This window comes from Embleya sp. NPDC050154, from assembly GCF_044460165.1.
GTDB lineage: Bacteria > Actinomycetota > Actinomycetes > Streptomycetales > Streptomycetaceae > Embleya.
In genome coordinates this window covers 1-461,373 of record NZ_JBITJP010000005.1, presented here as the reverse complement: position 1 = coordinate 461,373, position 461,373 = coordinate 1, and the positions used below count along the sequence as shown (strand labels likewise).

The 461,373-nt window shown below is 71.4% G+C and carries 413 protein-coding genes, 2 tRNA genes, 2 pseudogenes and 2 riboswitches (1 of these 419 only partly in view); of the genes and pseudogenes, 166 read left to right on the top strand and 251 right to left on the bottom strand.

Annotated elements, in window-relative coordinates:
- The 4 genes from rapZ to uvrA all read right to left on the bottom strand — a co-directional run.
- Positions 1-697, bottom strand: partial view of an RNase adapter RapZ gene (gene rapZ, locus ACIBSV_RS14040; protein ID WP_395862574.1) — the 5' portion only. The gene continues 197 nt to the left of window position 1, outside the view; 697 of the gene's 894 nt are visible here — the first part of the coding sequence; its start codon is at positions 695-697; its stop codon lies off the left edge, out of view.
- Between the two features lie 24 nt (positions 698-721).
- Positions 722-2,818: an excinuclease ABC subunit UvrC gene (uvrC, locus tag ACIBSV_RS14035; protein ID WP_395862572.1), complete on the bottom strand. Its 2,097-nt coding sequence runs from the start codon at positions 2,816-2,818 to the stop codon at positions 722-724.
- Between the two features lie 39 nt (positions 2,819-2,857).
- Complete coding sequence (locus ACIBSV_RS14030) at positions 2,858-3,334, bottom strand: Rieske (2Fe-2S) protein (RefSeq protein WP_395862571.1); 477 nt, start codon at positions 3,332-3,334, stop codon at positions 2,858-2,860.
- A gap of 102 nt (positions 3,335-3,436) precedes the next feature.
- Entirely contained in the window at positions 3,437-6,283 is a 2,847-nt protein-coding gene (gene uvrA, locus ACIBSV_RS14025; RefSeq protein ID WP_395862570.1) for an excinuclease ABC subunit UvrA, read from the bottom strand.
- Between the two features lie 362 nt (positions 6,284-6,645).
- On the opposite strand from uvrA, the gene ACIBSV_RS14020 reads away from it, so the two are divergent.
- The gene (locus ACIBSV_RS14020; RefSeq protein WP_395862569.1) at positions 6,646-7,380 is read left to right on the top strand and encodes a maleylpyruvate isomerase family mycothiol-dependent enzyme; all 735 of its coding nucleotides are present in this window, start codon (positions 6,646-6,648) and stop codon (positions 7,378-7,380) included.
- 70 nt (positions 7,381-7,450) lie between these two features.
- Positions 7,451-8,107 carry an MBL fold metallo-hydrolase gene (locus ACIBSV_RS14015; RefSeq protein WP_395862568.1) on the top strand — a complete coding sequence of 219 codons (657 nt, stop codon included), beginning with the start codon at positions 7,451-7,453 and terminating at the stop codon, positions 8,105-8,107.
- A gap of 31 nt (positions 8,108-8,138) precedes the next feature.
- Here the strand turns inward: ACIBSV_RS14015 and ACIBSV_RS14010 are convergent, their stop codons facing one another.
- Positions 8,139-8,696 carry a CGNR zinc finger domain-containing protein gene (locus tag ACIBSV_RS14010; RefSeq protein ID WP_395862567.1) on the bottom strand — a complete coding sequence of 186 codons (558 nt, stop codon included), beginning with the start codon at positions 8,694-8,696 and terminating at the stop codon, positions 8,139-8,141.
- A 124-nt stretch (positions 8,697-8,820) separates the two neighbouring features.
- Between ACIBSV_RS14010 and ACIBSV_RS14005 the strand changes: the two genes are divergently transcribed.
- The gene (locus ACIBSV_RS14005) at positions 8,821-8,982 is read left to right on the top strand and encodes a hypothetical protein (protein WP_395862565.1); all 162 of its coding nucleotides are present in this window, start codon (positions 8,821-8,823) and stop codon (positions 8,980-8,982) included.
- Positions 8,983-8,995: 13 nt separating this feature from the next.
- Here ACIBSV_RS14005 and ACIBSV_RS14000 read toward each other — a convergent pair whose 3' ends face one another.
- The 13 genes from ACIBSV_RS14000 to rpsA form a co-directional block, all read right to left on the bottom strand.
- Positions 8,996-9,985, bottom strand: a complete 990-nt coding sequence (locus ACIBSV_RS14000) for a TerC family protein (protein ID WP_395862563.1) — start codon at positions 9,983-9,985, stop codon at positions 8,996-8,998.
- Positions 9,986-10,160: 175 nt separating this feature from the next.
- Positions 10,161-10,817: an exonuclease domain-containing protein gene (locus ACIBSV_RS13995; RefSeq protein WP_395862561.1), complete on the bottom strand. Its 657-nt coding sequence runs from the start codon at positions 10,815-10,817 to the stop codon at positions 10,161-10,163.
- A 339-nt stretch (positions 10,818-11,156) separates the two neighbouring features.
- Positions 11,157-12,905 carry a TerD family protein gene (locus ACIBSV_RS13990; protein WP_395862559.1) on the bottom strand — a complete coding sequence of 583 codons (1,749 nt, stop codon included), beginning with the start codon at positions 12,903-12,905 and terminating at the stop codon, positions 11,157-11,159.
- A 104-nt stretch (positions 12,906-13,009) separates the two neighbouring features.
- Positions 13,010-13,582 (bottom strand): TerD family protein, encoded by a 573-nt coding sequence (locus ACIBSV_RS13985; RefSeq protein ID WP_395862557.1) that lies wholly within the window; start codon positions 13,580-13,582, stop codon positions 13,010-13,012.
- 212 nt (positions 13,583-13,794) lie between these two features.
- Positions 13,795-15,873: an excinuclease ABC subunit UvrB gene (gene uvrB, locus ACIBSV_RS13980; RefSeq protein ID WP_395862555.1), complete on the bottom strand. Its 2,079-nt coding sequence runs from the start codon at positions 15,871-15,873 to the stop codon at positions 13,795-13,797.
- Between the two features lie 148 nt (positions 15,874-16,021).
- Complete coding sequence (gene coaE / locus ACIBSV_RS13975; protein WP_395862554.1) at positions 16,022-16,621, bottom strand: dephospho-CoA kinase; 600 nt, start codon at positions 16,619-16,621, stop codon at positions 16,022-16,024.
- A gap of 149 nt (positions 16,622-16,770) precedes the next feature.
- On the bottom strand, positions 16,771-17,526 hold the full coding sequence (locus ACIBSV_RS13970; RefSeq protein WP_395862552.1) for a decaprenylphospho-beta-D-erythro-pentofuranosid-2-ulose 2-reductase: 756 nt from the start codon (positions 17,524-17,526) through the stop codon (positions 16,771-16,773).
- Between the two features lie 51 nt (positions 17,527-17,577).
- Positions 17,578-18,963 carry an FAD-binding protein gene (locus ACIBSV_RS13965; RefSeq protein ID WP_395862550.1) on the bottom strand — a complete coding sequence of 462 codons (1,386 nt, stop codon included), beginning with the start codon at positions 18,961-18,963 and terminating at the stop codon, positions 17,578-17,580.
- Positions 18,956-19,933 (bottom strand): decaprenyl-phosphate phosphoribosyltransferase, encoded by a 978-nt coding sequence (locus ACIBSV_RS13960; protein WP_395862548.1) that lies wholly within the window; start codon positions 19,931-19,933, stop codon positions 18,956-18,958. Before ACIBSV_RS13960 ends, ACIBSV_RS13965 begins: the two co-directional genes overlap by 8 nt.
- 4 nt (positions 19,934-19,937) lie before the next feature.
- On the bottom strand, positions 19,938-20,501 hold the full coding sequence (locus ACIBSV_RS13955; RefSeq protein ID WP_395862547.1) for a phosphatase PAP2 family protein: 564 nt from the start codon (positions 20,499-20,501) through the stop codon (positions 19,938-19,940).
- Positions 20,502-20,833: 332 nt separating this feature from the next.
- Positions 20,834-21,883 carry a hypothetical protein gene (locus ACIBSV_RS13950; protein ID WP_395862545.1) on the bottom strand — a complete coding sequence of 350 codons (1,050 nt, stop codon included), beginning with the start codon at positions 21,881-21,883 and terminating at the stop codon, positions 20,834-20,836.
- Entirely contained in the window at positions 21,873-23,174 is a 1,302-nt protein-coding gene (locus ACIBSV_RS13945) for an MFS transporter (RefSeq protein WP_395862543.1), read from the bottom strand. Before ACIBSV_RS13945 ends, ACIBSV_RS13950 begins: the two co-directional genes overlap by 11 nt.
- Positions 23,175-23,378: 204 nt before the next feature.
- Positions 23,379-24,866, bottom strand: coding sequence for a 30S ribosomal protein S1 (gene rpsA, locus ACIBSV_RS13940; RefSeq protein WP_078977653.1), 1,488 nt, complete (start codon positions 24,864-24,866; stop codon positions 23,379-23,381).
- A gap of 312 nt (positions 24,867-25,178) precedes the next feature.
- Here rpsA and ACIBSV_RS13935 point away from each other — a divergent pair, with 312 nt between their 5' ends.
- The gene (locus tag ACIBSV_RS13935; RefSeq protein ID WP_395862798.1) at positions 25,179-26,012 is read left to right on the top strand and encodes a class I SAM-dependent methyltransferase; all 834 of its coding nucleotides are present in this window, start codon (positions 25,179-25,181) and stop codon (positions 26,010-26,012) included.
- Between the two features lie 389 nt (positions 26,013-26,401).
- Here ACIBSV_RS13935 and ACIBSV_RS13930 read toward each other — a convergent pair whose 3' ends face one another.
- The 4 genes from ACIBSV_RS13930 to polA form a co-directional block, all read right to left on the bottom strand.
- The gene (locus ACIBSV_RS13930; protein WP_395862541.1) at positions 26,402-27,430 is read right to left on the bottom strand and encodes a DUF3068 domain-containing protein; all 1,029 of its coding nucleotides are present in this window, start codon (positions 27,428-27,430) and stop codon (positions 26,402-26,404) included.
- Between the two features lie 66 nt (positions 27,431-27,496).
- Positions 27,497-27,634, bottom strand: coding sequence for a hypothetical protein (locus ACIBSV_RS13925; RefSeq protein ID WP_395862540.1), 138 nt, complete (start codon positions 27,632-27,634; stop codon positions 27,497-27,499).
- Between the two features lie 113 nt (positions 27,635-27,747).
- Positions 27,748-28,950, bottom strand: coding sequence for a lytic transglycosylase domain-containing protein (locus ACIBSV_RS13920; protein ID WP_395862538.1), 1,203 nt, complete (start codon positions 28,948-28,950; stop codon positions 27,748-27,750).
- 121 nt (positions 28,951-29,071) lie between these two features.
- Positions 29,072-31,810: a DNA polymerase I gene (gene polA / locus ACIBSV_RS13915; protein ID WP_395862536.1), complete on the bottom strand. Its 2,739-nt coding sequence runs from the start codon at positions 31,808-31,810 to the stop codon at positions 29,072-29,074.
- A 55-nt stretch (positions 31,811-31,865) separates the two neighbouring features.
- Between polA and ACIBSV_RS13910 the strand changes: the two genes are divergently transcribed.
- On the top strand, positions 31,866-32,294 hold the full coding sequence (locus ACIBSV_RS13910) for a hotdog fold thioesterase (RefSeq protein ID WP_395862535.1): 429 nt from the start codon (positions 31,866-31,868) through the stop codon (positions 32,292-32,294).
- A gap of 85 nt (positions 32,295-32,379) precedes the next feature.
- Here ACIBSV_RS13910 and ACIBSV_RS13905 read toward each other — a convergent pair whose 3' ends face one another.
- From ACIBSV_RS13905 to ACIBSV_RS13880, 6 genes are all read right to left on the bottom strand, one after another.
- Entirely contained in the window at positions 32,380-33,084 is a 705-nt protein-coding gene (locus tag ACIBSV_RS13905; protein ID WP_395862796.1) for an ABC transporter ATP-binding protein, read from the bottom strand.
- Between the two features lie 80 nt (positions 33,085-33,164).
- Positions 33,165-34,085, bottom strand: coding sequence for an ABC transporter ATP-binding protein (locus ACIBSV_RS13900; protein ID WP_395862533.1), 921 nt, complete (start codon positions 34,083-34,085; stop codon positions 33,165-33,167).
- A complete protein-coding gene (locus ACIBSV_RS13895) occupies positions 34,082-35,503 on the bottom strand; it encodes a branched-chain amino acid ABC transporter permease (protein ID WP_395862531.1) in 1,422 nt (473 codons plus the stop codon). Before ACIBSV_RS13895 ends, ACIBSV_RS13900 begins: the two co-directional genes overlap by 4 nt.
- The gene (locus ACIBSV_RS13890; RefSeq protein ID WP_391582582.1) at positions 35,500-36,423 is read right to left on the bottom strand and encodes a branched-chain amino acid ABC transporter permease; all 924 of its coding nucleotides are present in this window, start codon (positions 36,421-36,423) and stop codon (positions 35,500-35,502) included. The genes ACIBSV_RS13895 and ACIBSV_RS13890 overlap by 4 nt, the downstream gene beginning before the upstream one ends.
- Positions 36,424-36,524: 101 nt before the next feature.
- Complete coding sequence (locus tag ACIBSV_RS13885) at positions 36,525-37,730, bottom strand: branched-chain amino acid ABC transporter substrate-binding protein (RefSeq protein ID WP_395862529.1); 1,206 nt, start codon at positions 37,728-37,730, stop codon at positions 36,525-36,527.
- 285 nt (positions 37,731-38,015) lie between these two features.
- Positions 38,016-38,636, bottom strand: coding sequence for an ANTAR domain-containing response regulator (locus ACIBSV_RS13880; RefSeq protein WP_395862527.1), 621 nt, complete (start codon positions 38,634-38,636; stop codon positions 38,016-38,018).
- 109 nt (positions 38,637-38,745) lie between these two features.
- On the opposite strand from ACIBSV_RS13880, the gene ACIBSV_RS13875 reads away from it, so the two are divergent.
- Positions 38,746-38,823: transfer RNA gene (locus tag ACIBSV_RS13875), tRNA-Leu, on the top strand.
- Between the two features lie 69 nt (positions 38,824-38,892).
- On the top strand, positions 38,893-39,657 hold the full coding sequence (locus ACIBSV_RS13870; protein ID WP_395862525.1) for a helix-turn-helix domain-containing protein: 765 nt from the start codon (positions 38,893-38,895) through the stop codon (positions 39,655-39,657).
- A 48-nt stretch (positions 39,658-39,705) separates the two neighbouring features.
- Here the strand turns inward: ACIBSV_RS13870 and pyk are convergent, their stop codons facing one another.
- From pyk to ACIBSV_RS13770, 20 genes are all read right to left on the bottom strand, one after another.
- The gene (pyk, locus tag ACIBSV_RS13865; RefSeq protein WP_395862523.1) at positions 39,706-41,130 is read right to left on the bottom strand and encodes a pyruvate kinase; all 1,425 of its coding nucleotides are present in this window, start codon (positions 41,128-41,130) and stop codon (positions 39,706-39,708) included.
- 208 nt (positions 41,131-41,338) lie between these two features.
- Complete coding sequence (locus tag ACIBSV_RS13860) at positions 41,339-42,799, bottom strand: glutamate synthase subunit beta (RefSeq protein WP_395862522.1); 1,461 nt, start codon at positions 42,797-42,799, stop codon at positions 41,339-41,341.
- A complete protein-coding gene (gltB, locus tag ACIBSV_RS13855) occupies positions 42,792-47,342 on the bottom strand; it encodes a glutamate synthase large subunit (protein WP_395862521.1) in 4,551 nt (1,516 codons plus the stop codon). The genes ACIBSV_RS13860 and gltB overlap by 8 nt, the downstream gene beginning before the upstream one ends.
- A 313-nt stretch (positions 47,343-47,655) precedes the next feature.
- Positions 47,656-48,402, bottom strand: a complete 747-nt coding sequence (locus tag ACIBSV_RS13850) for a VIT1/CCC1 transporter family protein (protein WP_395862519.1) — start codon at positions 48,400-48,402, stop codon at positions 47,656-47,658.
- A gap of 147 nt (positions 48,403-48,549) precedes the next feature.
- Positions 48,550-49,644 carry a prolipoprotein diacylglyceryl transferase gene (gene lgt / locus ACIBSV_RS13845; RefSeq protein ID WP_395862518.1) on the bottom strand — a complete coding sequence of 365 codons (1,095 nt, stop codon included), beginning with the start codon at positions 49,642-49,644 and terminating at the stop codon, positions 48,550-48,552.
- A 114-nt stretch (positions 49,645-49,758) separates the two neighbouring features.
- Positions 49,759-50,571 carry a DsbA family protein gene (locus ACIBSV_RS13840; protein WP_395862516.1) on the bottom strand — a complete coding sequence of 271 codons (813 nt, stop codon included), beginning with the start codon at positions 50,569-50,571 and terminating at the stop codon, positions 49,759-49,761.
- Positions 50,568-51,227, bottom strand: coding sequence for a MauE/DoxX family redox-associated membrane protein (locus ACIBSV_RS13835; protein ID WP_395862514.1), 660 nt, complete (start codon positions 51,225-51,227; stop codon positions 50,568-50,570). The genes ACIBSV_RS13840 and ACIBSV_RS13835 overlap by 4 nt, the downstream gene beginning before the upstream one ends.
- 114 nt (positions 51,228-51,341) lie before the next feature.
- Positions 51,342-52,151 (bottom strand): DsbA family protein, encoded by an 810-nt coding sequence (locus tag ACIBSV_RS13830; protein WP_395862512.1) that lies wholly within the window; start codon positions 52,149-52,151, stop codon positions 51,342-51,344.
- Between the two features lie 128 nt (positions 52,152-52,279).
- A complete protein-coding gene (gene trpA / locus ACIBSV_RS13825) occupies positions 52,280-53,092 on the bottom strand; it encodes a tryptophan synthase subunit alpha (protein WP_395862510.1) in 813 nt (270 codons plus the stop codon).
- Positions 53,089-54,309 carry a tryptophan synthase subunit beta gene (gene trpB, locus ACIBSV_RS13820; RefSeq protein ID WP_395862509.1) on the bottom strand — a complete coding sequence of 407 codons (1,221 nt, stop codon included), beginning with the start codon at positions 54,307-54,309 and terminating at the stop codon, positions 53,089-53,091. The genes trpA and trpB overlap by 4 nt, the downstream gene beginning before the upstream one ends.
- A 55-nt stretch (positions 54,310-54,364) precedes the next feature.
- On the bottom strand, positions 54,365-54,514 hold the full coding sequence (trpM, locus tag ACIBSV_RS13815; protein ID WP_380030666.1) for a tryptophan biosynthesis modulator TrpM: 150 nt from the start codon (positions 54,512-54,514) through the stop codon (positions 54,365-54,367).
- Positions 54,515-54,528: 14 nt separating this feature from the next.
- On the bottom strand, positions 54,529-55,338 hold the full coding sequence (gene trpC / locus ACIBSV_RS13810; RefSeq protein WP_395862507.1) for an indole-3-glycerol phosphate synthase TrpC: 810 nt from the start codon (positions 55,336-55,338) through the stop codon (positions 54,529-54,531).
- 177 nt (positions 55,339-55,515) lie between these two features.
- Positions 55,516-55,947, bottom strand: coding sequence for a DUF2752 domain-containing protein (locus ACIBSV_RS13805; protein WP_395862505.1), 432 nt, complete (start codon positions 55,945-55,947; stop codon positions 55,516-55,518).
- Between the two features lie 28 nt (positions 55,948-55,975).
- On the bottom strand, positions 55,976-56,281 hold the full coding sequence (locus ACIBSV_RS13800) for a CD225/dispanin family protein (protein ID WP_395862503.1): 306 nt from the start codon (positions 56,279-56,281) through the stop codon (positions 55,976-55,978).
- A gap of 309 nt (positions 56,282-56,590) precedes the next feature.
- Entirely contained in the window at positions 56,591-56,800 is a 210-nt protein-coding gene (locus tag ACIBSV_RS13795; RefSeq protein WP_395862501.1) for an HGxxPAAW family protein, read from the bottom strand.
- A 114-nt stretch (positions 56,801-56,914) separates the two neighbouring features.
- On the bottom strand, positions 56,915-57,619 hold the full coding sequence (locus ACIBSV_RS13790; RefSeq protein ID WP_395862499.1) for a TIGR02234 family membrane protein: 705 nt from the start codon (positions 57,617-57,619) through the stop codon (positions 56,915-56,917).
- 148 nt (positions 57,620-57,767) lie between these two features.
- A complete protein-coding gene (locus ACIBSV_RS13785; RefSeq protein ID WP_395862497.1) occupies positions 57,768-59,312 on the bottom strand; it encodes an anthranilate synthase component I in 1,545 nt (514 codons plus the stop codon).
- Positions 59,313-59,382: 70 nt separating this feature from the next.
- Positions 59,383-59,760 (bottom strand): phosphoribosyl-AMP cyclohydrolase, encoded by a 378-nt coding sequence (gene hisI, locus ACIBSV_RS13780; RefSeq protein ID WP_355537328.1) that lies wholly within the window; start codon positions 59,758-59,760, stop codon positions 59,383-59,385.
- 43 nt (positions 59,761-59,803) lie between these two features.
- The gene (locus ACIBSV_RS13775) at positions 59,804-60,454 is read right to left on the bottom strand and encodes a TIGR03085 family metal-binding protein (RefSeq protein WP_395862496.1); all 651 of its coding nucleotides are present in this window, start codon (positions 60,452-60,454) and stop codon (positions 59,804-59,806) included.
- A gap of 112 nt (positions 60,455-60,566) precedes the next feature.
- Positions 60,567-61,751 (bottom strand): alpha/beta hydrolase, encoded by a 1,185-nt coding sequence (locus tag ACIBSV_RS13770; protein ID WP_395862494.1) that lies wholly within the window; start codon positions 61,749-61,751, stop codon positions 60,567-60,569.
- A 266-nt stretch (positions 61,752-62,017) separates the two neighbouring features.
- Here ACIBSV_RS13770 and ACIBSV_RS13765 point away from each other — a divergent pair, with 266 nt between their 5' ends.
- Entirely contained in the window at positions 62,018-63,835 is a 1,818-nt protein-coding gene (locus ACIBSV_RS13765; RefSeq protein WP_395862492.1) for an ABC transporter ATP-binding protein, read from the top strand.
- A complete protein-coding gene (locus ACIBSV_RS13760; protein WP_395862490.1) occupies positions 63,832-65,682 on the top strand; it encodes an ABC transporter ATP-binding protein in 1,851 nt (616 codons plus the stop codon). The genes ACIBSV_RS13765 and ACIBSV_RS13760 overlap by 4 nt, the downstream gene beginning before the upstream one ends.
- A 93-nt stretch (positions 65,683-65,775) precedes the next feature.
- Here the strand turns inward: ACIBSV_RS13760 and ACIBSV_RS13755 are convergent, their stop codons facing one another.
- From ACIBSV_RS13755 to hisD, 12 genes are all read right to left on the bottom strand, one after another.
- Positions 65,776-66,630, bottom strand: a complete 855-nt coding sequence (locus ACIBSV_RS13755; RefSeq protein WP_395862488.1) for a septum formation family protein — start codon at positions 66,628-66,630, stop codon at positions 65,776-65,778.
- Between the two features lie 36 nt (positions 66,631-66,666).
- The gene (locus ACIBSV_RS13750) at positions 66,667-67,521 is read right to left on the bottom strand and encodes a septum formation family protein (protein ID WP_395862486.1); all 855 of its coding nucleotides are present in this window, start codon (positions 67,519-67,521) and stop codon (positions 66,667-66,669) included.
- 142 nt (positions 67,522-67,663) lie between these two features.
- The gene (locus ACIBSV_RS13745) at positions 67,664-68,890 is read right to left on the bottom strand and encodes an MFS transporter (RefSeq protein WP_395862484.1); all 1,227 of its coding nucleotides are present in this window, start codon (positions 68,888-68,890) and stop codon (positions 67,664-67,666) included.
- Between the two features lie 98 nt (positions 68,891-68,988).
- Complete coding sequence (locus ACIBSV_RS13740; RefSeq protein ID WP_395862483.1) at positions 68,989-69,555, bottom strand: helix-turn-helix domain-containing protein; 567 nt, start codon at positions 69,553-69,555, stop codon at positions 68,989-68,991.
- A 119-nt stretch (positions 69,556-69,674) separates the two neighbouring features.
- A complete protein-coding gene (gene hisF, locus ACIBSV_RS13735; protein ID WP_395862481.1) occupies positions 69,675-70,436 on the bottom strand; it encodes an imidazole glycerol phosphate synthase subunit HisF in 762 nt (253 codons plus the stop codon).
- A complete protein-coding gene (locus ACIBSV_RS13730) occupies positions 70,433-70,861 on the bottom strand; it encodes a RidA family protein (protein WP_395862479.1) in 429 nt (142 codons plus the stop codon). Before ACIBSV_RS13730 ends, hisF begins: the two co-directional genes overlap by 4 nt.
- Positions 70,858-71,592 carry a bifunctional 1-(5-phosphoribosyl)-5-((5-phosphoribosylamino)methylideneamino)imidazole-4-carboxamide isomerase/phosphoribosylanthranilate isomerase PriA gene (gene priA, locus ACIBSV_RS13725; RefSeq protein ID WP_395862477.1) on the bottom strand — a complete coding sequence of 245 codons (735 nt, stop codon included), beginning with the start codon at positions 71,590-71,592 and terminating at the stop codon, positions 70,858-70,860. The genes ACIBSV_RS13730 and priA overlap by 4 nt, the downstream gene beginning before the upstream one ends.
- A gap of 90 nt (positions 71,593-71,682) precedes the next feature.
- Positions 71,683-72,321 carry an imidazole glycerol phosphate synthase subunit HisH gene (hisH, locus tag ACIBSV_RS13720; RefSeq protein WP_395862475.1) on the bottom strand — a complete coding sequence of 213 codons (639 nt, stop codon included), beginning with the start codon at positions 72,319-72,321 and terminating at the stop codon, positions 71,683-71,685.
- A gap of 4 nt (positions 72,322-72,325) precedes the next feature.
- Complete coding sequence (locus tag ACIBSV_RS13715) at positions 72,326-72,481, bottom strand: hypothetical protein (RefSeq protein WP_395862810.1); 156 nt, start codon at positions 72,479-72,481, stop codon at positions 72,326-72,328.
- Positions 72,478-73,074, bottom strand: coding sequence for an imidazoleglycerol-phosphate dehydratase HisB (gene hisB / locus ACIBSV_RS13710; RefSeq protein WP_395862473.1), 597 nt, complete (start codon positions 73,072-73,074; stop codon positions 72,478-72,480). The genes ACIBSV_RS13715 and hisB overlap by 4 nt, the downstream gene beginning before the upstream one ends.
- 21 nt (positions 73,075-73,095) lie before the next feature.
- Positions 73,096-74,193, bottom strand: a complete 1,098-nt coding sequence (locus ACIBSV_RS13705) for a histidinol-phosphate transaminase (RefSeq protein WP_395862471.1) — start codon at positions 74,191-74,193, stop codon at positions 73,096-73,098.
- A complete protein-coding gene (gene hisD / locus ACIBSV_RS13700; protein ID WP_395862469.1) occupies positions 74,190-75,545 on the bottom strand; it encodes a histidinol dehydrogenase in 1,356 nt (451 codons plus the stop codon). The genes ACIBSV_RS13705 and hisD overlap by 4 nt, the downstream gene beginning before the upstream one ends.
- A gap of 107 nt (positions 75,546-75,652) precedes the next feature.
- Here hisD and ACIBSV_RS13695 point away from each other — a divergent pair, with 107 nt between their 5' ends.
- Genes ACIBSV_RS13695 through ybaK form a run of 3 tightly spaced genes read left to right on the top strand, consistent with a single transcriptional unit; the run spans position 75,653 to position 78,387 of the window.
- Positions 75,653-77,143 carry an oxidoreductase gene (locus ACIBSV_RS13695; RefSeq protein WP_395862467.1) on the top strand — a complete coding sequence of 497 codons (1,491 nt, stop codon included), beginning with the start codon at positions 75,653-75,655 and terminating at the stop codon, positions 77,141-77,143.
- 39 nt (positions 77,144-77,182) lie between these two features.
- Complete coding sequence (locus ACIBSV_RS13690) at positions 77,183-77,869, top strand: LON peptidase substrate-binding domain-containing protein (RefSeq protein ID WP_395862465.1); 687 nt, start codon at positions 77,183-77,185, stop codon at positions 77,867-77,869.
- A 20-nt stretch (positions 77,870-77,889) separates the two neighbouring features.
- Complete coding sequence (gene ybaK / locus ACIBSV_RS13685) at positions 77,890-78,387, top strand: Cys-tRNA(Pro) deacylase (protein WP_395862463.1); 498 nt, start codon at positions 77,890-77,892, stop codon at positions 78,385-78,387.
- 351 nt (positions 78,388-78,738) lie between these two features.
- Here ybaK and ACIBSV_RS13680 read toward each other — a convergent pair whose 3' ends face one another.
- The 4 genes from ACIBSV_RS13680 to ACIBSV_RS13665 form a co-directional block, all read right to left on the bottom strand.
- Positions 78,739-79,452, bottom strand: a complete 714-nt coding sequence (locus tag ACIBSV_RS13680) for a hypothetical protein (protein WP_395862461.1) — start codon at positions 79,450-79,452, stop codon at positions 78,739-78,741.
- An 88-nt stretch (positions 79,453-79,540) separates the two neighbouring features.
- Positions 79,541-80,362 carry an ABC transporter permease gene (locus tag ACIBSV_RS13675; RefSeq protein WP_395862459.1) on the bottom strand — a complete coding sequence of 274 codons (822 nt, stop codon included), beginning with the start codon at positions 80,360-80,362 and terminating at the stop codon, positions 79,541-79,543.
- Positions 80,359-81,387 (bottom strand): ABC transporter ATP-binding protein, encoded by a 1,029-nt coding sequence (locus tag ACIBSV_RS13670; RefSeq protein ID WP_395862458.1) that lies wholly within the window; start codon positions 81,385-81,387, stop codon positions 80,359-80,361. The genes ACIBSV_RS13675 and ACIBSV_RS13670 overlap by 4 nt, the downstream gene beginning before the upstream one ends.
- A gap of 87 nt (positions 81,388-81,474) precedes the next feature.
- Positions 81,475-82,113: a hypothetical protein gene (locus tag ACIBSV_RS13665; RefSeq protein ID WP_395862456.1), complete on the bottom strand. Its 639-nt coding sequence runs from the start codon at positions 82,111-82,113 to the stop codon at positions 81,475-81,477.
- 159 nt (positions 82,114-82,272) lie between these two features.
- Here ACIBSV_RS13665 and ACIBSV_RS13660 point away from each other — a divergent pair, with 159 nt between their 5' ends.
- A complete protein-coding gene (locus ACIBSV_RS13660; RefSeq protein ID WP_395862794.1) occupies positions 82,273-83,517 on the top strand; it encodes a mechanosensitive ion channel family protein in 1,245 nt (414 codons plus the stop codon).
- Here the strand turns inward: ACIBSV_RS13660 and ACIBSV_RS13655 are convergent.
- From ACIBSV_RS13655 to ACIBSV_RS13635, 5 genes and pseudogenes are all read right to left on the bottom strand, one after another.
- Positions 83,421-84,020, bottom strand: a complete 600-nt coding sequence (locus ACIBSV_RS13655) for a dienelactone hydrolase family protein (RefSeq protein WP_395862454.1) — start codon at positions 84,018-84,020, stop codon at positions 83,421-83,423. The two genes, ACIBSV_RS13660 and ACIBSV_RS13655, sit on opposite strands and share 97 nt — an antisense overlap.
- 76 nt (positions 84,021-84,096) lie before the next feature.
- Positions 84,097-85,686, bottom strand: coding sequence for a Na+/H+ antiporter (locus ACIBSV_RS13650; RefSeq protein ID WP_395862452.1), 1,590 nt, complete (start codon positions 85,684-85,686; stop codon positions 84,097-84,099).
- A 116-nt stretch (positions 85,687-85,802) separates the two neighbouring features.
- Positions 85,803-86,747, bottom strand: a complete 945-nt coding sequence (locus ACIBSV_RS13645) for an RluA family pseudouridine synthase (protein WP_395862450.1) — start codon at positions 86,745-86,747, stop codon at positions 85,803-85,805.
- A 278-nt stretch (positions 86,748-87,025) separates the two neighbouring features.
- Positions 87,026-87,643: pseudogene (lspA, locus tag ACIBSV_RS13640) on the bottom strand (signal peptidase II); the annotation flags it as partial.
- A gap of 30 nt (positions 87,644-87,673) precedes the next feature.
- Positions 87,674-88,123: a TraR/DksA family transcriptional regulator gene (locus ACIBSV_RS13635; protein WP_395862449.1), complete on the bottom strand. Its 450-nt coding sequence runs from the start codon at positions 88,121-88,123 to the stop codon at positions 87,674-87,676.
- 628 nt (positions 88,124-88,751) lie between these two features.
- On the opposite strand from ACIBSV_RS13635, the gene ileS reads away from it, so the two are divergent.
- Complete coding sequence (gene ileS / locus ACIBSV_RS13630; RefSeq protein WP_395862447.1) at positions 88,752-91,901, top strand: isoleucine--tRNA ligase; 3,150 nt, start codon at positions 88,752-88,754, stop codon at positions 91,899-91,901.
- A 139-nt stretch (positions 91,902-92,040) separates the two neighbouring features.
- Here ileS and ACIBSV_RS13625 read toward each other — a convergent pair whose 3' ends face one another.
- From ACIBSV_RS13625 to mraZ, 17 genes are all read right to left on the bottom strand, one after another.
- Positions 92,041-93,306 carry a DivIVA domain-containing protein gene (locus ACIBSV_RS13625; RefSeq protein WP_395862445.1) on the bottom strand — a complete coding sequence of 422 codons (1,266 nt, stop codon included), beginning with the start codon at positions 93,304-93,306 and terminating at the stop codon, positions 92,041-92,043.
- 45 nt (positions 93,307-93,351) lie between these two features.
- Positions 93,352-93,636 (bottom strand): YggT family protein, encoded by a 285-nt coding sequence (locus ACIBSV_RS13620; protein WP_020552920.1) that lies wholly within the window; start codon positions 93,634-93,636, stop codon positions 93,352-93,354.
- A 65-nt stretch (positions 93,637-93,701) separates the two neighbouring features.
- Positions 93,702-94,346, bottom strand: coding sequence for a cell division protein SepF (locus tag ACIBSV_RS13615; protein ID WP_026218733.1), 645 nt, complete (start codon positions 94,344-94,346; stop codon positions 93,702-93,704).
- A 73-nt stretch (positions 94,347-94,419) separates the two neighbouring features.
- On the bottom strand, positions 94,420-95,145 hold the full coding sequence (locus ACIBSV_RS13610) for a YggS family pyridoxal phosphate-dependent enzyme (RefSeq protein ID WP_395862443.1): 726 nt from the start codon (positions 95,143-95,145) through the stop codon (positions 94,420-94,422).
- Positions 95,146-95,188: 43 nt separating this feature from the next.
- Entirely contained in the window at positions 95,189-95,920 is a 732-nt protein-coding gene (gene pgeF, locus ACIBSV_RS13605) for a peptidoglycan editing factor PgeF (RefSeq protein WP_395862442.1), read from the bottom strand.
- Between the two features lie 58 nt (positions 95,921-95,978).
- The gene (gene ftsZ, locus ACIBSV_RS13600; protein ID WP_395862440.1) at positions 95,979-97,151 is read right to left on the bottom strand and encodes a cell division protein FtsZ; all 1,173 of its coding nucleotides are present in this window, start codon (positions 97,149-97,151) and stop codon (positions 95,979-95,981) included.
- 290 nt (positions 97,152-97,441) lie between these two features.
- On the bottom strand, positions 97,442-98,266 hold the full coding sequence (locus ACIBSV_RS13595; RefSeq protein ID WP_395862438.1) for a cell division protein FtsQ/DivIB: 825 nt from the start codon (positions 98,264-98,266) through the stop codon (positions 97,442-97,444).
- A gap of 21 nt (positions 98,267-98,287) precedes the next feature.
- On the bottom strand, positions 98,288-99,382 hold the full coding sequence (gene murG / locus ACIBSV_RS13590; protein WP_395862436.1) for an undecaprenyldiphospho-muramoylpentapeptide beta-N-acetylglucosaminyltransferase: 1,095 nt from the start codon (positions 99,380-99,382) through the stop codon (positions 98,288-98,290).
- A gap of 5 nt (positions 99,383-99,387) precedes the next feature.
- Positions 99,388-100,710 (bottom strand): putative lipid II flippase FtsW, encoded by a 1,323-nt coding sequence (gene ftsW / locus ACIBSV_RS13585; protein WP_395862434.1) that lies wholly within the window; start codon positions 100,708-100,710, stop codon positions 99,388-99,390.
- Between the two features lie 11 nt (positions 100,711-100,721).
- The gene (murD, locus tag ACIBSV_RS13580; protein ID WP_395862432.1) at positions 100,722-102,221 is read right to left on the bottom strand and encodes a UDP-N-acetylmuramoyl-L-alanine--D-glutamate ligase; all 1,500 of its coding nucleotides are present in this window, start codon (positions 102,219-102,221) and stop codon (positions 100,722-100,724) included.
- Positions 102,222-102,226: 5 nt separating this feature from the next.
- Entirely contained in the window at positions 102,227-103,285 is a 1,059-nt protein-coding gene (gene mraY / locus ACIBSV_RS13575; protein WP_395862430.1) for a phospho-N-acetylmuramoyl-pentapeptide-transferase, read from the bottom strand.
- On the bottom strand, positions 103,282-104,703 hold the full coding sequence (murF, locus tag ACIBSV_RS13570) for a UDP-N-acetylmuramoyl-tripeptide--D-alanyl-D-alanine ligase (protein ID WP_395862428.1): 1,422 nt from the start codon (positions 104,701-104,703) through the stop codon (positions 103,282-103,284). The genes mraY and murF overlap by 4 nt, the downstream gene beginning before the upstream one ends.
- Positions 104,700-106,373 (bottom strand): UDP-N-acetylmuramoyl-L-alanyl-D-glutamate--2,6-diaminopimelate ligase, encoded by a 1,674-nt coding sequence (locus ACIBSV_RS13565; protein ID WP_395862427.1) that lies wholly within the window; start codon positions 106,371-106,373, stop codon positions 104,700-104,702. Before ACIBSV_RS13565 ends, murF begins: the two co-directional genes overlap by 4 nt.
- Before the next feature lie 96 nt (positions 106,374-106,469).
- On the bottom strand, positions 106,470-108,233 hold the full coding sequence (locus ACIBSV_RS13560) for a peptidoglycan D,D-transpeptidase FtsI family protein (RefSeq protein ID WP_395862425.1): 1,764 nt from the start codon (positions 108,231-108,233) through the stop codon (positions 106,470-106,472).
- Positions 108,234-109,682: 1,449 nt separating this feature from the next.
- Entirely contained in the window at positions 109,683-110,318 is a 636-nt protein-coding gene (locus ACIBSV_RS13555; protein WP_395862423.1) for a septum formation initiator, read from the bottom strand.
- A gap of 28 nt (positions 110,319-110,346) precedes the next feature.
- Positions 110,347-111,300 (bottom strand): 16S rRNA (cytosine(1402)-N(4))-methyltransferase RsmH, encoded by a 954-nt coding sequence (gene rsmH, locus ACIBSV_RS13550; RefSeq protein WP_395862421.1) that lies wholly within the window; start codon positions 111,298-111,300, stop codon positions 110,347-110,349.
- Positions 111,301-111,548: 248 nt separating this feature from the next.
- A complete protein-coding gene (gene mraZ / locus ACIBSV_RS13545) occupies positions 111,549-111,989 on the bottom strand; it encodes a division/cell wall cluster transcriptional repressor MraZ (protein ID WP_395862419.1) in 441 nt (146 codons plus the stop codon).
- A gap of 348 nt (positions 111,990-112,337) precedes the next feature.
- On the opposite strand from mraZ, the gene ACIBSV_RS13540 reads away from it, so the two are divergent.
- The 4 genes from ACIBSV_RS13540 to ACIBSV_RS13525 all read left to right on the top strand — a co-directional run bounded on the left by ACIBSV_RS13540 (position 112,338) and on the right by ACIBSV_RS13525 (position 118,123).
- Positions 112,338-112,862 carry a beta-class carbonic anhydrase gene (locus ACIBSV_RS13540; protein WP_395862417.1) on the top strand — a complete coding sequence of 175 codons (525 nt, stop codon included), beginning with the start codon at positions 112,338-112,340 and terminating at the stop codon, positions 112,860-112,862.
- A 248-nt stretch (positions 112,863-113,110) separates the two neighbouring features.
- A complete protein-coding gene (locus ACIBSV_RS13535) occupies positions 113,111-114,286 on the top strand; it encodes an AAA family ATPase (protein ID WP_395862415.1) in 1,176 nt (391 codons plus the stop codon).
- A 1-nt stretch (position 114,287) separates the two neighbouring features.
- Positions 114,288-115,691 (top strand): DUF58 domain-containing protein, encoded by a 1,404-nt coding sequence (locus ACIBSV_RS13530; protein WP_395862413.1) that lies wholly within the window; start codon positions 114,288-114,290, stop codon positions 115,689-115,691.
- Positions 115,688-118,123, top strand: coding sequence for a transglutaminaseTgpA domain-containing protein (locus ACIBSV_RS13525; protein WP_395862411.1), 2,436 nt, complete (start codon positions 115,688-115,690; stop codon positions 118,121-118,123). The genes ACIBSV_RS13530 and ACIBSV_RS13525 overlap by 4 nt, the downstream gene beginning before the upstream one ends.
- Before the next feature lie 235 nt (positions 118,124-118,358).
- Here the strand turns inward: ACIBSV_RS13525 and ACIBSV_RS13520 are convergent, their stop codons facing one another.
- The 5 genes from ACIBSV_RS13520 to ACIBSV_RS13500 form a co-directional block, all read right to left on the bottom strand.
- A complete protein-coding gene (locus tag ACIBSV_RS13520) occupies positions 118,359-118,751 on the bottom strand; it encodes a DUF3040 domain-containing protein (protein WP_395862409.1) in 393 nt (130 codons plus the stop codon).
- A 280-nt stretch (positions 118,752-119,031) separates the two neighbouring features.
- A complete protein-coding gene (gene dinB / locus ACIBSV_RS13515) occupies positions 119,032-120,240 on the bottom strand; it encodes a DNA polymerase IV (RefSeq protein ID WP_395862407.1) in 1,209 nt (402 codons plus the stop codon).
- 54 nt (positions 120,241-120,294) lie between these two features.
- Positions 120,295-121,053, bottom strand: a complete 759-nt coding sequence (locus ACIBSV_RS13510; RefSeq protein ID WP_395862405.1) for a methyltransferase domain-containing protein — start codon at positions 121,051-121,053, stop codon at positions 120,295-120,297.
- A 733-nt stretch (positions 121,054-121,786) separates the two neighbouring features.
- Positions 121,787-122,284 (bottom strand): SAV_6107 family HEPN domain-containing protein, encoded by a 498-nt coding sequence (locus ACIBSV_RS13505; RefSeq protein WP_395862403.1) that lies wholly within the window; start codon positions 122,282-122,284, stop codon positions 121,787-121,789.
- Between the two features lie 12 nt (positions 122,285-122,296).
- Entirely contained in the window at positions 122,297-122,584 is a 288-nt protein-coding gene (locus ACIBSV_RS13500) for a DUF6504 family protein (RefSeq protein WP_395862401.1), read from the bottom strand.
- Positions 122,585-122,906: 322 nt separating this feature from the next.
- On the opposite strand from ACIBSV_RS13500, the gene ACIBSV_RS13495 reads away from it, so the two are divergent.
- Positions 122,907-123,773 carry a 1-aminocyclopropane-1-carboxylate deaminase/D-cysteine desulfhydrase gene (locus ACIBSV_RS13495; protein ID WP_395862399.1) on the top strand — a complete coding sequence of 289 codons (867 nt, stop codon included), beginning with the start codon at positions 122,907-122,909 and terminating at the stop codon, positions 123,771-123,773.
- A 560-nt stretch (positions 123,774-124,333) separates the two neighbouring features.
- Complete coding sequence (locus tag ACIBSV_RS13490; protein WP_395862397.1) at positions 124,334-125,821, top strand: phytoene desaturase family protein; 1,488 nt, start codon at positions 124,334-124,336, stop codon at positions 125,819-125,821.
- A gap of 4 nt (positions 125,822-125,825) precedes the next feature.
- Here the strand turns inward: ACIBSV_RS13490 and ACIBSV_RS13485 are convergent, their stop codons facing one another.
- The gene (locus ACIBSV_RS13485; RefSeq protein WP_395862395.1) at positions 125,826-126,119 is read right to left on the bottom strand and encodes a hypothetical protein; all 294 of its coding nucleotides are present in this window, start codon (positions 126,117-126,119) and stop codon (positions 125,826-125,828) included.
- A gap of 70 nt (positions 126,120-126,189) precedes the next feature.
- Positions 126,190-127,107, bottom strand: a complete 918-nt coding sequence (metF, locus tag ACIBSV_RS13480) for a methylenetetrahydrofolate reductase [NAD(P)H] (protein ID WP_395862393.1) — start codon at positions 127,105-127,107, stop codon at positions 126,190-126,192.
- Positions 127,108-127,251: 144 nt separating this feature from the next.
- Here metF and ACIBSV_RS13475 point away from each other — a divergent pair, with 144 nt between their 5' ends.
- Positions 127,252-128,343 (top strand): polyprenyl synthetase family protein, encoded by a 1,092-nt coding sequence (locus ACIBSV_RS13475; RefSeq protein WP_395862391.1) that lies wholly within the window; start codon positions 127,252-127,254, stop codon positions 128,341-128,343.
- Between the two features lie 526 nt (positions 128,344-128,869).
- Here the strand turns inward: ACIBSV_RS13475 and ACIBSV_RS13470 are convergent.
- The 4 genes from ACIBSV_RS13470 to ACIBSV_RS13455 all read right to left on the bottom strand — a co-directional run bounded on the left by ACIBSV_RS13470 (position 128,870) and on the right by ACIBSV_RS13455 (position 131,685).
- Positions 128,870-129,355, bottom strand: a complete 486-nt coding sequence (locus ACIBSV_RS13470) for a ribonuclease domain-containing protein (RefSeq protein WP_395862389.1) — start codon at positions 129,353-129,355, stop codon at positions 128,870-128,872.
- Between the two features lie 36 nt (positions 129,356-129,391).
- On the bottom strand, positions 129,392-130,036 hold the full coding sequence (gene thiE, locus ACIBSV_RS13465) for a thiamine phosphate synthase (RefSeq protein ID WP_395862387.1): 645 nt from the start codon (positions 130,034-130,036) through the stop codon (positions 129,392-129,394).
- Positions 130,037-130,046: 10 nt separating this feature from the next.
- Positions 130,047-130,412: an Rv2175c family DNA-binding protein gene (locus ACIBSV_RS13460; protein ID WP_395862385.1), complete on the bottom strand. Its 366-nt coding sequence runs from the start codon at positions 130,410-130,412 to the stop codon at positions 130,047-130,049.
- An 88-nt stretch (positions 130,413-130,500) separates the two neighbouring features.
- Positions 130,501-131,685, bottom strand: a complete 1,185-nt coding sequence (locus tag ACIBSV_RS13455) for an NAD(P)/FAD-dependent oxidoreductase (protein ID WP_395862383.1) — start codon at positions 131,683-131,685, stop codon at positions 130,501-130,503.
- 114 nt (positions 131,686-131,799) lie between these two features.
- A riboswitch (TPP riboswitch) is annotated at positions 131,800-131,911 on the top strand.
- Between ACIBSV_RS13455 and thiO the strand changes: the two genes are divergently transcribed.
- From thiO to pknB, 4 genes are all read left to right on the top strand, one after another.
- Positions 131,907-133,073, top strand: a complete 1,167-nt coding sequence (thiO, locus tag ACIBSV_RS13450) for a glycine oxidase ThiO (protein WP_395862382.1) — start codon at positions 131,907-131,909, stop codon at positions 133,071-133,073. It overlaps the preceding riboswitch by 5 nt.
- The gene (gene thiS, locus ACIBSV_RS13445; RefSeq protein WP_395862380.1) at positions 133,070-133,279 is read left to right on the top strand and encodes a sulfur carrier protein ThiS; all 210 of its coding nucleotides are present in this window, start codon (positions 133,070-133,072) and stop codon (positions 133,277-133,279) included. The genes thiO and thiS overlap by 4 nt, the downstream gene beginning before the upstream one ends.
- A gap of 5 nt (positions 133,280-133,284) precedes the next feature.
- A complete protein-coding gene (locus ACIBSV_RS13440; RefSeq protein WP_395862378.1) occupies positions 133,285-134,079 on the top strand; it encodes a thiazole synthase in 795 nt (264 codons plus the stop codon).
- Between the two features lie 93 nt (positions 134,080-134,172).
- Complete coding sequence (gene pknB / locus ACIBSV_RS13435; RefSeq protein ID WP_395862377.1) at positions 134,173-136,209, top strand: Stk1 family PASTA domain-containing Ser/Thr kinase; 2,037 nt, start codon at positions 134,173-134,175, stop codon at positions 136,207-136,209.
- Between the two features lie 79 nt (positions 136,210-136,288).
- On the opposite strand, the gene ACIBSV_RS13430 is transcribed toward pknB, so the two are convergent.
- Positions 136,289-136,933, bottom strand: coding sequence for a sulfite oxidase-like oxidoreductase (locus ACIBSV_RS13430; RefSeq protein WP_395862375.1), 645 nt, complete (start codon positions 136,931-136,933; stop codon positions 136,289-136,291).
- Between the two features lie 256 nt (positions 136,934-137,189).
- On the opposite strand from ACIBSV_RS13430, the gene bfr reads away from it, so the two are divergent.
- Entirely contained in the window at positions 137,190-137,672 is a 483-nt protein-coding gene (bfr, locus tag ACIBSV_RS13425) for a bacterioferritin (RefSeq protein ID WP_395862373.1), read from the top strand.
- Positions 137,673-137,816: 144 nt separating this feature from the next.
- Positions 137,817-138,128 carry a bacterioferritin-associated ferredoxin gene (locus tag ACIBSV_RS13420; RefSeq protein WP_395862793.1) on the top strand — a complete coding sequence of 104 codons (312 nt, stop codon included), beginning with the start codon at positions 137,817-137,819 and terminating at the stop codon, positions 138,126-138,128.
- Positions 138,129-138,142: 14 nt separating this feature from the next.
- Here ACIBSV_RS13420 and ACIBSV_RS13415 read toward each other — a convergent pair whose 3' ends face one another.
- Both ACIBSV_RS13415 and ACIBSV_RS13410 read right to left on the bottom strand, forming a co-directional pair.
- Positions 138,143-139,168 carry a threonine aldolase family protein gene (locus ACIBSV_RS13415; RefSeq protein ID WP_395862370.1) on the bottom strand — a complete coding sequence of 342 codons (1,026 nt, stop codon included), beginning with the start codon at positions 139,166-139,168 and terminating at the stop codon, positions 138,143-138,145.
- A 78-nt stretch (positions 139,169-139,246) separates the two neighbouring features.
- Positions 139,247-140,581 (bottom strand): class II 3-deoxy-7-phosphoheptulonate synthase, encoded by a 1,335-nt coding sequence (locus ACIBSV_RS13410; RefSeq protein WP_395862368.1) that lies wholly within the window; start codon positions 140,579-140,581, stop codon positions 139,247-139,249.
- Positions 140,582-140,876: 295 nt separating this feature from the next.
- On the opposite strand from ACIBSV_RS13410, the gene ACIBSV_RS13405 reads away from it, so the two are divergent.
- The 4 genes from ACIBSV_RS13405 to ACIBSV_RS13390 all read left to right on the top strand — a co-directional run bounded on the left by ACIBSV_RS13405 (position 140,877) and on the right by ACIBSV_RS13390 (position 146,049).
- A complete protein-coding gene (locus ACIBSV_RS13405; protein ID WP_395862366.1) occupies positions 140,877-142,739 on the top strand; it encodes an anthranilate synthase family protein in 1,863 nt (620 codons plus the stop codon).
- A gap of 416 nt (positions 142,740-143,155) precedes the next feature.
- Positions 143,156-144,049: a phosphotransferase gene (locus ACIBSV_RS13400; protein ID WP_395862364.1), complete on the top strand. Its 894-nt coding sequence runs from the start codon at positions 143,156-143,158 to the stop codon at positions 144,047-144,049.
- Positions 144,050-144,102: 53 nt separating this feature from the next.
- Positions 144,103-144,552, top strand: a complete 450-nt coding sequence (locus ACIBSV_RS13395; RefSeq protein WP_395862363.1) for a nitroreductase family deazaflavin-dependent oxidoreductase — start codon at positions 144,103-144,105, stop codon at positions 144,550-144,552.
- 228 nt (positions 144,553-144,780) lie between these two features.
- Positions 144,781-146,049 carry a hypothetical protein gene (locus ACIBSV_RS13390; protein WP_395862362.1) on the top strand — a complete coding sequence of 423 codons (1,269 nt, stop codon included), beginning with the start codon at positions 144,781-144,783 and terminating at the stop codon, positions 146,047-146,049.
- Positions 146,050-146,147: 98 nt separating this feature from the next.
- On the opposite strand, the gene ACIBSV_RS13385 is transcribed toward ACIBSV_RS13390, so the two are convergent.
- The 4 genes from ACIBSV_RS13385 to ACIBSV_RS13370 form a co-directional block, all read right to left on the bottom strand.
- Positions 146,148-147,173: a 6-phosphofructokinase gene (locus tag ACIBSV_RS13385; RefSeq protein WP_395862360.1), complete on the bottom strand. Its 1,026-nt coding sequence runs from the start codon at positions 147,171-147,173 to the stop codon at positions 146,148-146,150.
- Positions 147,174-147,310: 137 nt separating this feature from the next.
- Positions 147,311-148,015: a response regulator gene (locus ACIBSV_RS13380; protein WP_395862358.1), complete on the bottom strand. Its 705-nt coding sequence runs from the start codon at positions 148,013-148,015 to the stop codon at positions 147,311-147,313.
- Positions 148,012-149,160 carry a MacS family sensor histidine kinase gene (gene macS / locus ACIBSV_RS13375; RefSeq protein ID WP_395862356.1) on the bottom strand — a complete coding sequence of 383 codons (1,149 nt, stop codon included), beginning with the start codon at positions 149,158-149,160 and terminating at the stop codon, positions 148,012-148,014. The genes ACIBSV_RS13380 and macS overlap by 4 nt, the downstream gene beginning before the upstream one ends.
- A 32-nt stretch (positions 149,161-149,192) precedes the next feature.
- Positions 149,193-149,987 (bottom strand): lysophospholipid acyltransferase family protein, encoded by a 795-nt coding sequence (locus ACIBSV_RS13370; RefSeq protein ID WP_395862354.1) that lies wholly within the window; start codon positions 149,985-149,987, stop codon positions 149,193-149,195.
- A 384-nt stretch (positions 149,988-150,371) separates the two neighbouring features.
- Between ACIBSV_RS13370 and ACIBSV_RS13365 the strand changes: the two genes are divergently transcribed.
- The 3 genes from ACIBSV_RS13365 (at position 150,372) to ACIBSV_RS13355 (ending at position 153,894) form a co-directional block, all read left to right on the top strand.
- Positions 150,372-151,151 (top strand): alpha/beta hydrolase, encoded by a 780-nt coding sequence (locus ACIBSV_RS13365; RefSeq protein WP_395862352.1) that lies wholly within the window; start codon positions 150,372-150,374, stop codon positions 151,149-151,151.
- Between the two features lie 7 nt (positions 151,152-151,158).
- Complete coding sequence (locus ACIBSV_RS13360; protein ID WP_395862350.1) at positions 151,159-151,983, top strand: hypothetical protein; 825 nt, start codon at positions 151,159-151,161, stop codon at positions 151,981-151,983.
- Between the two features lie 84 nt (positions 151,984-152,067).
- Positions 152,068-153,894 (top strand): serine/threonine-protein kinase, encoded by a 1,827-nt coding sequence (locus ACIBSV_RS13355; protein WP_395862348.1) that lies wholly within the window; start codon positions 152,068-152,070, stop codon positions 153,892-153,894.
- Between the two features lie 54 nt (positions 153,895-153,948).
- Here the strand turns inward: ACIBSV_RS13355 and ACIBSV_RS13350 are convergent, their stop codons facing one another.
- The 4 genes from ACIBSV_RS13350 to ACIBSV_RS13335 form a co-directional block, all read right to left on the bottom strand.
- Positions 153,949-154,659 carry an endonuclease/exonuclease/phosphatase family protein gene (locus tag ACIBSV_RS13350; RefSeq protein WP_395862346.1) on the bottom strand — a complete coding sequence of 237 codons (711 nt, stop codon included), beginning with the start codon at positions 154,657-154,659 and terminating at the stop codon, positions 153,949-153,951.
- A gap of 131 nt (positions 154,660-154,790) precedes the next feature.
- Positions 154,791-155,729 (bottom strand): ROK family glucokinase, encoded by a 939-nt coding sequence (locus tag ACIBSV_RS13345; protein WP_395862344.1) that lies wholly within the window; start codon positions 155,727-155,729, stop codon positions 154,791-154,793.
- Between the two features lie 165 nt (positions 155,730-155,894).
- The gene (locus ACIBSV_RS13340; RefSeq protein ID WP_395862342.1) at positions 155,895-156,350 is read right to left on the bottom strand and encodes a DUF5304 family protein; all 456 of its coding nucleotides are present in this window, start codon (positions 156,348-156,350) and stop codon (positions 155,895-155,897) included.
- A gap of 198 nt (positions 156,351-156,548) precedes the next feature.
- On the bottom strand, positions 156,549-157,817 hold the full coding sequence (locus ACIBSV_RS13335; protein ID WP_395862340.1) for a glycosyltransferase 87 family protein: 1,269 nt from the start codon (positions 157,815-157,817) through the stop codon (positions 156,549-156,551).
- A 295-nt stretch (positions 157,818-158,112) separates the two neighbouring features.
- On the opposite strand from ACIBSV_RS13335, the gene ACIBSV_RS13330 reads away from it, so the two are divergent.
- Positions 158,113-159,261: a glycosyltransferase family 4 protein gene (locus ACIBSV_RS13330; RefSeq protein ID WP_395862338.1), complete on the top strand. Its 1,149-nt coding sequence runs from the start codon at positions 158,113-158,115 to the stop codon at positions 159,259-159,261.
- 95 nt (positions 159,262-159,356) lie between these two features.
- Here ACIBSV_RS13330 and ACIBSV_RS13325 read toward each other — a convergent pair whose 3' ends face one another.
- A complete protein-coding gene (locus tag ACIBSV_RS13325; RefSeq protein ID WP_395862336.1) occupies positions 159,357-161,162 on the bottom strand; it encodes an AMP-dependent synthetase/ligase in 1,806 nt (601 codons plus the stop codon).
- A gap of 449 nt (positions 161,163-161,611) precedes the next feature.
- Between ACIBSV_RS13325 and ACIBSV_RS13320 the strand changes: the two genes are divergently transcribed.
- From ACIBSV_RS13320 to ACIBSV_RS13310, 3 genes are all read left to right on the top strand, one after another.
- Entirely contained in the window at positions 161,612-162,379 is a 768-nt protein-coding gene (locus tag ACIBSV_RS13320; protein WP_395862334.1) for a metallophosphoesterase, read from the top strand.
- 126 nt (positions 162,380-162,505) lie between these two features.
- Positions 162,506-162,940, top strand: a complete 435-nt coding sequence (locus ACIBSV_RS13315) for an SRPBCC family protein (protein WP_395862333.1) — start codon at positions 162,506-162,508, stop codon at positions 162,938-162,940.
- Between the two features lie 7 nt (positions 162,941-162,947).
- Positions 162,948-164,132, top strand: a complete 1,185-nt coding sequence (locus ACIBSV_RS13310; protein ID WP_395862331.1) for an ArsA family ATPase — start codon at positions 162,948-162,950, stop codon at positions 164,130-164,132.
- 59 nt (positions 164,133-164,191) lie between these two features.
- On the opposite strand, the gene ACIBSV_RS13305 is transcribed toward ACIBSV_RS13310, so the two are convergent.
- The 6 genes from ACIBSV_RS13305 to ACIBSV_RS13280 all read right to left on the bottom strand — a co-directional run bounded on the left by ACIBSV_RS13305 (position 164,192) and on the right by ACIBSV_RS13280 (position 170,687).
- A complete protein-coding gene (locus ACIBSV_RS13305) occupies positions 164,192-165,460 on the bottom strand; it encodes a M48 family metallopeptidase (protein WP_395862791.1) in 1,269 nt (422 codons plus the stop codon).
- Positions 165,461-165,476: 16 nt separating this feature from the next.
- Complete coding sequence (locus tag ACIBSV_RS13300) at positions 165,477-166,865, bottom strand: hypothetical protein (RefSeq protein WP_395862329.1); 1,389 nt, start codon at positions 166,863-166,865, stop codon at positions 165,477-165,479.
- A 90-nt stretch (positions 166,866-166,955) separates the two neighbouring features.
- On the bottom strand, positions 166,956-168,035 hold the full coding sequence (locus tag ACIBSV_RS13295; RefSeq protein ID WP_395862328.1) for an NlpC/P60 family protein: 1,080 nt from the start codon (positions 168,033-168,035) through the stop codon (positions 166,956-166,958).
- Positions 168,036-168,201: 166 nt separating this feature from the next.
- The gene (locus ACIBSV_RS13290) at positions 168,202-168,525 is read right to left on the bottom strand and encodes a hypothetical protein (protein ID WP_395862326.1); all 324 of its coding nucleotides are present in this window, start codon (positions 168,523-168,525) and stop codon (positions 168,202-168,204) included.
- 87 nt (positions 168,526-168,612) lie between these two features.
- Complete coding sequence (locus tag ACIBSV_RS13285; RefSeq protein ID WP_395862325.1) at positions 168,613-170,286, bottom strand: NYN domain-containing protein; 1,674 nt, start codon at positions 170,284-170,286, stop codon at positions 168,613-168,615.
- A gap of 164 nt (positions 170,287-170,450) precedes the next feature.
- A complete protein-coding gene (locus ACIBSV_RS13280) occupies positions 170,451-170,687 on the bottom strand; it encodes a hypothetical protein (protein WP_020552989.1) in 237 nt (78 codons plus the stop codon).
- A gap of 255 nt (positions 170,688-170,942) precedes the next feature.
- On the opposite strand from ACIBSV_RS13280, the gene ACIBSV_RS13275 reads away from it, so the two are divergent.
- Both ACIBSV_RS13275 and ACIBSV_RS13270 read left to right on the top strand, forming a co-directional pair.
- Positions 170,943-171,581, top strand: a complete 639-nt coding sequence (locus ACIBSV_RS13275; protein WP_395862323.1) for an exonuclease domain-containing protein — start codon at positions 170,943-170,945, stop codon at positions 171,579-171,581.
- An 86-nt stretch (positions 171,582-171,667) separates the two neighbouring features.
- Positions 171,668-171,946 carry an Lrp/AsnC ligand binding domain-containing protein gene (locus ACIBSV_RS13270; protein WP_020552991.1) on the top strand — a complete coding sequence of 93 codons (279 nt, stop codon included), beginning with the start codon at positions 171,668-171,670 and terminating at the stop codon, positions 171,944-171,946.
- A gap of 413 nt (positions 171,947-172,359) precedes the next feature.
- Here the strand turns inward: ACIBSV_RS13270 and ACIBSV_RS13265 are convergent, their stop codons facing one another.
- From ACIBSV_RS13265 to ACIBSV_RS13245, 5 genes are all read right to left on the bottom strand, one after another.
- Positions 172,360-173,760 carry an aminotransferase class V-fold PLP-dependent enzyme gene (locus ACIBSV_RS13265; protein WP_395862321.1) on the bottom strand — a complete coding sequence of 467 codons (1,401 nt, stop codon included), beginning with the start codon at positions 173,758-173,760 and terminating at the stop codon, positions 172,360-172,362.
- Positions 173,761-173,994: 234 nt separating this feature from the next.
- Positions 173,995-174,111, bottom strand: a riboswitch (SAM riboswitch).
- A 129-nt stretch (positions 174,112-174,240) separates the two neighbouring features.
- Entirely contained in the window at positions 174,241-175,344 is a 1,104-nt protein-coding gene (trpD, locus tag ACIBSV_RS13260) for an anthranilate phosphoribosyltransferase (RefSeq protein ID WP_395862319.1), read from the bottom strand.
- 64 nt (positions 175,345-175,408) lie between these two features.
- Entirely contained in the window at positions 175,409-175,822 is a 414-nt protein-coding gene (locus tag ACIBSV_RS13255) for a response regulator transcription factor (protein ID WP_020552994.1), read from the bottom strand.
- Positions 175,823-176,026: 204 nt separating this feature from the next.
- The gene (locus ACIBSV_RS13250) at positions 176,027-176,437 is read right to left on the bottom strand and encodes a hypothetical protein (RefSeq protein ID WP_395862317.1); all 411 of its coding nucleotides are present in this window, start codon (positions 176,435-176,437) and stop codon (positions 176,027-176,029) included.
- A gap of 9 nt (positions 176,438-176,446) precedes the next feature.
- Positions 176,447-177,562, bottom strand: coding sequence for a cytochrome c oxidase assembly protein (locus ACIBSV_RS13245; RefSeq protein ID WP_395862315.1), 1,116 nt, complete (start codon positions 177,560-177,562; stop codon positions 176,447-176,449).
- 75 nt (positions 177,563-177,637) lie between these two features.
- Here ACIBSV_RS13245 and ACIBSV_RS13240 point away from each other — a divergent pair, with 75 nt between their 5' ends.
- The 4 genes from ACIBSV_RS13240 to ACIBSV_RS13225 are packed head-to-tail and all read left to right on the top strand — an operon-like array spanning position 177,638 to position 181,839.
- Entirely contained in the window at positions 177,638-178,267 is a 630-nt protein-coding gene (locus tag ACIBSV_RS13240; RefSeq protein WP_360304941.1) for a heme-copper oxidase subunit III, read from the top strand.
- A gap of 46 nt (positions 178,268-178,313) precedes the next feature.
- Entirely contained in the window at positions 178,314-179,114 is an 801-nt protein-coding gene (locus ACIBSV_RS13235) for a c-type cytochrome (RefSeq protein WP_395862313.1), read from the top strand.
- Positions 179,111-180,196, top strand: a complete 1,086-nt coding sequence (locus ACIBSV_RS13230; protein WP_395862311.1) for a Rieske 2Fe-2S domain-containing protein — start codon at positions 179,111-179,113, stop codon at positions 180,194-180,196. Before ACIBSV_RS13235 ends, ACIBSV_RS13230 begins: the two co-directional genes overlap by 4 nt.
- The gene (locus ACIBSV_RS13225) at positions 180,196-181,839 is read left to right on the top strand and encodes a cytochrome bc complex cytochrome b subunit (RefSeq protein WP_395862310.1); all 1,644 of its coding nucleotides are present in this window, start codon (positions 180,196-180,198) and stop codon (positions 181,837-181,839) included. Before ACIBSV_RS13230 ends, ACIBSV_RS13225 begins: the two co-directional genes overlap by 1 nt.
- Before the next feature lie 177 nt (positions 181,840-182,016).
- On the opposite strand, the gene ACIBSV_RS13220 is transcribed toward ACIBSV_RS13225, so the two are convergent.
- The 5 genes from ACIBSV_RS13220 to coxB form a co-directional block, all read right to left on the bottom strand.
- The gene (locus ACIBSV_RS13220; RefSeq protein ID WP_395862308.1) at positions 182,017-183,243 is read right to left on the bottom strand and encodes an Ig-like domain-containing protein; all 1,227 of its coding nucleotides are present in this window, start codon (positions 183,241-183,243) and stop codon (positions 182,017-182,019) included.
- 196 nt (positions 183,244-183,439) lie between these two features.
- On the bottom strand, positions 183,440-184,723 hold the full coding sequence (locus ACIBSV_RS13215) for an Ig-like domain-containing protein (protein WP_395862306.1): 1,284 nt from the start codon (positions 184,721-184,723) through the stop codon (positions 183,440-183,442).
- A 208-nt stretch (positions 184,724-184,931) separates the two neighbouring features.
- On the bottom strand, positions 184,932-185,330 hold the full coding sequence (locus ACIBSV_RS13210; protein WP_395862304.1) for a cytochrome c oxidase subunit 4: 399 nt from the start codon (positions 185,328-185,330) through the stop codon (positions 184,932-184,934).
- A complete protein-coding gene (gene ctaD / locus ACIBSV_RS13205; RefSeq protein WP_395862302.1) occupies positions 185,327-187,045 on the bottom strand; it encodes a cytochrome c oxidase subunit I in 1,719 nt (572 codons plus the stop codon). Before ctaD ends, ACIBSV_RS13210 begins: the two co-directional genes overlap by 4 nt.
- Before the next feature lie 3 nt (positions 187,046-187,048).
- Entirely contained in the window at positions 187,049-187,912 is an 864-nt protein-coding gene (gene coxB, locus ACIBSV_RS13200; RefSeq protein WP_395862300.1) for a cytochrome c oxidase subunit II, read from the bottom strand.
- A gap of 235 nt (positions 187,913-188,147) precedes the next feature.
- Here coxB and ACIBSV_RS13195 point away from each other — a divergent pair, with 235 nt between their 5' ends.
- Complete coding sequence (locus ACIBSV_RS13195; protein ID WP_395862298.1) at positions 188,148-189,548, top strand: cysteine desulfurase/sulfurtransferase TusA family protein; 1,401 nt, start codon at positions 188,148-188,150, stop codon at positions 189,546-189,548.
- A 410-nt stretch (positions 189,549-189,958) separates the two neighbouring features.
- On the opposite strand, the gene ACIBSV_RS13190 is transcribed toward ACIBSV_RS13195, so the two are convergent.
- Entirely contained in the window at positions 189,959-190,936 is a 978-nt protein-coding gene (locus ACIBSV_RS13190) for a carbohydrate kinase family protein (protein WP_395862296.1), read from the bottom strand.
- Positions 190,937-191,116: 180 nt separating this feature from the next.
- Here ACIBSV_RS13190 and ACIBSV_RS13185 point away from each other — a divergent pair, with 180 nt between their 5' ends.
- Complete coding sequence (locus ACIBSV_RS13185; RefSeq protein ID WP_395862294.1) at positions 191,117-191,329, top strand: hypothetical protein; 213 nt, start codon at positions 191,117-191,119, stop codon at positions 191,327-191,329.
- 48 nt (positions 191,330-191,377) lie between these two features.
- On the top strand, positions 191,378-192,046 hold the full coding sequence (locus ACIBSV_RS13180; RefSeq protein WP_395862292.1) for a hypothetical protein: 669 nt from the start codon (positions 191,378-191,380) through the stop codon (positions 192,044-192,046).
- Between the two features lie 109 nt (positions 192,047-192,155).
- On the opposite strand, the gene ACIBSV_RS13175 is transcribed toward ACIBSV_RS13180, so the two are convergent.
- On the bottom strand, positions 192,156-192,509 hold the full coding sequence (locus ACIBSV_RS13175) for a HesB/IscA family protein (protein WP_395862290.1): 354 nt from the start codon (positions 192,507-192,509) through the stop codon (positions 192,156-192,158).
- Between the two features lie 144 nt (positions 192,510-192,653).
- Here ACIBSV_RS13175 and nadA point away from each other — a divergent pair, with 144 nt between their 5' ends.
- Positions 192,654-193,889, top strand: coding sequence for a quinolinate synthase NadA (nadA, locus tag ACIBSV_RS13170; RefSeq protein WP_395862288.1), 1,236 nt, complete (start codon positions 192,654-192,656; stop codon positions 193,887-193,889).
- Positions 193,890-193,965: 76 nt separating this feature from the next.
- Here the strand turns inward: nadA and ACIBSV_RS13165 are convergent, their stop codons facing one another.
- On the bottom strand, positions 193,966-194,244 hold the full coding sequence (locus tag ACIBSV_RS13165) for a hypothetical protein (RefSeq protein WP_395862286.1): 279 nt from the start codon (positions 194,242-194,244) through the stop codon (positions 193,966-193,968).
- A complete protein-coding gene (locus ACIBSV_RS13160) occupies positions 194,241-195,014 on the bottom strand; it encodes a PspA/IM30 family protein (RefSeq protein WP_079026675.1) in 774 nt (257 codons plus the stop codon). The genes ACIBSV_RS13165 and ACIBSV_RS13160 overlap by 4 nt, the downstream gene beginning before the upstream one ends.
- A 187-nt stretch (positions 195,015-195,201) precedes the next feature.
- Here ACIBSV_RS13160 and ACIBSV_RS13155 point away from each other — a divergent pair, with 187 nt between their 5' ends.
- The 3 genes from ACIBSV_RS13155 to ACIBSV_RS13145 all read left to right on the top strand — a co-directional run bounded on the left by ACIBSV_RS13155 (position 195,202) and on the right by ACIBSV_RS13145 (position 197,653).
- Positions 195,202-195,807 carry a DUF3043 domain-containing protein gene (locus ACIBSV_RS13155; RefSeq protein ID WP_395862284.1) on the top strand — a complete coding sequence of 202 codons (606 nt, stop codon included), beginning with the start codon at positions 195,202-195,204 and terminating at the stop codon, positions 195,805-195,807.
- Complete coding sequence (locus tag ACIBSV_RS13150; RefSeq protein WP_395862282.1) at positions 195,804-196,574, top strand: class I SAM-dependent methyltransferase; 771 nt, start codon at positions 195,804-195,806, stop codon at positions 196,572-196,574. Before ACIBSV_RS13155 ends, ACIBSV_RS13150 begins: the two co-directional genes overlap by 4 nt.
- 80 nt (positions 196,575-196,654) lie before the next feature.
- Complete coding sequence (locus ACIBSV_RS13145; RefSeq protein ID WP_395862280.1) at positions 196,655-197,653, top strand: aldo/keto reductase family protein; 999 nt, start codon at positions 196,655-196,657, stop codon at positions 197,651-197,653.
- A gap of 65 nt (positions 197,654-197,718) precedes the next feature.
- Here the strand turns inward: ACIBSV_RS13145 and ACIBSV_RS13140 are convergent, their stop codons facing one another.
- Complete coding sequence (locus ACIBSV_RS13140) at positions 197,719-197,925, bottom strand: hypothetical protein (RefSeq protein ID WP_395862278.1); 207 nt, start codon at positions 197,923-197,925, stop codon at positions 197,719-197,721.
- A 93-nt stretch (positions 197,926-198,018) separates the two neighbouring features.
- Between ACIBSV_RS13140 and ACIBSV_RS13135 the strand changes: the two genes are divergently transcribed.
- The 4 genes from ACIBSV_RS13135 (at position 198,019) to ACIBSV_RS13120 (ending at position 202,877) form a co-directional block, all read left to right on the top strand.
- Entirely contained in the window at positions 198,019-199,332 is a 1,314-nt protein-coding gene (locus ACIBSV_RS13135) for a bifunctional adenosylcobinamide kinase/adenosylcobinamide-phosphate guanylyltransferase (protein ID WP_395862276.1), read from the top strand.
- 62 nt (positions 199,333-199,394) lie between these two features.
- Complete coding sequence (locus ACIBSV_RS13130; RefSeq protein WP_395862274.1) at positions 199,395-200,435, top strand: nicotinate-nucleotide--dimethylbenzimidazole phosphoribosyltransferase; 1,041 nt, start codon at positions 199,395-199,397, stop codon at positions 200,433-200,435.
- Positions 200,432-201,214 (top strand): adenosylcobinamide-GDP ribazoletransferase, encoded by a 783-nt coding sequence (locus ACIBSV_RS13125; RefSeq protein WP_395862273.1) that lies wholly within the window; start codon positions 200,432-200,434, stop codon positions 201,212-201,214. Before ACIBSV_RS13130 ends, ACIBSV_RS13125 begins: the two co-directional genes overlap by 4 nt.
- A gap of 157 nt (positions 201,215-201,371) precedes the next feature.
- Complete coding sequence (locus tag ACIBSV_RS13120; protein ID WP_395862271.1) at positions 201,372-202,877, top strand: leucyl aminopeptidase; 1,506 nt, start codon at positions 201,372-201,374, stop codon at positions 202,875-202,877.
- Between the two features lie 147 nt (positions 202,878-203,024).
- On the opposite strand, the gene ACIBSV_RS13115 is transcribed toward ACIBSV_RS13120, so the two are convergent.
- Positions 203,025-203,348 carry a hypothetical protein gene (locus ACIBSV_RS13115; RefSeq protein ID WP_395862269.1) on the bottom strand — a complete coding sequence of 108 codons (324 nt, stop codon included), beginning with the start codon at positions 203,346-203,348 and terminating at the stop codon, positions 203,025-203,027.
- Positions 203,349-203,623: 275 nt separating this feature from the next.
- On the opposite strand from ACIBSV_RS13115, the gene lpdA reads away from it, so the two are divergent.
- The 4 genes from lpdA (at position 203,624) to ACIBSV_RS13095 (ending at position 209,565) form a co-directional block, all read left to right on the top strand.
- Positions 203,624-205,012, top strand: a complete 1,389-nt coding sequence (gene lpdA, locus ACIBSV_RS13110) for a dihydrolipoyl dehydrogenase (RefSeq protein ID WP_395862267.1) — start codon at positions 203,624-203,626, stop codon at positions 205,010-205,012.
- A gap of 71 nt (positions 205,013-205,083) precedes the next feature.
- Positions 205,084-206,895: a 2-oxoglutarate dehydrogenase, E2 component, dihydrolipoamide succinyltransferase gene (sucB, locus tag ACIBSV_RS13105; RefSeq protein ID WP_395862265.1), complete on the top strand. Its 1,812-nt coding sequence runs from the start codon at positions 205,084-205,086 to the stop codon at positions 206,893-206,895.
- Positions 206,896-207,176: 281 nt separating this feature from the next.
- Positions 207,177-208,070 carry a TIGR01777 family oxidoreductase gene (locus tag ACIBSV_RS13100; RefSeq protein ID WP_395862263.1) on the top strand — a complete coding sequence of 298 codons (894 nt, stop codon included), beginning with the start codon at positions 207,177-207,179 and terminating at the stop codon, positions 208,068-208,070.
- Between the two features lie 250 nt (positions 208,071-208,320).
- Positions 208,321-209,565, top strand: a complete 1,245-nt coding sequence (locus ACIBSV_RS13095; RefSeq protein WP_395862261.1) for an NAD(P)/FAD-dependent oxidoreductase — start codon at positions 208,321-208,323, stop codon at positions 209,563-209,565.
- A gap of 91 nt (positions 209,566-209,656) precedes the next feature.
- On the opposite strand, the gene ACIBSV_RS13090 is transcribed toward ACIBSV_RS13095, so the two are convergent.
- The gene (locus ACIBSV_RS13090; RefSeq protein WP_395862260.1) at positions 209,657-211,027 is read right to left on the bottom strand and encodes a regulator; all 1,371 of its coding nucleotides are present in this window, start codon (positions 211,025-211,027) and stop codon (positions 209,657-209,659) included.
- 427 nt (positions 211,028-211,454) lie between these two features.
- Between ACIBSV_RS13090 and ACIBSV_RS13085 the strand changes: the two genes are divergently transcribed.
- The 5 genes from ACIBSV_RS13085 (at position 211,455) to ACIBSV_RS13065 (ending at position 215,492) form a co-directional block, all read left to right on the top strand.
- On the top strand, positions 211,455-212,168 hold the full coding sequence (locus ACIBSV_RS13085; protein ID WP_395862259.1) for a hypothetical protein: 714 nt from the start codon (positions 211,455-211,457) through the stop codon (positions 212,166-212,168).
- Between the two features lie 28 nt (positions 212,169-212,196).
- The gene (gene lipB, locus ACIBSV_RS13080) at positions 212,197-212,991 is read left to right on the top strand and encodes a lipoyl(octanoyl) transferase LipB (RefSeq protein WP_395862257.1); all 795 of its coding nucleotides are present in this window, start codon (positions 212,197-212,199) and stop codon (positions 212,989-212,991) included.
- Positions 212,992-213,280: 289 nt separating this feature from the next.
- A complete protein-coding gene (gene lipA / locus ACIBSV_RS13075) occupies positions 213,281-214,252 on the top strand; it encodes a lipoyl synthase (RefSeq protein WP_395862254.1) in 972 nt (323 codons plus the stop codon).
- A gap of 91 nt (positions 214,253-214,343) precedes the next feature.
- Positions 214,344-214,607, top strand: coding sequence for a hypothetical protein (locus ACIBSV_RS13070; RefSeq protein WP_395862252.1), 264 nt, complete (start codon positions 214,344-214,346; stop codon positions 214,605-214,607).
- A gap of 198 nt (positions 214,608-214,805) precedes the next feature.
- The gene (locus tag ACIBSV_RS13065; RefSeq protein ID WP_395862249.1) at positions 214,806-215,492 is read left to right on the top strand and encodes a DUF4191 domain-containing protein; all 687 of its coding nucleotides are present in this window, start codon (positions 214,806-214,808) and stop codon (positions 215,490-215,492) included.
- A 219-nt stretch (positions 215,493-215,711) separates the two neighbouring features.
- Here ACIBSV_RS13065 and ACIBSV_RS13060 read toward each other — a convergent pair whose 3' ends face one another.
- A complete protein-coding gene (locus tag ACIBSV_RS13060) occupies positions 215,712-216,170 on the bottom strand; it encodes an RDD family protein (protein WP_395862247.1) in 459 nt (152 codons plus the stop codon).
- 246 nt (positions 216,171-216,416) lie between these two features.
- Between ACIBSV_RS13060 and glnA (ACIBSV_RS13055) the strand changes: the two genes are divergently transcribed.
- The 3 genes from glnA (ACIBSV_RS13055) (at position 216,417) to ACIBSV_RS13045 (ending at position 221,009) form a co-directional block, all read left to right on the top strand.
- A complete protein-coding gene (gene glnA / locus ACIBSV_RS13055) occupies positions 216,417-217,826 on the top strand; it encodes a type I glutamate--ammonia ligase (RefSeq protein ID WP_395862245.1) in 1,410 nt (469 codons plus the stop codon).
- Between the two features lie 358 nt (positions 217,827-218,184).
- Entirely contained in the window at positions 218,185-219,633 is a 1,449-nt protein-coding gene (locus ACIBSV_RS13050; RefSeq protein ID WP_395862243.1) for an MFS transporter, read from the top strand.
- A gap of 494 nt (positions 219,634-220,127) precedes the next feature.
- Positions 220,128-221,009 (top strand): phosphatase PAP2 family protein, encoded by an 882-nt coding sequence (locus ACIBSV_RS13045; protein WP_395862241.1) that lies wholly within the window; start codon positions 220,128-220,130, stop codon positions 221,007-221,009.
- On the opposite strand, the gene ACIBSV_RS13040 is transcribed toward ACIBSV_RS13045, so the two are convergent.
- Positions 220,973-223,990, bottom strand: coding sequence for a bifunctional [glutamine synthetase] adenylyltransferase/[glutamine synthetase]-adenylyl-L-tyrosine phosphorylase (locus ACIBSV_RS13040; protein ID WP_395862240.1), 3,018 nt, complete (start codon positions 223,988-223,990; stop codon positions 220,973-220,975). The genes ACIBSV_RS13045 and ACIBSV_RS13040 overlap by 37 nt on opposite strands.
- A gap of 242 nt (positions 223,991-224,232) precedes the next feature.
- Here ACIBSV_RS13040 and ACIBSV_RS13035 point away from each other — a divergent pair, with 242 nt between their 5' ends.
- Positions 224,233-224,859 carry a TetR/AcrR family transcriptional regulator gene (locus ACIBSV_RS13035; RefSeq protein ID WP_395862238.1) on the top strand — a complete coding sequence of 209 codons (627 nt, stop codon included), beginning with the start codon at positions 224,233-224,235 and terminating at the stop codon, positions 224,857-224,859.
- A 110-nt stretch (positions 224,860-224,969) separates the two neighbouring features.
- Here ACIBSV_RS13035 and glnA (ACIBSV_RS13030) read toward each other — a convergent pair whose 3' ends face one another.
- A complete protein-coding gene (glnA, locus tag ACIBSV_RS13030) occupies positions 224,970-226,331 on the bottom strand; it encodes a type I glutamate--ammonia ligase (RefSeq protein ID WP_395862236.1) in 1,362 nt (453 codons plus the stop codon).
- A gap of 470 nt (positions 226,332-226,801) precedes the next feature.
- Between glnA (ACIBSV_RS13030) and ACIBSV_RS13025 the strand changes: the two genes are divergently transcribed.
- The gene (locus tag ACIBSV_RS13025) at positions 226,802-228,568 is read left to right on the top strand and encodes an NAD+ synthase (protein ID WP_395862234.1); all 1,767 of its coding nucleotides are present in this window, start codon (positions 226,802-226,804) and stop codon (positions 228,566-228,568) included.
- 131 nt (positions 228,569-228,699) lie between these two features.
- Here ACIBSV_RS13025 and ACIBSV_RS13020 read toward each other — a convergent pair whose 3' ends face one another.
- The 3 genes from ACIBSV_RS13020 to ACIBSV_RS13010 form a co-directional block, all read right to left on the bottom strand.
- The gene (locus ACIBSV_RS13020) at positions 228,700-229,755 is read right to left on the bottom strand and encodes an endonuclease/exonuclease/phosphatase family protein (protein ID WP_395862232.1); all 1,056 of its coding nucleotides are present in this window, start codon (positions 229,753-229,755) and stop codon (positions 228,700-228,702) included.
- A gap of 115 nt (positions 229,756-229,870) precedes the next feature.
- Positions 229,871-230,527, bottom strand: coding sequence for a TetR/AcrR family transcriptional regulator (locus ACIBSV_RS13015; RefSeq protein WP_395862230.1), 657 nt, complete (start codon positions 230,525-230,527; stop codon positions 229,871-229,873).
- A gap of 1 nt (position 230,528) precedes the next feature.
- The gene (locus ACIBSV_RS13010; protein ID WP_395862228.1) at positions 230,529-232,136 is read right to left on the bottom strand and encodes an MFS transporter; all 1,608 of its coding nucleotides are present in this window, start codon (positions 232,134-232,136) and stop codon (positions 230,529-230,531) included.
- 245 nt (positions 232,137-232,381) lie between these two features.
- Here ACIBSV_RS13010 and panB point away from each other — a divergent pair, with 245 nt between their 5' ends.
- Positions 232,382-233,263: a 3-methyl-2-oxobutanoate hydroxymethyltransferase gene (gene panB / locus ACIBSV_RS13005; RefSeq protein ID WP_395862226.1), complete on the top strand. Its 882-nt coding sequence runs from the start codon at positions 232,382-232,384 to the stop codon at positions 233,261-233,263.
- 67 nt (positions 233,264-233,330) lie between these two features.
- Positions 233,331-234,137 (top strand): site-2 protease family protein, encoded by an 807-nt coding sequence (locus ACIBSV_RS13000; RefSeq protein ID WP_395862224.1) that lies wholly within the window; start codon positions 233,331-233,333, stop codon positions 234,135-234,137.
- Here ACIBSV_RS13000 and ACIBSV_RS12995 read toward each other — a convergent pair.
- Both ACIBSV_RS12995 and ACIBSV_RS12990 read right to left on the bottom strand, forming a co-directional pair.
- Positions 234,110-235,315 carry an AI-2E family transporter gene (locus ACIBSV_RS12995; RefSeq protein ID WP_395862222.1) on the bottom strand — a complete coding sequence of 402 codons (1,206 nt, stop codon included), beginning with the start codon at positions 235,313-235,315 and terminating at the stop codon, positions 234,110-234,112. The two genes, ACIBSV_RS13000 and ACIBSV_RS12995, sit on opposite strands and share 28 nt — an antisense overlap.
- A gap of 114 nt (positions 235,316-235,429) precedes the next feature.
- On the bottom strand, positions 235,430-235,627 hold the full coding sequence (locus tag ACIBSV_RS12990) for a DUF3046 domain-containing protein (RefSeq protein WP_360304842.1): 198 nt from the start codon (positions 235,625-235,627) through the stop codon (positions 235,430-235,432).
- Between the two features lie 89 nt (positions 235,628-235,716).
- Between ACIBSV_RS12990 and ACIBSV_RS12985 the strand changes: the two genes are divergently transcribed.
- The 4 genes from ACIBSV_RS12985 to ACIBSV_RS12970 all read left to right on the top strand — a co-directional run bounded on the left by ACIBSV_RS12985 (position 235,717) and on the right by ACIBSV_RS12970 (position 242,871).
- Complete coding sequence (locus tag ACIBSV_RS12985) at positions 235,717-240,336, top strand: ATP-dependent helicase (RefSeq protein ID WP_395862220.1); 4,620 nt, start codon at positions 235,717-235,719, stop codon at positions 240,334-240,336.
- 334 nt (positions 240,337-240,670) lie between these two features.
- Positions 240,671-241,504 (top strand): Fpg/Nei family DNA glycosylase, encoded by an 834-nt coding sequence (locus tag ACIBSV_RS12980; RefSeq protein ID WP_395862218.1) that lies wholly within the window; start codon positions 240,671-240,673, stop codon positions 241,502-241,504.
- The gene (locus ACIBSV_RS12975; protein ID WP_395862216.1) at positions 241,501-241,980 is read left to right on the top strand and encodes a hypothetical protein; all 480 of its coding nucleotides are present in this window, start codon (positions 241,501-241,503) and stop codon (positions 241,978-241,980) included. Before ACIBSV_RS12980 ends, ACIBSV_RS12975 begins: the two co-directional genes overlap by 4 nt.
- Before the next feature lie 93 nt (positions 241,981-242,073).
- Complete coding sequence (locus ACIBSV_RS12970; protein WP_395862214.1) at positions 242,074-242,871, top strand: SDR family NAD(P)-dependent oxidoreductase; 798 nt, start codon at positions 242,074-242,076, stop codon at positions 242,869-242,871.
- A 114-nt stretch (positions 242,872-242,985) separates the two neighbouring features.
- Here the strand turns inward: ACIBSV_RS12970 and ACIBSV_RS12965 are convergent, their stop codons facing one another.
- From ACIBSV_RS12965 to ACIBSV_RS12925, 9 genes are all read right to left on the bottom strand, one after another.
- Positions 242,986-243,459, bottom strand: coding sequence for a Dps family protein (locus ACIBSV_RS12965; RefSeq protein WP_395862212.1), 474 nt, complete (start codon positions 243,457-243,459; stop codon positions 242,986-242,988).
- Positions 243,460-243,592: 133 nt separating this feature from the next.
- Positions 243,593-243,985, bottom strand: coding sequence for a helix-turn-helix domain-containing protein (locus ACIBSV_RS12960; RefSeq protein ID WP_395862211.1), 393 nt, complete (start codon positions 243,983-243,985; stop codon positions 243,593-243,595).
- A gap of 244 nt (positions 243,986-244,229) precedes the next feature.
- Entirely contained in the window at positions 244,230-245,507 is a 1,278-nt protein-coding gene (locus tag ACIBSV_RS12955; protein WP_395862209.1) for a CinA family nicotinamide mononucleotide deamidase-related protein, read from the bottom strand.
- A 37-nt stretch (positions 245,508-245,544) separates the two neighbouring features.
- On the bottom strand, positions 245,545-246,219 hold the full coding sequence (gene pgsA, locus ACIBSV_RS12950) for a CDP-diacylglycerol--glycerol-3-phosphate 3-phosphatidyltransferase (RefSeq protein ID WP_395862207.1): 675 nt from the start codon (positions 246,217-246,219) through the stop codon (positions 245,545-245,547).
- Positions 246,216-247,715, bottom strand: coding sequence for a 30S ribosomal protein S12 methylthiotransferase RimO (gene rimO, locus ACIBSV_RS12945; RefSeq protein ID WP_395862204.1), 1,500 nt, complete (start codon positions 247,713-247,715; stop codon positions 246,216-246,218). The genes pgsA and rimO overlap by 4 nt, the downstream gene beginning before the upstream one ends.
- 81 nt (positions 247,716-247,796) lie before the next feature.
- Entirely contained in the window at positions 247,797-248,687 is an 891-nt protein-coding gene (locus ACIBSV_RS12940) for a helix-turn-helix domain-containing protein (RefSeq protein ID WP_395862202.1), read from the bottom strand.
- Between the two features lie 57 nt (positions 248,688-248,744).
- Positions 248,745-251,252, bottom strand: coding sequence for a DNA translocase FtsK (locus ACIBSV_RS12935; RefSeq protein WP_395862200.1), 2,508 nt, complete (start codon positions 251,250-251,252; stop codon positions 248,745-248,747).
- A gap of 149 nt (positions 251,253-251,401) precedes the next feature.
- The gene (locus tag ACIBSV_RS12930) at positions 251,402-252,094 is read right to left on the bottom strand and encodes a two-component system response regulator (protein WP_395862198.1); all 693 of its coding nucleotides are present in this window, start codon (positions 252,092-252,094) and stop codon (positions 251,402-251,404) included.
- Between the two features lie 374 nt (positions 252,095-252,468).
- Positions 252,469-258,159, bottom strand: a complete 5,691-nt coding sequence (locus ACIBSV_RS12925; RefSeq protein ID WP_395862196.1) for a HAMP domain-containing protein — start codon at positions 258,157-258,159, stop codon at positions 252,469-252,471.
- A 319-nt stretch (positions 258,160-258,478) separates the two neighbouring features.
- On the opposite strand from ACIBSV_RS12925, the gene ACIBSV_RS12920 reads away from it, so the two are divergent.
- Positions 258,479-261,001, top strand: a complete 2,523-nt coding sequence (locus ACIBSV_RS12920) for a SpoIIE family protein phosphatase (protein ID WP_395862194.1) — start codon at positions 258,479-258,481, stop codon at positions 260,999-261,001.
- Between the two features lie 330 nt (positions 261,002-261,331).
- Here the strand turns inward: ACIBSV_RS12920 and ACIBSV_RS12915 are convergent, their stop codons facing one another.
- From ACIBSV_RS12915 to ACIBSV_RS12885, 7 genes are all read right to left on the bottom strand, one after another.
- On the bottom strand, positions 261,332-261,853 hold the full coding sequence (locus tag ACIBSV_RS12915; RefSeq protein WP_395862192.1) for a GNAT family N-acetyltransferase: 522 nt from the start codon (positions 261,851-261,853) through the stop codon (positions 261,332-261,334).
- 19 nt (positions 261,854-261,872) lie between these two features.
- Positions 261,873-262,793, bottom strand: a complete 921-nt coding sequence (locus ACIBSV_RS12910) for a hypothetical protein (RefSeq protein WP_395862190.1) — start codon at positions 262,791-262,793, stop codon at positions 261,873-261,875.
- Positions 262,794-262,971: 178 nt separating this feature from the next.
- On the bottom strand, positions 262,972-263,466 hold the full coding sequence (locus tag ACIBSV_RS12905) for a peptidoglycan-binding protein (RefSeq protein ID WP_395862188.1): 495 nt from the start codon (positions 263,464-263,466) through the stop codon (positions 262,972-262,974).
- Between the two features lie 408 nt (positions 263,467-263,874).
- On the bottom strand, positions 263,875-265,563 hold the full coding sequence (locus tag ACIBSV_RS12900) for a ribonuclease J (RefSeq protein ID WP_395862186.1): 1,689 nt from the start codon (positions 265,561-265,563) through the stop codon (positions 263,875-263,877).
- 125 nt (positions 265,564-265,688) lie between these two features.
- Entirely contained in the window at positions 265,689-266,588 is a 900-nt protein-coding gene (dapA, locus tag ACIBSV_RS12895) for a 4-hydroxy-tetrahydrodipicolinate synthase (RefSeq protein WP_395862184.1), read from the bottom strand.
- A 276-nt stretch (positions 266,589-266,864) separates the two neighbouring features.
- Positions 266,865-267,608, bottom strand: a complete 744-nt coding sequence (thyX, locus tag ACIBSV_RS12890) for an FAD-dependent thymidylate synthase (protein ID WP_395862182.1) — start codon at positions 267,606-267,608, stop codon at positions 266,865-266,867.
- A gap of 49 nt (positions 267,609-267,657) precedes the next feature.
- Entirely contained in the window at positions 267,658-268,392 is a 735-nt protein-coding gene (locus ACIBSV_RS12885; RefSeq protein WP_395862181.1) for a hypothetical protein, read from the bottom strand.
- Between the two features lie 174 nt (positions 268,393-268,566).
- On the opposite strand from ACIBSV_RS12885, the gene ACIBSV_RS12880 reads away from it, so the two are divergent.
- Complete coding sequence (locus ACIBSV_RS12880) at positions 268,567-269,112, top strand: GNAT family N-acetyltransferase (RefSeq protein ID WP_395862179.1); 546 nt, start codon at positions 268,567-268,569, stop codon at positions 269,110-269,112.
- 95 nt (positions 269,113-269,207) lie between these two features.
- Positions 269,208-269,882, top strand: coding sequence for a TetR/AcrR family transcriptional regulator (locus ACIBSV_RS12875; protein WP_395862177.1), 675 nt, complete (start codon positions 269,208-269,210; stop codon positions 269,880-269,882).
- 40 nt (positions 269,883-269,922) lie between these two features.
- On the opposite strand, the gene ACIBSV_RS12870 is transcribed toward ACIBSV_RS12875, so the two are convergent.
- From ACIBSV_RS12870 to eccD, 6 genes are all read right to left on the bottom strand, one after another.
- A complete protein-coding gene (locus ACIBSV_RS12870; protein ID WP_395862175.1) occupies positions 269,923-270,381 on the bottom strand; it encodes a hypothetical protein in 459 nt (152 codons plus the stop codon).
- A 5-nt stretch (positions 270,382-270,386) separates the two neighbouring features.
- Complete coding sequence (gene dapB / locus ACIBSV_RS12865; protein ID WP_395862173.1) at positions 270,387-271,139, bottom strand: 4-hydroxy-tetrahydrodipicolinate reductase; 753 nt, start codon at positions 271,137-271,139, stop codon at positions 270,387-270,389.
- A gap of 93 nt (positions 271,140-271,232) precedes the next feature.
- Positions 271,233-272,594 carry a M16 family metallopeptidase gene (locus ACIBSV_RS12860; protein WP_395862172.1) on the bottom strand — a complete coding sequence of 454 codons (1,362 nt, stop codon included), beginning with the start codon at positions 272,592-272,594 and terminating at the stop codon, positions 271,233-271,235.
- A complete protein-coding gene (locus ACIBSV_RS12855) occupies positions 272,591-274,813 on the bottom strand; it encodes a polyribonucleotide nucleotidyltransferase (RefSeq protein ID WP_395862170.1) in 2,223 nt (740 codons plus the stop codon). The genes ACIBSV_RS12860 and ACIBSV_RS12855 overlap by 4 nt, the downstream gene beginning before the upstream one ends.
- Before the next feature lie 271 nt (positions 274,814-275,084).
- A complete protein-coding gene (gene rpsO, locus ACIBSV_RS12850) occupies positions 275,085-275,372 on the bottom strand; it encodes a 30S ribosomal protein S15 (protein ID WP_020553079.1) in 288 nt (95 codons plus the stop codon).
- Positions 275,373-275,516: 144 nt separating this feature from the next.
- A complete protein-coding gene (eccD, locus tag ACIBSV_RS12845) occupies positions 275,517-276,917 on the bottom strand; it encodes a type VII secretion integral membrane protein EccD (RefSeq protein WP_395862169.1) in 1,401 nt (466 codons plus the stop codon).
- Between the two features lie 352 nt (positions 276,918-277,269).
- Between eccD and eccCa the strand changes: the two genes are divergently transcribed.
- Entirely contained in the window at positions 277,270-281,244 is a 3,975-nt protein-coding gene (gene eccCa / locus ACIBSV_RS12840) for a type VII secretion protein EccCa (RefSeq protein ID WP_395862167.1), read from the top strand.
- Between the two features lie 66 nt (positions 281,245-281,310).
- On the opposite strand, the gene mycP is transcribed toward eccCa, so the two are convergent.
- From mycP to eccB, 4 genes are all read right to left on the bottom strand, one after another.
- Complete coding sequence (gene mycP, locus ACIBSV_RS12835) at positions 281,311-282,402, bottom strand: type VII secretion-associated serine protease mycosin (protein ID WP_395862164.1); 1,092 nt, start codon at positions 282,400-282,402, stop codon at positions 281,311-281,313.
- Positions 282,403-282,637: 235 nt separating this feature from the next.
- Positions 282,638-282,925 (bottom strand): WXG100 family type VII secretion target, encoded by a 288-nt coding sequence (locus ACIBSV_RS12830; RefSeq protein WP_395862162.1) that lies wholly within the window; start codon positions 282,923-282,925, stop codon positions 282,638-282,640.
- 82 nt (positions 282,926-283,007) lie between these two features.
- A complete protein-coding gene (locus tag ACIBSV_RS12825) occupies positions 283,008-283,313 on the bottom strand; it encodes a WXG100 family type VII secretion target (protein WP_395862160.1) in 306 nt (101 codons plus the stop codon).
- Between the two features lie 273 nt (positions 283,314-283,586).
- Positions 283,587-285,065 (bottom strand): type VII secretion protein EccB, encoded by a 1,479-nt coding sequence (gene eccB / locus ACIBSV_RS12820; protein WP_395862158.1) that lies wholly within the window; start codon positions 285,063-285,065, stop codon positions 283,587-283,589.
- 246 nt (positions 285,066-285,311) lie between these two features.
- Here eccB and eccE point away from each other — a divergent pair, with 246 nt between their 5' ends.
- From eccE to ACIBSV_RS12805, 3 genes are all read left to right on the top strand, one after another.
- Entirely contained in the window at positions 285,312-286,496 is a 1,185-nt protein-coding gene (gene eccE, locus ACIBSV_RS12815) for a type VII secretion protein EccE (RefSeq protein ID WP_395862156.1), read from the top strand.
- 217 nt (positions 286,497-286,713) lie between these two features.
- The gene (locus ACIBSV_RS12810) at positions 286,714-287,373 is read left to right on the top strand and encodes a hypothetical protein (protein WP_395862154.1); all 660 of its coding nucleotides are present in this window, start codon (positions 286,714-286,716) and stop codon (positions 287,371-287,373) included.
- Positions 287,374-287,559: 186 nt separating this feature from the next.
- The gene (locus ACIBSV_RS12805) at positions 287,560-291,528 is read left to right on the top strand and encodes an AAA family ATPase (RefSeq protein WP_395862152.1); all 3,969 of its coding nucleotides are present in this window, start codon (positions 287,560-287,562) and stop codon (positions 291,526-291,528) included.
- Between the two features lie 70 nt (positions 291,529-291,598).
- Here ACIBSV_RS12805 and ACIBSV_RS12800 read toward each other — a convergent pair whose 3' ends face one another.
- The 9 genes from ACIBSV_RS12800 to rimP all read right to left on the bottom strand — a co-directional run bounded on the left by ACIBSV_RS12800 (position 291,599) and on the right by rimP (position 301,057).
- Entirely contained in the window at positions 291,599-292,549 is a 951-nt protein-coding gene (locus ACIBSV_RS12800) for a bifunctional riboflavin kinase/FAD synthetase (RefSeq protein WP_395862150.1), read from the bottom strand.
- 119 nt (positions 292,550-292,668) lie between these two features.
- Positions 292,669-293,562: a tRNA pseudouridine(55) synthase TruB gene (gene truB / locus ACIBSV_RS12795; RefSeq protein WP_395862148.1), complete on the bottom strand. Its 894-nt coding sequence runs from the start codon at positions 293,560-293,562 to the stop codon at positions 292,669-292,671.
- Positions 293,559-294,686, bottom strand: coding sequence for a bifunctional oligoribonuclease/PAP phosphatase NrnA (locus ACIBSV_RS12790; RefSeq protein ID WP_395862146.1), 1,128 nt, complete (start codon positions 294,684-294,686; stop codon positions 293,559-293,561). The genes truB and ACIBSV_RS12790 overlap by 4 nt, the downstream gene beginning before the upstream one ends.
- The gene (gene rbfA / locus ACIBSV_RS12785; protein ID WP_391582779.1) at positions 294,683-295,177 is read right to left on the bottom strand and encodes a 30S ribosome-binding factor RbfA; all 495 of its coding nucleotides are present in this window, start codon (positions 295,175-295,177) and stop codon (positions 294,683-294,685) included. The genes ACIBSV_RS12790 and rbfA overlap by 4 nt, the downstream gene beginning before the upstream one ends.
- Before the next feature lie 133 nt (positions 295,178-295,310).
- Positions 295,311-295,604, bottom strand: coding sequence for a DUF503 domain-containing protein (locus ACIBSV_RS12780; protein WP_395862144.1), 294 nt, complete (start codon positions 295,602-295,604; stop codon positions 295,311-295,313).
- 202 nt (positions 295,605-295,806) lie between these two features.
- The gene (gene infB / locus ACIBSV_RS12775; protein ID WP_395862142.1) at positions 295,807-298,989 is read right to left on the bottom strand and encodes a translation initiation factor IF-2; all 3,183 of its coding nucleotides are present in this window, start codon (positions 298,987-298,989) and stop codon (positions 295,807-295,809) included.
- 98 nt (positions 298,990-299,087) lie between these two features.
- The gene (locus ACIBSV_RS12770) at positions 299,088-299,456 is read right to left on the bottom strand and encodes a YlxR family protein (protein WP_395862788.1); all 369 of its coding nucleotides are present in this window, start codon (positions 299,454-299,456) and stop codon (positions 299,088-299,090) included.
- 8 nt (positions 299,457-299,464) lie between these two features.
- Positions 299,465-300,487, bottom strand: a complete 1,023-nt coding sequence (gene nusA / locus ACIBSV_RS12765) for a transcription termination factor NusA (protein WP_395862140.1) — start codon at positions 300,485-300,487, stop codon at positions 299,465-299,467.
- A gap of 3 nt (positions 300,488-300,490) precedes the next feature.
- A complete protein-coding gene (rimP, locus tag ACIBSV_RS12760; protein WP_395862138.1) occupies positions 300,491-301,057 on the bottom strand; it encodes a ribosome maturation factor RimP in 567 nt (188 codons plus the stop codon).
- Between the two features lie 235 nt (positions 301,058-301,292).
- Between rimP and ACIBSV_RS12755 the strand changes: the two genes are divergently transcribed.
- From ACIBSV_RS12755 to ACIBSV_RS12745, 3 genes are read left to right on the top strand one after another with little or no spacing between them, the layout of a single operon-like run.
- Positions 301,293-301,766: a hypothetical protein gene (locus tag ACIBSV_RS12755; protein WP_395862136.1), complete on the top strand. Its 474-nt coding sequence runs from the start codon at positions 301,293-301,295 to the stop codon at positions 301,764-301,766.
- Entirely contained in the window at positions 301,763-302,248 is a 486-nt protein-coding gene (locus tag ACIBSV_RS12750) for a ferritin-like domain-containing protein (RefSeq protein ID WP_395862134.1), read from the top strand. Before ACIBSV_RS12755 ends, ACIBSV_RS12750 begins: the two co-directional genes overlap by 4 nt.
- Positions 302,245-303,162, top strand: a complete 918-nt coding sequence (locus ACIBSV_RS12745) for an aminoglycoside phosphotransferase family protein (RefSeq protein ID WP_395862132.1) — start codon at positions 302,245-302,247, stop codon at positions 303,160-303,162. Before ACIBSV_RS12750 ends, ACIBSV_RS12745 begins: the two co-directional genes overlap by 4 nt.
- A gap of 54 nt (positions 303,163-303,216) precedes the next feature.
- On the opposite strand, the gene ACIBSV_RS12740 is transcribed toward ACIBSV_RS12745, so the two are convergent.
- The 11 genes from ACIBSV_RS12740 to ACIBSV_RS12690 form a co-directional block, all read right to left on the bottom strand.
- Positions 303,217-303,744: a GNAT family N-acetyltransferase gene (locus ACIBSV_RS12740; RefSeq protein ID WP_395862130.1), complete on the bottom strand. Its 528-nt coding sequence runs from the start codon at positions 303,742-303,744 to the stop codon at positions 303,217-303,219.
- Between the two features lie 124 nt (positions 303,745-303,868).
- A complete protein-coding gene (locus ACIBSV_RS12735) occupies positions 303,869-304,726 on the bottom strand; it encodes a GNAT family N-acetyltransferase (RefSeq protein WP_395862128.1) in 858 nt (285 codons plus the stop codon).
- Between the two features lie 124 nt (positions 304,727-304,850).
- Entirely contained in the window at positions 304,851-306,344 is a 1,494-nt protein-coding gene (locus ACIBSV_RS12730) for an alpha/beta hydrolase (RefSeq protein WP_395862126.1), read from the bottom strand.
- Entirely contained in the window at positions 306,341-307,792 is a 1,452-nt protein-coding gene (locus ACIBSV_RS12725; protein WP_395862125.1) for an alpha/beta hydrolase, read from the bottom strand. Before ACIBSV_RS12725 ends, ACIBSV_RS12730 begins: the two co-directional genes overlap by 4 nt.
- Positions 307,793-308,042: 250 nt before the next feature.
- On the bottom strand, positions 308,043-309,200 hold the full coding sequence (gene ispG, locus ACIBSV_RS12720) for a flavodoxin-dependent (E)-4-hydroxy-3-methylbut-2-enyl-diphosphate synthase (protein ID WP_395862123.1): 1,158 nt from the start codon (positions 309,198-309,200) through the stop codon (positions 308,043-308,045).
- Between the two features lie 183 nt (positions 309,201-309,383).
- Positions 309,384-310,685: a M50 family metallopeptidase gene (locus tag ACIBSV_RS12715; protein ID WP_395862122.1), complete on the bottom strand. Its 1,302-nt coding sequence runs from the start codon at positions 310,683-310,685 to the stop codon at positions 309,384-309,386.
- Entirely contained in the window at positions 310,682-311,944 is a 1,263-nt protein-coding gene (gene dxr, locus ACIBSV_RS12710) for a 1-deoxy-D-xylulose-5-phosphate reductoisomerase (RefSeq protein WP_395862120.1), read from the bottom strand. Before dxr ends, ACIBSV_RS12715 begins: the two co-directional genes overlap by 4 nt.
- Before the next feature lie 126 nt (positions 311,945-312,070).
- A complete protein-coding gene (locus ACIBSV_RS12705; RefSeq protein WP_395862118.1) occupies positions 312,071-313,996 on the bottom strand; it encodes an acyl-CoA dehydrogenase family protein in 1,926 nt (641 codons plus the stop codon).
- A gap of 287 nt (positions 313,997-314,283) precedes the next feature.
- Entirely contained in the window at positions 314,284-315,726 is a 1,443-nt protein-coding gene (locus ACIBSV_RS12700) for an aldehyde dehydrogenase family protein (RefSeq protein WP_395862116.1), read from the bottom strand.
- Positions 315,727-315,833: 107 nt separating this feature from the next.
- The gene (locus tag ACIBSV_RS12695; protein ID WP_395862114.1) at positions 315,834-317,354 is read right to left on the bottom strand and encodes a PucR family transcriptional regulator; all 1,521 of its coding nucleotides are present in this window, start codon (positions 317,352-317,354) and stop codon (positions 315,834-315,836) included.
- Between the two features lie 44 nt (positions 317,355-317,398).
- A complete protein-coding gene (locus ACIBSV_RS12690; protein ID WP_395862112.1) occupies positions 317,399-319,792 on the bottom strand; it encodes a hypothetical protein in 2,394 nt (797 codons plus the stop codon).
- Positions 319,793-320,048: 256 nt separating this feature from the next.
- Between ACIBSV_RS12690 and gabT the strand changes: the two genes are divergently transcribed.
- Positions 320,049-321,404, top strand: a complete 1,356-nt coding sequence (gabT, locus tag ACIBSV_RS12685; RefSeq protein WP_395862110.1) for a 4-aminobutyrate--2-oxoglutarate transaminase — start codon at positions 320,049-320,051, stop codon at positions 321,402-321,404.
- 203 nt (positions 321,405-321,607) lie between these two features.
- On the opposite strand, the gene ACIBSV_RS12680 is transcribed toward gabT, so the two are convergent.
- On the bottom strand, positions 321,608-321,934 hold the full coding sequence (locus tag ACIBSV_RS12680; RefSeq protein WP_395862108.1) for an STAS domain-containing protein: 327 nt from the start codon (positions 321,932-321,934) through the stop codon (positions 321,608-321,610).
- A 652-nt stretch (positions 321,935-322,586) separates the two neighbouring features.
- Here ACIBSV_RS12680 and ACIBSV_RS12675 point away from each other — a divergent pair.
- A complete protein-coding gene (locus tag ACIBSV_RS12675; RefSeq protein WP_395862106.1) occupies positions 322,587-323,231 on the top strand; it encodes a phosphatase PAP2 family protein in 645 nt (214 codons plus the stop codon).
- On the opposite strand, the gene ACIBSV_RS12670 is transcribed toward ACIBSV_RS12675, so the two are convergent.
- Positions 323,161-324,090, bottom strand: coding sequence for an NAD(P)H-dependent flavin oxidoreductase (locus ACIBSV_RS12670; protein WP_395862103.1), 930 nt, complete (start codon positions 324,088-324,090; stop codon positions 323,161-323,163). The two genes, ACIBSV_RS12675 and ACIBSV_RS12670, sit on opposite strands and share 71 nt — an antisense overlap.
- Before the next feature lie 262 nt (positions 324,091-324,352).
- Between ACIBSV_RS12670 and ACIBSV_RS12665 the strand changes: the two genes are divergently transcribed.
- Complete coding sequence (locus ACIBSV_RS12665) at positions 324,353-325,768, top strand: APC family permease (RefSeq protein ID WP_395862101.1); 1,416 nt, start codon at positions 324,353-324,355, stop codon at positions 325,766-325,768.
- A gap of 112 nt (positions 325,769-325,880) precedes the next feature.
- On the opposite strand, the gene ACIBSV_RS12660 is transcribed toward ACIBSV_RS12665, so the two are convergent.
- The 8 genes from ACIBSV_RS12660 to ACIBSV_RS12625 form a co-directional block, all read right to left on the bottom strand.
- The gene (locus ACIBSV_RS12660; RefSeq protein ID WP_395862100.1) at positions 325,881-326,675 is read right to left on the bottom strand and encodes a tyrosine-protein phosphatase; all 795 of its coding nucleotides are present in this window, start codon (positions 326,673-326,675) and stop codon (positions 325,881-325,883) included.
- A gap of 74 nt (positions 326,676-326,749) precedes the next feature.
- Positions 326,750-327,709: a metallophosphoesterase gene (locus tag ACIBSV_RS12655; protein ID WP_395862098.1), complete on the bottom strand. Its 960-nt coding sequence runs from the start codon at positions 327,707-327,709 to the stop codon at positions 326,750-326,752.
- A 187-nt stretch (positions 327,710-327,896) separates the two neighbouring features.
- Complete coding sequence (locus ACIBSV_RS12650; protein ID WP_395862096.1) at positions 327,897-329,399, bottom strand: CoA-acylating methylmalonate-semialdehyde dehydrogenase; 1,503 nt, start codon at positions 329,397-329,399, stop codon at positions 327,897-327,899.
- Positions 329,400-329,803: 404 nt separating this feature from the next.
- Positions 329,804-331,234 carry an NAD(P)/FAD-dependent oxidoreductase gene (locus ACIBSV_RS12645; protein ID WP_395862094.1) on the bottom strand — a complete coding sequence of 477 codons (1,431 nt, stop codon included), beginning with the start codon at positions 331,232-331,234 and terminating at the stop codon, positions 329,804-329,806.
- A gap of 105 nt (positions 331,235-331,339) precedes the next feature.
- The gene (locus tag ACIBSV_RS12640) at positions 331,340-332,140 is read right to left on the bottom strand and encodes an ABC transporter permease (RefSeq protein WP_395862093.1); all 801 of its coding nucleotides are present in this window, start codon (positions 332,138-332,140) and stop codon (positions 331,340-331,342) included.
- The gene (locus tag ACIBSV_RS12635; RefSeq protein ID WP_395862786.1) at positions 332,140-333,060 is read right to left on the bottom strand and encodes an ABC transporter permease; all 921 of its coding nucleotides are present in this window, start codon (positions 333,058-333,060) and stop codon (positions 332,140-332,142) included. Before ACIBSV_RS12635 ends, ACIBSV_RS12640 begins: the two co-directional genes overlap by 1 nt.
- Positions 333,061-333,074: 14 nt before the next feature.
- Positions 333,075-334,226 carry an ABC transporter ATP-binding protein gene (locus ACIBSV_RS12630; protein WP_395862091.1) on the bottom strand — a complete coding sequence of 384 codons (1,152 nt, stop codon included), beginning with the start codon at positions 334,224-334,226 and terminating at the stop codon, positions 333,075-333,077.
- A gap of 93 nt (positions 334,227-334,319) precedes the next feature.
- On the bottom strand, positions 334,320-335,822 hold the full coding sequence (locus ACIBSV_RS12625; protein WP_395862089.1) for a gamma-aminobutyraldehyde dehydrogenase: 1,503 nt from the start codon (positions 335,820-335,822) through the stop codon (positions 334,320-334,322).
- 319 nt (positions 335,823-336,141) lie between these two features.
- Here ACIBSV_RS12625 and ACIBSV_RS12620 point away from each other — a divergent pair, with 319 nt between their 5' ends.
- Entirely contained in the window at positions 336,142-337,755 is a 1,614-nt protein-coding gene (locus tag ACIBSV_RS12620) for a PucR family transcriptional regulator (RefSeq protein WP_395862087.1), read from the top strand.
- Between the two features lie 24 nt (positions 337,756-337,779).
- On the opposite strand, the gene ACIBSV_RS12615 is transcribed toward ACIBSV_RS12620, so the two are convergent.
- Positions 337,780-339,585, bottom strand: coding sequence for a protein kinase (locus tag ACIBSV_RS12615; RefSeq protein ID WP_395862085.1), 1,806 nt, complete (start codon positions 339,583-339,585; stop codon positions 337,780-337,782).
- On the bottom strand, positions 339,558-340,208 hold the full coding sequence (locus tag ACIBSV_RS12610) for a hypothetical protein (RefSeq protein ID WP_395862083.1): 651 nt from the start codon (positions 340,206-340,208) through the stop codon (positions 339,558-339,560). Before ACIBSV_RS12610 ends, ACIBSV_RS12615 begins: the two co-directional genes overlap by 28 nt.
- Here ACIBSV_RS12610 and ACIBSV_RS12605 point away from each other — a divergent pair.
- A complete protein-coding gene (locus ACIBSV_RS12605; RefSeq protein ID WP_395862081.1) occupies positions 340,195-340,977 on the top strand; it encodes a hypothetical protein in 783 nt (260 codons plus the stop codon). The genes ACIBSV_RS12610 and ACIBSV_RS12605 overlap by 14 nt on opposite strands.
- A gap of 133 nt (positions 340,978-341,110) precedes the next feature.
- On the opposite strand, the gene ACIBSV_RS12600 is transcribed toward ACIBSV_RS12605, so the two are convergent.
- Entirely contained in the window at positions 341,111-342,343 is a 1,233-nt protein-coding gene (locus tag ACIBSV_RS12600) for a geranylgeranyl reductase family protein (protein WP_395862079.1), read from the bottom strand.
- 105 nt (positions 342,344-342,448) lie between these two features.
- Here ACIBSV_RS12600 and ACIBSV_RS12595 point away from each other — a divergent pair, with 105 nt between their 5' ends.
- Positions 342,449-343,648, top strand: coding sequence for a cation:proton antiporter (locus ACIBSV_RS12595; RefSeq protein WP_395862077.1), 1,200 nt, complete (start codon positions 342,449-342,451; stop codon positions 343,646-343,648).
- 61 nt (positions 343,649-343,709) lie between these two features.
- Here ACIBSV_RS12595 and ACIBSV_RS12590 read toward each other — a convergent pair whose 3' ends face one another.
- Both ACIBSV_RS12590 and ACIBSV_RS12585 read right to left on the bottom strand, forming a co-directional pair.
- The gene (locus ACIBSV_RS12590) at positions 343,710-344,927 is read right to left on the bottom strand and encodes a spermidine/putrescine ABC transporter substrate-binding protein (protein ID WP_395862075.1); all 1,218 of its coding nucleotides are present in this window, start codon (positions 344,925-344,927) and stop codon (positions 343,710-343,712) included.
- 195 nt (positions 344,928-345,122) lie between these two features.
- On the bottom strand, positions 345,123-346,553 hold the full coding sequence (locus ACIBSV_RS12585) for a gamma-aminobutyraldehyde dehydrogenase (RefSeq protein WP_395862073.1): 1,431 nt from the start codon (positions 346,551-346,553) through the stop codon (positions 345,123-345,125).
- A gap of 185 nt (positions 346,554-346,738) precedes the next feature.
- Here ACIBSV_RS12585 and ACIBSV_RS12580 point away from each other — a divergent pair, with 185 nt between their 5' ends.
- The 4 genes from ACIBSV_RS12580 to ACIBSV_RS12565 all read left to right on the top strand — a co-directional run bounded on the left by ACIBSV_RS12580 (position 346,739) and on the right by ACIBSV_RS12565 (position 350,849).
- The gene (locus ACIBSV_RS12580) at positions 346,739-347,230 is read left to right on the top strand and encodes an Lrp/AsnC family transcriptional regulator (protein WP_395862071.1); all 492 of its coding nucleotides are present in this window, start codon (positions 346,739-346,741) and stop codon (positions 347,228-347,230) included.
- Positions 347,227-348,612: an aspartate aminotransferase family protein gene (locus ACIBSV_RS12575; RefSeq protein ID WP_395862069.1), complete on the top strand. Its 1,386-nt coding sequence runs from the start codon at positions 347,227-347,229 to the stop codon at positions 348,610-348,612. The genes ACIBSV_RS12580 and ACIBSV_RS12575 overlap by 4 nt, the downstream gene beginning before the upstream one ends.
- Before the next feature lie 192 nt (positions 348,613-348,804).
- On the top strand, positions 348,805-349,473 hold the full coding sequence (locus ACIBSV_RS12570; RefSeq protein ID WP_395862067.1) for a pyridoxamine 5'-phosphate oxidase family protein: 669 nt from the start codon (positions 348,805-348,807) through the stop codon (positions 349,471-349,473).
- Positions 349,470-350,849 carry an NAD(P)/FAD-dependent oxidoreductase gene (locus ACIBSV_RS12565; protein WP_395862065.1) on the top strand — a complete coding sequence of 460 codons (1,380 nt, stop codon included), beginning with the start codon at positions 349,470-349,472 and terminating at the stop codon, positions 350,847-350,849. Before ACIBSV_RS12570 ends, ACIBSV_RS12565 begins: the two co-directional genes overlap by 4 nt.
- Before the next feature lie 28 nt (positions 350,850-350,877).
- On the opposite strand, the gene ACIBSV_RS12560 is transcribed toward ACIBSV_RS12565, so the two are convergent.
- Complete coding sequence (locus tag ACIBSV_RS12560) at positions 350,878-351,678, bottom strand: tyrosine-protein phosphatase (protein ID WP_395862063.1); 801 nt, start codon at positions 351,676-351,678, stop codon at positions 350,878-350,880.
- A 178-nt stretch (positions 351,679-351,856) separates the two neighbouring features.
- Between ACIBSV_RS12560 and ACIBSV_RS12555 the strand changes: the two genes are divergently transcribed.
- Both ACIBSV_RS12555 and ACIBSV_RS12550 read left to right on the top strand, forming a co-directional pair.
- Entirely contained in the window at positions 351,857-352,606 is a 750-nt protein-coding gene (locus ACIBSV_RS12555; RefSeq protein ID WP_395862061.1) for an ABC transporter ATP-binding protein, read from the top strand.
- A gap of 4 nt (positions 352,607-352,610) precedes the next feature.
- On the top strand, positions 352,611-353,876 hold the full coding sequence (locus ACIBSV_RS12550) for a hypothetical protein (protein WP_395862059.1): 1,266 nt from the start codon (positions 352,611-352,613) through the stop codon (positions 353,874-353,876).
- Positions 353,877-354,461: 585 nt separating this feature from the next.
- Here the strand turns inward: ACIBSV_RS12550 and rlmN are convergent.
- The 6 genes from rlmN to rpsB form a co-directional block, all read right to left on the bottom strand.
- The gene (gene rlmN, locus ACIBSV_RS12545) at positions 354,462-355,568 is read right to left on the bottom strand and encodes a 23S rRNA (adenine(2503)-C(2))-methyltransferase RlmN (RefSeq protein ID WP_395862057.1); all 1,107 of its coding nucleotides are present in this window, start codon (positions 355,566-355,568) and stop codon (positions 354,462-354,464) included.
- A gap of 96 nt (positions 355,569-355,664) precedes the next feature.
- Positions 355,665-356,930 carry a phosphatidate cytidylyltransferase gene (locus ACIBSV_RS12540; RefSeq protein WP_395862055.1) on the bottom strand — a complete coding sequence of 422 codons (1,266 nt, stop codon included), beginning with the start codon at positions 356,928-356,930 and terminating at the stop codon, positions 355,665-355,667.
- Complete coding sequence (gene frr, locus ACIBSV_RS12535; RefSeq protein ID WP_360304662.1) at positions 356,930-357,487, bottom strand: ribosome recycling factor; 558 nt, start codon at positions 357,485-357,487, stop codon at positions 356,930-356,932. The genes ACIBSV_RS12540 and frr overlap by 1 nt, the downstream gene beginning before the upstream one ends.
- Before the next feature lie 32 nt (positions 357,488-357,519).
- A complete protein-coding gene (gene pyrH / locus ACIBSV_RS12530; protein ID WP_395862053.1) occupies positions 357,520-358,329 on the bottom strand; it encodes a UMP kinase in 810 nt (269 codons plus the stop codon).
- Between the two features lie 65 nt (positions 358,330-358,394).
- Positions 358,395-359,228: a translation elongation factor Ts gene (gene tsf, locus ACIBSV_RS12525; RefSeq protein ID WP_395862051.1), complete on the bottom strand. Its 834-nt coding sequence runs from the start codon at positions 359,226-359,228 to the stop codon at positions 358,395-358,397.
- A 207-nt stretch (positions 359,229-359,435) separates the two neighbouring features.
- Positions 359,436-360,365: a 30S ribosomal protein S2 gene (rpsB, locus tag ACIBSV_RS12520; RefSeq protein WP_395862049.1), complete on the bottom strand. Its 930-nt coding sequence runs from the start codon at positions 360,363-360,365 to the stop codon at positions 359,436-359,438.
- A 456-nt stretch (positions 360,366-360,821) separates the two neighbouring features.
- Between rpsB and ACIBSV_RS12515 the strand changes: the two are divergent.
- Positions 360,822-361,259 (top strand): annotated as a pseudogene (locus ACIBSV_RS12515) (M23 family metallopeptidase); the annotation flags it as partial.
- Positions 361,260-361,417: 158 nt separating this feature from the next.
- Here ACIBSV_RS12515 and ACIBSV_RS12510 read toward each other — a convergent pair.
- Both ACIBSV_RS12510 and dusB read right to left on the bottom strand, forming a co-directional pair.
- Positions 361,418-362,023: a TetR/AcrR family transcriptional regulator gene (locus ACIBSV_RS12510; protein WP_395862047.1), complete on the bottom strand. Its 606-nt coding sequence runs from the start codon at positions 362,021-362,023 to the stop codon at positions 361,418-361,420.
- Between the two features lie 113 nt (positions 362,024-362,136).
- Positions 362,137-363,333, bottom strand: a complete 1,197-nt coding sequence (gene dusB / locus ACIBSV_RS12505; RefSeq protein ID WP_395862045.1) for a tRNA dihydrouridine synthase DusB — start codon at positions 363,331-363,333, stop codon at positions 362,137-362,139.
- A gap of 100 nt (positions 363,334-363,433) precedes the next feature.
- Between dusB and ACIBSV_RS12500 the strand changes: the two genes are divergently transcribed.
- The gene (locus ACIBSV_RS12500; RefSeq protein WP_395862044.1) at positions 363,434-364,099 is read left to right on the top strand and encodes an NADAR family protein; all 666 of its coding nucleotides are present in this window, start codon (positions 363,434-363,436) and stop codon (positions 364,097-364,099) included.
- A 15-nt stretch (positions 364,100-364,114) separates the two neighbouring features.
- Complete coding sequence (locus ACIBSV_RS12495; RefSeq protein WP_395862042.1) at positions 364,115-365,101, top strand: hypothetical protein; 987 nt, start codon at positions 364,115-364,117, stop codon at positions 365,099-365,101.
- A gap of 144 nt (positions 365,102-365,245) precedes the next feature.
- Here ACIBSV_RS12495 and ACIBSV_RS12490 read toward each other — a convergent pair whose 3' ends face one another.
- Positions 365,246-366,628, bottom strand: a complete 1,383-nt coding sequence (locus tag ACIBSV_RS12490; RefSeq protein WP_395862040.1) for a glycine--tRNA ligase — start codon at positions 366,626-366,628, stop codon at positions 365,246-365,248.
- Positions 366,629-366,791: 163 nt separating this feature from the next.
- Here ACIBSV_RS12490 and ACIBSV_RS12485 point away from each other — a divergent pair, with 163 nt between their 5' ends.
- From ACIBSV_RS12485 to ACIBSV_RS12470, 4 genes are all read left to right on the top strand, one after another.
- The gene (locus ACIBSV_RS12485) at positions 366,792-367,754 is read left to right on the top strand and encodes a metal ABC transporter substrate-binding protein (RefSeq protein WP_395862038.1); all 963 of its coding nucleotides are present in this window, start codon (positions 366,792-366,794) and stop codon (positions 367,752-367,754) included.
- The gene (locus ACIBSV_RS12480) at positions 367,751-368,527 is read left to right on the top strand and encodes a metal ABC transporter ATP-binding protein (RefSeq protein WP_395862036.1); all 777 of its coding nucleotides are present in this window, start codon (positions 367,751-367,753) and stop codon (positions 368,525-368,527) included. Before ACIBSV_RS12485 ends, ACIBSV_RS12480 begins: the two co-directional genes overlap by 4 nt.
- Positions 368,524-369,441 (top strand): metal ABC transporter permease, encoded by a 918-nt coding sequence (locus ACIBSV_RS12475; RefSeq protein WP_395862034.1) that lies wholly within the window; start codon positions 368,524-368,526, stop codon positions 369,439-369,441. The genes ACIBSV_RS12480 and ACIBSV_RS12475 overlap by 4 nt, the downstream gene beginning before the upstream one ends.
- Before the next feature lie 61 nt (positions 369,442-369,502).
- Positions 369,503-369,922: a Fur family transcriptional regulator gene (locus ACIBSV_RS12470; RefSeq protein WP_395862032.1), complete on the top strand. Its 420-nt coding sequence runs from the start codon at positions 369,503-369,505 to the stop codon at positions 369,920-369,922.
- A 15-nt stretch (positions 369,923-369,937) separates the two neighbouring features.
- Here ACIBSV_RS12470 and ACIBSV_RS12465 read toward each other — a convergent pair whose 3' ends face one another.
- The 7 genes from ACIBSV_RS12465 to leuA form a co-directional block, all read right to left on the bottom strand.
- On the bottom strand, positions 369,938-370,474 hold the full coding sequence (locus ACIBSV_RS12465; RefSeq protein WP_395862030.1) for a hypothetical protein: 537 nt from the start codon (positions 370,472-370,474) through the stop codon (positions 369,938-369,940).
- A 158-nt stretch (positions 370,475-370,632) separates the two neighbouring features.
- The gene (locus ACIBSV_RS12460) at positions 370,633-371,415 is read right to left on the bottom strand and encodes a TIGR03943 family putative permease subunit (RefSeq protein WP_395862029.1); all 783 of its coding nucleotides are present in this window, start codon (positions 371,413-371,415) and stop codon (positions 370,633-370,635) included.
- On the bottom strand, positions 371,412-372,500 hold the full coding sequence (locus tag ACIBSV_RS12455; protein ID WP_395862027.1) for a permease: 1,089 nt from the start codon (positions 372,498-372,500) through the stop codon (positions 371,412-371,414). The genes ACIBSV_RS12460 and ACIBSV_RS12455 overlap by 4 nt, the downstream gene beginning before the upstream one ends.
- Before the next feature lie 167 nt (positions 372,501-372,667).
- On the bottom strand, positions 372,668-373,573 hold the full coding sequence (locus ACIBSV_RS12450; RefSeq protein WP_395862025.1) for an isoprenyl transferase: 906 nt from the start codon (positions 373,571-373,573) through the stop codon (positions 372,668-372,670).
- On the bottom strand, positions 373,570-374,322 hold the full coding sequence (gene recO, locus ACIBSV_RS12445) for a DNA repair protein RecO (protein ID WP_395862023.1): 753 nt from the start codon (positions 374,320-374,322) through the stop codon (positions 373,570-373,572). Before recO ends, ACIBSV_RS12450 begins: the two co-directional genes overlap by 4 nt.
- 49 nt (positions 374,323-374,371) lie before the next feature.
- Positions 374,372-374,980 carry a TerB family tellurite resistance protein gene (locus ACIBSV_RS12440; protein ID WP_395862021.1) on the bottom strand — a complete coding sequence of 203 codons (609 nt, stop codon included), beginning with the start codon at positions 374,978-374,980 and terminating at the stop codon, positions 374,372-374,374.
- 254 nt (positions 374,981-375,234) lie between these two features.
- Complete coding sequence (leuA, locus tag ACIBSV_RS12435; RefSeq protein ID WP_395862019.1) at positions 375,235-376,992, bottom strand: 2-isopropylmalate synthase; 1,758 nt, start codon at positions 376,990-376,992, stop codon at positions 375,235-375,237.
- 309 nt (positions 376,993-377,301) lie between these two features.
- Here leuA and ACIBSV_RS12430 point away from each other — a divergent pair, with 309 nt between their 5' ends.
- Positions 377,302-378,042 carry a hypothetical protein gene (locus ACIBSV_RS12430; protein WP_395862017.1) on the top strand — a complete coding sequence of 247 codons (741 nt, stop codon included), beginning with the start codon at positions 377,302-377,304 and terminating at the stop codon, positions 378,040-378,042.
- A gap of 15 nt (positions 378,043-378,057) precedes the next feature.
- On the opposite strand, the gene era is transcribed toward ACIBSV_RS12430, so the two are convergent.
- From era to hrcA, 11 genes are all read right to left on the bottom strand, one after another.
- A complete protein-coding gene (era, locus tag ACIBSV_RS12425) occupies positions 378,058-379,008 on the bottom strand; it encodes a GTPase Era (protein ID WP_395862015.1) in 951 nt (316 codons plus the stop codon).
- Positions 379,009-379,112: 104 nt separating this feature from the next.
- A complete protein-coding gene (locus ACIBSV_RS12420; protein WP_395862014.1) occupies positions 379,113-379,472 on the bottom strand; it encodes a cytidine deaminase in 360 nt (119 codons plus the stop codon).
- Between the two features lie 39 nt (positions 379,473-379,511).
- On the bottom strand, positions 379,512-380,777 hold the full coding sequence (locus tag ACIBSV_RS12415; protein ID WP_395862784.1) for a hemolysin family protein: 1,266 nt from the start codon (positions 380,775-380,777) through the stop codon (positions 379,512-379,514).
- A 69-nt stretch (positions 380,778-380,846) separates the two neighbouring features.
- On the bottom strand, positions 380,847-381,320 hold the full coding sequence (ybeY, locus tag ACIBSV_RS12410) for an rRNA maturation RNase YbeY (RefSeq protein ID WP_360304623.1): 474 nt from the start codon (positions 381,318-381,320) through the stop codon (positions 380,847-380,849).
- 5 nt (positions 381,321-381,325) lie between these two features.
- Entirely contained in the window at positions 381,326-382,366 is a 1,041-nt protein-coding gene (locus tag ACIBSV_RS12405; protein WP_395862782.1) for a PhoH family protein, read from the bottom strand.
- Positions 382,367-382,580: 214 nt separating this feature from the next.
- A complete protein-coding gene (locus ACIBSV_RS12400; protein WP_395862012.1) occupies positions 382,581-383,492 on the bottom strand; it encodes a ribonuclease Z in 912 nt (303 codons plus the stop codon).
- A gap of 6 nt (positions 383,493-383,498) precedes the next feature.
- The gene (locus ACIBSV_RS12395; RefSeq protein ID WP_395862010.1) at positions 383,499-383,861 is read right to left on the bottom strand and encodes a histidine triad nucleotide-binding protein; all 363 of its coding nucleotides are present in this window, start codon (positions 383,859-383,861) and stop codon (positions 383,499-383,501) included.
- A 73-nt stretch (positions 383,862-383,934) separates the two neighbouring features.
- Complete coding sequence (locus tag ACIBSV_RS12390) at positions 383,935-384,675, bottom strand: 16S rRNA (uracil(1498)-N(3))-methyltransferase (protein WP_395862008.1); 741 nt, start codon at positions 384,673-384,675, stop codon at positions 383,935-383,937.
- Complete coding sequence (locus ACIBSV_RS12385; protein ID WP_395862006.1) at positions 384,672-385,739, bottom strand: NAD(P)H-dependent flavin oxidoreductase; 1,068 nt, start codon at positions 385,737-385,739, stop codon at positions 384,672-384,674. The genes ACIBSV_RS12390 and ACIBSV_RS12385 overlap by 4 nt, the downstream gene beginning before the upstream one ends.
- A 196-nt stretch (positions 385,740-385,935) precedes the next feature.
- Positions 385,936-387,066: a molecular chaperone DnaJ gene (dnaJ, locus tag ACIBSV_RS12380; RefSeq protein WP_395862004.1), complete on the bottom strand. Its 1,131-nt coding sequence runs from the start codon at positions 387,064-387,066 to the stop codon at positions 385,936-385,938.
- Between the two features lie 2 nt (positions 387,067-387,068).
- On the bottom strand, positions 387,069-388,085 hold the full coding sequence (hrcA, locus tag ACIBSV_RS12375; RefSeq protein WP_026218791.1) for a heat-inducible transcriptional repressor HrcA: 1,017 nt from the start codon (positions 388,083-388,085) through the stop codon (positions 387,069-387,071).
- Positions 388,086-388,233: 148 nt separating this feature from the next.
- Here hrcA and ACIBSV_RS12370 point away from each other — a divergent pair, with 148 nt between their 5' ends.
- The 3 genes from ACIBSV_RS12370 (at position 388,234) to ACIBSV_RS12360 (ending at position 391,005) form a co-directional block, all read left to right on the top strand.
- A complete protein-coding gene (locus ACIBSV_RS12370) occupies positions 388,234-388,989 on the top strand; it encodes an MBL fold metallo-hydrolase (RefSeq protein ID WP_395862002.1) in 756 nt (251 codons plus the stop codon).
- A 29-nt stretch (positions 388,990-389,018) separates the two neighbouring features.
- Positions 389,019-389,849 (top strand): DUF3097 domain-containing protein, encoded by an 831-nt coding sequence (locus tag ACIBSV_RS12365; protein WP_395862001.1) that lies wholly within the window; start codon positions 389,019-389,021, stop codon positions 389,847-389,849.
- A 139-nt stretch (positions 389,850-389,988) separates the two neighbouring features.
- Complete coding sequence (locus tag ACIBSV_RS12360) at positions 389,989-391,005, top strand: WD40 repeat domain-containing protein (RefSeq protein ID WP_395861999.1); 1,017 nt, start codon at positions 389,989-389,991, stop codon at positions 391,003-391,005.
- Positions 391,006-391,034: 29 nt separating this feature from the next.
- Here ACIBSV_RS12360 and ACIBSV_RS12355 read toward each other — a convergent pair whose 3' ends face one another.
- Both ACIBSV_RS12355 and ACIBSV_RS12350 read right to left on the bottom strand, forming a co-directional pair.
- Positions 391,035-391,604, bottom strand: coding sequence for a Uma2 family endonuclease (locus ACIBSV_RS12355; RefSeq protein ID WP_395861997.1), 570 nt, complete (start codon positions 391,602-391,604; stop codon positions 391,035-391,037).
- Between the two features lie 117 nt (positions 391,605-391,721).
- Complete coding sequence (locus tag ACIBSV_RS12350; protein ID WP_395861995.1) at positions 391,722-392,615, bottom strand: phenylalanine 4-monooxygenase; 894 nt, start codon at positions 392,613-392,615, stop codon at positions 391,722-391,724.
- A 312-nt stretch (positions 392,616-392,927) separates the two neighbouring features.
- Between ACIBSV_RS12350 and ACIBSV_RS12345 the strand changes: the two genes are divergently transcribed.
- The 4 genes from ACIBSV_RS12345 to ACIBSV_RS12330 are packed head-to-tail and all read left to right on the top strand — an operon-like array spanning position 392,928 to position 400,878.
- Positions 392,928-394,955: a dynamin family protein gene (locus ACIBSV_RS12345; protein ID WP_395861993.1), complete on the top strand. Its 2,028-nt coding sequence runs from the start codon at positions 392,928-392,930 to the stop codon at positions 394,953-394,955.
- Positions 394,952-396,079, top strand: coding sequence for a hypothetical protein (locus tag ACIBSV_RS12340; RefSeq protein ID WP_395861991.1), 1,128 nt, complete (start codon positions 394,952-394,954; stop codon positions 396,077-396,079). Before ACIBSV_RS12345 ends, ACIBSV_RS12340 begins: the two co-directional genes overlap by 4 nt.
- Before the next feature lie 43 nt (positions 396,080-396,122).
- The gene (locus ACIBSV_RS12335; RefSeq protein WP_395861989.1) at positions 396,123-398,876 is read left to right on the top strand and encodes a dynamin family protein; all 2,754 of its coding nucleotides are present in this window, start codon (positions 396,123-396,125) and stop codon (positions 398,874-398,876) included.
- Between the two features lie 28 nt (positions 398,877-398,904).
- The gene (locus ACIBSV_RS12330; protein ID WP_395861987.1) at positions 398,905-400,878 is read left to right on the top strand and encodes a dynamin family protein; all 1,974 of its coding nucleotides are present in this window, start codon (positions 398,905-398,907) and stop codon (positions 400,876-400,878) included.
- Between the two features lie 243 nt (positions 400,879-401,121).
- On the opposite strand, the gene hemW is transcribed toward ACIBSV_RS12330, so the two are convergent.
- From hemW to lepA, 3 genes are all read right to left on the bottom strand, one after another.
- Positions 401,122-402,342, bottom strand: a complete 1,221-nt coding sequence (gene hemW, locus ACIBSV_RS12325) for a radical SAM family heme chaperone HemW (protein WP_395861985.1) — start codon at positions 402,340-402,342, stop codon at positions 401,122-401,124.
- Positions 402,343-402,538: 196 nt separating this feature from the next.
- Positions 402,539-404,395 carry an AMP-dependent synthetase/ligase gene (locus ACIBSV_RS12320; protein WP_395861983.1) on the bottom strand — a complete coding sequence of 619 codons (1,857 nt, stop codon included), beginning with the start codon at positions 404,393-404,395 and terminating at the stop codon, positions 402,539-402,541.
- A 327-nt stretch (positions 404,396-404,722) separates the two neighbouring features.
- Positions 404,723-406,576, bottom strand: a complete 1,854-nt coding sequence (gene lepA / locus ACIBSV_RS12315; protein WP_395861982.1) for a translation elongation factor 4 — start codon at positions 406,574-406,576, stop codon at positions 404,723-404,725.
- Between the two features lie 363 nt (positions 406,577-406,939).
- On the opposite strand from lepA, the gene rpsT reads away from it, so the two are divergent.
- Positions 406,940-407,206 carry a 30S ribosomal protein S20 gene (rpsT, locus tag ACIBSV_RS12310; protein WP_020553196.1) on the top strand — a complete coding sequence of 89 codons (267 nt, stop codon included), beginning with the start codon at positions 406,940-406,942 and terminating at the stop codon, positions 407,204-407,206.
- Positions 407,207-407,430: 224 nt separating this feature from the next.
- Here rpsT and holA read toward each other — a convergent pair whose 3' ends face one another.
- Both holA and ACIBSV_RS12300 read right to left on the bottom strand, forming a co-directional pair.
- Positions 407,431-408,420, bottom strand: a complete 990-nt coding sequence (gene holA / locus ACIBSV_RS12305; RefSeq protein ID WP_395862780.1) for a DNA polymerase III subunit delta — start codon at positions 408,418-408,420, stop codon at positions 407,431-407,433.
- On the bottom strand, positions 408,386-410,317 hold the full coding sequence (locus ACIBSV_RS12300) for a ComEC/Rec2 family competence protein (RefSeq protein WP_395861980.1): 1,932 nt from the start codon (positions 410,315-410,317) through the stop codon (positions 408,386-408,388). Before ACIBSV_RS12300 ends, holA begins: the two co-directional genes overlap by 35 nt.
- Before the next feature lie 35 nt (positions 410,318-410,352).
- Between ACIBSV_RS12300 and ACIBSV_RS12295 the strand changes: the two genes are divergently transcribed.
- Positions 410,353-411,783 (top strand): recombinase family protein, encoded by a 1,431-nt coding sequence (locus tag ACIBSV_RS12295; RefSeq protein ID WP_395861978.1) that lies wholly within the window; start codon positions 410,353-410,355, stop codon positions 411,781-411,783.
- A 319-nt stretch (positions 411,784-412,102) separates the two neighbouring features.
- On the opposite strand, the gene ACIBSV_RS12290 is transcribed toward ACIBSV_RS12295, so the two are convergent.
- Positions 412,103-412,597, bottom strand: a complete 495-nt coding sequence (locus tag ACIBSV_RS12290) for a hypothetical protein (protein ID WP_395861976.1) — start codon at positions 412,595-412,597, stop codon at positions 412,103-412,105.
- 189 nt (positions 412,598-412,786) lie between these two features.
- Here ACIBSV_RS12290 and ACIBSV_RS12285 point away from each other — a divergent pair, with 189 nt between their 5' ends.
- From ACIBSV_RS12285 to ACIBSV_RS12160, 26 genes are all read left to right on the top strand, one after another.
- Positions 412,787-413,077: a helix-turn-helix domain-containing protein gene (locus tag ACIBSV_RS12285; protein WP_395861974.1), complete on the top strand. Its 291-nt coding sequence runs from the start codon at positions 412,787-412,789 to the stop codon at positions 413,075-413,077.
- On the top strand, positions 413,074-413,286 hold the full coding sequence (locus ACIBSV_RS12280) for a hypothetical protein (protein ID WP_395861972.1): 213 nt from the start codon (positions 413,074-413,076) through the stop codon (positions 413,284-413,286). Before ACIBSV_RS12285 ends, ACIBSV_RS12280 begins: the two co-directional genes overlap by 4 nt.
- Positions 413,287-413,383: 97 nt before the next feature.
- Positions 413,384-413,941, top strand: a complete 558-nt coding sequence (locus ACIBSV_RS12275) for a hypothetical protein (RefSeq protein ID WP_395861970.1) — start codon at positions 413,384-413,386, stop codon at positions 413,939-413,941.
- Positions 413,938-414,495: a hypothetical protein gene (locus ACIBSV_RS12270; RefSeq protein ID WP_395861968.1), complete on the top strand. Its 558-nt coding sequence runs from the start codon at positions 413,938-413,940 to the stop codon at positions 414,493-414,495. The genes ACIBSV_RS12275 and ACIBSV_RS12270 overlap by 4 nt, the downstream gene beginning before the upstream one ends.
- Positions 414,492-415,013: a hypothetical protein gene (locus tag ACIBSV_RS12265; RefSeq protein WP_395861967.1), complete on the top strand. Its 522-nt coding sequence runs from the start codon at positions 414,492-414,494 to the stop codon at positions 415,011-415,013. Before ACIBSV_RS12270 ends, ACIBSV_RS12265 begins: the two co-directional genes overlap by 4 nt.
- Complete coding sequence (locus ACIBSV_RS12260; RefSeq protein WP_395861965.1) at positions 415,010-415,216, top strand: hypothetical protein; 207 nt, start codon at positions 415,010-415,012, stop codon at positions 415,214-415,216. Before ACIBSV_RS12265 ends, ACIBSV_RS12260 begins: the two co-directional genes overlap by 4 nt.
- 44 nt (positions 415,217-415,260) lie before the next feature.
- Entirely contained in the window at positions 415,261-415,629 is a 369-nt protein-coding gene (locus ACIBSV_RS12255) for a hypothetical protein (RefSeq protein WP_395861963.1), read from the top strand.
- A complete protein-coding gene (locus tag ACIBSV_RS12250) occupies positions 415,626-416,651 on the top strand; it encodes a YqaJ viral recombinase family protein (protein WP_395861961.1) in 1,026 nt (341 codons plus the stop codon). The genes ACIBSV_RS12255 and ACIBSV_RS12250 overlap by 4 nt, the downstream gene beginning before the upstream one ends.
- Positions 416,651-417,409 carry an ERF family protein gene (locus tag ACIBSV_RS12245; RefSeq protein ID WP_395861960.1) on the top strand — a complete coding sequence of 253 codons (759 nt, stop codon included), beginning with the start codon at positions 416,651-416,653 and terminating at the stop codon, positions 417,407-417,409. Before ACIBSV_RS12250 ends, ACIBSV_RS12245 begins: the two co-directional genes overlap by 1 nt.
- Positions 417,406-417,615: a hypothetical protein gene (locus ACIBSV_RS12240; RefSeq protein WP_395861958.1), complete on the top strand. Its 210-nt coding sequence runs from the start codon at positions 417,406-417,408 to the stop codon at positions 417,613-417,615. Before ACIBSV_RS12245 ends, ACIBSV_RS12240 begins: the two co-directional genes overlap by 4 nt.
- Positions 417,612-417,851, top strand: a complete 240-nt coding sequence (locus tag ACIBSV_RS12235; RefSeq protein WP_395861957.1) for a hypothetical protein — start codon at positions 417,612-417,614, stop codon at positions 417,849-417,851. The genes ACIBSV_RS12240 and ACIBSV_RS12235 overlap by 4 nt, the downstream gene beginning before the upstream one ends.
- Positions 417,848-418,486, top strand: a complete 639-nt coding sequence (locus ACIBSV_RS12230; protein WP_395861955.1) for a hypothetical protein — start codon at positions 417,848-417,850, stop codon at positions 418,484-418,486. Before ACIBSV_RS12235 ends, ACIBSV_RS12230 begins: the two co-directional genes overlap by 4 nt.
- Entirely contained in the window at positions 418,483-418,998 is a 516-nt protein-coding gene (locus tag ACIBSV_RS12225) for a RusA family crossover junction endodeoxyribonuclease (RefSeq protein ID WP_395861953.1), read from the top strand. The genes ACIBSV_RS12230 and ACIBSV_RS12225 overlap by 4 nt, the downstream gene beginning before the upstream one ends.
- On the top strand, positions 418,995-419,309 hold the full coding sequence (locus tag ACIBSV_RS12220; protein WP_395861951.1) for a hypothetical protein: 315 nt from the start codon (positions 418,995-418,997) through the stop codon (positions 419,307-419,309). The genes ACIBSV_RS12225 and ACIBSV_RS12220 overlap by 4 nt, the downstream gene beginning before the upstream one ends.
- Entirely contained in the window at positions 419,306-419,806 is a 501-nt protein-coding gene (locus tag ACIBSV_RS12215; RefSeq protein ID WP_395861949.1) for a hypothetical protein, read from the top strand. Before ACIBSV_RS12220 ends, ACIBSV_RS12215 begins: the two co-directional genes overlap by 4 nt.
- A 254-nt stretch (positions 419,807-420,060) precedes the next feature.
- Positions 420,061-421,575: a DnaB-like helicase N-terminal domain-containing protein gene (locus ACIBSV_RS12210; RefSeq protein WP_395861947.1), complete on the top strand. Its 1,515-nt coding sequence runs from the start codon at positions 420,061-420,063 to the stop codon at positions 421,573-421,575.
- 364 nt (positions 421,576-421,939) lie between these two features.
- Entirely contained in the window at positions 421,940-422,383 is a 444-nt protein-coding gene (locus ACIBSV_RS12205) for a hypothetical protein (protein ID WP_395861946.1), read from the top strand.
- Between the two features lie 93 nt (positions 422,384-422,476).
- The gene (locus tag ACIBSV_RS12200) at positions 422,477-422,860 is read left to right on the top strand and encodes a helix-turn-helix transcriptional regulator (RefSeq protein WP_395861944.1); all 384 of its coding nucleotides are present in this window, start codon (positions 422,477-422,479) and stop codon (positions 422,858-422,860) included.
- Positions 422,857-423,009 (top strand): hypothetical protein, encoded by a 153-nt coding sequence (locus ACIBSV_RS12195; RefSeq protein ID WP_395861942.1) that lies wholly within the window; start codon positions 422,857-422,859, stop codon positions 423,007-423,009. Before ACIBSV_RS12200 ends, ACIBSV_RS12195 begins: the two co-directional genes overlap by 4 nt.
- Positions 423,006-423,215, top strand: coding sequence for a hypothetical protein (locus tag ACIBSV_RS12190; RefSeq protein ID WP_395861940.1), 210 nt, complete (start codon positions 423,006-423,008; stop codon positions 423,213-423,215). The genes ACIBSV_RS12195 and ACIBSV_RS12190 overlap by 4 nt, the downstream gene beginning before the upstream one ends.
- A 104-nt stretch (positions 423,216-423,319) precedes the next feature.
- A complete protein-coding gene (locus tag ACIBSV_RS12185; RefSeq protein WP_395861938.1) occupies positions 423,320-424,168 on the top strand; it encodes a hypothetical protein in 849 nt (282 codons plus the stop codon).
- On the top strand, positions 424,165-424,557 hold the full coding sequence (locus ACIBSV_RS12180; protein ID WP_395861936.1) for a hypothetical protein: 393 nt from the start codon (positions 424,165-424,167) through the stop codon (positions 424,555-424,557). Before ACIBSV_RS12185 ends, ACIBSV_RS12180 begins: the two co-directional genes overlap by 4 nt.
- A gap of 264 nt (positions 424,558-424,821) precedes the next feature.
- A complete protein-coding gene (locus tag ACIBSV_RS12175; protein WP_395861934.1) occupies positions 424,822-425,316 on the top strand; it encodes a DUF4429 domain-containing protein in 495 nt (164 codons plus the stop codon).
- A gap of 186 nt (positions 425,317-425,502) precedes the next feature.
- Positions 425,503-426,291, top strand: a complete 789-nt coding sequence (locus tag ACIBSV_RS12170) for a DUF2637 domain-containing protein (RefSeq protein WP_395861932.1) — start codon at positions 425,503-425,505, stop codon at positions 426,289-426,291.
- Between the two features lie 70 nt (positions 426,292-426,361).
- Positions 426,362-426,712: a hypothetical protein gene (locus tag ACIBSV_RS12165; protein ID WP_395861930.1), complete on the top strand. Its 351-nt coding sequence runs from the start codon at positions 426,362-426,364 to the stop codon at positions 426,710-426,712.
- Entirely contained in the window at positions 426,709-427,371 is a 663-nt protein-coding gene (locus ACIBSV_RS12160) for a hypothetical protein (protein ID WP_395861928.1), read from the top strand. The genes ACIBSV_RS12165 and ACIBSV_RS12160 overlap by 4 nt, the downstream gene beginning before the upstream one ends.
- 95 nt (positions 427,372-427,466) lie before the next feature.
- Here ACIBSV_RS12160 and ACIBSV_RS12155 read toward each other — a convergent pair whose 3' ends face one another.
- A complete protein-coding gene (locus ACIBSV_RS12155; RefSeq protein ID WP_395861926.1) occupies positions 427,467-427,661 on the bottom strand; it encodes a hypothetical protein in 195 nt (64 codons plus the stop codon).
- 83 nt (positions 427,662-427,744) lie between these two features.
- Here ACIBSV_RS12155 and ACIBSV_RS12150 point away from each other — a divergent pair, with 83 nt between their 5' ends.
- The 23 genes from ACIBSV_RS12150 (at position 427,745) to ACIBSV_RS12040 (ending at position 446,472) form a co-directional block, all read left to right on the top strand.
- Positions 427,745-428,182: a hypothetical protein gene (locus ACIBSV_RS12150; protein ID WP_395861924.1), complete on the top strand. Its 438-nt coding sequence runs from the start codon at positions 427,745-427,747 to the stop codon at positions 428,180-428,182.
- A complete protein-coding gene (locus ACIBSV_RS12145; RefSeq protein WP_395861922.1) occupies positions 428,179-429,525 on the top strand; it encodes a terminase large subunit domain-containing protein in 1,347 nt (448 codons plus the stop codon). Before ACIBSV_RS12150 ends, ACIBSV_RS12145 begins: the two co-directional genes overlap by 4 nt.
- Before the next feature lie 11 nt (positions 429,526-429,536).
- Entirely contained in the window at positions 429,537-431,870 is a 2,334-nt protein-coding gene (locus tag ACIBSV_RS12140; RefSeq protein ID WP_395861920.1) for a phage portal protein, read from the top strand.
- Entirely contained in the window at positions 431,867-432,226 is a 360-nt protein-coding gene (locus ACIBSV_RS12135; RefSeq protein WP_395861918.1) for a hypothetical protein, read from the top strand. The genes ACIBSV_RS12140 and ACIBSV_RS12135 overlap by 4 nt, the downstream gene beginning before the upstream one ends.
- 82 nt (positions 432,227-432,308) lie before the next feature.
- Positions 432,309-432,956 (top strand): HK97 family phage prohead protease, encoded by a 648-nt coding sequence (locus ACIBSV_RS12130; protein ID WP_395861916.1) that lies wholly within the window; start codon positions 432,309-432,311, stop codon positions 432,954-432,956.
- A gap of 193 nt (positions 432,957-433,149) precedes the next feature.
- Entirely contained in the window at positions 433,150-434,364 is a 1,215-nt protein-coding gene (locus tag ACIBSV_RS12125) for a phage major capsid protein (RefSeq protein WP_395862778.1), read from the top strand.
- A 12-nt stretch (positions 434,365-434,376) separates the two neighbouring features.
- Positions 434,377-434,604, top strand: a complete 228-nt coding sequence (locus tag ACIBSV_RS12120) for a hypothetical protein (protein ID WP_395861914.1) — start codon at positions 434,377-434,379, stop codon at positions 434,602-434,604.
- Entirely contained in the window at positions 434,604-434,888 is a 285-nt protein-coding gene (locus tag ACIBSV_RS12115; protein WP_395861912.1) for a hypothetical protein, read from the top strand. The genes ACIBSV_RS12120 and ACIBSV_RS12115 overlap by 1 nt, the downstream gene beginning before the upstream one ends.
- Position 434,889: 1 nt before the next feature.
- A complete protein-coding gene (locus ACIBSV_RS12110; protein ID WP_395861910.1) occupies positions 434,890-435,600 on the top strand; it encodes a hypothetical protein in 711 nt (236 codons plus the stop codon).
- Between the two features lie 10 nt (positions 435,601-435,610).
- On the top strand, positions 435,611-436,039 hold the full coding sequence (locus ACIBSV_RS12105) for an HK97-gp10 family putative phage morphogenesis protein (protein WP_395861908.1): 429 nt from the start codon (positions 435,611-435,613) through the stop codon (positions 436,037-436,039).
- Positions 436,039-436,467 (top strand): hypothetical protein, encoded by a 429-nt coding sequence (locus ACIBSV_RS12100; RefSeq protein ID WP_395861906.1) that lies wholly within the window; start codon positions 436,039-436,041, stop codon positions 436,465-436,467. The genes ACIBSV_RS12105 and ACIBSV_RS12100 overlap by 1 nt, the downstream gene beginning before the upstream one ends.
- A 24-nt stretch (positions 436,468-436,491) precedes the next feature.
- The gene (locus ACIBSV_RS12095; protein WP_395861904.1) at positions 436,492-437,070 is read left to right on the top strand and encodes a phage tail protein; all 579 of its coding nucleotides are present in this window, start codon (positions 436,492-436,494) and stop codon (positions 437,068-437,070) included.
- Positions 437,071-437,153: 83 nt separating this feature from the next.
- Complete coding sequence (locus ACIBSV_RS12090) at positions 437,154-437,735, top strand: hypothetical protein (protein WP_395861902.1); 582 nt, start codon at positions 437,154-437,156, stop codon at positions 437,733-437,735.
- 153 nt (positions 437,736-437,888) lie between these two features.
- On the top strand, positions 437,889-439,955 hold the full coding sequence (locus ACIBSV_RS12085) for a hypothetical protein (RefSeq protein WP_395861900.1): 2,067 nt from the start codon (positions 437,889-437,891) through the stop codon (positions 439,953-439,955).
- A 1-nt stretch (position 439,956) separates the two neighbouring features.
- The gene (locus tag ACIBSV_RS12080; protein ID WP_395861898.1) at positions 439,957-440,838 is read left to right on the top strand and encodes a phage distal tail protein; all 882 of its coding nucleotides are present in this window, start codon (positions 439,957-439,959) and stop codon (positions 440,836-440,838) included.
- A gap of 13 nt (positions 440,839-440,851) precedes the next feature.
- On the top strand, positions 440,852-441,970 hold the full coding sequence (locus ACIBSV_RS12075) for a hypothetical protein (protein WP_395861896.1): 1,119 nt from the start codon (positions 440,852-440,854) through the stop codon (positions 441,968-441,970).
- On the top strand, positions 441,967-443,058 hold the full coding sequence (locus ACIBSV_RS12070) for a hypothetical protein (RefSeq protein WP_395861894.1): 1,092 nt from the start codon (positions 441,967-441,969) through the stop codon (positions 443,056-443,058). Before ACIBSV_RS12075 ends, ACIBSV_RS12070 begins: the two co-directional genes overlap by 4 nt.
- A gap of 104 nt (positions 443,059-443,162) precedes the next feature.
- Complete coding sequence (locus ACIBSV_RS12065) at positions 443,163-443,783, top strand: hypothetical protein (RefSeq protein WP_395861892.1); 621 nt, start codon at positions 443,163-443,165, stop codon at positions 443,781-443,783.
- Between the two features lie 162 nt (positions 443,784-443,945).
- Positions 443,946-444,161, top strand: a complete 216-nt coding sequence (locus tag ACIBSV_RS12060; protein WP_395861890.1) for a hypothetical protein — start codon at positions 443,946-443,948, stop codon at positions 444,159-444,161.
- Entirely contained in the window at positions 444,161-445,330 is a 1,170-nt protein-coding gene (locus ACIBSV_RS12055) for a peptidoglycan-binding protein (RefSeq protein ID WP_395861888.1), read from the top strand. The genes ACIBSV_RS12060 and ACIBSV_RS12055 overlap by 1 nt, the downstream gene beginning before the upstream one ends.
- On the top strand, positions 445,327-445,581 hold the full coding sequence (locus ACIBSV_RS12050; RefSeq protein ID WP_395861886.1) for a holin: 255 nt from the start codon (positions 445,327-445,329) through the stop codon (positions 445,579-445,581). The genes ACIBSV_RS12055 and ACIBSV_RS12050 overlap by 4 nt, the downstream gene beginning before the upstream one ends.
- 60 nt (positions 445,582-445,641) lie before the next feature.
- Entirely contained in the window at positions 445,642-445,950 is a 309-nt protein-coding gene (locus tag ACIBSV_RS12045; protein WP_395861884.1) for a hypothetical protein, read from the top strand.
- 324 nt (positions 445,951-446,274) lie between these two features.
- Positions 446,275-446,472 carry a hypothetical protein gene (locus ACIBSV_RS12040; RefSeq protein ID WP_395861883.1) on the top strand — a complete coding sequence of 66 codons (198 nt, stop codon included), beginning with the start codon at positions 446,275-446,277 and terminating at the stop codon, positions 446,470-446,472.
- Positions 446,473-446,636: 164 nt separating this feature from the next.
- On the opposite strand, the gene ACIBSV_RS12035 is transcribed toward ACIBSV_RS12040, so the two are convergent.
- From ACIBSV_RS12035 to ACIBSV_RS12010, 6 genes are all read right to left on the bottom strand, one after another.
- Entirely contained in the window at positions 446,637-446,885 is a 249-nt protein-coding gene (locus tag ACIBSV_RS12035; protein WP_395861881.1) for a hypothetical protein, read from the bottom strand.
- Positions 446,870-447,067 carry a hypothetical protein gene (locus tag ACIBSV_RS12030; RefSeq protein WP_395861880.1) on the bottom strand — a complete coding sequence of 66 codons (198 nt, stop codon included), beginning with the start codon at positions 447,065-447,067 and terminating at the stop codon, positions 446,870-446,872. The genes ACIBSV_RS12035 and ACIBSV_RS12030 overlap by 16 nt, the downstream gene beginning before the upstream one ends.
- A 111-nt stretch (positions 447,068-447,178) precedes the next feature.
- A complete protein-coding gene (locus ACIBSV_RS12025; RefSeq protein WP_395861879.1) occupies positions 447,179-447,583 on the bottom strand; it encodes an ATP-binding protein in 405 nt (134 codons plus the stop codon).
- A gap of 72 nt (positions 447,584-447,655) precedes the next feature.
- Positions 447,656-448,873, bottom strand: coding sequence for a helix-turn-helix domain-containing protein (locus ACIBSV_RS12020; protein WP_395861877.1), 1,218 nt, complete (start codon positions 448,871-448,873; stop codon positions 447,656-447,658).
- A gap of 136 nt (positions 448,874-449,009) precedes the next feature.
- A complete protein-coding gene (locus ACIBSV_RS12015) occupies positions 449,010-450,467 on the bottom strand; it encodes a ComEC/Rec2 family competence protein (protein WP_395861875.1) in 1,458 nt (485 codons plus the stop codon).
- A gap of 89 nt (positions 450,468-450,556) precedes the next feature.
- On the bottom strand, positions 450,557-451,189 hold the full coding sequence (locus tag ACIBSV_RS12010; protein ID WP_395861873.1) for a helix-hairpin-helix domain-containing protein: 633 nt from the start codon (positions 451,187-451,189) through the stop codon (positions 450,557-450,559).
- Between the two features lie 67 nt (positions 451,190-451,256).
- Between ACIBSV_RS12010 and ACIBSV_RS12005 the strand changes: the two genes are divergently transcribed.
- Positions 451,257-451,463, top strand: a complete 207-nt coding sequence (locus ACIBSV_RS12005; RefSeq protein WP_395861871.1) for a hypothetical protein — start codon at positions 451,257-451,259, stop codon at positions 451,461-451,463.
- Positions 451,464-451,656: 193 nt separating this feature from the next.
- On the opposite strand, the gene ACIBSV_RS12000 is transcribed toward ACIBSV_RS12005, so the two are convergent.
- The 4 genes from ACIBSV_RS12000 to ACIBSV_RS11985 all read right to left on the bottom strand — a co-directional run bounded on the left by ACIBSV_RS12000 (position 451,657) and on the right by ACIBSV_RS11985 (position 457,383).
- Positions 451,657-452,502, bottom strand: coding sequence for a DegV family protein (locus ACIBSV_RS12000; RefSeq protein ID WP_395861870.1), 846 nt, complete (start codon positions 452,500-452,502; stop codon positions 451,657-451,659).
- 198 nt (positions 452,503-452,700) lie between these two features.
- The gene (locus tag ACIBSV_RS11995) at positions 452,701-453,333 is read right to left on the bottom strand and encodes a hypothetical protein (RefSeq protein WP_395861869.1); all 633 of its coding nucleotides are present in this window, start codon (positions 453,331-453,333) and stop codon (positions 452,701-452,703) included.
- A gap of 235 nt (positions 453,334-453,568) precedes the next feature.
- Entirely contained in the window at positions 453,569-456,469 is a 2,901-nt protein-coding gene (leuS, locus tag ACIBSV_RS11990; RefSeq protein WP_395861868.1) for a leucine--tRNA ligase, read from the bottom strand.
- A gap of 269 nt (positions 456,470-456,738) precedes the next feature.
- Complete coding sequence (locus ACIBSV_RS11985) at positions 456,739-457,383, bottom strand: lysoplasmalogenase family protein (RefSeq protein ID WP_395861866.1); 645 nt, start codon at positions 457,381-457,383, stop codon at positions 456,739-456,741.
- Positions 457,384-457,651: 268 nt separating this feature from the next.
- Between ACIBSV_RS11985 and ACIBSV_RS11980 the strand changes: the two genes are divergently transcribed.
- Positions 457,652-457,777, top strand: a complete 126-nt coding sequence (locus tag ACIBSV_RS11980; RefSeq protein WP_395861864.1) for a hypothetical protein — start codon at positions 457,652-457,654, stop codon at positions 457,775-457,777.
- 2 nt (positions 457,778-457,779) lie between these two features.
- On the opposite strand, the gene ACIBSV_RS11975 is transcribed toward ACIBSV_RS11980, so the two are convergent.
- Positions 457,780-458,757 carry a helix-turn-helix transcriptional regulator gene (locus ACIBSV_RS11975; RefSeq protein ID WP_395861863.1) on the bottom strand — a complete coding sequence of 326 codons (978 nt, stop codon included), beginning with the start codon at positions 458,755-458,757 and terminating at the stop codon, positions 457,780-457,782.
- Between the two features lie 62 nt (positions 458,758-458,819).
- Between ACIBSV_RS11975 and ACIBSV_RS11970 the strand changes: the two genes are divergently transcribed.
- Complete coding sequence (locus ACIBSV_RS11970) at positions 458,820-459,995, top strand: epoxide hydrolase family protein (RefSeq protein ID WP_395861861.1); 1,176 nt, start codon at positions 458,820-458,822, stop codon at positions 459,993-459,995.
- A gap of 72 nt (positions 459,996-460,067) precedes the next feature.
- Here ACIBSV_RS11970 and ACIBSV_RS11965 read toward each other — a convergent pair.
- Together ACIBSV_RS11965 and ACIBSV_RS11960 are read right to left on the bottom strand one after the other, a co-directional pair.
- Positions 460,068-460,140: transfer RNA gene (locus ACIBSV_RS11965), tRNA-Ala, on the bottom strand.
- An 11-nt stretch (positions 460,141-460,151) separates the two neighbouring features.
- A complete protein-coding gene (locus ACIBSV_RS11960; protein ID WP_395861860.1) occupies positions 460,152-460,928 on the bottom strand; it encodes a rhomboid-like protein in 777 nt (258 codons plus the stop codon).
- Positions 460,929-461,373 lie beyond the last annotated feature (445 nt).

The following is a 461,373-nucleotide window of genomic DNA, read 5'->3' as shown; positions in this document are numbered from 1 at the left end:
ACTCCTTGGCACCGGTCTGGTCGAACACGTAGCGGCTGACCGCCTCGTCCATGCCGGTGTGCGGACGCAGCTCCGGAATCCAGTGCGGGTTGGGCAGGAAGCGGCAGTCGACCACCAGGTCGGCGTCCACCGGCAGGCCGTACTTGAAGCCGAAGGACATCACGGTGGCCCGCAACTGCGGCTCCCCGGACCCGGCGAACCGGTCGTCCATCCGCGCGCGCAACTGGTGCACGTTGAGGTCGGACGTGTCGATCACCAGGTCGGCCTCGCCGCGCAGCTCGCGCAGCAGTTCGCGCTCGCGGGTGATGCCGTCCGGGATCCGCCCGTCGCCCTGGAGCGGGTGCGGCCGGCGCACGCCCTCGAAACGACGCACCAGGACGTCGTCGGAGGCCTCCAGGAAGACGATCCGCCGCACCACACCGGCCGCCTCCAACTCGCTCAGCGCCGAGCGCAGGTCGTCGAAGAAGGTACGACCGCGCACGTCCACGACGACCGCTATCCGCGCGACCGCACCCTGGGTACGGGCCCCGAGGTCGACCATCGCCGGGATCAGCGACGGCGGCAGGTTGTCCACCACGAACCAGCCGAGGTCCTCCATGCCCTTGGCGGCGGTACTGCGACCGGCACCCGACATGCCGGAGATGATCACCAGCTCCGGAGTGCCCTCGACCTCTGCGTTCGTGATCTCGGTACTCATGCGTCCCCCCGGTGCGTGCCGCACCTACGGCTGGGCGAGTTCAACGCTTCCTCCTGCTGTTTCCTGCCTCGGGGGTACAACCGGGACCGCCTCATCGGCTTCGACAACCTCATCCACCGCAACAACGGCGTCGTCTTCAATGATCTCGCCCGTCGCGGTGTTCACCGCCGGCGCCGCGGGCGCCCGCGCGGCGAGCGACGCCACGATCGCCGCCGCGGTGGCGCGGCCGATCCCGGGCACCTCGGTGATCTGCTCGATGGTCGCCGTGCGCAGCCGCTTGAGCGAGCCGAAGTGCGCGAGCACCGCCTTGCGACGGGTCTCGCCCAGCCCCGGGATGTCGTCGAGCGCGCTCGCCGTCATCGCCTTGGACCGCTTGGAGCGGTGATAGGTGATCGCGAAGCGGTGCGCCTCGTCGCGGATGCGCTGGAGCATCAGCAACGCCTCGCCGCTGCTGCGCGGGAGCACGACCGGGTCGTCCTCGCCGGGCACCCAGACCTCTTCGAGCCGCTTGGCCAGCCCGCACACGGTGACGTCGACCACGCCGGCCTCCTCCAGGGCCCGCACGGCGGCGGCGACCTGGGGCTGACCGCCGTCGACCACGATCAACTGCGGTGGGTAGGCGAACCGCTTGGGCTTGCCGGTCTCCGGATCGATCGGACCGGTGTTCTCCGCGTCGTCCGCGCCGTCCACGCCGCCGTCGGCCGCGTCCGTGGCCGCGTCGCGCGCGAGGTCGGACCGGTACCGCCGGAACCGCCTGGTGAGCACCTCGTGCATCGCCCTCGGGTCGTCCTGCCCCTCGAACGACTTGATCGCGAAGCGCCGGTACTCGCTCTTGCGCGGCAGACCGTCCTCGAAGACCACCATCGAGGCGACCACCTCGGTGCCCTGCAGGTGCGAGATGTCGAAGCACTCGATGCGCAGCGGCGCGGTGTCCATCTCCAGCGCCTCGGCCAATTGTTGGAGCGCGAGCGAACGCGCGGTCAGGTCGCCGGCCCGGCGCAGCTTGTGCAGGTTCAGCGCCTGCGCGGCGTTGCGCTGCACGGTCTCCTGAAGCGACTTCTTGTCGCCGCGCTGCGGCACCCGCAGCTCCACCTTGGCGCCGCGCAACTCGCACAACCACTGGGTCAGCGCCTCGGTGTCCGCGGGCAGCGCGGGCACCAGCACCTCGCGCGGCACCGCCTCGCCGCGTTGTTCGCCGTAGAGCTGCTGGAGGAAGTGTTCGACCAGGTCGGCGGTGTCCACGTCCTCGACCCGCTCGGTGACCCAGCCGCGCTGACCGCGCACCCGGCCGCCGCGCACGTGGAAGATCTGGACGGCGACCTCGAGTTCGTCCTCGGCCAGCGCGATCACATCCGCGTCGGTGCCGTCGCCGAAGACGATCGCGTTCTTCTCCAGCGCCCGGGTCAACGCCGTTATGTCGTCCCGCAGCCGGGCCGCCTTCTCGTACTCCATCGCCTGCGCGGCCCGCTTCATCTCCCGCTCGACGCGCTTGATGTAGGGGCCGGTGCGGCCGGCCATGAACTCGCAGAAGTCCTCGGCGAGCGCGCGGTGGTCCTGCGCGGAGATCTTGCCGGTGCACGGCGCCGCGCACTTGCCGATGTAGCCGAGCAGGCACGGCCGGCCGGTGCGGTGGGCGTTCTTGAACACGCCGGCCGAGCAGGTACGCACCGGGAACACCCGCAGCAGCAGGTCGAGCGTCTCGCGGATGGCCCACGCGTGCCCGTACGGGCCGAAGTAGCGCACGCCCTTGCGATGCGGACCGCGCATCACCTGCGCTCGGGGGAACTCCTCATTGAGGGTCACCGCGAGCGAGGGGTAGCTCTTGTCGTCGCGGTACTTGACGTTGAACCGCGGGTCGAACTCCTTGATCCAGGAGTACTCCAGTTGGAGTGCCTCGACCTCGGTGCCGACCACGGTCCAGTCCACCGCCGCGGCGGTGGTGACCATGCTCTGGGTGCGCGGGTGCAGGTTGGCCAGGTCCTGGAAGTAGGACGAGAGCCGGGCACGCAGGTTCTTCGCCTTGCCGACGTAGACCACGCGCCCGTGCTCGTCGCTGAACCGGTACACACCGGGCGACGTCGGGATCTGGCCGGGAGCGGGCCGGTACGACGACGGGTCCATTTCTCCACCCTATGTGCTGGCTCCAACAGATTTTCGCGGTCAACCCACGACGATCTCACCGTTCGCGACCGCGACCGGCAGCGGCGTCAGGCCGCGCCTGGCGGGCCGGCGAACGACGGAGCCGTCGTTCATCGAGAACTGGCTGCCGTGGCACTGGCACTGGATGACACCCTGGTCGACCTTGGTGACCAGACACCCCTGGTGCGGACAACGGGCGTCGAACGCCTTGTAATCGTCCTTGGCGGGCTGGGTGACCACGATCGAGGTGTCGGTGTACACCTTGCCCTTGCCGACCGCCACGTCCTCGGACCGACCCACCGTGACCGGTCCGTCCAGCAGCTTCTTCTCGTGCGGCGACGCGGCCTGGTTGTCCGCGGTGCACGCGCTCAGGCCGAGCCCGGCGGCGCCGACCGCGCCGACCACCGCGGCCCCCCGCAGCAGCGTGCGCCGGTCCGGTCCGTGATCGCCCCGCGGGTCGGTCGCGGTCTCGGTCCGGGGCTGCTGCTGCGCGGTCATGCGGGATCTCCTTGTGAACGGTGACGCCGGTGGCGTGGCCCGGACGGGCCACGCCACCGTGAGGCCGGTCAATCCTCGCACCCGGCCCGGATGCCACTCACGTCACCGTCGGTCGTACAGCACGTCCTGGAGGAACTTGCCGGTGTGGCTGCCGGCCACCTCGGCGACCTCCTCGGGCGTGCCCTCGGCGACGATCAGGCCGCCGCCGCTGCCCCCCTCGGGCCCCAGGTCGACCACCCAGTCGGCGGTCTTGATCACGTCGAGGTTGTGCTCGATCACGATCACCGTGTTGCCCTTGTCGACCAGGCTGGTCAGCACGCCCAGCAGCCGGCGGATGTCCTCGAAGTGCAGACCCGTGGTCGGCTCGTCGAGCACGTACACCGTCTTGCCGGTGGAGCGGCGCTGCAGTTCGGAGGCGAGCTTGACCCGCTGTGCCTCGCCGCCGGAGAGCGTGGTCGCGGGCTGGCCGAGCCGCACATAGCCCAGGCCGACGTCGTTGAGCGTGCGCAGGTGCCGGGCGATCGCGGGGACCGCCTCGAAGAAGGCCAGGCCCTCCTCGATCGGCATGTCGAGCACCTCGGAGATGTTCTTGCCCTTGAAGTGCACCTCGAGCGTCTCGCGGTTGTAGCGCGCGCCGTGGCAGACCTCGCACGGCACGTAGACGTCCGGCAGGAAGTTCATCTCGATCTTGATGGTGCCGTCGCCCGAGCAGTTCTCGCAGCGACCGCCCTTGACGTTGAACGAGAACCGGCCCGGCAGGTAGCCGCGCACCTTGGCCTCGGTGGTCTCCGCGAACAACTTGCGCACGTGGTCGAACACACCGGTGTAGGTGGCCGGGTTCGAGCGCGGGGTGCGCCCGATCGGGCCCTGGTCCACGTGGACGACCTTGTCCACCAGGTCGGTCCCGGTGATCCGGGTGTGCCGGCCCGGCACCAGTCGCGCGCCGTTGAGCTCGCGGGCCAGGTGGGTGTACAGGATGTCGTTGACCAGGGTCGACTTGCCCGAGCCGGACACGCCGGTGATCGCGGTGAACACACCCAGCGGGAACGCCACGCTGACGTCCTGGAGGTTGTTCTCCCGGGCGCCGTGCACCACCAGTCGGCGCTTGGTGTCGGGCACCCGGCGCTCGGTGGGGGTGGGGATGGACTTGCGGCCGGAGAGGTAGTCGCCGGTGGCCGAGCGCTTGTTCTTGAGCAGTTCCTTGTAGCTGCCCGAGTGCACCACCTCACCACCGTGCTCGCCCGCGCCGGGACCGATGTCCACGACCCAGTCGGCGATCCGGATGGTGTCCTCGTCGTGCTCGACCACGATCAGCGTGTTGCCCATGTCGCGCAGCCGGACCAGGGTCTCGATCAACCGGTGGTTGTCCCGCTGGTGCAGGCCGATGGACGGCTCGTCGAGCACGTACAGCACGCCGACCAGGCCGGAGCCGATCTGGGTGGCGAGTCGGATGCGCTGCGCCTCGCCACCGGACAGGGTGCCCGCGGCCCGACTCAGCGAGAGGTAGTCCAGGCCGACGTCGACCAGGAACCTCAGCCGCTCGTTGACCTCCTTGAGCACCCGCTCGGCGATCTTCTTCTCCCGCGCCACCAGCTTGATCCGGCCGAGGAACTCGGCGCAGTCGCTGATCGACATCGACGCGACGTCGGCGATCGACTTGTCCGCGATGGTCACCGCGAGCACGATCGGCTTGAGCCGGGCGCCGTGACACGTGGCACACGGCACCTCGCGCATGAAGCCCTCGAAGCGCTCGCGACTGGTGTCGGTCTCCGCCTCGGAGTGCCGACGCACGATGTAGGGCAGCGCGCCCTCGAAGGACGTGTAGTACGAGCGCTCGCGGCCGTACCGGTTCTTGTACTTGACGTGGATCTGCGTCTTGTGGCCGTTGAGCAGCGCCTTCTTGGCCCGCTGCGGCAGACCGTCCCAGGCGATGTCGGTCCGGAAGCCCATCTCGGCCGCGAGCGCGGAGACCAGCCGGCCGAAGTACTCCGACGCGTGTCCGCTCGACCACGGTGCGAGCGCGCCCTCGTCCAGCGACTTCTGCCCGTCGGGCACCACCAGCTCGGGGTCGACCTCCATCCGGGTGCCGATGCCGGTGCAGTCGGGGCACGCGCCGAACGGCGAGTTGAAGGAGAACGAGCGCGGTTCCAGCTCCTCGAACGACAGGTCGTCGTACGGGCAGTACAGGTGCTCGGAGAACATCCGCTCGCGGTGCGCGTCGTCCTCGGGCAGGTCGACGAAGTCCAGGATGACCATGCCGGAGCCGAGCGAGAGCGCGGTCTCCACCGAGTCGGTCAGCCGGCGCTTGGCCGAGGACTTGACGGTCAGGCGGTCGATGACCACCTCGATGGTGTGCTTCTCCTGCTTCTTGAGCTTGGGCGGGTCGGTGAGCTGGATCACCGCGCCGTCCACCCTCGCCCGGCTGTAGCCCTTGGACTGGAGCTCGGCGAACAGGTCGACGAACTCGCCCTTGCGCTCGCGCACGATCGGCGAGAGCACCTGGAAGCGGGTGCCCTCCTCGAGCTCCAGCACCCGGTCGACCACCTGCTGCGGGCTCTGCCGGGCGATCGGGCGGGAGCACTGCGGACAGTGCGGATGGCCGATTCGGGCGTAGAGCAGGCGCAGGTAGTCGTAGACCTCGGTGATCGTGCCGACCGTGGAGCGTGGGTTGCGGTTCGTCGACTTCTGGTCGATCGAGACCGCGGGCGACAGGCCCTCGATGAAGTCGACGTCGGGCTTGTCCATCTGCCCGAGGAACTGGCGCGCGTAGGACGACAGCGACTCGACGTAGCGGCGCTGTCCCTCCGCGAAGATCGTGTCGAACGCGAGCGAGGACTTGCCCGAGCCGGACAGCCCGGTGAAGACGATGAGCGCGTCGCGCGGAAGGTCGAGGGAGACGTCCTTGAGGTTGTGCTCGCGCGCGCCACGGACGATGAGACGGTCGGCCACTTGAGAATCGAAACCCTTCGACGACATGCCGCTGCGGCTGGATGGTGTCGGATCGGTACGCGTCGACGCGCGGAACGAGGTCGACAGTGCGGATCGCGGCGGTGTTCGAGCAGTGTCGGACCAGTGCTCGATGATGTACCTCGCGCCATCGTAAGCAGCCCGGGGCAGGTTTTTGTTCCCTTTGGGCCGCCAGGCTATCGCACATTCATTCGAACAAAACTTCTTGCGGCCACTCTTCACTCGATCGTGTGAAACACAGGCCCGGGGGTCCGCGCCACTAAGGTGAGACCCCAAGACCTCGTCGCTCCGGGACCCGTCTCGTCCCGCAGGTCGGCGGCGAGGCCGATCCGGGGGAGGTATGCGTGACCACGGACGGGTTCGATCCCGCCGCACTGCTCGCGGAGATCAACGACGCGACCGCGCAGGTATTGGCGACCGCGGAACGGCTGACGCCCGAGCACCTGGCCGGGCCGTCGTTGCTGCCCGGGTGGACCAGAGGCCACGTGCTGACCCACCTCGCGCGCAACGCGGACGCCCTGACCAACCTGCTGAACTGGGCCCGCACCGGGATCCCGACCCCGATGTACCCGCCCGGTGACGCCCGCGACCGGGCCATCGCGGAGGGCGCCGGGCGGCCCGCCCAGGAGCTGCTCACCGACCTGTACGACGCGTCCGGCCGGTTCACCCAGGCGTTCACCGCGATGACGCCGACCGCGTGGGGCGCCAAGGTCACCGCGCGCAACGCGGGCGAGATCGCCGCCACGACGCTGCCCGCGAAGCGGCTGCGCGAGCTGTACATCCACCATGTCGATCTGGACGCGGGCTGGACGCCGGCGCACTGGCCGACCGAGTACACCGAGCGCGAGCTGAACGAGGTCGCGGCCTCCTTCCGCGGCCGCCCGGACTGCCCGCCGCTGCTGCTGCGCGACGACATCACCCACCGCGAACTGCGCATCGGCCCGGAGGGCGTGGCTCCGGCCGCCGTGGTCTCCGGCCGCCGGCAGTCGCTGCTCGCGTGGCTGATCGGCCGCACCAACGGCGACGGGTTGATCGTCGAGCCGTTCGGTCGACTGCCACCGCTGCCCGCGTGGATGTAGCGGGTGGTTCCGGTCGGCGAGGGCGCCGGTCGGTAGCCGGGAGGGCGCGCGGACGGGGAGGATGGCCTACATGACGTATCACGGATCCGTGAAGGTCGGCGGCGCCCCGGCCGTGCGCGAGCTGGCCAATCTGATGATCACCAAGGTGGCCGTCGGGCCCTACGACAACGACGCCTACCTGCTTCGCTGCCGCGCCACCGATCGGCAGTTGCTGATCGACGCGGCCAACGACGCGAGCACGCTGATCACCCTGGTGGGCGACGGCGGCCTGGCGAAGGTGGTCACCACCCATCGGCACCAGGACCACTGGCAGGCACTCGCCGAGGTGGTCGCGCACACCGGCGCGACCACCGTGGCCGGGCGCGCCGACGCCGAGGCCATCCCGGTGCCCACCGACGTGCTCGTGGACGACGGCGACACGATCGCCTTCGGCGCGATCGAACTGCGGGCCATCCACCTGGTGGGCCACACCGAGGGCAGCGTGGCGCTGTTGTACGACGACCCCAAGGGCCACCCGCACCTGTTCACCGGCGACTGCCTGTTCCCGGGCGGGGTGGGCAACACCTTCGGCGACCCCGCCGCGTTCGACCGGCTGATCGACGACGTCGAGCACAAGCTCTTCGACCGGCTCCCGGACGAGACCTGGGTCTACCCGGGCCACGGCAACGACACCACGCTGGGCGCCGAGCGCCCGAGCCTGACCGAGTGGCGCGAGCGCCGCTGGTGATCCGCGCGCGCCGAGCGCCGGTCCGGCCGGGTCAGGCCGGACCGGCGCTCGGCGCGTTCGCCTTGCGCCGGGCCCGGTGCGCGGCCACGTTCGCGCGGTTGGCGCACGCGTCCGAGCAGTAGCGCTTGCGGCCGTTGCGGGAGGTGTCCGCGAACACCCGGTCACAGTCGGCCGCCGCGCACACGCCCGAGCGGCCCACACCGTAGTCGGCCACCAGGTTGGCCAGCCCCATCGCCGTGTTGATCCGCAAGCGCTGCACGAACGGCACCCCCGAAGGCGCGTGGTGCAGGTGCAGCCCGCGGCCGTGATCCACCAGCCGCGGCCGCACCTCGACCCGCGCCAGCAGGCCGTTGACGTGTTCGACGGCCGCCTCCAGGTCGGTGATCACGAAGAACGCGCGCAGCTCGCCGGCCCACTCCAGCAGGGGTTCGAGCGCGTCCCGGTCCAGGTCCTCGACCAGGAACGAGAACGCCCGCAGCACCTCCCGCGCGGAGAGCAGGTCCGGCGTCGAGCCGTGCGCGCCCGTCCACGCGTTGACCATCGCGACGGCAGCGCCGACGCCGTCACTACGGTAACCGTTGACTTCCATTGAACCCTTACCTAGGCTGCGAGTATGTAAGGAGCTACACCAGAACACTCATTACCCTATGCGATATGGGGGCAAAACGATGTCTTCCCGGTGCGATGCCTGCGGGCGGATCGAGGATCCGCGCATGACCGTACTGTCCCGGCACTCCACATCCCAGGGCGAGATCGTCTACACCCGCTGCCTGTGCGGCAGCGTCGGCGTGCGACTGCGGCCGGGAACGACACAACGGCCCCCGCACGAGGTGGTCCTCGCACAGGGGCCGTCGGCCGTACCGCTTCCGGACTGAAACGCTCCGGGCTCTAGACGCTCGCGTCCTTGTCGGCTCGCTCCGCCGCCTCGGCCGCCGCGTGCTCGTCCTTCTTCGTCTTGCGCAGGCTCAGCACCGTGGTCACCGTCAGGGTCGCCACGATCACGCCGAGCGAGAGCGGAATGCCGATCTCCGGCACGTGCACACCCTGACCGTGCAGCGCCTCGAAGATCAGCTTGACGCCGATGAAGCCGAGGATCACCGACAGGCCGTACGACAGGTAGACGAGCTTCTTGAGCAGCCCGCCGATCAGGAAGTAGAGCTGGCGCAGCCCCATCAGCGCGAACGCGTTCGCGGTGAAGACGATGTACGGCTCCTTGGTGAGGCCGAAGATCGCCGGGATCGAGTCCAGGGCGAACAGCACGTCGGTGGTGCCGACGGCGATCATCACGATCAGCATCGGGGTGACGAGGCGCTTGCCGTTCTCCTTCACCACGAGCTTCATGTCGCGGTAGCCGTCGGTGGTCGGCAGGACCTTCTCGACCTTGCGCAGGAGGGCGTTCTCCTCGAACTCCTCCTCCTCGTCCGACTTGGCCTCCTTGATCAGCTTCCACGCGGTCCAGATCAGGAACGCGCCGAAGATGAAGAAGACCCACGAGAACGCGGCGACGACCGCGGCGCCCGCGCCGATGAAGATGCCGCGCAACACCAGCGCGAGCAGTACGCCGACCAGGAGCACGCGCTGCTGGTACTGCGGCGGCACCGCGAACTTGCCCATGATCAGAACGAACACGAACAGGTTGTCGACGCTCAGCGACTTCTCGGTGATGAAGCCGGCGAAGAACTCACCGGCGGGTGCCGATCCGGAGAAGACCCACAGGCCGATTCCGAATACGACGGCGAGACCGACCCAGAAGATGCCCCACAGGGACGCTTCCTTGAGGGTGACCTCGTGCGGTTTGCGATTGAGGAACAGATCGACCGCCACCAGTGCCAACAGCACGACGATGGTCAGGATCCAGGCAACGGGTGAAACGTCCACTGCGCCTCCGGCAGACGTGGGGGGTCGCGTCATAGCCGGAGGGGGGATGCACCCCTCCGATTGCCTCCAGGATGCCAGAAGGTAAAGAAAACACCAAGCGATCCTTTACCAAATCCTGGTGACAGGTCGTCAGAAGACCTCTTGCGTCGGCCCGCTCGGAGTGTCCACTCACCCGTCAGGCCACCGGCGCGAACCCCCGACGCGGCTTGAGCGCGGGCGCCGGCAACCGCTCCGGGGCCCGGGCGGGCGGGACCGGCAGGCCCAGCCTGCGGGCACCGAGACCGGCCAGCAGCAGCGGCAGCAGGCGGGCCGTCACCCGGGCGTCGGCCAGCGCCGCGTGCGCGTCGGGGAAGGTCAGCCCGAAGTGCGCGCAACAGGTCCCGAGCTTGTGGTCGGCCAGCGGCAGTGCGGACGCCTTCGCGAGCTTCATCGTGCACAGCGCGGGCAGCGTCGGCGGGGTCATCCCCGTCGCGACGAACTCGGCCTCCAGGAACCGCTGCTCGAAGGACGCGTTGTGCGCGACCACCACGGCGCCCGCGAGCAGCCCGGCCAACTCGGTGGCGACCTGCGCGAACCGGGGCGCGCCCACCACGTCGGCGGCGGTGATGCGGTGTACGTGGCTCGCGCCGACCGAGCGCCCGGGATCCAGCAGCGTGGTCCACTCGCGCAACACCTCGCCGGTGCCGCGCATCCGCACCACGCCGATCTCCACGATGCGATCGCCACGGGCGGGCGAGAACCCCGTGGTCTCCAGGTCGACGACCGCGAACTCGGTACGCGCGACCTCGGCGGGCACCCCGAGCACGCGCGCGGGATCGACATAGGCGAACAAGGCGACATCCCTCTCCCCCGGCCGCCTTGACACGACCGACGGGGCGAGAGTCTATGACCCCCGCCCCGCCACATTTACCGCATCAGCACAATCCGCCCCATTCGAGCGACCCCACCATCCGCCGGGCCAAACCCATCTCACCCGACCGACGTTCGAGGCCACCCCGGCCGGAGACCAAACCGCAGCACCACACCCGGCCGGGCAAAACCACCTCAGCCCGGCCGGCGTTCGAGACCGCCCCAAGCCAACCGACGCCGAACCCGAACCGGCGAACCAGTCCAGCCCGGCCGGCGTTCGAGGCCACCCCGGCCGGAGGCCGAAACCCCGCGCGCTCCGCGCTCAACGCGTGCCGGCCACCCAGGACAACAACTGCCGCGTCGCATCCGCACCGCCCGAGGGCAGGTCCGCCGTGTACACCCAGGGCAGCCCGATCCACGGGTCCATGATGTGGTCCTCCGGAATCGCGGTCAGCCGCAACAACGACCGCCACAACGGGTCGAGCAACGGCCCGAACGACTCGGCGTCACCGCGCGAGCCCACCACGACCACATGCACCCCGACCCGGGGCCCCTCCTCGACGATGTGCCGCAGTTGCGCCGCGCTGCGATCGTCGAAGCCGAACGGGAAGTCGTGCACCAGCAACAACTGCCGGGCCAGGTCCAGCTCGCTCGGCAGCGAGTCCACCGCGTCGTTGGCAACCGCCATCCGGACCAGCTCGATCCGGTCCAGCAGCCGCCCGAGCAGCGCGGACACATCGGCGGCGTCGGTGGCCACCGGGCCCACCAGCAGCCCGGAGGCCGCGAGCGGCTGCAACGGCGCGGCCGCCGTGCCCTTGCCCGCCGGGTCCACCACGTGCACCTTGAACTCGCCCACCGGGAACGCCGCGAACATCCGCGCGGTCAGCGACACCGCGAGCTCGTCGGCCCGCTCCGAGCCGTTGCCCCGCTCGCCCTCCAGGCCCGACGCGGCGGTGTCGATCCACAGTCCGCGATCCATCGGCAGCCGCAACACCATCGGCACCCGCAGCTCCGGCCGCTCCGGCAGATGCAGGTCGCCGAGCCGAATCGCCGGCGCCCCGTCCTCGGGAGCCTGCCACCCGGCCCACGACGTGCTGTCCCAACGCGCCATCACCGGCGGCAGGTTCGGCTCCAACTGCTCGATCTCGCCGACCAATTGCGCAGTGTCCCGGTCCAGCACGGCCTTGGCCTGCTCGGCCAGCGCCCGGTGCCGATCACGCGCGGTGTCCTGCGCGGCGAGCCCCGCCGGCGAGAAGCGCGCGGCCGGGTCGTTCAGGACGCCTTCCAGCTCCTTGTCCAGCCGACCGTCGGCGTACTCGATCGCCGACCGGTAGGCGGCGGCCGATCGGGCCGCGTCCTCGAACACGCCCCAGACCTGCTCGTACAGCTTCTCCACCTCGCGCCGCGCGGCCCGCTGCGCGGCCTCGCGCTCGACGTCCGGCGGAGCCGCGGCCCACGCCATGCCGCCGTTCGGGTCCACCCGGGGCACGGTGCCCGGCTCGCGCGGCTCGGTGGGCGCGTTCGCGGCGCTGAACGGCGCGGCGGTGGTACCGCCCAGCGCGGTGCGCGCCCGGTCCACCACGCGGGCCCGGTTCGCCACCCCGACGTCCTTGAGCAGCGCCTCCAGGCCGGCCTCGTAGCCCTGCCCGACGGCCCGCACCTTCCACGCGCCCTGACGGCGGTACAGCTCGACCGTTTGCAGCGCACGCTCGCTGCCCAGGTCGGTGATCCGGAACGTGGCCAGATCCTCGCCGGCCGCGCGCACGGTGACCACCGGCGCCGCGACCACACCGAACCGGTCCACGCCGCCGCCCTCGATCGTGACGCCGACCAGTGCCCGCTCGATCCCGGCGGGCAGCTTGTCCAGCTCGAAGGTCGCACCGGCCTGACGGATGCCCACCCCGGCGGCGTCGACACCGCCGCGCTGGATCACATCGTCGTCGTCGCGGACCCGATCGTCGGCCCCTACCAGGGTCACCACCAGCTCGACCGGGCATTGCGCCGCGATCTCGACCTCCACCCGGGTGTCGGGCAGCGCCAGGTTCTGACCCCGTACCAGTTCGGTGCTCACGTGCGTTCGTCCCCTCCCCGCCCCGCCGGGACGGACCCCGCGCGAGCGGGCCGGGAGGCGTGTTCCGCCCGTCCCGGCCCGCTCACCATGTTTGGTTGTACGTCCTACAGGTGCGCCATCAGAGCCGGGAGCAGGTCGCGCAGCGTCTGCCCGTGTGCGGGCTCGCCGATCGCGGCCATCTTCCAGGCGGTGCCGTGCCGGTACAGCTTGGCCATGATCTGGCCGGTGTAGTTGCCACCGCCGGAGAGCGTGTAGCGCGCCAGCTCGGTGTTCGTGCTCTCGTCCACGATCCGGCAGAACGCGTTCTCGATCTCCTGGAAGGTCTGCCCCTGGAACGAGCTGACCGTGAAGATGATCTGGTCCACGTGCACCGGCACGCGGGACAGGTCCACGAGAATCGACTCGTCGTCGCCGTCACCGTGCCCGGTCAGGTTGTCGCCGGTGTGGCGAACGGACCCGTCCTTGCTGGTGAGCTGGCCGAAGTAGCAGACGTCGACCGGCTGGTTCTCGGCGAACAGGACGCACGACGCGTCCAGGTCGACCTCCTTCTCCCGGCTGCCGAACAGGCCGCGGCGCTTGATGGCGTCCCATCCCAGGCCCATCCGGACCATGGTCAGCTCGCCACCACCCGGCTTGTCGAGTGAAATCCTCTGGCCCTTGGACATGTTGACGGCCACTGGCGACGTCTCCCCTCACAGAATTTGGTCACGCGGCTCGCGGGCCCCGCCCCGACGGGGCGGGCCCACACTGGCCGCAGAGTAGTCCTCGGAGGTCGCCGGTGTCCCGGCGAGCCCCCTCGGTCGCGTTCCGGATCACGAACCTACCGGTCAAGACGTACAGGCATCACAGGCCGTTCCCTCATATCCGGCAATCCGTCCCGGACATCCTGCTACGCGATGCCCGCCGCCTTCATCCCGCGCAGCTCCTTCTTCAGCTCCCCGACCTCGTCGCGCAACCGCGCGGCCAGTTCGAATTGCAGTTCCGAAGCGGCGGCGTGCATCTGCTCGGTCATCACCCGGATCATGTCCGTGAGATCGGCCGCAGGCATATTGTCCGAACCCGCCTTCCTGCCCAGCGACGGCACCGGCGCCTTCGTCCGGCCCTTGTTGCCGGCCAGCAGATCGGCGGTGTCCGCGTCCTCGCGCGAGATCGAGTCCAGGATGTCCACGATCTTCTTGCGCAGCGGCTGCGGATCGATACCACGCTCGGTGTTGTACGCGATCTGCTTCTCGCGCCGCCGGTTGGTCTCGTCGATCGCCTTGGCCATCGACGGCGTGATCTTGTCCGCGTACATGTGCACCTGGCCGGAGACGTTGCGCGCCGCGCGGCCGATGGTCTGGATCAGCGAGGTCCCCGAGCGCAGGAAGCCCTCCTTGTCCGCGTCCAGGATGGACACGAGCGAGACCTCGGGCAGGTCCAGGCCCTCGCGGAGCAGGTTGATGCCGACCAGCACGTCGTACTCGCCCAGCCGCAGCTCGCGCAGCAACTCGACCCGGCGCAGCGTGTCGATGTCGCTGTGCAGGTATCGCACCCGCACACCCTGCTCCAGGAAGTAGTCCGTGAGGTCCTCGGACATCTTCTTGGTGAGCGTGGTGACCAGCACCCGCTCGTCCTTCTCGGCCCGGGTGCGGATCTCGTGCAGCAGGTCGTCGATCTGCCCCTCGGTCGGCTTGACCACGACCTCGGGGTCGATCAGGCCGGTCGGGCGGATGATCTGCTCGACCACCGCGTCCGCCTTGGCCAGCTCGTACTTGCCGGGCGTCGCGGACAGGTACACCGTCTGGCCGACCCGCTCCAGGAACTCCTCCCACTTGAGCGGGCGGTTGTCCATCGCGGACGGCAACCGGAAGCCGTGCTCGACCAGGGTGCGCTTGCGCGACGCGTCGCCCTCGTACATCGCGCCGATCTGCGGCACGGTCACGTGCGACTCGTCCAGCACCAGCAGGAAGTCCTCGGGGAAATAGTCCAGCAGCGTGTTCGGCGCGGTGCCCGCCTCGCGGCCGTCCATGTGCCGCGAGTAGTTCTCGATGCCGGAGCAGGTGCCGATCTGGCGGAGCATCTCGATGTCGTACGTGGTGCGCATGCGCAGGCGCTGGGCTTCCAGCACCTTGCCCTGCTTGTCCATCCGGGCGAGCGTCTCCTCCAGCTCCCGCTCGATCCCGGCGACCGCGCGCTCCATCCGCTCCGGACCGGCCACGTAGTGCGTGGCGGGGAACACGTAGAGCTCCTGATCCTCGCTCACCACCTCGCCGGTGAGTGGGTGCAGCGTCATCAGCGACTCGATCTCGTCACCGAACATCTCGATCCGCACGGCCAGCTCTTCGTAGACCGGGAAGATCTCGATCGTGTCGCCGCGCACCCGGAAGGTGCCGCGCGTGAACGCGACGTCGTTGCGGGTGTACTGGTTGCCGACGAAGCGGCGCAGCAGCGCGTCGCGCTCGATCTCCTCGCCGACGCGCAGGCGGACCATCCGGTCGACGTACTCCTGCGGGGTGCCGAGGCCGTAGATGCAGGACACGGAGGCGACCACGACCACGTCACGACGGGTCAGCAGCGAGTTGGTGGTCGAGTGCCGCAGCCGCTCGACCTCCTCGTTGATCGAGGAGTCCTTCTCGATGTAGGTGTCCGTGGTGGGGACGTACGCCTCGGGCTGGTAGTAGTCGTAGTACGAGACGAAGTACTCGACGGCGTTGTTCGGCAGCAGCTCACGGAATTCGTTGGCGAGCTGCGCCGCGAGGGTCTTGTTGGGCGCCATGACGAGCGTCGGCCGCTGGAGCCGCTCGATCATCCACGCGGTCGTCGCCGACTTGCCGGTGCCGGTCGCGCCGAGCAACACCACGTTCTTGTCGCCCGCGCCGATCCGCTGTTCGAGCAGATCGATCGCCTGCGGCTGATCGCCGGACGGCTGGTAGGGACTGACGACCTCGAAGGGCGCCACTTTGCGTTCGAGATCGGTGATGGGTCGCACTCAACATACGTTACGACCTCGGGCCGACAAACGGCGTCCGCGCCGTTTGTCGGCCCGAGGTCGTAACGTGCCGGCGGCCTCCGCGCCGGACACAACCAGTGGAGCGGGCGGGTACACCGATCAAGCCGACCAGGGCGCGACCGCGGCCTCAGTCGCCCGTCAGCCGCTCCCACAGGGCCAGGATCTGCGGCTCCAGCGCCGACAGCGGACCGTCGTTGTCGATCACCACATCGGCCACGGCCAACCGCTGCGCCCGAGAGGCCTGCGCGGCCATCCGGGCCCGAGCGTCCGCCTCCGGCATACCCCGCAGCCGGACCAGCCGGTCGAGCTGGGTCTCGGGCGCCGCGTCCACGACCACGACCAGGTCGTACAGCTTCGCGAGGTCGTTCTCCGCCAGCAGCGGCACATCGTTGACCAGCACCGCGTCCTCGCCGGCCGCGGCCGTCAACTCCGCCGCCCGGGCGCCGACCAGCGGGTGCACGATCGCGTTCAGCGCGGCCAACCGCTCCGGCGATCCGAACACGACCCGGCCCAGGCCCGGTCGATCCAGCGAGCCGTCCGGCAACAGCACCCCCTCGCCGAACTCCGCCACCACCGCCGCCAGCCCCGGCGTCCCCGGCGCCACCACCTCACGCGCGATCCGGTCCGAGTCGATCACCACGGCACCCAACTCCGCCAGCCGCCGCGCCACCTCACTCTTCCCGGCCCCGATCCCCCCGGTAAGCCCGACATTGCCCCTGCTGCCCATGCCGCGCCCCTCGTACGTTCTTCGGGTGGAACCGGAACCGGGCCACGGTAGGCCAGGCGGTTCCAGGGTAGAAGGGCGCCGCTCCCGAGCACACGGGAGCCCGCCCAGGACACACCGGGACGGGCTCGGCCGCGACGACGCGGGGCGGGTCAGATGTTGAGCTTGCGGAAGATCGGGCGGGGGACGTGGCGCAGGGCGGACATCACGAAGCGGAACTGGCCCGGGACCCAGACCACCGAGGACTTGCGGCGCAGGCCCTTGACGATGGCCTCGGCGACGACCTCGGGGGTGGTCGCCAGCGGCGCGTCCGGCAGGCCCTCGGTCATCCTGGTCCTCACGAAGCCGGGCCGCACGATCATCACGTGCACGCCGGTGCCGTGCAGCTTGTCGCCCAGGCCCTGGGCGAACGCGTCCAGGCCGGCCTTGGTCGAGCCGTAGATGAAGTTGGACTTGCGGGCCCGCTCGCCGGCCACCGACGAGATCACCGCGAGTGCGCCGTGGCCCTGCCGGGACAGCGCGTTCGCCGCCGCCAGCCCGGCCGAGACGCCGCCCACGTAGTTGACCTGCGCGACGCGCGCGGCGGCGGCGGGAGACTTCTCGTCCGCCTCCTGGTCGCCCAGCACCCCGAAGGCGAGCAGGACGACGTCGATGTCGCCCGCCGCGAACACCTCGTCGATGGTCTTCTCGTGGTCGTCGGTCTCGGCCGCGTCGAACCCGACCACCTCGACCGAGGCACCGAGACCGCGCAGTTCCTCGGCGGCGGCGTCCAGCGCGGCGGAGGGGCGGCCGGCGAGCACGACCCGCCGAACCCGCTCGGCGACCATCGCACGGGCCGTGGTCAGCGCGATCTCGGAGGTACCGCCGAGAACGAGCAGGGACTGCGGTGCGCCCAAGGCGTCTTTCACGGTGCGTCCTTCACAAGAGCGTGGTTCACAAGTAGACGGAAGAGGGGTGGATCAGAGCCCGAGCCGGCGGGCCTGGTCGGAGACGAAGATCCCGTCCGGGTCGACCTTGGCGCGCACCTCGCGGAACCGCTCCAGACGCGGGTACATCCGGGCCAGGTCGGCCGGGTCCATCCGCGAGTCCTTGGCGAGGTAGAACCGGCCCTCGTTGCTCAGCACGATCTCGTCGAGCTGCTTGAGCAGCCGCGCCAGCCCCGGGGTGTTGGTGGGGAAGTCGAGCGTGAGCGTCCATCCCGGCTTGGGGAAGGACAGGAAGCCCTCGTTGCCGGGGCCGAAGCGCTTGAGCACGGTGAGCGAGGAGGGTGCGCCGTGCGCGCTGATCGTCTCGACCGCCTTGACCAGTGCGTCCTCGCGCCCGAACGGCACCACGAACTGGTACTGGAGGAAGCCGGTCCGCCCGTACACCCGGTTCCACTCCTGGACCAGGTCGAGCGGGTGGAAGAACGCGGTGATCGACTGGAGCTGGCCGACCTTGTGCTTGGGCGCCTTGCGGTACCACAGCTCGTTGAACAGACCCATGGTGAGCTTGTTCGGCAGCCGGCCCGGCACCACGTCCGGCACGGTCAGCAACGAGCCGGTCCTGAACCGCAGCGGGTCCCGGCGCTTCTTCGCGGGCAGGTCGTCGAGCGCGGCGAACTCGCCGCACGTGAGCACACAGCGGCCGAGGTTGGGGCCCTTGGCCAGGCAGTCCAGCCACGCGACGGTGTACGTGTACTTCTCGTCCGTCTCGGCCATCAGCGCCATGGCCTCGTCGAGGTTCTTCGTCCGGTCGGTGTCCACCGACGCGAGCGAGGTCTCGATGGGCGTCATCCGGATGGTCGCGGACAGGATCAGGCCGGTCAGGCCCATCCCGCCGGCGGTGGCCCAGAACAGCTCCGGGTCGCCCTGCGGGGTGATGGTGCGCTCGGTGCCGTCGGCCATCAGCATGTCGATGGACAACACGTGGTTGCAGAAGCTGCCGTCCGCGTGGTGGTTCTTGCCGTGCACGTCGGCGCCGATCGCGCCGCCCACGGTGACCTGCCGGGTGCCCGGGGTCACGGGCACGAAGAACCCGAACGGCACGAACAGTTCGATCAGCCGATCCAGGCTCACCCCGGCCTCGCAGGTGACCAGGCCGCGCTCGAGGTCCACCGCGAGGATCCGGTCCAGCCCGGTCATGTCCAGGACGGTGCCGCCACCGTTCTGCGCGGGGTCGCCGTACGAGCGGCCGAGGCCGCGGGCGATCACGCCGCGCGAGGTGCGCTGCCCCAACGCGGTCACCACCTGATCGCGGGTGGTGGGGCGCACGACGTCGGCGAAGGTGGGAGCGGTGCGCCCCCAACCGTGCAGGCCGACCCGCCGAGCGGTTGGTCGTACGTCGGCCGACGGGCCGTCAGACATGGAAAACTCCCAGAACAAAGGTGAGAAGCCAGGCGAAGCCAAGGCCGACGAGGACCTTGTCCTTGAGAAGAACGTCCTCAGGGGACCCGGCGGTTCCGGCGTCCACGTACACCGCGTAGCGCAGGAACGCGAAGCCGAACGGGATCAGCGACAACTGGTGCCAGGCGAGCGTGGAATCGCCCTCGGGAATCTGAAATGCCCACAGGGAGTACGTGAGCAGCGTCACCGACACCGCCATCTGCCACACGAAGCGCAGGTAGGTGATCGAGTAATTGGCCAGCGAGGCGCGCGTCTTGGCCGCCTCCTCGCCCATCAGGACCATCTCCGAGTAGCGCTTGCCGGCCACCATGAACAACGAGCCGAAGCCCGCGGTCAGCAGGAACCAGCGCGACAGCGGCAGTTCGGAGGCGGTACCGCCGGCCATCGCCCGGAACAGGAAGCCGGAGGCGACCATGGCCAGGTCGAGCACCACGACGTGCTTGAAGGAGAAGCAGTACGCGACGTTGAGCACCACGTACAGGCCCAGCACCAGCGCGGTCCCGGGGTTGCACAGCAGCACCCCGAGCACGACCGCGGCGATGCCCAGGAGCGGTCCCAGCACCCACGCGAGCTTGACCGGCACCACGCCGGAGGCGATCGGGCGGTTGCGCTTGGTCGGGTGCTCGCGGTCGGCCTCGACGTCGAACGCGTCGTTGATGTAATAGATCGCCGAGGCGGCCAGGCAGAACAGCGCGAACATGATCGCGCTGTGCCCCAGGACGTAGCCCTCGTCCAGCCGCCCGGCCGCCAGTGGCGCGGCGAACACGAGCACGTTCTTGACCCACTGCTTGGGCCGGGCCAACTTCAGCAGGCCGCCCGCGAGTCCCCCGCGCGGTGGGCGCGCGGGGGCCTGGGCGGGGGCGGCGTCGACCGCGGCCGGAACCAGGGCCTCACTCGACTCGATCGGCGATTCGACTTCGGATGTACTCAAGACCTCAGAACCCCTTCGGACGCTCTGCGCGACGAGCCCAGGCGCGGCCCAAGCCGCCTGCCGCGAGCCCCATGGTCGCGCCCGCGGCCACGTCGGACGGATAGTGAACGCCCACGACGAGCCGCGAGAAACACGTCGCAGCGGCGGCCGTACCCGTGACGGCGGTGGGCAACAGGCCGTGGAACGCCACGGCGGCGGCGGCGGAGGACACCGAGTGCGAGGACGGGAAGCTGTGTCGGCCCGCGGTGCGCACCGTCGGCTCCAGGCCCGGTATGGCCGGCCGGGGTCGGCGCACCACGCGCTTGACCACCATGCTGGCCACGTGCGCGCCGGCGACCGTGGCGGTGGCCCGCAGCCACTCGGGCCGACGGCCCCGGTCCACGGCGGCGCCGACCAGACCGGCGGCGAGCCAGACACCGGCGTGCTCGCCGGCGAAGGACAGCGCCTTGCTCGTGCGCTGGACCACCGGGTGCCCGGTGCGCCCGCGCACCCCGCGGTACAGGGCGACGTCGGACGCGCCCACCGTCTTGACTACCTGCCCGGTGGCGAACGCTCCACCAAAGGCCATCGATATCCTCATTCCTACCGCAAGTCGAATGGGCGCCCTGCCCCGAAGTCCGGGGGCCTACGTGCTTCGGCGATCTTCCCGACCGCCCCACGGGCCACATCCGTACGAGCCCGGCGCATGGCACCAATGAGTCAGGGTACGCGAACCCGGCGCCGGCGCTTCGCCGACCCGTTGCGGCGCCCGTCGGCCGGGCCCACGCTTCCTCGCTCCCGCACCGACGCTGCCAAACATGCGGCGGGCGCACCACGAGGTGGGCCTTTCGTGACGGAACTGTGGCAGACCCGCAGCCTGCGCGACGCCGGAGCGATACGCGCAACGCGCCCCCGGAGAAGTCAATTCAGCGGCGCCGGCGAGAAGGCGCCCGCCACGATCCGCGCCGGCGCGCCGCTTCCGTCGGCCGGCACCGACCACACGTCGCCGGCCGCCGCCGACCCGGTCGGCAGTCCGTAGCCGATGGTGCGTTCGTCCAGCCACACGGCCTGGTCGTCCACGCTGCGGATCTCCGCGAGCGGCGTCTCGCGCATCGTCGCCAGGTCGAGCACGTGCAGTCGCCACGGGTTGCGCGTGCTCTGCGAGACCTTCTTCTTGAACACCAGGCGGGTGCCGTCCGGCGACAACGACGGGCATTCGACGTTCTCCCGCAGCACCGTCATGGTGCGCGCCCGCAGGTCGCCGCGGACCAGGTAGGTGCGGCCGGAGGTGTTCGTGGACAGCGTGGCGTAGAACGTGTTGTCGTCGGCGGTGAAGGTGACGCCCCAGAAGTTGCGGTCCGGCGACGTGAGTTCCTTGCCGTCCCGGGTGGTGGTGAAGTCCTCCAGGTTGGCGGCGAGTTCACCCGTGTGAGTGTCCAGGACCGAGGTGCGGGTGGAGAAGGTCATCGACGCGTACGAGTCGCCGTACACGAACACCGTCCACGAGGCCATCCGGCCCGATGCCGACACCCGCGCCCGGTTGGGCGTGCCCGCGAGCTCGACCCGGCGCACCTGGCGCAGGTTCGCGTCCAGCACCAGGGCCACATTGGTCCTGGTGATCCCGCCCTCGACGACCAGGCACACCGCGGTGCCGCCGGCCGCGTAGACCCGGTCGCACGAGCGCTCGCCCACCGTGCGCGGCCCGCCGGGATCGGCCGCCGCGACGGTGGCCAGGTGCCCGTACCCCGGACCCGACTCGGTGCTGCGGAACAGCAACCTCGGCGCGCCGGCCAGGGTCAACGGCGGCCCGCCCGGCGCGGTACCGGAGCCGCCGTGCAACTTTTCGTCCTCGCGCCGGACCGCGTAGAGCGTGTAGACGACCGCGATCCCCGCGAGCAGGACCAGGACCAACCCGAAGATCACCACGCGCGCCTTGGTGACGGCCGGTTTCACCGGTGCGTCAACGGACATCGGACACCTCCCGTGCCCGTCCCGCGCGCCCGGCCCGGCGCACCCGACCACCCGCGAGGGCCAGGGCCGAGCCGAACAGCGCCACCGCGAGCGCGATCGCGAGGACACGGATCGCGGCGGCCGGCCCCCACGCCGTCCACAGCGCGCCGAAGATCATCGACGAGGCGAAGCGGCCCATCGCCTGCCCCGTCTGCACCACGGCCAGCCCGCCCGCGCGACCCGTCGCGGGCAACCGCGCGCCCACCGCCGCCGAGAGCACGCCGTCGGTCGCCGCGTAGAACACCCCGTGCAGGGCGAGCACCGCGATCAGCAGCCCGACCCCGCCGAGCGGGCCGCCGAGCAGCAGGTAGGCCGCCAACAGCACGCCGTGCCCGGCCAGGAACACCCGCCGCCGACCCACCCGGTCGGCGAGCCGGCCCAGCGGCAGCGCGAGCACCAGATAGACCCCGGCGGTGCCCAGCGGGAGCAGCGGGAACCAGTGCGGCTCGATCTCCAACCGGTGCTGGAGCAGCAGATAGACGAACGCGTCGCTGACCGTGACCAGGCCCAGCGCCGCCGCGACCACGCACAGCCGGCGATAGGGCCGATCCCGCAACAGCCGTATCCCGTCCCGCCAACCGGGCTTGTGCTCGATCGGATCGCGATGGTCGCGGACGAACAGCACCAGCATCGCGACGCCGACCAGGCCCACGCAGAAGCTCACCACGAACACCGCGTCGTAGGCCGTGCCCACCGCGGCCAGGATGGCGAACGCCACCAGCGGGCCGGTGAACGCCCCGGCGGTGTCCAGCGCGCGATGCACGCCGAACGCGCGGCCCTGCGCCTGCGGGCTGCTGGAGAGCGAGATGAGCGCGTCCCGGGGCGCGGTGCGCAGCCCCTTGCCCGCGCGATCGGCGGCCAGCACCGCGCCGATGCCCGGCACCGAGGCGCCGGCCAGCGGCAGACCGAGCTTGGCCACCGCCGACATCCCGTAGCCGACCACGGCCACGTGCTTGCGCGCGGCGAAGCGGTCGGCGAGATGGCCGCCGACCAGCCGCAGAAAGACCGTGACGCCGGAGTACAGGCCGTCCAGGAAGCCGAACTGAAGCATCGTCAGGCCCAGCCCGGTGACCAGGTAGACCGGCATCACCGCGGTGACCATCTCCGAGGAGACGTCGGTGACCAGGCTGACCATGCCGAGCGCGATCACATTGCCGGTGACCACCGCGCCGGCCGCGGACCCGACCCGCCCGCTCCGCGGCTCGGTCGCCGCCTCGGTCGCCGCCTCCGGACGTCCGGACGAGACGTACACCCCCGCACCCTCCCCCGGCTGCCGTGTGACCGTCCCCGACCCTAGTCCCGTTCGCGCGCTCCCACCGGAAAAGCCGAAAGGCCCCACCTCCCCGAAGGGAGATGGGGCCTTCGCATCCGGCGGTATCGCTACCGGCGGATCAGTCGAACACTTCGGCTCGAACCCTTCGGTTCGAACACCGCGTCCGGCACGAGCGGACCGAGGTCAGCTCTGGCCGCCCGCCAGCTTCTCGCGAAGCGCGGCGAGGGCCTCGTCGGACGCCAGGGCGCCGCCGGTGGTGTCGGCCTCGACCTCGTCGTCACCGCCCGAGGAGTACGCGCCCGCGGCTTCGCCGGCCACGGCCTCGGCCTCGGCCTCGCGGGCCTTGACGACCTGCTGCTGGTGCGACTCGAAGCGCGCCTGGGCGTCGGCGTACTGCTTCTCCCACTCCTCGCGCTGCTTGTCGAAGCCCTCGAGCCAGTCGTTGGTCTCCGGGTCGAAGCCGTCCGGGTAGATGTAGTTGCCCGCGTCGTCGTAGGTCGCGGCCATGCCGTAGAGGGTCGGGTCGAACTCGGCCGTGGCCGGGTCCGCGCCGAACGCCTCGTTGGCCTGCTTCAGCGAGAGGCTGATGCGGCGACGCTCGAGGTCGATGTCGATGACCTTGACGAAGATCTCGTCGCCGACCTGGACGACCTGCTCCGGGATCTCCACGTGGCGCTCGGCCAGCTCGGAGATGTGGACCAGACCCTCGATCCCCTCGTCCACGCGGACGAACGCACCGAACGGAACGAGCTTGGTGACCTTGCCGGGAACGACCTGGCCGATCTGGTGCGTCCGGGCGAACTGCTGCCACGGGTCTTCCTGGGTCGCCTTCAGCGACAGGGAGACGCGCTCGCGGTCCATGTCCACGTCGAGCACCTCGACGGTGACTTCCTGGCCGACCTCGACAACCTCGGACGGGTGGTCGATGTGCTTCCAGGACAGCTCGGAGACGTGCACGAGACCGTCGACGCCGCCGAGGTCCACGAACGCACCGAAGTTGACGATCGAGGACACGACGCCCGTGCGGACCTGACCCTTCTGCAGGGTCGTGAGGAAGGTCTGGCGCACCTCGGACTGGGTCTGCTCGAGCCAGGCACGGCGGGACAGGACCACGTTGTTGCGGTTCTTGTCCAGCTCGATGATCTTGGCTTCGAGCTCCTTGCCCACGTACGGCTGGAGGTCACGCACACGACGCATCTCGACCAGCGAGGCCGGGAGGAAGCCGCGGAGGCCGATGTCCAGGATGAGACCACCCTTGACGACCTCGATGACGGTACCGGTGACGATGCCGTCTTCTTCCTTGATCTTCTCGATGGTGCCCCAAGCGCGCTCGTACTGAGCCCGCTTCTTCGAGAGGATCAGGCGGCCTTCCTTGTCCTCCTTCTGGAGAACCAAGGCCTCGATGTGGTCACCGACAGTGACGACCTCGTGGGGGTCCACGTCGTGCTTGATGGAAAGCTCGCGGGACGGGATGACGCCTTCGGTCTTGTAACCGATGTCGAGCAGGACCTCGTCCCGGTCGACCTTGACGATCACGCCATCCACGATGTCGCCGTCGTTGAAGTACTTGATCGTCTCATCGATCGCTGCGAGGAAGTCTTCCTCGGAGCCGATGTCGTTGACCGCCACCTGCGGGGTGGTGCTGGGCGTGGCCTCGGTGCTGCTCGTCATGTGGGTAAGGGCTCCGGGTACGGACAGAAGTCGTTTTCAAACACGCTTGTGGACCCGGTTTCGCCCCCGACGCCCGCGACCATGCAAGAGGATGGCGTGGGATCGACAAAGGTGAGCGCGACCTGCTCCGTCTGAGTTCACGCAGGCCCGCGGCGCAACTTGCAGCATACGGGGCCGACCGGGTGCGGTCAACGCGCACGGGATGCATGGGGTCAACCGGGACGTCCCGGAGGGAGTACCCTACGCGCGTCCGTGCCCGCCCGCAGTCCCTGGAGCATCGTGAACCGCCCCCTCTCCCCCGACCCGCACGCGATGGCGGCCCGGTTCGTCGACCCCGACGACCTCGACGACGCCGACGACGACGCGGTGCGGCGCAAGGTCGGCCTGGTGGAGAGCGTGCGCGCGGGCCGGCAGTGGTGGGACGCCAACGCGGACGAGTATCAGGTCGAGCACGGCGACTTCCTCGGCGACGCGCGTTTCACGTGGTGCCCGGAGGGGCTGGACGAGGACCGGGCGGGGCTGTTGGGGCCGGTCGAAGGACGCAGCGTGCTGGAGGTGGGCGCGGGCGCGGCGCAGTGTTCGCGCCGGCTGCTCGCGCGTGGCGCCTTCCCGATCGCGCTGGACCTGTCGCTGCGCCAGCTCCAGCACTCGCGCCGGCTCGACGTCGAGCACGGCACCCGGGTACCGGTGGTACAGGCCGACGCGGCGCGTCTGCCGTTCGCGAACGAGAGCTTCGACCTGGCGTTCTCCGCGTACGGCGCGCTGCCGTTCAGTCCGGACGGCGCGGGGATCATGCGCGAGGTGTTCCGGGTGTTGCGGCCGGGCGGGCGGTGGGTCTTCTCGATCACCCACCCGGTGCGTTGGGCGTTCCCGGACGAGCCGGGGCCCGAGGGGCTGACCGCGGTGACGTCGTATTTCGACACGACGCCGTACGTCGAGCAGGACCACACCGGGCGGGCGACCTACGTCGAGCAACACCGCACGCTCGGTGACCGGGTGCGCGAGGTGGTCGGTGCGGGGTTCCGGCTGACGGACATCGTGGAGCCGGAGTGGCCGGAGGGCCTGGACTCGGTGTGGGGCGGGTGGAGCCCGCTGCGGGGTCGGCTGTTGCCGGGGACGGCGATCTTTGTGTGCGGGAAGGGGTGAGGGGGCCCGGCGCGGGGCCCGGAGCTGCGGGGGGCACGGGGCCGGAGCGGCGCGGGGCCCGGAGCGGCGGGGGGACGAGGCCGGAGCGGCGCGGAACACGGGGCACGGAGCTGCGCGGGGCCCGGAGCGGGTCGGGGCACGGGGCGGGTCGGGGCACGGGGCGGGTCGTGAGCAGGGCCGGACGGGCGGGCGGAGTCGCGGCGGGGGCGTTGCTGCTTGTTGGGCGACTTCGTCGCCGGCTCGCGAGGCGCCGCCTTTTTTCTCTCCCCCGCTTCGCTCCTCCGAGAAAAAGGCGGCGCCTCGCTCGTGACTTCGTGTCCCTCCGCTTCGCTCCGGGGCACGAAGTCAAAGTTCTGCGGCTCCGCCGCTCTCCGCGCTTCGCGCGTCGATCAGTGGGGGTGGGCTGGGTCGGGGGCGCTGACGCGCGTGGGGGTGTCCGGGGTGTCGGCGGTTTTCGGGGTGGTGGGCGGTGGGGTCGGGCGGGATTTGCGGTCGGTGATGAATTGCAGGGCCACCGCGATGAGGAAGAGGACTACGCCGGTCACCAGGAGGGCCAAGGGGACGGTGTCGTGGACGGCGCGGAGCTTTTTGCTCTGGTCCTTGGCGTCGGCGATCAGCTTTTGGGACCACTCGGGGCGGGGCTTGAAGGTGCCTTCGAAGACCTTGGTGACCACGGGCCGGGCGTTGGGGTCGTCGGCGGGCGGGGAGGTGCGCAGCTCCTCGGTACGGGTCTCCTCCAGGTAGACCGGGATGCCGGTGACCGGCTCCACCCACATCCGGCGGGTCGCGGTGTACCAGAGCTGCATGCCCTGCTTCTCGACCGCGATCGGGTCCAGGCCGCCGGGGAGCTGCTTGGGCATCGGGACCTTCATCCACGGCACCTCCTGCTCGAAGCGGTAGGTCTGAAGCCCGTCCCGCTTCGCGGTGCCCTTGTACGCGATCACATTCGCGCTGTGCGCCTGCGAGTCGTAGTAGTTGTAGTCGCGCTTGCCGGTGAAGAACGGCCACTTGTAGGCGAGCCCGGTGTGCGCGGCGGGCGCGCCGTCGATCGACTCGCCGCAGCAGTTCCGGGGGATCTGGCCCGCCGCCTCGAACGCGTAGCGCTCGGGAAGTTGGGTGACGACCTTGCCGGTGCTGTCCAGGACGGCCAGGTTCAGGTCCCACACGACGGTGCCGTCCTTCGAAGCCTTGGCGTCCGGGCGGATCGTCTGGATCGCGGTGATCCTGGCCTTGCCCGGCCCCTCGGGGGCACCCAGGAGCGTGGCGTCGGTCGCGTCCAGGACCACCACCCGGTAGGCGTCCTCGCCGGACAGCGCCCGGGCCACCATCTTCGGGAAGACGAACTCGCGCAGCAGCGGCGCCAGCGCCACGCAGAACACTGCCGCGACCAGCAGGATCAGACTGGACTTACGACGCATCGAGGTGGACCCCTTGCCGATGGAACCGGGTACGGATTCGGGCCGCCGCTAGCCCGGCCCTACGCCTCAGGGGCGTGCGGGCGGGCTGGTGACTTGGAGCGGCTCGTGTACCGGCGCGGGATCGGCGGCGACGCACGCGTTCAGCGCGAACGCGGCCCCCACGGCCAGGAGCGCCCCGACCACGATCGCTGCGAAGGAACGCATCCGGCGGTCCACCCTTCCTGCTGCCTCGGCCGCCGTCCCGGCGGCCGACGATGGGGCACGGTAGCAAGAAACAAGAACAGGTTCCCGTTTTTTGCGGATCGGATTCCGGCCGACTACGGCGTGGCCGCGGCTCCCGAGGCCGACGTCGAGGCCGAGGCGTTCGCCGGGTCGCCGGTGCCGGTGGACGTGCTCGACGGCGACCCCGAACGCGAACCCGAGGCCGTGGCCGGCTTGCTCGTGGCGGGCTTGCCCGTGGCCGGCTTGTCGGTGGTCTGCTTCGGCGGCGGGGTCGACTTGGCGGGGGGCTGCCGGGCGTCCGGAACGGACCGGGCCCCGGTCGCGTAGTACGTCATCCACGACATCACGTTGCGGACGTACTCGTCCGAATGGTTGTAGGACAGGATCGCCGCGTTCAGACCCGCCCCGGTGGACAGGTCCCGGTTGCCCGCGCACAGGTAGCGGCCCGCGGTCAGCGTCGCGTCGAAGATGTTCTGCGGGTTGATCTGGCCGTCCCGGTTGCCGTCCATCCCCCAGCCCTTCCAGGTGGAGGGGATGAACTGCATCGGGCCCACCGCGCGGTCGAACTCGGTGTCGAAGTCGTAGCGGCCGCCGTCGGTGTCGGTGATCCGGGCCCACGGACCGCCGTCCAGGCGCGGGCCCAGGATCGGGGTGACCGCCGTACCGTCCACGGTCACGTTGCCGCCGTACGCGTGCTCCGACTCGACCCGACCGATGCCCGCGAGCAGCGTCCACGGCAGTTTGCACCCCGGATCCATCCGGGCCAGGTTGGACGCGGCCTGTTGATAGGCCAGCAACACCGTCTGCGGGATGCCGCCGGTGCCGGTCGCGGTGGTCCCGCGGGTGCCGGCCGCGGCGGTCGGCGTCCCCGGCGCGGCGGTGGTGGGCGGCGCGGACGTGGTGGGCGCGCCCGGCAGCGCCGCCGGCAGCACCGGCGGCGGCGCTTCGAAGTGGGTCGGGCCGCCGCCGTTGGCCGAAGTGCCGTTCTCCGGCGCCGGATCGGACAACCTCGGCAGATCCGAGGTGGGCACCCGGTGCGCGGTGACCATGGTGAACGGGGACTGCACCGCCGCGCCGCACGCCAGCACCACCAGGATCGCCGCCGCGCTGCCCACCCACGGGTTCAGGATGCGTCTGCGCTTGGCGGGAGCGTCCGGCTCGCCCGATACCGGCGGCGCCACGGGACCCGGCTCCGACGCGGGAGCGGTGGCGGATATGCGCTCCGCCACCACCTCCACCGCGTCCACATCCGGCGTACCCGGCTTCTGCGGATCGGGCCCCGACTCGGCCTCTTCCACGAAGCTCCCCCCTCTGTGCGCAAGTTCGACTTCACACCGGTCGTCCTCGACCACCGGTGACCCGTGCGAACCTATGCCGGCCACGGCCGGCTCTCCACCCCCACGGCGCACTCATTCACGATCAGTGACCCGCGTCCTCCCAGTTCGCCCCGAAACCGACCGACACGTCCAGCGGGGCGCGCAGCGGATACGCGCCGGCCATCTCCCGACGCACCAGCACCTCCAGCCGCTCCCGCTCGCCCGGCGCCACCTCCAGGACCAGTTCGTCGTGAACCTGGAGCAGTATCCGCGAGGCCAGCTTCTCCTCCCGCATCGCCCGATCCACCGCCAACATCGCGACCTTGACGATGTCCGCCGCCGAACCCTGGATCGGCGCGTTCAACGCCATCCGCTCGGCCATCTCCCGACGCTGGCGGTTGTCGCTGGTCAGGTCCGGCAGATAGCGCCGCCGACCGAACACCGTCTCGGTGTACCCGGTCTGCCGGGCCTCCTCGACCACCTTGTGCAGATAGTCGCGCACCCCGCCGAACCGCTCGAAGTACGTCTCCATCAGCCCGCGCGCCTCACCCGGCTCGATGTCCAACTGCTGCGAGAGACCGAACGCGGAGAGCCCGTACGCCAATCCGTACGACATCGCCTTGATCTTGCTGCGCAGCGCGTGATCCACCGCCTCCGGAGCCACCGAGAAGACCTGCGCGGCCATCGTCGAATGCAGGTCCTCCCCCGTCGTGAACGCCTCGATCAACGCCACGTCCTGGGACAGGTGGGCCATGATCCGCAACTCGATCTGGCTGTAGTCCGCCGTCAACAAGCCCTCGAAACCCTCGCCGACCACGAACGAGCGCCGGATCAGCCGCCCCTCCTCGGTCCGGATCGGGATGTTCTGCAGGTTCGGATCCTGCGAGGACAACCGGCCCGTGGCCGCCACCGTCTGATTGAACGTGGTGTGGATGCGCCCGTCGTCGGCGACCGTCTTGATCAGACCCTCGACCGTGGTGCGCAGCCGGGTCTGATCGCGGTGGCGCAACAGGATCACCGGCAACTCGTTGTCGGTCTGCCCCGCCAGCCAGGTCAACGCGTCCGCGTCGGTGGTGAAACCGGTCTTGATCTTCTTGGTCTTGGGCAGGCCCAGCTCGTTGAACAGGATCTCCTGCAACTGCTTGGGCGAACCCAGGTTGAACTCGTGCCCCACCGCCGCGTGCGCCTCGTCCGTGGCCTGCTTCACCGCCGCCGCGAACTGCTCCCGGAGCGACTCCAGATACGGCAGATCCGCCGCGATACCCAACTGCTCCATCCGCGCCAGCACCGGCAGCAGCGGCAACTCCATGTCCTGGAGCAGCTCCAGACCGCCCTTGGCGGCCAACTCCACATCCAGCGCCGCCGCCAGGTCCACCACCGCGCGGGCCGCCAACATCAGCGCCGCACCCGGCTCCGCCTCGTCCTGATCGGACATGTCCAACGCGAGCTGCCCATCGCCCGCGCCGCTCTGGTCCACCTTCAGCTCACGACCCAAAAAGCGCTCGACCAGCGTCTCCAACGCGAACGAGCGCTGCCCGGGCAACACCAGATACGCGCCCAGCGCGGTATCGCTGGTGACCCCCCACAACGCCCAGCCGCGCGCGGCCAACGCCAGGATCGGGCCCTTCGCGTCGTGCACCGCCTTGGTCCGCTGCGGATCCGCCAACCAGGCCGCCAGCGCCGCGTCGTCGTTCTCGTCCATGCCCAACGGGTCCACGAACGCCGCCGCGCCGTCCGCCGCGGCGAACGCCAGCCCCTTGACCTCGCCGGTCCCGCGCCCCCAAGCGCCGTCCACCGCGAGCCCGGTGCGCTCGGTGCCCGCCGCGTGCTCCTCCAGCCACGCGGTCAGCCCGCCCGGCTCCACCACCGTGGTGTCCAGCTCGAAACCCGGCTCGGCCTCGATCACCTCCGGCACCAGCCCCGGATCCACCGCCCACAACCGGTCCCGGAAGTTGGTGTTGCGGAACTCCAGCGTGTCCAGCACCACCTCGATCGCCGCCCGGTCGAACGGCTTGCGCTCCAGATCGGCCGGCGACACCTCCAGCTCGACCTCGCGCACCAGCTCGGTCAACCGCCGGTTGAGCTTGACGTTGTCCAGGTGATCGCGCAGATTCTGCCCCGCCTTGCCCTTGACCTCGTCCGCGCGCTCCATCAGCTCGGCGAACGAACCGAACTCGCGAATCCACTTCGCGGCCGTCTTCTCGCCCACCCCCGGAATGCCCGGCAGGTTGTCGCTCGGGTCGCCGCGCAACGCCGCGAAGTCGGGATACTGCGCCGGCGTCAGCCCGTACTTCTCCTCCACCGCCTCCGGAGTGAACCGGTGCAGCTTGCTCACGCCCATCATCGGATACAGCACCGTGACGTCCGAGGTGACCAACTGCAACGCGTCCCGGTCGCCGGTGAGGATCAACACCTCGAAGCCCTCGGACGCGGCCCGGGTGGCCAGCGTGGCGATCACGTCGTCCGCCTCGTAGCCCGCCACCCGCATGGTCGGCACGCCCATCGCGGTCAGTTCCTCGACGATCAGCTCGACCTGGCCCTTGAACTCCTCCGGAGTCTCCGACCGGTTCGCCTTGTAATCCGGGAACTCCTCGGTGCGAAACGACTGCCGGGACACATCGAACGCCACACCCAGATGGGTCGGCGCCTCGTCCCGCAACACGTTCACCAACATCGACGTGAACCCGTAGACCGCCTGGGTCGGTTGGCCCGTCGCGGTACTCATCGACGCTTCCTTGAGCGCGTAGAACGCCCGATACGCCAACGAGTGCCCGTCGAGGAGCAGAAGTCGCGGCCGGGAACCGGCGGGAACGGAGGTCTGGGGGGTCTGAGTCGCTGCCACGACCGCGATCCTAGGCTGTCAGGCCGACACAACCACGTATCCGGAGGACCGGCCCATGCCCGACGAGACCACCGCGCCCAACCTCGACGAGGTCCTGGCATTCATGAACATCGGCAACCAGGAGACCCTGTCCGACCGGATGGGGATCACCTTCGTGGAGGCCACCGCCCAACGCGTCGTGGCCACCATGCCGGTCAAGGGCAACACCCAGCCGTACGGACTCCTGCACGGCGGCGCCTCCTGCGTCCTCGCCGAAACCCTCGGCTCCGTCGGCTCCGCACTGCACGCCGGCCCCGACGCGATCACCCTGGGCATCGAGATCAACGCCACCCACCACCGCTCCGCCAAAACGGGCCTGGTCACCGGCGTGGCCACCCCGGTACACCTGGGCCGCACCCTGGCCACCTACGAGATCGTCATCACCGACGAGGACGACAAGCGGGTCTGCACCGCGCGCCTGAGCTGCATGATCAAACGCGGCTGACCAAACGCGGCCGACCGAGCCGCGCCGGCGAACGGCGCCGCGCGGTGAAGGGGCCGACCCCCTCCACCACGCGGCCACCGCGGCGCTACGCGCCCTCGCCCAGATACGCCTCGCGTACCTTCGGGTCCGACAACAGCTGCTCGGCCGGACCGGACAACACCACCGAACCGGTCTCCAGGGCATAGCCCCGGTGCGCCAGCCGCAGCGCCTGCGCCGCGTTCTGCTCGACCAGCAACACCGTGGTGCCCTGCTCGTTGATCTCCCGGATGATCTCGAAGATCTGCGCCACGATCAGCGGCGCCAGACCCATCGACGGCTCGTCCAGGAGCAGCAGCTTCGGCTGCCCCATCAACGCCCGCCCGATCGCCAGCATCTGCTGCTCGCCACCGGACAACGTGCCCGCGAGCTGCGATCGCCGCTCGGCCAGCCGCGGGAACAACTCGAACACCCGGTCCAACTCGGCCCTGGGCACCGACTTGAACCGGTACGCGCCCATGTTCAGGTTCTCCGTGACGGTCATCGCCGGGAACACCCGGCGACCCTCCGGAGAATGCCCGATCCCCAACCCCACCACGTGATGCGCCGGCACCCCGTCGATCCGCTCGCCGCGCCAGCGCACCTCGCCCTCACGCGGCGTCAACAGACCCGAGATGGTGCGCAGCGTCGTGGTCTTGCCCGCGCCGTTGGCGCCGAGCAGCGCCACGATCTCGCCCTCGTTCACCTCGATGTGCACGCCCTTGAGCGCCTGGATGGCGCCGTAGAACACGTGCAGGTCATCAAGCTCCAGCATCTTCTTACGGGGTGTCGTCGCGGTGCTCGCGGCCGGTTTGGCCAGCCCGACCGCGTCCGTGCCCTTGGACTCGGCGGTGCTCATCGCTGCTCCTCCCCGTCCCGCTGCGCGGGGACCGTACCGTCCGACTCGCCCGCGGCCTCGGCATCCGAGGCGGCGACCATCTCGGCGGCCATCTCCGATCCCAGATAGGCCGCGACGACCTCGGGATTGCGCTGCACCTCGGCAGGCGAGCCGGAGGCGATCACCTTGCCGAAGTTGAGCACCGTGACCCGGTCCGCCACCGACATCACCAGGCGCATGTCGTGCTCGATCAAAAGCACGCTGATACCCAGCTCGCGGTTGATCCGGCGGATCAACACCTCCAGCTCGAGCTTCTCGGTCGGGTTCGTGCCCGCCGCCGGCTCGTCCAGGAGCAACACCTGCGGATCGGTGGCCAACGCGCGGGCGATCTCCAGGCTGCGCTGCTGCCCGTAGGACAACGACGCGGCCAACTCGTTGAGCAGCCCGTCCAGCCCCACGAAGTGCAACAGCTCCAGCGCCCGCTTGTCGCTCTCGCGATCCTCGCGCCGCGCGTTCGGCAGCCCCAGCATGATCGACACCGGGCCGGCCTTCTGCCGGGTCTCCGCCGCGATCTTCACGTTCTCCAGCGCGGTCAGCGCGCCGAACAGGCGAATGTTCTGGAACGTGCGGGCCACCCCGAGCCGGTTCACCAGGTGCGGCTTGCGCCCCTTGAGCGAATGCTCGGCACCCGCCCGGTCGCGCAGCACGATGCTGCCTTCCTGCGGGACGTACATCCCGGTGAGCGAGTTGAACAACGACGTCTTGCCCGCGCCGTTGGGACCGATCACCGCGAGAATCTCGCCGCGGTGCAGGTCCAACGCCACATCGGACAGACCCACCAGGCCACCGAAGCGCAGCGTCACACCGCGCACCCGCATGACCTGATCGGCGGGATCCACCCGCGGCCCGTCGTCCGCCTTCGTCGTGGTGATGCTCACGTCATCCTCCCGCCGGCCGGCTCCGACATCGCGTCCGCGTCGCCGAGACCCGCCTTGGCCATGCTCAACTCGCGCTTGCGCCGAACCGAGGGAATCAGGCCCTGCGGGCGGTAGATCATCATGATGATCAACAGCGCGCCCAGGTACATGAATCGGTCGTTCGGGTTGACCCAGTCCTTCATGTACTGCGGCAACCAGGCCAGGAACGCCGTCCCGATGATCACGCCCCACAGCGAGCCCATGCCACCGAAGATGACGTAGGCCACCACCAGCACCGAGAACAGCAGCAGGAAGCTCTCCGGACTGATGAACCGAGCCTTGCTCGCGTACGCGACACCGGCGATGCCGGAGGTCGACGCGCCGATCGCGAACGCCATCAACTTGAACTTCACCGTCGGCACACCGGTCGCCGACGCCGCCACCTCGTCCTCGCGGATCGCGGTCCAGGCCCGACCCACCCGGGAGTGCTCCAACCGCAGGAACGCGATGATCAGGATCGTGGCGATGCCGATCAGCAGGTACCAGTAGGGCACCGGGTCCAGTTCCCAGTCGTAGTCGATCGGACCGACGTGCACCCCGAAGTTCGAGATGCCCTGGACCCCGCGCGGACCGTTGGTGAAGTCGTCCGCGTTCTTGGCGATCAGATAGATGATCTCGTGGAAACCCAGCGTCACGATCGCCAGGTAGTCACCGCGCAGCCGCAACGTCGGCGCGCCGAGCAGCAACCCGGCCAGCAGACACGTGGCCACCGCCACCGGGATCACCAGGAACGCGTTCAGCGTGAACGGCGGATCCACCGGCATCGCGCCGGTCCAGTACGCCGTGCTGTACGCCCCGATCGCGAAGAACGCGATGAAGCCCAGGTCGAGCAGACCCGCCCAGCCGATCACCACGTTCAGGCCGATCGCGAGCAGGACGTAGATCGCCACCTCGTTGACCAGAACCTGGTTCCAGAAGGTGGACAACAGATTCGGCAGCAGGATCAGCAGGCCGATCACCACGGCCGAGAAGCCGATCCGGACCCAAACGATCCTGCGCAGGTTCGCCGACGTCGCCCGGGTCTGCGCGATCAAGCCCTTGACCGGGCCGGTCACCGGCGTGTGGAACCGGTCCAGCGGACCGACACTCGCGGCCAGATAGCGGTTGTACAGCGGCTTGGCGAACTCCAGGACCGCCCACAGCGCCACCGCGCCCAGGACCCACCACACCAGACGCATCGACCCGAGGGTCTTGTCCAGCGAGAAGAACACGTCCTCGCGGCTGCCCTGTGGACCACTCATCACGTCCAGCAGCACCGCCGCCGAGACGGTGCCCACCAGGCGACCGACCATCGGCTGCTGATACCAGCGCTTGCGCCGCAACTTGGCCAGCGCCGAACCCGTCGGCGCGAGATCCCTGTCCTCAGTCGTCGTGGTCACGCCGACCTCCCCAACCGCTCGCCCAGGATGCCGGTCGGCCGGAACATCAGCACCAGGACCAGCACCGCGAAGGCACTGACGTACCGCCACGACTCACCGAAGATCGGCGAAGAGAAGCTCTCCACGATGCCGAGCAGCATGCCGCCCATCATCGCGCCGCGAATGTTGCCGACCCCGCCCACGACCGCCGCGGCGAACGCGGTGATACCCGGCAGGAAGCCCATCGTGAACGACAACTGCAGATGCAGGCCGAACAGGAAGCCGGCGATACCGCCCATGAACCCGCCGATGATGAACGTCCGCGAGATCACCTTGTCGATGTCCACACCCATCAGGCCCGCCGTCTCGGCGTCCTGCGCCACCGCCCGGATACCCGAGCCCAGCTTGGTGCGGTTCACCAGGTAGTCCAGACCGACCATCATCAGCACCGCCGCACAAACGATGAGCAGCTGCAGGATGGTGACCTGGGTGCCGAAGACCGAGAAGACCTTCTTGTTCTCGAACACCGTCGGCAGTGCGCGCGAGTCGCGACCGAACAACTTCCCCGCAAGGTTCTGCAGGAAGTAGGAGGCCCCGATCGCGCTGATCAGGAACGCCAACCGAGGCGCGTTCCTGCGTCTGAGCGGTCTATACGCGACTTTTTCCAGCGTAAAGGCCGTGGCCGCGCCGGCGGTACCGGAAACGGCCAGACCGGCCGCGACCAACAACACCGACATGAACGTCGTCGGATTGCTGCTCGGGTCGATCCAGGTCAAGGCGAGAAGCGCCGAATAGGCGCCCACCATGAACACTTCACTGTGTGCGAAGTTGATGAGTTGCAGAACGCCATAGACCAGGGTATAGCCGATGGCGATCACCGCGTACAACGCACCGAGCATGATCCCTGGAATAAGGTAATCCAGGATTTCATCAGGTTGCATAAGGAAAGCTTCCTCAAGAAAACCGGACGGGCCCGGGTCTTCCCGAAAACTCCGGGAAGACCCGGGCCCGATCGTCAGGTAGCGCCGCCCGATCTATCGGGTCAGCCGCCCACGAGCTGGTCGATGTCGCCCATGTAGCCGATCTTGCCGCCCTTCACCTGGTAGATGAAGGTCGTCGCGCCGTCGAATTCACCGTTCGGCAGGAACTTGAAGGTCTTGGTCAGACCCTTGTACGAGGCACCCTTGAGCTTGGTCAGCATCGCCTCGCGGGTGATCTTCTCCGCGCCGAAGGACTTCATCTGCTCGATCACCAGGTTGGCGATGTCGAACGACTCCGCCGAGTAGGTGCTCGGGTTCGTGTTGAAGCGCTTCTTGTAGTCGTCCGTGAACTGCTTCGTGGCCGCCTCGACGTTCGCGTCGGCGCACGGGCAGGTCAGGAACCAGTCGTTCGCGGCGTCCCCGGCGAGCGAGACGAACTGCGAGTCGTTGGTGCCGTCACCGGAGAACTTGGGACCGGTGAACCCGGCCTCCTTGAGCTTCTTGGCGAACGGCGCGCCGTCCTGGTAGTAGCCCGCGTAGATCATGGCGTCCGCGCCGGAGTTCTTGATCTTCGTGGAGATCGGACCGTAGTCCGGGGTCGCCTTCGGCACGCTGTCCGAGACGACCTGGACGCCGGCCTTGGTCAGCTCGTCCTTGGCGACCTTCGACAGACCCACGCCGTACTCGGTCTTGTCGTCGACGACGAAGACCTTTTTGACCTGAAGCTTCTTCGACAGGTACTTCGCCATCCCGCCGCCCTGGGCGTTGTCGTTCGGCGCCCCGCGCAGGAACGCGGTGAAATTGTTCTCCGCGTTCGTCAGGGACGGGTTGGTCGCCGACGGGGACACCGTGGCGAGCTTCGCCTTGGCGTAGTTCGGCGACGCGGCCTTGGTGGGGCCGGAGAAGGCGGGGCCGACGACGGCAACAACGTTGTTGTCGTCGATCAGCTTTTGCGCCGCGGAGACCGACTTCGTCTCCGACGCCTCGTCGTCCGAGGTCTTGAACTTGAGCGTGAAGGGAAGATCGCCCTTCGCGTTGGCCTGCTCGACGGCGAGACGTGCGCCGTTCTCTTCGTTGATGCCAAGCTGGGCATTCTCCCCCGAGAGCCCCGCTTGGAAACCTATGGTCCAGGTCGGCTTGTTACCACCACCGGGGGCGGTGCTGCCGCCTTCCTTCTTCTTGTCGTCATCGTCACTGCCGCACGCGGAAAGCACGAGTGCCGCTGCCGCGATGGGCAGCGCGATTTTGATCACGCGTCGCTTGAGCACAGCAAACCCCAACCCCTTGTAGAAAAAGTTCGGAGCCCGCATCGGGGCGCCTTCACAAACCGCGATGAACATGCGGTGCCCGGAATGTAGTCCGGCGGGAAGGGCAGCGGCAGTCCGCCGACTGAGATGTGATGCGCCCGTAACCAGAAGTAATCCAAAAGAAACAGTGAATGAAATCTATCGATCCAAAGTGATCAAATATGATCATCCGATGCCGGGAAAACGACGAACCCGCCCGATTTGACCGCAATCGGGCGGGTTCGTGGGAGATTGAGGGAGGCTGGGTCAGTCGGCGACGTCGCCTCCGGACACCACGACCTCGGCCACCGTGCGCATCGACATCCGACGGTCCATCGAGGCCTTCTGGATCCAGCGGAACGCCTCGGGCTCGGACATCCCGTACTTCTCCTGCAACACACTCTTGGCACGATCGACCAGCTTGCGCGTCTCCAGCCGCTGGGTGAGGTCGCCGACCTCACGCTCCAGGGCGGCCAGTTCGGTGTAGCGCGAGACGGCCATCTCGATCGCCGGGACGAGGTCGCCCTTGGTGAACGGCTTGACCAGATACGCCATCGCACCGGCGTCCCGGGCCCGCTCCACCAGCTCGCGCTGGGAGAAGGCGGTCAACATCAGCACGGGGGCGAGGCGGGCCTTCGCGATCTGCTCTGCAGCCGAGATGCCATCGAGTATCGGCATCTTCACGTCCAGGATGACCAGGTCGGGCCGGCACTCGTGGACCAGCTCCACGGCCCGCTGGCCGTCTCCGGCCTCACCGACGACGTGGTACCCCTCTTCCTCCAACATCTCTTTCAGATCGAGCCGGATCAGCGCCTCGTCCTCGGCAATGACGACACGGGCGCGGTGGCTGTCCTGCGATGCGGCGGGCGGCTGCGTGGCGGCGGTCACGTCGCTCCTCGATCAGGGAAATGGTGCGGACACGAGGGTACCGAGAGGCGGTATGGTGTTCCTCGTGCAGGGGGCGACCTCGTTTGATACGAGGCGTTCCCAGGTCAGCGCCCCGGTAGCCCAATTGGCAGCAGGCAATGGATTCAAAACCCATACAGTGTCGGTTCGAGTCCGACTCGGGGCACCAACTAGTCCGATCGAGTGAATCGCACTCGAACATCTGAACCAGCGAGTGGCTGCGGCACACCGTGGTTCCATGCATGACCCCGATCTCCGTCGCCAGGCAATCACTCTGCTGCGGGCAGGCGTCTCCAATGCCGACGTGGCTCGCAGGCTGCGTATCCCGCCAGGGACCGTGGGCTCTTGGCTACACACGGAGCGTTTTCGTCACGGCGACCTCCCTGTACGACGCCGGGCCCTTTGCTTCCGTTGTCTGGAACTCGACGTCGATCGCCCGGCATACGCCTACCTGCTCGGCCTCTATCTCGGCGACGGCCACATCGTGGCCGGCCCCCGCGCGTACAGCCTCAGAATCTCCTGCGCCAACGCGTGGCCGGGCCTGATGCGGGAATGCGCCGATGCCATTGCGCGCGTCCTCCCGGGCTCCGCGTCGAACTTCGTACCCCGCCGAGGGTGTACAGACATCAAGCGCTACTCACAACACTGGCCATGCCTGTTCCCCCAGCACGGCCCCGGCCGCAAGCACGAGCGATCGATCGTCCTCGAATCCTGGCAACAGGACATCGTCCGAGCCGAGCCCTGGGCCCTCGTGCGCGGCCTCATCCACTCCGACGGCTGTCGGAACATGAACTGGACCACCCGCATGGTCGCCGGCGAGCGCAAGCGCTACGAGTACCCGCGCTACCTGTTCACCAACGAGTCCACGGACATCATGCGCATCCTCACGACCACGCTGGACCAACTCGGTGTCGAGTGGAGGTTCGCCCGGCGCAACAACCTGTCGGTCGCCCGCCGTGCCTCCGTCGCACTCATGGACGAACACGTCGGCCCCAAGTACTGACGGCCCGTCACCCAGTGGGTGACGGGCCGTCGGTACTACGACAGGGTCCTACTCGTTGGGCAGATCCCCTATGTGGTGCAGGCGGATCAGGTTGGTCGATCCGGGAACGCCGGGCGGGGAGCCGGCCGTGATCACGACCAGGTCGCCCTTCTTGCAGCGGCCGATCGCGAGCAGTGCCGCGTCCACCTGACGAACCATCTCGTCGGTGTGGCTGCACAGCGGCCCGAGGAAGGTCTCCAGGCCCCACGTGAGCGCCAGGCGGCTGCGCACCGCCGGCTCCGGGGTGAAGGCCAGCATCGGGATCATCGAGCGGTACCGGGACAACCGGCGGCCCGTGTCACCGCTCTGGGTGAACGCCACCAGGTACTTGGCGTCCAGTCGTTCGGCGATCTCGATCGCGGCCTTCGCGATCACGCCGCCCTGGGTGCGCGGACCGGCCAGACCGCGGATCTCCTCCTGCATCGCGGAGGAGTCCTCGGCCGCGACCACGATCCGCGCCATGGTCTTGACGGTCTCGATCGGATACTTGCCGACCGAGGTCTCGCCCGACAGCATGACCGCGTCCGTGCCGTCCAGGACGGCGTTGGCGACGTCGGACGCCTCCGCCCGGGTGGGGCGCGAGGCGCTGATCATCGAGTCGAGCATCTGGGTGGCGACGATGACGGGCTTGGCGTTGGCCCGGGCCAGTGTGATCGCGCGCTTCTGCACGATCGGCACGGCCTCCAGCGGCATTTCGACGCCGAGGTCGCCGCGGGCGACCATGATGGCGTCGAAGGCGTGGACGATCTCCTCGAGGTTGTCCACCGCCTGTGGCTTCTCGATCTTCGCGATCACCGGGAGTCGGACGCCGACCTCGTCCATGATCTTGTGGACGTCCTCGATGTCCTTCGCGGCGCGCACGAAGGACAGCGCGATCATGTCCGCACCGAGGTTGAGGCCCCACTTGAGGTCCTCGATGTCCTTCTCGGACAGCGCGGGCACGCTCACGGCCACACCGGGGAGGTTGAGCCCCTTGTGGTCGGAGACCATGCCGCCCTCGATGACGATCGTGTGCACGCGCGGGCCCTCGACGTCGACGACCTCCAGGGTGACCCGGCCGTCGTCGATGAGGATCCGCTCGCCCTTGGTGACGTCGGCGGTCAGCCCCTTGTAGGTGGTGCCGACCTCGTGCTTGTCGCCGGGGACGTCCTCGGTCGTGATCGTGAACTCGTCGCCGCGCTCCAGGAGCACGGGGCCTTCGGCGAAGGTCTCCAGGCGGATCTTGGGGCCTTGGAGGTCGACGAGGATGCCGACGCTGCGACCGGATTCGTCGGATGCCCGACGGACGCGGTGATAGCGCTCCTCGTGCTCGGCGTACGCGCCGTGGCTGAGGTTGAAGCGGGCTACATCCATGCCTGCGTCGACCAGCGTGCGGATCTGTTCATACGAATTGGTGGCAGGGCCCAGGGTGCAGACAATTTTGGCTCGACGCATGGTCAGAGCCTAGTTCCTACCGCCCGGTAAGCCGTACCCGCGTCCGGTATATGGCGCTTTTCCAACATGCGGAAAGGGCGTCGCAACGGCGACGCCCTTTCCTGTTCACGCGACTTTCGTCACATATTCAAACTCGTACCGCGCGATCACACCGCGTCACGCCGGGTCGGTGCGGATCCGCACGGATCCGCACCGGATCCGCGCCCGATCACACCGTGAGCGGCCGATCGGTGGGCCGGATCGGCGTCGGCAGGTTGGTGCCGCCGGTCAGCCACGCGTCCACCGCGGCCGCGCACGAGCGGCCCTCGGCGATCGCCCAGACGATCAGCGACTGTCCGCGCCCGGCGTCGCCGGCCACGAACACGCCGTCCACGTTGGTCGCGAAGCTCTCGTCGCGTGCCACGTTGCCGCGCTCGTCCAGGGCGAGTCCGAGCTGTTCGACCAGCCCGTTGGAGCGGTCGGTCCCGGTGAAGCCCATCGCCAGGAACACGAAGTCCGCCGGGATCTCCCGCTCGCTGCCGGGTACCGGCACGAAGCGGCCGTCCTTGAACTCGACCTCGACCAGCTTGAGCGCCTTGACCCGGCCGTCCTCGCCGGCCACGAACTCCTGGGTGTTGACCGCGTACACACGCTCGCCACCCTCCTCGTGCGCGCTGGCCACCCGGTAGGTCATCGGGTACGTCGGCCACGGCTGCGCGGCGGGCCGCTCCTCCGAGGGCCGGGGCATGATCTCGAGCTGGGTGACCGAGGCCGCGCCCTGGCGGTGCGCGGTGCCCAGGCAGTCGGCACCGGTGTCGCCGCCGCCGATGATCACCACGTGCTTGCCGGCCACGTCGATCGGCGAGGCGACCAGGTCGCCTTCCTGCACCTTGTTGGCGAACGGCAGGTATTCCATCGCCTGGTGCACACCGCCGAGTTCGCGCCCGGGGATGGGCAGGTCACGTGCGGCGGTGGCGCCGGCGGCGATCACCACAGAGTCGTAGCGCCGGCGCAGCTTGGCCGCGTCCAGGTCGGTGCCGATCTGCATGCCGGTGTAGAACTTGGTGCCTTCCGCGCGCATCTGCTCGATGCGCCGGTTGATGTGCCGCTTCTCCATCTTGAACTCGGGGATGCCGTAGCGCAGCAGTCCGCCGATCCGGTCGGCCCGCTCGTACACGGCGACGGTGTGGCCGGCCCGGGTGAGTTGTTGGGCGACGGCGAGGCCGGCGGGGCCGGAGCCGATCACCGCGACGGTCTTGCCGGAGAGCCGGTCGGGCGGTTGCGGGGCGACGTTGTTGTCGTCCCAGGCCCGGTCGATGATCGAGACCTCGACGTTCTTGATGGTGACCGGGGGCTGGTTGATGCCGAGTACGCAGGCGGCCTCGCACGGGGCGGGGCACAGTCGGCCGGTGAACTCGGGGAAGTTGTTGGTCGCGTGCAGTCGTTCGCTCGCGGCCTGCCAGTCGTCGCGCCAGACCAGGTCGTTCCACTCGGGGATGATGTTCCCCAGCGGGCAGCCGTTGTGGCAGAACGGGATGCCGCAGTCCATGCAGCGGCCGGCCTGTTCGGTGATGATCGGGAGCAGTGTGCGCTCCTCGTACACCTCCTTCCAGTCCCGGATGCGCACGTCGACGGGGCGACGCTTGCCGAGCTCTTGGGGCGTGGTCAAAAAGCCCTTCGGGTCAGCCATGAACCGCCTCCATCATCTTCTGGACGATCTCGGTCTCGGTGAGACCGGCTCGCTCGGCGGCGTCCTTGGCGGCGAGCACTGCCTTGTAGTCCCTGGGCAGGATCTTGGTGAAGCGCCGGGAGGCGGCGTCCCAGTCGGAGAGCAGGGTCTCGGCGACGGCCGAGCCGGTCTCCTCGTGGTGCCGGCGCACAACGTCGTGCAGTTCGGCGCTGTCGAGGGCGTCGAGTTCCTCGACGCCGACGAGTTCGGTGTTGATGTTGTTCGGGTCGGCGTCGAGCAGGTAGGCGACGCCTCCGGACATGCCGGCGGCGAAGTTGCGGCCGGTGCGGCCGAGGACGACGGCCCGGCCTCCGGTCATGTATTCGCAGCCGTGGTCGCCGACGCCTTCGACGACGGCGGTGGCGCCGGAGTTGCGTACGCAGAAGCGTTCGCCGACGACGCCGCGCAGGTAGATCTCGCCGCCGGTGGCGCCGTAGCCGATGACGTTGCCGGCGATGATGTTGTCCTCGGCGGCGAAGCCGGCGGAGCGGTGCGGGCGGACGGTGATCCGGCCGCCGGACAGGCCCTTGCCGACGTAGTCGTTGCCGTCGCCTTCGAGGCGCAGGGTGATGCCCTTGGGCAGGAAAGCGCCGAAGGATTGGCCGGCGGAGCCGGTGAGGGTGATGTCGATGGTGTCGTCGGGCAGGCCGGCGCCGCGGTAGCGCTTGGTGACCTCGTGGCCGAGCATCGTGCCGACGGTGCGGTTGGTGTTTTGCACCGGGAGGTTGATGACGACCCGCTCGCCGTTCTGCAGCGCGTCGGCGCTGAGTTGGATGAGTTGGTTGTCCAGGGCCTTGGCCAGTCCGTGGTCCTGCGGGCTGGTGTGGTGCAGGGCCGTGCCCTCGGCGAGCGTGGGCACGTGGAAGAGCGGCGCGAGGTCGAGGCCTTCGGTCTTCCAGTGTCGGATCGCCGCGCTGGTGTCGAGGAGTTCGGCGTGGCCGACGGCCTCTTCCAGGGTGCGGAAGCCGAGTTCGGCGAGCAGTTCGCGGACTTCTTCGGCGATGAACTCGAAGAAGTTGACGACGTGGTCGGCTTGGCCGTTGTACCGCTCGCGCAGCACGGGGTTTTGTGTGGCGACGCCCACGGGGCAGGTGTCGAGGTGGCAGACGCGCATCATCACGCAGCCGGAGACGACGAGGGGCGCGGTGGCGAAGCCGTATTCCTCGGCGCCGAGCAGGGCGGCGACCAGCACGTCGCGGCCGGTCTTGAGCTGGCCGTCGGTCTGCACGACGATGCGGTCGCGCAGGCCGTTGAGCAGCAGTGTCTGCTGGGTTTCGGCGAGGCCGAGTTCCCAGGGGCCGCCGGCGTGCTTGAGCGAGGTGAGCGGGGAGGCGCCGGTGCCGCCGTCGTGGCCGGAGATGAGCACCACGTCGGCGTGTGCCTTGGACACGCCGGCCGCGACCGTGCCGACGCCGACTTCGGCGACCAGCTTCACGTGCACCCGAGCCGCCGGGTTGGCGTTCTTGAGGTCGTGGATGAGCTGGGCGAGGTCTTCGATCGAGTAGATGTCGTGGTGCGGCGGCGGCGAGATGAGGCCGACGCCGGGGGTGGAGTGTCGGGTGCGGGCGACCCACGGGTAGACCTTGTGGCCGGGCAGTTGGCCGCCTTCGCCGGGCTTGGCGCCCTGGGCCATCTTGATCTGGATGTCGTCGGCGTTGACCAGGTATTCGCTGGTGACGCCGAAGCGTCCGGAGGCGACCTGCTTGATCGCCGAGCGCCGCTGGGGGTCGTACAGCCGCTCGGGGTCCTCGCCGCCTTCACCGGTGTTGGACTTGCCGCCGAGCCGGTTCATCGCGATGGCCAGCGTCTGGTGCGCTTCCATCGAGATGGAGCCGTAGGACATGGCGCCGGTGGAGAAGCGCTTGACGATCTCGGAGATCGGCTCGACCTCGTCGATCGGGATCGACTCGCGGGCGCCGGTCTTGAACGCGAACAGGCCGCGCAGCGTCATCAGCCGCTTGGACTGCTCGTCCACGCGCTCGGTGTACTTCTTGAAGATGTCGTAGCGCCGGGTGCGGGTGGAGTGCTGGAGGCGGAAGACCGTTTCGGGGTCGAACAGGTGCGGTTCGCCTTCGCGGCGCCACTGGTACTCGCCCCCGATCTCCAGTCGGCGGTGCGAGGGGGCGATGCCGGTGGGCGGGTAGGCCTTGGCGTGCCGGCGGGCGACCTCCTCGGCGACGACGTCCAGGCCGATGCCGCCGAGCTTGCTGGTGGTGCCGGTGAAGTATTCGGCGACGAAGTCGGCGGCGAGGCCGACGGCTTCGAACACCTGGGCGCCGCGGTAGGAGGCGACGGTGGAGATGCCCATCTTGGACATCACCTTCAGCACGCCCTTGCCGAGTGCCTTGATCAGGTTGCGGATCGCCTGTTCGGGGGCGATGTCGCCGAGGAAGACGCCGTCGCGGACCAGGTCCTCGACGGATTCCATCGCGAGGTAGGGGTTGACGGCGGCGGCGCCGTAGCCGATGAGCAGCGCGATGTGGTGCACCTCGCGCACGTCGCCGGCTTCGACGATCAGGCCGACCTGGGTGCGGGTCTTGGTGCGGATCAGGTGGTGGTGTACGGCGGAGGTGAGCAGCAGCGAGGGGATCGGCGCGTGCTCGGCGTCCGAATGGCGGTCGGAGAGGACCACGATGCGGGCACCGTCGGCGATCGCGCCGGTGGTCTCGGCGCGGATCTCCTCGAGGCGCTTGGCCAGTGCCGCGCCGCCGCCGTCGACGGGGTAGAGCCCGGAGATGGTGACGGCCTTCAGGCCGGGCTGGTCGCCGTCGAGGTTGATGTGGATCAGCTTGGCGAGTTCGTCGTTGTCGAGCACCGGGAAGGGCAGGACGACGTTGCGGCAGTCGGCGGGCTGGGCGTCGAGCAGGTTGCCCTCGGGGCCGACGAAGCTGCCCAGCGAGGTGACCAGTTCCTCGCGGATGGCGTCCAGCGGCGGGTTGGTGACCTGCGCGAAGAGCTGGACGAAGTAGTCGAAGAGCAGTCGCGGCTTGGCGGACAGCGCGGCGATCGGGCTGTCGGTGCCCATCGAGCCGAGCGGTTCGCCGCCGGAGCGGGCCATCGGCGCCAGGATGACGCGCAGTTCTTCCTCGGTGTAGCCGAAGGTCTGCTGGCGGCGCGAGACGGAGGCGTGCGTGTGCACGACGTGTTCGCGCTCGGGCAGGTCCTCGAGGTTGATCAGGCCCGCGTGCAGCCATTCCTGGTAGGGGTGTTCGGCGGCGAGCGCGGTCTTGATCTCGTCGTCCTCGACGATCCGCCGGGCCTGGGTGTCCACGAGGAACATCCGGCCGGGCTGGAGCCGGCCCTTGCGCACGATCCGCGCCGGGTCGATGTCCAGGACGCCGACCTCGGAGGAGAGCACGACCAGGCCGTCGTCGGTGACCCAGTAGCGCGAGGGTCGCAGGCCGTTGCGGTCCAGGACCGCGCCGATCAGGGTGCCGTCGGTGAAGGTGACGCAGGCCGGGCCGTCCCACGGTTCCATCACGGTGGCGTGGAACTTGTAGAAGGCGCGCCGGGCGGCGTCCATCGTGGCGTGGTTCTCCCACGCCTCGGGGATCATCATCAGCACGGCGTGCGGGAGCGGCCGACCGCCCAGGTGGAGCAGTTCCAGCACCTCGTCGAAGGACGCGGAGTCGGACGCCTCGGGGGTGCAGATCGGGTACAGCCGGCTCAGGTCGCCGGGGATCAGGTCGGTGGCGAGCATCGACTCGCGCGCGGCCATCCAGTTGCGGTTGCCCTTGACGGTGTTGATCTCGCCGTTGTGCGCGATGAAGCGGTACGGGTGGGCGAGCGGCCAGGCCGGGAAGGTGTTGGTGGAGAACCGCGAGTGCACGAGGCCGATCGCGGATGCCAGGCGCCGGTCGGACAGGTCCGGGAAGAACGGCTCCAGTTGCCCGGTGGTGAGCATGCCCTTGTAGACGAGGGTGCGCGCGGAGAGCGAGGCGAAGTAGACGTCGACCTCGCGCTCGGCGCGCTTGCGCAGCGCGAACGCGAGCCGGTCCAGGGCGATCCCGGTGACGGTGTCGTCGACGCCGGCCACGAACAGTTGGGCGAAGCGCGGCATGGTCTCGGCGGCCATGGTGCCGACCAGGCCGGGCGTGGTGGGCACCTCGCGCCAGCCGAGCACGCGCAGGTTCTCCTCGGCGGCGATGCGCTCGATGGAGGACTTGGCGCGGCCGGCGTGCACGTCGTCGTCGGGCAGGAAGGCGATGCCGACCGCGTAGCCGCCGGCGGCGGGCAGGTCGAAGCCCGCGCTCTCGCGCAGGAAGGCGTCCGGGACCTGGATGAGGATGCCCGCGCCGTCGCCGGTGTCGGCCTCGGCGCCGGTGGCGCCCCGGTGCTCCATGTTCCGCAGGACGGTCAGGGCCTGGTCGACGATGTCGTGGCTGGGCTCGCCGGTGAGCGTGGCCACGAATCCGACACCACAGGCGTCGTGCTCGTTACGGGGGTCGTACAACCCCTGTGCCGCGGGAATCGCGGAGAAGAGGGGGCCCGGAGTTGCGGGCATGGCAGGAGGCATGGGCGCTCCCGTCGTCGTCGTGGCGTGTGGTGCGCAACAGGGACGACGTTGGCCCTCTGCGATTTCGTGCAGGTTACACGATCAGTACGTGTATCCGGAACCCGGGACAAACCCGTCTCACCATGCGGTCTCCAGGGTGATCCGGCCGGGCTGTCGAGCGCTGCGCCGCGCCGGTCGCCTTGGCATATCAGCTGGCTCATTCCCGACCATCCCGACACCGAAACTGGGTGTCCGACCCGTGGAATCGGTCGTTTCCGGGTGAGGTCGCCGGGCTACGGCCGTGTTACGTATGCCTCACCCGTCACACCTGTCGGCCGATCAGCAGGCCGAGCAGGTAGGTCAGTCCGCCGGCGGCGGCGCCCAGCACCAACTGGCGGGTCCCGCCGAACCACCACGGCCGGGCGGTGACCCGGGAGACCGCGGCGCCCGCGCCGAACAGGCCGAGCGCGGTGAGCAGCAGGGCGGGGGTGAGCGTGGTCGCGCCGAGCAGGTACGGCAGCAGGGGCAGCAGCGCGCCGATCGCGAAGAAGGCGAACGAGGAGCCGGCCGCGAGCCACGGCGAGGGCAGGTCGTGCGGGTCCACGCCGAGTTCCTCGCGGGCGTGGATCTCCAGGGCCAGCTCGGGGTCGCGGGAGAGTTGGCGGGCGACCTCGACGGCCAGGTCCTCGTCCAGGCCCCGGGCGATGTACAGCTCGGCGAGTTCGCGTTGTTCGGCCTCGGGGCTGCGGCACAGTTCGCGGCGTTCCACCTCGACCTCGGCGCGGGCCAGTTCACCCTGGGAGGCGACCGAGGTGTACTCCCCCGCCGCCATCGAGAAGGCGCCGCCGGCCAGGCCGGCCAGGCCGGTGATCACGACGGTCTTGGGCGTGGCGTCGCTGCCGACGACGCCGGCGATCAGCGCGAAGTTGGAGACCAGGCCGTCCATCGCGCCGAACACGGCCGGGCGCAGCCAGCCGCCGCCGATGTCGCGGTGGGTGTGGTCTATACCGTCCTGGTGTCCGAGGGCCGGGGCACCCGGGCTGTCGGCGGCTGTGTCGGTGGTCTTCAAGGTCGTTCGGCCCTCTCGTCACGCTGGGGCGACGACGCTACCGTTTCGGCCGGACCCGCCGCCGGCCAGGAAAGGCTGTCCGAACCCGGAGAGGCTGCCCGAACCCGCAGGTGGAAGCGGGTCGGGGCAGCCTCGGGTCGAGCGGGGTCAGCCCTTGTCGGCGGGCTTGCGCACGACCGATGCGGCGGGCTCGGCATCCGTGTCCGCGCCGGGGTCGGCGTCGGTCGCGGCCTCGGCCGGCCCACCGGGTTCGTGGTCGGCGCTCTCGGCATCCTTCACGAGCTTCACGGGCTTCGTGGCTTTCGCGTCCGCCGCGTCCTCGGTGCCCCCGGTGTCCTCGGTCGCCTTCGCCTTCTCGGCCTTCTCGGCCCCGTCGGCGTCCTCGTCCTCAGCGTCCTCGTCCATCCCGCGGTCGTGCCCGCGCAGCGTGGCCGGGTCCTCGCGGCCGGGGTGCTTGCGCGCCGAGATCCAGATGTAGGCGAGCGCGCCGGCGAACACGACGATCGAGGTCCAGTTGTTCAGGCGCATGCCCAGCACGTGCTCGGCGTCGTCCACGCGCATGTACTCGATCCAGAACCGGCCCACCGTGTAGCCCGCGACGTAGAGCGCGAAGGCGCGGCCGTGGCCCAGTTTGAACCGGCGGTCGGCCCAGATCACCAGCGCCGCGACGCCGACGCACCACAGCGACTCGTACAGGAACGTCGGGTGGAAGGTGCCGGCCTGGCCGGGGTCGATCACGTTGTGGTCGCCGTCGATCTTCACCGCCCACGGCACGTCGGTCTCGCGGCCGTAGAGCTCCTGGTTGAACCAGTTTCCCCAGCGGCCCACGGCCTGGGCGAGGACGATGCCGGGGGCGAGCGCGTCGGCCAGCGCGGGCAGCGGGATGCCCCGGCGGCGGCAGCCGATCCAGGCGCCCACCGCGCCGAGGGCGATCGCGCCCCAGATGCCGAGGCCGCCCTTCCACACGGCGAACGCCTGCATGGGGTCGCCGCCGTCGCCGAAGTACGGCCCCGGCGTGGTGATGACGTGGTAGATGCGGCCGCCGACGAGGCCGAAGGGCACCATCCACACGGCGATGTCGCCGACCGTGCCGGGGCGACCGCCGCGGGCGACCCAGCGTCGCTCGCCGAGCCAGATCGCGAGGACGACACCGAGGATGATGCACAGCGCGTAGCCGCGCAGCGGGATCGGACCGAGGTCGATCTGGCCGCGGGAGGGGCTGGGAATGAATGCGAGGTCCATGGCGGGTACGACGCTACCGGGTGTGGGGGCGAACGTGTGCGGGCGGGCACATGCGAACGGGCGCGACACCGGAAAATGTGGTGTCGCGCCCGTTCGATGTGCGACGGACGGTGACTACTTGATCGCTGCCAGGATCTGGGCGCGCACCTCGTCGGGGGTGGCCAGGCCGCGACCCTTGACGATCAGGTCGATGGTCTTGCCGTTGATGCCCGCGGTCGGGGTGCCGGTGACCGGGGTGTCGCCGATCTTGGCGTTCTGGAACGCGTCCTCGACCTTGTTGACCCAACCCGCGACGCTCAGGTCGTTGACGCAACTGTCGAAGGTCGGCGAGCGCAGGCCCTCGACCTTGCCCGCGAGGTCGAGCAGGTAGGAGCGGCTGCCGAACTTGTCGTCCAACTCGTCGGGCTGGTTCGCGAAGAGCGTGTCGTGGTACTGCGCGAACTTGCCCGCGGTCTGCGCGCAGCCGGCGGCGTTGGCCGCGTACTTGGAGCCGTTGCCGCCGAGTTTGCCGTCCAGGAAGGACGCGATGTGGTAGTCGATCTTGATGGTGCCGGCGTCGGCCATCTGTCGCAGGGTGGGGCCGAGGGCCTTCTCCACCTCGTGGCAGATCGGGCAGCGGAAGTCCTCGTACATGATCAACGAGGGGGCGTTGGGGTTGCTGCCCACCGAGATGCCCAGGCCGTCCGCGGACAGGTTGGCGGGGGCGCTGAACGGCTTGGCGAGCGCGTCCTTCCAGGGCCCCTTCTTCTTGTTGGTCTTGGACATGCCCACGACCACGCCGATGATGGCGACGACCGCGAGGACGGCCACCACGGCGCCGGCGATGACGATGACGCGCTTGCGCTTGTCGATCGCCTGTTGGCGCGCGCGCTCTTGGGCCATGCGCTCGCGCGCGGTGCGCTTGCCTTCGGAATTCTTCGAGCTCACGTGATCTCAGGGCCTTTCGGTTCCCGGGTTCCGGGGTTCGGGTTCGCGTCCCCGCGGTACTCGTCCGCGTCGGTGTTCCGCTCGTCCTCGTCCTGGTCCGGGTCCTCGTCGTCCGCGTGGTGGTCGAGGTAGGACTGCTCCTCGGGGAACAGCCAGGCGTCCGCGGACAGGCGGGTTCGGGGGAAGACGATCAGCCAGATCGCGAGCAGCATGAAGCCGCAGTCCCGCAGGATCTCCTCGAGGTACGCGGTCTTGTCCGGCTCGACCGGGCCGCCGCCGCCGAAGCAGCCGCAGTCGATCGCCAGGCCGCGGGCCCAGGCCTGGGCGATGCCCGCGATGAACACGAGCAGGAGCAGCGCGGACAAGGACGCGACCAGTCGGGTGCCGAGCCCGATCACCAGGAGCAGGGCCAGGCCCAGTTCCAGGTAGGGCAGGGCGTAGCCGACCGGCTCGACGAGGTTGTCGGGCAGTACGTCGTAGCCCCGGACCGCGTAGGCGGCCTGGTCGGGGTCGAGCGCCTTCTCCCAGCCGGCGTATGCCCAGACGAAGGCCAGGCCCAGTCTGGCGGCGAGGCCGATCCAGGGCGCGATCGCGCGCAGTTTCGCGGGCGGGCCGCCTGTGGCGGTGCCGTTCGCGCCGGCCGTCGTGGTCGTCACAGGGCCACCGGCTCGATCGTCTTGCTTCCCAAGGTCTGACCTCCGTCACGACAGGTGAGGTGCGGGGACCCCGGTCCGGTTCTCCCCCGCACCCCGGACCGGCACATGTCCTGTCTAACCGGCGGAAGGTGCTTGAGGTTCCTCTCCGAGCGCCGCCTTACCACTACCGGGGTTCTCCAGGCGTTGGTCGAGCAGTTCACGAAGGTTGTCGGGCGAACGCATGGCCGAGTTCCCGCTGTCGAGAATTTTTCCGTCCACCGCGATGGCGGGCGTGGCGGAGACGCCGGAGCTTTCGAACGCGGTTTCGGCGGCACTGACCCACGCGGCGTTGGCGTCGGTGTTCACGCACGTGTCGAACGCCTCGCCGCGCAGGCCCGGGACCTGGTCGGCGAGTTCGAGCAGTCGCGCGGCGGTGTAGCCGTCCTCGGATTCCTCGGGCTGGTTGGTGAACAGCACCGTGTGGTAGGCGGCGAACTTGCCCGCGTCCACCGAGCAGCGGGCGGCGTTGGCGGCCTTGACGGAGCCGGTGCCGCCGAGTTTGCCGTCCAGGAAGGAGGCGATGTGGTAGTCGACCTTGATCTTCCCGGCCTCGGCGTAGTCGGCGAGCAGTGGGCCGAAGCCGGTCTCGAAGCGCTTGCAGAACGGGCAGCGGAAGTCCTCGAACACGGTGACCGTCACCGGCGCGGAGGCGCTGCCGACCCGGATGACGCCGTCGGGTTGCACGGCGGCGGGCAGCGTGGCCGGGTCGACGACGCGGATCGCCGACTTGGGGCCGGTCGCCGACTTGTTCTCGCCGGCGTCGTCCTTGTCGTCGTCACCGGTGGTGAGCACGACGCCCAGGACCGCGGCCAGGACGGCGGCCACGAGCACGCCGACGACGGCCAGGATGACGGGTGTTCGGTTGGTCCTGGGGTTGGCGCTCAACGCGGGTTCCTCCGATGCGGGTGGGGGCGGGCATGGCAACGGCCGCCGCGGGAGTGCTGCGGCGGCCGTCGTCCAGCCGGTTCACATTTTGGCGTGTTTCTACACGGGATGGATGATTTCCGAGGGTGTCAGCGGCGTACGCCCTCGGCGAGGTCGGCGGCGAGGGCGCGGACGGCGTCCAGGCCGGCCTGTTCGTCGGGCGCGTCCAGCAGGGCGCGCACGAACGCGGAGCCGACGATGACGCCGTCGGCGTAGGCGGCGACCTCGGCCGCCTGGGCGGCGGTGGAGACGCCCAGGCCGACACAGACCGGCAGGTCGGTGGTCTTGCGGGTGCGCGCGACCAGGTCGCCGGCCGCGGAACTCACCGAGGTCCGGGCGCCGGTGACGCCCATGACGGACGCGGCGTAGACGAAGCCGCCGCAGTGGCGGGTGGTGTAGGCGATGCGTTCGTCCGAGGAGGACAGCGCCACCAGGAAGATCCGGTCGAGGTGGTGCCGGTCGGTGGCGGCGATCCAGTCGTGCGCCTCGTCCGGGATCAGGTCGGGGGTGATCACCCCGCTGCCGCCGGCCGCGGCGAGTTCGCTCGCGAACCGCTCGACGCCGTAGCGTTCGATCGGGTTCCAGTACGACATCACCAGCGTCGCGGCGCCGGTCTCGGCGACGGCGCGCACGTTGTCGATCACGTGGTGGGTGTTGGTGCCGTGTGCGAGCGCGTGTTCGACGGCGCGCTGGATGACCGGGCCGTCCATCTGCGGGTCGCTGTAGGGCAGGCCGACCTCGATGATGTCGCACCCGCCCTCGACCATCGCGCGCATCGCGGCGGCGGAGCCCTCGACGGAGGGATAGCCCGCCGGGAGGTAGCCGACGAGTGCGGCGCGGTTCTCGGCGCGGGCGGCGGCCAGCACCTTCGTCAGCCTGGTGGTGGTGTCGGTGCCGGTCACGACTGCTCCGCTTCCGCGTCGAGGAGATCGAAGTACTTGGCGGCGGTGTGCATGTCCTTGTCGCCGCGCCCGGAGAGGTTGACCAGGATGGTGGCGTCCGGGCCGAGTTCGCGCCCGACCTCGATCGCGCCGGCCAGGGCGTGCGCGGACTCGATCGCCGGGATGATGCCCTCGGTGCGGCACAGCAGCCGGAACGCCTCCATCGCGGGGGCGTCGTCGATCGGCCGGTAGGTCGCCCGGCCGGTCTGGTGCAGCCACGCGTGCTCGGGCCCGACCGCCGGGTAGTCCAGGCCGGCCGAGATCGAGTGCGATTCCATGGTCTGCCCGTACTCGTCCTGGAGCAGGTAGGTGCGTGCGCCGTGCAGGACGCCGATCGAGCCGCCGGTGATCGAGGCGGCGTGCCGGCCGGTCTCCACGCCGTCGCCGCCCGCCTCGAAGCCGTACAGGCGCACGCCCTCGTCGGGGATGAACGCGTGGAAGGCGCCGATCGCGTTGGAGCCGCCGCCCACGCACGCGCAGACCGCGTCCGGCAGTTTGCCGGTCAGGTCGAGCACCTGCTGTCGGGCCTCCACCGAGATGACCTTGACGAAGTCGCGGACCATCGCCGGGAAGGGGTGGGCGCCGGCGGCGGTGCCGAGCAGGTAATGGGTGTTGTCGACGTTGGCGACCCAGTCGCGCAGCGCCTCGTTGATCGCGTCCTTGAGGGTGCGCGAGCCGATCGACACCGGGATCACCTCGGCGCCGAGCACGCGCATCCGGGCCACGTTCAGCGCCTGGCGCTGGGTGTCGAGTTCGCCCATGTAGACGACGCAGTCGAGGCCGAGCAGCGCGCACGCGGTCGCGGTGGCCACGCCGTGCTGGCCGGCGCCGGTCTCGGCGATCACCCGGGTCTTGCCCATGCGCTTGGTCAGGATGGCCTGACCGAGCACGTTGTTGATCTTGTGCGAGCCGGTGTGGTTGAGGTCTTCGCGCTTGAGGATGATCCGCGCGCCGCCGGCGTGTTCGGCGAAGCGGGGCGCCTCGGTGATGATGCTCGGGCGCCCGGCGTAGTCGCGCAGCAGGCCGGCGAACTCGGCCTGGAACTCCGGGTCGTCCTTGGCCTTCTCGTAGGCGGCGGTCAGTTCGTCGAGGGCGGCGATCAGTGCCTCGGGCAGGAAACGCCCGCCGAAGACGCCGAAGTGGCCGGAGGGGTCCGGCTGTTGGGCAGTGCTGGACATGCGAGGTCCTTGTCGGTGTGGCATGCCGTGCGGACGGCACGTTGCTGACGGTGGGTCAGGAAACGTGTCGGCGCCATCGGCTGCCCGGCACCTGGCCGGGCTCGCAACCGATCACATAGCGCACCCGGCGGCCGCGGACCCGCCGCGCGGGCGCGCGGCAGCCACGGGGCTTGCAGCCCCTGGCCAGTCGCGGGTCCATGCTCATCGCCGCACGCGCTCTCAGCCGCGCCCGTGCCGGATCGCCGGGTGGGCGCCCGCAGCGACCAGGTCGGCGACCGAGCTGCGCGGGTCGCGACCGGTGACCAGGGACTCGCCCACCAGGACGGCGTCGGCGCCGTTGTTGGCGTACGCGATCAGGTCGTGCGGGCCGCGTACGCCGGACTCGGCGATGCGCACGCACGAGTCCGGGATCAGCGGGGCGATCCGGGCGAAGTTGTTGCGGTCCACCTCGAGGGTCTTGAGGTTGCGCGCGTTGACCCCGATCACGGTGGCGCCGGCGTCGAGCGCGCGGGCGGTCTCCTCCTCGTCGTGGACCTCCACGATCGTGGTGAGACCGATCGAGCGGGACCGCTCGATCAGCGAGATCAGCGCGTTCTGCTCCAGGGCCGCGACGATCAGCAGGGCGACGTCCGCGCCGTGTGCGCGGGCCTCCCAGAGCTGATAGCTGGTGACCATGAAGTCCTTGCGCAGGACCGGGATGTCGACCGCGGCGCGGACCGCGTCGAGGTCTTCGAGCGAGCCGCCGAATCGGCGCTGCTCGGTGAGCACGCTGATCACCGAGGCGCCGCCGGACTCGTAGTCGGCGGCCAGGCCGGCCGGGTCGGCGATCGCGGCGAGTGCGCCCTTGGAGGGGCTGGAGCGCTTGACCTCGGCGATGACGGCGATGCCGTCGCCGCGCAGGATGCTCTCCGCGTCGCGGGGTGCCGGCGCCTGGGCCGCGAGTTCCTTGATCTCGTCAAGGGATACGCGGGCCTGTCGTTCGGCGAGGTCGGCGTTGACACCGTCGATGATCTCGTCGAGAACGCTCACGCCCTACATCCCCTCGTTTGTCCGGAGAACCTGCTCCCCCGGCTCTTCGATGGTATAGGCCGATTCGAACAGACCCGTCCACGCCGCTCCGCCGAAGAGGTGGGGGCAGCATACGGCGTCGCACGGTGGGTCCGTGCGCACGGTCCGGCCGGCGGAACCGCCGGCGATCACTGTGCGTCAGGGCGCGAGCGCCGCACCGAAGGGCAGGTCGCGGACGATCCAAAAGAGCAGCACGACCACCAGCAGAGCCCGCAGCGGGCGGGGGTCGGCGAGCGCCCGACGCGGGCGCGCGCGGGCGGTGCGCACCGCCCAGCGCAGCCACAACACGCCGATCAGCGGGAACAGCGCGACCGCGAGCGCGTTGTAGCCCAGCGCGGCGGGCAGGTCGAGGTGGGTCAGCGCGTGCACACAGCGCAGGCCGCCGCAGCCGGGGCAGGGCAGGCCGGTGAGCAGCAGGTAGGGGCACGGCGGATAGTGGCCGCTCTCGCGCGGATCGACCAGCCCCACATAGGCGGTCGCGGCACCGAGCAGGGCCAGGCTCACGGCCGGCAGTCCGAGGTTGCGCAGCCGGAAGCCGGTGCTCGGCGCGGGCGGGGCGGGGGTGTTCACCGACCCATTGTGCGGTCCGGACGCACCGTCAGAGGTCACCCAGCGTGTCTTTCCAGCCGAGCAGGAACACACCCACCATCCAGGTGGTCCAGAAGATCACGCCGAGCAGCACCGTGCCGATGGTCCAGTTGCGGGCCCGCAAGGAAGCGAGCCGGGCGCCCGCGACGTCGCCGCGCTGCCAACGCTCGTTGACACTGGTGGCCGCGAGCAGCGCGGGCACGCCCGCCAGGAAGCAGCAGAAGACCGTGGCCACGACCGCCCACGCGAGGTAGTTCTCCGGCGGCCCGGGTGGCGGTCCGGCGGGCGGCGGCGTGGTCGGCGGTCCATAGGGCATGGCGTGCCCGAACGGTCGAGCCGGCGCGTTCCACTCCCGCGTCCGATCCGGCCGCTCCTCACCGCCTCCGGAAGCCCCCGGATAGCCGTAGGCCACATTCCCCCCTAGGCACAACGCCGCACCGGCGAGCCCACCCTAGAACAGCCCCGGGCCCGCCACACCAAACCTCCACCACCGCCCGAGCCAACCGACGCCCGAACCGGCCCGGCAGGCGCTTGAGCCCACATCAGCCCGGCCGGCGCCTGAGGCCGACCCGAACCGACCGAACGCCCGAGGTCAGCCGAAAACCAGCCCGGCCGGGGCCGAACGTCAGCGCCGCGCAGGAGCCGTGCCGAGACCACCCATCCGCATGCCCGCACCGGCGACGCACCCCACCAAAACCACAACCGCACCGACCCAGAACAACATCACGTTGGCCGCGATCATCGCGACGCCGGAGATCGTGCAGCCGATCAGCGCCAGTATGGTCACGGTCCAGGCGGCGGGGGTACTGCCGTGGTTTCCGGCTTGCGACGACATCGCTCAACTCCTTCGGCTTCACATTCACACGCTTGTGCGCGGCTGCCGCGACACCGTCCTGGGCGCCGCGATCACAACCGCGCGAGTCTTATTGTCACCCGTCGAGAGCAGTGCTCAGCGCGTGGGGTCCTCGCCGCGGTCGAGCGCGTTCCACAGATCGGCGTTGCGGACCGGGCCGCGCTTGACGGCGGCCGCCTTGCCGCCGGGGGCCTCGTAGCGGTTGGACATCCCGGGCCAGCGCCGGCCCCGAAGCACCACGAACAGACCGGCCAGCAGGATCAGCGCACCGCCCACGGCCGCGAACCACGGCCAGATCGTGTGGCTGACGTCCACCGCGCGAACCCCCTCGACGGCCGCCTTGCCCGCCGCCTCGGAGTTCACCGCCGAGGTGTCGCCGGCACCTTGCACGGCCAATACCGTGACCCCGAGCCCGGCCAGCGTCACCAGCACGCCGATGACGGTTCGCCCGATCGTGCGGGTGGCGAGCACCGCGAGGCCGCCGGCCAGGCCGAGCAGCGCGAGCGCGGAGCCGGCCTTGTTGATCGTGTTGCCGCTCGCGTGCACCGCGATCCGCGAGCCGTGCACCGGCGCGGTGCCCTCGGCCCACGTACGCCCCGCCGCCGAGAGCACCACGGCCGCGCCGACCAGGGCCAACAGCACCGCGACGGTCAACTCCCGGCGGGCCGCCCTGCGCTCCCGCGACGCCGCCGCGTCCGCCGTATCGCCCGCGCCGGCCGCGGTCGCGGGCTCCGCGATCGCTCGGTCGTCCGTCTCGGTGCCACTGCGCGCTGCGCCGGCCTCGGTCCTCGCGTCGGTCATGTCACCAGCATGACCCACGCCGCCGAACGGCTTGACCCGGGGCGGGTCGGCGCGGTCCCCCTGCCATCCCGGACGAGGCCCGAGTCGGGCCCGAGAACCAGCCCCGGCCGGTTCGAGGACGAACTCCTACCGGGTCCCGAGACCCGCCCTATACCTCGTGCGCCGGCGTCAACGTCCCCGCGATGGCGATCGCGCGCAGCACCGCCGCCGCCTTGTTGCGGCACTCGATGTCCTCGGCCTCGGGCGAGGAGTCGGCCACCACGCCCGCACCGGCCTGGACGTACGCCACACCGTCGCGGATGAGCGCGGTGCGGATCGCGATCGCGGTGTCCAGGTCGCCGGCGAAGTCGACGTAGCCCACACAACCGCCGTACAGCCCGCGCCGGGTCGGCTCGAAGTTCTCGATGATCTCCATCGCGCGCGGCTTGGGCGCGCCGGAGAGGGTGCCCGCCGGGAAGCACGCGGCGAACACGTCCAACGCGGTGCGCTCCGGGGCCAACTCGCCCACCACGGTGGACACGATGTGCATCACGTGGCTGTACCGCTCGACCGACATGAAGTCGATCACCTCGACCGTGCCGGGTGCGCAGACCCGGCCCAGGTCGTTGCGGCCCAGGTCGACCAGCATCAGGTGCTCGGCGCGTTCCTTCGGGTCGGCGAGCAACTCCTCGGCCAGGTCGGCGTCCTGCTGGGGGGTGGCGCCGCGCGGGCGGGTGCCCGCGATCGGGTGCAACATCGCGCGCCCGTTCTCGACCTTGACCAGCGCCTCGGGGCTGGAGCCGACCACGTCGAAGCCGCCCTCGGCGCCGCCGTCCGGGCCCGGCAGCCGGAACAGGTACATGTACGGACTGGGGTTGGTCGCGCGCAGGATCCGGTACACGTCCAGCGCGCCGGCCTCGGTGGGCATCTCGAAGCGCTGGGACAGCACAATCTGGAACGCCTCGCCGGCCCGGATCTCCTCCTTGGCCGCCTCCACCGCCTTGCGGTAGGCGGGTGAGCCCCACGGGCCGACCGCCTCCGCCGGCGCGGCGCGCTCGAACGAGGCCGCGGCCAGTCCGGTCGGCCGGGCCAGGTCGGCCGTCATCGCGTCGAGCCGGGCCACCGCCGCGTGGTAGGCCTCGTCGACGCCGGACTCGCGGTTGTCGTGGTTGATCGCGTTGGCGATCAGCAACACGCTGCCGTCCACGTGGTCGAGCACCGCGAGGTCGGTGGCCAGGAACATCATCAGTTCCGGCACCCGCAGGTCGTCCACGGTCGCGTCGGGCAGCCGTTCCAGCCGGCGCACCACGTCGTAGCCGAGGTAGCCGACCATCCCGCCGGTCAGCGGTGGCAGTTCCAGGCCCGGGACGCCGTGCGGGGTGTGCAACGCGGCCACGGTGGCCCGCAGTACCTCCAGCGGATCGCCGTCCACCGGCACGCCCACCGGCGGGGTGCCCAGCCAGCGGGCCCGTCCGGCCGCCTCGGTGAGCACCGCCGCGCTGCGCACGCCCACGAACGAATAGCGGGACCACGAGCGGCCGTTCTCGGCGGACTCCAGCAGGAAGGTGCCGGGCCGCTCGGCGGCGAGTTTGCGGTACAGCCCGACGGGGGTGTCGCCGTCGGCCAGGAAGCTCCGGGTGACGGGGATGACCCGCCGGTCGCGCGCGAGCGCCCGGAAGGTGTCGAGGTCGGGGGTGACGGTTCCGGTGGTCATGACGTGCGCAATCTCCCGGGCAGCGAGGTCGGGCGGAGCCGGGGCCACGCGGGCCCGGGGTCGGCGGCGGTCAGTCGGAGACGGGCAGGACGTCCGCGTCGAAGCACGTGCGGTCGCCGGTGTGGCACGCGGCGCCGGTCTGCTCGACCCGCACCAGCACGGCGTCGCCGTCGCAGTCGAGCGCGACCGAGAGCACCTTCTGCACGTGGCCGGAGGTGTCGCCCTTGACCCAGTACTCCTGCCGGCTGCGGCTCCAGTAGGTGCATCGGCCGGTGGTCAGCGTGCGATGCAGGGCCTCGTCGTCCATCCAGCCGACCATCAGCACCTCGCCCGTGTCGCCGGCCTGCGCGACGGCGGCGATCAGGCCGTCGGGGTCGCGCTTGAGGCGTGCGGCGATGGTCGGGTCGAGGTCGGACGGCCGCGCGGGCGGGTGGGTGGCACCGGTCATGCGCGCATTGTCGCAGACCCGCGCGGGCCGACCGGTTCGGTGTTCACAGGCCGGTACGGGCCGTACGCAGGGTGTCGATCGCCGCCGGGTCGCCGTCCAGGTCGACCCGGGCCCGGTCCTTGCGGCCGAACAGGTACAGGAGCAGTTCGCCCGGGTGTCCGCTCAGGGTCACCACGGGCGTGCCCTTGTGGATGGTCCTGGGCTGTTCGTCGGGTCCGGTGTCGGTGCGGCGCAGCGCCACGCCGACCGGGACGCCGCGCAGCGCGATCCGCGAGGAGCCGACGGCCCGCTTCCACAGGATCTCGGTGAGCGCGGGGTCCAGTTCGCGCGGCTCGGCGCCGCCGGGCTGCGCGCGGCGCACGTCCTCCAGGTGGATGAAGTACTCCATCGTGTTGGCGGCGGCGTCCACACCGGGGATGCCGAACACGGACAGCCGCGGCGGGCCGTCGGCGACCAGGCGCACGGTCTGTTCGTACGGCTTGGCCGCCTGCCGCAGCCGGACCTTCTCGGTGTGGCCGGCGAGCGCCTCGAACATGATGCCCGGCGCGGAGTCGGGGCGCCGCTCGCGGATCACCAGGTGCGCCGCGAGGTCGCGGGTGGTCCAACCCTCGCACAGGGTGGGCGCGTCCGGGCCGAGCACGCGCAGGAGTTCGGCGAGCGCGGCACGTTCGGTGCGGGCGTGGGAAGTCGGCATGTGCCGATCCTTCGGCCCGCACCGGGCGCGGTCAAGGGGGCGCGGTCACGGGTGTGCGGTCACACGTGTGGGGTCGGGGCATGCGGTCGGGGGCGTCCCGTCGGCGGTGCGGTCACGGCGACGCGGCGATCGGCGCGGAGTCCTTGGGTTGGTCGGTGTTCTGTTGCGTGCTCATCCAGCGCAGCGCGTCCGGCAGGACCGCCTGCCAGGTCTTGAAGTTGTGCCCGCCGGTGGGCAGGAGCAGCGTGTCCACCTTCAGCGGAGGTTTGGCCAGTCGCTGGAACTCCTTGGTGTCGGCCAGGTTCGGCTCACCGCTCTCGCTGCTGGTGAGCAGCAGGCTGACGGGTGGCATCGGCATGTTCTTCAGCCGCCACATCAGGTCGTGCTGGTTGCGGTACGCCTTGCTGCCGCCGTACAGGTCGCCGGTGTCGCCGTCCATCGGCGCGCCGTAGTCGGCGGACAGCGCGACGCCCGCGCCGATCCGGTCCGAGTGCAGCATCGCGAGCTTGGCCGCGCAGTAGCCGCCGGTGGAGTCGCCGAGCATGCCCCAGCCGCGCGGCCCGGGGGCGACCCGGTAGGCCTGGCTGATCGCCTCGGGCAGGTCCTGGCTGAAGAACATGCCCACCTGCGGCCCACCGGGCACGTCGGTGCACTCGGTGTCGCGGGCGACGCCGACGCTCGGTTTCATCATCACGTAGATGGTGGGCTGGACCCGGCCGGCGGCGATCTCGGTGGCGGCGAACTTGGGCAGTTCCAGGCGGGTGACCAGGTTGCGCTCGTTGCCGGGGTAGCCGGTGAGCACGACCACGACCGGGAAGCGCCGGTCCTTGTACTGGGCCTGGAAGTACTGCGGCGGCAGGTAGACCAGCGCGGCCGTGCCCAGCCCGCTGCGTCGCCCTGCCACGTCCACCTGCATGATCTGGCCCGCGGCCTGCGGGTTCTTGCCCTGCGGGACGTCTATCGTCTCGGTCCCGTTCTCCTTGACCAGCTTGGGCACGTCACCGGGACCGTTGGTGCCGAAGTTCACCACCGGCTTGCCGGTGTGCCCGAGCAGGTCGTCCCAGGTCGTGTAGAAGACGAAGTAGCGGTTGCCGATCACCGCGACGGTGGCCATCAGCAGCACCTGCGTGCTCAGCAGGATGCCGACCCGTCCCAGGATCGGCAGTACCCCCTGGCGGGACAACTTCGGCCAGAAGTACACGGCGGCCGCGGCCGCCGCGAAGGCGACGACGCCGAGCAGGATTATCAGTTTGAGGCTGGTCAGGCCCACAGCGGCGTCCTCGGTCCTATGGATCATGGTCAGGGCACGCCCGTGGAGACGAGACCGGCCCGGGGTTTGGTTGCGGATGCCGGCGACACTCCGGCACGGCCGGCGGGGAACGCCCGAAACAGGGTGACATGCGGGAAAGGTGCGGTCCAAGCCGAGCCGGGTGCGTCGATCCTGATCGAATCGAGGTCCGCGCCGGGGAATCCGGGCCGTCCGACATGCCTTGTACTTTCATTGGACAACCATCCTTCGAGAGCCCCGTTCGCGGCGGCCGGATTCCCGTGAAAGTGAGCCCCGTGGCGGACAAGGTCGTGCTGCGACAAGGACTGCGCGTCATCGGCGTGGCGATCCGCGAGGAGCCGCGGATCTTCGCCGCCGCGGTGGGCGCGAGCGCGGTGTACGGCGTGATGACGGTCGGCTCGGCCCTGGTGCTGGGCCGGGTCACCGACGAGGTGATCATTCCCGCGTTCCGGGACGGGCGGACCACGGCCGGTGCGCTGATCGGCGCGTTCGCGGCGGTCTTCGGCATCGCGCTGCTCAAGGCGTTCGGCGTGATCGGGCGCCGCCTGTGGGCGGGTGTGATGCAGTACCGCCTCCAGGCCACCTACCGGCGTCGGGTCACCCGGCAGTACCTGCGGCTGCCGCTCGCGTGGCACCACCGCCACCCCACCGGGACGCTGCTGTCCAACGCGAACGCCGACGTCGAGGCGGCCTGGAATCCGGTCGCGCCGCTGCCGATGGCCACCGGCGTGGTGGTGATGTTGTTCGTCGCGGCGATCTCGATGGTGCTCACCGACTGGGCGCTCGCGCTGGTCGGCTTCGTGATCTTCCCGGCGATCGCCCTGCTCAACGTGATCTATCAGCGCAAGCAGGGCCCGCTGGCGATGCGCGCGCAGGAATTGCGTGCCGACGTCGCGGAGATCGCGCACGAGAGCTTCGACGGTGCGCTGGTGGTCAAGACGCTGGGCCGCGAGACCGAGGAGACCACCCGCTTCGCCGCCGCGTCGCGCGAGTTGGCCGACGCGAACATCGCGGTGGGCCGGGTGCGGGCGCTGTTCGACCCGATCCTGGAGGCGCTGCCCAGCTTCGGCGTGCTGCTGGTGCTGGTGGTCGGCACAGTCCGGGTCTCGCACGGGGACCTGGCCCCCGGCGACCTGGTCCAGGTGGCCTACCTGTTCACCCTGTTGGCCTTCCCGGTCCGGGCGATCGGCTGGCTGCTGGGCGACATGCCGCGCTCGGTGGTCGGCTTCGACCGGGTCAAGGGGGTGCTGGAGGCCGAGGGCGAGCACGCCTACGGGGCGATCGAGGGCGGCGACGCCTCTGCCGGTCCGGCCCGCCTGCAGGCCCGCGCGGTGCGCTTCGGCTACACCGACGACACCGACGTGCTGCACGACGTGGCCTTCGACGTCGAGCCCGGGCGCACCATCGCGGTCGTCGGCCCGACCGGGTCCGGCAAGTCCACGCTGGTCTCGCTCCTGGTGCGCCTGGTCGACCCGGTCGACGGCGCGATCCTGCTGGACGGCACCGACCTGCGCGACTATCGGCGTGGCGGGATCGCGGCCACCGCGGCGCTGGTGCCGCAGCAGGCGTTCCTGTTCGACGACAGCGTGCGCGACAACATCACCCTGGGCCTGGACCTGGACGACGCGGCGGTGCACGAGGCGCTGCGGATCGCCCAAGCCGACTTCGTCACCGCGCTGCCCGAGGGCCTGGGCACCCAGGTGGGCGAGCGCGGGACCACCCTCTCCGGCGGCCAGCGCCAGCGCATCGCGCTGGCCCGGGCGCTGGTGCGGCGCCCGCGCCTGTTGGTCCTGGACGACGCCACCTCTGCGGTGGACCCGCGGGTGGAGGCGGCCATCCTGCACGGGCTGCGCGACGCGGGCCCCGCGACGGTGGTCGTGGTGGCCTACCGCAAGGCCACCATCGCGCTCGCCGACGAGGTGATCTACGTCGAGGGCGGCCGGGTGCTCGACCGCGGCCCGCACCACGAGTTGCTGGACCGCTCGGTGGGCTACCGCCGACTGGTCAACGCGTACGAGCGCGCCGCGCGCGAGGGCGCGGACGAGGATCTCGACATCGACGTCAGCGAGGCCGAGGAGGCCACGGCTTCATGAGTATCGCCACCGTCACGGCCAAGGCGCCCGAACCCGAGCCGAAGGCCGCGTCGCGGATCGGCGCCGACCCCGCGTCGACCCGGCCGACCGAGTCCGGATGGAGCGTGCTGCGCCGGGGCCTGCGGTTGACCCCGGAGTTCACCGAGGGCTGGATCGTCACGCTGTTGCTGGCCGTGGTGGGCACGGCCGGCCGGATCGTGGTGCCGCTGGCCGTCCAGCAGACCATCGACCGGGGCCTGCGCGCCGACGCCGGCCCGGACCTGACCGTGGTGCGCACGATGGCCGCGCTCGCGGCGCTGGCGGTGGTGGTCACCGCGGTGTCCGCGTACGCGATGAACGTGCGCCTGTACCGCACCAGCGAGCGCGGGTTGTCCACCCTGCGGGTGGCCGCCTTCCGGCACATCCACGACCTGTCCACGCTGCACCAGCAGTCCGAGAAGCGCGGCTCGCTGGTCTCGCGGGTGACCGGCGACGTGGACACGATCAGCCGCTTCATCCAGTTCGGCGGTCTGCTGCTGATCGTCAGCGTCGGGCAGATCGCGCTGGTGACGGTGCTGATGTTCGTCTACTCGTGGCAGCTCACGCTGCTCGTGTGGGTGTGCTTCGCGCCGCTGTACTTCTTCATGCGCGCAGTGCAAAAGCGCATCGCCGCCGCCTACTCGCACGTGCGGGTGGCCATGGGCCGGATGCTCGGCGCGATCGCGGAGCCGGTGGTGGGCGCCGCGATCGTGCGCGCGCACGGCATCGAGGACCGCACCGCGCGTCGGATCGACGCGTCGGTGGACGCGCACCGGGACGCGCAGACCCGCGCCCAGTTGTTCGTCGCGTTGACCTTCCCGATGGGCGAGTTCGTGGTCGGCCTGGCCAACGGCCTCGTGGTGGTGGTGGGTGTGTGGCTGGGCATCGACGGGCAGCTCAGCGTCGGCGAACTGGTCGCCTTCCTGTTCCTGGTCACCCTGTTCGTGGGCCCGGTGCAGATGGGCGTGGAGATCCTCAACGAGGCGCAGAACGCGCTCGCGGGCTGGCGCCGGGTGCTGGAGGTGCTGGACGCGGAGCCGGACATCGCCGACCCGGGCGACGCGGGCGAGGAACTCCCGCGCGGCCCGGTCGAGGTCGCCTTCGACCACGTCTCGTACGGGTACCCGGGCGGGCCGCGGATCCTGCACGACGTGGACGTCACGCTCGCGCCCAGGACGAGGATCGCGGTGGTCGGCGAGACCGGCTCCGGCAAGACCACGTTCGCCAAGCTGCTCACCCGCCTCGTCGACCCGGACGAGGGTCGGGTGCTGCTGGACGGCGTCGAACTGCCCCGGGTGCGCTTCTCGTCGCTGCGCGCCCGGGTGGTGATGGTGCCGCAGGAGGGCTTCCTGTTCGACGCCACGCTGCGCGAGAACGTGCGCTACGGCCGGCCGGACGCGGACGACGCGGCCATTCGCACCGCGTTCACCGACCTGGGGTTGGCCGATTGGTTGGCCGGGCTGGCCGCGGGCCTGGACACCCCGGTGGGCCAGCGCGGCGAGTCGTTGTCGGCGGGCGAGCGGCAACTGGTCGCGCTCGTGCGGGCCTACATCGCCGATCCCGACCTGCTGGTCCTGGACGAGGCGACGTCGGCCGTGGACCCGGCCACCGAGGTACGGATCGGGCGGGCCCTGGACGGGCTGACCCGGGGCCGCACCGCGGTGTTCATCGCACACCGGATGTCCACCGCCGAATCGGCCGACGAGGTGCTCGTGTTCGACGCGGGCAAGCTGGTCGAACGCGGGCCGCACACCCGCCTGGTCGGGGCCGGCGGGATCTACTCGCGGCTGCACGCCTCGTGGACGGCGCAGCAGAAGACGTCGCGCTGAGCCGAGCCCGGTCTTGGGCCGGTCGCCCCCGAGGGTCGGACGGGCCGTGCGGCCCCGTCCGGCCCTCGGGTCCGTTCGCGGTCCCCTGCGGTCCTATCGCAGGGGCGCCGTCAGCTTCTTGGTCTCGTCCACGTAGGACACCAGGCACTGCACCTCGCGGTCGCCACTGATCCAGCCCGATTCCTTCGGGTAGATGTAGAGCCAGGTCAGCTGCTCCGCCTCGGGTTGGCGGGCGATCACGGGTTCGGCGATCGGCTTGCACACCGCGGACGCCTGGGTGTCCATCGCCGCGTCGCCGGGCCAGGTGCCGTCCGGCAGCGCGACGTTCCGGACGTGCTGCCCGTCGTGCGGCGCCGTGCACGCGACCTTGTCCACGTCCGTGCCGACGGCCGCGAACGAAATGCAGTCGCCCGGGCTGAGCGGGACCTTCTTGACCGCGACGCTGCCGTTGGAGTTGGTCGCCTGGGGCGTGACGGCCCGGGTACTCGGCGGCTCGCTCGACGGCGGCTCGGGGGTGTCCGTGGGCGGCGGAGTGCTCGCCGGCGCGCTCGTGCGCCCGGTCGCGGTGTCCGCCGGGCCGGCCTTGTCGCCCTTGTCGTCGTCCCCGCCCAGGCTCAGCACCAGGGCGATCACGCCGCCGGCGATCACCAGCGCGACGACCACCACGATCGCCACCACGCGCCCGCCGCCCCGCCCGCCGGAGGGGCCGCCGGGACCGCCCGGGCCGTAGGGCGGTCCGCCTCCGTACGGTGGGCCGCCACCACCGTACGGAGGGCCGCCGCCGTAGGGCGGGCCGCCGATCGTCGGACCGTCGTAGGGCGACGGCGGGTTCGTGGGCGGCGGCCCCGCGGGGCCGCCGGGATAGCCGCCCGCACCGCCGCCGTACCCGCCCCCGCCGTAGCCGCCGGAACCGTGGTTGCCGCCCGGGTATCCGCCGGGAGTGCTCATCACGTCGATCCCTCCCCCAAGGGCCGGGCGCTCGGGTCAGCGCAGTGGCTTGGTGAGTGTCTGCCCCGACTTGTACTTCGCGATGCAGGTCACCTTGCGGCGACCGATGTCCCACCCCGGCTGCTTGGGGAAGGTGTAGGTGAAGGTGAACTGCGAGGCGTCGGACCGGCCGCTGAGCGCCGTGCTCATCGCGGGCGTGCACTTCGACTCGGTCTGGTCGGTGATCGCCGCCTCACCCGGGTAGGTGCTGCCGGTGAGCTCGTAGGTCAGGAAGACCTCGCCGGTGTGCGTGCTGTTGCAGGACGTCTTGTCGATGGTGCCCGACGTGGCGTCCAGGGTGACGCAGTCGCCCTTGGACAGGTCCACGTACCGGACCTCCGAGGGCAGGTCCGGGTCGGACGTGCCGGACGTGGTCCGCGGCGGGGTCGGGCGGCTGGTGGTCGGGCGGCCGGTGGGGGTGCTCGGCGCGCTCGTGCTGCTCGTCGGCTTGGAACTGGACGAGGTGGTCGCGCTGTTCGTGGGCCCGGCCTTGTCGTCCTTCTTGTCGTCCCCGCCCAGCACCACGACCAGCGTGGCGATGATGCCACCGACCACGACGATCGCGGCGATCACCACGGCGATCAGCGGGCCCTTGCCGGAGCCGCCCTGGTTGGGGCCGGGCGGCATGCCGCCGCCGTAGCCCCCGCCCCCGTAGTTTCCGGGGTACTGCGGTCCGCCGCCGGCCCCCGGGTACTGCGGCGCGCCGCCGTACGGGTTTTGCGGAGGCGGATACTGCTGCCCACCCTGTGGGTACTGCTGCCCGGGGTACGGCTGGTTGCTCGGATAACCCTGGCCGGGTTGCTGCCCGTAGCCGGGGTAGCCCCCCTGTCCGGGTGATGGCGGCATCGTCATGTGCCTAGCCTGCCCGATCGGGTGAACCCACCGCTCGGCCGGGCCCAACTACTTGACTCCGGGTCAGATGATCGTTGTGGGACCGGAATCCTTCCGTGACCCGATTTCGCGTCTGCCGGCCGGAGTCCGCGCCGGCGGCGCCTCACGGTCGGCGGCGAAACGCTCCGCTCACGAGCGCCAGGAGCACCCCCAGGAGCATCGCGCCGCCACCGGCGGCGAACACGACCGAGGGGCCGTGGGCCGACGCGAGCATGCCGCCGACGGGGTACAGCAGCGGGATCAGACCGACCCCGAACAACATCTGGAGCGCGGTCACCCGACCCAGCGCGCCGGGCGCGCACGTGGTCTGCACCAGGGCGCTCCCGGCACCGCCGACCACGCCGGTGCCCACACCCAGCGCCACCGCGCACGCCACGCCCGCTCCCAGGCCGGGCGCGTAGCCCAGGCCGACCAGACTCGCGGCCATCACGACCATCCCCACCGGCAACACGAGCGCCGGGCGCGGCACCCGGCCCGCGACGGTCAGTGCCAGCGCGCCGATCGCCGCGCCGATCCCCCACGCGCCCAGCACCACGCCCATCCCGCCCGGCCCCCAGCCCGCGACGTCGGCAAGCAGCACGATGCCGATGTTCATCGGGATGGTGAAGCCCAACTCCATCAGCGCGGTGACCGCCAGCAGCGGCCCCAGCACCCGATGCCGGACCACGTACCGCAGGCCCGCACGCAGGCCCAACTCCGGCTCCTCCTGCCCCGGTTCCGCCTCGGGCGCGGGTCCCGGACGAAGCCGCCACAGCAGTGCGAGGGAGAGCGCGAACAGCGCCGCGTTCAGTGTGAAGGCCGCCGTCGCGCCGCCGATCGCCAGCGCCGCGCCGCCGATCGGCGCGGACACCACGGTGGCCACCCGCTGGGACAACGAGCGCATGCCCTGCACCCGGACCAGTTGCGTACGCGTGGTCAACCGCGCCGGCAACGCGCCCACGGCGGGCATGAACAACGCGTCCACCGCGCCGAACAGCAGCGCGATCAGCACCAGCAGCCCGATCCCGGGGCTGCGCGCGAGCACCGCGAGCGCGGCAACCAGCATCACCGCGCAGCGCACCAGGTCGCTGCCGAGGACCACCCGGCGCGGTCCGTACCGATCCGCGATCGCCCCGCCGGGCAACATCAGCAGGGCTCGGGGCAGCGATCCGGCGGCCAGCACCCACCCGGTCTGCGTCGCGTCGCCGCTGCGCACCGCCGTCCAGGACAGCGCCAGGAACCAGATCTGATCGCCGATCAGCGACGCGGTGTAGGCGCCGAGCCAGGCCAGTACGCGCGGGTCGCGATGGGCGAGCCGCGGTGTCGCGCCGGCGGTCCCGGTGATGGCCATGCTCGTCCCCGTTCCCGTGTGTGTGCGGTGCGTGCGGTCTGTGCGGCGCCGACGGCGCGTGGCGGGCGGCGTCCAGGGGCTCCCGCCCCGTCCGCGGATCACAGCCGGTAGGGGAAGCCGCGGTAGTAGATCTCCACGTGTTCCGCGCCGGGTGTCTCGCGGTCGCGGTAGCCGTCCACGAGGTCCTGGATGGCACCCGCGAGTTCGCGCAGTTCGGCGGCGGTCAGCCGGAGCGTGGGGGCGCCGCTGAAGGCCGCGCCGGCCCACTCCGCCCCCCACACCTGCATCTCGTCCAGGAAGCGCCGGTAGCGGTCCTCGGACTGCGAGCCCAGCACCCGCGCGATGCTCGCGGACAGGTCCCGGCCGACCCGGTCCTCGGCGAAGTCGCCGAACGAGAAGGTGAGGTCCTCGACCACCTTCCACCAGCGCTCGCGCCCGTCCTCGGCGTGCTCGGGGTCCTCGACCACGAAGCCGTGGCCGGCCAGCGTGCGCACGTGGTAGCTGACCAGCGCCGGCGTCGCGTCCACCCGCTTGGCCAGCATCGACGCGGTGGCCGGACCGCCGGCGTGCAACATCCGCAGCAGGCTGATCCGCAGCGGGTGGGTGAACACCTTGAGGGTCTGTACGTCCTTGATCATCCGGCGCGCCGGCGGCTGCTCGCTCATGAGCCCACCGTAGATCCGAAGGAATCTTTTCGCAATGAATCTTTCGAAAGAATCCCTTCGCATTCGGTCACGAAAAAGCCGACCGCGGGTGCGGTCGGCTCCTCGTGGCCCGCGCGTGCTCAGCGCACCGAGTGGCCCGTCGCCCGCAGCACGTCCTTGACCTGCGGGATCCGCAACAGGCCGAAGTGGAACACGCTCGCCGCGAGCACCGCGTCCGCGCCCGCGTCCACGGCCGGCGCGAAGTGCTCCAACGCGCCCGCGCCGCCGGAGGCGATCACCGGGATGCCCACTTCGGCCCGGACCAGTCGGGTCAGCTCCAGGTCGTAGCCGTCCTTGGTGCCGTCCGCGTCCATCGAGTTGAGCAGGATCTCGCCCGCGCCGAGCTCGGCCGCCTTCGCGGCCCACCCCACCGCGTCGATGCCGGTGCCGGTGCGCCCGCCGTGCGTGGTCACCTCGAAGCCCGGCGCACCGTCCCGGCGCCGCCGCGCGTCCACCGAGAGCACCAACACCTGCGAACCGAACCGGTCCGCGATCTCGGCGATCAGCTCGGGCCGTTGGATGGCCGCGGTGTTCACGCCCACCTTGTCCGCGCCCGCCCGCAGCAGCTTGTCCACGTCCTCGACCGCGCGCACTCCGCCGCCGACGGTGAGCGGGATGAACACCTGCTCGGCGGTGCGCCGGACCACGTCGTACGTGGTCTCCCGGTTGCCCGAGGACGCGGTGATGTCGAGGAAGACCAGTTCGTCCGCGCCCTCGGCGTCGTACACCCGGGCCATCTCGACCGGGTCGCCCGCGTCCCGCAGGTTTTGGAAATTGACGCCCTTGACCACCCGGCCGGCGTCCACGTCCAGACACGGGATCACCCGTACGGCCAACGTCACGAGGCCCTCCCCCGGTACGCGTCCACCTCGACCTCGACCAGCATCCGCGAGTCGATCAGCCCGGCCACCACGACCATCGTCGCGGCGGGCCGGGTCTCGCCGAACAGCTCGCCGTGCGCGCGGCCCACGTCGTCCGAGTCGCGGGCGTGGGTGATGAACATCCGGGTGCGCACCACGTCCGCGGCGCCGAGCCCGAAGTGCGCCAGCGCGTCCAGCGCGATCGCGAACGCCGCGAGCGTCTGGTGGTGCGGGTCGCCCTCGTGCGCGAGGTTGCCCTCGACGACCGCGGTGCAGCCCGACACGTGCACGTAGTCGCCGACCGCGACGGCGCGCGAGTACCCGAAGGTCTCCTCCCACCGCCCGCCGGACGAATACCGCTCGATATTGCCCGAGTTGTCACTGCCCAAATTGTCACTGCCCGTCACCGGGACACCGCCTCCAACGCCTCTTCGAGGGTGAACGCCTGGGCGTACAGCGCCTTGCCGACGATCGAGCCTTCCACACCCAGCGGCACCAGTTCGGCGATGGCGCGCAGATCCGCCAACGAGGACACCCCGCCCGAGGCCACCACCGGGCGGTCCGTGGCCGCGCACACGTCCTTGAGGAGTTGCAGGTTCGGGCCGGTCAGGGTGCCGTCCTTGTTCACGTCGGTGACCACGTAGCGCGCGCAGCCGTCCGCGTCCAGGCGGGCCAGCGTCTCGAACAGCTCGCCGCCCTCGCGAGTCCAGCCGCGCCCGGCCAGCGTGGTGCCGCGCACGTCCAGGCCGACCGCGATCCGGTCCCCGTGCCGGGCGATCGCCGAGCGCACCCAGTCCGGCGTCTCCAGCGCGGCGGTGCCCAGGTTGACCCGCCGGCAGCCGGTGGACAGCGCCGCCTCCAGCGACGCGTCGTCGCGGATGCCGCCGGACAGCTCGACCTGGACGTCGAGCCGGCCGACCACGTCGGCGAGCAGCTCGCGGTTGCTGCCCTTGCCGAACGCGGCGTCCAGGTCGACCAGGTGGATCCACTCGGCGCCGGCGCTCTGCCAGGCCAGGGCGGCGGTCAACGGGTCACCGTAGGAGGTCTCCGACCCGGCCTCGCCCTTGACCAGGCGGACGGCCTGGCCGTCGGCGACGTCGACGGCGGGCAGCAGTTCGAGGCGGTGGGTCTGGGTCATGACGGTGGGGATCCTCAACAGTTCGTACGGACGATGCGTTCAAGGGCGCGGCGCGAACACGGCACGGCGGGGACTTGCGAAAGAGCGGGCCTACAGGGTCGCGAGCCAGTTGCGCAGCAGTTGCGCGCCGGCCTCGCCGGACTTCTCCGGGTGGAACTGGGTGGCGCTGAGCGCGCCGTTCTCGACGGCGGCCACGAACGGCGTGCCGTGCGTGCTCCAGGTGACGTCCGGCGGGATGTGCGGGCCGTCCTGGACCACCGGCATCTCCCACGTGCGCACCGCGTAGGAGTGCACGAAGTAGTACCGAGTGTCCGGCGTGACATCGCGGAAGAGCACGCTGTCCGCGGGTGCCTCGACGGTGTTCCAGCCCATGTGCGGCACCACCGGGGCGGCGAGGCGCTCGACCGTGCCGGGCCACTGCGCGCAGCCCTCGGTGGCCACGCCGTGCTCGACGCCGCGCGCGAACAGGATCTGCATCCCGACGCAGATGCCCAGCACCGGCCGGCCGCCGGCGAGTCGCTTGTCCACGATGGTGTCCCCGCGGACCGACTTGAGGCCCTGCATGCACGCGGCGAACGCGCCCACGCCGGGCACGAGCAGTCCGTCGGCGTTCAGCGCCGCCTTGTGGTCGGCGCTGATCTCCACGTCGGCGCCCGCGTGCGCGAGCGCCCGCTCGGCCGAACGCACGTTCCCGAAGCCGTAGTCCAGGACGATGACCTTCTTGGGCACGCGGCTATCCGATCTTCAGGACGCCGGCCACGATCGAGAAGAACGCGCCGACGGCGAGCAGGGCGATCACACTCTTGGGCAGGCCCTGCTTGACGAACGAGATGCATCCGCCGACCAGGAACAGCCCGAAGACGATCAGGACCATCGCGCCGGTGCTCACAGCGCGCCCTTGGTGGAGGGGATCACGCCGGCCCGGCGCGGGTCGAGCACGCACGCGTCGGACAGCGCCCTGGCCAGCGCCTTGAACTGCGCCTCGACGATGTGGTGCGCGTTGCGCCCGTACGGCACGTGCACATGCAGGCAGATCTGCGCCTGGGCGACGAACGACTCCAGGATGTGCCGGGTCAGCGTGGTGTCGTAGTCCGGGCCGATCATCGGCGCGATGTTCTCCGGCTCCGAGTGCACCAGGTACGGCCGGCCGGAGAGGTCCACGGTGACCTGCGCGAGCGCCTCGTCCAGCGGCACCGACGCGTCGGCGAACCGGCGGATGCCCTTCTTGTCGCCGAGCGCCTGGCGGAACGCGGCGCCGAGCGCGAGCGCGGTGTCCTCGATCGTGTGGTGCGCGTCGATGTGCAGGTCGCCGCGGGTCTTGACGGTCAGGTCGAACAGGCCGTGCTTGCCGAGCTGATCGAGCATGTGGTCGAAGAAGCCGACGCCGGTCGCGACGTCGACCTTCCCCGAGCCGTCCAGATCGATTTCGACCTCGACGGAGGTTTCCTTGGTGGCGCGTTCGACGCGACCGATTCTTGCCATGGCGGTGATTCCGACTTTCTCTCAGTCCTTCAGGACGCGGCGCATCGCATCCAGGAAGGCCGTGTTCTCGGCGTCCGTGCCGGCGCTCACGCGCAGCATGCCGGGGACCCCGTTGTCGCGAACCAGGACCCCGTGTTCGAGGATCCGCGCCCAGACCGCGTGCGGGTCCTCGAATCGGCCGAACTGAACGAAGTTGGCGTCCGAGGCGGTCACCTCGCAGCCCAGCGCGCGCAGTTCGACGACCAGCCGGTCGCGCTGCTCCTTGAGTTCGCGGACGTAGCCCAGCAGCGTGTCCTCGAACTCCAGGCAGGCCAGCGCGGTGGCCTGGTTGACCGCCGAGAGGTGGTACGGCAGCCGGACGAGCTGGACCGCGTCGACCACGGCGGCGTCCGCCGCGAGGTAGCCCAGGCGCAGGCCGGCCGCGCCGAACGCCTTGGACATGGTCCGGGTCACCACCAGGTGCGGCCGGCCCGCCAACAGCGGCAGCAGCGACTCGGTGTGCGCGAATTCGACGTACGCCTCGTCCACGATCACCAACGAGGGCCGCGCGGCCTGCGCGGCGTCGTACACCTTCTCGACCACCTCGCCGGCCAGCGCGGTGCCGGTCGGGTTGTTCGGCGAACACAGGAACACCACGTTCGGGCGGTGTTCGGCGATCTGCGCCGGCGCGTGTTCCGGGTCGATCCGGTAGTCCGCGTCACGCGAGCCGGAGATCCACCCGGTGCCGGTGCCGCGCGCGATCAGCGCGTGCATCGAGTAGGACGGGTCGAAGCCCAGCGCGGTGCGCCCGGGGCCGCCGAAGGCCTGGAGCAGTTGTTGGAGCACCTCGTTGGAGCCGTTCGCCGCCCACACCTGGGCAGGGCTCAGCGGGTGGCCGCCGGTCCGGGTCAGGTAGGACGCGAGCGCGGTGCGCAGCTCGACCGCGTCCCGATCGGGGTAGCGGTTCAGGTCGCGCGCGGCGACCGCGACCCGCTCGGCGATCCGGGCCACCAGCGCGTCCGGCAGCGGATACGGGTTCTCGTTCGTGTTGAGCCGGACCGGGACGTCCAACTGCGGGGCACCGTACGGCGACTGACCGCGCAGTTCGTCGCGGATCGGCAGGCTGTCCAGGTCGGTCACCGGCCCTCCTCCCACGCCGCGAGACCGGCCACCTCGCCGGCCGCGAACCGGGCCCGCACCGCCGCGCCGTGCGCGGGCAGGTCCTCCGCGTCGGCGAGCACGCTCACGTGCTCGGCGACGTCGGCCAGCGCCGCGCGCGAGTAGTCCACGACGTGGATGCCGCGCAGGAAGGACTGCACCGACAGGCCCGAGGAGTGGCACGCGCAGCCACCGGTGGGCAGCACGTGGTTGGACCCGGCGCAGTAGTCGCCGAGCGAGACCGGCGCGAACGCGCCGACGAAGATCGCCCCCGCGTTGTGCACCCGGGCCGCGACGTCGGCCGCGTGCGCGGTCTGGATCTCCAGGTGCTCGGCGCCGTACGCGTCCACCACCCGCAGGCCGTCGTCCACCGAGTCGACCAGCACGATGCCGGACTGCCGGCCGGCCAGCGCCTCGATGACCCGCTCGCGGTGCCTGGTGGCGTCCACCCGTACCTTGAGCTCCTCGACCACCGCGTCGGCCAGCGACGCGGAGTCGGTGACCAGGATCGACGCGGCCAGCGTGTCGTGCTCGGCCTGGCTGATCAGGTCCGCCGCGACGTGCCCGGCGTCCGCCGTGTCGTCGGCGAGCACGGCGATCTCGGTCGGACCGGCCTCCGCGTCGATCCCGATCCGGCCCTTGAGCAGCCGCTTGGCGGCGGCGACGTAGATGTTGCCGGGACCGGTGACCAGGCGCACCGGGGCGCACGAGCCCGCGCCGTAGGCGAACATCGCCACCGCCTGGGCGCCGCCGACCGCGTACACCTCGTCCACCCCGAGCAGCGCGCACGCGGCCAGGATGGTGGGGTGCGGCAGGCCGCCGAAGTCGGCCTGCGGCGGCGAGGAGACCGCCATCGAGGCGACGCCGGCCTCCTGTGCGGGGACCACGTTCATGATCACCGACGACGGGTAGACGGCGTTGCCGCCCGGTACGTACAGCCCGACCCGCTCGACCGGGACCCACCGCTCGGTGACCGTGCCACCGGGCACCACCTGCACGGTGACGTCCCGCCGGCGCTGTTCGCGGTGCACGATCCGGGCCCGGTGGATGGACTCCTCCAGGGCCGCTCGCACCTTGGGCGCGAGCGTGTCCAGCGCCGAGGCGATCGCCTCGGCGGGCACCCGGATGTCGCTCAGCCGCACACCGTCGAAACGCTCGGTGATCTCCACCAGCGCCTCGACGCCGCGATGACGCACGTCCTCGCAGATCGGGCGCACCTTCTCCAGGGCCGCCTCGACGTCGAGTTCGGCTCGGGGCAACACGTCGCGCAGTGCGGCGGGGCTGTCCAGGACAGCCCGCGAGGCGGGACCGCGCAGGTCGATACGGGAGATCACCTGCCCCAGTGTAGAGACGGTGCCGAATCGAACGTCCTCGCGTGTCGGACAGTGAGACACGCGATCATGGGGGCACTCAGCAGCCTTCCAGTGTCGGGGGACCACGGATGAGCACACCGCCAGGACATCTGACCGCGATCGAAGCGCGCGTATGGGAGGCGTACCGGCGCGGCGAGCGGCTGGATCTGAGCACGGGTGTACCGGCCGACGACGACCCGCGCGCCGGCGCGGCGTGGGGCGCGGACCGCACCGTCCGGGCCCGGGTGCTGGCCCGGTTGCTGCTCCAGCCGCCGGACGCCGAGCCCGGCCACACCGCGGCGCTGCGGCTGAGCGGGGCCCGGATCGTGGGCGCGCTGGAATTGGGCGGCGCGCGCCTGGACGTGTACGTCTCCTTGATCGACTGCCGGGTCGAGGACGAGATCGTGCTGAACGTCGCCTCGACCCGCACGATCATCCTGCGCAACTGCGTGCTCGCCGCGCTGTCGGGGCGCAACATGCGAGTGGACGGCGACCTGTCGCTGCGCTCCTGCGAGGTGGCGGGCGGCCTGCGGATACTGGACGCGCGGGTGGACAACGACCTGCGGATCGACGACTGCGTGATCGGGCCGGATCGGCACGGCGGCGCGCTGCACGGCAACGGCCTCCAGGTCGGCGCGGACACGTCGATGGACAACACGGTCTTCACCGGTCAGGTGAGTCTGTACGGCGGTCGCTTCGGGGGCCGGGTGACGCTGTACGGCTCGACCGTCGACCGCCCGGGCGAGTTGGCGATGGATCTCGGGCGGATCAGGGTGGAGCACTCGCTGCACCTGAGCGTGGGGTTCGCGGTGCGCGGTTCGATCCGGATGAACGACGCGCGCCTGGGTGGCGGCATCGTGCTCAGTCGGGCGGTGGTGTGCGCCGAGCCGGACGAACTGTTGACCATGTGGCGGGTGGCCGCGGAGGGCCTGCACATGGCCCTCGCGCAACCGCCGCGCGGGCGGATCGTGCTGGCCAACGCGACCTTCGGCACGCTGACCGACGCGCCGAACACCTGGCCGGCGCCCGGGGACCTGGACCTGTCCGGGACGCGGTACTCGGTGCTGCGCGCCGAACAGCCGATGAGCGTGGAACAGCGGGTGGACTGGGTCGAGCGCGGCACTCCGGAGTACACCCCGCAGCCGTACGACCAGCTCGCCGGCGTGTACCGGGCGGCGGGCGAGGACGAGGTGGCGCGGACCGTGCTGCTGGCCAAGCAGCGCCGGCGGCGCGCCGGACTGGGCCCGGCGGGCCGGTTGTGGGGCCACGTGCAGGACGTCGCGATCGGTTACGGCTACCGCCCCGCGCGCGCCTTCGGCTGGTTGATCGCGCTGATCGCGGTCGGTACGGCGGTCTTCGCGGCCGACCCGCCCGCGCCGCTCAAGCCCGGCGAGGCGCCGCACTGGAACCCGTTCTGGTACACCCTGGACCTGCTCCTGCCGGTGGTCACCCTGGGCCAGGACGCCGCGTGGAAGCCGACCGGCGCCGGGCAGTGGCTCGCGTACACGCTCATCCTGCTCGGCTGGGTGCTCGCCGGGGCCGCCGCGGCGGGCGCCACACGGGTGCTCAATCGCGCCTGAGATCAATGATCGACGCGGTCCGGCGGTCAGGCCCTACTCTTGGTCACCGTGACCGACCGGCTTCCGCTCTTCCCGCTCAACTCGGTGCTCTATCCGGGTCTGGTGCTGCCCCTGCACATCTTCGAGGAGCGGTACCGCACGCTGGTCCGGGACCTGGAGGTGCTGCCCCAGGCGGAGCAGCGGTTCGGGGTGGTCGCGCTGCGTACCGGGCGCGAGGTGGGCGACATCCAGGGCGATCCGCTCGACGTCCTGCACCCGGTGGGCTGTACGGCGGAGATCGCCACGATCAAGACGCACGAGGACGGCCGCTACGACCTGGTGGCCACCGGGGCGACCCGGTTCCGGCTGGTGTCCGTGGACGACTCGGGTCCGTACCTGTACGCCGAGGTGGAGTACCTGGAGGACCCGGTCGGCGAGCGGGCCGACGTGCTCGGTCTGGCCGCGACCCGGGCGTTCGCCGAGTACCAGCGTCGGCTGCTCTCGGCCCAGCAGCGCACCCCGATGAGCCTGCCGGAGTTGCCGGAGGACCCGGTGGTGCTGTCCTACCTGGTGGCCGCCGCGGTGGTGCTCGACCCGCACGACAAGCAGCGGCTCCTGGAAGCCGAGGACGCGACCACCCGGTTGACCGCCGAGGTGGAGCTGCTGCGCCGGGAGGCGGCACTGCTGGACCGGCTGCCGTCGTTGCCGGCGGTCGAGCTGTTGCGGCAGAGCATCGAACCCAACTGACCGATCGAGGGGTCGCCGACATGGCGAAGGGCAGGAGCAAGGGCGGACAGGGCACGCCGGCGACGGTGGCGCTGACCCGCGAGGGCGTCACGTTCACGGTGCATGCGTACGAGCACGACCCGAACGCGGCGTCCTACGGCGAGGAGGCCGCGTCCGTGCTCGGCGTCCCGACGGAGCGGGTGTTCAAGACGCTGCTGGCGGACGTGGACGGTGCGCTGACGGTCGCGGTGGTCCCGGTGGCGGGCCGACTCGACCTCAAGGCGCTCGCGGCGGCGGTCGGCGGCAAACGCGCGGCGATGGCGGACCCCGCCGCGGCCGAACGGGCCACCGGCTACGTGCTGGGCGGCATCAGCCCACTGGGCCAAAAGCGCCGACACCCCACCGTGCTGGACGACTCCGCCCTCACCCTGCCCACGATCTACGTATCGGCCGGCCGCCGCGGCCTGGAAATCGAACTCGCCCCCACCGACCTGATCCGCCTCACCACCGCAACCACCGCAAGCGTGAGCCGAACCTGACCCCCGACCTGAAACACCGGCCGGGCTGAACCCACCCCATGCGGCGCTCGACCACACCAGCCGCCGGCGCACTCGAGCCAATCAGCCCGGCCGGCGCTTGAGGCCAAATAGCCCGTGCGGCGCCTGAGCACACCAGCCCGGCCGGCGTTTGAGGCCAATCAGCCCGTGCGGCGCCTGAGCACAAACAGCCCGGCCGGCGCTTGAGGCCAAACAGCCCGTGCGGCGCCTGAGCACAAACAGCCCGGCCGGCGCTTGAGGCCAAACAGCCCGTGCGGCGCCTGAGCACAAACAGCCCGACCGGCGCTTGAGGCCCAGCGGGCCGCAGGCCGGCCAACCCCGCCCCGGCCGGATTCAGCCCTCGTCCGAGTCCCGCTTGGTCAAATCCACACGCGGCAGAGGCGCAGCCGTGTGCGCCCAAGGAAAACCCTGCCCGCCCGGCGGAGAAGGCGGCCACCCGTACGGCCCCGGACCCGCCACCGGTTCCTCCCGATCCGCCGGCGCGAACCCCGCCGACAACCCCAGAAAGATCACCATCGACGCGATCGGCCACAACAGCAGCACGCCCTTGGCCTTGAGGTCGAGCGGCTGGTCGAACCGCTTGCCCAGCCCGATCCGCCGCACCTGCTCCATGATCCCGTCCGGCCCCAGCCGCACGCCGACCTTGAACGCCAGATAGGACCCGGCCAGCCCGCCGACGGTCAGCGCGAGCGCGGTGGCCACGCCCTGCCGGCGAAAGCGCCAGAACGCGAGCGGCGCCAGCACGATGCCCGCGATCACGCCGCACACCGCGAACCAACCGTCCAGCGCGATCGAGGTCTCGGTCTCCGGTGAGGTCTGGAAGACCCCCTCCTGCGTCGCGAGCAGCGGTACGCGCGGCGTGATCTGCTCCCAGATCAGGCCCACGATCGCCCCCACGACCAGGCACGCCGCGACCACGACGGCGAACGCCACCGCGTCGGCGCGATAGCGCCGCCACAACGTGGGGGGCGCCTCGGGCCCGGGCGCGAAGCCCACGTGCGCGCCCTCGGGCGAGGGGTAGGGGGCGAAATCCCCGGCAGACGTCATCTGGTCAGCGTCCCATGTGCGGATCGAGCCGGCGGGACGACCCCGCGCGGCGGTGTGTCTGGTGGTCGCGGCGACGAGGGCCGGAGCGCTACGCGCGGGTACTGCGCCGGAAGGACCACGTGGCCAACGAGAGCATCACCACGCCGACCGCCGCGCACACCGCGAGGTTGCCCGCCACCGCCGCCCAGTCCGGGTCGCCGTAACTGGCGATGAACGCGTCCACACCGTAGGAGGACGGCAGCACATCGCGGGCCAACACGATCGCGTCGGGCATCCGGTCCTCGGGCAGCACGCCGAGCAGGAGCGCGGCGGACATACCCAGTTGGCCGAGCAGGGTGGCCAGTTCGGGACGCGGCGCGAGCAGGCCGAGCACCGCGCCGATGCCCGCCAGCGCCGCGCCGGACAGCGGCACGACCAGGAGCAGCACCCACAGGTTGGCCAACGGCAGTTGGAACATGAGCGCGCCGATGACGGCGGTGGCCACGGTGCCGGGCAGCGTGAAGGACGCGTACGCGGCGGCAATGCCCAGCACCACCGCGGCCGGGCGTACCGGCAGGGTCAGGTAGTAGTCGAGCGCGTTGGCCGCGCGCAGGTTGCCGAAGTGCTGGGCGAGCAGGTTGAGCGCCACGAAGGCGACCACGAGCACGCTGGAGCCGGCGACCACCGCCTGGCGCGCGCTGTCGCTGCCGGTGTCCACCACGCCACGCATCAGGATCATGATGCCGACCGACTGGAACACCGCGACGAACAGCAGCGGGACCCGGGAGACCCGCACCCGGGACAACTGCGCGCGGTAGACGGTCAGCAGCCCCGCGCCGAGCGACGTGGCCGGGGCGGGTACCACCGCCTCGGCCGGATTCGCCGGCACGGCCTCGATGCTCGCTGCACTCACCGGTGTCGACACTCTCATCCCTTGACCAGTCCCTGGTGGCGCCCGCCGAGCGCGAGGTAGACGTCCTCCAGGCTCGGCGTGGACAGCGTGAAGTCGTCGAGCGCCTCGAACGCGGGCCCGGAGGTGACGCCGGCGAGCAGTTCGCGGGCCACCCCCGGTTCCATCCGGGTGCTCCACCGCCTGCCGGTGCGCACCGCGGTCTGCGCGAGCATGCTCACCGCCGGGTCGTCCATCGGCGGGTCGGCCCGCCAGACCAGATCGAGCCGCACCTCGTCGCCGACCATGGCCTTGAGTCCGCCGGGCGTGTCGCACGCGATCACCCGGCCCTCGTCGAGCACCGCGACCCGGTCCAGCACCGTCTCCGCCTCGATCACGTTGTGCGTCACCAGGAGCACGGTGGCGCCCTGTTCGGCCCGGCGGCGATCCACCGCGGCCCACACCGCGCGGCGAGCGACCGGGTCCATGCCGGTGGTCGGCTCGTCCAGGACCAGCACCGGGCGGGCGCCGACCAGCGCGGTGGCAACGCACGCGAGTCGGCGCTGGCCGCCGGAGAGCTTCTTGAGCGGTCGGTCCGCGATCGCGCCCAGGTCGAGTTCCTCGAGTACCGCGTCCCGCTCGGCCCGGGCCCGCGCGGCGTCCAGGGCGCGCAGCCGGGCGGTGGTCTCGATCGCCAGTGCGACGGTCAACTCGTCCAGCGCGCCGGACTCCTGACCGAGGTAGGCGACCAGCCGGGCGGCGATCTCGGGGCGGCGCACCAGGTCGTGGCCGAGCAGGTCGATCGTGCCGGTGTCCGGTCGCAGCAGGCCGGTGAGTTGGCGGACCAGGGTGGATTTGCCCGCGCCGTTGGGGCCGAGCAGGCCGAAGATCTCGCCGCGGCGCACGTCCAGGTCGATCGCGTCGTTCGCGGTCAGCACGTGCCGGCTCTTCCGACGCCCGGTGCGATATGTCCTGGTCAGCCCGCGCACCGTGAAGCACGGTTCGGCCCTCGCGCGCTCGCCGGGGATGGTCACGCTCCGCTCGTCCGTTCCGGGCAGCTTGTACATCCGACCCCGCGCGTCGTCCTGAAGGTGGTGGAGATGGCGTGCGACCCGCGTCGAGTGCGCGGCCGGGTGACACACGACGAGACGACTCTACGCGGTCCCCTCGCCCGCCCGGCCGCCCGCCTCCTTGGCGAGCAGCACCCGGGCCCGCTGCCACTGCTCGCGCGGGATCACCGCACGCCAGTCGATCGCCGCGAACGCGGCCTCGCGCTCCGGGTCCAGGCGGCGGCCGACCCGGGCGGCGGCCACCTTGAGCAGCGCGAGCGGCCGGCTGGGCAGGCCCACCCGTTCGACCTCCCGTTTGAGGTTGGGCCACCACACCGTCGCCGCGTCGGTCATCTCGTTCTCCGCCGCGCCCAGGCGGTGGAAGGCGGCGAGCCGGCCGATCCCGCGCGCGATCACCCACTGCACCAGCGCGGCGAGGCCGAACAGCACCAGCAGCACGATCCCCGCCGGCGGGAACAGAAACAGCAGCGGCAGGCCCGTCACGAGCAGGAGGTACTTGAGCAAAAACACGAACTCCAGCCGGCCCAGCACCACCTTGCCCGCCAGATAGCGGATCAGCAGCGCCGCCTGGCGCGGGGTCAACCGGGTGTCCACGTCCGGGTCGAACGCGGTCGCACCACCGGCGGCGGAACGTTCCGCCGCCGCCCGGGACGCGCTGCGAAAGCGTTGTCCGCGCCGCACCGCGCCGAATCCGGCCTTGCCGATCCTGGTCCACTTGGACATCGCGGGTCCTCCGTACGGTCCACTGCCTGACTCGCACGTTAGCGCCCCGCGCGGGCTGCGGTGGCCGGCGCGCGCGGGACGGACGCGTGGGTGAGCCCGGCCCGCTCGGGTACCGTACGGGTTTGACCACAAGCCCCCTAGGAGGCTCTCGACGTGGACGTGTGGCACATACTTCGCCCCTTGATCGTGCTCGTCTCGGTGATCGCCTTCACGGGTCTGGTGACCTGGGGAATGGCTCGCCTGGCCCGCGAAGTACAGACCCGCAAGCCGCTGACAGGACCCCTCTGGTCGATGATGCGGCGCGGCCGTGCGTCGATCGTGGCGACGCTCGGCACCTCGGTCCTGTTGCTCGCCGAACCCGCGGCGGCCCTGCCCGACAAGAGTCGCGGGATGGTCCGGCACATCCTGGTCCTCACCGTGATCGCCGCGTGCGCGTGGCTGATCGTGCACGCGGTCACCCTGCTGGTGAACACCTCGTTCGAGCGCTACGCGGCGAACGCGACGGACACCGGCCGGGTACGCCGGATCCAGACCCAGATCGCGTTGATCCGCCGGACCGCCGTGGCGATCGTGGGCATCATCACCTTCGCGGCGATGATCATGACCTTCCCGGGCATGAAGACCATCGGCACCAGCCTGCTGGCCTCCGCCGGTCTGCTCGGCGTGGTGGCCGGTCTGGCCGCGCAGAGCGCGCTGGCCAACCTGTTCGCGGGACTGCAGATCGCCTTCAGCGACATGGTCCGGATCGGCGACTCGGTCGTGGTCAACCAGGAGATGGGCACGATCGAGGAGATCACCCTGACCTACCTGGTGGTGAACACGTGGGACCAGCGCCGGATCGTCATGCCGGTCTCCTACTTCACCTCCCGGCCGTTCGAGAACTGGTCGCGCACCGACATCCGGATGACCGGCACCGTCTTCCTGCACCTGGACCACTCCGCGCCGGTCGCCGAGCTGCGCGAGGAACTGCATCGCATCCTCAAGGACACCGGGCTGTGGGACGGCCAGGGCTGGAGCCTGTACGTCACCGACACCACGCCGACCACGATCCTGGTCCGCGCCGTGGTGACCGCGCGCGACTCCGACGACCTGTGGACGCTGCGCTGCGAGGTGCGCGAGAAGCTGCTCGACTACCTGCGCTGCGAGCACCCGTACGCGCTGCCCCGGATCGCCACCGCGCCCGCGCCGCTGGGCAACGAGGCGGTCGGCCCGTACAGCGGCAACGGACGCTTCGCCAAGGCCCAGCCGGCCGTGCAGGTGCCCGCGCAGACCGGCCCGCGCAAGTACGTCGACCTGGCCAAGAAGCCTCAGTCGTTGGCCGCCGCCGCGGCCGCGGCCGAGTCGATCTCGCTGAGGAAGTCCGAGGCGATCGCCCAGGCGCGCGAGGCGGCCTCGCGGTCGTAGTCCGGCAGCTCCGGATCGGTGAACAGGTGGCCGGCGCCGCGGTAGCGGTGAATCTCCACGTCCGCGCCGGCCCGGCGCATGCCCAGGTACCACGTGCCGAGCCAGTCCTCGGTCTCGAACGGGTCGGGCTCGGCCACGTGCAACTGCACCGGAACCTCGGTGCGGGCGTCCTCGCGCAGGTCGGAGGTGCCGTGGAACATCAGCAGCCCGGCCGCCGAGGAGTCCGCGAACGCGGCGTTCTGGGCGATCGAGGCGCCGAGCGAGAAGCCCACGTAGACCAGCCCGGGACCGAGCCCGGCGGCCACCTTCACGGCTCGGCGGATCAGCTCGTCCGCGCCGATCTCGTCCTTGATCTCCATGCCCTCCTCGACCGACTCGGTGCGACGCCCGTCGTACAGGTCGGGCACGGTCACCTCGTGCCCGTCCGCACGCAGCCGCTCGGCCGCGGCGTGTACGGCGGGGCGCAGCCCATAGGCCGAGTGGAACAGCACGATGCGGGCCACGTGGGGGTCCTTCCGGGGACGGGATGCGGGAAACCATCGGACAAAGGGTCAACCGTACCGGGCGCCGACGCCGGGTTCAGCGCATGCTGCGCAGGTCCAGGCGGCGCAGCACCCGGTCGGCGGCGGCCGGGTCCACCCCGCGCCGGCTCCGGGCCGCGATCACCTCGCGGCGCGCGGCGGCGGTCATCTCCGCCTCGATCTCGTGCAGCAACTTGATCCGTCGGGAGCGTTCGACCACCGCGTCGGCCAACTCCTCGGTCGCGCCCTCCGGCCTGAGCTCGGCGAGCATCGCCTTCTGCCGGGCGCGCAGCCGCTGCACCATCTCGTCCGGGAGGTCGCGCTCCTCGTCCAGTTCGCGCAACCGGCCCAGCGCCGCCTTGGTCGCGGCGGCCACGATGGCGCGTTCCTCGCGGCCCTCCGCCTCGTCCTCCTCGGCGACCCCGAGCCGGCGCACCAGCCAGGGCAGGCTGACCCCCTGGAGCAGCAGGGTCACCACGATCACGCAGAACGCGATCGCGATCAGCCGTTGTCGCTCGGGGAACGCCTCGTCGGCGTCGGTGGTCAGCGGCAGCGCGAGCGCCAGCGCGATGGTCACCACGCCGCGCATGCCGGCCCACCACACCACGACGGTCTCGCGCGGGTCCGGGGTCTGCGTCTCGCCGGTGGTCGGCAGTCGGTTGTGCAGCCGTCGGGCCAGCGCCGCGACCGGGAACAACCACAGGCCGCGGACCACGATCAGCACCAGGACCACGGCGCCGGCCTCCCAGAACAGCCGGACCCGGTCGCCGCGCAGGTCGTGGAAGATCTCCCACATCTCCAGGCCGATCACGCCGAACGCGACGCCGGTGACCACCAGGTCGACGACCTCCCAGAACGAGCGCCCGGTGAGCCGTCCGACCACGTTGTCCGCGTCCTCGGCGACCGAGCCCAGGTAGAACGCGGTGGTCAGGACCGCGAGCACGCCGGAGCCGTGCAGTTCGTCGGCGACCACGTAGGCCAGGAACGGCACCAGCAGGGTGAGCAGGGTCTGCAGGGTGGGCTCGTCGAGCCGGCCGAGCAGCAGTCGACCGGCCAGGCCGACCGCGAAGCCGATCCCGACGCCGACCACCGCGGACAGCGCGAACATCCCCACCGCCTCGACCGGCGAGAACGTGCCGCCGACCACGGCCGCGACCGCGACCTGGTAGAGCACGAGCGAGGTGACGTCGTTGAAGAGCCCCTCGCCCTCCAGGATCGACACCAGGCGCCGGGGCAGTCTCAGGCTCCCGGCCACCGCCGTGGCGGCCACCGGATCCGGTGGCGCGACCAACGCGCCCAGCGCGACCGCGGCCGCGAACGGCAGCCCCGGCACCATCGCGTTCGCCACCGCCGCCACCGCGGCCGTGGTGACCAGGACGAGCGCGACCGCGAGCAGCAGGATCGGGCGGGCGTTGGCGGCGAACTCGCGCCAACTGGAGCGCTGCGCCGCCGCGTAGAGCAGCGGCGGCAACAACAGCGGCAACAGCAGGTCGGGATCGATCCGCAGGGTCGGCACGAACGGCAGCCAGCCCAGCAGCACGCCGTACAGGGTGAGCAGCACCGGGAAGGGCAGCCGCAGTCGCCCCGCGAGCGGCACGACCACGACCGTGCCGAACATCAACAGGAACAGCAGCGTGAGCTGACCCACTCCGCCCCCAGACCGATCGACCGCGATTCGATCTTGGAGCGTTCCCCGAATCTCCGCCGATTCACCGATCCTCAGGCATCGGTGTCACGGCGTCGGCACAGGGTGAAGGGGGAGGATCAGCGGTCGGTGACCCGCTCCAGAGTCGCGGTCAGGTCGGCGGGGTAGCCGCTCTCGTACTGCACCCACGTGCCGTCGCCGGGGTGCTCGAAGGCCAGGCTCACCGCGTGCAGCCACTGGCGCTCCAGGCCCAGCCGCTTGGACAGCGTCGGGTCCGCGCCGTAGGTCAGGTCGCCCACGCACGGGTGCCGCAGCGCCGCCATGTGCACCCGGATCTGGTGGGTGCGGCCGGTCTCCAGCTTGATCGACAGCAGGCTCGCGGCGCGGAACGCCTCGATCGTGTCGTAGTGCGTGACGCTGGGCTTGCCGCCCATCACCACGGCCCACTTGTAGTCGTGGGTCGGGTGCCGGTCGATCGGCGCGTCGACGGTGCCGGTGTGCGGGTCCGGGTGGCCCTGGACCAGCGCGTGGTAGCGCTTGTCCACGGTGCGATCGCGGAACTGCTGCTTGAGCAGCGTGTAGGCGCGCTCGGACTTGGCGACCACCATCAGGCCGGAGGTGCCCACGTCCAGGCGGTGTACGACGCCCTGGCGCTCGGCCGCGCCGGACGTGGAGATCCGGTAGCCGGCCGCGGCGAGGCCGCCGACCACGGTGGTGCCGGTCCAGCCGGGGCTGGGGTGCGCGGCGACGCCGATCGGCTTGTCGATCACCACGATGTGGTCGTCGTCGTGCACGATCCGCATGCCGGGCACGGGTTCGGCGACGAGTTGCACGGGCCTGGGCGCCCCGGGCATCTCGACCTCGATCCAGGCCCCGCCGTTCACGCGGTCGGACTTCCCCGCCGCCCGGCCGTCGAGCTGCACCTTCCCGGCGGCGGCCAGCTCGGCCGCCTTGGTGCGCGAGAAGCCGAACATCCGCGAGAGCGCGGCATCGACCCGCTCGCCTTCGAGGCCATCGGGAACGGGAAGAGTACGGATTTCGGGCGAGCCGGGATTGACAGTCACGAGATACGAGTATGCCCGGCGTCCGGGCCGGACTCGACGGCGTGGTCGGCGCCGGCCGGGTCGACGGGCCGCGTGGACTTCGCCTCGGCCGGGTCGACGGCGGCCCTGGTGGCACCGGACGGCGCGTCGGCGACGCCCCCGCTCGTGCCGTTCACGGTCTCGGCCGACGCGTCGGTCGCGGTCTCGGTCGAGCTCGCGGTCTCGGTCGAGCCGGCGGGAGTCGGCTCGGCCGCCGCGTCGTCCTCGCCCGCCGCCTCGCCTGCCGCGTCGTCCTTCTCGTCGCCCTCCCGGGTGCCGTCCGGCTGCAGGCCCAGGAAGGACAGCAGCACGATCAGGCAGCCGCCGACCACGATCGCCGAGTCGGCCAGGTTGAAGATCGCGAAGTGCTTGGGCGCGATGAAGTCCACGACGTGGCCCTCGAACACGCTCGGCGCCCGGAAGATCCGGTCGGTGAGGTTGCCGAACGCGCCGCCGAGCAGCAGGCCGAGCGCGATCGCCCACGGAAGGCTGTTCAGCTTGCGCGCGAGCCGCAGGATCACCACGACCACGGCGCCGGCGATCACCGTCAGCACGATGGTCAGGCCCTGCCCCATGCCGAACGCCGCACCCGCGTTGCGGGTGGCCCGGAACTGGAGCCAGTCGCCGAAGATGTCGATCGGCGCGTGGTACTCGAGCTTCGCCACCACGATCAGCTTGGTGATCAGGTCGAGGGCGTACGCGAAGCTCGCCACGCCGAGCAGGACGAGGATGTATCGACGGGTGCGCGAACCGGCGGGCGCGGTCGGCTCCTCGCCGCCCGCCCCGCTCTCGGTCGCCCCGGTGTCCGGCTCCTGTGCGAGGGCCTGCGACTCCGCGTCATCCCGTCGTTCCGCTCCGGTGCCGATGGCTCGCTCCAGTCCTTCGGCGCGCCGCCGGCCGCGTGGGCGTTACCGGCGTTCTTCGCGCTGTTTGCAGGTCACACACAGGGTCGCACGCGGGAACGCCTGCAGGCGTGCCTTGCCGATGGCCGAACCACACGACTCGCAGGCCCCGTACGTGCCGTCGGCCAGGCGGCGCAGCGCCTTCTCCGACTGGAGCAGCATGCCACGTGCGTTGTTGGTCAGGGACATCTCGTGCTCGCGCTCGAAGTTCTTGGTCCCGGTGTCCGCCTGGTCGTCGCCCGCGCCCTCGCCGGAGTCGCGCAGCAGATCGGCGATGCCGTTCTCGGAGACCGCGATCTCGGCCCGAAGCTCGTGCGCGGTCTCGATCAGCCCCTCGCGCACCTCGCGCAGTTCCGCGTGCTCCCACGGGTCCTCACCGGGTCGCACCACATAGACCGTCGGTTCATGGAACCCGTCGGGCGGCGTCGCCAGCGTGGTCGTGGCCGTTGCAGTCACGTGTGCAGGTGCCTTCACGGTGCGTCCCGTTCCTCCCCGTACCGAGGCTCGCGGCGTCGCCGTCGTGGTCGCACGACGCGTCCGCCCGCCAGTCGCCTTCTCTGTATCCGTCATGGTCACGGCCCCCTTGTTTCGCTTAGGGATGGGTCGCCCCGGACAACCGGACGCGCCGTCCCGTCACTGATTGCGCCGGGGCGGCGACGTAAATCGGTTGTGCCCAGACGCAACCACGCTTATCCCTCTTCTACGTGTCCCGTTCGTTACCGGTTCCCGAGCGGATCGTTATGCACCTGGGGGCGGGTGAAGTCGGAGGCACGACGACCCGTTCGGGTCGTACAATCCGCAGAGCGAGACGGTGTCGATGGGGACGAGTAGCGCCGCACGCAGCCATCAGCGATCCGGGGACGGTGTGAGCCCGGGGGTGTGCGCGACGTGAAGATCACCCCGGAGCTGTCGGAGGAAAGGTCGATGCGATCCCGGATCGGCCCGTAGAACCGGCCCTCGCACACACGAGTGGGTTGTGCCCGCCCCCGCGGCGCGCGGCCAAGAAGGGTGGTACCGCGGGACCGGCGCACGGCGGTCTCGTCCCTTCGGTAGGCACGCATCACAGCCCGCGGAAGGAAGCCACATGTACCGCCCGGTACCGGCGCAGGTCGACCTGCCCGCCATGGAGCACGAGGTCCTCGCGTTCTGGCGGGACAACGACATCTTCGAGCGCTCCCTCGAACAGAACGCCGACGGCCCGCGCTGGGTCTTCTACGAGGGCCCGCCGACGGCCAACGGCATGCCGGGCGCGCACCACATCGAGGCGCGCGTGTTCAAGGACGTGTTCCCGCGCTACCGCACCATGCGCGGCTACAACGTGCCGCGCAAGGCCGGGTGGGACTGCCACGGTCTGCCGGTCGAACTGGCCGTGGAGAAGCAGCTCGGCTTCTCCGGCAAGCCGGACATCGAGCGGTACGGGATCGCCGAGTTCAACGCGAAGTGCCGCGAGTCGGTGATGACCCACGTGGGCGCCTTCGAGGACCTGACCACCCGGATGGGCTACTGGGTCGACCTGTCCAAGGCGTATCGGACGATGGATCCCGAGTACGTCGAGTCCGTCTGGTGGTCGCTCAAGCAGATCTTCGACAAGGGCCTGCTGACCCAGGACTACCGGGTCGCGCCGTGGTGTCCGCGCTGCGGCACCGGGCTGTCCGACCACGAGCTCGCCCAGGGCTACGAGACGGTCGTGGACCCCTCGGTCTACGTACGCTTCCCGCTCACCTCCGGGCCGCTGGCCGGGCAGGCCGCGCTGCTGGTGTGGACCACCACGCCGTGGACGCTGGTGTCCAACACCGCCGCCGCGGTGCACCCGGACGTGACCTACGTGGTGGCCACCGACGGCGAGGAGCGCCTGGTGGTCGCCGAGCCGCTGGTGGCGAAGGCGCTCGGCGAGGGTTGGGTGGCCACCGGCGAGCGCTTCACCGGCCGGGAGATGGAACGCTGGGCCTACCGGCGTCCGTTCGACCTGCTGCCGCTGGAGGACGCGAACTTCGTCGTGCTCGCCGACTACGTCACCACCGAGGACGGCTCGGGTGTCGTGCACCAGGCGCCCGCCTTCGGCGAGGACGACCTCAGGACCTGCCGGGCGTACGGGCTGCCGGTGGTCAACCCGGTCCGCCCGGACGGCACCTTCGAGCCGGACCTGCCGCTGGTGGGCGGGCAGTTCTTCAAGAAGGCCGACGAGGCGCTGGTCGCCGACCTGCGCGAGCGCGGGCTGCTGTTCCGGCACCTGGAGTACGAACACAGCTACCCGCACTGCTGGCGCTGCCACACCGCGCTGCTGTACTACGCGCAGCCGTCCTGGTACATCCGCACCACCGCGGTCAAGGACGCGCTGCTGCGCGAGAACGAGCGCACCAACTGGCACCCGGACACGGTCAAGTGGGGCCGCTACGGCGACTGGCTGAACAACAACATCGACTGGGCGCTGTCCCGGAACCGCTACTGGGGCACGCCGCTGCCGATCTGGCGGTGCGACGAGGATCACCTCACCTGCGTCGGCTCACTGGGCGAACTGTCCGAATTGACCGGGCGCGACCTGTCCGGCCTGGACCCGCACCGGCCGTTCATCGACGAGGTGGTCTTCGACTGCCGGGCCAAGAGCGGCGACGGCGCGACGTGCGGCGGGCGGGCCGTCCGGGTGCCCGAGGTGATCGACGCCTGGTACGACTCGGGCTCGATGCCGTTCGCCCAGTTCGGCTATCCGTACCGCAACCGCGAGTTGTTCGAGCAGTCCTACCCGGCGCAGTTCATCTCCGAGGCGATCGACCAGACCCGCGGCTGGTTCTACACGCTGATGGCGGTCGGCACGCTCGTGTTCGACCGGTCCTCCTACGAGAACGTCGTGTGCCTGGGGCACATCCTGGCCGAGGACGGCCGGAAGATGTCCAAGCACCTGGGCAACACACTCGAGCCGATCCCGCTGATGGACCGGCACGGCGCGGACGCGGTGCGCTGGTTCATGGCCGCCGGCGGATCGCCCTGGTCGGCCCGCCGGGTCGGGCACGGCACCATCCAGGAGGTGGTCCGCAAGACGCTGCTGACCTACTGGAACACGGTCAGCTTCCAGGCCCTGTACGCGCGCACCGGCGGCTGGACGCCGAGCGCGAGCGACCCGGCCCCGGCCGAGCGCCCGCTGCTGGACCGGTGGTTGCTCTCCGAGCTGAACACCCTCGTGGGCGACGTGGACGCGGCCCTGGAGGCCTACGACACGCAGCGCGCGGGCAAGGCGCTCACCGCGTTCGTGGACGACCTGTCGAACTGGTACGTGCGTCGGTCCCGGCGGCGCTTCTGGAACGCGGAGCCGGCTGCCCTGGCCACGCTGCACGAGGCGCTGGAGACGGTCACCCGATTGATGGCGCCGCTGGTGCCGTTCATCACCGAGCGGGTCTGGCAGGACGTGGTCCGTCCGGTCACCGCGGACGCGCCCGAGTCGGTGCACATGGCCGCGTGGCCGACGGCGGATCCGGCGCTGGTGCACCCGGAGTTGGGCCGGCAGATGACGCTGGTGCGGCGCCTGGTCGAGCTGGGCCGGGCCACCCGCGCGGACTCCGGGGTCAAGACCCGGCAGCCGCTGGGCCGCGCGCTGATCGGCGCGGCGGGCTGGGAGGAGTTGTCCGGGGAACTGCGCGAGCAGATCGCCGAGGAGCTCAACGTGGTGTCCGTCGCGGCGCTGTCCGAGGCGGGCGGCGACCTGGTCGAGTACAGCGCCAAGGGCAACTTCCGCGCGCTGGGCAAGCGGTTCGCCAAGCGCACCCCGGTGGTGGCCGCGGCGATCGCCGCCGCCGACGCCGGGACGCTGGCCGCGGCGCTGCGCGCGTCCGGCACCGCCGTCGTCGTGGTCGAGGGCGAGGAGGTCGAGGTGGTGGCCGAGGAGGTCATCGTCACCGAGACCCCGCGCGAGGGCTGGACGGTGGCCGGCCAGGACGGCGCCACCGTCGCGCTCGACCTGACCATCACGCCCGAGCTGCGGCTCGCGGGCCTGGCCCGCGACGTGGTCCGGCTGATCCAGGAGGCGCGCAAGAACAGCGGCCTGGAGGTGTCCGACCGGATCCTGGTGTGGTGGGCCGCGGACGAGTCGGAGGAGACCACGTCGGCGCTGCTCGCGCACGGCGTCCAGGTCGCCGACGAGGTGCTGGCGACGCAGTTCACCCAGGGCTCGCCGGAGGACGAGGAGTTGTTCGAGCACGGCGACCCCGCGCTCGGTCTGCGGTTCTGGTTGCGCAAGGTGTGAGCCGACGGGCGGGGCGGCCCCGGCCGCCCCGCCCGAACCATCCCGATTCGCCCGAAACGCCCCGAAAACCCGAGAAGCGCCCGTCCCCCCGGAGGGGGCGGGCGCTTCTCGGATGTGCCGACCGACGCTCAGTGGCCGGTCAGTTGTCGGGGTCCTCGTCGATCAGGAACCCGCGCATCGGCGACGGCTGCTGCATCTGCTGCGGCTGCGGGGCCTGCGGACGCACCGGCGACATCTGCTGCGTCATGGCCGGGCTCATCTGCTGCCCGATCGACGGCGTCATGGCCGGCGACATCGACGAAGGCTGGGACATCGACTGCGACATCGGTACCGGCGCGGACGACATGGCCGGCGGCAACGAGGCCGTGGCCGGCGTACGCGGCGGCGCGAGCGAGTCGTCGGCCTGCGACTCCAGCTGGCGGAGCTGGCTCTCCAGGTACGACTTCAGGCGCGTGCGGTACTCGCGCTCGAATGCGCGCAGGTCGTCGACCTTGCGCTCGAGCGTGGCGCGGGCGCTCTCCAGCGAGCCCATCGCGACGCGGTGCTTCTCCTGCGCGTCCCGCTCGAGGGCGTCCGCCTTGGAACGCGCGTCGCGCTCCATGCCCTCGGCGCGGGTGCGCGCCTCGCCCACTATCTTGTTCGCCTCGGAGCGGGCCTCGGCGATCGCCTGGTCCGCCGTCTGCTGCGCCAGCGCGAGCACCCGGGCGGCACTGTCGCCACCGGGGTTGCCCATCTGCTGCTGCGGTCCACCGGGACCGAGCTGCGGCGGGCCGCCCTGCAACTGGTGCTGCTGAAGCTGCTGTTGGTGCTGCGGCGGGCCCTGGAGCTGGTGTTGCCCGCTCATGCCGGAATTGCCCATCCCGGGGCCGCCCTGCAGCTGGTGCTGGCCGCCCTGGAGCTGGTGCTGCTGCTGACCGGGCAGCTGGTGCTGACCGCTCTGCATGCCGGGGCCGCCCTGGAGCTGGTGCTGCGGCGGGCCCTGGAGCTGGTGCTGACCGCTCATGCCGGGACCGAGCTGCTGCGGTCCCCCCATGGGGTGCTGCTGCGGTCCACCGGGACCGAGCTGCTGCGGGCCGCCCTGCATCTGGTGCTGGCCGCCCTGCATCCCCTGCGGTCCACCCATCTGGGGCGGCGGGGGAACCGGGGTCGGCCCGGATATGGCTGCCGGGACGGGTGCGTCGGGGCGCTCGCGCTCCTTGCGCTGTTGAGCCTGCTGCTGACTCTGCGCGGCGGCACGGGTCGCCGCCGCGAGTTTCGCTCGCAGGTCCTCGTTTTCCCGGAGAAGTCGGGTCAGTTCGCCCTCGACCTCATCGAGGAACGCATCGACCTCGTCCTCGTCATAGCCCTCACGGAGACGGACGGTCGTGAACTGCTTGTTACGCACGTCTTCGGGGGTCAACGGCATCTCTTCACCTCAGCGTGATCGTCGGCATCGGACAGACGGTACCGCTTACAGCCTGCCCACGACGGAGATCAGGATGTAGACGATGATCATCAGTACGAAGAAGGACAGGTCGAGTGCTACACCCCCGAGGCGCAGCGGAGGAATGAACCTGCGCAGCAACTTCAACGGTGGATCGGTGATGGAGTACGTCGCCTCCAGCAATACCACCATGGCCCCGCGCGGCTCGTACGACCGCGCGAACTGGAACACGTAGTCCATCACCAAGCGGAAGAACAACACGATCAAAAAGCAGTAGAGCACGATGCGGATGATCTCCAGCGCGATGCTCATGTACCTGCCCCCTCGTGTGCCGTCCTTCTGGTCAGGACCGCACCTAGCCTCAGTTTTCGCACACCTCAGCTCTGATTGAAGAACCCGCCCTCGGCGATGCGGGCCTTGTCCTCGGCTGTCACATCGACGTTAGCAGGCGACAGGAGGAAGACTTTTTGGGTGACCCGCTCGATGCTGCCGTGCAGACCGAACACGAGACCGGCGGCGAAGTCCACCAGGCGCTTGGCGTCGGTGTCCTCCATTTCGGTCAGGTTCATGATCACGGGCGTGCTCTCGCGAAAGTGCTCGCCGATCGTGCGGGCTTCGTTGTAGGTACGCGGGTGCAGCGTCGTGATGCGGTAGGGCTCACGTTCGCTGACGACTTTGTGTACGGTCACCGGTGTGCTGCTCTCGGGACGGCGTTCGGGCATGGCGGACACTGTTGCGCGGTGTTCTTCAAGGCGGCCTTCGTCGCGAAGGGCCCCCGCTTCGCGAAGGGCAGTAGCTCCACGAACGAGATCCTCGCGACGTTCCCGCGATTCCCCACGCGGTTCGCGTACTTCACGTGGCTCCTCACGACGCTCGTCCCGCCGCTCCTCGCGACGATCGGTGCGCTCGACCCGGTCGCGGCCGTCCTGGCCGATGTCGTCCTCATCGTAATCGTCATACTCGTAGACATCGTCCTCCACGAGGCCGAGGTAGACCGCCATCTTGCGCATTGCGCCGGCCATGTTCCGCTTCCTCCGGTCTCACGGTGGATCGGCTGAGGTCACCGTGGGTCGTGCGATCCACTTCACGGCGACGCTACCGGAGGGAAGGCCGGACTCCGAGCACCGCAGTACCGATGCGTACATGTGTCGCCCCAGCCTCGATGGCCGCTTCGAGGTCGTTGCTCATCCCCGCGGAAACCATGTTCGCAGTCGGATGGGCTTCGCGTAGGCGGGTTGCGATTTCTCGCAACCCGGCGAACGCGCGGGCGGGTTCCACGCCCAGCGGGGCCACCGCCATCACCCCGCCCAGGGTCAGGTTCGGCGCCTGGGCCACCACGTCCGCGAGTTCCGCCACATCGGCCGGCGACACCCCGCCGCGCGCCGGGTCTTCATCCAGGCTGACCTGCAACAGCGCGGTGATCGTGCGGTGTTGCCGAACCGCCGCGGCGGACAGCGCGTGGGCGAGTCGGACCCGGTCCAGCGAGTGCACCACATCGGCGTAACCCGCCACCGATTTGGCCTTGTTGGTCTGCAGTTGCCCGACGTAGTGCCACGTCAGGTCGAGGTCCTCGGTGGCCTCCGCCTTGGGCGCGGCCTCCTGGTCGCGGTTCTCGCCCACGTCGCGGACGCCGAGTCCGGCGAGCAGTCGCACGTCGCTCGCCGGGTGGGTCTTGGTCACCACGACGAGGGTGACGTCCTCGCGCGGGCGGCCGGCGGCGGCGCACGCGGTGGCGATGCGATCGCGGACGGCGGCCAGGTTGGCGGCGAGTTCGGCGCCTCGCCCGGCGGGGTCTGCGCTCGGATGAACGTGCGTTTCCATTCGCCCATCGTCGCCGACGGGGGCCGAACACGCCCGGGCGGGGTCAGCCCTCGGCGAGCCACACGTAGCCGGCGATCCGACCCGTGGCCCGGTCCCGCCGGTAGGAGAAATGGTCCGCCGACTCGCGCGTGCAGATGTGCGATTTCTCACCCGACGCCACCCCCTGCGCGGCGAGTTGCGCCCACACGCCGGCCGGGATATCGAGCCCCGGAGTGCCCTCACGGGTGCGCGCGCGGGCCGCTGGGACAACTGCGGACACTTCGTCGCACATCGCCTCGGGAACCTCGTAGCAGGCGCCGCAGACCGCGGGGCCGGTCTCCGCGACGATCCGGGCCGGGTCGGCGCCGAGGGCTCGCATCGCCTCGATCGCGGCGGGCACCACGCCCGCGGCCAGTCCGGGCCGCCCGGCGTGCGCGGCGGCCACGACGCCGGCCTGCGGATCGGCGAGCAGTACCGGGGTGCAGTCGGCGACCAGGACCACGAGCGCCAGGCCCGGGGTCGCGGTGACCACGGCGTCGGTGGCGGGCAACGGCTCGGCCGAGGCACGGTCGACGACGGTGACCGTGTTGCCGTGCACCTGGTTCATCCAGACCACCCGTTCGGGCGACAGGCCCAGCGCCTCGGCGGTGCGCGCGCGGTTCGCGGCGACCACGCGCGGATCGTCGCCCACATGGTCGCCGAGGTTCAGTTCGTCATACGGCGCGGCGCCCGTGCCGCCCCACCGGTCGGTGAAGGCGAAACGGGCGCCGCCGGCGGCGGCCCTTCGCGTGAACACGTCGGGCCCACCCCTTGTCCGAATTTTTTCGCTACTGCTGCAATCTGCCGATTGTCTTCTACTTCATGAACGGCGGGATGTCGAGATCCAGATCGTCCTTGATCGGTTCCGGCACCAGCGGCGTGCGCGGGCCCGGGGTGGTCGGCGCCGGGTAGCTGGTCGGCGCCGGGGTCGGGTCGTGCAGCACACCCGGACCCGGGTTGGACGCGGGCCGCCCCACCGGCTCGGGCCGCGACGCCTGGGTCGTGGTCGCCGGCTTGCCCAACTCGCTCTTGGACGGCGGCTGCCCACCGTCGAAGCCGGCCGCGATCACGGTGACCCGCACCTCGTCGCCGAGCGCGTCGTCGATGACCGCGCCGAAGATGATGTTGGCCTCGGGGTGCGCGGCCTCGCTGACCAGTTGCGCGGCCTCGTTGATCTCGAACAGGCCGAGGTCGGAGCCGCCGGAGATGGACAGCAACACGCCCCGGGCGCCGTCGATGGACGCCTCCAGGAGCGGGCTGGAGATGGCCATCTCGGCCGCCGCCACGGCACGGTCGTCGCCGCGCGCCGAGCCGATCCCCATCAGCGCCGAACCCGCCTCGGACATCACCGACTTGACGTCGGCGAAGTCCAGGTTGATCAGGCCGGGCGTGGTGATCAGATCGGTGATGCCCTGCACACCGGACAGCAGCACCTGGTCGGCCGAGCGGAACGCGTCCAGGACGCTGACCTGCCGGTCGGAGATGGAGAGCAGTCGGTCGTTGGGGATGACGATCAGGGTGTCGACCTCGTCGCGCAACTGCGCGATGCCGTCCTCGGCCTGGTTCGCGCGCCGCCGTCCCTCGAAGGTGAACGGGCGCGTGACCACACCGATGGTGAGCGCGCCGAGCGAACGGGCGATGTTGGCCACCACGGGAGCGCCGCCGGTGCCGGTGCCGCCGCCCTCACCCGCCGTGACGAAGACCATGTCGGCCCCCTTGAGGACCTCCTCGATCTCCTCGCGGTGGTCCTCGGCGGCCTTGCGACCGACGTCGGGGTTGGCGCCGGCGCCGAGGCCGCGGGTCAATTCCCGGCCGACGTCGAGCTTGACGTCGGCGTCGCTCATGAGGAGGGCTTGGGCGTCGGTGTTGATCGCGATGAACTCGACGCCCTTGAGACCGACCTCGATCATCCGGTTGATGGCGTTGACACCGCCACCGCCGATACCGACCACCTTGATGACTGCGAGGTAGTTCTGGGGTGCTGCCACGTCGAAGGCCTCTCGCCTCGAGTTCCGGTCGGCACGCCGTGGTTCCGGCATGCCGACATTTGCCGACTTGGGGAGGTCGGGACGCGATTTCCGCGAGCCACCAAAACCCTCACCCTCAGGTATAGAGTTACACCGATTCGCGTCGAATGCCGCCGATGCGAACGGTGCGGATTACTGCTTTGTCAACCTGGGGCTAGGCCGACACTAGGTCCCCATCGGACGCGGTTCAACGAACACGCCGAACCTGTCCCTATTGTTTTATCGCAGTGACGGGGTGCTTTCGCTCCACGTCACACGGCGGGCGAGGTCGAAACCGCCGCCGCGGGTGCGACCGGAGGTAACGACTGCGCGGGCGCCGGCGGCGCGAGCGAGGGAAACGGCTGGGTTCGGGTCACCGGCGCGTCGGGCGCGCTGACGTCGTAGAACTTGGCGGGCCGCGGCAACAGCGCCGCGAGTACGAGGGCCTTGCGGTCGGACGCGTCGGCCCCGCCCCACAGCACGGTCTCGCCCTTGTCGAGCAATAGCACGATGTCGTCGCGCGTTCGAGCGGTGATGTCACGTACACGTTGGGCGACCGGCGGCGGCAAGGCCGATACCACCTGCACCACCCCCCGTAGCGTTTGCGTACTCACCGTGTTGACGTCGGCCTTGACGACCGGCACCCCCGGCGGCGCGGCGTCCACCGTACCGAACCGTACGCCGTCCTTGTCGATCTCCGCATAGCGGCCCGCGTCCGGCATCACCAGCGCGGTCACCCGTTCGCGCACCGAGATCCGCACCGTGTGCGGCCAGTCCCGCTCGACGCGGACCGAGGCCACTCGCGGGATCGCGGCCACCCGGGCCCGGATCGCGTCCAGGTCGACGGAGGCCAGCGGCTCGCCGATCGGCACCGCCGCCACGTGCGCGACCTGGTCCCGGGGCAGCGCGCCCAGGCCGCCGACGGCCACTTTGCGAGTGTCCAGCAGCGGCGAGTGGTAGACGAGCGCCCAACCGGTGACCGCGACCAGCACGAGCAGCACCAGGACCAGGAGCGGGCGCAGGTTGGTCCAGCGCCGGCGCGGCGGCCGCCCGGCCTTCGCCGGTCGCCCCGGCGCGCGCTCCCTCGTCCTGGGCAAGAACGCTCCCCCCGGCCCGCGCTACTGGGGCAACCGCGCGGCGGCGATCGCCTCGTGGACCATCCGGACCAACTCCTCGTCCGCGTCGCGCCGGCCGAACTCGGCCGCCGCCTTGCCCATGTCGTGCAGCCTGCGCGCGTCGGTGAGCACCGGCAGCACGGAGGAGCGGATCCAGTCCGGGGTCAGGTCCGCGTCGTCCACCAGCAGACCGCCGCCCGCCTTGACCACGGGCTGCGCGTTCAGCCGCTGCTCGCCGTTGCCGATCGGCAGCGGTACGTAGGCCGCGGGCAGGCCGACCGCGGCCAGTTCGGCGCAGGTCATCGCGCCGGCCCGGCACAGCACCATGTCGGCCGCCGCGTAGGCCAGGTCCATCCGGTCCAGGTAGGGCACCACGACGTAGGCCGGTCCGCCGGGCGGGGAGGTGATCTTCAACTCGTTGTTGGGGCCGGCCGCGTGCAGCACCTGCACGCCCTCGGCGAGCAGTTGTTGCGCGGTGGCGGCGAGCGTCTCGTTCAGCCGCCGGGCGCCCTGCGAGCCGCCGAACACCAGCAGCGTGGGCCGCATCGGGTCCAGGCCGAACATCGCCCGGGCCTCGTCGCGCAGCGCGTTGCGGTCCAGCGTGGCGATCGCGCGGCGCAGTGGGATGCCGATGTAGCGAGCGCCGCGCAGCTTGCTGTCGGGCGTGCTCACCGCGACGAATCGGGTGTACCGGGCGCCGATCTTGTTGGCCAGGCCCGGCCGGGCGTTGGCCTCGTGCACCACGGTGGGCACGCCCTGGCGCTTGGCCGCGAGGTAGCCGGGCAGCGCGACGTAGCCGCCGAAGCCGACCAGGCAGGACGCGTTGGTCCGCTCCAGGACGGCCGCGGCCTCGCGGATGGTGCCGCGCAGTCGACCGGGGACGGTCATCAGTTCGGGCGTGGGCTTGCGCGGCAACGGCACGGCCGGGATCAGAGCGAGTTCGTAGCCGCGAGCGGGAACGAGCTTGGTCTCCAGGCCCTTGGCCGTGCCGAGCGCCGTGATACCCACATTGGGGTTCTGGCGGCGCAGCGCGTCCGCCAATGCCAGAGCGGGCTCGATGTGCCCGGCGGTTCCTCCGCCGGCAAGGACGACATGCACCTGATTCACCCATCCCTGCGCGGCAGGATCCGCGCGAACGCTCGACGAACCGCCCCGGGCCCGCGTGCGGCGAGCGCCGCCTCGGCCTTTGGCTCACCTCGGGCGAAGGACAACAGCATGCCCACGGCGAACATGGTCGGAAGCAGGGCGGAACCTCCGTAGGACACCAATGGCAACGGCACTCCGGCGATCGGCAGCAGGCCGAGCACCGCTCCGACGTTGATCATGACCTGGGCCATGATCCACGCGGTCGCGCCACCCGCGGCGAGCCGTACGAACTGGTCTTTCGTCCGACTCGCGACGCGGATACCTGCATAGCCTAGGGCCGCGAAGAGGGTGAGTACGGACAGCGTCCCCACGAGACCCAATTCCTCGCCGATGACGGCGAAGATGAAGTCTGTATGTGCCTCGGGCAAAGTGCCCCATTTGCCGTAACTTGTCCCGATTCCACTGCCGAACCAGCCGCCCGTGGCCAGCGAGTAGATGCCCTGCGCGGCCTGCAGCGTGCTGCCGTTGGGGTCGGAGAACGGATCCAGGAAGCCCGCGAAGCGGGCGGCCCGGTGCGGCTTGAGCACGATCAGCACGGTGGCCAGCACGGCCACCACGGCGATCGCCATGGCGAACAACCGGCCCGGCGCGCCGGCGATCCACAACAGCGCAAGCACCAGCACGGTGATGATCATCGCGGTGCCCATGTCGCCGCCGAGCAGCACCAGGAACAGGATCACCAGGGCGCCGGGCAGCAGCGGGACGAACATGTGCCGCCACTGGCCGAGCAGCCGGCGCTTGCGGGTGAGCACGTCGGCCCCCCACAACACCAGGCCCAGCTTGGCGAACTCGGAGGGCTGGATCTGGAACGAGCCGAAGCCGATCCAGTTCCGGTTGCCGTTCACCTCGATGCCCAGGCCGGGCACCAGGACCAGGCACAACGCGCCGACGCAACCGATCAGGAACGGGTACGCCAGCCGGCGATACCAGCGCAGCGGCAGACGTGACGCGATCCACATCAGCGGGAATCCCATGGCGACCGCGATCAACTGCTTGGTGAAGATCTCGTCGAAGGAGCCGTAGATCGTCCGGGAGGTGATCTGCGACGCGGAGAGCACCATCACCAGGCCCAGCACGGTCAGCAGCAGGCCCGAGCCGAGCAGCAGGTAGTAGGCGGTCAGCGGGCTGTCCAGGGCCCGGCGCAGTTCGCGGCGCGCCGAGCCCGCCGGACGCGGCGCGGGCCTCGCGCGCGGTTTGGGCAACCGCGAACCGCCCCACGGCCGCCGCTTGTCGGCGGGGGGCGTGGGGCGTGCCTCGCGCGTCTGCGGACCGGCGGCCATCGCTCGCCCGGTCAGCCGGCCGCTGTGTCGAGCCCGCGGACCGCTTCGGCGAACGCGTCGCCACGCCTGCCGTAGTTGGCGTACATGTCCATCGACGCGCACGCGGGCGCGAGCAGCACGGTGTCCCCCGGCCGCGCCAGCGCCGCCGCCTCGCCCACGACCTGTTCCATGGCCCCAGTGTCGGTCGCGGCGACCTCCACCACGGGGACATCGGGGGCGTGTCGCGCGAGCGCGTCCCTGATCACCGCGCGGTCGGCGCCCATCAGCACCACCGCGCGCAGCCGGTTCTTCGCGCCGGAGACCAGGTCGTCGAAGGACGCGCCCTTGGCCAGGCCGCCGGCGATCCACACGATGTCCCGGTAGGCGGCCAGCGAGGCCGCCGCGGCGTGCCCGTTGGTGGCCTTGGAGTCGTCCACGTAGTCGACGCCGGCCACGGTGGCCACGTGCGCGATGCGGTGCGCGTCCGGCCGGAAGGCGCGCAGCCCGTCGCGCACCGCCACCGGCCGCACGCCGTAGGCACGCGCCAGCGCGGCGGCGGCCAGCGCGTTCGCCACGTTGTGCGGCGCGGGCGGGTTCACGTCGCCCACGCCGGCCAGTTCGGCCGCGGTGCTGTGCCGGTCGGGCACGAACGCCCGGTCCACGAGCAGGTCGTCGACCACCCCGAAGTCGGACAGCCCCGGCGGGCCGAGCCCGAAGCCGACCGCGCGGCAGCCCTCCTCGACCTCGGCCTCGTGCACGAGCTGCTCGGTCTGCGGGTCGGCGAGGTTGTACACGCAGGCGATCTGGCAACCGCCGTAGATCCGGCCCTTGTCCGCCGCGTAGGCCTCCGGCGAGCCGTGCCAGTCCAGGTGGTCCGGCGCGATGTTGAGCACCGCCGCGGCCAGCATCCGCGGCGCGCCGGCGTCGTCCTTGGGGCTTTCCTCCCAGGTCGGCAACCAGTGCAGTTGGAAGCTGGACAGCTCCAACGCGAGAACGTCGTAGGCCGGTTCGCCGTCACCGTCGCGGGCGAGCACCGCGTCCACCACCGGTGTGCCCACGTTGCCGGCCGCCGCCACCCGCTTGCCGGACGCCTCCAGGATCGAGGCGAGCATGCGCACGGTCGTGGTCTTGCCGTTGGTGCCGGTGATCGCCAGCCACGGCGCGGGGTTCTCCCGCGGGCGCAGCCGCCACGCCAGCTCCACATCGCCCCACACCGGCACGCCGGCCGCGCGCGCGGCGGCGAACAGCGGCTTGGTGGGCCGCAGTCCGGGCGAGGCGATCAGCACGTCCACCCGCTCCGGCAGGCTCTCGTCGTCGCCCAGGCGCACGTCGACGCCCAGCGCGCCCAACTCCTCGGCGCGCCGCCGGGCGTTGTCGTCGGCGGAGCCGTCGATCGCCACGACGCGCGCGCCGAGGCCGTGCAGCGCCCGGACCGCGGACGCGCCGGTGACCCCGGTGCCCGCGACACAGAACGACAACTCTGCCCACGGCGCACCGTGATGGGTGAAGGTGCTCAGGTCTTTCGTACTCACGTCTCTTACTGTCCCGTAACCCAGCCCGCGTAGAAGATGCCGATCCCGAGAATGGCGCACAGGCCGGCGATGATCCAGAACCGAACCACGATGAGTACTTCGGTCCACCCCTTGAGTTCGAAATGGTGCTGGAGCGGCGCCATTTTGAACACCCGTTTGCCGGTCATCTTGAAGTAGCCCACCTGGATGATCACCGACAACGAGATGATCAGGAACAGCCCGCCGATGAGCGCGGACAGCAGTTCGGTACGGGTCAGGATGGCCAGGCCCGCGAGCGCGCCGCCGAGTGCGAGCGATCCGGTGTCGCCCATGAAGATCTTCGCCGGTGACGTGTTCCACCACAGGAAGCCGAAACACGAGCCCATCATCGCCGCGGACACGATCGCCAGGTCCAGCGGATCGCGCACGTCGTAGCAGCCGACGCCGGGGGCGTTCAGGCAGGACTGGCCGTACTGCCAGACCCCGATGAAGGTGTAGGCACCGAAGACGATCACCGACGCGCCGGTGGCGAGGCCGTCCAGGCCGTCGGTGAGGTTGACGCCGTTGGAGTGCCCGGCGATCAGGATGTAGGCCCAGATCACGAAGAACACCGGCGTCAGGTCCAGCGCGGTGTCCTGCACGAAGGACAGGTGGGTGGACGCCGGGGTGAACCCGCGCGCGTCCTTGAACTGGATGGCCAGCAGCGCGAACGAGATGCCCACGAAGGACTGTCCGGCCAGCTTGGCCTTGGCCCGCAGACCCAGGCTGCGCTGCTTGACGATCTTGATGAAGTCGTCGACGAAGCCGACCAGGCCCAGGCCCGCCATCAGATACAGCACCAGCAGCGCGGACGCGCTCGGGGTCTCCAGCGTGATCGCCTTGGCGCCGCCGTAGCCCGCGAGCGCCGCCAGGATGATCACCGCGCCGCCCATGGTGGGCGTACCGCGCTTGCTGTGGTGTCCGGCCGGACCGTCGTCCCGGATGAGCTGGCCGTAGCCACGCTTGACCAGGATTCGGATCGCGAGCGGCGTACCGATCAGCGACAGCACCAGGGCGATGCCGCCGGCGATGAGGATGGCCCTCACCCGTGCACCTCCGAGTTGCTCACGTCGTCCCCGGCCGCGTCCGCCAACAGCGCGTCCGCGAGCCGTTCCAGGGCCACCCCTCGGGAAGCCTTCACCAGTACGACGTCGCCCGGGGCCAGTTCGCCCCGGAGTAGTTCGACGGCCGCCTCTACGTCGGGCACCAGCACCGACTCCTCACCCCACGAACCCTCGTTCTTCGCGCCCATGTCGATCCAGGCGGCCTCCCTGCCGCCCACGGCCACCAGCCGGTGGATGTTCAGGCGTACCGCGAGCCGCCCGATCGCGTCGTGCTCGGTCAGCGACTCCTCGCCCAGCTCCCGCATCGCACCCAGCACGGCGAACGTACGATTGCCGCCCGCCATCGCGACGAGCGCCTTGAGCGCGGCTCGCATCGACTCCGGGTTGGCGTTGTACGCGTCGTTCACGACGGTCACCCCGTCGTCCCTGCGGGTGACTTCCATCCGCCAGCGGGAGATCGTACCGGCCGCGCCGAGGGCCGCCGCGATGTCCTCGACGGTCATGCCCACTTCGCGTGCCACCGCGGCGCACGCGAGTGCGTTGGCCACGTGGTGCTCACCGTACAGGCGCAAGATCACCGGCGCACTGCCCTCCGGCACGCACAGCGTGAAGGAGGCCCGGCCCTGCTCGTCGAGTGTCACGTTCTCGGCCCGTACGTCGGCCTTCGCGCTCTCGCCGAAGGTCACCACGCGGGCCTTGGTGCGCGAGGCCATCGCCCGCACCAGCGGGTCGTCCTGGTTGAGCACGGCCACGCCGTCGGCGGGCAATGCCTCGACGAGTTCGCCCTTGGCCCGGGCGATGCCCTCGCGCCCGCCGAACTCGCCCATGTGCGCGGAGCCGACGTTGAGCACCAGGCCGATCCGGGGCGGGGTGAGCTCGCACAGGTAGGCGATGTCGCCGACGTGGCGGGCGCCCATCTCGGCGACCAGGTACCGGGTTTCCTCGGTCACGCCGAGGACGGTCAGCGGCAGGCCGATCTCGGTGTTGAAGTTGCCGCTCGGGGCGATCGTCGGGCCTGCGGTGGCGAGCACCTGGCCGAGCAGGTCCTTGGTGCTCGTCTTGCCGGAGGACCCGGTCAGCGCGATCACCGTGGTGTCGGGATGCCGCTCGGTGATCGACCGGGCGAGTCGGCCGAGTGCCGCGACCACGTCATCGACGAGGATCGCCGGGGTGTCGGTGTCGCGCTCCGCGAGGACCGCGACGGCGCCCGCCTCGATCGCGGCGCGCGCGTAGTCGTGCCCGTCGACGCGCTCGCCGCGCACGGCCACGAACAGCGTGCCGGGGCCGACCTTGCGGGAGTCCACGACCACCTCGGCGGTGATGCGCGCGTGCGGATCCGCGCCGCCCGAAAGCCGCCCTCCGAGAGCGGTGGCGATCTCGGCAAGAGTGGTGGAAATCACTGGTTCGTCTCCTCGGCACGCGAGGTGCCGGTCGCCGGGACGCCTGGGGTCGGGGTCTCGGACGTCGGGGTGTGCGTTGATGGTGCGGGGGTCACGATCCTCGCATCGTCGGACTGCTCCGGGGACGCGGGGCCGCCTCGCATGGTTCTGGTCAGCGCGCGACGCAGCTCGACACGGTCGTCGAAGGGGTGTTTGACCGCGTTCGCAAACTCCTGGCCCTGCTCGTGCCCTTTGCCCGCGATCACGACCGTGTCACCCGCGCGGGCCCGCTCGACCGCGAGCGCGATGGCCGCGGTCCGGTCCGGCTCGACCAGCACGCTGCCGTGCGGTTCGGCCGGCCCGCGGGTGCCCGCGAGCATGTCGTCCAGGATCGCGAGCGGGTCCTCCGAACGCGGGTTGTCGCTGGTGAGCACGACCCGGTCGGCGAGTCGGGCGGCGGCATCGGCCATCAGCGGGCGCTTGGCCCGGTCCCGGTCGCCGCCCGCGCCCAGCACGATGGTCAGTGTGCCGGTGGTCACCGGACGCAGTGCCTCGAGGAGCGTCCGGACCGCGTCCGGGGTGTGCGCGAAGTCGACCAGGGCCAGGAACGGCTGGCCCGCGTCCACCCGCTCCATCCGCCCGGGCACGCCCGGGGTCCGGCCCACACCCTCGACCGCGTCCGCGAGCGAGACGCCGCCCGCGGTCAGCGCGACGATCGCCAACAGCGCGTTGCTCACGTTGAACGGACCGGCCAGCCGCACGCTCGCGTCGGCCTTGTGCCCGTCCGGGCCCACCACGGTGAAGCGGCTGCCGTCCGGACCGAGGTCGACGTTCTCGGCCCGCCAGTCGGCGTCCGGGGCCCCCGTCGCCGAGACGGTCAGCACCGGCACGCTCGCCAGCGCCGCCAGTCGGCGACCGTAGGCGTCGTCCACGTCGATCACGCCGATCCGCGAGCGCCGCGGGGTGAACAGGTCCGCCTTGGTGGCGAAGTACTCCTCCATGGACCCGTGGAAGTCCAGGTGGTCCTGCGACAGGTTGGTGAACAACGCGACGTCGTACACGGTGCCGTCGACCCGGCCCAGCGCGAGCGCGTGGCTGGAGACCTCCATCACCGCGGCGGTGACGCCGTTCTCCAGCATCGACGCGAGCAGCGCCTGGACGTCGGTGGCCTCGGGCGTGGTGCGCACGCTGGGCACCACCTCCTCGCCGATCCGGGTCTCCACGGTGCCGATCACCCCGGTCGTGCCGCCGCCGGCGCGCAGCCCGCCGTCGAGCAGGTAGGCGGTGGTGGTCTTGCCGTTGGTGCCGGTGACGCCGAACATCACCAGGTCCTCCGCGGGTCGCCCGTAGACCCAGGCCGCGATCTCACCCAGTCGGCCGCGCGGATCCTCGACCACCAGGGTCGGCAGGCCGCTGTCGGCGGCGAGTTCGGCGCCCGCCGCGTCGGTGAGCAGGGCCACCGCTCCGGCCGCGGCGGCCTGCCCGGCGAACACGGCACCGTGGAAGTTGTCGCCGGGCAACCCGGCGTACAGATCCCCCGGGCGCACGGCCCGCGAGTCGTGGGTGACGCCCGTCAGCGTCGCCTCCGGATCGCTCGGGGCCCCGGTCAACGGAACACGGACGAACCCGGCCAGGCCGGTCAGCGGTTGGGGGCGCACCTCGGCTGGGCGGCGCAGATCACGGTTGGGCACGGCGGGCAGGCTACCGCGCTTTGGGCCGTCGGATCGTCCTCGCCCCGGTGCCGCGACCGGCCGCGCAGCCGCGGACCCGGCCGGTCACCGCGCCGGTCACCACTCGATCGGCAGGTCCACCGGGGCGGCGCCGCTCGGGGCGATCCGGCGGCTCTGCAACGCGAATGTCATCACCTGCTGGAACACCGGCGCGCACAGGCTGCCGCCGCCGCCGTCGATGCCCGGGGCCTGGAGCGTGACCGACACCACGACCTGCGGGTTGTCCGCCGGGGCGAAGCCGATGAACGAGGTCGTGTAGCCGTTGTAGCGGCCGGTCTTGGGATCGACCCGGTTGGCGGTGCCGGTCTTGCCCGCGACCCGGTAGCCGGGGATCCGGCCGTTCTTGCCGGTGCCGCCGTCGTCGGCGACCACCGTCTCCAGCATGTCGGCCACCTGGCGGGCGGTCTCCGGGCTGACCACGACGTTCGACTTGGGCGCGGCGGCGGGCTTGAACTTCCCGTCCGGGCCGGTGCTGCCCTTGACCAGGCTCGGTTCGATCCGCACGCCGCCGTTGGCGATGGTCTGGAACACCGAGGTGGCCTGCACCGAGTTGACCGACAGGCCCTGACCGAAGGGGATCGTGTACTGCTGGGAGCCGTTCCACTTCGGCGCCGGGGCCAGGATGCCGGGCGTCTCGCCCGGGAACTTCAGCCCGGTGGGTTGTCCGACGCCGAACCGGGTCAGGTAGTCGTGCAGCTTGGCGTTGGCCTCGGCGCGGTTGGGCGAGAGTTGTTCCGAGGCCAGGATCGTGCCGATGTTGCTGGACTTGGCCAGTACGCCGGCCAGGGTCAGCTGCTGCGTGGCGTGGTCGTGCTCGTCCTTGAACATCTGGTCGGCGCGGGCGAGTCGGTTCGGCACGGTCACGTGGGTGCCCGGGGCGGCCTTGCCCTCCTGGATGACCGCGGCCATGGTCATCACCTTGCCGGTGCTGCCCGGCTCGTAGGCCTCCTCGACGGCCCGGTTGCCCAGGTTGTGCACGTCGCCGGGGCCGATCCGGTTGGGGTCGTAGCCGGGCGCGGTGGCCATCGCCAGTATCTGTCCGCTGCGCACGTCCTGGACCACCACGGTGCCCGACTCGGACTTGGTCTCGGCGACCTTGGCGCCGATCAACTGCTCGGCGTACCACTGGAGGTCGCGCGAGACGGTCAGTTGCACGTCGGCACCGGGCACCGCCTCCCTGCCGGTGAGGTCGGAGGTGGGCACCCGGCGGCCGTAGACCATCTCCTGGGTGGTCCGCCCGTCCTTGCCCGCCAGTTGGCCGTCCAGGGTCATCTCCAGGCCGCCGCCGCCGTGTCCGGTGGCGTTGACGAAGCCGACCAGGTTCGCGCCGACCGGTCCGGCCGGGTAGACCCGCTTGCTGTGCTTGGTCGAGTAGATGCCGACCAGGTCGTTGCGGCGCACCTTGCCCAGGTCCTTCTGCACCTGGCGGATGTTGTTCCACACCGCGGGCTCGACCTGCTGGGCGAGCACCACGTAGCGGGACTTGGGAGTGCGCAGCTTCTCCTCGAGGGCGACCGGGTCGCCGTTCACCAGCGGGGCCAGCGCCAGCGCGGTGGCGTGCGGGTCGTACTTCTGCACCTGGGTCGGGTCGGCGGTGACGTCGTACGCGTCCACCGACTTGGCCAGGCTCACCCCGAACGCGTCGGTGAGCGCACCGCGTTCGGCCGGGACGTTGACGGTCTGGGTGCGCTTGGCGGCGGCCTGGGCGGCGTACGCGGGGGCGTCCAGCGCCTGCAACTGGAGCAGTCGGCCGGCGAACAGGGTCAGCACCACGCCGAGCGCGATCAGCCCGATCCGCAGCCGCTTGCGCGGGTCGCCCATCCGGGCGGCGCTCCGGGGCCGCCGGGCGGGCCGGGGACGCCCGGACGCGTGCGCGTCGCGGGTACGCCCGGGCCGGGCCGCGCCCGGACGCGGTCGGGCCGGGCGCGCCGGGCGTGCGCCGGCATGGTCGGCCCGCACGGCGTCCCGGGCGCCGCGCGCGGAACCGTCACCGGTGACCGGGCGCGGACGCCGGGTCCGCTCCGGACGGCCGGGCACATCGACGCCCCGCGCGTCCGGCCGCGGACGCGGGCGTACACCGGGGCGCGCACCGGCACCGCCCTCGACCGATGCCTCCGCCGACCTCGGCCGCGGCCGACGCGCGCCCGAACGCTCCTCACGGGAGCGCGTGCCCTCACCCGTGCGCCGCCCGGACCCGGCCGAACCCGCACCGGACCCGCCGGACCACCCGGCATCGCCACGCGGGCGCGGCGGGCGCCCGGCGGAGGCCGCGTCACCGGCGCGGGCCGAACGCTCGCCCGAGCCGGCGTCCCCCGCCCGCAACCGGGACCAGAGCCCACCCGAGGCGCCGCTGTCGGGACGCGGCCGGCTCGGCCGCTCACCGGACGACGCGGCACCGCCGCGCGGGCGGCCCCACCGCCCTTCGGAGGCGCCCGACCGGGCCGAGTCCTCGCCGCTCGACGCGCCGGCACCGGACCGGGGCCGAGCCGGACGCCCGCCGGACGCCGCGTCGCCGCGGGGTCGGGCCGGGCGCTCACCGGACGGGCCGCCGGCCGTGCCTTGGCGGGCCGACCGGGGCGCGTCGGGATCCCCGGGTCGGGCGCTCCGGCGTGCCGGGGGCGCCTGTCCGCCGCTCGGCCGACGCGGACGGCCGGAACGCGGGGTTTCCGCACCGGGCTCGTCCCGCTGCCCGGAACTCGCGCGTGGGCGACCCGCACCGGGCTCGGCCCGCTCCTCGTCGCCCGCGCGCGGGCGACGAGGGCCACGCGGCCCTGCCGGTTCCTCGCCCGCTCCCGGGCGCGGGCGTCGGCCCTCCGCCGCCCCGGAGCCGTCGGCCGCTCGGGGCCGGGCCACCGGGCGGGGTCGGCGCTCCGAGGACGCGGCCGGGTCGGCACCGCGCTCCCGGCGGGCCCGCCCCGCCGAACGCGGCTCGTCGGGATCACGCGGATCACGGGGGTCACGGCGTCCGTCGGTCAACGCGAGTTCCCTTCACCTGGATTCGGCGGCGCGGCGCGCGCGGCGACACGTACGTACAACGAGCGGGCCGGTGATCGGGGCCGACCCGAGTTCCCTCGGCGGACCGCTCGGCGCCCATCCGCCCGACGGTCGACATCACCCGGGCGATCCCGCCGCGGGCCGGCCCGCGGCGCCGAACCGGCCGCCGGCGGCCCGACGCGTCGGGATCGCCCGAACGGTCCCGGGTGCGGCCCGACCCGCCGAGCCGAGGGGACCGGTCGCCGGGGTGGGCGAACCGGTCGGCGAAGGCATGCGTCAAGGGGTGGCTTCCGGCGCCGTGGGGCCTGCCGAGGCGGCCGGCGCGTCGGAGGCCGGCGGCATCGCCGCCGGGACCGGGACGGCCGGGGCGGCGCCGTCGGGCGTGGCAAAGGCGCCGGGCGTGGCGGGCACGGCAGGCGTCCCGGTGCCCGCCGCCGTCCCCGCCGGGTCCGACCCGGCGGTAACCGGTGCCCCCGGACCCCCACCGCCCGCCGGCGGTGCGACGGGCGTCGTGGCCGCGGCGGTCGCCGGGGCCTCGGGAACCAGCGGCGGCTTGGACGTGGCCGGCTTCGGCACGCCGAGCACCTGCCCGGTCGCCGGGTCGATGAACACCGGGCTGCCGCCCGGGACCAGGCCCAATTCCTGGGCACGTCGCGCGAGTTCGCCCGGCGCGGCCTTGGCGTCCAGTTCGCGCTGGAGCGCCTCCCGGTCGTCGGTGAGCTGGTCCTGGCGCTTTTGCAGCCGGCTCAGTTCGAACGAGCCCTGGTTGAGCGCGGTGTTGAGCAGGAGCAGCGACAGTAGGCCGCCGCCGAGCAGGCCGACCACGAGCACCACGAACGGCGTCCGGGTCGTGCCCTTCGCCTGGTGCGCGGCCAGCCGGATGCGGGTCATCGTCCTCGCCGCGCCGCTCATCCCCGGCTCCCCCGTCCGCCGCGTCGATTCACAGGTCTTCCCGCACCCGCTCCGCCGCTCGCAGCCGTACCGAGGCCGCGCGCGGGTTCTCCGCGTTCTCCTGCTCGCTCGCCTTCTCCGAGCCGCGCGTGAGCAGCTTGAACCTGGGCTGGAGGTCCTCCGGGACCACCGGCAGGTCCGGCGGCGCCTTGCTCTCGGCGCCGGCCGCGAGCACGCGCTTGGTCATCCGGTCCTCCAGCGAGTGGTAGGACATCACCACGATCCGGCCGTGCAGCGCCAGTGCCCGCACCGCCGCCGGCAACGCGCGCTCCAAGACCGCGAGTTCGCCGTTGACCTCGATCCGCAGCGCCTGGAAGGTGCGCTTGGACGGGTTGCCGCCGGTGCGCCGGGTGGCGGCCGGGATCGCGGTGCGCACGATGTCGACCAGGCGCGCGCTGTTGGTGAAGGGTTCCTTCTCCCGCTCGCGCACGATCGCGTCGGCGACCCGGCGGGCGAACCGCTCCTCGCCGAAGTCGCGCAGGATCCGGGCCAGATCGCCCGCGGTGTAGCTGTTCAGGATGTCGGCCGCGGTGATGCCCACCGTCGGGTCCATCCGCATGTCCAGCGGCGCGTCCTGCGCGTAGGCGAAGCCGCGGTCGGCCCGGTCCAGTTGCAGCGAGGAGACCCCGAGGTCGAACAGGATGCCGTCGATCCGGTCGATGCCGAGCCGCTCCAGCACCTCGGGCAGTTCGTCGTAGACCGCGTGCACGAGCGTGGCACGCTCGCCGAAGCCCGCCAACCGGGCCCCGGAGCGCTCCAGCGCCTCGGGATCACGGTCCAGGCCGATCAGCCGTGCCTGGGGAAAGGCCGTCAACAGGGCTTCGCTGTGCCCGCCCATCCCGAGCGTCGCGTCCACCACGACCGCCCCGGGCGCCCGCAGCGCGGGGGCGAGCAATTCGACGCACCGTTCCAGCAGGACCGGAATGTGGGCGGGCGCCGTCACGGCCCCTCCACCATCGTCGCGTTCACTCCGGGCCCTTCGTCGTGCGGAAACCCGCAGTCTAGAGGCTGAGTCGCGACCGGCCGGGAGAACATGCCGCCAGGTCCCCGCCCGCTCGTCTGGGGAAGTGACCTCTGGCACCGGGGAAGGAGTGCCAGAAAGCTCGGAGCGGGTGGAGACCTCGCCGCAGGTGCGTCACGGGCGAGATCGCGTTCGGGAGAGTACGAGGCACGGGGTGTACGCCGCCTCGGTCACAGCAGGCCGGGCAGCACCTCCTCGGACAGTTCCGCGAAGGACTGCTCCTGCTCCGCGAGGTAGTCGTGCCAGGTCTTGGTCGCCCACAACTCGACCCGGGTGTTCGTACCGATGACGACGCAGTCGCGGCTGTCCCGGTCGAGCCCGGCGTAGTCGCGCAGCGGTTGCGGCACCAGCACCCGCCCCTGCTTGTCCGGCACCGCGTCGGAGGCACCCGCGTAGAACACGCGCATGTAGTCCCGGGCGGCTTTCGAGGTCACCGGCGCCCTGCCCAGTTGTTCGGCGATCCGGGTGAACTCCGCGATGGGCCACACATAGAGGCAGCGTTCCTGCCCCTTTGTGATCACAAGGCCCTCCGCCAGCTCGTCCCGGAACCGGGCCGGCAGGATCAGCCGACCTTTTTCGTCCAACCGGGGCTCGTATGTGCCCAGGAACACCGAGCACCTCCGGCCGCCGCGTGGAGCCTCTCGGCTCCATTTCCCGCCACTCTACTCCACCAATCCCCACGGTCAACCCTTTTCGGGCGCGTCACTCCGTTCCCATCCTTGACAAAAGCCCAGGTCAGAAGGGGTGCCTTGAGAGAACCACCCGATTGCGCGCCCCCCGCACGCCACTCCCCCACGTCGGGCGCGGGTTTCCACCTCCGCACCATTGGGCTCCCGGTACGAATCTCCCATTCGGGGATGAGCACCCATAGACCGGAAGGAGTGACGCGTCATCCGCTCTTCGCCGGTGTGACTCCCCCCACGAAGCGAAACGCGGCCGAGGTCGCTACCGTCCTGACCATGGTCGATCGTCTTGTCGCAGCGAACCGGCACTACGCGGAGGGGTACCGCAACCCCGGAATGTCGGCGATGCCGGTACGCCACACCGCGGTCGTCACCTGCATGGACGCACGTCTGGACGTGCACGCCATGCTCGGATTGGAGCTCGGCGACACACACGTGATCCGCAACGCGGGCGGCGTGGTCACCGACGACGTGGTGCGTTCACTGACGATCAGTCAGCGACACCTGGGCACCACGCAGGTCGTACTGATCCATCACACCCAGTGCGGCATGCTCACCGTCACCGAGGATTTCCGCCGCGAGTTGGAGGCGGACACCGGCCTGCGCCCGCAGTGGGCGGTGGAGGCTTTCGTCGATCTCGACGGTGACGTGCGCCAGTCGATGAACCGGGTCCGCAGGTCACCGTTCCTGCTGCACAACGACACCGTGCGCGGATTCGTATACGACGTCACCACCGGCCTGTTGCGCGAGGTTTTCCCCCTCCCCGACGTGCAACCGGAAAGCGGCCCCGCGCAGTCCTAGGGTCCGTCGCCCCGATCTTGTCGACCCGGATTCCGGCTCGACACGGCACCATCGAGGAGACGGACCCGTCTCGGCCGAGCCTTTTCTGCCGACCGGATCGCTCCCCACGCCGCGTCGACTACCCTCCGGAGTCGCACGACGCGTCGTCCGGGCCGTCCAACGGGGTGACGGCAGCGCACGCGACCGGGAGAATCGGCCTGTGGCCCTGACCCAGGGCGTGCACAACGCGGTTCCAGGGAGGGGCACGGGTGTCGACGTTCAACGATCAGGCCGGTCTGGGGGATCTGACGGTCACCGCCGATCGGATCCGCGGGGCCATGGAGACCGTGATCGAGGGCAAGCCCGAGGTCGTCCGCCTCGCCTTGACCGTGCTGCTGGCCGAGGGCCACCTGCTCGTCGAGGACGTTCCGGGAGTCGGCAAGACGATGCTGGCGAAGGCCCTCGCGCGCTCGGTCGATTGCCGGATGCGCCGGGTGCAGTTCACCCCGGACCTGCTGCCCTCGGACATCACCGGCGTCAGCGTGTTCGACCAGGAGAAGCGCGAGTTCGAGTTCAAGCCGGGCGCGATCTTCGCCAACATCGTGGTCGGCGACGAGATCAACCGGGCCTCGCCCAAGACCCAGTCCGCGCTCCTGGAATGCATGGCCGAGCGTCAGGTCACCGTCGACGGCACCACCTACGAACTCCAGGCGCCGTTCATGGTGATCGCGACGCAGAATCCGGTGGAGATGGAGGGAACGTATCCTCTCCCCGAGGCACAGCGGGACCGGTTCATGGCCCGGGTCTCGATGGGCTACCCGGCCGCGGACGCCGAGCTGCGGATGATCGGCGGCCACAGCGCGGGCTCGCCGCTGAGCGACCTGACCCCGGTCGCGCACGCCGAGGACCTGGTCCGGCTCGCCGACGCGGTGCGCCGGGTGCACGTGTCCCCGGCCGTCGCGCGCTATGCGGTCGACCTGGTCAACGCCACCCGCCGCTCGCCCGAACTGCGCCTGGGCGCCTCGCCGCGCGCCACGCTGCACCTGGTCCGCGCGTCCCGCGCGGCGGCCGCGCTGGACAACCGCGACTACGTCCTCCCGGACGACCTGCAGACCCTGGCCGTCGCGGTGCTCGCCCACCGGCTGCTGCCCACCGCCGACGCCCAGATGGCCCGGCGCACCCCCGAGCAGATCGTCGTCGACATCGTGCGCCAGGTCCCGGTCCCCGGGTCTCCCGGCCAGGCGCCGGTCCAGGGGCGGGTCGGCGCGCCGCAGATCGTCCCGGCGCCGCCCGCGCCGCCCGCCCACATGCCCTATCCGGGCGCGGCCCCGCAGCACAACGGCGGCCGCCCCTACCCGAACCAGGCACCCACCGCGCACCAGGGCTACGCCCCGGTGACCTCCGACGGCCGCCTCGGCGGCACGGGCTCCGGGGCGGCGCGCTGACGTGCGTACCGCCCTGTCCGGCCTGACGACGCGGGGGCGGTCCTTCCTCGCGGCGGGGGTCGCCGCGAGCATCTGCGCGGTGATCCTGGGCCAACGCGACCTGTTGCGGGTCGGATTCCTGCTCACCGCGCTGCCCCTGGTGTCGGTGCTGATCGTCGCGCGCACCCGGCACCTGGTCACCAGCGCCCGCGCGCTGGAGCCGCCCCGGGTCGCGGCCGGTCACGAGTCCCAGGTGCGGCTGCGCGTGGACAACGTCTCGCGCATCCCCACCGGCCTGCTGATGCTCGAGGACCACGTGCCCTACGTGCTCGGTTCGCGGCCCCGGTTCGTGCTCGACCGGATCGAGCCGCACGGCAATCGGCACGTGTCCTACCGGGTCCGCTCGGACCTGCGCGGGCGCTTCCCGGTCGGACCGCTGCGGCTGCGGATGGCCGACCCGTTCGGGATGTGCGAGCTGACCCGTTCCTTCGCCGCGCGCGACACGTTGGTGGTCACCCCGGCGGTCCAGCCGCTGCCCGCGGTCGACCTGGGCGGCGAGTGGACCGGGTACGGCGACAGCCACGCCCGCAACGTGTCCGCGTCCGGTGAGGAGGACGTGGTCCCGCGCGAGTACCGACACGGCGACGACGTACGCCGGGTGCACTGGCGCTCCACCGCCCGCCGCGGCGAACTGATGGTGCGCCGCGAGGAACAGGCCTGGCAGAACCGGGCCACCGTACTGATCGACACCCGCGCGGGCGCGCACGTGGGCGACGGCCCGGCCTCGTCCTTCGAGTGGGTCGTCTCGGCCGCCGCGTCCGTGGGCGTGCACCTGTGCCGGCGCGGCTACACCACCCGACTGCTCGACTCCGAGGGCGACGCGCTGGCCGGCGACCTGGAGGGAATCCGGGCCGCGCCCGGCGACCTGGAGGGCTTCCTGCTGGACGCGCTGGCCGTGGTCGAGACCGTCCCGGTGACCGGGCTGGACCAGGCCGAACCCGCGCTGCGCGACCCCAACGGCGGCGGCCTGACCGTCGCCGTGCTCGGCGCGCTGACCGAGGACGACATCAAACGGCTCGGCCGGGCCCGTCACCGATCCGGCCGAGGCGTCGCGGTGATCCTGGACGTGAGCACGTGGGGCCGGGTGCCCGGCGCGCTGCCGCACGACAGCGCGGTGGCCCTGCTGCGCCAGGCCGGCTGGCGGGTGTTGTCCGCCCGGGCCGGTACCAGGTTGTCCGAACTGTGGCGTTCGGCCGGACGGGTCGGCGACCCGGCCGCCGCCGGTTCGATGTCCTTCGCCGGCACCTCCCGCGCGAGCGCCCCCGCGGCGCCCGCCGCGGAGGCCGGCGGCTCGACCCCGCCCCCGCGCCCGCGTGCGGCGCCCACGGTCGGGGGCGGCACCGTCGATGAAGGGGAACGGTCATGACCGGTCGGCTCCGCCTGGCCCTGGTCGCGGGACTCGCGACCGCGCTGACGTCTTCCTCACTGCTCCCGCTGGTCGACACGGGCGGCTGGATCGCGCAGGGACTGGGCGCGATCCTCCTGGTCGCCCTGGTCGGCGAGGGCGCCCGGCGGATCCGGGTGCCGCGCCCGATCGTGGGACTGACCCAACTCGCCGCGCTGGTGCCCTACCTGCTGCTGGTGTGTGTGCCGGACGCCAGCGGCCCGATCCCCACCCCGAGCAGCATCGACGCGTTCGTGGACCTGCTGCGGGTGGGCGGGCAGGACATCCGGGAGTTCACCGCCCCCGCGCCCGCCTCGCCCGGGATCATCGCGATCCTGCTGCTGGTCATGGGCGGCATGGCCGTGCTCGTGGACCTGATCGCGGTGACCTACGCCCAGGCCGCCCCGGCGGGCCTGCCGCTGCTCGCGCTCTACAGCGTCCCCGCGGCGCTGTCCCGGTCCGGACTGGGCTGGGCGATCTTCCTGATCGCGGCGCTGGCGTACGTCCTGCTGCTGCTCGCCGAGGGCCGCGAGCGGCTGCTGCGCTGGGGTCGGCCGCTGACCCCGCCGCCGGTGGGCCATCCCACGATGCGGCAGTACCGCCCACCCGCGCGCGGCGGCGGCCGGATCGGCGTGGCCGCGCTCGCGGTGGCCGTCGTGGTCCCGGCGCTGATCCCGCTCAGCGCCAACCGGCTGATCGACAAGAACGACAACGGACCCAAGTCGCGCCGACTGACCACGATCAACCCCGTGGTCAAGCTGTCCGACGAGCTGAACCGGGCCGAGAACACCGAACTCATGCGCTACCGCACCACCGCGGCCACACCGGGCTCGGTCTACCTGCGGCTCTCCTCCCTGGACCGGTTCGACGGCCGAAGCTGGCAGCCCTCCGAACGTCCGCTGACCGACGTCCCGCGCGAGTTCCCCAAGCCCGCGGGCCTGGATTCGGCGGTACGGACGACCGAGTTGACCACCCGGATCGAGGCCGACGACAACTACAAGCAGTTGTCGCTGCCGATGCCCTACCCGGCGACGCAGGTCCAGGTGAAGGGCACCTGGCGCTACGAGGCCGAGGGGCGGCTGCTGCTCGCCGACAACAAGCAGGACACCCGTGGTCTGGGCTGGACGGTGACCAGCCTGGACGTCGAACCGACGCCCGCCCAGCTCAAGGCCGCGCCACCACCGCCGCCCTCACTCGCGCCGTACGTGGCGCTGCCGCTGCCGCCCGACATGGTCGACCGGGTCCGCCGGCAGGCGCTCAAGATCGGCGGGAACGGCACCTCCTACGACCGGGCCCGCAACCTGGAGGAATGGTTCGCCCGGTCGAGCCAGTTCCGCTACGACACCAAGGTCCCGCAGGGCAACGGCGCCTCCGCCCTGGAGAACTTCCTGGAGCAGAAGGTCGGCTACTGCGAGCAGTTCTCGTCGGCGATGGCGGTGATGGCCCGCACGCTCGGCATCCCGGCGCGGGTCGCGGTCGGCTTCATCCCCGGCACGCTGCAGACCGACCTGACCTACAAGGTGAGCAGCCACGACGCGCACGCGTGGCCCGAGTTGTACTTCTCCGGCGCGGGCTGGATCCGGTTCGAGCCGACCCCCTCGCGGGGCAACTCGCCCTCCTACGCCCAGCAGGACGTCGCGCCGGTGCTGCCCTCCGCGTCCCCCGACAGCGCGGACGAACTGCCCACCAAGCAGCCGCAGGCGTCGCCGGGCGCCACGCCGTCGGCGTCCGCGTCCGCCGCGCCGGTCACCGCCGCGGGCTCCTCGAACGGGCCCTGGCTCTCCGGCCGGACGCTGCTGATCGGCACCGGGATTGCGCTGGTCGTGCTGCTCGCGGCGGCACCGATGTTGACCCGGGGCCGGGTCCGGGGCCGCCGACTCGCGGCGCTGACCCGAAACGCGGCGGCGCAGGGGAGTGCCCCCGAACCCGGCGATCGCGCCGGGCCCGTACTCGGCGGATGGGCCGAGGTGCTCGACACCGCGCGCGACCTGGGCCATCCGGCCTCCGGCGCGGAGACCCCGCGCCAGGCGGTCGAGCGGCTGCTGGGCGTGTTGTCGGACCGGGCGGCGTCGGACACCGACGACACGAAGGCCGAACCCGTCGTGGTGGACGCCGCCGTGCTCGCGGCCCGCGAGGCGCTGCCGCGCGTCGCGCTCGCCACCGAACGGCTGCTCTACGCGCAGACCCCGCCGACTCCGCAACCGGGCCTGGGCGAGGACGTCCGGGCGGTCCGCAAGGGCCTGCTGGCCCGGGCCGGCCGCGGCCGGCGACTGCGCGCGACGCTGCTCCCGTCGTCGTTGCGCCGCCGGGGCCGGCCGAGCCTGGCCGAGCGCCGGTACGCGCTCACCGATCGGCTCCGCCGGCGTCGAAGCGACGGCCCGGGACCCGCGCCGAAGCCGGCCGACGTCGGCTGAGGGCGGCGGTCGGACCGACGACGGTCCGGATCGGGAGACGCGGGTCCCGGGCCGGGAGACGAAAACGCCGGTGGCGGTGAACCCTTCGAAGGGTTCACCGCCACCGGCGTTCATGCGTATGTGTCGACGCGCCCGTGCCGACACTCGTCGGCATCGGGTCGGCCCCGACCGGGCGGTGACCGAGTCTCCCGTACCGTGCCCTGGGGCATCGGACGGGTCGGCCGCCGTGCTCCGCTCAGCTGCCGTTCTCCTCGCGCCGCCGGCGCCAGCGGTCCTCGATGCGGTTCATCACCTTGGCCTTGCGCCGGCGCGGTGCGCGCCCGGGAGCGCCGCCGCCTTCGCCCGCGTTGGCCGTCGCGGGTCCCCGGCGCCAGCCGGTGACCGCGAGGAGCGCCCCACCGAGCATCGCCAGAAAGCCGATGACGCTCACCCAGATCTGTTGGACCATCATGCCGGTCATCAACAAGACGATGCCGAGCAGGAATCCGAGGATCGCCTGAACGGTGCGTCGCCGGGTGTGCCGGCGCATGCCGGCTGCTTCGAGCGCTGTCGCGAATTTGGGATCTTCGGCGTAGAGCGCTCGCTCCATCTGCTCAAGCATGCGCTGCTCGTGCTCTGAGAGCGGCACGGCGTCCTCCTTCGTCGGCCGCGACGCGACCTTGCGGCCCTTTCAGGATAGGCAGGTAATCGCTGTCGTGAAAGCCACCCTCGGCACCGGCTCGAAGCCCGCTTCCGGATGATGGGTCACTACGTCGATTCCCGCCCCTGTCGACACTCCTGCCCTGTCCGGCGCACGCTCATGTCCCCCGGTCAGGGCTTCGATGATATGCGGCCGGAGCGGGTTCGCGCTGAGGGGCGGGGCCGCGCGGGTCGCGCCCGGTCGCCGAGGCCGTTTCCGGGGGTCTGGCTCAGCGCCCCGAACGCCCCCGGGAGCGGGGTCCGGGGGCCAGCAGCGCGGCCGAGGTGAGCGCCGCGTCGCCGAATCGGCCGCGCACCGCGTCGGCCGCGCGCTCCGCCTCGCGTCGGCCCAGAACCCTTTCGCCGAGCATCAGTTGGCGCGGATGGGCGCCGCCGACCAGGCCCTCCACCCGGATGCCCACCAGCCGCAGCCGGGCCCGTTCCAGGCCCAGCGCGCCGTGCAGCACGCAGGCCACGCCGTAGATCTCGTGGCCCACGTCGGTGGCCTCGCGCAGCGTCCTGGCCCGGGTGAGCGTGGTGAAGTCGGCGAAGCGGATCTTGATCGTGACGGTCCGCCCGGCCACCTTCGCCCGGCGCAACCGGCTCGCGGTGCGGTGCGCCAGGTCGAGCAGTGTGCGGCGGATCACCACCGGATCGTCCACGTCGGTGGGGAAAGTCTCCTCGGCGCCGATACTGCGTTCGGGTTCGGACGGGATCACCGGACGCCGGTCCCGGCCCCACGCGAGTTCGTGCAGTCCGCGACCGGCGGCCGGACCGAGCGCGCGGCTCAACGTCTCGACCGGGGTGTGTGCGACGTCACCGATGGTGGTCAGGCCCAGATCGGTGAGCAGCGCGCCGGTGCGTTCGCCGACACCCCACAGTCGGTCCACCGGGAGCGGGTGCAGGAAGTCCACCACCTCCTCGGGGCGGACCACGCGCAGGCCGTTCGGCTTGGCCAGGGCGCCGGCCAGTTTGGCGGTGAACTTGTTGTCGGCGATCCCGACCGAGCAGGTGATGCCCTGTTCGTCCAGGATCCGGGCGCGGATGCTCTCGCCGACCGTCTCCGGCGCGCCCAGTCGGCGGGTGACGCCGGTCAGGTCCAGGAACGCCTCGTCCAGGGACAGCGGCTCCACGTGCGAGGTGATCGAGCGGAGCACCTCCATGACGCCGCCGGAGATCAGCCCGTAGTCGTCGTGGTCCGGCGACAGGAACACCGCGTGCGGGGCGAGCCGGCGGGCCCGGGAGGTGGCCTGGCCGGCGTGTACACCCAGCGCGCGCACGTCGTAGGTGGCGGAGAGCACCACTCCGCGCGGACCCTGGCCGGCCACCACCAGGGGGGTGTCCCGCAGCGCGGGATTGCGGCGGATCTCGACGGACGCGTAGAAGGCGTCCATGTCCACGTGCATGATCGCCGGCGAGGCGGATCGGGCGGTGCTCATCCGGCACCGCCCGGGCCGGGGACCCGATCGGGGTCGGCCCGACCGGGGTCGGGGTCAGCCCGCCGGCTTGCTCGCCAGCAGGTGCAGTTGGGTGGCCAGGGCGCGGTACTCGGGCTGTTCGGCCGCGGCGCGCTCCAGGTCCAGGAGGGCGTCGAAGGAGCTCGGGTCGTCGACCAGGACGCCCGGGACCAAGTCGGCGAAGACCCGGATCGCGTGCACGGGGCCGGCTTCGAGGCCGGCCTTGGCGACCAGGCCGGTGAGGTCGGCGACGGTGAACCGGCGCGGCAGCGGATCGGTCGGACCGTACCGGCCCGCGGGGTCGACGAGCAGGTCGCGGGCCTGGTCGAAGTGCCCGGCGAGGGCACGGGCCAGGACCGCGCCGGTGCGGTTGGCCGCGAGCAGGCTGAGCGTGCCGCCGGCGCGCAGGGCGCGGACGATGTGCGCGAGGTCGGCCGAGGGGTCGTCGACCACCTCGAGCACGCCGTGGCACAACACCACGTCGGCGGCGTCCGGCTCGACCACGTCGAACAAACCGTGTGTGTCGCCCTGGTAGGCCCGGACCAGGTCGGTGACCCCGGCCTCGGCGGCCCGGCGTTCGAACGCGGCGAGCGCGTCCGGGCTGGGGTCGACGACGGTGACCCGGTGGCCGAGTCGGGCGATGGGCACGGCGAGGTTGCCGGTTCCGCCACCGGCGTCGAGCACGTCCAGGACGTCCCGTCCGGCCGCCCGGGCCCGTCGGTCCAACGCCTCGCGCAGCACCTGCCACACGACGGCGGTACGCATCGAGCTGCGCCTGCGCGTCTGGTCGGACACGGACACCCTCCTCCGGAACTGGTCGGGTTCCACCTTAGGGCGTCGAGGGAAGTCATCCCGCGCTCCCGGGACCGGCGTGCCAGAGCTTGTGCGGGGGCTGCTCGGTGGGGCCGCCGGCCGGGCGCAGGTCGGCGCACGGGCGGATCCGGAAGCCGCCCGTGTGCACCAGGACGCGGCGTGTGGCGGGCGCGGGCCCGGTGGGTGTCGACGCGGCCACCGGTTCTTGTACGGCCGGGGGGTCGCCGGTGCTCCACGCGTCGTACCGGCCGCCCGGCTCCCGGCGGCCGGTGGCCCGCGGCGAGCGCGTCCCGCGTGGTCGCCGGGTCGGCCCGGTCGCGCCCGTGCGCGTCGCTGATCAGCCGGCACAGCGCGCTCCGGCCGGCCCTGCCCCGGGCGAGCACGGCGGCCCGGGGGTGTCCGGCGTCGGTGAATTCGCCGCCGCGCGCGGGGGTGCGTCGGCGCGGGCTCGTTTCGGCGGCGGCCGGCTCGATCGGCGGTACCGCGAACTCGGCGCCCCGGACGGGCCGGATGCCCGCCGCGACGCACCCGCGCGCGACGGCGCCGTACACCCCGTCCCGATCGGTCGGCGCGAGCGTGTCCGGACCGTGTTCGACCGTGCGCTCGATCAGCGTGTGCGGATGCGGGACGCCGGAGCGCATCGAATGCCCGGACGCGACGTGCGGGTGGACGAACGGGCGCTTCGATCGACTCGGTCGGTTCATGGGTGGTGCGTTCAATCGATAGGAGGGGGTGGGGCCGGGATCGGGGGCAGCGCGAGCAGTCGCACCACCAGGCGGAAGAAGGTCTCCACGTCGCGGATCAGGTCGTCCGCCTCGCGGCCGGTGACCGCGCCGGGCAGCCCCGCCTCGGCGGCGGCGCGCTTGCGGGCGCCGGACGCGAAGAAGGCGGCCCATTCGGTCAGCTCGGGCGCCACCTTCGGCAGCAGTTCCCACGCGCTGCGCGGGGCCCGCCGGCGCCGGCCCGGACGCTCGTCCTCGGCCTGTGCCCGAGCGGCCAGCACGGCCGCGGCCACGCGCAGCGCGGCCAGATGGGCCGTGGCGTACCGCTCCGCGGCGTCGCGGTTGACGGCGGCCTCGGTGAGCCCGCGCCGAGCCTGGGCCAGCAGATCGAGCGCGCCGCGCGGGGCGGACGACCAGCGCACGGGCGCCCGTCGGATCGGCGGCGGCTCGGGTATGTGGGCGGACTGGTTCAGACTCGCGCTCGAGCTCACGAAGCCACCTCCTCAATCGGCGGTCCGCGCCAGCGTCCAGGTCCCGGCGCCGGCGTCCAGGCTGAGGTCGTACACACCCAACGGCGCACTGCGACCGGCACCGGCCTCCACACGCCACACCTCACGCTCCCCCGTCGCCACGACGGCGGTCCGCGAGCGCGCGTGTTGCCACCACTCGCCGGTCTCGACCCAGTGCCCGATCACCTCCCGGACCACGTAGAGCCGGTCGTGCCACAGGAACCGCGCGGGGTCCCCACCACTGCGCAGCACCTCCACCGGGTCGGTGTGCAGACGCGTCATGCCGCTCCTCCTCTGCCGGGGGATCGGCGATGCGCTTCCCCACGCACCGCCGACCCGGGCTACCCATCCGGTTGCCCCGTGCCGTTCGAGTCGAACTCTTTCTCGAACAAAAGTTCGATCTCGTTTGCCAGTAAAGCTCGCTCCCCCACCCACGTCAACGTCATTGCCGCAGTCCCGGGCGAACCGTCGTGTTCGAGCGATGTTCGAGCATGTTCGAGTCCACTCGATCCGCCGTCGAGAGCGGTCGCCCCCCACGTCCTCCACCGTGACAGGCGACACCGACAGCCCGGCGGGCCGACCCCGGCGTGCCACCCTTGTCCGGGTGCGCCCACGTCTGCCCTCGCCGCTGCGCGAGCTGTCCGATCCCCGACTGACCGCCCGCGGCCTGCGACTCGCGCTCAAACGGGACGACCTGATCCATCCCGAGGTGCCCGGCAACAAGTGGCGAAAGCTGAAGTACAACCTGGTGGCGGCCCGTGAGCAGGGGCAGCGCACGTTGTTGACCTTCGGCGGCGCGTACTCCAACCACCTGCGGGCCACCGCCGCCGCCGGCCGCGCGCACGGGCTGGCAACGGTGGGCGTGGTGCGTGGCGAGGAACTCGCCGACCGCCCGCTCAACCCGTCGCTCGCCTTCGCCGTCGAACACGGCATGCGGCTGGTGTTCACGGACCGCGCGACCTACCGCGCCAAGCACACGCCGCGCGTACTCGATCGGCTGCTCGCCGCGCACGGCCCCGCGTACGTGCTCCCGGAGGGCGGCAGCAACGAGGCCGCCGTGCGCGGCTGCGCGGAACTGCCGGCCGAGCTCGGCGAGGACCTGGACACGGTCTGCGTCGCGGTGGGCACCGGCGGCACGCTGGCCGGCGTCGCGGCGGGCCTGCCGCCCGGACGGCGCGCGATCGGCTTCGCGGCGCTGAAGGGCGGCTTCCTCGCCGACGAGGTGGCCGACCTCCAACGGCGCACGTACGGCGCGCCGACCGAGAACTGGCACGTGGAGCACGACTTCCACCACGGCGGCTACGCGCGGCGCGGCCCGGAACTGGACGCCTTCCTAGCCGACTTCGCGGCCCGACACGACTTCGCACCCGAACCGATCTACGTCGGCAAGATGTTGTTCGGCCTGTTCGCCCTCGCCGAGCGCGGCACGTTCGCGCCGGGCACCCGACTGGTCGCGGTGGTCACCGGCTGAGCCCGACCCGCCGCCGGCCCCGAGCCGCGGCCCCGAACCGCGGCCCGGTCTCGCGACGCGCATGCGGCATGCGGCATGCGGCATGCGAAAGGCGTCGGTCCCGCCGCCCCCGCGGCAGTACCGACGCCTCGAACGACCCGGCTCCCCCGTGCCGGTCGTCGCCCACCGGGACCGACCGACGCCCCCGTCGTCCGTCCCGATGTCGCCGCGCCCCGCCGTCCCCCCGAACGGCCCTCCCCCCGAGGTTGTGTATGGGCGCTTCCCCGTGCCGACCACTGTGCCGGTCGGTCCGGTGGCGGAACATCCGTACGAATACTCAGTGGCGGGCATGAGTATCACCGCCCATATCCGCCTTGATCACGACTTTCGACCCGGGTTGCCCGCGGTGGAAAGAAATTTTCCCCGCGCGTACAACCCTCTGCCCGGGTCGCGAGTCTTACCAATCGTGACCCGCTGGGGGGTGGGCCCGTGGACCGTGGGGAGCGGTCGCGGGACGGTGAGGGGGATCAGGCCCGGGGGGCGGGCCTGATCCCCCTCACCCGCATATACGCTGTGCCACCGTGGCTCGCATTGTGGTTGTCGGCGCAGGTATGGGTGGGTTGGCGGTGGCCGCTCGGCTGGCCACGCTTCGGCACGAGGTGACCATCTGCGAACGGTCGTCGGCGACCGGCGGACTGTCCGGGTCGATCGTGCGGGACGGCTTCACCTTCACCACCGGGCCCGGGCTGCTCACGCTGCCGGCCGTCTACCGCGACCTGTTCCTCAAGACCGGCGCCGCCATCGAGGACGTCGTGGACCTGGTCCCGATCGCCACACCCACCCGCGAGTCGTTCGCCGCCGCGAGCGGCGCGCGCACCGTCGTGGACATCCCCAACGCGTCCCGGTCCGGGACCCACGAGGCGTTCGAGTCCGGGTTCGGGCCGGGCGCGGGCGACGACTGGCAGCGGCTGCTGCACCGCGCCGGCGAGATGTGGGGCGTCACGCGCAAGAGCTTCTTCGAGGCGCCGCTCCTGGCCGATCCCGCACAGCGCGCCGAGCGGCTGCGCAGCGCGGGCGGGCGGGCCGACCTGCGGGTGACCGCGCCGTGGCGCTCGCTGCGCTCGCTGGGTCGGACCCACCTGGGCGACCTGCGGCTGCGCGCCCACCTGGAGCGCTTCGCCGCCGAGGCGGGCTGCCACCCGGGCAAGGCACCCGCGACGCTGGCGACGCTGCCGTACCTGGAGGAGACCTTCGGGGTGTGGTGGGTGCGCGGCGGTCTGCACCGGATGACCCAGGCGCTGCACGCGCGCTGCGTGCAGCGGAAGGTGAAGGTGCGCACCGACACCGAGGTGATCTCGATCGAACGCGCCGGCGGGCGGGTCGCCGGCGTACTGCTGGCCGACGGCGGCCGGCTCGACGCCGACGTCGTGATCACCGACCTGCCCACCGACCCCGAAAGCGCCGGGCTGCTGCCGGCCGCGAGGACCGGCGGGGCAGGGCGGGTGCCGGCCTCCTCGGCGATGCTCGAACTGCATCTCGCGCTGCGCGGCGGCTCCGCCGGGACGCCGCACCGCACCTACCTGTTCGCGGACGATCCCGGGCACGAGCCGGACGCGCTGTTCGCGCGCCGCGCGGCGCCGCCGGTCGATCCCTCGCTGTGCGTACTGGCCCCCGACGACCCGGCGCTGGCCCCCGAGGGGCACAGCGCGTGGACGGTACAACTGCGGGTGCCTCGGCACGGCGCGGTGGACTGGGACTCGGCCGCCGTCCGGGCCGCCTACCCGGCGACCGTGCTCGACCTGATGGCCCGTCGCGGTCTGGACGTCCGCGACCGGGTGTTGTGGTCGGAGCTGCGCACGCCCGCCGACCTGGCGGAGCAGACCGGCGCCCCGGGCGGCGAGGTGCCGGGCGCGGGCGCCGACGGTCCGCGCACCGCACCGCGCCGGGTCCCGAACCGGTCGGCCGTACCGGGACTGTTCTCGGTCGGCGCGAGCGCCCATCCGGGTGGCGGTCTGACCCGGGTGGGCATGTCCGCGGCGCTGGTGGCGGAGCTGATCGGGCGCGCGTGAGGCGTCAGCGGGCCTTGGCGCGGCGGCCCTTCGGGCGCCGGCCGCTGACCGTCCAGCCGTGGTGGTAGGCCTTGCGCACGTAGCGCGTGGTCAGGAACTGGCCCACGGCGAAGCAGAACACGCCGATGCCGACCAGCACCGGGTTCTTGATCCCCACGCCTGCGGCCACACCGACGAAGCCGACGAAGGCGAGCACGCGGTAGCGGAACGGCGCGCCGTGCTGCCACAGCACCTCGGTCAGCAACCACAACCCGATCGGCACGAACAGGATGTAGAGCACCACCAAGCCGAGCTGCACGGTAGATCCCTTCGTTACCGGCGCGTTGCCTCACCCTAAAGGGTGAACCGGTCGTTGGGGCCGAACCGGATCAGCCGCCTTCGTGAGGCCCGAGGTTCTGGTAGATCTCGGTGGTCGCGGTGGATCGGTTGAGGGTGATGAAGTGCAGTCCCGGCGCGCCCTCGGCGAGCAGCCGCTCGGACATCCGGGTCGCGTACTCCACGCCGATCGCGCGCACCGCGGCCCGGTCGTCGGCGACCGCCTCGACCGCCACCGCCAGCTCGGCCGGCACCCTGCAGCCGCTCAGCTCGTCCGCCCGCACCAGCGTGGTCGGGCTGGTGACCGGCATCACCTCGGGAATGATCGGGATGTCGCAGCCGGCCGCCGCCACCCGGTCGCGCAGCCGCAGGTAGTCCTCGACCGAGAAGAACATCTGGGTGATCGCGTAGTCGGCGCCGGCCCGGCACTTGGCCACGAAGTGCCGGATGTCCTCTTCCCAGTTCGTCGAACGCGGGTGCATCTCCGGGAACGCCGCGACGCCCACGCAGAAGTCGCCGGACGCGCGCAGCAGCTCGACCAGCTCGATCGCGTAGGTGAAGCCGTCCGGGTGGGCGACCCACTCGCCCTTCGGGTCGCCGGGCGGGTCGCCGCGCAGCGCGAGCACGTTGCGCACGCCCGCGTCGGCGTACTGCCCGATGATGTTGCGCAGCTCGGCGCGGGTGTGCCCGACCGCGGTCAGGTGGCCCACGGGGGTGAGCGTGGTCTCGGTGGCGATCCGTTCGGTGGTGTCCACGGTCATGCCCCGGCTGGAGCCGCCCGCGCCGTAGGTGACCGAGACGAAGGTCGGCGCCAGCGCCTCGACCCGACGGATGGCATCCCACAGTGTGCGGGTGCCCTTCTCGCTCCTGGGTGGCATGAACTCGAACGAGAAGGACCGGGTGCCGCTCGCGAGCAGATCGCGAATGGCGGGGGTTCGACTGATCCGAGTGGATGCGGCACCGAGAGACATGTACGCAGGTTATCCGGCGGTCACGCGGACGAGAACGTCTTCCCACTCCGCGAGACGGCCGGGCTGCTCCGGATGGCCGGACCGGGCGCAAGTTAGGCTGCCCCGTACTTCCCCACCGTTTCATCGCCCTCGACGGAAGACTCCATGGCTGCCGATTCCTTCCCCGTACATCCCCTGGACCGGGACGGCCTGCGGCAGCGCGTCAATGCCGCGCTGGGCGAGTTCATGGACCGTCAGGCCGAGGTGCTCGCCGACGTGGGCGAGGGCATGGTCCCGGTCACCGCGGCACTGAGCGACTTCGTGCTCGACGGCGGCAAGCGGCTGCGGCCGGGCTTTTGCTACTGGGGCTGGCGCGGTATCGCGGGACCGGACGCGGAGGATGCCGCGATCGTGCGCGCGGCCACCGCGCTGGAATTGCTCCAGGCCAGCGCGCTGATCCACGACGACCTGATGGACAGCAGCGACACCCGGCGCGGCAAGCCCGCGGTGCACCGCCGGTTCGAGGGCCTGCACGCGACGAGCGGCTGGGTCGGCTCGGGCGAGTCGTTCGGCTCGGCGGCGGCGATCCTGCTCGGCGACCTGTGCCTGTCCTGGTGCGACGAGATGTTCGGCGCGAGCGGTGTGGACGACCGGGCACTGCGCGCGGCCAAGCCGTTGTTCGACGTGATGCGCACCGAGGTGATGGCGGGCCAGTACCTCGACGTGCTGGAGCAGGCGATGGGCGGCGGCTCGGTCGAGCGCTCACGGCGCGTGATGCGGTTCAAGTCCGCCAAGTACACGATCGAACGCCCCCTGCACGTGGGTGCCGCGCTGGCCGGCGCCGATCGGGCCGCCCTGGACGCCTACTCCGCGTACGGGCTCCCGCTCGGTGAGGCGTTCCAACTCCGTGACGACGTGCTCGGCGTCTTCGGTGACCCCGAGCGGACCGGCAAGCCCGCCGGCGACGACCTGCGCGAGGGCAAGCGCACCGTGCTGCTGGCGCTCGCCGGCGAGCGGGCCGACGCCGCGCAGGCCGAGGTGCTGACCGCGCTGCTCGGCGATCCCGCGCTGAGCGACACCGGGGTCAAGGAATTGCGCGCGGTGATCGAGGACACCGGCGCGCTCGCCGACGTGGAGACGATGATCACCGAGCTGACCGAGCGGGCCCTCGCCGCCCTGGCCGTCGCGCCGATCGCCGAGGACGCGCGCGAAGTGCTGCGTGAGCTGGCCGACGCCGCCACCGTGCGCAGCGTCTAGTCCGGCGTCCGCGGCGTCGCCGACCGCGAACGGTGCGCCCAGGGCCGCGGGGCGGGGCCGCTCCGGCTCGGACGCCCGGCCCCGGGAGGGGTGCGGGCCGTGCGTCTCGTCGGCCTCGAGCAGTGCCTGGGGCGGGTTGCGGCCGATCAGGTAGATCCCGCCGATCATCGCGGCGAGCACGAACAGCGGGAACAGCAGCGCGGCGCCGCCGTCGGATGTCGTGCCCGGGTGGGGCCGCGAGTGTTCGGCGCCGGCTCTGGGCCCGGGGATCGACGGCTTCGCCGGGCCCGTCGAGGTGGTCGGCACCGTCGCGGGGTGCGGCAGGTCGTGGTCGCGGGCATCCTCTGCGGACCCCGGACGACATCGAACGTCGGGTGTGTCCATCTCGGCAGTCTGGCCGCTTGCTCCGCCCGGTCCGGCCGGAATAGCCCATCCGCGAGGCCAACCACCCGATCGGCCCAGGACCGGTGCCGGCGCCGGCACCCACCCGCAGAGTCGACCCCTTCGTGCGAGCCGGCGCACCCGCTCAGGGCAGCACGGCCGCGAAGCTCGCGTAGTGGTCGTCGCTGTAGTAGCGCTCGGTGTTCCTGCCCGTGACGATCCGGCGCGCGCCGCGATCGGCAGCGCCCGGCGTGCGGACCGTGTACTCGCGGTAGTACCCGTCGGGCTCCGCCGGCAGCAGCTTCTCCCGGTTGCCGAAGACGACGCCGTCGCGGTTGTAGGGGAACGGCCCGCCCGCCGCGATCAGGCGCAGCGTCTCGCGGGCCTCGGCCGGCAGCCGCGCCGCGGCGACGGTGCGCATCCCGGCGGGCACCCAGTCGGGGCGCGCGGCGGTGGACCCGAGCGGTCCGGGGGCGGTCGCGCCGGTGCGGATGGTCGCCGTGGTGGGCGGCGCACTCGCGCGGGTGCCGCCGTCGCCGTCGTCCCGGGTGAGCGCGAAGGCCAGAGCGAGCGCGGCGACGAGCGCGAGCAGCGTGACAACGACGAGAGCACGCCGCCGAGAACCGGACATGGCCGGATATTGTCACGCCGTCTCGCGCGCGCCGGGTCAGCGCCCGGCGAGTCGCCGGACGAATTCCGCCGTTGCCTTCGCCGGGTCCGCGGCCTCGGTGATCGCGCGTACGACCACCACGCGGTCGGCACCCGCGGCCAGCACCTCGTCCAGGTTGTCCCGGTCGATGCCGCCGATCGCGAACCACGGCCGGGTCGGGCGCAGCGCCGCGGTGTAGCGGACCAGGTCCAGGCCCGGCGCGGGTCGGCCCGGCTTGGTCGGGGTGGGCCAGACCGGCCCGGTGCAGAAGTAGTCCACCCCGGGCTCGAGGATCGCCGCGTCCACCTCGGCCTCGGCGTGCGTGGACCGGCCGATCAGCACGTCGCCGCCGATGATCGCGCGCGCGGCCGGGACGGGCAGGTCGTCCTGTCCCAGGTGCAGCACGTCGGGGCCGATCGCGTGCGCGACGTCCGCGCGGTCGTTGACCGCGAGCAGCGCGCCGTGGCGGCGGCACGCGTCCGCGAACACCTGGAGGTATCCGAGTTCGGGCCGGGCCTCCAGGCCCTTCTGCCGCAGTTGCACGATGTCCACGCCCGCGCCCAGGACCGCGTCCAGGAACGCGGGCAGGTCGCCCTGGCGCTCGCGCGCGTCGGTGCACAGGTACAGGCGCGCGGCGGCCAGCCGTTCCTGTCGGCTCGTCATCGGCCCGGCCTCAGATCGCCAGCGCCTGGGCGCGGCGACGCACCTCGGTCATCCGGTTCTCCTGGAGCGCCTGCACCGGCGTGCCCGGGAGCGTGTCGTCCGCGGTGAACAACCACTCCAGCGCCTCCTCGTCGGTGAACCCGGAGTCCGCGAGCAGGGTCAGCGTGCCGACCAGGCCCTTGACGATGTTGCCGTCCTGGAAGAAGTCGGCGGGTACCTGGAGGGCCCGGTGCTCGCCGCGGCGCACGGCCAGGAACTTGCGCTCCTTGAGTTGCTGCCGGACCTTCAGGATGTCCACACCGAGGATCTCGGCGATGTCGGGGAGTGTCACCCAGGCGGGGACGAGGGCTTCTGTTTTGGCGTCGATCTCGCTCACCCGGCCAAGTTTAGGTTCCGCGGCCGGGCCGGCCGGCCGGCGCCCGGCCCGGTACGGCCCGGTGCGGCACGGCGCGGCCCGACCGCGGTCAGCGCGCGACCGACTTGAGCGGGTTCTCGGGGTCGGCGAACCGCTCCCGGTCCACCGGCGTGCCCAGTTGCACGAGCTTGCGGCCCTGGGCCAGGTCGCGCGGCCGGGCGACGGCGAGCAGCGCCGTCAGCCGGTCGCCGGCGAACCAGCCCGCGGCCCACTTGCCGTCCTGGCCCGCGCCGCGGAAGACGAGTTCCTCGCCCGCGCCGTGCCGGCCGACGTACTGGACCATCCGACCGAACTGGTCGGACCAGAAATACGGGACCGGGTCGTACGCCTGGTCGCCGCCGAGCAGGTTGGCCACCAGCACGCGCGGTGCCTGGAGCGCGTTGTCCCAGTGCTCGACGTTCATCCGGGTGCCGTAGCGGGCGGACGGGAAGTCCACGCAGTCGCCGACCGCGTACACCCCGGGCACCGAGGTGGCCAGGTGGTCGTCCACCTCGACGAAGCCGCGGTCGTTGACGGCCACACCGGAGTCGGCCAGCCACTCGGTGGCCGGGCGCACCCCGATGCCGACCACGATCGCGTCCGCGCGCAGCCGGCGGCCGTCGGTCAGGTGTACCGCGCCCGGCTCCAGGCGATCCACCCGCGCGCCCAGCAGCAGTTCCACGCCGGCCTCGGCGTACCACGGCACGAAGCGTTCGCCGATGGCGTCGGGGAAGGGGCCGGCGAGCGGGGTGTGCAGGGCCTCGACCACGGTGGTCGGGCAGCCGGCGGCGGCCGCGGCGGTGGCCACCTCGGCGCCGATCCAGCCCGCGCCGACGATCACCACGTGCGCGCCGGGCACCAGTGCGGCGCGCAGCGCGCGGGCGTCGTCGATGGTGCGCAGCACGTGCACGCCGGGCACCTCCCCCGCGCCGGGCAGGTTGAGCACGCGCGAGCCGGTCGCGATCACCAGGCGGTCGAAGGCGACCGGTCCCGCGTCGGTGTCCACCGCGCCCGGTCGCAGTCCCGTCGCGGTCCGGCCGAACAGCACCTCGGTCTCCAGCGCGGCCCAGTCCGCCTCGAAGGACGTGTCGTCGGTCTTGCCCGCGAGCACCTCCTTCGACAACGGCGGCCGGTCGTACGGCGCGTGCGCCTCGGCGCCGAGCAGGGTGACGCGCCCGGCGTACCCCTGGTCCCGCAGCGCCACCACGGTTTGCAGGCCGGCCATGCCGGCACCCACGACGAGCACGTTGTCCATGCGGGGCACCCTATGACGCGCCCCGGCGCGACCGGCGGGCAGGGTCTTGACTCAGTCAAGGACATCTCGGACGCACTCGGGCACCCCGGGGCACGCGAAACCGGTGTCGTAGTGTGGAGAGGTCACGGGAGCCCGGTGAGACCGGGCTGAGAGGGGGGCTGCGAGCCCCCGACCGTCCGAACCTGATCCGGGTCATACCGGCGAAGGGAGTTCCCCTCACCATGTCCACCATCCCCACCACCGATGTCGTGGTGGTCGGCGCGGGCGTCGCCGGGCTGTCCGTCGCGTGGCGCGCGCGCACCCGGTACGGACTGGCCGTCACCGTGGTCGACCCGACCCCGGGCGCGGGCGCCTCGCACGCCGCGGCCGGCATGCTCACCCCCGTCTCCGAACTCCAGTACGGCGAGGAGAGCCTGCTCCGGCTGAGCATCGAATCGGCCCGGCGCTACCCCGAGTTCGCGGCCGAGCTGGCCGAGGCCGCGGGCCTGCCCTCGGGCTACCGCGCGTGCGGCACGATCGCGGTCGCGCTGGACGCGGACGACCGGGCCGTACTCAAGGACCTGCACGCCCACCAGCAGCGGCTGGGCCTGCACTCGTCCTGGCTGACCAGCCGCGAGTGCCGCCGGCTCGAACCGATGTTGTCCCCGGCGATCACCGGCGGCCTGCATGTCGAGGACGACCACCAGATCGACAACCGCCTGCTGGTCGCGGCGCTGCTCGCGGCCTGCGCGCGGGCCGGTGTCGGCTTCGTCCGCGAGCGCGTCGAGCGCGTCCTGGTCGCCGACGAGCGCGCGTACGGCGTGCGGTTGCCCGACGGGCGCGACCTGATCGCGGATCAGGTGCTGCTCGCGGCGGGCGCCCGCTCGGCGCTGATCCCCGGCCTGCCGCCGGAGGCGGTCCCGCCGGTGCGCCCGGTCAAGGGCGAGATCCTGCGCCTGCGGGTGCCGCCGGCCCTGCTGCCGCTGCTGTCCCGCAACGTCCGGGGCGTGGTCAAGGGCGGCAGCATGTACCTGGTGCCGCGCGCGGACGGCGAACTGGTGATCGGCGCGACCGAGCACGAACTCGGGCACGACACCGAGGTCACCGCCGGCGGCGTGTACGAACTCCTGCGCGACGCGCACGAACTCGTCCCCGGCATCACCGAGCTGCCTTTGATGGAGACGCTCGCCGGGCTGCGCCCCGGCAGCCCGGACAACGCGCCGATCCTGGGTCGTTCCGCGCTGGCCGGCCTGGTGGTGGCCACCGGCCACTACCGGCACGGCATCCTGCTCACCCCGATCACCGCCGACACCGTGGCCGAGGCGCTCGCGCACGGCACCACCCCCGAACTCATCGCGCCCTTCGGGCCCGACCGCTTCGCGAGCGCCGCCCGAGAGGTGATGGCATGAACGACATCGAGGTCTTTGTCAACGGCGACCGGCGCCGCGTCGCGGACGGCACCACCGTCGCCGACCTCGTGGCCACGCTGACCACCGCCGCCAAGGGTGTCGCGGTCGCGGTGGACGAGTCCGTGGTGCCGCGCGGCGCGTGGGCCGAGACCGTGCTCGACGCGGGCAGCCGCGTCGAGGTGCTGACCGCCGTCCAGGGAGGATGACCGGCATGGCCGACGACAAGCTGGTGATCGGCGGCGAGTCCTTCACGTCGCGGCTGATCACCGGGACCGGCGGCGCGCCGAGCCTGGAGATCCTGGAGCAGGCGCTGATCGCGTCGGGCACCGAGATCACCACGGTGGCGATGCGCCGAGTGGATCCGGGGACCTCGGGCTCGGTGCTGGACGTGCTGCGCCGGTTGGGCATCCGGGTGTTGCCGAACACCGCGGGGTGCTTCACCTCGGGCGAGGCGGTGCTGACCGCGCGGTTGGCCCGGGAGGCGCTGGAGACCGACTGGGTCAAGCTCGAAGTGGTCGCCGACGAGCGCACGTTGCTGCCGGACGGGGTGGAACTCGTGGATGCCGCAGAGCGGTTGGTCGACGACGGCTTCCGGGTGCTGGCGTACACCAACGACGACCCGGTGCTCGCGCGCCGGCTCGAGCAGGTGGGCTGCGTGGCGGTGATGCCGCTCGGGTCGCCGATCGGTTCGGGCCTGGGCATCCGCAACCCGCACAACATCCGGCTGATCACCGACCAGGCCAAGGTCCCGGTGGTGCTGGACGCGGGCCTGGGCACCGCCTCCGACGCGGCGCTCGCGATGGAGCTGGGCTGCGACGCGGTGATGCTCGCGACGGCGGTCACCCGGGCGCAATCGCCGCGGTTGATGGCCGAGGCGATGCGGCACGCGGTGGACGGCGGCCGGCTCGCCTACCGCGCCGGGCGGATCCCGATGCGACACCACGCGCACGCGTCGTCACCGATGGCCGGCATGCTGGAGACGAGCCCCGAGCACCCCGCCTTCTGACCGGGCCGCACGATCGGTGCGGCCTTCCTCGGACGGGGAACCATGGGGAAGACCGTCGGCGTCCACAAGGCAGTGGACCCTACACTCCTGAACATGGACACGACCTTGAATGATCCGCTCGTCGGGCGGCTGCTCGACGGTCGATACCGGGTCGATGCCCGAGTTGCCGCGGGTGGCATGGCCACGGTGTATCGGGCTCTCGACACCCGTCTCGACCGCACCGTCGCCCTCAAGGTGATGCACGCCGGGCTGGCCCAGGACCCGGAGTTCACCCGCCGGTTCATCCTGGAGGCGAAGGCCGCGGCGCGGTTGTCGCACCCCAACGTGGTCAACGTCTTCGACCAGGGCACCGACGGCGCCTTCGCCTACCTGGCGATGGAGTACGTCGAGGGCCGCACGCTGCGCGAATTGCTCCAGGACCTGGGCAACATGACACCGCGCGAGGCGTTCGGCGTACTGGAGCCGATGCTGGCGGCGCTGTCCGCGGCGCACCGGGCGGGCTTCGTGCACCGCGACGTCAAGCCGGAGAACGTGCTGATCTCCGACGACGGCGGGATCAAGCTCGGCGACTTCGGGCTGGCCCGGGCGACCAGCACCACCGCCACCGCCGCGACCGGCAAGGTCCTGGTCGGCACGGTCGCCTACCTCGCGCCGGAACAGGTCGAGCGAGGCGAGTCCAGCCCGCGCTCGGACGTGTACGCGGCGGGCGTGGTGCTCTACGAGATGCTCACCGGCCGGCAGCCGCACCACGGCGCGACTGCGGTCGAGGTCATCTACAAGCACGTGCACGCGGACGTGCCGGCGCCCTCGCTCGCGGTGCCGGGCCTGTCGCACGCGCTGGACACGCTGGTGCGCACCGCCACCGTGCGCGACCCGGAGCAGCGGCCGAACGACGCCGAGACCCTGCTGAGCCTGGTCCGCCGGACCCGGCACGCGATGCCGGACACGGAGCTGGACTTCGGCGCGGCGCTGCGTCTGCCGCCGCCGCCCGAGCCGATCCACGACAACGCCACGAGCGTGTTCCGGGCGGGCGAGGTGATGTTGCCGCCGCACCTGGCGCCGCTCGGACTGAGCGTGGACTCGATGGAGGACGAGCAGGCGCGCTACGGCGGCGGCGCGTACGACGAGCCCTATGCGGCGGAGCACCACGAGTACGCCCCGGCCACCGAGGCGCCCCCGACCGGCACCCCCGGCGGCGGCTATCCGCAGCAGCCCAAGCTGCCCGGTCGGCGCCGCCGGCGCGGGCCCTCGCGCGGGATGATCGTGCTCGCGGTGGTACTGCTCGTCGCCGCCGCGATCGGCGGCGGTGCGTGGTGGTACGGCGCGGGTCGCTACTCCGATGTGCCGGGTGTCCTGAACATGACCCAGGCCGACGCCGAGCGCAAACTCGAGTCCGCGGGCCTGAAGGTCGAGTACGTCGGCGACGGGGAGTTCAGCGAGATCACCGCCAAGGGCTCGGTGTTGTCCACCGACCCCGCCCCGGGCAAGAACGTGCTCAGCGGCTCGAAGGTCAAGGTCAAGCTGTCCAAGGGCCCGGAGCGGCACGTGGTGCCCGCGCTGGTGAACCTGAAGATCGAGGACGCCAAGAAGGCGCTCGCCGACGCGAGCCTGAAACCCGGCACCGAGACCAAGACCGCGAGCAACAAGCCGCCCGGCACCGTGGTCGGCAGCCAACCGGCCGCCGGCGAGCCGCTCCAGCGGGACAGCGTGGTGGCCCTGGTGGTCAGCCGCGGCCCGGACACCGTGGTCCCGGACCTGACCGGGCTCAGCGTGGACGAGGCCAAGGCCAGGTTCCAGCCGGCGACCGGGGTGAGCGTCGAGGTGGATCCGACCCAGCAGTTCTCGGACACCGTGCCGGTCGGCCGGATCATGTCCTTCGCCCCGGGAACGAACGCGACCGTGCCCTTCGGCACCCGGATCACCGTGGTGTTGTCCAAGGGACCGGACCTGGTCCAGGTGCCGCCGGTGACCGGGATGAACCCGGACGACGCGGCCCGGGCGCTGCAGGCCGTCGGGCTGCGGGTGAACAACCGAATGATCCCGCTGATCCCGGCCAACGTCGGCAAGCAGGATCCGGCGGCGGGTTCGATGGTCAAGCGCAACAGCGAGGTCTTCATCTCGAACTTCTAGGGCGGCACCGCGAAGGCCCCGCTCCCTCGACACGTCGTCGGGGAAGCGGGGCCTTCGGTCGTTCGCCCGCGGGCACGGCTCAGGTCAGCGCGGGGCCCTCGCCGCTCTCCTCCTGGTAGGAGTAGCGCTGCTCCCGCCACGGGTCACCGATGTTGTGGTAGCCCCGCTCCTCCCAGAAGCCGCGCTTGTCGGCCACCATGTACTCGATCCCGCGCACCCACTTGGGGCCCTTCCAGGCGTACAGGTGCGGCACGATCAGCCGGACCGGGAACCCGTGCTCGGCGGTGAGCGGCTCGCCGTTGTGATGGGTGGCCAGGATGGTCTGGTCGTTCGCGAAGTCGAACATGCGCAGGTTGGAGCTGAAGCCGTACTCCGCCCACACCATCGCGTGGGTGACCTCCGGCGCCGGCGGGGCGATCTCCAGGAGCTTGGCGACGGTCAGCCCACTCCACTCGTTGCCGAGCATGCTGAACTTGGTCACGCAGTGGAAGTCGGCGACGACGGTGTCGTGCGGCAGCGCCGAGAACTCGTCGTAGTTCCAGCAGTGCTTGTCCCCCGAGGCGGTCGCGCCGAAGACGCGGAAGTCCCATATCTCGGGCTTGAACCGAGGGACCGGTCCGTAGTGCAGAACGGGCCATCCGCGCTGGATTCGCTGGCCCGGCGGAAGTCGCGGATCGCGGTCCGGAGCCTCGGTTCCACCTTGTGCCGCTTCCGTATGCCCCATACCTCACATGGTCCCAGACGCCCCGACCAACTCACGACCGCCCCCGCGCGCCCCGGACCCCGCGCGCGGCACCCGATCCGGTCCTGGGCCCGGGAATCCCGGGCCGACCGACCCTGGTGGGACATGTTCGACATTGCAAGGCAAGGCTGCCCTTCGTGGCGGATGAGCTACCAAAAGTGACAGGATTCGAGGGAAAACCGCCTCATGCGCGCTCGGGGTTCCCCCGTGTCCCACCCACACCGGAAGGTGCGTCGCGATGCACAGTGACCCGCAGATCATCGAGCTCCTGAACGAACAGCTCACGGCGGAGCTCACCGCGATCAACCAGTACTTCCTGCACGCGAAGATGCAGGAGCACCGGGGCTACATCAAGCTCGCGGCCTGGACCCGCCACGAGTCCATCGACGAGATGAAGCACGCCGAGAAGCTCACCGACCGCATCCTGATGCTCGAGGGACTGCCGAACTACCAGCGACTGAACGCGCTGCGCATCGGCCAGAACCTGGAGGAGATGTTCCGCGCCGACCTGGCGGTGGAGATGGAGGCCGTCGAGCGGCTGCGGCGCGGAATCCCGTTGATGCGCGAGAAGGGCGACGTGACCTCGGCCAACATCTTCGAGGAGATCCTGGCCGACGAGGAAGAGCACGTCGACTACCTGGAGACGCAGCTCGCCCTGCTCTCGGAGGTGGGCGAGCAGCTCTACATCGCGGGCCTGCTCAAGCAGCCGAACGAGAGCTGACCGGCGGCTCGGGACATTCCCGGATGCGATCGGGCAACCGCTCGGATTGTGTTACCGATCACCCGGTATTCCCCCCGGCGAACGCTGAGGTTACCCTTACCTAAGTAGCCTCGCCGCTGGGGGGAAATCTCCGTGTACGTCTGCATGTGTTTCGGTGTCACCGACAAACAGGTGAACGACCGGATTGCCGATGGCGCGCGCACCATGCGTGAGATAGCCCAGTCCTGCGGCGGTGCCGGCACCGACTGCGGGCGTTGCGTCAAGAGCATCACCGCGATGTTGCCGCGTGACGAGTCGCGCCGCCGCCGGCGCGAGTTGTGCGGCGAGACCGAGACGTGCGCGACCCCCTGCGGGACCGCCCCGGCCCCAGAGCCGGTCCCGCTGCCGATGCCCGCGGTCGCCGCGTCGGCGCTGCCCGACAACGTGGTCCCGCTGCGCCGGCACTCCGCCGCCTGACCGGCGCCCCCTGATCAGCCCTTCGCCGCCTGCGCGATCGCCGTCGCGGCACGCGCGCAACCGGCCGCGTCCACGTCCATGTGCGTGACCAGCCTGATCAGCCGAGGCCCGAACGGCGACACCAGTACACCCTCCACACGGCAGCGCTCCGCCACCGCCGCCGCGTCCGGCTGCCCCTCCCCCAGTTCGACCAGCACGATGTTGGTCTCCGGGTCGGGCACCGCGAAGCCCGCGTCGCGCAGCAGATCGGCCAACCCCCGCGCGTGCTCGTGGTCCTCGGCCAGCCGCTCGACGTGGTGCTCGAGCGCGTACAGGCCGCCCGCCGCGAGGATGCCCGCCTGGCGCAGCCCGCCGCCCATCCGGTGCCGCATCCGACGCGCCTCGGCCTCGTACTCGGCGGGCAGCAGCAGCACCGAGCCGGCCGGCGCGCCCAGCCCCTTGGACAGACACACGCTGAGCGTGTCGAACAGCGCGCCGTAGGCCCGCAGCGGCGTACCGGTCGCCACGTGCGCGTTCCAGATCCGCGCTCCGTCGCAGTGCAGCGGCAGCTCGTACCCGTGCACCAGGTCGCGGATCGCGGTCAACCGCTCCAGCGGGTACACCGAGCCGCCGCCCCGGTTGTGCGTCTGCTCGACCGCGACCATGCGGGTGCCGACGGTGTACGCGTTGTCCACCCGGATCAGCCGGGCCAGGTCGGCGACCTCCAGCAGACCGCGCGGGCTGAGCGTGGTCCGGGTCTGCACACCGCCGTGCCAGGCCGCCGCGGCGTCCTCGTGCGCGACGATGTGCGCGTCGGCGTCCAGGACGAGTTCGCCACCCGGCGGCACGGCCAGCCGCACGGCGAGCTGGTTGGCCATCACCCCGGTCGGGGCGAACAGCGCGAAGGAGTGCCCGAACAGGTCGGCGACGTACTCCTCCAGCGCCCGCACGGTCGGATCCTCGGCGTAGACGTCGTCGCCGACCTCGGCGTTGGCCATCGCCGCGCGCATCGCGGGGCCGGGCTTGGTGACGGTGTCGCTGCGCAGGTCCGTGAAGGTCATACCGGCAGCATTACAGACGCGCCGAAGGGCGGACCCGGGGAGGGTCCGCCCTTCGGCGATCGTGGTGATCGCGCGCGGTCAGCTCTTGCGGTACATCTCCGCGACCAGGAACGCCAGGTCGAGCGACTGGCTGCGGTTCAGCCGCGGGTCGCACGCCGTCTCGTAGCGCTGGTGCAGGTCGTCGACGAAGATCTCGTCGCCGCCGCCCACGCACTCGGTGACGTCGTCACCGGTGAGCTCGACGTGGATGCCGCCCGGGTGGGTACCGAGCGCCCGGTGCACCTCGAAGAAGCCCTTGACCTCGTCGAGGACGTCGTCGAAGCGGCGGGTCTTGTGTCCGCTGGACGCCTCGAACGTGTTGCCGTGCATCGGATCGGACACCCACACCGGATGGGCGCCGGCCGCGGCCACCTTCTCCACCAGGGCCGGGAGGTTGTCCCGGACCTTGCCCGCGCCCATCCGGACGATGAAGGTCAGTCGGCCCGGCTCGCGGTTCGGGTCCAGCTTGTCGATCAGCGCGAGCGCGTCCTCGGGCGAGGTGGTCGGGCCGAGCTTGACGCCGATCGGGTTGCGGATCCGGGAGGCGAACTCGACGTGCGCGCCGTCGAGCTGCCGGGTCCGCTCGCCGATCCAGACCATGTGGCCGGAGACGTCGTACAGGTCGCCGGTGCGCGAGTCCACCCGGGTCAGCGCGTCCTCGTAGTCCAGGATCAGCGCCTCGTGGCTGGCGTAGAACTCCACGGTGCGGAATTCCTCGGGGTCGGTCCCGCACGCGTGCATGAACCGCATCGCGCCGTCGATCTCGGCCGCGAGCCGCTCGTAGCGCTCGCCCGAGGGCGAGAGCGCGACGAAGTCCTGGTTCCACGCGTGCACCTGGCGCAGGTCCGCGTAACCGCCCGTGGTGAACGCGCGGACCAGGTTCAGCGTCGCGGAGGACGAGTGGTACATGCGCTTGAGCCGCTCGGGGTCCGGCGTGCGCGCGGCCTCGGTGAAGGCCAGCTCGTTGACCGCGTCGCCCCGGTAGGACGGCAGGGTCACCCCGTCGCGGGTCTCCATGCCGCTGGAGCGCGGCTTGGAGTACTGACCGGCCATCCGGCCGACCTTGACCACCGGCACCGAGGCCGCGTAGGTCAGCACGACGGCCATCTGGAGCAGGGTCTTGAGCTTGTTCTTGATCGCGTCGGCGGTGTTGCCGGCGAAGGTCTCCGCGCAGTCGCCGCCCTGGAGCAGGAACGCTTCGCCCTTCGCCACCGACGCGAGCCGACCACGAAGCTGGTCGCACTCGCCGGCGAAGACGAGCGGCGGATAGGAACGGAGGTCCGCGAGGGCGGAGCCCAGGGCCTCGTTGTCCGGCCACTCGGGCTGTTGGGCCGCCGGGAGGGTACGCCAGGATTCGATGTCGTTCAGGGTCACCGCTCAAGACTAAGCGGAGAGGCAACCCGATTGAGTCCACCGCCCGGAGAGCGAGACGCCGACTCCGCCCGCCCGATATGGTGAGGCCGTGATCGCGATCAATCTCCATCGGAGCTCCTGGTGGCCCGTCCCTGCGGCGGCCCACTGACTTCGCGATCACCTTGACGATCCGACGGCCGCCCGGCAGGGCGGCCCTTTGTTTTTCCCGGACCGGGCGGACCTCCGCCCCGGCCGGGGCGGACAACCGGCGGATCGCCCGGTCGGGAGGGCGTCTCTTCCCCACCGAGGAGCACCCATGCGCACCGCCGACGCCCTGTCCCCGCTGTTCCGCGACGCCCCACCGCCCTTCGCGCTGATCCGGCGCGAACACTCGGCCGAGGTCGAACTGCTCACCGGCGAGATCGTCGACGTCCGAGACCTCGACGACCTGCCGCTGCCGGCCGCCGGCGGACCCGGCCACGAACTGCTCGCCCTGGTGCCCTACGCGCAGATCCGCGAGCGCGGGTTCGAGCATCACCAGGACGGCACACCGCTGCGCTGCCTGAAGGTCACCGAGCAGCGCCTGCTGCCCCTGGACGAGGTGCTGGCGGCGTTGCCGCGGGTGCCGGTCGAACTGCGCGGCGGCGACTTCGACGTGGACGACGAGACGTACGCCACCATCGTCAAGCGGGTGATCGAGGACGAGATCGGCCGCGGCGAGGGCGCCAACTTCGTCATCCGGCGCGACTACCGCGATCACATCGAGGGGTACACGCCGGCCGCCGCGGGCACCCTGCTGCACCGGCTGCTGACCCGGGAGAGCGGCGCGTACTGGACCTACCTGATCCACACCGGTGACCTCACCCTGGTCGGCGCCAGCCCGGAGCGGCACGTCAGCTCGGTGGGCGGCGAGGTGGTGATGAACCCGATCAGCGGGACCTACCGGCACCCGGCCGAGGGGCCCTCCCGCGAGGGGCTGATGGCGTTCCTGCGCGATCCCAAGGAGATCGACGAGCTGTTCATGGTCGTCGACGAGGAACTCAAGATGATGAGCGCGGTCTGCGACCTCGGCGGCGCGGTCGAGGGCCCGTTCCTCAAGCCGATGGGCCACCTCACGCACACCGAGTACCTGCTGCGCGGGATCACCTCGCACGACGTCGCCGCGGTGCTGCGCGGCACCATGTTCGCGCCGACGGTGACCGGGAGCCCGCTGGAGAACGCGTGCCGGGTGATCCGCCGACACGAGCCGACCGGGCGCGGCTACTACTCCGGAGTGCTCGCGCTGATCGGGCGCGACGACCAGGGGCGGCGCACGCTGGACGCGCCGATCCTGATCCGGACCGCGTACATCACCCCCGACGGCGGCCTGCGGGTGCCCGCCGGCGCCACGCTGGTCCGGCACTCCAGGCCCGAGGAAGAGGTCGCCGAGACGCACGCCAAGGCGGCCGGGGTGCTGGCCGCGCTCGGTGTGGTGCCGGCCGCCGAGCGGACGGCGGGCCCGGCGCTCGCGGCCGATCCCGAGGTGGGCGCGCTGTTGGCCGCGCGCAACACCGCGCTCGCGCCGTTCTGGCTCCGGCCACGGGACGAGAGCGCGCTGCGCGCCCCGGAACTGGCCGGCCGCCGGGTGCTGGTGGTGGACGGCGAGGACACCTTCACCGCGATGCTCGCGCACGTGCTGCGCACCCTCGGCCTGCACGTGGAGCTGCGCTCGTACGACGACGTCACCTCGCGTCGGGTGCGCGCCGCGGAACTGGTCGTACTCGGCCCGGGTCCGGGCGACCCCAGGGACACCGCGCACCGCAAGATCCGGCTGATGGGCGCGCTGCTGCGCACCCGCCTGGACGCGGGCGGACCGCTGCTCGCGGTCTGCCTGGGCCATCAGCTCCTGGCGCACGAGCTGGGTCTGGACCTGGTCCGCAAGCCGCGGCCGTATCAGGGCAAGCAGGTCGAGATCGACCTGTTCGGTCGGCCGGAGCGGGTCGGCTTCTACAACGCGTTCGCGGCCGTGCGGCCGGCCGGCGGCGTACCCAACGTCGAGTTCGCCGCGGACCCGGAGAGCGGACAGGTGCACGCGCTGCGGTCGAGCCGGATGCGGCTCGCGGGCGTGCAGTTCCACCCGGAGTCGGTGCTCACCCACAACGGTCTGGGCATCGTGCGGGAGTTGCTCGCCGGGCTGTGAGGTCTGCCGCGCGTGCGCGCACGCACCCGCCCGAGGCGCCCGGCCCGCGACGGCCGGGCGCACGGGGGACGCGGCCGAACCCGGCGGTCGAAGGTGGTCCCAGGCGATCCCAGGCGATCCCAGGCGATCCGAGGCGATATGAGGCGATCGGTCCCAGGCGCGCCCGCGGGGGGCGCCAACCGGCCGCACCGACCCCTTCGTCGCACCGGCGTGCGACCATAATCGCGTTGCTCGCCGCGGTACGACGGAGGATGCTCGACCCCGTTCGTTGACCGGTTTTCCAGTGGAGGGGGTTCCCGTGGGCTCCGATTGTCCGCCGCACGACCCCGTCGACTGGAGCGGTCGCAAACGTTGCCGCAAATGCGGAGTGACCTTCGGCGGGCCGCGCCCGCTGCCACCGTCACCACCGGAAGCCGATGGCTGATCCGCCGCTTCCGCCGCCGAACTTCCATACGGCGCCGCGTACCCTGTGGGACGAGCTGCCCACGGACGCGCGCGCCGCGGTCGAGCGGTGTGCGGGACGCGTGCTGGCCGTCGCCACCGTGTGGGCCGGATTCAACTGCGAGTTCGCCGCGATCGTGACCACCGAGCACTCCCGCTACTTCGTCAAGGGCGTCCCGCGCGATCACCCGGCGGTGTCGCAACAGCGCGTCGAGGCCCGGATCGCGCCGCACGTGGGCGCCGTGTCGCCGAGGTTGCGCTGGGAGATCCGGCTCGACGACTGGGTACTCCTGGGCTTCGACCCCATCATCGGCCGACACGCCGACTTCGCACCGGGCACGGCGGATCTGCCGCTCGTCGCGGACGCGTTGCGCCGACTCGGCCGGGTCGCCGTCCGCGATCTGCCGCTGCCGCGGATCGAGGAGCGCTGGCGTCCGCTGCTCACCAGTCGTCAGCTCGAACTCCTGCGCGGCGAGAGCTTGTTGCATACCGATCTGCACCCGCACAACGTGTTGATCAACGATCGCGGCCCCCGGGCCTACCTGGTCGACTGGGCCCAGCCCGCCCGGGGCCCCGCCTGGATCGAGGTCACCTTGGTGGCCAGCCGGCTGATGGACGAGGGGCACACGGCCGAACAGGCGGCCTCCTGGGCGGATCGGTTCGCCTGCTGGCGCACGGTCTCCCGGGAGGCGATGGAGACCTTCGTGTTCGCCGCCACCAACCAGTGCTCGCGCGGGATCGGCGCCGCCCACGCGGCCCCGTGGAACGCCCGGTTGACCGCGCTGGCCGAGGCCCGCGCGGCCCGCGCCCACCTGCGGGCCTGCCCACCGCGCACAACCCGCTCCCCCGCCCACCGCACGGCGGAGTGACTCGAATCCACCGAACCACCCGAACCCACGCGCACTCACCCTCGGAGGTACGAATGCCCGAACTCGACGCAACGACCAGTCCCCGCAAGTGGGTTGCCGACCAGGCCCGGCGCTACGAGGAATCCGGCGGCACCAAGGGCATCACGATGCAAGGCGCGCCGTGCCTGCTCCTGGACACGCTGGGCCGCAAGAGCGGCGTCTGGCGCCGCACCGTGCTGATCTACGGGCGCGACGGCGAGGACTACCTGATCGTGGCCTCGCTCGGCGGCTCGGACCACCACCCGCTGTGGTACCTGAACCTGACCGCCGAACCCCGAGTGCGCCTGCGAGTGGCCACCGAGCGCTTCGCCGCCACCGCCGAGACGCTGACCCCCGCCGAGAAGGCGCGGGTGTGGCCGGGTCTGGTCGAGGTGTTCGCGCCCTACGCGGGGTACCAGGACAAGACCCGGCGGGACATCCCGGTGATCCGGCTGCGCCGCGCGGACGATCCGCACGGCTCCTGAGCGGCGGCTTGGGCGTCGGGAACCGACGGCCGGCCCGCATCGCTATATCGGTGTGGCCCGGCCCGTACCGCCCGGTAGGCTCCGGCCGTTCGAACCTACGGTCGAGCAAGCTCCTTCCTACGACGGGTACCCCGCATGCGCCTGCGCCGCTGTCTCGCCTCGACGGCCCTCCTCGTGCTTCTCGGGTCGCCGACCGGGCACGCGGCGCCGGTCCCCGATCCCACGCCCGTGGCGGAACCGCCGATCGGGCAGGTGGTCGAGGTGCGCGGAATGCCGGACCGGATCCGACCCGCGACTCCCGTCGAACTCACCGCGAGCGCGCGCAACTTTGGCGAGGTCCCGCTGCTGCTGGAACCGCGGGTGGAGATCATCGGCGCCACCGGGCACCTGGCCCCCGACCAGGTGCGCCTGGAGATACCGGATCCGGTGCACGCGGGCTGGACCCCGACCCCACTGGACCCGCAGGGCGGCGCACGACTGCCCTTCCCGGGTCCGGGCGCGATCGACGCGACCTCCGGTCGCCTGGCGCCCGGTTCCTCGGTCGAGTTCCGGGTGCGCTTCACCATCGCCGCGAACGTGCCCGCGCAGTTCGTGCAGGTGCTGGTGGGCGGCCGACCCGTGTCCCCGGGCACCGGCGACGAACCGCGCTTCGTGAGCGGCTACATCGCCGACTCCGCGCTGCTGGGACCGGACGGGGCCATGCCCACGCGTCCGCCGGATCCCGGTGGGACCCGCTCCCCGTCGGTGCCGGACGCGGGCGCGGAGCACCTCGGCGGCACCGCCAAGGTGGTGCCGACCGCGCGGCGCTCCGACGGGCCGACGTTCGACCTGGTGGGCGTGCCCGGTTGGCTGCGCGCGGGCGCCGGCGCCGCCGAGTTCCGGATCACCTTCGGCAACGACACCGACCGGATCATCCCCGCGGTGCGTCCGGAACTGGTGTTCACCAGCGGCCAGTCCCCGATCACGCCGCAGCAGTTGGTGGTCGAGGCGTACGACGACCACGACCGGGGCTGGTTCCCGGTGCCGCTCGCGGTGCTCACCGACCCCGCCAACGGACGCGACGCGCACCTGGTCGGCGAGTTGACGCCCAAACCGTGGGACGGCCGCCGGCCGCTGCCGCCGGGCGAGTTCACCGCGATCACGGTGCGCGTGTCGATCCCGACCGGCTCGCCGGTGGCGGGCGGCGACCTCGCGGTGCTGGTCGGCGGCGGCGCCCCGGAGGGAACCGACCGCGCACTCGCCTCGCGCAGCGACTTCCGGGTGTTCCACGTGCCCAACGCCGGGGTGCCGCCCCGCCCGCCCAAGCTGCGCCCGGAACTGCCGCCGACCGCCCCGGACTCGGCGGCCGGGCAGCGTGAGGAGGACGAGGACAACACCTCCACCCTCGCCACCGTCGCGATCTGGGTCATCCTGGCCGGCGTCGGGGCGACGATCGTGTACTTCGCCCGCAGGAACCGCAGGCAAGGCGCCGGAATCGAGCCCGATCCCGGCGCCTGACCGAACCCGCCCGTCGCGCGCCCCGCGCGACGGGCGGGCGGTGGTAGGCCGTGGTTCGCGAAGGATCCGCGAAGAACCCGCGGTGGTTCGGCGACGGATCAGCCGAACAACACCTTCGCCTCCTCGTACAGGGCCGGCGGCACGGTCTTGAGCTCGCGGGTCGCCGCCTCCAGCGGCACGGTCACCACGTCCGTCCCGCGCAGCGCGACCATCTTGCCCCAGTCCCCCGCGTTCACCGCGTCGATCGCGTGGAAGCCGAACCGGGTGGCCAACCACCGGTCGAACGCCGTGGGAGTGCCGCCGCGCTGCACGTGGCCGAGCACCGTGGTGCGCGCCTCGTGACCGGTGCGCTTTTCGATCTCCGAGGCCAGCCAGTCGCCGATGCCGGACAGCTTGACGTGGCCGAACGCGTCCAGCGTCTGGTCCTTGGTGACCATCTGACCGGCCAGCGGGATGGCACCCTCGGCGACCACGATGATCGGCGCGTAGTTGGTGCGGAACCGGCTGTCCACCCAGGCGCAGACCTCTTCGACGTCGAAGTTCTGCTCCGGGATCAGGATCACGTTCGCGCCGCCGGCCATCCCGGAGTGGATCGCGATCCAGCCCGCGTGCCGGCCCATCACCTCGACGATCAGCACCCGGCGGTGCGACTCGGCGGTGGTGTGCAGTCGGTCGATCGCCTCGGTGGCGATGTTGACCGCGGTGTCGAAGCCGAACGTGTAGTCGGTCGCGTTCAGGTCGTTGTCGATAGTCTTGGGCACACCGACGACCTTGACGTCGTGCTCGTGCAGGCGGGTCGCGACGCCGAGGGTGTCCTCGCCGCCGATCGCCACGAGCGCGTCCACCTCGAGCTTGGCCAGGTTCTCCCGGATCCGCTCGATGCCACGATCGACCTTGATCGGGTTGGTCCGGGACGAGCCCAGGATGGTCCCGCCGCGCGGCAGGATGCCGCGTACGGCCTTGATGTCGAGCGCCATGACGTCGCCCTCGAGCGGCCCGCGCCACCCGTCCCGAAAGCCGATGAAGTCGTACCCGTAGTCCTGGACGCCCTTGCGGACGACCGCCCGGATCACCGCGTTCAGGCCCGGGCAGTCGCCGCCGCCGGTCAGTACTCCGACACGCATCGAAATCTCCGATTTCTTCCGTCCGGTACGATTCGCGGCCCACGCTACCGGTGCGAGAAGCCACCTCGACTCTTCCCACCACCCGTTCGAGGTACCCGACTTGATCGGATCGAGCAGACCCGGATCCACACCGACGCCTAGTCGTCCAGACCCTTCTCGATGGCATAGCGCACGAGTTCCACCCGGTTGTGCAACTGCAGCTTGTTCAAGGTGTTCTGTACGTGGTTCTGCACCGTGCGATGGGACAGGAACAGGCGCTGGGCGATCTGCTTGTAGGACAGGCCCTTGGCGACCATCCGCAGCACCTCGGTCTCGCGGTCGGTCAGCCGCGGCGCGGCCGGGCCGCCGGTCGCGTCCTTGCGCGGCGGGTCGGTGGCCATCCGGCGGAACTCGCCGAGCACCAGACCGGCCAGCCCGGGGGTGAACACCGGATCCCCGACCGCGGTCCGACCCACCGCGTCCACCAGTTCCTCGCGGCTCGCCGACTTGACCAGGTATCCGGTCGCGCCCGCCTTGACCGCCTCCAGCACGTCCTCCTGCTCACCGCTGGCGGACAACACCAGGATCCGCACCGACGGGTCGTGCCGGACCAGTTCGCGCGCCACCTCGACGCCGGGCAGCTTGGGCAGGTGCAGGTCCAGGATCACCACGTTCGGCGAGGTGGCCCGGGCCCGCCGGACCGCCTCGGGGCCGTCGCCGGCGGTGGCGACCACGTCGTGGCCCGCCGCCGCGAGGTCGCGGGCCACCGCCTCGCGCCACATCGGGTGATCATCGACGACCAGGACCTTCAGCGGCGTCGGGGCCGGCTCGGTCCCCGGTGTGGGTGTACTCGTCTCGCTCATCCGCTCCCCTGCCTCGGCACCCGGAACTCCAACTCGGTGCCTTCTCCCGTCACCGACGACCACACCACACTGCCGCCGAGATCCCGCACCCGGCCCTCGATCGACTGGGCCACGCCCAACCGGCCCTGGGCCCGGGCCGCCTCCAACCGGCCCGGAGCCATCCCCGAACCGTCGTCCCGGACACTGACCACGATCTCGTCCGGCTCGTCCTCCACCAGGATCCACGCGTTGGCCTGCTCACCGGCGTGCCGGCGCACGTTGTCCAGCGCCGCCGCGACGGCCGCGGTCACCTCGCGCGCCGCCGGGGTCGGCAGCAATACCGGCGTACCCGGCGAGGACACCGTCACGCGCGCGCCGGCGAAGCCGCCCAGCAGCACCCGCAGATCCTGCCGGGCCGGGTCGCCGTCCTCCCCGGATCCGGGCAGGTCGGCCGACTCGACCCGGGCGGGCGTCGCGGAGATCAACTGCCGCAGCGCCACCTCCTGCTCACCGGCCAACTTGCCCAGGCCCGCGGCGTCCCCGCCGATCTCCGCCCCGCGCCGTTGCACCAGCGCGAGCACCTGGAGCACGCTGTCGTGGATGTCCCGGGCCAATCGCTCGCGTTCGCGCGTGGCCGCCTCCAGTTGCAGCGCGCGGGTCAACGCCTGTTCGCTCACCCGGGCGATCTCCACGACGTAGCCGACCGCGCCGCCCGCGAGCAGCAACAGCACGATGTTGTGCTGGTTGTCGGCGGTGAGCGCGCTGCGTTCGAAGATGTCGGCGGCGCCTATCGTCAGCGCCGCCGCCGAACCGGTCCGCCAACCGCCCTTGATCGCGCACGCCAGCACCGGTGCCGAGGCCCACACCGTGGGCAGCGTCATCGTGCCCTGGGCGATCCGCTCCGGATCGTCCAGCCACCGGGTCGCGACCAGGCACCCGACGGCCACGCACAGGTCCAGGATCAGCAGCGGAGGTTCGCGGAAGGCGGGCTTGCGGAAGCCGTACGCGGTCACCGCCGTCCAGACCACGAGCAGCGCCATCACGGCCCACCCGCCGACCGGGTGCCGATACTCGTCCGCGACCTGGGCGTACCGCACGACCGCGTAGACGAGGGCGAGCGTGCGAAAGACCGTGAGCGCGCGCCACAGCGACTGCTCGACCCCCACGTGAACCCCCAGGTGTGCCGGGTGCCGCCCGGTCAGGCGGCGGGTCGGCCGGAACCGCCCGAGTCGTCGTTCGGGGTCGGCGCGGCGTCCGGGCCGGCGGCGTCCGTCGGGTCCGCCGGCTTGTCGGCCGCCTTGGACGCCTGCTTGCGCGCCTCGTCGATCCGCTTCTTGGCGTCGGCCGCGTACATGTCCACGTACTCCTGGCCGGACAACTCCATCAGCGCGTACATGATCTCGTCGGTGATCGCGCGCAGGATGAAGCGGTCGTCCTCCATGCCCTCGTAACGGGAGAAGTCCAGCGGCTCGCCGACCCTGATGCCCACCCGCATCACCTTGGGCACGATCTTGCCGGGCGGCTGGATCTTCTCGGTGTCGATCATCGCCACCGGGATCACCGGGGCGTGCGACTCCAGCGCGAGCCGGGCGATCCCGGTCTTGCCCCGGTACAGCCGACCGTCCGGCGAACGGGTGCCCTCGGGGTAGATGCCGAACAGGTGGTCCTCGCGCAGCACCTTGAGGCCGGCGTCGAGCGCGGCCTCACTGGCGCGACCACCGCTGCGGTCCACCGGGAGTTGGCCCACGCCCTTGAAGAACGCGGCGGTGAGCCGGCCCTTGACCCCGCGGCCGGTGAAGTAGTCCGACTTCGCCAGGAAGGTGATCCGGCGCGGGACCACGACGGGCAGGAAGAACGAGTCCGAGAACGAGAGATGGTTGCTCGCCAGAATCGCCGGGCCCCGGTCCGGGATGTGCTCCTCACCCTCCACCCAGGGGCGGAAGAAGAGCCTCAACACGGGGCCGACGATGATCTTCATCAGCCGGTAGAACAACCCTGACCTCCTCCTCGGGACAGGACGAACCCTAGAGCATGCCCCCGGGCCGGGACCCGTGTACGGCCCGGTCGGGCAAACCTCCCGACCGGGCCCGGGAACCCGCCCCGGGCCGCTCGCGGTGGATCCTCGGCCGGGTTGTGCGGGCCGCCTCCCGGGCCGCCTCCCGGGCCGGCCGCCGGCCACCCGGCGCCGCTGTACGCATCGCGCACCCCCGTGGGACGATTCCGAGGTGTCCAGGTGTTAGGGGGTAAGAGGCGGAACCACTCGCCTGTCGACCCCGTTATGGAACCTGTATCGCCGTCGTCCACCGGTCGCCACAACCTCGTGGTGCCCACCCGGCCGGCTGGTCCCGCCAAGCCCGTCACCCGAAGGAGCCCGTTGGTGTCGATCCTGCCCGGTGCCGAGCCCCACCACCACGACGGCGGTCCCGTGGGCGTCCTGCTCTGCCACGGCTTCACCGGCACACCGCAGTCGCTGCGACCGTGGGCGGAACACCTGGCCGCGGCCGGGCTGAGCGTGTCGCTGCCGCTGCTGCCCGGTCACGGCACCCGCTGGCAGGACATGAACCTGACCACATGGCAGGACTGGTACGCGACCGTGGACCGCGCGTTCGACCGACTGCGCGAGCGCTGCGACACGGTGTTCGTGATGGGCCTGTCGATGGGCGGCGGCCTGGCCCTGCGGCTGGCCCAGCAGCACGGCGACAAGGTGGCCGGCCTCGTGCTGGTCAACCCGTCCGTGCAGGCCGACGATCCGAAGATCAAGCTGCTGCCGGTATTGCGCCACGTCATATCATCGGCGCCCGGCATCGCGTCGGACATCCGCAAGGAGGGCTCGGTCGAGCTCGCCTACCCGCGCACGCCGGTCAAGGCGGCCTATTCGCTGTCCCGCTTCTGGCGCGTGGTCTCCGCCGATCTGCCGCAGGTCACCCAGCCGGTGCTGCTCCTGCACAGTCCGCACGACCACGTGGTCTCGCCGGCCAACTCCGAGACGGTGCTGGCCAGGATTTCCTCCACGGACGTCACCGACGTCCTGCTCAACGACAGTTATCACGTGGCGACGCTCGACCACGACGCGGAACGGATCTTCGCATCCAGCCTGGAGTTCGTACACCGGCTCGCGCCGGACGCGCGAGCCCCGGAGACGGCCGAGAGGGACTGAACGAACGGTGCGCGGACGTGGCAACGGACTCGACGCGGAGTCCTTCAAGCCCCTGACCGACCTCGATCCCGAGGCGGCGGACGTGATGCTGGTCGCCCTGCGGGACGCGGGGGTCGCGGCATACGTCTCGACGTTGGAACCCCGGGACCCGGACGAGGAGCCCGAGGAGATCGAGCGCCTGTGGGTGGACGCGACGGCGACGTCGCGGGCCCGGGCGATCCTGCGCTCGCTGACCGAGCCGTCCTCGCCCCGGACCCGGGCCAAGGAGGCGGCGACCGGACCGGCGGACATCCCGCAGGTGGATCCGCCGCGCGCGGAAGGCGCCGAGCGGGGCGAACCCGACGCGCCCGCCGACCGGCCGGGCGACGACGAGGTGTGGGCGCAGATCGTCGCGTCCTTCGACAACGACGTGGCCGACCCGGTCCCGCGCTGGCCGGTGGCCGAGGACCTGGGCGGCGAGCGGTCGGACCGGGACGAGCCGGGCGAGGGATCGTTCAAGGTCGGGCTGCCCGCGGCCGCGGGACCGCGCGACTACTCGCTGGCGCCGCCCGGGCCGCCGGTGATCGACGAGTTGCACGAGGACCCGGAGGAGCACTTCGTGCCGCCTCCTCCGCCGCCGCTGCCCAAGACCGACGCGGCCACCAAGATCGCCTGGATCGCGCTGGTGGGCGGTCCGCTGTATCTGCTCGTGTCGGTGCTGCTCGGCCGCGCGGTCGGACCGTGGACCTCGTTCGCCGCGTTCGCCGCGTTCACCGGCGGATTCGTCGCGTTGGTGGCACGGATGCGACGAGATCGGGACGAGGACGACCCGGACGATGGCGCCGTGGTCTGATTCGACCTCATGTGCCTTGTTCGCGACCGGTTCTGACGGGACATCATTCCGCATTCGAGGTCCGGGTCCGGGTACCTTCCTTGCGTGGACGCGGATAACGAGGGACGCCTGATCGGCGGGCGCTACCTGCTCGCCGACCGACTCGGGCGAGGCGGCATGGGTGCGGTCTGGCGAGCTCGGGACGAGGTCCTGGGGCGCGAGGTCGCGGTGAAGGAGATGTTGCCGCAGCCCGGCGCGGACGAGGCCGACCGGGCCCGGCTGCGCGAGCGCGCGGCGCGTGAGGCCCGGGCCGCCGCGCGGCTGAGCCATCCCTCGGTGGTGCGCGTCTACGACGTGGTCGAGGAGGACGATCGGCCCTGGATCGTCATGGAGTTGGTCCCCTCGCGCTCGCTGGCCGAGGTGATCCGCACCGACGGCCCGATGGCCGCCGACCGGGTCGCCGAGATCGGGCTGACCATGATCGACGCGCTGCGCACCGCGCACGCGGCCGGGATCCTGCACCGCGACGTCAAGCCCGGCAATGTGCTGATCACGCTCGACGACCGGGCCGTGCTCAGCGACTTCGGCATCGCGGTGGTCGAGGGCGACTCGTCGGTCACCCAGTCGGGTGTGGTGCTCGGCGCGCCGGCGTACATCCCGCCGGAGCGGGCCAAGGGCCTGAGTCCGACGGCGGCCTCGGACCTGTGGTCGCTCGGCGCGACGCTGTACGCGGCGGTCGAGGGCAAGGCGCCGTTCGAGCGCTCCACGCCGCTCGCGACGCTGACCGCGATCGTCAGCGAGGACCCGGCGCCCGCCAAGCACGCGGGCGCGCTCGACCCGGTGTTGCGCGCGCTGTTGGCCCGCGATCCGCAGGAGCGGCCGGACGCGGCGGAGGCCGAGGCGATGTTGCGCGACGCGCTGCGCGAGATCCGGGAGGAGAACGCGGCCACCCGGGCACTACCGCTGCCGCCCGCACCGCTGCTGCCCCGGCCCGCGCCGGCGGCGGACCCGAAGGTGGAGTCGAAGGCGGAGTCGATACCCGCGGTGGTGCCCGCGGTGCGCGTCACCGACCCGGATTCGGACGAAATACCCCGGGGTGACGTGGAGTTCGCATCGCCACTCGTCGCCCCGCCCGCGAAACCCGCCAAGCCGGTCCGAGAGGACCGCCCGGCGCGCACGTTCCCGTGGTTGCCGCTGCCCGCCGCGATCGCCGCCCTGGTGGTCTTCGGCGTCGTGGTGGGCCTGATCCTCTTCCTGATCGTCCCGGCCGACGACAAGAAGCCCAACGCGAAGGCCGGCGCAGGCGACTCGGCCGGCCCGCAGACCACTCCCTCTCCGCCGGCCTCGCCGAGCTCCGCCGCCTCCGCCCCGGCCGCGGGCAATCTCACCCAGCCGCCGAGCACCGAGCCGGAGCAGAGCCCGAGCGGCCCGCCGGCGCAGACCACGCCGCAGACCACGCAACAGCAGCAGCCGCCCCCCGAGACGAACGGCCTGCCGGCGGGCTGGACTTCGTACACGGGATCGACCACGCCCTACCGGATCGGCCTGCCGCCGGGCTGGAGCAAGGTCAAGACCGAGGGCTCGCAGGAGTTCTTCGCCAACGCGGAGCGCACGCTCAAGCTCAACGTGGACACCGTCGCCAGCTCGCCGACCGATCCGGTCGAGGACTGGAAGAACCTGGAACCCGACGTGCGCGGCAATTTCCCGAACTACCAGCGGCTGAGCATCGAGAAGGCCGACTACCGCGACTACCGCGCCGCCGCCTGGCACTTCACCTACGGCAGCACCGTCAAGCACCACGTGCTCAACCTCGGCTTCACGGTCCCGTCCGGGCGCGGCTATTCGCTGTACATGGACACTCCGGACGCGGTCTGGAACGACCCGGCCACCCAGGAGTTGCTGGCCGGCTTCAAGGCGAGCTTCCAGCCCTGACCCGTCCGAACGCCCGGCCCGCCTCCCGGTTCACCCGCGCCGCCCGATCCGCTGTCAGGCGGTGGGCACCCGCAGGTCGGCCAGCACCGGGCGGTGGTCGGAAGCCGCGGTGTAGTCGGCGTCCGTGACGTCGTCGGGGACGCCGCACCCGAGCACCTCGATGCCCTTGGACACGAACACACCGTCCAACCGGCGCCCGGGATCGCGGCGCGGCGAGGTGAACTCCGAGCCGTTCGGCGCGGTCGCGTAGCCGTCCTGCAACTCCTCGGCCAGCCGGTCCCACGCCGGCCGGCCGGCCGACTCGTTGAAGTCCCCGGCCAGCACCCGGTGTTCGACGCCGAGGCCGGCCAGCCGGCGAAGCACCAGTTCGGCCTGTTCGAGCCGCTCGGCGGCGTCCAGGCTCAGATGTGTACTGGCCACCGCGAACTCGGCGCCGCCGACCTCGACCACGGCGGTGGCCATGCCACGCTGACGCAGCCCGGGCGTCCGCGGCAACAGCACGTCGTTCGCCCGGCGTACGCTCACCCGCAGGCCGCCGAGCAGCAGCAGACCGGACGCGGTGCCGCCGCCGGTGATCACCACCAGGCCGCACTCGCGCGCGAATCGGGCCACCGCGTGCCGCCGGCGCAGGAACCGGGGCGCCTCCTGGACGCAGAGCAGGTCTGGCGCGCAGTGTCGGACGATCCGCGCGAGGGCCTCGCGATCGTCGCGCAACGAGCGCACGTTGTACGACATGACCCGGATCTCACCGGTACCGACAGTCACTGGAGCCCCCTTGCCCGGATCGGACCACCCGGCCCGAACCACGATCGACCAGCCATGCGCCCGCCCGCTCGTCGGGCGGCGATTGTCCGCGCGTCGGCGCGGCACCGGTATCGCGCGTCGTCGCGAAACCGTCAGCGACGGGCCAGGTCCGCCGCGCCGACCAGTCCCGCGTCGCTGCCCAGCGTGGCCACCACGACCTCGGCACCCAGCCGGTGCCCCCGGCGCAGCACGCTGCGATAGGTCTCCAGGGCCGGGACCAGCAGCAGGTCGCCCGCGTCGGAGACGCCGCCGCCGATCACGAACGCGGCGGGGTCCAGCACGGCGGACAGATCGGCCAGCCCCTGGCCCAACCAGGTGCCGAGTTCGCGGAAGGCGGCCAGCGCGACCGGGTCGCCGAGCAGCGCGGCCTGGGTGACGTGCGGGCCCTGGATCCCGGCGGGCGTGCCGTTCCCGAGCGCGAGCAGCTTCTCCGCCGCCTCGGGGATGCCGGCCGCGCGGTCGCGGGCGTAGCGGGTCAGCGCGCTGCCGCTGGCGTACTGCTCCCAGCAGCCGTAGTTGCCGCACGGGCAGGCGATGCCGTTCGGGACCACCCGCATGTGTCCGGGCTCACCCGCTATCCCGCCACCGCCCCGGTACAACTCGCCGCCGAATACGATCGCGCCGCCGATGCCGGTACCGACGGTCACACACATCACGTTGGTGTGGCCCGCGGCCGCGCCGAAGCGCACCTCGCCCCACGCGGCCGCGTTGGCGTCGTTCTCCACCACGACCGGGAGGCCGATCAGCGCCTCCATCCGGTCGCGCAGCGGCTCGCCGACCCACGCGCCGACATTGGCCGAGAACAGCACGGTCGATCGGTCCGCGCCGATGAAACCTGCCGCGCCGAGCCCGACCGCCTCCACGACGTGGTTCCGGCGCAGGGTGTTGACCGCCTCGGCGATCACCCGCGCGGTGCCATCGGCGTCCTTGGGGGTCGCGACCTTGAGCCGATCGAGGATCACCCCGTCGGCATCGACCACGCCCGCGAGGATTTTGGTGCCACCGATGTCGACACCGATCGTGAGTCCCATGTCGTCCCAAGCTCGTTCGCGTGCATTGCCCGCAACGGATCGTACTGGTCCCTTCCCCGGGTCCACCCCACCCGTACGCCCGCAGGTCATCGTGGGGATACCCGGAAACGGGCGGCCGACCGGGGGACGACGGCGCCGGCGACGCGGCCCGGCGCGCAGGGCCGGTTATTCGTCGTCGAGCCGAATCCGCTCGGTCTCCGCCGGCCGCGCGGCCCACCGGCGCTCCCGGTCGCCCACGAAGGCCCGGTACGCGGAGGCCAGCTCGGATCCGGCCGCGGCCAGGTGCGCGGCGACCTCGGGATGCCTGCGCACCACCTGCTCGCGTACCGCGCCCGCCTGCTCCACGAGCGTCTCGGCCAACCTGCGCGCCTCCTCCGCCAACCGGGCGGCGGGCGCCTCGTCCCCCTTGTCGGCCCCGCTCAACGATTCGGCGAGCCTGCGAGCCTCCTCCCCGAGCCGCGCCCAGGGATCGACCCGCTCGCCGTCACGCTCCGTGTGTGCCCCTTCGTCGGTGGAGCCGGCATCCGCCTCGTCCGGCGGCACCCGGTCCGTGTTGTCCGCCCACGCGTCCGCACCGTCGCCGGCCGCGCCCTTGCCCGTCACCCGCTCGTCTCGGTCCATCCGACGCATTGTCCGCGCTCGCGCACCCCAACGCGAACAGAACCCCGCGCGAACGATCCGAGGCCACGAACCCGACGAGGCCGTCGCCGAACCCGCGCACCCTCGCGAGGCACGAAATCGAGCCCCGGAATCGAGCCCTCGCATCGAGCCCGGGAAACGAGCCTCGGGATGGCGGCGGCTCCCCCGTACCCAGCCTGCCTAGACCGGGCTCTCCGCCGGCCGCCGGCCGGCACCGACCGTCGCGGCCGGATCCGGCGCCCGGGCCACGACCGCGTCCTCGACGGTCCGACCGGCCCGCCACAACCGCCGTCCCGACACCACCGTCGCCGCCACCAGCAGTGCGTTGCGCAGTCCCAGGGCCAGCACCGCGTGCGGCTGGGAACCGAGCAACTCGCCGAACCAGATCGGGAATTCGAGCATGGTCAACGGCATCGCACAGAGCAGCAGTACGGCCGTCGGACGCTGCGTGGTGTCCCGCCGCACCAGGCACACCGCCGCCAGGCCGATCAGCCACACCAGGTACTGCGGGCTGATCACCCGGCTGGTCACCACGAAGATCAGCAGCGCGCACAGCGCCGCGTCGCACGCCGTCGTGTCGGTGAACCGGCGGGCCTGGACCCGCCACAGCAGCAGCCAGCCGAAGCCGAGCACGGTGGCGACCAGGCTGAGTCGGCCCACCGCCGAGACGTACGGGCCGTGGAACTCCAGCGAGCCGTAGCTCTCCTGGACCCGGCCGCTCCAGCCCAGCCGGGCCGCGATGTGGAAGGGCATGGCGAACACCGACTCGACTTCGATGCCGCGTTCGCGCTGGTAGCCCAGGAACGCGAAGGCGCCGGGCAGCGCGGCGGCGAAACCGAGCACCACGGCCGCGCCGCCGAGCAGGGTCCAGCCGTACACCCGGGCCATCGGGCCCCGCCCGCGCAGTCCGACGAAGATCAGCACCGGCCATACCTTGATCGCGGCCGCGACGCCCGCGAGCAGGCCCGCGAGCCGGTTGCGGTCCGTGCGCCGCCCGCCGATCAGCAGCAGCGCGGCCACCGTCGGCGCGGTCACCGCGAGGTCGTAGCGAGCCAGGACTATCGGCCCCAGCAGCGGCACCGCCAGCACCCACAGGGCCGCGCCGTACGGCGAGCCGCCGCGCGGGATCGTCCGAGCCAGCAGCCACAACACCACCGCGTCGGCGGCGAGCATCAGCAGGTAGACCGACGTCGCGTAGTCGAACGGCAACACTCCGGGCAGCAGCAGCACCCCCGCCGCGCCCGGCGGGTACTGCCAGCGCACGTCGTCCACCGGGAAGGTCCCCGAGCGCAGCACGTGGAACCACTCGCGGTAGATGGCCCGCGCGTCGCCGGTCACGAACGGCCACGGGTTGGGCAGCACGTCCATCGCGGTCAGCAGCAACAGGACTCGGGTCGCCGCCCAGACGAGCGCGATGGTCCACAGGACACCCGACGGGCTCCGAAACACGTTCCGGACACGGTGTGACTGTGGAGGGCTCACCGTCGGATCGTATCGAGGCGCCCGGGTCGATCCGGGCGGATCGGCGACGCGGCCGGATCCGCGCGTCGCGGTCGGGGCGCCCCGGCCATGCCGTCCCGGACCCTCGAGCGTGCCGTCTCGGAGCCCCGAGCGTGTCGTCTCGGCGCCCCGAGCGTGTCGTCCCAAGCCTTGATCGGGCGATCCGCGGCGCTCGGTTCGAACGACCCGGGATCCTCGTTCGTGCGGTCCGCGGCAAGGATTCCCCGGTCTGGGATCCTCGTTCGTGATGAAGACCTTGATCGTCACCAACGACTTCCCCCCGCGCCCCGGCGGCATCCAGTCCTTCGTGCACTCCATGGCCCTGCGGCTGCCGGCGGACGGCGTCGTGGTCTACACGTCGTCGTGGAAGGACCGGGCGGAGATGGCCGCGTTCGACGCGGAGCAGCCCTTCCCGATCGTGCGCGACCGCACTCCGATGCTGGTGCCCACTCCCGGTGCGGTCCGCCGAGCCCGCGAGATCGCCCGCGCCGAGGGCTGCGACACCGCGTGGTTCGGCGCGGCGGCACCGCTGGGCCTGATGGCGCCCCGGCTGCGCGCGGTCGGCGTCGAGCGCCTGGTGGCCACCACACACGGGCACGAGGCCGGCTGGGCGGTGCTCCCGGGCGCGCGGCAATTGTTGCGGCGGATCGGCGAGGGGGTGGACACGGTCACCTTCCTGGGCGAGTACACGCGCGGCAGGATCGCGCCCGCGCTCACCCCGGCGGCGGCCGCCCGGATGGTGCAACTGCCGCCCGGCGTGGACGAGAAGGTCTTTCGCCCCGACGTCGGCGGGGCCGAGGTGCGGGCCCGGCACGGGCTGAGCGATCGTCGCGTGGTGTTGTGCGTGTCCCGGCTGGTCCCGCGCAAGGGCCAGGACGTACTGATCCAGGCGCTGCCCCGGATCCGGCGCCGGGTGCCGGACGCGGCACTGCTGATCGTGGGCGCCGGGCCGTACCGGGACCGGCTGGAGGCGATGGTCGACGAGGTCGGCGTACGCGACTCGGTGGTGTTCACCGGCGCGGTGCCGTGGGCCGAGTTGCCCGCGCACCACGAGGCCGGCGACGTGTTCGCGATGCCGTGCCGGACCCGGCGCAAGGGGCTGGACGTCGAGGGCCTGGGCATCGTCTACCTGGAGGCGTCCGCGGTGGGTCGGCCGGTGGTCGCGGGCGACTCGGGCGGCGCCCCGGACGCGGTCCTGGACGGCGAGACCGGTTACGTGGTGAACGGCCGCTCGCCCGCCGCGGTCGCCGACAAGGTGGCGGGCCTGCTGGCCGACCCGGCGAAGGCGGCCCGGATGGGCGCGGCGGGACGGCGCTGGGTCGAGCGGGAATGGCGCTGGGACCTGCTGTCGGGGCGGCTGCGCGGGCTGCTGGACCCGGACCGGGCGGGCTGAGCCGGGACACGTCGAAGGCGGGTGGCCCAAGGAACCCCGGACCACCCGCCTCCGCTGTCGCGAGCGCCTGCCGACGACGTCGACAGGCTCGGGGCTCAGCCCTCGTAGATCTTCTCGATGTCCTGCTCGAAGTCCCGCAGCACGAGGTTGCGCTTGAGCTTGAGGGACGGCGTCACATGGCCGCTCTCCTCGGTGAAGTTGATGGTCAGCACGCGGAACCTGCGCACGCCCTCGGCCCGCGAGACGGCCTTGTTGCCCTCGTCGATCGCGTCCTGGACGGCGGCCAGCAGGTCCGGGTCCTCGGCGAGGTCGGCGACCGTCGCGTCGGCGGGCTTGCCGTGCTGCTCCTTCCAGGTCGGGAAGGCCTCCGGGTCGATGGTGATCAGCGCGCCGACGAACGGGCGGCGGTCGCCGACCACCATGCACTCGCTGATCAGCGGGTGCGCGCGGATGCGGTCCTCGATCACGGCCGGCGCGATGTTCTTGCCGCCCGCGGTGACCAGGATCTCCTTCTTGCGTCCGGTCACGGTCAGGAAGCCGTCGTCGTCGAGCACGCCGATGTCCCCGGTGCGGAACCAGTCGCCCTCGAACGCGTCGGCGGTGGCCGCCTCGTTCTTCCAGTAGCCGGTGAACACGTTCGGGCCCTTGGCCAGGATCTCGCCGTCCTCGGCGATCCGTACCGCCGAACCGGGCACCGGCCGGCCGACCGAGCCGATCCGGATCCCGACCGCCGGGTTGACCGTGTGCGCGGCGCACGTCTCGGTCAGGCCGTAGCCCTCCAGGACGGTGAAGCCGATGCCGCGGAAGAAGTGCCCGAGGCGGGTGCCCAGGGGTGCGCCGCCGGAGATCGCGTGGGTGGCCTGGCCGCCCAGCGCCGCGCGCAGCTTGCCGTAGACCAGCTTGTCGAACACCTTGTGCTTGAGCTTGAGGCCCAGGCTGATGCTCGCCGCGTCCATGCCCTCGCTGTAGGCGATCGCCGTCTCGGCGGCCATGTCGAAGATCTTGCCCTTGCCGTCGGCCTGCGCCTTGGCCGAGGCCGAGTTGTAGACCTTCTCGAACACGCGGGGCACCGCGAGCACGAAGGTCGGCCGGAAGGACGCGAGTTCCGTGGTCAGCTCCTTGACGTCCGGACAGTGCCCGACCCGCACGCGTGCCATCACGCAGCCGATCTCCAGGATCCGGCCGAGCACGTGCGCGAGCGGCAGGAACAGCAGGCAGCTCGACTTCTCCGGAATGAAGAGTTGTTCGAGCAGCGCGACCACGTTGCCCAGCTCGGCCTGGAAGTTGCCGTGCGTGAGGATGCAGCCCTTGGGCCGCCCGGTGGTCCCGGAGGTGTAGATGATGGTCGCGACCGAGTCGGCCCGCAGCGTCGCGCTGCGCTCCTCGACCACGGCGTCGGCCACGTCGCGCCCGCCGGCGGTGAGCGCGGCCACCGCGGCCTCGCCGTCGCCCTCGTCGATCCGCCATACGTGCTTGAGCTCGGGCAACCGCTCGCGTGCCCGCTCGACCGCGCCCTCGTGCGCCGTGTTCTCCACGATCACCGCACGCGCGCCCGAGTCGGACAGGATCCACTCGAGCTGTTCGGCCGAGGAGGTCTCGTAGATCGGGACCGAGATCGCGCCCGCGCACCAGATGGCGAAGTCGATCAGCGTCCACTCGTAGCGTGTCCGCGACATCAGGCCGATCCGGTCGCCGGGCTCGATGCCCGCCGCGATCAGGCCCTTGGCGACTTCGTACACCTCGGCCAGGAACCGGGTCGAGGTCACGTCGGTCCAGCGTCCGCCCACCTTGCGGGCGAGCGCCGCGGCATCCGGTGCCTCCGCGGCGTTGCGCTTGATGAGGTCGGTCAGGTTGCCCTCGGCGGGAACCTCGGCCAGGGCCGGGACGCTGCACTCGCGCACTGATGCTCCTCGTTGCGGTCTCGGCGCCGGGGGTTCGGCGCTGCCGTTTGCCGTTGTCTGTGTCGCCGGCGGGTCGTACTCGCCGGTGGCTCGCCGGTCCGTCCGCGGTCCGTTTCCGCGGTCCGTCGCCGGTCCGTCTCTGCGCTGGGTCTCTTCGGGTCTCGTCGGTGCGGCTCGTCGGTGGCTCTTGCCCGTTTCGTCGACGGGGGCAGACGTTACTGGCAAGTAGGTCCGGGGGACAGAGGTCCCGATGATCCTGTGCCCCGTCTCACGCCACGGACAAGCCCACGCCCGGATCGACTCGGATCCCGTGCGGGCGCCCGGGGCCCATCCGTCCCGATTCGGTCGTGCATGTCGAGAGTATCGATTCGTCGCCGAGGGCGGGTGTGACGGAGGCAACCCCACCGCGCCGTCGGTTTCGGTTCCGGCCCGTCAGTACAGTGACCGACATGCGGGTCCACGTGGTGAGCGACGTCCACGGCGCTGCCGAGGCACTCGCCCACGCGGGCGACGGCGCCGACGCCCTGGTGTGCCTGGGCGACCTGGTGCTCTTCCTCGACTACCACGATCTGGACCGGGGCATCTTCACCGACCTGTTCGGTGTGGAGAACACCCGCAGGCTGCTCGCGCTGCGCAACGCCCGCCGGTTCACCGAGGCCCGGGAGTTCTCCGGGGCACTGTGGGCGGGCGTGCCGGGTGGGGCCCGCGCGGCGATCGAGGAGGCGGTGCGCCGGCAGTACGCCGCGCTGTTCGCGGCCTTCCCGACGCCCACGTACGTGACCTACGGCAACGTCGACGTGCCCGACCTGTGGCCGGACTACGCGCGTGAGGGCGTGACCGTGCTGGACGGCCAGGTGGTCGAGATCGGCGGTCGCACCTTCGGCTTCGTCGGCGGCGGGCTGCGCACCCCGATGCACACGCCGTACGAGATCTCCGACGAGGAGTACGCGGCCAAGGTCGCCGCGGTCGGCCGGGTCGACGTGTTGTGCTGCCACATCCCGCCCGCGGTCCCGGACCTGACCTACGACGTGGTCGCGCGCCGGTTCGAACGCGGCAGCGAGGCGGTGCTGCGGGCCATCCACGAGACCGGGCCGGATCTGGTGCTGTTCGGTCACGTGCACCAGCCGCTGCGGGCGCGGATGCGGATCGGGCGTACCGAATGCGTCAACGTGGGGCATTTCCAGGCCACCGGGAAACCGTACGTCCTCACCTGGTGAGCCGGTGCCGCGTACGCGCAGGTCGGGCACGATAGCCTTCGAGCGGATCGGCTGTACCCAAGCATCCGGTGATGTTTGTCCGGGACAGCCACAACGGCTACGCGAGCTTCCGGAGGACTCCTCACGATGGCTGAACGGACCAGCTCGACCATCACGATCGACGCCACGCCGGCCGAGGTCATGGCCGTCATCGCGGGGTTCGAGGGCTATCCCGAGTGGACCGGCGAGGTCAAGGAGACCGAGGTCCTCGAGATCGACGAGGCGAGCGGGCGCGCGGTGCGCGTGCGCTTCAAGCTCGACGCGGGCGTGATCAGCGACGAACACGTGCTCGGTTACACGTGGGACGAAGACCGCGAGGTGCGCTGGACCCTGGTGACCAGCCAGATGCTCAAGGCGCTCGACGGTCGCTACGCGCTGCGCCCGATCAGCGGCGGCACCGACGTCACCTACGAACTGACCGTGGACGTCAAGATCCCGATGCTGGGCATGCTCAAGCGCAAGGCGGAGAAGGTCATCATCGATCGCGCCCTGACCGGGCTCAAGAAGCGCGTCGAGAGCTGACCCGGCGGTGACGCGGGTCCTGTTGGTCACCGGCCTGCCGGGAGCCGGACGCACGACCGTCGCGGCGGCGACGGCGGTCGCCTCGGCACGGGCCGGGCGACGCACGCTGCTGCTCGCCGCCGACGGCACCCGGGACATGGACGCGGTCCTGGACGTGTCGGTGAGTACCGACGCGTCCGACGTGCTGCCGGACCTGACCGTGCAGCGAGTCGGCGCGCGGGCCGAGTTCGAGCGCGAGTTCCTGCTGGTCCAGGGCCAGTTGGGCGCGGCGCTCGCGGTGGTCGGGGTGGATCCGCTGGATCCCGAGGAGATCACCGTGCTGCCCGGGGCCGGCGATGTGCTGGCGTTGCGGGTGCTCGCGCGGGCGGTGAGCGCGCGGCGCCACGAGCTGATCGTGGTCGACCTGCCCGCCGTCGAGCGCGCGGTGCCGGCGCTGGCGCTGCCGGAGGGGCTGGCGCGCTACCTGGACCGCCTGCTTCCGGTGGAGCGGCAGGCGGCCCGGGCGTTGCGGCCGGTGCTGGCGGCGGTCGCCGGTGTGCCGATGCCCGAGGACTGGGTCTACGACACGGCCCGGCGGGTCACCGCCGAATTGGCGGTGCTGCGCTCGCTGGTGGCCGCGCCGACGACCACGGTGCGTGTGGTGCTGCGACCCGGGACGGTCGCGCTGGCGGCGGCGCGGCGGGCCGCCTCGGCGCTCGCGCTGTACGGGCACCGGATCGAGGACGTGATCGTGAACGGGGTGGGCGCCGCCGACTCGCCCGATCCGGCGGTGCGTTCGCGGGCCGAGGTGGCCCGGGAGACGGTGGACGCGCTGTGCGCGCTGTTCCCGCGGGTGCCGTTGGCGCAGATCCCGACGCTGACCGCCGAGCCGCTGGGCGCCGCCGAACTCGCGGACGTGGCGGCTCACTTCGGCCCGGTGCGGCCGGGCGGCCCGGCCGAGGACGAGCACCTGATCGAGCGCGACGGCGAGCTGCTGTCGCTGCTGCTGCCGCTGCCGGGCACCGATCGCGACGACCTGGACCTGCTGCGGCGCGGCGACGAACTGGTGATCACGGTGGGCCCGAACCGTCGCCTGATCAAGCTCCCCTCGGCGCTGCGACGTTGTGTCATCGAGGGCGCGGGGCTGCGGGACGGCATGCTGCGCGTGCGCTTCGTCCCGGACCCGGCGGTGTGGATGCGCTCGTCGACGTAACGGCGACGAGGACGCCGACGCCGGTGATCGACGCGGATCCCGGGCCGGCCGCGTCCGACCTACCCCTTGCCGTGCAGCCGCTCCCAGTCGCGCGCGAGCGCGATGCGCTCGGGAGCGGACGGGTGTGAGGCGAACAGGAACTGCAGGATCGGGTTCGGGGTGACGTTGGAGCGGTTGGCCACCGCCAGGCTGTGTTGCATCCGGATGAAGGCCGCCGGGTCGCGGGTCAGGTCGAGCGCGTGCACGTCGGCGCGCGCCTCCAGGCGGCGGCTGATCAACATCTCGCCGGGGCCGGCCAGTGTGCCGATCACGGCGACCGCCGCGAGCAGCAGGGCCAGCGAGCGCGGATCGCCCGCTTCGTCCGCGCCCGCCCGGCGCAGCAGCGGCGCGCACGTCATCAGCAGGCCCAGCGCGCAGACGCCCGCCGCGAGCGCCGCCGCGCCGATCAGCGTGCCGTGCAGCACGTCGTTGCGCTTGGCGTGCCCCAGCTCGTGCGCGGCGATCAGCTCCACCTCGCGCGGATCCGCGTCCCGCACGGTCGTGTCGTAGACCACGATCCGCCGGGTCGAGCCGAATCCGGACACGTACGCGTTGAGCGCGGTGGTCCGCCGCGACGCGTCCGCGACCAGGACGTCGCGTACCGGCACCCCGTCCCGCTCCGCCAGTTGCATCAGCGACGTGCGCAACTCCCCGTCCGGCATCGAGTGGAACTTGTTGAACGCCGGTTCCACCACCAGCGGGTACAGGAACGAGATCGCCACCACCAGCAGCGCGCCGGCGCCCGCCGCGAGCAGCCAGCCGGCCCGGGGCAGCGCGCGGATCAGCGCGTACAGCCCGAGCACGACCACCAGCAACAGGCCGGTGGACATCGCGAAGCCCTTGGCCAGGTCCAGCCACCAGCTCCCCCACGACTGCACGGACAGGCCGTACCGTCGCCGGACCACCTCCAGGCGCGCCGCGAACGGCAGCGTCGCCAGCCGGCCGATCAGGGCCAGCGCCAGGCCGCCGAGCAGGATCCGCCACACCCATCCGCCGCCGAGCGGGCGGGCGACCGCCTCGATGATCCGCGCGCCGGCGGGGGTGAGCCCGAGCACGAGGGAGACCACCAGCGACAACGCCATGGACAGGTAGGCGGGCGGGCGCGCGGCCCGGGCCAGCGAACGACCCCGGGCGATCTCGGCGGCGGTGAAGTCCCGGGCCGCGTCCGGGTGGGTGAAGCCGCCGGGCGGCTCGGCCAGCGGGCGCCACGGCGTGGTCACCACGACCGCCACCAGCAGCAGCACGCCCGTGCACACCAGGCAGATCAGCAACAACCGCTGGACCGACATGCCCGCCACGCCCCCGTCATCCGGCCTGCGTCCGCAGGTAGTCGAGCCAGGTCCTGGTGAAGGAGTCGGGGTTGGTGCCCAGGACGGACACCATCGCCGACGCGAGCGCCGAGGCCGAGTCGGGCGCGTCGACCCCGGGCGGCCGTTCGGCGCCGACCGTACGGTACAGGTCGACCAGCTTGGCCTGGCCCCACCGCTCCGCGATCAGTTTGCACGCCAGCCAGCCCATCTCGTACGCCTGGGGCAGGTCCTCCTGCGTGGTCTCGAAGCTCGCGTCGGCCGGCAGTCGCTCGGGCACCTTGCCCGCCTTGACGTCGCGGCGCAGTTCGGGAGCCGCCGTGCGCATCGTCTGCGCCGAGTCGAGGTAGCCGACGTAGTCCGCGAAGCCCTCGGAGAGCCAGGTCGGCGTCCAGGCCCGGGTGAACGCGCGGCTCGCCACGTGGGTGATCTCGTGCGTCATCACCACCCGGCGCTCCAGGTCGCCCAACTCGCGGAACGCGTCCGGATTGACGATCACCCGGTCGGCGGCCGCCGCGTCCGCCGCCGCGCCGCGCTCACCGGTGGTCACCGCCGCGATCCTGGCGTACTTGCCCGGTTCGGCGCCCAGCAGCCGGGCCATCTGCACCTGGGTGCCGGGCACCACGACGACCGTGCGCCCGGGCCAGGACTCCCCCCAGACCGCGCTGACCCGGGGTACCGCCTGGTCCGCGATGTCGGCGAACCCGCGCATCACGTCGCGCGTACCGATGCCGAGCACGGTGCTGTGCGTGCCCTGCACGACGGTGACCGGGCCCAGGTCCCACACCTGGGCGGGAGCACGCATCCCGGCCCCGGCGCCGTCGGTGTCGGCCGCGAGGTACCACGTGCCCGCGCGCAGCACGAAGGTCAGGTATTGCGGCACCCGCACGGGCGCCACGTCGTGTCCGGTGATCCGGTAGAGGAGGTCGACGTGCGCGGTGAGCACCGGGGCGCCCAGCGCGCTCTCGCGCGCGGCGGAGAGCTCGAACGCGTCGGGGGTGACGACCTCGTACTCCCAGCCGGCGAACGGCACCTCGGCGATGTTGTCGAAGACGCCGATCTGGGACTGCCGGAACTCGGCGCTCTGCGGGTCCAGGGTGCTCGTGAACGCCTCGCGATCGCGGGACAGGACCGCTCCCGAACGCCGCTCCAGCAGCGCCCCGATCGCTATCCGGCGCGCGTTCGCGTGCTGTTCGTCGCCGTCCGCGGTGGTCCGGCCGGGGGTTTTCGAGGCCCCGGAGTGGACGCCCGGAGGCGCGTCGGTCACCGTGTCCGCGATGAAACGGGTGACCCCGAGGACGGCCCCGAGCTGGGCGAGCGCACACACCACGATCAGGACCGGCAGCAGGCTGCGGATCCGGCGCGCGGCCCGATTCGGGTCATCCACCGGTCGATCGTAACGTGGGCGCGACCGGCGCCCGGTCCGCGCCGGGACCGGGCCTGCGACGAACGTGGTCCCCCGACGGGCCGGGGGCGGTCAGGCGGGGCGAACGACCTTGGCGATCGGCATCGACCTCAGCGGCGCGTAGCGCACGTTCGTCCCGGGCTTGGGGGCGTGGATGATCCGCCCGGCGCCGACGTAGACGCCCACGTGGGTGTATCCGCCGAAGTAGACGACCAGGTCGCCGGGCCGGATCTCGGCGATCGGGACCGCGCGGCCCGCGCCGGCCTGCGCCTGCGACGTGCGCGGCAGCACGACGCCGGCCTGCCGCCACGCCCAGCCGGTCAGCCCGGAGCAGTCGAACGAGTCGGGGCCGCCGGCGCCCCAGACGTACGGCTTGCCCAGCGCCCTCGTCGCGGCGGCCACCGCGATCGCCGCACGGCCGTCGAGCGGGGCCGTCCGGGCATCCCGCGCCGACCCCGTCCGGGCCTCGTCGCGCGAGGCGCGGTTCGGATCGATGCCGTCGGCGAACGCGCCCGCGGACCCCTCGGCCGGCCCGTCGGCAGCCAGGAACCGGGCCCGATCCGACGCGTCGAGCGTGTTCAGCAGTTCCCGGGCCCGGGTCAATTTGCTCTCGACGTCGGCCCGCTTGGCCGCGAGATCCCTGCGACCAGCCTCCAGCGCGGCGAGCGTGTCGGCGGCCTCGCGACGCTCCTGGTCCAGCGTGCGCCGGGTGGACCGGGCACGGACGACCGCGGCTTGCTGCCGCTCGGCGAGCCGATCCAGGGCGGACGCCCGGGACAGGTACTCGTCCGGGTTCTCGGACATCAGCAGCGCGAGCGTGGGGTCCACGCCGCCGCCGCGGTACCGCGCCGCCGCCATCGAGCCCAGGTCGCCCTGGAGGACCACCAGCTCGGCCTGCGCGTCGGCGATCCGGCCCTGCGCGCGAGCCACCTGCTCGCGCAACCGCTCCTGCCGCTCGGCGAGGCCGTTGTACTCCTCGGTGGTCGCCTCGGCCTGGTGGTACAGCTCGCCGATCCGCTGCCGCACCTGCTCCTGGGAGGGCGCCGGGTCGGCGTACGAAACGTTCGACGCGAACGCGACCGCCGTGACGGCGGTGGCGGTCAACACGGTGACCCGGGTCTTGCCGGCCCTCGGCCTGCGATGGGACGCCACGGAGGTGGGCTCCTTCTCCGAGCCCGGCTACCCGCCGTCCGGGCCGGACGGTCGAGTGCTCGGGCGCTCGACCGGCGACCTTAGTGACCCAAACATGATCACTTCAAATCAATCGGCGAATTCCGTGTCGCTCTTCGCCAATTCTCCGAAAAAGGTCACCCGACGGTCACCTTTCGCGCTCGACCGATCGACGGACGCTCGGCATCTCGCCGTTGTCGCGCAGTTGCGCGCCGGCCGCCGCGAGCATCCCCTCGGCCGCGAACAACCGCAGCGCGGTGAGGGTTTCCTCGTCCAACTCGGCGTAGTCGAGCTGATCGGCGTGCTCGCCGTACTCCCCGGAGTCGGCGTATTGCGAAACAAATGATAATTCGGACGATATACCGGAATCGATCGAACGAACGCTGATCAACGCCGGCCCGATCGAGGCCGGAATCGCGCAACCGGCGCCGGCGCGCCCTCGGCCGCGGTGCGTACGACAGGCGATGCGCATGTGGCTTCTCCCCTTTCGTCGACTTTCCTCGTCAACGGTAGGGAGCGGCACCGACACGCGGTGCGAACGGCGCCCGGGCGCCAGGGGTCAGCCGCGGGTGAGCCGGCGCAGCAGCATCGTGGAGGGCACCGGGCGGGCCCCGGCCTTGCGCACGCCCTCGGCCACCTCGCGGTCGGTGGAAACCACCACGACCGGGCGGCCCGGCGGCTCGGCCCGGACCAGCCGGCGAATCAGCTCGTCGGCCGTCTCGCCCGGCTTGCTGAACATCACCCGCACCCCGCGTGCGGGGGCCAGCAGCACCGGCGCGTCCAACTGCGCGCCGTCGAACACGCACGTCACCTCGCAGCCGGTCTGCGCGGCGAGCCCGGTCAAGCCGCCGACCAGCCGGTCGCGCTGCTTGTTCAGCGCGAGCGTGGGATAGCCGGTCTTGGTCACGTTGTAGCCGTCGATCACCAGGTGCGCCTGCGGCAGCGCGAGCAATTGGTCGAGCAGCGCCGGGTCGTCGCCCTCCAGCGCGCGCTGCGCGATGTCCTTTATCCCGGACGCGCCCGGCACCACCGCGTCCACCATGTCGGCGGGCCGGATGCCCACCGGCGGCAGCGCGAGCTCGCGGCGCAGCCCCTGGGCGGCCTCCAGCACGGTGTCCAGGAGCAGCCGGACCCGGGTGTCCTCCATGCTGCGTCCCTCGCGGGCCGCCCGACGGCTGGCCTCCAGGGCCGATTCGACCTCGGCGACGCGACCGCGCAGGCGGCGCGCCTCCTTCTCCGCGGCGGCGACCGCAGCCTGCGCCTCGACCCGCACGGCGTCCAGCTCGGAGCGGGCCCGACGGGCCTCCTTCTCCTCGTGCTTGGCGCTGCCCTGGAGGCCGCGGACCTGGCGGCGCAGGTGGTCGGCCTCCTTGCGGGCGGTCTCCAGCTCCGCGCGCAGCCGTTCGTGCTCGGTCTTGGATGCCGCGCGCAGTACGCCGACCTCGTGCTCGAGGCGGGACAACGTCTCGGCGGCCTCGGCCTCGGCGCGATCGGCGGCGGCCTCCTTGGCCGCGTCGCCGGCGGTCTCGATCAGTCGGACCCAGCCGCGCGGGCGCAGCAGGTACGCGGCGGCGGCCACGTCGAGCGGGTCGGCCGCGGCGGGCACCTTGCCGGCCTCGAGCGCCTCGGAGATCTCCGGCAGGCCCTTGCGAAAGCGCTCCGCTATGCGCTGCCGGAACACCGGGTCGTTCTCCAGCGCGGCGGCCAGCGGCGTCGCGGCGAACTTGGCCCGGCGCTGGTGGGTGAACCGGGCGAACCGGCGCAGCGGTCCGGGCACCTCGTCCGCGGTCATCGTGCCGAGCGCGTCCGCGGCCACCGAGATCACCCGCACCCGGACCGCCTCGGGCAACGGCCCGGACAACACCTCGGGCTCGACGACCTGCGGATCACCCCGCTCCGGGTCGGCCCCGACGGCACCGGGTTCGGCGCAGGCGTCGGCAACCGCGCCGGCGGCGACACGGGGTTCGGCGGTGGGGTTCGGATCGGCCTCGGCGCTCGCCGGCCCGGCCGGATGCGCGTGGGCCGCGGGGGCGGCGGGCCCGTGCGGCTCCGGATCGACCGCGTGGTCGACGGGTGCCTCCGGGGCGGCCTCGGAGTCGACGGACACCGGGTCGGTCTCCGCCTCGGCCCGGGGTTGCGCGTCGAGGTCGGGCTCGGCGGCCGGCACCGCCTCGGCGGCCTCGGCGGCGTGCGCAGGCGTGACCTCGTCCGCGCGGGTATCCGGTCCGCTCACTGCTCCTCCGGTCCTTCCCGTTCCCTTGAGGCCCCTCCCCGCGTCACCGTTGCCGGGACGCCGACGCCTTGATCATGGCGTGTTCCGGAGCGGGGACGGCCGCGCCGGGCCGCCCCGATGCCGAAACGATGCACAGTCCCATTGTCGCCGCACGGTCTCGGCACTCAGCTCGCGTCGGGTCGCGCCACCAGCTCGACGGAGTCGGTCGCGTTGCACCAGCGGCAGCGCACCGACTCGATCTCGTCGGAAACGATCTCGCGCTCCTCGACCCGGGCGACGCCCGCGAGGTCGAGGTGGGTGAACTCGACCGCCTTGGTGGTCCGCGTCACGTCGAACCGGGTCAGGTTGCCGCACAGCGAGCAACGCCACCGGGTGTCCTCGGTGGGGGCCTGGATCGACATGCGTGTTCCCTTCCTGTCTGGTCTGCGAGCGTCTGCCGGTCCGCGAGCGGCCCGCGTACACCCATGATGCCGGGCGGCGAGAGGTACCTGGGCGCGGCCGTGTCGGGCCGGAAACGTACCGTCCGGTACATGAGCAGCACCGCGCACCGGGATTGCCGGTCACGAGGTTCGGCGAATCAGGGCTTGCCGGCGGCCGACCGGCCGCGGCGTTCCCGCCCGCCGGACAGTATCGCCCCGGGCCACGAGTTGCGAACCATGCCCGGGTCCCGAGCGATTCGTGACGAGGTGGAGCGCCAGGTGTTCACGGTCGTCGATCTGGAGACGACCGGCCTGGATCCGCAGGAGGCGCGGATCACCGAGATCGCCGCCGTACGCCTGCGCGGATCGGACCGTCTGGGCGAGTTCGCGACCCTGGTCGCGCCCGGCGTACCGATCCCGGAGTTCATCACGGACCTGACCGGGATATCCGACGATCTGGTGGCCGACGCGCCACCGCTGCGGCTGGTGTTGCCGGCGTTCACCCGGTTCGCCGAGGACGCCATCCTGGTCGCCCACAACGCCCCCTTCGACGTGGGCTTTCTGCGTGCGGCGAGCCTCGCCTGCGACGCGCCGTGGCCCGATCTGCGGGTCGTGGACACGCTCGCGCTGGCCCGCGCGTTGCTGCCGCCGGGGACGGTGCCGAACATGCGTCTGGGCACGCTCGCGCGGTACTTCGAGGCGCCCACCGACCCGACCCACCGAGCGCTCGCCGACGCCCGGGCGACCGCGCACGTCCTGCGCGCCTTCATCGGCCGGATGCACGCGAGCGGCCGGCACGAGCTGTCCGACCTGCTCACCCTGGGCCGGCCGGCCGCACCCAGGGTGTGGCCGGAGCAAACCACTCCGATCGGGTGAAGCCGCGGTCTCGCCACCGACACCCCCCGGCGCACGTGCGCCGACTAAGCTCGGGCACCTTGTCGTCGAGAGCCGGAGGACTACCCGTGATCACCGCGATCGTGCAGGTCAAGACGCGTGTGGACCAGACCCCGGAAATCGCGGAGGCGATCGCCGCGATCGAGGGCGTGAGCGAGGTCTACTCGGTCACCGGAGAATTCGACCTGATCGCCATGGTGCGCGTCCGCGCCCACGACGACCTGGCCGACGTCATCCCCGGCCACCTCAACAAGGTCCCCGGCGTGGAGGCCACCACCACCCACATCGCCTTCCGCACCTACTCCCAACACGACCTCGAAGCCGCCTTCGCCATCGGCCTGGAATAACCCCCGGTCCGGGCGCCCCCAAAGCGCCCGGACCCACCCCGCCCAACACTCGAACCCACCCCCGGCAAGGCCACCCCACCCCGGGCCGATTCCAGCCCACCCGGCGCACGAAAACACCCACCCCGGCACACCCAGAACCCCAGCCCCACCGCCCAACAACACCAAACCCAGCCCACCCGGCGCTCGAGGACACCCCCGGCGGGGCCGCCATCCCGTGGGTCCAGCGGCAATCAAGTCCGCAGCCCCACCGCCCAACAACACCAATCCAGCCCGTCCGGCGCTCGAGGACACCCCCGGCAGGGCCGCCATCCCCCGGGCCCGGGCGCAATCAACACCCCAGCCCCACCGCCCAACAACACCAAATCCAGCCCGTCCGGCGCTTGAGGACGCCCGGCCGGCGAGGCCAAAACCCCCTACGCCGCAGGCAATTGCCGCACAGAGCGCGGGTCCGCGTCCGGAACGCACCGCCCCCCATCGACCGTGTAGCTCCACAACGCCCCACGCTCCACGATCTCCCGCACCGCCCCCGCAAAGCGGTCCAGGTGCTCGACGGGCGTGCCCAAGCCGAAGCTGACCCGGATCGCGTTGAGGTTCTGCTCACCCTCGGGCGCGTCCGGAGACCCGCACTCGCTCGGCTGGTCGGCCCGCCCGCCCAACAGGTGCCGCACCAGCGGATGAGCGCAGAACAGCCCGTCCCGCACACCGATCCCGTACTCCGCCGACAACACCGCCGCGAACCGCGAGCTGTTCCACCCCTCGACCACGAACGAGAGCACCCCCACCCGGGCCGACTCCGGCCCGAACAGCTCCAGCGTCCGCACCGCCGGAATCTGCGCCAGCTGCGCCCGAAGGCGCGCGAGCAGCGCCTCCTCGCGGGCGACCAGCGCCGCCGGCCCCGCCTCGGTGATCGCCCGACACGCGGACGCCAACGCGTAGGCGCCGATCACATTCGGCGATCCCGCCTCGTGCCGGGCCGCACCGCGCTGCCACTCCACGTGGTCCCGACTGACCGCCTTGCTCGCCCCGCCACCGGCCAGGTACGGCTCGGCCGCGTCCAGCCAGTCGCCCCGCCCGGCCAACACGCCGGAGCCGAACGGCGCGTACAGCTTGTGCGCCGACAGCGCGATCCAGTCCACGTCCAGGTCGGCCACCGACACCGGGTGGTGCGGCGCCAGTTGCGCGGCGTCCAGCACGATCCGCGCGCCGTGCCGGTGCGCGACCTCGGCCAGTTCGGCGACCGGGAAGAGCTCACCGGTCACGTTCGAGGCACCGGTCACGCACACCAGTCGGGGCCCGTCGCCGGACCCGGCGAGCGCCGCCTCCAGCGTCGCGACGGCCTGCGCCGGCGAGGACGGCGCGGCCAACTGGGTCACCCCGGCGTGCCGGCGCCACGGCAGCAGCGCGGCGTGGTGCTCGGTCTCGAAGACGAACACCCGCGTGCCGCGCGGCAGTACCGACGCGAGCAGGTTGAGCGAGTCGGTGGTCCCGCGGGTGAACAGCAGTGTGTCGTCGGCCCGCAGCCCCAGGAAGCTCGCGACCGTGGCCCGGCTCTGCTCGTACAGGTCGGTGGACAACTGGGACAGGTAGCCGGCACCGCGGTGCACGCTGCCGTAGTAGGGCAGGTATGTGGACACGTCGTCCCACACCCGCTGAAGACACGGCGCACTCGCCCCGTAGTCGAGCGCGGCGTACTCGACCTCGCCACCGGTCACCAGCGGAACGAGCACGTCCCGCCCGACCACGGGCAGCGGCGCGGCGATCGCGAGGTCACAGTCGAAGGCGGCGGAGGAGGCGGAAGCGGTGTCGACGGTCATGGCGAAACTCCTCGGCAGGCACGGAACACCGAGGCGAATGTCGCTGAATCGACATTGAAACGCACCGGGTGATCCGCTGGTGAAATGTGGTCTCGGAAAAGCGACGCGCGACGACTCAGCGCGTACGGATCAGGGCGATTAGCCCGTTTCGAGAAAGAGATTTCACGCCATCACATGCTCCCCAGGTACAGGACCCCCGGGTCACATGGAGCAATTGCCTGCCGTCATGCAAGGGGTCCGCGCTTGCCGGGGCGCCTTACGACGCCCGGCCGTGTCATCACCCGGGGCACCCCACCGCGGAGCGAGGGTTGCCGGACAGCAAGCCGGGGCTTTCCACTGTCACTCGTGACCTGCGCAGAATTATTACCAGACGGAGCGCCCCGCGCAACGACAGCCCCACCATTCCCACATCCTGGACGGCACGACGCCGGGCGGGTCGGCCACGACCACGCCCGGCGTACGGTCTCCCGCCCGGACCCGCTATCCCCGCGCGAACGACCGGGTCGTGGCCACCCAACGATCCAGCGCGGCCTGCGCCGCGCCCGAGTCGATCGCCTCGGCGGCCCGATCGATCCCGGCCGCCAACTGCTGGGTCAACGATCCCTCTCCCGGGCCCAACGCGGCCAGCGCCGCCGCCGAGTTCAACAACACCGCGTCGCGCACCGCGCCCTGCTCGCCCGCGAACAACTTCCGGGCCACCTCGGCGTTGAACGCCGCGTCGCCGCCGCGCAACGACTCGATCCCGTTCAGCGGGATGCCCAGGTCCCGCGGGTCCACCCGGTCCTCGCGCACGTCGCCGTCCCGCACGATCCACACCTGCGACGTGGTCGTGACGGTCAACTCGTCCAGCCCGTCGTCACCCCGGAACACCAGCGCGGTCGCACCCCGATCGGCCAGCACACCGGCCACGATCGGCGCCATCCGCAGATCCGCGACCCCGACCGCGTGGAACCGCACACGAGCCGGATTGGTCAACGGCCCCAGGAAGTTGAACGTGGTCGGCACCCCCAGCTCGCGCCGCGCCTGCGCGGCGTGCCGCAGCGACGGGTGGAAGCGCTGGGCGAAGCACAGCGTGATGCCCGCCTCCTCGGCCGTCCGGGCCACCTGCTCCGGGGTCAGGTCCAGCACCACACCGAGCGCCTCGAGCACGTCGGCGGCACCGCTGGACGAGGACGCCGCCCGATTGCCGTGCTTGACCACGGTCTCGCCCGTGCCCGCGACCACGATCGCGGACATCGTCGAGATGTTCACCGTCCGCGCGAGGTCGCCACCGGTGCCGACGATGTCGACCGTACGGCCGGGCACCTCGATCGTCGACGCGTGCGCGTACATCGCCCGCACCAGACCCGAGACCTCGTCCACGGTCTCGCCCTTGGCCCGCAGCGCGATCACGAACCCGGCCACCTGCACCGGCGTCGCCTCGCCGGTCATGATGTGGTCCATCGCCCACGCGGTCGCGTCGGCCGGCAGGTCGTCGCCGCGCATGAGCGTCGCCAGGAGGTCCCGCCAGGAACGGGCCGCCGGGTTGCCGCCGCTCTTGTTCGTAGAGGCCGAGGCGCCCATGGTCCGCTCCCGCTGTGTCATCGGATGAGTCCGCGACAGCGTACCCACCGCGCCCGTCGCGGCCGGGTGGTTATCCGGGATGCGGTCAGGCCGGCTGGCGTCCGGCGATCCGACCCCGGATCAGGTCGGCCGCCGCGTCCGCGAGCGTGCGCGGATCCAGCGGGTGGGCGACCACCGCGTCCGCCCGGCACCACGTGGCCAGCCACGCGTCCTGCGGACGGCCGACCAGGGTCAGCACCGGCGGGCAGTTGTAGATCTCGTCCTTGAGCTGACGACACACACCCATGCCACCGGCCGGGGCGGTCTCCCCGTCCAGGATCACCAGATCGATGCCGCCCTTGTCCATCGCCTCGATCACGGCGGGCTCGGTGGCGCACTCCAGGTATTCCACGAACGGCACGTCGACGGCGGGCCTGCGCCCGAGCGCGAGGGTGACCTTCCGTCGGGTGTTGCGGTCGTCGCTGTACACGAGGACGGTCATGGTCTCGCCGCGCGTCATGTCCACCTGCCTGTGTCTGGGCTGCGTGTGTTCAGGGCTGCATATGTTCAGGCTGCGCATGTTCGGTACGGGCAACACTCGGATCGACCCGGATGTTAGCGCTTTTCGGCACGAAAATGTGTGCCTCGTCACGCGCTCGTCCCGCTCCCGGCCGGCCACGGTCCGGCCCGGGCGACACCGACCGCACCCCCGACGCGCCCCGAATCACCCGCGCGCGAGCACCTCGTAGCCCTCGGCGTCGCCGCCCAGGCGCTGGGCCAGCCCGGCCATCCGGGTCCGCTCCCGGGCCGGCTCCAGGCCGGTGATCACCTGCTGCCGGGAGATCAGCACCCGCAGCGGCCGCTCGTCGGGGGCCGGCGCCACCACCCGCCAGCCGTCCGGCGTCAGGATCCGGGCCGCCTCGTCGGCCGCCGCCAGATCCGGCAGCGTCAGCACGTGCCGCATCACGAACCGTCCGGTCTCCACCGCGACTCCGTCCGCCCGCATCTGCGCGACCACCGCCGAATCGGCGCGCGAGGGGTCGAAGCAGGACCCGACCACCACGAGCGTGCCGTCGTCGACGAGCACGGGATCGGGTTCCGGTCGCCGCCGGCGCAGGAAACGTTCCAGGATCATGCCGCGACGCTACTCGGCCGCGTCGGCCAACCTCGGCTCGGGCCCGCGGGCCACCCGGACGGCCGAGTCGGCCTCCTCCGTTCGGGCAGAGTCACCCGGAAGAGTGCTCTTCGACACGGGTTTTCCGGCGTCGTCCAAGCCCTGCTCCACACCGCCGCCGGCCTCGGCCGCCTCGCGCGCCAACCGCTCCTCGCGCGCCTTGCGGCCGGCCTCGATCAGTTCGAGTCGATCCAGCCGGCGGTCCTCCCGGACCGCCTCGCGCTCCGACGCCCGGGCCCACTGCACGAACAACACCAGGAAGACGAGCAGTCCGATGATGTCGCCGCTGCCCCACAGGATTCCGCCCGCCGTGCCCTGGTCCGAGAGCGGACTGGCGCCCCAGTCGCGACCGAGGTCGTTGTACCAGTCACCGGCGAGCACGTTGGACGAACTCATGATCGCGATACCCAGCCACGCGTGGAACGGCAGCGTCGCGAACACCGCGAGCAGCCGCATCGGATAACTCGCGCGCGGCATCGGGTCCAGACCCAGCAGCGGCCAGAACCACATGCAGCCGATGATCACGAAATGCACGTGATTCATGTCGTGCATGAAGGTGTTCCGCAACGTCAGCTCGTACCAAGGGGTGAAGTACAGGGCGAACGGGTTGAGCACGAAGATGAACCCGGCGAAGGCCGGGAAGGTGACCACCTTCGCGTATCTGCTGTGCAGCAGCGCGTTGAGTCGATTACGCCACTTGGTCGGCAGGGTACGCAGCGCGAGTGTGATCGGCGCTCCGAGCGCCAGGAAGATCGGCGTGATCATCGCCAGCACCATGTGCTGAACCATGTGCACACTCAGCAACACGGTGTCGTACGCGGCCAACGCGGACTCGGTCGCGAGCAGGAACGTGCCCAGCCCCAGTCCCAGGAAGGAGAAGCTCCGCCACCGCGACCACGAGTCCCCACGGGCCCTGAGCTTGTGCACCCCGTACAGATAGAGGCCGCCGAAGAGCATCGCGACCAGGATCGGGATCGGCTCGAACACCCACCCGGTCAGGAGCCGAATGGGGGTCAGTTCCGGCGGTACGTTCCCAGGGGTCGCGTGCGCCAGAAACACCCCGGCGTCGCCTGCAGAGCCACTCACGGAACCAGAGCCTAACCCGGACACGTTGTACAAAGGTTGCCCCCCGAAGTGTGGGCAGATCCGGCGACCGCAATAATGGCCGCCGTGGCGACAGCAACTTCACTAGAAACCGGGCCCCCCTCACACGGGACACACGGGACGCTCAACCGTCCCAACTTGGTCAGCATCGGCACGATCGTCTGGTTGGCGTCCGAGCTGATGTTCTTCGCGGCCTTGTTCGCGATGTATTTCACGATCCGCTCCGTCACCGGCGCGGACGCTTGGCGTGAGCACGCCAGTGAGCTGAACATCCCGTTCTCGACGGGCAACACGACGATCCTCGTGCTGTCCTCGCTCACCTGCCAGCTCGGCGTCTTCGCGGCCGAACGCGGTGACGTCAAGAAGCTCAGAATGTGGTTCGTCATCACCTTCGTGATGGGCGCCGTCTTCGTCGGCGGCCAGGTGATGGAGTACACGGAGCTGGTCAAGGAGGGCACGACTCTCTCGTCGTCGGCTTACGGTTCGGTCTTCTACCTGACCACCGGCTTCCACGGCATGCACGTGACAGGCGGTCTGATCGCCTTCCTGCTGATCCTCGGACGCACCTACGCGGCCCGACGGTTCACGCACGAGCAGGCCACGGCCGCAATCGTCGTCTCGTACTACTGGCATTTCGTCGACGTGGTCTGGATCGGTCTGTTCTTCACGATCTACGTCATCAGGTAGACGTCCCGACACTTACTACGCAGACGACATTGGACCGGGGTTTTCCGTGAAAAAGCTCTCCGCGCGGCGACGCCACCCCTTGGCGGCGATCGTCGTACTCATCTTCGCGCTCGCGGCCACGGGGGGTCTGTACGCCGCGTTCGCGCCTGCCAAGAAGGCGGAGGCCGACGATTCCGCCTCCATCGCCGTCGAGGCGGGCAAGAAGCTCTACCTGAGCGGATGTTCGACCTGCCATGGGCTCGACGCCCAGGGTTCCACCGACGGTCCGTCCCTGATCGGCGTCGGCGCGGCCGCCGTCGACTTCCAGGTGGCGACCGGCCGGATGCCGCTTCAGCAGCCCGGCGCCCAGGCGCCGCGCAAGCCCGAGGTCTACACCCAGGCGCAGATCGACCAGCTCTCCGCGTACGTGGCCTCCCTCGGCGTCGGACCCAAGGTCCCGACGGCGAACATGTACGCGCCCGACGGCGACATCGTCAACGGCGCCGAGCTGTTCCGCACGAACTGCTCGCAGTGCCACAACTTCTCCGGTGAGGGCGGCGCCCTGACCGAGGGCAAGTTCGCGCCGCCGCTGAAGAACGTGGACCCGAAGCACATGTACGAGGCCATGCTCACCGGCCCGCAGAACATGCCTTCGTTCCCGGACAGCACGATGCCCGAGCAGCAGAAGAAGGACATCGTCACGTACGTCAACGAGACGACCAAGAAGGAGCCGAACCCCGGCGGCCTGGGTCTCGGCCGGCTCGGCCCGGTCTCCGAAGGTCTGTTCGGCTGGATCATCGCGCTCGGTCTGCTCATCGGATGTGCGATCTGGATTGCCGCCCGGACCCCCAAGGCCAGGACCAAATGAGTAGCCAGGACAAGTCTGAAGTGCCTGAAGAGCACCTGCCCGAGGTCCACGCCTCGGCACATGTTCCGGCGGAAGGCGACCCGTTCGCCGACCCCGGCCTGCCGGCCCACGAGCCGCGCGTCACCGACATCGACGAGCGGGCCGCCAAGCGCGCCGAGCGTCAGGTCGCGTTCCTCTTCGTGATCTCGATGTTGTCCACGATCGGTTTCATCTGGGCGTACGTCGGCATCGACAAGTACCGCATCATCGACATCTTCTTCTTCGGGAAGATCGGTGCCCAGAACCTCGCGCTCGGCGGCTTCCTCGGCCTCGCGCTGTTCTGCATCGGCGCCGGCGCGATCCACTGGGCGCGCACGTTGATGACGGACGAGGAGATCGTCCAGGAGCGGCACGAGTTCACCTCGGACCCGGAGACCCGCGAATACGCGATCCGGGAGTTCACCCAGGGTGCCGCGGACTCGGTGATCGGTCGCCGCCCGCTGATCCGGCGCACGATGATCGGCGCGATGGCCCTGGTGCCGCTGTCCGGCGTCGTGCTGCTGCGCGACCTCGGTCCGCTGCCGGGCACCAAGCTGCGGCACACCGACTGGAAGCCGGGCGTCGAGCTGATCAACGAGGCGACCGGCCTGCCGATCAAGCCGGACGACATCGTCAAGGGCTCGCTGACCATGGTGCTGCCCGACGGCCTGGTCGAGAAGTACGGCCCGGCCGGCGAGAAGGAAGAGCTCTCGCACGGCTGGCTGGAGAAGGCGGGCATGTCCGCGGTCCTGGTGGTCCGGCTGGAGCCGGAGGACATCAAGTCCAAGAAGGAACTGGACTGGGGCTACGAGGGCATCGTGGCGTACTCGAAGATCTGCACCCACGTGGGTTGCCCGATCGGCCTGTACGAGCAGCAGACGCACCACCTGCTGTGCCCGTGTCACCAGTCCACCTTCGACCTGGCGGACGACGGCAAGGTCGTGTTCGGTCCGGCCGCGCGCTCGCTGCCGCAGTTGAAGATCCATGTGAACGAGGCGGGTAACCTCGCCGCGACGCAGGACTTCGCCGAACCGGTCGGCGCGAGCTTCTGGGAGCGTGGCTGATGTCGAGCGAACAACCCAAGGGCGGGGCGAACAAGAGCACCCCGATCCCGAACAACGCGGCCGTTCGCGCGGCCGACGCCCTGGACAGCCGGCTGGGCATCTACGGCGCGGCGAAGAAGAACCTGCGCAAGGTCTTTCCGGACCACTGGTCCTTCATGCTCGGTGAAGTGGCGCTGTACAGCTTCATCGTGCTGCTGCTGACCGGTGTCTTCCTGACGCTGTTCTTCAAGCCGAGCATGCAGGAGGTCGTCTACGACGGCTCCTACGTGCCGCTCCAGGGCATTCACATGTCCCAGGCGTACGCCTCGACGCTGGACATCAGCTTCGACATCCGCGGTGGTCTGGCGATGCGTCAGATCCACCACTGGGCCGCGCTGATCTTCGTGTCGTCGCTGTTCGTGCACATGTTCCGGATCTTCTTCACCGGGGCGTTCCGCAAGCCGCGCGAAATAAACTGGCTGTTCGGCTTCCTGCTGCTGATCCTGGCCATGGTCAACGGCTTCACCGGCTACTCGCTCCCGGACGACCTGCTCTCCGGTACGGGTCTGCGGATCGCCGAGGGTGTGGTCCTGGCCATCCCGCTGGTCGGCACGTACGTGCAGTTCTTCCTGTTCGGCGGGGAGTTCCCGGGCGAGGACATCGTGCCCCGCCTGTTCACCATCCACGTGCTGCTGATCCCGGCGATCATGGTCGGCCTGGTGACCGTGCACCTGATCCTGGTCTTCTACCAGAAGCACACCCAGTTCCCCGGCCCGGGCAAGACCGAGAAGAACGTGGTCGGCCTGCCGCTGCTGCCGGTCTACGCGGCCAAGGCCGGTGGCTTCTTCTTCATCGTGTTCGGCATCACCGCCGCCCTCGGCGGCATGGTGCAGATCAACCCGATCTGGGCCTACGGTCCATACAACCCGGGTCAGATCACGGCGGGCTCCCAACCGGACTGGTACATCGGGTTCCTCGAGGGATCCCTGCGCATCATGCCGAACTGGGAATGGAACATCTGGGGCCACACGCTCAGCTTCAACGTGCTGATCCCGTCCCTGGTCCTGCCCGGCGTGCTGTTCACGTTCCTGGCGATGTACCCGTGGATCGAAGGCTGGATCACCGGCGACAAGCGTGAGCACCACCTGCTCGACCGCCCGCGCAACATGCCGGTGCGCACCGGCCTGGGCGTCGCCTGGATCATCTGCTACGGCGTGTTGTGGGTCTGTGGTGGCAACGACATCATCGCCACCCACTTCCACATGTCGATCAACACGATCACCTGGATCGGCCGCGTCGCGTTCTTCGTCGCGCCCGTGCTGGCCTACCTGGCCACGGTGCGCATCTGCAAGGGTCTGCAACGGCGCGACCGGGACAAGGTCCTGCACGGTCGCGAGACCGGTGTGATCAAGAAGCTCCCGCACGGCGAGTTCGTGGAGATCCACGAGCCGCTGGACGCCGGGGTGCGGCACACCCTCACCGCGCACGAGCAGCCCAAGCCGTACCAGCTCGAGCCGGCCGAGGACGAGAACGGTGTGGCCCGCAAGGTCAAGCGTTCGCAGAAGCTGCGCTCGAAGATGTCGCACTGGTACTTCGCCGAGCCGATCGAGAAGCCGACGGCCGAGGAGTACAAGGAACTGACCAGCGGACACGGTCACCACTGACGCGACCGGGGCCGGGCTGCTGACGCCACATCGGCACGACCCGTAGGACGCGCAGGAACGACGAAGGGCCCCACCGGATCTTCCCGGTGGGGCCCTTCGCGTCGCGCCCCGCAGGCGGCCGTACAGCGCCTTCACGGGAGCGCCGGGCGGCGGGCCCGGAGTTGCCGGACGGCCCCGTCAGAGCCGGCGGGTGGTGGCCGGGCCGGTCGTGCTGTGGGTCAGCCACTGCGACCAGTCCAGGTTCCACTCGCCGTAGCCGTTGCCGATCGGCTCCATGCTCTTGGCGTCGCCCGTGTTCACCACGGTGACCACGTCGCCGACCTTGACCTGGTCGTAGAACCACTTGGCGTCCTCGTCGCTCATCCCGACGCAGCCGTGGCTCACGTTCTCCCGGCCCTGCGAGCTCACCGACCACGGGGCCGCGTGCACGAACTCGCCGCTCCAGGTGACCCGGGTGGCCCAGTAGACGTCCAGCCGGTAGCCGTCGCTGCTGTCCGCGGAGATGCCCACCGTGGTGCCGTCCATCAGCACGTGCGGCGCCTTGCCGAGCACCACCTTGATGCCCGACCGGGTGGTGAAGCCGGGTTTGCCGGTGGTCACCGGCATCGTCTTGATGTCGACGCCGTTGCGCTCGAGGGTCAGCGTGTGCGCCGCGGAGTCCACGGTGGCGACCACGGCGTCGCCGACCTCGAAGTCGACCACCTTGCCGGGGCCGCCGTAGACGCCGTTCCCGAAGTCGACGCCGAGCAGACTGGTGGCCACCGAGACCCTGGTGTTCACCGGCCAGTAGTCCTTGGGCCGATAGCGCACGGTCGTGTCGTCCACCCAGCCCCACGCGCCCTCGACCGGCGTGGACGCGGATACCTGGAGTCGCCGCTCCACCTCGGCACGCCGCGCCGGGTCGGTGACCGGCCGCTCCAGGGTGACCGTGATCGGCATGCCCACGCCCACCTTCGAGTCGGCCTCCGGCAGCACCGACTCCACGTGCGTCTCGGCGTCCGGCGTGAGCGTGGTGAACGACTCGGTCCGGGTCGAGGTCAGCCCGTACACGTCGACGGCGGACGCGGTCAGCGTGTACCTGCTGCCGTAGGCCAGCGGTTCGGAGTTGGACCACGTCGTGTCGCCGGCCGCGTTGCCGCCCGGCACCGGCTTGCCGTCCGGGCCCACCAGGCTCACCGCGTACAGCCGCCCGTCGCCGGCGGTGACGGTGATCGGCCGGCCCGGCTGGGCGGGACGATCGGTGCGCACGTCCACCGCGAGGCGGGCGACGCTCTCGGCGGGTCGGTCGATCTCGGCGGTGCGCTGCTTCTCCCACGTCCCGCATCCGGCCACGAACACGAGTGGCAGCGCCGACGCGAGGGCCCAGCCGAGCCGGCGGACGCGAACAGCTCTGTCCCGATTCACTCATGACCTCCAGCCGTACCGGCCGATCACCGTACATCCGTGCTCGCCGAGCGCGGATGGCGCGGAGTTTGGTGCATCGAGAGTGGCCGGGAACGACCCACTTCATTCAGATAAAACGACAAACCGCCCGATCGCCTGACACCGGCCGCCGGCCGGGTCGCGCGATCGGGCGGTTCGCCCTACCGTGTGAGACTTGCTACGCCGCCGGGGCCCCGGCCGCGCCACCGCCGGTGAGCGCGCTGCCCTTGAGCCAGGTCGCCCAGTCGACGCTCCAGCCGCCGAGCCCGTTGCCGGCCTTGACCGTCTTGTCGGTGCTGTTGAGGATCTCCACCGGGTCCCCCTGGGTGACCAGGTCGAAGAACTTCTTGGCGTTGGAGGCGCTCAGCCCGATGCACCCGTGGCTGTCGTTCTGCCGGCCGAACTTGCCCTCGTTCCAGGGCGCGCCGTGCGCGTACGTTCCGGACGCGGTCAGGTGCACCGCGTGCCGCACGTTCTTCATGTTGTACGCGTCGCCCAGGCCGACCGTCTCGGAGTCCATCGTGATGCCGTCGACCTTGTCGAGCACGACCATCGTGCCGCCCCAGGTCGGGAAGCTGGGGCCGCCCGCCGAGATCGGCAGGTCCTCGATCTGGGCCCCGTCCTTGGTGACCACCATGTGCTTGGACTTGAGGTCCGCGGTGGCCACCAGCGAGCGGCCGATGGTGAACTTGATGTCCTTGGTCTGCTTGCCGTAGACACCCGGCGCCGCCTTCGCGCCGGTCAGGTTGGCCTTGAGGTTGACCTTCGTGCCGCTCGCCCAGTACTTCTCCGGGCGGTAGTCGATCCGGTCGTTGCCGTCGAGGTCCTTGAGCCAGGACCACGAGCCCTGCACGGCGGGCTCGGAGACGACCTTGAGGTTGCGCTCGATCGCGGCCTTGTCCTTGATCGGCTCGTTGAACTTGAGCGAGATGATCGCGCCGACGCCCCACGTGCTGTCCGGCTCGATGTTGAAGTCGGCCACGAACGTGTCGTCGGCGGCCTTGGTGTTGAACTTGCTCTGCGCGGTGACCTCGGCGCCGTCGGCGTTGGCGGCCTTGGCCGCGACCGTGTAGGCGCCGCCGTTGGCCAACGGGGCGTCCGGCTTCCAGCCGATGCCGTCCGGGCTGATCTGCCCGTCGACGGTCTTGCCCTTCGCGTCGGTGACCACGACCGAGGTGAGCTTGCCGCCGGTCGCGTCGACCTTGAGCGCGCCGTCGGTCTCCACGCTCTTGGTACCGTCGGCGGGAGTGATCGCGATCGTGGCGGGTGCCGCGGCGACCTTCTTGTTCGGACCGCCACCGGAGCCGCCGGAGTTGCCACCGGTCGAGCCGCCGGGGTCGGTCTTGCCGCCGTCGGACGAGCAGCCTGCAATGAATATGAGCGGCGCCACCATGAGTCCCGCGAAGAGGCGTATGCCGCCGCCCGCTGCCCCCGTGCGCGATGCTCCGTGTATCCGGGGCACGCGTGTTCCTCCCTCGTCCTGGTACTCCCTTGCGTCCATTTGACGCGTCGACCCCCGGTTCGGGTTGCTACAACCGCCGAACGGTCACACACCGGTGACATTCGGGGGCGTCAGGGAGTCCTCTGTAGATATCACACAAGGCCGACCACCCATCAGGGTGATCGGCCTTGTGGCAAAACCGTGTTGCGAAGGTTGCGAATCGGTGGCGCTAGTAGCGCTGGTCCGCACCCCGGTAGAACTCGAAGACCCAGCCGAAGACACCGATCGCGACGAACGGCGCGGCGAACATCGCCAGCCACCAGCCGAAGATGACGCCCAGGAACAGCAGCGCCGAACCGGTCGCCAACAGCAGCGGCTGCCAGCTGTGCGGGGCGAAGAAGCCCAGCTCGCCGGCGTCGTCGGCGATCTCGCCCTCTTCGTTGTCCTGCGCGAGCAGGTCCATCCGGCGCGCGGTGAAGATCAGGTAGAACCCGATCATCAGCGCCAGGCCGAACGTCAGCGCCAGGGCGGTCGTACCGGTCGGGTCCTCGGACAACAACCAGTAGATGATCGTCACCGGCAGCAGGAACACGGCCAGGACTGCGAACAGGACACCGTTGAACTTCACTTCTCGGCTCCCTTCGCCAGCTCGGGCGACGCCTCGGAACGCTCGTCGGTGAGGTACTCCAGCGCGGCGATCTCCGGGTGGTGGAGGTCGAACGCGGGAGCCTCGGAACGGATCCGCGGAATGCTCGTGAAGTTGTGCCGCGGCGGCGGGCAGGAGGTCGCCCACTCCAGCGAACGGCCGTAGCCCCACGGGTCGTCCACGGTGATCTTCTTGCCGTACTTGTGCGTCTTCCAGATGTTGTAGAAGAACGGCAGGATCGACAGACCCAGCAGGAACGAGCCCAGGGTCGAGATCGTGTTCAGCGTGGTGAAGCCTTCCGAGTCCAGGTAGTCCGCGTACCGACGGGCCATGCCCTCGGCACCCAGCCAGTGCTGCACCAGGAACGTGGTGTGGAAGCCGATGAACAGCGTCCAGAAGGTGATCTTGCCCAGCCGCTCGTCGAGCATCTTGCCGGTGAACTTGGGCCACCAGAAGTGGAAGCCCGCGAACATCGCGAACACCACGGTGCCGAACACCACGTAGTGGAAGTGCGCCACCACGAAGTAGGTGTCCGAGACGTGGAAGTCCAGCGGCGGCGACGCGAGGATGACGCCGGTGAGACCACCGAACGCGAAGGTCACCAGGAAGCCCACGGTCCACAACATCGGTGTCTCGAAGGACAACGAGCCGCGCCACATGGTGCCGATCCAGTTGAAGAACTTGACGCCGGTCGGTACGGCGATCAGGAACGTCATGAAGGAGAAGAACGGCAGCATGACCGCGCCGGTCGGGAACATGTGGTGCGCCCACACGGTGACCGACAGGCCCGCGATCGAGATGGTCGCGGCGATCAGGCTCTTGTAACCGAACATCGGCTTGCGCGCGAAGACCGGGATGATCTCCGACACGATGCCGAAGAACGGCAACGCGATGATGTACACCTCGGGATGGCCGAAGAACCAGAAGAGGTGCTGCCACAGGATCGGTCCGCCGTTGGCCGGATCGAAGATGTGTGTGCCGAACTTGCGGTCGGCCTCCAGCGCGAACAGCGCGGCGGCCAGGACCGGGAACGCCATCAGGACCAGGACCGAGGTCAGCAGCACGTTCCAGCAGAAGATCGACATCCGGAACATGGTCAGACCGGGCGCGCGCATGCAGATGATCGTGGTGATGAAGTTGACGGCACCCAGGATGGTGCCGAAGCCCGACATCGCCAGACCCATGATCCACATGTCGCCGCCGATGCCCGGCGAGCGCACCGCGTCGGACAGCGGCGCGTACGCGAACCAGCCGAAGTCGGCGGCACCCTGCGGGGTGATGAAGCCGGCCACCGCGATGATCGAGCCGAACAGGTAGAGCCAGTAGGCGAACATGTTCAGGCGCGGGAACGCGACGTCGGGGGCGCCGATCTGCAGCGGCATGATCCAGTTCGTGAAGCCCGCGAACAGCGGCGTCGCGAACATCAGCAGCATGATCGTGCCGTGCATCGTGAACGACTGGTTGAACTGCTCGTTCGAGATGAACTGCGTACCGGGGCGGGCCAGCTCCGCGCGCATGACCAGCGCGAGCACACCACCGATGCAGAAGAAGACGAAGGAGGTGATCAGGTACATCGACCCGATCGTCTTGTGGTCCGTGGTCGTCATCCACTTGATGACGATGTTCCCGGGCTCCTTGCGCCGGACCGGCGGAGGTCCGTCCGGGGCCACGGTCTGTGGCTCACTGAGGATTGTCACTCGTCACTTCTTCCCGTGCGCTTCAACGGGGGCAGGCTCGTTGATCTTGCTGCGCAGCCAGCCGGTCTGGCCCTTCGCGGCCAGGTCCTTCAGGTGCTGGACGTAAACGGCCTTGTCCACGATCTTCACGTTGAAGAGCATGCGCGAGTGGTCCACGCCGCACAGTTCGGCGCACTTGCCGCCGTACGTGCCCTTCTTGGTCGGAACGACCTCGAACTTGTTCGTGCGGCCCGGGATGATGTCCTTCTTGTACAAGAAGTTCGGGACCCAGAACGAGTGGATGACGTCCGGCGAGGTCAGATCGAACCGCACCGACTCCTTCACCGGCAGGTACAGCGTCGGCGGCTTGCCGGGCGTGCCCTGCTCGTAGACGTCGACCGTGCCGTCGGCCGGGTCGCCCTGATAGTTGAAGGACCAGCTCCACTGCACGCCGACCACGTTGATCGTGTTGTCGGGGTTCTTGGAGAGTTCTTCGAGCTTGGTCTCGTCACGCGCGGTGAAGTAGAAGAAGACCGCGATCATGATGCCGGGGATGACCGTGTACAAAACCTCGATGGGGAGGTTGTAGCGCGTCTGCGGCGGGATCTCGATCTTGGTACGCGACCGGCGGTGGAACGCGACGCTCCACAGGATGAGCCCCCACACCACGACCCCGACGATCAGCGCTGCAATCCAGGCGCCCTGCCAGAGCGACAGGACTCGCGGACCCTGCTCGGTGACAGGGTTGGGCAGGCCGAGTCTCGGCAGGTCCTTGGAATCGACGGAGCAGCCGGTGGCGGTCGCGGTGACGAGGCCCAGAGCCAGCAGCTGCGGCACCCTGCGCCGCATCCAGCGCCGCGGCGAGCGGTCGGAGCCGTAGGGACTCACGTAGCGCCTTCCCGAATGTCTCGCCCGCGCGCGAGTCACGGTGGGGAACTTTTCTTCCCTGACGACCCGTTGCGCGGACAGGTATGGATGTTTCTGCGGGCCAAACCCTACTCCAGCCCTATTCGGGTCGCGCGCGGAGGTCTGGTGTGGCGGGCCGGGTAGATGTGCCGGTGCGTCCGTTCGGGCGAACGGCCCGAACGCGTCCGGGATTCGGGTATTGGCTAACGTCCGACGCATGGCGTATTTCGACGCGGCCTCCACCGAGCCACTGCACCCGGCCGCGAAAGCGGCCTTCCTGAGCACTCTCGACGAGGGCTGGGCCGATCCCGCGCGCGGCTATTACGACGGCCGGCGCGCCCGCATGCTGCTCGACGCGGCGCGCGAGACGGTGGCGTCCGTTCTGGGCACCCGATCTGATGAAGTGTCATTCACCACATCCGGGACACAGGCGGTCCAGTTGGGCATGCTCGGCGTGCTCGCCGGCCGCCGCCGAGTGGGAACGCACGTGGTCCTCGGCGCGGTCGAACACTCCTCCGTATTGCACACCGCCGACACCCACGCGGCCCGTTCGGAGCAACTCGGAACGGTCGCGGAAATCACCCGGACGAGGGTGGACCGTACGGGCCGACTCGACGTAGCGGCGTTCGCCTCGGCGCTTCGTTCGGACACCGCGCTCGCGTGCGTGCAGAGCGCCAACCACGAAGTGGGTACGGTCCAGCCGCTCGCCGAGGTGGTGACGGCGTGTCAGGCGGCCGGTGTGCCCCTGCTCGTGGACGCCGCGCAGTCGGTGGGTCGGCTGTCGGTGCCGGATGGCTGGTCGGTGCTGACCGCGAGCGCGCACAAGTGGGGCGGACCGGCGGGGGTCGGCCTGCTCGTGGTGCGCAAGGGCACCCGCTACGCGTCGGCCCTGCCCTACGACGAGCGCGAGGCGCGCCGCGTGCCCGGCTTCGAGAACGTCCCGGCGATCGTCGCGGCGGCGGTCGCGCTGGGTGCGGTGAGCACCGAGTCGGCCGACGAGGATCGCCGACTGTCCGGCCTGATCGACCGCATCCGCACCCGCGTTCGCGAAACGGTGCCCGACGTCGAGGTGGTCGGCGATCCGGTCGACCGACTCCCGCACATCGTCACCTTCTCCTGCCTGTACGTCGACGGCGAGGCGCTGCTGACCGAGTTGGACAAGGCCGGCTTCGCGGTGTCCTCGGGCTCCTCGTGCACGTCCTCGACGCTGACCCCCAGCCATGTCCTGGAGGCGATGGGCGTGTTGTCCCAGGGCAATATCCGCGTCTCCCTGCCCCGCGGCGTCCCCGAGGCCGAGGTCGACCGCTTCCTGGCGGTACTCCCCGGCCTGGTCTCGAACCTCCGCGCGGCGGTGTCCCACACCCACACCCCCACGCCGACACCGACACCGCCGGAAGGCGTGATCGTCAACGCCCTCGGCCGCCGCTGCCCCATCCCGGTGATCGAACTGGCCAAGCGCATCCTCGACGTCGAGGACGGCACCCTGGTCACCGTCCTCTCCGACGACGAGGCCTCAGCCCTGGACATCCCCGCGTGGTGCGAAATGACCGGCCACGAATTCCTCCACACCACCCCCCACCCCCAGGGCACCGCCTACGTGGTCCGCCGCCGCTCCTGACCGGATCACCCTCGGCCGGGCATACACCAAAACCCACCCGCCCCGGCCGGGCCACCCCTCAACCCAACCAACACCGAAACCACCTCACCCGACCGGGCAACCCCTCAGCCCGGCCGGCGCTTGAGGCCACCCAGCCCGTGCGGCGCCTGAGCACACCAGCCCGGCCAACGCTTGAGCACACCAGCCCGGCCGGCGCTTGAGGCCACATAGCCCGGCCGGCGCTTGAGGCCACCCAGCCCGGCCGGCGTTTGAGGCCACCCAGCCCGTGCGGCGCTTGAGGCCACTCAGCCCGGCCGGCGCTTGAGGCCACTCAGCCCGGCCGGCGCTTGAGGCCACTCAGCCCGGCCGGCGCTTGAGGCCAACTCAGCCCGGCCGGGCGCTTGAGGCCAACCACCACCCGGAGGCCGGGTTCAGATCGGAACGTGCGCCGAAACCTCAGCCGCAGCAACATCCCCATACGCGGCAGCAAACCGTCCCAGGAACGAGGCCCGCCGCAACGTGTACTCCTGCGTACCGACCGTCTCGATCACCAACGTCGCCACCATGTTCCCCACCTGCGCCGCCCGCTCCAGCGACAACCCCCACGAGATCCCCGACAGGAACCCGGCCCGGAACCCGTCCCCCACACCCGTCGGGTCGACCTTGGCGTCCTCCGCGGGACAAGGCACGACGATCGTCTCCTCGCCCGCCTGCTCGACCTTGACCCCGCTCGAACCGAGCGTGGTGACCCGGACGCCGACCTTCTTCAGGATGTCCGCCTCGGACCAGCCGCTCTTCTGCACGATCAGCGCGCTCTCGTACTCGTTCGTGAGCAGGTACGCCGCACCGTCGATGAGCCGCCGGATGTCCTCGCCGTCCATCCGGGCCAACTGCTGCGAGGGGTCCGCCGCGAACGGGTAGCCCCGGTCCCGGCATTCGTCGCTGTGCCGCAACATCGCCTCGGGGTCGTTCGCACCGATCACGACCAGGTCCAGCCCGCCGACACGGTCGGCCACCGGCCGAAGTTCGATCTCCCGCGCCTCGCTCATCGCACCCGTATAGAAGGACGCGATCTGGTTGTGTTCCTCGTCCGTCGTGCAGACGAACCGCGCGGTGTGATGCGTCGGCGAGATGTGCACGGACTCGGTGTCCACGTGGTGCCGGTCCAACCACGACCGGTAGTCGACGAAGTCTGCCCCGGCGGCGCCGACCAGGATCGGCGACAGCCCCAGACAGCCCATCCCGAAGCAGATGTTCGGCGCCACGCCGCCGCGCCGGATGTCCAGCTTGTCGACGAGGAAGGACAGCGAGACCACGTGCAGCTTGTCCGAGACGAGCTGGTCGGAGAACCGACCCGGGAACGTCATCAGATGGTCGGTGGCGATCGACCCGGTCACGGCAATGCGCATGGCGCGTGTCTCCTAGTGGAGTACGGGGAGGGGTGACGTACGGGGTGTACGAGAGGGGGGAAACTCGCACACGTTATCCCACCGCACTCTGGCGGCCCTGTGAAAACTACCGGTCGGTACACCGTGCCGTCACGCTCCGTGCGACCTACTCTGGGGATCCCCAGTACAAGGAGTCGTGAAATGTCCCCGATGCCCGTGATGCCGTCGCAGGCCGAGCCCGAGACGCTCGAGGACCTGCGCGGTGACTGCCGTCACATCGACGCGTCGTGGACCACCCCGGGCCCGGAGCGCACGCCGATCAAGGCCGCGCCCGCCGGTTCGCACGCCCCCGCCACCGACGTCCCCGCGCACGGCGCGACCCTGGTCGCGGGCATGTCCGAGTACGGCGACTGACCGACACCCCGAGGGGAACCGCCCCGGCGCCGGCCGCGTCGAATCGTCATGCGTACACACGGTGAGCACGACGAAGGAATTCGACCCGAACCCACCGCACGCCGGCGGCCGTTGATCGTCGGGCTCGCGATCGTCGCGGTGCTCGGCGTGGGCGGCGGCACCTGGGCGGTGCTCGGCGGCGAGGAATCCCCCCGCTCGACCACCGCCGACCCCGGCGCCGGCGCGCCGGTCGAACCCGGCGCCCCGACCGGCGGGGACACCCGGCCGGGCGCAGCCGCGCAGCAGCCGAGCGGAGCCACAGAGCCCGGCGGAGGCGCCCAGGCCCGACCCGGCGCTCCCGCCGCCGGCGACAACGCCGCCGGCCCGGACACCTCGACGTCCTCGCCCAACCTGCCCACGGGCCCTCCGCACACCTACTACCCCGCCCAGGACAACACCCGGTTCAGCCGCTACACGCTGGCCCCGGACGGCCGCACGCTGACCGCCTGGTTGTGGGGCGGCCAGTGCGAGACCAACCGCCTGGTGATCGCGAGCGAGTCGGCGACGCAGGTCGCCATCCGCGTGGAGACCACCCGCACCGGCGACGTGTGCACGGAGATGGCCGTGGAGAACAAGGTGAACGTGACCCTTCCCACACCGCTGGGCACCCGCACGCTCGTCGACGCCGAGACCGGCGCACCCGTCACGCCGGGTGGCAAGCCCTTCTCCACCGGCTGACCCGAGGACCTCTCCGAGCCCGCACACGACGACGCCGCGCCGACCCGGAAGGGGTCGGCGCGGCGTCGTCGTCGAGCGGGGTGCGTCGCGACCGATCAGTCGCGAGACGTCAGTGGAACGAGTCGCCGCACGCGCAGGAGCCGGCCGCGTTCGGGTTGTCGATCGTGAAGCCCTGCTTCTCGATCGTGTCGACGAAATCGATGGTCGCGCCGCTCAGGTACGGCGAGCTCATCCGGTCGGTGACGACCGAGACGCCGCCGAAGTCGGCCACCACGTCGCCGTCGAGCGAGCGCTCGTCGAAGAACAGCTGGTACCGCATGCCGGAACAACCGCCGGGCTGGACGGCCACGCGCAGCGCGAGATCGTCGCGACCCTCTTGCTCCAGCAGAGTCTTGACCTTGGCCGCCGCCTCATCGCTGAGGAGGATGCCACCGGTCTTGGTGGTCTCGTCCTGGACAGTCATCTGCAAGCTCCCACGTGGTGGTTCGACATTCGTACGCCACTTCCACCGTCGGCAACCGATGGTGGCTCGGCCCTATTCCCACATCATGCTTCGGGCCCTCGCGTTTTACTCATGGTCGCACACCCCCACTCTCGTCAACCTGACATGAACAGGATAGGATTATTAGTGTCAAGTAGACGAGAAGAGGTGCGCGCCGTGACCGCGACACACGATCTGGACCTGCCGCCGGGGGTGCAGCCGACGCCGCTCGCGCTGCTCATGCTCGGACGCGCCGCCGACCCGCGCAGCGAACGGGGCGTCGAGTGTCCCGGCGACCTGCCGTCGCCGTCCGACCCGAACCTGGTGGCCAGGGCCCGCGCGGCCAAGGAGCGGCTCGGCGACCGGGTCTTCATCCTGGGCCACCACTACCAGCGCGACGAGGTGATCGAGTTCGCCGACGTGACCGGCGACTCGTTCAAGCTCGCGCGTGAGGCGGCGGCCCGTCCGGACGCGCCGTACATCGTCTTCTGCGGTGTGCACTTCATGGCCGAGAGCGCGGACATCCTCACCTCCGACGAGCAGCAGGTGATCCTGCCGGACCTGGCCGCGGGCTGCTCGATGGCCGACATGGCCACGTCGGAGCAGGTCGAGGAGTGCTGGGACGTGCTCGCCGACGCGGGCATCGCGGATGTGACCGTGCCGGTCTCGTACATGAACTCGTCGGCCGACATCAAGGCGTTCACCGGCCGCAACGGCGGCACGATATGTACGTCCTCCAACGCCCGGCGCGCCCTGGACTGGGCCTTCGAACAGGGCGAGAAGGTGCTGTTCCTGCCCGACCAGCACCTGGGTCGCAACACCGCGGTGCTGGAGCTGGGGCTGGGCCTCGATGACTGCGTGCTCTACAACCCGCACAAGCCGAACGGCGGCCTGACCCGCGAGCAGTTGCGTGCGGCCAAGATGATCCTGTGGCGCGGGCACTGCTCGGTGCACGGGCGGTTCGACGTGAGCTCGGTCGAGGACGTACGGGCCCGGATCCCCGGGGTCAACGTGCTCGTGCACCCGGAGTGCCGGCACGAGGTGGTGACCGCGGCCGACTACGTCGGCTCGACCGAATACATCATCAACACGCTGGACGCGGCCGAGCCGGGTTCGGCGTGGGCGATCGGGACCGAGCTCAACCTGGTCCGCCGGGTGGCCGCGGCGCATCCCGACAAGCAGGTCGTCTTCCTGGACAAGACGGTGTGCTTCTGCTCGACGATGAACCGGATCGACCTGCCCCACCTGGTGTGGACCCTGGAGTCGCTGGTCGAGGGCAACGTGGTCAACCGGATCCGGGTGGACGCGGAGACCGAGAAGTTCGCGAAGGTCGCGCTCGACCGCATGCTGGCACTGCCGTAACACGTGAGCGGGCGGTGTGCTCCGGGAGTCCCCGGGGCACACCGCCCACACGCAGCACGGAGGAGCGGTAGTCGCGTCAGCCCGGGATCAGACCGTCCGCGCTCAGCATCTTCCTGACCTCGTCCACATGGGCGTCCTCGGCCGGCAACAGCAGGTCCGAGGGCACGATCTCGTCATCCGGCACCGCGGTGCCGACCTCTCGGACCTTGGACAGGAGCGCCGTCAGCGCCGCGCGGAAGGCGGCGTCGTCGCCGCCGTCGATCGCGGCCTGAAGCTCGTCGTCGAAGCGATTGAGCACATCCAGGTGCTCCGCCGCGACATCGAGCTGGCCCTCACCCACGATCCGAACGATCATGTGCCGTCTCCCTGCTTGTCGAAACGCGGCCGGGGCTGTCCGGGGCCGATCGCCGGCGGCGGGGTGCCACCGGAGAGCTCGGCCTTCATCCGCTCCAGCTCCAGTTCCACGTCCGACGTGCTGGACAAACGCTCCAGCTCCGCGGTGATGTCGTCCTTCGCCATCCCGGTCGGGTCGTCGAGCGCGCCCGAGGCGAGCAGCTCGTCGATCGCACCCGCCCGGGCCTGCATCTGCGCGGTCTTGTCCTCGGCCCGCTGGATCGCGAGCCCGACGTCGCCCATCTCCTCGGAGATGCCGGCGACCGCGCCACCGATCCGCGCCTGGGCCTCGGCGGCCGTGTAGGTCGCCTTGATCGTCTCCTTGCGGGTACGGAACGCGTCCACCTTGGCCTGCAGTCGCTGCGAGGCCAGGACGAGCTTCTCCTCCTCCGCCTGGAGGTTCTGGTGTTGGGTACCGAGGTCCGAGATCTGCTGCTGCACACCCGAGCGGCGCATGAGCGCCTCGCGGGCCAGATCCTCGCGACCGAGCGCCAGCGCCTTGCGGCCCTGGTCCTCGAGCTTGCCCGACTGCTGCTGCAGACCGGTCATCTGCAATTCGAGCCGCTTGCGGGAGGTCGCCACATCGGCCACGCCCCGACGTACCTTCTGCAACAGCTCAAGTTGTTTCTGGTACGAGTAGTCGAGCATCTCGCGTGGATCCTCGGCCTTGTCGAGGGCCTTGTTGGCCTTCGCGCGGAAGATCATCGCCATTCGCTTCATTACACCGCTCATGGGCCTCGCGTGCCCCCTTCGTAGGCAACCCGTGCTGCTCCCTGAAGCCTAAATGCCCAAGCGACCTTGTGGCAGCAGGGCTTTGCCTCACTTGACGTGTTCCCGCCCGCGAGAGTTCCGCATCCCCCTCGCACCGGATCCGGGGAGCCTTGAAATGTCCGCGACCTCGAACACGTAGGCTTTGAGGGTGTTCCGACGACGTTCCCACGCAGAGCCCGAGACCGCCGAGCAGTCCCTGGAGCGTTCCCAGGGTTCGCAGGCCGTCCGTGACCCCCAGGCGCCCAAGGGCCGGCCCACGCCCAAGCGCAGCGACGCCCAGGCCAACCGCAAGACCAAGGTGTCCGTCGCCAAGGACCCCAAGCAGGCCCGCAAGCAGGCTCGGATGCGGATGCGCGAGGAGCGCGAGGCCCAGCGCCAGGCGCTGCTGACCGGCGACGAGCGGGCGCTGCCGGCCCGGGACCGCGGACCGCTGCGCCGGTTCGCCCGTGACTACGTCGACGCGCGCTACACGGTCGGCGAGTTCTTCCTGCCCTCCGCCGTGATCATCCTGATCCTGAGCATTCTGCCCAGCCTGGCGGTGAAGAACTTCTCGCTGTTCCTGTGGATCGCGGTGATCCTGCTGATCATCCTCGACTCCATCCGAGTCAACCTGGGCATGAAGAAGGCGCTGCGGGCGAAGTTCCCCAAGGAGAACCTCAAGGGCCTCACGCCCTACGCGCTGATGCGCTCTCTCCAGCTCCGTCGGCTGCGGCTGCCCAAGCCGCAGGTCAAACGAGGCGAGAAGGTGGCATGACCACGATCACCGGGCTGACCGGCGACCTGCACACGCAGGTGCGTCGCGAATTGGTGGCCCGCCAACTGGCCGAGCACATGACACGGCTGCGCGACCGGGGCCCCCTGCGGGTGCTCGACGTCGGCTGCGGGCCCGCGTCGCCCGGCATACTGCTCGCCCGCGCCGGACACATCGTCACCTCGGTGAACACCGACACCGATGTGCTCACCCGACTGCACGAGGACCTGGCCCAGGAGTCGGCCGACGTGCAGGGGCGGATCCGGCTGGTGGAGGGCGACGGCGCCGAGGCCGGCCGGCACTTCCCGCCGGGCAGCTTCGACCTGGCGCTGTGCCACGACGTGCTGGAGGCGCAGCCCGAGCCGGACGGCATGCTCGCCGCGCTGGCCCGGATGATGACCCAGGGCGGTCTGATCTCGATCACCTCGCGCAACGCCGGCTCGCTGGCGATGCGCGCGGGCGCCGCGGCCCAGTGGACGGCGACGCTCAAGGGCCTGTCCGCGACCACGTACCCCAACCCCGCCGGCGGTACGTTGCGCGCGGACACCGTCGAGGGCCTGTGTACGGTGCTCGCGGATCTGGGCGCGCCGGTGCTCGACTGGTACGGCGTGGGCGTCTTCAGCGGCCTCCAGCCCGACGACGCCGAGCCGCCGCGCGGCCAGAAGGCGTGGACGAACCTGCTGGCCTGCGAGGAGGACGCGTCCCGGCGCGACCCGTACCGGCTGATCGCGCCGGTCCTGCACCTGGTCGGCGAGAAGACGGTGCGCTAGGAAGCGCCCCGGACACCTGTGGCCGGTGGGGGCGGTGGTGCGGCCGATCGTCGCGTCGGTGTCCGACATAGGGTGTTCGCATGGACTTCCGACACCTCGGCCGCAGCGGCCTCGTCATCAGCGAGATCGCGTACGGCAACTGGCTCACCCACGGCTCCCAGGTGGAAGAGGACGCCGCGCTCGCGTGTGTGCGGGCCGCGCTCGACTGCGGGATCACCACGTTCGACACCGCCGACGTGTACGCGGAGACGCGTGCGGAATCGGTGCTGGGTCGCGCGCTCAAGGGTGAGCGCCGCGAGGGCCTGGAGATCTTCACCAAGGTCTACTGGCCCACCGGCCCCGGTCGCAACGACCGGGGTCTGTCGCGCAAGCACATCCTGGAGTCGATCGACGGTTCGCTGTCCCGGCTGGGCACCGACTACGTCGACCTGTACCAGGCGCACCGGTTCGACCACGAGACGCCGCTGGAAGAGACGATGCTGGCCTTCGCGGACGTGGTCCGGGCCGGCAAGGCGCTGTACATCGGCGTCTCCGAGTGGAACGCCGAGCAGATCCGCGCGGGTGCCGAACTCGCCCGTGAGCTGCGCGTGCCGCTGATCTCGAACCAGCCGCAGTACTCGATGTTGTGGCGGGTGATCGAGGCCGAGGTGGTGCCGACCTCCGAGGAGCTCGGGCTCGGGCAGATCGTCTGGTCGCCGATCGCCCAGGGCGTGCTCACCGGCAAGTACCTGCCCGGGCAGCCGCCGCCGGCCGGGTCGCGCGCCACCGACGACAAGGGCGGCCAGGACTTCGTCTCCCGGATGCTCACCGACGACGTGCTCACCCGGGTGCAGCAGCTGCGCCCGCTGGCCGACGAGGCGGGCCTGTCGCTCGCCCAGCTCGCCGTCGCGTGGGTGCTGCAGAACCCGAACGTGTCCGCCGCGATCATCGGCGCGTCCCGGCCGGAGCAGGTGCACGAGAACGTCAAGGCGGCCGGCGTCACGCTGGACGAGGGTCTGCTGACCAAGATCGACGTGATCCTGGACCCGGTGGTCAGCCGCGACCCGGCGCTCACCGTGAGCCCGGCGACGCGTCCGTAGCACCCGCTCGAGACGATCGGGGGCGCGGCGTCGGCCGCGCCCCCGATCCGTTCGAGCGCGCCTGCTCAGCCCTCGGCGGCGCGCAGGCTCATGTGCTCGTACACGACGGCGTCGTCCTCGAGCAGGCTCACCTGTTCGATGCCCGCCTCGAGCAGGTCCTTCCAGGTCTCGCCGAGCCAGCTCTCCGCGTCCGACTGGTTGGTGAAGTCCTCCGCCTGCGGTCCCTCGACCGGGGCACCGTCCGCGTCCTCATACCGCCACACCCACGACATGTCGGGCTCCTCACCTCGGGATCTCGGACCGTCAAAAGACCTGCACAGTAGATCAAGCCCGACCACCTCATAGCCAGGAGCACGACGACACCCATGGAGCTGACGCTGCTCGGCACGGCCGGTCCCAAGGGCTGGCCCCAGCCGTTCTGCACCTGTGCCTCGTGTCTGGGGTGCACCGGTCCCGTGGTGCGCGGACCGGCGTGCGTGCTGCTGGACGGCACGCTGCTGCTGGACTGCGGCCCCGAGCCCGCGCACGCGGCCGCCCGCGCCGGACACCCGCTCACCGGGGTGCGCCGCCTGTTGTTGAGCGGGCCGGCCGAGTCCGCGCCACTGGCCTGGTTGCCCGCCGCCGGGCTGGCCGAGGTGGCCGCGCCGTCCGGGCCGCCGCCCTGGCTGCCCGCGCCGTCGGCGGGCGGACCGCACTGGCGGCAGGTGGCCGAGGGGGACGCCTTCGAGCTGGACGAGCACCGAATACGCGTACTTCCCGGCGGCACCCCCGGGCGGGTCGCGTACGAGGTGACCGGCGCGGACGGGACGCGACTGCTGTACGCGCCGCCCTCGACGCTGCCGCCCGAGGCGGAGGCCACCCGGGCCTGGACGCGCGAGGGCGGGCACTACGACGTGGTGCTCCTGGACGTGGTCTCGTGGCCGGAGCGGCTGGCCACGCTGCGCCGCGACGGCGCGGTCACCGAGGACACCGACGTGCTCGCGGTGCACCTGTCGCACGAGTCGCCACCCGGCGAGGAGTTGCACCGCCGGCTCGCCGCGTGGGGGGCTCGCGCGGTGCCGGACGGCGGTCTCGTCCGGGTCGGCGCGGACCCCTCGCCCACCCCGCGCCCGCATCGCACGCTGGTCCTGGGCGGCGCCCGCTCGGGCAAGTCGGCCGAGGCCGAACGGCGCCTGGCGGCCTGCCCGGACGTGCTCTACGTGGCCACCGGCGGCACCCGAGAGGGTGACGCCGAATGGGCCGAACGGGTCGCCCTGCACCGCGAACGACGCCCGGACAGCTGGCGCACCGCCGAGACGGTCGAGCTGACCGGGCTGCTCGCCCAGGCCCGGCAGCCGCTCCTGGTGGACTGCCTGTCGCTGTGGTTGACCGCGGTGATGGACGCGCACGACGCGTGGGACGACGCCCGATGGGCGGCGGGCGCGCGCGAGGCGGTACGCGCCGAGGTCGGCGCGCTGGCCGCCGCGTGGCGCGCGTGCCGCGTCCCGGTGGTCGGCGTCAGCAACGAGGTCGGCAGCGGCGTGGTCCCACCGACCCCCGCCGGACGCCGCTTCCGGGACGAACTGGGCCGACTCAACGCCGTCGTCGCCGGCGAATCCGACGAGGTCCTGCTCGTCGTGGCCGGCCAGGTCCTCACTCTGCGCAGCCTCCCGCGCCGCGCGAAGCACGCGGCGTCCTGACCGGTCGAGGCAACCGGGCCGCCCGCGCCACGGGCCCGGGCCCGCACAACTACCCTGACCTGGTGAGCATCGACCTCGACTCCCTGGCCGCCCGGGTGGAGCGCCCCGACGACGACGCCCGCGCCCGCGTGCGCGAACACCTCCTCGCCGTCGCGGGCGCGCCGAACGCCTACGGCCGACTCGAAGACCTCGCGATCTGGTTCGCCTCGGTCCGAGGCGGCAAGACCACCACGCCGATCGGCGCCCCCCGGGTCGTGCTCTTCGCCGCCGACCACGGCGTCGCCGCCCACGACGTGTCGGTCCGCCGCCCCGGCTGGACCGCGCGCCAGGTCCGGGCCACGCTGGCGGGCACCTCGACCGCGGCCACGTTCGCGGCCGGTCTGGACGCGCCGATCAAGATCGTCGACATCGCCGTCGACGCCGAGCCCGACGCGTTCCCCGAGCAGGTCTCGCGGGATCGGATCCGCCGCGCGTCCGCGCCGGTGGACACCGCCGACGCACTCGCCCCCGGCGAGGTCGAGCGCGCGTTCGCGGTCGGCATGGCCACCGCCGACACGGAGATCGACTCGGGCGCCGACCTGCTGCTGCTCGGCTCGTTGGGCGCCGCCGCGTCCACCCCGGCGGCGGTCCTGATCGGCGCGCTGACCGGCATGGACGCCGCGGCCGTGATCGGTCGCGGCTCCGGCATCGACGACGCGACCTGGATCCGCAAGTGCGCCACGATCCGCGACGCGCTGCGTCGGGCGCGGCCGGTGCTGGGCGACCCGATGCGGCTGCTCGGCGTGTCCGGCGGGGCCGACTTCGCGGCGATGACCGGATTCCTGCTCCAGTGCTCGATCCGGCGCACCCCGGTGCTGCTGGACGACGTGGCCACCGCCGCGTCCGCGCTGGTCGCCCAGCGGATCTCGTACCGCTCCCCGGACTGGTGGCTGGCCGGCCACGTCACGCCGGAGCCGGGCCACGTCAAGGCGCTGGACCGGCTCGCGCTGGAACCGGTGCTGGACTACCGGGTGCGCGGCGGCGAGGCGGTCGGCGCGCTGCTCGCGCTGCCGGTGCTGCGCGCGGCGGTCGACCTGGTGGCCCGGGTGCACCCCACCCCGTGAGCCCGGGCACCACCTCGGCCGGACTGCGCCTGGCGTTCGGCATGTTGTCGGTGATCCCGGTCCGGGTGGAGCGGGTGGATCGCCCGGTGGCGGGCCGCGCGATGGCGTGCGCGCCGCTGGTCGGCCTGGTCCTGGGCGGCCTCGCCGCCGGGGTGCTCGCGCTGGCCGAACGGGCGGGCACCGGCGCGCTCACCGCGGCGGCGCTCGCGGTCGGCACCCTGGCGCTGCTCACCCGCGGCCTGCATCTGGACGGCTTGGCCGACACCGCCGACGGTCTCGGCTCGGCCAAGCCCGCGCCGGACGCGCTGCGGATCATGAAGGCGTCCGACATCGGCCCCTTCGGGGTGCTGAGCCTGCTGTTCCTGGTGCTCGTCGAGACCGGCGCGCTGGTCCGCCTCCAGCACGACGGCCCCGGGCCGGCCGCGGCCGCTCTGGTGCTGGCCGCGGTGACCGGCCGCGTGGCGCTGTCCATCGCGTGCGGCCCCGGCGTACCGTCCGCGCGGCCGGAGGGGCTCGGCGCGATGGTCGCGGGCACGGTCGGGCGCGGGGTGCTCGTCGTGTGGTCGCTGGTCCTGCTCGGCGCGGCCGGGTTGTACGGCGTGCTCCAGGGCCCGATCGAAGCGCTGCGCGCGTTCGGCGCCGCGGCCGCCGGACTCGCCGCCTGCGCACTGCTGTTGCGGCACACCACCCGCCGATTCGGCGGGATCACCGGCGATGTCCTGGGCGCCGTCGTGGAGGTGTGCGGGTGCGTCGTCCTGGTGGTCGTGTCCACTGGCTGAGATGTTTGCCGGGAAGGCGTGAAATGCTGAAGGCGAACGTATCTTCCATACGGCTCGTCACCGCTCGACGAGGCATCCCGAGCAAGGATCGCCGCGTCGGTGCCCCACCGATCGTGCGGGCACTCAGCACCCCCGAGAGATGAGAGACAGGATCCTCGTGACCACACTGAGTATCGGCTCCACCGCGGCCCTTTCCCTGCGCGCCGACGTGCTCGTGATCGGCACCGTCAAGGGTGAGGACGGTGCCGTCCTCGCCGCGGGCGCCGAAAGCGTCGCCGCGGCGTTCGACGGCCGGCTCACCGACACCCTGTCCGCGCTCGACGCCACCGGCGCCGAGGGCGAACTACACCGCGTGCCGACCTTCGGCGCGGCCAAGGCCCCACTGGTGCTCGTGGTCGGTTTGGGCGAGCAGCCCGCCGACGGCTTCACCCACGACACGCTGCGCCGCGCCGGCGGCAACGTCGCCCGGGCGCTCGCCGGTGTCAAGAAGGCGGGCGTCGCCCTGCCGCTCGCCGGTGCGGAGGCGATCGGTGCGTTCGGGGAGGGCGTGCTGCTCGGCGCCTACTCGTTCGAGACCTACCGGGAGAAGTCCCGCGAGGGCCGCAAGGACGCGGTCAAGGACGTCGTGCTGCTCGGCATCAAGGGCCGGGACAAGGCCGCCAAGGCCGCCGTCGAGCGCGCCGCGATCACCGCGCAGAGCGTCAACCAGGCCCGTGACCTGGTGAACACCCCGCCGAACGACCTCAACCCGAAGGACTTCGCCGCGATCGCGGTGGACACCGGCAAGAACGCCGGCTTCAAGGTCGAGGTGCTCGACGACAAGGCGCTCGCCAAGGGCGGCTTCGGCGGCATCCTGGGCGTGGGCCAGGGCTCGGCGAGCAAGCCGCGCCTGGTCCGCCTGGGCTACACGCACCCCAAGGCCAAGCGCACCATCGCGCTGGTGGGCAAGGGCATCACCTACGACTCGGGCGGCATCTCGCTCAAGCCGGCCGGCGCCAACGAGACGATGAAGATGGACATGGGCGGCGCGGCGGCCGTACTGGGCGCGGTCGCGGCGGTGGCGCGGCTGGGCCTGGAGGTCAACGTGACCGGCTGGCTCGCGCTGGCCGAGAACATGCCTTCCGGCACCGCGACCCGTCCCGGCGACGTGCTGCGCATGTACGGCGGTCGCACGGTCGAGGTGCTCAACACCGACGCCGAGGGCCGGCTGGTGCTCGCCGACGCGATCACGCGCGCGTGCGAGGAGTCGCCGCAGATGCTGATCGACGTGGCGACGCTGACCGGCGCGATGATGGTCGCGCTGGGCAACGACATGTACGGGATCATGTCGAACGACGACACGTTCCGCGGCGCCGTGCACGACGCCGCGACGCGCGCGGGCGAGCCGGCCTGGCCGATGCCGCTGCCGACCGAGCTGCGCAAGTCGATGGACTCGCCGATCGCCGACATCAAGAACATGGGCTCGCGGATGGGTGGCGGCCTGGTGGCCGGTCTCTTCCTCCAGGAGTTCGTGGCCGAGGGCGTCAGTTGGGCGCACCTGGACATCGCGGGCCCCGCGTTCCACGAGGGCGAGGCCGCCGGCTACCGGCCCAAGGGCGGCACCGGTGTCGCGGTGCGCTCGCTGCTCCAGGTCGCGCAGGACGTCGCGGACAACCGGATCTGATTCCGCGCTCACCGGGACCGGTGCGGTCCGGTGGGTTCGATCCGACTCGATCCGACTCGATCCCGGTTCGACCGGTTCGGCCGGGGCACGCAGGCGCCCCGGCCGAACCCGATCCGGGTGGACCCGGATCGCTCGGACCCGGATCGCTCAGGATCCCTCGCCGGACTGCCGGCGGGTCCACTCGCGCATCCGCTTCGGGTAGCCCACCAGCGCCGCCTCGTAGACCGGGATGCCGAGCTTGCGCGCGAGCGTGCGCGCGGCGCCGGGGTCGACGACCCGGCGTCGGGTCCACTCCCCGGTGTCGGCGATGAACACCACCGTCGTTCCGCTCAGGGTGGTCACCGGCTCGATGTACGCCTCGACTCCCTTGCGGCTGCGCGCGAACTCGCTCAGGTGCGCGGCCGCGGCAGCGGCCTGCCTGCGGTCGGGCGCGTCCGCGCCGGCACCGCGTTTGCGTCGGAACAACCCCACGGGGATTTCCTTCCTGTCGTACGCGCATGTCATCCGCGTCCGTCCGGGGTCGGCGGTCGCGTTCGTGTCGGAACAACGAGTCACGACGACACGTTGTGCCCCCGGTCCGCCATTTCCGCCCCGCCCTTGTGGGACAGGCAACACCGGGGCGGAGTGCTCGGCCGCTCCCGACAAGTGGGAGGATGTTGTACCGGCACTTGAGACCTTCCACAAGAAGGGGGTGCTCCCCGCCGCGTCCCGCGCGGGTGGGCATCGCAATCACAGGAGGACGTGACGTGGCGAACGACGCCGGAGCCGTTTTCGATGTAGTCATTCTCGGAGGCGGGAGCGGCGGCTATGCGTGCGCCCTTCGCGCGGCCGAACTCGGTATGCGGGTCGTCCTCATCGAAAAGGGCAAGCTCGGCGGCACGTGTCTGCACAACGGCTGCATCCCGACCAAGGCCCTGCTGCACGCGGGCGAGGTCGCGGACCAGACTCGTGAGAGCGAGCAGTTCGGCGTCAAGTCGACGTTCGACGGCATCGACATCGCAGCCGTGCACGCTTACAAGGACGGCGTCATCTCGCGCCTGTTCAAGGGCCTGACCGGACTGATCAAGAGCCGCAACATCACCGTCGTCGAGGGCGCAGGCAAGCTCGTGTCGCCGACCGCGGTCGAGGTGAACGGGCAGCGCTACGAGGGTCGACACGTGGTACTCGCGACCGGCTCGGTGCCCAAGTCGCTGCCGGGCCTGGAGATCGACGGCAACCGCGTGATCAACAGCGACCACGCGCTCGTGCTCGACCGGGTCCCGCAGTCCGCGGTGGTGCTGGGCGGCGGTGTGATCGGCGTCGAGTTCGCCAGCGCCTGGAAGTCCTTCGGTGTGGACGTAACCATCGTCGAGGCGCTGCCGCACCTGGTGGCGCTGGAGGACGAGGCGAGCAGCAAGCTCCTGGAGCGCGCCTTCCGCCGTCGCGGCATCAAGTTCGAGCTCGGCGCGCGCTTCGCCGGTGTCGAGTACACCGACGCGGGCGTGCGGGTCTCGCTGGAGAACGGCAAGCAGATCGAGGCCGAGCTGCTGCTCGTCGCCGTCGGTCGCGGCCCGGTCTCGGCGGGCCTGGGCTACGAGGAGGCCGGCGTCGCGATGGATCGCGGTTACGTCCTGGTGGACGAGTACTGCGCCACCAACGTGCCGACCATCTCCGCCGTGGGCGACCTCATCCCCACCCTTCAGCTCGCCCACGTCGGTTTCGGCGAGGGCATTCTGGTCGCCGAGCGGATCGCCGGACTGAACCCGGTGCCGATCGACTACGCGGGCGTGCCGCGCGTGACCTACTGCGACCCGGAGGTGGCCTCGGTCGGCCTCACCGAGGCGCAGGCGGTCGAGCGCTACGGCTCGGACAAGCTCGCCACGATCAGCTACAGCCTCGGCGGCAACGGCAAGAGCCAGATCCTCAAGACGACCGGCCAGGTCAAGGTCGTCTCGGTCAAGGACGGCCCGGTCGTCGGCATCCACATGGTCGGCGCCCGCATGGGCGAACTGACCTCGGAAGCCCAGCTGATCTACAACTGGGAGGCCCTGCCGGCCGAGGTCGCCCAGCTCATCCACCCGCACCCGACGCAGTCCGAGGCGCTTGGCGAGGCCCACCTCGCGTTGGCGGGCAAGCCCCTGCACGTCCACGACTGACGACGCGCCCGCAATCGCGCCCCGTCATCCAAGACACACGCCTTGAAGCGTTGAGAAGGAGTCATTGACCCATGCCGGTCTCCGTAACACTGCCCGCGCTCGGCGAGAGCGTGCAGGAGGGCACCATCACCCGCTGGCTCAAGCAGGAGGGTGAGCGCGTCGAGCTGGACGAGCCCCTGCTCGAGGTCTCGACCGACAAGGTCGACACCGAGATCCCCTCCCCCGCCGCCGGCATTCTGGTGTCCATCAAGGCCCAGGAAGACGACACGGTCGACGTCGGCGCCGAGCTGGCCGTGATCGACGACGGCACCGGTGCCGCGGCGCCGGCTCCGGCCGCCACGCCGGCGCAGGAGGAGGCGGCTTCGGCCGCCGCGCCGGCGCAGGAGGAGGCGGCTCCGGCCGCGCCCGCCGAGGCCGCGCCCGCCGCGCAGGAGCCCGCCCCGGCCGCGGCTCCGGCCGCACCCGCCGGCGACGTGCAGGGCACTCCGGTGCTGCTGCCCGCGCTCGGCGAGAGCGTGCAGGAGGGCACCATCACCCGCTGGCTCAAGCAGGAGGGTGACACGGTCGAGGCCGACGAGCCGCTCCTGGAGGTCTCGACCGACAAGGTCGACACCGAGATCCCCGCGCCGATCGGCGGCGTGCTGCTGAAGATCAGCGTCGCCGAGGACGAGACGGTGGAGGTCGGCGCCGAGCTGGCCGTCATCGGCGCGCCCGGTTCCGCGCCGGCCGCGGCGCCCGCTCCGGCGGCGCCCGCACCGGCCCAGCAGGCTCCGGCCCAGCAGGCTCCGGCTCCGGCCGCCGCCGCACCGGCTCCCGCTCCGGCGCCCGCCGCTCCGGCCCAGGCGCCCGCGCCCAAGCCGGCTCCGGCGCCCGCTCCGGCTCCGGCCGCCGCCGCACCGGCTCCGGCCGCGCAGCTCACCCCGCCCGCCGAGGCCGACGGCGCGTACGTCACGCCGCTGGTGCGCAAGCTGGCCGCCGAGCACAACGTGGACCTGGGCTCGATCGCGGGCACCGGCATCGGTGGTCGGATCCGCAAGCAGGACGTCCTGGAGACGGCCCGCAAGCAGCAGGCGGCCCAGGCCGCCGCCGCGGCATCGGCTCCGGCCGCCGCCTCGGCCGCGCCCGCCGCCAAGGCCCCGGCTGCGATCGAGCCGTCGCCGCTGCGCGGTCGGACCGAGAAGCTCTCGCGCATGCGCACGGTGATCGCCAAGCGCATGGTCGAGTCGCTGCAGACCTCGGCCCAGCTCACCACGGTCGTGGAGGTGGACGTCACCAACATCGCCCGCCTGCGCGACCGGGCCAAGAACGACTTCGCGGCGCGTGAGGGCGTCAAGCTGTCGTTCATGCCGTTCTTCGCCAAGGCGGCCGTCGAGGCGCTCAAGGTCCACCCGGTCCTGAACGCGTCGATGGACCTGAACGCGGGCACGGTCACCTACCACGACGCCGAGCACCTGGTGATCGCGGTGGACACCGACCGCGGCCTGATGGTCCCGGTCATCCACAACGCGGGTGACCTGAACATCGCGGGCCTCTCGCGCAAGATCTCCGACCTGGCCGAGCGCACCCGCACCAACAAGGTGAGCCCGGACGAGCTGGCCGGCGGTACGTTCACGCTGACCAACACCGGTTCGCGCGGCGCGCTGTTCGACACGCCGATCTTCCCGCAGCCGCAGGTCGCGATGCTCGGCACGGGCGCGGTCGTCAAGCGCCCGGTCGTGGTCAACGACCCGACGCTCGGCGAGGTCATCGCGGTCCGCTCGATGGTGTACCTGGCCCTGTCCTACGACCACCGTCTGGTGGACGGCGCGGACGCGGCCCGCTTCCTGCAGACGGTGAAGACCCGCCTGGAGGAAGGCGCCTTCGAGGGCGACCTCGGCCTGTAGGACACGCCGCGGGGGGGGGGGCGCCCCCCCCCGGCGCCCCCCCCCCCCGGGGGGGGGGGGGGGGCCCGCTGGGGTGTGGGGGGGGGGGGGCGGGCGCCGGTTGTCCGCCGGGGGTGCCCCCCGGGGGGGGGGGGGGGGGGGGGGGGGGGGGGGGGGGGGGGGCCCCCCCCGCGGGGGGGGGGCGCCCCCCCCCCCGCGGCAGGCACGTCCCGAGGGCGGTCCGGACAGCGCGTCCGGGCCGCCTTCGGCATGTCCGGGGTCCGGTGGGCAAGGATGTTCCCATGCGCATCGCCGTCACCGGTTCGTCCGGCCTCGTGGGTTCCGCTCTCGTCCGCTCGCTGACCGCCGACGGCCACGACGTGGTCCGGCTGGTCCGCCGGCCTCCCGGCAGGCCGGACGAGGTGCGCTGGGACCCGCACGCGGGCACCGTGGACACCGCCTCGCTCGGTCCGGTGGACGCGGCAGTGCACCTGGCCGGCGCGGGCATCGGGGACAAGCGCTGGACGGCCGCGTACAAGCGCGAACTCCGCGACAGCCGGGTCCTGGGCACCGAGGCCGTCTCGCGCGCGCTGGCCGCCCTCGAGCCCGCCCCGCGCGTGCTCCTGGCCGGTTCCGCGATGGGCTATTACGGCGACACCGACGATCGCGAAGTGGACGAATCGTCCCCGCCCGGCAGCGGCTTCCTCGCCGACCTGTGCACCGAGTGGGAGGCCGCCACCGCACCGGCCCTGGAGGCGGGCATCCGGGTCGCCCATCTGCGGACCGGCCTGGTGGTCTCCCGATCCGGCGGTGCGTGGGGCCGGATGTTCCCGCTGTTCAAGGCGGGTCTGGGCGGCCGGCTCGGCTCGGGCCGGCAGTACTGGAGCTTCATCTCACTGGTCGACGAGGTCGCCGCGATCCGCCACGTCCTGGACCGCGCCGACCTCGCCGGCCCGGTCAACCTGACCGCGCCGCACCCGGTCACCAACGCGGAGGCGACCAGGGCGATGGGCCGGGCCCTGCACCGCCCCACCGTCTTCGCGGTACCCCCCTTCGCCCTGCGCGCCGTCCTCGGCGACTTCGCCGACGAGATCCTCACCGGCCAACGTGTGCTCCCCAAGACCCTGCTCGACTCCGGCTTCACCTTCCGACACCCCACCATCGACACCGCGATCGCCGCGGCCCTGAACCGCTGACGAGACCGACGGCGACCCCCGCCCGGCCGCTGCCCCGGGCCGTAGGACGCGGCGTCGGCCGGGCGGATGCGATCGCCGGTCGGTAACGGGCACACCGGGTCGGCGGGTCGCACACCTGCCGAACCACACCAACTCCCGTGTACCGCAACGGTCTTTCGGCATTTCGCTGGGTATGACCAGTAGGCGATGAAACCGACTCCGCGGCGCCTGCGGCCGTGGGCAGGGGGACGGGAGGACGACCGTGGTCGACGTGCGTCGAACCGAGGTGATCGTGGTGGGAGCCGGCCTGGCCGGCTTGAGCGCGGCACGGACCATCGCCGCGGCGGGGGTTGCGGTGACGGTCCTGGAGGCCGCCGACCGACCCGGTGGGCGGGTGCGCACCGACCTCGTGGACGGCTTCCGGGTCGATCACGGCTTCCAGTCGCTGACCACCTCGTGGCCTCAGGTGGGCCGGCAACTGGACGTCCCCGCACTGGGGTTGCGCGCGTTCCAGCCCGGCGTGCTGCTCCACGAGGACGGCCGCACCCATCGGGTCGGCGACGTCCGCCGGGTCCGGGACGCGCTCGGCGGTCTGCGCAACGGCAACGGCACCGACCGCGCCCGACTCGCCGCGTTACTGGCCCGGACCGCGTCCTCTCCGGTCGCCCGGGTGATGAGCGCTCCCGAGACGGCCACCGTCGACGCCCAGACGATGCGCGCGCTGCCGCCGGACCTGACCCGCCGTACGCTGCGCCCGCTGCTGACCGCGCTGTTGCACGATCCCGCGCTGGGCACGTCGAGCCGGTTCGCCGAATTGACGCTGCGCTCGTTCCTGCGCGGCCGGGTGGCACTGCCCGCGCGCGGCATGGCCGCCGTACCCCGGCAACTCGCGGTCGGCCTGCCCGCCGGCGCGGTGCGCTACGGCGTGCGGGTGTTGTCCGTCTCGGCCGACCGCGTACTGACCGACGTGGCGGGCGAGATCCGCGCCGGCGCGGTGGTCGTGGCCACCGACCCGACCACGGCGGTGGCCCTGCTGCCGGGCCTGCGGATGCCCGAGTTCCACCCGGTGACCACGCTGTACCACGTGGCGCGCGCCGCTCCCCGGCCCGACGCGTCACTGCTCGTGGAGGCCGACCCCCGCAGCCCGTTCACGCACACCGCGGTGGTCAGCCAGGTCGCGCCCACGTACGCGCCCGACCGGCGCGCCCTGATCGCCACCACCGTGCTGGGCCACGACGGCTCGGAGCCGACCAAACTCGAACTACGGGTCCGCGAACGGCTGGCCGTCGTGTACGACACGCCCACCACCGAGTGGGCGCACCTGACCACCTGTCATATCCCGCGCGCCGTCCCGGTGGTCGAGCCCGGCCACAACTTCCGCCGCCCGGTCCGCATGATCGGCGGCCTGTACGTCTGCGGCGACCACCGCGACTCCAGCTCCATCCAGGGCGCCCTGGCCTCCGGCTGCCGAGCCGCCAGATCCGCCCTCGCCGACCTGGGGGTACCGGCGGCCTGAAGAAGGCCCACCGACCCGTCACGCCCACCCGAGGCCCGAAATCCACCACCCTCGGGCCATACGCAACGGGTGGGCGGATGGGCGGAAACCCTCAAGCCGTGCGCACGAAACACCCCGACCGCGCCTCGAACTCCCGTACCGCCGGCACGTCCCGGTACGGCGCCAGCCGATGCGTGAACTCGCGCACGTAGTCCACCGCCCGCGACGACCGCAGACCCTCCGCCTGCTCGGTCGCCTCCGCCTCCACCCGGCACGCCTGCTCCACCTCGCCCAGCTCCAACAACGCGGTGGCCAGGATGGTCTGGCAGAACAGCCGGCTGCGGGCGTACTCGCTCCCGCGCAGCCGCAACGACCGCTCCGCGTACTCGCGAGCCTTGTCGTAGTCCTCCAAGTCCCGGTAGCAGTGCGCGTGGTCGTCGGTGAGCTGCGCCTCGTTCATGAACGCGACCCACTCCGGCTCGTCGTCCCCCTCCGCGACGCACTCCAACGCCTGCTCCGCGCGCAGCAGCGCCGCCCCGCACGCCCGCGCGTCCCCCAACAGCCCGTGCCCGCGCGCCTCGACCGCGTGGAACAGCGCCCTGACCCGGGGCGTGGCCACCGCCGAGGCGCCCTGCTGGGCGACTCGCGCCAGTTGTACCGCCTCGCGCCCGTGCCCGAGGTAGACCGCCTGCCGGCTCATCGTCGACAACACGAATCCGCCCAACGCCCGATCCCCCGACGCCTGGGCCAACCGCAGCGCCTGGACGAAGTAGCGCTGCGCCATCCCGTGCACGCCCACGTCGTACGCCATCCAGCCGACCAGCCGGGTGAGCGTGGCCGCCGCGCCGAACAACGCGCTGCCGGTGCGCGAGTCGTAGGTCCCGCGCAGTATCGCGGTCACCTCGGTGTCGAGGTAGCGCACCAGCGCCTGTCTGCCGTGACCCCCGCCGAACGAGTTGTCCAACCGCCGAAACGCCTCGCCGACGGCGCGCACCGCGGCCACGTCGCCGAGCCCGACCCGATCGCCGTCCTGCCGGGCGGGCCGCTCGTCGCCGGCGCCGATCAGCCAGTCCCGGCTGGGCACCACCAGCGCCCCGGGCGTGAACGCGGCCTCCACCAGCGCGGATCGCTGCGCCGAGTCGGCCTGCCACATGCCGGTGACGATCTCGACCGCCTCGGGCGGACCGGACGCGTATTCGAGCCCGGCATAGTCCGGTCGGCAACCGGCCATGCCCAGATCCTCGGCGCTGAGCTTGCGGCCGAGCCGCTGGGTGAAGACCTCGGCAAGCAGTATCGGCACGATCCCGCGCGGATGTTGGCCACGCAGCCAGCGCGCCACGGAGGTCTTGTCGTACCGGAGATCGATGCCTTGTTCCGCACCGAGTTGGTCAACGCGTCGGGCCAGACCGGCATGTGAGAAGCCGGCTTCCTCGACAAGCGCCGCCAGCCGGTGATTGGGGCGCCGCTCGACCCTGGCTGCCATGGAGATGAACGCCTCCCGCTGGTGCGGTGGTTCGGTGTGGGTGGGTGATCGCGCGAGAATCTAGCGATTTCTGGAGCGCTACAACCCGAACGCTCGCAACAATGACCCTTTCGAGTTACCGGGATCGGCCCGGCGATCGGGGCACGAATCGGGCCCGACGGCGCCTCGACGGCGGCCCGGCGCGGCCGAGTTCGGCAGAACCTGCCGAACCCCGCGGACGGATCCGATGTGCCGTCACCAGCCCTGGGCCGCTTGCGGTGCGCGGACCCGTGGTGGAACATGCGCGGGGCAGTTCACCCGATGGGATGATCGACACCCACGCGGAGACGAACCACGTGACCGCCCCCGACCGAAGCTCGCGACCGACCACCCCGGTGCCGACGGCCTCGCGCCGACCGCCCGACATCGATTCGAAGGAAGCGCACGCGTGACCCGGCAGCCCGACGACACCGCTCGCGGGATCGTGATCCCGCTGGCCGCGGTCGCGCTCGTGTGCCTGCTGCTCACCAGCGGGGTCTTCCTGTTCGCCGGCTCGGATCGGGACAAGGGCCGCGGCCGCCCGGTCTCGCGCGACGTGAACATGCCGCTGCCGGCGCCCGCTCCGGCGTTTCCCGACGCCGGTTCGCCGAGCCCGGGCGCGACCACCACGACGACCGCGAGCCCGACCGGATCGGCGACCCGGACCCCGTCCGCCTCGGCGAGCGCGAGCACGAGCCCGACCGCGAGCACGAGCCCGACCGCGACCCGCTCGAGCCCGCCGCCCACGTCGGCCGCCCCACCCGTCCCGCGCCCGCCCGCCACCACCGGCCCGAAGGACATCACCGTCGACGCCACGGTGAGCGACTCCGGTTGGGGCGCCGACGGCACGGTGGTCATCACCAACCGCACCGCCCACCCGCTCCCCGCGTGGGACCTCACCCTCACCGCGACGGGTCGGCAGAGCGGCTTCACCATGCTCTACGGCGAGGACATGCGCACCAGCACCGACCGCGGCACCGCGACCGCGCGCGGCCGGGGCCCGTTGGCCCCCGGAGCCAGCGCGGTGATCGAGTTCGGCCTGTACGGGCACGTCGAGTCGATCGGCTGCACGTTCACCGGTGTCACCTGCCACGTACGCGGGCTCGACGCCGGCCACGGGTGAGATCCGGCCCCGTCGTACGCTGGTGGACGTGACCAGCTTCTTGCGATTCGTGCACTTGGGCATCGGCGCCGACGCCGTTCCGTACGAGGCCGCGTGGGAGGAACAACGCCGCGTCCACGAGCAGGTGGTGAGCGGTGCCGCCGCCGACACGTGTCTGCTCCTCGAGCACCCCGCGGTGTACACGGCGGGCCGCCGTACCGACCCCTCCGAGCGCCCGATGGACGGCACGCCCGTGGTCGACGTGGACCGGGGCGGCAAGATCACCTGGCACGGCCCCGGCCAACTCGTCGGCTACCCGATCGTGCGACTGCCCGAGCCGGTGGACGTGGTCGCGCACGTGCGCCGGATGGAGGAGGCGCTGATCCGGGTCTGCGCCGACCTGGGCCTGGAGACCACCCGGATCGAGGGCCGCAGCGGCGTCTGGGTCCTGGGCGACGCGGTTCCCGAGCGGCCCGCCCCGACCGGCGGTCTCGACCTGCGGCTGGACAGCCGACTCGCGGCCGGGCCCGACCCGCGCCTGCACCCCGAGTTCGACCCGCGTCTGGCCGGCCCGGAGTACGCGCCCTCCAACGCGGGCCAGCGCGGCGACGACCGCAAGCTCGCCGCGATCGGCGTCCGGGTCTCGCGCAAGGTGACCATGCACGGCTTCGCGATCAACTGCGACGCCGACATGACGTACTACGACCGGATCGTGCCGTGCGGCATCAAGGACGCCGGCGTCACCTCGCTGAGCCGCGAACTGGGCCGCGAGGTCACCGTCACCGAGGTACTGCCACTGGCCGAGAAACACCTCGCCGACGTGTTCGCGCACGTGCCGGCGTGACGCCCGCCCGAACGCCCGCGCGAGGCACGCCCGGACGCCCGCGGCACGCGCGCCGGGTCACCCGCGTGACGCACGCCTCACGGTCCGCGTGACGCACGCCTCGTACCGAATCCGGCATCCGGGGAATCCACCCCGGTTCGTCCGGGTTGCCACCTGACGGGCCGTCCGAACGCCCGTTTCGCTCGGCGTACTCTGGACGTACCGCCCCACCACGGGCCCGGACCATCCTGTCGGGGCCCATCGCAGTCTGTCCCGCCCCGCAGGCTGCCCCGAGAAGAGGGAGTCGCGCGTGTCCGCTGTCGCACCCGACGGCCGCAAGCTGCTTCGCCTGGAAGTCCGCAACGCCGAGACTCCCATCGAGCGCAAGCCTTCGTGGATCAAGACCCGGGCGAAGATGGGCCCCGAGTACACCGAGCTCAAGCAACTCGTGAAGCGCGAGGGGCTGCACACGGTGTGCGAGGAGGCCGGCTGCCCCAACATCTACGAATGTTGGGAAGACCGCGAGGCGACCTTCCTGATCGGCGGCGACCAGTGCACCCGGCGCTGCGACTTCTGCCAGATCGACACCGGCAAGCCGGCCGAGCTGGACCGGGACGAACCGCGCCGCGTCGCGGAGTCGGTCCAGGCGATGGGCCTGAAGTACGCGACCATCACCGGCGTCGCCCGCGACGACCTGCCCGACGGCGGCGCGTGGCTGTACGCGGAGACCGTCCGCCAGATCAAGGAGCTGAACCCGGGGACCGGGGTGGAGCTGCTGATCCCGGACTTCACCGCCCAGCCGGACCAACTGGCCGAGGTGTTCTCCTCCCGTCCCGAGGTGCTCGCGCACAACATCGAGACGGTGCCGCGGATCTTCAAGCGCATCCGGCCGGGCTTCCGCTACGAGCGCTCGCTCGACGTGATCACCCAGGCCCGGGCCGACGGCCTGGTCACCAAGTCCAACCTGATCCTGGGCATGGGCGAGGAACGCGCCGAGATCAGCCAGGCCATGCAGGACCTGTACGACGCCGGCTGCGAGCTGCTGACCATCACGCAGTACCTGCGGCCGAGCGTGCGGCACCACCCCGTGGAGCGCTGGGTGCGCCCGGAGGAGTTCGTCGAGCTGAACGAGGAGGCCGAGGAGATCGGCTTCGCGGGCGTGCTCTCCGGCCCCCTGGTCCGCTCGTCGTACCGCGCGGGCCGGCTCTACCGCCAGGCCCTCGAGGTACGCGAAACCCGCTCCGCTTCGGGCGAAGGTGTGCAGACCTTCACGTCGGTTTGACCCTGACGTCATCGTTTGGTAACACATTGTTGCGAGAGTCGACCGCAGTGCGGTGAGCCTTCGCAGCGAGAACAGGTAGGGGGACGACGTTATGCAGGACACGCAGCAGGACAACGCCTCGGTTCTGTGGGGCGCGTTCGACCGCGGCGCCGCGGCCCGGCGGGCGACCGTCGGCCGGGTCTTCCGAGCGGTCGAGACCGTGCTGATGTTCGAGGGTGGCCAGCGCACCGCACGGCGCAACGCGTGGGCCGCGGTGTGCGCCGACCGCAACCGTGCCCGCGCCCGCGCCGAGGCCTCCGACATCCTGGCCCGGCTCGCCCCGGTCAACCCGACACCGGGCGCCGGCTCGCACTGACCCGCGACACGTGTGGCACCGCGTGACGCGGGTGTGGACACAGGTGTCCGCGCCCGGCCGCCCGCGACACCGTTCGGCCGTTCGCCGGGGGCTCGTCTCCCGTCGGACGGCCGCGGCGCTGCGCCGGTCGCATGAAGGTTCGGACAAGCTGTCGGCAGCCATTGTCCCGGGTGGATGGCACGCCAGTATCCTTTTCACATGGCGAGCAAGGAACCATCCGAGAAGAGCGGCCGGCTGAAGCAGATCCGGCTCGCCTACCAGCAGACGAAGAAGGCCGATCCGTGGGTCGGCTTGATTGTGGCGGCCTGGGGCCTGGGCGTATTCGCAGTACTCCTGGCCATCGGCTTCTGGTGGGGACATCCGATCTACCTGGGCATCTTCGGTGCCCTCGTGGGTCTGCTCGCGGCGGCCTTCATCTTCGGACGACGGGCCGAGAAGTCGGTGCTCGGCCAGATGGAGGGCCAGCCCGGCGCGGCGTTGGCGGTCATGCAGTCACTCAAGCGTGGCTGGGTCGTGACCCCCACCGTGGCCATCACCCGCCAGCAGGATGTCGTGCACCGCGCCGTGGGTCGCCCCGGCATCATCCTGGTGGGCGAGGGCCAGCCCGGTCGCGTGACGCGACTGCTGGCCGATGAGAAGAAGCGCATGTCCCGCCTGGCTGCGAGCACCGTGGTGCACACGATCATCGTCGGCAACGACGAGGGCCAGGTCCCGCTGCGCAAGCTGCAACGGCACATCATGAAGTTGAGCCCGACCATGGCCAAGCCCGAGGTCGCGGTGGTCAACGACCGCCTGCGCGCGGTCGGCGACCTGATGAAGAACATGCCGGTGCCCAAGGGCCCGATGCCGAAGGGCGCGCGCATGCCGCGCGGCCCGCGCGGCTGACCCCTCGACGGCCACCGCGCCACGCAGCAGCACCCCGTCCCCGCCCGATCGCGAGAGCGGCGACGATCCGCATCGGATCGCCGCCGCTCTTTTGCCGTACCGGATCCGGATGGTCGTAACCCGAGTCCGTCGCGCCGGTTCGTACGCGTCGCGTCCGCGGGGTCGTGCCCGCACGCGTCGTGCCCGCGGGCGCCGTATCGGCACGCGTCGTGTTACGAACTACGCACGCACCACCGCGGTGCCGACCGCCTTGTCGTGGAACCCGCGCCCGTCCCGGTCGTAGATCGCCGGCGGGATCACCAGGCACAGCAGGAACGTACGTACCACGACCGCGAGCGGCAGCAGCGTGTCGCGGGTGACCGACACCACCCGGATGCCCATGATCCGCTTGCCGAAGGTCCAGCCGATCGTGCTCACCAGGAGCAGGTTCTCGGCGGCGAACACGGCCAGGGTGCCCCAGCTCGTCCCGGGATCGTTGAGGTCGCCGCCGCCTATGAAGGACAGCGCGATGATGTAGCAGATGCTCCAGTCGATGAGCAGGGCGATCAACCTGCGCCCGGTGGGCGCGAGCGAGTTGGGTCCGTCCTCGGGCAGCCCGAGACGCTTGCCGCGGTAGCCGAAGTCTTCGCCCGCCGCCCCGGGGGCCTGGTTCCGCGATGCGGTCGTGTTCTCGTCCACCCATCCAAAGTAGACGAGCCGGGCCGATTCACCCGCCCCGGGGTGTGTGTGCGCGAGATGATCATGGGCATGCATCCGGGCAAAGACGGGCCGCCCCGTACGGGTGGGTGCGTAACATCCCGGAAACACGAGGGACACCGACGGGAAACCGCTCGCGCCTACCTTCGAGGCCTAGTGGCCACCGGGGAGGAGGCCGCTCCCCGCGAACGCAATTACCCGCGCCTGGCGCCGGGTCGAGGAGGATTGATGTTCAACAACGCCGAAGAGGTGTCGCGATACATCGCCGACAACGACGTCAAGTTCGTCGACGTTCGTTTTTGCGACCTGCCTGGCGTGATGCAGCACTTCACGGTCCCGGCGAAGACGTTCGACCCGAGTGAGACGCTGGCGTTCGACGGATCCTCGATCCGCGGCTTCCAGGCGATCCACGAGTCGGACATGGCGCTTCGCCCCGACCTGTCCACGGCGCGGCTCGACCCGTTCCGCAAGGACAAGACGCTCAACATCAACTTCTTCATCCACGACCCGCTGACGGATGAGGAGTACAGCCGCGACCCGCGCAACGTCGCGAAGAAGGCCGAGCGCTACCTCGCCGGCACCGGCATCGCCGACACGGCGTACTTCGGCCCCGAGGCCGAGTTCTACGTGTTCGACAGCGTGCGCTTCGCGACCGGCGCGAACGAGTCCTTCTACCACATCGACTCCGAGGCGGGGGCCTGGAACACGGGCCAGGAGGAGAACAACCGCGGCTACAAGGTCCGGTACAAGGGCGGCTACTTCCCGACCCCGCCGGTCGACCACTTCGCCGACCTGCGCGCGGAGATCTCCCTCGAGCTCGAGGCCGCGGGCCTGGAGATCGAGCGCCAGCACCACGAGGTGGGCACCGCCGGCCAGGCCGAGATCAACTACAAGTTCAACACGCTGCTGGCCGCGGCCGACGACCTGATGCTGTTCAAGTACATCGTCAAGAACGTCGCGTGGCGCAACGGCAAGACCGCGACCTTCATGCCGAAGCCGATCTTCGGCGACAACGGCTCGGGCATGCACTGTCACATGTCGCTGTGGACCGACGGCTCGCCGCTGTTCTACGACGAGCAGGGCTACGCGGGTCTGTCCGACACGGCCCGCTACTTCATCGGCGGTCTGCTCAAGCACGCCCCGTCGCTGCTTGCCTTCACGAACCCGACGGTGAACTCCTACCACCGCCTGGTCCCGGGCTTCGAGGCGCCGGTCAACCTGGTCTACTCGCAGCGCAACCGCTCGGCCTGCATCCGCATCCCGATCACGGGCAGCAACCCCAAGGCCAAGCGCGTCGAGTTCCGCGTCCCGGACCCGTCGGCCAACCCGTACCTGGCCTTCGCCGCCCAGTTGATGGCCGGCCTCGACGGCATCAAGAACAAGATCGAGCCGCTCGAGCCCGTCGACAAGGACCTGTACGAGCTGGCTCCCGACGAGCACCAGGCCGTCCCCCAGGTCCCCGGCACCCTCGCCGAGGTCCTCGACGCCCTCGAAGCCGACCACGAGTACCTCCTCGAAGGCGGCGTGTTCACCCAGGACCTGATCGACACCTGGATCGAATACAAGCGCACCAAGGAAATCGACCCGGTCCGCCTGCGCCCGCACCCCCACGAGTTCGAGCTCTACTTCGACATCTAAGCCGAAGTAGCCGGGCGCTCCCGCCCCCGAAGACAAGGCCGTCGACCGCTGCCCATAGCGCGGTCGACGGCCTTCTTCGTGTGCGGCCGGCGGGCTCGGGGTGGGTGTCGCGCCCACGCGCCCACGCGCCCACGACGGAACGGCCCTGCCTCCGCGCTCATCCGCGGGCGCAGGGCCGTTTCGTCGTGCGGCCCGAGACGGCGGCGAGGGTGGCGGTCCCGGGGAATTCGAGGTGCCGAGGGCTGCTGTTCGTATACCCCCATGAGGTATTTCCACCCCACCCCTGGTCATCGATACCCCCCTAGGGTATGTTCCTGATCGCTCGATACCCCCCATGTGTATCTACGGAGTGATCACGATGTCTCAACCCCAGCCGAATCCGCGTCGCTGGGCGGCGCTTGCGCTGATTGCGCTGGCTCAGTTCATGGTCATCATGGACACGTCGATCATCGGTGTGGCTCTGCCCGAGATGCGCACCGATCTCGGGTTCTCGCAGGAGAATCTGTCCTGGGTGTTCAACGCCTACGTCGTCGCGTTCGGCGGGCTGCTCCTGCTCGGCGGGCGGCTGTCGGACCTCCTCGGGGCCAAGCGCATGTTCTCCACCGGGTGGGCGATCCTGGGGGTCGGCTCGCTCGGGGCGGGCCTCGCGAACGAGGTCTGGGTCGAGCTCGCCGGACGTGCCGTCCAGGGCGTCGGCGCCGCGCTGATCGCGCCCTCGGCACTGACCCTGCTGATGATGCTCTTCGGTGGCAACCCCAAGGAGCTCACCAAGGCGTTCGCGCTGTACGGCGCGGCGGCACCGGCCGGTGGCACGGCCGGCGTCTTCCTCGGCGGTCTGATCACCGAATACGCGAGCTGGCCCTGGGTCTTCTACGTCAACATCCCCGTCGCGATCCTCGCCCTCGTCGCGACCCCGGCGCTGATGCCCGATGCCCCCGCCCGCCGCGGCGGCATCGACCTCCTCGGCGCGGTCACCGTCACCGCCGGCCTCGGCGCCGCCGTGTACGCCGTCGTCCGCGCCCCGGAGACCGGCTGGGGCTCCGCCGAGACCCTGCTCGTCCTCGCCGCCGGCATCGCGCTGGTCGCGCTGTTCCTGCTCCTCCAGGCCAAGCGGGCCGAGCCGCTGATGCCACTGCGCATCCTGCGCACGCCGGGCCTGGCCGCCGCCAACCTCGCCCAGTTGTTGATGGCCGGCGCCTGGATCCCGATGTGGTTCTTCCTCAACCTCTACCTGCAGCAGGTGCTCGGTCTGGGCGCCTTCGCCTCCGGATCCGCGCTGCTGCCGATGACCGTGGCCATCATGGTGATGATGATCGTGCTCGCCCCACGCCTGATCGCCCGCTTCGGCCCCAACCCGCTCGTGGTCACCGGCCTCGCCGCGCTCGCCGGCGGCATGTTGTGGCTGTCCTTCGCCCGGTCCGACGGCTCGTACTGGGTCGACGTCCTGCCCGCCTCGCTGCTCGCCGCCGCGGGCATGGCCCTCGCCTTCATCCCCTCTCTCGGCACCGCGATCTCCAGCGCGCGGCCCGAGGAGGGCGGGCTCGCCTCCGGCATCGTCAACACCAGCTACCAGATCGGCTCGGCCCTCGGCCTGGCCGCGATGACCGCCGTCGCCGCCGCGCACGGCGCCCGGGAGGTCGGCAACGCCGACGCGCTCACCAACGGCTTCTCCGCCGCCTTCCTCGGCGCCGCCGCGATCGCCGCCGCCGGCGCCCTGATCGCTGCCGCCACCCTCCGCAAGCCGGCCACCACGACTGCGGGAAGCACCCCCGCCGACAATCCCCCCGAGTCCGTCCCGACCCACTGATCACATCCCGGCCCACCGTCCCGGCCGGGGCCGCCCATCCCACCCGGACCAAAGACCCCACGAGGACTCACGCCGACCGTTCGAAGAGCGCGCCAAGAGCGCATAAAGAGCACACAAATAACACACGAAGGGCACACGAAGAGCAATCAAACGACCACACAGCGACCGCACACCGCGTGCCGCCCTCCACGAACCGGAGGGCGGCACGCGCACGTGCGAACCTCCACCGCCCCGCCCCCGAAACCCCCGAAGCCGACCGCGGCCCTCGCCGCCGGGCGCCGAACACCCCCGGAGATCTCCTCCATTACGCCCCGATTCCTCCCACCCGAGAAGGAGAGGATCGCCCTCGGATGGCCCTACAGGGTGATCGGCGAAAGGATGGGCTCTGGCAGACTTGAGCCATGGGGGGCAATCCGAGCCGAGAGACCATGCCGCCGTCGGGGCGACGGGTGACCGACGAAGCCGGACGGACAATCATGCAGCCGATCCCCACGATGACCCGATTGCGTGTCTATCTGAGCACGCCGCGTCGTCCGCGATTCGTGGTCGAACTGGCGCTGATCGCGTTGAGTTACTGGGTCTATTCGCTGGTCCGCAACGCGGTACCGGAGCGCCAACACGTCGCCGTGGAGCGCGCCTGGCAACTGCTCGATTTCGAGAAGACGCTGCACATCGACATCGAACACAGCGTCAACCACGCCGTGAACGGCGTCACATGGTTGATCGTGTCGATGAACTACTACTACGCGACGCTGCACTTCGTGGTGACCATCGGTGTCCTGGTGTGGCTCTTCCACAGACACCCCGGCCGATACCGGGCCGTGCGCACGGTGTTGTTCCTGACCACCGGCCTGGCCCTGTTCGGATACTTCTTCTACGCCCTGGCCCCGCCCCGACTACTGCCGGGCGCCGGCTACATCGACACCGTCCTGGTCCACCACACGTGGGGCTCGATGGCGTCCGGCGACATGAAGAACGTCTCCAACCAGTACGCCGCGATGCCGTCGATGCACATCGGCTGGTCGACGTGGTGCGCGATGGCCATCGTGATGTTCGCCCGGCCGATGTGGGTCAAGGTGCTCGGTGTGTTGTACCCGATCACCACGCTGTTCGTGATCGTGGCCACCGGCAACCACTTCGTGCTGGACGCGGTCGGCGGCTGGATCACCCTCGCCGCCGCCTTCGGCCTGCAGTGCCTGCTCAACGGGCGCTCCGCGTACCGCTTCCCGCAGTACCCGCCGGACGACCCACGCTCCGCGCCCGAGCCCCATGGGCGGCCGGTACGCCCGCGCGCGGGCACGCGCGACGAGGGGCGCGGCGACGGAGCCGGCGAGCGGCCTCAGCGCGAGCCGGTCGAAGTCTCGTCCTCGCCGTAGAACACCCGGTCCACCACGGCCCGGGCGAGCCGCGTCATGCGTCGATAGTCCTCGATCAGGCTGCCGGTCTCGTCCGGCCGGTGGCCGAGCAGCCGGGCCACCCCGCCCAGCTCGCGCACATCGGACGGGAAGCTGTCCGAGGACCGGCCGCGCACGATCATCACCGCGTTGCGCACCCGGGTGGCCACGACCCAGGCGTCGTCCAGGATCCGGGCGTCGTGCGGGTCGAGCAGGCCCGCGTCCCGGGCCGCCGCGAGCCCCTGTCGGGTGCCGGTCACCCGCAACGCGGGCACCGCGTGCGCGTGCCGGAGTTGCAGGAGTTGCACCACCCATTCCACGTCGGCCAGCCCGCCGCGCCCGAGCTTGGTGTGCGTGGTCGGATCGGCGCCGCGGGGCAGCCGCTCGGACTCGATCCGGGCCTTCATCCGCCGGATCTCCCGCACCTGCGTGTCGTCGATCCCGCCCTCCGGATAACGCAGCGGATCGACCATCTCCAGGAACCGCCGGCCCAGGTCCGCGTCCCCCGAGGTGAAGTCGGCCCGCAGCAGCGCCTGGCTCTCCCACAGCTTGGACCAGCGCTCGTAGTAGGCGCGATACGACGCGAGCGTGCGCACCAGCGGCCCCTGCCGCCCCTCGGGCCGCAGGTCGGCGTCGATCAGCAGCGGCGGATCCGTGGACGGGATCTGCAGCAGCCGGCGCACCTCGTTGCACACGAACTGCGCGGCCCGGGACGCGGACTCCTCCTCGGCGCCCTCGATCGGCTCGTGTACGAACATCACGTCCGCGTCGCTGCCGTAGCCCTGCTCGTAGCCGCCGAACCGCCCCATCGCGATGATCGCGAGCCGGGTCGGGATCGGCCCCCGGGTGCGCTCGCACGCGTCTATGGCGGCCCGAAGCGCGCCGGTCAGCGTCGCCGCGTTGACATCGGTGAGCGCCTTGCCGGTGGCGTCCACGTCCAGCCGGCCCAGCACATCGGTGGCGACGATCCGGAACAGTTCGCGCCGACGCACGCTGCGCGCCGCCTGCACCGCGCTCTCCGGACCCGGCGCCCGCCCCACCGCGGCCAGGATCTCGGTCTCCAGGGCCGCCCGCGAGCGTGGCCGCAGCCCGTCCCCGTCGCCGAGCATCGCGACCGCCTCGGGCGCACGCAGCACCAGGTCCGGCGCGAGCCGCCCGGACGCGAGCACACGGGCCATGTTCTCCGCCGCCGCCCCCGACGAGCCCGCCCCGGAGTCGCGCAGCAGGCGCAGATACCAGTGCGTGTTGCCGAGCGCGTCGGAGACCTGCCGGAAGGCGAGCAGCCCGGCGTCCGGATCCGCCGAGTCGGCGAACCAGCTCAGCATCACCGGCAGCAGCGTGCGCTGGATCGAGGCACGCCGGCTGACTCCGGAGGCGAGCGCCTCCAGGTGGCGCATCGCGGCGGCCGGGTCGGCGTACCCCAGTGCCTCGAAGCGGGCCCGCGCGGCCTCGGGGGTGAGCCGCTGCTCGCCCGCCTTGAGCCGGGCGACCGCGTCCAGCAGCGGCCGGTAGAACAACTTCTCGTGCAGCCGGCGCACCTCCACCGTCTGCTGTCTCCAGGCCTTCTCCAGTTCGCCCACCGGGTTCGAGCGCATGCCCATCGAGCGGCCGATCCGGCGCAGTTCGCCGGGGTCGGTCGGCATCAGGTGGGTACGGCGCAGCCGGAAGAGTTGGATCCGGTGCTCGAGCGTGCGCAGGAAGCGGTACGCGGCGTCCAGCGCGGCGCCGTCGTCGCGGCCCACGTAGCCCGCCGCGGACAGCGCGGCGAGCGCGTCCAGCGTCGAGCCGCTGCGCAGCGTCCGGTCGGACTTGCCGTGCACCAACTGCAGGAGCTGGACCGCGAATTCGATGTCGCGCAGGCCCCCGGGGCCGAGCTTGACCTCGCGCTCCACCTCGCGCGCCGGAATGCTGTCCACCACCCGGCGGCGCATCGCCTGCACGTCGGCGACGAAGTTCTCCCGGCGGGCGGCGGTCCACACCAACGGGGACACGCTGTCCAGGTACTTCTTGCCCAGTGCCGGGTCGCCGGCCACCGGGCGGGCCTTGAGCAGGGCCTGGAACTCCCAGGTCTTGGCCCAGCGTTCGTAGTAGGCGAGGTGGCTGGCCAGGGTGCGGGTGAGCGGGCCGTTGCGGCCCTCCGGGCGCAGGTTGGCGTCCACCTCCCAGATCGAGCCCTCGATGGTGGTCGCCGAGCAGGTCCGCATCAGCGCGCCGGCCAGCCGATTGGCGGCGGCGACCGCCACCCCCTCGGGCACGCCGGGTGGGGCCTCGGCGACGAAGACCACGTCCACGTCGCTGATGTAGTTGAGTTCGCGCCCGCCGCACTTGCCCATGCCGATCACCGCGAGCCGGCACTGCTCGGCCTCGACCGGGTGTTCGCGCCGGACCAGGTCGAGCGCGGCGTCCAGGGTGGCGCCGGCCAGGTCGGCGAGTTCGGTGGCCACGGTCGGCTCGTCGGCACTGCCGCACACGTCGCGGGCGGCGATCGAGAGCAGGCAGCGGCGATAGCCGATCCGCAGCGCGTCCAGTGCCGGGTCTCCGCGCAGGCCGGCGGTGGCGGTGGTGAGCACGGCGTGGAAGTAGGCGGGGGTGGGTCGGGCGTCCTGGACGTCGTAGGTGACCAGGGAGCGCCAGTCCTCGGGGTGCCGCGCGAGGTGGTCGCCCAGTGCCGCGCTCACTCCCAGAACGCCCAGTATGCGATCGCGGAAGGGCTTCGCGGACGCGAGGGTGGAGAGCAGAACGGGGGCGTCGTCGGCGGCTTCGGCGAGGCGCACCAGGCCGAGCAGCGCGAGGTCGGGGTCGGCGGTGGCGGCGAGGGCGTCCAGGAAGAGCGAGTCGTCCCCGGCGCCGAGCAGGGCCGGATCGCGCAGATTGCGTGCGGCGCCCGCGATGTCGGTGAAGCCGAGCCGGACCAGGCGCCCGTCGGTGGCCGCCGGTTCGCGAGGCTGATCCACAGAGGTCACCGGCCGAGCGTATCCGGTGAAACGGCTGATCGATCAAGAACGGAACTGGGAATGTGGACGCGCCGCACGGGGCTCGCCGAGCCCCCCGACCGCGGCGAACTTGAATGCGGCGCGTCCTCGCCCGGCGGCGGACGACAGTTCCACTCTGCGAGCCGTCCGTCCCACGGCCCGAAGAGGCCTCCGTAGCGACGAGCTGCCATACGCCACCGTACGGAACGTCACCCTACGTTAGCGTAGGTGCCATGCGCAACGGTGTTCCCTCGGAGAGGGTTCAATCAGACGACGATCCGGACCGGCCCGCTCGCCCCGGCCGCCGCACCCTCAGCCGAGAGGACTGGGCTCGGGCGGCCCTGGAGGCGATGCGAGAGGGCGGCTTGGGCGCCGTCGCGGTGGAACCCCTCGCGGAACGCCTCGGCACCACCAAGGGCAGCTTCTACTGGCACTTCAAGGACCGCGACTCGCTCATCCAGGCCGCGCTGGAACGCTGGGTGGCCGAGTCCGAGGAACTGATGGCCGCCGCCGAACGCATCGAGGATCCGGTGGAGCGCGGACGCCGACTCACCGAGTACGCGTTCACCGCGCCCAGCGGCGCGGACATCACCACCACGCTGCTGATCCACGCCCAGCACCCGGTGGTGGGCCCGATCCTGGAGCAGGTCACCCGTCGCCGCCTGGAGTTCGGCGCCCGGCTCACCGAGGAGCTCGGCCTGCCCGCCGACGCCGCCTACCGACACGCGCTGACCGCGCTGACGATGACCGTCGGCATCGCGCTGATCCGCCGGGGCGCGCCGCAGCTGTTGCCCCAGGGCGAGGACAAGGACGCCTACGTCCGCTACATCCTCGAACTCCTCGGCCCGCCGATGACCTGAGCACCCGCGCGCCGCTCCACGAGCAACGGCCCGACCCCCGACACATCGGGGGTCGGGCCGTTCACGTCGCGCGCTCGGACACCGGAAACACCGGCACCACGGCACCGGCGTCAGAGCACCGGCAGGTACCGCTTCAGCTCGAAGGGCGTCACCTGCTGGCGGTACTCCTCCCACTCGTGCCGCTTGTTGCGCAGGAAGAACTCGAAGACGTGCTCGCCGAGGATCTCCGGCAGCAGGTCGCTGCGCTCCATCAGCGCGATCGCCTCGGCCAGGTTCTGCGGCAGCGGCGCGATGCCCAGCGCGCGGCGCTCGGCGTCGGTCAGCGCCCACACGTCGTCCTCGGCACCGGCGGGCAGTTCGTAGCCCTCCTCGACACCCTTGAGCCCGGCGCCGAGCAGCACGGCATAGGCCAGGTACGGGTTGCACGCCGAGTCGATCTGGCGCACCTCGATCCGGGTGGACTGGCCCTTGGTCGGCTTGTACATCGGCACCCGCACCAGCGCGGAGCGGTTGTTGTGCCCCCAGCAGATGTACGAGGGGGCCTCGCCACCCATCCCCGCGGTGCGCGCCGACGCGCCCCACAGCCGCTTGTACGAGTTGACCCACTGGTTCGTGATCGCGGCCATCTCGCCGGCGTGCTTGAGCAGGCCCGCGATGAACGAGCGGCCGACCTTGGAGAGCTGGTACTCGGCGCCGGCCTCGTAGAACGCGTTGCGGTCGCCCTCGAACAGGGACAGGTGGGTGTGCATGCCCGAGCCCGGGTGCTCGGAGAACGGCTTGGGCATGAAGGACGCGTGCACGCCCTGCTCCAGCGCGACCTCCTTGACCACCAGGCGGAAGGTCATGATGTTGTCGGCCGTGCTCAGCGCGTCCGCGTAGCGCAGGTCGATCTCCTGCTGACCCGGCGCACCCTCGTGGTGGCTGAACTCGACCGAGATGCCCATGTTCTCGAGCATCGTGATCGCCTGGCGGCGGAAGTCCTGGCCGACCGGCTGCGGCGTGTGGTCGAAGTAGCCGCTGTGGTCCACCGGGGTCGGCGGCCGGCCGTCGACGGGCTTCTCCTTGAACAGGAAGAACTCGATCTCGGGGTGCGTGTAGAAGGTGAAGCCCTTCTCCGAGGCCCGCTCCAGGGTGCGCTTGAGCACGTAGCGCGGGTCCGCGAAGGACGGCGAGCCGTCGGGCATCAGGATGTCGCAGAACATCCGCGCGGTGCCGGGTGCCTCGGCCCGCCACGGCAGGATCTGGAACGTGGCCGGATCCGGCTTCGCCAGCATGTCGGACTCGTGCACCCGGGCGAAGCCCTCGATCGCCGACCCGTCGAAGCCGATGCCCTCGGCGAACGCCTGCTCCAATTCGGCCGGAGCCACCGCGACCGACTTCAGGAACCCGAGCACGTCGGTGAACCACAGTCGCACGAACCGGATGTCGCGCTCCTCCAGGGTGCGAAGCACGAACTCCTGCTGCTTATCCATAATTCCCTATCCTTGCAGGTCGGACGGCCTGTGAGCGATCGGCAGGGCACTGCGGGGCACACGAGTATCCCGCTTCAGGGTTTCCAGCACATTACGTGCCCTTTGCGTTGTGCCCTTGCTCGCGCACAGGTACCGCCGTGCGCGCGTACGTCCCGTGGTCCTGTACCCCGAGAACCGCTCGTGGGCGACCTGCGGGATACCTTCTTCGCGCGGCATCGCACCCGCCGGGAATCCGGTCGGGCGAGCCGTCGGGGCCCGGTGCTGAACTGCGCCAAGGGTATCTCCCGGGTGCTCGGGCGCCGAGCCCCGGGTTCGCTCGGGCGTACGCCTTTCGCCCGCCGTTCGCCTGCGGTTTTCCGGCCGGCCGAGCGCCCGCCATCGACCCCGCGAGCGCGGTGCGCACGGCGCGTCGCCGCACCCGGGACCACTATTCGTCACTTTGACGCCAAGGGTCGGGTACATTGGATCGTGTGACCCGGATTCGCATCGCCCTCAGCCAGATCAACCCCACGGTCGGCGACCTCGACGGCAACGCCGAACTGGTCGTGGGGCGCACCCGGAAGGCCGCCGAGCGCGGCGCGTCGCTCGTGGCCTTCCCGGAGATGGCGCTCACCGGATATCCCGTCGAGGACCTGGCCCTGCGCTCGTCCTTCGTCGAGGCCTCCCGCCGCGCGCTGGAGGCGCTCGCCGCCCGGCTCGCCGCCGAGGGACTGGGCGAGGTCGCGGTCGTGGTCGGCTATCTGGACCGGTGCGGGGTGTCCACGCCGCGACTGGGCCGCCCGGCCGGCGCCCCGCAGAACGCGGTCGCGGTGCTGCACGGCGGCCGGGTCGCGGCCCGCTCGGCCAAGCACCACCTGCCCAACTACGGCGTGTTCGACGAGTACCGCTACTTCGTCCCGGGCGATCGGCTCCTGGTCACCCGGGTCGGCGGCGTCGACATCGCGATCGCCGTCTGCGAGGACCTGTGGCAGGAGGGCGGCCCGGTGGCCGCCGCGCGCGCCGCGCGGGTCGGCCTGTTGTTGTCGATCAACGCGTCGCCGTACGAGGTGAGCAAGGACGACTCGCGGCTGGAACTGGTCCGCCGCCGCGCCGGCGAGGCGAACTGCGCGCTCGCCTACGTCAACGCCTTCGGCGGCCAGGACGAGTTGGTCTTCGACGGCGACTCGCTGATCGTGGACGCCGAGGGGACGGTGCTCTCGCGCGCGGCGCAGTTCCGCGAGGAACTGTTGATCGCCGACCTGGACCTGCCCGAGCGCACCGTGGACGACAGCGTGTACAGCGCGGGCGACGTGGTGGCCGACGGCCTGACCATCCACCAGGTGATCCTCACCGAGGAGGCCGCGCCGGTGCCCGCGCCCGCCGCCGCGCACTCGATCGCGCCGGCCCTGTCCGACGACGCGGAGGTCTACCGCGCGCTGGTCACCGGGCTGCGCGACTACGTGGCCAAGAACGGGTTCAAGTCGGTGCTGCTGGGCCTGTCCGGCGGGATCGACTCGGCCCTGGTCGCGGCGATCGCGGCGGACGCGGTGGGCGGCGGCAACGTGTACGGCGTCTCGATGCCCAGCGGCTACTCCTCCGAACACTCCAAGGACGACGCGGCCGACACCGCCGCGCGGATCGGGCTCAACTACCGCCAGGTGCCGATCGCCCCGATGGTGGACGCCTACCTGGGCGCGCTCGGGCTGACCGGCCTGGCCGAGGAGAACCTCCAGGCCCGGGTGCGCGGCACCACCTTGATGGGGCTGTCCAACCAGGAGGGCCACCTGGTCCTGGCCACCGGCAACAAGAGCGAGCTGGCCTGCGGCTACTCCACGCTGTACGGCGACGCGGTCGGCGGCTTCGCGCCGATCAAGGACGTGCCCAAGACCGCGGTGTGGCGGCTGTCGCGCTGGCGCAACGCGGAGGCCGAGCGACTCGGCGAGCCGGCCCCGATCCCGGAGAACTCGATCACCAAGCCGCCGAGCGCCGAGTTGCGGCCGGGGCAGGTCGACACCGACTCGCTGCCGCCGTACGAACTGCTCGACGCCATCCTGGACGACTACGTCGAGCGGGACATGGGCCGCGACGCGATCGTGGCGGCGGGTTTCGAGCCGGAGTTGGTGGACCGGATCCTCAAGCTGGTGGACACGGCCGAGTACAAGCGCCGGCAGTACCCGCCGGGCACCAAGATCTCGCTCAAGGCGTTCGGCCGGGACCGGCGACTGCCGATCACCAGCCGGTGGCGCGAGAGCGGCTGAGCACGACCCGAGAGCACCCGAGCACGCCGCGAAGACAGACCCGAAGAGCACGACACGGACACGACGAAGGGCCCGACCGCTGCGGTCGGGCCCTTCGTGGTGGATTCGGCTCGGCTCGGCCGCGGATCCGCTCAGCTCAGCCGCAGGTCCGCCAGGATCGGCATGTGGTCGCTCGGCGTGCCGCCCAGCACCTTCGCGTCGGCGGCGGCCATGCCCCGGTACATGATGTGGTCGATCGCGGCCATCGGGAACGACTCGGGCCAGGTGAAGCCCATCCCGGTGCCGGCCGCGTCCTGCGCGTCCGCCAGGTAGCGGGTGACCGGGCGCAGCGCCCGGTCGTCGGTGGTGCCGTTGAGGTCACCGGCCAGCACCACGTGCGGCGCGGTCTCGACCGCGAGCGACCGGGACAGTCGATCGATCGTGTCGTTGCGGTCGCCGACCGTGAAGCCGCTCGGGCCGAAGCGCACCGACGCGAGGTGCACGGCGTAGAAGGCCACGTCGCCCTTGGGCGTCTTGATCACCGTGCGCAGCGCGCGGGTGAAGCCCATCCCGACGTCGACCGCCTCGGCCTTGCTCATCGAGAAGTCCGCCGTGGTCCAGACCGCGACCGTGCCCTCGTGCTGCACGTTCGGGTACCGGCTCTTGAGCACCGCGTCGTACAGCTTCCACGCGCCCTCCGGCAGTTCCTCCAGGGCGATCACGTCGGCGTTCGCGCCGAGCAGCGAGCGGGCGGTGCCGGCCGGGTCGGGATTGCTCGCGTTCACGTTGTGGCTGAGCACCCGCAGGTCGTGCGGGCCGCCGCCGCGGCCGGGCATGAAGAAGCCGCCGAACATGGTCACCCACACCAGGATCGGCAGCATGGTCGCGGCCACCGCGGTCCACGAGCGACGGATCGCCGCGCAGGTCAGCAGCACCGGAACGACCAGGCCCGCCCAGGGCAGGAAGGTCTCCACGAAGCTGCCCCAGTTGCCCGGGGTGTTGGGCACCATCCGGTGGAACGCGAGCGGGAGGGTGGCCAGCACCGCGAACACGGCGATCACTCGGCCGCGGCGCCACGGCGGGGTGCGCCATGTGGCGACCGCACCGTCCCGTACGCCCTGCCACGACCACCGTGACCCTCGCCGAGGACCTCCGTCGCCGGCCGGCTGCGGCTCGGCTCCGGTGTCCGTCGTGGTGGGCCACGTCATGCTGCCTCCTGAAGTCCCAGACTCGAGTCCCGACTGTGTCCGCGTCAACGTACGAACAAAACGTCCCCTACGTCGAAACGGACGCCGGAAAGCGGTCGATAGGTTCCCTATGGGCTCAGGAGCGAGCGCGAATCCCGCCGAGCAGCGCGTCCGCGATCTGGCCCGGCAGCTCCGGTTCCAGACTTGCGTTCTCCCGTACCAGCTTGCGTACCAGTATGGGGCCCGTGACCAGGTCCATCAGGACCTCCATCGGCAGATCGGCACGCAGCTCGCCGGAATCCACCCCGCGTTGCAACAGGCCGCGCAGGATCGCCCGGCGTTTCTCCACGACCACCTCGTGATAGCGCCGGTGCAGCTCGGGATGGCTGCGGATCTCGCCGGAGAGCATCCCCATCAGCCCGTCGCCGCGCTTGTCCACCGCCTGGAGGCGCATGTGCTCCAAGACCAGGATCAGATCCTCGCGCAGCGACCGGCCCTTGAGCACCGCCGGCATCGCCTCGGCGGCCTCGACCGCCGCCACGATCAACGCCTCCTTGCCGGGCCAGCGGCGGTAGATGGTGGCCTTGCCCACACCCGCCTCCTGGGCCACCGCCTCGACGGAGATCGCGGCGATGCTGCGGTGCGCGTCGAGCAGGCGCAAGGTGGCGCCCAGGATCGCCCGTTCGGCTTCCTCGCTGCGCGGCCGACCCCGGCGGGGCTTGTCCGCCCCGCCGGGCTCGGTCGTGGTGTCGGCCAGGGGTTCGGCCGCTGATGCGGATGTCGCAGGCTGCATGTCAGACCTTCGCGGAGCGCGGTTCCTCGGCGGACCGTTCGATTCGGTCCGCTTCGGGGGCAGTCTGCCCGGACTCGCGGCGCGGCATCCACAGGAACACCACGACCGCGCCGATCAGCGCGACCACGGCGGAGCCGACGGAGGCGGCGTGCATGGCGTCGATGAAGCCGTCCTTGGCCGGGTCCACGAGCGCCGCGCCCTTGTCGCCGAGTCGGCCGGCCACCGCGAGCGTCGCCTCGACCGAGTCGCCGGCCGCGCCCTTGGGCACGTCCGGCGGGAGCTTGTCCAGGTCGCCGGAGATCCGGTCCCGATAGACCGACGAAAGCACCGAGCCCAGGATCGCCACGCCCAGCGCGCCGCCGACCTGACGCACGGTGTTGCTGACCGCGGAGCCGGCCCCGGCCTTCTCCCGCGGCAGCGAGGACATGATCGAGTTGGTGGCCGGCGGCATCACGTGCGCCATGCCCGCGCCCTGGACGAAGAACACCACGCACAGGATCCAGATCGGCGAGGTGCGATCCATGCCCAGGAAGGCCAGGAAGCTCAGGCCGACCAGGAGCATGCCGCCGGTGGTGACGGCGCGTACGCCGAACCGCTTGACCATCACCGAGCTGCGGGCCGAGAACATCAGTTGCGCGATCGCCAGCGGGAGCAGCAGCAGGCCGGTCTGCAGCGGGGTGTAGCCGCGCACGCTCTGCAGGTAGAAGGCCATGAAGAAGGTCACGCCCATGAGCGCGAAGAACACCAGGCCGATCGCGCCGGCCGCGGCGGAGAAGGCCGGGTCGCGGAAGAACTTGACGTCCAGCGCGGGATGGTCGCTGCGCTTCTCGAACCACACGAAGAAGGCGAGGACGACCAGGCCGAGCACGATCGTGCCGATCACCTCGACGCTGCCCCAACCCGCGTCGCCGCCTCGGATGATGCCGTAGACCAGCGAGACCAGTCCCGCGATGGACAGCGCGACCCCGATCGGGTCGAGCCGGCCGGGCCGGGGGTCGCGCGAGTCGGGCACCAGGAGCAACATCGCGACGATGCCGACCAGCACGATCGGGACGTTGATCAGGAAGACCGAGCCCCACCAGAAGTGGTCGAGCAGCACGCCGCCGGTGATCGGGCCGATCGCGATCGCCAGACCGACCGCGCCGGACCAGATGCCGATCGCCTTGGGTCGCTCGTGCGGCTCGAAGACGTTGCTGATGATGGACAGTGTGGCCGGCATCACGAACGCGCCGCCGAAGCCCATCACCGCGCGCGCGGTGATCAGTTGCCCGGGGCTTTGCGAGTAGGCGGAGAGCAGCGACGCGAGGCCGAAGATCACCATGCCGAACAACAGGGTGCGCTTGCGACCGAAGCGGTCGCCCAGGATGCCCGCGGTGAACAGCAGGCCGGCGAAGACCAGGGTGTAGGAGTTGATCGCCCACTGGAGCTCGCTCTGGGTGGCGCCCAGGCCCTTCTCCGGGTCGGCGATGGTCTTGATCGCGACGTTGAGGATCGAGTTGTCCAGGACGACGACCAGCAGGCTGATCACCAGGACGCCGAGGATGGCCCAGCGGCGGCGATGGATGTGCTCGTCGACCGTGCGTATGGGAGGAACGTGCGCTGAAGTCACGGGTGAAGCTCGATTCGTCGAACATGTGGGACCGGTTCGGGTTGCCTCACAGGCTAGGGCACTTTACGAAACGAGAACGTCTCGTATTGCAAAGCCTCGGCAAATGCCGGGCCGATGACCACTCGGCGAGCACCCGGCGGTCACCCGGAATCCGGCGTCCGACTCCCCTGTTGTCCTGTTACGGCGCGTGTCACCATGGCGTTGTCCGGGGACGCCGTCCGAGCGCCTCGAGTCGGGAGAACACCATGTCCAGCAACACATCCGCGCAGCCGATAGCCGCTTCGGGCGAGGGTCCGGGACTGACCCTGTACGGCGGCGAGGGAACCGGGCGCCGGGTCACCGTGCGCGACCTCGCCCGCGCCAAGCGAGCCGGCGAGCGCTGGCCGATGCTCACCGCGTACGACGCGATGATCGCCTCCGTATTCGACGACGCGGGCATTCCGGTGCTCCTGGTCGGCGATTCGGCGGGCAACAACCACCTCGGCTACGAGAACACCGTGCCGGTCACCATGGACCAGTTGGTGATGCTCACCGGCGCGGTCGTGCGCGGCACCAAGCGCGCGCTGATCGTGGCCGACCTGCCGTTCGGCTCGTACCAGGAGTCGCCCGAGCAGGCCCTGCGCAACGGCGTGCGACTGCTCAAGGAGGCCGGTGCCGGCGCGGTCAAGCTCGAGGGCGGACAGCGCTCGGCCCGTCAGGTCGAGGCGCTGGTCGCGGCGGGCGTGCCGGTGATGGCCCACCTCGGGCTCACCCCGCAGTCGGTGCACGCCTTCGGCGGCTACCGCGTGCAGGGCCGGGACGCGGAGAGCGCCGAGCAGTTGCTCGCGGACGCCAAGACGATGCAGGCCGCGGGCGCGTTCGCGGTGGTCCTGGAGTGTGTGCCGGAGGACCTGGCCGCGCGCGTGACCGAGCAGTTGGAGATCCCCACCATCGGCATCGGCGCGGGTGTGCGCTGTGACGCCCAGGTGCTGGTGTGGACCGACATGGCCGGCATGACCACCGGCCACACCGCCAAGTTCGTCAAGCAGTACGTCGACCTGCGCGCCGTGCTCGGCGACGCGGCCAAGGCGTTCGCGGGTGACGTGGTCGGCGGCGCCTACCCGGGTCCGGAGCACACCTTCCACTGAGTGTCGGGTGGGGCCGTACGATCGAATTCCCGGTCGTACGGCCCCTTTCCCGCACCTGGAGCAGTTCGTGACGCACCCCTACGGAGACTACGGCCGCCGCCCCGCGGCCGGCTCGCTGCGCCACGTGCGACCGAGCCCGATCTTCCTCGCGATAGTCGCGGTCTGCGCCGCCTCGACCTGGTACACCTGGCACGACGACGGCTCCTCCGAGGCGGCCACCCGCACCGGGGTGTTCCTGCTGGTGATGTCCGGCTGGCTGGTGTCGTTGTGCCTGCACGAGTTCGCGCACGCGTTCGCCGCGCTGCGCTCGGGCGACGACAGCGTGGTGGGCAAGGGCTATCTGACCCTGGACCCGCTCAAGTACAGCGATCCGCTGTTGTCCTTCATCCTGCCGACGATCTTCGTGCTGCTCGGCGGCATCCCGCTCAGCGGCGGCGCGGTCTACCTGGACCGCTCGGCGATCCGCGGCCGGGTGCGCAACAGCATGGTGTCGGCGGTCGGACCGCTGACCAACGCGGTGCTGGCGATCGTGCTCGCACTGGTGTTGTCCTCCGGCGCGGTGGACGGCGCGAGCCCGACCTTCGTCGCCGCGTTCTCGTTCCTGATCCAGCTCCAGGTGATCGCGGCGGTGCTCAACCTGCTGCCGGTGCCGGGCCTGGACGGCTACGGCGTGATCGAGCCCTGGCTGCCGTACGACTTCCGGCGGGCCATCGCGCCGTACGCGCCGTACGCGATCCTGTTCCTGTTCGCGCTGTTGTGGTCGCCGTCGGTCAACGGCTGGTTCTACGACGTGATCGACCACGTCACCGACGCGCTGGACGTGTCGCCGTACCTGGCGAGCGACGGCTATCGGTTGTTCCGCTTCTGGTCCTGAGGATCCCCCGGACCCTGCCGGTCCCGGGCGCGCCGCCACCATCGGGTGAGTGGACCCGGGCCCCGGCGGGGCCGGGTCTCGTCCGGCGTCAGGTGGTGCTCGGGGATCTCGTAGCGGTGCAGGTAGCCGCCGACGAAGGCCTGTCCGGTGGCCGCGATCGGGATCGCGATCAGCGCGCCCACCACGCCCAGCAGCGCGGCCCCGGCGATCACCGCGCCGAACGCGACCGCCGGGTGGATCTCCACCGTGCGCGCGGTGATCCTCGGGTGCAGCAGGTAGTTCTCGAGTTGCTGGTACGCGGTGGCGAACGCCACCACCCACACGGCGGTCAACGGGCTCACCGTCAGCGCGATCAGCGCGGGGAGCACGATCGCGATGTAGGTGCCCACGGTCGGCACGAACTGCGAGATCAAGCCGACCCACAGCGCGAGCGGCACCGCGTACGGCAGGTCGAGCAGGAAGAAGACGAGATAGTGCGCGAACGCCGAGATCAGCGCGAGCGCGGCCCGCGAGTACAGATAGCCGCCGGTCTTGTCGATCGCGATCTCCCACCCGCGCAGCACCTCGGCCTGCCTCTCCGGCGGCAGCAGCGAGCACACCGCGCGGCGCATCCGCGGGCCCTCGGCGGTGAAGTAGAAGGTGAACAGCGCGATGGTGAACAACTCGAACAGGCCGGCCACGATCTTGGCGGACAGACCGAGCGCGTTGTTCGCCACCCGCTCGGCATAGCCCTGGACGGTGTCGGAGTCCTTGAAGATGTCGCCCTGGATCTTCTCCACGGTCAGGTCGGTGCCGAAGGTGCGGTTCACCCACGCCACCAGGTCGTCGAGGTAGTCGGGCAGGTGCCGCGCGAACGCGACCACCTGGTCCACCAGCAGCGAGCCCACCACCGTCAGGAAGCCGGCGCAAGCCAGGAAAACCACCACGAACGCGATGCCGGTGGCCGCGCCGCGCCGCATCCCGCGCCGGGCCATCCGGTCCACCGCCGGCTCGAAGGCGAGCGCGAGGAAGAACGCGAGCAGCAGGTCGATCAGCAGCGAGCGCAGGTGGGCCAGCGTCCAGCCGAGCAGCCGGAAGCCCGCGATCATCGCCAGGATCATGAACACGGCCCGCGGCAACCACGGCGGCATGCGATCGCGCGACCCGACCCGTGTGGTGGGGGTGTCGGGTGTGCTCACATGGGCTCCCTGCGCTCTTCCGCACCACTGTGTCGCGATGCGTATCCGATGACAGGAAGAGACTAGAGCGTCACGTTATGTCCATTTGGGCATGTCGCGGAGCCGCCCGGCGGTTCAGGCCCGTTTGGTCGTCGGCAGGTCCATCGAGACGCACACGCCGCGCCAGACGTCCTTGGCCTCGATGCCCGCGGCCAGCGCCTCGTGCACGGTCCGCCCACCCAGCTCGGACATCACGTGGTCGCGGGCGAAGGACTCGGCGTACGAGTCGCCGAAGTGGGCGCGCATGCGTCGCCAGAAGTCGGTGAGTCCCATGCGACCAGTATCGCGGTCGCGCCGCGTCCCCCTGTCGCCCGCTTGTCGTCCGCCGCGAATGTCGGAGCCACGCGGCACCATGGGGAGTTATGCCACACGACGATCCCGCCTCGGCCCTGGCCGGCTTCTCCCTCGCCACTCGGGAGTGGTTCACCGGCGCCTTCCACGCGCCGACCCGGGCCCAGGAGGGCGCCTGGCGCGCCATCGCCGAGGACAAGGACGCGCTGGTGGTCGCGCCCACCGGATCCGGCAAGACCCTCGCGGCGTTCCTGTCCGCGCTGGATCGGCTCGCCGCCGAGCCGGTGCCGGCCGACCCGCGCCGGCGCTGTCGGGTGTTGTACATCTCGCCGCTCAAGGCGCTCGCGGTCGACGTCGAGCGCAACCTGCGCAGCCCGCTCACCGGCATCCGCCAGGCGTGCGTACGCCTGGGCCTGCCCGAGCCCGAGGTCACCGTGGGAGTGCGCTCCGGCGACACCCCGGCAGCCGATCGACGCCGGTTCGCGACCAAGCCGCCGGACATCCTGATCACCACGCCCGAGTCGCTGTTCCTGATCCTCACCTCGCAGGCCCGCGAAGCGCTGCGCGGGGTGGACACGGTGATCGTGGACGAGGTGCACGCGGTCGCGGGCACCAAGCGCGGCGCGCACCTGGCGCTGAGCCTGGAGCGGCTGGACGAACTCCTGGAGCGGCCCGCGCGCCGGATCGGCCTGTCCGCGACCGTGCGCCCGGTCGACGAGGTGGCCCGCTGGCTGCGCTCGACCGGCGACGTGCGTGTGGTCCAGCCACCGGCCGCCAAGACGTTCGAGCTCTCGGTCGTGGTCCCGGTCGAGGACATGAGCGAGCTCGGCGGCGGCACCGGCGAGTTCGACGAGGCCGGCAACGAGCGCAAGGCCTCGGTGTGGCCGCACGTCGAGGAACGCATCGTCGACCTGATCCAGGCGCACCGCTCGACCATCGTGTTCGCCAACTCGCGCCGGCTGGCCGAGCGACTGTGCGGCCGCCTGAACGAGATCGCCTACGAGCGCGCCACCGGCGAGAAGCTGCCCGAGGACGCGTCGCCGGCCGAGCTGATGGCGCAGGCGGGCAGCAACCGCGGCGCGCCCGCGCTGCTGGCGCGCGCCCACCACGGCTCGGTGTCCAAGGAGCAGCGGGCCCAGGTCGAGGAGGACCTCAAGGCCGGCAGGCTGCCCGCCGTGGTGGCCACCTCGAGCCTGGAGCTGGGCATCGACATGGGCGCGGTGGACCTGGTCGTCCAGGTCGAGTCGCCGCCCTCGGTGGCCTCCGGCCTGCAGCGGGTGGGGCGGGCCGGCCACCAGGTGGGCGCGATCTCCCGAGGCGTGATCTTTCCGAAATTCCGCGGCGACCTGGTGCAGACCGCGGTGGTCACCGAGCGCATGCGCGAGGGCGCGATCGAGTCGGTGCGCGGGCCGCGCAATCCCCTGGACGTGCTCGCGCAGCAGATCGTCTCGATGGTGTCGATCGAGGACCGGGACGTGGACGCGCTGCTCGCGCTGATTCGCCGGGCCGCCCCGTTCACCGCCCTGCCCGCGTCGGCCTACGAGGCGACGCTGGACATGCTCGCCGGCCGCTACCCCTCGGACGCGTTCGCCGAACTGCGCCCGCGCATCGTGTGGGACCGGGTGGGCGGGGTGCTGTCCGCCCGCCCGGGCGCGCAGCGGCTCGCCGTCACCTCGGGTGGCACCATCCCCGACCGGGGCCTGTTCGGCGTGTTCCTGGTCGCCGGCGACGCGAAGTCGCGGGTCGGCGAGCTGGACGAGGAAATGGTCTACGAGTCGCGCGTGGGCGACGTGTTCACGCTGGGCACGTCGTCGTGGCGAATCGAGGACATCACCCACGACAAGGTGCTGGTCTCGCCCGCCCCCGGGGTGCCGGGCAAACTGCCGTTCTGGCACGGCGACGCGCTCGGACGGCCGGTGGAACTGGGTCGGGCGCTGGGCGCGTTCGTCCGCGAGGTGGGCGCGCTGCCGGCGGACCGGGCCCGCGAACGGGTGGCCGCCGCGGGCCTGGACCCGTGGGCGGTGGACAACCTGCTCGGCTACCTGGGCGAGCAGCGCGAGGCGTGCGGCCACATCCCGGACGACCGCACCATCGTGGTCGAGCGCTTCCGCGACGAGTTGGGCGACTGGCGGGTGGTGGTGCACTCGCCGTTCGGCGCCCAGGTGCACGCGCCCTGGGCGCTGGCCATCTCGGCCCGGCTGCGCGAGCGCACCGGTCTGGACGTGCAGACCATGCACGGCGACGACGGGATCGTGCTGCGGCTGCCGGACACCGGCATGCCCTTCGGTGAGCAGTCCTTCGGCGAGGAGCCCGACGATCTCGCGGCGGGTGCCCTGCCGCCGGACTTCGCGCTCTTCGAGGAGGCCGAGGTGGAGCCGCTGGTGACCGCCGAGGTCGGCGGCTCGGCGCTGTTCGCGTCCCGCTTTCGCGAGTGCGCGGCCCGCGCGCTGCTGCTGCCGCGGCGCATGCCGGGCCGGCGCACCCCCCTGTGGCAGCAGCGCCAACGCTCGGCCCAACTGCTCGCGGTGGCCAGTGAGTACGGCTCGTTCCCGATCGTCCTGGAAACGATGCGCGAGTGCCTCCAGGACGTGTTCGACGTGCCCGGCCTGACCGGCCTGATGCGCGACATCGCCACCCGCGCCGTGCGCATTGTCGAGGTCACCACCACCGAGCCCTCGCCGTTCGCCCGCTCGCTGCTGTTCGGCTACGTCGCGCAGTTCATGTACGAGGGCGACTCGCCGCTCGCCGAACGGCGGGCGGCGGCGCTCGCGCTCGACTCGCGGCTGTTGGCCGAGCTGCTCGGCCAGGCCGAGTTGCGCGAACTGCTCGACCCACAGGTGCTGGCCCGCACCGAGGCCGAGTTGCAACGACTGGCCGAGGATCGCCGGGTGCGCGACGCCGAGGGCGTCGCCGATCTGCTGCGGCTGCTCGGGCCGCTGACCACCGCCGAGGTCGCGGCGCGCGCCACGGGCGCCTTCGAGAGCGACTGGCTGACCGGCCTGGAGGATGCGCGTCGGGTGATCCGGGTGCGGATCGCGGGCGAGGAGCGCTGGGCCGGCATCGAGGACGCGGGCCGACTGCGGGACGCGCTGGGCACTCCCCTGCCGGTCGGCGTCCCAGAGGCGTTCACCGAGCCGGTCAAGGATCCGCTGGGCGACCTGCTGGCCCGGCACGCGCGCACGCACGGCCCGTTCCGGGCGGGCGAGGCCGCCGCCCGCTTCGGTCTGGGCGTCGCGGTGACCACGGGCACGCTGGAGCGGCTGGCCGCGGGCGGGCAGGTGGTCTCCGGCGAGTTCCGCCCCGGTGGATCCGGCCTGGAGTGGTGCGGCGCGGAGGTGCTGCGGATGTTGCGCCGGCGCTCGCTGGCGGCGCTGCGGCACGAGGTCGAACCGGTGCCGCCGGTCGCACTGGCCCGGTTCCTGACCGCGTGGCAGGGCGTCGGCGCGAGCGGGGTGCGCGGCCCGGACGGCCTGGTCCGGGTGATCGAGCAGCTCCAGGGCGCGAGCGTGCCGGCTTCGGCGCTGGAGAAGCTGGTGCTGCCCTCGCGCGTGGTCGACTACCACCCGGCGATGCTGGACGAGTTGTGCGCGGCCGGCGAGGTGGTGTGGGCCGGACACGGCGCGCTGCCCGGCAAGGACGGTTGGCTCTCGCTCTGCCTCGCGGACGCCGCGCCATACCTGTTCCCGCCGCCGGTGCCGCTGGAGACGACATCACTGCACACCGCGATCCTGGCCGCGCTGTCCGGCGGCTACGCGCTGTTCTTCCGGCAGTTGACCGAGCGGCTGGAACTGCCGGCTCCGGCGTCCGAGGCGGCGATCGCCGACGCGCTGTGGGACCTGGTGTGGTCCGGGCGGGTCACCGGTGACACGCTCACCCCGCTGCGTGCGCTGCTCGGCTCCGGGCGCACGTCCGGCTCCACCGCGCATCGCGCCCGGCGGGCGACCCCGCGCGGGCGGTACGCGGGACTGAGTCGGGGTCGTCCGGTCGCGTCCGGGCGCACCGGCCCGCCCACCGTGGCCGGCCGCTGGTCGCTGGCCCCCGCACCCGAGCCCGACCCGACCCGGCGCGCCCACGCGCTGGCCGAGACGCTGCTCGACCGGCACGGCGTGGTCACCCGCGGCGCGGTGGTCGCCGAGGGCAGCCCCGGCGGGTTCGCCGCCGCCTACAAGGTGCTGAGCGTGTTCGAGGACGGCGGCCGGGTCCGCCGGGGCTACTTCGTGGAGGGGCTGGGCGCCGCCCAGTTCGCCGCCGACGGCGCGGTGGACCGGCTGCGCGCGCTCCAGGGCGCGAGCGAGCGCCGTGAGCCGCACGAGGTGCCCGGCGCGGTGGTGCTGGCCGCCGCCGACCCGGCCAATCCGTACGGTGCCGCGCTGGCGTGGCCGGACCGTCCCGGCGAGACCGGCGGCGGCCACCGCCCGGGCCGCAAGGCGGGCGCGCTGGTGGTCCTGCTCGACGGCGAACCGATCCTGTACATCGAGCGCGGCGGGCGCACGTTGTTGTCCTGGACCGACGACCCGGACCGGGTCGGCCCCGCCGCCGAGGCGCTGGCCCACGCGGTGCGCGCGGGCGCGCTGGGCAAGCTGACGGTGGAGCGGGCCGACGGCGCCGAGGTGCTCACCTCCTCGCTGGGCAAGGCACTGGAGGCGGCCGGGTTCCATGCCACCCCCAGGGGGCTGCGCCTGCGAGGGTGACACCGTTTCGTTACACGAGCGCCCGGTCCGCGAAACACCCCGGTCATGTACGTCCAGCAGGATCGTGGTCACGGAAGGCGACGCGGGGAGCGATCCCGGTGACGCCGACCGGCACCATCCGCCCGTGGCGACCCTGCACGCGTCACGGTCGGAAGCACATGGATCCGGCGTCGCGAACGTGTTCCTGGCCGCGCGCTCGCGACGTCGGTCCCTGTGCGGCATCGCCTGCGGCGCCGCGACCCCCGGGGTTCGGCCGCACCGACGGGTCCGGGGGGACTCGGAAGGCCGGCCCCGGGCTCGGCTCCGACCGCCGCCCGTCCGGGACAATGGTGGGGTGCCCGAAGGCGACAGCGTGTATCAGGTGGCGCGGCGGCTGCGCGCGGCCCTCGTGGACCGCCCACTGACCGTGACCGACTTCCGCGTGCCCGCCCTGGCGACCGTGGACCTGACCGGGCGCTCGGTCCTGGCGGTGGTCCCGCGCGGCAAGCACCTGCTGACCCGGATCGAGGGCGACCTCACGCTGCACACCCATCTGCGGATGGATGGCAGGTGGGAGATTCAACCCACCGGCCCGCGCCCGCTCCCCCGGCCCTGGCACGCGATCCGCCTGGTGCTGGCCAACGCGACACAGACCGCCGTCGGAATGCGGATGCCCGTGGTCGAACTGCTGCGCACCGCCGACGAGGCGACCGCGGTCGGCCGGCTGGGTCCGGATCTGCTCGGTCCGGACTGGGATCCGGTCGAGGCCGCACGCCGACTGGCCGAGCGCCCGGACCGGCCGATCGGCGAGGCGCTCCTGGACCAGCGCAACCTGGCCGGGATCGGCAACGTGTACCGGGCGGAACTGTGCTTCCTGCGCGGCATCACCCCCTGGACCCCGGTCGCGGCGGCCGGCGACCCGCACGCGTGGGCCGCCCTGGCGCACCGCCTGCTGTACGCCAATCGCGACCGGATCGGGCACGTCACCACCGGCGACACCCGACCGGGCCGGCGGCACTGGGTCTACGGGCGCGGCGGTCGCCCGTGCGCGCGCTGCGGCACCCCGATCCGACGAGCGGACCTGGGCGACCCGCCGCGGGTCGCGTTCTGGTGCCCGCGCTGCCAAGTGTCACCCGATGGGAGTACACCCGGTGACCGACGCCCGGGCGGTTCGTCGTACAGGGCATGAGCCCGCCCCGGATCGTGCCCGCCCTGGTGTTGCCCGTCCTGCTCGTGGCCGCGGCCGGCTGCACCTCGGTGTCCGCGCCGAGCCCGTCGCCGCGCCCGGCGCCCCCGGCAGCGACCGCCGCCGCACCGTTCGCGCCCGTGCCGGAACCGACTCCCGCCGCCGAGGTCTCCGCGTTCGCGGCGGAGCCGGAGCCGGCGATCACGGCGATGGCGGGCGGGTCGGCCGAGTCCGAGGTGCCCGAGCCGGCCGGCCCGACCGCGACCGGGCAGGACCCGGATTCGCCGCCCCCGCCCCGGACCACCCGCCCGCGCCCGCGGGCCGAGAAGGGTGAGGCCCGGCCGGCCCGCACGAGGGCGCCGACCGGGCGGTCGAACCGGGTCGAGAGCGACCCGTGCGACGCCCTCGCGGCGGCCGGCGTGTTCCCCCGCGGCGGCGCCACGCACCGCTGGTGCCACTGGCAGGAGGGCCGGCGGTGACACCGATCTCGTTGCCCCACGCCTTTATTGACTGTTCGTCAGATGGCTCGTACGGTCGGCGCGCTGTGCACGCCTAGCGCCGGGAGGCCAACCGTGTTTCGTGAAGCCCTCGATCTGACCGGCCGAGTCGCCGTCGTCACCGGCGCGGCCTCGGGCATCGGCCGCTCCAGCGCCGAGGTGCTGGCCGACCTGGGCGCGACCGTGGTCTGCGCGGACATCCAAGAGGCCGGGGCACAGGAGACCGCGAAGGCGATCGTGGCCGCCGGCGGCGCCGCGACCGCCGCCGGCGTGGACACCTCCAAGGCCGCCCAGGTGGACGCGCTGATCGGCGACGCGGTGGCCGCGCACGGCCGGCTCGACGTGCTCGCCAACATCGCCGGGGTGATGCATTCGAGCACGGTGATCGAGACCGAGGAAGCCGACCTCGACCGGGTCCTCGCGATCAACTTCAAGGGTGTCTTCTTCGGCTGTCGGGCCGCGGCGCGCGTGATGACCGCGCAGGGCTTCGGCAGCATCGTCAACATGGCCTCCGGCGCGGTGGACACCGCGACCTCGGGCCTGCTGTGCTACGGCGCGGCCAAGGCCGCGGTCGTGCAGTTGACCAAGACCCTGGCCACCGAGGTCGGTCCCAGCGGCGTGCGGGTCAACGCGGTCGCGCCGGGCTGGATCGTCACCGGGATGACCGGCCGGCACTGGACCGACGCGGACGGCAACGAGGACGAGGAGCGCAAGGCCGCCGTGGCCGCGCCGATGGCCCGGATGGCCCCGCTGCGCACAGTCGGCGAGCCCACCGACATCTCCTACGCGGTGGCCTATCTCGCCTCGGACGCCGCCAGGTTCGTCACCGGCCAGATCCTGCGCCCCAACGGCGGCATCGCGATGCCCTGGTAGACCACAGTCCGAACCCTCGCCCGTCCGACCCGCCATCCCGCGCCCGCACCGCCCGCGCTCATGCCGAAGCCCCGCCTCCCACAATCGGGAGGCGGGGCCGAGGCCGCGCGTCGCTCAGGCCTGGTTCTCGGCCTGGAACATCCAGCTCATCTTCTCGAGATCCGCGGCGATCGTGATGAACAGGTCCTGGCTGACCGGGTCCGGTTCCTCGGTGGCCGCGATCCGCTCGCGCATGCGCTCGATGACCGCGCCGTACACACCGACGAAGTAACCGACCACGTCGGCGTCCTTGATCCAGCCGGAGTCGGGCTGCGGGACACCGCTGCCCGCCGTGATGGTCGCGGCCCGGCCGTCCGGGTTGTACCCGATCGCCGAGGCGCGCTCCGCGACGGTGTCCGCGAAGGCGCGCGCCGAGGCGACCACCTCGTCCAACTGGAGGTGGATCGAACGGAAGCGCGGACCCACCACGTTCCAGTGGGTCTGCTTGGCGACCAGCGAGAGATCTATCAGGTCGACGAGGGCACCCTGAAGCGCCTCGCCGGTGATCTTGCGCGCATCGTCGGACAGGGGGCTCTTGACGACGACCATGGTGCTACGACTCCTCGGGGTTGGTGTCGATTCGACCACCGGGCCGGGGGACCCGGTGTACACGACACCGGATGCCCCGATTCGGGCGAACGATGCTCCCGAGTGGGAAAGACCACACCACCGGTCGTCGAGGTCAGGCCGCCACCACCACACTCACCGCGTTGTCGGCGGAGATCGGGCCCGTGCCCGACGACCGGTCGTTGTTCTGACGTTCCGCGGCGGCGCGCTCGTTCGGCGTGAAGCCGGCGCCGACCGGTTCCAGGACCGGACGCATCGCCTCGGCCGAGGCCAGCTCGGCGAGGGCCAGCTCGTCGCTGACCTCCCGCATGAGCACGGACATGCGCACGTCCAGCGCGTCGCAGATCGCGGCGAGCAGTTCGGACGAGGCTTCCTTTTGGCCGCGCTCGACCTCGGACAGGTAGCCAAGGGATACCCGGGCTGAGGACGACACCTCGCGCAGGGTGCGACCCTGACGCTGGCGCTGGCGCCGCAGCACGTCACCCAGCAGGCGACGGAGCAGGATCATCGGTCGCTCCCTCCTAGGGCGGCTCGGGGGGTCACAGCCCCACCGTACCTGCCCGACCGCGCGGGTGTGCCCGCCTTACGGTCCTGTTCACTCAGGGCGTGGAACCTTGACGGCGGGGGTGTCCAGGGTCCATGGGGTTTCCGGCCCACTCCCACCTCGATTCGCAGCACGTCGTTGCACAGCCTTCCGCGTGTCCCGCGCATTCTTGACCGGAGCGCTCTCCCCGGTCGACCGGGAAGCCCGGTCACCCCGTGCACGACGGGTCCTGCTCGGCCGGCAGCCCCGCCACGACGCACCGGAGCAGATCCAGGACGCGGACCGTGGTCATCTCCCGAATCCTGCTCCGACTGCCCGAGAACAGCAACGAAAGCACGGTTGTTCCCTCGGGTCCGGCCACCGCGATGTGCACGGTGCCCACAGGCTTGCCGTCCTGGGGGTCCGGCCCGGCGACCCCCGTCGTGGCCACCCCGTAGGTACCCGACATCAGGCGCCGCACACCCTCGGCCATCGCCGCCGCCACGTCCGGGTGAACCGCGCCCTCGGCGGCCAGCAGGTCGGCGTCCACGCCGAGCACCGCGGCCTTGACGTCGGTGGCGTACGCGGTGATCGAACCGCGCACGCTCACGGACGCGCCCGGCACCGAGGTCAGTTCGGCGGCGACCAGGCCGCCGGTGAGCGACTCGGCCACCGCGACGGTGGCGCCGCGCTCGCGCAGCAGGTCCAGCACGACGCCGGCCGGCGTGTCGCCCGCCTCGCCGTACACACAGCTCCCGAGCAGTTCGCGGGCCCGCGCCGCGGCGGCGTCGACCGCGTCGGCGCCGCCGGGAGCGGTCGAGGTGAGCTTGACCCTGGTCTGCCCGGCGGTGGCGAGGTAGGCCACCTCGACCGCGCCCACGACCGCGAGTTCCTTCTCCAGCGGCTCCAGCGCCGCGGCGATCACGCCCTCACCGACCGACGCGGTGAGCAACTGGCGCTGGGCCCGGATCGGTGGGTTGCCCGCGCGGCGCAACAGGTCGGGCAGCACCCGGTCCTCGGTCATCGCGATCATCTCGTGCGGCGGGCCGGGCACCGCGTACACCTGCACGTCGCCGATCTCGATAGCCACGCCCGGGGCGCTGCCGTTGGGGTTGGGCAACGAGCGGCCGCCCTCGGGCACGTCCGCCTGCTGCAGGCCGAGCGCGGTGAGGGTACGGTTCAGGCCCTGGTACCGGCGGCGCAGCCAGTCCTCGATCGCCGGTTCCCGGCGCAGCGCCACCCCGGCCACGGCGGCGATCGCCTCGCGCGTGCGGTCGTCGGACGTGGGACCGAGGCCGCCGGAGACCAGTACCGCGTCGGCGCGCCGCACGGCCTGGGTGAGCACGTCGATCATCTCGTCGAGTCCATCGCCCACGGTGGACACGCCGGTGACCCGCAGCCCGGCCGCGGTGAGTCGGCGGCCGAGGGTGACCGCGTTCGTGTTCACCACGTCGCCGACGAGCAACTCGTCCCCCACCGCGACCAGTTCGACCTTCAATTCGCGCATGGTCCCTCTCCCCCCGTGGTCGGGTTCCGTCCCGACGTCAAACCTGTCCGGCGGGCACCGGCGTGCCGCGTCGCAGTCGTACGGCCTTGACGATGTAGTCCAGGCCGGTCACCACGGTGATGATCACCGCGGCCGCCATCACCCAGGCCCGCGTGCTGGCCAGCGGGCCGGTCATGACCAGTGTGTACATGCCGATCGCGACACCCTGGAGCATGGTCTTGGCCTTGCCTCCCCGGCTGGCCGGGATCACGCCGTGGCGGATCACCCAGAAGCGCAGCAAGGTGATGCCGATCTCCCGGGCGAGCACCACGAGGGTGACCCACCACGGCAGGTCGCCGAGCGCGGACAGGCTGATCAGCGCGGCACCCATCAGCGCCTTGTCGGCGATCGGGTCGACCAGTTTGCCGAAGTCGGTGACCAGGTTGTGCATCCGGGCCAGCTTGCCGTCGAAGAGGTCGCTGATGCTGGCCACGGTGAACGCGGCCCAGGCCCAGGCCCGCCACGCGGGATCGTGGCCGCCGTCCTGGAGCAGCAGGACGACGAAGACCGGCACCAGGGCCACCCGCATCATGGTCAGCGCGTTGGCCGCGTTCCACGCGCTCACCGAGGTGGTGGGGTCGCCGAGTCGATCCGGCTTCGGCGGGTGGTTGGCCGCGGCGGCGCGGACCGCCTCGGCCGGACGCCGACGCTGCGGTGCCGGATCGGCCGTCACCGATCGCCCCCGGGCACGATCACGTCGATCGCATCGCCGTGCAGGTCGGCGCCCTCGCTGTCGGTGACCCGGACCCGGACCAGGTCGCCGACCCGCAGGCCCTCGCCGATCACGGTGGTCGAGCCGTCGGTCTCGGGGGCCTGGTGGTGCGCGTGGCCCTCGGCACTGCCGTCCTCGCCGAGTTCCTCGATCAGCACGATCACCTCGGTGCCGATCCGGTCCTCGGCGCGTTGCGCGACGAGTTCCTCGGCCAGCCGGGAGATCCGCTCCACGCGCGCGGCCACCACATCCGGATCGATCTTGTCGGCGTAGCCCGCCGCCTCGGTGCCGTCCTCGTCCGAGTAGCCGAACACGCCGATCGCGTCGAGTCGGGCGGCGATCAGGAAGCGCTCCAGCTCGTCCACGTCCTCCTCGGTCTCGCCCGGGAAGCCGACGATGAAGTTCGAGCGCGCGCCGGCCTCGGGGGCCTTGGCCCGGGCCTGCTCCAGGAGGGTGGTGAACGCCTCGCGCGAGCCGAAGCGGCGCATCCTGCGCAGCACCGGCTCGGAGGCGTGCTGGAAGGACAGGTCGAAGTAGGGCGCGACGCCGGGCGTGCCGGTGAGCACGTCGATCAGGGTCGGCCGCATCTCGGCGGGCTGGAGGTAGTTGACCCGGACCCGCTCGATGCCCTCGATGGCGGCCAGCTCCGGCAGCAGCGTCTCGAGCAGGCGCAGGTCGCCCAGGTCCTTGCCGTAGGAGGTGGAGTTCTCGCTGACCAGGACGATCTCGCGGACGCCCTGCTCGGCCAGCCAGCGGGCCTCGGCGATCACGTCCGAGGGGCGTCGGGAGAGGAACGAGCCGCGGAAGGAGGGGATCGCGCAGAACGAGCAGCGTCGGTCGCAGCCGGAGGCGAGCTTGAGCGAGGCGACCGGGCCGGAGCCGAGCCGGCGGCGCAGCGCGCGCGGCCCGGAGGCCGGGGCGACGCCTTCCGGCAGGTCTGCGGGTGCGCCGTGTCCGGGCACCGCGACATCGGCGGCCTGGCGCTCGACCGGGGTGATCGGCAGCAGTGCGCGGCGGTCGCGCGGCACGTGCGAGGTGTGCTCGTCGCCCGCGAGGATCGAGCGCAGCCGGGTGGAGATGTCGCCGTAGTCGTCGAAGCCGAGCACCGCGTCCGCCTCGGGCAGGGCGCCCGCGAGCTGGTCGCCGTAGCGCTCGGCCAGACAGCCGACCGCGACGACGGCCTGCGTGCGGCCCTCGCCCTTGAGGTCGGCGGCTTCCAGGACGGTGTCGATCGAGTCCTTCTTGGCGGACTCGACGAAACCGCACGTGTTGACCATCACGACGGACGCGTCCGCGGCGTCCTCGACGAGGGACCAGCCGTCGGCCTCCAGCCGGCCGGCGAGTTCCTCGGAGTCCACCTCGTTGCGGGCGCAGCCGAGGGTGACCAGGGCGACGGTGCGCAGGGCGGAGGGGCTCTCGGCCGGGGCGGCGGGGCTGGTGGTATCGCGGGCGGGCATGCCGGAAAGCCTACGTCAGGCGCGGGCGTGGACCGGACGCAGGGAAGCGTCCGATGGTTCCGGGGAGGTCACGATGGCTCGTCAACGAGGGGAAGCACCCGCCGACGAGGTGGTCCGCGTCGGAGAAGGGTCGGCCGACGCGCTCGTCCGCGTCGGGGAGGGGCGGGCCGATGAGGTGGTCGGCGTCGGGGAAGGTTCGGCCGACGCGCTCGTCCGCATCTGCGGGAGGGGGTCGCCGGGTACGAACGTGTGCTGGGCCACGTCGCCCTCCTCGCCCGCCGGGCCCAGGTCCTTGCCGTTGACGTTCAGTCGCGCGGCGCCGGAGTTGCCGATCTGGAGCTTGAGCTGCTCGGGGTCGGTGAGCGTCTTGGCCTCGCCCTTGTTCAGGATCGTCTCGAAGATCTGCTTGTTCTCGGCGTCGAACGCGCGGATCCAGCTGCGGCCGTCGACGGCGGTGATCGTGACGACCACCTCGGCCGGGAACTCGGGGGTCTTGGTCGACGGCTCGACCGGAGGCGGTGGGGGCGGCGGGGCCGGGGCTACGAGGGCGGTCGTGGTCGGCGCGACCCGCGACGCGGTCTCCTTCTTGTCGTCGTCGGCGCGACCGCCGGCGAGCTGGACGAACGCGAAGATCAGCACGATGACCACCGCGACGCCCATGGCCAGGGTCCAGTTCGGCTGGCGGTACTCGATCGATTTGCGGGGGGAGTCGAAGATCTCGGTCGGGCGGGGAGTGCTGGTGCCGCCGACCGTGTGGTCGTATTCGGCGATCAGCGGATCGGGTTCCAGGCCGGTCGCGCGGGCCAGGGTGCGGATGTGGCCGCGGGCGTAGAAGTCGCCGCCGCACGGTTCGAAGTCGTCCCGTTCGACGCCCTCGATGATGACCTGCCGGATGCGGGTGACCTCACTGAGCCGTTCGACAGTGAGACCGGCCCGCACTCGTGCCTCGGCGAGGCTTTGACCGATCGACACGATTCGCCCCTTATGCGTCATTCATCACGACTGACACCAATCATCACTTAAGTCAGATCATTCACCACGCAACGTGGCCATAACCTGCTCGATTTCATCCGGTTTGATCAACACCTCGCGCGCCTTGGAGCCCTCGCTGGGTCCGACGATGTCCCGGCTCTCCATCAGGTCCATCAGCCGCCCGGCCTTCGCGAAGCCGACCCGCAGCTTGCGCTGGAGCATCGAGGTCGAGCCGAACTGGGTGGAGACCACCAGTTCGACCGCCTGGCAGAGCAGGTCGAGGTCGTCGCCGACCTCCTCGTCCACCTGCTTCTTGCGATCCGGCGCGGCGGTGACCTCCTCGCGGTACTCCGGCTGGAGTTGCTCCTTGCAGTGCCGGGCGACCGCGTCGATCTCCTCCTCGGTGACGTAGGCGCCCTGCATGCGGATCGGCTTGCTCGCGCCCATCGGCAGGAACAGCGCGTCGCCCTTGCCGATCAGCTTCTCCGCGCCGGGCTGGTCCAGGATCACCCGGCTGTCCGCCAGCGAGGAGGTGGCGAACGCGAGTCGGGACGGCACATTGGCCTTGATCAGCCCGGTCACCACGTCGACGCTGGGCCGCTGGGTGGCCAGCACCAGGTGGATGCCCGCCGCGCGGGCGAGCTGGGTGATCCGCACGATCGAGTCCTCGACGTCGCGCGGGGCGACCATCATCAGGTCGGCCAACTCGTCCACGATCACCAGCAGGTACGGGTACGGCTGCGCCTCGCGCTCGCTGCCCGGCGGCATCTTGAGCTTGCCCGCGCGCACCGCGACGTTGAAGTCGTCCACGTGCCGGAAGCCGAAGTTGGCCAGGTCGTCGTAGCGCATGTCCATCTCGCGCACGACCCACTGGAGCGCCTCGGCGGCCTTCTTCGGATTGGTGATGATCGGCGTGATCAGGTGCGGGATGCCCTCGTAGGTGGTCAGTTCGACCCGCTTGGGGTCGACCAGCACCATCCGCACCTCCTCCGGGGTGGCACGCATCATGATCGAGGTGATCAGGCCGTTGATGCAGCTCGACTTGCCCGCGCCGGTGGCGCCCGCGACCAGCAGGTGCGGCATCTTGGCCAGGTTGGCCACCACGTCGTTGCCCTCGACGTCCTTGCCGAGCGCGGCGATCATCGGATGCGCGTCGCCGCTCGCGGTGTCCGAGGCCAGGATGTCGCCCAGGCTGACCATCTCGCGGTCGGTGTTGGGAATCTCGATGCCGACCGCGGACTTGCCCGGGATCGGGCTGATGATCCGCACGTCGGCGCTGGCCACCGCGTACGCGATGTTCTTGGCGAGCGCGGTGATCCGCTCCACCTTGACCGCCGGGCCCAGTTCGATCACGTAGCGGGTCACCGTCGGGCCCCGGGAGAAACCGGTGACCTGCGCGTCCACGTTGAACTGCTCGAACACCTTGGACAGCGCGGCGACCACGTCGTCGTTGGCCTTGCTGCGGGCCTTGGCCGGCGGGCCCTTCTTGAGCAGCGACGGGCCGGGCAGGTGGTAGGTGATGTCGCCGGACAGCCGCAGTTGCTCGCTGCGCGGCGGCGCGGGGGTGTGCGCCGGCGCGTCGGCGGCGCGCGCCCGCAGGTCGGTGACCACCCGGGCGGCGGCGGCTTTGCGCGAGCGCGCGGGCGGTACGACCAGGCCCGCGTCGTTCGCGTCCAGCGCCGCGGCGGCGGCCGCGGCCACGTCGATCGCGTCCGGATGGCCGTCGGCACCGCTGGACCGGCGGCGCGGTCGGGTCCTGCGGACCGGCGCGGCGGCGGGAGGCGCGTCGTCCTCGTCGAACCCGGCGAAGCCGCTCGGGCGCTCGTCCTCATCGAACGGCGCGGGCTCGGGCCCCTCGATGAAGCCCAGGAAGACCCCGAGCCGCTCGGGTACCGCGTTGATCGGCGTGGCGGTCACCACGAGCAGGCCGAACACGATCAGCAGCACGAGAAGCGGCACCGCGACCCACCGGGTCACCAGGTGCACGGGCGGGGTCGCGAAGGCCCAACCGACCAGGCCGCCGGCGTCGCGCATCGCGGCCGCGCCGTCGCCCGGTTGCGGCGTCCCGCAGCCGACGTGGATCAGCCCGAGCACGCTGCACACCAGCGCCGTGCAGCCGATCATGATCCGCCCGGTGGCGTCCTTCTGGTCGGGGTGGCGCATCACCCGTACGCCCAGCGCGCCGACCAGGAACGGCACCAGCAGGTCGAGCCGGCCCACCAGGCCCGCGACGACCGCGTTGACCGCCTCGCCGACCGCGCCGTCGATGGTGCCCCACGCGCCGGCCGCGATCACTATGGCCAGGCCGAGCAGGGCCAGTCCCAGGCCGTCCCGGCGGTGCGCCGGGTCCAGCCCGCGCGCGCCGGAACCGATTCCGCGCGCGGCCGAGCCGAACGCGTGGGCCAGCCCCAGCCACAGTCGCTTGAGCCCCTTCCCGAGCAACGCGGGTACCCCGCCGAGCAGTTTCGGCGGGGGCGGCGGGGGTGGCGCGGGTTTCTTGGCGGCAGCCTTCTTCTTCGCGGCCGTGCGCGGTTGCGCTCCGCCGCCGGACGCACGTGTGGCCATGTTCCGAGGTTACCGGTGGACCCTTCACACCTCATGCGTCCCAGCCCGGAGGGCGCGCGTGTCGGATTCGCACGCCGCTTCCGGACCCGGGGTGGCCCCGAGCCCCGACCGGGCCGCACACGGCCCGGTCGGGGCTCGGGGCCACCGGGTCAGGCGTCCGCCTCGCCGGTGTCCGGTGCCGGTACCAGCGGCGGGCCGCCGTGCCCGGCCGCGGCCGGGGCGAGGGCGTCGAGCGCGGCGCGCATCCGGGCCACCCGGCGGCGGAGTTGACTCGCCGAGGCGGCCAGGATCGGATCGTCCGCCGACTCGACCTGCTTGGCCATGCCGTCGGCCTGCTCCTCGACCGAGGCCAGCCGCGCGGACAACTCCGCGATCACGTCCGCCCCGGCCCGGTCGCCGCCGGCCACGCCTTCGAGCCGCCCGCGCAGCAACGCGGCCTGCTCGCGCAGTTGGCAGTTCTTCTTGTACAGGTCCACGAACACGGAGACCTTGGCCCGCAGCACCCACGGGTCGAACGGTTTGGAGATGTAGTCGACGGCACCGGCCGCGTATCCGCGGAAGGTGTGGTGCGGACCGTGGTTGATCGCGGTCAGGAAGATGATCGGGATGTCCCGGGTCTTCTCCCGGCGCTTGATGTGCGCGGCCGTCTCGAAACCGTCCATGCCGGGCATCTGGACGTCGAGCAGGATCACCGCGAACTCGTCCGTGAGCAGCGCCTTGAGGGCTTCCTCGCCCGAATGCGCCCGAACCAGGGTCTGGTCCAGCGCGGACAGGATCGCCTCCAGGGCGAGCAGATTCTCCTGACGGTCATCGACCAGGAGGATCTTGGCCTTCTCCGTCATGGCCCACCCTCTTCGATCCGACACGGTGGGTGACCCCGCGTATCGGTCGGCTCCACTCGTCCTTGTGCATCTTTTCGGTTTACGCGGCCCTGAATGACACAGCCTCGATCGACACGGTTTCGCTCGACCCGACCTTCGCCGTGGCCGTCCCGGCGCACACCACACCGGTCGAGCACACGTTCCGGGTGGTGCTCGTCCCGGTCATGGTAGTGGCCAGGCGATCGGCTCGGCAGGTATTCCGACACAGACGACCGCATGGTGTCACCACGCCTCGACCCACGGTCGCGACAACACCGCATCGACCCCTCCGCCCCTTCAACGTCGCTCGGTCCGTTCGGGTTCCATCATGGGGCGCCGGCCGCCCGGGAAGCGAACTAGTGGTCGAGCCAAGTCCGGATGAGTCCCAACAAGTGCCGCGTGTCGACCGGCTTGGCGACGTAGTCGGAGGCCCCGGAGTCGATGCTCTTCTCCTGATCCCCCTTCATCGCCTTCGCCGTCAACGCGATGATCGGCAGCCCGGCGTATTGCGGCATCCGGCGAATCGCCGAAGTCGTGGCATATCCGTCCATCTCCGGCATCATCACGTCCATCAGCACGATCGCGATGTCGTCGTGCGCCTGGAGCACCTCGATGCCCTCACGGCCGTTCTCCGCGTACAGCACGCTCAGCCCGTACTGCTCCAGCACGCTGGTGAGCGCGAACACGTTGCGCACGTCGTCGTCGACGATCAGCACCCGCTCGCCGTCGAAGGTGCCCTCGAACGGCTCGACCACCGGCTTGGCCGGGACCGGGTGGTCGGGGCGGACCGGGGCGGTGGCGCCGATCACCGCCCGGGTCAGCCCGTCCGGGGTGGAGACCCGCTGGAGCAGCACGATCCGACGTCGATAGCCGCGCAGGCGACCCGACTCGGAGCGGGTCGGCCGGTGCGGGACGTGCACCACGACCGGCAGGTTCTGCAGCTCGGGCCGGGAGGCGACCGCGTCCAGCACCTGCCAGGCCCCCTCGTCGGCCAGCCGCAGGTCCACCACCAGGCACGCGGGCGGCGTCTCGGCGAGCAGCCGGACCGCCTCCCCCTCGTCGCCGGCGGTACTCACCTCGATCGCCCCGTTCATCGCGGCCAGCGCGCCGGCCAGCGGAGCTCCGTCGGACTGCGGGGTCTCCACCACCAGCACCCGGCTCGGGACCGAGTCGCCCTTGTCCTCGTCCACCTCCTCGCCGTCGGCGAGGAGGTCGGGGGCATCGCTCAGCAGCGGGGTGGACGGCGCGGCGGCGGGCAGCGCCGCCCGGTACGGCGTCGGGGCCAGCTCGGTGTGCCGGTCGTGGATCACCTCGTCGCCCGGGACCAGGACGCTGTCCAGCGGGAGGTAGAGGGTGAACGTGCTGCCTCGGCCCGGCATGCTCTCGGCGTGGATCTCACCGCCGAGCAGCCACGCGATCTCCCGGCTGATCGACAGGCCCAGGCCGGTGCCGCCGTAGCGGCGGCTGGTGGTGCCGTCGGCCTGCTGGAACGCCTCGAAGATCACCTTGAGCTTGTCCACCGCGATGCCGATGCCCGTGTCGATCACCGAGAACGCCACCGCGTGTTCGGCGTTGTCCAACTCGGTGTTGGTCAGCGGGATGTCGTCGGTGAGGGTGATCAGCACCTCCACCGAGCCGGAGTCGGTGAACTTGACCGCGTTCGAGAGCAGGTTGCGCAACACCTGTTGCAGGCGCTGCTCGTCGGTGAACAGGATCCCGGGCACCGCGGGCGAGACGTGCACCGTGAAGTCGAGGTTCTTCTCCGAGGTCAGCGGCCGGATGGTCGCCTCGACGTAGTCCATGAGCTGGGCCAGCGCGATCCGCGCCGGCCGCACGTCCATCTTCCCGGCCTGCACCTTGGACAGGTCCAGGATGTCGTTGATCAGTTGCAGCAGGTCGGATCCGGCGCCGTGGATGGTCTCGGCGAACTCGACCTGCTTGCGAGTCAGGTTGCCCTCGACGTTGTCCGCGAGCAGCTTGGCCAGGATCAGCAGGCTGTTCAGCGGGGTGCGCAGCTCGTGCGACATGTTGGCGAGGAACTCGGACTTGTACTTGGAGGACAGCGCGAGTTGCTCGGCCCGCTCCTCCAGCGCCTGCCGGGCCTGTTCGATCTCCCGGTTCTTGATCTCGATGTCCCGGTTCTGCCGGGCGAGCAGCGCCGCCTTGTCCTCCAACTCGGCGTTGGAGTGCCTCAGTTCGCCCTGCTGGCGCTGGAGCTCCTCGGAGCGTTCCTGGAGTTCCTCGGTCAGCCGCTGCGATTCGGCCAGCAACATCTCGGTGCGCGAGTTCGCCATGATCGTGTTGACCGTGACGCCGATCTGCTCGTTGAGCTGCTCCAGGAAGTTGCGGTGCACCTTGGTGAACGGACGGAACGAGGCGAGTTCGAGGACGCCGAGCAGTTGGTCCTCGAACAGCACCGGCAGCACGATCACGTTGGCCGGGGCGGCCTCGCCCAGGCCGGAGGCGATCTTGATGTAGCCGGGAGGCGCGTCCAGGATCAGGATCGAGCGCTTCTCCAGCGCGGCCTGGCCGACCAGGGACTGGCCGAGCCGGAAGCGGGTGGGTACGCCGCCGCCGTCCTGGTAGCCGTAGGAGGCGATCAGCCGCAGCTCGACCACGTCCTCCTGGGTCAGCTCGGCCAGGAAGAACGCGCCGTGCTGGGCGTCGACGACCGGGGTGAGCTCGCTCATGATCAGCGCGGCGACCGCCATCAGGTCGCGGCGACCCTGCATGAGACCGGAGATCCGGGCCAGGTTGGTCTTGAGCCAGTCCTGTTCGCGGTTGGCCCGGGTGGTCTCGCGCAGGTTGTAGATCATCTGGTTGATGTTGTCCTTGAGCTCGTCGAGCTCTCCGGACGCGTCCACCGCGATCTGCAGGGACAGGTCGCCGCGGGTCACCGCGGTCGCCACCTCGGCGATGGCCCGCACCTGACGGGTCAGATTGCCGGCCAACTCGTTGACGTTCTCCGTGAGTTGCTTCCACGTCCCGGAGACGCCCTCGACCTCGGCCTGGCCGCCGAGCATGCCCTCGGTACCCACCTCGCGGGCCACCCGGGTGACCTCTCCGGCGAACGCCGACAGCTGATCGACCATCGTGTTGATGGTGGTCTTGAGTTCGAGCATCTCGCCGCGCGCGTCCACGTCGATCTTCTGCGACAGGTCGCCGCCCGCGATCGCGGTGGTCACCTTGGCGATGTTGCGGACCTGGCCGGTGAGGTTGTTCGCCATCGAGTTGACGTTGTCGGTCAGGTCCTTCCAGGTACCCGAGACACCGGGGACGTGCGCCTGGCCGCCCAGGATGCCCTCGGTACCCACCTCGCGGGCGACCCGGGTGACCTCGTCGGCGAACGCGCGCAGCGTGTCCACCATCGTGTTGATGGTGCCCGCGAGTCCGGCCATCTCGCCCTTGGCCTCGACCGTGCTCTTCTGCGACAGGTCGCCGTCGGCGACGGCGGTGGCCACCTGGGCGATGTTGCGGACCTGCGACGTCAGGTTGTTGGCCATGACGTTGACGTTGTCGGTCAGGTCCTTCCAGATGCCGGACACCCCGCGCACCCGCGCCTGCCCGCCCAGGCGGCCCTCGGTGCCCACCTCGCGGGCCACCCTGGTCACCTCGTCGGCGAACGCGGAGAGCTGGTCGACCATCGTGTTGACGGTCTCCTTCAGCTCGAGGATCTCGCCCCGGGCATCGACGGTGATCTTCTTGGACAGGTCGCCGGTGGCCACCGCCGTGGTCACGTCGGCGATGCTGCGCACCTGGCCGGTCAGGTTGCCGGCCATCACGTTGACCGACTCGGTGAGGTCCTTCCAGGTGCCGGAGACGCCCTTGACGTCGGCCTGACCGCCGAGCCGACCCTCGGTGCCCACCTCGCGGGCCACCCTGGTCACCTCGTCGGCGAAGCCGGAGAGCTGGTCGACCATGGTGTTCACGGTGTTCTTGAGTTCGAGGATCTCGCCGCGCGCGTCCACGGTGATCTTCTGCGACAGGTCGCCCCGGGCCACCGCCGTGGTGACCTGGCCCAGACTGCGCACCTGTTCGGTGAGGTTTCCGGCCATCGAGTTCACCGAGTAGGTGAGGTCGCGCCAGACGCCGGCCACACCGAGCACCTGGGCCTGCCCGCCGAGGCGGCCCTCGGTGCCCACCTCGCGCGCCACCCGGGTCACCTCGTCGGCGAACGCGGACAACTGGTCCACCATCGTGTTGACGGTGTTCTTGACCTCGAGGATCTCGCCGCGCGCGTCGACGTCGATCTTCTTGGACAGGTCGCCGCGCGCGACCGCCGTGGTCACCTCGGCGATGTTGCGGACCTGGGCGGTCAGGTTGCCCGCCATGAAGTTCACCGAATCGGTCAGGTCGAGCCAGACGCCGGCGACGCCCGGGACGACCCGGGCCTGACCGCCCAGACGCCCCTCACCGCCCACCTCGCGGGCGACGCGGGTGACCTCCGAGGCGAACGCGGAGAGTTGATCCACCATCGTGTTGACGGTGTTCTTGAGCTCCAGCATCTCGCCGGAGACGTCGACCGTGATCTTCTGCGACAGGTCGCCTCGGGCCACCGCGGTGGAGACCTGGGCGATGTTGCGGACCTGACCGGTCAGGTTGCCGGCCATCACGTTGACCGAGTCGGTCAGGTCCTTCCACGTGCCGGCCACGCCGGACACCTGCGCCTGACCGCCCAGAATGCCCTCGCTGCCCACCTCGCGGGCGACTCGGGTCACCTCCGAGGCGAACGCGGACAACTGGCCGACCATGGTGTTGACGGTGTTCTTGAGCTCCAGCATCTCGCCGGAGACGTCCACGGTGATCTTCTGCGACAGGTCGCCCTGGGCGACCGCCGTGGTCACCCCGGCGATGTCGCGCACCTGCGCGGTGAGGTTGAAGAAGGCGGTGTTGACCGAGTCGGTCAGGTCCTTCCAGATGCCCGCGCCGCCGGGTACCTGGGCCTGGCCGCCCAGTCGCCCCTCGAAGCCGACCTCGCGGGCGACCCGGGTCACCTCGGACGCGAACGTGCGCAGCGTGCCGGTCATCGCGTTGATCGTCTCGGCGAGCTGGGCCATCTCGCCGCGCGCGGACACGGTGATGGTCTGCGACAGGTCGCCGTACGCGACCGCCTTGGTCACCTGCGCGATGTCGCGCACCTGGGCGGTGAGGTTGCCGGCCATGATGTTGACCGAGTCGGTGAGGTCCTTCCAGGTCCCGGAGACCCCCTCCACCCGGGCCTGGCCGCCCAGGCGGCCCTCGGTGCCCACCTCGCGGGCCACCCGGGTCACCTCCTGGGCGAAGCCGGAGAGCTGGTCGACCATCGTGTTGACGGTCTCCTTCAGCTCCAGCATCTCGCCGGCCACCTCGACGGTGACCGTGCGGGAGAGGTCGCCCTTGGCCACCGCGGTGGTCACCAGCGCGATGTCGCGCACCTGGAGGGTCAACCGGCTGGCCATCGTGTTGACCGAGTCGGTGAGGTCCTTCCAACTGCCGGACACCCCGCGCACCCGGGCCTGGCCGCCGAGCTTGCCCTCGGTGCCCACCTCGCGGGCCACCCGGGTGACCTCGTCGGCGAACGCGCTGAGCTGGTCCACCAGACCGTTGGCGGTACGGCCCATCCGCAGGAACTCGCCCCGCAGCGGCTGCTCGGCGATCCGCAGGTCCATCCGCTGGGACAGATCGCCCTCGGCGACCGCGGCCAGCACCCGGCCGACCTCGACCGTCGGCCGGACCAGGTCCTCCACGAGGGCATTCGCCGCGTCGATGCTGGTCGCCCACGCACCCTCGCCCGGTCCGGGGTCCAGCCGCTCGGTGAGTTTGCCCTCACGGCCGACCACCCTGCGGACCCGGGCCAGCTCACCGGCCAGGTGCTGGTTGCGCTCGACCATGTCGTTGAACACGACGGCGATCTCGGACATGATCCCGTCGCCGGAGACCGTCAGGCGCTTGCGGAAGTTGCCGTCGCGGACGCCGGTCAGCGCCGCCAGCAGACGACGCAGATCCTGCTCGTCGTGCCGGCTCCGGGCGGCCGTCGTCCGTGCCTGCCCTGGGGAAGCCTTCGCCATCTCGCATTTCCTCCGCCGGACCGATTCGCCGCGACCGCTCGTGCTCCCGGCCGCTTGCCATCGACAGTCTTTCACTCACAGGGTTGAGAGCAGAGGCGGTCCGGGAGGATGGTGCTTGTCAACCGGAAAGTGTGGGCTCGAAAGGCTCGCTTCGGCCGGAAGTTCTGTCGGAATCGTGACGGATCCGTCACTGTTTGGAAGGGGTCCGCCCGATCGTCCGAAACCGATAGGGTGCGAATCTGCCGGACTGTGGAGCCGGATTCGTCACCGCAGCCGCCGTTCGTCGCAGATGCGGGAGTGTATGGATCAGGGAACGAGCATGCTCATCACTGCCCGGATGAGCGCTGCCTTCGCACCCGAGGGCAGGTCCGTGGCGGCCGCGCGCTCGTTCGTCCGCAAGACGCTCAGCGACTGGGACGCCGGCGACGTCGTGGACGACGCCGTGCTGCTGACCAGTGAGTTGGTCACCAATGCGATCGTGCACGCGGGTACCTCGGCCGAGGTCTCGTGCGTGCGCTACGACGGCGGCGTGCAGATCGAGGTCACCGACCACTACCCCAGCCGCGAGCTGCCCGAGCCCGCCACCGGTTTCGACGACGGCGACGAAAGCGGGCGCGGCCTGTTCCTGTCCGCGTCGTTGGCCTCGGCGTGGGGCGTCGAGTACGCCAAGAACGTCAAGCGCGTCTGGTTCCGGCTCGAACTGCCCGACCCGGTCTCGGCGACCAGCTCGGCGGGGCCGCTGCTGCCGGCCAACGCGCTGCCCGACGCCACGGTGCCGGTCGGCGTGGCCGTGCTGCACGCGGACGCCTCGCGCAAGGTGACGCACTGGAGCACCGAGGCCGCCGAGCTGTTCGGCCTCACCGACGACGAGGCGATCGGCATGGCGCTGAACGACCTGGTCGCGTGGCCGCAGACGCCCGGTACCGAGCTGACCCTGGACGAGATGCTGGAGCTGTCCCGCTGGCAGGGCGGCTACGACATCCGCGCCGCGAACGGGGTCGCCTCCCGGGTGTTCGCGTCCCATGTGCGGCTGCGCGACGCGGGCGGCGATCCGGCCCTGGTCGCCCTGCTGGTGCCCGCCCAGGCGCGGGCCGTACTGGAGCACCGGGACGGCTCCCGCGGTCGCGCGGGCGGTGCGGTGCCGGTGGACAACGAGTGGGACGGCATCGACGGGCTGAGCCGGCTGGGTCTGGAGGACCTGCTGCAACGCGCCGTCGAACGGGCCCGTGACCTGCTCGACGCGGACGCCGCGTTCGTCCTGCTGGCCACCGACGACGAGAGCGAGATGGAGGTGCGCGCCACCACCGGCCTGGCCGGCGCCGCGCACCGGTTGTCCCGGGTGCCGGTGGAGACCTCGGTGGGCCGCTACGGCTCGGCCCGGATGCCCGCGGTGCACGAGGACCTGGAGGCCGGGCCCGACGCGGTGCCGATCCTGCAGGACACCCGGATGCGCTCGGCGGTGACCGTCCCGCTCAAGGTCGAGGGCCGGCTGACCGGCACCCTCGGCGTCGCCTCCGAGTCCGCCGCGCGCTTCGACAACGACGACGCGGCCCGGCTCCAGCGCGCCGCCGACCGGGTCTCGCTGACCGTGGAGAGCGCCCGGCTGTCCGAGCTCGAACGTGTCCGCCGGGGCTCGCTGTCCTTCCTCGCCGAGGCGTCCGACCTGCTCGCGGGCACCCTGGACCCGGAAATGACGTTGGCGATGATCGCCCAGATCGTGGTGCCCCGGCTCGGCACGTGGTGCGCGGTCCACACCGGCGAGTCGCACGCGCCGGTGCTGAGCGTGGTGTGGCACGCCGACGAGATGCGGATCGACGACCTGCGCGCGCTGCTCGACCGGGCGGAGCCGCCGCGCGCCCAGCCCACCCCGGGCGCGCGCCGCTGGCTGGGCCTGCGGCACCTGGACCCGGAGGTCGTCCGCGAGCACGCCGACCTGGTCACCGGCGAGGCGGTCACCCTGCCGCTGGTCGCCCGCGGCCGGGGCATCGGCATGCTGACCTTCGGCATCCTGGCCGGCGACCGCTTCCGCCGGGACACCCTGGAACTGGCCGAGGACCTGTCCCGGCGCGCCGCGCTGGCGATGGACAACGCCCGGCTGTACTCCGAGCGGAATTCGACCAGCCAGGCCCTGCAGCGCAGCCTGCTACCGCCGGAGCTGCCCAAGATCCCGGGGGTCGACGTCGAGGTGGTCTACCAGGCCTCCGGCGAGGGCAACGAGGTCGGCGGCGACTTCTACGACCTGTTCACCATCGGCGGCGACAAATGGGGCTTCGCGATCGGCGACGTGTGCGGAACCGGTCCCGAGGCGGCCGCGGTCACCGGGCTGGCCCGCCAGGCCCTGCGGCTGCTGACCCGCGAGGGGCTGTCGGTACCGGCCGTCCTGCAGCGGCTGAACACCGCGATCCTGGAGGAGGGACCGCGCAGCCGGTTCCTGACCCTGCTGCACGGCCACATCACCCACCGCGAGGGCGGCGGCATCCGGCTGAGCCTGGTCTCCGCGGGACACCCGCTCCCGCTGCGGCTGCGCCCCGACGGCACGGTCACCTCGGTGGCCACGCCACAACCACTGCTGGGCGTGCTGGACGAGGTCGATCTGGTCCTGGAGACGGTGGACCTGGACCCGGGCGACGTCCTGGTCTGCGTCACCGACGGCGTCACCGAACGCCGCGAGGGCACTCGCATGCTCGGCGACGACGGCCTGGCCGAGGTGCTCTCCGGCTGCACCGGACTGACCGCGGGCGCGGTCGCGACCCGAATCCACCGCGCCGTCGAACAGTTCGCCGAGGAACAGGCCCGGGACGACATGGCCATCCTGGTCATGCGCGTCTCCGGCGAGGACTGACCGGGACGAACACCCCGACGCCCCGACAAACCGCGCTGCCCCGGCTGCCGGCCGCTCGCTCGAGGGGCCGGGAGCCGGCGGCCCCGACGCCTGTCTTCGATCCCGCCTCGGGCTCCGCGGCGGGACCGGAGCGAGGAGCCCGACGGGCGGTCTCCGAGCGTCGGCGTACCGGAGAAGCGCCCGCATCGTGGTTGCGTTCGGGTGTTTTCCGGGCGGCGAGCGCAGCGCGGAGCCCGAGGGCGGATGTGCTGCCGGACGTGGTGGGGCTCGGCGAGAGATCGAAGACAGGCCCGGGGCCACCGGATCCCGACGGGTTCGTCGGCGCCGGGCTCAGCTGGTGTTCGGGGCGAAGCGGCCCGTCGACCAGCGTTGTTCGTCCTCCTGCCAGGTGTCGGTGACACGAAGGCCCGCAGCTCTCGCGGCGCCGGCGGAGGCGAGGTTGGCCGGGTGGATGTGCGCGCGGACCTCCTCGACGCCGTGCGCGCGCAACCAGGTCACCCACGCGACCACCGCCTCCTTGGCGATGCCCAGGCCCTGCCACGCTCCACCCACGACCCAGGCCGCCTCGGCGACCGGACCGGGGCCGACCGTGGCCTGGACCGTGCCCACCAGGCGCTCCCCCGCGCGCAGCCGGATCACCCGGTTCAACCAGACCACCTCGGGATCGGGCGAACCTTTCGCCCAGCGCTCGTACCGAGCCCGCAGCTCATCCGGATCCTCCGGTGCACCGCCGATGAAGGTGTGCAGCGCCGGATCACCGAGCACCGCGGCCATCTCCTCGGCGTGATCGACCCCGACCGGGATCAGGTCCAGCCGACCGGTGCGCACCCACGCGGTCTCGTTCACGTTCATCGCCGCAGCATGCCGGCGCTCACGCGGCGATGTCGCCGGCGTTTTCCCGCACGCGCAGCCGCCACTCGGACCCGATCCGGGCGACCGTGGCCGCCGGGTCCCGGCGCGCCTGCGCCGTCGGACACTCCAGCACCAGCCAGCCCTGCCCGGCGATGCTCCGGTGCCGTGCCCGCACCCACTGCCGATCCGCCGTCAACTCCACCCCGACCCGCGCCGCGGGCCAGGCCAGCGCGAAGCGGCCGATGATCCGGCCGAACGCCGAGCGGAGCTCCCACCCCACCTCGACCGGCGGCAACCCCGCGCCGAGCAGCGCCAGCCGCAGTCGGGTCTCGTCCTCGCTCGCGCTGCGCCCGTCGGCCAGCCGCACCGCCTCGGCGAGCCGGTAGCGCCCCGGATGACCGGCGTAGCGTCCGAGCAGCCCGGCCGACGCGCCGGCCGGGATGAGACCGGCCCGCAGGAAGCCGTCGAGCACCACCACGCCGGTGTCCCGATCCGAGGTCCGGACCAGGTCCGCCGCCGTCCTGATCGGCGAGGTGACCGGGATCCCGCCCGGCCACACCACCTCCCCGGCCGCCAGCGCCATGACCCGGGCCCGGCAGCCGTGCCGGCGGGGCAGAGCCGCCCCCACCGGCACGACCACCTCGATCGGTGCCGTGCGCCGAGCCTCGTCCCGGGGATCCGCCGGAACGCGCACGCCGTGCAACCACGCTGCGGTGCGCCCACAGACCACGGCCCCGCGGGGCAGCACCATGACCGCGGCCCGGGCCCGCACCTCCAACGTGTCGACGACGTGCGCGCCGACGTAGACCCCGTGTATGACCCGACGCACGTCGCCGTCGCGCACCAGGCGCCGGACGACCGACCGGCCGATGCCGTGGCGGGCCGCGACGGCGAGGGTGAAGGGTCGGGACAGCAGGACGGAAAGGTCGGTCGGCGTCATGCGGGTCAGTGTGCGCGCGTCCCCTCCGCGCGTGCCGCCCGTCGTCCACAGCCCCCGGGATGAGTGTGACCATCACACCCGGCCTGTGCACGGCGCGTGGCCCGAACCGCCCCCACGGCCCGGCCCCCGGCCGACCCGCGACGCCCCTTCGCCCCGCCTCCCGGCTTCACCCGCCCTCTCAGCCGATCCCGATCGCCGGTTCCGCCGCCTTGCCGCATCCCTTCTTCGCGCGGTAGAGCACCTTCCAGGTGGCCGCGTCCGTGACCCCCGACGGATCGAGGCCGCTGCACTTCTGCACCCACCGGACCCCGTCCGCGGTGGCCGCGTCGAACACGCCGCTCACCGGCAGGTCCCCGGGGGCACCGGACCTCGTGTCGACCAGGCACTGCACCTGGGCGACCGCGTCGTCCCGATCCCCTTCACGCAACTCCGGCCGGTTGTCCTTGGCCACGTGATCGCAGCGCGAGGCGGCCGCCGCCGGCGACCCGGGGCCCGTCATCCCCGTGCCCAGACCCAACGCCGCGCACGAGGTCAGCGCGATCGCCGCGACCCGCCCCCGACGCCGCAGCCCGGGCCGGGCCGAGGGCGGCCGGGGCGCCGGGATCGGCGGGGTCGGCGGCTCCGCACCCCGTCGCGGTCCGCCGCAGCGCCGGTTCCGCTGTACCGCGTTCATCTCTGCTCCTGACTGCCGATCCTGTCGACCGTGTCGACCTGTCCTGAGCCCGAAGGACCGAGTGCCCTCCGAACACGACCGACGTTAGGAGCCGGCATCAGCGGCACCGAGAGGTACGAAAACCCGACTTCCACATCGCAAAATCAGACCGAATGTCGTTATTGCCGCCCCATTTCCGGCGCCCTCCCCACGGAACCGACACCCGACGCCCACCCCCGACCCCTCTCACCCCGCACAACCGGTCGAGAACCCGCCGCCGCCGGCGACCACAACCGGGACCCGACCGGCACCACCCCGACCACCGCCCGCACACGACAAGCCACCGCCACCACCAAACGACAACGACGACGACAAAGGGCCCGCTACGAAGAATTCGTAGCGGGCCCCACGCAAACCGTCGGCGAGGTCTCAGACCTCCACGACCACCGGCAGAATCATCGGCCGGCGCCGATAGGTGTCGGACACCCACTTGCCCACGATCCGGCGCACCTGCTGCTGGAGCTGATACGGCTCCGCCACACCGTCGGCGGCCGCCTTCTGCAACATCTCCTCGATCTTCGGGATCACCGCGTCGAAGCGGGCGTCGTCGATGCCCGATCCACGCGCGGTGATCGTCGGTCCGCCGACCACCTTGCCGGAGGAGGAGTCCACGGCGAGGAACACGGACACGAAACCCTCCTCGCCCAGGATCCGACGATCCTTGAGCGAGGACTCGGTCACGTCGCCCACGGACAAACCGTCCACGTAGACGTACCCGGCCTGCACCTTGCCGGTGATCTTGGCGACACCGTTGACCAGGTCCACGGTGAGGCCGTCCTCGGCCAGCACCACCCGGTCCTTGCGCACGCCCGTCTTGATGCCCAGGTCGGCGGCGGCGCGCAGGTGGCGCCACTCGCCGTGCACCGGCATCAGGTTGCGCGGCCGGGTGAGGTTGAAGAAGTACAGCAGTTCACCGGCCGAGGCGTGGCCGGAGACGTGCACCTTGGCGTTGCCCTTGTGCACGACCTTGGCGCCCCAGCGGGTCAGCCCGTTGATCACCCGGTAGACCGAGGTCTCGTTGCCCGGGATCAGCGAGGACGCGAGCACCACGGTGTCGCCCTCGACGATCCGGATCTGCTGGTGCGAGCGGTTGGCCATCCGCGACAGCGCCGCCATCGGCTCGCCCTGCGAGCCGGTGCACACAAGCACCACCTCGTCCGGCGGCAGGTCGTCCAATGTCTTGACGTCCACGACCAGCCCGGCGGGAATCTTCAGATAGCCGAGGTCCCCGGCGATCTTCATGTTGCGCACCATCGAGCGGCCGACGAAGGCGACCTTGCGCTCGTAGGCGTAGGCGGTGTCCAGCACCTGCTGGATGCGGTGCACGTGGCTGGCGAAGCTGGCCACGATGATCCGCTGGTCGGCGTCCGCGAAGACCCGGTCGAGCACGCTCGCGATGTCCCGCTCGGCCGGGATGAAGCCGGGCACCTCGGCGTTCGTGGAGTCCACGAGCAGCAGGTCGATGCCCTCGGTGCCCAGCCGCGCGAACGCGGGCAGGTCGGTCAGCCGGTTGTCCAGCGGCAACTGGTCCATCTTGAAGTCGCCGGTGTGCACCACGGTGCCGGCCTCGGTGCGGATGGCCAGCGCGAGCGCGTCCGGGATCGAGTGGTTCACCGAGATGAACTCGCACTCGAACGGACCCAGGCGCTCGATGTCGCCTTCCTTGACCTCGAGCGTGTACGGCCGGATCCGGTGCTCGGTGAGCTTGGCCTCGATGAACGCGAGGGTCAGCTTCGACCCGATCAGCGGGATGTCGGCCTTCTCCCGCAGCAGGTACGGGACCGCACCGATGTGGTCCTCGTGGCCGTGCGTCAGGATGATCGCCTCGATGTCGTCGAGGCGATCCCGGATCGAGCTGAAGTCCGGCAGGATGAGGTCGACTCCGGGCTGCTCCTCCTCGGGGAACAGCACCCCGCAGTCGACGATCAGCAGTCGGCCGTCGAACTCGAAGACGGTCATGTTCCGGCCGATCTCGCCGAGACCACCCAGCGGGGTGATCCGAAGGCCGCCCTTGGGCAGCACCGGCGGCGGGCCGAATTCGGGATGAGGATGGCTCAAGTTCTCTCCTCGCCACGTGCCGCCGCCCGGCCGTCTTGGACGGCCGGACGGGGACGCGCAAAAGCTCGTGTTCGGCCCGGGCGGATGTGGTACCCGCCCGGGGCACTACTTACAGATATTCCTGTTTACAGCTCTACCCCACCCGCCGAGAGATCCTGCCTCAGCTGCGCGATCTGGGCCTTGGAGGCCTCGATCAGCGGCAGCCGCAGCGGCCCGGCGGGCAGGCCCTGCAATCCCAGAGCGGCCTTGGTGAGGATCACGCCCTGGGTACGAAAAATGCCGGTGTACACCGGAAGAAGACGCTGGTGGATCTCGCGCGCCTTGGCGACGTCGCCGCCGACGTAGGCGTCGATCATCGCGCGGAGCTCCGCCGAGACGAGGTGCCCGACCACGCTCACCACACCGACCGCGCCGATGGACAGGAGCGGCAGGTTCAGCATGTCCTCACCGCTGTAGTACACCATGTCGGTGCTCGCCAACACCCTGCTCGCGGACGCGAGGTCGCCCTTGGCGTCCTTGTTCGCCACGATCCGCGGGTGCTCGGCGAGCCGGATCAGCGTCTCGGTCTCGATCGGCACGGCGCTGCGGCCGGGGATGTCGTACAGCATCACCGGCAGGTCGCCGGCGTCGGCGACGGTGGTGAAGTGCCGGTACAGGCCCTCCTGCGGGGGCTTGTTGTAGTACGGCGTGACCACGAGCAGACCGTGCGCGCCGGCGGCCTGTGCCTGCCGGGCCAGCTCCACCGAGTGCCGAGTGTCGTTGGTGCCGACTCCGGCGACCACGAACGCGCGATCGCCCACGGCCTCCAGGACCGCCCGGACCACTTGCTCTTTCTCCGCGTCGCTCGTCGTGGGCGACTCGCCGGTGGTGCCGTTGACGACGAGTCCGTCGTTGCCGGCGTCGACAAGGTGGGAGGCCAGGCGCTGGGCGCCGGCAAGGTCGAGCGCACCGTCGGCCGTGAAGGGGGTCACCATCGCGGTGAGGACCCGGCCGAAGGGGGTCTGGGGGGTAGACGTCGGAGCCATGGCCCAAACGGTACCGGGCGCACACCTGACCTGCGGGTAGCACCCGCCCTATGAGACTTCGACGGCCCGTGCGGAGCAGTCCCGGCATCGGCGCCGCACCGACGCGGCCCGAGCGCGCCCCGGACAAAAACAAGGACCAGGCGCTGCCCGCTCGGGGGTTCGAGCAGCGCCTGATCTCTTTCAGTATCGACCACCACGGGCGAAACCTTAGGGATTCGGGCGAAAAATTTCTGATGTCACCCTATGTGCCGATTTGACCACTCGGACGGCTCAACCCTACGGCGCGACCCGGCCGTTCGTGTTGAACGCCGCGTAGGTCAGCGGCATGAGCTCGGCCCACGCGGCCTCCATCCGCTCCGCGACCATCTCGATCTCGCGCTGCGGGAACGACGGGAAGGTCGCGTCGTCGCGCTTGGTGCGCAGCCCGAGGAAGTGCATCAGCGAACGCGCGTTGCAGGTCGCGTACATCGACGAGTACAGGCCCACCGGCAGCGTGGTGCGCGCCACCTCGCGTGCGACGCCGGCGTCCAGCATGCGCTGGTAGCCCGCGTAGGCGGCCGCGTAGGACTCGCGCGTCGCGTCGTCCACCGTCTTGTACTGCTCGGGGGTCCCGTCCACGAAGACATAGGCGCCGGGCTTGCCCTGCTGGACCAGCTTGCGGTCCTCGGCGGGCACGTAGAACACCGGCTGCAGCTCGCGGTAGCGGCCGCTTTCCTCGTTGTACGACCAGCCGACGCGGTGCCGGTGGAACTCGCGGAAGACGAAGATCGGCGCGCTCACGAAGAACGTCATCGAGTTGTGCTCGAACGGACTGCCGTGCTTGTCCCGCATCAGGAAATTGATCAGCCCCTTGGACCGCGAGGCGTCCCTTTCGAGCTCGTCGAGGGACTTCTCCCCCGCCGTGGAGACCCGAGCCGCCCACAACACGTCCTGGTCGGCGGCGCTGTGCTTGATCAGCTCCACCGTGACGTCGCTGCGAAAGCGGATGGCGGACGGATTCTCCTGGGGTGTCTCGGTCACGCGGGGTGGCTCCTCGTCGATCTGATCCCGGTGGGGTGGGCGCCCCAGCCTAACCACGCCCACCGGCGTCGCCGGACGCCGTGGCCGAGCCGCCGGCCGTCGGCGTGGACCGGGGTACCACCACGGTGGTCGGCTGCGTCGACGGACCCTCGGCGGGCCTGGTGGGAGCACCCGCGGGCAACGCCACCGAGGTCTCGAAGGACACCTTGTCCAGGCGGGACATGAACGGTTGCACCTGGATCAGCAGCTTGCCGACGTACTCCCGGGGCACCGCGAAGTTGTAGGTGATCACCGTGTCGGCGTTGCGCGCCGCCTGCTCCGGACCGCTGCGGGCGGGCCCGACCTTCGCGGCCGCGCACGGCAGCGCGTCCGGCCCGGCGTACAGCGTCACGGCGAACAGGTCGGCGAGCAGGTTCGAGCCGGTCCGGTTGGCGTAGCGGATCGGGACCGAGACGTCGACCGTCTCGCGCTTCTCGTTCGGCACGCTCGCGGTGCGGGTCACCACGAGCGGCAGCGTGGCCACCGTCAGACCGTTCGAGTAGGTGTGCGATCCCTGCTTCTGCGGGACCTGGGCAGGCGGGGCGGAACCGCCGGTGGGCGGCGGCGCGCCCGGCGTCGAACCGCCCGTCGGGTTCTTGTCCGGCAGGTCCGGCGGATTGCCGGTGGCGCCCGCGGGGGCCGTCCTCGACTTCTCGTCGTCGATCGTCGGACCCACCATGCAGCCGCTCGCGAGCAGCGCGACCACCGCGCATACCGGGGCGATTCGTCGGATCCGGACCCCCATGACCATCCTTCGCTGCCGCGCCCACCAATCCTTGCCGGACAGCGTCGCACGCCGCGCACGAGGGCGGCAGCGCCTTCGGCGCGTGTCGCCCACGCGTGTGCGCGTTCGGCGAGCGCGGGACACGGGCCGCCCGCGCGCGCGAGAATCGGCCGAACTCGACGATGGGGGCGCCACATGACCGATCCGTACGTACGCCCGGCCCACGCCGGCGACGGTGCCGAGTTGGGTGCCGCGCATGCCCGGGCCTGGCACGACGCCTACACCGGGGTGTTGCCCGCGGCCGCTCTGGAGGCCGCCACGCCCGACGCGCTGGCCGCCGAGTGGGAGGACGCGGCGCTCGCGCCACCCTCGCCCCGGCACCATTTGCTGGTCGCCTGCGCGGGCTCGACCGTGGCCGGCTTCGCGGCCCTGGTGCCCGGCTCGGACGAGGATCTCGACCCGGCGCGGGCGGGCGAGTTGGCGATCCTGGTGATCGACCCGCCGCGGCAGCGCGAGGGCCACGCGTCCCGGCTGCTGACGGCCGTTGTCGCGGACGCGGCGACGGACGGCGTGGAAACGTTGGTGACCTGGGTTCTGGAGAGCGACAAGCCGCTGTACGACTTCCTGGTCGGCACCGGTTGGGCGCCCGACGGCGCGACGCGCGAACTGTGGGTGGACGAGCCGGGCGGTGCGGTGATCCGACAGGTGCGATTGCACACGGCGGTGGCCGATCCGCGGTGATCGGGAATCGGTGGGCGAAACGGCCGAGCGGCACGGCGAACACCACATCGATGTGCCATTGAACAAGGTAAGTCAGCCGTCTTAACGTGGGCGCCGTGAGCCGAACTCCGACCCGCGAGCGCCTTCTGCTCACCGCCGAGCGGCTCTTCGCCGTGCACGGAATCGACGCGGTCTCGCTGCGACAGATCAGTGTCGCGGCGAGTCAGCGCAACAATTCCGCCGCGCAATACCACTTCGGCGACAAGGAGGAGTTGATCCGGGCGATCTTCGGATTTCGGCTCACCACCGTCAACGCGCGCCGCGAGGACCTGGTCCGGGAACTCGTCCGGGCCGGGCTCGACCGGGAACCGAGGGCGTTGGCCGAGGCGATGGTGCGCCCGCTGGCCGAACAGATCGACGTCGGCGGCAGCTTCTACCTGCGTTTCCTGGCCCGGGTGCACCAGCACGTGGGCGCGACCACGTACGCGCTGCCGGCGATGGGCCTGGAGGGCAGTTCGCCGGAGTTCGGGCGCCTGATCGACCTCGCGCTGGGACACCTGCCGGTCGCGGTCCGGCGCAACCGGCTGCGGCTGGGCGGCAGTCTGGCGGTGCACGCGACCGCCGATCGCGAGCAGCGCGTGCACGAGGGGCAGGCGCAGGACGTGCTGCCGCCGGCGGCCTTCGTGGCGGACCTGGTGGACGCGGTGGTCGGCATCCTGGCCGCGCCGGTGTCGGCGCAGGTGCTGGCCGCGTTGGAGCCCCCGACGGGCCGGCCGGCCCGGGCCGGTTAGCGGAGCCGACGCGGGCCGATCGGGCGGGGTGTCGAGACGATCAGGCGGAGCCGACGCGGGGTTTGCCCGCGTGCAGCCGGATCGCGGTGAGCATCGCCCGGCGCCCGCGCGCGTTGTCGCGCGCGTCGCCGTACGCGACGGCCAGCCGGTACCAGACCCGCCAGTCCTCGGGCGCGGCCTCGGTCTCGGCCTTGCGCCGCTCGAACACCTCGTCCGCGCTGTCCCGGTCGACCCGGCCGCCCGGAGTGCGGCTCAACTCGTCCGGCGGCAGCGCGCCCTCGGCCTCGAGTTCGCGGGCGAGCCGCTGCATCGCGAAGCCGAAGCGCACCTCGCGCCAGATGTACCAGGCGCCGACGACCGGCACGAGCAGGATCGCCAGGCCGAGCACGATGGTGACCGGTTCCCCGTCGCGGATCGCGATCAGGCCGCGACTGCCGACGAGGAACACGTAGAACACCAGAACCGCGATCAGCACGAGCGCGGTGACACGTTGTTTCACGATGGTCAGTCCAGGTCGAGGAAGTGTTCCAGGCCCACGGTCAGGCCGGGCGCGGAGACCACGCGACGCACCCCGAGCAGCACGCCCGGCATGAAGGACGTGCGCTGGAACGAGTCGTGCCGGATGGTGAGCATCTCGCCCTCGTCGCCGAGCAGGACCTCCTGGTGCGCGACCAGGCCGCGCAGCCGGACCGCGTGCACCGGGACACCGTCCACCTTGCCGCCGCGCGCGCCGTCCGGGTCGTCCACCGTCGCGTCGGGCATCTGCCCGAGGCCCGCCTTCCCGCGTGCCTCGGCGATCAGCTCGGCGGTCCGGCGGGCGGTGCCGCTGGGCGCGTCCAGCTTGTTCGGGTGGTGCAGTTCGACGATCTCGGCCGACTCGTAGAACCGGGCCGCCTTGGCCGCGAACTGCATCATCAGCACCGCGCCGATGCCGAAGTTGGGCGCGATCAGGATGCCGGTCTCCGGGCTCTTCGCGAGCCACTCGCGCAGTTGCGCCAGCCGGTCCGGAGTGAACCCGCTGGTGCCCACGACGGCGTGGATGCCGGCGCCCGCGCAGTATTCGAGGTTGCCCATGACCACACCCGGGTGGGTGAAGTCCACCGCGACCCGCGCGCCCGCCTCGGCGAGGTCGGCGAGGTCGTCGCCCTCGTCGACACGCGCCACCAGTTCGAGGTCGGCCGCGGCTTCGATCGCCCGGCACGCCTCGGAACCCATGCGGCCGGCCGCACCGATCACACCCACCCGGATTGCAGTCATGATGTCGCGCACTCTCCAGTCAGCGGAATTTCGCATCGATCAGGGTTCGATCAGCGTTCGACCAGACTTCGATCGCACGTGATCGCACTTCGATCAGGCCGACGCGGCGACGAAGTCCGCGTCGTCGGCGAACGGTCCGACCACGGCAAGCGTGGGTCGCGCGGCGAACAGTTGCCCCGCCACGTCGTGGATCTCGGCGGCGGTGACCGCCGCGATCCGGGCCAGCACCTCGTCGACGGAGAGGTGTTCGCCGTAGACGAGTTCGCTCTTGCCGATCCGACTCATCCGCGAGCCGGTGTCCTCCAGGCCTAGCACGGTCGAGCCGCGCAGTTGCCCGATCGCCCGATCGATCTCGTCCTGCGGCAGGCCCTCGCGGACCACCCGGTCCAGTTCGGTCCGGCAGATCTCGATCACCTGGCGGGCCTTCTTGGGCTGGCAGCCGGCGTAGATGCCGAACACGCCCAGGTCGGCGTAGCCGGAGTGGAAGGAGTAGACCGAGTAGGCCAGGCCGCGCTTCTCCCGGATCTCCTGGAACAGCCGCGAACTCATCCCGCCGCCGAGCGCGGTGTTGAGCACGCTGAGCGCGAACCGCCGGTCGTCGTCCCTGGCCAGCCCGGGCATGCCCAGCACCAGATGGGCCTGCTCGGTCGGCCGGTTCAGCAGCCGTACGCTGCCGGCCGAACGCACGCCGCGGCCGGCGGCACGCGGCGCGGAGGGCACCGCCGCCTCGTCCACGCGCACGTGCGCGAACGCCTTCTTGACCAGGCGGACCACCTTGGCGTGGTCGATGTTGCCGGCCGCGGTCACCACCATGTTCGGCGCCTTGTAGCGACGCTTGTAGTAGCCGCTGATCTGGGTTCGGGTGAGCGCGTTGATCGACTCGACCGTGCCCAGCACCGGACGACCGAGCGGGGCGTCGCCTAGCATCGCGTCGTAGAAGAGCTCGTGCACGAGGTCGCCGGGCTCGTCCTCGTTCATCGCGATCTCCTCGAGGATCACGCCGCGTTCGGCGTCCACATCCTCGGCGTCGATCAGCGAGCCGGTCACCATGTCGCAGATCACGTCGATCGCGAGCGGGAGGTCGGTGTCGAGCACGCGTGCGTAGTAGCACGTGTACTCCTTGGTGGTGAACGCGTTCATCTCACCACCGACGGCGTCCAGCTCGGCCGAGATCTCCAGCGCGTCGCGCTTCTCGGTGCCCTTGAACAGCAGGTGCTCGAGGTAGTGCGAGGTGCCGGCCAGGGCCGGGGTCTCGTCCCGCGAGCCGACCCCGACCCAGATGCCGAACGTCGCGGAGCGTACCGACGGCATGTTCTCGGTGATCACCCGAAGGCCGCCGGGCAGGACGGTGCGGCGGACGGCACCGGTGCCGTCCGCGTCACGCAGCAGGGTCTTCGTGGAACCAGGCCGCTGCGCGGACGCAGCGGCCTGGTTCTTCGACGAGGAGGACGTCACTTGGCGGCAGCGTCCTCGGAGGCCTCGGCGTTGTCTTCGCCCTCGATGACCGGGACGAGCGACAGCTTGCCGCGCTGGTCGATCTCGGCGATCTCGACCTGCACCTTGTCACCGACCTTGATCACGTCGTCGACGTTCTCGACCCGCTTGCCGCCGGCGATCTTGCGCAGCTGCGAGATGTGCAGCAGACCGTCCTTGCCGGGCATCAGCGACACGAACGCGCCGAACGTGGTGGTCTTGACAACCGTACCCAGGTACCGCTCGCCGACCTCGGGCATCGTCGGGTTGGCGATCGCGTTGATCGTCGCCCGCGCGGCCTCGGCCGAGGTGCCGTCCGAGGCACCGATGTAGATCGTGCCATCGTCCTCGATGGTGATCTCGGCACCGGTGTCGTCCTGGATCTGGTTGATCATCTTGCCCTTCGGGCCGATGACCTCGCCGATCTTGTCCACCGGGATCTTGACGGTGATGATGCGCGGCGCGAACTGCGACATCTCGTCCGGCGTGTCGATGGCTTCCATCATCACGTCGAGGATGTGCAGGCGGGCGTCCTTGGCCTGCTTGAGCGCACCGGCGAGCACCGACGCCGGGATGCCGTCGAGCTTGGTGTCGAGCTGGAGCGCGGTGACGAACTCCTTGGTGCCGGCGACCTTGAAGTCCATGTCGCCGTACGCGTCCTCGGCACCGAGGATGTCGGTCAGGCACACGTACTCGGTCTTGCCGTCGACCTCGTCCGAGATCAGACCCATCGCGATGCCCGCGACCGGCGCCCGGAGCGGCACACCGGCGTTGAGCAGCGACATCGTGGACGCGCAGACCGAGCCCATCGAGGTCGAGCCGTTGGAGCCGAGCGCCTCGGACACCTGACGGATCGCGTACGGGAAGTCCTCGCGGGCCGGCAGGACCGGGAGGATGGCGCGCTCGGCGAGCGCGCCGTGGCCGATCTCGCGGCGCTTGGGCGAGCCCACCCGGCCGGTCTCGCCGACCGAGTACGGCGGGAAGTTGTAGTTGTGCATGTAGCGCTTGCGCGTCTCGGGCGAGAGCGTGTCGAGCATCTGCTCCATGCGCAGCATGTTCAGCGTGGTGATGCCCAGGATCTGGGTCTCGCCGCGCTCGAACAGGGCCGAGCCGTGCACCCGCGGGATGACCTCGACCTCGGCCGACAGGGTGCGGATGTCGGTCAGACCGCGACCGTCGATGCGCACCTTGTCGCGCAGCACGCGCTGACGCACGAGCTTCTTGGTGAGCGAGCGGAACGCGCCGCCGATCTCCTTCTCGCGACCCTCGAACGCCGGGAGCAACTTCTCGGCGGCGAGGTCCTTGACCCGGTCGAGCTCGGTCTCGCGCGCCTGCTTGCCGGCGATGGTCAGCGCGGCCGACAGTTCGTCGGTGACCGCGGCGGCGAGCGCCTCGAAGACGTCGTCCTGGTAGTCCAGGTAGACCGGGAACTCGCCGGTCTCCTTGGCGGCCTTCTCGGCGACCTGGACCTGCGCGGCGCACAGCGCCTTGATGAACTTCTTGGAGGCTTCGAGGCCGTCCGCCACGACCTCCTCGGTCGGCGCGTCCGCGCCGCCCTTGACCAGCTCGATCGTGCCGGTCGTGGCCTCGGCCTCGACCATCATGATCGCCACGTCGCCGTCCTCGAGCACACGGCCCGCGACGACCATGTCGAACACGGCGCGCTCGAGCTCGGTGTGCGTGGGGAAGCCGACCCAGGTGCCGTCGATGAGCGCCACCCGGACGCCGCCGATCGGGCCGGAGAAGGGCAGGCCCGCGAGCTGGGTGGACATCGAGGCCGCGTTGATCGCCACGACGTCGTACAGGTGGTCCGGGTTGAGCGCCATGATCGTCTCGACGATCTGGATCTCGTTGCGCAGGCCCTTCTTGAAGGACGGACGCAGCGGACGGTCGATCAGGCGACAGGTGAGGACGGCGTCCTCGGACGGGCGGCCCTCACGACGGAAGAACGAGCCGGGGATCTTGCCCGCGGCGTACATGCGCTCCTCGACGTCCACCGTCAGCGGGAAGAAGTCGAGCTGGTCCTTCGGGCGCTTCGAGGCGGTCGTGGCCGAGAGCACCATGGTGTCGTCGTCCAGGTAGACCACGGCGGAACCCGCCGCCTGCCGGGCGAGCCGGCCGGTCTCGAAGCGGATGGTGCGGTTGCCGAACGTACCGTTCTCGATGACGGCTTCGGCGAAGCTGATGTCGGGACCCTCCACGGGTGCCCTCCTCGTTCGTTTCGAGGGAGGTCCGCGGCGCATGACGCCTGAGGGCCGGCCGAGCCGGTCTTCGATCGAAGCACCCGGGTGCGTTACCCGGGGGCCACTACCGAGGACCGGCGCTGTAGGTCGGCGCCTTGGTCGCGACGCGGCGCTCCCAGTTCTCTGTCGTGTTCGTCTTTGTTGCGCGTGCGGGACACAGCCTACAAAAAGCCGGGTCCGGATACGGCGAAGGAGCGGCTTGCGAAAGCCGCTCCCCCGTCGTGTGTTACTAGCGGATGCCGACGCCGCTGCGGCGGATGCTCAGGCGGTCCGTCAGCGTGCGGTAGCGCTCGATGTCCTTCTTGGCCAGGTAGCCGAGCAGGCGACGACGCTGGCCGACCAGGAGCAGCAGGCCCCGGCGGCTGTGGTGGTCGTGCTTGTGCTCCTTGAGGTGGGCGGTGAGCTCGTTGATGCGGTAGCTCAGGATCGCGACCTGCACCTCGGGGGAGCCGGTGTCGCCTTCCTTGGTGGCGTAGTCGGCCATGATCTGCTTCTTCGTTGCGGTGTCGAGCGACACGTGTTCTCCCTCTGCAAGGTGGTGAGCGCTTCCGGTCTGACTCACGGAGGCAACTGGGCTCACATGGTGCGGGCGCGCGGCCCGTGGGCAGCGCGCATCCCGGGCACGCGGCTCCGGGATATGGACAACCCTAGCAGGAGCGCTTCAGGCCGTGATGTTCCGCAGTTTGTCATACAGATCCAGAACGGCCAGGCACAACGGGACGACGGACACCATCAACATGCCTTCGAACAGGTCCAGCATCCGTCCCCAGAACGGTGACAGGCCACGCGAGGGCACCGTGCCGGCGATGATCGCCAACAGGGCGCCGACCGCGCACGCGAGCGCGAAGATCCAGCCCTGGCGCTCCACGTCCGGGATTCGGGTGTCCAGGGCCAGGCCGACGAAGAGCGTGGCCAGGCCGAGCAGGCCGGCCGTGTACAGCACGGTGACCTGCGTGGTGTGCCGGAACAGGCGGGCTCGGCACAGGGTGATCAGGGCGAGGACGGCGGTCAGGATCCCGGTCCACAACGTGTCCGCGTTGCCCAGGACGACGCAGGAGGCGACGATCACCGCGCCGCACGCGCCGGTGAGGCCGCTGAGCATCCGGTGGCCGTCGCGGGCGCGGGCGGCGATGTCGGCGTGGTCGACGGTGTCGCTCCGGCGGGCGGTCGGCGCGTCCGCGGGCAGGAAGCCGATCGGCAGGCGGGCGAGTCGCGCGGCCCAGGAGGGCAGGAACGCGATCGCCGCGACGCCGACGGTGCCGGCGACGGCGGCCGTCTCGCGCGGGCCGCCGGCGAAGGCGATCAGGCCGAAGGTCGCCAGTGTGCCGAGCGCGCCGGCGCCCGCGGCCGCGATGTACACCGCGCCGCGTTCGGGCAGCAGCGCGGCGATCAGGGTGGCGACCGGCAGGACCGCGACACACGCGGCCAGGAACTGCACCCGGCCCGGGCCCTCGTGTCCCGGCGGTTCGATCGTGCCCAGTCCGGCCAGGAACGCGTTCGGCAGCGCACCCAGGCCCAGCACCGCGCCGCCCACCCGGTCCCCGTACACCCGGGACCGCACGCCGGCGACCGCGGTCAGCACCAGGGCCGTCGAGCCGGCGGCGACGGCGGGCAGGCCGTGCGGCAGGGGGGCCATCCGCCACAGCACGATCGCGCCGAGGGTGAAGAAGAACGCCGCGCCGGCGAGGCCGGCGATCCGCAACATCGCCGGAGTCCACAGCCGGTGGTCGCCGGTGACGGAGGTCGCCACCGAGTCGGCCACGTCGTCGTAGACCGGCGGCGGGGGCACGTCCGCGAGCGCGGTGAAGCGCAGCAGTTCACCGTCGCGGACGTGCTGCCCGGCCAGGGTGAGCGCGCTGTCCAGGGGTGCGCCGTCGAGCCGGGTGAGCCGGAAGCCGGTCACCGCGCCGTTGCGCTGGGTCTGCCCGGACAGCCGGAGGATCTCCGGGTACAGCTCGGCGAGCGGGACCTCCTCCGGCAGTGCGAGGTCCACGCGGCGATCCGGCGCGATGACGGTGATCCGGGCGAACCCGGTGGTGACCGTCGTGGTCGTGGAGTTCATCGGTGCGGACTCCCTCCTGGGCACTGCCCCTGGTCGTCGCTGCCCTTGCCGGTCGTTCCCTGCCGATCGCCGGCCGTGCCGGTCGCCGGCCCGTGCGCCGAACCGTGCCCCGCAGCGCCGAGGGTCCGGGACGACGAGGCACTCTATATACGCCGCGTTACGATTCGCCACCGAGCGTCGATGAGGCGGGTAGGATGCGGCGCACGCACGAACGGCTCGACCGGCTCGCCGGGCGGGCGGGGACGACGCCCCCGACCGGCTGGGTCGACTCACCTCACCTGCTCCTTTCCGTGTTCCGCGGTGGGCTCGATCCGTGTCCAGGGATCCTCGCGACGGATGAGGCTGATGCACCTTGACCGTGGTCATCGTCAAACGCCCGCCCAGGGTGTTGCCGCCGCCTGTGCCGACGGAGGAGATCCGGCTCCAGGCACCACCCGAACCGCAGCGCCCGGCCGACCGGAACCGGCTCATGAGCGTGCTCCCGATGATCGGCATGCTGGGGTCCGCGGGCTTCTTCTTCATGCCGGGCGCGCCCAGGATGATGATGGTCATGGGCGGCCTGATGATGATCTCGTCGCTGGTCATGGCGGTCGCCAACATCCTCACGTCGCGCGACGGCGACCGGGTGCGGATGCTCGACGCCCGACGCGACTACCTCGCCTACCTCGCGCAGCAGCGCAAGGAGGTCCGCCGGACGGCGCGCAGGCAGCGCGACGCGCAGTTGTGGACGCACCCGGACCCGGCGCAGTTGTGGTCGGTGGCCGCGGGTGAACGGCGGATCTGGGAACGGCGGGCCGGTGACGCGGACTTCGGTCAGGTCCGGGTCGGGATCGGCCGACAGCGGTTGGCCACGCCGCTGGTGGCGCCGAGCACGGCACCGCCGGCGGAGTTGGAGCCGCTGTGCGTGGACGCCTTGGGCCGCTTCCTGCGCGCCCAGGCGACGCTGGACGACCTGCCGATGGCGGTCTCGCTGCGCTCCTTCCCTCACCTGACCGTCTCCGGCGACCCGGAGCGGGTGTACGGGCTGACCCGGGCGATGGTGGGCCAACTCGCGGTGTTGCACTCGCCGGACGACGTGCGCGTCGTGGTGGCGACCGACGCGAACTCGCTGCCGCGCTGGGACTGGCTGAAGTGGCTGCCGCACACGCAGCACCCGTCGTTGTCCGACGGCGCGGGCTCGGCCCGGATGATCGCGGACGACCTCGGCGAGATCGAGGAGTGGCTGGCCGAGGATCTGGCCGGGCGCTCGCGGTTCACGGCCGGCGCGCGGCCCGTACCGGACCAGCCGCACCTGCTGGTGGTCCTGGACGGCGGCGGCGTGCCCGTCGACTCGGTGTTGGCGGGCACGGACGGTCTCCAGGGTGTGACCGTCGTCGAGGTGCTCCCCGGTCCGCCGGCCGAACCGCGCGGCGGTCTGGCGATCATCGCCGTGGGGGATCGACTGACCCTGGAGTCGACAACCGGCACGTACGAAGGGGTGCCCGACTTCCTGTCGGCGGCGGACGCGGAGGCGCTCGCCCGCAGACTCGCGCCACTGCGACTGTCGGCCGACGACGACGAGCCGCTGCCGGCCAACCTGGACTTCACCGACCTGATGGGCATCGGCGACGCCACCCGGATGGACGTGGCGCGGACCTGGCGGCCGAGGCCGCCGAACGACCGGCTGCGGGTGCCGATCGGGATCGGCCGGAACGGCGAGCCGATCATGCTGGACATCAAGGAAGCGGCGAAGGGGGGCATGGGGCCGCACGGCCTGTGCGTCGGCGCGACCGGCTCCGGCAAGTCGGAGCTGCTGCGCACCCTGGTGCTGGGCCTGGCCACCACGCACAGCTCGGAGATCCTCAACTTCGTGCTCGCCGACTTCAAGGGGGGCGCGACCTTCTCCGGGATGTCGGGCCTGCCGCACGTCGCGGCGGTGATCACCAACCTGTCCGACGATTTGACCCTGGTCGACCGCATGCACGACGCGATCACGGGCGAGCTGAACCGGCGGCAGGAGTTGCTGCGTTCGGCGGGCAACCACGCCAATCTGCACGACTACGAGCGGGCCCGGGTGGCCGGTGCGGCCCTGGAGCCGCTGCCCTCGCTGATGATCGTGATCGACGAGTTCAGCGAACTGCTGACCGCGAAGCCGGACTTCATCGACATGTTCCTCCAAATCGGCCGGATCGGCCGCTCGCTGGGCGTGCATCTGCTGCTCGCGTCGCAGCGTCTGGAGGAGGGCCGGTTGCGCGGCCTGGACACCCATCTGTCCTACCGCATCGGTCTGCGCACCTTCTCCGCCGCCGAATCGCGCGCGGCGATCGGCGTACCGGACGCGTACCACCTGCCGTCGGTGCCGGGCTCGGGCTACCTCAGGTTCGATACCGAGTCGATGGTGCAGTTCAAGGCCGCGTACGTGTCCGGGGCCCATCGGGCCTCCGGCCGGGTCCGGCGCGACCGCTCGGGTGTGCCGATGCCGGTGGTGTTCGGCAGTCGGTGGACGGCCGCGGACATCTGGAATCGGCACCCGGACCCGCCCCCGGGGCCCGAGCCGGAACCGGACGTCGACAGCGCGCTCGCGGACACGGTGCTGGACGTGATCGTGCGTCGGATGGCCGACCAGGGTCCGCCCGCACACCGGGTGTGGCTGCCGCCGCTGACCGAGTCGAACTCGGTCGACCGGATGTTGCCGCCCTTGCGTGCCACGTCGGAACGTGGGCTGTGCGCGCCCGACTGGGGCGCGAACGGCCGTCTCGTGGTGCCGCTGGGCCTGGTGGACAAGCCGTTCGAGCAGCGTCGCGACGTGATGTACGCCGACCTGTCCGGCGCGGCCGGCCACGCGCTCGTCGTCGGTGGCCCGCGCAGCGGCAGGAGCACCCTGCTGCGCACCATGATCGCCGCCTTCGCGCTCACCCACACGCCGTCCGAAGTCCAGTTCTACGTCCTGGACTTCGGTGGCGGTGGCATGGTCGCGCTGAGCGATCTGCCGCACCTGGGCGGGGTCGCGGGCCGGCTCGACGCCGAGCGGGTGCGCCGGATCGTCGGCGAGGTGAAGGGCATCCTGAACCGGCGCGAGGAGATGTTCCGGGTCGCCGAGATCGACTCGATCGACACGTTCCGCCGACGCCGCGCCGCCGGAACGTTGCCGGACGAGGCATGGGGCGATGTCTTTCTGGTCGTGGACGGCTGGTCGACCCTCAGGAACGACTTCGACGTGCTGGAGGCCGAGATCACCGACATCGCCGCGCGCGGTCTGGGCTACGGCGTGCACGTCGTGCTCACCGCGTCGCGGCATCCGGAGATCCGGCCCGCGCTCAAGGACCGGATCCAGACCCGGCTGGAGTTGCGGCTCGGCGAGACGATGGAGTCCGAGGTCGACCGCCGGCTCGCGGCGAACGTGCCCACGGGCGCGCCCGGTCGCGGTCTGTCCCCGGACAAGCTGCACTTCCTGGCCGCGCTGCCCCGGATCGACGGCTCCTCGACGGCCGAGGACCTGGGCGAGGGCATGGCCGCGATGGTCGGCGCGGTCAAGGCCGCCTGGGCGGGGCCGCTCGCTCCCCCGGTGCGGGTGTTGCCGATGCTTTTGCCCTACGAGCAGTTGCCGACGCCCGTGCAGGTGCCCGGTCGGGGCATCCCGATCGGCGTGGACGAGCAGACGCTCGACCCGGTCTACCTGGACTTCGGTGTCGACACGAACTTCGTGCTGTTCGGCGAGAGCGAGTCCGGCAAGACCAACTTCCTGCGGCTGCTCTCGCGCGGCATCTCCGAGCGGTACACGCCGGCCGAGGCCCGGATCATCGTCTCCGACTACCGGCGCACGCTCTTGGACGCGGTCCCGGAGTCGCACCTGCTGGAGTACGCCGCGGCGGCGCCGGCGCTGACCTCGTTCATGAACGAGATCCGCGGCGGCATCGATCGCCGGCTGCCCGGGCCGGAGGTGACCCAGGAGCAGTTGCGCAACCGGAGCTGGTGGAGCGGTCCGGAGTTGTTCCTGCTGATCGACGACTACGACCTGGTCGCCTCCTCCGCCGGCAACCCGGTGGGCGCCATCGCCGAGTTCCTGCCGCTGGCCCGCGACGTCGGCCTGCACCTGATCATCGCCCGCAGCACCGGCGGCGCGGGCCGCGCACTGTACGAACCGGTTCTGCAAAAGCTTCTCGACCTGGGCACCTCCGGCCTGATCCTGTCCGGCAACCGCGACGAGGGCCTCTTGATGGCCAACGTCAGGCCCGCCCGACTACCGCCGGGACGTGGGCAGTTCGTCTCCCGCCGACGCGGCGTGGCCCTGATCCAGACGGCCTGGCTCGCCGACGACCGACCGAGCCGGGCCGGGTGTGCGGGGTGACAGGCCGACCTCGGTCGGCACCGCCGCCGCTCGCCGGCCGGCAGGCACACCGCCTACCCGCCACCCCTACGGCCGGCGGCGGGTGCGCCGGCCGCGGGCGTCACGGACGACGGTGGCCGCGCAGACGACGACGATGGTCAGACCGACGGCCGGGAACAGGAGCACGGAGGCCTGACGGCGGTCGCGGTCGACTCGGGTGGGACCGTGCACGAGCGGGGCGACGTGGACAAGTTCGGTACCGCGGTCGATCCGGGGGTCGGGGACCGGGCTCGATGCCGGGACCACCGTGGAATCGAGCGCGCGCAGCGGGTCGACCACGCCCCAGCCGACGCCGTCCACGCGGCCCGCGGCCCCGCGCTGTGCGGTCTGTTCGATCAGCGTGACGACCTGGGCCGCGGTGTAGTCCGGGTGCGCCGAGCGGATCAGTGCCGCGACACCCGCCACGTACGGGGTCGCGAACGAGGTGCCGTCGCCTCGGCAGTGGCCGCCTCCGGGCACCGTCGACCACACGTCCACGCCGGGCGCGAGCACGCCCACATACGGCTTGTTCTGCGAGAACGGCGCGCGCTCGTTGTTGCGGTCCGAGGCGCCGACTCCCAGAACTCCCGGGTACTTCGCGGGCCACGAGTCGAGGTTGTCCTTGTCGCCGGAGTTGCCGACGGCGGCGACCACCACGACCTGCCCGACGAGCGCGCGCCGGATCGCGTCCCGCAGCCTCGTGCCCGGCTCCCGGCCGCCCACCGTGTCCTGCGAGATGTTGATCACCGAGGCGCCCGCGGCCACCGCGTGGTCGATCGCGGCGGCCAGGCTGTCCTCGTTGCCCTTGGTCGCGTCGTCGCCGCCGTTCTGCCGGATCGGCAACAACATCGCGTCGGGCGCGAGCCCCACGAAGCCCGTGTCCACCCTGGGCGTGAGCCTGTCGCCGGGCCGGGCCGCGATGATGCCCGCGGCCATCGTGCCGTGGCCATTGTCATCGTCGGTGCCGTTGGCCCGGTCGTTGAAGAAGTCCTTGCCACCGGCCACGACCGCAGGGCCCAACTGCGGGTTGTCGTCGTCGATCCCGCTGTCGATCACCGCGACCGTGACGCCCTTGCCGGTGGCCTTTCGCCAGACCTCGTCGAGCAACACGCGCTGTAGGGACCACGGTTTGCCGGGCATCGGCTTGGCCGGGAACCTACAATCGTCACCCGCGAGCAAGGCGGTACCCGCTCGCCCGACATACACCGACTCACGCTCCGCCGGCACCGAGCCCATCGCCCCGACCGGCAACAACAGACCCAACACGAGCAGAGATGCCCTCCAGCGTCGCCGCACGGCTCGCACCGGTTCGTTCGCCTTCCGGATCACCGCCCCACCGCCCCGCGATCGCGAGCCGACCGGGCCTTTGTCGGTGCTAGCGCCACATCCTGGCGTTGGCGGCCTCGGTCCTGCGGTATGCGTCGGCCGCCCGGGTCAGACCGTCGGCGATGCCGTTCAGCGCCTCCCGCAGACCCTGGGCGTTCCGGTCCCAGCTCGCCTGCTGGACGAGGTAACCCTCGCGCGCGTCACCGGACCACGACTCGGTGACCGGCGCGATGTCCCGCTTCAGGCCCGACTGCATGTCGGCGAGGCGGGCGTCGAGGGCGCGGATATCGGCTGCGGCCTGTTCGAGCGCAGCGAACGTGACAACTACCTGCGACATGCTTTCTCCCCAGTACGAGAGCGGGTACAACCGGCTGCGACCGAGCGCCCCGGCGGCGAAAGGACCGAGCGACGGAGCTCGGTCAGAACATCAACTTCGAGATATTGCCGGACACGGTGGTCTCGGTCCGGTCGTACGCGTCGGCGTTGCGGCCCATCGCGCCGGAGATGGCGTCGAGCGCACGCTTGACCCCGAGCGCCTTCTGTACGGCCTGCTCCTGCAACGGGTCGAATCGGTTCCTGGCGGCACCCTGCCATTGCCCCTCGATCGCGTCGACCTTGCGGTTCATCTCCTGGATCGCCGCTTCGAGTTCGGTCGCCACGCCCTGAACCTTCCTCGACAACTCCGCCAACATCTGCGGAGTGATCCTGAACGCTTCACCTGCCATGTTTCACCAGCCCCCATGAGACGGATGTGCTCGAGGCGAGGTCGTGTCACCCGGGTCGGATCCCCGCACCAACGTCACGGTTTGCGACGTCGTGGGAACTCTAACCGCATTCGAGGACGCCGCCCAAGCGAAACCCTACGCATGGTCACCAAAGGTCGACGCTGTGGATACATCTCCGGCCTTGCGCAAAATGCCGGTATTCGGTGTTGCCTTCGGGTCGAGTCGTCACCACTCACGACCCTTCCGACGCCGCCCCGACCTTCGCCCCCAGGCTCAGGAACCTTGCGGCCTCTTGGCGTCCGCCGTACTCAACTGCGGCCCACGCGCAACCAGTTCCGACCACGCCCTGGGCAACGGCCGCACCTCCACGCCCCTGTAGCCCAAGCGCAGCTTGGCCTCGCTCTCCTGTTCCCGCGCGGCCGGCGCCCCGCCGGTCCGCGCCGTCTCCGCAATGGCGTAGCGCAGACCGGAGTCGGCCACCAGATACGTCGGACCGCCGTCGTCGGGCGTCCCGGTCACCTCTCGATACAGCGCCCCCGCACCGGGTTTGACCCACACGCCGCCCATGCCGTCGGCGAGTTGCTCCGGCGGCCGGGTCCCGGCCGACTGCGCGGTCACCGGCCGGCCGCCGCGCCACTCGCCGGAGAAGGTGTTGCACACGACGTTGCGCGGCAGTTCCAGGTCGTCGCGGGTGATCCGGTTCATCGGCGTCGGCGGGATCTCCGGCCAACCCTTCTCCGCGGCGAAGGTACGGTCCTGCACCACCGCGCCGCCGAGCATGCCGAGGTTCACCGGAAAGGCTGTGGGCGTGGTGCTCCCGTACGCCTCCCGCGCCCTCGGGTTCGTGGTGAGCAGCACGGCGGTCAACTCGCTGACCGGCATCACGCCCTCGTGGGTGACCACGTAGTTCTGCCGTCGGGCGGCGCCCTCCGCGCGCAGCACGACGCCGACCCGGTTGTACTCCGGGGCCAACGGCAGCCGGGTCGCAGCGCCGTAGCCGGCCGGCGTCGGGTGGTCGATCGTGCCGCCCTCGATCAGCGTGGCCAGCCACGCGTCGCCGACCGGTTGCGCCGGCATGCCGACCAGGTTCAGCGCGCCGATCACGGTCGGCGCCTCGACCAGGAAGCGCCTGCCCTGATGGACGAGGTACTTGTGCCGGTTCCGGTCCTGTACGAACAGCGCCTCGCCCGGTCGCAGCGCCCCCTCCGCCGGAGCGGCGCCGATGAACACGCCGCGCTGCGGCTCCCCGTCCGGGTCGGGCTCGCCGTCCTTGCCCAGGGCCGGACGCTCGCACACGGTCCAGGGCTTGCGCTCCTTGACCGCCTTGGCCGTCGGCAGCCGGTCCGGCGCGTTCGGAATGCCCAGCGGCGCACCGTGACCGACGCTGTCGAGCCGCTTCTCCGCAACCAGGTTGACCTTGAACCTGCCGGGGTCCAGCAGCAGACGACCGGAGGCGATGTTGAGCACCGGGTGCAGCTTGCCATCCAGGAAGACGTACCGACTCGCCGAGTCGCGCCCCACGATCAGGCTGCCCCGGTCCTTCCAACCCGGCGGCGTACCGGGCCTGACCAACCCGACGACCCCGAACCCGACCAACACCAGCATCGCGACCACGATGCTCGGCGTGAGCATCCGCATCGGCTTGGGCGCGTTCTCCTCCGTGCCTCCGCCCGGGCTCGGTTGCAGGAACGCGGCCACCATGCGGCGGCGCGCGAAGATGTACGCCTCGAGCTGCTCGCGGCGCGTTGCCATCGTTCTCCCCGTGATCGACGTGCGCTCCGGTCGAAGGGTCCACACCGACGCGACCGCGGGGTCGCGGGCCAACCCGTGGACACGTACCGTACGGTGTTCCGCACTCACTGTGACAGCAGGGCGACAAATCATGACCATGGGGGAGCTGACGTGGCCGCACCCGCGCCGGTAGGGCCGCATGCACGGAACGGTGCACCCACACCCGACGGGGCATCGCCACCGGCAACGCGCCGCGCGACGCTGCGCGTGCACCCGCGGGCCGGTCGCGTCGGCGGCGTCCTGGTGCAACAGATCGTGCTGGTCCAGCTCGGGATCTCGCTGTTCGCGATCGCGGCGACCGCGCACCCGGCGGCGGCGATCGGCCTCGGCGCGGTGGGGGCCCTCCTGGTGGCACCGGCACTGGTGCGGTGGCGCGGGCGTTGGCTCGTGCAGTGGTTGCCGATCGTGTTCGACTTCCGCCGCAGGCGCCGGCTTCCGGCCGTCGCGGATGACGCGGATCCGGTGCTGCTCCCGATCCTGGAGTGCGCACCGCACCTGGCGACCGGCTCGGTCGACGACCGTGAGCGCCGTTCGATCGGAGTGATCGGCGACGGCACCTTCCTCACCGCGGTGTTGCTGGTCACCTCGCGCGACGAGCCGCTGCGTCCCGCGCACGGGAAACGGCCGTTGCCGCTGCCGGCGATCGTGAGCACGCTGGAGGTCGACGACGTGACGTTGGCCTCGGTGCAGGTGGTCCAGCACATCCGGCCGGCGCCGGCAGACCACCTGCCCGAGGAGTCGTTGGCGGCCAGGTCCTACCGCCAACTCGTCGAACAGGGCCTGCACGACGTGCCGGCACTGCGGCTGACCTGGATCGCGCTGCGCTTCGAGCCCGACCTGTGCCCGGGCGCGGTCGCCGCGCGCGGCGGCGGCGATCAGGGGACCCGGCGGGCGCTGCTGCGTGCGGTCGACCGGCTCGCCGGCAACCTGACCGGCGCCGGATTCGAGGCCCGCGCGCTCGAAGAGGCCGAGTTGATCCAGGCACTCGCCACCTCGTGCGGCGTAAACCGTTCCACCCGCCGATACGGGCGCGGTGGACGGCGGACCATCGAGTCCAGGCGGGCGTGGCGCTGCGACGACCGGTGGCACGCCACCTATTGGGCGAACCGCTGGCCGGAGCCGACCCAGGGGTGTACCTCCGACCCGATCGGCACACTGACCGCGACACCGGCCATCGCCACCACCTTCGCGCTGACCGCGACGCACGGCGTGGGCGGCACCACCGCGCTCACCGCGCACGTCCGGATCGCCGCCCGCTCGGACAGCGAACTCACGGATGCGACAAGACGGTTGGAATATCGGGCCGAAGCCGGGCGGATCGGCCTGATCCGGCTCGACTGGGAGCAGCAACCGGCCCTGCTGGCCACCCTGCCACTCGGCGGCCTGCCATGACGAACCATCACATGTGGCTACATACAGGGAGGATCGACCCGTGAGCACGGCCGATCCCGACCGGAGCCGGCACCAGACCCCGAACGCACGGGGCAACAACCGGATTCCGAATCCGACCCCCGCGCCGGCCCCCATGCCCGGCTCGGGAACCCCCGCGCCCCGGCCTTCCCGGCGCAAGGGTCCGGCCCGGCCGGTCGGCCCCAGGCACGAACGACACATGCCGACCGCCGCCCAACTGTCCGCCCTCGGCCTGCCGGTGGGCGACGACGGCGTGGTGATCGGAGTCGACGCCGAGCGCAACCCGGCGGTGCTGAACCTGTTCCGACCCGAGGCGTTGCACGTCGCGTTCGTCGGCGGCGCCCATGCGGTGCAGATCATCGCGCTGCGGGCCGCGGCGGTCGGCGCCCGGGTCGCGATCGAGTCCGGCCGGCCGCGGTTGTGGTCCGCGATGGCCCGGGCCGCGGGTGGCGCGCAGCCGTGCGTGACGGTACATCAGGTGGGTCGGCTCGGTCCGCAGGGACCCCGTGCGGGCAGCCCGGTCCTGGTCGTCCGCGACTGCGGCGCGCGGCCGCCCCGCGATCGGCTCGCGCCGGCCGCGTGGCAGACCACGCTGACCCTGCTGCCCTTCCTGGACCCGGCACTGGCCCGGCAGCGCATCGGCGCGGGCGCGGGCCTGGTCGGCCTCCAGCGGGTCTCCCCGATCGAGGCGCGGGCGGCGTCCTCGGTGTTGTCCCTGCCCGGTGAGGACGAGGCCGCGCTGCCCACGCTCGCCGACGAACTGACCCTGTGGAGTGCCGGAACGTCGCGTAAGTACGTATTACTGACGCCCACTCCGACCGAACTGGGCCTGCTCGGACCGCCACGTCGGATGGACTGACGAACAGTGCTCGCGACACCGGCTCTGAGCGAACAGGTGGACGGACCGGCGACGACCGCCGACACCCCTGACTACGCTGTGAGGCTCGTGCAGGGGGCGAACCCCGACCCGGGTCGGGGTACGGCGGACGGCGGCGGCGTGTGATCTGAAGCCGAGCCGCCTCCGGACGATCGGAAGGACCACACCGTGAGCAGCGAGCAGGACGGCGCACACATCGAGACGGGGGCGAACGAGGAAGAGGAGTGGTCGGGACCCGACTTCACCATGCCCTCGTGGTACACGCACCAGGACGGCGGCGCGCCCGCGCCACCGCCGTCCGGGGTCCGCGCGCCCGCGCCTCCCCCGCAGGGTGACCAGGTGCCGGCGGCGCCTCGGTACGGCAGCCAGGATCCGACACTGGTGCCGCCGGCGCGGACGCCCGAGCCGCACGCGCCGCTGCCGTACGGGACCGGCGCCGGCGCGAACGGGCCGACCGGCGGCGCCCCGGAACCGTACGGATCCGCCGCAGGCGCGCCCACGGCCTCGGTGCCGCCGGCCCGCCCGGCCGGCGACCCACCAGGCTTCGGCGACCCGACGCCCGAACCGCCCGCGAACTCACCCGCGCCGACCGAACCGCCGGCGCCGTACGGCCAGGGCGCCCCCGGCCAATCCTCGGCGCCGCTCCCGCACGGCGCCCCCTCGGCCGAGCAGCCGGCCACCGAGGCATCGGCGCCCCCAGCACCCACCTACAGCCCCGGCGAAGCCACCATGGTCGTCCCACCGTCCTTCGCGGCCCCCGAACCGCCCGCCGAGGCACCGGCTCCCCCCGCACCCACCTACACACCGGGCGAACCGACCATGGTCATGCCACCGTCATCCGGGGCTCCCGATCGGCCCGCCGACACGCCGCCCCACACGCCCGGCGAACCCACCATGGTCGTCCCTCCGTCCTTCGCGGCCCCCGAACCGCCCGCCGAGGCACCGGCTCCCCCCGCACCCACCTACACACCGGGCGAACCGACCATGGTCATGCCACCGTTCCTCGACCCGAACGACGCTGCCGACGCGCCTGCAGACCCGGCAGACCCTGCACCGGCCCACACGCCGGGCGAGCCGACCGTGGTCGTCCCGCCGCAGTTCGAGCCCTCCGAGCCGACCGCCGAAGCACCGGCACCTCCCGCGCCGACCTACACCCCCGGCGAACCGACCATGGTCGTCCCGCCGCAGTTCGAGACCCCCGAACCGCCCGCCGCCGATGCCGCCCATGAACCCGGCGCGCCTGCCGCGCAGTCGGAGCACCGGGGTCCGGACCGCGCCGAGCAGGCCGAGCAGGCCCCGCCCGCCGCGCGGCCCAACGATGCCGCGCCCGCCGAGCAGCCGGTTTCCGCTCCGCCGAGCGACGCCGCCCCGGGTCTCGAGGCAAAGCCCGCCGAGCCCGACGCGCCCGACGCGTCGACCGCGTCCCCCGAGCAGCCGGCCGGCGAAGCACCCGCACCCGACGGGACCGACGACGCGCGCCCGGACGCGCCGGTCGATCCGCACGACGTGCCCACCACACCCGCAGGCGGCACCCCGGTCCCCGGCCCCTCGACCGCAGCGCCGGCCCCCGAGGTGCCGCGCACGGAGCCCGCCGACGCCGCCGGACCCGCTCCCCGGCACGCACCCGAGCCGCCCACGCACGAGAACCACCAGCCGACCGAGCCGCACCGACCCGCCGCCGGCGACGCGCAGCCGATGCCCGAGCCGCACCAGGCCCCCCAAGCTCCCCCGGCTCCCCAACCCGAGGTTCGAGCCACCGAACCGCCGCAGCCCCACCCGACCCCGGCAGCGGCGGCCACGACGACCGCAGAGGCCCTCGACGCACCGCAACCACAGGCCGGCGGCCACCCGCAGCAGCCCCAGGCCCCGGCGGATTCGCAGGCGTCGCCCGCCGGCGGATACCCGCCCTACGCACAGCAGCCCGCACCGCCGCAGGGCGCCCCCGCGCCGTATCCGCCGCCGCAGCCGGGCGCCGCACACCCCGGGCCCCCGCCGCAGCAGCAGTACCCGGCTCAGGCCCAGGGCGCCCCGCTGCCCGACCCGGCGACCCGGCTGCTGCCGCCGATCACCGACGACATGCCTCCGCCCCCCGGCTTCCCGCAGCAGGCCCCACCCCCGGGCGCCGCGCAGCAGCCCCCTCCGCCCGGCGCCCCGCAGCCGCCGGTCAGCCCGCCGCACGGCTCGCCGATGCCTCCGCCGGCCTGGTCCGGCACGGCCCCGGGCAACGGCGAGGCGTGGGGTGGCGCGGCCCCGCCGCCGACCGGACAACCGCTGCCGCCGCCCGGCGGCGAGCCGATGGCACCGCCGCAGCAGCAGCGCTCGTGGATGCGGCGCGCGTTCGGCGGTAACGAGCCGGAGCAGCAGGGTGGTCAACCGCCCTACGCCCAGGCCCCCGGCCCGTACAACCAGGCTCCGGGTCCGTACCAGGGCGCCCCCGCTCCGCAGGCCTACCCGCAGCCCGACCCGAACCAGGCGCACAACCCGTACGCCCAGGGCGCTCCCGGCCAGGACCAAGGCCAGGCGCCGTACGGCCACGCCGGCCCCCAGGGCCGGGAACCGCAGCAGTACGGTCCGGGCGGCACCCCCTACGGGCAGCCCGAGGCGCACCAGCCGTACGCCCAGGGCACCCCGCCGCAGGGCGCCCCCGCGCCGCAGCACAACCCTTACGGCCAACCACCCGGCCCGCAGACCCCCGACCCGCAGTCGGCCCACCACCCGGGAACTCCACCACACGGCGCACCCGGCCCGCAGGCCCAACCGGGCCCGTCGTCCGGACAACCCACCCCGGCCGACCGCGCCCCCGAGCCGCCCAACCCGTACGCCCAGGCGCCCGGCCCCTATGCGCAGGCGCCCGACCAGTACGCCCAGGCGTCCGACCCGGCCCAGCCGTACCACCCGGGCACCCCGCCGCAGGGCAGCGGGCAGCCGCAGGCCTGGTCGCCCGACGGCGGCGCACCCGCGCGGACCGGCGCCGGCGCGCCCCTGGGCTACACCGCCGCCGTCGAACTGACCAGCGACCGGCTGCTGCGCAAGCAGCCGCAACCGCGTCGGCAGACCCCGCGCTTCCGGATCGGCGGCAAGTCCGCCGACGCCCGCCGGGCCGAGCGCCTGGACCGGATCCGCACCCCCGTCCTCGGCTGCTACCGGATCGCGGTGATCAGCCTCAAGGGCGGCGTCGGCAAGACCACGACCACCACCGCCCTCGGCGCGACGCTGGCCACCGAGCGCCAGGACCGGGTGATCGCGATCGACGCCAACCCGGACGCCGGCACACTCGGCCGCCGGGTCCGCCGGGAGACCGGCGCGACCATCCGCGACCTGGTCAACTCGATGGCCCACGTGCACAGTTACATGGACATCCGGCGGTTCACCTCGCAGTCCTCCAGCGGCCTGGAGATCCTGGCCAACGACGTGGACCCGGCGGTGTCCACGACGTTCAACGACGAGGACTACCGCTCGGTGATCGACCTGCTGGGCAAGCAGTACCCGATCATCCTGACCGACTCGGGCACCGGCCTGCTCTACAGCGCGATGCGCGGTGTGCTCGACCTGGCCCACCAGTTGATCGTGATCAGCACGCCCAGCGTGGACGGAGCCACCAGCGCGAGCACCACGCTCGACTGGCTGGTCGCGCACGGCTACGCGGATCTGGTCGCGAACAGCATCACGGTGATCTCCGGCGTCCGCGAGACCGGGAAGATGGTCAAGACCGAGGACATCGTGGCCCACTTCGAGACCCGCTGCCGTGCGGTCGTGGTCGTCCCGTTCGACGAACACCTTTCGGCGGGCGCGGAGTTGGATCTGGACATGATGCGGCCCAAGACCCGCGAGGCGTACTTCGAACTGGCCGCGCTGGTCGCCGAGGACTTCCACCGCACCCAGCCGTCCGAGCAACAGCACCAGTGGCAGCCGCAGTACCGGCAACCACAGCAGCAGGCGCCGCAGCAGCAGCCCTACTACGGCCAACCGCAGCAGGCACAGCCGTACCCGCAGCAACAGCAATATCCCCAGCACCAACAGCAGCAGCAACCGCCGCAACAACATCCGCACCAGCAGCCGCACCCACAGAATCCGCAACAACCACAGCAGCCCCAGCAGCCGTACTACCAGCAGCCCCCGCCGCACCAGGGAGGCTGACACGCCGAAGGGCCGCCCCGGAGATTCCGGGGCGGCCCTTGGCACATCCGTCGCGAAGCGGCGCGGGCGTTCAGCCCGCCGGGTCCGAGTCCGCCGCGTCGATCAGCTCGCGGGCCCGCTTCACATCACGCGCCATGTGTTCCAGCAGGTCGTCGATCGAGTCGAAGCGCTCGGTACCGCGCAGGTACTCCAGGAAGTCCACCGCGACATGCGTCCCGTACAGGTCGAGGTCGGTCCGATCCAACGCGTACGCCTCGACCCGCCGCTCGGTGCCGTCGAAGGTCGGGTTGGTGCCGATCGAGATCGCCGCCGGCAACCCCTCGCCATCGATCACCAGCCACCCCGCGTACACCCCGTCGGCCGGGATCGCCGTGTACGGGAGCACCTCCAGGTTGGCCGTCGGGTAGCCGAGTTCGCGCCCGCGCTGATCGCCGCGCACCACCACGCCCTCGACCCGATGCGGGCGTCCGAGCAGTTCGGCCGCGCCCGCCACGTCGCCCTCGGCGACCCGGGCCCGGACCACGGTGGACGAGAAGGTCACGTCGCCGGAGACGAACAGTTCCGGCTCGACGACGCTGAAGTCGTTCGCCACGCCCAACTCCTCCAAGAGCGCGACGTTGCCCGTCGCCTTGTGGCCGAATCGGAAATTGCGCCCCTCGACGACCACGGCCGCGCGCAGCGTGTCCACCAGGACCTGCCGGACGAAGTCGACCGCGCTCTGCCGGGACAACTCGAGCGTGAACGGCACCACCAGCACCGCGTCCACCCCCAGGTCCGCCATCAGCTGCGCGCGCCGGTGGTGCGGCGTGAGCAGGGGCGGATGGCTGCCGGGCCGGACCACCTCGCTGGGGTGCGGGTCGAACGTCACCACGACCACCGGCAGCCCGCGCTCGCGACCGATCGCGACCGCCCGGCCGATCGTCCGTTGGTGCCCGCGATGCACACCGTCATAGGACCCGATCGTGACGACGGAGCGTCCCCAATCGCTGGGGACGTCCGCCAAGCCCCGCCAACGCTGCACCGTAACCGCTCCTCGTTCTTCGTGACGTGTCGCGGGTCCAGCTTCCCATGCAGGGGCTGTCGCTCGGTCCCGCCCCCGCCGTGGCGACCATCACCCCCGGATCCGGTCCGGGGCGCGGCTCAGCCCACGAACACCGCGAGCGGCCGGGCCACTCCCTGCCGGTTCTCCACCAGGGCCAGGAAGGTCCCGTCGGGCCCGAACACGCCGACCGGCCCCTCGCTGTCGTCGGCCGGCAACCGGCCGCCGTGCGATACGGCGCGGGCCTGGTCCTCGGTGACCTCACGGCGCGGGAACGCCGCCGCCGCGGCCTCGGCGATCGGCAGCACGCCGAAGGACTCCTCCAACTCTTCGAGCGTGTGGGCCCGATCCAGCGCGTACGGACCCACCCGGGTGCGCCGCAGCGCGGTCAGGTGCCCGCCCACCCCGAGCCCGGCCCCCAGGTCGCGGGCCAGCGCGCGGATGTAGGTACCGGACGAGCAGGTCACCCGCACGTCCAGGTCGATCGTGTCGCCCTCGCGGCGGGTGGCGAGCACCTCGAACGTGGGGACGGTGACCGGTCGGGCGGCCAGCTCGAAGTCCTCGCCGTCGCGTACCCGCGAATACGAGCGCTTGCCGTCGATCTTGATCGCCGACACCTTCGAGGGCACCTGGAGGATCGGGCCGGTCAGCTCGGCGACGCCCGCCGCGATCGCGGCGTCCTGCACGTGTGCGGCCGAGGTCGTCTCGGTGACCTCGCCCTCGGCGTCGTCGGTGACCGTGCTCTGCCCGAGCCGGATCGTCGCGTCGTACTCCTTCTCGGTGAGCGCGAGATGGCCCAACAGGCGGGTGGCCTTCTCGATGCCGATCACCAGGACGCCGGTGGCCATCGGGTCCAGCGTGCCCGCGTGGCCCACCCGGCGGGTGCCGGCGATCCGGCGCAGCCGGCCCACCACGTCGTGCGAGGTGAGCCCGGCGGGCTTGTCCACGATCACCAGACCGTCGGGCGGCGGGGGTCCTGCGTTGCGGCGCTTCACGCGTCGTCTCCCGGGGTTGCGTGCGCCGGAGCGACCGGCAGTAGTGCGTCGGCGAGGAGCTCCCGGAATCGGGCCACCACCTCGGCCGGTGGGTCATAGGCGGTGAATCCGGCCGCGAAGGCGTGTCCACCGCCGCCGAAGGCCCCGCAGACGCGCCCGAGGTCCACCGCGCCCTTGGACCGGGCGGACGCGCGCAACGCGCCGTCGTCGTCCTCCTTGAGCACCAGCGCGACCTCGGCCTCGCCGCTCTTGCGGACCACGTCGATCACGCCCTCGATCTCGTCCAGTCGGATCCCGTGCGCGGCGCGTTCGGCGCGGGTGATCACGGTGGACACCAGCCCCAGACCGCCCGCGGCGGCGGCGTCCAACTCGGCGCCCGCCAAGGCGGCGGCGAGCACCTTGAGATAGCCGAATCGGCAGGTGTCCCAGATCGCCCGCTGGATCAGGTCGTGCCGTATCCCCGTGGCCATCAGCCGAGCCGCGAAGGTGTGCGTCTCGGGCGTGGTTCCCACGTACTTGAACGAGCCGGTGTCGGTGACCAGCCCGGTGTACAGCGCGGTCGCGATGTCGGCGGTCAGCGTCGCGCCGAGCCGGGTGATCAGTTCGTCGGCGAGCACCGCGGTCGCGGGCGCGTCGACGTCGATCAGGTGATGCGTCCCGAAGCGCGTGTTGGACGCGTGGTGGTCGACCACCAGCAGCGTGCCGGCCGCCTTGGCCTTGGCCTCCAACAGGCCCAATCGAGCCGAGCCGGCCGCGTCGAAGACGGCGACCAGCTCGGGCTCCTCGGGCACCTCGGTGTGCGCCACGAGCAGGTCCTGGCCGGGCAGGAACTCCAGCGAGGACGGCACCACGAGGGGGTCGTCGCCGTAGGAGACCCGGACCGTGCGGCCCAGCTCGCGCAGCGCCAGTCCGACGGCGAGCGCCGAACCCAGCGCGTCGCCGTCGGGGCTGACGTGTGCCAGCAGCGTGATGTCCTCGGCCGTCAGGAGTAGGCGTACCGCCTCGTCCCAATCAGCTGCGCCCGGCGCGGTCGGCGGCACCGTCCGCACGCCCGAGTCGCCGGTCCGCGGCTTCGCTTCCGCGGCCGGGCCGGGCTCCCGGTCCGCCGCCACGCCTGGTGTCAAGGTCGGTCGCCCTCCTGTGTATCCGCCTTGGTCTCCGCCTCCGACTCGTCGTCGGAGTCCTCGGAGTCGTCCACGGCCGGAGTCCGATAGGGGTCCGCGTCACCGGCATAGCCGGCGCCCGCGGCGGTTGAGCGTACCGCCGCATCGGCCTGCTGTGCCCGGGCGAGGAGATCATCGATGAGTTTGGCGTTGTCCGGAAGGGCGTCGGCGATGAACGTCAGCGACGGCGTGTGTCGCACGCCGGTCTGGCGGCCCACCTCACTGCGGAGTACGCCCTTGGCGCTCTCCAGCGCGGCGGCGGTCGCCGCGCGCTCGGTCTCGTCGCCGTAGACCGTGTAGAACACGGTCGCCTCACGGAGGTCACCGGTCACTCGTGCGGCGGTGATCGTCACGAACCCCAGGCGCGGGTCCTTGATCCGGCGCTCCAAGGTCTCCGCGACCACGACCTGGATACGGTCCGCGAGTTTGCGCGCCCGTGCGGTGTCGGCCACTGATCCTCCTGCGATTGCTCGGCATTTCGGCGGAACCCCCCGCGCCCGGGGTCACCGGACGCGAGGGCCGCTCTCGTTGCTTGTTCTTCTTCGGTGTTCGTGCGCTGCCCGTTCGACCAGGGTCGAACGATCGTCAGTCGTCGTCCCCGTACACCCTGCGGCGTGCGGAGAGCAGCTCCAACTCGGGCCGGCCGGCGACCAGCCGTTCACAGCCGTCCAACACCTCGGCACATCGTTCGACACTCGCGGAGACCACCGCGATGCCGATCACGCTGCGCCGATGCAAATCCTGATGCTCCACCTCGGCGGCGGCAACGGCATTCTTGCGCTGAAGGTCCGCCAGGATGGGGCGGATCAGAGATCGTTTTTCCTTCAACGAGTGCACATCGCCGAACAGCACATCGAGGCTGATGGTTCCCACAAACATAGGCGACGGGCCTGGCCGGCCCGGGAGGCCTCGGGTCGGGACCGCTGGGGCCACCGACGAAAGAACCGGGCTCGCACGTCGCGGCCCGGACACCACTGGTCACGCTTGCTCTGCTCGTACTGCGAGACGCCGGATCCGCCCGGTGTGCACCGGGCGGATCCGTCGTATCGGTTCAGCGGTTCGATCGGTTCGAGCTACCGGGTCAGCCTCGCGGCTTCTCCCGCATCTCGAACGTCTCGATGATGTCCTCGACCTTGATGTCGTTGAACGAACCGAGGTTGATACCGCACTCGAAGCCCTCGCGGACCTCGGTGACATCGTCCTTCTCGCGACGCAGGCCCTCGACGTTGAGGTTGTCGGCGACGACCGACCCCTGCCGGATGATCCGCGCCTTGGTGTTGCGCTTGATCGTCCCGCCGGTGACCATGCAGCCCGCGATGTTGCCGAGCTTGGAGGAGCGGAACACCGCGCGGATCTGCGCCGTGCCGAGCTGCACCTCTTCGTACTCGGGCTTGAGCATGCCCTTGAGCGCGGCTTCGATCTCCTCGATGGCCTGGTAGATCACCGAGTAGAAGCGAATGTCGACGCCCTCGCGGTCCGCCATCGTCCGCGCCCGGCCCTCCGGCCGGACGTTGAAGCCGATGATGATCGCGTCCGAGGCCATCGCCAGGTTGACGTTGGACTCGGTGATCGCACCGACACCCCGGTCGATGATCCGCAGCTCGACCTCTTCGCCGACCTCCAGGTTGAGCAGCGCGTCCTCCAACGCCTCCACCGAACCGGAGCCGTCACCCTTGAGGATGAGGTTGAGCTGCTGCATCTCGCCGGCCTTGAGGGCCAGGTCGAGGTCCTCGAGCGAGATCCGCTTCGAACGACGGGCCAGCAGCGCGTTGCGCTCCCGAGCCGCCCGCTTCTCGGCGATCTGGCGCGCGGTGCGCTCCTCCTCGACCACGAGGAAGTTGTCACCGGCACCCGGCACCGAGGTCAGACCCAGCACCATGACCGGACGGGACGGCGCGGCCTCGGTGAGGTTGTTGCCGTTCTCGTCGATCATCGCGCGGACTCGGCCGTACGCCTCGCCGACCACGATCGCGTCGCCGATGCGCAGGGTGCCGCGCTGGACCAGGACGGTCGCGACGGGGCCGCGGCCCTTGTCGAGGTGACCCTCGATCGCGATGCCCTGGGCTTCCTGGTGCGGGTTGGCGGTGAGCTCCAGAGCCGCGTCCGCGGTCAGTACGACCGCCTCGAGCAGCTCGTCGATGCCCAGGCCCTGCTTCGCCGAGATGTCGACGAACATCGTGTCGCCGCCGTACTCCTCGGCCACGAGCCCGTACTCGGTGAGCTGGCCACGAACCTTGGTCGGGTCCGCGCCTTCCTTGTCGATCTTGTTGACCGCCACGACGATCGGCACGCCGGCCGCCTGCGCGTGGTTGAGCGCCTCGATCGTCTGCGGCTTCACGCCGTCGTCCGCCGCGACCACGAGGATCGCGATGTCCGTCGACTTGGCGCCGCGGGCACGCATGGCGGTGAACGCCTCGTGACCCGGGGTGTCGATCAGGGTGATCTTGCGGTCGATGTCGTTGACCGTGGTCGCGACCTGGTAGGCACCGATGTGCTGGGTGATGCCACCGGCCTCGCCCGCGATCACGTTCGTCTTGCGGATCGCGTCGAGCAGGCGGGTCTTGCCGTGGTCGACGTGACCCATGACGGTGACCACCGGCGGACGCGCCTCGAGGTCGTCCTCGTCGCCCTCGTCCTCGCCCCATTCGAGGTCGAAGGACTCGAGCAGCTCGCGGTCCTCCTCCTCCGGGGAGACGATCTGGATCACGAAGTCGAGCTCGCCGGCCAGGATCTGCAGCTCCGCGTCACTGACCGACTGGGTCGAGGTGAGCAGCGAGCCGAGGTTGAACATGATCTGGACGAGAGCCGCGGGGTTCGCGTTGATCTTCTCCGCGAAGTCGGTGAGCGAGGCACCGCGCGACAGCCGGACGACACGCCCGTTGCCGCGAGGGGCCATCACGCCACCGGCGGACGGAGCCTGCATGTTGTCGAACTCTTGACGACGCTGACGCTTCGACTTGCGCGCGCGGCCCGGACGCCCACCGGGACGACCGAACGCGCCCTGCGTGCCGCCGCGACCGCCGGGGCCACCACGACCGCCGCCGCCGGGACGACCGGCGAAACCGCCGCCGCCACCGGGACGACCCGGAGCGCCGCCGCCACCACCGGGACGGGGACCGCCGAAGCCGCCACCGCCGCCGCCGGGACGACCGCCACCGCCGCCGGCACCCGCCGGACGACCGCCACCGCCGCCACCGGGACCGCCGGGACGACCGGGCGCACCGCCGGGACGACCGGGACCGCCGGGGCCACGAGCGGGCGCCGGACGGTTGGGCATCATGCCCGGGTTGGGACGCGGGCCACCGGGGCCTGCGCTACCACCGGGACGGGGACCCGCGGGGCCACCCGAACCACCCGGACGCGGGCCACCGGCCGCAGGACCCTGCGGACGCGGCGGCATGCCACCGGGAGTGGGTCGACCGGCGCCACCGGCGGCCTGCGGCCGCGGCATGCCGGTGCTGCCCGAGGTGAAGGGGTTGTTGCCCGGACGCGGGCCGGCGGGACGCGTGCCACCCGGACGGGGGGCACCTCCCTGACCGGGACCACCCGGACGCGCGCCACCGGCGGACGGAGCGCCACCGGTACGCGGACCGGAGGGACGCTCGCCACGCTCGGGACGATCGCCGCGCTCGGGACGGCCACCGGGGCCGCCCTGACCGCCACCGGCCGGACGCGGACCCGGACGGCTACCCGCCGGACCCGAGGAGGCCGCCGCCGGACGGTCCGAACGCGGACCGCGCTCGGCCTGGCCGCGGTCGCCCTGACCACGCTCGGCCGGACCGCGGTCGCCGGGACGCGCCGCCGGGCGCGGGCCCGGAGCCGGCGCACCGGCCGGACGCTGACCCGACTGCGCCGCGGGACGCTCCGCCTGACGCGGGGCGGCCGGAGCCGCCTCCGCGGCCGGCGTGGCCGGCACCACGGGCGGAGCGGTGCTGCCCTGGGGGGCCGGGCGCGGCGCCGGGCGCGGGCCCGGGGTCGGCGCACCCGCCGGGCGCGGGCCCGGAGCGGGGGCAGGACGCGCCGAGGCGCCCTGCGGGGAACTGGGGGTGGCCGCCTGCGGCGCGCCCGAGGGCGCGGGACGCTGGGGCCGGCGGGCGGGCCCGCCTTCCGTCTTGAGTGCTTCCGTCAGTTTGCGAACAACCGGCGCCTCGATCGTCGAGGACGCCGAACGAACGAACTCACCGAGTTCTTGGAGCTTGGCCATGACGACCTTGCTCTCGACTCCGAACTCCTTGGCGAGTTCGTATACCCGGACCTTTGCCACGTCGCTCCTTCTGGTCCGGGGTTGGTCGTCCGCCGGACCGTCACTACCGCATGTCTGTACTCATCGCGTACTCATCGAGTGCTCATCGCAATCTCGACCTACTTCCGACTCGCGAGGTACTGCTTCGCTGGACCTGTCCGACCGACCTCTGACAACCCATCACCGCTCAAATAAGCACGCAGTGGTGCCGAGTCCAGCGGCCCCGGCACGCGCAAAGCCCGAACGAACGCCTTTCGACGCTCAGCCTGGGCCAGGCACTCCGGATCGGGGTGCAGATGCGCGCCCCGTCCGAGCATTCGGCCGCGGGGGTCGGGGACACAACTGCCCTCCACCGCCACGACCCGCAATAGGTCGGCCTTGGCCGCACGCTGCCGACAACCTACGCACGTTCGGCACGGAGAGGCAGTGATTTCCTGCTTCTCCACCGTTGTACGAGGGCATGCTCGGGCTCGCCTGCGACCAGACATGTTCAAGTCTACCGCTCCTCACCGCGGCCTGGTTCGGTCGACCGTCCCCGGTCGTCCGATTCCCCGGTCTCGGTGTCCGGCCGGATGTCGATGCGCCATCCGGTCAATCGCGCGGCAAGGCGGGCATTCTGCCCTTCCTTGCCGATCGCCAGCGAGAGCTGGTAGTCGGGCACCGTCACCCGGGCGGAACGCGCGGCGAGGTCCACTACCTCGACCTTGCTCACCCGGGCCGGTGACAGCGCGTTGGCCACCATCCGCGCGGGGTCGTCCGACCAGTCGACGATGTCGATCTTCTCGCCGTTCAACTCGGCCATGACGGCACGCACGCGTGCCCCCATCGGCCCGATGCACGCGCCCTTGGGGTTGAGCCCGGCACGCGTGGAGTAGACGGCGATCTTGGAGCGGTGGCCGGCCTCGCGGGCGATCGCGGCGATCTCGACGCTGCCGTCGGCGATCTCCGGAACCTCCAGCGCGAACAGCTTCCGCACCAGGTTGGGGTGGGTGCGCGAGAGCGTGATGGACGGCCCCTTGGGCCCACGCCGCACCTGTACGACATAGCAACGCAGGCGCATGCCGTGCGCGTACCGCTCGCCCGGTACCTGCTCCTGGGGCGGCAGGATCGCCTCGATGCGACCCAGGTCCACCAGGACGTTGCGGTTGTCCTTGCCCTGCTGGACCACGCCGGCGACGATCTCGCCCTCACGGCCGGCGAACTCGCCGAACGTGATCTCCTCCTCGGCGTCGCGCAGCCGCTGCAGGATCACCTGCTTGGCGGTGGTCGCCGCGATCCGGCCGAAGTCGTCCGGGGTGTCGTCGAACTCGCGAACGCGCTGTCCGGCCTCGTCGGTCTCGGTCGCCCACACGGTGACGTGCCCGGTGGCACGGTCCAGTTCCACGCGCGCCTTGGGCAGGCTGCCCTCGGTGCGGTGGTATGCGATCAACAGGGCCGATTCGATGGCCTCGACCAGGAGGTCGAACTTGATCTCTTTTTCGCGCTCAAGCCCGCGCAGGGCGCTCATGTCGATGTCCACGTCCTACGCCTCCTCGTCCATGGTGTCGTCGTTGTCGTTGTCGTCGTCGTGGTCGATGTCGTCCTCGACCCCGGTGTCCTCGTCGTCCTCGGCGTCGGCCGCCGGGTCCGCGCTCTTGCGGTTGAACTCGACCTGCACGACCGCCTTGGCCACCTCGTCGTAGGTCAGCCGGCGCGGCTTGCCCTCGACGTCCAACTCCACGCCGTCCGCGTCGCTCGCGCCGATCCGGCCGGTGACGGTGCCGCCGTCGTGCAGGTGGACCTGGACCAGCCGATCCGCCGCGCGGCGCCAGTGGCGCTCCAGCGTCAGCGGGCGGTCCACGCCCGGGGTGGTGACTTCCAGTTGATAGGGCAGGCTGCCGAGCACGTCGCTCGGGTCGAGCACGTCCGAGACGGCCCGGCTGACCTCGGCGACCTTGTCCAGGTCGACGCCGCCGTCGGCGGCGACCATCACACGCAGCACCCGACGCTTGCCGGCGGGGGTGAGGGAGAGATCCTCCAGATCCACGCCCACCGTCGATACCACCGGCTCCAGCAACTCCCGCAGCCGGTCCAACGTGGTGGTGCTCATCCGGGTGACTCCTCGGCTGCGTGTGCTGTTGTCTCAAGTGCGTCGACCGCCCGGGGCGGGTCGGGGAAGGACAACAGTATCCGGTCCGGAGGCCATCTCGCGCACGTCCGCCCGGCGTACGCCGGATGTCCGCCGAGGTCCGCACGCCCGCATATGCGGTAGCGTCCGACACGGCCGGGGCCGGCGACGGACACCGGACATCGCACATCACGGACGAGGTTCAGGAGCGGGACGCATGCGCGACGCGGGGCCGACGCGACGGGCCGTCCTGGGCACCGTGGCCGCGGCGACGATCGCCGCGGCCGTCGTCGGTTGCGACGACGACGGCGGGGGCGCGGACCAGGGTCGACGCCGGGTCGACGACGCGGCGCGCGAACGGGCGTACGCGACGACCGGGGCACTGCTCGCGCACTACGACGCGGTCGCCGCGCGAGACGCCGCCCTGGCCGAGCGGATCCGGCCGCTGTCGCTCGAACTGCGCGAACACCTGCGCGTGTTCGCCGGGGGCGCGTCGCACTCCGCGCCGCCTCCCGCCGCCGCGCCACAGGACGCCGCCGCCACGGGCGGCGCGGTCGCCGACCGGGCGCAGCAGGCGTCCGACGAGCGGCTGACCGGACTGGACGCTCTCTCCCCCGAACTCGCCCGCCGACTGGCCGCCACCGCCGCGTGCCTGGCGGGTCACGCCCAACTGCTTCGGAGCGCATCGTGAGCACGCCGCGACCGGCCCCGTCCGGGTCCGCCAACCCCGAGATCCGGGCGCTGAGCGAGGCGTTGCAGGCGGAGCACGCGGCGGTCTACGGCTACGGCGTGGCCGGTGGCCGGCTGACCGGTGCCGCGCGCACCCAGGCGCGCACCGCGTTGGACACGCACCGGGCCCGCCGGGACACGATCGCGCGGCTGATCACCGATCGGGGCGCGGCGGCGCCGGCCGCGGCGCCCGCGTACACGATCCCGTTCCCGGTGGGCACGCCCGCGGACGCGACCCGGCTCGCGGTGCACCTGGAGGACGGGGTCGCGGTGCGTCTGGGCGAGTTGGTGGCCCTCGCGGGCGCCCCGCTGCGGAACGAGGCGGCGGGCTGGTTGCGCGAGACCGCCGTATGGGCGGTGCGCTGGCGCGGCACGAGTACCCCCTTCCCGGGGCTGCCCGCGTCGACCGAGCCCGGTACGCCGACGGCCGGGGGCCGCACGTGAGCGATCGGGTCGAGGTGCCGGAACGATTGACCCGGACCGCGCTGCGCTGGTGCGGCGAGGAGGTCGCCCGCCCGTGGCTCGCCGGGCTGCCGGACGCGGTCGCCGAGTACGCGCGGCGCTGGGGGCTGACCGTCGAGCGGCCGATCATCCCGGGCGGCGCGCTCAGCCTGACCTTCCTGGTCCGGCTCGCGGACGGGACGCCCGCCACACTCAAGCTCGGCCTGATCGACCGCTACACCGCGCACGAGGCGGCCGCGCTCGCGTTGTGGGACGGCGTCGGGGCGGTCCGGCTGTTGGACGGTGACCCGCAGCGCGGCGCGCTGTTGCTGGAGCGGCTCCAGCCGGATGTGTCGCTGCGCTCGCTGGCCGAGGACCGGGCGATGCTGGAGGCGGCCGAGGTGGTCCGCAGGTTGTGGGTGACCCCGCCCGCGGACTGCACGATCGAGCCGGTCGCGGATCGGGCCGGGCACTGGGCGGAATCGATCCCTCGCCGGTACGCGGACCTGGCCGGCCCGTGCCCCCGGGCGCTGGTGGACGAGGCGGTGGCGCTGTGCCGCGAGTTGGCCGGCTCGCAGCCCGAGGTCGTGGTCCTGCACACCGACTGCCACCACGGCAACGTGCTGGCGGGTACCCGGGCGAAGTGGCTGGCGATCGACCCGCGCCCGATGCTCGGCGAACGCGCCTTCGACCTGGGCCCGCTGGTGCGGGACCGGATGGCCACGGTGGTCGCCGAGCCGCGCCCACAGGCGCTGGTGCGGCGGCGGGTGACCTGGCTGGCGAACGCGTTGGATCTGGACGCCGAGCGAGTGCGCGGGTGGGCCCTGGTGCAGGCGTTGGCACTGGGCCTGTGGTGCGTGTCCGTCGACGATCCGGCGGGCGAGGACCTGCTCTCCGTCGCCGAGTGGCTCTCCTGATCCGGTGCTCGCGAGGCCCCGCCCGGATCCGGCGTCGGGCGGGGGTCGGGCCGGTCAGGTGAACGGCAGGATCGCGCCCATCACCGCGTAGGGACGTTCGTTGCCCGGGAACAACACCGGGCGGGCCAGGTCCCGGAACCCCAGGCCCCGGTACAACCGGCGGGCCGGGGTCTGCTCGTCGATCGCGGACAGCAGGATGTGCGACCGGTCCTGTCCCCGGCACAGCAGGGTGATCAGGGTGCGTCCGATGCCATGGCCCTGCCAGCGCGGCAACACGTGCAGCTCGCCGACCACGAACGACTCGTCCAGCCAGGCCCGATGTCCGGCCCGGGCCAGGTGCGGCTCGATCACCAGGCTCCACCACTGGTCGGTGAGGTTGGGGTAGCCGTAGCCGAATCCGACCAGCCGACCCGCGTCGTCGAACGCGCCCAGGGAGCGCACCCCGGCGAAGGTCGCGTGCCGGCGCATTATCCGCTGCCGCACCGCGATCTCGTCGTCGGCCAGACCGAACGCGCCGGCCTGGACGTCGACCGCCTCGTCCGCGTACTCGGCGAGATCGACGACCCGGCACGTCCACTCCATCAGCACACGCACTCCCTCGGGGCCGGGTCCCGCCGCCGCCCACGCACCACCGGCTCGGGCCGCGGACAAACGCGCCTGATCGAAGCGTGCCGTGTCGACCCGGGCCACATCCGCTGCGGCCCCATCAGAACAGCACGCTCATGAAGGTGCCGGTCTCGGCGAAACCGACCCGCCGGTAGGCCGCGCGTGCGGGGCCGTTGTAGCTGTTCACGTACAGGCTGGCGATCGGGGCGACCTCGCTGAGCGCGTGGCGCAGCACGGCGGCCATGCCGATCTCGGACAGGCCCTCGCCGCGCCGCTCCGGCGCCACCCACACGCCCTGGATCTGGCACGCGTGCCGAGTGACCGCGCCGATCTCCGCCTTGAACACCACCCGGCCCTCCTCGATCCGGGCGAACGCGCGACCACCGGCGATCAGTTCGGCCACGCGCGCGCGGTACAGCGTGCCGCCGTCGCCGATCAGCGGCGAGACGCCGACCTCCTCGGTGAACATCGCCACGCACGCGGGCATCATCAGATCCAGTTCGTCCGGACGCACCCGGCGCACCAGCGGATCCGCCGCCACCTCGCGCGAGGGCTGGTCGGCGACCATCAGCGGCTGGATCGGGCGGACGTCACGGGCCGGGCCCCACACGGGTTCGAGCAGCCGCCACAGATCGGCCGCCGCCTCGGCCGGGCCGACGATCGACGAGCAGCGCCGGCCCTGGCGGCGGGCCCGCTCGGCGAAGGAGCGTATGGCGTCCGGGCCGGCCTCGACCGGGACCAGGTTCGCGCCCGCGTAGCACAGCGAGGTGAGCCGACCGCTCTGGTAGTACCCCCACAGTTCGCCGCCCAGCCGCCACGGATCGACGCCCGCGAGTCGGACCCGGGACGCGACGAAGACGTTCGTGACGGGGTCACGGTCGAGCAGCGCCTGGACGGCGGACAGGTCGGTCCCGTCCAGGACTTTGGTGGAAACCGAGCTCAGCACGTGCCTCACCATGCCATCGGGCGGACCTTGGGGAAATGCCAGTCTTGCGGCACCACCCTATGCAGGTCCGGGCCGCGCGCGCCGCCCGGGAGGCGACGGGTTCTGCGACCGGGGCCGGCGGCCCCCCGCGGGCGGGTCAGCGACGGAGCCGGGGAACCGCCGATCGGCGCGGGAGGGGCTCGCTCGACGCGGCGCCGGCGCACTCGGTGTCCGTCGCCGGCAGGGTGCCGTCGACCAGGTAGGCGGTGCCTCGCTCGTCGACGCATCCGCCGTCGACGAGGTAGTGCCCGTGGTTGCCGTTGTCGCGCACGGTCAGCAGTCGCGAGGAGGGCAGCGCGGCGTGCATGCGCAGGGCCCCGTCGTAGGGCGTCGCCGGGTCGCCGACGGACTGGATCAGCAGTACGCCGGGCAGCCCGGCACCGTCGATCCGGGTCGGCGGCGCGGTGTTGCTCTGCAGGTACAGGCACGCGCCGGGGGAGGCGATGGCCGCGCCCAGCGCGCCGTGCCGGGCCCGGAGCAGGGCCATGTCGCGCTCGAACACCGACTCGTCGGCCGGGGCGGGCGCGTCCGCACAGGTGACGGTCTGCATCACCGACTCGAAGTTGACCTCGTCCTCGGTCGCCGGCTTGCGCCCGGCGATCAACGCGGCCGGATCTCCCGACGCGTAGTCCGCGAGCGCGTTGGACATGCTCGCCCAGTCCCGGTCGGTGTACAGCTTGCCGAGCGTGTACTGGTCGAGTTCGACGCCGCCGAACACGCCGGCCGCCGGGCGCGCGGCGAGTTCGGTGCGCAGTCGCTCCCAGGTCGCCAGCACGGCCGGCGGGGTCGAACCCAGGTGGAAGCGGTCGGCCCGTTCGGCGGTCCACGCGGCCCACTCGCGCCGGCGCGCGTCGAATCCGGCGGCCTGGAGGAAACCGGTCTCGTACCAGACCCGGGTCGGGTCGACCAGGCTGTCCAGGAGCATCCGGTGCACCCGGTTCGGGAAGAGCTGCCCGTAGACCGCGCCCAGGTAGCTGCCGTACGAATAGCCCAGGATCGAGAGCCGGGCCGCGCCGAACGCGGCCCGGACCAGGTCGAGGTCGCGCGCGATGTCCCGGGTGCTCAGGTGTGGCAGGAGGTCCGCGGCGGACGCGCGGCAGCCGTCGGCGAACGCCCGGGCGGCGGCCAGGTGCGCCGCCCGGCCGGCGGGCATCGCCGGGTCGGGCTTGGGCCCGCGGCCGAACGTCGCCGGGTCGGTGCACCTCACCCGGGTGCTCGTGCCGCGCCCGCGCAGATCGAAGCCGATCAGGTCGTAGGCCCGGCGTACCCGTTCGGGCAGGCCGCCGGCCAGTGCCGCCATCGAGCCGACGGCGGCGGCGCCCGGACCGCCGAAGTTGACCATCAGGATGCCCTGGTACTCGGCCGCGGTCCCGGTCGCCGCGACCTTGGAGACGCCGACCCGGATCCGCGGGCCCTCCGGGCGGGCGTGGTCCAGCGGCACGCCGATGTCGCCGCAGCGCTCCCCCGGCGCGGTGCCCGACGGGCAGTCGCCCCACACGATCGGCTCGGTCTGTGCCCGGGCGGGCGCGGCGGCGGTCAGCACGGCGGCGGTCAGCGCGCCGGCCAGCAGGACGCGGACGGCGCGGGTCACGATTCCTCGCAGGTGGTGTCGCGGCCCGCGGGGAGCGTGCCGTCGGTCAGATAGGCCGCGGCGGCCCGCAGGACACAGTCGTTGGGCTGGAACGCGAGGATTCCGTGGTCGCCCTCGCCGAGCACGGTGATCAGATGCGAGGACGGCAGCGCGTGGTGCAGCGCGCCCGCCCCGGCGGGTGGGGTGGCCGGATCCCGGGTGCCCTGGATCAGCAGCACCGGCGGCAGGCCGCGGCCGTCGATCGTGGGCGGCGTGCGCGGGGGCACCGGCCAGAACGCGCAGGGCGCGTTCAGCCACGTGTTGGACCAGGTCACCAGCGGCGCGACCCGATCCACGGCGCGGGCGTCGCGGTCCCAGACCGACCAGTCGCGCGGCCACGGGCCGTCGTGGCATTCGACGGCGGTGTAGATCGCGGTGCCGTTGGCGTCCTGCGCGGTGGGCGGGCTGTACAGCGCGGCCAGCGGCGCCGGGTCGCCCGCGTCGTGGGCGCGCAACGCCCGGGCGAACCCGGGCCAGGTCTGCGAGCCGTACAGGATCCGGGTGGCGATGTCGCGCAGCTCCGCGGGGCCGACGGTGCCGCCGGCGGGCTCGGCCCGGACGCGGGCGAGCACGCGGGCGAACACGTCGTCCAGGTCGGCGCCCTCGGCCGCGACGAAGTCCCGCCAGCGGCCCTGGAAGGCGACGTCCTGCCGCAGGTTGGCGCCGTACCAGATCTGGTCCGGGCGCGGGTCGACGACGCTGTCCAGGATCATCCGGTCGACCCGCTCGGGGAACGACTGCCCGTAGACCGCGCCGAGATAGGTGCCGTACGACCAGCCGATGAAGGAGATCCGGGGTTCGCCCAGCGCGGCGCGGACCAGGTCGAGGTCGCGCGCGTTCTCCGATGTGCCCAGGTGCGGCAGCAGGTCGCCGGCCCGCTCGGCGCAACCTCGCGCGTAGTCGCGGGCCCGCTGGACCAGGCGCTGTTCGTCCTGCGCCGTGACGGGCACCGGATCCGGCTTCGGCGCCCGGTCGAAGCTCGGGTCGACGCACGAGATGGGGTCGCTGTGGTGGTTGCCGCGCGGGTCGACACCGACGATGTCGTAGCTCTGCCGCACCCGTTCCGGCAACGCGTGTCCCACCAGATCGGCCAGCCACATGCCGCCGCCGCCCGGGCCCCCGGGGTTGACCACGATCGTGCCGAGCCGGGGCTTGCCGCCCAGGGCCCGCGCCATCGAGACGCCCAGCGTGGTGGTGGGCCCGTCGGGGCGCGCGTGGTCGACCGGGACGGCCAGCGTCCCGCAGCGCAGTCCGGGTGCGGCCACATCGGCCGGGCATTCGCCCCAGGCGATGCCGGGCGACACCCGGGCCGGTGCTCGCCCGCCCGGGTCGGGACCGCCGACGGGGCCCGCCGCGGTGCCCACGATCATGCCGGCGACGGCCAGTGCGGCCACGATGACGCGTCCCACGCGCGACGCCCCTCCCCCGGGGGCGATGCCCCGATCATGTATCTCGATGATCGGGGTCGATTACCGGGGGTAGGGGCGCATCAACGATATGTCACTCGGGTGGGCGAGTGGATTGATCCGGTCGGGCTGCGATCGTCGCCCCGCCCGCGTCGGGCCGAAGCCGGTGCCGGAGGCGCCGTCGGGCCGGTATCGGGCCGGAAGCGAGGCCGCCCCGGGATCGGCCGCGCGCCGGCCCCGGGGTGGGACCGGCTCAGGCGATGTCGACGATCGGGTCGCCGCTGATCACGCCGTCCGCCTGCATCTGCTCGGCGAGCTTGAGCGCCTCCTCGATCAGGGTCTCGACGATCTTCGACTCGGGCACGGTCTTGATCACCTCGCCCTTGACGAAGATCTGGCCCTTGCCGTTGCCGGACGCCACTCCCAGGTCCGCCTCGCGGGCCTCGCCGGGCCCGTTGACGACGCAGCCCATGACGGCCACCCGCAGCGGCACCTTGAGCCCGTCCAGGCCCGCGGTGACCTGCTCGGCGAGCTTGTACACGTCGACCTGGGCGCGGCCGCAGGACGGGCAGGAGACGATCTCCAGGCCGCGCTGCCGCAGGCCGAGCGACTCCAGGATCTGGTTGCCGACCTTGATCTCCTCGACCGGCGGAGCGGAGAGGGAGACCCGGATGGTGTCGCCGATGCCCTGCGCGAGCAGGGCGCCGAACGCCACCGAGGACTTGATCGTGCCCTGGAACGCGGGACCGGCCTCGGTGACGCCCAGGTGCAGCGGATAGTCGCAACGCTCGGCGAGCAGCCGGTAGGCCTCGATCATCACGACCGGGTCGTTGTGCTTGACCGAGATCTTGATGTCCCGGAAGTCGTGCTCCTCGAACAGCGAGCACTCCCACAGCGCGGACTCCACCAGCGCCTCGGGGGTGGCCTTGCCGTGCTTGGCCAGCAGCCGCTTGTCCAGCGACCCGGCGTTGACGCCGATCCGGATCGGGGTGCCGGCGGCGGAGGCGGCCTTGGCGATCTCGGCGATCTTGTCGTCGAACTGCTTGATGTTGCCCGGGTTCACCCGTACCGCGGCGCAGCCCGCGTCGATCGCGGCGAAGACGTACTTCGGCTGGAAGTGGATGTCCGCGATCACCGGGATCTGCGACTTGCGGGCGATCGCGGGCAACGCGTCGGCGTCGTCCTGCGAGGGCACGGCGACCCGGACGATCTGGCAGCCGGACGCGGTCAGCTCGGCGATCTGCTGAAGCGTGGCGTTGACGTCGGAGGTCAGGGTGGTGGTCATGGACTGCACCGACACCGGGGCGTCTCCGCCGACGGCCACGTTGCCGACCATGATCTGCCGTGACTTGCGGCGCGGCGTGAGGGGCCGGGCAGGTACGGACGGCATTCCGAGCTGGATCGCGGTCATCTTCGCTTTAGTCCCGTGGGTCGGCGCGGTAGGTCGGACTCAACGCTACGCCACCACACACCGGTGCGCCGCGCCCGTGCCCCCATGCCGACCCACCTGTTGCCTGATCGACACAAGGGGGGCCGGCGGGGCGTCTTGTCGGGGTGCTCTCCCGAGCGCCGGGCCTTGTCCGGCGGACAGGGCCTAGGTCACCTTCACCGGGTTGATCAGGTCGGCGATCAACACCAGCACGGTGAAGGCGATGAAGATCGAGGCCACGACGTAGGCGACCGGCATCAGCCTGGCCACGTCGAACGGGCCCGGGTCCGGCCGCTTGCGCAGGCTCGCGATCCGGCGACGGATCGACTCCCACCAGGCGCCGACCACGTGACCGCCGTCGAGCGGGAGCAGCGGCAGCATGTTGAACAGGAACAGCGACACGTTGAAGCCCGCGATGATGAAGATCATCAGGCCGACCCGCTGGGACGCGGGCACGTCCAGCGCGGCCACCTCGCCGCCGACCCGGGCCGCGCCGACCACGCCGACCGGGGAGTCCTGGTCGCGTTCGTCGCCCTGGAAGGCCGCGCCCCACAGCGCGGGCACCTTCTGCGGGATGCGCAGCAGGCCGTGGAACGCGCTCTTGACCAGGTCGCCCGTGTACTCGACGGACTCGGCGGCGCTCTGGCGCTGGATCCCCCGCGCCGGACTGATGCCCAGGAAGCCGGTGGTGACGTATTGATCGGCGACCGGGCGTCCGTCGCCGTCGAGCTTGATCATCTTGTTCTGTTCGAGCACCGGCTTGAGGGTGACGAGTTCGCCCTTGCGGTCGACCACGAGGGTGACCTCGCCGGACGACTTGCGGATCAGGCCCTGGAGCTTGTCGTAGTCGCCGATCTTCTCACCGTTGAACGACACGATGCGGTCGCCCGGCAGCAGGCCGGCCGCCTTGCCGGGGGCCGCCTTGGCGCCCTCGGGGCACTTGTCGGTCTTCGCGTCGGCACTGACCACGCACTCCGAGACGGTGCTCACCGTCGAGGTGGTCTCGGGGATCCCGAAGCCCATCAGGTACACCGCGAGCAGCCCGATGGCCAGGATCAGGTTCATGAACGGCCCGGCCAGCATGATGATCGTGCGCTGCCACGGCTTGCGCTGGTAGAACATCCGGTCCTCGTCGCCGGGACCGACCTCCTCGTAGGACGCCTCGCGGGCCTCCTCGATCATGCTGCGCCACGGTGAGGTGCTGCGGGCCTGCACCTTGCCCGACGCGTCGGGCGGGAACATGCCGATCAGCCGGCAGTAGCCGCCCGCCGGGATCGCCTTGAGGCCGTACTCGGTCTCACCGATCTTCCTCGACCACAGCGTCTTGCCGAAGCCGACCATGTACTGCGGCACCCGCACACCGAACATCTTGCCGGTGACCAGGTGGCCCGCCTCGTGCCAGGCGATGGAGAACAGCAGGCCCACGACAAAGACGACGATGCCGAGGATCGTCATGAACAGGGTCAACGGGGTTCTCCTCCGTGGGCGATGATCTCGCGTGCCCGTCGGCGCGCCCAGTCCTCCGCGTCGAGGACGTCATCCAGTGTCAACCGGTTGCCGTCCCCACGTACATCATGCTCGCTCACGACACGGGCGACCGTGTCGGTGATGCCGTTGAACCCCAGTCGTCCCGCGATGAACGCGTCCACGCACTCCTCGTTGGCCGCGTTGAACACGGCCGGCGCGGTGCCGCCGGCGCGCCCCGCGGCGCACGCCAGCTCGACCGCCGGGAACGCCTCGTTGTCGAGCGGGAAGAACTCCCACGTGGCCGCCTTGGTCCAATCGCAGCCGGCCGCCACGTTCGGCACCCGGTCCGGCCAGGACAGGCCGAGCGCGATCGGCAGCCGCATATCCGGCGGCGACGCCTGGGCCAGGGTCGAGCCGTCCACGAACTCGACCATCGAGTGCACGATCGACTGCGGGTGCACGACGACGTCGATCCGGTCGAACGGGATGTCGTAGAGCAGGTGTGCCTCGATCACCTCCAAGCCCTTGTTGACCAGGGTCGCCGAGTTGATCGTGATCACCGGGCCCATGTCCCAGGTGGGGTGGGCGGCGGCCTCCTCGGGCGTGACGTCGACCAGGTCGGCGCGGCTGCGACCGCGGAACGGGCCGCCGCTGGCGGTCACCACGAGCCGCTTGACCTGGTCGGCCCGACCGCCGCGGAGCGCTTGGATCAGCGCCGAGTGTTCGGAGTCGACCGGGACGATCTGGCCGGGCTTGGCGATCGCCTTCACCAGCGGGCCGCCGACGATCAGCGACTCCTTGTTGGCCAGCGCGAGGGTGCGGCCTGCGGTCAGCGCGGCGAGCGTGGGGGCCAGGCCGATCGAACCGGTGATCCCGTTGAGGACGACGTCGCACGGATGCGCGGCCAGTTCGGTCGCGGCGGTGGGGCCGGCCAGGATGCGCGGCAGCTTGTACTCGCCCTTGGCGTAGCCGCGCCGCTGGGCCTCGGCGTAGAAGGCCAGTTGCAGGTCCTGGGCGGCGGACGCCTTGGCCACCGCGACCACCTCGACCGCCAGTTCGAGCGCCTGTCGTGCCAGTTCCTCGACCCGGCCGCCGCCGGCGGACAGGCCCACGATCCGGAACAGGTCGGGGTGGGCGCGCACCACGTCGATGGTCTGGGTCCCGATCGACCCGGTGGAGCCGAGCAGGACGATGTCCCGCCGGGTGGTCGACTGGTCGCGGGCGGCGAAGGGCACGTACGGATCGGCCAGGGAGTCCATCCGACCATTGTGGCCCGCGCCGGTGCGGCGCCGAGCGCAGGTCGGCGGTTTGTTGGCGGTGGGCGACGGGGACCGCGCGTGTCGAAGGGCGCGGCCGGCGGGGTGCGCCCGCCGGCCGCGAGCGGCTCAGCCGACCGGTCGGTGCACGTTGTCCACTTTGGCCGGGCCGGGTGTCGCGTCGGCGATCCACGGGCCTTCGGTGGACGGGTCGAGCACGCCCTCCTCCAGCCACAGGTGCCGACCCGCCAGCACGCCCTCGACCGCCTTGACGTCCAGCTCGTCGGTATTCGTCCACAACCGGCCGAACAGCTCGTCCACCCGGATCTGCGCCTGCCGGCAGAACAGGTCGGCGAGTTCGTACGCGGCCCGGCCCTGCTCGAGGTCGCGCCGGCGCAGCATGTCGGCCCGCACGCACACCGCGCTCATCGCGAACAGTTCGGCGCCGATGTCGACGATGCGACCGAGGAAGCCCTGTTTGCGCTCCATCGCGCCCTGCCAGCGGGCCATGCCGTAGAAGGTGGAGCGGGCCAGCCGGCGCGAGGCGCGCTCGACGAAGCGCAGGTGCGCGGCCAGGCTCGGCGCCCCGGCCCGGGCGAACTCGCGGTAGGACGTGGGCACCTGCCCCTTGCCGGTGACCAGTTTGGGCAGCCACTTCGCGTAGAAGACGCCCGCGTCGGCGGCGGCCTTGCCCTTGGCCTTCAGATCCGCGTCGGGGTCGATGATGTCGCCGGCCACCGCCAGGTGGGCGTCCACCGCCTCGCGCGCGATCAGCAGGTGCATGATCTCGGTCGAGCCCTCGAAGATGCGGTTGATCCGCATGTCGCGCAACATCTGCTCGGCGGGTACGCCGCGTTCGCCCCGGGCCCGCAGCGAGGCGGCGGTCTCGTAGCCGCGGCCGCCCCTGATCTGCACGAGTTCGTCGCTGACCGTCCAACCCACCTCGGACGCGTACAACTTCGCCAGCGCCGCCTCGATCCGGATGTCGCGGCGGTCCTCGTCGGCCATCCTGGCGGTCAGTTCCAGCACCGCCTCCAGCGCGAAGGCGCTCGCCGCGATGTAGGCGATCTTGCCCGCGACCGCCTCGTGTCCGGCGATCGGCCGACCCCACTGCTCGCGCTCGCCCGCCCACTCGCGGGCCACCTTCAGCGACCACTTGGCCGCGCCGGCGCACATCGCGGGCAGCGAGAGCCGGCCGGTGTTGAGCGTGGTGAGCGCGATCTTCAGGCCCGCGCCCTCGGCCCCGATCCGGTTCGCCGCGGGCACCCGGACGTTGTGGAAGCGGGTCACGCCGTTCTCGATGCCGCGCAGGCCCATGAAGGAGTTGCGGTTCTCCACGGTGATGCCGGGGCTGTCCGCGTCCACGACGAAGGCGGTGATCCCGCCGCGCCGGCCCTCGGCCTTGGGCACCCGGGCCATCACCACGAGCAGCCCGGCGACCACGCCGTTGGTGGTCCACAACTTCACGCCGTCCAGGACGTACGCCTCGCCGTCCTCGGTGGGCACCGCGGAGGTGGCCAGCCGGGCCGGGTCCGAGCCGACGTCGGGTTCGGTGAGCAGGAACGCGCTGACCTCGCGCACACAGCGCGGCAGGAACTCGCGCTTCTGCTCGTCGGTGCCGAACATCTTGACCGGCTGCGGCACACCGATCGACTGGTGCGCGGACAGCAGCGCGCCGAGCGCGGCGTTGACCGAGCCGACCAGGACCAGGGCCTTGTTGTAGTAGAGCTGACTCAGACCCAGGCCGCCGTACTCGGTGTCGATCTTCATGCCCAGCGCGCCGATCTCGGCCAGGCCCTTGATCACCTCGTCCGGGATCCGCGCGTCGCGTTCGATCACGGTGGGATCCACCCGGGTGATGAGGAACTCGCGGAGCACCGCGAGGAAGTCCTCCCCCCGACGGATCTCCTCGGCGTCCGCCTCGGGATGCGGGTGGACGAGGTCGAGCCGAAAGCGTCCGAGGAACAGCTCCTTGGCGAAACTGGGCTTGTCCCAGTCCTGTTGCCGTGCTTCCTCGGCGACCTTACGGGCTTCGCGTTCGCTGACAGGGGGCATGGCGGACTCCTCGCGGACTCGCAGCGGACCGACGTTGTTACCGATCGGTGTTACCTGCCCGTGCACGTCCACTGAATGCCGCGTGACGCCCATTTGTCCAGAGGAGGCGCTCCGCGAGTGTGCGGCCTTGCTCCGGACGGGCGTGCCCTTGCTCCGGACGGGCGGGCGCGCGCCGCTGCCCGCCGGACATGCGCTGCCTGCCCGCGGACATGCGCTGCCTGCCCGCGGACATGCGAAAGGGCCCGGCGACACCACCCCAGGCGGCCGGGCCCTTCGTTCGGGGGTGCCTACAGGTCCAGGCCCGTGAGCACCATGACGCGCTCGTACGTGAAGTCGGTCATCGCGTACGTGACGCCCTCGCGGCCGACACCGGAGTTCTTGGCGCCGCCGTAGGGCATCTGGTCGGCGCGGTAGGAAGGGGCGTCGCCGATGATGACGCCGCCCACCTCCAGCTCGCGCTGGGCCCGGAAGGCGGTCTGGATGTCGTGCGTGAACACGCCCGCCTGAAGGCCGAACTCGGAGTCGTTGACCGCGGCGAACGCGGCGTCGGTGCCGTCCACCCGGGTCAGCGTGAGCACCGGGCCGAAGACCTCCTCGCAGGCGATGGTGACGCCGGCCGGGACCTCGCTGAGCACCGTCGGCGCGTAGGAGGCACCGTCGCGGGTACCGCCGGTGAGCACCTTGGCGCCCGCCTGCACGGCCTCGTCCACCCACGCCTGGACCCGCTCGGCGGCGGCGACGCTGACCAGCGGGCCGACGTCGACCGTGTCGTCCTCGGGGTCGCCGGTGACCTGCGCGGCCACCTTCGCCACGATCTTCTCCACCAGGCGGTCGTAGACGCTCACGTCGGCGATCACCCGCTGCACCGAGATGCAGGACTGGCCGCCCTGGTAGTTGGAGAAGGTCGCGATCCGCTGCGCGGCCCACTCCAGGTCGGCCTCGGAGGACCAGTCGGCGAGCACAACGGCGGCGGCGTTGCCGCCCAGTTCCAGGGTGACGTGCTTGCGCGGCACCGAGTCCATGATGCTCCAGCCCACCGGGCCCGAGCCGGTGAACGAGATGACCGGCAGCCGCTCGTCCTCGACCAGCGCCGGCATCCGGTCGTTGGGCACCGGCAGCACGCTCCAGGCGCCCGCCGGCAGGTCGGCCTCGGCCAGGATCTCGCCGAGCACCAGCGCGGACAGCGGGGTGGCCGGGGCCGGCTTGAGGATGATCGGCGCGCCCACCGCGATCGCCGGGGCGACCTTGTGCGCGACCAGGTTCAGCGGGAAGTTGAACGGGGCGATGCCCAGCACCACGCCCTTGGGGATCCGGCGGACCAGCGCGTAGCGGCCGGTGCCGCCCGCGTCGGTGTCCAGCCGCATGCCCTCGCCGTTGAACCGGCGGGCCTCCTCGGCGGCCCAGCGGAAGACCGACACCGCGCGGCCGACCTCGCCGCGCGCCCACTTGATCGGCTTGCCGTTCTCGGCGGTGATCAGCCGGGCGATCTCCTCGGTGCGCTCACCGAGCCGCTTGGCGACGTGGTCCAAGGCCGCGGCCCGGCGGAACGCGGGCAGCGCGGCGAACTCGTGCGCGACCGCGTGCGCGGCGGCGACGGCCTCCTCGATCTGCGCGTCGGTGGGCTCGGAGACCCGGCCGACGATCCGGCCGTCGTACGAGTTCGTGACGTCGAAGGCCGTCTCGCCGGCGGCCTGTCGGCCCGCCAGCCAGAACGCGTGGGTGGTGGTCACTGCTGCTCCTTCTCCGTCAACGGGCGCCGATGATCCCGGTGACTCAACGGTAGGCCGATCGCCCGCCCGCGCATTTGTCCATACCGGCCAATTGCGCTCCGCCGCCACTACGACTTGTCGTCGCGGACCTCGCTCGGATCACGCAGCGCGAACCACAGCTCGGCGCGGGTGTCCGGATCGTCCAGGGTACGGCCGAGGATCTCCTCGGCCCGGCGGATGCGATAGCGCAGCGTGTGCCGGTGCACCCCCAGGTCGCCGGCCGCGGCGTCCCACTGCCCGTGCCGGGCCAGCCACGCGCGCAGCGAGCCGACCAGGTCGCCCCGGCCGCCCACGTCGTGCGCGCGCAGCGGCGCGAGCAGTTGTTCGGCCCACGCGTGCACCGCGGCCCCGTCCAGCAGTGGCAGCAGCCCGCCCGCGTCCCGGCCGTGCACGGTCAGCGTCCGCTCCGAGCGCAGGCCCACCGCGTGCGCGCCGAGCGCCTGCCGGTAGCCGTCGGCCGCGGCTGCCGGCTCGACCGGACCGGACACACCCGCGATCAGACCGGGCAGGTCGCTCGGCTCGACCGGCTCGACCGCTTCCGGCAGTACCAGTACGGTCGCGCCGCCCAAGTCGCCGGTGAGCGCGGGTGTCCCGGCCCGGACCGCCCGCGCGCACAGACGCTCGGTGAACGCCGCCACGACCGGCTCGGGCCCGGTGGCCACCACGACCCGCCACGGCCCGGGCGGCAGGTCGGTCGCGATGTCGTGCGCCAACTCGGCCGGCGTCGCCCGCTCTCCGGTGAGCAACATCCGCAGCAGCGCGGTACGCATCCGGGCGCCCGCGTCGGCGCTGACCCGGGACTGTTCCAGGGCCAACGTGAGCAGCGAGGCCGCGGTGCCCAGTGTCTGCCGGTCGGCCGTGCGCGGCGGGCGGGCGGTGCCCACCGCCAGGAAGCCGCTGATCCGCCGCTCGGCGCCCAGCGACTGGACCACCACCCGCTCGTCGCCCTCGACACCCGGCAACGACGCGGAGGACGGCGCGGGCATCCCGCGCAGCTTCTCGATGTCGGCGCGCAGCACGTCGGTGCGCGTGCGGGCCGCCGTCGGCGCGACCTGGCGCAGCGTGCCGTCCGCGTCGTACAGCGCGGCCCAGCCGTCCAGCCGGGCCGCGAGCCGGCGGATCAGCGTCGCGGCGCCCTCGCGCCCGGCGGCCGCCCGGGTCAGCTCCTGCTGGACCGCGAAGCCGGTGGTGACGGTCTCGTACTGCTCGGCGGCCAACGCCGACGAGACCACCTTGCTGATCGCGATGAACGGGGTCGGGCGCGGCACCTCGAACACCGGGAAGCCGTGCGCCTCGGCGGCCTCGACGATCACCGCGGGCACCCGGTCCAGGGATAGACCCACCCCGATGCCGAGTCCGGCCACCTCGGCGGCGGCGAGCCGCTCGACGTAGGCGCGGCGCTCGGCGTTGCTGCGGCCGAGCTTCATCCCCGTGGTGAGCAGCAGTTCGCCGCCCTCCAGGTAGGGCGTGGGATCGGCGAGTTCGCTCGTGTGCACCCACCGCACCTCGCGCTCGAGCCCGCCCTTGCCCGCGAGCACCCGCAGGTCGAGGGCGGGTGCGCGGACCAGGGACGCGAGGGTGGGCGGCATGTCGGCGTTGTCCAGACTGGAGTGGGAGAGGCCTCCAGTGTGACTCAGCGGCTGAGATCGATCAGCACGGGAGGGGTTCGCTCGCCCTTTCGGGTGGTCAGGCTGACGATCGCGTGCCGCGTGGGCAGATCGCCGGCGATCTCGGACGGGGACCAGCGATAGCGCTCGACGGTGCGGGTGGTCACCCGCTCGGACCGGCCGCTGGCCTTCTCGCCGAACAGCGTGCCCAGCACCGAGTAGCGGATCCGCTTGGCCAGGCCGCCTTCGGGCGTGCCCATGGTGATCGACTTCTCCTGCTCCTTGGTCATCCCCCAGTGCTCGGCGAACAGTTCGGCGTCGGCGCGGGACGCGCCCGGTACCACCGCCTTGCAGCCGGCCGCGGCGAACACGGTGTGCCGCAGCGCGGGCGTGAGGTCGTCGAGCGAGCGGACCGACAGGACCAGGCCGGCCCGGCGGTTGCGGGCCCATTGCAGGCCCTTCGCCGCGTACTCGTCCACCAGGCGCCCGGCGTCGTCGGCTACCAGGCACGCGAACACCTTGCGCGGCCCGCGCTCGCGCCGGGGCGTGGCCATCGCCTGGACGAACTGGGACAACACCAGTCGGCCGATCAGCCTGGCCGCCTCGGGGTGCGCGGCCTCGTTCAGCCCGATCCGTACCCGCAGCGGCCGGTCGATGTCGCCGGCCGCGAACCGCTCCCGATCGGGCCGGAACAGCTCGGCGACACCGGGCCGTTCCAGCACCGCCAGGCGCTGCACCAGCATCCGCGCGTCGTCGTCGCCGCGGGCCATCGCGCGCAGCGCCCGTTCGTGCTCGGCGTAGCGGTCGGCGGCCCGCAGCGCGCGCTCCAGCGCGGCGAGCGCGGCCTCGGCGCCGTCCAGCAGGTCGAGCAGCGTGCCGACCTCGGGATAGCGGCCGTGCCCGGCCACGTACGCGCCGAGCACCTGACGCAGCGCGTTGCTCGCGCCCTCGGCGAGCTCGATCGCGTTCGGCGGCAGCGCGGCGGCGGCGAGCCGGTCGGCGGCGTCCTCGGGCGAGGCCGCGCCGCCGTACAGGTCCAGGCCCGAGGGCGAGTCCGGGTCGCCGACGATCACCTCGCGGTCGTAGCCGCCGCGGGGGCGTTCGCACTCGTCGCCCTTGGCGTCGATCACCACCAGCGACGCGGTGCCGGTCAGCGCGCGCAGGCTCATCGCCTCCACGACCGGCTCCAGCAGTCGGCCCGATTCGCCGGCCCCGGCCGCGCCGACCACGAGCATCGAGGCGCCGAGCACGTCCAGGTCCAGCGCGAACGCGGTGTCCCGGTACAGCGCCGGATTCCGCGGGTGGTCGGTACCCATGCCGACCCGTACCTGTCCGGCCAGCAGATCGTGTTCGGCCCGCCTGGGTCGCACGTCGCGCTGCCCGGAGCCGTGCCGACAGGCCGCGGCGCCGTGGTCGTGGATCTCGTCGGCCACGTCGGCGAGGTATTCGGGGTCGAGCTCACCGGCCCCGATCACCCGGCGCAGGCGCAGGTAGTCCACGTCCCGCAGCCGGCCCGCCGCCACCTCGTGGTCGAGCACATCGGCCGCCTCGTGTTGCCCCGCGTCGCGCAGCTCGGGCCACAACTCGGCGTCCGCGACCGGCGCTTCCTCGTCCGGGTGCGCGGCGTGCGCGGCGGGCGTGCGCGCGTACGGCCCGACCACCACGTTCCAGCGGCCGAGCACCGCGGCCGCGTACAGGAAGCCGCCGTTGTAGAGGAGTCGCACCAGCCACTGCCCGTCGTGCAGCAGCCCGCGCGGGAAGATCAGCAACAACAGCGCGACGAACGGCCGCATCAGCACGATCCACGCGACGAAGCCCAGGACCAGGAACAACGCGGCGCGGCGCCACTGTTCGGGGCGCGGGCGCCCGTTCAGCTCGGCGCGCCGGTCCAACCGCTGCCACCACGGGCGCAGGAACGGCCAGGCGATCTCGTGCCAGCGGCCCAGATAGCCGAAGAGCACGAAGACCAGGACGTAGAGCAGATTGTTGAACAGCAGCGGCCACAGGAAGGTGGGGATGATCTTCCGGACCAGCCACACGTAGGCCATGATCACCCAGTTCAGGCTGAGCACCGCGATCACCAGCCACAACACCGCGCGCCGCACCAGCGCCGCCTCCGGCCGGGTGCGCGCCTCGCGCTCGGCCGCCCGCAGCTTGATCTCCCGCTCGTCCCGGCCGTATCCGTACACGCCCGGGGCCTCGCGGTGGCGCGGACCGCGCAGCCACCCGCGCAGGTCGAAGCCGTCGGGATCCACGTCGCGATCCGCCGCCGCCGGCGCGGGCACCCGCGCCCCGGCGGTCCGCGCACGGCGGGTCGGCGGTGTGCTCCGGCGTGCCGGGTCGACCTCGAAGGCCGCGGCCTCGAAGGCCTCCGCCTCGACAGCCGGCGACGCCGGGGAATCCGGCCGTTCCACGTCCACGTCCAGCCCTCCCGGAACCACGTCCTGAACCGGTACTCAATCTAGGCGCCACACCCGCTGTCGTGATGATCATTCCGGCGCGAGTCCGCGTTGCGTTCCGAAGTTGTTCTGCCCGATCGGCATTTGTCCATCCCGGACACAAGCAACCGGGTGATTAACCGATGCGGCGCATGCGGCGAACGCGACTCGGCGCCTAGCCTGCCGATAGGACCGCGGTGCCACCGTGAACCCCCGCCTCGACCCACAGGAGACCAGCATGGGCGCTTCGCAGCCCGGCGGGCCCTCGCTCCCGCAGGAGCGCCGGCTCGTCACCGCCATCCCCGGCCCGAAGTCGACCGAGCTGATGACGCGCCGCAACCAGGCGGTGGCGCGCGGCGTCAGCACCACCCTGCCGGTCTTCGTGACCCAGGCGGGCGGCGGCGTGGTCGTCGACGTGGACGGCAACTCCCTGATCGACTTCGGCTCCGGCATCGCGGTCACCAGCGTCGGCAACTCGGCCGAGGGTGTGGTGCGTCGCGCGTCCGAGCAGCTCCAGCGCTTCACCCACACGTGCTTCATGGTGACCCCGTACGAGTCGTACGTCGCCGTGGCCGAGCAGCTCAACGAGCTGACCCCGGGCGACCACGACAAGCGCACCGCGTTGTTCAACTCGGGCGCCGAGGCGGTGGAGAACGCGGTCAAGATCGCGCGTGCGCACACCAAGCGCCCCGCGGTGGTCGTGTTCGACCACGGCTACCACGGTCGCACCAACCTGACCATGGCGCTGACCGCGAAGAACATGCCGTACAAGGAGTCGTTCGGCCCGTTCGCCCCCGAGGTCTACCGGGTCCCGGTCGCCTACCCCTACCGCTGGCTGACCGGCGCGGAGAACTGCGCCGAGGAGGCCGCCGCGCAGGCGATCGACGTGATCACCAAGCAGATCGGCGCGCACAACGTCGCCGCCGTGGTGATCGAGCCCATCCTGGGCGAGGGCGGCTTCATCGAGCCGGCCAAGGGCTTCCTGCCCAGGATCGTCGAGTTCTGCAAGGCGAACGGCATCGTGTTCGTGGCGGACGAGATCCAGACCGGCTTCTGTCGTACCGGCCAGTGGTTCGCGTGCGACGACGAGGGCATCGTGCCGGACCTGATCACCACCGCCAAGGGCATCGCCGGCGGCCTCCCGCTGGCCGCCGTGACCGGGCGCGCCGAGATCATGGATTCCGCCCACGCGGGTGGTCTCGGTGGCACGTATGGCGGTAACCCGGTCGCCTGCGCCGCGGCGCTCGGCGCGATCGAGACGATGCGCGGGCTCGACCTCAACGGCGCGGCCCGCCGGATCGGCGAGATCATGCTCGGCCGACTGGGCACGATGGGCGAGAAGTTCGCCGAGATCGGTGAGGTCCGCGGCCGCGGCGCGATGATCGCGATGGAACTGGTCAAGCCCGGCTCCAAGGAGCCGAACGCCGAGCTGGCCGGCGCGGTCGCCAAGGCGTGCCACGCGCAGGGCCTGCTGGTGCTGACCGCCGGCACCTACGGCAACGTACTGCGCTTCCTGCCGCCTCTGGTGATGCCCGAGCACCTGCTCGTCGAGGGCCTGGACGTGCTGGAGGAGGCGTTCGCCGCCTCGGTCTGAGCCGCCCACGACACCACGAACCCGCCGCCCACCGGAACAATCCGGTGGGCGGCGGTTCTTGATGTTCGGCGTCTCGTTCGGCGCCTGCCTCGGCGTCCGGTTTCGGTGCTCGCCTCGGCGTGTTGTCGGGCGCGTTGTTCGAGTGCGTCGTCGAGCGCGGCCACTTCGGCCGGAAATCGACGTTCGAAAGCGGTGCGGGCCGATCAGAGCCGCGGTCGGCGCGGCGCCGGGGCGATCCGCTCGACCATGCTCAGGCCCGGGACGGTGTCCCACCCGCACAGGGCGAGCACGCGCAACATCTGTCGGCTCGCGCCGACCAGGACCATGTGACCACCGCGCCGGGACAACGCCCCGGCCTGGTCGACGAACACCCGCAGGCCCGCGACGTCGATGAAGGCGAGCTTGCTGACGTCCACCCGGACGTCACCGCCGTCACGGGCCGCGGAGGCCAGGACACGGCGCACCACGTCCACATTCGCGAGGTCGATCTCGCCTTCGAGTCGGAGGCCGCGCGGCCGCGTCGTGCGCACGACGCGAAGCTGGCGGTCGCTGGTCAGAACCACACCCATCGCACCCGCGCCCCGACCCGGTCGGGGTTCCACCGAGGAATCGAACACGGCACCGCCCGCCTTGACGCCCTTGGATACCACCGGGGCCTCGGCCCGGCGGACGCGCCCGCTCCCCGCAGGGGCCGGGATGCACGGCACGCGGTATGTCGAGTAATCGGACTCTTCAACCACCTGACCAACCCTACCTTTGCGTGCTGACAGCAGAGGGGCGATCGACGACATTGCGTCAATGCCACGTCACTCGTGCCACCGTCGATTTGCCCTGCTTACGGATGTTCTCCGCGTACTTGGACTCTCCGGGGCGGCCGGCCTCACGCGACACGCGCTGTGACGCCGCTCACACCCTTCAATGCTCCAACGTACAGCGTGTATGTCTCGCCTTCCAGACCGTGGAGAACGTGTGCAGGCTTTGTGAGAAGGCCGCGCGTCGGGAACCTGCCGACCTGTTCTCCGCGTATCTTCGAGTGAGATGCACAGACCTTCCACCGACGCCGGCCCTGAGCAAGCCGGCGGCCGCCCCGGGACAACGCCCCCCGTTCCGGGGCGGTGGTCTGTTCACTCACAGTACACGCGTGGCCTCGTAGCGCCGCTGATTCCCGCCATCGTGCTCGTCGTGCTCACCATCCAGGTGGTGGCCGAAAGCGGACCCTCGATCGCGCTCGATCGCACCGTGCGCGACGCGATGCGCGATCTGGCGGGCGCGCGGGGCGCGGCCTGGTTGGACGGCCCGATGCACCTGCTCGCCGATCTCGGCGGACCGCTGCCGGCCGGGATCGTGCTCGCCTGCGCGGCGCTGTTCGCGACCTGGCGGGCGCGCGGCGGGTACCCGCTCGCGATCGCGGCGGGGGCGGTGCTGGTGGTGATGGTCGCGGTGATCGGCGGCAAGGACCTGATCGGTCGGCCAGGACCCGGCGAATCGCCCGTGCCCGCCGACGAGTGGGGCTTCTTCCCGTCCGGCCATACCGCGACCTCGACGGTCTGCTTCGGGATCGCCGCGCTGCTGCTCGGGCGTGTCGCCTCGGCGCGGGCGGGCCGGTACTGCACATGGGCCGCGGTGCTCGTGTGCGCCGCGATCGGCTTCGCGCTGATGTGGTGCGACTACCACTGGCTCGCCGACGTGCTGGCCTCGTGGGCGCTGTGCGCGATCGTGCTGTGGACGGCGGCTCGGGTGGCCGACGCCGCCGGGCTCAGACCTCGGCCGCCCGCCGGGCCGCCGTCGCCATCGCCTCGTGGAAGCCCGCCATCGTCCGCTCGATGATCGCGGCCACCGTCTCCACCTCGTGCACCAGGCCGACCGACTGACCCGCGGAGGCGAGCGACGCCTCCATGTCGCCGCCGAAGTACAACCGTTGGATCGCGTCGAGCGAACTGCGCGCCGGCCCGCCGGAGGCGGCCAGGGCGCGGGAGAAGTCGGTGCCCAGCACCCGCATGGTCGGGCTGCCCGAGCGGTTGACCACCACGGTCCCGGTCTCGTCCGCGGCTAGCACTGCCTGCTTGTAGTGGGTGTGCACCGGACTCTCGGCCGAGGCCAGGAACCGGGTGCCCATCTGTACCGCCTCGGCGCCCAGCGCGAACGCCGCCGCCATGCCGCGCCCGTCCACGATGCCGCCGGCCGCGACCAGCGGCAGGTCGGTGATCTCCCGGATGCCCTGGAGCAGCACGAGCAGCGACACCTCGGCCGGGTTCTTGAAGCCGCCGCCCTCGGCTCCCTCCACCACCAGTCCGTCCACGCCGGCGTCGACCGCCTTGCGCGCGGCCCGGATCGAGGGCACCACGTGATAGACGATCAGGCCGTGCTCGCGCAGCAGGTCGACGAAGGTCGCCGGGTTGCCCGCCGACGTGGTCACGAAGCGCACGCCCGCGTCGGCCACGTGCCGCACGAGCCGGTCGTCGCGCAGGAACATCAGCGGCAGGTTGACCCCGAACACCAATCCCGAGCCGACCATCGTGTCGATCTCCCGGCGGCAGGCGTCGACCTCGCCGGAGGAGGTCTCCACCATCCCGAGCCCGCCCGCCGCGGACACCGCGGCGGCCAGTGGGGAGCGGGCTATCCAACCCATCGGCGCCTGGATCACGGGGTGCCGGGCGCCGGTGTGCGCGAGTACGCGGTTGACCATGGCCGGAGGCTATCTCGACAGGTGAACGGTGAGAAAACTTTTCCCGCGACGCAATCTGCGGATTACGCGCCATCAGATGCCAGCTTGAAGCGTTATTCGATGAAATCTGGGCGTACAACCTGCGGAATCAGTTGCTAACGGGATCTTGACGGGTGATCAAACGGGCGTTTGTATTACGCCGCACCGTTCGGAAGGTACGAACGGCTCACCATCCGTCCCGGAGGCGATAACCGCACCCCGCTGTCCCGCAGAGGTAGCGCACATGGCTGTTGAAACAACCCCACCGCCGTCCGGGACCCTGACTCCAGTCACCCTCGACGCCGGTGGTACCCCCGCCCCGCTCAAGCGCTCCATCGGAGTCGTCGGCGGCACACTGCTCACCCTCTCCTGTCTGACCCCCGCGTCCTCGCTCTTCGTGATCGTTCCGGACATGTTCGAGACGCTCGGCTCCGGCACCGCGTTGGCCCTGGTCGTGGCCGCCGTCCTGTGCGTCGGCGTCGCGTTCTGTTACTCCGAGCTGGGCACCCTGATCCCCAGCGCCGGCGGCGAGTACGCCATGGTCGGCACCCTGATGGGCCGCTTCATGGGCTGGCTGGTCTTCATCATCGCCACCATCGTGGTGATGATCGTGCCGCCGATCATCGCGCTGGGCACCGCCGATTATCTGACCTCGATCGCGACGATCGACACCCTGTGGGCCGGCGCCGCGGTGATGATCCTGGCCACCATCATGGGTTTGCTCGACCTGCGCGCGAACGCGTGGGTGACCGGCGTGTTCCTGGCCCTGGAGGTGATCGCCGCGGCGATCGTGGCCTTCCTCGGCTTCGCCAACACGCACCAGTCCACCTCGACGCTGATCAAGCCCGAGGTCATCGCGGACACCGCGGGCAACACGACGGATCCGGTGAAGATGGCCGTGCTGATCGCGGGCATGGCCGGCGCGCTGTTCGCCCTCCAGGGCTTCTCCACCGCGGTCTACCTGGCCGAGGAGATGGAGAACCCGCGCCGCACGGTCTCCCGCACGGTGTTGTGGACCCTGGGTCTGGGCGGCGTGATCCTGATCGTGCCGACCATCGCGATCTCGCTGGGCGCACCCGACCAGGCGACCCTGGCGGGCGGCGACATCCTCGGCCTGGTCGAGGGCTGGTCCAACCACGGCATGGCCACCTTCATCGGCCTGTGCATCGCGCTGGCGATCATCAACGCGGGCGTGGTCATGGTGATCCAGAACTCGCGGGTGGTCTACGCCTCGGCCCGCGACCGGGCCTGGCCCGAGCCGATCAACCGGGCCTTCGGCAAGGTGAACCGGTTCGGTTCGCCGTGGGTCTCCACGCTCGTGGTCGGCGTGCCCGGCGCACTCCTGTGCTTCGTACCCACGACGCTCCTCAGTGAGGTCACCGGCGTCGCGGTCGCCGCGCTCTACCTGGTGGTGGCGCTCGCCGTGCTGGTCGCGCGCAAGGGCGCGCACAAGACCACCCAGGCGTGGCGGATGCCGCTGTGGCCCGCGATCCCGGTGCTGCTGATCGCGGCGATGATCTACGTGCTGACCGAACAGCCCACCCGTGCGCTGCTGATCACCGGCGGTGTGCTGGTCCTGGCCGCGCTGTACTGGGTGCTGTACCTGCGGCCGCGCCAGGAGACCCGCTGGAACATCAAGCTGATGGCCGACGACTCCTGACCGTCGCGGGCCTGCGGCAACCGCCGCACGCCGTACCCGCCCGAGGGCGGTGCCTCCTCCTGTGGGCACCGCCCTCGGGCGCGTCCGGACCCGTTTCGGTCCGCCGCCCGGCTCAGTCCTCCAACAGCGCCGACCGCAACCGGTCCAGCCGGTCCGCGTCCAGGCCCAGGCCCCGCTCCAGGTAGGCGTCGAAGCCGCCCCAGTGGGTGTCCATCACCTCCAGCGCGCCGCGCAGGTACTCCTCGCGTACCTCCAGGAACGGCTGGAAGAGTTCGAGCAGGCCGGGCCGCATCGCGAGCTTGTCGCTGTTCGGCTCGTAGCGGTTGCCCGGTTCGTTGCTGACCAGGTAGTTCGCCACCGCGTCGTCGGCGGAGACGCCGACGATCCGCTGCACCAGCGCCGCCGCTATGCCCGCCCGGTCCTTGCCGGCCGAACAGTGCACCACCACCGGCAGACCGTCGGCGTCGATCATCGCGCGCAACATCTCCGCGTGCTTGTCGACCCGGTTCACCACCTGGTCGCGGTAGTCCGCCGCGATCGACTTCTCCGCGCGCCCGTTGCCGAGCCGCTCGCGCAGCACGCTCAGGTCGGCGTTGCGCAGATCGCTCCAGAAGTCCGAGTGCCGGGCCGGGTCGGACATCGGCAGGTTGAGCCATCGCGCGCCGTCCGGCAGCACGTCGGCGCCGTCCAGCTCGATGTCGGCCGGGCTGCGCAGGTCCACCACGAGCCGGATGCCCAGCTCCGCGATCACCGCGCGGTCCGCGTCGGTGGGCTTGGCCAGGTGGCCGCTGCGGAAGTAGCGGCCGGCGCGCACCCGCCGGCCGTCGGCGGTGGGCAGTCCGCCGATGTCGCGGAAGTTGCGGACCCCTTCGAGGGCGAGTCCGGCGTCCGCCTGATGTTGTGTCACGTGTCTCCTCGTGCTGCTCGGGCTCGTACTGCCTCGGCGCGGGTCCCGGGACCCGCCGAACGAATGCGGCGGGTTCAGGCGCCGCGGACCGGACGCGGCTCGCCGAACCGCTCCAGGAACCCCTCGTCGGTCATCTCGCGCATCTCCTCGATGGTCACCACGCCCAGCATGAGATCGGTGAGAAAGCGCGGTGCGGGCTTGGCTCGCATCGCGTCCGTGATCGGACCGGGCGCGGTGTGCGCCCGGGACTCGACCCGCCCGTCGGGGTGCAGCGTGAACGTCCGGTAGCCGGGGCCGTCGAAGTGCCTGCCGGCGTAGTCGATGCTGTACGTCGTCGAGGGCGCCACGAACACCGGGACACCGGCGAACTCGCCCTCCAGGCTGCCGTGCAGGTGGCCGCCGGAGATGGCCCGGATGTGCCCGAAGTCGCCGAGCAGCGCGCCGAGTCGACCGGAGGGGTCCAGGTGCGGGGAGATCTCCGCGAGTGGTGGCTGGTGCACGAACAGCAGGACGTGTTCGGCGTCGGACCCGGCCAGGATCTCCCGGATCCGGGCCGCCTCGGGCGCGCTGAGCTCGGGCCCGTCGGCCCGGGTCATCCGGTCGTCGAGATCGCGGTACACGCCGTCGCCCACGTGTTCGCGGCCGAGCGCGTTGGTGTCCACCATGAGCAGCAGCCACTTCCCGATCCGCACCGCGGGTTCCAGGTGCACACCGGTACGCGGCAGGCCCGCGGTGTAGGCGTCGTGGCTGTCGTGATTGCCCGGCAGGCAGTACACCGGCACCGGGAGCTCCTGCAGCACGTCCCCGAGCCGCCGGTAGGCGCCCGGTTCGCCGGTGTCCGCCAGGTCGCCGGACGCGACCAACACGTCGGCGGCGGAGAGCGCGTCGGCGGCGTGCGCGAGGGCCGCCGCCAATCCGGCGTCCGGGTCGTGCTGCACGAACCCGTGCGTGCCCGGAGCGTCCCGGTAGTGCACGTCGGAGATCTGGATCAATCGGACGGCCGTATCGCCGTCCGGTCTGTCGTCGATGGGCATGCGCCGTTCCCCTGTCGCGTTCGTCGCGGCCGCCGATTGATCATCTGACGACCCGTCACGCATGCTGCCAGGGAAGGCGTACGGAAGAAATGGGCAAGCCCGCCCGGCGCGCGCGGGAACGACGAAGCCCGCCCGACCACGTCATTGGGGTCGGGCGGGCTGCGCGCGAAGTACGGCGCGCGGTATGTCAGTCGTTGGTCGGGAAGCCCAGGTTGATGCCGCCGTGGCTGGGGTCGAGCCAGCGCTGGGTGACGACCTTGCCGCGGGTGAAGAACTGCACGCCGTCGGCGCCGTACGCGTGCAGGTCGCCGAACAGCGAGTTCTTCCAGCCGCCGAACGAGTAGTAGGCGACCGGGACCGGGATCGGCACGTTGATGCCGATCATGCCGACCTCGACCTCGTTCTGGAACCGGCGGGCCGCGCCACCGTCGTTGGTGAAGATCGCGGTGCCGTTGCCGTACGGGTTGGCGTTGATCAGCGCCAGGCCCTCGTCGTAGGACTCGACCCGGACCACCGACAACACCGGGCCGAAGATCTCGTCGGTGTAGATCGACATCCCGGGCGTGACGTTGTCGAACAGGGTCGGGCCGACCCAGTAGCCCTCGGCCGTGTCGGCGCCGTTGATCGGGTGCTCGCGGCCGTCCACCACCAGCGTCGCGCCCTGGTCCTCGCCCGCCTGGACGTACGACAGCACCTTGTCCGCGTGCTGCCGGGTGACCAGCGGGCCCATCTCGGACTGGGCGTCGTTGCCGGCGCCGACCCGGAGCTTGGTCATCCGCTCCTTGATCCGGGCGATCAGCTCGTCGGCGATCGGCTCGACCGCGACCAGGGCGGAGATCGCCATGCAGCGCTCGCCGGCCGCACCGAAACCGGCGTTGACCGCGGCGTCGGCGACCAGGTCCAGGTCGGCGTCCGGGAGCACCAGCATGTGGTTCTTGGCGCCGCCGAGCGCCTGCACCCGCTTGCCGTAGCGGGTGCCGTTCTCATACACGTACTTGGCGATCGGGGTCGAGCCGACGAACGAGACGGACTTGATGTCCGGGTGCTCCAGGATGCGGTCGACCGCGACCTTGTCACCGTGCACGACGTTGAACACGCCCTCGGGCAGCCCGGCCTGCTTCCACAGGTCGGCGAGGAAGTTCGCGGTGGACGGGTCCTTCTCGCTGGGCTTGAGAATCACCGTGTTGCCGGTGGCGATCGCGATCGGGAAGAACCACATCGGGACCATCGCCGGGAAGTTGAACGGCGAGATGATCGCGACCGGGCCGAGCGGCTGGCGGATCGAGTAGACGTCGATGCCGGTCGACGCCTGCTCGGAGTGCCCGCCCTTCTGCAAGTGCGGGATGCCGCAGGCGAGTTCCACGACCTCCTGGCCGCGGGCGATCTCGCCGAGCGCGTCCGAGTGCACCTTGCCGTGCTCGGCCACGATGATCGCGGCGAGCTCGTCCTTCTTGGCGTTGAGCAGCTCGCGGAAGTTGAAGAGCACGGAGGAGCGCTTCGCGAGCGAGGCGTTCTTCCAGCCGGCGAAGGCGCGGACGGCGACCGAGACGGCCTCGTCGACCTCGGCCACGGAGGCGTAGTCGACCGTGCCGGTGACCTTGCCGGTGGCGGGGTTGTGGATGTCGCCCCGACGCTCGGAGGTACCGGTCCACTCCGCGTTGGCAATCCAGTGGGTTACGTGGTTCGTCACGGTCCGACCTTCCGGGGGGATGCGGTTCTGGCGAGGGGCCGCACAAGCCCCGTACGGTTTGCCAGTCTGCTGGCCGGAGGGTGTGGGCTCAAGGTTCACAGTGTCGGCGGTTGGGGCGTTCGCCTTACAGACCGTCTTGGTCGGTGTTGGGGTGCCACCCGCCCACCCGTTACGTTTCGGGACGACGCTGCGGATTCACCTCGCGGGGCGGGCGAATCATGGCCTCGCGGCCCCCGCCGGGGCTCGGGAACGGCGCACCGGAAGCCGGGTGAGGCGCATGCTCACCCGGCTGCCCGACGGCGCGTCAGCGCCCCCGACTCGATCGCGTGAAGTGATCGACGAGCGCGCGAGGAGAGCGGCCGGAGGCCGCCCGGCGGCACAGCCGCCCCGCGCGCAGCGCGGTTCTAACTGTCGAAGCCCATGCCTACCTTGTCGAGGGCCTTGAGCCACAGGTTGCGCTTGCCGCCGTTCTTGTCGGCGCGGTCCATCGACCACTTGGTCATCGAGACGCCGGCCCACTTGATCGGCTCCGGCGGGAACGGGAGCGGCTTGGTGCGGACCATCTCGAGTTCGGTGCGCTCGGTGGGGCGGCCGTCGAGCCGGTCCAGCATCACCTCGGCGCCGAAGCGGGTGGCACCCACGCCCAGGCCGGTGTAGCCCAGCGCGTACGCGACCTTGCCCTTGTAGGCGGTGCCGAAGAACGCCGAGAAGCGGCTGCAGGTGTCGATCGCACCGCCCCACGTGTGGGTGAAGCGCAGGCCCTCGAGCTGCGGGAACGTCTCGAAGAAGTGCTGGGCGAGCTTCGCGAAGGTCTCCGGCCGCTGGTCCAGGTCCGAGGACAGCTTGGAGCCGTAGTGGTAAATGGCGTCGTAGCCGCCCCACAGGATCCGGTTGTCCGCGCTGAGCCGGTAGTAGTGGAACTGGTTGTTCGTGTCGCCGATGCCCTGCCGGTTGTGCCAGCCGACCGCCGCGAGCTGCTCCTCGGTGAGCGGCTCGGTCATCATCGCGTAGTCGTAGACCGGGACCACGAACGGCCGCAACCGCTTGACCAGCGACGGGAACACGTTGGTGCCCAGCGCCACGTTGCCCGCGAAGATCCGGCCGTACGCGGTCTCGAGCACCATCCCGGAGCCGTGTTCGGCCAGTCCGGTCACCTTGGTGCGCTCGTGGACGCGCACGCCCAGCGACTCGCACGCGGCCTTGAGGCCCCAGGCCAACCGGGCCGGGTCCACCATCGCGCAGCCGGTCTTGTCCCACACGCCCGCGAGATAGGTCGGCGAGGCGACCTCGGCCCGGACCTCGTCGCGGTCCAGGAAGGTCAGTTCGGTGCCGTACCGCTTCGCGAGTTCGATCTCCTCGCGCAGTTCCTCGACCTGGTGCGGCTGCGTCGCGACGTTGAGCTCGCCGGTGCGCTCGAAGGCGCAGTCGATGCCGTAGCGCTCGACCGCCGCCTGGATCTCGTCCAGGTTGTGCTCGCCCAGCCGCTCCAGCCGGGCCAGTTCGTTCGGCCAGCGGTCCAGGCCGTTGTAGAAGCCGTGGGTCAGGCTCGCGGCGCAGAATCCACCGTTGCGACCCGAGGCCGCCCAGCCGATCTCGTGTGCCTCGACCAGCATCACGTCGCGCGAGGGGTTGCGTTCCTTCGCGATCAGCGCGGTCCACAGGCCCGAATAGCCGCCGCCGACGACCACGAGATCGCAGTGCTGGTCGCCGACCAGGGCCGCGCGCGGCTCGGGGCGGTCGGGCCGGTCGAGCCAGAAGGGAGTCGGCGCGGCGTCCGCGAGCGAGCGGACGGCCTCGACCGAGGGGGCAGGATCCGACGTGTTCCGGGGACCCATGGGGTTTCACCACTTTCGCGGGGCCCGCCGGGGTCCCCTTGTCGGACCCCGGCGGTTTCACCGCATAGCTACAGATCTGGGATTGATCATCATGCAACGGACGAACTACGCCCGCTGTTTGGCCCGCCGTGACGCGCGGATCTGTCCGATCATCACGATCAGCACGGCGATCACGAACATCGCCGAGCCGATCACGTTGATCTGCGGCGGGGTGCCGCGCTGGGCGGCGCCGTAGACGAACATCGGGAAGGTGACCGTGTTGCCCGAGGTGAAGTTCGTGATCACGAAGTCGTCGAAGCTCAGCGCGAAGGCGAGCATCGCGCCCGCCCCGATGCCGGGCGCCGCGAGCGGCAGGGTCACCCGCAGGAACACCTGGGTGGGTGACGCGTACAGGTCCTGCGCGGCCTCTTCGAGCTTGGGGTCCATGCCCAGCACGCGGGCCTTGACCGCGACCACCACGAAGCTCAGGCAGAACATGATGTGCGCGATCAGGATGGTGACGAAGCCGGTGTTGATCCGCATGTTCAGGAACAGCGTGCCGAGCGAGGCGCCCATCACCACCTCGGGCATCGACATCGGCAGGAACAGCAGCGTGTTGATCGCGCCGCGGGCGCGGAACCGATAGCGGCCGAGCGCGAACGCGATCGCGGTGCCGAGCACCGTGGCCGCGATCGTGGACAACACCGCGATCTTCATGCTGACCGCGACCGAGTCGCAGATGCCCGCGACCCCGCACGGCTCCTTCCACGCGTCGAGCGTGAAGCCGTTCCAGGTGTAGTTGAAGCGCCCGTTCGGATCGTTGAACGAGAACATCAGCACGACGATGTTGGGCAGCGTCATGTAGCCCAGCGCGAGTAGGCCGAACAGCACGATGACGTTGCGACGCAACCAGTTGACGACGGCCATCAGACCAGGTCCTCCGTCCCCGCCTTGCGGATGTACGCCGTCACCATGAGCACGATCAGCAACATCAGGATGAACGACAGGGCGGCCGCGGTCGGGTAGTCCAGCACCCGCAGGAACTGGGTCTGGATCACGTTGCCCGCCATGCCGGTGTCGGGCGAGCCGAGCCACTGCGCGTTGACGTAGTCGCCGGACGCCGGGATGAAGGTGAGCAGCGTGCCGGAGACCACGCCCGGCAGCGACAGCGGGAAGGTGACCTTGACGAAGGTGGTCTTCGGCGACGCGTACAGGTCGCCCGCGGCCTCGTGCAGCCGCGGATCGATCCGCTCCAGGCACGCGTACAGCGGCAGCACCATGAACGGCAGGAAGTTGTAGGTCAGACCGCAGATCACCGCGAGCGGCGTGGCCAACACCCGGTCGTCCTGGGTGAGTCCGAGGAACGCCGTGACGTTGGTGAAGTGCAGCTTGTTGAGCACGTCCACGACGATCCCGTTGTCCGCGAGGATCGTCTTCCAGGCCAGCGTGCGGACCAGGAAGCTGGTGAAGAACGGCGCGATCACCAGCACCAGCCACATGCCGCGCCACCGGCCGGCCTTGAACGCGATCGCGTAGGCGAGCGGGTAGCCGATCACCAGGCACATCACGGTCGCGGCGGCGGCGTACCCGAACGAGCGCAGGAACTGCGGGTAGTACTGCTCGATCGCGTCCCAGTAGGTGGCCCAGTGCCAGGTGAGGTCGTAGCCCTTGCTCAGGTTGCCGGTCTGCAGCGAGGTCGAGCCCTGCACCGCCATCGGGACGGCGAAGAACACCACCAGCCACAGCAGACCGGGAGCGAGCAGCGCGTACGGCACCCATCTGCCGCGCCGTTCGAGCTCCGTGGTCGCCTTGGTGTCCTCCGCACCCCCCGTCGTGCCCGCGCCCAGGGTGCCCAGCGCGCTCACGCGGCGTCCTCGCTCGCCTCGGCGATGCCCGCGGTCAGGTCGCCCGACTCCAGGCCGAAGCCGTGCCCCGGGTTCCAGTGCAGGATCACCGTCGCGCCGGGCACCACACGCGGGTCGCGCTCCATGTTCTGCTCGAACACGGTGAACTCCTGGCCCCAAGGCATGCGCACGACGTACTGCGTGGAGACGCCGATGAACGCGGCGTCCACGATCACGCCGCCGTCGAGGCGATTGCGGCCGTCCGCGATGGTGGCGTCCGCCGCGTAGGTGATGGTGATCTTCTCCGGACGGATGCCCATCACCAGCCGGTCGCCGTCGGCGGACGAACGGGCCGCGGGCAGCACCAGCCGGTTGCCCTGCGCGTCCAACAGCAGATCACCGTCGGCGCGCCCGGTCACCTTGGCCTCGATCAGGTTGGACTGGCCCAGGAAGTTGGCCACGAAGGTGGTGCGCGGCGCCTCGTACAGCTCGACCGGCGAGCCGAGTTGCTCTATTCGGCCGCCGTTCATCACGGCGATCGTGTCGGCCATCGTCATGGCCTCTTCCTGGTCGTGCGTCACGTGCACGAAGGTGATGCCCACGTCGGTCTGGATGCGCTTGAGTTCGAGCTGCATCTGCCGCCGCAGCTTGAGGTCGAGCGCGCCCAGCGGCTCGTCCAGGAGCAGTACCTGCGGCGTGTTGATCAGCGCCCGGGCCACCGCGACCCGCTGCTGCTGACCGCCGGAGAGCTGGGTGGGCTTGCGCTTGGCCAGGTGCCCGAGCTCGACCAGGTCGAGCATGTCCTTGACCGGACCCGCGGTGTCCTTGATGCCGCGCCGCTTGAGCCCGAAGCCGACGTTGTCGGCCACGCTCAGGTGCGGAAACAGCGCGTAGTTCTGGAACACCGTGTTGACGGGGCGCTTGTACGGCGGCAGCGCCGTGACGTCGCGGTCGCCGATGCTGACGCTGCCCGTCGAGGGCTGCTCCAGTCCGGCGATCATCCGCAGCGTCGTGGTCTTGCCGCACCCCGAGGCGCCGAGGAGGGCGAAGAACGATCCCGCCGGGATCGTCAGGTCCATGGGTCGGACGGCCGTGAAGTCGCCGTAGTGCTTGCTCAGACCCGCCAAGGAGACGTCGCCGGAGTCGCCGGCCCGCTGCTGCTCAGTCATGATTCCTCTCGCCGCATCGCGGGCCGGGGCCCGTCCGCCGGCCGCAAGGGCGGTCGAGGGCTCGCGCTCCCGACCGCCCGCTCGATGGGGTGGTTACCGATCTCCGAAGATCGTCCGGTGCCAGTCCTTGCGGGCGATTCCGGTGCCGTCGTACATGACGTGCTTGACCTGGGTGTACTCGTCGAAGGAGTACTGCGACATGTCCTTGCCGAAGCCGGACGCCTTGTAGCCGCCGTGCGGCATGTCGCTGATGATCGGGATGTGGTCGTTGACCCACACGCAGCCGGCCTGGATCTCCCGGGTCGCGCGCAGCGAGCGGAAGATGTCCCGCGTCCACGCGGAGGCGGCGAGGCCGTACGGGGTGTCGTTGGCGAGGCGGATGCCCTCCTCGTCGCTGTCGAACGGCAGCACGACCAGGACCGGGCCGAAGATCTCGTCCTGCACGATCTCGCTGTCCTGGGCCACGTCGGTGACCAGCGTCGGACGATAGAACGCGCCCTTGGCCAACTCGCCGCCGGGGATCTCGCCGCCGGTCACGATCGTCGCGCCGTAGCCGCGGGCACGCTCGACGAAGCCGGCCACCGACTCCTGCTGGCGCCGCGAGACGAGCGGGCCGAGGTCGGTCGAGGGGTCCATCGTGTCGCCGAGCCGCACCCCGTCGTACAACTCCGCGACGCCCGCGACGAAAGCGTCGTAGAGCGGGCGCTGCACGTAGGCGCGGGTCGCGGCGGTGCAGTCCTGGCCCGAGTTGATCAGCGACGCGGCGACCGCGCCGTTGATCGCGGCGTCGAGGTCGGCGTCGTCGAAGACCACGAACGGGGCCTTGCCGCCGAGTTCCAGGTGCAGCCGCTTGACGGTCTGCAGCGCGACCTCGCCGACCCGCTTGCCGACGCCGGTGGAGCCGGTGAACGAGATCATCGACACGTCCGCGTGGCCCATCAGGTACTCACCGACGGTCCGGCCCTTGCCGGTGATCACGTTGACCACGCCGTCGGGGATGCCCGCGTCGGAGCACGCCCGCGCGAACATCAGCGAGGTCAGCGGGGTGATCTCGGCGGGCTTGAGCACGATGGTGTTGCCCGCGGCGATCGCCGGAAGGATCTTCCAGGCGGCCATCTGGAGCGGGTAGTTCCACGGCGCGATCGAGCCGACCACGCCGATCGCCTCGCGGCGCACCATCGACGTGGAGCCGGCCGAGTACTCGCCGGCCGCCTTGCCCTCCAGGTTGCGCGCCGCGCCCGCGAAGAACGCGGTGTTGTCGATCGTGCCCGGCACGTCGAACTCGGTGCTGAGCCGGATCGGCTTGCCCGCCTGCGCGCTCTCGACGCGGGCGAAGTCCTCGGCACGCTCCTCCAGCAGCACCGACAGCCGGTTCAACGCGGTCGCCCGCTCGCCCGGGGTGGCCCGCGACCACTGCGGGAAGGCGCCCTTGGCGGCGGCTACCGCCGCGTCCACGTCCGAGGGGTCCGCCAGCGTGAGGGTCTCGACCGTCTCGCCGGTCGCCGGGTTCGTGACGTCGAAGGTCTCTCCGGACGAGCCCTGCCGCAGTTGTCCCCCGACGTACTGATGACCTTTGCCGAAGTCCTGCACAGGCATGGGAGCCCTCCAAGGGGGTTTTCGATGAGCCGACGGGCGCCGCGGGTGGCGGTTATGCGCGTGAGCCGCGTCAGCGTAGGACGATGCCGTTTCGACACGGGGTGCCGCAACAGGCACATCGACAGGTACGAGGACGTGGGCTTTACAGGTCGTGAATCGTCGCGATCGACCCCGGGGTCGGGGGTCGAACCGCTCGACGACCTGTCACCATGGAAGTATCGCCCGCCGAGCCGTTTACAGATTGCTCGCCGATTCCCGCTTCCCTCGGGAACCAACCGCCGTCGCGGTCGGGCCGAAGTCAGCTCGCGGAGGTTTTCGGATGTTCCCCACGGTCGCCGACGTACTGGCCCTCGATATCGTCCGGCGCGGCCGCCCGCAGGTGGTCGCGGGTGAACGCGGCCTGGCCCGGCCGGTGCGCTGGGTGCACATCAGCGAGCTGCCGGACGTGACCCGGCTGCTCAAGGGTGGCGAGCTGGTGATGGCCACCGGCATCGCGCTCCCCGAGGAGCGCGAGGGCCTGCAACGCTACATCCGCGATCTCGCCGACGTGGACGCGGCCGGTCTCGTGGTCGAGCTGGGCCGGCGCTACACCGACCAATTGCCGCGCGCGCTGGTCGCCGCGGCCGAGCAGGTCGGCCTCCCGGTGATCACGCTGCGCAACGAGACTCGGTTCATCGGCATCACCGAGGCCGTACACGGGCTGATCATCGACGCCCAGCTCGCCGAACTCCAGGCGTCCGAGGCGGTGCACCAGGCGTTCAACGAACTCGCGGTCGAGGGCGCCGAACCCGCCGAGATCGTCCGGCAGGCGTCCCGGATGGCCGGGCGCCCGGTGATCCTGGAGAACCTCGCCCACCAGGTGCTCGCCTACGACGCGCCCGGGGTGGTCGCCGAAACCCTCCTGGAGAACTGGGAGGACCGCTCGCGGCAACTGCGCATGTCCGCCCGGACCGCCTTCGACGAACGCACCGGGTGGCTGGTGACCACGGTCGGCGCGCGCGGCCACGACTGGGGCCGACTGGTGCTGGTCGGCGACGGCACGCCACCGCTCGCGCAGCAGAGCATGCTGCTGGAGCGGGCCGCCTCCACCCTCGCGCTGAACCGCCTGGTGGTGCGCGACCGGGAGAGCCTGGAGCGGCAGACCCACCGCACGCTGCTGTCCGGCATCCTGACCCACTCCTACACGGTGGCCGAGGTGACTCTGCGGGCCCGCGCGCTCGGTGTGCCGCTGGAGGGGCGGCGGCTGGTCGGCGTGGTGTTGCGGCTGCGGCGCAGTGTGACCCCGGCCGCGCTGGAATCGCAGGCGCGGCTGCGCGACTTCACCGAGATCGCCGCCGCGGCGGTGCGCGAGCGCCGACTGGCGGCGCTGGTCGGCGGCCTGGACGACGACAACGTCGGGCTGCTGGTGGCGCTCGCGTCGCAGGACACCGAGGACGGCGCGCTGGAGGGCTTCTCCGCGGCGATCCGCCGGCTCGCCCCGGACCTCGCGGACGACATCGTGGTCGCGGTCGGCTCCTCGGTGGGCGCGGTGCGCGACGCGCGCCGCTCGCTCCTGGAGGCCACCCAGGTCGCGGACGCCGCGCTGCACCAGGGCGGCAAGGCCGCCTTCTACCGGCTGCCCGACGTACGGCTGCGCGGACTGCTGCACCTGCTGCGCGACGACGCGCGGCTGCAGACCTACGTCGAGCGCGAACTCGGGCCGCTGCTCGCCTACGACGCCCAGCAGGGCACCCAGTTGATCGCGATGCTCCAGGTCTATCTGGACCACGGCCGGAACAAGTCCGCGGCGGCCGACGCCGCGCACCTGTCCCGGCCCTCCTTCTACGAGCGGCTGCACCGGATCGAACGAATCCTGGGCGTCGACCTGGACCAGGTGGAGAGCTGCCTGTCGCTGCACGTGGCGCTGCTGGGTCTGGAGGCGCTGCGCCGGTGAGCGCGGCGCCCGTGGGATCCGCGCTCAGGCTCCGGGGCGGGCGCCCGCGAGGGCGAAGTCGGTCACCGCGAGCGCGTGCAGTGCCGCGTCGCGCGTCCACAACTGCTCGGTGCTGAAGACGTCGACCTCGATGTAGATGCCATTGACGATCACCGCCGCCAACATCGCGTGCCGGGAAATACCGGACTCGGTCCAGGTGTATTCCCAGACCACACCCTTGGCACCGTGAATGGCGCGTTCCCCGAAGACCACTTTCCGATAGTCGCGAAAAACCTTGGGCGCGTTCTGTTCGTCGTCGCGCCACTGCTCCAACAAATCCGTGGTCTGTTGGAACGCGGTACGCCCGGTCAACACGCTCGCGCCGGCCGGGTCCGAGTAGATCACGCTCTGGTTCTGCTCCTTTCGGTTCCAGCCCTGCGGGACCTGCCACGCGAAGGTGTTCTCGTCCGCCTTGCGCACCGGGATCGGCGCGGTCCCCGGGGTCGCGCCCGGGTACGGCGCGAGGCCCGCGACCGGGTTCGTCGAGGGCCGGCCGTTCGTCCCGGAGGCGGTCGACGGCCCCTCGCTGCCGCTCGCGCCACCCCTGTTCGTCCCGCCATCGCCGTCGGCGAGCAGCAGCGCCGCGACGATGGCGCCGGCCACCAGGAGTGTGACGACGGGCATCAGCACGGCCAGGAAGCGGCGGCGCGAGCGGGGTGGCCGGCGGGTGCGGCCCGGCAGCGGGAAGGTCGGCGAGTGGGCTCCGCCGGGCGGCGTGCTCGGCCGCTGCCCCGGCGGCGGCGCGGCGGGCACACGCGGGAACGGGTCGAGCGGGGTGCCGTCGTCGGGAGCGATCCGGGCGGGCGGGACCAGGTCGCGCAGCGGTGGTTGCGGATGCGTGGTCGGCACCAGCGTCGCGTCGTCGTCCGCCTCGACCGGGGCACGCTCGTTCGTGCCGTACTCGACCGGCCCCCGCTCGGCCGGCCCGCGATCGAGCGCCCGGCCGAGTGCGGTGGGCGGGATCGGTTGGGTCGACTCGCCCGCGTGCCGGCGCCCCTCGGCGGCGAGCAGCGCGCTCAGCCTGGCCTCCACCTCCGCCGAGTCCGGGCGCTGGGCCGGGTCGCGCCGGAACAGGTCGCGCACGAGCGGTCCCAGCGGACCGATCTCCTCGGGCACCTCGGGCTCGGCGATCACGATCGCGTGCATCGTGGCCACCGGCGTGGAGCGCCGGAACGGCGACGCGCCGGTGACCGCCGCGCACAGCGTGACGCCCAGCGACCACAGGTCGGAGGCGGGTCCGGGGTGTTCGCTCTCGATCCGCTCGGGCGCCATGAACTCGGGCGAGCCCAGGATCGCCCCGGTCCCGGTCAGCCCGCTGACCCCCTCCAGCGCGGCGATGCCGAAGTCGGTCAGCACGGCGTGGCCGTCCCGCTCGAGCAGCACGTTGCCCGGCTTGACATCGCGGTGGATGACGCCGTGCGCGTGCACGACGCCGAGCGCGCGGGCGATCTGCACGGCCATCGCCGCGGCGGCGTGCGGGGTGAGCGGCCCGTCCTCCTCCAGGATCGTGTCCAGCGAGCGGGCGTCGAGCAGCTCCATCACGATCCACAACCGGTCGTCGTCCTCGACGTAGTCGTAGACCCGCACCACGTTGGGGTGATTGATCCGCGCGGTCGCCTGCGCCTCCCGCAGGCTGCGTTCCCGGAAGGACTGGGACGCGCTGCGCCCCCATCCGGTGCTGATCACCTTCGCCGCCACAGGTCGGTCGAGCAGGCGGTCCCGGGCCCGCCACACGGTGCCCATCCCGCCGCTGCCGAGCACGTTCACCAGCTCGTACCGGGCTCCGACCACAAAGCCCGCCCCACCGTCTCCAGGCCCGCCCGGCATCGGCTTTCCCCCAGGTCCCGCCGCTTCTCAAGATCAGACCATTGCCGCTTTCGTGGGATTACCTCAAAAAGGCCCTGCGAAAGCTTAGGACGGACATGGTAGAACGAATCGTCACACATAGCGGGAGGGGGATACCGCATGTTCACTCCGAAAAAACTTCGATCAGAAAACGTCAAGCGCGCGGCGTTGATAATTTCTGTTCCGGTCGGAATAGGAATGATTCTGAACGCCGGTCTGGCCGTCGCGGATACCGAGGGGAACGGTCCCGTCCATCGGTACGGCGGTGGGCACACCCACACGCACAGCCCGACGGGCGAGGTCACCACGAAGCCGCCCGCGACCACACGACCACCGGTCACCACCAAGCCGCCCACCTCACAACGGCCGAGCAGCACGCCGCCGCCCACGACGAACAAGCCCACGACCACCAGGCCGTCGACCACCAAGCCCTCGACCACCGAACCGGGGACGACGCCACCACCGACCACACCGCGGCCGAGCACCACCCCGCCCACCACCGCGCCGTCCGGCTCCGCGTCGCCGACCGTGCCGCCCACGGCCGAGCCGTTCGCGGTGACCACGTCCACCCAGATCACCTTCGACGCCAACGGCCGGGGCTCGATCGCGTTCACCGTCACCAACGCCACCGACCGGGCCCAGCCCGCCCGCGACGTGTACGCCCGCACCACCGGCGCGCTCCGGATCCTCTCGGTGTCCGGATGTTCGACCGCGCCCGCGCTCAAGTCCCCGGGACCGGCCTGGACCACCACGTTCAAGTGCGCACCGGGCGCGCTCGGGCCGCACGAGACCAAGCGGTGGTCGGCGGCCGTGGAATACCTGCCGGCCGTGCGGCAACCGCGCGCGGCGCGCGCCGAGGTGCGACTCCCGCTCGCGCCGGAGGCGGACATCTCCACGTTCTGCGTGCTCGTGGTGCCCGAGGGTGCGACGGACACGTCCGTGGTGCTGGGCCGGGCCGGACCGTTGACCCTGGTCAACCGGGCCAACAACAACGACCCGTCGTTCATCGGGTACACGGTGAACACCGCGAATCCGGGCGTACCCGGCACCACCACCGGTGGCGGAACGACCGGTGGCGGGACCACCGCTGGTGGCACGACCGGTGGCGGGACCACCGGTGGTGGCGCGACCGGTGGTGCGAGCACGGGCGGAACCACCGGCGGCACCGAAGCGCCCCCGCCGCCGAGCACCCTGCCCAAGACCGGCCCCGGCGACGACACCGTGTCACTGGCCGGCGGCGCGCTCGGCCTGATGCTGGTGGGCAACGCGCTGTTCCAGGGCACGCGCCTGCGCCGGGTCCGTTCCGCCGAGGGCGAGGACGAGGCGGACCGGGACTGATCGCACCCCGACCACACCCGGCGCGCGCCCGCCCCGGACCGTGCGCTCGGCCGAGCATGAACCCGGCCGAGCGGGCGCGCGCGGCGAACCGGACGGCCCCGACCCGTGCACAACGGGCCGGGGCCGCCCGACGTCAGTGCCCGGTGAGCGCCAGCACCCGTCGCGCGGCGGGCCGCTCCAGCAGATCGGCGAACGTGGTCCGCCCCTGCACCACCTTGCGGAACACCCGCCATCCCTGCGGCAGCGTGGTCACCGCGTGGTGCAACATCCCGGGATGCCGCTCGAAGACGCCGAGCAGGAGCCGTCCGGCGCGCATCTCACGACCCAGCACGGCGTCGATGTCCGCGTGGTAGTCGGCACCGATCTTGTCCACCTCGGCGTCGCCGGCCACTGCGGCCATCAGCGCGGCCCGCTCCCCCGCCAGCCGGCCGGAGCGCAGCGCGTACGAGATGCCCTCGCGCGTCCACGGTTCCAGCAGCCCGGCGGCGTCCCCGGCGACCAGCACCCGCCCGCGCGAAAGCGGCGCGCTCTCCTTGCGACAGCGGGTCAGGTGGCCCGACTCGACGGCGGGCCGGAACCCGGCCAGGCCGAGCCGACCGACGAAGTCGCGCAGGTAGGCGCGGGTGGCCTCGCCCTCGCCCCGGGCGCAGATCACGCCCACGGTCAACGTGTCCCCCTTGGGGAAGACCCACCCGTACGAGCCCGGCAGCGGGCCCCAGTCGAGCAGGATCCGGCCGCGCCAGTGCGCGGCGACCTCCGGCGGCACCGGGATCTCCGCCTCCAGGCCCAGATCGACCTGCTCGAAGGTGACCCCGACGTAGGCCGAGCTGCGCCCGGCACTGCCGTCCGCACCGACCACCGCGTGCGCGCGCAGCACCTCGCCGCCGGCCAGGGTCAGCGTCACCCGGCCGTCCCGCTCGGCGATCCGGGAGACCGCGACGCCCTCGCGCAGGACCGCGCCCTCGGCCACCGCCGCGCGGGTCAGCGCCTCGTCGAAGCGGGCCCGGTCGACCAGGCCGATCAGCGTGGTCCGGGCCGAGCGCACCCGCCGGCGGCGCCCGCGCAGGGTGAACTCGACCTCGTGCACCAGGTCCTCGACCGGCGGCTCGAACCCGGGCGGGAGGGAGTTCTTGGAGGGGCCGATGATGCCGCCGCCGCAGGTCTTGTAGCGCGGCAGTTCGGCCCGGTCCAGGATCAGCGTCCGTCGGCCCGCGCGGGCCGCGGCCAGCGCCGCCGACGCCCCGGCGGGACCCGCTCCGATCACCACGACATCCCAGCTCACAGGCTCGGCACCGGGGTCGGTGCTGGGGTCGGCGGGCAGTTCGACGGCGGGCACGGAGACGGCCTCGGGGGAGCTGCTAGTCATGGATATCGACCCTAGTGCGTCCGTCCGGGCGGCTCTCGACGGGAGGTCGGCCGACGGCCTGCGCGTCTGCCCGGATCACCCCCGAACGCGAACTATGCTCCGCCGGTGTCCCACGACAGCGCGCCCTTCCTGATCGTCTTGACCCTGGCATTCGTCGCGCCGCTGACCGCGGACCTGCTCGGCCGGTGGGTCCCGGTGCCCACGGTCGTGCTGGAACTGTTGTTCGGAGTCGTGGCCGGGCCGTCGGTGCTGGACTGGGTGCGGGAGACGACCGTGTTGACCTTCACGGCCAACTTCGGGCTCGCGTTCCTGATGTTCCTGGCCGGCTTCGAGATCGACCCGGCCCGGCTCAGCGGCCGACCGCTGCGGCGGGCCACGTGGGGCTGGGCACTGTCCCTGGTGGTCGGCCTGCTGCTCGGCCTGTTGCTGGTGCGGTCGGACTCGGCCACCACGAGCCTGGTGATCGGACTCGCGCTGACCACCACCGCGCTGGGCACGCTGCTGCCGATCCTGCGCGACGCGGGCGCGCTGCCCACCCGGTTCGGCGCACAGGTGATGGCGATCGGCACGCTCGGCGAGTTCGGCCCGATCGTGGCCGTCTCGCTGCTCCTGAGCGGGCGCAGCGCGGGTGCCTCGGCGGTCGCGCTGGTGTGCTTCGCGGCGTTGACGGTGGTCGCGTTCGCGTTCGCGCGCCGTCCGCTGCCCGGCCCACTTGACCGGGTGGTCCGGGCGACGCTGCACTCCAGCGGTCAACTCGCCATCCGGCTGTCGGTGCTCGTGCTCGCGCTGTTGGTCTGGGCCGCGGACGAACTCGGCCTGGACGCCCTGCTCGGCGCGTTCGCGGCCGGTCTGGTCATCCGGCTGCTGCTGTCGGACATGCCCGCGGCATCGCGCGAGACGGTCGCGGGCAAGCTGGACGCGATCGGCTTCGGGTTGTTCGTCCCGGTCTTCTTCGTGGTCAGCGGCGTGCGCTTCGAAGGCCGCGCGCTGTTCGCCGACTTCGGCACGATCGCCATGCTGCCGATGTTCCTGGCGCTGCTCCTGGTGGCGCGCGGCCTGCCGACGTACCTGATGGAGCGCGGCTCACCGTCGGCCGTACGCCTGGGCCTGGCCCTGTTCGCCTCGGCCGGCCTGCCGCTGATCGTGGTCATCACCGGCATCGGTGTGGAGGAGGGCCGACTGCGCGCGGGCACCGCCGCGGCGATGGTCGGTGCCGGGATGATCTCCGTGCTGGTGTTCCCGCTGCTCGGGATGCGCGCCTACCGCGGCGCCGTCGCCGCCGACCCGACCCTCGCCGAGCGCTGACCCCGCGGCCCACCGACCGGCCGGCCACCGGCCCGCGGCACCTCGGCCGCCGACCGCCGGGTCACAGGCCGATGATGTTCCCCCACGCCTTCTCCCAGCGCCGTTCCTCGTCCTCGGTGGTCTCCCGCATGCCGTGCAGCTTCGCGGTCATCTCGGCGTCCGGGAAGATCAGCGGGTTGCTCGCCGACTCGCGCATCTCCGGGTCCGAGGACTCGGCCAGCACCTGCTGCGCGGCCGGCACCGGACACACGTACGCCACGTAGTTCGCCAGCTCGGCCGCGACCTCCGGGTCGTAGTAGAAGTCCATCAGCTTCTCGGCGTTGGTCTTGTGCGCGGCCTTGTTCGGCACCATCAGGTTCTCCGACCACAGCTCGGCGCCCTCCTCGGGCACCACGAACTCGATGTCGGGGTTGTCCAGCTTGAGCTGGCCGACGTCGCCGGAGTACGCCTGACAGGCCAGGATGTCGCCGCCGGCCAGGCCCGAGGTGTAGTCGTTGCCGGTGAAGCTGCGGATGTGGTCCTTGTCCACCAGCTTCTGCATGCGCTCCATCACCTTGTCCACATCCGCGTCGGTGAAGGTCCTGATGTCCGTGCCCTCACCCAGCATCAGCAGCGCGACGGCCTCCATGAAGCCCGCGAACACGGTGACCCGGCCCTTGAGTTCGGGGCGCCACAGGTCGTTGACCGAGCGGATCTCGCGGTCCACCAGCTTCTTGTTGTACGCGATGCCGGTCATCCCGCTCTGCCACGGCACGGTGTACTCGCGCTTGGGGTCGTAGCCCGGGCTGCGCAGCGATTCGGCGAGGTGGGCGTCCACCTGCGGCAGGTTGGCCTTGTTCAGCTTCTGCACCCAGCCGAGCCGGACGAAGCGGGTGCACATCCAGTCCGAGATGACGATCGCGTCGCGCCCCGGCTCCTTGCCCGCCTGGATGGCCGGGTGGATCTTGCCGAAGAACTCGTCGTTGTCGTTGATCTCCTCCGAGTAGCGGACCTTGATCCCGGTCTTCTCGGTGAAGGCGTCGAGCGTGGGGTGCTTCTGCTCGTCGTTCTCGTCGATGTCGATGTACAGGGCCCAGTTGGAGAAGCGCACCACCTTCTCCTGCTCCGACCGGTCCCGGCCGGCGCGCTTGCTCTCCTGGACGTACGCGGACGGCACGCCGCACGCGGCCAGGGTGCCGACGGCCGCGGCCGCGCCGGCGCCGCGCAGGAACATCCGCCGGTCCACCCGGTGACCGGCGATCCGCAGCGGGGACTGGGCGCGAGTGCGGGCGCGGGTCATCGGCGACTCCTTGGCGAATGCGGGGGGGTGGGACCTGCTCCGTGGGCGGGGGACCGCGCTGTGCGTACAGATGGCCCACCGCATCGTGGCGGTGACCCGCCCCCGACGGCAACACGCACCCTGTCAACCCTCGCGAAGCGGAGTTGACAGGGTGCGTGTCGGATGTCGCCGGTGCCGCTCGCGCGGCGGGCCGGATCAGGCGTCGTAGTTGGTCATCACGTGCTTGATCCGGGTGTAGTCCTCGAAGCCGTAGCCGGAGAGGTCCTTGCCGTAGCCGGAGTGCTTGAAGCCGCCGTGCGGCATCTCGGCGACCAGCGGGATGTGCGTGTTGATCCACACGCAGCCGAAGTCGAGCCGCTTCGCCATCCGCATCGCCCGGCTGTGGTCCTTGGTCCACACCGAGGACGCGAGCGCGTACTGCACGCCGTTGGCGTTGTTCAGCGCCTCGGCCTCGTCCTCGAACGACTGGACCGTGATGACCGGGCCGAAGACCTCGTTCTGGATGATCTCGTCGTCCTGCTTCAGCCCGGAGACCACGGTCGGGGCGTAGAAGAAGCCCTTGTCGCCGACCCGGTGCCCGCCGGCCTCGACCTTCGCGTGCCCGGGGAGGCGGTCGATGAAGCCGCTGACCTGCCCGAGCTGGTTGACGTTGTTGACCGGGCCGAAGTCCGCGTCGTCCTGCGGACCGGTGGAGGTGGCGTTCGCGGCGGCGGCCAGCGCGGCGGTGAACTCCTCGCGGATCGAGGAGTGCACGAGCACCCGGGTCGCGGCGGTGCAGTCCTGGCCGGCGTTGAAGAAGCCCGCGCCGGCGATGCCCTCGGCCGCGGCGGCGATGTCGGCGTCCTCGAAGACCACGACGGGCGCCTTGCCGCCGAGTTCGAGGTGTACCCGCTTGAGGTCCCTGGACGCGCTCTCGGCGACCGCCATGCCGGCCCGTACCGAGCCGGTGATCGAGGCCATCGCCGGGGTCTTGTGCTCGACCATCAGTCGACCGGTGTCGCGGTCGCCGCAGATCACGTTGAACACGCCGGCGGGCAGGATCTCGCCGATGATCTCGGCGAGCAGCACGGTGGAGGCGGGCGTGGTGTCGGACGGCTTGAGCACCACGGTGTTGCCCGCGGCCAGGGCCGGCGCGAACTTCCACACGGCCATCATCATCGGGTAGTTCCACGGCGCCACCTGGGCGCAGACACCGACCGGCTCACGCCGCACCATGGAGGTGTGCCCCGCCATGTACTCGCCGGCCGACTTGCCCTCGAGCATGCGCGCGGCGCCCGCGAAGAAGCGGATCTGGTCCACCATCGGCGGGATTTCCTCGGACGCGGTGAGCGCGCGGGGCTTGCCGGTGTTGCGACACTCGGCGTCGATCAGCTCGTCCGCGCGCTTCTCGACCGCGTCGGCGATCTTGAGCAGCGCGAGCTGCCGCTCGGCGGGCGTGGTTTCGCTCCAGGTCTCGAACGCCGTGGCCGCCGCGCGCATCGCGGCGTCGACGTCCCGCTCCCGGGAGAGCGGGGACGTCGCGTAGACCTCGCCCGTGGCGGGGTCGACGATGTCGAGCGTGCCGCCGTCCGCGGCGTCGGTGAACGTGCCGTCGATGTAGTTGCGCAGAGTACGCAGGTCGCTCATGTCCCAAGTCTCCTTCGAAAACGGGGCGGCGCCGGCAGGACGGCGAGGGGGTCGATCCCGACCTGGGCCGCGATCCCAGCCTAACCGGATTGCTGTCGGTATCCGCATCCCCATCCCACACCAACAACTGAATCAGTTGTCTCATTGATCAAAGTCAACGGATTCCCTTGCGAAAGGCCCATCTGATGAGGCAGAGTGACTACGTGGCCGGTCGAGACAGAAACCCGAACGCTCCGGCCGACGCCGTGTCGAAGGCGATCATCGAGCAGCTCCAGGAGGACGGACGCCGCTCGTATGCCGCGATCGGCAAGGCGGTCGGTCTCTCGGAGGCCGCGGTACGTCAACGCGTACAGCGCCTGCTCGACCAAGGCGTGATGCAGATCGTCGCCGTGACGGATCCGCTGACCGTCGGCTTCCATCGCCAGGCCATGGTCGGGGTTCGCGTCGAAGGGGACATCGAACCCGTAGCGGACATACTGGCCACGATGAAGGAAGTGGACTACGTCGTCATCACGGCTGGTTCGTTCGACCTCATCGTGGAACTCGTATGCGAGAACGACGACCACCTGCTCGACATCATCAACAAGAGGATTCGAGCGATTCCGGGCGTACGGAGCACCGAGAGCTTCGTCTACCTGAAGCTTCGGAAGCAGACCTACCAGTGGGGTACTCGATGACACAGCAGTACGACAACGCGGCACTCTCCAAGAGCGCCTACGACCACCTGTGGATGCACTTCACCCGCATGTCGTCGTACGAGAACGCTCCCGTGCCGACCATCGTGCGCGGTGAAGGCAGCTACATCTGGGACACCAACGGGCGCAAGTACATCGACGGCCTCGCCGGCCTGTTCGTCGTACAGGCCGGTCACGGCCGCACCGAGCTGGCCGAGGTGGCCCGCAAGCAGGCCGAGCAGCTCGCCTTCTTCCCGGTGTGGAGCTACGCCCACCCCAAGGCGATCGAACTCGCCGAGCGCCTGGCGCACCACGCCCCGGGCGACCTGAACAAGGTCTTCTTCACCACCGGTGGCGGCGAGGCCGTCGAGTCCGCGTGGAAGCTGGCCAAGCACTACTTCAAGCTGACCGGCAAGCCGACCAAGCACAAGGTCATCTCGCGGGCCATCGCCTACCACGGCACCCCGCAGGGCGCGCTGTCGATCACCGGTCTGCCGGACTACAAGGCGCCGTACGAGCCGCTGGTGCCGAGCACCTTCCGGGTGCCGAACACCAACCAGTACCGCAAGCCGGAGTTCCTGGCCGACTCCTCGCCCGAGGGCTTCGGCCGCTGGGCCGCCGACCAGATCGAGGTGGCGATCCTCAACGAGGGCCCCGACACCGTCGCCGCGGTCTTCCTGGAGCCGGTGCAGAACGCCGGCGGCTGCTTCCCGCCGCCGCCCGGGTACTTCCAGCGCGTGCGCGAGATCTGCGACCAGTACGACGTGCTGCTCGTCTCGGACGAGGTCATCTGCGCGTTCGGCCGACTCGGCACGATGTTCGCGTGCGACAAGTTCGACTACGTCCCCGACATCATCACCTGCGCCAAGGGCATGACCTCGGGCTACTCGCCGATCGGCGCGATGATCGTCTCGGATCGCCTCGCCGAGCCGTTCTACAACGGCAGCGACAACGTCTTCATGCACGGCTACACGTTCGGCGGGCACCCGGTGTCCTCCGCCGTGGCGCTGGCCAACCTCGACATCTTCGAGCGCGAGGGCCTCAACCAGCACGTGCTGGACAACGAGTCCAAGTTCCTGGCCACCCTGCAGAAGCTCCAGGACCTGCCGATCGTCGGCGACGTGCGCGGCAACGGGTACTTCTACGGCATCGAGATGGTCAAGGACAAGGCCACCAAGGAGACGTTCAACGAGGACGAGGCCGAGCGCCTGCTCCGCGGCTTCCTGTCCACCGCGCTCTACGACAACGGCCTGTACTGCCGCGCCGACGACCGCGGCGACCCGGTCATCCAGCTCTCCCCGCCGCTGACCGCGGACCAGGGTGTGTTCGACGAGATCGAGCAGATCCTGCGCGGAGTGCTCACCGAGGCCTGGACCAAGCTGTAGATCGAGCAGTAGACCCCGGCTATTCGACGAACCCTCAGTGAGTCTGCCGCCGTCGCGCACACGCCAGTGCGCGCCGGCGGCAGACTCATATCCGAAACGAAATCCGCCGAAGAGCCGAGAAATACCGACAACCACGACATCGACCCGCCCGCGCCCCGACCCGCGCCGCGCTCGGATCACCGAAGAGGCCCGATGAGCCACCCCACTCCCGACTCCACCCTCGGCTCCACTGCCCGCACTCGCGTACGCCGGCTGCCCGACCACGCCGTCCGGGAGCGAACCGCGCTGCACGCCGTGCTCGACGCCGGCCTGGTCGGCCACCTGGCGATCACCGGCGAGGACGGTCAGCCGTTCGTGCTCCCGGTCGCCTACGCCCGCGACGGCGAGCGGGTGCTGATCCACGGCTCGACCGGCAGCCGGCTCTTCCGCGGCCTGGCTGCGGGCGCCCCGACCTGCCTGACCGTGACCCTGCTCGACGGCCTGGTGCTGGCCCGCTCGGCATTCGAGTCGTCCATGCACTACCGCAGCGCGATGGTGCTCGGCTCGTGCGTCGTGCTGCCCGAGGACGAGAAGGTCGCCGCGCTGGACCTGCTCACCGACCGGCTGCTGCCCGGCCGCCGCGAAGAACTGCGCCCGCACCGGGTCAAGGAGTTGGCCGCGACCCTGGTACTCGCGCTATCCCTGGACGAGGCCTCGGTGAAGATCTCGGCCGGACCGCCGGACGACGACGACGAGGATCTGGACGCCCCGATCTGGGCCGGCGTGGTGCCGATCGGCGAACACTTCGGCGAACCGGTGCCCGCCCCGGACCTGCGCTTCGACCTGCCCGCGCCGGACTACCTGAGGAAGTGGCGCCGATGACCGCCGACTACCGCGAACTGTCGCTGTGGTTCGACACCCTCGACGAGGAGATCACCCCGCGTCCCGCGCTCACGGGCGACCTGGACGTGGACGTGGCGATCGTCGGCGCCGGCTACACCGGCCTGTGGACCGCCTACTACCTGGCCAAGGCGGACCCGACGCTGCGCATCGTGGTCCTGGAGCGGGAGATCGCCGGCTTCGGCGCCTCCGGCCGCAACGGCGGCTGGTGCTCGGCGCTGTTCCCCGCCTCGCTCGCGAAGGTGGCCCGGAGCAGCACCCGCGAGCGGGCCATCGCCCAGCAGCGGGCGATGAACGCGACCGTGGACGAAGTCGGCCGGGTGGTCGCCGAGGAGGGCATCGACTGCGACTTCGCCAAGGGCGGCACCGTCGTGCTGGCCCGCACCCCGGTGCAACTGGCCCGGGCCCGCGACCTGGTCGCGGACGAACACGCGTGGGGCTTCGACGACACGGACGCCCGGCTGCTGGACGCCGCCGAGGCGCGCGCGATGGTCGGCGCCACCGACGTGCTCGGCGGCACCTACACCCCGCACTGCGCGGTGATCCACCCCGCCAAACTGGCCCGCGGCCTGGCCGCCGCGGTGGACCGGCTGGGCGTGGGCATCCACGAGCACACCCCGGTCACCGCGATCGAGGACGGCGCGGCGATCACCCCGCACGGCCGGGTCCGCGCCGACGTCGTGGTCCGGGCCACCGAGGGCTACACGCCCGAGTTGGCCGGCTTCCACCGCGACCTGGCTCCCGTGTACTCGCTGATGGTCGCCACCGAGCCGCTGCCCGAGTCGTTCTGGGCCGAGGTGGGCCTGGCCCACCGGGAGAGCTTCAGCGACATGCGGCACCTGATCATCTACGGGCAGCGCACCGCCGACGACCGGCTCGCCTTCGGCGGGCGCGGCGCCCCGTACCACTTCGGCTCCAGGGTGCGGCCCGAGTTCGACCGCGACGACAAGGTCTTCGCCGAACTGCGTCGGGTGATCGCCCAGCTCTTCCCCGCGGCGGCCGACGCGCGGATCACCCACTCGTGGGGCGGACCGCTCGGCGTGGCCCGCGACTGGTACGCGAGCTGCGGCCTGGACCGCGCCCGCGGCCTCGCCTGGGCCGGCGGCTACGTCGGCGACGGCGTGGGCACCGCGAACCTCGCGGGCCGCACCCTCGCCGACCTGATCCGCGACGAGTACACCGATCTCACCCGACTGCCCTGGGTCCGGCACCGCTCGCCCAGATGGGAGCCCGAACCCTTCCGCTGGATCGGCACCAACGTCGGCCTGCGGGTGATGGCCGGCGCGGACGCCGAGGAGCGACGCACCGGGAAGGAATCCCGGCTCGCGCACGCGTTCGGCCGGTTCCTGGGCCACTGACTCGCCCCGGGGGCGGGGACCGACCGGGCTACCGCCCCCGGATGACGCGGCGCCAGGCCTCCAGGTGCTCCGCCGCCGCACCCGCCTTGAGCAGGAAGTCCGCCGCCGAGCCGTGCCGCTCGGCGAGCACCCGCAGGAACGTGTCGATGGACGCCCGGGCCGCGCCGCGCATCGCCGGCGCGACCGGGTGCGCCGGATCGATCCGGGGCTGCCGGGGCAGCCGGTCGATCCGCTCGAACATCTCCACCAGGTGCGTCTCGGTCTCGGTGTAGTCCGCGATGATCGCCTCCCGCTCCACCCCCGCGACCGACAACAGCAGCGCGACCAGGATCCCGGTCCGGTCCTTGCCCGCCGTACAGTGCACCAGCGCCGGCACCCCGCCGTCGCCGGCCAGGATCTCCAGCGAGCGCACGTAGGACTCGCCGCCGCGCTCGGCCATCCGCATGTAGAGCAGGCCCGCGCCGTACTCGTCCACGTTCCCCAGGTCGATGTCGTCGTCCAGCCCCAGGCCCTGGGTCTGCCCGGCCGAGACGTCGCCGACCGCGGCCCGGTCCGCGGCCAGCGCCGAGCGCCGGCCCAGCAGCGGCAGCCGGTGCCGGATCACCCCCGGCCACTGCGCCGGCGGCAGGCCCTCGCCGTCCGAGCGCAGGTCCAGCACGTGCCGTACGCCGTAGGTGTGGGTGAGCCGGTCGACTCCCTCGGGGGTCAGCAGATCCGGGGTCTCACACCGCATCAGTACGCCCGTTCGAGTGACTCCCCCGTCGATCAGCGGTAGGTCGCCGATGTCGCGGGCATTGAGCAGATCTGGAAGATCGAGTCGGCGGTTCATGTGCACCCCGTTCGGAACGCGTTCGATAGACCTGTTCGCCTCATCATGGTGCGCGCGAACTCCCGCCGCCGGCAGGGTTCCCCGAGTGAGGGGTTTCTCGCCCCTGCCGCAACCCGGCGCCACGACACTCGTTGGAGGAAACGGGTGGCAACGAACGTTTCTCTGCGGGAGGTGTGCCATGTCCCTGTCGTCCCGCGCGGCGAGACCCCATGACCGGCGCGTCGTCCCCAGGACCGCGAGCTCCCCGCCCGACAACGACGTGCTGCGCTGTCGCGGACTGACCCTCACCCAGGGTCCGGTCACCCTGTTGCGGGACGTCTCCGCGGCGGTGCGCGCCGACGAGACGTTCGCCATCACCGGGCCCGGCTGCGCCGGCAAGTCGGCGCTGCTCGCGTGCCTGTCCGGCGTGGTCGCCCCCGATTCCGGCGAGATCTGGTTCAACAGCGGCCCGATGCACGTGCTCGACGAGAAGGGCCGGACCGCGCTGCGCCGTCGGTACTTCGGGCTGGTGGACGGGCGCACCCGGCTGCTCCCGGAGCTGACCGTCGCGGAGAACGTCGCGCTGCCGCTGCTGCTGGACCGGATCCGCCGGGCCGAGGCGTTCGCCGTCGCCCGGCACTGGATGGAGCGGCTGGACGTGACCGAGCACGCCGAATCCCGGCCGGCCGGTCTGGGCAGCGCGCTGTTGCGCCGCGCGGCGGTGGCCCGCGCGCTGGTCACCCGGCCGGCCGTGGTGTTCGCCGACGAACCGGCGCACGGCCTGCTCGGCACCGAGCTCGACCACCTGATGCGCATTTTGGTCTCCGCCGTGCGCTCGCACGGGATCACCCTGGTGCTGGCCACCGCCGACCCGCGGGTCTCGGCGCACGCGGACCACTGTCTGGCCCTGCGCGACGGTCGCCCGGACCCGCGCGCGGACGGGTGGTAGAGCGATGTCCGGGGCCGACCCGAGCCCACTGCGCGAAGCGTTGCGCGACGCGTCCCGGGTCGACGCCGCGCGCGTGCTGGCCGGCGCCGCGGTGGCGGGTACGGCCACCATCGTCCTGCTGAGCCTGCTGGCGTGGGCGCGACCGGCCGGGCGTCCCGGGCCCGCGCTGATCGGTCCGGTGCTCGCCGCGGTGCCGGTGCTGGCCGCGGTGGCGGTGCTGACCGCGGTCGCCAACCGGCTGGCCGAGCTGTACCGGATCGACCGGGCCGGCCGCGCGCTGCCGGTGCGGATGGCGGCCGATCGCGGTCGGGGCCTGGTCGCGACCGAGGCGGCCACCACCGCCCTGGCCGGCGCGATCGCCGGGGTGCAGGCACACCTGGTGTCGCGCTCGGTGTTGGGTTCGGCGCCACCCGGGATCCGCCATCTGCTCGCGATCGGCGCCACCGTGCCCTGGACGGCCTCGGTCACGCTGCTCGTCGCGGTACCCGCGATCGCGGCCCTCGCCGCCGCGTGCGCGACGCGCGGACCCTCGACCCGGTCGTTGCCGCTCGTTCCGCCCTATGTCGGGCCGCTGCTGGTGCTGGCCGGGCTGCTCGGGCAGTACCTGATCGCCGACCCGGGTCGGCCGGAGCGGTTGTCGCACGGCACGTTGCCGGCCGCCGTGCTCGGCTACGGCGCGGTGCTGGTGGGCGCGGCACTCACCATGCCGTGGTTGGTGACCTGGCTCGGAGCGGGCTGGGCCGCCCGGGCCGGACGGGTGTGGACGTTGTGCGCGGCCCGTCGGATCGAGGCGAGCGCGCGCGGCCTGGCACTGCCCCTGGGGCTGACCACGATCGCCTTGGCGGTGGTCACCACCAGCCGACTCGCGGGCGACCACACCCCGGTGCGGATGGCCGACGCCCCGCTGTTCCTGACCGTCGCGGCGGTGTCGCTGTGCGCCGCCGCGATGTTGTTCACCGTGGTCGTGGAATACGGCTCCGCGCGCCGGGAGACCTCGCGCACGCTGCATTCGATCGGCGCCGGCACACCGGTCGATCGCCGTGCGGCACTGGTCGCCCTCACGGTGCCGGTGCTGGTGTGTGTATTGACCTCGGTCGCGGTCGGCGCGCTGACCGCGTGGCCCGCACAGGGTGACGCCAACCCGTTCCCGACGGTGTCCACGCGCACCGCGGCCCTGGGCACCGCGTGGGCGGTCGGCCTGCTGGTGACCGCGCTGATCGCGGCGGCGGTGGTGATCGTGCGGGGCGAACGGCCGAGGCGGCGGGCCTGAGAGCCCGACCCCGACACGCCCGTTCCCGGGCCCGGGCCGAAACACCGGAAAACCGCTCCGGACATGGGAAAACACTTCGAGCCCGGCGCGGCGTCCCCTTCCGCGACGGGCTCGAAGTGCTTATCGTCTCGGGGGCCACGCGACCCCGAGCCGTGCGCCGGATCGTGTCCCTTCGACCGGCGGCTTGGGCGTGCCGCCGTCGGATCATTCGAACGGGGGGATCAAAGGATCCGACGGCTTGGCACTGAGATCAGTCTGCCCTGGAGCGCCTAAGGATCCGATAAGGATTCGTTACCCGTTCTATATCGCCGCGCCGCGCACCCGTGACCTGCCCCGGATGTCCGAATATCGACCGAAGCCGGCCCGGCGTCCGCAGGAAGGGGGGTGCCTTCGGACCTAGGCCCTGTCCGGCGGATCTTGACGGATCGGGCCGCGTCGTGAACGCAGCGAGGAGCCCGAAGGGCGGATGCCGTGCATCGGCGTGCCGGAGAAGCAGCCGCATAGGGGTTCCATTCGGCTGCTTCTCCGGTGCTGCGAGGCGCGGTGCCAGGCGGCGCGGACCCACCAGGATCCGCCGGACAGGGCCTAGACCTCGGCGGCCGCGAGCTGGCCGCAGGCGCCGTCGATGTCGCGACCGCGGGTGTCCCGGACGGTGACCGGCACGCCGTGCTTGGTCAGCAGGCGAACGAACTCCTCCTGGCGTTCGGCCGTCGACGCGGTCCACTTCGACCCCGGCGTGGGGTTGAGCGGGATCAGGTTGACGTGTGCGTTGTGGTTCTTGAGCCGGCGCCCGAGCAGGTCGGCCCGCCAGCCGTGGTCGTTGATGTCCTTGATCAGCGCGTACTCGATGGACACCCGTCGACCGGTGACGCCCTCGTAGTGCCACGCGGCGTCCAGCACCTCGCGCACGTCCCAGCGCGTGTTGACCGGCACGAGGGTGTTGCGCAGGTCGTCGTCCGGCGCGTGCAGGGACAGCGCGAGGGTGACCGGGACGCGCTCGTCGGCGAGCTTGTACATCGCCGGGACCAGGCCGACCGTCGACATGGTCACCGAGCGGGCGGAGACGCCCAGCCCGTCGGGGCTCGGGTCGGTCAGTCGGCGGACCGCGCCGACCACGGCCTTGTAGTTGGCGAGCGGCTCGCCCATGCCCATGAAGACGATGTTGCTGACCCGGCCCGGGCCACCGGGCACCTCGCCGCGGGCGAGCGCCCGCGCGCCCGCGAGCACCTGCTCGACGATCTCGCCGGTGGACAGGTTGCGGGTCAGACCGGCCTGGCCGGTGGCGCAGAACGGGCAGTTCATCCCGCAGCCCGCCTGCGAGGACACGCACATGGTGACCCGGTCGGGGTAGCGCATCAGGACGGCCTCGACGAGCGTGCCGTCGAAGAGCTTCCACAGCGACTTGCGGGTCGCGCCGTCGTCGCACGAGATGTCCCGCACGGAGGTCATCAGCTCGGGCAACAGCGCCTCGGCGAGCTTGGCCCGCGACGCGGCGGGCATGTCGGTCCACTGCTCGGGGTCGTCCGAGAGGTGGCCGAAGTAGTGCTTGGACAATTGAGCCGCGCGAAACGGCTTCTCCCCCAACTCGGCGACGGCCTCGCGGCGCTCGGTGGGGGTGAGGTCGGCAAGGTGGCGCGGCGGCTTCGAACGACGCGGCGGCGCGGTGAAGGTGAGTTCTCCTGGTTTGGGCATGGCTCGTCCAGTGTCGCAGGTGTACGGGCGGGGCCGGTTCGGCCCCGCTCTCGTGCACACGCGGCCTGTCCGGTTTCTTGCCGGATCAGGTCCGGGTCATACGAATACGGCGAGCAGCAGCCACACCACGGGAGCCGCGGCGAGCAGCGAGTCGAGTCGGTCCATCACGCCACCGTGACCGGGCAACAGGTTGCCCATGTCCTTGACCTTCAGGTCCCGCTTGATCATCGATTCGGCCAGGTCCCCGAGCGCGGACACCGCGGCGGCGGCGACGCCCACCACGGCGCCCTGCCACCACGCGCCGTCGAGCATGGTCGTCACGCAGACCGCACCCGCGACGGCGGCCAGGAACACCCCGCCGGCGAAGCCTTCCCAGCTCTTCCCGGGACTGATCCTGGGCGCCATCTTGTGCGGGCCGCCGGAGGTCACGCCGGCCGCGTAGGCGCCGGTGTCCGCGCAGACCACCAGGATGATGAAGGTCAACACCCGCTGCGCGCCGTCGTCGTCGCCGAGCATCAGGACCGCGAACCCGGCCAGGAACGGCAGGTAGAAGACGGTGAACACGCCGGCGGTCATGTCCCGGAGGAAGTCCTCTGGCCCCTCGGTCATCCGCCAGATCATCACCGCCACGGCGGTCAACGCGGTGGCGATCGCGAGCCCCTCCGCACCGCGCGCGTAGCCGGCGACGAGCATCGCCGCCGAGCCGACCGCGAGCGGTACCACCGGGATCCGGATGCCGCGTCCGACGGTGGCGCCCTGCGCGGTCCGACCGGACGCGTCGGCGACCGCCTCGGCACGACCGAACGCGCCCGCCAGTTCCCACAGTCCGACCAGCACCGCAAGCAGCACGACGCCGACGAACAGCACCGGCAGGGTGAGCAGCGAGGCGATGATGATCCCGCCCAGCCCGGCACCGACTCCGATCGCCTGCGGCAGGTTCCGGCCGGCCTTGCCTACGGGTTTCGCGGGTGGCTCCTCGGTCACCGCGAGCCCCTCACGCCCGGGGTCGATCCGAGCCGCGTCCGTCCGGGCGGGCTCGTCCCGAAACGCGGAACCCGAGTGCGGCTCCGGTTCGTCGCCCGGGTCGTGACCCGCGATCGGTGACAGCACCTGCGTGTGGTCATCCTGTGTCTGTACCCCGACGCCGGCGGGAAAGTGCTGCTGCGCCCGAGTGGCGCCATCCCCGTAACCACCGGACCGGGCCGCGTCGTAGTGGGCCGCGTCCTGACCCGTCGGGGCGTCCGGGACCTGCTCCGGCCACGCGCCGTACGACCCGTACGGGTCGTGGCCGGGCGGCAGATCGGGGTGCGCTCCCGCAGGCGGATCGGCCGGCGGCGTACCGCCCCAGGTCGAGTCGTTCATCAGACTTCGAGCAGCTCGGCTTCCTTGTGCTTCAGCAACTCGTCGATCTGCGCGACGTACTTGTGGGTCGTGTCGTCGAGTTCCTTCTCGGCGCGACGCACCTCGTCCTCGCCGCTCTCGCCGTCCTTGACCAGCTTGTCGAGCGTTTCCTTCGCCTTGCGGCGGATCGCCCGCAACGAGATCTTCGCGTCCTCGCCCTTGCCCCGCGCCAGCTTGATGAACTCCTTGCGGCGTTCCTCGGTGAGCTGCGGGAAGACGACGCGGATGAGCTTGCCGTCGTCGGTCGGGTTGACCCCGAGGTCGGAGTCCCGGATCGCCTTGACGATCGCGTTGGTCGAACCGCGGTCGAACGGGGTCACGATGACCATGCGCGGCTCGGGCGTGGTGAACGACGCGAGCTGGTTCACCGGCGTGGGCGAGCCGTAGTAGTCCACGAGGATCTTGTTGAACATCGCCGGAGTGGCCCGGCCCGTGCGGATCGCCGCGAAGTCGTCCTTGGCGACCACGACGGCCTTCTCCATCTTTTCCTCGGCTTCGAGGAGAATCTCGTCGATCATGTCGGCTCCTGTCCCGGTCCTGTCGCCGTCGATCAGCCGTCGGTACGGCTGACCAGGGTGCCGATCTTCTCACCCCGCACGGCGCGGGCGATGTTGCCCTCGACGAGCAGGTTGAAGACGACGATCGGCAGTTCGTTGTCCATGCACAGGCTGATCGCGGTGGCGTCCGCGACCTTGAGCCCGCGGGCGAGCACCTCGGCGTGGTCCAGGTGATCGAACATGACCGCGTCCGGGTTGGCCTTCGGGTCGCAGTCGTACACGCCGTCGACACCCTTGGCCATGAGCAGCGCGACCGCGTCGATCTCCAACGCGCGTTGGGCGGCCGTGGTGTCGGTGGAGAAGTAGGGCATGCCCATGCCCGCGCCGAAGATGACCACGCGACCCTTCTCCAGGTGTCGCACCGCCCGGCGCGGGATGTACGGCTCGGCGACCTGGCCCATCGTGATGGCGGTCTGCACGCGGGTGTCGATGCCCTGCTTCTCCAGGAAGTCCTGCAGCGCCAGGCAGTTCATCACGGTGCCGAGCATGCCCATGTAGTCCGAGCGCGCGCGGTCCATGCCGCGGATCTGCAATTCGGCGCCGCGGAAGAAGTTGCCACCGCCGATGACGATGGCGACCTCGGTGCCCCGGCGGACCACGTCGGCGATCTGGAGCGCGATGGTCTGCACGGTGTCGGGATCGACGCCCAGGGCGCCACCGCCCGCGAACGCCTCGCCGGAGAGCTTGAGCAGCACCCGGCGGGCGTAGGGGTTCGGCTCGTCGCCCTCGGCGGACGACGAGGAGGCCGCCTTCGTTTCGGTTTCCTGCACGGTTCCCTCCACGCCTTGCGGCCTCCTCGCCATACTGCTTCCACTTGCGTTCATGCCTACTGCATGCCCCGAATCGGGGCGGTGGTGCGAGGGGCGGATCAGACGCCGACGCGGAAGCGGGTGAACCGCTTGACCTTGACGCCGGCCTCGTCCAGGACCTTGCCCACGGACTTCTTGCTGTCCTTGGCGAACGCCTGGTCGAGCAGCACGTTCTCCTTGAAGAAGCCGGTCACCCGGCCCTCGACGATCTTGGCGAGGGCGGCCTCGGGCTTGCCCTCCTCGCGCGCGGTGGCCTCGGCCACGCGGCGCTCGTTCTCGACCGTCTCGGCCGGCACGTCCTCGCGGTTCAGCACCGTCGGCGAGAACGCGGCGATGTGCTGCGCGACGTCCTTGGCGACCTCGGCGTTGGCGCCGTCCAGCTCGATCAGCACGCCGATCTGCGCGGGCAGGTCGGGGCTGGTCTTGTGCAGGTAGGCCGCGACGAAGCCGTCGGCGTACTGCGCGAAGCGGTCGAGCACGATCTTCTCGCCGAGCGTGACGTTGGCGTCGTCGACGTACTGCTGGACGGTCTTGCCGGCCTCGATCTCGCTCGCGAGCAGCGCGGCGATGTCGGCGGGCGAGCTCTTGGCGACGTGCGCGGCGATCGCCTCGGCGGCCTCGATGAACTTCGGGCTCTTGGCCACGAAGTCGGTCTCGCACTTGAGCTCGACCAGGACGCCGGACGCGTTGCCGTCGAGCAGCGCGACGACGGCACCGTTGGAGGCCGAGCGGCCCTCGCGCTTGGTGACGCCCTTCTGGCCCTTGACGCGAAGGATCTCGACAGCCTTGTCGACGTCACCTTCGGCCTCTTCGAGGGCCTTCTTGCAGTCCATCATGCCTGCGGCGGTGAGCTCACGGAGCTTCTTCACGTCCGCGGCGGAGAAGTTCGCCATGTCCTGATTCTCTCGTCTCTCGGGTCAGCGGCCCGGTTGCGCCGAGCGACTGCGGGTGAGGTTGTCGCCCCACCCGATGAAGGTCAAGGGGCTGTGCGGGTATTCCGACACATACGGGGACGTACCCAGGTACGCACGCACCGTGATCGGGGCCCGGCACAGGGCGAGGGGTACGCCGGCTGGGCCGTCGTACCCCTCGATCCAGGGTCAGACCTGCGGGTCGGCCTCGGTGGCCGGCGCCTCGGCGGCCGGAGCGGCCTCGGTGGACTCGGTGGCCTCGGCCTCGACATCGGCCTCGGTGACCGAGCCGGACTCGACGATCTCCTCGGCGGCGGGGGCGGCTTCGGCCGGAGCGGCCTCTTCCTTCTTGCCGGCCTCGAGCAGCTCGCGCTCCCAGTCGGCGAGGGGCTCGCCGGCGGTGGCCTTGGTGTCGGCGGCGGCGCCACCGGCACGCGACATGAGACCGTCGGCGACGGCGTCGGCGATCACGCGGGTGAGCAGCGTGACCGAGCGGATCGCGTCGTCGTTGCCCGGGATCTTGTAGTCGACCTCGTCGGGGTCACAGTTGGTGTCGAGGATCGCGACGACCGGGATGTGCAGCTTCCGGGCCTCGCCGACGCCGATGTGCTCCTTCTTGGTGTCCACGATCCACACGGCCGAAGGCACGCGCTGCATGTCGCGGATACCGCCGAGGGTCTTCGCCAGCTTGTCCTTCTCGCGCTTGAGGACGAGCAGTTCCTTCTTCGTCATGCCCGAGCCGGCCACGTCGTCGAAGTCGAGCTGCTCGAGCTCCTTCAGGCGCTGGAGGCGCTTGTAGACGGTCGAGAAGTTGGTCAGCATGCCGCCGAGCCAGCGCTGGTTGACGTAGGGCATACCCACGCGCGTCGCCTGCTCGGCGATCGCTTCCTGCGCCTGCTTCTTGGTGCCGACGAAGAGGATCGTGCCACCGTGGGCGACGGTCTCCTTGACGAACTCGTAGGCGCGGTCGATGTACGACAGCGACTGGAGCAGGTCGATGATGTAGATGCCGTTGCGCTCCGTGAAGATGAAGCGCTTCATCTTCGGGTTCCAGCGGCGGGTCTGGTGACCGAAGTGGACGCCGCTTTCCAGCAGCTCCCGCATCGTGACGACGGCCATGGCCGTACGCTCCTTGGGCTCTCGTCCCGGCGATCGTGCCCGGGACTCTCGGTTGTGCCGTGGCGACGGGTCGCCGCCACGCCTGACGCCCGCGACACCACGCCGAGGTCCTTGCGGATTCCCGGACCGAGAGGTGTCCCCATCGAGTCCCGCTCGGTGGCGTCTCGCCATGCGGGACGTCGGCGGCTCGAAGGTGGGCGCGCGAAGTCGACCCGGAAGGCCGGGCCGCTCCGGGAAGTGTACGGGAACCGCGCGCGGCCGAGCGACTCGCCTTCCGGCCACCCTTTTCCGACGCCTCGTCAGTCTGTATGCGGCCTTTTCGAGCCGTATCGGTCTTCGACGATCGCCGTCCGGTTATGCACAGAAGAAGTTGTCTACACGCAGTGAGCCGCTGTTTGTCCACAGTGCGCGTCGCGTCGGCCGGGGTACGGCTCGACCCGGACGAGTCTGGTCCGCATGAACGCGTCGAAACCCGGCCGAGGGCCGATCGTGCTGTGTCTCGTTTTGCTCACGGCCGTGTTGTCCACGGCCGGCCCGCCGGCCGCGACCGGCACGGTGCGACCCACGCCGGCGGTCCGGCGCTGGGTGTGGCCGCTAAATCCCCGGCCCGAGGTGCTGCGCGGGTTCGAGGCGCCCGAGGCGGCGTGGTCGGCGGGGCATCGTGGGGTGGATCTCGCCGCGCGGGTCGGACAACCGGTGCTCGCGGCGGGCGCGGGGGTGGTGGTGTTCGCGGGGTCGGTGGCCGGGCGCGGGGTGGTCAGCGTGCGGCACGGGGACGTGCGCACGACCTACGAGCCGGTGCTCGCGTCGGTGCCGGTCGGGCGCGCGGTCGCCGCGGGCGAGCCGTTGGGGGTGCTCGCGCCGGGACCGTTCCATCTGGCCGAGCCGTGCCTGCACTGGGGACTGCTGGTGCCCGGGTACCGCGATCCGCTGACCCTGCTGCGGCGGGTGCGGGTGCGGTTGTACCCGAACCGTCCGGGTCCGGGCTCCGCTTCCTCCGGCTCTGCCTCTTCGGGTTCCGCTATTTCGGGCTCCGCTGCTTCGGGCTCCGCTTATTCGGACTCTGCCCGATCGGGTTCGGCGACCCGGGCGACGCCACCGAGGACGAGTGCCAGCGTGGCCGCCTCGACCGCGCCGGGGTCGGCGCCGCATTCGATCCGCCGGACCGCGGCGTCGACCATGCCCTGGACCAGCGTCGCGACCAGCATCGGGTCCCGGTGGCCCAGCGCGGCGAGCGCGTCCACCACCAGTTCGACGATCCGCCCGTGGGCGGCCCGGATGCGTTCGCGCGCGTTCGTGTCCAGCTCGCCGGTGGAGATCGCGACGACCACCCGATGACGGCGATCACCGACCAGTTCCAACTGGCGGGCCACGTAGGCCGCGATCTTGTGCGCCGGGTCCTCGGTCGCGCCCATCGCGTCCTCGACCTCGGCCACCCACGCGGGCAGGTCCACCGCGCAGAGCTCCTCGACCACGGCCGCGCGCGAGGCGAAGTACTCGTAGAGCGAGGAGCGGGCCAGACCGGTGCGCTCGGCGAGCGCGGGGAAGGTCAGTGCGGCGAAACCGCCCTCGTCGAGCAGGCTCCGCGCGGCGTCGAGCAGCGCGGCGTGCTGCATCGCGCGGTGTTCGGCGACGGAGGACGCTCGAATCTTGGGCATCCACTCACTGTACGACGTCACTGTGCGTGCCATCGGGGAGCTTGCGCAATTGCCGAATCCCGCCCACGCCGCGACCCGCGACCGCATGCCGGCCGCCGGCGGTCGGCCGGGGGTCAGCCGCCGGAGTGGTCCAACTCGGCGTCGATCGGGGGCAGCGCGCACTCGGGGTCGTCGAGCCAGGCCTCGGGCAGGATCACCCGCTTGCCGCCGGCGGTCCGGCCGCGCGGGCCGTCCGCGCCGATCGGCCAGGGCTGGTCCAGGTCCAGTCGCCCGAACCAGTCGTCGAGTTCGGCCAGGCTGCTCGCGGTGGCCAGGCCGCGCCGGATGGTGCCGCCGACCGAGAAGCCCTTCATGTACCACGCGACGTGCTTGCGCAGATCGGTCACGCCGTGCGTCTCGTCGCCGATCCACTCGGCGAGCAGCACCGCGTGCCGGCGCATGATCGCGGTGGCCTCGCCCAGGGTCGGGCGGGATCGTTCGGCACTGCCCTCGAACGCGGACACCAGGTCGCGGAACAACCACGGGCGGCCCAGGCAGCCGCGACCGACCACGACACCGTCGCAGCCGGTCTCACGCATCATCCGCAACGCGTCCTCGGCGTCCCAGATGTCGCCGTTGCCGAGCACCGGGATGTCGGTGACGACCTCCTTCAGCCGCGCGATGGCGGACCAGTCGGCGGTGCCGCCGTAGTGCTGCTCGGCGGTGCGGCCGTGCAGGGCGACCCAGGTGATGCCCTCGTCCACGGCGATCCGGCCCGCGTCCAGGTAGGTCAGGTGGTCGTCGTCGATGCCCTTGCGCATCTTGATGGTGACCGGCACGCCGCGCGCGTTCTTGACCGCCGAGCGCAGGATGTCGCGCAGCAGATTGCGCTTGTAGGGCAGCGCCGAGCCGCCGCCCTTGCGGGTGACCTTGGGCACCGGGCAGCCGAAGTTGAGGTCGATGTGGTCGGCCAGGCCCTCGTCCACGATCATCGCCACCGCGCGGCCGACGATGTGCGGGTCGACGCCGTAGAGCTGGATGCTGCGCGGGCGCTCGGTCTCGGCGAAGCGGATCAGGCGCAGCGTCTTGGCGTCCCGCTCGACCAACGCGCGGGTGGTGATCATCTCGCTGACGTACAGCCCGGCGGGCCGTGCGGTGGTCGCCGCCTCCGCCTGTTCCTGGCACAACGTGCGGAACGGCGCGTTGGTGATGCCGGCCATCGGGGCCAGCACGACCGGCGGCCAGATCCGCGCGCCGCCCTCGGCGCCCAGGCGCAACGGCGCCCACGGGCTGCCGGTCGCGTCGGGGGTGGGTGCGTCGGCGGGTGCCATGGACGATGCTCCAGAAGGGTGCGGGGATGGATCCGATCCATTGTCCCCCACCGGGAAAAGCTGTTTCCGGGTGTCCGTCGGTGCTGACACGATCGTCGCCATGAGCATGGATTCCGGGGATTCCCGCACGGCGACCGACGAGCCCGGTGAGGCGTCCGGTGACCGGCGCGCCGTCGAACCTCGCGATGTCGCGTCCCTCGTCCTGCGGGCGCGGCGTGGTCCTCGGCTGAAGTACGTCTTCTTCTGGGGTCATCGGGAACCGCGCGAGGGTGTGGACTCGGGTTGTCTGAGCCAGTGGTATCCGTCGCCGTTCACGGTGGACGGGGTGAGCTATCGCACCGCGGAGCACTGGATGATGGCGGGCAAGGCGCGGATGTTCGGCGACGCGGACGCGGAGCGGCGGGTGCTGGCGGCGGGCCACCCGAAGACCGCCAAGACGATCGGTCGGCAGGTGCGCGGCTTCGACGAGCGGCGCTGGGTGGACGAGCGGTTCGAGCTGATCGTGGCGGGCAACGTGGCCAAGTTCGGGCAGCACCCCGCGATGGCCGCGTTCCTGCTGGGCACCGGGCAGCGGGTGCTGGTGGAGGCCAGTCCGCTGGACCGGATCTGGGGCATCGGGCTGGCCGCCGACGACGAGCGGGCCGCCGACCCCGAGCGCTGGCGCGGGCTGAACCTGTTGGGGTTCGCGTTGATGGAGGCCCGGGCCCGGCTGGCCGGCTCGACCGACCACGCTTCGGAATCCGGCCCTGACCCGTCGTCCCGATGAACTAATCTCCGCAACATGAGTGCCTACCCGCCCCCGCAGCCCCCGAACGGGCCCGGCTACGGCCACGGGCAACAGCCGTACGGCCAACCGAACAACGGTCAACAGCCCTACGGCGGCCAACCGTATGGGCAACCCGGCTACGCACAACAGCCGTACGGTCAGCCGTATCCGCAGCAGCAGTACGGCCAGGGGTACGGTCAGCCGCCGCCCCCGCCGCCGAGCCGGCGGAAGTGGCTGATGCCGGTGGCCGCGGTGGTCGCGCTCGGCGTGATCGGCGGCGGGGCCTTCTTCTTCCTGTCCAAGGACGACGGCGAAGACAAGAAGCCGGCCGCGAACTCGTCGCCGAACCCGGCGAGCAACGGCGGCGCGCTGCCCGCGCCGCAGGGTTCGGCCGGTGCGCCCACCGACGAGCCCAAGGGCTTCCAGTCCGCACCGCCGCCGAACACGTCCAACATCGACGCGGTCTCCACCGACAAGCTGCCCTTCACCACGGACTACTTCTTCAAGGACCCGGCCGAGTTCGACGGTCGCAGCGGCGGCAAGTACCGGCAACTGTCCGCCGACGGCAGCGCTGCCGCGGACTGTTCGAAGGTGGTCACCGCGACCGGCACCGCGATCACGCAGAACGGTTGTGTGGGTGTGCTGCGCGGGTCGTACAAGGACTCCGCCGGCAAGTACGTGGCGACGTTGTCGGTGGTCTCGGTGCCGGACAAGGCCAAGGCGCAGGCGTTGAAGCAGGCGCTGGAGAAGATTCCGTTCGCCACGTCGCCGACGGCCTGGCTGGCACCGCCCGCGTCGAGCGGGGTCGCCTTCAAGGACGGCTCCGAGCACATCGCGGTCGCCACCACGACCGGGCACTACGTGCTGGTGATGGACATCGGCCGGGCCGACGGGGGTCCGCTCAAGGGCCAGGGCGAGGAAGCCTCGAAGGCGGCGAGCGCCGTCTACAGCGATCTGACCTACCGGATGACGGACCGCATCATGGCCGGCATCTTCAAGTGAGCCGGTCGGTCCGCGACTGAGCGGGCTCGTCCGCGACGCGACGTCGGCTCGCCGATCGGTGCGCGACGAACAACGAGGGGCGCCGTCCGCGACGGCGCCCCTCGTGTCGTCCCCCGTGCTCCGCGGCCTACGGCCGGGTTCGGGTCAGCAGCCCGGCAGCCGCGCCGAGAGATAGCCCACGACCTGGTCGAGCGAGACCCGCTCCTGCTGCATCGTGTCGCGCGAGCGCACGGTCACCGCGTTGTCCTCGAGCGTGTCGAAGTCGACGGTGATGCAGAACGGCGTGCCGATCTCGTCCTGGCGGCGGTAACGACGGCCGATCGCACCGGCGTCGTCGAAGTCGCAGTTCCAGTACTGGCGCAGGTCCGCGGCCAGCCCACGGGCCTTGGGCGAGAGGTCGGTGTTGCGCGACAGCGGCAGGATGGCGGCCTTGACCGGCGCCAGGCGCGGGTCCAGACGCAGCACGGTGCGCTTCTCCAGCTTGCCCTTGGCGTTGGGCGCCTCGTCCTCGAAGTACGCGTCGAGCAGGAACGCGAGCATCGCCCGGTTCAGGCCCGCGGCGGGCTCGATGACGTACGGGAACCAGCGCTCGCCGGCGTCCTGGTCGAAGTACGACAGGTCGGTGCCGGACTTCTCCGAGTGGGTGCGCAGGTCGTAGTCCGTGCGGTTGGCGATGCCCTCCAGCTCGGAGAACTCGGTGCCACCGAAGTTGAAGCGGTACTCGATGTCGACCGTGCGCTTGGAGTAGTGCGACAACTTCTCCTTCGGGTGCTCGAAGAAGCGCATGTTGTCGGGGCTGAGGCCGAGACCGACGTACCAGTCCCAGCGCTGCTGCATCCAGTACTCCTGCCAGGTCTCGTCCTCACCCGGCTTGACGAAGAACTCCATCTCCATCTGCTCGAACTCGCGCGTGCGGAAGATGAAGTTTCCGGGCGTGATCTCGTTGCGGAAGCTCTTGCCGGTCTGGGCGATGCCGAACGGCGGCTTCTTGCGCGAGGTCTGCTCGACGGCCTTGTAGTTGACGAAGATGCCCTGGGCGGTCTCCGGGCGCAGGTACGCGCGGCCGGACTCGTCCTGGGTGGGGCCCAGGAAGGTCTGGAGCAGACCGTTGAACATCTTGGGCTCGGTGAAGGTGCCCTTGTTCCCGCAGTTGGGACAGGTAATGTCGGCGAGGCCGTTCTCCGGCAGCCGGCCGCGCTTGGCCTCGTAGGCCTCTTCGAGGTGGTCGGCGCGGTAGCGCTTGTGGCACGAGGTGCACTCGGTCAGTGGGTCGACGAACGCCTCGACGTGACCGGACGCCTCCCACACCTCGCGGGCGAGGATGACCGAGGAGTCCAGACCGACGATGTCGTCACGCGAGGTGACCATCGTGCGCCACCACTGGCGCTTGATGTTCTCCTTGAGCTCCACGCCGAGGGGACCGTAGTCCCAGGCGGCCTTCTGGCCGCCGTAGATCTCACTACAGGGGTAAACGAAGCCTCGGCGCTTGCTCAGGCTGACGATGGTGTCGATCTTGTCGGCGGCCACAATGCTCTCTTCGGTGCGACGATGCGGGCAGTGACAGTGTCGGCACAGGCTACCGGCGCGCTGGTCGACCCGGTAAATCCTTATGCCCGAGGCCCGCTCCGCCACGGTTGGCCCAATCCGCTATTATTGACAACGATTGTCATTCTAGTTGAGAATCATTGTCATGAAGATACGTCGCACCGCTCCGGCCGCACTGCTCGCGACCGCCGCCGCGTCCGCCCTGTTGCTCTCCGGATGCGCCGGTACCGACGACGCGAAGGCGGACACCGGGGCGGGTGCGAAGCTGCGCGTGATCGCGGCCTTCTACCCGATGAAATTCGTCGCCCAGCAGGTCGGCGGGCCGCACGTGAAGGTGACGAACCTGACCAAGGCCGGGGCCGAGCCGCACGACCTGGAGCTGACCCCCAAGCAGGTCGGCGCGATCTCGCAGGCCGATCTGGTGGTCTACCTCAAGGGTCTGCAACCCGCGGTGGACAAGGCGATCCAGCAGAACAAGCCCAAGCACACCGCGGAGGCGAGCAGATTCGCGCCGCTGGAGGAACACGGCACCGAGGTGCACGGCGCCGAGGAGGACGGGCACGAGGGCCACGACCACGCGGACGCCGAACACGGCGACCCGCACGTGTGGCTCGACCCGACCCGCCTCGCCGCGATCGCCGGCGGCGTGGGCGAATCGCTCGCCGCCGCCGACCCGGCCAACGCGCAGGACTACCGCGCCCGCGCCGCCGACCTGACCGCGCGCCTGAACGGGCTCGACGGCGAGTTCACCGCCGGCCTGGCGACCTGCGCGCGCAAGGACGTGGTGACCAGTCACGCCGCCTTCGGCTACCTCGCGGAGCGTTACCACCTGAACCAGATCGCGGTGAACGGCGTCAATCCCGAGTCCGAGCCCTCCCCAGCCCGCCGGGCCGACATCCAGAAGCTGGCCCGGGAGCGCGGCGTGACCACGATCTTCTTCGAGACCCTGGCCGAGCCCAAGACCGCCAGGACGCTCGCCCAGGACCTGAAGGTGCAGACCGGCGTCCTGGATCCGCTCGAGGGCATAGAGAACGAGGCCGAGAACGATTACTTCTCGGTGATGCGCGCCAACCTGGACGCGCTGCGGAAGGGACTCGGCTGCTCATGACGGAACTTCACGAGCCGGTCGCCCGGTTGATCGGCGGCACCGCGTCCCTGGGCGGGCGCCCGGTCCTGCGCGGGGTGGACCTGAACGTGCGCCCCGGCGAGGTGGTCGCGCTGCTGGGCGCCAACGGCTCGGGCAAGTCCACGCTGGTCCGCACACTGGTCGGCCTGGTCCCGTTGACCGGCGGCACGATCGAGCTGTTCGGCACGCCGTTCGCGCGCTTTCGCGACTGGTCCCGGATCGGCTACGTGCCGCAGCGCACCACGGCCGCCGCCGGGGTGCCGGCCAGTGTGCGCGAGGTGGTCACCTCCGGCCTGCTCAACGGCCGCCGCGTGCTGGGACCGGGCCGGGACGGCCGGGCCGCGGTGGACGAGGCGCTCGCGGCGGTCGGCATGCTCGACCGCGCGCGCGACGGCATCGCGCACCTGTCCGGCGGCCAGCAGCAGCGGGTGCTGATCGCCCGCGCCCTGGCCCGCCGCCCCGACCTGCTGATCATGGACGAGCCGATGGCGGGCGTGGACCTGCGCAGCCAGGAGGTGCTCGCGGGCACCCTGCGAGCGCAGCAGGAGCAGGGCCGGGCGGTCCTGCTCGTGCTGCACGAACTCGGCCCGCTGGAGCCGCTGATCGACCGCGCGGTGGTCCTGCGCGAGGGCTGCGTGTGCCACGACGGGCCGCCGCCCCAAGCGGTCGGCCAGCACGCGCTGCCGGGCCACGACCACGTACACCCGCACGACGATCACACCGCGCACCGCGCCGGGATGGGACTTCTCTCGTGACGATCCTGGACTTCCCCTTCATGCAGCGCGCGCTGCTGGCGGCCCTGCTCGTGGGCATGACCGCGCCCGCCGTGGGCGTCTACCTGGTGCAACGCCGCCAGGCGTTCATGGGCGACGGCATCGGACACGTCGCGCTCACCGGCGTGGGCCTGGGCTTTTTGCTCAGCACCTCCCCCGTACTGACCGCGGTGCTCACCGCGTCGGTGGGCGCGGTGCTGATCGAGCTGATCCGCGAGCGCAACAAGGTCAGCGGCGACGTCGCGCTGTCGGTGCTCTTCTACGGCGGCATCGCGGGCGGCGTGATGCTGATCAACCTCGCCCCGGAGGGGTCCAACGCCAATCTCCAGTCGTACCTGTTCGGCTCGCTGACCTCGGTCTCGCCGGAGGACGTCAAGATCATCACGATCCTGGCCGTCGCGGTGCTCGCGGTCACCCTCGGGCTGCGCCGCGCGCTGTTCACGGTCTGCCAGGACGAGGACTTCGCCCGGGTGACCGGGTTGCCCGTACGCACGCTGAACCTGCTGCTCGCGGTCACCGCCGCGGTCACCGTGACGGTCGCGATGCGGGTGGTGGGGCTGCTCCTGGTGAGCGCGCTGATGGTGGTCCCGGTCGCGGTCGCCCAGCAGCTCTCGCGCACCTTCGCGATGACCGCCGCGATCTCGATCGTGGTCGGCGTGCTGGTCTCGGTCTCCGGTACGACGCTGACGTACTACGTGGACGCGCCGCCCGGGGCCACCATCGTGCTGCTCGCGATCGCGCTGTTCGTCGTGGTGGGGGTGCTCGCGACACCGCTGAACCGGCGCCGGGCCCGGCGCGCGGAGGCCGCCGCCGCCGAGGCGGATCAGCCTCGGGTGGACGACGTACATGTGGACGCGGGGGTACCGGACGCCGGCACAATGGCGACTCGGACATAGACACAGGGCGCCGGTACGGAAACGGCGCCGTCCGACCCGCAGCGATCGAGGAGGCACCCAGGTGACCACCGCCCACGGCACGAGCCCGGTTCGGGGTCGGTCCACCCGGCAGCGTGCCGCCGTCTCGGCCCTCCTCGACGAGATCGAGGACTTTCGCAGCGCGCAGGACCTACACGACCTGCTCAAGCAGCGCGGCGAGGCGGTCGGGCTGACCACCGTCTACCGCACGCTCCAAGCCCTCGCCGACGCGGACGAGGTGGACGTGCTGCGCACCCAGGACGGCGAGTCGGTCTACCGCCGGTGCAGCCGCGGGCACCACCACCACCTCGTCTGCCGCTCCTGCGGACGCACCGTCGAGGTCGAGGGCCCGGCGGTGGAGCGCTGGGCGAACCGGATCGCCGCCGAACACGGCTTCGGCGACGTCTCGCACGAACTGGAGATCTTCGGTACGTGTGCGCAGTGCGCGAAGGCGACCGACTGACGCCGGCCCGATCGACTACCAGGTGCCGCCTGCGGTCGTACCGGCCGTGCCACCCCACGTCCCGCCCTCGACGCACGTACCGGTGGGCCGCACCGTGGCCGAGCCGACCCGGTTCGGCTTCAGCACGTTGAGCTGCCCGGCCGCGATCGAACCGCCGGAGAGGAACTCCGAGTAGGCGAACGTCTTGGTGATCGACTTCTTCCCCGCGGGCACGTCGATCTCCTCCTGCTTCATGCTGCCGGAGGATCCGCCGTAGGAGACGGTGATCCGACCGCCCTTGTGCCCGTCGGCGAAGGTGATCGTGCCGATGAAGGTCTCCATGAACGCGGTCCTGCACCGAACGCCGGCCAGCGTGCCGGGCGTGACGGTCAGGAACACGCCCTTGACCTCGAGCTCGCCGTCGCCGGCCGGGCCGTCCCGGTCCGAGCTCTTCGGCGCCTCGGTGCTCGCCTCACCCTTGCGGTCGGCGTCCGCTCCCTTGTCCTTTTGGCACGCGGTCGCGCCCGACCCGAGTACGCCCACGACGACCGCCGCGACGACGGCACGACGCATTCCCCACCCCATGCTGATTCCCCCCGATAGACCGGCGGATCGTCCTCCCCAGGCGATCCGTCCGTGAACCCACGGTAGGAGAAGACACCTCGCGTCACCGCCGCGCTCGCAGGACGCGAACACGGCGGTGACCGGACGGTGACATCGTCACGACGTGCCTATTCGTACGGCTCGCGCGGGGCCGGGATCGGGACGACGGCGGTGGCGGTCAGGGCGGGCATCGCGTCGTCCGCCTGGGTTTGGCCGTTGGGCAACCAGCGGCCGGTGACCGTCACCCACGAGTCGGTCGGGGGCGCCGCGACGCCGTGTACCTCGATCTTGCGAGCGAAGGCGTCGGCGGCACAACAACTGATCACCATCCGGGTGATGTACCACGTGCCCGGGGCCTTGCCGGGCGTGACGAAGCCGGTGAGCTGGACGTTGCGGTCCTTGAGCGGCGCCGTGGTGTCCCAGACCGAGCGGATCAGGAAGTCCGCCAGGCTCATCGGCAGCGGGTCGCCCGCCGGCAGCGGGGGAAAGCCCGCGTCGTTCGAGGCGGCGGCCGGCTTGGCCACCACATTGTCCGAGCGCGCGGCGGTGTACGAGCCGAGCGCGGGCGGCGCGATCAGGAACAGCGCGAGCACCGGCAGACACAGCAGCCAGGCCGCCCGCGGGCCGGTGGAGTGGTCGTGGCCGCCCGCCTCCGCCGGCTCGCCGACCGGCTCGTCGGCGCCCTCGGCCGGGTGCGCGTGCGCGGGCTCCGCCGCCGATTCCGGCGCCCGGCGCTGTATCCCGTCCCGCACCGCCGAGATCAGGCCGACCGCGAGCAGGATCGCGCCCGCCGCGAGCAGCGCGGGACGCAGGCCGTCCTTGACGTAGCGCAGGTACATGTCGGTCAGCGAGATCCGCAGCAGCGCGCCGCCGATCAGGATCAACAGCACCGCCTGGACGTCCCGCCTCACAACAACCACCATCCGACGAGGTAACTTGCGACGATCGCGACCACGAACGTCGCCGAGGAGAACCGGGCCGCGAAGCCGCGCCCGAAGGTGCCCGACTGGAGTGCGATCAGCTTCACGTCCACCATCGGGCCGACCACCATGAAGGCCAGTTTCGCGGTCGGCGAGAAGCCGATCAGGCTCGCCGCCACGAACGCGTCCGCCTCCGAGCAGACCGCGAGCACCACGGCGAGGAAGGCCAGCGCGAGCACCGCGAACCACGGCGAGTCGGAGACCGCGTCGATCACGTGCTTGGGCACCGTGACGTTCAACGTCGCGGCGGTCAGCGCGCCGATCACCAGGAAGCCGCCCGCGTGCAGGAAGTCGTGCTGGAGCGCGAGCCGGAAGTTCTCCCACTTACCGCTGCCGCCGTGATCGTGCGGACGGCGCATCACCTTGATCCACTCGGGCCGGCCGAATCGCGCCCACAACCAGCCCATCAGCACCGCCGTGCCGAGCGAGGCGAGGAACCGGGCGAGCACCATCTCGGGCTGCTTGGGGAAGGCGACCGCGGTCGCGGTCAGCACGATCGGGTTGATCGCGGGCGAGGACAGCAGGAACGCCAGCGCCGCGGCGGGCGCGACCCCGCGCGCCATCAACCCACTGGCCACCGGCACCGACGCGCACTCGCAACCCGGCAGGATCGCCCCGGCCGCGCCCGCGACCGGCACCGCCAGGGACTGTCGCTTGGGCAACACCTTGGTGAACACCGACGGCGGCACGAACGCGGTGATCGCGGCCGACAACAGCGTGCCGAGCACCAGGAACGGCAGCGCCTGGACGGAGATCGCGACGAACACGGTGGCCCAGGTCTGCACCGAGCGCGCGCCGAGCCGATCCACGATCCACGGCTGCGCGAACAGCAGCACGACCAACGCCAGGACGAAGAACTCGAGTTGACCCGGCCGCCAGCGCTCGGCGGGCGGGCCGACGGGCGACCCGGGCCCGGCGGTCGCGGGCGACGACTCGGCGCCACGGGGCGGCGGTGGCGCCGGCCGTGTGGCGGTGGCGGGGCGCGACGGCGCGCTCTTTTCGAACATGATGGTCATGTTCGCATTGATCGTGGGGCCGCCGCTCGACGCACACCGCGCTTTGCGAACCTTTCACCCGCCCGTTCGCGTCCGCCGGTTCCCATCCACCGGTTCCGGCCCGAACGCCTCCCGGCACCCGGGCGGTCGAGTCCGGCGGTCGGCGACCGGCGGCCACACGCGGGCGATCAGGCTCCGGAGGCCGCCGTGGAGCCCGAGGACACCGGCTGCGGCGCGGTGACCGCGTTCGGCAGCGCCCCGCCGTAGCGGCGATCGCGCGACGCGTACGTCTCGCACGCCTGCCACATGTGCCGCCGATCGAAGTCCGGCCACAACACGTCGAGGAAGACCATCTCGGCGTAGGCGGACTGCCACAGCAGGAAGTTGGAGGTGCGCTGTTCACCGGAGGACCTGATGAACAGGTCGACGTCGGGCATGTCCGGCTCGTCGAGGTACTTGGCGAACAACTTCTCGTCGACCTTCTTCGGGTCGAGCCGGCCCGCCTTGACGTCCTCGGCGATCAGCGCCGCCGCGTCCGCGATCTCGGCCCGGCCGCCGTAGTTGATGCACATCGCCAGCGTGAGGTTGGTGTTGTTCTTGGTCCGCTCCTCGGCGATCTCCAACTCCTTGATCACGCTCGCCCACAACCGGGGCCGCCGACCGCACCAGCGGATCCGCACGCCGAGTTCGTCCATCTCGTCGATCCGCCGGTGGATCGTGTCGATGTTGAAGCCCATCAGGAAGCGCACCTCCTCGGGCGAGCGCTTCCAGTTCTCGGTGGAGAACGCGTACGCGGAGACGTACTTGACGCCGATCTGGGCCGCGCCCTCGACCACGTCGAACAGCGACGCCTCGCCCGCGGTGTGTCCGTCGGTACGGGCCAGGCCGCGCTCCTTGGCCCAGCGGCCGTTGCCGTCCATCACCAGCGCCACGTGCCGGGGCACCAGGTCCGCCGGGATCTCCGGCGGCAGCGCGCCCTCGGCATGCGGCTTGGGGTCGCGGTAGTGCCGCTGCTCCCGAGCGGCCCGGGCAGGCGCCGACTCGGCCCGCCGACGGCGGGGGAACAGGCCGAAGCGGCCACGCGACTGACTCACGATCTCTCCACCAATCTCAACGAGCGGATGCCCCGCTCCAGGTGCCATTGCAGATACGCGGCCACCAGGCCGCTGCCCTCGCGCCGGTGCCGCGGCTCGCTCGCGTCGGCTCGGCCCCAGTCGCCGGTCAACAGCGCACCGAGCAGGGAAAGGGTCTCGGGTGAGGGTACGACGGATCCGGCGGGACGACAGTCCCCGCAGACCGTCCCGCCGCCCTGGACGGAGAAGAACCGGTTCGGTCCGTCCAGGCCGCAACGCGCGCAGTCGGCGAAGCTCGGCGCGTAGCCCGCCACCGCGAGCGAGCGCAACAGAAACGCGTCCAGCACCAGGCCGGGTTCGTGGGTGCCTCCCGCGAGCGTGCGCAGGGCACCGATCAACAGCAGGTACTGCTGGAGCGCCGGTTGGCCGCGCTCGTGGTCGGTGAGCCGCTCGGCGGTCTCCAGGATCGCCGTGCCGGACGTGTACGCGGCGTAGTCCGACGCGAGTCGGCCGCCGTACGCGCCCAGGGTCTCGGCCTGCGTGATGATCGGCAGGCCGCGCCCGGGGAAGTCGCTGCCCCGGGTGAAGAACTGGACGTCGACGTGCGCGAACGGCTCGACCCGGGCACCGAACTTGGACTTCGTCTTGCGCACCCCGCGCGCGACCGCGCGCACTATCCCGTGGTCGCGGGTCAGGAGGGTGATGATGCGGTCGGCCTCACCCAACTTCTGGGCGCGCAGGACGACACCCTCGTCACGGAGGAGGCTCATGCTCCCATTGTGCCGCGCCCGGCCGACGCGCCGCGTGGCCCGCCGCGGTTCACGGGCCCGCGAGCACGTGGTCGACCCGGGCCCGTCCGAGCCCGAGCCGGTCGCCCGCGTGGTACAGGATCACCCGGTGCGCCGGGTCGTACCCCCCGCAGGCCAGCGCGACCCGGGCCGCAACGCCGACCAGGTGCTCGCGCCCGGCGACCGCGAGGTGCGGGGCGATCTCGGCGAGCGCCCACGCGGTGTCCTGCGCCTGGTGCGCCCCCACGTCCACGGCGAGCGCGCACGCGTCGTAGCTCGGCGTGCCCGCGGCCCGGACCGCCTCGACCGCCGCCGCGCGCACCGCGTCCGCCGCGTGCGGCTCGTCGTCCACGGCCGCGACGACGGCCACCACGAGCGCGCGCACCGCCTCGCGCAGCATCAGGGTGAGCGCACGGGCGGTCGGCGTCTCCAGTACCGAGACTTCGTGCCGGGTGCAGCACACCGCGCACTCGATCCCCGATCCGGCCCGCCCGAGCGGGATCAACGCCACCCCGAACAGCACGAGTCGGCGCCGGCCCCCGCCCTTGCGGAAGCGTCGATCGCCTCCGCACGCCGGACAGTGGAACTCGCCGTCCCCGATCGCCGATCGGATGGTCCGGATGCCCACGACGAAAAACATGGTGCAGCCCCCTGCGTCCCGCGCGGCGGAAAGCGATATTTCCGCCTGTTCCGATGCTGCCACGGATTTCACGAAGCGTCATCGAAAGCGGACAGATGGTTACTTTTGTTCGCGCGGGGCAGGTCGATACGGGCCGGCAGGACGGGACGGGACGGGGCGCTCACGCGCCACGTGACGTCGGCGTCGGGAAGTCGGGACAAAAAACGGCGGCCCCCGGTCGAACCGGGGGCCGCCGTTCGGTCACGCCGTCGCGGTCACCCGCGCGCGGCGCGGTTGACCGCGCTCACGATCGCCTTGAGCGACGCGCGCACGATGTTCTCGTCCACGCCCACACCCCACAGCACCCGGCCGTCGACCGCGCACTCGACGTAGGCCGCGGCGCGCGCGTCCTCGCCGCCGCTCATCGCGTGCTCGCTGTAGTCCAGCACCCGGGTGTCGAAGCCCAGACCGCCCAGGGACCGGACGAACGCGTCGATCGGGCCGTTGCCGATCGCCTCCAGCGTCTGCACCTCGCCGTCCACGCTCATCTCGACGGTCAGCACGTCCTTGCCGTCCGTACCGGAGAGCGTGCGGTGGCCGCGCAGTTCCAGCCGACCCCACGGAGCGTCCGGGGTGGGCAGGTACTCGTCCCGGAAGGTGTCCCAGATCTGCGCCGGCGTCACCTCGCCGCCCTCGGCGTCGGTCTTGGTCTGGATGATCCGGGAGAACTCGATCTGCGCGCGCCGCGGCAGGTCCATCTTGTGGTCGGCCTTGAGCACGTACGCGACGCCGCCCTTGCCGGACTGGCTGTTGACCCGGATCACCGCTTCGTAGGTGCGGCCCACGTCCTTGGGGTCGATCGGCAGGTACGGCACCGCCCAGTCCAGTTCCTCGACCGGCTTGCCCACCTGGGCCGCGTCCCGCTCCAGCGCCTCCAGGCCCTTCTTGATCGCGTCCTGGTGCGAGCCGGAGAACGCGGTGTAGACCAGGTCGCCCGCGTACGGGTGGCGCGGGTGCACCGGCAGTTGCGTGCAGTACTCGACGGTGCGCCGGATCTCGTCGATCTCGGAGAAGTCGATCATCGGGTCCACGCCCTGGCTGAACAGGTTCATCCCCAGCGTGACCAGGTCCACGTTGCCGGTCCGCTCGCCGTGCCCGAACAGGCAGCCCTCGACCCGGTCGGCACCGGCCATCACGGCCAGCTCGGTCGCCGCCACCGCCGCGCCCCGGTCGTTGTGCGGGTGCACGGACAGCGCGATGAACTCGCGGCGGGTCAGGTTGCGGCTCATCCACTCGATCTGGTCCGCGTACACGTTCGGCGTCGAGCGCTCGATGGTCGCGGGCAGGTTCAGCACGATCTCGCGGCCGGCCTCGGGCTGCCACACGTCCATCACCGCCTCGCAGACCTCCAGCCCGAAGTCCAGCTCGGTGTCGATGAAGATCTCGGGCGAGTACTCGTAGCCGAACGCGGTCTCGTCGCCCAGGTGCTTGTCCGCGAAGCGCATCACGTGCTCGGTGCCGGACACCGCGATCGCCTTGCACTGCTCGCGGTCGACGTTGAAGACGACCCGGCGGAAGGCGGGCGCGGTCGCGTTGTACAGGTGCACCGTGGCCTTGGGCGCGCCGATCAGCGACTCGACGGTGCGCTCGATCAGTTCCTCGCGGGCCTGGGTCAGCACCGAGATGGTGACGTCCTCCGGTACCGCGCCCTCTTCGATGATCGAGCGGATGAAGTCGAAGTCGGTCTGCGACGCGGCCGGGAAGCCGACCTCGATCTCCTTGTATCCCATCCGTACCAGCAGGTCGAACATGGTCCGCTTGCGGGCCGGGCTCATCGGGTCGATCAGCGCCTGGTTGCCGTCCCGCAGGTCGGTGGACAGCCAGCGGGGCGCGACCGTGATCGTCTTCGACGGCCAGGTGCGGTCCGGCAGGTCGACGCCCTGGAATGGCTTGTACTTGTGGATCGGCATCCCGGACGGCTGCTGCGTCACGGACGAGGCGGTGATCGGCGTGACGCGATTCACGGAAGGCATGCGGCTGGTCTCCTGGTATGCGAGGAACGGGCTGCAACGGCAGGTAGGCCGGCGACGGGAGGAGAAACATCCCGGAGGCTCCGACGTGCGGACATGCCTCTATCCCCGCGACGGGGGAGCCGGTCTGACCTCTGTCAGAGGGATGAGCCCCCGGCGCGGCGGCTAAGGAGAAGCAGCCACTGACGCATGATTTTGCAACCATACCCGACCGATCGCAGCGGTCGGGCCGGCATCCGGCATACGAACACATGCGATCTTTTCGGCCCCGACCCTCCCCCGAAGGCCGGGTTGCTCCTACGCTGCCTGACCATGAGCTACGACAACCAGGGCCCATACGGACCACAGCCGGGTCAGGGCCAGCCCGGCGGATACCCCCAGCAGGGCGGCTCGGGCTACGGACAACAACCTCAGCAGGGCGGCTACGGTCAGCAGCCGCCTCCGCAGTACGGGCAGCAGCCCCCGCAGTACGGCCAGCAGCCGCCGCCCGGGTACGGACAGCAGCCGTACGGCCAGCAGCAGGGCTACGGGCAGCAGCCCGGTGGATATCCGCCGCCCACGCCGAGCGGAGGCGGCATGGGCGGCGGTCTCCCGCCGTTCGCGCCGGCCGCGATCGCCGGCGTGATCGCGTCGGTGATCGTGGCGATCGGCTCGTGCCTGGCCTGGATCGGCGCCGATGGCAAGGGTGACCCGATCAAGGGCCTCGAAGGCGACGGCAAGTGGACGCTGGCCGCGGGCCTGATCGCCGTGGTGCTGTTCGGCGTCGGCGTCGCGATGCGCAAGGCCCAGATCGCCGCGGGCGCGGGGGTCGCGGGCATCGTGGCGCTCGGCTTCGCGATCTGGAACATCGCCGACAAGACCCGGCTGCCGATCCAGGAGGCGGACCTCTCGGGCGCCCGGGCCGATCAGGCCAAGAAGATCCTGGAGAAGGTGGACCTCACAGCCGAATTCGGCCTCTGGATGGTCCTGATCGGCGCCGTCCTCGCGATCGGCGCCGCCGTGTTCATCCTGATGTCCGCGAACCGCACCCAGAGCGGCCCCTACGGCCGCTGACCCACCCGTTCGATCTCAGAATCCGAGTTTGCGGAGCTGCTTGGGGTCGCGCTGCCAGTCCTTGGCCACCTTCACGTGAAGGTCCAGGTAGACGGGCGTCCCAAGCAGCGCCTCGATCTGCTTGCGGGCCCGCGTGCCCACGTCCTTCAGCCGTGAACCCTTGTGCCCGATGACGATCGCCTTCTGGCTCGGTCGTTCGACGTAGAGGTTCGCGTGCACGTCGAGCAGTGGCTTGTCCGCGGGGCGGTCCTCGCGCGGGATCATCTCCTCGATGACCACCGCGAGGGAGTGCGGGAGTTCGTCCCGGACGCCTTCCAGGGCCGCCTCACGGATCAGCTCGGCCGCCATCACCATCTCCGGCTCGTCGGTGAGCTCGCCGTCCGGGTACAGCGGCGGGCCCGCCGGCAGCAGCGGCATCAACAGGTCGGCGACCAGGGTCACCTGACTGTCGCCGACCGCGGAGACCGGGATGATCTCGGCCCACTCGATGCCGACGTCCTCGCCCATCTTCTGCACCGCGAGCAACTGCTGGACCAGCGTCTGCTGGTCCACCAGGTCGGTCTTGGTCACGATCGCGACCTTGGGCGTGCGCTTGGCCTCGGCCAACTCGGCCGCGATGAACTTGTCACCGGGCCCCACCTTCTGGTCGGCCGGGATGCAGAAGCCGATCACGTCGACCTCTGCCCACGTGGCCCGGACCAGGTCGTTCAGCCGCTGGCCGAGCAGCGTGCGCGGCTTGTGCAGGCCGGGGGTGTCCACCAGGACGAGTTGGCCGTCGGGACGGTGCACGATGCCGCGCACCGTGTGGCGGGTGGTCTGGGGGCGGCCCGACGTGATCGCCACCTTCGTGCCCACCAGCGCGTTCGTCAGGGTGGACTTGCCGGCGTTGGGGCGGCCCACGAAACACGCGAAGCCCGAGCGGTGGACGGGCGCGGAGGGGTTAGGGCGATCACTCATGCGTGACATTGTCGCTCAAGATACGAGCGTTCCTTGCGCCGCGGGTGCGCCGGCCGCCCCCGAAGCCGACCTCGGACGGGTGTCGGCCGTCCTCGGACGCTCCGAAGCGAACCTCAGACGGTCACGATCGCGCGCACGACCGCGTCCGGTCCGGCCGACAGGATCGGCGTACCCGCGCCGCCCAGATCGCGCACGGCGTCCCGGTCGGCCTCGGTGACCGTGTCGGTCTCCCCGACGATCGCCGCCGCCTCCAGACCACGCGCGCCGCCCGCGACCGCCATCGCGACGGCCGTGCGCAGTGCGGACAGCTCCAACGACGGCAGCGCGACCGTGGACGCCGTATAGGTGCGTCCGGTCTCGTCGCGCACGGCGGCGCCCTCGCTCGCCCCGTTGCGGGCCCGGGTGGCCCGGGCCAGGGTGACGATCTTGGCGTCCTCGGGTTCGACGGTGAACTCGGGCGTCTCGGCGCTCACGGGGCCTCCTGCTCGGCGCGGTACGGGTGCCGGCACACCCTAGCCTGCGTCCCGGTCGACCCGGCTCACCACGATCGTGCCGACCCGGTTGCGCCGGCCCGACGGGCTCTCCGCAATCAGCCGCAGACCCTCGACCACGGCCGCGGCGCCCGGGATCGGCACCCGGCCGAGCGCCTTGGCGAGCAGTCCGCCGACCGTCTCCACGTCCTCGTCGTCGAGTTCGAGGCCGAAGAGTTCGCCCAACTCGTCCACGGGCAGCCGGGCGGTGACCCGGAAGGCGCCGTCCGGGAGTTGCTCGACCGGCGCGCTCTCGGTGTCGTACTCGTCGGTGATCTCGCCGACGATCTCCTCCAGGATGTCCTCGATGGTGACCAGCCCGGCGGTGCCGCCGTACTCGTCCACCACCACGACCATGTGCGTGCGATCGGCCTGCATCTCGCGCAGCAGGTCGTCGGCCGGCTTGCTGTCCGGCACGAAGGTCGCCGGGCGCATGATCGAGTCGACGTCCTCCTTGGCCCAGCCGGGATCGCCCATCGTGCTGCGCCGGGCCAGGTCCTTGAGGAAGACGATGCCCACCACGTCGTCCTCGTTCTCGCCGATCACCGGGATCCGTGAGTAGCCGCTGCGCAGCGCCAGCGACATCGCCTGGCGCAGCGTCTTGTGCCGCTCGATGAAGACCATGTCCGGGCGGGGCACCATCACCTCGCGCACGATGGTGTCGCCCAGTTGCAGCACCGAGTGCAACATCTCGCGCTCGTCGTCCTCGATCAGCGAGTCCTTCTCGGCCAGGTCCACGAACGCGCGCAGTTCGGCCTCGGACGCGAACGGGCCCTCGCGAAAGCCCTTGCCGGGGGTGAGCGCGTTTCCCAGCAGGATCAGCAGCTTGGGCAGCGGACCGAGCACGCGGGCGAGCCCGAACAGCACGGGCGCGCCCATCGTGGCCACGGTGACCGGGTGCTGGCGGCCCACGGTGCGCGGGGACACGCCGACCGCGACGTAGGACACCACGACCATGATCCCGATCGTGACCAGCACCGCCTGCCAGGTCTCGGCGAAGTCGTCCATGCACACGACGGTGACCAGGACGGCCGCGGACAGCTCGCACGCGACCCGCACCAGCAGAGCCAGGTTGAGATAGCGGGCGGGGTCCTGAACCACCGTCAGGAGGCGTTTGGCGCCCCGGCGTTCCTCGCGGACCAGTTCCTCGGCGCGGACCCGGGAGATACGCGCGAGGGCGGTCTCCAGGCACGCGAAGAGACCGGCCACGACCACCAGGACGACCGCGCCGCCCACGAGTTGCAGCATGCTGTCAGCGGGCACTGCCGCCGCCCCCGGTCCGATGCCGGCCGGGGGCGGATGTATCCGCCGGCGGGGTCATCCGCGGTCTCCCGCGGCGCGACGGGCCTCCCGCCAGGATTCGAGCAGTTCCTTCTGCAGCGCGAACATCTCGCGCTCCTCGTCCGGTTCCGCGTGGTCGTAGCCCAGCAGGTGCAGCACGCCGTGCACGGTGAGCAGGTGCAGCTCGTCGTCCATGGAGTGGCCGGCCGCCGCGCCCTGGCGCTGCGCGACGGTCGGGCACAACACGACGTCGCCGAGGAGCCCCTGCGGGGGGTCCTCGTCGGCCTTGCCGGGACGCAGCTCGTCCATCGGGAAGGACATCACGTCGGTCGGACCGGGCAGGTCCATCCACTGGATGTGCAGTTGTTCCATCGCGGGTTCGTCCACGATGACCACGGACAGTTCCGCCAGTGGATGGATGCGCATACGGTCCAGCGTCCACCGGGCGACGTCCACGATCGCGTGTTCGTCCACCCCCGTGCCGGACTCGTTGGCGATGTCGATGGACATGGCCTTCAGTTCACTTCCCGTTCCACTGTTTGCATGTTCACTGTGTGCTTGCCCCGACCGTTCTTGTCGACCGGCCGCCGGCCGCGCGACCTGGGCAGATCCCCGTTGCCGTTCGCGTGACCGTCGGCCTCGACCTGGATGTCGTAGCGCGCGTACGCGTCCACGATCCGGCCGACCAGCTTGTGTCGGACCACATCCTCGCTGGTGAGGTTGCAGAACGCGATGTCGTCCACGCCACGCAGGATCTCCTGCACCACGCGCAGCCCCGACTGGGTGCCACCGGGCAGGTCGACCTGCGTGGTGTCCCCGGTGACCACGATCCGCGACCCGAACCCGAGCCGGGTCAGGAACATCTTCATCTGCTCGGCCGAGGTGTTCTGCGCCTCGTCCAGGATGATGAACGCGTCGTTGAGCGTGCGACCGCGCATGTACGCGAGGGGGGCGACCTCGATGGTGCCGGCGGCCATCAGCCGCGGGATCGAGTCGGGGTCGATCATGTCGTGCAGCGCGTCGTAGAGCGGGCGCAGGTACGGGTCGATCTTCTCGTAGAGCGTGCCGGGCAGGAAGCCGAGCCGCTCGCCCGCCTCGACCGCCGGGCGGGTCAGGATGATCCGGGTGACCTGCTTGGACTGCAGGGCCTGGACCGCCTTGGCCATCGCCAGGTAGGTCTTGCCGGTGCCCGCCGGGCCGAGGCCGAACACGATGGTGTGTTCGTCGATCGCGTCCACATAGCTCTTCTGGTTGAGCGTCTTGGGGCGGATCGTGCGGCCTCGGTTGGACAGGATGTTGAGCGTCATCACCTCGGCGGGACCGTGTCCGTCGTTCGAGCGGACCATCGCCACCGAGCGCTCGACCGCCTCCTCGTTGAGCGGCTGGCCGGTGCGCACGATGACCAGGAGTTCGTCGAAGAGCCGGCGGACCAGGGCCACGTCGGCCTCGGTACCGGAGACGGTGACCTCGTTGCCTCTGACGTGGATGTCGGCCTCGGGGAACCCCTGCTCGACCACTCGCAGGAACGAGTCGCCGGAACCGAGGAGCGCCACCATGGGGTGCTTGGCGGGGATCGTGATCTTCGCCTGGGCCTGCGCGGTCGGAGTTTCGCGCCGGGTGTCTCGCGCGGTGTTCTCGGAGCTCGCGCCTCGCGCGTTCGTCGTGGGAGCCATGGGCGGCCTTGGCGGCCTGATCACGCCTCATTTCCGTGCTCGGGAAGCGGTTCGATGTTGCTCAATGGTAACTCTCCGGGCGTGGCGGACCCGGAGATTATTCCGGTACCGGACGCCGCCTGGGGACCTCGATCCGATCCAGGTCGTGCGCCGCGACGGTGTCCGGGAAAACCTCGCGGGCCTGCTCCAGGAGCGGCCCCACGTCGGTGTAGCGCTGGGAGAAGTGGGTCAGCACCAGCCGGCGGGCGCCCGCCTCGGCGGCGATCCCCGCCGCCTCGCGCGCGGTGAGGTGGCCGACCTCGCGCGCGAGGTCGGCGTCGGCGTCGGCGAAGGTGGACTCGCACACGAGCAGGTCCACGTCGCGCGCGAGCTCGACCGCGGCCGGGCACAGCCGCGTGTCCATCACGAAGGCGAACTTCTGCCCGGGTCGAGGCGCGCTCACCTGCTCCAGGGTCACCGCGCCGACCCGGCCCTCGCGCTGGATCCGGCCCACGTCCGGGCCGGATATGCCCAGTGCGGCGAGCCGCTCGGGCAACATCCGACGGCCGTCCGGCTCGACCACGCGGTAGCCGTACGACTCGACCGGGTGCGACAGCCGGCGGGCGTGCAGGGTGAAGGGCCCGGCGGGGAGTTCGACGTGTTCTCCCGCCAACGGGTGTTCGATCAGCACGGCGGTCTCGTGGAACGCGGTCGCGTGGTGCAGGCGATCGAACCACTGTTGCCCACTGGCCGGGTAGTGCGCGGTCACCGGATGCGGCACGCGATCCAGCGACATGCGCTGGATCACGCCGGGGAGGCCGAGACAGTGGTCACCGTGGAAGTGCGTGACGCAGATCCGGGTGATGTCGTGCGCGGCCACCCCGGCGTGCAACATCTGCCGCTGGGTGCCCTCACCGGGGTCGAACAACAACCCCTCGCCGTCCCAACGCAGCAGGTAGCCGTTGTGGTTGCGCTGCCGTGTCGGAGCCTGGCTCGCGGTGCCGAGGACGACGAATTCCCTGGTGGACACGTTCGACTAGCCGGGAGGCCAGCTCAGCCCGCGGCCGCCGAGCAGGTGCGCGTGCACGTGGAACACGGTCTGGCCGGCGCCGGCGCCGGTGTTGAAGACGATCCGGTAGCCGGACCCGGCGATGTCCTCGGCGGCGGCGACTACCGCCGCCTCGGCGAGCAGCGTGCCCGCCAGTTCGGGTGCCTCGGCGCCCAGTTCGCCCGCGCTGGCGTAGTGCGCGCGCGGGATGACCAAAACGTGCGTGGGCGCCTGCGGGTTGATGTCCCGGAAGGCCACCACGTCCTTGGTCTCGTGGACGATCGTGGCCGGGACGTCGCCGGCGAGGATCTTGCAGAACAGGCAGTCGGCCTGGGGTTCCCCCGCAGCCATGGGTGCCTCCATCGGGTCCGAGTCGATCACGGGCGGTCGCCCCCGATCGTAGTCACGTCCCGCGCCCGGTGCTTCAGGCCCAGCGGCCGGAGCGGGCCAGCAGGACGGACGCGGCCGAGACGCCGGCCGTGGAGGTGCGCAGCACGGTCGGGCCGAGCCGGTAGGCGGTCGCGCCGGCGGTGGCGAACGCGGCCAGTTCCTCCGGGGACACCCCGCCCTCGGGACCGACCACCAGGACCAGATCGCCCTCGGTCGGCGTCGCGGCGGTCGCCAGCGGTTCGGTCGCCGCCTCGTGCAGGACGCCCGCGAACGCGGCGGCGCCGAGCAGGGCGGTGACCCGGCGCGTGCTCATCTGCTCGGTCACCTCGGGCAGGTGCGGCCGGCGGGCCTGCTTGCCCGCCTCGCGGGCGGTCGAGCGCCACTTGGCCAGGGCCTTCGCCCCACGCTCACCCTTCCACTGGGTGATGCAGCGGGAGGCGGCCCACGGCACGATCACGTCGACGCCGACCTCGGTCATCGTCTCCACCGCGAGTTCGCCGCGGTCACCCTTGGGCAGCGCCTGGACCACCACGATCCGGGGCGTGGGGGCGGGTTCCTCGGTGCGCGAGTCGACGTCGACGTACAGCCTGTCCTTGCCCTCGGTGCGGTTGACCGTGCCGTACACGGCCAGTCCGGCGCCGTCCGCCAGGACGACCGGCTCACCGGCGACGAGCCGGCGCACCGTGACGGCGTGCCGGCCCTCGGCGCCGTCGAGGACGACCTGCCGGCCGTGCCGGATGGCGTCGCCGGGGGAGAGGAAGACGGGGGCGCTCAAGCGCATGCCTTTCGGGCGGCGGCCATCTCGTCGACGAGCCGGCTGATCACCTCTGCGGCCGGCTCCTCGCGGGCGAGGCGCCAGCCCTGACCGGCCCACAGGGCCAGGCCGTCGGCCTCGCCCCGGGCGGCGGCGGCCTTGCGGATCGGCGAGACCAGGTGGTGGACGAAGGGGTAGACCCCGGGAGCCTCGGCCTCGTGGCGGGCCACGAAGCCGTTGCGCAGTCCCCTGGCCCAGCGGCCGGAGAACGCGCGGGTGAGCACGCTGCGCTCGAACGCCGGGTCGGCGAGCGCGGCTTTGTGCGCGGCGGGCGCGCTGCCCTCCGGGCAGCGCAGGAAGGCGGTACCCAGTTGGGCCGCGCTCGCGCCGGCGAGCCGCACCGCCTCGATCTGTCGGCCGGTCATCAGGCCGCCCGCGGCGATCAGCGGCAGCTCGGTCTCGGCGGCGATCAGCGTGAGCAGGGTGAGCAGGCCGTACGGGGCGGGCGCGTCGGGGTTGGCGAATCCGCCCTGGTGGCCGCCGGCCTCGGCGCCCTGCACGCACAGCGCGTCGACCCCGGCGTCGGCGGCGGCGCGGGCCTCCTCGGGCGTGGTGACGGTGGCCACGGTCAGCGTGCCCGCGGCCCGCAGCGCGGTGATCGCCTCGGTGTCGGGCAGGCCGAAGGTGAAGCTCACGACCGGGACCGGGTGGGCGAGCAGCAGTGCGAGCTTGGCGTCCCAGTCGTCGCGTTCGCAGCCGGGGGCGGGCGTGCCGACGGTGCCGCCGTAGTGGGCGGCGGCCCGGGTGAGCGAGGCCGCGTAGCGCCGGGTCAGCTCGTCCTGGGCGCGGGTGGGCGTGGGGTGCGGCATGAACGCGTTGACCCCGAAGGGGGTGTCGCCGACCAGCGTGCGCAGTTCGTCGATCTCGGCGGCCAGCTCGTCGGCCGAGCGATACCCGGCGGCCAGGAAGCCGAGCCCACCCGCGCGGACCACCGCCGCCGCGAGCGCGGGTCCGGCGGCGCCGGCCATCGGCGCCTGCACGATCGGCAGTGCGGTGAGCCGGGTGGGGTCGGTATTCGTCGGCATCATGCTCCCCGTTCGCTCGGTGGGCTCGGCTCGGCTCGTGTCGCCCGGCCCAGCCTAGGGAGTGTCCGACGGCGGACGGAGCCGCCGTCCCCTCGCCGACGCGCCGCGGGTGCCGAAGCGGCCGAAAATCGGCCCGTCCGACACCCGCGACCACGAAACCGCGCGCGGCGCGCCCTCGGGCGCGCCGCGCATCGTCTCAGCGTCCGTTGAACGCGTCCTTGAGCCGGGAGAACAGGCCCTGCTGGCCCGGCGTGAACTGACCCGAGGGGCGTTCCTCGCCGCGCAGCTTGGCCAGCCGGCGCAGCAGTTCCTCCTGCTCGGGGTCGAGCTTGCTCGGCGTCTGCACCTCGACGTGCACGATCAGGTCGCCCCGGCCGCCGCCGCGCAGGTGGGTGATGCCGCGCCCGTGCAGCGGGATCGACTGGCCCGACTGGGTGCCGGGGCGAATGTCGATCTCCTCGGTGCCGTCCAGCGTCTGCAACGGCACCTTGGTACCCAGCGACGCCGCCGTCATCGGGATGGTGACCGTGCAGTGCAGGTCGTCGCCGCGCCGCTGGAAGGTGGTGTGCGGGACCTCGACGATCTCCACGTACAGGTCGCCGGCCGGGCCCCCGCCGGGGCCGACCTCGCCCTCGCCCGCGAGCTGGATCCGGGTGCCGCTGTCCACGCCCGCCGGGATCTTGACGGTGAGCGTGCGCCGCGCGCGAATCCGGCCGTCGCCCGCGCACTCGGGGCACGGGTGCGGGACCACGGTGCCGAAGCCCTGACACTGCGGACACGGCCGCGACGTCATGACCTGGCCCAGGAAGGACTTGGTGACCTGGCTGACCTCGCCGCGACCGCGACACATGTCGCAGGTCTGCGCCGTGGTGCCGGGCGCCGCGCCCTCGCCGTTGCACGTGTTGCACGTGACGGCGGTGTCCACCTGGATCTCGCGGGTGGTGCCGAACGCGGCCTCTTCGAGGGTGATCTCGATCCGGATCATCGCGTCCTGGCCGCGGCGCGTGCGCGAGCGCGGACCGCGCTGGCTGGCCTGGCCGAAGAACGCGTCCATGATGTCGCTGAAGCCGAAGCCGGCTTGGCCGAAGCCGCCGCCCGCGCCGCCCCCGGAGGACAGCGGGTCGCCGCCGAGGTCGTACATCTGCCGCTTCTGCGGGTCCGAGAGGACCTCGTAGGCGTTGTTGATCTCCTTGAACCGGTCCTGCGTCTTCGGGTCCGGATTGACGTCCGGGTGCAGCTCCCGAGCCAGCCGGCGGAAGGCCTTCTTGATTTCCTCCGGGGTGGCGTCCCGCCGCACCCCGAGGACCTCGTAGTAATCGGTAGCCAACTCTACGACTCCGCGAGGATCTGTCCGACGTACCGTGCCACGGCGCGCACCGCTCCCATCGTTCCGGGGTAGTCCATTCGGGTCGGCCCGAGCACCCCGAGCTTCGCCAGCGTTTCCTGCCCACTGCCGTATCCGACGGCGACCACCGAGGTCGCGGCCAGTCCTTCGTGCATGTTCTCGTGTCCGATCCGCACGACCATGCCCGGGTCGGTCGCCTCGCCCAACAGGCGCAGCAACACGACGTGTTCCTCCAGTGCCTCCAGGACCGGGCGGATCGTGTTCGGGAAGTCCATACCGAAGCGGGTCAGGTTGGCCGTCCCGGCCAGGACGACCTTCTCTTCCTTGTGTTCGACCAGGGTGTCGAGCAGCGTGGCCAGGATGCCCGCCACGATCGGCCGTTCCTCGGCGGTGAACGGCTCGGCGAGGTCCTGGACCAGCAACGGCACATCGGCGAACCGCTTGCCGGTGATCCGGCTGTTCAGTCGCGCGCGCACGTCGGCGAGCAGGTTCTCGCCGACCGGGCCGGGGGTGTCCATCACCCGTTGCTCGACTCGGCCGGTGCTGGTGATCAGCACGAGCATGACGCGCGTCGGCGCGAGGGTGAGCAGCTCGACGTGCCGGATCGTCGAGCGGGTCAGCGAGGGGTACTGCACGACGGCCACCTGATGGGTGAGCTGCGCGAGCAGCCGCACCGTCCGGCCCACCACGTCGTCCAGGTCCACCGCGCCGGCCAGGAACGTCTGGATCGCCCGGCGCTCGGCGCCCGACAGCGGCTTGACACCCGCGAGCCGGTCGACGAACAGCCGGTAGCCCTTGTCCGTGGGCACGCGGCCGGCGCTGGTGTGGGGCTGCGTGATGTAGCCCTCCTCCTCCAGCGCGGCCATGTCGTTGCGAATGGTGGCCGGGGAGACCCCGAGGTTGTGTCGGTCCGCGAGCGCCTTGGAGCCGACCGGCTCCTGGGTCGCCACATAGTCCTGCACGATGGCGCGCAGCACGTCCTGCTTGCGATCGTCGAGCATGGTGCGCACCTCCTGACCCGTTGTTCCGCCCGTTGCCTGTCCCGTTCGCGGCGGTTCGTCACGCTGGTTGGCACTCCGTCCCGCCGAGTGCCAGTGTACGGGTCACCCGATCCGGACCGTACCCCTGAGTCCGTGCCAAGGTTGACGCATGGTACGCGCCGAACAGCCGAAACACGCCACCTGGGAGCCGATCGGACCGGGCGTCCTGCGCCGTCGGCTGCCCGGCCTGGAGCTGAATGTGGCGGTCGTCACGGGACGCGACGGGATCCTGCTCGTGGACACCGGATCGCACGACCACGAGGCCGCGAATCTGCTGGCCTCGCTGGCTCGTGAGCTGCCCGCGCACGACCTGCCCGACCGGGTGGTCGCGGTGGTGAACACGCACGGTCACTTCGACCACTGCTTCGGCAACGACGAGGTGCTGCGCGCCTTCCCCGACGCCGAGGTCTGGGGCCACGCGGACCTGCCGGACTATCTGGAGCGGTACGCCGAGGCCGGTCGCGCGAGCGGCATCTCGCACGGCTTCGACCCGGATCTGATGAACGCCGCGCGGATCGTGCCGCCGACCCGGCTGGTGGCCCGCGAGCAGCCGGTGACCGTGGACCTCGGTGGGCGCGGGGTGGTGTTGTACGCGCCGGGCCGCGGACACACCGATCACGACCTGGTCGTGCACGTGCCCGACTGCGGTGTGCTGATCGCCGGCGACATCGTCGAGGAGAGCGGACCGCCGCTGTTCGGCTCGGACGCGTTCGCCGCCGAGTGGAGCGATTCGCTGGCCCGGGTGCGCGCGCTGGACGCGAGTGTCTGGCTGCCCGGACACGGCGCGGTGGTCGACACGGAGTTCGTGATCCGGCAGAACCGGTGGCTGGCCGACGTCGCCGCCGGGCGCGTCGTACCGGACTGACGGACCGTCACCCGGCTAGCGTCACCGTCATGCGCAGTTACGGACCCGAGTCGCTGATCCCGGGATGGAAGAAGGACAAGCCCGTCCCGGAGGTCGCGGCCGATCGCGATCTGGTGGTGGAGGAGGCGTCCACCGGCTTCTGTGGCGCGGTGGTCCGGGTGGAGAAGACCCCTGAGGGGTTCACCGTCACGCTGGAGGACCGGCACGGGCGGCTGCGGGTCTTCCCGATGGATCCGCGCGGGTTCCTGATCGACGGCGAGGTGGTCACCCTGGTCCGGCCGCGCGCGCCGGGGCCCGCGCGTGCCCCCGGGCGGACCGCGTCGGGTTCGGTCGCGGTGGCGGGTGTCCGGGCCAAGGTCGCGCGGGCGGGCCGGATCTACGTGGAGGGCCGACACGACGCCGAGTTGGTCGAGCGGGTCTGGGGCGACGACCTGCGGATCGAGGGCGTGGTCGTGGAATACCTCGAAGGCATCGACGATCTCCCGTCGCTGGTACGCGAGTTCGGGCCGGGTCCGGATCGACGGCTGGGCGTCCTGGTGGACCACCTGGTGCCGGGCTCGAAGGAGAGCCGGATCGCCGCGCGAGTGACCGGCGACCATGTGCTCGTGGTGGGACACCCCTATATCGACGTGTGGCAGGCGGTCCGGCCGGCGTCGGTGGGCATCGCGGCTTGGCCGGACGTACCGCGCGGAGTCCCGTGGAAGGAAGGGGTCTGCGCGGCGCTCGGCTGGCCGGTCGACCCGCCGCGGGCGTGGCGTCGGATTCTCGCGGCGGTGGATTCGTACCGCGACCTGGAGCCGGCGCTGCTGGGACGGGTGGAGGAGCTGATCGACTTCGTGACGGCGCCGTCCGAGGTGTGAGTCCCGGGCCGGCGCTAGCGTGCTCGGATGCGACAGGAACAGGTCACGCTCGTGCTGCCGGGCTCGGCCGGCCCCAAGCCGGGATTTCACCGATGCCGGAGCGGCGCTGCTCGCGCTGCGGCGGGAGGCGGACAAGGCGATGCGGGCCGGCTTCGTCCGGCTGGGCGGGGCCGAGGACGAGGTGGTGTTGGAGTTCCTGCCGCCCGGCAAGACCTCGTCGCGGGGGCTGGACCTGCACCCGGACGGGCACACCGTGGTGGTCGGCTACGACGGCGCGATCCGACTGGTGGACGTGGCCACGGGGGAGCGGCGCACGGTGCACGCCGTGCCGGCGGCCGAGCGGCTGACCGATATCGGCGGCGTGTTGTTCGACGCCGGCGGAACGGCCGTGGTCTACACGATCGGCGGCGCGACCCGCCGGTTCGACCTCGACACGGGACGCGAGGAACAACTGGCCTGCTACCGGCAGTTCGAGGACGCGCTGTTCAATCCGTACGTGGTGCAGCCGTCCTGGGACACGGCCCGCGAGCGGCTCGTGGTCTTCGACGCGGGCGACCTGGTGCAGGTGCTGGACGGCGCGGGCAAGCCGGTGTGCGAGGTGTCGACGGCGTCGCCGACCACCGAGTGCCGCGGCGCGGCGCTGTCCGCGTCGGGCCGGCTGTTGGCGGTGTGGCGGGTGAGTCGCGGCGTGGTCTACGGGCATCGGGACGCGACGGAGGATCCGACCAACGAGGTCGAGGTGTGGGACGTGGCGGCCGGCCGGTTGACCGCGCGGGTGCCGCTCGCGTGGGAGATCGGCGAACTGGGCTTCGACCCGAGCGAGACGCTGCTCGTGGTCAACCGGGGCCGGGTGCACGGACCGTTCGCGATCTCGATCGAAACGGGCGAGCCGGCCTGGCAGTTCGACAATCCGCACCACCCGAACGGCTGGGGCACCTGCTACGCGTGGGCCTACTCCCCCGACGGCCGTCGGCTCGCGGTGGGCGGCCATCGCACGAGTGCGCTGCACATCTACGACGCGGACCTGCGCCAGGCCGACGCGCGGGCCCTGCCCGGCTACGACGACCAACGCGTGCGCCGCCTCGTCTTCTCCGCCGACGGCACCCTCCTGGCCACCGGCGGCGACTTCGGCCGAGTCTTCGTACGGCGGGTGTAAAGCACGCGCCGTACGCACCTTCCTGCGTTTCATACGTAGTTCGAGGTATCCAACGTCATCGAGAATGGGACGGGCAGTTCGATCTCCTTACCGAATGGTCCCGTTTGGAGCAACGTGTAGTCGTCGCCTTCTAGTTCGGAGAACAGCGTCACTTTGCCCCGCTCTCGATCCACGAGTAGGTACAACGGAATCCCACTACGTGCGTAACTGCGGCGTTTGGCCTCTCGGTCGATCTCGGCTCGTTGTGACGTGACCTCCACGACCAGGGCTACGCCGGTGCAGGGCATCCACGATTCCGCCCCGCGAAACAGGCTCAGGGCCCTGGGTGCGAACGTGCCGTCGGGAATGACGTGATTGCTCGGGAGGGCACCGGCACTGTCGACCCTGAGACCCTTGTTCCCGGAAAAATGCATAGGTGTCTCGGCGCCTGCCGCGATCTGATCCACCAACTCGGCAATGATGTGCTCGTGGTCCCCCAGCGGCGGCGGCGTCACAACAATCTCCCCCTCGATCAGCTCGGCGCGGAAGCCCAGGGGGGTGTCCAACGCCAGGAAGCCGTCCAGGATGACGTCCTCCTGCGCGGGGATCTCGTGTGCCATAGCCGACATTCTGAACCCCTTCCGTAGTCGACGCGAGCATAAGGAAGCACTCGTGCGGGCGACCGGGCGTTTGGGGGCCTGGTCACCCGCACGAGTGAACCAAGGGCGATCGGGGTGCTACGGCGTCTTCGCCGAGGCCGTCAGGGCGGCGATCGAGTCGTCGGTGCAGGTCGCCCAGAAGGTGCCGACGACGTCCTCCAGGTGGGTCATCGAGCGGGCCGCGTACAGGATGTCCTGGTAGTGGGTGATGTCGTACTGCATCGTGCCCATCGCGACCAGGTCCAGGTCGCGGATGTCGACGGTGCGGAACTCGCGGATCTCGCCGTAGGAGGACAGGATCCCCGCGCCGTAGGCCTTGAGCGCGCCGGCCTCGTGCATGACGCCGAATTCCAGGGTGAACCAGAAGACCTTCGAGACGAACTCCAGGGCCTCGCGGCTCTCCACCCGGCGGGCGGCCTCGCCGGCAACCCGGTACAGCGCCGCGAAGCGGTCCGAGGCGAGCATGTTGGCGTGGCCGATCACCTCGTGGACGACGTCCGGCTCGGGCGTGTACAGCGGCACGCTGTGGTGCCGGATGTACTGCGTCGAGTGGAAGTACGAGTCGGCCAGCGACCCGTAGAAGTCACGCAGCGGGACCAGGCCGGCCGCGGGCAGGTAGCGGAAGCCGGTGAGCGGCTGAAGCGCGCCGCTGACCTCCTCCAACTGGGGGATCCGGTCCGTCGGCAGCTTCAGCCGCGCGGTGCCCTCCAGGTAGTCCGCGACCGCGTACTCCGCGTGCGATACGGACAGCTCGTGCGAGACGAGGCGCCAGACCTCGTGCTCCTCCTCGGTGTACTCCACCTCCGGGATGGGCTCCCCACGCCGGTGGTCCAGGGCCAGTTCCGCGATCCGGTTCCGGCGCTCGCGGTATACCGCGTCCGCGAATCCCGGGTGGCTGCGGGACAGCTCGACCTCGACTCCGCCGTCGGCCCTACGGGTGACCGGGGCCAGATACTGGGCCTCCTCGAACATGCCATCTCCTGATCGCATCGGAATCGACTCGCCGGACGAGCCGAGACACCCACGCGACCATTATGCGCCGCTTACATACCATTTCGACCGGTCAGGCCGACTGGGTGACGACGTGGAGCAGGTGCGAGGGATCGCCTCGGCGCCCTCATCGCATCATCCGGACGGCCGTCACACAAGAGGCACAGCCGTTCCGTCGCCCGACCCGAATCCGCTTTCGATCCATCGAGACGGGATTCGGGCCCGCGTGACAGGATCGCCCGTACATCGGGGAGGGCACCGTCGGGAGGGGGCGCGGTGGTGGATTCTCGCGGCATGGCCGGGGATCGTGCACAACGACGCGATGTGGTCGAGGCGCTCACCGAGACCTCCGATCACCTGGATTTCGCGCTCGCGATGGTCCGTCGCATCGTCGGCGACCAGGAGCGCCTGGCACAACTGACGGCACGGATCCGCGAGATCGAGACCCGGCTGCGGGACGACCGTTACTACCTCGCCGTGATCGGCGAGTTCTCGGCCGGCAAGAGCACCTTCATCAACGCGCTGCTGGGCGAGGACCTGCTGCCCACGTCGGCGCTGCCCACCACCGGCGCCGCGACCAGGATCACGCACGGCGACGAGTTCGCCGTCGAGGTGCGCTTCAGCGGCCACGGGATCCGCTACGTGTATCCCTCCGGGCGATACACCGGCGCGGCCAGCCCGCTCGGCGGCATGCTCGCCGACCTCGCACCGCATGTGGTCGTGCCCGAGGACACGGCCGGCGTCCTGCGCCTGCTCACCGCCGACGAGGCGATCGCGCCGCACGTACAGAGCCTGGAGGTGCGCCACCCCGCCGCCGCGCTGCGCGACGGGCTGGTGATCATCGACACACCCGGCACCAACGCCCGGGCCGGGCACACCGAGATCACCCGCGCCGTGATGCGCGACATCGCCGACGTCGCGGCGGTGCTGACCGCGTCCACATCGCCGTCGCCGGTGTCGTTGGCCGAGTTCCTCACCGACGCGCTCGATCCCGGACAACTGCGCCGCTGCATCATTTTGGTCACCAAGATGGACCACATCGACGAGGACGAGCGGGACGACCTGCTCGCCCACGTCCGCGGGCGGTTCGCCCGGATGTTGGGCGTGGCCGATCCGGTCGTCGAGCCGGTTGCCGCCGAGCCGGTGGTCCGGCTGGCCGGCAACCGACCGCTGCGGGGCCCCGAGCAGGCCTACTGGGCCGAGGAGTTCCCGCGCACACTGGCCCGACTCCGGGACCTGATGCAGCGTCAACGCATCGTCGCGGTGTCCGACCACCTGCTGCGGTTGCTGGAGGACCTGCTCGACGAGTTGCGCCGCGAGGTGACCCTCGCCGAACAGCGGCTCGACGCCGAGGAGAGCGAACTCGCCGGTGCCCGGATCGCCGACATGGCCGCCTTCGTCCGGGCCCAACACGGCGAGACCGCGCGCCTGCTCGGCGCCGGTGCCCAGCGCGCCCAGCAGGCCGTCGGCGGCATGGCGCCGCAGTGGTGGCGCTACACCCGCGCCGAGATCGACCACGCCCTGGACGGCGCGGAGACCCCGGACGAACTGCGCGCGGTGATCGGCGTCCGCGCGCCCGAGCTGATCCGGCAGGGCCTGCCCCGGATCGGCGACATCGTGCAGCAGGCGGTCACCGGCGCGCTGGCGACCGCGGCCGAGAGCGCGCGGGCCGCCGCGGACACCGCGTTCGAGGCGGCCTATCGCAAGCTCGGCGCGATCGCCCGAGCCGACGGCCCGGACCGGGTCACCGTGCTGACCGGGCATCAGCTCGCGGACGCGGCGATGCGCGCCTACCAGGACTCGGTCACCGGCGTGACCCAGCAGATCCGCGCCGTGCGCCTGGATCCGACCGCCCCCAGGACGCCCGGCGCGCGGATCGGCGGCGCCCTGGACCAGTGGTTCGGCGGCGGCCGGAACGGCGATCCGGGAGCCCCGTCGGGCCGAGCCGGATTCGGCGGTTTCATGGCCAAAGTGGCCGATTCACTCGCATCCACCGACATGACGGCCCTGCGGAACCACGCACGCGCCGAAATGCATCAGACACTGCGAACCGTCGCCGACGGTTTGTCCCGACAGATCGACGAGGCCGTCGGGGCGGCGACGACGCACTACTCGCTGGACGTCTCTCGCCACGTGGACCGCTATCGGGCCAGGTACGAGGCGGCGGTCGCCGAGATGGTGGCCGAGCATCACCGCCGTGAGGATATTCTCGCGGCTCGCAGAAGCCTGTTGCAGGACGCGGACAGGCAGACGGAACGGCGCCGCGGCACGGTGAACAGCCAACGCGAGCGCCTCACACGCCGGGGGGAATTCGGCAGATGAGCGACTACACGCACGACGACGACCTGTTCGCGATGGTCTCCGACGACACCATCGACACGCTGGACACCGCCGACGGGGGCACTGTCGGGGCGGCACCACTGTGGGAGACCGACGCGGGCGGCGAGTCCAACGGCGCCTACCCCAACTCCACTCTGCCGTATACCGACCCGAACTTCGATCCGCTGCACGACCCGAACTACGACCCGTTCCACGCGGACAGCGACGGCGACGGCAAGATCGACATGTACGACCCGCAGATGTTCGACCCGAACGACGGCAACGTGCCCCCGGCCACGCCCAGTCAGCAGTGGCGCGACGACCAGCTCGCCAACGACCCTTACGCGAACGACCCGTACGCCGATCCCTACGGCGATCCCTACGCCGACCCGTACGGCGACCCCTACGGCAGCGACCCGTACGGCGGCTCCGACCCGTACGCCGACCCGGCCGGCTACGACCCCGGGCCCGCCGCGGACCACGGCCAGGGCGTCAGCCCGCAGTGGGGCGCCGTCGACGACGGAAGCGGCAACTGGGAGTACCACGCGCCGGACAACTGGACACCGGCCCAGTTCGACGGTTTCGGCGACCCGGTGGGCGACGCGCAGTACTGGCAGCAGCAGACCAGCCCGACGAGCTGCGCGGTGGTCTCCCAAGGGATGATCCTGGAGAAGCTCACCGGCGTGCCGCTGGACGAGAACGCGCTGATGACCGAGGCCCAGCAGGCCGGCATCTACGACCCCGAGACCGGCACCAGGACCGACGACATCGGCAAGCTGCTGGAAATGCACGGTGTGGACACGGACATGGTTCCGGGCGCCGACATGCGCCAGATGCTCGACGCGCTGGAGAAGGGCGACCAGGTCATCGTCGCCCTGGACGCGCAGGAGATCTGGTCCCCCGTGCACGACCCGAACACCGGGGCGCCGCTGGAGCAGGACCCGACGATGGGGCACGCCGTGTGGGTCACCGGCATCGACACCCAGCCCGACGGATCCGTCTACGTCCTGCTCAACGACTCCGGCGCGCCGTTCGGCCAGACCGAGCCGATCCCGCTGGCCGACTTCGTCAACGCGTGGCAGGACCGGGACACCACGATGATCGTGGCACACCCGACGCACGCCTGATCGTTCGACATCACAACGGATTCGATGGGAGTAGGGACCACACATGTCGTTCGATCGTGAACACGTGCTGCGCCAGGCCGCGCAGGTACAGCCGCGCCGACGCCCCGGCGTCGCGGGCCTGTTGAGCGGGATCCACCGCAGCGACGAGCTGCGCGGCTGGGTCACCATGGAGTCGGTGGCGCTGCCGCCGGTGCCCGAGCGCACCGCGGCCGGCTGGACGTTGTGGAGCCTGATCGGGGTCGGCAAGGCCACCCCCGGGCGCCGCGAACTGCCGATCCACCCGGTGTGGGGCGCGGTCCAGTGGGCCTGGCCGTCCGAGGACGTGCTGCGGCACGTGAAGCTGACCGAGTTGCCCGAGGTCGCGAAGTCGGTCGAGAGCACGATCGGGGACGAGGCCGCCTGGGCGCTGTCGATGCGGCCGGAGGGGCTGGCCGAGCGGGCCCGCTTCTTCCAGTCGCTCGGCCGCTTCCTGGCCGACCCCGAGGCGGACGCGAAGGGCGGACCGAAGATCCTCGCCGGGCTGTACGCGCGGGTGATGCCCTCCGGCGCGGTGGCCGCGTACCACCAGCTCGTGCCGAGCACCGCCTCGTGGCTGCGCGCGGGTGCGCCGCGTGAGGCGGCGCCGCGTCGCGACTCGGGCGACTCGCCCACCGGCCGACCCGGCCCGTCGGGGCAGACGGCGGACCGGAGGCAGGCCCCGGCTCCGGGTCCGCGCCCGGCGGGCGATGCCTCGACCGTTCCGGGGCCGAATCCGGACTGGGCGGGCCGCCTCGCGGGCGGCCCGTCCGGCGCGGGTGGCCCGGGTGGATCCGGCGGGTCGGGTGAATCGGGTGGGTCGACGCCGGTCGCCTCGCCGCCGCCGGCCGCACGACTGCCGCAGGCCGCACCGGCCGCGCAGGTCGTCGCGCCCGCGCCGCCGGCCCCGCGTACGCCCGTCACCCCGCACGGCACCCCGGCCGACGCGCCGGCCGTGCCCGCGTCCGCGCCGCCCCCGCCCGGATCGGTGACCAGCCTGGTCAAGCAGGCGCCGTCGGCGACCACGCTCGGCCGGCGGATCAACGACGCGCACAAGATCGCCGACGATTTCGGCCTGGACGCGATCGCCGGTGAACTGGACCGACTGCGGGCGCGGATGCGCCGGCCGGGACTGCGCGTCGCGGTGGTCGGCGAATTCGGCCGCGGCAAGACCTCGCTGATCAACCGACTGCTCGGCGCCCCGGTGTTGCCCGAGGGTCGACACACGCCCGTGCCTCTGGTGATCGCCTCCGGACCGGAGCCGCGCCTGGAGTTGCAGTTCGCCGACGGGCGGGCCGAGCCGCGGCCGGCGGTGTCCGCGTCCTGGGACGAGGTGCACCGGCTGAGTGAGCGTCGGGACTCGGACGCGGCCCGGCTGATCGGCGTCCGGGTGCTCGTCGCCGAACCCGAACTGGCCCGCCTGGACATCGAGTTGGTGGACACCCCGGGCATCAACGCCGGGCGCGGCAAGGGCGAGGACGCCGAGGAGCACGACCGCCGGACCGAGGACCTGGTCCGGCGCACGGTCTCGGCGAGCGACGCGGTGCTGATGGTGGTCTCCGCGAGTGCACCGCTCGGCCTGTCCGAGACCGCGTTCCTGGAGGAAGAGGTGATCGCCCGGCACGTGCCGCGGATCACCGTGGTGGTGTCCAAGCTGGACACCGTCGACGAGGACGAGCGCGAGGACATCGTCGACTACCTCGGCGGCCGGGTGCGCCGCATCTCGCCGATCCTCCAGGTGCTGGCCGGTCCGCATCGCGAGGACCTCTCGCCGGTGGCCGGCGTGCTGGAGCGGATCACCGAGTACTCCACCTCCGGCGGCCGGCGCAGCATGCGCTCGCGGCAGACCGCCGGCCAACTACTCGCGCTGCTGGGCGAGATGGCCCAGGTGGGCCGGGACGGCCTGGCCGCGGCCGAGCTCGGCGCGGCCGAACGGCAGCGCGCCGCCGAGCGGTCCGAGGTGGAGATCGACCGGATGTCCTCCGAGTGGGGCAAGGTCCGGGTCGAACTCCAGCAGCGGCGCACGCAGACCGCGGAGAAGTTCCGCGAGCACCTCCAGCTCTCCCGCGGCGACCTGCTGGACACGATGCGCTACGAGATGGAGCGCGCGCCGGACCCCCGGACCTGGTGGGAACGCGACCTGCCGTTCCGCCTGCGTCGTGAACTGACCGCGCTGGCCAAGAAGTTCGAGGCCCAGTTGCATTCCAGCGTGCAGGCCGACGTGCAGTGGTTGGACGCGAAGATGAAGCTGCACTTCGGGCGCGGCAGCGGATACCGGCTGGAGAAGGTCGAGCAGCTCTCCACCGAGTTCGAACTCGGCGAGGCGGAGTCGCTGGGTCTGAAGGACCTCAAGAGCCGCAAGCTCGCCTGGCGGATCGGCCCGACCGGCCTCGCCGTCCTCGGCGCGCTGCTGATCCCGCTCACCGGTGGCGTCTCCGCGCTGCCGATGGGCGCGAGCATGGCCGCCTCGGCGGGCGGCATGGTGCTCGGCGAGGTCAAGTCGACGTCGCTGACCGAGGCACAGCGCGCCCAGGCGATGAAGGCGCTGGAGCCGATGGTCGAGGACGTGCTCGGCGGCTTCTCCGAGGAGGTCTCCAAGCGCCTGCACACGCTGTACGCCGGGGTGATGGACGAGGCGGTGCGGGGCCAGAAGGCGTGGCGGACGGATCGCCGGACCGCGCTGGCCAAGGTCGGCACCGATGGACCCGCATGGCAGGATCTGGTCTCGCGCAGCGAGCAGCTCGGGGTTCAGCTCGACACCATGCTGGGCGCCAGAGGCTGAGACGCCGTCGAGGAGGGGAGCGTTCAGGGTGGACAAGGGTCACGGGGCGGCCGATGGGGCCTACGCGGGTTACGGCGCGTGGCGGGCACGGCAGGAGACCCTGGTCGGCCTGATCGACCGGCTCACGCCGATCGTGGCCGGGTTGCGGATCGGCGCGGGCGTCAAGAAGTTGGACTCGTTGAAGCAGCGGGCCGCGTCCGAGGCGTTCAAGGTGATGATCGTCGGCGAGTTCAAGCGCGGCAAGAGCACGGTGATCAACTCGATGCTGGGCGAGAAGGTGCTGCCCTCGTTCGCCCGGCCGTGCACCGCGATCATCAACGAGGTCACGTGGGGTGACACCCGCTCCGCGCTGATCTATCCGCTGGAGGCGGATGGTACGGCGGGCGAACCGCTGACCGTCGGCGTGGACGAGATCGCCGACTACGTCACCATCGGCGCGGACGACGACAACACCCCGAACCCGTACGAGCGGGCGGTGGTGCGCTGGCCGTTGGAGCTGTGCCGCAACGGTGTCGTGGTGGTCGACTCGCCGGGTCTCAACGAGGCCCCGGAACGCGAGAAGGTCACCCTGAACTACCTCGAACAGGCCGACGTGCTGGTGTTCGTGGTGGACTGCCAGGCCGCGATGTCGCGCAGCGAGCAGCTCTTCCTGGACGTACACGTCAAGGCCCGCGGCCACGAGGACGTCTTCTACGTCGGCAACAAGATCAACCTGGTCGAGGAGGAGGAGCGCGAGGACGTACAGCGGGAGATCCGCAAGCGTCTCTCCCCCTATCTCTCCCGCCCCGACCGGGTGTTCTTCGTGAACGCCCGGGCCGCGCTGACCGGCCGGCAGAAGGGCGACCCGGACCTGCTGGCCGGCTCCGGGATGCCCGAACTGGAGCGCGGTCTGGAGGAGTTCCTGACCCGAGAGCGCGGTCGGGCGAAGATCCTGTCTCCCGCGCGCGAACTCAAGTACCTGCTGATCGAGGCGCGCGAGCAGATCGACCGCAAGGAGGCGCTGCTGACCCAGGACGTCGAGGAGCTGCGGGCCACCTACGAACGGGTCCAGGGCCCGCTGACCCGGCTGGAGCAGAACCGGCGGGTGATCGTCGCGCAGATGGAGGAGCACCTGCGCGAGACCCGCGGCGAGGTGGAGGCCGCGACCCGGCGGTTCATGGACCGGGTAGCCGCGAACATCCCGAATTGGGCGCAGGAGTACGACCCGAGCAACACCATCGGCGCCAATCCGTTCAACGCGCGCGAGAAAATGGAGGCGGCGGTCAAGGAGATCACCGACCATCTCTCCGGGCGGGTCCAGGTCGAGTTCGCGCAGTGGCAGGAGAACGAGCTCAAGCCGCTCGTCTCTCGTCGCGTCGAGGATATGGAGCGGATGATCGACGACGACGTGAAGCAGTTCGTCACGCGCATCGACGAGATCCGCGCGTCGCTCACGTCGGGGCCGGTCGGCACGGACGAGGACGGCAAGCCCTCGACACCGATCGAGCGGCTGCTCGCGGACGCGGTCAGTTTCGTGCTCGACCCGGCGACGGCGGTCTCCGGCGGCAAGTTCAACCTCCGGTCGATGCTCACCGCACTGCTGCCGCAGATCGCGGTCGGCACGGCGGCGTTCCTGGTCGGTCTGGGCCCGTTCGTGATCCTCGGCGCGGTGCTCGGCTCGACCGTGTTCAAGGGCGCGCTGCAACTGAACAAGGCCAACCGCCGCCTCAAGGAACAGGTCGCCGAACAGGTCCAGTTGGAACTGCGCAAGCAGGCCGACACCGATGTCACCAACCTGGGCGAAGAGGTCGTCAAACAACTCCGCAAGATGCGCGACGCGATCGCCCAGGGCCTGGACGCGGAGATCAAGTCGATCCGCGACGAGGTCGGCGCGGCCCTCCGCACCAAGGAACAAGGCGAGTCCGACGCAAAGCGCGAGAGCGGCGAAATGCGCCGCTACGCCCAGGAACTCAACCGCGTCGACGAGTCCCTGGCAGACCTGATCATGGACGTGGCGATGTAGGCACCACCCACAAACGCCGGCCGGGCAACCACAACCCGACCCAACAGCCCCGCCGGCGTTTGAGGCCAATCAGCCCGGCCGGCGCATGAGGCCACCCAGCCCCGCCGGCGCTTGAGGCCACCCAGCCCCGCCGGCGCTTGAGGCGAAACAGCCCGGCCGGCGCATGAGGCCACCCAGCCCCGCCGGCGCATGAGGCGAAACAGCCCGGCCGGCGTTTGAGGCCAGAAGCGGGTGTCGGCCGCCCTAGTCGACCAGATCCCGCACGACCGCGTCGGCCAACAACCGCCCCCGCAACGTGAGAACCGCCCGCCCGCCCCCAAGCGGCTCGAGCAGCCCGTCCGCAGCGGCCCGAGACGCCGCCTTCCGCCCCACGTCCGCAAGGAGCGAGAGCGGGACGCCCTCGGCCAACCGCAGCTCGAGCAGGATCCGCTCGACCCGCCGGTCCTCCGCGGTGAGCAACTCGCGCGCCTGCGCGGGAGACGTCCCCGCCGCCAGCCGCTGCGCGTACGCGGCGGGATGGCGCACATTCCACCACCGCACCCCGCCCACGTGGCTGTGCGCCCCCGGCCCCGCGCCCCACCAATCCGCGCCGGTCCAGTACAGCTCGTTGTGCCGGCAGCGCGCCGCGGCGTCGGTGGCCCAGTTGGACACCTCGTACCAGCCGAGCCCGGCGGCGGAGAACGCCTCGTCGGCCATCAGGTAGCGGTCCGCGAGCACGTCGTCGTCCGGCATCGGCAATTCGCCCCGACGCACCCGACCGGCCAGCCGGGTGCCGTCCTCGACGATCAGCGCGTACGCCGAGACGTGGTCGGGACGCGCGCCGAGCACCGCGTCCAGTGAGGCCCGCCAGTCGTCGTCGGACTCCCCCGGCGTGCCGTAGATCAGGTCCAGGTTGACGTGCTCGAACCCGGCCGCGCGCGCGTCGGCCACACACTGTTCGGGCCGACCCGGGGTGTGCCGGCGGTCCAGGATCTGCAGGACGTGTTTGCGCGCACTCTGCATGCCGAACGACAGCCGGTTGAAGCCGCCCGCCAGCAACGTGGCCAGATAGGCCGGATCGACCGACTCCGGGTTCGCCTCGGTGGTCACCTCGGCGCCGGCGGCGAGCCCGAACTCGTCCCGGATCGCGCCCAGGATCCGAGCCAGATCCTCGGCCGGCAGCAGGGTGGGCGTGCCGCCGCCGAAGAACACCGTCTCCACCGGCCGGTCCACGTCGCCGAGCCGCCGCCGGGCCAGCCGGATCTCGGCGATCGCGTCGTCCGCGTAGGACCCCTGCGAGGCCGACCCACCCAGTTCGGTCGCGGTGTACGTGTTGAAGTCGCAGTAGCCGCACCGCGACGCGCAATACGGCACGTGCACGTAGAAGCCGAACGGACGACTCGCGTCCGCGAACTCGGCGAGCGCGGACGCGGGCAGCGAACCGTCTTCGGGCACGGGCAGACCGTCGGGGGGTGCGGAGGGCATCCTCCCATTGTCCACGAGCCGGCGACCGAGCCCGGCGCCGTCGACCCCTCGGCGCCCACCCCGGACCCGGACGACCGTCCGACGCCCCTCGACGCGCGACCCGGCACCGGCGCCCGGCCCCTGCCCCGGCCCCGGCCCCGGCCCCGGGGGCCAGCCCAGCCCCCGGACCGGGCTCGGGCCCGGCCCAGCCCCGAGCTCAGGTGACCAGCGTGCCCGTGTACATGCCCTCCAGCAGCTCCGCGTACTGCTGCTCCACCACCCGCCGCTTGACCTTCAGGCTCGGCGTCAGCTCACCGTGCTCGACGCTCAGGTCGCGCGGCAGGATGGCGAACTTCTTCACCGTCTGCCAGCGCTGGAGGCCGGCGTTGAGCTCGTCGAGGCAGTCGGCGATGAGCGCGCGGGCCTCCGCGCTGCCGGCCAGTTCCTCGTACGACTTGTCCCGCAGTGCCGGCCGGTCGGCGGCCCAGCCCCGGATCGCGTCCGGGTCCAGGGTGATCAGCGCGGAGCAGAAGTTTCGGCCCTCGCCGTGCACGAGGATGTTGCCGACGTACGGGCACATGCCCTTGAACCGGCCCTCGATTTCGCTGGGCGCCACGTACTTCCCGCCCGACGTCTTGATCAGGTCCTTCTTGCGGTCGGTGATCCGCAGGAAACCGTCCTCGACCACCCCGATGTCGCCGGTGCGCAGCCAGCCGTCCTCGGTGAGCACCTCGGCGGTGGCCTCGGGGTTGTTGTGGTAGCCCTGCATCACCCCGGGGCCGCGCACGAGCAGTTCGCCGTCCTCGGCGATGCGCAGCTCCGAGCCGGGCAGGACCACGCCGACGGTGCCGATGCGGTGCGCGTCGTAGCGGTTGACCGAGCTGCCCGCGCTGGCCTCGGTCAGGCCGTAGCCCTCCAGGATGGGGATGCCGATCGCGTCGAAGAACTCCGCGACGTCGGGCGAGAGCGCCACGCTGCCGGAGATACAACCCTTGAGCCGGCCGCCGAACAGGTCGCGCAGTTTGCCGAAGACGAGCCGATCGGCCAACCGGTACTTGGCGTTCAGCAGCACGGAGGGGGTGCGACCGGCCTGCCGGGTCTGCGACGTCTCCCGACCGACGCCGATCGCCCACCGGAAGATCCGGTACTTGAGGCCGCCCTCGGCGCGCATCCGCACGTGCACGGAGTTGTACACCTTCTCGAACACGCGCGGCGCGGCGGCCATGAAGGTCGGCCGTACGATCGGAAGGTTGGTGATCAGCTTGGGAATCCGGCCGTCGATCGCGGTCGGGTAGCCGATCCGGATCTGGCCGGACACCATCACCTTGCCGTAGCAGTGCGCGAGCGGCAGCCACAGGTACTGCAGCTCGTCGATCTCGGTCAGCCCCATCGCGGCCTGCGCGGCGGCCTGGTAAGCCCACGTGTCGTGGGCGAGCCGAACGCCTTTGGGTCGACCGGTGGTACCGGAGGTGTAGATCAGCGTCGCGAGCTGGTCGCGGGTGATCGCGCCGACGCGGGTTTCGACCAGGTCGGGTTCCTTCTCCAGCCGGGCACGGCCCAGTTCCTCCAACTCGGCGAGGGTGCTCACCCAGTCGTCGTCGGCCTCGTCGGCGGCGTGGTCGAAGACGATCACCTTGCGCACCGCGTCCAGACCGGTCCGCTCGCCGCGCAGCTTGGCGAGTTGGGCGTCGTCGGCGGCGAACACCACCACGCTGCCGGAGTCGGCCAGGATGAACGCGGCCTCGTCGGCGTTGGTGGTCGGATAGACGGTGGTGGTGGCCGCCCCGGCGCACATGATGCCCATGTCCGCGAGCACCCACTCGAACCTGGTCTCGGCCACGATCGCTACCCGGTCCTCGGGCTCGACCCCCAGCGCCACCAGGCCGGCGGCGATCGCCTTGGCCCGGTCGCCGGCCTGCCCCCAGGTGAGCGACCGCCATTCCTCGCGGTCGCCGTCGCCCACCGCGACCGGGTATCGGTACGCCTCTCGTTCGGGCGTCGCCCGAACGCGCTCCAGGAAATCCACCGCGATGGACGGCGGGCGGTTGTCGATGCCGACGGGCTCTGGACTCACTGCGGCCTCCGTGTCCTGGGCGGATTTCAGGGGTGGTGGCGGTGCCGTTGTACCGGCGTCGATACCGGTACCCATACGGGTATCCACAGGGGTGTCCGTACGGGTATCGGGATCGGTGGGAGTGCGGAGTGTTCGGTATAGCGGGGGTAAAAAGCACAGCGGGTGCATCGGTTGTGCCCGATGCACCCGCAACGTACGCCGCCGCAGGGCTACGCGGTAGTAGCTTCGCCCGGATCCGCTATCGAATCGCGTCGCCACACCCGCCGGCCGACCCGGCCGCGGCCCTGCTTCCCGCCTGTGTTCCCAGCCTCCGCGCCCCGCGTACCGCTACTTCTTGCCGCCGCTGTCGTCGGTGGACAGCGCCGCGATGAAGGCCTCCTGCGGCACCTCCACGCGGCCGACCATCTTCATCCGCTTCTTGCCTTCCTTCTGCTTCTCCAGCAGCTTGCGCTTGCGGCTGATGTCACCGCCGTAGCACTTGGCGAGCACGTCCTTGCGGATCGCCCGGATGTTCTCGCGGGCGATCACCCGCGCGCCGACCGCCGCCTGGATCGGCACCTCGAACTGCTGACGCGGAATCAGCTCGCGCAGCTTCTTGGTCATCTCGACGCCGTATGTGTACGCCTTGTCCTTGTGCACGATCGCGCTGAACGCGTCGACCGCCTCGCCCTGGAGCAGGATGTCGACCTTGACCAGCGCGGATTCCTGCTCACCGGTGGTCTCGTAGTCCAGCGACGCGTAGCCGCGCGTCTTGGACTTGAGCGCGTCGAAGAAGTCGAACACGATCTCCGCCAGCGGCAGCGTGTAGCGCAGCTCGACCCGGTCCTCGGAGAGGTAGTCCATCCCGATCTGGACCCCGCGGCGGGTCTGGCACAGCTCCATGATCGTGCCGATGTACTCGCTCGGCGCCAGGATCGTGGCCCGCACCACCGGCTCGTGCACCTCGGCGATCTTGCCGCCGGGGAACTCGCTCGGGTTGGTCACGGTGTGCTCGGTGCCGTCCTCCATGACGACCCGATACACCACGCTCGGCGCCGTGGAGATGAGTTCCAGGTTGAACTCGCGCTCCAGGCGCTCCCGGACGATCTCCAGGTGCAGCAGCCCCAGGAAGCCGCAGCGGAAGCCGAAGCCGAGCGCGACCGAGGTCTCCGGCTCGTACACCAGCGCGGCGTCGTTGAGCTGGAGCTTGTCGAGCGCGTCGCGCAGCTCGGGGTAGTCCGAGCCGTCCAGCGGATACAGACCGGAGAAGACCATCGGCTTCGGGTCCTTGTAACCACCGAGCGCCTCGGTCGCACCGTGGTGCAGCGAGGTGATCGTGTCACCGACCCGGGACTGCCGAACGTCCTTCACGCCGGTGATGATGTAGCCGACCTCGCCGACGCTCAGGCCGTCGGACGGCTTGGGCTCGGGCGAGATGACCCCGATCTCCAGGAGTTCGTGGGTCACCCCCGTCGACATCATCTGGATCCGCTCGCGCTTCTTCAGGTCGCCGTCGATCACGCGGACGTAGGTGACCACGCCCCGGTACGAGTCGTAGACCGAGTCGAAGATCATCGCGCGGGCGGGCGCGTCCTTGGCGCCGATCGGCGGCGGAACCAGGCGTACGCACTCGTCCAGCAGCTCGGACACGCCCACGCCGGTCTTGCCGGAGACCTTGAGCACGTCCTCCGGGTCGCAGCCGATGATGTGCGCGAGCTCGGCCGCGTACTTCTCCGGCTGGGCGGCGGGCAGGTCGATCTTGTTCAGCACCGGGATGATCTGGAGGTCGTTCTCCAAGGCCAGGTAGAGATTGGCGAGCGTCTGCGCCTCGATCCCCTGGGCCGCGTCGACCAGCAGGATCGCGCCCTCACAGGCCGCGAGCGAGCGGGACACCTCGTACGTGAAGTCCACGTGGCCGGGGGTGTCGATCATGTTGAGGATGTGGATCTGGCCGTCCGGGGCCGTCCACGGCAGCCGCACCGCCTGCGACTTGATGGTGATGCCGCGCTCACGCTCGATGTCCATGCGGTCGAGGTACTGCGCGCGCATCTGCCGCGCATCGACCACACCGGTGATCTGAAGCATCCGGTCGGCGAGCGTCGACTTGCCGTGGTCGATGTGGGCGATGATGCAGAAGTTCCGGATCAGCGCCGGGTCGGTACGGCTGGGCTCCGGCACGTTCACTGGCGGGGTCGCGGGCACGCGGGCTTCCAGATTCTCGATCGGGTGGACTGGCGAGGGCCTTGCGGGTGGCACGTGGGATCGGTGTGGGATCACAGGTGTTCCCTACATCGTCCCATGCGGCATGGGTGAGCCGTGTTGGTGGAGCCGGCCGAACCGGTTCGGGTCGCCGCGCGTGGGGGCGAACGGGAGTGAGCGGGGGCGGGCACGGGCCGCGCACGGGGGTGGATCGGGCCAGATTGGCCGGCCGTGTCGTGGGCGCCCGCCGATGACTGGTAATCTGATGGATCGCGTGTGGCGTACGTGTCTCTGCCACGCAAGTCAACGTCCGAACGGGCCCTCTCCCTGGATCGGATCCCGACCTAGTACTCAGAAGGCTCTTTCGTGGCGAACATCAAGTCCCAGATCAAGCGCAACAAGACGAACGAGATTGCGCGTCAGCGCAACAAGGCCGTCAAGTCGGAGCTCAAGACCTTCGTGCGCAAGGCGCGCGAGGCGGCCGAGGCCGGCAACGTCGAGCAGGCCGAGGCGCTCACCCGCCTCGCGGCCCGCAAGCTCGACAAGGCCGTCAGCAAGGGTGTCATCCACAAGAACCAGGCCGCCAACAAGAAGTCGGCGCTGGAGAAGCGTGTCGCGACGGCCAAGGCCTGACTCGCGACACCTTTGATGGTGTGACACCCGAGCGCATGCGCTCGTAGTGACTTCGAAGGCGCCGTCCCCGGATCTCGGGGACGGCGCCTTTGTCGTTGTGGGGGTGTGGTCTTTCGGCGGGGCGCGGGTCGGCGGGTCTCGGATCGCCGGCTCGTGGATCGCCGGGTCGTGGGTCGTGGGTCGGCGGATCGTGGGTCGGCGGATCGTGGGTCTCGTCGGCGGCCTCAGAGGTTGCGGACCGTGGAGACCGTCACGACGGCCTTCTCCAGCGCGTACGCGGGATCCGTACCGCCACCCTTGACCGCCGCGTCGGCGTCCGCGACCGCGCACAGGGCGCGCACGATGCCGTCCGGGGTCCAGCCGCGAAGCTGCTGCCGCACCCGGTCCACCTTCCACGGCGGCATGCCCAGCTCGCGGGCCAGGTCGTTGGGGCGGGCATTGCGCGAGGCGGCCCCGACCCGGGCGATCTGCCGCACACTCTGCGCGAGCGCGCTGGTGACCATGACCGGCGCGACGCCCACCGACAGCGCCCAGCGCAACTGCTCCAGCGCCTCGGCGGTACGGCCCTCGACGGTCTTGTCGGCGACGGTGAAACTGGACGCCTCGGCGACGCCGCTGTAGTAGCGCGCGACCACCTCTTCGTCGACCACGCCATCGGTGTCCGCCATCAACTGGCTGCACGCGGACGCCAACTCGCGCAGGTCGTTGCCGATCGCCTCGACCAGGGTGCGGCACGCGTCCTCGGTGAGCGAGCGGCCCGCGATCCGGAACTCGGCGCGCGCGAACGCGACCCGGTCGCCGACCTTGGTGACCTTGGGGCACGCGACCTCTCGCACACCCACCTTGCGGACCGCGTCCAAGAGGTTCTTGCCCTTGGGCCCGCCGAGGTGGGCGAGCACGAGCACGATCTCGTCGGCGGGATCGGCGATCAGCTTCTTGACCTCGCCGGCCAGGTCCGCCCCGAGGTCCTGCGCGGACCGGATCACGATGACCTTGCGCTCGCCGAACAACGACGGACTGGCCAACTCGGACAACATCCCCGCCTGCAACGACCCGGGGGCGAGGTCCCGGACGTCGGCGTCGGGATCCTGCGCCCGCACGGCGCGCACCACATCCCCGATCGCGCGATCCACAAGCAGTTCCTCGGGCCCGACGACAAGCGTCACGGGCGCGAGCGGATCATCCTGCATTCTCCTGGCCACCCGACCAAGCATCCCACGCCCCACAGACACACCCCACAACCTCACCCCGCCGGCCGGATGCCGGCTGCGGGCCTGGGGTTCGGGGACGGCCGGCGCGGGCCGGGAGGCCGGGCGCGGCTGTGTGGGGAATGCGTGGGTGGTGGGTGCTTCCGTGGGGTGCTCGCTGGAGTGCGCACGTGTGGCGCGGGCGCGGGCGGCGGGCGGGGCCCTTGGCCCGACGCCGGTGGGCGTGCGAGGCGGCGGTTGTGCGGTGGTTGGCGGTCCGTTCGGGTGTCGGGGTCGGAGTGGGCGCGCGGAGGGCGTGGGCGGCGGTGTCGGGGCCTCGGGCGACCGCGTTCAGGTGGGTCGGAGTGCCTGTGACGGCGATCGGGCCGTCGGTGTCGGTGCGCAGGAGGCGGGCGCCGGTCGCGGCGATCAGGGCGCGGGCGGAGGGCGACGGGTGGCCGTAAGGGTTGTCCTTGCCCACCGAGACGAGCGCCAGGCGCGGGTGCAGCCCGAGCACGAGACCCGGGTCCTGGCGCGCCGAGCCGTGGTGCGCGACCTTGAGCACATCCACCCGAAGACCGCCCAGCCGGGCCCGCAGCGCCTCCTGGGCTTCGATCTCGACATCCCCCGTGAGCAACATCCGAACGCCGTGGCGCTCCGCGAGCACCACGAGACTCGCGTTGTTGGCCGGTGAGCCGCCCACCGCACTCCCCACCGGGACGCCCCGCACCGCCACCCGCTCTCGGGCATCGGACCCGGTCCACGGTCTGCCGGGATCGGGGACGCCGATTCGAGGGGCCGGAACACCCCGCGCCGCCACCCACCCCGGCACCCCTGGCCCCGCCCATGGTCTGCCCGGATCAGGGACGCCCGTTCGCATGGCCGGGACACCCCGCGCCGCCTCCCACCCCGACGCACCCGGCCCGATCTGCGGCCTGCCGAGATCAACGGCCCCAGTTCGAATCGCCGGAACGTCCCGCGCCACCACCCACCCCGATACACCCGGCCCGATCTGCGGCCTGCCGGGATCAAGGGCGCTCGTTCGCGTGGTTGGGGTGTCCGGTGGGGGCGGTGGAGCGGGGCGGGGTGAGGTGGTGGGTGGGGCGGAGGAATCGGGGGTGGTCGCACGCGGTCTCGGGGTGGGTACGTCGGGAGGTGGGGTGAGGGTTTGCCAGGTCAGGGCGGCCCGGGTGCGGTGTTCGCCGTCGGTGGGGGTGGTCAGGGAGGTGCCGGCGGCGCCGGCCCAGCGGCGGACTCGGGTGACCTCGGCTCGGGGCTCGAGGACCGTCGTGCCCTGGAGCAGGCCTACCGCGCGACCGCGCAACGCGCCGGGGAGGCCCTCGACGTGGTCGGCGTGGTAGTGGCTGAGCAGGACCAGGGGCAGTCGGTGCACGCCGAGGTCGCGCAGACAGCGGTCGACGGCGTCCGGATCGGGGCCCGCGTCGATCAGGACACCGGCGCCGGGGCCCGCGTTGAGCACGATGGCGTCGCCCTGCCCCACGTCGCACATGACCAGGTGCCAGTCCGGCGGCGGCCAGCCGGTCAGCGGGCGGACCAGGACCGGCGGGCGGAGCAGCAATACCACCACAAGCGTCGCGAGCAGCGCGGCGGCCATCGCTCGCGGCCGGCCCGCTCGGGTGGAATCGGGCGGGCGTCGCAGAATACGCAGGGTCGGTACGGCCGCGACCGTGATCGCCGCCAGGACCGCTCCGCCGAACACACCGGTCGGCCACGTGACGGCGGCGCCGGGCAGCGCGGCGCCGGTGCGGGCCACCGTCGCGATCCAACCGATCGGCCAGGAGCCCAGCCAGGCGGCGACCCGCGCGAGCGGGAGGCAGACCGGGGCGAGCACGAGGGCGACGAAGCCGAGGATCGTGGCCGGCGCGACCGCGAACTCGGCAAGCAGGTTGCACGGCACGGCCACCAGCGTGATCCTGCGTTAGCGGGTAATCTCTCGCCATGGCTGACCCATTGCGCGCATTCCTGTACGCCCGCAACTCGCGTGACGCTGGCCGCGAGCACCGCTCCACCGACGACCAGCTCACCGAGGGCCGTCAGGACTGCGAGCGGCAAGGGTGGGTGATTGTCGACGAGTTCGTCGACGTCGGACACTCCGCGTCGCGCCACGCCCGCCGCCGCCGCGGCGACTTCGACGACATGGTCGCCCGTGTCGAGGCTGGCGAATGTGACGTCCTGGTCGCGTGGGAGTCATCGCGTCTCCAGCGCGACCTGGAGGTGTACGTCACGCTCCGAAATCTCTGCGCGCGGACCCGCGTCCTGTGGTCGCTGAACGGCCGGCTGTACGACATGACGAACCGTCAGGACAGGTTCGTAACCGGCCTGGACGCACTGCGGGCGGAGGACGAGGCGGACGGAATCCGGGACCGGGTCCTGCGCACCACACGGCTGTACGCCCAACGCGGTTGGCCACACGGCCGGCTCCCGTACGGGTTCAGGCGCGAGTACGACCCGGACAAGGGGCACCTCCTCGGGCAGGTCGCCGACCCGGACCAGGCACCGATCCTGCGCGAGATCATCCGACGCATTGCGTCGGGCGAGTCGTGCACCGCGATCGCGGCCGACCTCACCGCCCGCGGCATCCCCACTCAGCACGGGTCGCCGGTGTGGCATCGGACGGTCGTCCGCGAAATCGCGCTGCACCCGGCGAACATCGGCCTGCGCGTCTACTACGACACGACGGTGCCCGCGAAGTGGGAGCCGATCGTCGACCGGGCGGAGTACATGGCGGCGGCGGCCATCCTCCGGGATCCCGCGCGGCGGAACTCGCGCGAGTCGGCACTCCGGCACCTGTTGAGCAGCGTCGCGGTGTGCGGGACTGCGGGGTGTGGGCGTCGGATGGAGCCGGCGTCGCCGAACCATGCCAGTCCGCAGTACCGGTGCCGGAACGGGCACGCGACCATCGGCCGAGCCTTGCTCGACGCGTACGTGACGGAGGCTGCCCTTCAGTGGCTGGAGCGGGCAGACGTGGCCGCGCTCATTGCGCGTCGCGGTGGAGACGACCAGGTGCGGGAGGCCATGGCGCGGGCGGAGGAGTATCGACAGACGTTGTCGGCAGCGCGTGAAAGGGTCGGGCTGCCCGGTGGGCTGTCGATTGAAAGCATGGCGGCATTGGAAAGCAACTTGCGGCCGCTCATTGCTGCTGCGGATAAGCAGGCCGAGGTCACCTCTTTCCCCGCCCTGGTTATCGAAATGGCTGGGCCGGAAGCACGCTCGAAATGGACTGCGGCCGAGATCCCCATTCGGCGTGCATTGCTGCGGCATATTGTGCGGCCGGCGGTGATGCCGGGTGGGCGGGGCGTGAGGACGATCCGGCCGGGTCGGGTCGTCCTCACGTGGCCGCTCGACGGGGGTGCGCCGGGCGACGAGTAGCCCTACCTGCGCGTACGGCCACCGAGACCGAACGGGCACCACGCTTCACAGTCGTCGCAACTCCGGCCCGTCTCATGGACCATGAGGCGGACCGTGTCACGCGCCTCGGGGGTTCCTACCTGCCGCGGGTCGATTGTGCAATACAGGTCATCGCCGTCCTCTTTCACCTCGCCGATAGCGCCGAGCGGTAGCGGAATCGGAATCGTGTAAACGGCCACGCGTCTCCCCCCTGTCGCGGCGCCACCCCGCCGGACCATCGAGGGTGTCATAGATCACGCGGAAATGGGAGGGTCGAGTTCCGGATTCTATGACTTTCCGTTTACTCGCTGCTGTCGATTCCCTCATTCGGACTAGCGCTGGGGACCAGCAGGCGCTCGGCCTTGGCCGCCTCGATGGCCGCCGCAGCGAGCCGCAGGGCCGTGGCGCGCATCTCGGGCGGCATCTCCTCGACGACGCCCTGGAGGTGCCGCCACCCAGGCTCGTCGGACAGGTGTCGCACTTCGAGCGGCGCATCTTCGCCGTGGCCGAGCAGCCGCTCCATCTCGACCGCAGCATCCTCGCGGTCGACCTTTCGTAGCTGGTCTGCGGTCACCTCGGCAGCGTGGGCCATCCGCGCGAGTGTCTCGGCGGGGGCTCGGACCGGGATGTGCATCCCCGTCTTCGGGCTGCTGTAGCCCTTCACGATCTGTCGCCAGCGGGCTTCGCTCATGCCTGCGAGTTCGGCGGCCTTGCGGACGGATCGGCGCGGGGCGACGGCGGACAGCGCCGACTCGATCAGCGCGCCCTCCGGCTGCTGCGGTGGCGTGGTCGTCATATCGACAGTCTCGGGCGCGAAGGTATGCGAAGTCCAGTCTTGTTTCGGCCGACTACGCGAAGTGCTCCAACGCGCCGTGCGCACCTCCGCACGTATCTACGCACCATCATTCGCGAAGCTCCACGGATCTTCGCGAAGCTTCGTGCGAAGTGCTTGTGATTCGCGAAGCTTCGCAGTAGCGTTCTCTGCATGAACAGCGGACGCCGAGTACGGCGGGCGCACGGCTCCCCCATTGCCCAGGACCCTGCGGCGGTGCGGCAGGCCCGTGAGAACGCCGGCAAGCAGCAGCAGGAACTCGCCGCCGAGATCGGTATCTCGGCGCCCCTCATGTGCGAGATCGAGACGGGCCGCCGGTCGGCGACCCCGCCGACCCTCGCCGCGCTGGCCACCGCCCTGGACGTGGACATCACGCACCTGCGGCGCAAGGACCAGACCCACACCTGTCCGACCTGCGCGGCACAGACGGCGACCGCCGGATGACCGCCCCGAGCGAACCGCGCACCGACTACAGCCGCGCCGAGAGCATGCGCCGTCTGGGCCCCGAGGCCATGGCGGACATCGCCCGGCAGGTCGCGGCGGCGCCGCTCCCGTCGCCCCGCGTGGTCGCCGCGATTCAGGCGCTCTACGACCAGATCGACGCGAGCGCGGCCCGCCGGCGGGAGCACGACACCGCCGACGCTGCGGCCTGATTCCTACCCCAGACGCGAGCGGGGCCGACCCGGATAGCGCCGGACCAGCCCCAGAGCCCGCACCACCACACCACTCACAGAAGAGGTGGCACAGACCATGAAACAGCTTAAGTCCCGGGCCCGCAGCGCCCGACACCACCAGACCGACGAGGAGATCCAGGCCGCGATCCGCGACCGCGTCGACGCCGCCGAGCGGGCCATCCGCATCGCCGTCGAGACGGCCGCGCCGGAGCTGGGCCCGGTCAGCGTGGTCGCGCGGATGCCGATCGGGACCACGGGTCAGGTCGCCGTCCTGCGGCACCCGGACGGGCGGCGGGGTGTCCTCGCCTCGTCGATCGTCACGTGCAGGAGGTTCGGGTTCGCGGGTGGTGACGTGGCGGATGTTCCCGCGCCGTGTGATCTGCGGATCGCGATGCTCGTGCAGTTCCCGGCGGAGTGGCGGGCGCGGCGTGCGATGGAGGCGCTGTACCGGCAGGGTGACCTGCCGCGGTCGGCGGCGCCGTGGCTGACCGGCGCCGGTCAGGTGCTGACGCTGTTGAGCGAGGCGCTGGACCAGGCCGTCGAGATGGACGAGCCCGAGGACCGTTTCACGCTGGCCGAGGACACCGCCGCCCGGGTGTTGGCGCTGCTGGCCGGTGTGGCGGTGTCGGCATGACGGCGACGAGTGCGGCGATCGAGGCCGCAGCGAACGTCATCGCCAGCGCAGCTCTGGCGGATGTCACGGGTGACCCGTCCCGCGCGGCGGCGGTCGCGCTGGCGGATCGCGGGCAGTTGCTGACGCCGGCGGTCCTCGCGGAGATCACGGCGGCGGTCCGGGCTCAGGTGGTGGCGGAGATGGCGGCGCCGGTCGAGCAGCCGGACCCGTGCGACCCAGTCGAGGACGAGCCGACGGCCGAGCCGGACGACTGCGCGTGCGGGATCCCGCCGTGGCGGCGGATCGCGGACGACCGGTACGAGCTGGTCGTGGACGACGTCATGTGGGCGCTGGACTACTGCGACGACGCCGAGATCGGGCCGAACGACGACCGGCCGGGCTGGTACCTGTACGGGCCCGAGCCGTATGCGCTCGGTGTGTGGGTGGGTGAGGTGATCGCGCCGGCGGCTGACACCGCGTCGCGGGTGATCCGTGAGCACTACGCGGCCGAGGCCGCCACGGTGCCGGGTCCGCGTCTGCCGCTCGACGACGTCGAGACGGGCGGTGCCGCATGAATGGCTTGGAGCACTACCGCGAGGCCGAGCGCCTGCTTGCCGAGTCGTGGACGATCCTCCGCGAGAACGACAACTCGTGCCCGGAGGCCGATCGAATGATCGCCGCCGCCCAGGCCCACGCGACGCTCGCTCTCGCATCGGTCTCCGCACGGACCACCGTCACCCCCGCCGCCACCAGCGCGCCCGCGCCGGTAAAGGCCGCGTCGACCACGTCCAAGACCTGGGCGGTCGACAAGCTCGTCCTCGTCCTCATGCAGGCGGCCGACCGGTCGAGCAGGTCGTGTTGGGTCATCCATCACGACCGCTCGTCGGCGCTGCTCGCTCCTGCGGCGGACGGAAAGCTGGACTTCCTGGCGGGGTTCCGGCGGTCGACGATCGCCGCGGCCGTGCAGGTGGGTCGCGTGGTCGTGGGTGAGCGGGCGGCCTTGCCGCCGTATCGCAGTACCAGCGACCGCTGGCCTGCGGGGACGTACACCCACGGCCGGATGATCGCCCTTCGGTCGGGCGCCGCCACGTGACCGCGCCGTTGAAGGCCGCCGCCCCCGCCACGGGGGCGGCGGCTCCCCGCCCGCTCATCCGACTGCCCGAGCTGCCCGACGGCCTCGCGTACTGCACCGGCCCGCGCGGCTGTGGCGGCGCCGGCTACCGCCGCGGCGAGCACGGCGCCCCGTGCGGCCAGTGCCACGGTGCCGGCCGCGTCTCGACTCCGGAGGTGGAGTAGTGCCCGGATATGAGGCCGCCCTCGACAAGGTGGCGGTTCCCCGCGTGACGGATCCCGCTCGCGACCGGGCCCGCCTGGTCGTCGCGTCCATGGCCACCGACGCCGCCGACGCCACCGACCTGCTCCGTGCACTCGGTCTGCTCGACGACGCGCCCACGCGGCGGCGGGCCGCCGCCCACGGCACCCACTCGGGTGCGGTGCGGCACCGCCAGACCGGCACGCGTGTATGCGATGAGTGCGCCGAGGCAGAGCGGGCGTACCAGCGCGAGCAGCGGCGGCGGAACCCGGCGGCGGCGCGGGCGAGAGACGCCCGCTACCGGGAGGCGCACCGCGAGGAGATCAAAATCCGTCACCGGGCCGCCTATGCGCGGCGGGCTGCGGCTGCGCGCGAGGCTGCTGGCGGTGCCGCGTGACCGCACCCACGACCGACAGCATGGTCACCCCGACCGGGCGCCTGGTCCTCGACGCCGACGCCGACCGCGACACGTGGCTTGCCGCTCGACGGCTGGGCATCGGGTCGTCCGACGTCCCGGACGTCCTCGGCGTCGGCGACTTCGGCAGCTCACTGCGGGTCTACCTCGACAAGGTCGACGAACTCCCCGACGACGCAGGCGATCCCGCCTTCTGGGGCACCGTCCTCGAAGAGCCGATCGCCCGCGAATGGGCCCGCCGGAGTCGATCCGTCGTCGAGCCCATCGGCATCGTCGAACACCGCGACCACTCACACCATCGGGCGACGCTCGACCGCCGCATCACCGAGTGCCCGCTGCCCGAGACGCGCCGGCAGGTCTGCGCTCTGGAGGTCAAGACCCGCTCGGCGTTCAAAGCGGCACGGTGGCATGCGGGCGCACCCGACGATGTGGTCGCCCAGGTGCTGTGGCAGATGTACGTCACCGGCTACGACCACATGCACTACGCGGTCCTGATCGGCGGCAACGACTACCGGCAAGGCGTGATCCGCGCCGACGAATACCGGCAGGTGACCGCCAACATCGTCCGCGCCGTCGACCGGTTCTGGACCGAACACGTGCTGGCCCGAGTGGCGCCCCCACACTCCGGTGACCCGGCCCGCACCGTCGACCTGTACCGCCGGGCGCACCCGGACCGCGACGGCGTGGTCCACCTGGACGACGACCCCGACGCACTCGGCGCGCTCGACGACTACGAGACCGCGCGCTTGGAGGCGAAGGCAGCCACGAAGCGGCAGGAGGCCGCGCATGCCGACCTGCTGAGGCTCACCGGTCGGCACCGCGTCGCCGCGCTCGGCGGCAAGCGGGCCTGGTCCCTGGAGCCGGCGACCCGGTCGAACGTCGACCTGGAGCTGCTCGCCGAGGGGTGGCCCGACGCCTACGCGGCCTGTGTCACCCACAAGACGGGCGATCGCCTCGACATCGACAAGGCGTACCGCCACAAGCCCGCAGAGGAGGGGTCCTGATGGGCCTCGCAGAGAACGCCGCAGCTCTCGCCGGCGGCGGCCCTATCACGGCGGCCGTGCCTTACGGCGGCGCGCCCGAACCGCTCCCCGAGATCGACATCGAGGAGCCCGGTCCCGAGGGTCCCGACGCCGTCACCGTCTTCGTGGCGTGGTCACGGGTCATGGCGGACGTGCGCCGGCTCGGCAAGAGCGAGCGGTACAACGCGCCCGGCACCACGTACATGTTCCGTGGGATCGACCGCACGGTGAACGCGTTCGCGCCGGTCCTGCGCCGGCACGGCGTGCTCGTCATTCCGGTCGGGATCGACTCCTCGCACCGCGACTTCGTGAACAGCAACAAGAAGATCCAGCGCGAGTGCACCGTGACGGTCACGTGGCAGATCATCGGCCCCGCCGGTGACAGCTTCATCGCGCAGACCGCCGGCGAAGCGCTGGACTCGGCGGACAAGGGCACCGCGAAGGCCCAATCGGTGGCGCTCCGGGTCCTGTTGCTGACCGCCGGCATGGTGCCCACCGGCGACCCGGATCCGGACTCGACCTACGTCGAACGCGGCGAGGCCGAGGTGCGCACGCCCGAGTCCTACCGCGATGAGCAGTTGGACCCGAAGACCAGCCCGGACCGGCTGAACCAGATCTGGCACGAGCTGGACGACCTGCGGATGCTCAGCCGCCGGGTGATGAACGAGCGCGGCGAGCAGGAAACCTTGGAGTCGATCGGCGGCCGGATGTACATGGACCGCACCGGCGGCGCGCAATGAGGTCTCTGCGCACCCTCCTGCTCGGCCGGGTCGCCCCGGCCGGGCAGGGCCCCACCGCCCCCGCGCCGGTCGAGCACGACACCCACGTCATCACCCGCGTCCCGCCCCGCTCGCACCGCAAGCCCGGACCGCCGCGCGTCGGCGATGACCTGGTCGTGCCGTGGGAGCCGATCCAGCCCGGCCGCCACCGCCGGGAGGACACGTGATTGCCCTGCCGTGGCTGGTCGCCGCCGCCTACGCCGCGTTCCTTGCCGCCGTGATCGTGATCCTCCGCGCCGGCAAGGCGCGTGGCCGGGCCGAGCGCAACGCCGACGCCCAGGCCGCCGGGATCACGCCCGCGGCGCGCCCGCCAGCTCGACCGGCACGCCCGACGTACGCGCCCACCGCCCGCCACGACCAGGCGCACGCCCACCACCGCGCCACCACCCGGAGGACCCAGTGACCGACTCGACCGCCGCCCGCGCCCGCTGGGCACGGCACGTCCGCCGTCAGGCCGCCGGCCTCACGCCCGAGCAGATCGCCCGCAAGCTGCGTGGCGTCCGCGCATGGGAGCGGAACGGCACCGCACCCGCAGACACGACGAGTTACAGCGCTGTCGGCGCCAGGTGCTCCGTCGCCGAGTGGGAGCGCATCGCCGCCCTGGTCGCCGCGAGCGGCGCCGAGACGTACGACCCGGACAGCGACCCGGACACTCAGCCCAACCCGGCCGAGGACCTTGTGGCGACCACCAACCGCCCCGCCCTCGTCGAGCTTCGCGCCGCGCGGATCGCCGCACGCGAGTACCTCCACGCCGTCAACCCCGGCGACTCCGAAGCCGCGAACACCCGTACCTGGCGCACCGTTCGCGACGAGCACGGCGAGATGACCGCCATCGCCCCGACGTGCCCCGAGACTCACGACCCCGGCGAGCACATGGGCGACTGCTGCCCCGAGCCGGTCATCGACATGGTGTACGCGCCGATCGCCCGGTATGCCGCGGCAGCCATGACGGCCGAACGCGAGCTGAGCGAGCGGTGGGCGGACGCCGAGCGCCGGTGCGTGCGGACGTCAACGCTCCTGAGGGAGCTGAAGCGATGAGCCTCATCGACGACATCGCCCAGGCCCCGCGCGACGTCCACCTCCCCGACATCACCATCGTCGTCCGCGGCACACCCGCGCCCCAGGGCAGCAAGCGCCACGTCGGCGGCGGCCGAATGATCGAGATGTCCAGGAAGGTCAAGCCGTGGCGGCAGGACGTCAAGGCCGCCGCCATCGAGGCCATCGACGCCCACATCGACTGGACGCCGCTGGACGGCCCGCTGTCGGTCGCGATGACCATCACGGTCCGCGAGCAGCCGGCCAGCCGCCCCACCTGGTGGCCGAAGGGCATCCGCTGGTCGAAGTCGCTGCGCTGGCGCCCGGCGTCGACGCCGGACCTGTCGAAGCTGCTGCGGTCGACGGAGGACGCGCTGACCGACGCCGGTGTGTGGCGCGACGACGCGCGCGTGGTCGAGTACCGGCGCCTCGCCAAGTACTACGCCGGCGACCAGGCCGCCGATGTCCTGCCGCACGGCGCCGGTGCGGTGATCCGGATCTGGCGGCTGACGTGACCACCCCGCGCCGCACCCGCCCCTGCGGCCGATGCGGCTCGGCCAACACCCGGCCCTACGCGGACGGCTACCGCTGCCCCATCCACACCCCTGCCGCGGTCGCGGGTGTGCCCGAGCCCGGCGAGGGCCGGTACTGCTCCGCGCGCCGCTGCTACTGCGGCGGGTGCCCGCAGTGGACCCCGCCCCCGACCGACACCTACGTCCCCCTGTCCGTCATCGACCTCAAGCACATCGCCAGCGGCAAACGCCGCAGCTCACCGCACGTCTACGCGGGAGCCCGCGCCACCATCGAAGGAGTCCACGCACCGTGACCCAGATCAAGTTCGACACCAAGGTCCTCGCTGGCGTCGGCGAAGCACTCGACGGCCACGCCGAGGACATGTTCCGCCAGCGCGCCGGCCGCTGGGTCGCCGTCGTCGAACTCGCCCACGTCGAGCGCACCGAGCCCGGCCGGGACGAGGAAAAGGAGACCTCGGTCAAGCTCCGCATCACCGGCATCGAGATCGCGCCGGACGAGCTGGTCGACGAGCAACTCCGCGAGGCCATGCGCGACATGTACAAGCGGCGGACGCGGTCGGGGACCCTCTTCCAGGACGGCGAGGACGCCCCGGCCGGTACGCGGCCGGTCGGCGACCTGATCCCGCCCGCGCTGCCCCCGGGCCACCTGGTCGAACTGGAGCCGCTCGACGCCGAGATCGTCGAGGACGAGGCCAACGAGGACCACGACAACACCGACGAGCCGGTCGACCTCGCCGACCACGACGAGGACGACACCGACGACGGCGACCCGCGGGCCGACGTCGCGTGAGGTGACACCCCGGCAACCACCCACCGGGGGCGGGATCCACACCTGCCCCCGGTGCGGCGCCGACATCGTCACCAGCCCCACAGACGGCGACCTCGACGCCACACCACACCCATACGGCCCGTACCTCCCCGGCGGCGGATCCCTCACCCCGCGGCAGGCCCTCGACGCCCTCGCCGCGGGCACACCCGCCGGCCACCGCGCGCACCAGTGCCCGCCCCGCACCTGCACACAGCTCACGCTCATATAGGAGTCTCGTGGACAACGTTCGGCAGCTACCGCCCCGCGAGGCGAGCGACGACCCCATGCGCGACCGGCCGCGCGACCAGGCCGCCGAACAGATCGTCCTCGGCACGATCCTCGAGCATCCCGACGCGCTCAACGGCGCCGCCAGCGTGCTGGCGGCCTCGGACTTCGTGGACCTACGCCACGCGCACCTGTGGCAGCACCTGGTGCGGTTGCACCTGCGCGGCGTGCCGATCAGCACCGAGGCGCTCGGCAGCGAGCTGGTCCGCGCGGGGGAGATTGCGTCCATTGGCGGCGCGAACTACCTGCACGACGTGTGGACCATGGCGCACGTCCTCGGATCCCTCGACTACTGGGTCCAGAAGGTCCGCGAGAAGTCGAGGCTGCGGCGCATCGACGATGCCGCGATCCGTCTGCGCCAGCTTGCGCACACCCCTGACCCGAACCCGGACATCGACGAGATCTTCGGTGTCGTCCGTCGGGAACTCGACGAGGTCGCCGAGGACATCGCCGTCCCGCAGCAGCGTGACGGCCGCATGGTCAGCGGCGCCAGCTTCATCCTGGACATCCCGCGGACCGCCCCCGCCGTGTGGGGGCACGACAAGGAGATCCTGTGGGCCGAGGGCGAGTCCCTCGTCATCGCAGGCCCGGGCGGTGTGGGCAAGACCACCCTCGCCCAGCAGGTCGTGCTGGCGTCCGTCGGTGTCCTGCCGGACGTGCTCGGCATGCCCGTGCGCCAGTGCACCAAGGCGCTGTACCTCGCCAGCGACCGCCCGCCGCAGGCCGCCCGTTCGTTCGCGCGGATGGTCACGGAGGACCACCGCGAGTTGCTGGACGAGCGCCTCGCGATCTGGAAGGGCCCGCCGCCGAGCGACTTCGTGAAGGACCCGCAGACCCTCCTCAAGCTGTGCCGCGCGGCCGGGGCCGACCTGGTGTGCATCGACAGCCTCAAGGACATGACCGCCGAACTCGCCAAGGAGGAAGGCGGGCAGGGCATCAACAAGGCCATCCAACTCGCCCTGGTCGAGGGCATCCAAGTGGTGTCCCTGCACCACCACCGCAAGGCCGGCGGCGGCGAGCAGGGCGGCAAGGAGCCGCTGACGACGGCCGACCTGTACGGGTCCGTGTGGATTCCCAACGGCAGCGGATCGGTCATCTCGCTGTGGGGTGCTGCGGGCGACCCGATCGTCCACATGCGCCACCTCAAGCAGCCCATGGAGGAGATCGGCCCGCTCAGGCTGCGCCACGACCACAACGCCGGCCGCACCGAGGTCTGGCACCAGGTCGACATCCTCGACATGCTCCGCGCCGCCGGCACCGAGGGTCTGTCCCCGGTCACCCTCGCCGTGAACCTGTACCCGAACCCCGACGCGAAGCCGACCGCGAACGAGGTCGAGAAGGCGCGCCGCAAGCTCGACGAGTACGTCAAAAAGGGCCTCGCGAAGAGCGCCAAGCAGGGCACCGCGAAGACCGCCAAGACCCTCTACTACCCGATGTTCGACGAGCAGGGAGTGATGTTCGAGTGACCGGCGCGACCGGGGCACTTCGGGCATCCCGGGCTTCACGCGGAGCTTCACGTTTTCCGCCAGCGCGTGAAGCGGATTTTTTCGAAGGTGCTTCACGCAGCTTCACGCGATCCGGAGCCGCGCAGGTCACAGCTTCACGCGGAGCTTCACGCAGCTTCACGCACCCACTTCACGCGGCCTTCACGCAGCTTCACGCCTTGCTTCACGAGGTGCTTCACGGTGCTTCACGCAAAACAAATAACCGCAGGTCACAGCTTCACGGCAGCTTCACGCACAGCTTCACGCACCCCCTCCCTACTACGTAGGGAGAGGGGGGTGCTTACGCCGCAGCGTGAAGCCGAGCCCCATCAAGGAGGACACCCCCATGGACGACCTCACCGACATCGTCGCCGCCGCCATCGACACCACCCCCACACACGCCGCCGACATCCTCACCCGACTCACCACCGCCGGCTGGCAACTCACCCGCATCACACGACCCCACGCCCGCACCCTCGCCGAAGCATTCGCCCAACGCACACGTCCCGTCCCCGGACCCGACGGCCACCTCGACTGGACCGGCTACCGCGACCAAGGCGGCCGACCCCGCTACCAGCAGAACGGCACCGCCTGGACCGGCATGCGCCTCGCCTGGACCACCACCCGCACCCGAGAGCCCGACGGCAACGTCCGCGCCGACTGCGACCACCCCGGCTGCGTCGCCCCCGACCACCTCACCGACCGCCGAGACCGCGAACTCGCCGCCGCCGTCCTCGGCACCACCAGCAGGGCCAGACGGCGCCGCACGCCACCAACAGCCCACACCTGACCCACAGACACCAGACACACCACACCAGCCCCACACACGCCCACACAGCCCCTCGACCACCCGGACACCACACCCCAGGACACGGAGCCACCCATGCCCCGCCCCGCCCCCACCGACCGACGCAACCGAGTCCGCGAACTCACCGCCCAAGGCCTCGACACCCCCACCATCGCCCGCCAACTCGACGTCCCCGCCAGCACCATCCGCAACGACCGCGCCGCCCTCCGCATCCCCTCGACGTCCCACGACACCCTCACCCATCAGCAGCGCCTGGTCCTCACCGCAGCCGCCCGCGGCCTCACCGTCGCGGAAACCGCCGCCGAGATGTGGATCACTCCTCACACCGTGCACGGCCACCGACTGGCGGCCATCCGCCGGCTGGGCGCTCGCACCACCACCCACGCCGTGACCCTGGCGATTGCCCTCGGCCAGATCCCCGCCGACACCGCACTCACCACCAGGGGAGCGACATCGTGACCGACCAGCCCGACGACGGCGACATCGAGCCCACCTACTGGTTCTGCAACTCGTGCGGCGACGAGGTCGACGAGACGGACGAGTGCTGCGACGACGGCGAGATCGAGCCGAGCTACGACCCGCCCGCGGACCCCGCGCCCCAGCCGTGAGCAGGCCCCGGCGGCGGCCGATCTGCTCGCCCACCACACCGGAAGACCGGGCGGTGGTCGAGCAGTTCAAGGCGTACCTCCAGGCCCAGCGCGCCGCCGAGCAGCGCGGCACGAGCATCTGCCGCGCACTCCCCACCCCCGACACCGGCTGGCCCTGCACACACGACGTCCACCACGACGGACCACACACCTGGGAGACCGAGTGACCGACACGTTCCACGTCATGCTGCTCCACGCACCACACGACCCGGCCAGTCCCCACCGGTTCCTCAGCACCCCCCACCCCACCATCGCCGCCGCACAACAGCAGATGGACCACCTGCGGCGCCGCCACCCGGCATGGCCCGAGATGCAGGTCTGGCGGCGCCAGACCGTGTGGTCGCCCGTCACGGTCGCCGAGGCCGGCACCCCGCTCGTCGAGACCATCCAGGCTGCCGAGGAGGACCGGGACCGGCTGGACACCGCTCTGATCGAAGCCACGCGCGACCTCGACCGCGCCCGCCAGCACATCGCCGACCTGGACGGTCAGATCGAAGGACAGGACCAGGCGCTCGCCGCTGCCGACGACGCGCGCGACACGCAGGCCGCCGAGATCGAGCGCCTACGCGGCCTGGTCCACCGACTCGCCGACGTCATCGTCGCCCAGCACAACCGCCACACCCTCGACGTCGTCGTCGACACCACCGCGTGGGACCAGGCCGTCGCCGACGACCGCCGCAGGCGCGCCGCTCACCACGACCGCGGCACCGTCCCCGCATCCGCCATCTACGCCGACGACCGCCAACCCGCTGCCGACAGCGACCGCCAGCCCGCCGACAACGCCACCGCCAACCCGCCAACCGCTGGCGACACACCGCCAACCGCCCGCTACCGCCACCGCGCACTCGAAATCGAAGCCGCTCAAGTCACCATCGACCAGGCCCGCGAAGTCGCAGTCTGGTGCGGCGGCGCGCCCTGGGGCACCGACGACGCCCCCGAGGTGTGGATCGACACCAGCGAGGGCGAACGCGTCGCCAGCACCGGCGCCTGGATCATCCGCGAGTCCGGGACATACCGCGTGCTGTACGACGTCGAGTTCCGCGCGCTGTACGAACCCGCCAGTGGCGCGGACTTCGTCGACAGCTTCACCACCCCCGACATGATCGGCGACACCCCATGAGCGGCGGCAGCTACAACTACCTCTGCTTCGCCCTCGACATCGGCGAACTCCACACCCGCATCAACGACCTCGACGAAATGACCGACCGCCTCGCCGCCCTCGGATACGCCGACGACGCCGCCCGCGAATCCGCCGAACTCCTCGCGCGCCTACGCCAATGGGACGTCCGCGCGACCGTCGCTATCAAGCGGCTGCGCAAGGTGTGGGAGGCCGTCGAGTACTGGGACTCCAGCGACGCCGGTGAGGACGACGTCCGGGCCGCGCTCGCCGAGTACCGCGGCGACACCACGCCGGCCACCGCCGAGCAGCCGCCGGCACCGCCCGCCAGCGCACCGCCCGCGGCGGCGGCCGACGAGGACGAGGGGGACTACATCGGGTACGGCTGGTGACACGCCGCGGGCCCGCACTGGTGGAGGATCAGCGCGGGCCCGCGGCCCCTGGGGCGGTCGCGCCGGGGGGACTGCGCGACCTGTTCCTGACCGGCTGCGGCCGTTGTCAGGACAGGGACGCTACGCCCGACAGTGGCCGAAAACAGCACACATGCCCGATCGAGACACGACCGTGATCACTCCTCCACCTGCGGCGTTTTCAGGACACCCCACGCCCCGATCCACGAGGCTGCACCCACCAACCACCGCAGCCCTGGGGGCAACATGCACATCGATCCACCGCTGTACGCCAAGGGACACAACGGACAGCTCTCGTTCGACGGCGAGTTCGTCACCATCACCCGCGACGGATGGGTAGCCCGATCCGCGTTCGGCCGCAGTGAGAAGCGGTTGCACGTCAGTCAGATCTCCGCCGTCCAGTGGAAGGGCTCCGGACTCACCCTCGGCTACATCGAGTTCACCCTGTCCGGCGGACGCGAACGACACTCGCGGATGGCCCGACAGGCCCAGGACAACGCGAAGAACGAGAACGCTGTCATCGTCACGAAGAAGACCGAGCCCGCGTTCCTCGCGATCCGGACCGCAGTCGAGCAGGCCATTGCCGAGCAGCACCAGGCGCCCGCCGCCAGCCCGGCCGCCGCGCCACCGGCACCCGCCAACGACATGGCGTCACAGTTCCGCCAACTCGCCGAACTCCACGCCGCTGGCGTCCTCACCGACGACGAGTTCACCGCCGCCAAGGGGCGCCTCCTCGGCTGACCGCCGCCGCCAGCGCTGGCGACACGCCGACAACTACCGCCAGCGCTGGCGCCATCCGATAGGCTGCTCTCGGCTCGCCGGCCAGCAGCACCGCCAGCGCCGCCACCACAAACGAATCGGGCCCGGCTCCAGGGACTCTCACACCCCCAGGACCGGGCCCTCACCACACGGAGAGATCACCTCCACATGGCTGACGCACACCTTACGTCGCCCCCGCCGGCACACGCCGGCGGCGCGAGCGACCCGCTCCTTACCCTCGCCCTCCTCGCCGCGGCCGTCACCATCGTGCTGACCGCCGCCACCATGTGGCTGTCGTACGAGCACCTGCACGACGTCGCCGTCGCACACGGCCTCGGCCACTCGCCGGCCCGCGCCTGGGCATGGCCGGCCACGATCGATCTGTTCATCGTGCTCGGCGAAGTGTTGATCCTTCGCGCGTCCCTCGCGCGCCGTGGCGTTGCCCTCGCGGTCGCCCTCACCGTTACTGGCGCCGGCGGCTCGATCGCCCTCAACGTGGCCGGTGTCGGCGCTGGCGCCAGCCGCATGGACTACACCGTCGCCGCGGTCCCGCCGGTGGCGGCGCTCCTCGCGTTCGGGTGCCTCATGTGGCAGATCCATGGATGGCTCGGCCGCCGCGCTGCCGCCGCCACCGCCACCCTGGCGGCGCCCGCCAGCGCGCCGCCAGCCACTGTCGCCACCGCCGAACTGCCGCCGCCACCGCCGCTGTCGGCGCCCGCGCGGCCGACCGTCGCACCGCCAGCACCCGCGCCCGCCGAGCCCGCCGCGCCGATCTACGCCGACCCACGATGCACGGTGATCCACGCGATGTACGCCGACGGGACCAGGCCGAGCGCGCCGCGCATGGTCGCCGCGCTCGCCGAGGCCGGGCACGACGTCTCGCCCAGCACCGCGAAGAATCTCCGTGCGCTCGTCGAGCAGGACACCGCGTTGCGCGGCCTGCCCGCCGCGATCTGACCCTCACCCTTCACCGGGTGAGGCCCGGCGCCCAGCGCTGCCCACCCGGGCCCACACGCCTGGAGACACCATGTACACCCACGCCCACATCCACGACCTCGCCGGCCAGATGCTCGCCCAGACCAGCACCGGCACCGCACCCCAGCAACAGCCCGTCGTCACCCAGCAGCCCGCGATCGGCACCGCGCCCGGGGCCGCGGCCGTCGGCGGCGCCGTCCTCCTCGCGCTCTGCCTGGTCGCGTTCATTGCCGGCAAGTGGGGCAAGGCACCCAAGCCGCAGCGCACCTGGTTCATCCTCGGCTTCATCGTCGCCACACTCCTCGCCGGATCCGCAGGCATCATCGGCATGGTCTCCACCACCGTCCGCACCACCGGCGACCAGCTCGGCAACACGGTGACGAACACGACCACCGGCCGGTGAGCGGGCGCCTCCCGGTCCGCCCCGTGCTGCTCGCGCGGCGCGGGGTGGACCGGGCGGTCGACGGCCACCGCATCCTCCTCGACCGCATCACCACATGGGTCGCCGCCGAACGCGAACCCGACCGACCCCAGACCATCGCCATCCGCGGCGGCATGCTGGCCGGCGGCGCCTACCTCGCGTGGCAACTCGGCGAGGTCGCGCTGATCGCAGGCACACCCGCGTGGATCGGCGCGGCCTGGTGGCACGGACCCACCACACCGGCGGCCGAGCCCGAGCCCGAGTCGCCGACCGTCGAGCCCGGCCCGCCCGACGAGGACGCCGTGGCCCACGACCGCGCAATCCTCCGCGACCTCATCGGCGACCGCATCGGCATCCACCTCGTCGACCTCGACGCCGCCACCGGGCAGACACCCGAGCAGCGCCGGGCGTGGCTGCGGCGGATCGGCATACCCGTCCGGCGGTCGGTGCGGATCGAGGGCGTGATCCTGTCCGGCGTCCACAGGGACGACCTGGACCCCGCTCCCCCGGAGGAGCCGGCCCCTCTCGGGCCGGGTGTAGACGCAGGTGGCGGCGGTGTAGAGCCCGCTCTACACGACCCGGACGGGCGGTACGCGGCGCTCGACGCCGAGCCCGTATGGCCCGGCAGCAGCCCGGCGTGACCCCGCGGGCGGCGCGTCGTTGACCACGCTGGTCGCGTGCCCCCGTGCGTGACTGCGGCCGGGTCCGCCCTCGTTCCCCAACATGGCGGGCCCGGTCAGTCCTCGCCGAGCCGGCGCCGCAGGTCGGCCGCCTCGCGCTGGCACGCCGCCAGATCACGCATCATCCGACGCGTGCCCTCCGCGACTCCCTCGTCCCACGCCTCGCGCAGCAGCGCGGATGCCTCGGCCTGCGACAGGCCGGACGCCTCGACGAGCCGGTCCGTCAGCCGGACCAGCGGGTGATCGGTCATCCACCCAGCACACCCCAGGGTCGGCATCCGCGCACGTCGGCGAGTTAATGGCGGACTTTAGACAGACGTCTTACACTGCCGTCATGCCGCAGAACGCCAAGCAACGCAACGCAGCAGAGGCCCGGTCGATCAAAGCCGTAGACCTGCGCGTGCTCGGCAAGTCGTTCGAGGCCATCGCCGACGAGCTGGGGTACTACGACGCGAGCGGCGCGAAGAAGGCCGTCGACCGCGCCCTGATGAACCGAGCCGCCGCGCAGCAGGGTGACCGCGCCATGCTCCGACAGCGCGAACTCGACCTCATCGACCACTGCATCGCCGGCCTGTCCGCGGACATCCGCGCCGGCTCACCCCGGGCCATCGAGGTCGCGCTGCGCGCGTCCGAGCGCCGGTCCCGCCTCCTCGGCCTGGACGAGCCAGTGCGCGCGAACGTGACCGTCACAGACGAGCTGACCGCCCAGGTCATGGCCCTTGCCGACGAGATCGCCGAGCAGGACGCCGCCCGCGTCGAGCAGGGTCCGTGACGTCCAGCCTGCGCGAGCGCCTGGAGGCGCTACCGCCCGCCGCTCTGGAGCTGCTGCGCGACGAGCTGGCGGCGCGACTGTGGGCCCGGCGGTGGGGATCGTGGACCCCGTACCCGTGGCAGATCTGCCCGAGCGAGGTCGAGACGCACGGGACGTGGCTGCTGATGGGCGGTCGCGGCACCGGCAAAACCGACGGGGCGGCGCGGTACGTCGCCGAGCACGTCAACGGCCCCGCCTGCGACCGGCGTATCCCGGGCGGCCACCGCATCGGCATCGTCGCACCCACCCAGGGGGACGCGGTCGAGTCGTTCATCAACGGACCCAGCGGGCTCAAGGCTCACGATCCGCGCGTAGTCCTGCGAACGTCCGCCGGCGGCACGCATGTCCGCTGGCCGAACGGGGCCGAGGGCAAGGTCTTTGGCGCCCACAGCCCGGACGATGTGGAGCGCCTGAGGAGCGGCGGCAACCGTTGCCTGTACGCGTTCGAGGAGGCCGCGGCCATGCGCCGCCTCGACGAGGCGCTGACCCACTCGGCGATGGGTCTGCGGATCGGGCCGCGCCCGCACTACGTCATGTCCACAACCCCCAAGCCGAGGGCGGAGATCCGCGCCCTGGTCGCCGCGCCGGACACCGTGCTGACCCGAGGCCGGACCCGCGACGCCTGGCACCTGCCCGAGGTCATGCGCGCCAAGCTCATCGCGAGGTATGCGGGCACCCGGACCGCACGCCAGGAACTCGACGGGGAGATCCTCGACGACATCGAGGGCGCCCTGTGGACCTGGGCCCTGCTCGACCTCACCCGCGTGCGCGAGGCACCCCCGCTCGCCCGGGTGTGCGTGGCGATCGACCCCGCCGTCAGCAACACGAGCACCAGCGACGAGACCGGCATCGTCGTGGCCGGCACCGCGCGGCTGCGGACACCCGACACCACCGGCACCCTCCGCGCACACGGCTACGTCCTCGACGACCTGAGCGGCCGGTACTCGCCGACGGACTGGGCCCGCCGAGCGGTCGACGCCTACCACCTGCACCGCGCGGACTGCATCATCGCCGAGGCCAACCAGGGCGGCGACATGGTCAAGACGACCATCCACGCCGTTGACCGCAACGTGCCCGTCCGCCTGGTCCACGCCACCCGCGGCAAGCTCACCCGCGCCGAGCCCGTGTCCGCTCTCTACGAGCAGCAGGCCGTGCACATGGTCGGCAGCCTGCCCGAGCTGGAGGACCAACTCACCACCTGGGTACCGGGCGAGGGCGACTCGCCCGACCGCCTCGACGCCCACGTGTGGGCGATCACCCACCTGATGATCCGCGCCGTCGGCAACGTCGCCGCGGTCGCCTGAGGAGGACCACTGTGGGACTCGCCACCGCCCTGACCGCCGCCGCCCGCACCGCCGGCGGCATCGTCGCCACGTTCGCCGACGCCGCCCGCAGCGCCCGCGTCGACCAGGCCCCGGCCGAGCAGCGCGCTGTCGGCAGCATGACGTACAGCCCCAGCGCGACGTACCTGTCCGGCGGCGCGTCCATGCTCGCGCTCGACGCCGAGACCCGCGGATACGCCGCATCGGCGGTCGCCTACCGGTGCGTCGAAGCCATCGCGTCCAACGGCGCCAGCGTCGACCTCCAAATCACCAGGCCCGACGGCGGGGTGATCGAGGGGCACTGGTGCAGCGAGCTGTTCAACAAGAGGCCGAACCCCGCCATGAGCGCGGTCATGTTCAAGTACCTCGCCTTCGCGCAGCTCGAACTCGGCGGCCAAAGCTTCGCGTTCCTCGACCGTGGCGAGACGGGCCTCGCTGCTGACCCGAGCGCGATGCACCTCCTGTTCGGCCAGGTACAGCCGGTGGTCGACCGCGCCTCCAGTGACCCGGCGTCAGCCGACGTGATCGGGTACATCGCGACCGCACCCGACGGCACCCGCGTCCCGCTCCTGCCGGACGAAGTCCTGTGGCTGCGCTACCCCCACCCGTTCCGCCCCCTGGAGGCGCTGGCGCCGTGGCGGGCTGCGATGCACGCGGTCGAGATGGACGCCAACGCCCGCGAGTGGCAGTCGTCGAGCTACCGCAACGGGGCGAGGCCGGGCGGCGTGATCTACCTCGGTGACATGGACGAGGACACCCACAACAAGACCATCGCCGCGTTCAGATCCGGCGTCGAGGGACCCAGGAACGCGGGCAAGCACCTGCTGATCAGCACGCCGCCCGGTGGTGGGGACGGCAACAAGCCTGAGTACCTGCAACTGGGTCTCTCGCCAGCGGAGATGGACTACCTGGAGTCGCGGGGGGCGAACGCTCAGGAGGTGATGTTGGCGTTCGGCGTGCCCAAGGACTACCTGCTCGGCGGCGCGACCTACGAGAACCGGACCGCCAGCAAGAGCACCCTGTGGTCCGACACGATCCTGCCGAAGCTCACGGTCATCGCCAGCGAGATCGACCGCGTCATGCTGCCCAGCGACGCCGAGGATGCGGGCTGGAACCTCGGTGCTGTCGACGCGCTCCAGGACTCGCAGGACAGCGTGGCCAACCGAGTGAGGGCGCACACGTACGCCGACATCATGATGATCGATGAGGCCCGTGCGGAGGTTGGCCTTGACCCGCTGCCGGCTGGTCAGGGTGCCATGACCCTGACGCCGTATCGCGCCCAGTTCGCGGCCGAGGCCGGACCCGCAGCCGCCAGCGGCGACCGCGCGTGGGATGCCGTCTGGCTGCACCGCCAACTGCCGACAATCCCGCCGGCGCCGGCGCCCGCTGTCGACAGCCCGCCGCCAGTTGCCGCCATCGCCACCCGCCGCCAGCCGACAGCCGCCGACGTCCTGGCGGCGTACGACGACCTGGAGGCGATTGGCGAGGCGGCGGTCCGGCGGCTTGCCAAGGAGCAACGGACCGCTGTCCTGCGCGACTTCGACCGGCTGATGAACAAGCCCCAGCGGTCGGCGGCGTGGCTCGACGAGATCCGCACCGCCGCCGTCACGCTCGCTCGCGAGGGCGCGCTGACCCTGGAGGTGCCCGACGACGAGACCACCGACCCGCGGTGTTCGACCGGCCTGGAGGTGATCCGGTGGTCGACCGAGGGCGCCGAGTGGGAGACCTACGCGGTCCGCATCCGGATCGGCGAGATCTTCGACACGAAGCACTGGCGCCAGCGGACGAAGAGCCTGTTCGCGCGCTGGTTCCGACGGACGGTGGAAGAGGCCGTCGAGGGCATCGACCCGGCGGCCGACCTCGCCGAGGACGACCCGGTCATCGTCGAGATGGACCGCCGGCTCGGTGTCCTCGCAGAGCGGGTCACGCACACCACGCGCCAGATCCTGGAGGCGCGCCTCCTGCAACACGGCGTCGCCGAGGGCGAGTCCATCCCCGAGCTGCGCGCCCGGATTCAGCAGGTGTTCACCGACCTGGAGGACTGGCGCGCGACCCGCGTCGCGAGGACCGAGACGGTCGGCGGCTACTCGGCCGCCGCGCTCCAGGCCGCCCGCGCCAACGGCGCCACCCACAAGGTGTGGCACGCCACCAACGACGCGAGGACCAGGCCGAGCCACCGCGCCGCCGAGGGCAGCCGCACCACCATTGACGCCCGGTTCCGGTTGACCCAGTGCCAGCACCCGGCCGACCCGCATGGACCGGCGAACCAGTCGATTCAGTGCAGGTGTTACCTCTCGTTCGAGTTCGAGCCCACGGAGGACTCATGACCACCCTGTTGCGCGGCGAGATCCGCACTGTCCTCCAGGCCGCCGGGCCACGGCAGGTGCGCGGCCTGGTCCTGCCGGTCGGCGTACCGCTGCACGAGGCACGGCGCGGCCCGCACGACGGCACCCGCGGCGCCACCCGAGTGGCGGCGGACGGCGGACCGCCGTCCGTCCTCACCTTCGAGGGCGGCGAGATCGTCTACCAGCTCGACCAGGTCGCCGAGCACGGATCCGGCCGGCGGCGCGTCATGGTCGCGACGTACCGGTACGCACCCCTCCTGTCGCCCATGCACCCGCGGCTGATGCAGGTCGTTGCCGAGGAGCGCGCCAAGCACGCGCTCGGCCAGCGCTCGGCGTGAGCACGCGTGTCCACTGCCGCAGGTGCGGCCGGGGCTACCCGGTCCGCGTCGCGGTCACCATCCGGAAGAAGGGACCAGCATCGTGATCGAGTACCGCACCGTCGAGGTCGTCGAGTCCCGCGTCGACGACGGCGAGGACGGCACGTTCGAGGGCTGGGGCTGCAAGTTCAACGTCGTCGACAGCTACGGCACCACCTTCCACCCGCGCGCATTCCGCAAGGGCGGCTTGCGCTCGAAGGACTCGTTCGCGCTGCTGTTCATGCACGACCCGTACATGCCGCTCGGCGTGTTCCGCGCGGAGGAGCGTGACGACACCGGCCTGTGGATCGGCGGCCAGTACGACAGCACCCCGGACGGAGCGACGGGCCGTACCCGCGCCCGGTCCGGCTCGGCCGCCGAGCTGTCTGTGGGATTCGTGCGCACCGACCTGCCGCCCGTCGACAAGCTGGTCGAGATGAGCGAGGAGGCGTACCGCGACGTCATGGACAACATCAGGGGGGCGAGGTTGGTCGAGGTCTCCCAGATCACCGCGCGCATGGCATCGGTGCCCGGCTCGAAGCTGACGACCGTGCGGTCCGCGCTGGACGATCTGTACGGCGCCGACGAGACACCCGACCTGCTGGCGGTCGAGGCCGAGCGGGCGCGCCGCGCCGGCGCCCAGGTGCCCAGCCGGCGGCGCGAGTTGCTTGCTGCCCGAGCCCGGCTGACCATGGCGGTGCCCCTCGGCTGACCTGTCTGCGGCGTTCCCGCTGGACAGGTCGACGATCACAGACTTACGGTGTATGGCACCGGATGCCCGCCGGTCGTAAACAAAGGGGTGCATCACCTCGCCGGCTTCCCTCCGGCCGTGAACAACGGGGACTACCGCGCACGCGTCATCGCTGCGCTCCCACCGTTCACGCCGGAGGTTTTCCGTGCCCACCATGACCCTGACCCAGCGCCGTGACGCGCTGCTCGCGCAGCTCGACGACCCCGACTTTGACGGCGACGTCGACGCGCTGATCGCCGAGGCCGACCAGATCGCCGGGCAGATCCAGCAGACCAACGAGCGTGCTTCCGCCCGGAGTCGGCTGCTGTCGCAGGCGCCGCCCGAGCCGCAGCGTCCGGCCGCCCCGCAGCCCGGCGCGGTTCAGGGCGCCCCGCAAGTCGACTCCCAGCGCGCGCTGTCAATCGGCCGCCGCTTCCTCCAGTCCGAGGCACTCGCGCAGTACCGCGCCGCAGGCATGGCCGGCACGACCCGCTACGACATCCCCGAGTTCGACCACCGTGCGGCACCCGCCGGCACGATCGTCACCGGGACCTACCCGTCGCAGACCCAGCGCGTCCCCGGTGTGCTGACCGCTCAGCCCGATCTCCCGCTGCTCGTCGCCGACTTGCTCGACCGGCAGACGTCGACCGGCCAGACCCTGGAGTACGTGCGGGACATCTCCGGCCCGGCGACCGCGCCGTCCGGCGGCTGGAACGCTGCGGCGGTTGTGCCGGAGGGGCAGACCAAGCCGCAGAGTGATTTCGCATTCGAGCTGGTCTCGACGTCGATGAAGACCCTGGCGCACTGGGTGGCCATCACCAGGCAGGCCGCCGACGACGAGGGCCAGTTGCAGGGGTACATCGAGGGCCGGCTGAGCTACGGCCTGCGGTACAAGGAGGATCGCGAGATCCTCACCGGCAACGGGACGACCCAGATGCAGGGGATCACCACGACCTCCGGCATCGGCACCTACACCGCCGCCGCGTCCGAGTCGAAGCTGATCAGCATCCGCCGCGCGCGGACCGTCGCCGAGCTGGCGATGTACCCGCCGGACGGTGTCGTGATGCACCCGTCCGACTGGGAGGACGTGGAACTCGACGAGGACGGCACCGGTCAGTTCCGCGTGATCGCCAACGTGCAGGGGCTGGCGCCCGCGCGGCTGTGGGGTCTGGCCGTGGTGAGCACCGTTGCGATGACCGTGGGCTCGTTCCTCGTCGGCGGGTTCAAGATGGGCGCGACTCTCTGGGAGCGGCAGGGGATCACCATCCTCATGACCGACAGCCACGCGTCGCTGTTCCTGGACAACACGCTGGTCATCCTCGCGGAGATGCGCGCGAACGTGGCCGTCCACACCCCCAAGGCGTTCGTGCTCGGCACGTTCGCGGCCTGACCAGGGAGCGTCATGCAGCCCATCAACGTCACATTCGACCCGGCCGCCGCCGACCCGGGCACACCCGCCCTGGTCCTGCGCGGCAACGTCGCCGCCGCGGTGCCGGCGGTCGAGCGCATGACCGGCGCCAAGCCGACGATCAACAACGCCGCGACCTTCGCCGACTTGGCGGCGGCAACCACCGCGTACAACAACCTCCTTGCCGCGCTGCGCACGCGTGGCGTCATCGGGGGTGCCTGATGGCCCGGCAGCCCAGGAACCGCGCGGCCGACGCCGACATGCCGCACCAGGCCATCCGGCCACAGGAGTACGCCCGCGGCGTCGGGTGGGCGGTCGGCGACCGCGCGCCGAGCAACGCGTACCGGGCGACCGACACCGACGGCGTGCCGGTCGGGCCGGTGCTGTACGAGGCGCCGGCCGGCCGAGGCACGCTCATCGTCGCCGAGGGCACGCAGATCAGCCCGCACGCGGCGCGGCTGTTGGACGTCCCGCCGGACGACGACGCCGAGCCGGTCGAGGGCTGACGTGTACTGCACCGTCGACCAGGCCCGCGCCGCCGGCGCCACCGGCAGCGACGCCGAGGTGATCACCGCGATCACCTCCGCCGCCGACCGGGTCGACCGCCACACGCGGGAGTGGTGGGAGACCCGGTCGGCGACGGTCGCCGCGACGGTGCTGTCCGACGGCCTGACGCTGCTGCCCCGCCGGGTGCAGACGATCACGTCGGTGGTGGCGCTGCTCGATCCGACGCCGGACACGCCGATCCCGGCGACCGCGTACCGGGTGACGTCCTCGGCGGTGCTGGGGCATGTCGACGCGCTGCACCTGGGGTGCGGTGCGCACGGCGGCTGGGACGACCTGGTCGCGGGCGCCGAGTCCTGGTCCGGCGGGTGGGCCGGGCTGCTCGGCAGGTGGGCTGCGGAGCGGGTCGAGGTGACCGGCACGTGGGGGTGGGTGTCGCCGCCGTCGGCGGTGCAGGAGGCGACCGCGCTGGTGGCGGCGTGGATCCAGCAGCAGGCCCGGACTGGTCAGGTCGACCCGGAGGCACCGGCCGGGTCGCCCGGGCTGGACGTCGACGACGAGGGCAACAACGTGCGGATCACACCCGCCAAGCCCGGCGCCGACGACGAGCAGGGCGACGACGGCCGCGGCCTCCGACCGTCCACCGGACTGCCCGCCGCGGACGCTCTGCTGCGTCCGTACCTGCGGTCCGGTCCGCGACTGGAGGGAGTGTGACGTGCCCGGCATGAGCGTGGGATTTCAGATCGATGGCCGCGCGTACGAGCGTGGTCTCCGTCGGTGGATCGGCCGTATCTCGGACGGCGCCAAGGACGCGATGACCCGCACGGGGATGCGCATGGTCCGCGAGGCACAGGAGCGTTGCCCGGTCGACACGGGCCGGCTGCGGTCGAGCATCCGGCACAGCACGTCGGGGTCGGGTCGGTCGTGGACGGTCACGGTCGGGACGAACGTGAACTACGCGCCACACGTGGAGTTCGGTACCAGGCCGCACATCATCCTGCCGAAGCACAAGCGCGCGCTGTACTGGAAGGGTGCGCTGCATCCGGTCGCCGTGGTGCACCACCCCGGCACCAAGCCGAAGCCGTTCCTGAGGCCGGCGATCGCCCGTGCGCCTGCGATCTGGGCTGAGGAAGCACCGCGGGCGGCGCGCTGATGGCGGCGACCACGGGCGGCGCGATCAAAGCCCACCTCGAAGCTGCCGGGCTCGGCATCCGCGTATATAGGGATGGGCCCGCGCCCGGGACAGCGCTGCCCTACATCGCGGTGACCGAGGGCATCTCGCTCGTCCCGTCGGTCGCGGCCCGCGGCGATGTCGGCGACCAGGCCGCCGACATCGCGGTGGTCGAGCAGGTGCAGGTCGACATCATCCAGCAGGCCCGGACCGTGGCCGGCCAGAACGCCGAGCGGTACGACCTGCCGGCCGCCGTGTACCGCGCGCTCGACGGCGCCCGCCTGACCGCCCACCCGACGCACGTGTACGGCTCTCGGGTCCTGTCGATGGGTCGCGACGCGATCGTCGACAACGTGGTCCGCCACATCCTCATGGTCCAACTCGACCGCGACCTACTGCCCGCCACCTGACCCGAACGACAAGGAAGTGACGCAGTGCCCATCTCCCGAGTGACCAAGTTGTTCGCGGTCCAGGATGCCAAGATCTTTGCTCTCCTCTCCGACCCGGCGGGCGGAACTCCCGCGTACGCGGCGGGCATCGACCTCCCCGGGATCAAGAGCATGGAGATCAGCGGCGACATCGAGACCAAGGAACTCCGGGGCGACAACACCTTGCTGGACTCCGACTCGACGCTGTCCAACATCACGGTCGCGTTCCCCCACGCCAAGATGTCGTTGGACGCGCTCGCCGCTCAGTTCGGAGGGGCGGTCACCGACTCCGGCTCGGGTGCGACCGAGGCGAGCGAGTGGAGCCTGACGGCCGACAGCCGGCCCGCGCCGTTCAAGATCGAGGGTGTGACGCCGATCAGCGGCGGCGACCTCATCGGCGGGGACGTGCACTTCACGGTGTGGAAGTGCATCCCCAGCCAATTCGCTGGCCTCGGTCTGGCCGAGGAGGACTACCGGACCCTGGAGAACGAAGCCCGGGCGGTCCCGCTGATCAGCACCGGCAAGTGGCTGACCACCCGCATCAACAAGACCGCCACCGCGATCGTCACGACCGCCACCCCCTGACGCCCAGACCCCTTGGTCTGGAGCGCCGCTCCGGACCGCCCGGCCGCGCCGAAGCCCGGCGCCGACCACTGGAGCAACCCACGATGAGCACCCCCACCGACGGCGCCCGCATCACCGCGCTCGGCCGCACCATCACCCTGACCGACGGGTCGACCGCCCACGTCCGCTACTCGCTCCGATCGATGGCTCACCTTGAGGCCCGCTTCGGATCGCTCGCCGCGATGCAGGACGCGTTCGGGCAGATCGAGCAGGCCGCCGCGCAGTTCGACCGGCCGATGATCGCGCCGATCATCGACATCCTCGGCGCGGGCCTGCTGGACGCGGGCTTCGTACCGCACGCCCGCGAGCGGGTCACGGTGGTGCGCCGTACCTCGCCGGACGGCGTGGTCGAGCAGCGTGACGAACGCGAGACGGTCGACGTGACGTATGTACGCCAGAGCGACCGGCGCGAGCTGGCGTCCCTGCTGGATCTGCACAGCTTCGAGTCGGTCGCAACGCTGATGTCGGAAGCCCTGTTCGAGGCGATGCCGCAGGCGACCGCGACGGGCGGTGCCGAGCCGGGCCCTTTGGCCTCGACGCTGAACCTGCCCTCATCCCCTGGGCCGATCTCCACTATCTCGGGCTCGTCGCCTTTGGCCGATCTGATCGCGAGTTCTGGCTGCTGACGCTGGCTCAGTTGATGTCGCTCGTCGACCAGCACCGGATCGCGACGAGCACCGACGGATCACAGCACAGCCAGCCGTCGGCGGCGCCGCGGTCGTTCAGCTCCGGTGCCGACCTGGTGGCAATGAGCGCACTCGGATGAGAGGGGGTGACCGATGAACATCAACTTGCCGAACCTGGTGAGCAATCTCCAGTTGAACACCGCCCAGTTCCAGGCCGAGTTGGCGGCGGCTCGCGCGGCTTTGCGCAACGCGGGCGAGACCGGCAAGCGGGAGTTGGGCGGCCTTGCCCTCGGCTTGACCAAGATCGCGACCGGTCTCCCCGCGATCGCCGCCGCCACGGCCGCGCTCGGTGGTCTCGCGGCTGGGGCGGTCGCGGCCGGGCTGGCGGCGGGCGCGTTCGGCGCGGCAATCAAGCCCCAGTTCGCCGAGGTCACCAAGGCCATCGACGCGGCCAAGGCGTCGGAGGAGGCGCACGAGGTCGCGGTCAAGAAGACCGCCGCCGCCAAGTCCCTCGCGAAGAAGGGCGGCGACGAGTACAAGAAGGCGTTGGCCGAAGCCAAGTCCGCCACGGAGGATGCGGCGACCGCCGAGGCCGCCTATCAGGCCCAGCTCGCCGGGATGCCGCCGGCGACCCGGGACACGGCGGTCGCGCTGCGCGGCCTGAAGGACGACTACACCGCCTGGTCCAAGTCCTTGGCCGGCGACACGATGCCTGTGGCCACCAAGGGCATCCAGTTCATGCGCGATCTGCTGCCGTCGTTGACCCCGCTTGTGCGGGCGGCGGCCGGGGCGTTCTCGCAGATGTTCGACAAGCTGTCGGCGGGAATCAAGGGCGCGGGGTTCAAGCAGTGGATGGCGGACATGACCGCCGCCGCCGGCCCGGCGCTGACGAATTTCATCACCGTGATCGGCAACCTCGGCCGCGGTTTCGGCGGTCTGTTGCAGGCGTTTCTGCCGGTCAGTGGTGGGGTGACCGGCGGTTTGGTCAAGATGACTGACGCGTTCGCCGACTGGGGCCAGAGCCTCAAGCACAGCGAGGGCTTCGCGCGGTTCCTGGAGTCCGCCCGCAACGGGGCGGGCATGCTGGGGAATCTGGGGTCCGCGCTGGTCGCGCTGCTGGTGGCGCTGGCCCCGCTGTTCAACACCACCGCGCTCCTCGCCGACGCTTTCGCACGGCTGATCGTGGCGATCCCGACGCCGGTCCTGACCGCCATTGCCGCTGTGATCACGACCATCGGTGTGGCGATGAAGCTGTGGGCGATCTACAGCGCACTTGCCGCTACCGCAACGAGTGTGTGGGCCGCGGCCGTTGCGGTCTTCAACGTGATCATGGCAGCCAACCCGATTGTGCTCGTGACGCTGGCGATCATCGCCCTGGTTGCCGCGATCGTGATCGCCTACCGCGAGTCCGAGACCTTCAGGGCGATCGTCCAAGAGGTGTGGGCGTGGGTGCAGGCGGCGATCTCGGCGGCGGTCGAGGCGATCAAGTCGTCGATCAACTGGTTCGCGGGGTTGCCTGGCCTGTTCGGCGGTTGGTTCGGGTCGGCGAAGGACGCGGTTGTCTCCCGGCTGGCCGAGATGATCCTGTGGGTGTCCGGGCTGCCCGGCCGGGCGAGCGATGCCCTGTCCGGGCTCGGGTCGGCGGTCGCCGGCCGGGCCCGCGAGGGCTTCCAGTCCATGCAGGATGCCGCGGCGGCGAAGGTCACCGGGCTGCTGTTCTGGACGCTGGGGATCCCGGGCCGGATCGTGGGCGCCCTGGGCGACACGGGGCGTCTGCTGTACAACGCGGGCGCGTCGATCGTGCAGGGGCTGATCGACGGTTTGCGGTCGAAAGCTCAGGCGATGGTCGACAGCGTGAGCGGGATCCTGTCCAAGGCGCGCGGCTTGTTCCCGAGTTCGCCCGCCAAGGAGGGTCCGTTCTCGGGCCGGGGCTGGACGACGTACTCGGGCGAGGCGATCATGACGGGCCTCGCCGCCGGGATGCGTGCGGGTGCGCCGGCGGTGCGGGCGGCTGCGTCGGCTGCGCTGGCCGGCGCGCAGGGTGCCATGTCCGGCCTGAACGTGGCGGCTGCGGTGCCGTCGGCGTCGTCGATCACGTCGGCGTACGCGGGCAGCGCGGCGCCGTCGAGGACGATCGCGCCGGTCATCAACTTGTACGGCTCGGATGCCACGGCTGGCGGGATGAGCCGCGAGCTGGCGTGGTACGGACGGGTGGGCTGACATGTTCGATCAGCAGCGCATCGGGCGGATCACCTGGCAGGGCCTGACGTTCGGGCCCGGCAGCCGGTACCACGTGACCGAGGTGGCTGGTGTCGATGACCTGCCGGCGCTCCGGCTTCAGGACGTCGCGCGGGTCGGCGACCACGGGGACTACCTCGGCACCGACTACGCCGAACCGCGACACCCGACGCTGTCCCTCGGCCTGCGGGGGGACGACGCCGACGAGCTGCGCGGCCTGGTCCAGGCGCTCAAGCGCGCGACCGGCGTGGGTGCCACCGGGCCACTGGTGTTCGTCGACTGGGGTGTCCAGGTCGAGGCCCGGCTGCGGCGCCGCAGCATCCCGTACGACGCGCAGGCCCTGTGGCGGCTGGGCACGGCCGCGCTGGAGTGGGTGTGTCCGGACCCGCGGGTGTACGAGATCACGGAGCGGTCGGCGACCACTGGACTGCCGGTCGCCGAGGCCGGGATCCAGTGGGGCACCGGGCCTGAGGGACTCGACTGGGGCACCGGGCCAGAGGGACTCGACTGGGGGTCCGCCGGGTCGACGGGTGGCGTCTCGGTGGTCAACAGCGGGGACGCGCCGACCCATCCGACGATCGAGTTCGGTGGCCCGGTCACCCGGCCGAGCATCACCAACCTCGCCACCGGCGATGTCCTGGAGTACGACATCGCGCTCGGCGTCGGTGACCTCCTGGTGGTGGACACGGCGGCGGGCACGGTGCGGCTCGGCGGGCAGGACCGACTCCACACCATTACCGCCCGCAGCGTGCCAGAGACCACGTTCGTACTGGCACCTGGCACATCCGATCTGGCGTTCCGCGCCGACGACTCCGGCCCGACCAGCGGCACCGTCACGGTGCGCTGGCGATCGGCCATGTGGTGAGAGGACATCGATCATGACCGTCGTAGCCGCATGGCTCACGAACCGCGGCGACGCCGCAGGCGGGCAGACCCGCGCCGCCACCCGCCTCACACCGATCGGCACGTGGTGGCCAACGGGCGAACTCACCTCCCGCTCGGGCCTGATCCCGGGTGGCGCGCCGTGCCTGGTGACGGGCACCAGCATGACGGCGACCATCGCGGTCGGCCGGGCGATCATCCAGGGATCGGCGGCGGCCGGCGCGTACGCGGTCGCGGTGACCGTGGCCGAGACGCTGGTCATCCCGAACGGCGATCCGACCAACGCGCGCAGGGACATCATCGGTTTGCGCGTGTACAACAACCTGGTTGATGCGAGCGGACAGACGATTGCGAAGGTCGAGCGTCTGCCGGGTACTCCGGCCCCGTCGCCGGTGGATCCGACGCCGCCGGTCGGTGCGGTGTGGTTGCCGCTTGCGCGGGTCGTGGTCCCGGCGAACGCATCGTCCGGCAGCCCGATCAACTGGGGCACTGCGCTGACCGACCTGCGCGCCTTCACGGCCGGGCACGGTGGCATCCTGCCAGTCGATGCATCCAACGCGGCCGGGTCGTACGCCGGTCAGTACCGGGACACCGGGACGGGGCTGGAGCGGTGGACCGGGTCGGCCTGGACGGCGTACCCGCCAGCCGCCGCCCGGCCCGGAATCGGGCGCCTGGTCAAGCCGGCGTCTCTGTCGATCCCGGTGGGCACGCTCTACCGCATCGTCACGTGGGATCGGGCGGTGGCCCGTAACGGAGTGACGGCCATCAACTCGTCCGGTGCGAGTGCTGCCAGCGGCGTGACGGGGCTGCGTGCCGACGCGGCCGGCTACTACCGGGCGACCGCCACGATCGAGCTGAACTCGGCGGCAACAGGCGTGCGTTCCGGGCAGATCTACCGCACCACCGATCCCGCCGCGCTCACCGGGATCACATGGCTCGGAGGCTTCAGCGTTCCTGGCGCTGGCGCCGGTCAGGCTGCGGGCAGCATCGCGACGGGACCGGTCCTGCTGGCCGCGAACGAGGTCATCTGTCTGGCGATTTACCAGGACAGCGCCACGAACCCCTTGGGCGTGCTGAACGCCGGGATGTCGCTTCAGTGGGTGGATGCCCCGTGACCGGCACCTACCGCGTGTTGTTCTGTGACCTGCGCTCCGACCAGCTCATTGACGTGCTACCGGTGGCTGGTCTGGCGTGGGACGACTGGATCGGCAAGACCGGGACACTCCGGGGGACGATCCCGATCCCGGACGCGGGGATGGCGGCGCGTGCGTCCCGGATGCTGCCGGCGCGCACCGCGGTGTGGCTGGAGCGGGATCGGGTGATCGAGTGGGGCGGGATCCTGTGGACGCGGGTGCGGTCGCGTGACGGCGGCGGCGCGTCGATGGCGATCCAGTGCGCGGGATGGGAGTCCTACCTCGACCACCGGATCTTGTACTCGACGTGGCAGACCGCGCCGGGCGGTGTGGACCAGCTCGACATCGCACGCCAGCTCGTCAACGTCGCGCAGGCCGAGACGGGCGGGGACATCGGGATCCAGCTCGACTGGTCCCAGACCAGCGGCGTGGTGCGGGAGCGGACGTACAGCCGGTACGACCTGCCGAAGGTACGGACGCTGCTCGATCAACTGTCGGATGTCATCGACGGGTTCGAGTGGCGGATCAGCAGCTATCGGGACGGCGACGGATCGCGCGCCAAAGCGCTCGTACTCGGGTACCCGCGCATCTCTGCGGGCAGCACGGACGTGGTCCTCGACTACCCGGGCGTGATCACGGATTACGCGCTGCCGGAGGACGGCACCACCGAGGCGAACAGGTGGCAGTCGCGGGGCACGTCGACCAACAAGAACCAGGCCGCGGCGAGCTTCCCGCTGATGTCGTCGCTGATGTCCTACCCGGACCGGGTGGCCGATGGGTGGCCGCTTCTCGACGGCTCGTCCGACCACTCGACGGTCGAGACGCTCGACGTCCTGGACGACCACGCCGCCGCCGATATCGCCCGAGCCCGGGAGCCCGAGGTGATCCCGGAGGTCACCATCTCGCTCGCTGCTCGGGCGCTGCCGCCGCTCGGGTCGTATGTCCGGATCCGGATCCGGGACGTGTGGCCGGACGTGATGACCGTCCGGCACCGCGTCGTTGGTGTGTCGGTGTCGACGAGCGCGCAGGGCACGCCTGTGACCGCGCGCCTGACCCTGGAGGCTGCGTGATGCCTGCTCTACCGCAGACGATCGAGGACCGACTGAGGCGGATCGAGGCCGGTCTCCGCGAGCTGGCTGGGCGCGCGAACATCCGGCCGGCGATGGACGAAATCTTGGCCGGCCGCGTGGTGGTCGGTGAGGGCGGGACGTTCCGGGTCGTCGCGCCGAACGGGGCCCTGGTGCTGTCCGCCGGCGAGTACGACGACGGCACGTACGGGACGTACATGGCGCGCGGCGACAACACGGGCGTGGCGATCCGGATCGGTCCGTCAGGTACGGGCGGCGGCCAGATGGTGCAGATGTTCGCGCGGGCGTCCGGCTCTCCGATCGTCATGGACGACATCGGTGTGGATGGCTATCTCGGCCGGCCCTGGATCCCCCTGCCGGTGCCGGTGTCGGTGTTCGCCACGGACTGGCCCAGCACGAACGGAGGTTCGTGGGGTGCGGTGTCGCGGTCGTATTGCCTGCGGCAGCACTCTCACGTGGTCGTGTACGGGTCGGTGTATGCGGATGTCGGGACGACCGGACAGGCGCGGCTGACCGTGAACGGCACTCCGGTGGGTCCCGTCGCGTCGGCGCCGTCTGGTGGGTTCGCGGCGCTCGACTACCAGGGCGCGCTGCCGGCTGGTGAGTGGGGCGATCAGCTCGTGATCGAGGTGCAGTGCCAGCGCACGTCCGGCGGCGGGTCGGTGTATGCGGCGCTCACGCAGCTCTACGGCATCAACTCGACGTGAGGTGTGAGCGATGAGCGACGAGACGCGACCGGTGGTGCCGTTGGGTGTGCCGCGGTCAAGGCCGGATCCGCGTGCGGGGATCGGCCTGCCGCCCACCCCTGATGACCCTGACCCCACGCCGCCCTCGCCGGCGGCGCCATCCGACGAACCTGAGGAGGGTTCATGACCACCTATCACGCGGCGGTCGTTCATCCGGGCGACCTCCCCGATACCTACTGCGGCACGGTCGACCAGGCGCACGTCGACACGGTGCGCGAGCTGGCGGCGCTGGAGGAGGTGCCGCGCCTGTTGCGCGAGCACCCGCACCGGCCGGGCGAGTGGTACGTCCTGCGCGAGGACGGCGACCTGGACTACTACGTGCCCGTGGGCGGCGAGTGATGGCCGGGCCCACGTGGATCAGTGGCGCCGAGCGCCTGGGCGACGGGTCGATCGGCGGGGCGATGGACTCGCCCAACCTGCCGCCGCGTTGCGTGCAGCACACCGTTGAGGCGCCGGCTGGGCGCGGCTGGTTCCTGTCGATGGCGTCGTACCTGATCAGTGCCGGTGTCGAGCCGCAGATCCTGTACGACCCGGATTCGGATTCCCTCGGTCAGTTCGGCCCGCTGAACCAGTCCGGCCGCGCGTTGCGGAACGCGGGGTCCGTGCGCACGAACCGGACGGGGAAGGTGTGCGTGCAGTGGGAGGTGTGTGGTCGGGCGGCGAAGCCGTGGACCGCGGGCTTCGATCCTTCCGCGAAGCCGAACTTCCTCCGGGCGGTCGCTGCGATGCGGGCTTGGGGCATCCCGGACGTGTGGCCGGCGGGCGTACCGCAGGCGTACCCGGGCGACCACGACGACCGGGACATGGATACCTGGCTGCACAGGGGTGGGTGGTTCGGGCATTCGCAGGTGCCGGGCAACGATCACGGCGACCCGGGCAGGATCGACACCTCGAAGGTGCCGCCGGCGGGCACGGCCGCGCCCGGCGGTGGCGGGTCCGACGGTGGGGTCACGCGCGAGCAGGACTCGATCAACGGGTTGCTGTACGGGTACGGCGCCCACGGCGACCACGTCACCGCCGTCGGTCGCGCCCTGGTTGCGGCCGGGTTCGGTGCCCACTACACCAGCGGTCCGGGTCCGGACTGGACGGACGCCGACAGCCTCAACTACCGCGACTACCAGCGGTCGTTGGGGTACTCCGGGTCCGACGCGGACGGTCTCCCGGGTGAGGCGTCGCTGATCAGGCTGTTGGGTGCGCTGCCGTCCCGCGAGACCAGCCGGCCGAGCGTGTCGCTGTCGAACGTGGTGGCTGCGGCTCGGGTCGACGTGCCCGCTCCCACCGGCCACCTCACGCACAAGGCGGACGTGTTGCTGGTCGAGCGGGCGCTCGTCGCCGAGGGCTTGCTGTCGGCGAGCTACGCCGACGGCTCGTACGGCACGCGGACCGTGACCGCGTACGCGGCGTGGCAGCGGCGACTCGGCTACTCGGGGTCGGACGCGGACGGCTACCCGGGACAGACCTCGCTGAGCAAGCTCGGTGACCGACAGGGATTCAAGGTGACCTCATGATGACCAAGGCATTCTGGCGTGCAGCGACCGAGCGATCGGGGCGGACGTTCGCGCAGGCCCTGATCGCGGTGTTCAGTATCGGCACGACCGGCCTGATGGACGCGGACTGGGCGGGCGGCGCGTCCGTCGCGGGGATGGCGGCGGTTCTGTCGCTGCTGACGTCGATCGCCACGTCGGGTGTGGGGCCGGAGGGCCCGGGCCTGACCGAGGTGGCGACGTCGACCAGGCGCAGCCTGCCGCCGATCGGCTGACGCGTCATTACGTGGCCCGGCCGACCAGCCGGGCCACTCCTACGCACTTGAGGAGGGCCAGTGCCCCCTGACCCCACTGTGTGGGAGCTGGCCCGCCAACTGGAACATCTGCGGCTCGACGTCCGGGACGACATCAACGCCTTGGGCGCGCGGCTCGACGCCAAGGTCGGCGCCGACCTGCTGAAGCTGGAGCAGTCCGCGCAGGACGCTGCGGTGCGGGTACTCGCCGACCGCGTCAAAGAGTTGGAAGACGCGCGCACGGCCGACATGACCCGGGCCATCGCCACCCGCCGCTGGCTGATCGCCGCCGTCCTGGTCCCGCTTGTCGCGATCCTCCTCCCCCTACTGCTGCCCTACGGGAGCCGATGATGACCACTCGGGAACGGCGCCGCGGTGACGTGCTCGCCATACTCGCGATGCTGCTCGGTGCGTTGGCGGTGGCGTGGACTGTGCTGGCGCTCCAGGGTCAGCGGCAGGAGATCGCCGACGAGCGGGCGGCGCGTGACCAGCTCGCGCGTCAGGTGCAGCAGCTCGGTGCGGTGCCGGTGGCGGGTCCGCCGGGTACGCGTGGGGATCCGGGTCCGGCGGGTCGGGGTGAGCCGGGTCCGCCTGGTGAGGCGGGGCGGCAGGGTCCGCCCGGGCCGGTGGGTCCTCCGGGGCCGACTGGTCTGCCGGGTGTGCAGGGTGCGGTGGGTGAGTCGGTGGCTGGTCCTGCGGGTGTCGACGGGTCGGCGGGTTCGCCTGGTGCGGATGGCGCTGCGGGTCCTGCGGGTCCGGCCGGTCCTGCGGGTGAGCCGGGCCCGGCTGGTCCTGCGGGTGTGGATGGCCGGGATGGTGCGCCTGGTGCGCCGGGGCCGGCGGGTCCGACGTGCCCTCCGGGCTACTCGCTGACGGCGCCGGCGTGGGATCCGGCGGCGCTGGTGTGTCGGCGTGATGGCGCGCCCCAACCGACCTCGCCGCCGACGTTGCCGCCGAGCACCGAGCCGGCGACGCGTCGGCGATGAACGACGATGGCCCGCCCCCACACGGGGGACGGGCCATCATGCTGCGCGGGGTCAGTGCGTTGGCGGCGGGATGTCGGGCGGACGGGCAGCCAGTACCACCAGGCTGATCATTGCCGGGCTCACGTCCAGAATGCAGCCGAGCGCCATCGGAGTTGCCCCGTCCTCGTGCGCTTCGACGATCGCCTGGTGCGTCACCGGGTGCGCTGTGCCGTACACGGCCGCTGCGGCGATTACCGCGTTCAGGACGCGCCTGCGCCGGCCGGTGGGCAGACTCGGCGCGGCCATTATGCGTCCGGCCACAGCTCGTCGGCGGGCACGGTCACGCTTTCGCCGCCGGGTCGGGACGGGACGACCTCGGCCAGCCACCGCCCGTCGTCCTGCCGCATGGCCGTCACTTGGCCACGGACGCGGTCGCCGTCGGGCATGCGGGCTGTGACCCAGTCTCCGGCCGCCCACGTGGTCGGCGCGGTCTCAGTGCTCACGGTGCAGTCCTCCGGTCTGAGGTGCGTGGTCTGGGTCATAAGGGCGGGCCCGGTGCCGCTCGGTACGGCGCAGGGACGGAGGGTGGCCAATCCCCTGCCGGACCCGCCCGCTCAGGGGATTGGCCCGGTGATGGAGAACCACACCGCTTTGCCGTCGCCGTCGTCGGCGGGTAGGACGCCCCACTGGTCGCACATCTCGGCGACCAGGCGCAGGCCGCGCCCGTGGTCGTCGGCGCGGGTGGGGGTCCGGAGGATCGGGGGCGCGGGGTCGCTGTCGCGTACTTCGACGCTGAACCGCCGTCCATCACGCCACGCCACGACGCCCACCAAGGCGCTCTCGGTGTGGATGATCGAGTTCGTAACCAACTCTGACGCCGCCAGCACCGCGACCGGCGTGATGTTGTCGAGGCCCCAGGCCCGACAGGCGTCGACGATGTGGGCGCGCGCGAGGGCGGCGGACGCGGGCTCACGTGGGAGCCACGTCGTGCGGCACTCGATCCCCGGTAATACGTCCATGTCCAGAGCATCGGGGACGAAATGCAGCGACCGGGGACAGATCGTCCCCGGTCGCTATCTGTACCCGGTCAGCTACGCGGCGATCAGCCCGACGTTTGTCGCGAGCTTGAGCGCGTCCTCGCGTACCGTCGCGCCGCCGCCATCGACGAGCGCGGAGATCAGCGACCGTCCGATCGGCGAGTAGGTGAGAGTCTCCGAGCTGGCACGCCAGCTCTTGTCCAGCAGACTGGCGGTCGCCAGGTGGTCGCCGCGGTGGTGCGCGCCGCGGGCGAGTTCGATCCAATGCCGGGACCTACGCTCGACGCTCGGGATGGACAGTGGATCGAGTTGGTCGGCTTTGCGTTGCGCTTCGCCTGCCTGCCCGACTTCCACATCGATCATGATGTCGTACAGGTCGACGACCGCTTGGCCGAAGCCGTGCCAGGGGTGGGCGTAGCCGTCGGGCAGCCGCCGCGCGATGGCGGCGGCCTTGTCGAAGTACCGGCGCGCGTCGCCCTCTTGCCGCTCGCGAGCGGCGGTCAGCGCGGCGCACAGCCACAGGTGCCCGTACATCGGCAGCAACCTGTTCGGGTCGTCGTCGAGTTGCGGGCGCAACAGCTCGGCGGCGCGGGTTACGAGATCCTGCGCTTCCTCGGCGCGGTCACACGCGCGGATGAGGTGAGCGACGTAGAACGCGCTGCCGGCGAGCGCGAGCGGGTCGTCCGATGCACGGGCGGCAGCCATCGCCCGATCGGAGACGAGCCACACCAGCCTGGGCTCTGCCTGCCATGCCAGGTATGCCTGGGCCAGGTGGTAGACCTCGGCCTGCAACGCGTGCGCCGTGCGTCGGTCGTCGCCGTCGTGGGTCTCTGCGGCGCGCTCGGCCTCGCGCATCAGCCCGGGCAGCAGGCGGCCGATCGCGGTGCGCTGCTGCGGCGAGGTGTGCCAGGTGCGCCACGCGCCGTCGAGCTGGGCGCGGACGCGATCGAGCGTCGGCGGCTCGTCGGTCGCGGTGTCGAGCGGATACGCCATGAGCGCGCGGCGCACGCTGTCGAGGGTGCCGTGCCCGGGGCGGGCGTAGTCCATGGTGCGGACCTGCCGGCCGACCAGCTCGGTCAGGTCGGCTACGTGGAGCACCTCGGCGAGGCGGAGGAGCATGGGGAGCGGTGTGGATCGCTTGCCGATCTCGATCGACTTGAGCCACTCCGCGCTCTTCCCGCAGGCCGCCGCAACAGCGGTACGGGTCATGCCCTGCTGGGTTCTCCGGTCGCGGATGCGCCGGCCGATCTCGTGTGCGTGGTCGTCAGCCACTGTGTCCCCTACCCGTACTCGCGGGTCTGCCCCCGAGGGCGGTGCATCGTGTAGCGGGGGCGGTACCCTGCCTGTGATGTGAGTCATCGCCAGGTTACGCCTGCTGGTGGCGTATGCGGCCCCGTGATCCGGCTCGTCACCGGTGCGGGGCCGCTGTCCTGTCAGCCCAACCGGTCATGCTGCTGCGTGGCCTCGCTCTGCGACGGCCAGCGTCCGCCTCAGGGCGGCGGGCGTGCGGCCCGGTCCCACCCACCCTGGGGCCGGGCCGTGTTGTGCCCTCCCTACAATCGCCAAAGATTGACGGGCAACGCAGGATGACGAGGCTGACCCGGCCGGCGAAACTCACCACGAGCGGTCCGCAGACGGCCTGTGCGGCGAGCGGTACGGCGACCACGACCGCGGCCCACGTCGGCCAACCTCGGGTCCGAAGTCGTGCGGTCCAATGCGGCGCGAGCAGCAGCAGTGCGCCCGTGGCCAACGTGGACAACGCGAAGCCGTAGGACCGGGCCAGGGTCGGATCGAAGAGCACCAGGCCGAGCACCGCGACGGCGAGTGCGGGCAGTCCGCGTCGGGGCCGGCCGCTGTACAACGCGACCACGGTGACCAGGCCCATCGCGGCGGCGCGCAACACACTGGGTTCGGGCCGGGCCACCACCACGAAGCACGCGATCGCCGCCGCCCCCGTGATCGGCAGCACGCGTCCACGCAGACCGCTACGGCGAAGCACGAAGAGAACGAATCCCAGCAGGATCGTGATGTTGGTGCCGCTTACGGCGGTCAAATGCGTGAGTTCGGCGGTGCGGAAGTCGGCTTCGAGGTCGGCCGGGAGTTGGCTGGTGTCGCCGACGACCAGGCCCGGGAGCAGGCCTCGGGCGGCGGGCGGCAGGTCCGCGCACGCCGCGCGCAGGCGGGCCCGGAGGTGGCCCGCGAGGCGCTGCGGGGCCGACGGGGTGCCGACGTGCTCGGGCGCGGACCGGATCAGCAGCAGGGCTCCGCCGCCCTTGCCCGGCACGAGGCGCCCATGCGCCCGCACCGGGGTGCTCGGGAGCAGCCCGAGCCAGGATCCCGCCTCGGGCCCGCCGACCAGAACCGTCACCGGAGTCCGCACGCGCGCACCACGCGGACCACGAATCCCGGGCGAGCCGGGCCGGCCGAGTGGACCGGCCGCGGCGTGCGCACCGCGTGCGTCGGACGGGTCGGGCGGGTCGGATGCCGTGCCGAGAAAGTCGATCCGGGCACCGAACAGCGTGGGAGGCGCGCCGAGTTCGCTGCCTCGGACGCGGGTGACGCGGCGCTCGGGGTCGGTGCGTACGGTCAACTCGACGCCGACTTCGGCGCGCTGCCGGGCCGCGGTCGCGACGGGACCGGCGTGGTCGGCGGCGGTACGCAGGCCCGCGACCAGACCACCCGCCGCGACACACACGAGCACGACGGCAAGGGTCACCCGACGGCACACCCCGACAGCCCCGGCGAGCACGGCGGCACCGAGGATCGCGCACGCACTCGCGATCGCGACGACCCGGAACGAGACCAGCGGCGCGGTCCACGCCGCGGCCCACGCGGCGATCGCCCCCGGCACCAGCCGGGCGTCCACCCGCGCACGATCCCCGTCCCCCGCCCGGCCGCGACGTGCGGTGGCAGGGGCACCCGGGGCGGCAGCCGAGCGGCCCACCGTGCGGGGGCTCATACCCGGACCCTCGGTTTCAGGTCGGAGTACTTGCGGTCGCCGATGCCTCGGACCTGGCGGAGCTGGTCGACCGTCGCGAAGCGGCCCAACTGGGTGCGCTTTTCGATGATCTGGCGGGCCAGAACCGGGCCGACGCCGGGGAGTTGCTCCAGTTGCTCGGCCGTTGCCGTGTTGAGGTCGAGCACCTGGGTCGGGCTCGTGGACGTGCCGCCGCTCGTCGGGGCGGCCTGAGCGGGTGCGGCCGGGGCACCCGGAACGCCGACCGGGATCTGTTCGCCGTCGGTCAGCGGCCGGGCCAGGTTCAGCGTGGCCAGGTCCGCCGCCGGCAACGCGCCGCCGGCGGCCTGTACCGCGTCCGCCACCCGCGCCCCCGGCGGCAGCACCACCACACCGGGGCGCGCCACCTTCCCCGCCACATGCACGGTGATCGGCCCGGCCGCGGGCGCCGGCGCGGCGGCCGAGGCCGGCCCCGGCGGTCCTGCCGACACCGGGCCGCCGCCGGGCACCGAAACCACGCTCGCCTGCCCCACCGGCGCCGGCGCCGCCACGCTCTGCGGACGCGCCCGCCACCACCCGCCGACCGCGAGCGCGACCGCCACCAGCGCCAGCACCGCGACAGCCGCGATCACGCGGCGATCCACACCCACCCGAAGCCGCGCCGGCAACCGATCCGCGACCGCCTCGACCATGCGCCGCGTGGGGTCCGGCCCCCGATGCGCGGCCGGCTCACCCGACCCGAGCAGCGCGGCCACCCGCTCCGCCCCCGAGCGCGGCGCCGCCGAGGAACCGTGCCCGACCGACGCGGACCCCGAGAACGCGGCCGAGGACGGCGGCGGGAAAGCGGACGCGGACGCTGACGATGACGCTGACGGGAAGGAAGACGACGAGGACGGCGACGGATAGGCAGACGAGGACGACGATCCGGACATGCCCCGAAGCTAGGCCGAACGGCTCACCCGAACCCGACCACCGAGCCCGCCTGTGCACAACCCCGCGGCCTGTGGAAAACGAACCCACCCACGTGGGTGACCCGCCCCGCCCCACCCCGCCGCGTCACCCACGTGGGCGACGCGCCCACCGCCGCCCCCACCCACCCTCACCGAGGCGAAACCACCACCGCCAACAACCCCGGCCCTGCATGCGCCCCGATCACCGCGCCCACCTCGCTCACATACAGCTCCCCCAGCCCCGTCAACCGCTCCCGCAGCCGCCCCGCCAGCGCCTCCGCGCGCTCCGGACTGGCCAGATGGTGCACCGCGACGTCGACGGCCCCGGCCCCCGCCCGCTCCACCGCCAACTCCTCCAGCCGGCTGATCGCCCGCGCCGACGTACGCACCTTCTCCAGCGGCCCGATCAACCCGTCGCTCACGTGCAGCAGCGGCTTGACCGCCAGCGCCGTCCCCATGAACGCCGTCGCGGCCCCGATCCGCCCGCCCCGGCGCAGGTACTCCAGCGTGTCCACGTAGAACAGCGCCGACGTGGTCTGCGCGCGCTTCTCGGCCGCGATCACCGCCTCCTCCAGGGACGCGCCGTCGGCCGCCGCCTCCGCCGCGGCCAGCACCGAGAAGCCCATCCCCATCCCGAGCGTGCGCGAGTCCACCACCCGCACCGGCACGTCCGCGGCCCGCGCGGCGAGCAGCGCGGCCTCGTACGTGCCGGAGAGCTCACCGGAGATATGGATCGAGACGATGCCCGTCGCGCCCTTCTCGGCGAGTTCGCGATAGGTCTCCGCGAACGTCTCGGGCGCCGGCCGCGACGTGGTCACGATCCGGCGTTGGCGCAGGGCGTCGGTGAGTTGGGCGGGCGTGGCCTCGATGCCGTCGTCCAACGGTCGCCCGCGCAGGACGACCTTGAGCGGGACCACCACGAGGCGGTGCCGCTCCACGAGCTCCTCGGGCAGGTAGGCCGTGGAGTCCGTGACCACGGCGAGATCGGTCGGCATCGTCGGCATGAGCGGGCAACCACCCGGATGTGAGACGACAGGGGGGCGGGGTCGGTGTCTCGGCTACCCCGTGTCGGGTCGCTGAGTCGAGACACCACAATCAATATTCGGTCACCATGCCACGCCCCGACGCACGGGTGACGCGCGCCGTGGTGCGGCCGGCGCGTCCCGTCGTGGGGGCTCGCCGCCGGCAGCCGCTCAGGTCAGCGGCTTGCTCCGGGATCGGCTCTCGTCCGCGTACGCGCGCAGGGCCGCGGCCTCACGTTCGACGTCCGTGCCGAGCCGGTCCAACTCGTCCTCGCCCAGGTGGCGTTCGCGATCCTGGACGGCCCACCGCAGCGAGGCCGCGGTGTGCTCGATGCGATCCGCGCGCTCCTTGAGCCCGGGCAGCTCACGCGCGACCCGGTCCCGGTCCGGCTCACGCTCGACCAGCTTCAGGTCGGTGTCCAGGGCCTTGGCGAAGTGGTCCAGCCTGCGCAGCAGCGCCACCGCCTCGGAGAGCTGGGCGTCGTGCGCGTAGCCCGCCTCCAGCACCCGCCGGGTCTGCTCCAGCGAACGCCGCACCGACCCGCGCATCCGCGCCGCCTCGGCCGCGCCACCCGTAAGGGTGTACGCCCGAGCCTTGGACGTGGCGTCCTCCACGAGGCCGCGGACCCGGGGCGCGTGCCGCTCGATCCGGCGGCGCACCGCCCGCCGCATCATCGTGATCAGGCCCACCACGACGCCGACGAGCACGAGACACGCGAGCACACCGGCGCCCAACACCACGCCGAAGGTCTCGGCGCCATCGGCCAACGAGTCGGTGGTCGCGGGAACGTCGGCGAGGGCCACGAGGCGTCTCCTGCCTGGTCGGGGCCGGAAGGTTTCCCCTCACACTAACGCCGCCGAGGCGCTCGGATACGCACGCGGCGGAAAACACCGCGTTCCAGACCGATCGTCACCGACCGGAAACGGGACCGACACGGGCCGGAAATCGACCCTCGACGAACCCTCGGCGAACCCGCGCCGGGCCCGCCGAGGGCCGGTCGAATCACACTCGGCGACCGACCGACCCCCGCCGACTCGGCTACGCCGGAACGATGTTCACCAGCTTCGGCGGCTTGACGATCACCATCCGCACGCCGGCTCCGTCCAGCGCGGCCAGCACCGTCGGATCGGCCAGCGCCAGCGCCTTCAGCTCGTCCTCGCCGATGCTCGGCGGGACCTCCAGGCGGGCCCGGACCTTGCCCTTGATCTGCACGACGCAGGTGACCGCGTCCTCGACCAGGTAGGCCGGATCCGCCTGCGGGAACGCCTCGTAGGTGACCGTGTCGCCGTGGCCCAGCTTCGACCACAGCTCCTCGGCCACGTGCGGCACCAGCGGCGCGACCATCAGGACCAGCTTCTCGGCGATCTCGCGCGGCACCGCCGGCAGCTTGACCAGCGTGTTGTTCAGCTCGATCGCCTTGGCGATGGCGGTGTTGAAGCGCAGCGCGTCCATGTCCCGCCGCATGCCGTCGATCGCCTTGTGGGTGGCCCGCAGCGTGGCCTCGTCGGCCGGCTCGTCGACCACGATCGGCGCTCCGGTCCGCTCGTCCACGATGTTGCGCCACAGCCGCTGCAGGAAGCGGTACGAGCCGACCACGGCGCGGGTGTCCCAGGGCCGGGAGATCTCCAGCGGGCCCATCGACATCTCGTACAGGCGCAGCGTGTCCGCGCCGTACTCCTCGGCCATCTGGTCGGGCGTCACCGAGTTCTTCAGCGACTTGCCCATCTTCCCGTACTCGCGGGTGACCGCCTGCTCGCCCAGGAAGAACTTCCCGTCCCGGTCCTCGACCTCGCTCGCCTCGACGTAGACGCCGCGCTCGTCCTTGTACGCGAACGCCTGGATGTAGCCCTGGTTGAACAGCCGGTGGAACGGTTCGGACGAGGACACGTGGCCCAGGTCGAACAGCACCTTGTGCCAAAAACGCGAGTACAGCAGGTGCAGCACCGCGTGCTCGACACCACCGACGTACAGGTCCACGCCGCCGGTGTGGCCCTCGTGCCTGGGCCCCATCCAGTACTTCTCGACCTCGGGATCGACCAGCACCTCGGTGTTGGTCGGGTCCAGGTAGCGCAGCTCGTACCAGCACGAACCGGCCCAGTTGGGCATGGTGTTGGTCTCACGGCGGTACCGCTTGGGCCCGTCGCCCAGGTCCAGCTCCACGTTCACCCAGTCGGCGTTGCGCGACAGCGGCGTCTCGGGCTTGGTGTCCGCGTCGTCCGGGTCGAACGTGCGCGGGCGGTAGTCGTCGATCTCGGGCAGTTCGACCGGCAGCATCGAGTCCGGCAGCGCGTGCGCGACGCCGTCCTCGTCGAACACGATCGGGAACGGCTCGCCCCAGTAACGCTGGCGGGAGAACAGCCAGTCGCGCAGCTTGAAGTTGATCGTGCCCTCGCCGATGCCGCGCTCGGCCAGCCACTCGGTGATCGCCTTCTTGGCGTCGACCACGCCCAGGCCGTCCAGCGAGATGCCCTCGCCGGAGCTGTTCACCAGCTTCGCGTCGTAGGAGACGAACGCGTCGGCCCAGTCGGTGGTGTCCTGGATCGAGCGGTCGTCGGCGGGCTCGACCACGCAGCGGATCGGCAGCTCGAAGGCGCGCGCGAACTCGAAGTCGCGGTGGTCGTGCGCGGGCACCGCCATGATCGCGCCGGTGCCGTAGCCCATCAGCACGTAGTCGGCGATGAAGATCGGCACCCGCTCGCCGTTCACCGGGTTGCTCGCGTAGGCGCCGGTGAAGACGCCGGTCTTGTCCTTGCCCTCGCTCTGCCGCTCGACGTCGCTCTTGGAGCCGGCGAACCGGCGGTACGCCGCGACCGCCTCGGCGGGTGTGGCCGCGCCGCCGGTCCACACCGCCGGGATGCCCTCGGGCCACGCGTCCGCGACGATCGCGTCGACCAGTTCGTGCTCGGGTGCCAGCACCATGTAGGTGGCGCCGAACAGCGTGTCGGGCCGGGTGGTGAACACCTCGATCGGCGTCGCGTCGGTGGCGAACGAGACCTTGGCGCCCTCGGATCGGCCGATCCAGTTGCGCTGCATGATCTTGATCGGCTCGGGCCAGTCCAGCTTGTCCAAGTCGCCCAGCAGGCGGTCGGAGTACGCGGTGATCCGCATCATCCACTGCCGCAGGTTGGACTTGAACACGGGGAAGTTGCCGCGCTCGCTGCGGCCGTCGGCGGTGACCTCCTCGTTGGCCAGCACGGTGCCCAGGCCCGGCGCCCAGTTGACCGGGGCCTGCGAGACGTACGCCAGGCGGTACTCGTCCAGCACCGCCGCACGCTCGGTCTCGGTCAGGTCGGCCCACGCGCGACCGTCCGGGGTGGCCCGGTCGCCCTTCTCGAACTGCTCGACCAGGTCGGCGATCGGACGGGCGCGACCCGTGCCGCCGTCCGCGCCGGGCGCCTGGGGGTCGTACCAGGAGTTGAAGATCTGCAGGAAGATCCACTGCGTCCAGCGGTAGTACGCCGGGTCGGTGGTGGCCACCGAGCGGCGCTGGTCGTGGCCCAGGCCCAGCCGGCGCAGTTGGCGGCGCATGTTGGCGATGTTCGCCTCGGTGGTCACGCGCGGGTGCGTGCCGGTCTGTACGGCGTACTGCTCGGCGGGCAGGCCGAACGCGTCGTAGCCCAGCGTGTGCAGTACGTTGTGGCCGGTCATCCGCTTGAACCGGGCGAATACGTCGGTCGCGATGAAGCCCAGCGGGTGTCCGACATGCAGGCCCACACCCGAGGGGTACGGAAACATGTCCATCACCATCATCTTCGGCCGCCCGGCGACCTTTTCCGGCTCGGCCAGCGGGCCGGCCGGGTTGGGCGCCTCGAACGTGCCGTCGGCCTCCCAGCGGTCCTGCCAGCGCGCCTCGATGTCGCCGGCCAGGACGGCGTTGTAGCGGTAGGGCTCGGTCGGGGCGTCGGTGTTGCCGGCAGGACCCTGCGTCATCTCGGTCATCGTCCTCAACCATCGGGGTGTGGGCAGCCGTCGGCTGCTTCCGGTGTCGTCGCTCGCGCGGCGACCGTTTCTGAAAACGAAAAGACCCCTCGCTCAGGAGGGGTCGCCGCGCCGAGTCGGGTGGGAGCGGTCCTCCACCCGGCCTGCTCAGCGCGGCCCGGTAAGCAGCAGTACGGCACGCATGGCCTCAGGTTACCGCAGGTGGCCTGAGGTTACTTCAATGCGGTCGTGGTCCGGGTCCGACTCGGGCCGCACTCGGGCGGTGACCGTCACAGCCCCGGGGCGGGGCCCGTGGACAGCGACAACACCAGCAGGATCAGGGCCAGGTGATAGGCGACCGCGATCAACACCGGCGCGTACGGCGTCGGCGCGCGGAACCGGTTCCAGCCGACCAGGGTGTCGGCGACGTAGAACAGGAACGCGCCGGCCACCGCGCTGGGCCGGCCGGTGGCCGCCGCGGCGACCACCATCAGCGAGACCACGCCGATGTAGAGCAGCACCATGCCGATGTACGTGGGCGCGGTCTCGCGGGCGCCGGTGACCAGGCGCACCGCGTAGGCGCCCGCCGCGAACAGCACGACCACGATGCCGGCGGCCGCCCACAGCCAGGACCAGCCCATGCGTTGGAAGCCCGCGACGTAGCCGATGTGGGCGAGCAGTGAGGCCGCGACCGCGCCGGCGAACCAGCGCGGGGCGAGCACGTCGCGCAGCAGCGACAGCGCGAGCGCGACGCTGAACAACGCGCGCAGTGCCCCGTCGACGTCCTCGAACGACCAGACGACGACGGCCAGGGCACAGATCACCGCGGGTTTCAGGAGCCGATCGAGCGGGAGGCGTTCCCGGGCGACGGCCACCCAGTCGGCGACCGCGAGCAGGCTCGCGAGCACCAGCACGAGTACTGCGGTGAGGTTCACGTCCGGCGACACTACTGACCGGAAACCGGACCATTCGCCCACTCGTTCGACCGTCACGCAACCGTGACGGGAAAGACCCCAATCGTGATCACCGAAGGCCCGCGAAACGGTCCGCATCCGACCCGGGCCGACCCCGCATTCGCTCGAAGCCTGGGCACAACTCCCCGCCGGTGACCGCCGCATCGTAGCCGGCGCGTGGACCGGGCGCCGTCGGCGGAATGCCCGACGACCTCGGTGCCGAACAGCTCGGCCGCGGGACGAACTGCCGGTGGTTCACGTCTTCGAATTGGAGCCGACCACAGGCGCGTATGTGGCCACGGCGATCGAGCGCGTGCGTCTCGATCTTCCGGTGCCGTTCGCGATCGACATCGACGTGGCCTCGCTGGTGCGTTGAGTTCAGTCCTCGGGCGGCTCCGGCGGTGTCGAGCGGGTGTAGCGGGTGGCCAAGGCGCGTAGGTGGGCCATCAGTTCCGGGGGGTCGGTGACGTCGAAGTCGTGGCCGAGCATGCCCAGGTACACGGCCAGGGTGTCGAGGGAGTCGGCGCCGGTGTCCAGGACGCAGGTGTCGGCGTCGATCGCCTCGACGGTGCCCACGGCCGGGTTGATCCGCTCCAGGACCTCGGCGGCGGGCGCGTGGACCAGGACCCGGGCGCGGTGTCGCCACGCGGCGGCGGAGACCTTGCCGGCCACGTACCTCGCGGCGTCGCCCTCCGGGTCCTCGCGCGGCGCGAACCTGGGGCCGCTCGGGGTTCGCGGGGTGATCCGGTCGACCCGGAAGGTGCGCCAGTCGCCCCGGTCCACGTCCCACGCGACCAGATACCAGCGGCGGCCCCAGTTGACCACGCGCTGGGGCTCGACGGTGCGCCGAGTGGACGTGCCGGCGTGGTCGAGGTAGTCCAGCCGCAACCGCTCGCGGTCCCGGCAGGCCGCGACCAGGACGGTGAGCACGTCGGTGTCCACCTTCGCGCTCGGCCGGTCCGCGGGCACCGGCACCGCGTACCGCTGCAACGTGCGCACCCGCCGGCGAAGTCGCGCCGGCAGCACCTGTTCCAGCTTGGCCAGCGCTTGTATGGAGGTCTCCTCCATGCCCGCCATCGCGCCCTGGGCGACGGTTCGCAGGCCGACGGTGACCGCGACCGCCTCGTCGTCGGTGAGCAACAGCGGCGGCATCGCGGCGCCGGAGGCGAGTCGGTAGCCGCCGGTGGAACCTCGGGTCGCGTCGACGGGATAGCCGAGGTCGCGCAGCCGCTCGACGTCCTTGCGGATCGTGCGGCCGGTGACGCCCAGGCGTTCGGCCAATTCGGAGCCCGGCCAGTCGCGGGGGGTCTGGAGCAGGGACAACAGGCGCAGCAAGCGTGCGGAGGTTTCCAACATTCTTTCAGCCTGATGCCTCTATAGGAGCGGAGTGTTCCTATTGGCATCCTACTGTTCTTCTCATGGAGAACAGCAGCAACACCGCAGCCGAGAACGTCACCGCGAACGCCGATGCCACCGCGATCCGCCCGTTCCGGATCGAGATCGCCCAGGCCGAGCTCGACGACCTGCGCGACCGCCTGACCCGCACCCGCTGGGCCGCCGACGTCCCGGGCGTGCCCGACTGGACGCGCGGGGTGCCGGCGGACTACCTCCGGGGCCTCGCCGACTACTGGGCGAACGGGTTCGACTGGCGCAAGGCGGAGGCGCGGCTGAACGCGTTCCCGCAGTTCGTCACCGAGGTCGACGGTCAGGACATCCACTTCGCCCACGTGCGCTCGGCCCGGGCCGACGCCCCCGCGCTGTTGTTGATCCACGACTGGCCGGGCTCGTTCGTGCAGTTCGTCGACGTGATCGAGCCGCTGTCGCGCGACTTCCACGTCGTGGTCACCGACACTCCGGGGGTCGGCTTCTCCGGGCCGCTGTCCGGCCCCGGCTGGACCACCGGCCGGATCGCCGGCGCGTTCACCGAGCTGATGGCCCGCCTGGGCCACGCCCGCTACGGCGTACAGGGCAATGGCGGCGGCGCGTGGATCGCGGCCGAGATGGGTCGTATCGCACCGGAGAAGGTCATCGGGATCCACGTCAACGGCCTGGTCACCTTCCCGTCCGAGGACCCCGCCGACTTCGCCGGGTTGACCGAGAGCGAACAGTCCAGGCTGGCCCGGCTCCAGGAGTTCCGGGACGACAAGATGGGCTTCAACGCGATCCAGTCGACCCGGCCGCAGACGCTCGCCTACGGGCTGCACGACTCCCCCGTCGGCCAGCTCGGGTGGATCGTGGAGAAGTTCAAGGAGTGGACGGACACCGCGAGCGAGTTGCCCGAGGACGCGGTGGACCGGGACACCCTGCTCACCAACGTCAGCCTGTACTGGTTCACCGGCACGGCCGGTTCCTCGGCCAACCTCTACTACGAGATGGCGCACGATCCGAGCGCGTGGGCGCCGAAGGACCGCGGCACGGTCCCCACGGCGGTGGCCGTCGCGTTGCCGCAGGACGTCGCGATCCGTCGGTTCGCCGAACGCGACCACAACGTGGTGCGTTGGACGGAGTTCGAGCGTGGTGGCAACTTCCTGTCGCTGGAGCAGCCGGAACTGCTGATCGGCGACGTCCGGGAGTTCTTCGCGGGCCTGAGCTGAGCCGGCGCCCGGCAACCGGGCCCGGAACGACCGAAGGCCGCTTCCTGACGGAAGCGGCCTTCGCGATTGCGGTGGAGCTACGGAGAATTGAACTCCGGACCTCTTGCATGCCATGCAAGCGCTCTACCAACTGAGCTACAGCCCCGCGTGAATACGTCATAAGTCTACCGGGTCGGTCGTCGTGCTCACGACCAAGGGGGTCCGCAGCGGCGGCGGCTCGCGCAGCGGGCCGACCGCCCGCAGCAGCGCCGCGGCGGTGAGGCCGCACAGCGTCGCGAACAGGTGGCCGAAGTCCCAGATGGTGTGGTCCACGATCACCGGCAGGCCGACCGAGAAGAACATCACCGCCGTGCCCGCGAACCGGATCCAGCCGGACATGATCAGCACCGCGGCGGCGCACGAGCCCACCTCGACGTAACTCACCCCGACGTCCGTCGCGAACGCGATCTTGTGCGGGAGCCGGCCGGCCTCGATCGCGCCCTTCTCCACCGCGGCGGTCAGCAGCGACCCGAACACGTGGCCGCTCGCGCCGATCAGCAACATCCTGGGCGAGCCGTAGCGGCGTTCCGCCCAGGCCACGATCGTGCCGAACACGACCACGTAGCCGGCCAGTCCCGAGCCGTGGTCGGCGACCCAGAACGCGCTGGTGAGCAGCGCCTCCAGCGGATCGTCGCCGAGCCGGAACAGGTTGGTGCTGTTCAGCTTGGTGAGCAGGTCGATCAGCCGGGGCGGCGACGTGCGTTGCACGACCGTGGACGCGGTGAAGATGGCGATGTAGGTGAACGTCACCGGCGCGGACAGCACCCACGCGTGCAACCGCGCGGTCCACGGGCTCAGGACCCGCACGCAGCGGCGGGCCCAGGCCCAGTGGCGGGCGAGACCGCGCAGTACGTACCACGCGATGGCCAGGCCCAGGCCGATTCCGACGGTCACCCGGGGCGGGTGCCCGCGTGATGCCCGATGTGAACGCTGTTTTGGGCGACTTTGTCGGCGGCTCGCGAGGGGGTGGGGTGGGGTGGGGTGGGTCGTGGGTGGGGGCGTGGGGTGGCGGGGCGGAGTCGTGGGGGCGGGGCGGAGTCGTGGGGGCGGGGCGGAGTCGTGGGGGCGGGGCGGAGTCGTGGGGGCGGGGCGGAGTCGTGGGGGCGGCTGCTTGTTGGGCGACTTCGTCGCCGGCTCGCGAGGCACCACCTTTTTTCTCTCCCCCGCTTCGCTCCTCCGAGAAAAAAGACGGCGCCTCGCTCGGGGCTTCGCGTCCCTCCGCTTCGCTCCGGGCCACGAAGCCCAAACCTGCGGCTCCGCCGCTCTCCGCGCTTCGCGCGTCGATCACTGGGGTGGGCGCGGGTCGGGGGCGCTGACGCGCCTGGGCGGAGTGGGTCGT

Excerpts from the sequence above, each read along its gene's own strand:
- bfr (WP_395862373.1), top strand. The coding sequence starts at position 137,190 with ATGCACAGTGACCCGCAGATCATCGAGCTCCTGAACGAACAGCTCACG.
- ACIBSV_RS13070 (WP_395862252.1), top strand. The coding sequence starts at position 214,344 with ATGCAGGACACGCAGCAGGACAACGCCTCGGTTCTGTGGGGCGCGTTC.
- eccD (WP_395862169.1), bottom strand. The coding sequence starts at position 276,917 with ATGAACTCCACGACCACGACGGTCACCACCGGGTTCGCCCGGATCACC.
- ACIBSV_RS12285 (WP_395861974.1), top strand. The coding sequence starts at position 412,787 with ATGAACAGCGGACGCCGAGTACGGCGGGCGCACGGCTCCCCCATTGCC.
- ACIBSV_RS12600 (WP_395862079.1), bottom strand. The coding sequence starts at position 342,343 with ATGACTAGCAGCTCCCCCGAGGCCGTCTCCGTGCCCGCCGTCGAACTG.
- ACIBSV_RS13665 (WP_395862456.1), bottom strand. The coding sequence starts at position 82,113 with ATGTCCAAGTGGACCAGGATCGGCAAGGCCGGATTCGGCGCGGTGCGG.
- ACIBSV_RS13500 (WP_395862401.1), bottom strand. The coding sequence starts at position 122,584 with ATGACGCGTCTGCACACCGACCCGGTGGAGGTGCTGCGCAGTGGTGGG.
- ACIBSV_RS12170 (WP_395861932.1), top strand. The coding sequence starts at position 425,503 with ATGGCTGACGCACACCTTACGTCGCCCCCGCCGGCACACGCCGGCGGC.
- ACIBSV_RS12885 (WP_395862181.1), bottom strand. The coding sequence starts at position 268,392 with ATGGGGGTCCGGATCCGACGAATCGCCCCGGTATGCGCGGTGGTCGCG.
- ACIBSV_RS13415 (WP_395862370.1), bottom strand. The coding sequence starts at position 139,168 with ATGACCTTCACGGACCTGCGCAGCGACACCGTCACCAAGCCCGGCCCC.
- ACIBSV_RS12480 (WP_395862036.1), top strand. The coding sequence starts at position 367,751 with ATGACGGAACTTCACGAGCCGGTCGCCCGGTTGATCGGCGGCACCGCG.
- ACIBSV_RS13320 (WP_395862334.1), top strand. The coding sequence starts at position 161,612 with ATGCGGGTCCACGTGGTGAGCGACGTCCACGGCGCTGCCGAGGCACTC.
- ACIBSV_RS13400 (WP_395862364.1), top strand. The coding sequence starts at position 143,156 with ATGGCTGATCCGCCGCTTCCGCCGCCGAACTTCCATACGGCGCCGCGT.
- ACIBSV_RS12905 (WP_395862188.1), bottom strand. The coding sequence starts at position 263,466 with ATGAACGCGGTACAGCGGAACCGGCGCTGCGGCGGACCGCGACGGGGT.
- ACIBSV_RS12560 (WP_395862063.1), bottom strand. The coding sequence starts at position 351,678 with ATGAACCGCCGACTCGATCTTCCAGATCTGCTCAATGCCCGCGACATC.
- ACIBSV_RS12770 (WP_395862788.1), bottom strand. The coding sequence starts at position 299,456 with ATGTCTGGTCGCAGGCGAGCCCGAGCATGCCCTCGTACAACGGTGGAG.
- ACIBSV_RS13280 (WP_020552989.1), bottom strand. The coding sequence starts at position 170,687 with ATGTCGATCCAGGCCCCCACCGAGGACACCCGGTGGCGTTGCTCGCTG.
- ACIBSV_RS12930 (WP_395862198.1), bottom strand. The coding sequence starts at position 252,094 with ATGACGGAGAAGGCCAAGATCCTCCTGGTCGATGACCGTCAGGAGAAT.
- ACIBSV_RS14010 (WP_395862567.1), bottom strand. The coding sequence starts at position 8,696 with ATGGAAGTCAACGGTTACCGTAGTGACGGCGTCGGCGCTGCCGTCGCG.
- ACIBSV_RS13670 (WP_395862458.1), bottom strand. The coding sequence starts at position 81,387 with ATGTACAAGCTGCCCGGAACGGACGAGCGGAGCGTGACCATCCCCGGC.
- ACIBSV_RS12695 (WP_395862114.1), bottom strand. The coding sequence starts at position 317,354 with ATGCCGCCCACCCTCGCGTCCCTGGTCCGCGCACCCGCCCTCGACCTG.
- panB (WP_395862226.1), top strand. The coding sequence starts at position 232,382 with ATGTCCAGCAACACATCCGCGCAGCCGATAGCCGCTTCGGGCGAGGGT.
- ACIBSV_RS13420 (WP_395862793.1), top strand. The coding sequence starts at position 137,817 with ATGTGTTTCGGTGTCACCGACAAACAGGTGAACGACCGGATTGCCGAT.
- tsf (WP_395862051.1), bottom strand. The coding sequence starts at position 359,228 with ATGGCGAACTTCTCCGCCGCGGACGTGAAGAAGCTCCGTGAGCTCACC.
- ACIBSV_RS12620 (WP_395862087.1), top strand. The coding sequence starts at position 336,142 with ATGTTCCCCACGGTCGCCGACGTACTGGCCCTCGATATCGTCCGGCGC.
- ACIBSV_RS12180 (WP_395861936.1), top strand. The coding sequence starts at position 424,165 with ATGAGCGGCGGCAGCTACAACTACCTCTGCTTCGCCCTCGACATCGGC.
- ACIBSV_RS12455 (WP_395862027.1), bottom strand. The coding sequence starts at position 372,500 with ATGACCATCATGTTCGAAAAGAGCGCGCCGTCGCGCCCCGCCACCGCC.
- ACIBSV_RS13775 (WP_395862496.1), bottom strand. The coding sequence starts at position 60,454 with ATGCCGACTTCCCACGCCCGCACCGAACGTGCCGCGCTCGCCGAACTC.
- ACIBSV_RS13255 (WP_020552994.1), bottom strand. The coding sequence starts at position 175,822 with ATGACGCGCGGCGAGACCATGACCGTCCTCGTGTACAGCGACGACCGC.
- dinB (WP_395862407.1), bottom strand. The coding sequence starts at position 120,240 with ATGAGCACCGCCCGATCCGCCTCGCCGGCGATCATGCACGTGGACATG.
- ACIBSV_RS12090 (WP_395861902.1), top strand. The coding sequence starts at position 437,154 with ATGAGCACCCCCACCGACGGCGCCCGCATCACCGCGCTCGGCCGCACC.
- ACIBSV_RS12245 (WP_395861960.1), top strand. The coding sequence starts at position 416,651 with ATGGGCCTCGCAGAGAACGCCGCAGCTCTCGCCGGCGGCGGCCCTATC.
- ACIBSV_RS12430 (WP_395862017.1), top strand. The coding sequence starts at position 377,302 with ATGAGCTACGACAACCAGGGCCCATACGGACCACAGCCGGGTCAGGGC.
- ACIBSV_RS12240 (WP_395861958.1), top strand. The coding sequence starts at position 417,406 with ATGAGGTCTCTGCGCACCCTCCTGCTCGGCCGGGTCGCCCCGGCCGGG.
- ACIBSV_RS13955 (WP_395862547.1), bottom strand. The coding sequence starts at position 20,501 with ATGGCCTTTGGTGGAGCGTTCGCCACCGGGCAGGTAGTCAAGACGGTG.
- ACIBSV_RS12640 (WP_395862093.1), bottom strand. The coding sequence starts at position 332,140 with ATGGCCGTCGTCAACTGGTTGCGTCGCAACGTCATCGTGCTGTTCGGC.
- ACIBSV_RS12810 (WP_395862154.1), top strand. The coding sequence starts at position 286,714 with ATGCCGACCGCCGCCCAACTGTCCGCCCTCGGCCTGCCGGTGGGCGAC.
- ACIBSV_RS12050 (WP_395861886.1), top strand. The coding sequence starts at position 445,327 with ATGATGACCAAGGCATTCTGGCGTGCAGCGACCGAGCGATCGGGGCGG.
- ACIBSV_RS12500 (WP_395862044.1), top strand. The coding sequence starts at position 363,434 with ATGAGCATGGATTCCGGGGATTCCCGCACGGCGACCGACGAGCCCGGT.
- ACIBSV_RS13340 (WP_395862342.1), bottom strand. The coding sequence starts at position 156,350 with ATGGACCGAGACGAGCGGGTGACGGGCAAGGGCGCGGCCGGCGACGGT.
- thiO (WP_395862382.1), top strand. The coding sequence starts at position 131,907 with ATGTCCACCATCCCCACCACCGATGTCGTGGTGGTCGGCGCGGGCGTC.
- ACIBSV_RS12550 (WP_395862059.1), top strand. The coding sequence starts at position 352,611 with ATGTCCGGGGCCGACCCGAGCCCACTGCGCGAAGCGTTGCGCGACGCG.
- ACIBSV_RS13175 (WP_395862290.1), bottom strand. The coding sequence starts at position 192,509 with ATGACTGTCCAGGACGAGACCACCAAGACCGGTGGCATCCTCCTCAGC.
- ACIBSV_RS12415 (WP_395862784.1), bottom strand. The coding sequence starts at position 380,777 with ATGCTGCAACTCGTGGGCGGCGCGGTCGTCCTGGTGGTCGTGGCCGGT.
- ACIBSV_RS12335 (WP_395861989.1), top strand. The coding sequence starts at position 396,123 with ATGTCGTTCGATCGTGAACACGTGCTGCGCCAGGCCGCGCAGGTACAG.
- hisB (WP_395862473.1), bottom strand. The coding sequence starts at position 73,074 with ATGGCAAGAATCGGTCGCGTCGAACGCGCCACCAAGGAAACCTCCGTC.
- ACIBSV_RS13785 (WP_395862497.1), bottom strand. The coding sequence starts at position 59,312 with ATGACCACCGGAACCGTCACCCCCGACCTCGACACCTTCCGGGCGCTC.
- ACIBSV_RS13560 (WP_395862425.1), bottom strand. The coding sequence starts at position 108,233 with ATGGGCGACCCGCGCAAGCGGCTGCGGATCGGGCTGATCGCGCTCGGC.
- ACIBSV_RS13145 (WP_395862280.1), top strand. The coding sequence starts at position 196,655 with ATGGACTTCCGACACCTCGGCCGCAGCGGCCTCGTCATCAGCGAGATC.
- ACIBSV_RS12495 (WP_395862042.1), top strand. The coding sequence starts at position 364,115 with ATGAGTGCCTACCCGCCCCCGCAGCCCCCGAACGGGCCCGGCTACGGC.
- ACIBSV_RS12920 (WP_395862194.1), top strand. The coding sequence starts at position 258,479 with ATGCTCATCACTGCCCGGATGAGCGCTGCCTTCGCACCCGAGGGCAGG.
- ACIBSV_RS13190 (WP_395862296.1), bottom strand. The coding sequence starts at position 190,936 with ATGCGCATTGCCGTGACCGGGTCGATCGCCACCGACCATCTGATGACG.
- ACIBSV_RS13475 (WP_395862391.1), top strand. The coding sequence starts at position 127,252 with ATGGCTGCCGATTCCTTCCCCGTACATCCCCTGGACCGGGACGGCCTG.
- ACIBSV_RS12565 (WP_395862065.1), top strand. The coding sequence starts at position 349,470 with ATGACCGCCGACTACCGCGAACTGTCGCTGTGGTTCGACACCCTCGAC.
- ACIBSV_RS12985 (WP_395862220.1), top strand. The coding sequence starts at position 235,717 with ATGCCACACGACGATCCCGCCTCGGCCCTGGCCGGCTTCTCCCTCGCC.
- pyk (WP_395862523.1), bottom strand. The coding sequence starts at position 41,130 with ATGCGTCGAGCCAAAATTGTCTGCACCCTGGGCCCTGCCACCAATTCG.
- ACIBSV_RS13935 (WP_395862798.1), top strand. The coding sequence starts at position 25,179 with ATGGCGGCCCGGTTCGTCGACCCCGACGACCTCGACGACGCCGACGAC.
- ACIBSV_RS13140 (WP_395862278.1), bottom strand. The coding sequence starts at position 197,925 with ATGTCGTGGGTGTGGCGGTATGAGGACGCGGACGGTGCCCCGGTCGAG.
- ACIBSV_RS13195 (WP_395862298.1), top strand. The coding sequence starts at position 188,148 with ATGGCGTATTTCGACGCGGCCTCCACCGAGCCACTGCACCCGGCCGCG.
- ACIBSV_RS13905 (WP_395862796.1), bottom strand. The coding sequence starts at position 33,084 with ATGCTGGAGCTTGATGACCTGCACGTGTTCTACGGCGCCATCCAGGCG.
- ACIBSV_RS13160 (WP_079026675.1), bottom strand. The coding sequence starts at position 195,014 with ATGAGCGGTGTAATGAAGCGAATGGCGATGATCTTCCGCGCGAAGGCC.
- rpsB (WP_395862049.1), bottom strand. The coding sequence starts at position 360,365 with ATGGCCGTCGTCACGATGCGGGAGCTGCTGGAAAGCGGCGTCCACTTC.
- ACIBSV_RS13290 (WP_395862326.1), bottom strand. The coding sequence starts at position 168,525 with ATGCGCATCGCCTGTCGTACGCACCGCGGCCGAGGGCGCGCCGGCGCC.
- ACIBSV_RS12155 (WP_395861926.1), bottom strand. The coding sequence starts at position 427,661 with ATGACCGATCACCCGCTGGTCCGGCTGACGGACCGGCTCGTCGAGGCG.
- ACIBSV_RS12735 (WP_395862128.1), bottom strand. The coding sequence starts at position 304,726 with ATGGTGAGGCACGTGCTGAGCTCGGTTTCCACCAAAGTCCTGGACGGG.
- ACIBSV_RS12880 (WP_395862179.1), top strand. The coding sequence starts at position 268,567 with ATGACCGATCCGTACGTACGCCCGGCCCACGCCGGCGACGGTGCCGAG.
- ACIBSV_RS13380 (WP_395862358.1), bottom strand. The coding sequence starts at position 148,015 with ATGAGCGAGACGAGTACACCCACACCGGGGACCGAGCCGGCCCCGACG.
- ACIBSV_RS13695 (WP_395862467.1), top strand. The coding sequence starts at position 75,653 with ATGAGCACACCGCCAGGACATCTGACCGCGATCGAAGCGCGCGTATGG.
- ACIBSV_RS13185 (WP_395862294.1), top strand. The coding sequence starts at position 191,117 with ATGTCCCCGATGCCCGTGATGCCGTCGCAGGCCGAGCCCGAGACGCTC.
- ACIBSV_RS12120 (WP_395861914.1), top strand. The coding sequence starts at position 434,377 with ATGCAGCCCATCAACGTCACATTCGACCCGGCCGCCGCCGACCCGGGC.
- ACIBSV_RS12085 (WP_395861900.1), top strand. The coding sequence starts at position 437,889 with ATGAACATCAACTTGCCGAACCTGGTGAGCAATCTCCAGTTGAACACC.
- sucB (WP_395862265.1), top strand. The coding sequence starts at position 205,084 with ATGCCGGTCTCCGTAACACTGCCCGCGCTCGGCGAGAGCGTGCAGGAG.
- gltB (WP_395862521.1), bottom strand. The coding sequence starts at position 47,342 with ATGCCCGCAACTCCGGGCCCCCTCTTCTCCGCGATTCCCGCGGCACAG.
- ACIBSV_RS13540 (WP_395862417.1), top strand. The coding sequence starts at position 112,338 with ATGGTCGATCGTCTTGTCGCAGCGAACCGGCACTACGCGGAGGGGTAC.
- ACIBSV_RS12975 (WP_395862216.1), top strand. The coding sequence starts at position 241,501 with ATGAGCCCGCCCCGGATCGTGCCCGCCCTGGTGTTGCCCGTCCTGCTC.
- trpD (WP_395862319.1), bottom strand. The coding sequence starts at position 175,344 with ATGACACAGCGGGAGCGGACCATGGGCGCCTCGGCCTCTACGAACAAG.
- ACIBSV_RS13405 (WP_395862366.1), top strand. The coding sequence starts at position 140,877 with ATGCGCACCGCCGACGCCCTGTCCCCGCTGTTCCGCGACGCCCCACCG.
- ACIBSV_RS12705 (WP_395862118.1), bottom strand. The coding sequence starts at position 313,996 with ATGCCCCCTGTCAGCGAACGCGAAGCCCGTAAGGTCGCCGAGGAAGCA.
- thiS (WP_395862380.1), top strand. The coding sequence starts at position 133,070 with ATGAACGACATCGAGGTCTTTGTCAACGGCGACCGGCGCCGCGTCGCG.
- ACIBSV_RS12290 (WP_395861976.1), bottom strand. The coding sequence starts at position 412,597 with ATGACGACCACGCCACCGCAGCAGCCGGAGGGCGCGCTGATCGAGTCG.
- ACIBSV_RS13675 (WP_395862459.1), bottom strand. The coding sequence starts at position 80,362 with ATGAGAGTGTCGACACCGGTGAGTGCAGCGAGCATCGAGGCCGTGCCG.
- metF (WP_395862393.1), bottom strand. The coding sequence starts at position 127,107 with ATGTCTCTCGGTGCCGCATCCACTCGGATCAGTCGAACCCCCGCCATT.
- eccB (WP_395862158.1), bottom strand. The coding sequence starts at position 285,065 with ATGGCAACGCGCCGCGAGCAGCTCGAGGCGTACATCTTCGCGCGCCGC.
- ACIBSV_RS12185 (WP_395861938.1), top strand. The coding sequence starts at position 423,320 with ATGGACCACCTGCGGCGCCGCCACCCGGCATGGCCCGAGATGCAGGTC.
- nadA (WP_395862288.1), top strand. The coding sequence starts at position 192,654 with ATGAACAGGATAGGATTATTAGTGTCAAGTAGACGAGAAGAGGTGCGC.
- ACIBSV_RS12000 (WP_395861870.1), bottom strand. The coding sequence starts at position 452,502 with ATGCCGACCGATCTCGCCGTGGTCACGGACTCCACGGCCTACCTGCCC.
- ACIBSV_RS13100 (WP_395862263.1), top strand. The coding sequence starts at position 207,177 with ATGCGCATCGCCGTCACCGGTTCGTCCGGCCTCGTGGGTTCCGCTCTC.
- dapB (WP_395862173.1), bottom strand. The coding sequence starts at position 271,139 with ATGACTGCAATCCGGGTGGGTGTGATCGGTGCGGCCGGCCGCATGGGT.
- ACIBSV_RS12935 (WP_395862200.1), bottom strand. The coding sequence starts at position 251,252 with ATGGCCACACGTGCGTCCGGCGGCGGAGCGCAACCGCGCACGGCCGCG.
- hemW (WP_395861985.1), bottom strand. The coding sequence starts at position 402,342 with ATGCCCTCCGCACCCCCCGACGGTCTGCCCGTGCCCGAAGACGGTTCG.
- ACIBSV_RS13020 (WP_395862232.1), bottom strand. The coding sequence starts at position 229,755 with ATGACGTGGCCCACCACGACGGACACCGGAGCCGAGCCGCAGCCGGCC.
- ACIBSV_RS13930 (WP_395862541.1), bottom strand. The coding sequence starts at position 27,430 with ATGCGTCGTAAGTCCAGTCTGATCCTGCTGGTCGCGGCAGTGTTCTGC.
- ACIBSV_RS13275 (WP_395862323.1), top strand. The coding sequence starts at position 170,943 with ATGCCCGGGTCCCGAGCGATTCGTGACGAGGTGGAGCGCCAGGTGTTC.
- gabT (WP_395862110.1), top strand. The coding sequence starts at position 320,049 with ATGGGCGCTTCGCAGCCCGGCGGGCCCTCGCTCCCGCAGGAGCGCCGG.
- ACIBSV_RS13150 (WP_395862282.1), top strand. The coding sequence starts at position 195,804 with ATGACCACGATCACCGGGCTGACCGGCGACCTGCACACGCAGGTGCGT.
- ACIBSV_RS13250 (WP_395862317.1), bottom strand. The coding sequence starts at position 176,437 with ATGATCCTGGAACGTTTCCTGCGCCGGCGGCGACCGGAACCCGATCCC.
- ACIBSV_RS12910 (WP_395862190.1), bottom strand. The coding sequence starts at position 262,793 with ATGACGCCGACCGACCTTTCCGTCCTGCTGTCCCGACCCTTCACCCTC.
- ACIBSV_RS12960 (WP_395862211.1), bottom strand. The coding sequence starts at position 243,985 with ATGATCCTGCTCCGTCGCCTGCTGGGTGACGTGCTGCGGCGCCAGCGC.
- ACIBSV_RS13470 (WP_395862389.1), bottom strand. The coding sequence starts at position 129,355 with ATGTCCGGTTCTCGGCGGCGTGCTCTCGTCGTTGTCACGCTGCTCGCG.
- ACIBSV_RS13615 (WP_026218733.1), bottom strand. The coding sequence starts at position 94,346 with ATGGCCGGCGCAATGCGCAAGATGGCGGTCTACCTCGGCCTCGTGGAG.
- ACIBSV_RS12270 (WP_395861968.1), top strand. The coding sequence starts at position 413,938 with ATGACGGCGACGAGTGCGGCGATCGAGGCCGCAGCGAACGTCATCGCC.
- ACIBSV_RS12025 (WP_395861879.1), bottom strand. The coding sequence starts at position 447,583 with ATGGACGTATTACCGGGGATCGAGTGCCGCACGACGTGGCTCCCACGT.
- ACIBSV_RS13015 (WP_395862230.1), bottom strand. The coding sequence starts at position 230,527 with ATGCAGCCTGCGACATCCGCATCAGCGGCCGAACCCCTGGCCGACACC.
- ACIBSV_RS12830 (WP_395862162.1), bottom strand. The coding sequence starts at position 282,925 with ATGTCGCAGGTAGTTGTCACGTTCGCTGCGCTCGAACAGGCCGCAGCC.
- ACIBSV_RS12265 (WP_395861967.1), top strand. The coding sequence starts at position 414,492 with ATGAATGGCTTGGAGCACTACCGCGAGGCCGAGCGCCTGCTTGCCGAG.
- ACIBSV_RS12135 (WP_395861918.1), top strand. The coding sequence starts at position 431,867 with ATGACCACCCTGTTGCGCGGCGAGATCCGCACTGTCCTCCAGGCCGCC.
- leuS (WP_395861868.1), bottom strand. The coding sequence starts at position 456,469 with ATGACCGAGATGACGCAGGGTCCTGCCGGCAACACCGACGCCCCGACC.
- ACIBSV_RS13910 (WP_395862535.1), top strand. The coding sequence starts at position 31,866 with ATGCCCGACGAGACCACCGCGCCCAACCTCGACGAGGTCCTGGCATTC.
- ACIBSV_RS12060 (WP_395861890.1), top strand. The coding sequence starts at position 443,946 with ATGACCACCTATCACGCGGCGGTCGTTCATCCGGGCGACCTCCCCGAT.
- ACIBSV_RS12205 (WP_395861946.1), top strand. The coding sequence starts at position 421,940 with ATGGACGACCTCACCGACATCGTCGCCGCCGCCATCGACACCACCCCC.
- ACIBSV_RS13345 (WP_395862344.1), bottom strand. The coding sequence starts at position 155,729 with ATGGGACTCACGATCGGTGTCGACATCGGTGGCACCAAAATCCTCGCG.
- rlmN (WP_395862057.1), bottom strand. The coding sequence starts at position 355,568 with ATGCCCAAACCAGGAGAACTCACCTTCACCGCGCCGCCGCGTCGTTCG.
- trpB (WP_395862509.1), bottom strand. The coding sequence starts at position 54,309 with ATGTCCAGCACTGCCCAACAGCCGGACCCCTCCGGCCACTTCGGCGTC.
- ACIBSV_RS12465 (WP_395862030.1), bottom strand. The coding sequence starts at position 370,474 with ATGCGTCGTGCCGTCGTCGCGGCGGTCGTCGTGGGCGTACTCGGGTCG.
- ACIBSV_RS12965 (WP_395862212.1), bottom strand. The coding sequence starts at position 243,459 with ATGGTCGTCGTCAAGAGCCCCCTGTCCGACGATGCGCGCAAGATCACC.
- ybaK (WP_395862463.1), top strand. The coding sequence starts at position 77,890 with ATGGCGAAGGGCAGGAGCAAGGGCGGACAGGGCACGCCGGCGACGGTG.
- ACIBSV_RS12200 (WP_395861944.1), top strand. The coding sequence starts at position 422,477 with ATGCCCCGCCCCGCCCCCACCGACCGACGCAACCGAGTCCGCGAACTC.
- ACIBSV_RS12150 (WP_395861924.1), top strand. The coding sequence starts at position 427,745 with ATGCCGCAGAACGCCAAGCAACGCAACGCAGCAGAGGCCCGGTCGATC.
- pknB (WP_395862377.1), top strand. The coding sequence starts at position 134,173 with ATGGACACGACCTTGAATGATCCGCTCGTCGGGCGGCTGCTCGACGGT.
- ACIBSV_RS12625 (WP_395862089.1), bottom strand. The coding sequence starts at position 335,822 with ATGCCTGTGCAGGACTTCGGCAAAGGTCATCAGTACGTCGGGGGACAA.
- ACIBSV_RS12580 (WP_395862071.1), top strand. The coding sequence starts at position 346,739 with ATGAGGCAGAGTGACTACGTGGCCGGTCGAGACAGAAACCCGAACGCT.
- ACIBSV_RS13090 (WP_395862260.1), bottom strand. The coding sequence starts at position 211,027 with ATGGCAGCCAGGGTCGAGCGGCGCCCCAATCACCGGCTGGCGGCGCTT.
- ACIBSV_RS12555 (WP_395862061.1), top strand. The coding sequence starts at position 351,857 with ATGTCCCTGTCGTCCCGCGCGGCGAGACCCCATGACCGGCGCGTCGTC.
- ACIBSV_RS12280 (WP_395861972.1), top strand. The coding sequence starts at position 413,074 with ATGACCGCCCCGAGCGAACCGCGCACCGACTACAGCCGCGCCGAGAGC.
- ACIBSV_RS13395 (WP_395862363.1), top strand. The coding sequence starts at position 144,103 with ATGCCCGAACTCGACGCAACGACCAGTCCCCGCAAGTGGGTTGCCGAC.
- ACIBSV_RS12630 (WP_395862091.1), bottom strand. The coding sequence starts at position 334,226 with ATGACTGAGCAGCAGCGGGCCGGCGACTCCGGCGACGTCTCCTTGGCG.
- ACIBSV_RS13625 (WP_395862445.1), bottom strand. The coding sequence starts at position 93,306 with ATGCCGTTGACCCCCGAAGACGTGCGTAACAAGCAGTTCACGACCGTC.
- ACIBSV_RS13745 (WP_395862484.1), bottom strand. The coding sequence starts at position 68,890 with ATGGCCATCACCGGGACCGCCGGCGCGACACCGCGGCTCGCCCATCGC.
- ACIBSV_RS12340 (WP_395861991.1), top strand. The coding sequence starts at position 394,952 with ATGAGCGACTACACGCACGACGACGACCTGTTCGCGATGGTCTCCGAC.
- pyrH (WP_395862053.1), bottom strand. The coding sequence starts at position 358,329 with ATGGCGAGGAGGCCGCAAGGCGTGGAGGGAACCGTGCAGGAAACCGAA.
- priA (WP_395862477.1), bottom strand. The coding sequence starts at position 71,592 with ATGACCCAGACCCACCGCCTCGAACTGCTGCCCGCCGTCGACGTCGCC.
- ACIBSV_RS12755 (WP_395862136.1), top strand. The coding sequence starts at position 301,293 with ATGCGCGACGCGGGGCCGACGCGACGGGCCGTCCTGGGCACCGTGGCC.
- ACIBSV_RS12915 (WP_395862192.1), bottom strand. The coding sequence starts at position 261,853 with ATGAACGTGAACGAGACCGCGTGGGTGCGCACCGGTCGGCTGGACCTG.
- ACIBSV_RS12510 (WP_395862047.1), bottom strand. The coding sequence starts at position 362,023 with ATGCCCAAGATTCGAGCGTCCTCCGTCGCCGAACACCGCGCGATGCAG.
- ACIBSV_RS12225 (WP_395861953.1), top strand. The coding sequence starts at position 418,483 with ATGAGCCTCATCGACGACATCGCCCAGGCCCCGCGCGACGTCCACCTC.
- ACIBSV_RS14030 (WP_395862571.1), bottom strand. The coding sequence starts at position 3,334 with ATGACCGCGCAGCAGCAGCCCCGGACCGAGACCGCGACCGACCCGCGG.
- rpsA (WP_078977653.1), bottom strand. The coding sequence starts at position 24,866 with ATGACGAGCAGCACCGAGGCCACGCCCAGCACCACCCCGCAGGTGGCG.
- ACIBSV_RS12350 (WP_395861995.1), bottom strand. The coding sequence starts at position 392,615 with ATGTTCGAGGAGGCCCAGTATCTGGCCCCGGTCACCCGTAGGGCCGAC.
- ACIBSV_RS13525 (WP_395862411.1), top strand. The coding sequence starts at position 115,688 with ATGACCGGTCGGCTCCGCCTGGCCCTGGTCGCGGGACTCGCGACCGCG.
- ACIBSV_RS13795 (WP_395862501.1), bottom strand. The coding sequence starts at position 56,800 with ATGTCGTCGCAAGCCGGAAACCACGGCAGTACCCCCGCCGCCTGGACC.
- ACIBSV_RS12440 (WP_395862021.1), bottom strand. The coding sequence starts at position 374,980 with ATGTTTTTCGTCGTGGGCATCCGGACCATCCGATCGGCGATCGGGGAC.
- ACIBSV_RS12645 (WP_395862094.1), bottom strand. The coding sequence starts at position 331,234 with ATGGGTCCCCGGAACACGTCGGATCCTGCCCCCTCGGTCGAGGCCGTC.
- ACIBSV_RS13770 (WP_395862494.1), bottom strand. The coding sequence starts at position 61,751 with ATGATCCATAGGACCGAGGACGCCGCTGTGGGCCTGACCAGCCTCAAA.
- hrcA (WP_026218791.1), bottom strand. The coding sequence starts at position 388,085 with ATGCTCGACGATCGCAAGCAGGACGTGCTGCGCGCCATCGTGCAGGAC.
- ACIBSV_RS12175 (WP_395861934.1), top strand. The coding sequence starts at position 424,822 with ATGCACATCGATCCACCGCTGTACGCCAAGGGACACAACGGACAGCTC.
- ACIBSV_RS13740 (WP_395862483.1), bottom strand. The coding sequence starts at position 69,555 with ATGAGCGAGCAGCCGCCGGCGCGCCGGATGATCAAGGACGTACAGACC.
- ACIBSV_RS12585 (WP_395862073.1), bottom strand. The coding sequence starts at position 346,553 with ATGAGCGACCTGCGTACTCTGCGCAACTACATCGACGGCACGTTCACC.
- ACIBSV_RS12575 (WP_395862069.1), top strand. The coding sequence starts at position 347,227 with ATGACACAGCAGTACGACAACGCGGCACTCTCCAAGAGCGCCTACGAC.
- ACIBSV_RS12990 (WP_360304842.1), bottom strand. The coding sequence starts at position 235,627 with ATGGGACTCACCGACTTCTGGCGACGCATGCGCGCCCACTTCGGCGAC.
- ACIBSV_RS12365 (WP_395862001.1), top strand. The coding sequence starts at position 389,019 with ATGCGCAGTTACGGACCCGAGTCGCTGATCCCGGGATGGAAGAAGGAC.
- ACIBSV_RS13035 (WP_395862238.1), top strand. The coding sequence starts at position 224,233 with ATGCGCAACGGTGTTCCCTCGGAGAGGGTTCAATCAGACGACGATCCG.
- glnA (WP_395862245.1), top strand. The coding sequence starts at position 216,417 with ATGTTCAACAACGCCGAAGAGGTGTCGCGATACATCGCCGACAACGAC.
- ACIBSV_RS12295 (WP_395861978.1), top strand. The coding sequence starts at position 410,353 with ATGGCTGACCCATTGCGCGCATTCCTGTACGCCCGCAACTCGCGTGAC.
- ACIBSV_RS13430 (WP_395862375.1), bottom strand. The coding sequence starts at position 136,933 with ATGGGGCATACGGAAGCGGCACAAGGTGGAACCGAGGCTCCGGACCGC.
- mycP (WP_395862164.1), bottom strand. The coding sequence starts at position 282,402 with ATGCCCGGCAAACCGTGGTCCCTACAGCGCGTGTTGCTCGACGAGGTC.
- era (WP_395862015.1), bottom strand. The coding sequence starts at position 379,008 with ATGTCACGCATGAGTGATCGCCCTAACCCCTCCGCGCCCGTCCACCGC.
- ACIBSV_RS12395 (WP_395862010.1), bottom strand. The coding sequence starts at position 383,861 with ATGGCTGCGGGGGAACCCCAGGCCGACTGCCTGTTCTGCAAGATCCTC.
- ybeY (WP_360304623.1), bottom strand. The coding sequence starts at position 381,320 with ATGTCCATCGACATCGCCAACGAGTCCGGCACGGGGGTGGACGAACAC.
- ACIBSV_RS12590 (WP_395862075.1), bottom strand. The coding sequence starts at position 344,927 with ATGACCCGCGCCCGCACTCGCGCCCAGTCCCCGCTGCGGATCGCCGGT.
- ACIBSV_RS13135 (WP_395862276.1), top strand. The coding sequence starts at position 198,019 with ATGGAGCTGACGCTGCTCGGCACGGCCGGTCCCAAGGGCTGGCCCCAG.
- ACIBSV_RS13965 (WP_395862550.1), bottom strand. The coding sequence starts at position 18,963 with ATGTCTGACGGCCCGTCGGCCGACGTACGACCAACCGCTCGGCGGGTC.
- holA (WP_395862780.1), bottom strand. The coding sequence starts at position 408,420 with ATGCTTGGTCGGGTGGCCAGGAGAATGCAGGATGATCCGCTCGCGCCC.
- ACIBSV_RS13870 (WP_395862525.1), top strand. The coding sequence starts at position 38,893 with ATGCATGACCCCGATCTCCGTCGCCAGGCAATCACTCTGCTGCGGGCA.
- ACIBSV_RS13240 (WP_360304941.1), top strand. The coding sequence starts at position 177,638 with ATGGCCGCCGTGGCGACAGCAACTTCACTAGAAACCGGGCCCCCCTCA.
- ACIBSV_RS13385 (WP_395862360.1), bottom strand. The coding sequence starts at position 147,173 with ATGCGTGTCGGAGTACTGACCGGCGGCGGCGACTGCCCGGGCCTGAAC.
- thiE (WP_395862387.1), bottom strand. The coding sequence starts at position 130,036 with ATGACGAGCCGACAGGAACGGCTGGCCGCCGCGCGCCTGTACCTGTGC.
- ACIBSV_RS12055 (WP_395861888.1), top strand. The coding sequence starts at position 444,161 with ATGGCCGGGCCCACGTGGATCAGTGGCGCCGAGCGCCTGGGCGACGGG.
- frr (WP_360304662.1), bottom strand. The coding sequence starts at position 357,487 with ATGATCGACGAGATTCTCCTCGAAGCCGAGGAAAAGATGGAGAAGGCC.
- leuA (WP_395862019.1), bottom strand. The coding sequence starts at position 376,992 with ATGCCTTCCGTGAATCGCGTCACGCCGATCACCGCCTCGTCCGTGACG.
- ACIBSV_RS12955 (WP_395862209.1), bottom strand. The coding sequence starts at position 245,507 with ATGCGCGAATTGAAGGTCGAACTGGTCGCGGTGGGGGACGAGTTGCTC.
- ACIBSV_RS13755 (WP_395862488.1), bottom strand. The coding sequence starts at position 66,630 with ATGAGCACTCCCGGCGGATACCCGGGCGGCAACCACGGTTCCGGCGGC.
- ACIBSV_RS12345 (WP_395861993.1), top strand. The coding sequence starts at position 392,928 with ATGGCCGGGGATCGTGCACAACGACGCGATGTGGTCGAGGCGCTCACC.
- ACIBSV_RS13890 (WP_391582582.1), bottom strand. The coding sequence starts at position 36,423 with ATGCAACCTGATGAAATCCTGGATTACCTTATTCCAGGGATCATGCTC.
- ACIBSV_RS12665 (WP_395862101.1), top strand. The coding sequence starts at position 324,353 with ATGGCTGTTGAAACAACCCCACCGCCGTCCGGGACCCTGACTCCAGTC.
- ACIBSV_RS13050 (WP_395862243.1), top strand. The coding sequence starts at position 218,185 with ATGTCTCAACCCCAGCCGAATCCGCGTCGCTGGGCGGCGCTTGCGCTG.
- ACIBSV_RS12405 (WP_395862782.1), bottom strand. The coding sequence starts at position 382,366 with ATGGTGGCGCTCCTCGGTTCCGGCGACTCGTTCCTGCGAGTGGTCGAG.
- ACIBSV_RS12075 (WP_395861896.1), top strand. The coding sequence starts at position 440,852 with ATGACCGTCGTAGCCGCATGGCTCACGAACCGCGGCGACGCCGCAGGC.
- ACIBSV_RS14015 (WP_395862568.1), top strand. The coding sequence starts at position 7,451 with ATGACGTATCACGGATCCGTGAAGGTCGGCGGCGCCCCGGCCGTGCGC.
- ACIBSV_RS12385 (WP_395862006.1), bottom strand. The coding sequence starts at position 385,739 with ATGCCGACGAATACCGACCCCACCCGGCTCACCGCACTGCCGATCGTG.
- ACIBSV_RS13305 (WP_395862791.1), bottom strand. The coding sequence starts at position 165,460 with ATGTCGGTCCAGCGGTTGTTGCTGATCTGCCTGGTGTGCACGGGCGTG.
- rimO (WP_395862204.1), bottom strand. The coding sequence starts at position 247,715 with ATGCCCGCCCGCGATACCACCAGCCCCGCCGCCCCGGCCGAGAGCCCC.
- ACIBSV_RS12655 (WP_395862098.1), bottom strand. The coding sequence starts at position 327,709 with ATGCCCATCGACGACAGACCGGACGGCGATACGGCCGTCCGATTGATC.
- ACIBSV_RS13165 (WP_395862286.1), bottom strand. The coding sequence starts at position 194,244 with ATGATCGTTCGGATCGTGGGTGAGGGCCAGCTCGATGTCGCGGCGGAG.
- ACIBSV_RS11975 (WP_395861863.1), bottom strand. The coding sequence starts at position 458,757 with ATGTTGGAAACCTCCGCACGCTTGCTGCGCCTGTTGTCCCTGCTCCAG.
- ACIBSV_RS12740 (WP_395862130.1), bottom strand. The coding sequence starts at position 303,744 with ATGGAGTGGACGTGCCGGGTCGTCGATCTCGCCGAGTACGCGGACGAG.
- ACIBSV_RS13180 (WP_395862292.1), top strand. The coding sequence starts at position 191,378 with ATGCGTACACACGGTGAGCACGACGAAGGAATTCGACCCGAACCCACC.
- coaE (WP_395862554.1), bottom strand. The coding sequence starts at position 16,621 with ATGGGCAGCAGGGGCAATGTCGGGCTTACCGGGGGGATCGGGGCCGGG.
- ftsW (WP_395862434.1), bottom strand. The coding sequence starts at position 100,710 with ATGGCCGCCGGTCCGCAGACGCGCGAGGCACGCCCCACGCCCCCCGCC.
- ACIBSV_RS11970 (WP_395861861.1), top strand. The coding sequence starts at position 458,820 with ATGGAGAACAGCAGCAACACCGCAGCCGAGAACGTCACCGCGAACGCC.
- glnA (WP_395862236.1), bottom strand. The coding sequence starts at position 226,331 with ATGGATAAGCAGCAGGAGTTCGTGCTTCGCACCCTGGAGGAGCGCGAC.
- trpM (WP_380030666.1), bottom strand. The coding sequence starts at position 54,514 with ATGAGCATGGACCCGCGACTGGCCAGGGGCTGCAAGCCCCGTGGCTGC.
- ACIBSV_RS13760 (WP_395862490.1), top strand. The coding sequence starts at position 63,832 with ATGAGTATCGCCACCGTCACGGCCAAGGCGCCCGAACCCGAGCCGAAG.
- recO (WP_395862023.1), bottom strand. The coding sequence starts at position 374,322 with ATGAGCCTCCTCCGTGACGAGGGTGTCGTCCTGCGCGCCCAGAAGTTG.
- ACIBSV_RS12570 (WP_395862067.1), top strand. The coding sequence starts at position 348,805 with ATGAGCCACCCCACTCCCGACTCCACCCTCGGCTCCACTGCCCGCACT.
- ACIBSV_RS13925 (WP_395862540.1), bottom strand. The coding sequence starts at position 27,634 with ATGCGTTCCTTCGCAGCGATCGTGGTCGGGGCGCTCCTGGCCGTGGGG.
- ACIBSV_RS12825 (WP_395862160.1), bottom strand. The coding sequence starts at position 283,313 with ATGGCAGGTGAAGCGTTCAGGATCACTCCGCAGATGTTGGCGGAGTTG.
- ACIBSV_RS13610 (WP_395862443.1), bottom strand. The coding sequence starts at position 95,145 with ATGGAAACGCACGTTCATCCGAGCGCAGACCCCGCCGGGCGAGGCGCC.
- ACIBSV_RS13045 (WP_395862241.1), top strand. The coding sequence starts at position 220,128 with ATGACCCGATTGCGTGTCTATCTGAGCACGCCGCGTCGTCCGCGATTC.
- ACIBSV_RS13680 (WP_395862461.1), bottom strand. The coding sequence starts at position 79,452 with ATGACGTCTGCCGGGGATTTCGCCCCCTACCCCTCGCCCGAGGGCGCG.
- dxr (WP_395862120.1), bottom strand. The coding sequence starts at position 311,944 with ATGGACTCCCTGGCCGATCCGTACGTGCCCTTCGCCGCCCGCGACCAG.
- ACIBSV_RS12275 (WP_395861970.1), top strand. The coding sequence starts at position 413,384 with ATGAAACAGCTTAAGTCCCGGGCCCGCAGCGCCCGACACCACCAGACC.
- ileS (WP_395862447.1), top strand. The coding sequence starts at position 88,752 with ATGTACCGCCCGGTACCGGCGCAGGTCGACCTGCCCGCCATGGAGCAC.
- ACIBSV_RS12100 (WP_395861906.1), top strand. The coding sequence starts at position 436,039 with ATGGCGGCGACCACGGGCGGCGCGATCAAAGCCCACCTCGAAGCTGCC.
- ACIBSV_RS12360 (WP_395861999.1), top strand. The coding sequence starts at position 389,989 with ATGCGGGCCGGCTTCGTCCGGCTGGGCGGGGCCGAGGACGAGGTGGTG.
- ACIBSV_RS13950 (WP_395862545.1), bottom strand. The coding sequence starts at position 21,883 with ATGTCCGTTGACGCACCGGTGAAACCGGCCGTCACCAAGGCGCGCGTG.
- ACIBSV_RS13790 (WP_395862499.1), bottom strand. The coding sequence starts at position 57,619 with ATGACCGACGCGAGGACCGAGGCCGGCGCAGCGCGCAGTGGCACCGAG.
- ACIBSV_RS12115 (WP_395861912.1), top strand. The coding sequence starts at position 434,604 with ATGGCCCGGCAGCCCAGGAACCGCGCGGCCGACGCCGACATGCCGCAC.
- ACIBSV_RS12165 (WP_395861930.1), top strand. The coding sequence starts at position 426,362 with ATGTACACCCACGCCCACATCCACGACCTCGCCGGCCAGATGCTCGCC.
- ACIBSV_RS14005 (WP_395862565.1), top strand. The coding sequence starts at position 8,821 with ATGACCGTACTGTCCCGGCACTCCACATCCCAGGGCGAGATCGTCTAC.
- ACIBSV_RS12670 (WP_395862103.1), bottom strand. The coding sequence starts at position 324,090 with ATGGTCAACCGCGTACTCGCGCACACCGGCGCCCGGCACCCCGTGATC.
- ACIBSV_RS13225 (WP_395862310.1), top strand. The coding sequence starts at position 180,196 with ATGTCGAGCGAACAACCCAAGGGCGGGGCGAACAAGAGCACCCCGATC.
- uvrC (WP_395862572.1), bottom strand. The coding sequence starts at position 2,818 with ATGGACCCGTCGTCGTACCGGCCCGCTCCCGGCCAGATCCCGACGTCG.
- ACIBSV_RS13315 (WP_395862333.1), top strand. The coding sequence starts at position 162,506 with ATGGCTGAACGGACCAGCTCGACCATCACGATCGACGCCACGCCGGCC.
- ACIBSV_RS12925 (WP_395862196.1), bottom strand. The coding sequence starts at position 258,159 with ATGGCGAAGGCTTCCCCAGGGCAGGCACGGACGACGGCCGCCCGGAGC.
- hisI (WP_355537328.1), bottom strand. The coding sequence starts at position 59,760 with ATGACCGGTGCCACCCACCCGCCCGCGCGGCCGTCCGACCTCGACCCG.
- ACIBSV_RS13860 (WP_395862522.1), bottom strand. The coding sequence starts at position 42,799 with ATGGCTGACCCGAAGGGCTTTTTGACCACGCCCCAAGAGCTCGGCAAG.
- ACIBSV_RS13065 (WP_395862249.1), top strand. The coding sequence starts at position 214,806 with ATGGCGAGCAAGGAACCATCCGAGAAGAGCGGCCGGCTGAAGCAGATC.
- ACIBSV_RS12355 (WP_395861997.1), bottom strand. The coding sequence starts at position 391,604 with ATGGCACACGAGATCCCCGCGCAGGAGGACGTCATCCTGGACGGCTTC.
- ACIBSV_RS13455 (WP_395862383.1), bottom strand. The coding sequence starts at position 131,685 with ATGGACAACGTGCTCGTCGTGGGTGCCGGCATGGCCGGCCTGCAAACC.
- ACIBSV_RS13265 (WP_395862321.1), bottom strand. The coding sequence starts at position 173,760 with ATGACCGTCGACACCGCTTCCGCCTCCTCCGCCGCCTTCGACTGTGAC.
- ispG (WP_395862123.1), bottom strand. The coding sequence starts at position 309,200 with ATGACCGCGATCCAGCTCGGAATGCCGTCCGTACCTGCCCGGCCCCTC.
- ACIBSV_RS12105 (WP_395861908.1), top strand. The coding sequence starts at position 435,611 with ATGAGCGTGGGATTTCAGATCGATGGCCGCGCGTACGAGCGTGGTCTC.
- ACIBSV_RS12540 (WP_395862055.1), bottom strand. The coding sequence starts at position 356,930 with ATGAACGACTCGACCTGGGGCGGTACGCCGCCGGCCGATCCGCCTGCG.
- ACIBSV_RS12125 (WP_395862778.1), top strand. The coding sequence starts at position 433,150 with ATGACCCTGACCCAGCGCCGTGACGCGCTGCTCGCGCAGCTCGACGAC.
- ACIBSV_RS13555 (WP_395862423.1), bottom strand. The coding sequence starts at position 110,318 with ATGAGCGGCGCGGCGAGGACGATGACCCGCATCCGGCTGGCCGCGCAC.
- dusB (WP_395862045.1), bottom strand. The coding sequence starts at position 363,333 with ATGGCACCCGCCGACGCACCCACCCCCGACGCGACCGGCAGCCCGTGG.
- ACIBSV_RS13800 (WP_395862503.1), bottom strand. The coding sequence starts at position 56,281 with ATGCCCTATGGACCGCCGACCACGCCGCCGCCCGCCGGACCGCCACCC.
- ACIBSV_RS13230 (WP_395862311.1), top strand. The coding sequence starts at position 179,111 with ATGAGTAGCCAGGACAAGTCTGAAGTGCCTGAAGAGCACCTGCCCGAG.
- ACIBSV_RS13440 (WP_395862378.1), top strand. The coding sequence starts at position 133,285 with ATGGCCGACGACAAGCTGGTGATCGGCGGCGAGTCCTTCACGTCGCGG.
- ACIBSV_RS13620 (WP_020552920.1), bottom strand. The coding sequence starts at position 93,636 with ATGAGCATCGCGCTGGAGATCATCCGCATCGTGCTCTACTGCTTTTTG.
- lgt (WP_395862518.1), bottom strand. The coding sequence starts at position 49,644 with ATGGACCTCGCATTCATTCCCAGCCCCTCCCGCGGCCAGATCGACCTC.
- ACIBSV_RS12370 (WP_395862002.1), top strand. The coding sequence starts at position 388,234 with ATGGTACGCGCCGAACAGCCGAAACACGCCACCTGGGAGCCGATCGGA.
- dapA (WP_395862184.1), bottom strand. The coding sequence starts at position 266,588 with ATGGCTCCGACGTCTACCCCCCAGACCCCCTTCGGCCGGGTCCTCACC.
- ACIBSV_RS12780 (WP_395862144.1), bottom strand. The coding sequence starts at position 295,604 with ATGTTTGTGGGAACCATCAGCCTCGATGTGCTGTTCGGCGATGTGCAC.
- ACIBSV_RS13750 (WP_395862486.1), bottom strand. The coding sequence starts at position 67,521 with ATGACGATGCCGCCATCACCCGGACAGGGGGGCTACCCCGGCTACGGG.
- ACIBSV_RS12485 (WP_395862038.1), top strand. The coding sequence starts at position 366,792 with ATGAAGATACGTCGCACCGCTCCGGCCGCACTGCTCGCGACCGCCGCC.
- rimP (WP_395862138.1), bottom strand. The coding sequence starts at position 301,057 with ATGAGCACCACCACGTTGGACCGGCTGCGGGAGTTGCTGGAGCCGGTG.
- ACIBSV_RS12080 (WP_395861898.1), top strand. The coding sequence starts at position 439,957 with ATGTTCGATCAGCAGCGCATCGGGCGGATCACCTGGCAGGGCCTGACG.